Annotated in this window: 348 protein-coding genes, 6 tRNA genes and 1 other RNA gene (2 of these 355 only partly in view); 164 read left to right on the top strand and 191 right to left on the bottom strand. The window is 64.6% G+C overall.

Annotation, left to right across the window (positions count from 1 at the left end):
- On the bottom strand, positions 1-1,186 hold the 5' end (the start) of the coding sequence (locus tag AB1K63_RS05820) for a hypothetical protein (RefSeq protein ID WP_366959019.1). The gene continues 1,625 nt to the left of window position 1, outside the view; 1,186 of the gene's 2,811 nt are visible here — the first part of the coding sequence; its start codon is at positions 1,184-1,186; its stop codon lies off the left edge, out of view.
- 173 nt (positions 1,187-1,359) lie between these two features.
- On the opposite strand from AB1K63_RS05820, the gene infA reads away from it, so the two are divergent.
- The 9 genes from infA (at position 1,360) to purQ (ending at position 8,384) form a co-directional block, all read left to right on the top strand.
- Positions 1,360-1,617, top strand: a complete 258-nt coding sequence (gene infA, locus AB1K63_RS05825) for a translation initiation factor IF-1 (protein WP_006833527.1) — start codon at positions 1,360-1,362, stop codon at positions 1,615-1,617.
- A 13-nt stretch (positions 1,618-1,630) separates the two neighbouring features.
- Positions 1,631-2,206 (top strand): Maf family nucleotide pyrophosphatase, encoded by a 576-nt coding sequence (locus AB1K63_RS05830; protein WP_366959020.1) that lies wholly within the window; start codon positions 1,631-1,633, stop codon positions 2,204-2,206.
- Positions 2,199-3,173, top strand: coding sequence for a ribonuclease (locus AB1K63_RS05835; protein ID WP_366959021.1), 975 nt, complete (start codon positions 2,199-2,201; stop codon positions 3,171-3,173). Before AB1K63_RS05830 ends, AB1K63_RS05835 begins: the two co-directional genes overlap by 8 nt.
- Positions 3,170-3,355, top strand: a complete 186-nt coding sequence (gene yacG / locus AB1K63_RS05840) for a DNA gyrase inhibitor YacG (RefSeq protein ID WP_366959022.1) — start codon at positions 3,170-3,172, stop codon at positions 3,353-3,355. Before AB1K63_RS05835 ends, yacG begins: the two co-directional genes overlap by 4 nt.
- Positions 3,356-3,445: 90 nt before the next feature.
- Positions 3,446-3,520, top strand: a tRNA-Phe gene (locus tag AB1K63_RS05845).
- Positions 3,521-3,590: 70 nt separating this feature from the next.
- Positions 3,591-4,394, top strand: a complete 804-nt coding sequence (gene purC / locus AB1K63_RS05850) for a phosphoribosylaminoimidazolesuccinocarboxamide synthase (RefSeq protein ID WP_366959023.1) — start codon at positions 3,591-3,593, stop codon at positions 4,392-4,394.
- 55 nt (positions 4,395-4,449) lie between these two features.
- A complete protein-coding gene (locus AB1K63_RS05855) occupies positions 4,450-7,359 on the top strand; it encodes an insulinase family protein (RefSeq protein WP_366959024.1) in 2,910 nt (969 codons plus the stop codon).
- A 114-nt stretch (positions 7,360-7,473) separates the two neighbouring features.
- On the top strand, positions 7,474-7,710 hold the full coding sequence (gene purS / locus AB1K63_RS05860) for a phosphoribosylformylglycinamidine synthase subunit PurS (protein WP_366959025.1): 237 nt from the start codon (positions 7,474-7,476) through the stop codon (positions 7,708-7,710).
- Positions 7,711-7,712: 2 nt separating this feature from the next.
- Positions 7,713-8,384: a phosphoribosylformylglycinamidine synthase subunit PurQ gene (gene purQ, locus AB1K63_RS05865; protein WP_366960652.1), complete on the top strand. Its 672-nt coding sequence runs from the start codon at positions 7,713-7,715 to the stop codon at positions 8,382-8,384.
- Positions 8,385-8,390: 6 nt separating this feature from the next.
- Here the strand turns inward: purQ and AB1K63_RS05870 are convergent, their stop codons facing one another.
- The 3 genes from AB1K63_RS05870 to AB1K63_RS05880 all read right to left on the bottom strand — a co-directional run bounded on the left by AB1K63_RS05870 (position 8,391) and on the right by AB1K63_RS05880 (position 13,645).
- The gene (locus AB1K63_RS05870) at positions 8,391-10,754 is read right to left on the bottom strand and encodes an EAL domain-containing protein (RefSeq protein ID WP_366959026.1); all 2,364 of its coding nucleotides are present in this window, start codon (positions 10,752-10,754) and stop codon (positions 8,391-8,393) included.
- A gap of 84 nt (positions 10,755-10,838) precedes the next feature.
- Positions 10,839-12,662, bottom strand: coding sequence for a glutamine--fructose-6-phosphate transaminase (isomerizing) (gene glmS / locus AB1K63_RS05875; RefSeq protein ID WP_366959027.1), 1,824 nt, complete (start codon positions 12,660-12,662; stop codon positions 10,839-10,841).
- 77 nt (positions 12,663-12,739) lie between these two features.
- Positions 12,740-13,645: a DMT family transporter gene (locus AB1K63_RS05880; protein WP_366959028.1), complete on the bottom strand. Its 906-nt coding sequence runs from the start codon at positions 13,643-13,645 to the stop codon at positions 12,740-12,742.
- Positions 13,646-13,836: 191 nt separating this feature from the next.
- Here AB1K63_RS05880 and AB1K63_RS05885 point away from each other — a divergent pair, with 191 nt between their 5' ends.
- The 3 genes from AB1K63_RS05885 to AB1K63_RS05895 all read left to right on the top strand — a co-directional run bounded on the left by AB1K63_RS05885 (position 13,837) and on the right by AB1K63_RS05895 (position 17,566).
- Positions 13,837-14,841 (top strand): glycosyltransferase, encoded by a 1,005-nt coding sequence (locus tag AB1K63_RS05885; RefSeq protein WP_366959029.1) that lies wholly within the window; start codon positions 13,837-13,839, stop codon positions 14,839-14,841.
- Entirely contained in the window at positions 14,838-16,493 is a 1,656-nt protein-coding gene (locus AB1K63_RS05890; protein ID WP_366959030.1) for a hypothetical protein, read from the top strand. The genes AB1K63_RS05885 and AB1K63_RS05890 overlap by 4 nt, the downstream gene beginning before the upstream one ends.
- Positions 16,494-16,750: 257 nt before the next feature.
- Positions 16,751-17,566: a glycosyltransferase gene (locus AB1K63_RS05895; protein WP_366959031.1), complete on the top strand. Its 816-nt coding sequence runs from the start codon at positions 16,751-16,753 to the stop codon at positions 17,564-17,566.
- On the opposite strand, the gene AB1K63_RS05900 is transcribed toward AB1K63_RS05895, so the two are convergent.
- Positions 17,563-18,351: a glycosyltransferase family 2 protein gene (locus AB1K63_RS05900; RefSeq protein WP_366959032.1), complete on the bottom strand. Its 789-nt coding sequence runs from the start codon at positions 18,349-18,351 to the stop codon at positions 17,563-17,565. The genes AB1K63_RS05895 and AB1K63_RS05900 overlap by 4 nt on opposite strands.
- Positions 18,352-18,362: 11 nt before the next feature.
- Positions 18,363-19,355 carry a glycosyltransferase family A protein gene (locus tag AB1K63_RS05905; protein ID WP_366959033.1) on the bottom strand — a complete coding sequence of 331 codons (993 nt, stop codon included), beginning with the start codon at positions 19,353-19,355 and terminating at the stop codon, positions 18,363-18,365.
- 126 nt (positions 19,356-19,481) lie between these two features.
- Here AB1K63_RS05905 and AB1K63_RS05910 point away from each other — a divergent pair, with 126 nt between their 5' ends.
- Positions 19,482-20,240: a methyltransferase domain-containing protein gene (locus AB1K63_RS05910; protein WP_366959034.1), complete on the top strand. Its 759-nt coding sequence runs from the start codon at positions 19,482-19,484 to the stop codon at positions 20,238-20,240.
- Here the strand turns inward: AB1K63_RS05910 and AB1K63_RS05915 are convergent.
- Positions 20,215-21,525, bottom strand: coding sequence for a hypothetical protein (locus tag AB1K63_RS05915; protein ID WP_366959036.1), 1,311 nt, complete (start codon positions 21,523-21,525; stop codon positions 20,215-20,217). The two genes, AB1K63_RS05910 and AB1K63_RS05915, sit on opposite strands and share 26 nt — an antisense overlap.
- Before the next feature lie 135 nt (positions 21,526-21,660).
- On the opposite strand from AB1K63_RS05915, the gene AB1K63_RS05920 reads away from it, so the two are divergent.
- Positions 21,661-23,187 carry a CpaF family protein gene (locus AB1K63_RS05920; RefSeq protein WP_366959037.1) on the top strand — a complete coding sequence of 509 codons (1,527 nt, stop codon included), beginning with the start codon at positions 21,661-21,663 and terminating at the stop codon, positions 23,185-23,187.
- 4 nt (positions 23,188-23,191) lie between these two features.
- Here the strand turns inward: AB1K63_RS05920 and AB1K63_RS05925 are convergent, their stop codons facing one another.
- Complete coding sequence (locus AB1K63_RS05925) at positions 23,192-23,422, bottom strand: hypothetical protein (RefSeq protein WP_366959038.1); 231 nt, start codon at positions 23,420-23,422, stop codon at positions 23,192-23,194.
- Between the two features lie 122 nt (positions 23,423-23,544).
- Here AB1K63_RS05925 and AB1K63_RS05930 point away from each other — a divergent pair, with 122 nt between their 5' ends.
- Entirely contained in the window at positions 23,545-23,676 is a 132-nt protein-coding gene (locus AB1K63_RS05930; RefSeq protein WP_366959039.1) for an entericidin A/B family lipoprotein, read from the top strand.
- 54 nt (positions 23,677-23,730) lie between these two features.
- Here the strand turns inward: AB1K63_RS05930 and AB1K63_RS05935 are convergent, their stop codons facing one another.
- From AB1K63_RS05935 to AB1K63_RS05965, 7 genes are all read right to left on the bottom strand, one after another.
- A complete protein-coding gene (locus AB1K63_RS05935) occupies positions 23,731-24,324 on the bottom strand; it encodes a DUF938 domain-containing protein (RefSeq protein WP_366959040.1) in 594 nt (197 codons plus the stop codon).
- Positions 24,321-25,013, bottom strand: a complete 693-nt coding sequence (locus tag AB1K63_RS05940) for an NAD(P)H-binding protein (RefSeq protein WP_366959041.1) — start codon at positions 25,011-25,013, stop codon at positions 24,321-24,323. The genes AB1K63_RS05935 and AB1K63_RS05940 overlap by 4 nt, the downstream gene beginning before the upstream one ends.
- Entirely contained in the window at positions 25,006-26,166 is a 1,161-nt protein-coding gene (locus tag AB1K63_RS05945) for a deoxyguanosinetriphosphate triphosphohydrolase (protein ID WP_366959042.1), read from the bottom strand. Before AB1K63_RS05945 ends, AB1K63_RS05940 begins: the two co-directional genes overlap by 8 nt.
- An 87-nt stretch (positions 26,167-26,253) precedes the next feature.
- A complete protein-coding gene (locus AB1K63_RS05950) occupies positions 26,254-26,952 on the bottom strand; it encodes an amino acid racemase (RefSeq protein WP_366959043.1) in 699 nt (232 codons plus the stop codon).
- Positions 26,953-27,030: 78 nt separating this feature from the next.
- Positions 27,031-28,017 carry an alpha/beta hydrolase gene (locus tag AB1K63_RS05955; RefSeq protein ID WP_366959044.1) on the bottom strand — a complete coding sequence of 329 codons (987 nt, stop codon included), beginning with the start codon at positions 28,015-28,017 and terminating at the stop codon, positions 27,031-27,033.
- Positions 28,018-28,221: 204 nt separating this feature from the next.
- Positions 28,222-29,229, bottom strand: a complete 1,008-nt coding sequence (locus AB1K63_RS05960; protein WP_366959045.1) for an SO2930 family diheme c-type cytochrome — start codon at positions 29,227-29,229, stop codon at positions 28,222-28,224.
- A complete protein-coding gene (locus tag AB1K63_RS05965) occupies positions 29,226-30,446 on the bottom strand; it encodes a parallel beta-helix domain-containing protein (protein WP_366959046.1) in 1,221 nt (406 codons plus the stop codon). The genes AB1K63_RS05960 and AB1K63_RS05965 overlap by 4 nt, the downstream gene beginning before the upstream one ends.
- Positions 30,447-30,549: 103 nt before the next feature.
- Here AB1K63_RS05965 and AB1K63_RS05970 point away from each other — a divergent pair, with 103 nt between their 5' ends.
- Positions 30,550-30,969: a DUF2147 domain-containing protein gene (locus tag AB1K63_RS05970; protein WP_366959047.1), complete on the top strand. Its 420-nt coding sequence runs from the start codon at positions 30,550-30,552 to the stop codon at positions 30,967-30,969.
- A 6-nt stretch (positions 30,970-30,975) separates the two neighbouring features.
- Here AB1K63_RS05970 and AB1K63_RS05975 read toward each other — a convergent pair whose 3' ends face one another.
- The 8 genes from AB1K63_RS05975 to AB1K63_RS06010 all read right to left on the bottom strand — a co-directional run bounded on the left by AB1K63_RS05975 (position 30,976) and on the right by AB1K63_RS06010 (position 35,930).
- Complete coding sequence (locus AB1K63_RS05975) at positions 30,976-31,293, bottom strand: hypothetical protein (protein WP_366959048.1); 318 nt, start codon at positions 31,291-31,293, stop codon at positions 30,976-30,978.
- Positions 31,293-32,738, bottom strand: coding sequence for an NAD(P)(+) transhydrogenase (Re/Si-specific) subunit beta (locus AB1K63_RS05980; protein ID WP_366959049.1), 1,446 nt, complete (start codon positions 32,736-32,738; stop codon positions 31,293-31,295). Before AB1K63_RS05980 ends, AB1K63_RS05975 begins: the two co-directional genes overlap by 1 nt.
- On the bottom strand, positions 32,735-33,019 hold the full coding sequence (locus AB1K63_RS05985) for an NAD(P) transhydrogenase subunit alpha (protein ID WP_366959050.1): 285 nt from the start codon (positions 33,017-33,019) through the stop codon (positions 32,735-32,737). Before AB1K63_RS05985 ends, AB1K63_RS05980 begins: the two co-directional genes overlap by 4 nt.
- 127 nt (positions 33,020-33,146) lie before the next feature.
- A complete protein-coding gene (locus AB1K63_RS05990) occupies positions 33,147-33,782 on the bottom strand; it encodes a fasciclin domain-containing protein (RefSeq protein ID WP_366959051.1) in 636 nt (211 codons plus the stop codon).
- Positions 33,783-33,881: 99 nt separating this feature from the next.
- Complete coding sequence (locus tag AB1K63_RS05995) at positions 33,882-34,241, bottom strand: PH domain-containing protein (RefSeq protein ID WP_366959052.1); 360 nt, start codon at positions 34,239-34,241, stop codon at positions 33,882-33,884.
- Between the two features lie 19 nt (positions 34,242-34,260).
- Positions 34,261-34,680, bottom strand: a complete 420-nt coding sequence (locus AB1K63_RS06000; RefSeq protein WP_366959053.1) for a hypothetical protein — start codon at positions 34,678-34,680, stop codon at positions 34,261-34,263.
- Positions 34,677-35,798: an NAD(P) transhydrogenase subunit alpha gene (locus AB1K63_RS06005; RefSeq protein WP_366959054.1), complete on the bottom strand. Its 1,122-nt coding sequence runs from the start codon at positions 35,796-35,798 to the stop codon at positions 34,677-34,679. The genes AB1K63_RS06000 and AB1K63_RS06005 overlap by 4 nt, the downstream gene beginning before the upstream one ends.
- A 9-nt stretch (positions 35,799-35,807) precedes the next feature.
- Positions 35,808-35,930, bottom strand: a complete 123-nt coding sequence (locus AB1K63_RS06010) for an aa3-type cytochrome c oxidase subunit IV (RefSeq protein ID WP_366959055.1) — start codon at positions 35,928-35,930, stop codon at positions 35,808-35,810.
- 162 nt (positions 35,931-36,092) lie between these two features.
- On the opposite strand from AB1K63_RS06010, the gene AB1K63_RS06015 reads away from it, so the two are divergent.
- Together AB1K63_RS06015 and AB1K63_RS06020 are read left to right on the top strand one after the other, a co-directional pair.
- The gene (locus AB1K63_RS06015; RefSeq protein ID WP_366959056.1) at positions 36,093-37,514 is read left to right on the top strand and encodes a sigma-54 dependent transcriptional regulator; all 1,422 of its coding nucleotides are present in this window, start codon (positions 36,093-36,095) and stop codon (positions 37,512-37,514) included.
- Between the two features lie 19 nt (positions 37,515-37,533).
- Positions 37,534-38,295, top strand: coding sequence for an SDR family oxidoreductase (locus tag AB1K63_RS06020; protein ID WP_366959057.1), 762 nt, complete (start codon positions 37,534-37,536; stop codon positions 38,293-38,295).
- A gap of 19 nt (positions 38,296-38,314) precedes the next feature.
- Here AB1K63_RS06020 and folP read toward each other — a convergent pair whose 3' ends face one another.
- On the bottom strand, positions 38,315-39,442 hold the full coding sequence (folP, locus tag AB1K63_RS06025) for a dihydropteroate synthase (protein WP_366959058.1): 1,128 nt from the start codon (positions 39,440-39,442) through the stop codon (positions 38,315-38,317).
- 323 nt (positions 39,443-39,765) lie between these two features.
- Here folP and AB1K63_RS06030 point away from each other — a divergent pair, with 323 nt between their 5' ends.
- Positions 39,766-39,900, top strand: a complete 135-nt coding sequence (locus AB1K63_RS06030; RefSeq protein WP_366959059.1) for a hypothetical protein — start codon at positions 39,766-39,768, stop codon at positions 39,898-39,900.
- Positions 39,901-40,003: 103 nt separating this feature from the next.
- On the top strand, positions 40,004-40,675 hold the full coding sequence (locus tag AB1K63_RS06035) for a flavodoxin reductase (RefSeq protein WP_366959061.1): 672 nt from the start codon (positions 40,004-40,006) through the stop codon (positions 40,673-40,675).
- Positions 40,676-40,699: 24 nt separating this feature from the next.
- Here the strand turns inward: AB1K63_RS06035 and AB1K63_RS06040 are convergent, their stop codons facing one another.
- The 5 genes from AB1K63_RS06040 to AB1K63_RS06060 form a co-directional block, all read right to left on the bottom strand.
- Positions 40,700-41,836 carry a site-specific DNA-methyltransferase gene (locus AB1K63_RS06040; RefSeq protein WP_366959062.1) on the bottom strand — a complete coding sequence of 379 codons (1,137 nt, stop codon included), beginning with the start codon at positions 41,834-41,836 and terminating at the stop codon, positions 40,700-40,702.
- 206 nt (positions 41,837-42,042) lie between these two features.
- Positions 42,043-42,978 (bottom strand): oxidoreductase, encoded by a 936-nt coding sequence (locus AB1K63_RS06045; RefSeq protein WP_366959063.1) that lies wholly within the window; start codon positions 42,976-42,978, stop codon positions 42,043-42,045.
- 62 nt (positions 42,979-43,040) lie between these two features.
- Positions 43,041-43,979, bottom strand: coding sequence for a calcium/sodium antiporter (locus AB1K63_RS06050; protein ID WP_366959065.1), 939 nt, complete (start codon positions 43,977-43,979; stop codon positions 43,041-43,043).
- Complete coding sequence (gene nhaA, locus AB1K63_RS06055; protein WP_366959066.1) at positions 43,976-45,169, bottom strand: Na+/H+ antiporter NhaA; 1,194 nt, start codon at positions 45,167-45,169, stop codon at positions 43,976-43,978. Before nhaA (AB1K63_RS06055) ends, AB1K63_RS06050 begins: the two co-directional genes overlap by 4 nt.
- A 57-nt stretch (positions 45,170-45,226) precedes the next feature.
- Entirely contained in the window at positions 45,227-45,850 is a 624-nt protein-coding gene (locus AB1K63_RS06060; protein WP_366959068.1) for a ribonuclease HII, read from the bottom strand.
- Between AB1K63_RS06060 and AB1K63_RS06065 the strand changes: the two genes are divergently transcribed.
- The 6 genes from AB1K63_RS06065 (at position 45,849) to AB1K63_RS06090 (ending at position 50,739) form a co-directional block, all read left to right on the top strand.
- Positions 45,849-47,090 carry a PQQ-dependent sugar dehydrogenase gene (locus AB1K63_RS06065; RefSeq protein ID WP_366959069.1) on the top strand — a complete coding sequence of 414 codons (1,242 nt, stop codon included), beginning with the start codon at positions 45,849-45,851 and terminating at the stop codon, positions 47,088-47,090. The two genes, AB1K63_RS06060 and AB1K63_RS06065, sit on opposite strands and share 2 nt — an antisense overlap.
- A gap of 53 nt (positions 47,091-47,143) precedes the next feature.
- Positions 47,144-47,707, top strand: coding sequence for an N-acetyltransferase (locus tag AB1K63_RS06070; protein WP_366959070.1), 564 nt, complete (start codon positions 47,144-47,146; stop codon positions 47,705-47,707).
- Positions 47,708-47,731: 24 nt separating this feature from the next.
- On the top strand, positions 47,732-48,292 hold the full coding sequence (locus AB1K63_RS06075) for a DUF1285 domain-containing protein (protein ID WP_366959071.1): 561 nt from the start codon (positions 47,732-47,734) through the stop codon (positions 48,290-48,292).
- Positions 48,289-48,882: a CoA pyrophosphatase gene (locus tag AB1K63_RS06080; RefSeq protein WP_366959072.1), complete on the top strand. Its 594-nt coding sequence runs from the start codon at positions 48,289-48,291 to the stop codon at positions 48,880-48,882. The genes AB1K63_RS06075 and AB1K63_RS06080 overlap by 4 nt, the downstream gene beginning before the upstream one ends.
- Positions 48,883-48,978: 96 nt before the next feature.
- On the top strand, positions 48,979-50,163 hold the full coding sequence (locus AB1K63_RS06085) for a CCA tRNA nucleotidyltransferase (RefSeq protein WP_366959073.1): 1,185 nt from the start codon (positions 48,979-48,981) through the stop codon (positions 50,161-50,163).
- Positions 50,164-50,235: 72 nt separating this feature from the next.
- Complete coding sequence (locus tag AB1K63_RS06090; RefSeq protein WP_366959074.1) at positions 50,236-50,739, top strand: hypothetical protein; 504 nt, start codon at positions 50,236-50,238, stop codon at positions 50,737-50,739.
- 20 nt (positions 50,740-50,759) lie between these two features.
- Here AB1K63_RS06090 and parC read toward each other — a convergent pair whose 3' ends face one another.
- Positions 50,760-53,069: a DNA topoisomerase IV subunit A gene (gene parC, locus AB1K63_RS06095; RefSeq protein ID WP_366959075.1), complete on the bottom strand. Its 2,310-nt coding sequence runs from the start codon at positions 53,067-53,069 to the stop codon at positions 50,760-50,762.
- A 98-nt stretch (positions 53,070-53,167) separates the two neighbouring features.
- On the opposite strand from parC, the gene AB1K63_RS06100 reads away from it, so the two are divergent.
- From AB1K63_RS06100 to AB1K63_RS06110, 3 genes are all read left to right on the top strand, one after another.
- Positions 53,168-53,713, top strand: coding sequence for a type 1 glutamine amidotransferase domain-containing protein (locus AB1K63_RS06100; RefSeq protein WP_366959076.1), 546 nt, complete (start codon positions 53,168-53,170; stop codon positions 53,711-53,713).
- Between the two features lie 138 nt (positions 53,714-53,851).
- Positions 53,852-54,760: a DUF4349 domain-containing protein gene (locus tag AB1K63_RS06105; protein WP_366959077.1), complete on the top strand. Its 909-nt coding sequence runs from the start codon at positions 53,852-53,854 to the stop codon at positions 54,758-54,760.
- 154 nt (positions 54,761-54,914) lie between these two features.
- Positions 54,915-57,164 (top strand): hypothetical protein, encoded by a 2,250-nt coding sequence (locus tag AB1K63_RS06110; protein ID WP_366959078.1) that lies wholly within the window; start codon positions 54,915-54,917, stop codon positions 57,162-57,164.
- 8 nt (positions 57,165-57,172) lie between these two features.
- On the opposite strand, the gene AB1K63_RS06115 is transcribed toward AB1K63_RS06110, so the two are convergent.
- The 3 genes from AB1K63_RS06115 to AB1K63_RS06125 are packed head-to-tail and all read right to left on the bottom strand — an operon-like array spanning position 57,173 to position 59,624.
- The gene (locus AB1K63_RS06115) at positions 57,173-57,502 is read right to left on the bottom strand and encodes a 2Fe-2S iron-sulfur cluster-binding protein (RefSeq protein ID WP_366959079.1); all 330 of its coding nucleotides are present in this window, start codon (positions 57,500-57,502) and stop codon (positions 57,173-57,175) included.
- Positions 57,502-58,578, bottom strand: a complete 1,077-nt coding sequence (locus tag AB1K63_RS06120; RefSeq protein WP_366959080.1) for a cysteine desulfurase family protein — start codon at positions 58,576-58,578, stop codon at positions 57,502-57,504. Before AB1K63_RS06120 ends, AB1K63_RS06115 begins: the two co-directional genes overlap by 1 nt.
- A complete protein-coding gene (locus AB1K63_RS06125) occupies positions 58,575-59,624 on the bottom strand; it encodes an aminotransferase class V-fold PLP-dependent enzyme (protein ID WP_366960653.1) in 1,050 nt (349 codons plus the stop codon). The genes AB1K63_RS06120 and AB1K63_RS06125 overlap by 4 nt, the downstream gene beginning before the upstream one ends.
- Before the next feature lie 113 nt (positions 59,625-59,737).
- On the opposite strand from AB1K63_RS06125, the gene AB1K63_RS06130 reads away from it, so the two are divergent.
- Together AB1K63_RS06130 and AB1K63_RS06135 are read left to right on the top strand one after the other, a co-directional pair.
- Positions 59,738-60,394, top strand: coding sequence for an alpha/beta hydrolase (locus AB1K63_RS06130; RefSeq protein ID WP_366959081.1), 657 nt, complete (start codon positions 59,738-59,740; stop codon positions 60,392-60,394).
- Between the two features lie 133 nt (positions 60,395-60,527).
- On the top strand, positions 60,528-61,244 hold the full coding sequence (locus AB1K63_RS06135; protein WP_366959082.1) for a TonB family protein: 717 nt from the start codon (positions 60,528-60,530) through the stop codon (positions 61,242-61,244).
- Positions 61,245-61,254: 10 nt separating this feature from the next.
- Here AB1K63_RS06135 and AB1K63_RS06140 read toward each other — a convergent pair whose 3' ends face one another.
- Positions 61,255-61,470, bottom strand: coding sequence for a hypothetical protein (locus AB1K63_RS06140; protein WP_366959083.1), 216 nt, complete (start codon positions 61,468-61,470; stop codon positions 61,255-61,257).
- A gap of 97 nt (positions 61,471-61,567) precedes the next feature.
- Here AB1K63_RS06140 and AB1K63_RS06145 point away from each other — a divergent pair, with 97 nt between their 5' ends.
- The 3 genes from AB1K63_RS06145 (at position 61,568) to AB1K63_RS06155 (ending at position 64,457) form a co-directional block, all read left to right on the top strand.
- Positions 61,568-61,969 carry a DUF3597 domain-containing protein gene (locus AB1K63_RS06145; protein WP_366959084.1) on the top strand — a complete coding sequence of 134 codons (402 nt, stop codon included), beginning with the start codon at positions 61,568-61,570 and terminating at the stop codon, positions 61,967-61,969.
- Positions 61,970-62,004: 35 nt separating this feature from the next.
- On the top strand, positions 62,005-63,867 hold the full coding sequence (locus tag AB1K63_RS06150; RefSeq protein WP_366959085.1) for a DUF885 domain-containing protein: 1,863 nt from the start codon (positions 62,005-62,007) through the stop codon (positions 63,865-63,867).
- Between the two features lie 68 nt (positions 63,868-63,935).
- Positions 63,936-64,457, top strand: a complete 522-nt coding sequence (locus AB1K63_RS06155) for a YetF domain-containing protein (protein ID WP_366959086.1) — start codon at positions 63,936-63,938, stop codon at positions 64,455-64,457.
- Positions 64,458-64,476: 19 nt separating this feature from the next.
- Here AB1K63_RS06155 and AB1K63_RS06160 read toward each other — a convergent pair whose 3' ends face one another.
- Positions 64,477-64,797 (bottom strand): hypothetical protein, encoded by a 321-nt coding sequence (locus AB1K63_RS06160; protein WP_366959087.1) that lies wholly within the window; start codon positions 64,795-64,797, stop codon positions 64,477-64,479.
- 121 nt (positions 64,798-64,918) lie between these two features.
- Positions 64,919-66,535, bottom strand: coding sequence for a phosphoenolpyruvate carboxykinase (locus tag AB1K63_RS06165; protein ID WP_366960654.1), 1,617 nt, complete (start codon positions 66,533-66,535; stop codon positions 64,919-64,921).
- A gap of 156 nt (positions 66,536-66,691) precedes the next feature.
- Between AB1K63_RS06165 and AB1K63_RS06170 the strand changes: the two genes are divergently transcribed.
- From AB1K63_RS06170 to AB1K63_RS06200, 7 genes are all read left to right on the top strand, one after another.
- The gene (locus AB1K63_RS06170) at positions 66,692-67,459 is read left to right on the top strand and encodes a response regulator transcription factor (RefSeq protein WP_366959088.1); all 768 of its coding nucleotides are present in this window, start codon (positions 66,692-66,694) and stop codon (positions 67,457-67,459) included.
- Positions 67,452-69,020: an ATP-binding protein gene (locus tag AB1K63_RS06175; protein WP_366959089.1), complete on the top strand. Its 1,569-nt coding sequence runs from the start codon at positions 67,452-67,454 to the stop codon at positions 69,018-69,020. Before AB1K63_RS06170 ends, AB1K63_RS06175 begins: the two co-directional genes overlap by 8 nt.
- Before the next feature lie 73 nt (positions 69,021-69,093).
- Positions 69,094-70,029, top strand: coding sequence for an RNase adapter RapZ (gene rapZ / locus AB1K63_RS06180; protein WP_366959090.1), 936 nt, complete (start codon positions 69,094-69,096; stop codon positions 70,027-70,029).
- Between the two features lie 18 nt (positions 70,030-70,047).
- Entirely contained in the window at positions 70,048-70,461 is a 414-nt protein-coding gene (locus tag AB1K63_RS06185) for a PTS sugar transporter subunit IIA (RefSeq protein ID WP_366959091.1), read from the top strand.
- On the top strand, positions 70,458-70,736 hold the full coding sequence (locus AB1K63_RS06190; RefSeq protein ID WP_366959092.1) for an HPr family phosphocarrier protein: 279 nt from the start codon (positions 70,458-70,460) through the stop codon (positions 70,734-70,736). Before AB1K63_RS06185 ends, AB1K63_RS06190 begins: the two co-directional genes overlap by 4 nt.
- A complete protein-coding gene (locus AB1K63_RS06195) occupies positions 70,733-71,569 on the top strand; it encodes an RNA methyltransferase (RefSeq protein WP_366959093.1) in 837 nt (278 codons plus the stop codon). Before AB1K63_RS06190 ends, AB1K63_RS06195 begins: the two co-directional genes overlap by 4 nt.
- Positions 71,570-71,658: 89 nt before the next feature.
- On the top strand, positions 71,659-72,171 hold the full coding sequence (locus AB1K63_RS06200) for a hypothetical protein (protein ID WP_366959094.1): 513 nt from the start codon (positions 71,659-71,661) through the stop codon (positions 72,169-72,171).
- On the opposite strand, the gene AB1K63_RS06205 is transcribed toward AB1K63_RS06200, so the two are convergent.
- Positions 72,156-72,740, bottom strand: a complete 585-nt coding sequence (locus AB1K63_RS06205; protein WP_366959095.1) for a ferric reductase-like transmembrane domain-containing protein — start codon at positions 72,738-72,740, stop codon at positions 72,156-72,158. The two genes, AB1K63_RS06200 and AB1K63_RS06205, sit on opposite strands and share 16 nt — an antisense overlap.
- Positions 72,741-73,130: 390 nt before the next feature.
- The gene (gene rmuC, locus AB1K63_RS06210; RefSeq protein WP_366959096.1) at positions 73,131-74,582 is read right to left on the bottom strand and encodes a DNA recombination protein RmuC; all 1,452 of its coding nucleotides are present in this window, start codon (positions 74,580-74,582) and stop codon (positions 73,131-73,133) included.
- Positions 74,583-75,057: 475 nt separating this feature from the next.
- Here rmuC and AB1K63_RS06215 point away from each other — a divergent pair, with 475 nt between their 5' ends.
- Positions 75,058-75,468 carry a four-helix bundle copper-binding protein gene (locus tag AB1K63_RS06215; protein ID WP_366959098.1) on the top strand — a complete coding sequence of 137 codons (411 nt, stop codon included), beginning with the start codon at positions 75,058-75,060 and terminating at the stop codon, positions 75,466-75,468.
- Between the two features lie 63 nt (positions 75,469-75,531).
- Here AB1K63_RS06215 and AB1K63_RS06220 read toward each other — a convergent pair whose 3' ends face one another.
- Positions 75,532-76,098, bottom strand: coding sequence for a peptide deformylase (locus tag AB1K63_RS06220; RefSeq protein ID WP_366959099.1), 567 nt, complete (start codon positions 76,096-76,098; stop codon positions 75,532-75,534).
- A 60-nt stretch (positions 76,099-76,158) separates the two neighbouring features.
- Positions 76,159-76,755: a recombination mediator RecR gene (gene recR / locus AB1K63_RS06225; protein ID WP_366959100.1), complete on the bottom strand. Its 597-nt coding sequence runs from the start codon at positions 76,753-76,755 to the stop codon at positions 76,159-76,161.
- Between the two features lie 52 nt (positions 76,756-76,807).
- Here recR and fmt point away from each other — a divergent pair, with 52 nt between their 5' ends.
- From fmt to AB1K63_RS06245, 4 genes are read left to right on the top strand one after another with little or no spacing between them, the layout of a single operon-like run.
- A complete protein-coding gene (fmt, locus tag AB1K63_RS06230) occupies positions 76,808-77,713 on the top strand; it encodes a methionyl-tRNA formyltransferase (RefSeq protein WP_366960655.1) in 906 nt (301 codons plus the stop codon).
- A 24-nt stretch (positions 77,714-77,737) separates the two neighbouring features.
- Positions 77,738-78,178 (top strand): hypothetical protein, encoded by a 441-nt coding sequence (locus AB1K63_RS06235; RefSeq protein WP_366959101.1) that lies wholly within the window; start codon positions 77,738-77,740, stop codon positions 78,176-78,178.
- Positions 78,179-78,216: 38 nt separating this feature from the next.
- Positions 78,217-78,993, top strand: a complete 777-nt coding sequence (truA, locus tag AB1K63_RS06240; RefSeq protein ID WP_366959102.1) for a tRNA pseudouridine(38-40) synthase TruA — start codon at positions 78,217-78,219, stop codon at positions 78,991-78,993.
- A complete protein-coding gene (locus AB1K63_RS06245; protein ID WP_366959103.1) occupies positions 78,990-80,102 on the top strand; it encodes a zinc-binding dehydrogenase in 1,113 nt (370 codons plus the stop codon). The genes truA and AB1K63_RS06245 overlap by 4 nt, the downstream gene beginning before the upstream one ends.
- A 9-nt stretch (positions 80,103-80,111) precedes the next feature.
- On the opposite strand, the gene AB1K63_RS06250 is transcribed toward AB1K63_RS06245, so the two are convergent.
- The gene (locus AB1K63_RS06250; protein WP_366959104.1) at positions 80,112-81,092 is read right to left on the bottom strand and encodes an asparaginase; all 981 of its coding nucleotides are present in this window, start codon (positions 81,090-81,092) and stop codon (positions 80,112-80,114) included.
- Positions 81,093-81,176: 84 nt separating this feature from the next.
- Between AB1K63_RS06250 and AB1K63_RS06255 the strand changes: the two genes are divergently transcribed.
- Positions 81,177-81,252, top strand: a tRNA-Val gene (locus AB1K63_RS06255).
- A gap of 21 nt (positions 81,253-81,273) precedes the next feature.
- On the opposite strand, the gene AB1K63_RS06260 is transcribed toward AB1K63_RS06255, so the two are convergent.
- On the bottom strand, positions 81,274-81,828 hold the full coding sequence (locus AB1K63_RS06260) for a TlpA disulfide reductase family protein (protein WP_366959105.1): 555 nt from the start codon (positions 81,826-81,828) through the stop codon (positions 81,274-81,276).
- Positions 81,829-81,865: 37 nt separating this feature from the next.
- Here AB1K63_RS06260 and argH point away from each other — a divergent pair, with 37 nt between their 5' ends.
- From argH to AB1K63_RS06280, 4 genes are read left to right on the top strand one after another with little or no spacing between them, the layout of a single operon-like run.
- Positions 81,866-83,242, top strand: a complete 1,377-nt coding sequence (argH, locus tag AB1K63_RS06265; RefSeq protein ID WP_366960656.1) for an argininosuccinate lyase — start codon at positions 81,866-81,868, stop codon at positions 83,240-83,242.
- Positions 83,242-83,481, top strand: a complete 240-nt coding sequence (locus AB1K63_RS06270) for a hypothetical protein (RefSeq protein WP_366959106.1) — start codon at positions 83,242-83,244, stop codon at positions 83,479-83,481. The genes argH and AB1K63_RS06270 overlap by 1 nt, the downstream gene beginning before the upstream one ends.
- Before the next feature lie 3 nt (positions 83,482-83,484).
- Positions 83,485-84,747, top strand: a complete 1,263-nt coding sequence (gene lysA, locus AB1K63_RS06275) for a diaminopimelate decarboxylase (RefSeq protein WP_366959107.1) — start codon at positions 83,485-83,487, stop codon at positions 84,745-84,747.
- Positions 84,735-85,553, top strand: a complete 819-nt coding sequence (locus AB1K63_RS06280; protein ID WP_366959108.1) for a bifunctional precorrin-2 dehydrogenase/sirohydrochlorin ferrochelatase — start codon at positions 84,735-84,737, stop codon at positions 85,551-85,553. The genes lysA and AB1K63_RS06280 overlap by 13 nt, the downstream gene beginning before the upstream one ends.
- Here AB1K63_RS06280 and AB1K63_RS06285 read toward each other — a convergent pair.
- From AB1K63_RS06285 to AB1K63_RS06295, 3 genes are all read right to left on the bottom strand, one after another.
- Positions 85,514-86,500, bottom strand: a complete 987-nt coding sequence (locus tag AB1K63_RS06285) for a MarR family transcriptional regulator (RefSeq protein WP_366959109.1) — start codon at positions 86,498-86,500, stop codon at positions 85,514-85,516. The two genes, AB1K63_RS06280 and AB1K63_RS06285, sit on opposite strands and share 40 nt — an antisense overlap.
- Before the next feature lie 68 nt (positions 86,501-86,568).
- The gene (locus AB1K63_RS06290) at positions 86,569-87,099 is read right to left on the bottom strand and encodes a L,D-transpeptidase family protein (protein WP_366959110.1); all 531 of its coding nucleotides are present in this window, start codon (positions 87,097-87,099) and stop codon (positions 86,569-86,571) included.
- Positions 87,099-88,388 carry an adenylosuccinate synthase gene (locus AB1K63_RS06295; protein ID WP_366959112.1) on the bottom strand — a complete coding sequence of 430 codons (1,290 nt, stop codon included), beginning with the start codon at positions 88,386-88,388 and terminating at the stop codon, positions 87,099-87,101. The genes AB1K63_RS06290 and AB1K63_RS06295 overlap by 1 nt, the downstream gene beginning before the upstream one ends.
- 218 nt (positions 88,389-88,606) lie before the next feature.
- On the opposite strand from AB1K63_RS06295, the gene AB1K63_RS06300 reads away from it, so the two are divergent.
- On the top strand, positions 88,607-89,425 hold the full coding sequence (locus AB1K63_RS06300; RefSeq protein WP_366959114.1) for an aldo/keto reductase: 819 nt from the start codon (positions 88,607-88,609) through the stop codon (positions 89,423-89,425).
- 33 nt (positions 89,426-89,458) lie between these two features.
- On the opposite strand, the gene AB1K63_RS06305 is transcribed toward AB1K63_RS06300, so the two are convergent.
- From AB1K63_RS06305 to AB1K63_RS06315, 3 genes are all read right to left on the bottom strand, one after another.
- A complete protein-coding gene (locus AB1K63_RS06305; RefSeq protein WP_366959115.1) occupies positions 89,459-90,562 on the bottom strand; it encodes an ATP phosphoribosyltransferase regulatory subunit in 1,104 nt (367 codons plus the stop codon).
- A gap of 85 nt (positions 90,563-90,647) precedes the next feature.
- A complete protein-coding gene (serA, locus tag AB1K63_RS06310) occupies positions 90,648-92,234 on the bottom strand; it encodes a phosphoglycerate dehydrogenase (protein ID WP_366959116.1) in 1,587 nt (528 codons plus the stop codon).
- A gap of 97 nt (positions 92,235-92,331) precedes the next feature.
- A complete protein-coding gene (locus AB1K63_RS06315) occupies positions 92,332-93,501 on the bottom strand; it encodes a phosphoserine transaminase (protein ID WP_366959118.1) in 1,170 nt (389 codons plus the stop codon).
- Between the two features lie 170 nt (positions 93,502-93,671).
- On the opposite strand from AB1K63_RS06315, the gene AB1K63_RS06320 reads away from it, so the two are divergent.
- Positions 93,672-94,826, top strand: coding sequence for a glycosyltransferase family 1 protein (locus tag AB1K63_RS06320; protein WP_366959119.1), 1,155 nt, complete (start codon positions 93,672-93,674; stop codon positions 94,824-94,826).
- A gap of 1 nt (position 94,827) precedes the next feature.
- Here the strand turns inward: AB1K63_RS06320 and AB1K63_RS06325 are convergent, their stop codons facing one another.
- A complete protein-coding gene (locus AB1K63_RS06325; RefSeq protein ID WP_366959120.1) occupies positions 94,828-95,280 on the bottom strand; it encodes a hypothetical protein in 453 nt (150 codons plus the stop codon).
- 227 nt (positions 95,281-95,507) lie between these two features.
- On the opposite strand from AB1K63_RS06325, the gene AB1K63_RS06330 reads away from it, so the two are divergent.
- From AB1K63_RS06330 to AB1K63_RS06345, 4 genes are all read left to right on the top strand, one after another.
- Positions 95,508-96,053, top strand: coding sequence for a hypothetical protein (locus AB1K63_RS06330; RefSeq protein WP_366959123.1), 546 nt, complete (start codon positions 95,508-95,510; stop codon positions 96,051-96,053).
- An 84-nt stretch (positions 96,054-96,137) separates the two neighbouring features.
- A complete protein-coding gene (locus AB1K63_RS06335) occupies positions 96,138-97,454 on the top strand; it encodes a replication-associated recombination protein A (protein WP_366959124.1) in 1,317 nt (438 codons plus the stop codon).
- A gap of 2 nt (positions 97,455-97,456) precedes the next feature.
- Complete coding sequence (locus AB1K63_RS06340; RefSeq protein WP_366960657.1) at positions 97,457-98,341, top strand: hypothetical protein; 885 nt, start codon at positions 97,457-97,459, stop codon at positions 98,339-98,341.
- A 27-nt stretch (positions 98,342-98,368) separates the two neighbouring features.
- Positions 98,369-98,441 (top strand) — tRNA-Thr (locus tag AB1K63_RS06345).
- 133 nt (positions 98,442-98,574) lie between these two features.
- On the opposite strand, the gene queF is transcribed toward AB1K63_RS06345, so the two are convergent.
- The gene (gene queF / locus AB1K63_RS06350) at positions 98,575-99,033 is read right to left on the bottom strand and encodes a preQ(1) synthase (protein WP_366959126.1); all 459 of its coding nucleotides are present in this window, start codon (positions 99,031-99,033) and stop codon (positions 98,575-98,577) included.
- Between the two features lie 103 nt (positions 99,034-99,136).
- Here queF and AB1K63_RS06355 point away from each other — a divergent pair, with 103 nt between their 5' ends.
- The 9 genes from AB1K63_RS06355 (at position 99,137) to AB1K63_RS06395 (ending at position 107,609) form a co-directional block, all read left to right on the top strand.
- Positions 99,137-100,288 carry a hypothetical protein gene (locus tag AB1K63_RS06355; protein ID WP_366959127.1) on the top strand — a complete coding sequence of 384 codons (1,152 nt, stop codon included), beginning with the start codon at positions 99,137-99,139 and terminating at the stop codon, positions 100,286-100,288.
- 38 nt (positions 100,289-100,326) lie between these two features.
- Positions 100,327-101,175, top strand: a complete 849-nt coding sequence (locus AB1K63_RS06360) for a sulfurtransferase (RefSeq protein WP_366959129.1) — start codon at positions 100,327-100,329, stop codon at positions 101,173-101,175.
- The gene (gene metC, locus AB1K63_RS06365; protein WP_366959130.1) at positions 101,127-102,383 is read left to right on the top strand and encodes a cystathionine beta-lyase; all 1,257 of its coding nucleotides are present in this window, start codon (positions 101,127-101,129) and stop codon (positions 102,381-102,383) included. Before AB1K63_RS06360 ends, metC begins: the two co-directional genes overlap by 49 nt.
- A complete protein-coding gene (locus AB1K63_RS06370; protein WP_366959131.1) occupies positions 102,380-103,630 on the top strand; it encodes a mechanosensitive ion channel domain-containing protein in 1,251 nt (416 codons plus the stop codon). The genes metC and AB1K63_RS06370 overlap by 4 nt, the downstream gene beginning before the upstream one ends.
- A gap of 93 nt (positions 103,631-103,723) precedes the next feature.
- Positions 103,724-104,494: a uroporphyrinogen-III C-methyltransferase gene (cobA, locus tag AB1K63_RS06375; RefSeq protein ID WP_366959132.1), complete on the top strand. Its 771-nt coding sequence runs from the start codon at positions 103,724-103,726 to the stop codon at positions 104,492-104,494.
- Positions 104,491-104,787, top strand: coding sequence for a DUF2849 domain-containing protein (locus AB1K63_RS06380; protein WP_366959133.1), 297 nt, complete (start codon positions 104,491-104,493; stop codon positions 104,785-104,787). The genes cobA and AB1K63_RS06380 overlap by 4 nt, the downstream gene beginning before the upstream one ends.
- Positions 104,787-106,418 carry a nitrite/sulfite reductase gene (locus AB1K63_RS06385; RefSeq protein WP_366959134.1) on the top strand — a complete coding sequence of 544 codons (1,632 nt, stop codon included), beginning with the start codon at positions 104,787-104,789 and terminating at the stop codon, positions 106,416-106,418. The genes AB1K63_RS06380 and AB1K63_RS06385 overlap by 1 nt, the downstream gene beginning before the upstream one ends.
- Complete coding sequence (locus AB1K63_RS06390; RefSeq protein ID WP_366959136.1) at positions 106,411-106,845, top strand: DUF934 domain-containing protein; 435 nt, start codon at positions 106,411-106,413, stop codon at positions 106,843-106,845. Before AB1K63_RS06385 ends, AB1K63_RS06390 begins: the two co-directional genes overlap by 8 nt.
- Positions 106,842-107,609 (top strand): phosphoadenylyl-sulfate reductase, encoded by a 768-nt coding sequence (locus tag AB1K63_RS06395; protein ID WP_366959137.1) that lies wholly within the window; start codon positions 106,842-106,844, stop codon positions 107,607-107,609. Before AB1K63_RS06390 ends, AB1K63_RS06395 begins: the two co-directional genes overlap by 4 nt.
- 12 nt (positions 107,610-107,621) lie before the next feature.
- Here AB1K63_RS06395 and AB1K63_RS06400 read toward each other — a convergent pair whose 3' ends face one another.
- The 28 genes from AB1K63_RS06400 to AB1K63_RS06535 form a co-directional block, all read right to left on the bottom strand.
- Positions 107,622-108,533, bottom strand: a complete 912-nt coding sequence (locus tag AB1K63_RS06400) for an NAD(P)-dependent oxidoreductase (protein ID WP_366959138.1) — start codon at positions 108,531-108,533, stop codon at positions 107,622-107,624.
- Positions 108,530-109,663, bottom strand: a complete 1,134-nt coding sequence (gene proB / locus AB1K63_RS06405; RefSeq protein WP_366959139.1) for a glutamate 5-kinase — start codon at positions 109,661-109,663, stop codon at positions 108,530-108,532. The genes AB1K63_RS06400 and proB overlap by 4 nt, the downstream gene beginning before the upstream one ends.
- 2 nt (positions 109,664-109,665) lie before the next feature.
- Positions 109,666-110,721, bottom strand: a complete 1,056-nt coding sequence (gene obgE / locus AB1K63_RS06410; protein WP_366959141.1) for a GTPase ObgE — start codon at positions 110,719-110,721, stop codon at positions 109,666-109,668.
- A gap of 113 nt (positions 110,722-110,834) precedes the next feature.
- Positions 110,835-110,910, bottom strand: a tRNA-Ala gene (locus tag AB1K63_RS06415).
- Between the two features lie 130 nt (positions 110,911-111,040).
- Positions 111,041-112,099 (bottom strand): hypothetical protein, encoded by a 1,059-nt coding sequence (locus AB1K63_RS06420; protein WP_366959142.1) that lies wholly within the window; start codon positions 112,097-112,099, stop codon positions 111,041-111,043.
- 153 nt (positions 112,100-112,252) lie between these two features.
- The gene (locus AB1K63_RS06425; RefSeq protein WP_366959143.1) at positions 112,253-112,999 is read right to left on the bottom strand and encodes a Bax inhibitor-1/YccA family protein; all 747 of its coding nucleotides are present in this window, start codon (positions 112,997-112,999) and stop codon (positions 112,253-112,255) included.
- Positions 113,000-113,183: 184 nt separating this feature from the next.
- The gene (locus tag AB1K63_RS06430; protein ID WP_366959144.1) at positions 113,184-113,687 is read right to left on the bottom strand and encodes a YbjN domain-containing protein; all 504 of its coding nucleotides are present in this window, start codon (positions 113,685-113,687) and stop codon (positions 113,184-113,186) included.
- Between the two features lie 129 nt (positions 113,688-113,816).
- The gene (locus AB1K63_RS06435; protein WP_366959145.1) at positions 113,817-115,406 is read right to left on the bottom strand and encodes an SPOR domain-containing protein; all 1,590 of its coding nucleotides are present in this window, start codon (positions 115,404-115,406) and stop codon (positions 113,817-113,819) included.
- A gap of 74 nt (positions 115,407-115,480) precedes the next feature.
- Positions 115,481-117,097, bottom strand: a complete 1,617-nt coding sequence (ftsZ, locus tag AB1K63_RS06440) for a cell division protein FtsZ (RefSeq protein WP_366959146.1) — start codon at positions 117,095-117,097, stop codon at positions 115,481-115,483.
- A 123-nt stretch (positions 117,098-117,220) separates the two neighbouring features.
- A complete protein-coding gene (ftsA, locus tag AB1K63_RS06445; RefSeq protein ID WP_366959148.1) occupies positions 117,221-118,501 on the bottom strand; it encodes a cell division protein FtsA in 1,281 nt (426 codons plus the stop codon).
- Positions 118,501-119,400: a cell division protein FtsQ/DivIB gene (locus AB1K63_RS06450; protein WP_366959150.1), complete on the bottom strand. Its 900-nt coding sequence runs from the start codon at positions 119,398-119,400 to the stop codon at positions 118,501-118,503. Before AB1K63_RS06450 ends, ftsA begins: the two co-directional genes overlap by 1 nt.
- Positions 119,393-120,361 carry a D-alanine--D-alanine ligase gene (locus AB1K63_RS06455; RefSeq protein ID WP_366959151.1) on the bottom strand — a complete coding sequence of 323 codons (969 nt, stop codon included), beginning with the start codon at positions 120,359-120,361 and terminating at the stop codon, positions 119,393-119,395. Before AB1K63_RS06455 ends, AB1K63_RS06450 begins: the two co-directional genes overlap by 8 nt.
- Positions 120,358-121,335 carry a UDP-N-acetylmuramate dehydrogenase gene (murB, locus tag AB1K63_RS06460; RefSeq protein WP_366959152.1) on the bottom strand — a complete coding sequence of 326 codons (978 nt, stop codon included), beginning with the start codon at positions 121,333-121,335 and terminating at the stop codon, positions 120,358-120,360. The genes AB1K63_RS06455 and murB overlap by 4 nt, the downstream gene beginning before the upstream one ends.
- A complete protein-coding gene (gene murC / locus AB1K63_RS06465; protein ID WP_366959153.1) occupies positions 121,332-122,741 on the bottom strand; it encodes a UDP-N-acetylmuramate--L-alanine ligase in 1,410 nt (469 codons plus the stop codon). Before murC ends, murB begins: the two co-directional genes overlap by 4 nt.
- The gene (murG, locus tag AB1K63_RS06470; RefSeq protein WP_366959154.1) at positions 122,738-123,934 is read right to left on the bottom strand and encodes an undecaprenyldiphospho-muramoylpentapeptide beta-N-acetylglucosaminyltransferase; all 1,197 of its coding nucleotides are present in this window, start codon (positions 123,932-123,934) and stop codon (positions 122,738-122,740) included. The genes murC and murG overlap by 4 nt, the downstream gene beginning before the upstream one ends.
- Positions 123,931-125,175, bottom strand: coding sequence for a putative peptidoglycan glycosyltransferase FtsW (locus tag AB1K63_RS06475; protein WP_366959156.1), 1,245 nt, complete (start codon positions 125,173-125,175; stop codon positions 123,931-123,933). Before AB1K63_RS06475 ends, murG begins: the two co-directional genes overlap by 4 nt.
- Entirely contained in the window at positions 125,172-126,527 is a 1,356-nt protein-coding gene (gene murD / locus AB1K63_RS06480) for a UDP-N-acetylmuramoyl-L-alanine--D-glutamate ligase (protein WP_366959157.1), read from the bottom strand. Before murD ends, AB1K63_RS06475 begins: the two co-directional genes overlap by 4 nt.
- Positions 126,524-127,594: a phospho-N-acetylmuramoyl-pentapeptide-transferase gene (gene mraY / locus AB1K63_RS06485; RefSeq protein ID WP_366959158.1), complete on the bottom strand. Its 1,071-nt coding sequence runs from the start codon at positions 127,592-127,594 to the stop codon at positions 126,524-126,526. Before mraY ends, murD begins: the two co-directional genes overlap by 4 nt.
- 18 nt (positions 127,595-127,612) lie before the next feature.
- Positions 127,613-129,067 carry a UDP-N-acetylmuramoyl-tripeptide--D-alanyl-D-alanine ligase gene (gene murF / locus AB1K63_RS06490; protein WP_366959159.1) on the bottom strand — a complete coding sequence of 485 codons (1,455 nt, stop codon included), beginning with the start codon at positions 129,065-129,067 and terminating at the stop codon, positions 127,613-127,615.
- On the bottom strand, positions 129,064-130,533 hold the full coding sequence (locus tag AB1K63_RS06495; RefSeq protein ID WP_366959160.1) for a UDP-N-acetylmuramoyl-L-alanyl-D-glutamate--2,6-diaminopimelate ligase: 1,470 nt from the start codon (positions 130,531-130,533) through the stop codon (positions 129,064-129,066). Before AB1K63_RS06495 ends, murF begins: the two co-directional genes overlap by 4 nt.
- Positions 130,533-132,287, bottom strand: a complete 1,755-nt coding sequence (locus AB1K63_RS06500) for a penicillin-binding protein 2 (RefSeq protein ID WP_366959161.1) — start codon at positions 132,285-132,287, stop codon at positions 130,533-130,535. Before AB1K63_RS06500 ends, AB1K63_RS06495 begins: the two co-directional genes overlap by 1 nt.
- Entirely contained in the window at positions 132,284-132,787 is a 504-nt protein-coding gene (locus tag AB1K63_RS06505; RefSeq protein ID WP_366959162.1) for a hypothetical protein, read from the bottom strand. Before AB1K63_RS06505 ends, AB1K63_RS06500 begins: the two co-directional genes overlap by 4 nt.
- Entirely contained in the window at positions 132,784-133,725 is a 942-nt protein-coding gene (rsmH, locus tag AB1K63_RS06510; protein WP_366959164.1) for a 16S rRNA (cytosine(1402)-N(4))-methyltransferase RsmH, read from the bottom strand. Before rsmH ends, AB1K63_RS06505 begins: the two co-directional genes overlap by 4 nt.
- The gene (locus AB1K63_RS06515; protein WP_366959165.1) at positions 133,722-134,126 is read right to left on the bottom strand and encodes a division/cell wall cluster transcriptional repressor MraZ; all 405 of its coding nucleotides are present in this window, start codon (positions 134,124-134,126) and stop codon (positions 133,722-133,724) included. The genes rsmH and AB1K63_RS06515 overlap by 4 nt, the downstream gene beginning before the upstream one ends.
- A 420-nt stretch (positions 134,127-134,546) precedes the next feature.
- Complete coding sequence (locus AB1K63_RS06520; protein WP_366959167.1) at positions 134,547-135,311, bottom strand: ABC transporter; 765 nt, start codon at positions 135,309-135,311, stop codon at positions 134,547-134,549.
- A gap of 7 nt (positions 135,312-135,318) precedes the next feature.
- Entirely contained in the window at positions 135,319-135,699 is a 381-nt protein-coding gene (locus AB1K63_RS06525; protein ID WP_366959168.1) for a hypothetical protein, read from the bottom strand.
- Positions 135,700-135,739: 40 nt separating this feature from the next.
- On the bottom strand, positions 135,740-136,759 hold the full coding sequence (locus AB1K63_RS06530; protein ID WP_366959170.1) for a cysteine synthase A: 1,020 nt from the start codon (positions 136,757-136,759) through the stop codon (positions 135,740-135,742).
- Positions 136,760-136,801: 42 nt separating this feature from the next.
- The gene (locus AB1K63_RS06535) at positions 136,802-137,119 is read right to left on the bottom strand and encodes a 2Fe-2S iron-sulfur cluster-binding protein (protein WP_366959171.1); all 318 of its coding nucleotides are present in this window, start codon (positions 137,117-137,119) and stop codon (positions 136,802-136,804) included.
- A gap of 82 nt (positions 137,120-137,201) precedes the next feature.
- On the opposite strand from AB1K63_RS06535, the gene AB1K63_RS06540 reads away from it, so the two are divergent.
- From AB1K63_RS06540 to AB1K63_RS06550, 3 genes are all read left to right on the top strand, one after another.
- Complete coding sequence (locus tag AB1K63_RS06540; protein ID WP_366959173.1) at positions 137,202-137,819, top strand: DNA-3-methyladenine glycosylase 2 family protein; 618 nt, start codon at positions 137,202-137,204, stop codon at positions 137,817-137,819.
- Between the two features lie 154 nt (positions 137,820-137,973).
- Positions 137,974-139,935, top strand: coding sequence for a S9 family peptidase (locus AB1K63_RS06545; RefSeq protein ID WP_366959174.1), 1,962 nt, complete (start codon positions 137,974-137,976; stop codon positions 139,933-139,935).
- Between the two features lie 11 nt (positions 139,936-139,946).
- Complete coding sequence (locus AB1K63_RS06550) at positions 139,947-140,741, top strand: SDR family oxidoreductase (protein WP_366959175.1); 795 nt, start codon at positions 139,947-139,949, stop codon at positions 140,739-140,741.
- Positions 140,742-140,751: 10 nt separating this feature from the next.
- On the opposite strand, the gene AB1K63_RS06555 is transcribed toward AB1K63_RS06550, so the two are convergent.
- A complete protein-coding gene (locus AB1K63_RS06555; RefSeq protein ID WP_366959176.1) occupies positions 140,752-141,042 on the bottom strand; it encodes a 4a-hydroxytetrahydrobiopterin dehydratase in 291 nt (96 codons plus the stop codon).
- Positions 141,043-141,104: 62 nt separating this feature from the next.
- On the opposite strand from AB1K63_RS06555, the gene ccmA reads away from it, so the two are divergent.
- Positions 141,105-141,689 (top strand): heme ABC exporter ATP-binding protein CcmA, encoded by a 585-nt coding sequence (gene ccmA, locus AB1K63_RS06560; RefSeq protein WP_366959177.1) that lies wholly within the window; start codon positions 141,105-141,107, stop codon positions 141,687-141,689.
- The gene (locus AB1K63_RS06565; RefSeq protein ID WP_366959178.1) at positions 141,689-142,327 is read left to right on the top strand and encodes a heme exporter protein CcmB; all 639 of its coding nucleotides are present in this window, start codon (positions 141,689-141,691) and stop codon (positions 142,325-142,327) included. Before ccmA ends, AB1K63_RS06565 begins: the two co-directional genes overlap by 1 nt.
- On the opposite strand, the gene map is transcribed toward AB1K63_RS06565, so the two are convergent.
- Positions 142,324-143,154, bottom strand: coding sequence for a type I methionyl aminopeptidase (map, locus tag AB1K63_RS06570; protein ID WP_366959180.1), 831 nt, complete (start codon positions 143,152-143,154; stop codon positions 142,324-142,326). The two genes, AB1K63_RS06565 and map, sit on opposite strands and share 4 nt — an antisense overlap.
- A 133-nt stretch (positions 143,155-143,287) precedes the next feature.
- Between map and AB1K63_RS06575 the strand changes: the two genes are divergently transcribed.
- The 5 genes from AB1K63_RS06575 (at position 143,288) to glnA (ending at position 148,011) form a co-directional block, all read left to right on the top strand.
- Positions 143,288-144,688, top strand: coding sequence for a leucyl aminopeptidase family protein (locus AB1K63_RS06575; protein WP_366959181.1), 1,401 nt, complete (start codon positions 143,288-143,290; stop codon positions 144,686-144,688).
- Between the two features lie 81 nt (positions 144,689-144,769).
- Positions 144,770-145,120, top strand: a complete 351-nt coding sequence (locus AB1K63_RS06580) for a hypothetical protein (RefSeq protein ID WP_366959183.1) — start codon at positions 144,770-144,772, stop codon at positions 145,118-145,120.
- Complete coding sequence (gene argC, locus AB1K63_RS06585; protein WP_366959184.1) at positions 145,117-146,049, top strand: N-acetyl-gamma-glutamyl-phosphate reductase; 933 nt, start codon at positions 145,117-145,119, stop codon at positions 146,047-146,049. Before AB1K63_RS06580 ends, argC begins: the two co-directional genes overlap by 4 nt.
- Positions 146,050-146,220: 171 nt before the next feature.
- Positions 146,221-146,559: a P-II family nitrogen regulator gene (locus AB1K63_RS06590; protein WP_366959186.1), complete on the top strand. Its 339-nt coding sequence runs from the start codon at positions 146,221-146,223 to the stop codon at positions 146,557-146,559.
- A 42-nt stretch (positions 146,560-146,601) separates the two neighbouring features.
- A complete protein-coding gene (gene glnA / locus AB1K63_RS06595) occupies positions 146,602-148,011 on the top strand; it encodes a type I glutamate--ammonia ligase (RefSeq protein WP_366959187.1) in 1,410 nt (469 codons plus the stop codon).
- A 74-nt stretch (positions 148,012-148,085) separates the two neighbouring features.
- On the opposite strand, the gene AB1K63_RS06600 is transcribed toward glnA, so the two are convergent.
- From AB1K63_RS06600 to AB1K63_RS06625, 6 genes are all read right to left on the bottom strand, one after another.
- Positions 148,086-148,736, bottom strand: a complete 651-nt coding sequence (locus AB1K63_RS06600) for a hypothetical protein (protein WP_366959189.1) — start codon at positions 148,734-148,736, stop codon at positions 148,086-148,088.
- Positions 148,733-148,939: a helix-turn-helix transcriptional regulator gene (locus AB1K63_RS06605; protein WP_366959191.1), complete on the bottom strand. Its 207-nt coding sequence runs from the start codon at positions 148,937-148,939 to the stop codon at positions 148,733-148,735. Before AB1K63_RS06605 ends, AB1K63_RS06600 begins: the two co-directional genes overlap by 4 nt.
- Before the next feature lie 95 nt (positions 148,940-149,034).
- Entirely contained in the window at positions 149,035-153,264 is a 4,230-nt protein-coding gene (locus tag AB1K63_RS06610) for a translocation/assembly module TamB domain-containing protein (protein ID WP_366959192.1), read from the bottom strand.
- Positions 153,264-155,384, bottom strand: a complete 2,121-nt coding sequence (locus tag AB1K63_RS06615; protein ID WP_366959193.1) for a BamA/TamA family outer membrane protein — start codon at positions 155,382-155,384, stop codon at positions 153,264-153,266. Before AB1K63_RS06615 ends, AB1K63_RS06610 begins: the two co-directional genes overlap by 1 nt.
- Before the next feature lie 40 nt (positions 155,385-155,424).
- Complete coding sequence (locus AB1K63_RS06620; protein ID WP_366959194.1) at positions 155,425-156,243, bottom strand: arginyltransferase; 819 nt, start codon at positions 156,241-156,243, stop codon at positions 155,425-155,427.
- Between the two features lie 152 nt (positions 156,244-156,395).
- A complete protein-coding gene (locus AB1K63_RS06625) occupies positions 156,396-157,625 on the bottom strand; it encodes a threonine ammonia-lyase (RefSeq protein WP_366959196.1) in 1,230 nt (409 codons plus the stop codon).
- Between the two features lie 191 nt (positions 157,626-157,816).
- Here AB1K63_RS06625 and AB1K63_RS06630 point away from each other — a divergent pair, with 191 nt between their 5' ends.
- Positions 157,817-159,493 carry an amidohydrolase family protein gene (locus AB1K63_RS06630; protein WP_366959197.1) on the top strand — a complete coding sequence of 559 codons (1,677 nt, stop codon included), beginning with the start codon at positions 157,817-157,819 and terminating at the stop codon, positions 159,491-159,493.
- Between the two features lie 223 nt (positions 159,494-159,716).
- Positions 159,717-159,944, top strand: coding sequence for a hypothetical protein (locus AB1K63_RS06635; RefSeq protein WP_366959198.1), 228 nt, complete (start codon positions 159,717-159,719; stop codon positions 159,942-159,944).
- Positions 159,945-160,206: 262 nt separating this feature from the next.
- Here the strand turns inward: AB1K63_RS06635 and tatC are convergent, their stop codons facing one another.
- From tatC to AB1K63_RS06680, 9 genes are all read right to left on the bottom strand, one after another.
- Entirely contained in the window at positions 160,207-160,995 is a 789-nt protein-coding gene (gene tatC / locus AB1K63_RS06640; RefSeq protein WP_366959199.1) for a twin-arginine translocase subunit TatC, read from the bottom strand.
- Between the two features lie 5 nt (positions 160,996-161,000).
- Positions 161,001-161,375, bottom strand: coding sequence for a Sec-independent protein translocase protein TatB (gene tatB, locus AB1K63_RS06645; protein ID WP_366959200.1), 375 nt, complete (start codon positions 161,373-161,375; stop codon positions 161,001-161,003).
- A gap of 28 nt (positions 161,376-161,403) precedes the next feature.
- On the bottom strand, positions 161,404-161,649 hold the full coding sequence (locus tag AB1K63_RS06650) for a twin-arginine translocase TatA/TatE family subunit (protein WP_366959201.1): 246 nt from the start codon (positions 161,647-161,649) through the stop codon (positions 161,404-161,406).
- A 75-nt stretch (positions 161,650-161,724) separates the two neighbouring features.
- The gene (scpB, locus tag AB1K63_RS06655; RefSeq protein WP_366959203.1) at positions 161,725-162,333 is read right to left on the bottom strand and encodes an SMC-Scp complex subunit ScpB; all 609 of its coding nucleotides are present in this window, start codon (positions 162,331-162,333) and stop codon (positions 161,725-161,727) included.
- Positions 162,330-163,079: a ScpA family protein gene (locus tag AB1K63_RS06660; RefSeq protein WP_366960658.1), complete on the bottom strand. Its 750-nt coding sequence runs from the start codon at positions 163,077-163,079 to the stop codon at positions 162,330-162,332. The genes scpB and AB1K63_RS06660 overlap by 4 nt, the downstream gene beginning before the upstream one ends.
- A gap of 53 nt (positions 163,080-163,132) precedes the next feature.
- Positions 163,133-164,152, bottom strand: a complete 1,020-nt coding sequence (gene nagZ / locus AB1K63_RS06665) for a beta-N-acetylhexosaminidase (RefSeq protein ID WP_366959205.1) — start codon at positions 164,150-164,152, stop codon at positions 163,133-163,135.
- A gap of 72 nt (positions 164,153-164,224) precedes the next feature.
- Positions 164,225-164,971 (bottom strand): SPOR domain-containing protein, encoded by a 747-nt coding sequence (locus AB1K63_RS06670; RefSeq protein ID WP_366959206.1) that lies wholly within the window; start codon positions 164,969-164,971, stop codon positions 164,225-164,227.
- 1 nt (position 164,972) lies between these two features.
- On the bottom strand, positions 164,973-166,718 hold the full coding sequence (gene argS, locus AB1K63_RS06675; RefSeq protein WP_366959207.1) for an arginine--tRNA ligase: 1,746 nt from the start codon (positions 166,716-166,718) through the stop codon (positions 164,973-164,975).
- Positions 166,719-166,764: 46 nt separating this feature from the next.
- Entirely contained in the window at positions 166,765-167,415 is a 651-nt protein-coding gene (locus tag AB1K63_RS06680) for a hypothetical protein (RefSeq protein WP_366959208.1), read from the bottom strand.
- 73 nt (positions 167,416-167,488) lie between these two features.
- On the opposite strand from AB1K63_RS06680, the gene ispH reads away from it, so the two are divergent.
- Genes ispH through rnhA form a run of 3 tightly spaced genes read left to right on the top strand, consistent with a single transcriptional unit; the run spans position 167,489 to position 169,870 of the window.
- Positions 167,489-168,466, top strand: coding sequence for a 4-hydroxy-3-methylbut-2-enyl diphosphate reductase (gene ispH / locus AB1K63_RS06685; protein ID WP_366959209.1), 978 nt, complete (start codon positions 167,489-167,491; stop codon positions 168,464-168,466).
- Between the two features lie 10 nt (positions 168,467-168,476).
- Positions 168,477-169,436 carry a homoserine kinase gene (locus tag AB1K63_RS06690; protein WP_366959210.1) on the top strand — a complete coding sequence of 320 codons (960 nt, stop codon included), beginning with the start codon at positions 168,477-168,479 and terminating at the stop codon, positions 169,434-169,436.
- Positions 169,433-169,870 (top strand): ribonuclease HI, encoded by a 438-nt coding sequence (gene rnhA, locus AB1K63_RS06695; protein WP_366959211.1) that lies wholly within the window; start codon positions 169,433-169,435, stop codon positions 169,868-169,870. The genes AB1K63_RS06690 and rnhA overlap by 4 nt, the downstream gene beginning before the upstream one ends.
- Positions 169,871-169,875: 5 nt before the next feature.
- Here rnhA and AB1K63_RS06700 read toward each other — a convergent pair whose 3' ends face one another.
- Genes AB1K63_RS06700 through AB1K63_RS06710 form a run of 3 tightly spaced genes read right to left on the bottom strand, consistent with a single transcriptional unit; the run spans position 169,876 to position 172,174 of the window.
- Complete coding sequence (locus tag AB1K63_RS06700; RefSeq protein WP_366959213.1) at positions 169,876-170,058, bottom strand: DUF1508 domain-containing protein; 183 nt, start codon at positions 170,056-170,058, stop codon at positions 169,876-169,878.
- Between the two features lie 53 nt (positions 170,059-170,111).
- A complete protein-coding gene (locus AB1K63_RS06705; RefSeq protein WP_366959214.1) occupies positions 170,112-171,200 on the bottom strand; it encodes an FAD-dependent oxidoreductase in 1,089 nt (362 codons plus the stop codon).
- A complete protein-coding gene (locus AB1K63_RS06710) occupies positions 171,197-172,174 on the bottom strand; it encodes an alpha/beta hydrolase (protein ID WP_366960660.1) in 978 nt (325 codons plus the stop codon). The genes AB1K63_RS06705 and AB1K63_RS06710 overlap by 4 nt, the downstream gene beginning before the upstream one ends.
- Positions 172,175-172,254: 80 nt before the next feature.
- Between AB1K63_RS06710 and AB1K63_RS06715 the strand changes: the two genes are divergently transcribed.
- From AB1K63_RS06715 to AB1K63_RS06745, 7 genes are all read left to right on the top strand, one after another.
- Positions 172,255-172,746: a prepilin peptidase gene (locus tag AB1K63_RS06715; RefSeq protein ID WP_366959216.1), complete on the top strand. Its 492-nt coding sequence runs from the start codon at positions 172,255-172,257 to the stop codon at positions 172,744-172,746.
- Positions 172,747-172,835: 89 nt separating this feature from the next.
- Positions 172,836-173,873, top strand: coding sequence for a Flp pilus assembly protein CpaB (gene cpaB / locus AB1K63_RS06720; protein WP_366959218.1), 1,038 nt, complete (start codon positions 172,836-172,838; stop codon positions 173,871-173,873).
- A gap of 61 nt (positions 173,874-173,934) precedes the next feature.
- The gene (locus AB1K63_RS06725) at positions 173,935-175,500 is read left to right on the top strand and encodes a type II and III secretion system protein family protein (RefSeq protein ID WP_366959219.1); all 1,566 of its coding nucleotides are present in this window, start codon (positions 173,935-173,937) and stop codon (positions 175,498-175,500) included.
- Between the two features lie 14 nt (positions 175,501-175,514).
- Positions 175,515-176,159: a CpaD family pilus assembly protein gene (locus AB1K63_RS06730; protein ID WP_366959220.1), complete on the top strand. Its 645-nt coding sequence runs from the start codon at positions 175,515-175,517 to the stop codon at positions 176,157-176,159.
- A gap of 5 nt (positions 176,160-176,164) precedes the next feature.
- Positions 176,165-177,451 (top strand): pilus assembly protein CpaE, encoded by a 1,287-nt coding sequence (locus AB1K63_RS06735; RefSeq protein WP_366959222.1) that lies wholly within the window; start codon positions 176,165-176,167, stop codon positions 177,449-177,451.
- A gap of 71 nt (positions 177,452-177,522) precedes the next feature.
- Positions 177,523-178,494, top strand: a complete 972-nt coding sequence (locus tag AB1K63_RS06740) for a type II secretion system F family protein (RefSeq protein ID WP_366959224.1) — start codon at positions 177,523-177,525, stop codon at positions 178,492-178,494.
- A gap of 15 nt (positions 178,495-178,509) precedes the next feature.
- Positions 178,510-179,523: a type II secretion system F family protein gene (locus AB1K63_RS06745; RefSeq protein ID WP_366959225.1), complete on the top strand. Its 1,014-nt coding sequence runs from the start codon at positions 178,510-178,512 to the stop codon at positions 179,521-179,523.
- 41 nt (positions 179,524-179,564) lie between these two features.
- On the opposite strand, the gene AB1K63_RS06750 is transcribed toward AB1K63_RS06745, so the two are convergent.
- The 4 genes from AB1K63_RS06750 to AB1K63_RS06765 form a co-directional block, all read right to left on the bottom strand.
- On the bottom strand, positions 179,565-180,017 hold the full coding sequence (locus tag AB1K63_RS06750) for a MarR family winged helix-turn-helix transcriptional regulator (RefSeq protein ID WP_366959226.1): 453 nt from the start codon (positions 180,015-180,017) through the stop codon (positions 179,565-179,567).
- Positions 180,018-180,056: 39 nt separating this feature from the next.
- Positions 180,057-180,932 carry a crotonase/enoyl-CoA hydratase family protein gene (locus AB1K63_RS06755; protein WP_366959227.1) on the bottom strand — a complete coding sequence of 292 codons (876 nt, stop codon included), beginning with the start codon at positions 180,930-180,932 and terminating at the stop codon, positions 180,057-180,059.
- Between the two features lie 183 nt (positions 180,933-181,115).
- Positions 181,116-181,901 (bottom strand): SDR family NAD(P)-dependent oxidoreductase, encoded by a 786-nt coding sequence (locus AB1K63_RS06760; RefSeq protein ID WP_366959228.1) that lies wholly within the window; start codon positions 181,899-181,901, stop codon positions 181,116-181,118.
- A gap of 58 nt (positions 181,902-181,959) precedes the next feature.
- Entirely contained in the window at positions 181,960-183,132 is a 1,173-nt protein-coding gene (locus AB1K63_RS06765) for an acetyl-CoA C-acetyltransferase (protein ID WP_366959229.1), read from the bottom strand.
- Positions 183,133-183,467: 335 nt separating this feature from the next.
- On the opposite strand from AB1K63_RS06765, the gene AB1K63_RS06770 reads away from it, so the two are divergent.
- On the top strand, positions 183,468-186,521 hold the full coding sequence (locus AB1K63_RS06770) for a TonB-dependent receptor (protein WP_366959231.1): 3,054 nt from the start codon (positions 183,468-183,470) through the stop codon (positions 186,519-186,521).
- A gap of 91 nt (positions 186,522-186,612) precedes the next feature.
- Here AB1K63_RS06770 and AB1K63_RS06775 read toward each other — a convergent pair whose 3' ends face one another.
- Positions 186,613-187,149: a hypothetical protein gene (locus AB1K63_RS06775; protein WP_366959232.1), complete on the bottom strand. Its 537-nt coding sequence runs from the start codon at positions 187,147-187,149 to the stop codon at positions 186,613-186,615.
- Positions 187,150-187,546: 397 nt separating this feature from the next.
- Here AB1K63_RS06775 and AB1K63_RS06780 point away from each other — a divergent pair, with 397 nt between their 5' ends.
- Complete coding sequence (locus AB1K63_RS06780) at positions 187,547-190,750, top strand: TonB-dependent receptor (RefSeq protein ID WP_366959233.1); 3,204 nt, start codon at positions 187,547-187,549, stop codon at positions 190,748-190,750.
- Between the two features lie 72 nt (positions 190,751-190,822).
- On the opposite strand, the gene clpB is transcribed toward AB1K63_RS06780, so the two are convergent.
- Positions 190,823-193,399: an ATP-dependent chaperone ClpB gene (clpB, locus tag AB1K63_RS06785; protein WP_366959234.1), complete on the bottom strand. Its 2,577-nt coding sequence runs from the start codon at positions 193,397-193,399 to the stop codon at positions 190,823-190,825.
- Positions 193,400-193,584: 185 nt separating this feature from the next.
- On the opposite strand from clpB, the gene AB1K63_RS06790 reads away from it, so the two are divergent.
- The 7 genes from AB1K63_RS06790 (at position 193,585) to AB1K63_RS06820 (ending at position 204,229) form a co-directional block, all read left to right on the top strand.
- A complete protein-coding gene (locus tag AB1K63_RS06790; RefSeq protein WP_366959235.1) occupies positions 193,585-195,816 on the top strand; it encodes an acylase in 2,232 nt (743 codons plus the stop codon).
- A 43-nt stretch (positions 195,817-195,859) separates the two neighbouring features.
- Positions 195,860-198,823, top strand: coding sequence for a pitrilysin family protein (locus AB1K63_RS06795; RefSeq protein WP_366959236.1), 2,964 nt, complete (start codon positions 195,860-195,862; stop codon positions 198,821-198,823).
- A 38-nt stretch (positions 198,824-198,861) separates the two neighbouring features.
- Positions 198,862-199,167 carry a hypothetical protein gene (locus AB1K63_RS06800; protein ID WP_010238991.1) on the top strand — a complete coding sequence of 102 codons (306 nt, stop codon included), beginning with the start codon at positions 198,862-198,864 and terminating at the stop codon, positions 199,165-199,167.
- Between the two features lie 151 nt (positions 199,168-199,318).
- Complete coding sequence (locus tag AB1K63_RS06805; protein ID WP_366959238.1) at positions 199,319-200,698, top strand: NAD-dependent succinate-semialdehyde dehydrogenase; 1,380 nt, start codon at positions 199,319-199,321, stop codon at positions 200,696-200,698.
- 100 nt (positions 200,699-200,798) lie between these two features.
- Entirely contained in the window at positions 200,799-202,136 is a 1,338-nt protein-coding gene (locus AB1K63_RS06810; RefSeq protein ID WP_366960661.1) for an AarF/ABC1/UbiB kinase family protein, read from the top strand.
- Positions 202,137-202,239: 103 nt separating this feature from the next.
- Positions 202,240-203,571 carry a potassium transporter TrkG gene (locus tag AB1K63_RS06815; RefSeq protein ID WP_366959239.1) on the top strand — a complete coding sequence of 444 codons (1,332 nt, stop codon included), beginning with the start codon at positions 202,240-202,242 and terminating at the stop codon, positions 203,569-203,571.
- Complete coding sequence (locus tag AB1K63_RS06820; protein ID WP_366959240.1) at positions 203,561-204,229, top strand: TrkA family potassium uptake protein; 669 nt, start codon at positions 203,561-203,563, stop codon at positions 204,227-204,229. Before AB1K63_RS06815 ends, AB1K63_RS06820 begins: the two co-directional genes overlap by 11 nt.
- A gap of 21 nt (positions 204,230-204,250) precedes the next feature.
- Here the strand turns inward: AB1K63_RS06820 and gatB are convergent, their stop codons facing one another.
- From gatB to rpsU, 7 genes are all read right to left on the bottom strand, one after another.
- Positions 204,251-205,747, bottom strand: a complete 1,497-nt coding sequence (gatB, locus tag AB1K63_RS06825; protein WP_366959242.1) for an Asp-tRNA(Asn)/Glu-tRNA(Gln) amidotransferase subunit GatB — start codon at positions 205,745-205,747, stop codon at positions 204,251-204,253.
- Positions 205,740-205,979 carry a hypothetical protein gene (locus AB1K63_RS06830; protein ID WP_366959243.1) on the bottom strand — a complete coding sequence of 80 codons (240 nt, stop codon included), beginning with the start codon at positions 205,977-205,979 and terminating at the stop codon, positions 205,740-205,742. Before AB1K63_RS06830 ends, gatB begins: the two co-directional genes overlap by 8 nt.
- Complete coding sequence (gene gatA / locus AB1K63_RS06835; RefSeq protein ID WP_366959245.1) at positions 205,976-207,457, bottom strand: Asp-tRNA(Asn)/Glu-tRNA(Gln) amidotransferase subunit GatA; 1,482 nt, start codon at positions 207,455-207,457, stop codon at positions 205,976-205,978. Before gatA ends, AB1K63_RS06830 begins: the two co-directional genes overlap by 4 nt.
- On the bottom strand, positions 207,457-207,759 hold the full coding sequence (gatC, locus tag AB1K63_RS06840) for an Asp-tRNA(Asn)/Glu-tRNA(Gln) amidotransferase subunit GatC (protein ID WP_366959246.1): 303 nt from the start codon (positions 207,757-207,759) through the stop codon (positions 207,457-207,459). Before gatC ends, gatA begins: the two co-directional genes overlap by 1 nt.
- A 54-nt stretch (positions 207,760-207,813) precedes the next feature.
- Positions 207,814-209,601, bottom strand: coding sequence for a DUF4153 domain-containing protein (locus AB1K63_RS06845; protein WP_366959247.1), 1,788 nt, complete (start codon positions 209,599-209,601; stop codon positions 207,814-207,816).
- Positions 209,602-209,694: 93 nt separating this feature from the next.
- A complete protein-coding gene (locus AB1K63_RS06850; protein ID WP_366959249.1) occupies positions 209,695-210,309 on the bottom strand; it encodes an FKBP-type peptidyl-prolyl cis-trans isomerase in 615 nt (204 codons plus the stop codon).
- A 120-nt stretch (positions 210,310-210,429) separates the two neighbouring features.
- The gene (gene rpsU, locus AB1K63_RS06855) at positions 210,430-210,630 is read right to left on the bottom strand and encodes a 30S ribosomal protein S21 (RefSeq protein WP_366959250.1); all 201 of its coding nucleotides are present in this window, start codon (positions 210,628-210,630) and stop codon (positions 210,430-210,432) included.
- A 188-nt stretch (positions 210,631-210,818) separates the two neighbouring features.
- Here rpsU and crcB point away from each other — a divergent pair, with 188 nt between their 5' ends.
- From crcB to AB1K63_RS06885, 6 genes are read left to right on the top strand one after another with little or no spacing between them, the layout of a single operon-like run.
- Positions 210,819-211,211, top strand: a complete 393-nt coding sequence (crcB, locus tag AB1K63_RS06860; RefSeq protein ID WP_366959251.1) for a fluoride efflux transporter CrcB — start codon at positions 210,819-210,821, stop codon at positions 211,209-211,211.
- Positions 211,208-212,377 (top strand): RluA family pseudouridine synthase, encoded by a 1,170-nt coding sequence (locus tag AB1K63_RS06865; protein ID WP_366959253.1) that lies wholly within the window; start codon positions 211,208-211,210, stop codon positions 212,375-212,377. Before crcB ends, AB1K63_RS06865 begins: the two co-directional genes overlap by 4 nt.
- The gene (locus AB1K63_RS06870; protein WP_366959254.1) at positions 212,377-212,979 is read left to right on the top strand and encodes an FMN-binding negative transcriptional regulator; all 603 of its coding nucleotides are present in this window, start codon (positions 212,377-212,379) and stop codon (positions 212,977-212,979) included. Before AB1K63_RS06865 ends, AB1K63_RS06870 begins: the two co-directional genes overlap by 1 nt.
- Positions 212,976-213,635 carry an HAD-IA family hydrolase gene (locus tag AB1K63_RS06875; protein WP_366959255.1) on the top strand — a complete coding sequence of 220 codons (660 nt, stop codon included), beginning with the start codon at positions 212,976-212,978 and terminating at the stop codon, positions 213,633-213,635. The genes AB1K63_RS06870 and AB1K63_RS06875 overlap by 4 nt, the downstream gene beginning before the upstream one ends.
- Positions 213,622-213,837: a hypothetical protein gene (locus AB1K63_RS06880; protein WP_366959256.1), complete on the top strand. Its 216-nt coding sequence runs from the start codon at positions 213,622-213,624 to the stop codon at positions 213,835-213,837. Before AB1K63_RS06875 ends, AB1K63_RS06880 begins: the two co-directional genes overlap by 14 nt.
- Entirely contained in the window at positions 213,834-214,529 is a 696-nt protein-coding gene (locus AB1K63_RS06885; RefSeq protein ID WP_366959258.1) for an ATP12 family protein, read from the top strand. Before AB1K63_RS06880 ends, AB1K63_RS06885 begins: the two co-directional genes overlap by 4 nt.
- Before the next feature lie 16 nt (positions 214,530-214,545).
- Here the strand turns inward: AB1K63_RS06885 and AB1K63_RS06890 are convergent, their stop codons facing one another.
- The 4 genes from AB1K63_RS06890 to AB1K63_RS06905 are packed head-to-tail and all read right to left on the bottom strand — an operon-like array spanning position 214,546 to position 218,173.
- Positions 214,546-215,151, bottom strand: coding sequence for an ABC-type transport auxiliary lipoprotein family protein (locus tag AB1K63_RS06890; RefSeq protein ID WP_366959259.1), 606 nt, complete (start codon positions 215,149-215,151; stop codon positions 214,546-214,548).
- An 11-nt stretch (positions 215,152-215,162) separates the two neighbouring features.
- On the bottom strand, positions 215,163-216,140 hold the full coding sequence (locus AB1K63_RS06895) for an MlaD family protein (RefSeq protein ID WP_366959261.1): 978 nt from the start codon (positions 216,138-216,140) through the stop codon (positions 215,163-215,165).
- 9 nt (positions 216,141-216,149) lie between these two features.
- Positions 216,150-217,061, bottom strand: coding sequence for an ABC transporter ATP-binding protein (locus AB1K63_RS06900; RefSeq protein WP_366959262.1), 912 nt, complete (start codon positions 217,059-217,061; stop codon positions 216,150-216,152).
- The gene (locus AB1K63_RS06905) at positions 217,058-218,173 is read right to left on the bottom strand and encodes an ABC transporter permease (RefSeq protein ID WP_366959265.1); all 1,116 of its coding nucleotides are present in this window, start codon (positions 218,171-218,173) and stop codon (positions 217,058-217,060) included. The genes AB1K63_RS06900 and AB1K63_RS06905 overlap by 4 nt, the downstream gene beginning before the upstream one ends.
- 113 nt (positions 218,174-218,286) lie before the next feature.
- Between AB1K63_RS06905 and AB1K63_RS06910 the strand changes: the two genes are divergently transcribed.
- The 3 genes from AB1K63_RS06910 to AB1K63_RS06920 all read left to right on the top strand — a co-directional run bounded on the left by AB1K63_RS06910 (position 218,287) and on the right by AB1K63_RS06920 (position 223,164).
- Positions 218,287-221,031, top strand: coding sequence for a valine--tRNA ligase (locus AB1K63_RS06910; RefSeq protein WP_366959267.1), 2,745 nt, complete (start codon positions 218,287-218,289; stop codon positions 221,029-221,031).
- A 107-nt stretch (positions 221,032-221,138) separates the two neighbouring features.
- Positions 221,139-222,236 (top strand): NAD(P)-dependent alcohol dehydrogenase, encoded by a 1,098-nt coding sequence (locus AB1K63_RS06915; RefSeq protein ID WP_366959270.1) that lies wholly within the window; start codon positions 221,139-221,141, stop codon positions 222,234-222,236.
- 178 nt (positions 222,237-222,414) lie between these two features.
- Positions 222,415-223,164 (top strand): 7-carboxy-7-deazaguanine synthase QueE, encoded by a 750-nt coding sequence (locus tag AB1K63_RS06920; protein ID WP_366959272.1) that lies wholly within the window; start codon positions 222,415-222,417, stop codon positions 223,162-223,164.
- Positions 223,165-223,174: 10 nt separating this feature from the next.
- Here the strand turns inward: AB1K63_RS06920 and AB1K63_RS06925 are convergent, their stop codons facing one another.
- The 5 genes from AB1K63_RS06925 to AB1K63_RS06945 form a co-directional block, all read right to left on the bottom strand.
- The gene (locus tag AB1K63_RS06925; protein ID WP_366959273.1) at positions 223,175-224,866 is read right to left on the bottom strand and encodes a DUF87 domain-containing protein; all 1,692 of its coding nucleotides are present in this window, start codon (positions 224,864-224,866) and stop codon (positions 223,175-223,177) included.
- An 86-nt stretch (positions 224,867-224,952) separates the two neighbouring features.
- Positions 224,953-225,708: a TIGR02186 family protein gene (locus AB1K63_RS06930; RefSeq protein ID WP_366959276.1), complete on the bottom strand. Its 756-nt coding sequence runs from the start codon at positions 225,706-225,708 to the stop codon at positions 224,953-224,955.
- Positions 225,705-226,619 carry a sulfite exporter TauE/SafE family protein gene (locus AB1K63_RS06935; protein ID WP_366959277.1) on the bottom strand — a complete coding sequence of 305 codons (915 nt, stop codon included), beginning with the start codon at positions 226,617-226,619 and terminating at the stop codon, positions 225,705-225,707. The genes AB1K63_RS06930 and AB1K63_RS06935 overlap by 4 nt, the downstream gene beginning before the upstream one ends.
- Positions 226,620-226,669: 50 nt before the next feature.
- Positions 226,670-227,794, bottom strand: coding sequence for a hypothetical protein (locus tag AB1K63_RS06940; protein WP_366959278.1), 1,125 nt, complete (start codon positions 227,792-227,794; stop codon positions 226,670-226,672).
- The gene (locus tag AB1K63_RS06945; protein ID WP_366959280.1) at positions 227,791-229,176 is read right to left on the bottom strand and encodes a glycosyl transferase family protein; all 1,386 of its coding nucleotides are present in this window, start codon (positions 229,174-229,176) and stop codon (positions 227,791-227,793) included. Before AB1K63_RS06945 ends, AB1K63_RS06940 begins: the two co-directional genes overlap by 4 nt.
- A gap of 95 nt (positions 229,177-229,271) precedes the next feature.
- Here AB1K63_RS06945 and nhaA (AB1K63_RS06950) point away from each other — a divergent pair, with 95 nt between their 5' ends.
- Positions 229,272-230,486, top strand: coding sequence for a Na+/H+ antiporter NhaA (nhaA, locus tag AB1K63_RS06950; RefSeq protein ID WP_366959282.1), 1,215 nt, complete (start codon positions 229,272-229,274; stop codon positions 230,484-230,486).
- A gap of 27 nt (positions 230,487-230,513) precedes the next feature.
- Here nhaA (AB1K63_RS06950) and AB1K63_RS06955 read toward each other — a convergent pair whose 3' ends face one another.
- Positions 230,514-231,266, bottom strand: a complete 753-nt coding sequence (locus AB1K63_RS06955) for a TorF family putative porin (protein ID WP_366959284.1) — start codon at positions 231,264-231,266, stop codon at positions 230,514-230,516.
- A gap of 253 nt (positions 231,267-231,519) precedes the next feature.
- Here AB1K63_RS06955 and AB1K63_RS06960 point away from each other — a divergent pair, with 253 nt between their 5' ends.
- Together AB1K63_RS06960 and AB1K63_RS06965 are read left to right on the top strand one after the other, a co-directional pair.
- Positions 231,520-232,344 carry a metallophosphoesterase family protein gene (locus tag AB1K63_RS06960; protein ID WP_366959285.1) on the top strand — a complete coding sequence of 275 codons (825 nt, stop codon included), beginning with the start codon at positions 231,520-231,522 and terminating at the stop codon, positions 232,342-232,344.
- Positions 232,341-233,651, top strand: coding sequence for a UDP-glucose/GDP-mannose dehydrogenase family protein (locus AB1K63_RS06965; RefSeq protein WP_366959286.1), 1,311 nt, complete (start codon positions 232,341-232,343; stop codon positions 233,649-233,651). The genes AB1K63_RS06960 and AB1K63_RS06965 overlap by 4 nt, the downstream gene beginning before the upstream one ends.
- 6 nt (positions 233,652-233,657) lie before the next feature.
- Here the strand turns inward: AB1K63_RS06965 and rnpB are convergent.
- From rnpB to AB1K63_RS06985, 4 genes are all read right to left on the bottom strand, one after another.
- An RNA gene (rnpB, locus tag AB1K63_RS06970) (RNase P RNA component class A) lies at positions 233,658-234,049 on the bottom strand.
- A gap of 6 nt (positions 234,050-234,055) precedes the next feature.
- The gene (locus tag AB1K63_RS06975) at positions 234,056-234,802 is read right to left on the bottom strand and encodes an N-acetylmuramoyl-L-alanine amidase (RefSeq protein ID WP_366959288.1); all 747 of its coding nucleotides are present in this window, start codon (positions 234,800-234,802) and stop codon (positions 234,056-234,058) included.
- A complete protein-coding gene (locus AB1K63_RS06980) occupies positions 234,799-235,458 on the bottom strand; it encodes a histidine phosphotransferase family protein (protein WP_366959289.1) in 660 nt (219 codons plus the stop codon). Before AB1K63_RS06980 ends, AB1K63_RS06975 begins: the two co-directional genes overlap by 4 nt.
- 62 nt (positions 235,459-235,520) lie before the next feature.
- Positions 235,521-235,928 (bottom strand): M67 family metallopeptidase, encoded by a 408-nt coding sequence (locus tag AB1K63_RS06985; RefSeq protein ID WP_366959290.1) that lies wholly within the window; start codon positions 235,926-235,928, stop codon positions 235,521-235,523.
- Positions 235,929-235,933: 5 nt separating this feature from the next.
- Here AB1K63_RS06985 and AB1K63_RS06990 point away from each other — a divergent pair, with 5 nt between their 5' ends.
- The 9 genes from AB1K63_RS06990 to AB1K63_RS07030 all read left to right on the top strand — a co-directional run bounded on the left by AB1K63_RS06990 (position 235,934) and on the right by AB1K63_RS07030 (position 242,849).
- Complete coding sequence (locus tag AB1K63_RS06990) at positions 235,934-236,878, top strand: RluA family pseudouridine synthase (protein ID WP_366959291.1); 945 nt, start codon at positions 235,934-235,936, stop codon at positions 236,876-236,878.
- Positions 236,879-237,001: 123 nt separating this feature from the next.
- Positions 237,002-237,907, top strand: a complete 906-nt coding sequence (gene rpoH, locus AB1K63_RS06995; protein ID WP_366959292.1) for an RNA polymerase sigma factor RpoH — start codon at positions 237,002-237,004, stop codon at positions 237,905-237,907.
- Between the two features lie 80 nt (positions 237,908-237,987).
- Entirely contained in the window at positions 237,988-238,590 is a 603-nt protein-coding gene (locus AB1K63_RS07000) for a hypothetical protein (RefSeq protein WP_366959294.1), read from the top strand.
- An 82-nt stretch (positions 238,591-238,672) separates the two neighbouring features.
- Positions 238,673-239,344: a monofunctional biosynthetic peptidoglycan transglycosylase gene (mtgA, locus tag AB1K63_RS07005; protein WP_366959295.1), complete on the top strand. Its 672-nt coding sequence runs from the start codon at positions 238,673-238,675 to the stop codon at positions 239,342-239,344.
- A gap of 5 nt (positions 239,345-239,349) precedes the next feature.
- Positions 239,350-240,270, top strand: coding sequence for a cation diffusion facilitator family transporter (locus tag AB1K63_RS07010; protein WP_366960662.1), 921 nt, complete (start codon positions 239,350-239,352; stop codon positions 240,268-240,270).
- The gene (locus AB1K63_RS07015) at positions 240,249-240,917 is read left to right on the top strand and encodes an SEL1-like repeat protein (RefSeq protein ID WP_366959296.1); all 669 of its coding nucleotides are present in this window, start codon (positions 240,249-240,251) and stop codon (positions 240,915-240,917) included. The genes AB1K63_RS07010 and AB1K63_RS07015 overlap by 22 nt, the downstream gene beginning before the upstream one ends.
- Positions 240,914-241,480 carry a sigma-70 family RNA polymerase sigma factor gene (locus AB1K63_RS07020; protein ID WP_366959297.1) on the top strand — a complete coding sequence of 189 codons (567 nt, stop codon included), beginning with the start codon at positions 240,914-240,916 and terminating at the stop codon, positions 241,478-241,480. Before AB1K63_RS07015 ends, AB1K63_RS07020 begins: the two co-directional genes overlap by 4 nt.
- Complete coding sequence (locus AB1K63_RS07025) at positions 241,477-242,202, top strand: anti-sigma factor (RefSeq protein ID WP_366959299.1); 726 nt, start codon at positions 241,477-241,479, stop codon at positions 242,200-242,202. The genes AB1K63_RS07020 and AB1K63_RS07025 overlap by 4 nt, the downstream gene beginning before the upstream one ends.
- Before the next feature lie 83 nt (positions 242,203-242,285).
- Positions 242,286-242,849 (top strand): fasciclin domain-containing protein, encoded by a 564-nt coding sequence (locus tag AB1K63_RS07030; protein ID WP_366959300.1) that lies wholly within the window; start codon positions 242,286-242,288, stop codon positions 242,847-242,849.
- Between the two features lie 94 nt (positions 242,850-242,943).
- Here the strand turns inward: AB1K63_RS07030 and AB1K63_RS07035 are convergent, their stop codons facing one another.
- The 3 genes from AB1K63_RS07035 to AB1K63_RS07045 form a co-directional block, all read right to left on the bottom strand.
- A complete protein-coding gene (locus AB1K63_RS07035) occupies positions 242,944-243,498 on the bottom strand; it encodes a DUF2939 domain-containing protein (protein ID WP_366959302.1) in 555 nt (184 codons plus the stop codon).
- Between the two features lie 41 nt (positions 243,499-243,539).
- Positions 243,540-244,796, bottom strand: a complete 1,257-nt coding sequence (gene clpX / locus AB1K63_RS07040; protein ID WP_366959303.1) for an ATP-dependent Clp protease ATP-binding subunit ClpX — start codon at positions 244,794-244,796, stop codon at positions 243,540-243,542.
- Between the two features lie 177 nt (positions 244,797-244,973).
- On the bottom strand, positions 244,974-245,678 hold the full coding sequence (locus AB1K63_RS07045; RefSeq protein ID WP_366959305.1) for an ATP-dependent Clp protease proteolytic subunit: 705 nt from the start codon (positions 245,676-245,678) through the stop codon (positions 244,974-244,976).
- A 109-nt stretch (positions 245,679-245,787) separates the two neighbouring features.
- Here AB1K63_RS07045 and AB1K63_RS07050 point away from each other — a divergent pair, with 109 nt between their 5' ends.
- Positions 245,788-247,353: an amidase gene (locus tag AB1K63_RS07050; RefSeq protein ID WP_366959307.1), complete on the top strand. Its 1,566-nt coding sequence runs from the start codon at positions 245,788-245,790 to the stop codon at positions 247,351-247,353.
- A gap of 32 nt (positions 247,354-247,385) precedes the next feature.
- On the top strand, positions 247,386-248,738 hold the full coding sequence (locus AB1K63_RS07055; protein ID WP_366959308.1) for a cation:proton antiporter: 1,353 nt from the start codon (positions 247,386-247,388) through the stop codon (positions 248,736-248,738).
- 37 nt (positions 248,739-248,775) lie between these two features.
- On the opposite strand, the gene tig is transcribed toward AB1K63_RS07055, so the two are convergent.
- Both tig and AB1K63_RS07065 read right to left on the bottom strand, forming a co-directional pair.
- Entirely contained in the window at positions 248,776-250,413 is a 1,638-nt protein-coding gene (gene tig, locus AB1K63_RS07060) for a trigger factor (RefSeq protein ID WP_366959309.1), read from the bottom strand.
- 64 nt (positions 250,414-250,477) lie between these two features.
- Positions 250,478-250,562 (bottom strand) — tRNA-Leu (locus AB1K63_RS07065).
- A 151-nt stretch (positions 250,563-250,713) separates the two neighbouring features.
- Here AB1K63_RS07065 and AB1K63_RS07070 point away from each other — a divergent pair.
- Genes AB1K63_RS07070 through AB1K63_RS07080 form a run of 3 tightly spaced genes read left to right on the top strand, consistent with a single transcriptional unit; the run spans position 250,714 to position 251,510 of the window.
- Positions 250,714-250,947, top strand: a complete 234-nt coding sequence (locus tag AB1K63_RS07070; RefSeq protein WP_366959310.1) for a hypothetical protein — start codon at positions 250,714-250,716, stop codon at positions 250,945-250,947.
- Positions 250,948-250,971: 24 nt separating this feature from the next.
- Positions 250,972-251,151 carry a hypothetical protein gene (locus AB1K63_RS07075; RefSeq protein ID WP_366959311.1) on the top strand — a complete coding sequence of 60 codons (180 nt, stop codon included), beginning with the start codon at positions 250,972-250,974 and terminating at the stop codon, positions 251,149-251,151.
- A gap of 50 nt (positions 251,152-251,201) precedes the next feature.
- Positions 251,202-251,510 (top strand): DUF3297 family protein, encoded by a 309-nt coding sequence (locus AB1K63_RS07080; protein ID WP_366959312.1) that lies wholly within the window; start codon positions 251,202-251,204, stop codon positions 251,508-251,510.
- A 9-nt stretch (positions 251,511-251,519) separates the two neighbouring features.
- On the opposite strand, the gene AB1K63_RS07085 is transcribed toward AB1K63_RS07080, so the two are convergent.
- Entirely contained in the window at positions 251,520-252,320 is an 801-nt protein-coding gene (locus tag AB1K63_RS07085; protein ID WP_366959313.1) for a CHAP domain-containing protein, read from the bottom strand.
- 122 nt (positions 252,321-252,442) lie between these two features.
- Here AB1K63_RS07085 and der point away from each other — a divergent pair, with 122 nt between their 5' ends.
- Positions 252,443-253,873 carry a ribosome biogenesis GTPase Der gene (gene der / locus AB1K63_RS07090; protein ID WP_366959315.1) on the top strand — a complete coding sequence of 477 codons (1,431 nt, stop codon included), beginning with the start codon at positions 252,443-252,445 and terminating at the stop codon, positions 253,871-253,873.
- Positions 253,870-254,376: a DUF2721 domain-containing protein gene (locus AB1K63_RS07095; protein ID WP_366959316.1), complete on the top strand. Its 507-nt coding sequence runs from the start codon at positions 253,870-253,872 to the stop codon at positions 254,374-254,376. Before der ends, AB1K63_RS07095 begins: the two co-directional genes overlap by 4 nt.
- Here AB1K63_RS07095 and bfr read toward each other — a convergent pair.
- From bfr to AB1K63_RS07120, 5 genes are all read right to left on the bottom strand, one after another.
- Positions 254,370-254,891, bottom strand: coding sequence for a bacterioferritin (gene bfr / locus AB1K63_RS07100; protein WP_366959317.1), 522 nt, complete (start codon positions 254,889-254,891; stop codon positions 254,370-254,372). The genes AB1K63_RS07095 and bfr overlap by 7 nt on opposite strands.
- 122 nt (positions 254,892-255,013) lie before the next feature.
- The gene (locus AB1K63_RS07105) at positions 255,014-255,205 is read right to left on the bottom strand and encodes a (2Fe-2S)-binding protein (protein WP_366959318.1); all 192 of its coding nucleotides are present in this window, start codon (positions 255,203-255,205) and stop codon (positions 255,014-255,016) included.
- A 135-nt stretch (positions 255,206-255,340) separates the two neighbouring features.
- A complete protein-coding gene (locus AB1K63_RS07110) occupies positions 255,341-256,762 on the bottom strand; it encodes an SPOR domain-containing protein (RefSeq protein WP_366959319.1) in 1,422 nt (473 codons plus the stop codon).
- Between the two features lie 11 nt (positions 256,763-256,773).
- Positions 256,774-257,274: a hypothetical protein gene (locus AB1K63_RS07115; RefSeq protein ID WP_366959321.1), complete on the bottom strand. Its 501-nt coding sequence runs from the start codon at positions 257,272-257,274 to the stop codon at positions 256,774-256,776.
- 18 nt (positions 257,275-257,292) lie between these two features.
- Positions 257,293-258,009: a ParA family protein gene (locus AB1K63_RS07120; protein WP_366959322.1), complete on the bottom strand. Its 717-nt coding sequence runs from the start codon at positions 258,007-258,009 to the stop codon at positions 257,293-257,295.
- A gap of 223 nt (positions 258,010-258,232) precedes the next feature.
- On the opposite strand from AB1K63_RS07120, the gene AB1K63_RS07125 reads away from it, so the two are divergent.
- On the top strand, positions 258,233-259,396 hold the full coding sequence (locus AB1K63_RS07125) for an SPOR domain-containing protein (protein WP_366959323.1): 1,164 nt from the start codon (positions 258,233-258,235) through the stop codon (positions 259,394-259,396).
- A 95-nt stretch (positions 259,397-259,491) separates the two neighbouring features.
- A complete protein-coding gene (locus AB1K63_RS07130) occupies positions 259,492-260,796 on the top strand; it encodes a DUF418 domain-containing protein (RefSeq protein WP_366959324.1) in 1,305 nt (434 codons plus the stop codon).
- On the opposite strand, the gene AB1K63_RS07135 is transcribed toward AB1K63_RS07130, so the two are convergent.
- Positions 260,786-262,039, bottom strand: a complete 1,254-nt coding sequence (locus AB1K63_RS07135; protein ID WP_366959326.1) for a dihydroorotase — start codon at positions 262,037-262,039, stop codon at positions 260,786-260,788. The two genes, AB1K63_RS07130 and AB1K63_RS07135, sit on opposite strands and share 11 nt — an antisense overlap.
- Positions 262,015-263,046 carry an aspartate carbamoyltransferase catalytic subunit gene (locus tag AB1K63_RS07140; RefSeq protein WP_366959328.1) on the bottom strand — a complete coding sequence of 344 codons (1,032 nt, stop codon included), beginning with the start codon at positions 263,044-263,046 and terminating at the stop codon, positions 262,015-262,017. The genes AB1K63_RS07135 and AB1K63_RS07140 overlap by 25 nt, the downstream gene beginning before the upstream one ends.
- A 130-nt stretch (positions 263,047-263,176) precedes the next feature.
- On the opposite strand from AB1K63_RS07140, the gene sppA reads away from it, so the two are divergent.
- The gene (sppA, locus tag AB1K63_RS07145; protein WP_366959329.1) at positions 263,177-265,054 is read left to right on the top strand and encodes a signal peptide peptidase SppA; all 1,878 of its coding nucleotides are present in this window, start codon (positions 263,177-263,179) and stop codon (positions 265,052-265,054) included.
- Between the two features lie 84 nt (positions 265,055-265,138).
- Positions 265,139-265,213: transfer RNA gene (locus AB1K63_RS07150), tRNA-Val, on the top strand.
- A 229-nt stretch (positions 265,214-265,442) separates the two neighbouring features.
- Here the strand turns inward: AB1K63_RS07150 and AB1K63_RS07155 are convergent.
- Positions 265,443-267,155, bottom strand: coding sequence for a hypothetical protein (locus tag AB1K63_RS07155; protein WP_366959331.1), 1,713 nt, complete (start codon positions 267,153-267,155; stop codon positions 265,443-265,445).
- Positions 267,155-269,866, bottom strand: coding sequence for an AAA family ATPase (locus AB1K63_RS07160; protein ID WP_366959332.1), 2,712 nt, complete (start codon positions 269,864-269,866; stop codon positions 267,155-267,157). The genes AB1K63_RS07155 and AB1K63_RS07160 overlap by 1 nt, the downstream gene beginning before the upstream one ends.
- A gap of 165 nt (positions 269,867-270,031) precedes the next feature.
- Here AB1K63_RS07160 and AB1K63_RS07165 point away from each other — a divergent pair, with 165 nt between their 5' ends.
- The 5 genes from AB1K63_RS07165 (at position 270,032) to AB1K63_RS07185 (ending at position 283,104) form a co-directional block, all read left to right on the top strand.
- On the top strand, positions 270,032-270,607 hold the full coding sequence (locus tag AB1K63_RS07165; RefSeq protein ID WP_366959333.1) for a hypothetical protein: 576 nt from the start codon (positions 270,032-270,034) through the stop codon (positions 270,605-270,607).
- 152 nt (positions 270,608-270,759) lie between these two features.
- Positions 270,760-270,921 carry a helix-turn-helix domain-containing protein gene (locus AB1K63_RS07170; RefSeq protein ID WP_366959334.1) on the top strand — a complete coding sequence of 54 codons (162 nt, stop codon included), beginning with the start codon at positions 270,760-270,762 and terminating at the stop codon, positions 270,919-270,921.
- Complete coding sequence (locus AB1K63_RS07175) at positions 270,918-272,246, top strand: helicase RepA family protein (RefSeq protein WP_366959335.1); 1,329 nt, start codon at positions 270,918-270,920, stop codon at positions 272,244-272,246. The genes AB1K63_RS07170 and AB1K63_RS07175 overlap by 4 nt, the downstream gene beginning before the upstream one ends.
- Positions 272,247-273,236: 990 nt before the next feature.
- Positions 273,237-280,412 carry a hypothetical protein gene (locus AB1K63_RS07180; protein ID WP_366959337.1) on the top strand — a complete coding sequence of 2,392 codons (7,176 nt, stop codon included), beginning with the start codon at positions 273,237-273,239 and terminating at the stop codon, positions 280,410-280,412.
- Positions 280,405-283,104: a DEAD/DEAH box helicase gene (locus AB1K63_RS07185; protein WP_366959338.1), complete on the top strand. Its 2,700-nt coding sequence runs from the start codon at positions 280,405-280,407 to the stop codon at positions 283,102-283,104. Before AB1K63_RS07180 ends, AB1K63_RS07185 begins: the two co-directional genes overlap by 8 nt.
- 211 nt (positions 283,105-283,315) lie before the next feature.
- Here AB1K63_RS07185 and AB1K63_RS07190 read toward each other — a convergent pair whose 3' ends face one another.
- The 6 genes from AB1K63_RS07190 to AB1K63_RS07215 all read right to left on the bottom strand — a co-directional run bounded on the left by AB1K63_RS07190 (position 283,316) and on the right by AB1K63_RS07215 (position 287,417).
- Positions 283,316-283,891, bottom strand: a complete 576-nt coding sequence (locus AB1K63_RS07190) for a hypothetical protein (RefSeq protein WP_366959340.1) — start codon at positions 283,889-283,891, stop codon at positions 283,316-283,318.
- 222 nt (positions 283,892-284,113) lie between these two features.
- Positions 284,114-284,632, bottom strand: a complete 519-nt coding sequence (locus AB1K63_RS07195) for a hypothetical protein (RefSeq protein WP_366959341.1) — start codon at positions 284,630-284,632, stop codon at positions 284,114-284,116.
- Positions 284,633-284,793: 161 nt separating this feature from the next.
- A complete protein-coding gene (locus AB1K63_RS07200; RefSeq protein ID WP_366959342.1) occupies positions 284,794-285,459 on the bottom strand; it encodes a hypothetical protein in 666 nt (221 codons plus the stop codon).
- A 104-nt stretch (positions 285,460-285,563) separates the two neighbouring features.
- On the bottom strand, positions 285,564-286,448 hold the full coding sequence (locus tag AB1K63_RS07205) for a hypothetical protein (protein WP_366959345.1): 885 nt from the start codon (positions 286,446-286,448) through the stop codon (positions 285,564-285,566).
- 81 nt (positions 286,449-286,529) lie between these two features.
- Positions 286,530-286,730, bottom strand: a complete 201-nt coding sequence (locus tag AB1K63_RS07210) for a hypothetical protein (protein ID WP_366959346.1) — start codon at positions 286,728-286,730, stop codon at positions 286,530-286,532.
- Positions 286,731-286,826: 96 nt separating this feature from the next.
- On the bottom strand, positions 286,827-287,417 hold the full coding sequence (locus AB1K63_RS07215; RefSeq protein ID WP_366959347.1) for an exonuclease domain-containing protein: 591 nt from the start codon (positions 287,415-287,417) through the stop codon (positions 286,827-286,829).
- 601 nt (positions 287,418-288,018) lie between these two features.
- Here AB1K63_RS07215 and AB1K63_RS07220 point away from each other — a divergent pair.
- The 3 genes from AB1K63_RS07220 to AB1K63_RS07230 are packed head-to-tail and all read left to right on the top strand — an operon-like array spanning position 288,019 to position 291,000.
- Complete coding sequence (locus AB1K63_RS07220; RefSeq protein ID WP_366959348.1) at positions 288,019-289,782, top strand: hypothetical protein; 1,764 nt, start codon at positions 288,019-288,021, stop codon at positions 289,780-289,782.
- On the top strand, positions 289,775-290,506 hold the full coding sequence (locus tag AB1K63_RS07225; protein ID WP_366959350.1) for a hypothetical protein: 732 nt from the start codon (positions 289,775-289,777) through the stop codon (positions 290,504-290,506). The genes AB1K63_RS07220 and AB1K63_RS07225 overlap by 8 nt, the downstream gene beginning before the upstream one ends.
- On the top strand, positions 290,503-291,000 hold the full coding sequence (locus tag AB1K63_RS07230) for a hypothetical protein (protein WP_366959351.1): 498 nt from the start codon (positions 290,503-290,505) through the stop codon (positions 290,998-291,000). Before AB1K63_RS07225 ends, AB1K63_RS07230 begins: the two co-directional genes overlap by 4 nt.
- 186 nt (positions 291,001-291,186) lie before the next feature.
- Here the strand turns inward: AB1K63_RS07230 and AB1K63_RS07235 are convergent, their stop codons facing one another.
- The 11 genes from AB1K63_RS07235 to AB1K63_RS07285 all read right to left on the bottom strand — a co-directional run bounded on the left by AB1K63_RS07235 (position 291,187) and on the right by AB1K63_RS07285 (position 317,077).
- Entirely contained in the window at positions 291,187-291,984 is a 798-nt protein-coding gene (locus tag AB1K63_RS07235) for an HNH endonuclease (protein WP_366959352.1), read from the bottom strand.
- A complete protein-coding gene (locus tag AB1K63_RS07240) occupies positions 291,981-292,895 on the bottom strand; it encodes an Abi family protein (RefSeq protein ID WP_366959353.1) in 915 nt (304 codons plus the stop codon). The genes AB1K63_RS07235 and AB1K63_RS07240 overlap by 4 nt, the downstream gene beginning before the upstream one ends.
- Positions 292,896-293,034: 139 nt before the next feature.
- Entirely contained in the window at positions 293,035-296,934 is a 3,900-nt protein-coding gene (locus AB1K63_RS07245; RefSeq protein WP_366959355.1) for a DNA methyltransferase, read from the bottom strand.
- Positions 296,934-299,735, bottom strand: coding sequence for a DEAD/DEAH box helicase (locus AB1K63_RS07250; RefSeq protein WP_366959356.1), 2,802 nt, complete (start codon positions 299,733-299,735; stop codon positions 296,934-296,936). The genes AB1K63_RS07245 and AB1K63_RS07250 overlap by 1 nt, the downstream gene beginning before the upstream one ends.
- Positions 299,732-304,840 carry a DEAD/DEAH box helicase gene (locus AB1K63_RS07255; RefSeq protein ID WP_366959357.1) on the bottom strand — a complete coding sequence of 1,703 codons (5,109 nt, stop codon included), beginning with the start codon at positions 304,838-304,840 and terminating at the stop codon, positions 299,732-299,734. The genes AB1K63_RS07250 and AB1K63_RS07255 overlap by 4 nt, the downstream gene beginning before the upstream one ends.
- A gap of 71 nt (positions 304,841-304,911) precedes the next feature.
- Entirely contained in the window at positions 304,912-305,883 is a 972-nt protein-coding gene (locus AB1K63_RS07260; RefSeq protein ID WP_366959359.1) for a WYL domain-containing protein, read from the bottom strand.
- A 16-nt stretch (positions 305,884-305,899) separates the two neighbouring features.
- Complete coding sequence (locus tag AB1K63_RS07265; protein ID WP_366959360.1) at positions 305,900-307,255, bottom strand: restriction endonuclease; 1,356 nt, start codon at positions 307,253-307,255, stop codon at positions 305,900-305,902.
- A complete protein-coding gene (locus AB1K63_RS07270) occupies positions 307,252-307,995 on the bottom strand; it encodes a hypothetical protein (RefSeq protein ID WP_366959361.1) in 744 nt (247 codons plus the stop codon). The genes AB1K63_RS07265 and AB1K63_RS07270 overlap by 4 nt, the downstream gene beginning before the upstream one ends.
- Positions 307,992-311,675 carry an AAA family ATPase gene (locus AB1K63_RS07275; RefSeq protein WP_366959363.1) on the bottom strand — a complete coding sequence of 1,228 codons (3,684 nt, stop codon included), beginning with the start codon at positions 311,673-311,675 and terminating at the stop codon, positions 307,992-307,994. Before AB1K63_RS07275 ends, AB1K63_RS07270 begins: the two co-directional genes overlap by 4 nt.
- Positions 311,672-315,094: a TM0106 family RecB-like putative nuclease gene (locus tag AB1K63_RS07280; RefSeq protein WP_366959364.1), complete on the bottom strand. Its 3,423-nt coding sequence runs from the start codon at positions 315,092-315,094 to the stop codon at positions 311,672-311,674. The genes AB1K63_RS07275 and AB1K63_RS07280 overlap by 4 nt, the downstream gene beginning before the upstream one ends.
- A 75-nt stretch (positions 315,095-315,169) precedes the next feature.
- Positions 315,170-317,077 (bottom strand): AAA family ATPase, encoded by a 1,908-nt coding sequence (locus tag AB1K63_RS07285; RefSeq protein ID WP_366959365.1) that lies wholly within the window; start codon positions 317,075-317,077, stop codon positions 315,170-315,172.
- A gap of 253 nt (positions 317,078-317,330) precedes the next feature.
- On the opposite strand from AB1K63_RS07285, the gene AB1K63_RS07290 reads away from it, so the two are divergent.
- On the top strand, positions 317,331-318,014 hold the full coding sequence (locus AB1K63_RS07290; RefSeq protein WP_366959367.1) for a hypothetical protein: 684 nt from the start codon (positions 317,331-317,333) through the stop codon (positions 318,012-318,014).
- A gap of 127 nt (positions 318,015-318,141) precedes the next feature.
- Here the strand turns inward: AB1K63_RS07290 and AB1K63_RS07295 are convergent, their stop codons facing one another.
- The 6 genes from AB1K63_RS07295 to AB1K63_RS07320 all read right to left on the bottom strand — a co-directional run bounded on the left by AB1K63_RS07295 (position 318,142) and on the right by AB1K63_RS07320 (position 325,389).
- Positions 318,142-319,236, bottom strand: a complete 1,095-nt coding sequence (locus AB1K63_RS07295) for a hypothetical protein (protein ID WP_366959368.1) — start codon at positions 319,234-319,236, stop codon at positions 318,142-318,144.
- 76 nt (positions 319,237-319,312) lie between these two features.
- Positions 319,313-320,791, bottom strand: coding sequence for a DUF2779 domain-containing protein (locus tag AB1K63_RS07300; RefSeq protein WP_366959370.1), 1,479 nt, complete (start codon positions 320,789-320,791; stop codon positions 319,313-319,315).
- A gap of 62 nt (positions 320,792-320,853) precedes the next feature.
- Entirely contained in the window at positions 320,854-321,711 is an 858-nt protein-coding gene (locus tag AB1K63_RS07305; protein WP_366959371.1) for a DUF3883 domain-containing protein, read from the bottom strand.
- 5 nt (positions 321,712-321,716) lie between these two features.
- Positions 321,717-322,415, bottom strand: a complete 699-nt coding sequence (locus AB1K63_RS07310) for a hypothetical protein (protein WP_366959372.1) — start codon at positions 322,413-322,415, stop codon at positions 321,717-321,719.
- Between the two features lie 151 nt (positions 322,416-322,566).
- On the bottom strand, positions 322,567-323,931 hold the full coding sequence (locus AB1K63_RS07315) for a hypothetical protein (RefSeq protein WP_366959373.1): 1,365 nt from the start codon (positions 323,929-323,931) through the stop codon (positions 322,567-322,569).
- Between the two features lie 147 nt (positions 323,932-324,078).
- Positions 324,079-325,389: a tyrosine-type recombinase/integrase gene (locus tag AB1K63_RS07320; protein WP_366959374.1), complete on the bottom strand. Its 1,311-nt coding sequence runs from the start codon at positions 325,387-325,389 to the stop codon at positions 324,079-324,081.
- Positions 325,390-325,639: 250 nt separating this feature from the next.
- Here AB1K63_RS07320 and AB1K63_RS07325 point away from each other — a divergent pair, with 250 nt between their 5' ends.
- Complete coding sequence (locus AB1K63_RS07325) at positions 325,640-326,719, top strand: PAS domain-containing protein (RefSeq protein WP_366959376.1); 1,080 nt, start codon at positions 325,640-325,642, stop codon at positions 326,717-326,719.
- On the opposite strand, the gene AB1K63_RS07330 is transcribed toward AB1K63_RS07325, so the two are convergent.
- Together AB1K63_RS07330 and AB1K63_RS07335 are read right to left on the bottom strand one after the other, a co-directional pair.
- Positions 326,716-327,126, bottom strand: coding sequence for a response regulator (locus AB1K63_RS07330; RefSeq protein WP_366959377.1), 411 nt, complete (start codon positions 327,124-327,126; stop codon positions 326,716-326,718). The two genes, AB1K63_RS07325 and AB1K63_RS07330, sit on opposite strands and share 4 nt — an antisense overlap.
- Positions 327,127-327,211: 85 nt before the next feature.
- On the bottom strand, positions 327,212-327,847 hold the full coding sequence (locus tag AB1K63_RS07335) for a TetR/AcrR family transcriptional regulator (RefSeq protein ID WP_366959379.1): 636 nt from the start codon (positions 327,845-327,847) through the stop codon (positions 327,212-327,214).
- 110 nt (positions 327,848-327,957) lie between these two features.
- Here AB1K63_RS07335 and AB1K63_RS07340 point away from each other — a divergent pair, with 110 nt between their 5' ends.
- Positions 327,958-330,300 (top strand): TonB-dependent receptor, encoded by a 2,343-nt coding sequence (locus tag AB1K63_RS07340; RefSeq protein WP_366959381.1) that lies wholly within the window; start codon positions 327,958-327,960, stop codon positions 330,298-330,300.
- Here the strand turns inward: AB1K63_RS07340 and AB1K63_RS07345 are convergent.
- Positions 330,297-330,515, bottom strand: a complete 219-nt coding sequence (locus AB1K63_RS07345; RefSeq protein ID WP_366959382.1) for a hypothetical protein — start codon at positions 330,513-330,515, stop codon at positions 330,297-330,299. The genes AB1K63_RS07340 and AB1K63_RS07345 overlap by 4 nt on opposite strands.
- Before the next feature lie 53 nt (positions 330,516-330,568).
- Entirely contained in the window at positions 330,569-330,814 is a 246-nt protein-coding gene (locus AB1K63_RS07350) for a hypothetical protein (RefSeq protein WP_366959384.1), read from the bottom strand.
- Between the two features lie 35 nt (positions 330,815-330,849).
- Between AB1K63_RS07350 and serS the strand changes: the two genes are divergently transcribed.
- From serS to AB1K63_RS07365, 3 genes are read left to right on the top strand one after another with little or no spacing between them, the layout of a single operon-like run.
- A complete protein-coding gene (gene serS / locus AB1K63_RS07355) occupies positions 330,850-332,130 on the top strand; it encodes a serine--tRNA ligase (RefSeq protein WP_366959385.1) in 1,281 nt (426 codons plus the stop codon).
- Positions 332,130-332,909 (top strand): 5'/3'-nucleotidase SurE, encoded by a 780-nt coding sequence (surE, locus tag AB1K63_RS07360; protein ID WP_366959386.1) that lies wholly within the window; start codon positions 332,130-332,132, stop codon positions 332,907-332,909. Before serS ends, surE begins: the two co-directional genes overlap by 1 nt.
- 48 nt (positions 332,910-332,957) lie before the next feature.
- Entirely contained in the window at positions 332,958-334,058 is a 1,101-nt protein-coding gene (locus AB1K63_RS07365) for a potassium channel family protein (protein WP_366959387.1), read from the top strand.
- 27 nt (positions 334,059-334,085) lie between these two features.
- Here AB1K63_RS07365 and AB1K63_RS07370 read toward each other — a convergent pair whose 3' ends face one another.
- Positions 334,086-334,487 (bottom strand): DUF1761 domain-containing protein, encoded by a 402-nt coding sequence (locus AB1K63_RS07370; protein ID WP_366959388.1) that lies wholly within the window; start codon positions 334,485-334,487, stop codon positions 334,086-334,088.
- Positions 334,488-334,561: 74 nt separating this feature from the next.
- On the opposite strand from AB1K63_RS07370, the gene rimO reads away from it, so the two are divergent.
- The 3 genes from rimO to AB1K63_RS07385 all read left to right on the top strand — a co-directional run bounded on the left by rimO (position 334,562) and on the right by AB1K63_RS07385 (position 337,702).
- Positions 334,562-335,941, top strand: a complete 1,380-nt coding sequence (gene rimO / locus AB1K63_RS07375; protein WP_366959390.1) for a 30S ribosomal protein S12 methylthiotransferase RimO — start codon at positions 334,562-334,564, stop codon at positions 335,939-335,941.
- Positions 335,942-336,050: 109 nt separating this feature from the next.
- Positions 336,051-336,848: a transglutaminase family protein gene (locus AB1K63_RS07380; RefSeq protein ID WP_366959392.1), complete on the top strand. Its 798-nt coding sequence runs from the start codon at positions 336,051-336,053 to the stop codon at positions 336,846-336,848.
- 104 nt (positions 336,849-336,952) lie between these two features.
- Positions 336,953-337,702 (top strand): L,D-transpeptidase family protein, encoded by a 750-nt coding sequence (locus AB1K63_RS07385; protein WP_366959393.1) that lies wholly within the window; start codon positions 336,953-336,955, stop codon positions 337,700-337,702.
- On the opposite strand, the gene tilS is transcribed toward AB1K63_RS07385, so the two are convergent.
- The 5 genes from tilS to AB1K63_RS07410 all read right to left on the bottom strand — a co-directional run bounded on the left by tilS (position 337,703) and on the right by AB1K63_RS07410 (position 343,232).
- Positions 337,703-338,629: a tRNA lysidine(34) synthetase TilS gene (tilS, locus tag AB1K63_RS07390; protein ID WP_366960663.1), complete on the bottom strand. Its 927-nt coding sequence runs from the start codon at positions 338,627-338,629 to the stop codon at positions 337,703-337,705. It lies immediately after the preceding gene.
- A 52-nt stretch (positions 338,630-338,681) separates the two neighbouring features.
- The gene (locus tag AB1K63_RS07395; protein WP_366959394.1) at positions 338,682-339,605 is read right to left on the bottom strand and encodes a tetratricopeptide repeat protein; all 924 of its coding nucleotides are present in this window, start codon (positions 339,603-339,605) and stop codon (positions 338,682-338,684) included.
- A 130-nt stretch (positions 339,606-339,735) separates the two neighbouring features.
- Positions 339,736-340,632, bottom strand: a complete 897-nt coding sequence (locus AB1K63_RS07400) for a RodZ domain-containing protein (RefSeq protein WP_366959395.1) — start codon at positions 340,630-340,632, stop codon at positions 339,736-339,738.
- 131 nt (positions 340,633-340,763) lie between these two features.
- Positions 340,764-343,031 (bottom strand): phosphoenolpyruvate--protein phosphotransferase, encoded by a 2,268-nt coding sequence (gene ptsP / locus AB1K63_RS07405; RefSeq protein ID WP_366959397.1) that lies wholly within the window; start codon positions 343,029-343,031, stop codon positions 340,764-340,766.
- A gap of 45 nt (positions 343,032-343,076) precedes the next feature.
- Positions 343,077-343,232, bottom strand: coding sequence for a DUF465 domain-containing protein (locus AB1K63_RS07410; protein ID WP_366959398.1), 156 nt, complete (start codon positions 343,230-343,232; stop codon positions 343,077-343,079).
- Between the two features lie 174 nt (positions 343,233-343,406).
- On the opposite strand from AB1K63_RS07410, the gene AB1K63_RS07415 reads away from it, so the two are divergent.
- A complete protein-coding gene (locus AB1K63_RS07415; RefSeq protein WP_366959399.1) occupies positions 343,407-343,604 on the top strand; it encodes a DUF465 domain-containing protein in 198 nt (65 codons plus the stop codon).
- A 93-nt stretch (positions 343,605-343,697) separates the two neighbouring features.
- Positions 343,698-344,162: a DUF1465 family protein gene (locus tag AB1K63_RS07420; protein WP_366959400.1), complete on the top strand. Its 465-nt coding sequence runs from the start codon at positions 343,698-343,700 to the stop codon at positions 344,160-344,162.
- Here AB1K63_RS07420 and glpK read toward each other — a convergent pair.
- Positions 344,159-345,631: a glycerol kinase GlpK gene (glpK, locus tag AB1K63_RS07425; protein WP_366959402.1), complete on the bottom strand. Its 1,473-nt coding sequence runs from the start codon at positions 345,629-345,631 to the stop codon at positions 344,159-344,161. The two genes, AB1K63_RS07420 and glpK, sit on opposite strands and share 4 nt — an antisense overlap.
- A 100-nt stretch (positions 345,632-345,731) precedes the next feature.
- On the opposite strand from glpK, the gene AB1K63_RS07430 reads away from it, so the two are divergent.
- From AB1K63_RS07430 to nadA, 3 genes are all read left to right on the top strand, one after another.
- A complete protein-coding gene (locus AB1K63_RS07430; protein WP_366960664.1) occupies positions 345,732-346,604 on the top strand; it encodes an MBL fold metallo-hydrolase in 873 nt (290 codons plus the stop codon).
- Positions 346,605-346,741: 137 nt separating this feature from the next.
- Positions 346,742-348,451 carry a BCCT family transporter gene (locus AB1K63_RS07435; RefSeq protein WP_366959404.1) on the top strand — a complete coding sequence of 570 codons (1,710 nt, stop codon included), beginning with the start codon at positions 346,742-346,744 and terminating at the stop codon, positions 348,449-348,451.
- 113 nt (positions 348,452-348,564) lie between these two features.
- Positions 348,565-349,551 carry a quinolinate synthase NadA gene (gene nadA / locus AB1K63_RS07440; RefSeq protein ID WP_366959406.1) on the top strand — a complete coding sequence of 329 codons (987 nt, stop codon included), beginning with the start codon at positions 348,565-348,567 and terminating at the stop codon, positions 349,549-349,551.
- On the opposite strand, the gene AB1K63_RS07445 is transcribed toward nadA, so the two are convergent.
- The 3 genes from AB1K63_RS07445 to AB1K63_RS07455 form a co-directional block, all read right to left on the bottom strand.
- On the bottom strand, positions 349,548-351,311 hold the full coding sequence (locus AB1K63_RS07445; protein WP_366959408.1) for a hypothetical protein: 1,764 nt from the start codon (positions 351,309-351,311) through the stop codon (positions 349,548-349,550). The genes nadA and AB1K63_RS07445 overlap by 4 nt on opposite strands.
- Positions 351,312-351,374: 63 nt before the next feature.
- Positions 351,375-352,193: a Brp/Blh family beta-carotene 15,15'-dioxygenase gene (locus AB1K63_RS07450; protein WP_366959409.1), complete on the bottom strand. Its 819-nt coding sequence runs from the start codon at positions 352,191-352,193 to the stop codon at positions 351,375-351,377.
- A 1-nt stretch (position 352,194) separates the two neighbouring features.
- Positions 352,195-353,061 (bottom strand): bacteriorhodopsin, encoded by an 867-nt coding sequence (locus tag AB1K63_RS07455; protein ID WP_366959410.1) that lies wholly within the window; start codon positions 353,059-353,061, stop codon positions 352,195-352,197.
- A 137-nt stretch (positions 353,062-353,198) separates the two neighbouring features.
- Between AB1K63_RS07455 and AB1K63_RS07460 the strand changes: the two genes are divergently transcribed.
- On the top strand, positions 353,199-354,539 hold the full coding sequence (locus AB1K63_RS07460; RefSeq protein WP_366959411.1) for a DUF2254 family protein: 1,341 nt from the start codon (positions 353,199-353,201) through the stop codon (positions 354,537-354,539).
- A complete protein-coding gene (locus AB1K63_RS07465; protein ID WP_366959412.1) occupies positions 354,511-355,824 on the top strand; it encodes a DUF2254 domain-containing protein in 1,314 nt (437 codons plus the stop codon). The genes AB1K63_RS07460 and AB1K63_RS07465 overlap by 29 nt, the downstream gene beginning before the upstream one ends.
- Here AB1K63_RS07465 and AB1K63_RS07470 read toward each other — a convergent pair.
- The gene (locus AB1K63_RS07470) at positions 355,821-356,705 is read right to left on the bottom strand and encodes a DMT family transporter (RefSeq protein ID WP_366959413.1); all 885 of its coding nucleotides are present in this window, start codon (positions 356,703-356,705) and stop codon (positions 355,821-355,823) included. The genes AB1K63_RS07465 and AB1K63_RS07470 overlap by 4 nt on opposite strands.
- A gap of 61 nt (positions 356,706-356,766) precedes the next feature.
- On the opposite strand from AB1K63_RS07470, the gene AB1K63_RS07475 reads away from it, so the two are divergent.
- The gene (locus tag AB1K63_RS07475; protein ID WP_366959414.1) at positions 356,767-357,858 is read left to right on the top strand and encodes an alkene reductase; all 1,092 of its coding nucleotides are present in this window, start codon (positions 356,767-356,769) and stop codon (positions 357,856-357,858) included.
- A 12-nt stretch (positions 357,859-357,870) separates the two neighbouring features.
- Here the strand turns inward: AB1K63_RS07475 and AB1K63_RS07480 are convergent, their stop codons facing one another.
- Both AB1K63_RS07480 and lipB read right to left on the bottom strand, forming a co-directional pair.
- Complete coding sequence (locus AB1K63_RS07480; protein WP_366959415.1) at positions 357,871-358,209, bottom strand: hypothetical protein; 339 nt, start codon at positions 358,207-358,209, stop codon at positions 357,871-357,873.
- Positions 358,206-358,883, bottom strand: a complete 678-nt coding sequence (gene lipB / locus AB1K63_RS07485; protein WP_366959416.1) for a lipoyl(octanoyl) transferase LipB — start codon at positions 358,881-358,883, stop codon at positions 358,206-358,208. Before lipB ends, AB1K63_RS07480 begins: the two co-directional genes overlap by 4 nt.
- 65 nt (positions 358,884-358,948) lie before the next feature.
- Between lipB and AB1K63_RS07490 the strand changes: the two genes are divergently transcribed.
- A complete protein-coding gene (locus AB1K63_RS07490) occupies positions 358,949-359,776 on the top strand; it encodes a glycerophosphoryl diester phosphodiesterase membrane domain-containing protein (protein WP_366959417.1) in 828 nt (275 codons plus the stop codon).
- A 21-nt stretch (positions 359,777-359,797) separates the two neighbouring features.
- Here AB1K63_RS07490 and AB1K63_RS07495 read toward each other — a convergent pair whose 3' ends face one another.
- Entirely contained in the window at positions 359,798-360,412 is a 615-nt protein-coding gene (locus tag AB1K63_RS07495) for a methyltransferase (RefSeq protein ID WP_366960665.1), read from the bottom strand.
- Between the two features lie 125 nt (positions 360,413-360,537).
- Here AB1K63_RS07495 and AB1K63_RS07500 point away from each other — a divergent pair, with 125 nt between their 5' ends.
- Complete coding sequence (locus tag AB1K63_RS07500) at positions 360,538-361,923, top strand: MFS transporter (RefSeq protein WP_366959418.1); 1,386 nt, start codon at positions 360,538-360,540, stop codon at positions 361,921-361,923.
- Here AB1K63_RS07500 and arsC read toward each other — a convergent pair.
- From arsC to AB1K63_RS07515, 3 genes are read right to left on the bottom strand one after another with little or no spacing between them, the layout of a single operon-like run.
- Positions 361,920-362,264, bottom strand: a complete 345-nt coding sequence (arsC, locus tag AB1K63_RS07505; protein WP_366959420.1) for an arsenate reductase (glutaredoxin) — start codon at positions 362,262-362,264, stop codon at positions 361,920-361,922. The two genes, AB1K63_RS07500 and arsC, sit on opposite strands and share 4 nt — an antisense overlap.
- 43 nt (positions 362,265-362,307) lie before the next feature.
- The gene (locus AB1K63_RS07510; protein WP_366959422.1) at positions 362,308-362,853 is read right to left on the bottom strand and encodes a (2Fe-2S)-binding protein; all 546 of its coding nucleotides are present in this window, start codon (positions 362,851-362,853) and stop codon (positions 362,308-362,310) included.
- Positions 362,854-362,880: 27 nt separating this feature from the next.
- Positions 362,881-363,645: a class II aldolase/adducin family protein gene (locus tag AB1K63_RS07515; RefSeq protein ID WP_366959423.1), complete on the bottom strand. Its 765-nt coding sequence runs from the start codon at positions 363,643-363,645 to the stop codon at positions 362,881-362,883.
- Positions 363,646-363,761: 116 nt separating this feature from the next.
- Here AB1K63_RS07515 and AB1K63_RS07520 point away from each other — a divergent pair, with 116 nt between their 5' ends.
- From AB1K63_RS07520 to AB1K63_RS07555, 8 genes are all read left to right on the top strand, one after another.
- Positions 363,762-365,096: an MATE family efflux transporter gene (locus AB1K63_RS07520; RefSeq protein ID WP_366959424.1), complete on the top strand. Its 1,335-nt coding sequence runs from the start codon at positions 363,762-363,764 to the stop codon at positions 365,094-365,096.
- 51 nt (positions 365,097-365,147) lie between these two features.
- Positions 365,148-367,508, top strand: a complete 2,361-nt coding sequence (locus AB1K63_RS07525; protein ID WP_366959426.1) for a chemotaxis protein CheA — start codon at positions 365,148-365,150, stop codon at positions 367,506-367,508.
- On the top strand, positions 367,505-367,933 hold the full coding sequence (locus tag AB1K63_RS07530; RefSeq protein WP_366959428.1) for a chemotaxis protein CheW: 429 nt from the start codon (positions 367,505-367,507) through the stop codon (positions 367,931-367,933). Before AB1K63_RS07525 ends, AB1K63_RS07530 begins: the two co-directional genes overlap by 4 nt.
- 54 nt (positions 367,934-367,987) lie before the next feature.
- Positions 367,988-368,353, top strand: coding sequence for a response regulator (locus AB1K63_RS07535; protein WP_366959429.1), 366 nt, complete (start codon positions 367,988-367,990; stop codon positions 368,351-368,353).
- A gap of 10 nt (positions 368,354-368,363) precedes the next feature.
- On the top strand, positions 368,364-369,455 hold the full coding sequence (gene cheB / locus AB1K63_RS07540; protein ID WP_366959430.1) for a chemotaxis-specific protein-glutamate methyltransferase CheB: 1,092 nt from the start codon (positions 368,364-368,366) through the stop codon (positions 369,453-369,455).
- Positions 369,452-370,303 carry a protein-glutamate O-methyltransferase CheR gene (locus AB1K63_RS07545; RefSeq protein ID WP_366959431.1) on the top strand — a complete coding sequence of 284 codons (852 nt, stop codon included), beginning with the start codon at positions 369,452-369,454 and terminating at the stop codon, positions 370,301-370,303. Before cheB ends, AB1K63_RS07545 begins: the two co-directional genes overlap by 4 nt.
- Positions 370,304-370,388: 85 nt before the next feature.
- Entirely contained in the window at positions 370,389-371,915 is a 1,527-nt protein-coding gene (locus tag AB1K63_RS07550) for a bifunctional diguanylate cyclase/phosphodiesterase (protein WP_366959433.1), read from the top strand.
- Positions 371,916-371,917: 2 nt separating this feature from the next.
- Positions 371,918-373,702 (top strand): methyl-accepting chemotaxis protein, encoded by a 1,785-nt coding sequence (locus AB1K63_RS07555; protein ID WP_366959436.1) that lies wholly within the window; start codon positions 371,918-371,920, stop codon positions 373,700-373,702.
- Positions 373,703-373,718: 16 nt separating this feature from the next.
- Here AB1K63_RS07555 and AB1K63_RS07560 read toward each other — a convergent pair whose 3' ends face one another.
- The 7 genes from AB1K63_RS07560 to AB1K63_RS07590 form a co-directional block, all read right to left on the bottom strand.
- Positions 373,719-374,918: an ABC transporter permease gene (locus AB1K63_RS07560; RefSeq protein WP_366960666.1), complete on the bottom strand. Its 1,200-nt coding sequence runs from the start codon at positions 374,916-374,918 to the stop codon at positions 373,719-373,721.
- 8 nt (positions 374,919-374,926) lie between these two features.
- On the bottom strand, positions 374,927-375,652 hold the full coding sequence (locus AB1K63_RS07565; protein WP_366959437.1) for an ABC transporter ATP-binding protein: 726 nt from the start codon (positions 375,650-375,652) through the stop codon (positions 374,927-374,929).
- On the bottom strand, positions 375,649-376,968 hold the full coding sequence (locus AB1K63_RS07570; protein WP_366959438.1) for an efflux RND transporter periplasmic adaptor subunit: 1,320 nt from the start codon (positions 376,966-376,968) through the stop codon (positions 375,649-375,651). The genes AB1K63_RS07565 and AB1K63_RS07570 overlap by 4 nt, the downstream gene beginning before the upstream one ends.
- Positions 376,965-378,383 (bottom strand): efflux transporter outer membrane subunit, encoded by a 1,419-nt coding sequence (locus AB1K63_RS07575; protein ID WP_366959439.1) that lies wholly within the window; start codon positions 378,381-378,383, stop codon positions 376,965-376,967. The genes AB1K63_RS07570 and AB1K63_RS07575 overlap by 4 nt, the downstream gene beginning before the upstream one ends.
- 217 nt (positions 378,384-378,600) lie before the next feature.
- Positions 378,601-380,049, bottom strand: coding sequence for an efflux transporter outer membrane subunit (locus AB1K63_RS07580; RefSeq protein ID WP_366959440.1), 1,449 nt, complete (start codon positions 380,047-380,049; stop codon positions 378,601-378,603).
- Positions 380,046-383,300 carry an efflux RND transporter permease subunit gene (locus AB1K63_RS07585; protein WP_366959441.1) on the bottom strand — a complete coding sequence of 1,085 codons (3,255 nt, stop codon included), beginning with the start codon at positions 383,298-383,300 and terminating at the stop codon, positions 380,046-380,048. Before AB1K63_RS07585 ends, AB1K63_RS07580 begins: the two co-directional genes overlap by 4 nt.
- A 3-nt stretch (positions 383,301-383,303) precedes the next feature.
- Positions 383,304-383,562: the 3' end of an efflux RND transporter periplasmic adaptor subunit gene (locus tag AB1K63_RS07590; protein WP_366959442.1), read on the bottom strand. 908 nt of this gene lie beyond the right edge of the window; only the last 259 of its 1,167 coding nucleotides appear in the window; its start codon lies beyond the right edge, outside the window; the stop codon is at positions 383,304-383,306.

The following is a 383,562-nucleotide window of genomic DNA, read 5'->3' on the forward strand; positions in this document are numbered from 1 at the left end:
GAACCGCCACGTTGACACCGCCATCGAACTGGCGCCGGACGAGCGAGGTGCTGGTCGAGGACCGCGTGTCCTCGCCCTTGATCTTCTGCCAATTGAGCCCGAGGTCGAAGGTTGTCGAGACATCGCCGGCCGGCAGGAAGATCGGCGTCCCGCCGAGCGTATATTTGTTGTCCAGAGTGTAGGTTTCGCTTCGCGACGTGTCGAAGCCGGCCGCGCTCTCGCGGTCGATTTCCGTAATCGAGCCGACGCGGTTCATGTCCAGCGTGGCGGTGAAGTTGAAGTCGCCGACCGGCTGGTTGTACGATCCGCCCAGCGCCTGCGTATCGGTTTCGCGGCGCCGCTCCAGCGGATCGAGCGTGCCCGTTCGCAGTCCGGAAAGACTGGTGCTCTGTTCGTATTCGCCAGCCGCGGTCAGGCTTATGTTCGACGCATTCTCGACGAACCCCCGCGCGTAATTGACCGTCCCTTCCAGTTGCATGCTGTCCGCGATGAGACTGCGGAAAGGCTCCTCACCCGGCGCGCCGATCGTTACGAGGCCACGCTCCGCTTCGGTGAGGAGGCTCGTATCGGATGCCTCGAGGTTGACGTTGATGCGCGCACCGCCGTCACCGATGTCGAGGTAGTTCACTTCCTGCTCGTTGCGCGAAAAACCGCCGCGATCAGGTTGTTCGTATTCGACCTCCGCGGTGATCTGCGAGAAATCATCCTTGAGGATGATGTTCACCACGCGGCGCGTCGGCGGGAAGCCGAAACGCTGGGCAACTTCTTCCGGGAACACCTCGAGACGCGCGATCGCCTCGGGGGGATAGCGGAAGAATTCGCGGAAGCTCGAAACCCGGATGCCGTTGATCAGGAATACCGGGCGCCCGCCGCCGCCGCGCCCGCTGGTCGTGCCGGTCGCAGGTTCGATGGCCGCCAGCAGATCCTCGATCGAGCCCGCGCCGAAAGCGGCGATATCGTCTTCGTTCAGTTCCAGAACCGGTGCTTGTTCGACATTCAGCTGCCCGCGAACGCGGCTGGCCGTCACGACGATTTCGTATTCGCCCGGATCGACGTCCTCTTCCACTTCCGGATCGGCCTGCTCGCTCGGCGGAGGGTCTGCCTGCGCCATATCCTGGGCGTGCGCGAGGGATGGCGAAAGGAGGGCGAGCATCGAAGCGCCGGCCAGAAAGGGCATAGTTTTCATAGGTCGGCGCATCTCTTTGGGTTGGGCCTGCAAAGCAAGCAACGGATCGTATCAAGATGTCGCAAGCATCGACGAACGGCTTCAACACCATGCAAGCACGGCGCTTCCCTTTTGTTCCGCCCGCCGCTATGGGCGCGTCCAGTTTTTGCAACGACAACGGAATACGACGACGCATGGCCAAAGAAGAACTCCTCGAAATGCGCGGGCGTGTGGTCGAGCTACTGCCGAACGCGATGTTCCGGGTGGAGCTCGAAAACGGCCATGAAGTGCTCGGTCACACTGCCGGCAAGATGCGCAAGAACCGCATCCGCGTCCTCGTCGGCGACGAGGTTCTGTGCGAACTCACGCCCTACGACCTGACCAAGGCGCGGATCACCTATCGCTTCATGCCCGGTCGCGGCGGCCCCGGTCAGGGTCCGGGCCCGCAATAATCCGGCGGCGGAATTGTCCGCACCTTCCCTGATCCTCGCATCGGCCAGCCCCCGGCGCACAGAGCTGCTTGCCCGTCTCGGTCTCGAACCCGACGCGATCGAGCCTGCCGATATCGACGAGACGCCACTGAAAGGCGAACTGCCCCGCGATTACGCAATCCGGATGGCCCGCGAAAAGGCGGCCGCCATCGCGTCTGCCGCTTCGCACGTCCTCGCAGGCGATACGGTCGTTGCGGCCGGGCGCAGGATCCTGCCCAAGGCCGAGGATGCGCAGACCGCGCTCCGGTGTCTCGAGCTGCTGTCGGGGCGGCGACATCGGGTTCTGTCGGCGATCGCCCTTCGTTCGCCCGATGGACGCTTGCGCGAACGGCTGAGCGAGACCGTGGTCGCATTCAAGCGCTTTTCCCGCGAGGAAATCGACGCCTACCTCGCGACCGGCGAGTGGGAAGGCAAGGCAGGGGGCTACGCCATACAGGGCCGCGCGGAGGGGCTGATCGCCTGGATCCGGGGAAGTCATTCCGGGGTCGTCGGATTGCCGCTGTTCGAGACCCGGGCGCTTTTGAAGGCAGCAGGGTTTCCCATTGGTTGAGTGGTTCGTCGAAGAGGGGATCGGCGAGGATCGCGCCATCCGCCTGTCCGGTGACCGTATCGTCGCGGCGCATTGCGAGCCGCACGGACGGCTGCGTGTCGGCGCGCGTCTTGCGACCACGCTTTTTCAACGCATCCGGGGCAGCGCACGGGGCCTTGCGCGAACGCAGGGCGGGTCCGTAATCCAGGTCGACAGGCTGCCCCGTTCCGTGACGGAGGGCGCGCAGATGACGGTCGAGATCGTCCGGCAGCCGATTTTCGAAGCCGGCAGGACGAAGCCTGCCGCAGGACGCTTTACCGAGTGCGAGCCCGCCGGGGCGTCAAGTCTGGCGGAAATGCTGGGGTCGGACGTCGAAAGCGCGGTTCGGGTAGTCCATCGCTTTCCCGCGGGCGACTGGGACGAATTGATGGCGGAGGCCTTCGGCGTGACGTTGCCGTTTGCCGGTGGGGAGCTTCACCTGACGCCGGCTGCGGCCATGACGCTGGTCGACATCGACGGAGGACTGCCGCCTCGCGAGCTGGCGATGGCTGCGATCGAGCCGGTCGCGGATGCCCTTCGCCGCTTCGATATCGGCGGGTCGATCGGCATCGATTTCCCGACCCTCGACACGAAAACGGGACGCAGGGATGTCAATGATGCGCTTGATCGGGCGCTCGCCGACTGGCCGCACGAACGCACGGCGATGAACGGGTTCGGCTTCGTCCAGATCGTCGCCCGTCTCGAACGTCCCTCGCTCCTGCACCGCGCCCGGTACCGCACGCGCGAGACGGCCCTGCGCTGGCTGATGCGAAAGGCGGAGCAGGTCGAAGCGCCGGGCCCGCTCCTGCTCGTATCGCCCTTCGAAACCGCCGACGCCACGATCGAGGGATGGACCGGAGAGCTGGCGCGGCGGACCGGCCGGCGGGTGCGCTGGCAGCGCGACCCTTCCCTCGCCCCGGAAGGCTCCTATGTTCAGGCCATCCCATGACGACGCGAAACAAGCCCTGCCCCATCTGCAAGAAACCGCGCACCGAGGAGTTCGCGCCCTTCTGCTCGGCCCGGTGCCGCGACCGGGACCTGGCGAGCTGGTTCAACGACAGCTACGCCGTTCCGGGCCGTCCTGCCCTGCCCGACGAGCTGTCCGGCGACAGCTCTTCGCAGGAGGACTGAAACAGACCCCTTGCCAAGCGGCGCGCGCTTCGCCATAGGCGCGCTTCACTCGCTCGCCGGCTCGCATTCGCGATCCGTCGCCGCAGCGATGCCCGGGTAGCTCAGTGGTAGAGCAGACGACTGAAAATCGTCGTGTCGGTGGTTCGACTCCGCCCCTGGGCACCACTGCATTGCTGGCCCCGCCTTTCGGCGCTAAGGCCGCTGCTTTGAGCATCCGGTCGAAAGAGCCCCTCCCATGTCCCGTCGTCGCCAGATTTACGAAGGCAAGGCCAAGATCCTTTACGAAGGACCCGAGCCGGGCACCATCATCCAGTACTTCAAGGACGATGCGACTGCCTTCAACGCGGAAAAGCGCGGCACGATCAACGGCAAGGGCGTGATCAACAACCGCATTAGCGAGTTCGTGTTCACCCGCCTGTCCCATATCGGGGTGCCCACCCACTTCATCCGCCGCCTCAACATGCGCGAACAGCTGGTCCGCCAGGTCGAGATCATCCCGATCGAAGTCGTGGTCCGCAACGTCGCCGCCGGATCGATCTGCAAGAGGCTGGGCCTGGAAGAAGGCGAGCCGCTACCGCACACGCTGATCGAATATTACTACAAGGATGACGGGCTCGGCGATCCGATGGTCGCGGAAGAGCATATCGCCTGCTTCAACTGGGCCGGGCCGGAGGAGATGCAGGACATTTCCAGCATGGCGATCCGCATCAACGATTTCCTCGTTGGCATGTTCGCGGCGATCGACATCCGGTTGGTGGACTTCAAGCTCGAGTTCGGGCGCATCTTCGACGGCGATTTCAGCCGCGTCATTTTGGCCGACGAGATCAGCCCGGACGGCTGCCGCCTGTGGGACATGAAAACGGGCGAAAAGCTGGACAAGGACCGCTTCCGCCGCGATCTGGGCGGAGAGGAAGAAGCCTACCAGGAAGTCGCCCGCCGCCTCGGCCTGCTCGAGGGCGAGAACAACGGCCCCGGCGAAGTCTTCGACCTCAACGCCCACCGCGGCAAACTGCGCGGACAACCCAAGCCCAAGAAGTAAAACAACCGGCTAGGGTTGTTGCGAGTTCAGGATGGGGTTGCCATAGGCAACATCCATGAAATCCGTTCTTTACGCTCCACTCGTCCTTTCCATTGCTCTTGCCTCGCCGCTTGCCTCGCAGGAAGTCCAGACACCGGTCGAGGCGACCGACGCGGTGGCCGCTTCGGCCCAGAACTGGAATCCGGCCGACTGGGACCTCGAGGACAGCGAGTTCACGCCGGAGGCCGGCTGGGTCTTCGGCAAGCTCGACAACGGGATGCGCTACATCATCCGGCGCAACAACCGGCCCGAGGGCACGGCGCTGGTCCGGATGGAATTCACGGCCGCGGCGCTGGACGAGGAAGACGACGAGCGCGGCTACGCCCACTATGTCGAGCACATGGCCTTCAACGGGTCCACCAACGTGCCCGAAGGCGAGATGATCAAGCTGCTGGAGCGCAAGGGCCTCGCCTTCGGTGCCGATACCAATGCGTCCACAGGCTTCGAATACACCCAGTACAAGCTCGACCTGCCGCGCGCGGACGAGGACTTGCTCGACACGTCGCTCATGCTGATGCGCGAGACGGCGAGCGAGCTCTTGTTCGACGAAGAGGCCGTCCAGCGGGAAAAGGGCGTCATCCTGTCGGAGCGCCGCGTGCGCAACACCTATGCGCTGCAGAACCTGGTCGACAGCCTCGAGTTTTCCTACCCGGACGCACGGATTGCCGAGCGACTGCCGATCGGGACGGTCGAGACGATCGAGGCCGCCAACGCGGAAAAGCTGCGCGCCTACTGGAAACGCGAATACGTCCCTGCCTCCACCGTTCTGGTCGTGGTCGGCGATTTCGATCCCGCCATGGTCGAAGCCAAGATCAGGGAGCGGTTCGGCGACTGGGAAGCGACCGCGTCCCCCGATCAGCCCAGCGCAGGCCCGGTCGATCCGGGCTATAGCGGTGCGACGGACATCTACCTCGACCCGGCCCTGACCGAGACGGTCACGCTGTCGCGCAACTTCCCCTACGAGGACCGGGCCGATACGCTTGCCGAGCGCCGGAAAAACCTCCTTCGCGGGATCGGCACAGACATCGTCAGCCGGCGGCTCAACCGGCTGGTCCGGAGCGAGGATCCGCCCTTCCAGGGCATGAACTTCTCCAATTCCGAATTCTTCGAAGCGGGCCGGACCCTCACGCTGGCCGTCGCCACCGAAGAAGGCGGCTGGCGCCGCGGACTGGAAACCGCGATGGACGAATATCGCCGCGCGCTGCTGTTCGGCGTGAGCGAGGCGGAAATCGCGGAGCAGGTCGCCAACCGGCGCACAGCGCTCGAAGCGACGCTGGCCAATGCCGGCACGCGCAGCAATGCCAATTTCCTGGGCGATGCCTTCGCCATTGCGCGGGGCGACTACGTGCCCGATTCGCCGGCGAACGACCTCGCCCGTTTCGAGGCCGCCGTGGCGGACATCACGACCGAGGCCGTGCTCGCCGCCATGCGCGAGGACTACAAGGAGTTCGAAGATCCGCTGATCCGCTTCACCGGCAAGACCGTGCCCGAAGGCGGTGCCGAGGCACTGCGTGCGGCAGTGAACAGCGCGATGGCCCGCGCGGTCCAGCCACCCGAAATGACCGAGATGGGCGAATTCGCCTACACCGATTTCGGCCCGGCGGGCGAGGTTGTTTCGGACATGCGCACCGAGGAACTCGACATCCGGACCCTGCGGTTCGCGAACGGGGTGCGGCTCAACCTGAAGCCGACCGACCTGTCCGACGACCGCGTTTCCGTGCGGATCAATGTCGACGGCGGATCGCTGCTCAACACGAGAGACAATCCGCTTGCGGTCGAATTGTCCGGCCTGCTGGTGTCCGGGGGCCTTGGCGAACACAGCCGCGACGATCTCGACACCATCCTTGCCGGCCGGTCGGTCGGCGGATCCTTCGGTGCGGGATCGGAGACCTTCATCAGTTCGCAGACCACGACGACGCGCGATCTCGAACTGCAATTGCAGCTGATGGCGGCCTATGTCAGCGATCCGGGCTATCGTCCGGAAGGCCTGGGGCCGTGGCGCAACGGGCTGGACGATTTCTTCGCCCGCATCGGCCGTACGCCCGGATCGGCCTTTGCCGAGGGTATCGGGCCGATCCTGTCCGACAACGACCCGCGCTTCACTCGCCAGCCGATCGAGGCTTACAAGGCGCTCGACTTCGCCGGGCTTGACGCGAACATTTCCGACCGGCTCGAAACCGGCGCGATCGAGATCGCGATCGTCGGTGATTTCGAGGAAGATGACGCGATCCGCTACGTGGCGCAGACCTTCGGGGCGCTGCCGCAGCGCGAAGAGGATTTCCGCGCCTACGAAGACCGGCGCCAGCGCGCCTTCACCGACGACCGCCGGCGCTACACGCTGACCCACGAGGGCGAGCCCGACCAAGCGATCATCCAGCTGGTCTGGCCGACCACCGACGATGACGACTGGCAGCGCACGTCCGAGCTGGAAATGCTGTCCGGCGTCGCCCGCCTGCTGCTGCTGGACAAGTTGCGCGAAGAGCTGGGCCAGACCTATTCGCCGTCCGCTTCGGCCAGCCAGTCCAACGTCTATGACGATTACGGGACCTTCAGCATGGGGGCGGCCGTCGATGTCGGCGATCTCGACGCCACTTACGAGGCGATGGTCGAAGTGGTCGAGGCGCTGCGTTCAGGGAGCGTGGACGAGGACCTGCTGCAGCGCGCGCGCCAGCCGATCCTGGAAAGCCTCGACAACCGCCTGAAGAACAATGGCGGCTGGATGGTCCTGGTCGACCGGGCCCAGTCGCGCAGCGAGGACATCGAACGGTATCTGACCGCCAAGGACCGCTACAGCGCAATCACGCCGGAGCAGGTGCGGGCGCTGGCGGTCGAATACCTGACCCCGGCGCAGGCGGTGGAAATCCGCGTCGTCCCGTCCGAGGAAGCGATGGCAAAGGCTCAGGCGGGTGCGGACGTCGGGGGATAGGCCGCGCGCCAGCGGCCCACAGGCAAACATCCGCACGGGTTGGCGCGTATCGGCGCGCTCGCTATAGGAGCGCGCCAGATTGCCTTCGCCCAGCCCATCCTGCGGGAGCCACCGATGAAAGTTCATGTCCACGTCTCCCTCAAGCCCGGCGTGCTCGATCCCCAGGGTCGGGCGATCCACCACGCGCTGGAAGGTCTGGGCTTCGAAGGCGTGGAGGATGTGCGCGCGGGCCGGCTGATCGCGCTCGACGTGGCCGACGACACCTCAGACGAGACGCTGGACGAGATGTGCCGCAAGCTGCTCGCCAACATGGTGATCGAGAACTACCGCATCGAGAAGGTCGCACCGTGACTCTGCGCGCGGCCGTCGTCACCTTTCCGGGATCGAACTGCGACCGGGACATGGTCGTGGCGATCGAGCGGCTGGGCGGGACGAGAGTGGAGAACGTCTGGCATGGCGAGACCGCCCTGCCCGACCGGCTCGACCTGATCGCCCTGCCCGGCGGATTTTCCTACGGCGACTACCTGCGTTCCGGCGCGATGGCCGCCCGCAGCCCGATCATGGCGGCCGTGATGCGCGAAGCGGAGCGCGGCGTGCCGGTGCTGGGGGTCTGCAACGGCTTCCAAGTGCTGACCGAATGCGGCCTGTTGCCGGGCGCGCTGATGCGCAACGCGGGCCAGCGTTTCCTCTGTCACACCGTGCCCCTGCGCGTAGAAAGCCGGACCGGGCCTTTCCTGTCCGGCTTCGAAACGGACGAAACGATCCATATTCCGGTCGCGCATCACGACGGTAACTACTTCGCCGACGATGCGACGCTGGACCGGCTGGAAGGCGAAGGGCGCGTGGCCTTACGCTACCTGGAAAACCGCAACGGGTCGCAGCGCGACATTGCGGGCATCGTCAGCGAGAATGGCAATGTGCTGGGCATGATGCCGCATCCCGAGCGTGCCGTCGACGCGGCGCATGGCGGCACCGATGGCAGCCGCATTTTCCGGAACGTGATCGAAAGCTTGGCGAACGCCTGACGCGCGTCAGGCGCTGATCCTTTCGCGCGGGCGGCGCGGCTGGCGGAATATGTCCTGCACATCGTCGGCGGCCATCGGCCTGCCGAAATAATAGCCCTGGATCTTGGTGCAGCCCATGGTGCGGACCATTTCCGCCTCCTCCGCATCCTCGACCCCTTCGGCTGTCGTGCTCATACCGAGGCTGTCCGCCATCGCGACCACGGCCCGGATGATGGCAATGCTTTCCGCGCTTTTCTGCGCCGCGCCCTGAACGAAGGTCCGGTCCACCTTGATGGTCGAGAAACTGAGCTTGCGCAGGTATCCGAGCGAGGAATAGCCGGTCCCGAAATCGTCCAGCGCGACCGTGCAGCCCAGATCCATGACCTGCTGCAAGGCAGTGCTCGCGATGTCGGCATCGCGCAGAAAGATGCTCTCGGTCACTTCGATTTCCAGGCGATGTGCCTGCAGTCCGCTGGCGGAGAGCGCGCGCACGACGGTGGTCGTGAAGTCGGGTTCGATCAGCTGCTCGGCGGAGACGTTGACGGCGACCCGCACGTGCGGCGGCCACTTGACTGCTTCGCGGCAGGCTTCCTCCAGCACCCAAGTGCCGATGGGCACGATGAGGCGGGTATCCTCGGCCAGCGGGATGAACTTGCCGGGGCTGACGAAGCCGTGGTCGCGGCTGTTCCAGCGCACCAGCGCCTCGAAGCTGACAAGCTGTTCGTTGTTCGCGTCGACCACCGGCTGGTAATTGAGGACCAGTTCCTCCTTCGCGATCGCATGGCGCAGCGACGCCTCGAGCTGCCTGCGTTCCTCGGCATGCTTGTGCAGGGTCGGCTCGTATTGGAAATGCGCGCCGCCGCCATCGTCCTTGGCGCGATAGAGCGCGAGGTCGGCATTGCGCATCAGTTCTTCCACGGTCTTGCCGTCACGCGGTCCGATGGCGGACCCGACGCTGGCGCCGACATAGAGCGTGTGATTGTCGATGTCGTAGGGCTGCGACAGGCGCGAGATCATGCTGCGCGCCAGCTTGTCGACGACCTGCCGGTCCGACGCGTCGCGGATGACGATCGCGAACTCGTCTCCGCCCAGACGCCCGCAGATGGCATTCTCGTCCATCAGATCCTTCAGCCGCTCCGATACCTCCGCCAGCATCTGGTCGCCCACCATGTGACCGAGCGAATCGTTGACCGCCTTGAAACGGTCGAGGTCGAGCATCAGGAAAGCGCAGCGCGTGCGCCATTTCTCGGAGAATTTCAGCGCATCGCGCAGCGCCTCGTTCAGCATGAGCCTGTTGGGCAGGCCGGTCAGCGTGTCGTACCGCGCGAGGTAGGCGATCTTCTCGTTCGACTTGCGCTGCTCCGTCACGTCCGACCCGACCCCGCGGAAACCCGCATAGGCGCCGTAATCGTCGTGGATCGGCGTGCCGGACAGTTCCCACCAGCGTTCCTCCCCATTGATGACGACGAGGACGATCAGGTTGGAGAAGTTCTCGCGCGACTTGATCCGCTCGGCCAGGTCGCGAAGCGTCGGGGAGAATTCACCCGATTCCCAGCTCTCGCCCGCGATCTGCTGCAGGAAGGGCTGCCCCTCGACCTGTTCCGGCAAGCGCCCGAGCGCATAGGCGAAACGCGGCGAGACGGAACGGATGCGGCGCGACACGTCGATCTGCCACAGCCAGTCCGCCTGGTTTTCCTCGAATTCGCGCAGGAGCATGGAGACGACTTCCTCCTGCTCGGCCACGCCGACGCGCGCGAGGTGCGCGACCATGAAGGTACGACCGTGCTTCAGCGCCCCTACGGTCACGATGCTCGCGAATGTCAGGAAGAGAAGCGCGATGTCGAAACGCTGGAGATAAACGGCGCAACCCGTCCCCACGAGGCCGGTCAGGCTCGCAAACACGATCGTCGAAAGCGGGGCGAAGGGCTGGAAAAGCGCCGCTGCCACCATGAGGCAGGCCACGATACCCCACACGAGCGCAAGGTCGCTCGCCGAACCCATGATGCTGATGGCGATGATCGGCATGCACCAGACGAACGACGTGACAATCATGGTGCTCAGTTGCCGCCGGACGTCCGATCTTTCGACCGACCGGAACTCGATTTCGCCCAGCTTCTTCGTGTTGCGAAGGCCGAACGCGATCGCGGCGACCAGCAGGACGGACCATACGCCAATCAGCAGCGGACCGGTGATCTTGAAACACGCCCAGGCGGTGAGAACCGCGCCGAGCGCCTGGAGCAGGATGCGAAGCAGACCCGACTTGGCGAACTGCTGGTACTGCATCGTCCGCAGCGACGATTCGTCCCCGGACTTGGGCGCCGAGAATCCCAGCACCATAGCCCGTGGAAGCCGCTCGACTTCGCTCGCCTGTTTTGGGTTGGTCCCGCTCACGGGATTTCCGATAAGCGCGATTGGTTAGGAGTGAGTAAAGCCTGTCGGAAATTTCATAACAATTTCAGGATGGTTTATAATCGCTTACTCGACTGTCACCGACTTGGCGAGATTGCGTGGCTGGTCCACGTCGGTGCCCTTCGCGACCGCCACGTGATAGGCCAGCAATTGCACCGGAACGGCATAGACGAGCGGCGCGATCAGCGGGTGTACCTTGGGCATGCAGATCGTCGCCATGCAGTCCCGGCCCGCACTGCGCAGGCCTTCCTCGTCCGAGATCAGCACGACCTTTCCGCCCCGCGCGCGCACTTCTTCCATGTTGGACACGGTCTTCTCGAACAGCGGACCGGACGGCGCGAGGACCACCACCGGCACGTCCTCATCTATCAGCGCAATCGGACCGTGCTTCATCTCTCCGCTGGCGTAGCCTTCGGCATGGATATAGCTGATTTCCTTCAGTTTCAGCGCGCCTTCCAAGGCGAGCGGGAAATCCGGGCCGCGGCCCAGGTAAAGGACGTCGCGCGCCGGTGCGATGAGGTGCGCCATGGCGGCGATGTCCTCGTCATGGTCCAGCGCCGCGTTGAGGCAGGCCGGCGCCTCCAGCAGGTGGCGAACCACCTCCTGTTCTTCCGATCGGGACATCTTGCCCTTCACCACGGCGAAATGCGCGGCGAGCGCAGCCAGGACCGCCAGCTGGCACGTGAAGGCCTTGGTCGATGCGACACCGATTTCAGGTCCGGCATGGGTCGGAAGCAACAGGTCCGCCTCACGCGCCATCGTGCTGGTGGGCACGTTGACCACCACGGCGATCGTCTGACCTTCCGCCTTGCAGTGGCGCAGCGCGGCGAGCGTATCGGCCGTCTCCCCACTTTGAGAGATGAATAGCGCCAGCCCGCCTTCCTCCAGCACGGGATCGCGATACCGGAACTCGCTCGCGACATCGAGGTCCACCGGGACCCGCGCGAACTGTTCGAACCAATATTTCGCGACCATCGCGGCATAGTACGACGTGCCGCATGCGACCATCGTCACCCGGCGAATGGCGGAAAGGTCGAAATCGAGCTGCGGCAGGGCGACGGTCTCGTCCGCCTGCCGGACGTAACTCGCCAGCGTCTGTGCGACGACCGTCGGCTGCTCGAAAATCTCTTTCTGCATGAAGTGGCGGTAATTGCCCTTCTCGACCGCGGCGGCCGAAGCGCCGGACGTGGTCACCTCGCGCTCTGCCGGATTTCCGTCCGCATCGTAGATCGTGGCGGACGTGCGCTCGATAGCGACCCAGTCGCCTTCCTCCAGATAGCAGATGTCCTGCGTCAGCGGCGCCAGCGCGAGAGCATCGGAACCGAGATACATCTCCCCCTCCCCGTAACCGACGACAAGCGGGGAACCGAGGCGCGCCCCGATGAGTAGCCCGGGATGGTCGCGAAACGCGATGGCCAGCGCGAAGGCGCCCCGCAGGCGCGGCAGGACGGCACGCACGGCATCGTGCGGCGATGCACCGTTCTCGATCTCGCGCGACACGAGATGGACCACGACCTCGCTGTCGGTCTCGCTTTCGAGCCGGCGGCCTTCGCCTTCCAGTTCCTCGCGCAATTCGCGGAAATTCTCGATGATCCCGTTATGGACCAACGCAACCCGGTCGGTGGCGTGCGGGTGGGCGTTGTTCGCGGTCGGGGCACCGTGGGTGGCCCAGCGGGTGTGGGCTATCCCGATCTCGCCAGGCGCACCGGACCGTTCCAGTTCCGCGACGAGGTTCGAAAGCTTGCCCTGCGCGCGCCGCCGGATCAGTTGCCCGTCATCTATCGTGCACACGCCAGCGCTGTCGTATCCCCGGTATTCCATGCGCTTCAGGCCGTCGACCAGACGGTCCGCGACCTGCGTTTTTCCGACGATACCAATAATTCCGCACATTCGATCAGTCCCGCTTCTGGGTTGGAAGGGCGGCCCATGGGCGCCCGGTAATGAGAATTTCGTGTAGCGATGCCGGATCAGGTTGCAACGCGCACCTTCGGCACCCGGCGTCCCGACCGCCAGAGATAGAGGCCGGCGCCGATAATAATCGCCGCGCCGCCCAGCGTGCCGAGATCCGGCACGTCCCCGAACCACCACCATCCCAGCGCACTGGCGATGAGCAATTGCACATACGTCATCGGCGCCACGCTCGATGCGCCGGCGCGTTCGGTGCCCCGGTAGATGAGCCAGTGCGCGCTGCTGGCCGTCACGGCGACGATCGCGCAACGCGCGGCGACGTCCCAGTCCAGCGGCCCGATCTCCAGCAGCGGGATGCCGCTCGCCCAGCCGGCCAGAGCCGCCAGCGCCAGGATCGGCGCCGCAACCAGGGCCACGAAGACCTGCATCGAAAGCGCGCTGCCCTCCCCGGCGACGGCCCTGTTGGTGATGACCATGCCGCTGAAGAAGGCCGCGGAGCACAGCGGCAGGCAGGCCGCCCAGCCGATCTCTGCCACATTGGGGCGAAGGACGATCACCACCCCGGCGAACGCCATGGCCGAGGCGATCCAGGTTGCCCTGCGCACCTTCTCGCCCAGCACCGGCCCGGCCAGCAGCGCCGTCAGGATCGGTGAAATGAACACAAGCGCGGTCGCGGCGGCCAGCGGAATCAGGAAGATGCTGGAGAAGAAGAACAGCGTCGCCATCGCCAGGCATGTGCCGCGCACGACCTGCAGCAGCGGCCGCCGGGGCCGGAACGCGCCGCTGCCCTCGTGGCGCCACAGCAGGACGCTCAACCCCGCTGCGCCGATCGCGAAACGCAGCGCTGCCACCGCCAGCGGCGACCATTGCCCCGCCATCGTCTTGATGACGGCATCGCCCGTCGCCAGCAGCGCAAAACCTGCCAGCGCGAACAGCAAACCTTTTGATAAATCGTCGTTCTGCATAGTGTCCGAAACGCGGTTATCGCCCCCTAGTGATGCGCCGCGCGCTTGGCCAGTCCCGCATGTCCGCCGCATCGGCCGAATGCTGCAGCAAATCTTACGCGGCGTGGTTTACGCTTCCTTAAAGCCTGCTGCGGCACAGCATCGCCAGACGCGGTCGCGAGGCGCCGTGTGCGGGGGCAAAGAACGCGAGCATGACCAAACTCATCGTCCAGATACCGTGCTTCAACGAAGCGGAGGATCTGCCCGAGACGCTGGCGCGGATACCGCGGCGCATCGACGGAATCGACACGGTGGAAATCCTCGTGATCGACGACGGGAGTTCGGATGGCACCGCCGACGTGGCCCGCCTCTGGGGCGTCCACCACATCGTCCGGCACCGCCGGAACCGCGGCCTCGCCCATGCCTTCAGGTCCGGCGTCAAGGCGGCGCTGGCACAAGATGCCGACATCATCGTCAACACCGACGCGGACGGCCAGTACGAAGGCGCCGACATCGCGCGGCTGGTCGCTCCGATCGTGGCCGGAGAGGCCGACATCGTCATCGGCGACCGCGGGGTCGCGGACAATGCCCATTTCGGCCCGGTGAAGCGCAAGCTGCAGCGACTGGGCAGCCATGTCGTGCGGCGCCTGTCGCGCACCGACATCACCGATGCCGTCAGCGGCTTTCGCGCCATGACCCGCAGCGCCGCGCAGCAAATCAACATCACGACCGATTTCAGCTACACCACCGACATGCTGATCCAGGCCGGCCGCAAGCGTCTGGCCATTGCCAGCGTGCCGGTGCGCACCAACAGGACCCTGCGCCCCTCGCGCCTGTTCACGTCGATCCCGCGCTTCATCGTCAACACCGGCATCACCATCGCCCGCGCCTACACAACCCACAACCCGATGCGGGTGTTCGTGGGAGGGGGAATGGTTCTGGCGCTCCTCGGAGCATTGCCGATCCTGCGCTTCCTGGCCTACTGGGCCGCTGGCGACGGGGACGGCCATGTCCAGTCGCTCGTTATTGGCGGCGCATTGCTGGTGCTGGGAACGCTCGTGGCGATCCTTGGTGTCCTGGCCGACCTTGTGGCCGCCAACCGACGGCTCATCGAGGCCGCGCTTAGCGAGCTGCGCGAACTGAACGACATCGTCGCGGCGCAGGAACGGGATCAGCCCCGCGACGAGCGCGCCGAGGCGCGGAGGCGACGGGCATGATCGCGAACGCCCTCTCCCCCGGGAGGGCCCTGCCGCAGGTCTGGAACGGCGAGCGGGCTCTTGCAGCGTCGCTGGTCGGGATCCTTCTTCTCCAGGCGTCCCTCGTGGCGACGCGCGCGATCAACTGGGACGAGTACTTCTATTACTCGGAGGTGTGGGCGTTTGCGCAGGAAGGCACGCTAAACCGGGCGATCCAGACCTTGCACGTGCGACTGTTCGGCTGGGTCACCTTCCTGCCTGGCGACACCGTCGACCACATACGGATCGCACGCATTTTCATGTTCGGTTGCGAGCTTGTCACGCTCGGATCGATCTTCGCGATTGCACGTCGGTTCGGATCGCGGGAGGCGGCCATCATCTGTGCTCTCGCCTACGTGTCTTTCGGTTACGTAATCCAGCACGGCTTCGCTTTTCGTACCGATCCGATCGCCACGGCGGCCCTAGCCCTGAGCCTGGCGATTTTTGCCTGCAAGGATTTGCGTGCGCGCAACCTGTTGCTCATCGCTCTGCCTGCAGCTTTCGCATTCGCCATCACCATCAAGAGCGTCCTCTGGGCGCCGGCTTTCGCGGCAATGGCATTCCGGTACTGGCAGGACGCCGACTACTCGTCGGAAAAGGCGCTCCGCATTCTGGGACTCGGACTGCTCACAGGGGCGGCTGCGTTGGTCTTGATCGTCCTGCACGGGCTGGATGTACCGGCAGTGCAGGCTTCGGATACGGGTGCCTCGGTCGGCAACGCGGCGGACAAGATGTTTTCCCTCTCCGTCAATCCTTACTGGAAATTCTTCGGAAAAGGCTTGCTGATCGGTCTCCCGACCTTTGTCATGGTTGCAGCCTCCCTGATCCTCATCGCGCGGGGATCGGTAAGCAAACCCTGGCTATTCGCATTGCTGTTGTCGCCGCTGGCATGCCTCGTCTTTTATCAGAACACCCTCCCCTACTTTTATGTTTTCATGATGGCGCCGGTGTGTGCGGGCCTGGTTCCCGCGGCGGAGTGGCTCTCGAAAAACAGGAAAGGCGTTCTGGTGGCAGTGGCGATGTTCGCAAATGCTGCGGCAGTCGTCGCCGTCGACGACAGGTCGACTCTCGCGCGGCAGAAGGAGGTGCACGCGGCTGAGCGGGCGATGTTCGAGCGTCCCGTGAAGTATTTCGATTTTCCGGACATGTTCGCGCGGCAAGACAAGGCGAACGGGTTCATGACGGCTTGGGGTCTCGACGGCTATCTCAGGTCCGGTGAGCCTTTTTTCACGAGACAGCTTCAGGAGCAGCAGGTTCCGCTCGTGGTCGAAAATGGCACGATGTGGACGTCGTTATTGCGCGAACGCGGACCTGCCCGGGAGTTCCATCCAGTCGACGCTGAGGTGCTCCGCGACACGTTCATCCATGCCTGGGGGCCCTTCTGGCTCGCCGGCTGGCAATCGGACACCCCTGCTACGATAAGATGGAAAATCCGCGTTCCCGGGGAATACGAGGTCCTCGAAGGCAAGATCGAACTCGATGGAAAGCCCTACGACACCGGCGACCGCCTCTATCTCGACCGGGGTCCCGTGACCGTTCGTTCGACAACCGTTCCGGCCAAGCTGATCTGGGCAGAAGGGGTCTCCGTTCCCGAAACGGCCGAACCGGAACTGTCGCTGTGGACCCTCTTCTGACGGACGATGATCCTGTGGCTCTGATTGTCTTCGTCACCCGGAAATGGGCCCCCGCGATGGGAGGCATGGAAACGTGGTCCCACCGGGTCGCCGACGGGCTCGCCAGGACCGGCCCGCTCGAGACAATCGCGCTGCGAGGCAGAGAGAGTGGCTTGCCCCCGCGGGCAACGGCTCTGGCACTTTTCCCATTCGTAATTCTTCGCCGGTTCCTTGAACTCGAGAAGAAGCCCTCCGGCGTCCTTATAGGAGATGTCGCGATGTGGCCGGTCGCGCTACTGGCGATGGCAATCTGGCGCCATGCGACGGTAGCCATCGCCGCCCATGGAACCGATATCGCCTACCACCGGCGCGGCGGTCTCAAGGGTCGTGCCTATGGCGTGTACCTCGCGCTCGGCGCGCGTCTTTGCCGCCGGTGCATCCTCATCGCCAATTCCCGCGCCACGGCCTCGGTCGTCGCGGACGCCGGCTGGACGCGAAGCGAAGTGCTCCTTCTCGGGACCGACCTGCACGCCGCGTCGATCGAGCGGCGCCACAACGGAAAATTGCTTTTTGCAGGCCGGCTCATCCCGAGAAAAGGCTGCGGCTGGTTCACTCGCGAAGTGTTGCCGAAACTGCCCGGCTCTATCTCCCTTCAGGTGGCTGGGACCGATTGGGGCGGCGAGTTGAGTCGCCTTCCCGAACCAGACCGCGTCGAATTTCTCGGCAATCTCAGTCCCCAGGATCTCGCCAAGGCCTATTCCCGCGCCCTTGCCGTCATCGTCCCGAATCTCGACGACGTGAACGGGGAATACGAAGGCTTTGGCCTCGTGGCGGCGGAAGCGGCGGCGTGCGGGGCAGTGGTCCTCGCATCCGACCACGGCGGACTGCGCGATGCCGTGCTTGACGGCGTTACCGGCCAGCTTCTGCCTCCGGGCGACGCTGACGCATGGGTGAATGCGATAGAGAAGGTCATGTCCTTGACTGCATCCGAGCGGGAAGAGCGCCAAGAGCGCGCACGGCAAGCCGCAATTCGGCGGTTCAGCTGGGACGCTTACGCGCTGGCAGTTTCCGACCTCCTGACAAACACTCGCTAGCTCCAGGTTCTGGCGCGAAGGACGGAGTTGTCCTGGCTCCTTGCAGCCAGCCTTCGCGCAAGGAATGTGTAGAAGAACCAGTCCATCAGGTTCTCCGGCAATATCTTGTAGAGTAGCCGCTCGAAAGGCGTCCAGCTTCGCTTGTCCGGTCCATCCCTCCGGTCGGACGCAAAGATTACATGATCGCGATCGTATACCAGCTTGCCGAAGCGACCGATCCTGTTCACGATCTCATGGTCGAACAGAACGAACCGCCAGATAGTCTCGTCGAACCCGCCAGAGCGTTCGTAGGCGGAACGGCGATAGATGTGGCCCGCCCCCCCGGCGTGGCACTTGTCCGGGAAAAACCTGATCTGCAGCCATCTGTCCGGTGGCATTCTCCGGTTTGTCCTCGATCCAAGATTCACCGCCAGAACGGCTGCAGCCCGTTCTTCCTCTCTCGCCAGATCGATCGCACGGCCGACATAGCTGGGCGGGTAGTAAGTGTCGGCATCGACCGTGCCGATGAGCTCCGCCGTCGTCGCTCCAATCCCGGTCTGCAGCGCGTAGAGCTGCCCAGGCCGCTCTTCCGTGAGCCAGGTCGTCGAAATTCCCGGGTAATCGGACAGCACCCGCTTCGCGATTTCCGTCGTTCCGTCAGTCGATGCGTTGTCGACGAGCACGAGTGAAAATTCCTGCCGGCGCTGAGCGATCAGGGACCGCAGCGTCGCCTCGATGAAGTTCTCCTCATTGTAGTACGGGAGGACCAGATCGATCTTCGCAGGGCCGGACGCTGAATGGGACATCGTCATTCCTTTCAGATCAGGCGTCGGAGACCGATCGAGACGAGTTCTTTGCTGGACGAGAAAAACCGCCCCCGCATGAGCTCGCCCGCCATCTTCAATCGGTCCGTATATCCCAAAGTTGCGCGCGACATCCCCTTCAGGAGGATGCCGGCAGTCAAGGACGGGATGCGCGAGATTTCCGTGGGCGCATCACGCTGCTGCGAGATCCAGCCTGCTTCGAAGTCGAATACCAGGTCCATCACCTTTCCGGCGGAGTACCGCCGATCCAACTCGCCGACGGTTACGAAGCGCGCCACGGCCTGCGCACCCTCGTCGCTCAAGGCCCCATTTTCGGCGAGGGAGCGTTGGGCAATCGCAATGGCGTTCTGCTCCTGTGCCGTGCGTCTGACGCGCGAGACACTGGTGTCGTGCTGGCGTAGCGCGACCAAGGTATCTCCCAGCCTTGCGCCCTTGCCGATCCGCAGCAGCCGTTGCCAGAAATCGAAATCCTGCGCGGTCACGAATTGCTCATCGTAGCGAAGATCGTGGTCCAAAAGCGCCGATCTTCGGATCATGGCGGACGAGTGGACGATCGGCGGCGTAAAATTCGCGAGATACGCCGTCTCGGCGCTGGTCAGTGCGCCCCGCCCGCGTCGGACGGATCGGCCCGATGCGTCTACGACCTTTTCCCTGCTGCCGACGAAAACATGGTCCGGGTTCGCGTCGAGAAACTCGGTCTGCCGCGCAAGCCTTTCCGGCATCGCCAGATCGTCGGCATCCAGGCGCGCAATGTATTTGCTTCTCGCCAATCCCAAGCCCCGATTGAGCGAAGCGGTGAGTCCGATATTTCGTTCATTCGGATAGACTCTGGTCCCGGGGTGATTTGCTGCATGGGCCGCGAGCATGTCCGCCGTCGCGTCGGTCGAGCCGTCATCGATGACCAGCAATTCGAAGTCCCGCATCGTCTGGCTTGCCACACTTTCGAGCGCGGCCGGCAGGAACCGGGCGCCGTTGTGGACGGCCATCAGGATGGTGACGAGAGGCGAGGACACTTTTGATTTCGGCTCGTTCGAGAAAAGAAACCTTCCGGGCGCATCTGCTAGCAATCGCGAAACCAGTCGGATAGCATAAGGCCGGACCTAACACTCGTAATGCTCCGTTTTGATCTTCTGCAAGGACTTGGGACCATCGATACCTCCGCCCAGCTGTATTCCCGTGGTTTTCATGATGATCGTCATGCACGCACTCATCGCGCGGCGCTCGAGATACTCGGCTTTCTCCACCGGCTGGTCGAGTTCGAAAGCCTTTGCGATTTCGGCTGCGGGGTTGGAAGCTGGCTGGCGGCCGCAGAGGAAATCGGAATTTCGGACGTCCGTGGGTACGAAGGCACATGGGCCCGGGAAGCCGACATGGTTGTTGCGCCCGAAATCATCGATCTCAGGGATTTACGCCAGCCGATCGGCACCGATCGACGCTTCGATCTCGCCATGACCCTGGAGGTGGCTGAACACCTGCCTGAGGATCGCGCTGCGACCTTCGTGGCAGATCTCTGCGCACATAGCGACCTCGTCCTGTTTTCGGCGGCGATCCCGATGCAGGGCGGCGTAGGCCACATCAACGAGCGCTGGCCGAGCTACTGGGCCGAATTCTTTTCCGGCAACGGGTACGATCCGTTCGATATCGTCCGGCCGCATTTCTGGAACGAGCGGCACATTCCCTTCTGGTATCGCCAGAATACCCTTGTCTACGCGAAGCGAGGGTCTGAGAAGGTCGACCTGCTGGCGAAAGCGGATCCGGCCAGCCGGTCCCTGCTGGATCTCGTCCATCCGGAGCAATACGAATTTGCAGAGGCTGCACAGCCCAAGCGAGCGATAGCCCGAAAGGTCAGACAGGCCCTTGGACGGGGCTGAACTGGCTCTCGCGTTTGCGCAATTCGCGTAAGGTTGCGATCCAGCCATAGCCAAGCCAGACAACTTCGAACGCGATATGACCGAGGGCGAGCCCGACCAGTCCGAGCGGTCCCAACGCCAAAGCGGCCACGACAGCAAAAGCGACTGTCCCGGCAATGACGGCACCGAGGAAACGGCCCGAAAGGTCGATCGCAAGCATGACGGGCATCAGGGGCACCCCGCTTAAAAATAGTGTCCGCGCCCCGAACAGGAGGATCGCGACGAACGCCGCCAGCACGAACTCCGTCCCGAAGACCATTCGCATGATGCTCTCTGAGAACAGCGCGAAGCCAGCCGTTGCGATTATTCCTGCGACCATACCGACGACCGAAACGCCCATCGCCATACGTCTCAGGGACCTGAAGTCGCGCTGGGAAGCGAACCGCGAAAGAGGCGCGCTCACCACTTGGCGCAACGGCCAGCCGAGCTGGCCCAGTGCTCCGGACAATGCCTTGGCCGCGCGAAGGAGGCTTGCCGCAGCCGGTCCCAGCAGTCCGCCGGCGATGAGAACGTCACCGTCCTGGGTCAGCATCCGCACGCCAAGCGAAGCGTTCGTCTGCCACAACTGCGACCAGAAATTCGGACTCATGGCGACAGCGCCCCGGGCATCGGATCGCGCGATGTCGTAACTGGAGTGCGTCAACACCGACCAGGTCATACCGAGGAAGCAGAGGTTGGCGACGATCTCACCTGCAATCCAGACCCCAAGGAGATCGACGACATCTCCTCCGAGCAACCAGACAGAGACTGTCCCGCAAAACACCAGCAAGGCGTGGAAGGTGGACCGGCCACCAATCATCCAGAAGCGCCCCATGCATCGCAGGGCAGCCTCGGCGGCACCGAACAGCCGCGTCGGGATCACCAGACTGTAGACGATCGCGGCCACCAGCCATTCGTCGGCGAGGCCGAAGTACGAACCGACCAGGAAGAGCCCGACAATGGAAACCCCCATCGCCAGGACGGCGGTGGCGAGATCGATGATCAGCCCCGCCTTGATCAGTCCTGCGAACCATTCGTCGCGTCCGCTCTCTTCGGCTTCGCTCAGGAACCGGGTCAGCACGTTGACCGACTGGAAATTCAGCAAGCCGTCGACCACCCGGACCCATGTCTGGACAAGGATGAGCATGCCCAGTGCTTCTATCTCGAGCGCCCTCGCCGCGATGGCCAGCGTGCCTATTTGCAACAGCGATGCCGCGGCATTGGAGCCGATCAGTTTCGCCCAGCCTTTTGCTACATCGAGGTACAACGCGATCTCCTTGGCACGTCCATGCTTCGCCGGGGTTAGCTATCAAAGAGCCTTTGCAATTTGTTCACCAAGTTTTGCCATAGCCTCGCCGGACTTCAGATTTTGAAAGCTGTCGGGTCGGCAAGGGGTGAATAGATGAGTGCATTCGGACGCAAGACCGGACCTGGCGGGATGAAACCGGGTTCCCGGCCCGCCTTCGGTGTCGCGCGCCCCATGCGCGGGGGGGACGGAAAACCTTCGGGCGCTCCGCAGGGGGGCGAACAGTTCCCGCCGCTGCCCGGACAGGGTGCCGAACCCGAAGACGTCGGGTCGCCCTCCGCTCCGAAGAAGGAAGACGCGATGACGCGTCTGGCGGACCGCGCCAACGCGATCCATGCCAACCAGTCGGAAGTCGGCGGCTTCGAAGCCAGCGTTCACAAGATCAAGGAACAGGTGCTACCGCGCCTGCTCGAACGCGTCGATCCGGAAGCGGCCGCGACGCTGACCAAGGACGAGCTGTCGGAAGAATTCCGGCCGATCATCCTGGAAGTGCTCGCAGAGCTCAAGGTCACCCTCAACCGGCGCGAGCAGTTCGCGCTGGAAAAGGTCCTGATTGACGAGCTCCTTGGCTTCGGCCCGCTCGAAGAGCTGCTGAACGATCCCGACGTGTCCGACATCATGGTCAACGGACCTGAACAGACCTACATCGAAAAGAAGGGCAAGCTGCAGTTGGCCCCGATCCAGTTCCGCGACGAAAGCCACCTGTTCCAGATCGCCCAGCGGATCGTGAACCAGGTCGGCCGCCGCGTCGACCAGACCACCCCGCTCGCCGACGCCCGTCTCAAGGACGGCAGCCGCGTCAACGTCATCGTTCCGCCCCTCTCTCTGCGCGGCACCGCGATCTCCATTCGTAAGTTCTCCGAAAAGCCGATCACGCTCGATAACCTCAAGGACTGGGGTTCGATGAGCGAGAAGATGTGTACGGCCCTGAAGATCGCGGGCGCCTGCCGGATGAACATCGTCATTTCGGGCGGTACGGGTTCGGGCAAGACGACGATGCTGAACTCGCTGTCGAAGATGATCGACCCGGGCGAGCGCGTTTTGACGATCGAGGACGCGGCCGAACTTCGCCTGCAGCAGCCGCACTGGCTGCCGCTGGAAACGCGTCCCCCCAACCTCGAGGGCCAGGGCGCCATCACCATCGGCGACCTCGTCAAGAACGCCCTGCGTATGCGCCCGGACCGCATCATTCTGGGCGAAATTCGCGGCGCGGAGTGTTTCGACCTCCTCGCCGCGATGAATACGGGCCACGATGGTTCGATGTGTACGCTTCACGCCAACTCCCCTCGAGAGTGCCTCGGTCGTATGGAGAACATGATCCTGATGGGCGACATCAAGATCCCGAAGGAAGCCATCAGCCGTCAGATCGCGGAGTCCGTCGATCTCATCGTGCAGGTGAAGCGCCTTCGCGACGGTACGCGCCGGACCACCAATGTCACCGAGGTCATCGGAATGGAAGGCGACGTGATCGTCACGCAGGAACTCTTCAAGTTCGAGTACCTGGACGAGAGCGAGGACGGAAAGATCCTCGGCGAGTTCCGTTCGAGTGGCCTGCGTCCGTACACGCTCGAAAAGGCACGCCAGTTCGGCTTCGACCAGGCGTACCTCGAAGCCTGCCTCTGAGGCGCTAGCCGCGCAGCATCGCCGGCACGGCCATGGCCAGCAGACCGCCGCCGACCACTGCGCAAGCGAGGAAGATCGGTGTCCAGTTTATCATGCCGACGCGGTCGAACCGCGTGCGCTTGCGCTGAAAGCGCTCTGCGAGGAGCGCCAGCGCGGCGAGGAGCAGGAACCCTCCGCCCCACAGCGCCATGATGGTCGCTTCGCTCGCGAAAGTGACGAAGTCGGGCAGTTTCATGGCGCCCTATCTGGCGTTCGTTCGGCCGAGCGCAAGGCGTTGCGACGATGGTCCGGAACCGCCCGTGAAACGGAACGTTCGGCTCGCAGGTGGGAATTCCAATCACTCGAAAGGAACAAGTCATGATCCGCAAGATCGCTCTGAGCGTAGCCATCGGTGCACTGGGACTGTCGGCTACGGCCTGCAACACGGTCAAGGGCCTCGGCCAGGATGTCGAGTCCGTGGGCGAAGCCGGTGAAGACGCTATCGATTGATCGCCATCGCCCGAATGTGAAAGCGCCCGCCCTGAAAAGGCGGGCGTTTTCGTATCAGGACCTGCGATAGACGAGAATCAGGTTGTTGGCCGGCATCGGGTAGCGCGCATTGCGGATGAACCCGTGTTCGTTCGCGACGGTATCGACATCGTCTGTGTTCCTCAGCCCCCAGTCCGGATTCCGCTGGCGAAGGCTGTCGTCAAACTGCAGATTGCTGTCTGCCGTTTCGACCCCTGCTTCCAGGAACGGACCATAGAGGATTAGCTTACCTCCGGTCTGCAGCACGACTGCCGCCCCTGCAAACAGGCTCGTCGTGGCACTCCACGGACTGATGTGGAGCATGTTCACGCACAGGATCGCGTCGGCGCGGTCGATGGGCCATCGCTCCTCCGATGCATCGAGAGCGAGTGGCTCTGCGATGTTTCCCAGCCCGCTGTCCTCGGACCAGGCGGCAATCGATTCAAGTGCTTCCGTGTCGAGATCGGTCGGTTGCCAGACGAGGTGCGGGAACCGGCGCGCCAGGAACACCGCGTGTTCGCCGGAGCCGCTGGCGATTTCCAGCACCGTGCCCCGTTCCGGCAATTCCGTTTCCAGAACCCGTGCGATTGGTTCGCTGTTGCGTGCCGTGGCCGGGGCGTACCTCTTCATGCCGCCAGCTCGCCCAGTTCTCCGGCAGCACGGCGGATCGCATCGTTGTCGTGCACGAAGCGGCCCGACGCCTTGCGCTTGGCAAGCGAGAGGCACGCTCTAGCCACAGTCGCGGCGGGGATCGACCTCGCCTTGGCGGCTCCGCCTTGCAGGAACAGGTCCACGACTGGACTGGCCAGCCGGCCGAGGCCTTCCAGCACACGCAGGTCGTTATCCCGCTTCCCGCGCAGCAGGCCCGGCCGCAGGATGTCGAGACGCTTGAACTGCAGGTGGGACAGGTCCCTGTCCGTCTCTCCCTTGACCCTCAGGTAGAAGGTCTTGGCGTTGTAGTCCGCGCCCACGGACGAGACAGCAACGAAGCGTGTCGCCCCCGTTTCACGGGCCGCCCTCGCCACTTCCATGACGAGGTCGTGGTCGACCGCGCGGAATGCTTCCTCGTCGCGCTCCGCCTTTTTCCAGGTGGTGCCGAGCGTGCTCACCACCACGTCCGGGCGCATCGTCCGAAGGATGTCGGTCCAGGCATCGCTCCCCGCCACGATGAGCTCCATGTGCGCCCCGGCGGGAAGGCCGAACTCGCGCCGTGCGACGGCGGTGAGCCGGAGGTCGGCGCGGCCGACGGCCTCCCGGATGATCTGGCTGCCCACCAACCCGGTCGAGCCGAACAGGGCAATCCTGACCGGCTCAGACATTGCTGAGGCCCTCGGGCTTGCGCCCGTAGATGGCGCGGTACTGGTCCATGGCGAACCGGTCGGTCATGCCGGCGATGAAGTCCGCGATATGCCGCGTGCGGGCAGGTTCCGTTTCCGGCAGGGTCGCGCGCCACCCCTGCGTGAGCAGCGCCGTGTCCTGATCGTAGGCGGCATAGAGCCTCGCCACCACGTCGCGGGCGCGCTCCGCCGCGGCGAGCTGGTCTGTATGATGGTACAGATTGTCGTACATGAAGCGCTTCAATCGCCGCTCCTGTGACGCCATCGTGGGCGAAAAGCCAGAGATCTGGCGCCCCGCCCCCCGGATATCCTCGACCGTTTTCAGCCCTTCCAGGTTCGCCCGCGTGTGCTCCAGCACATCGTTCACCATCAGCCCGATCTGGCCGCGCACCAGCTCGCGCAGCTTGCGATCGTGCGGCGCCTGCGGGAAGCGGCGTTCGACGTCGCGCCACTGGTCAGCGACGAAGTCCAGCGCCAGGATCTGGTCGAGCGTGATGAAGCCGGCGCGTAGGCCGTCGTCGATATCGTGGTTGTCGTAGGCGATGTCGTCGGCGACGGCGGCGACCTGCGCTTCCAGGCTGGGCCAGCGCGCCAGGTCAAGCGGGACTGCGGCGTCCAGTTCCTCCAGCGCCCAGTTCGACGCGGCGGTCGGTCCGTTGTGCTTCGCCATGCCTTCCAGCACTTCCCACGACAAGTTCAGGCCGGGATAGGCGCAATAGGGGCTTTCGAGCCGCATCAGCACGCGCAGCGACTGCGCGTTGTGGTCGAAGCCGCCATGGCGCGCGGTCGCCTGGCTGAGCGCCTTTTCCCCCGCATGGCCGAAAGGCGGGTGGCCGATATCGTGCGCCAGGCACAGGGCTTCGGTCAGGTCCTCGTCCAGCCGCAGTGCGCGGGCAAGTACGCGGCCGATCTGCGCGACTTCCAGGCTGTGAGTCAGGCGGGTGCGGTAATGGTCGCCATCGGGCGCGATGAAGACCTGCGTCTTGGACCGCAGGCGGCGAAAGGCGATCGAGTGGATGATCCGGTCGCGGTCGCGCTGGAAGGCGGAGCGCGGGCCGCGGGGGCCGTCCCGTTCCTCGGGAAATTCGCGGCCGCGGCTGTGCGCAGGATCGGAGGCGTAGGGGGCACGGTCCATTGTGGCTGGCGATCTATGCGATGTGCGATTCGGCGACAATGCCGGGTGTGCCGGCCGTGCCGGAAAGGCGGGCGACCGGGCGCGTTTTTACGACCGCTCGCCGAAAATCCAGTCGACCGCCGCTTCGCAGTGGATGCGCGCGGAGTCGTAAATCGGCAGCACGTTGGCGTCGATGTCCACCACCAGTTCCAGCTCCGTGCAGGCGAGGACGATCGCCTTGGCGCCTTCCTGCTCCTTGCGCGTGATGACCGTCTTCAGCAGCCGTTCCGCGTCGCGGGTCGCCTTGCCTAGCATCAGCTGTTCGTAGATCAGCGCGTCGACGCCATCGACCGTTTCCATGTCGGGCGGCAGCAGCTCGATGCCGTGGGCGACGAGCCGCTCGCGATAGAAGCTCTCCGTCATGACGTTGCGCGTGCCGATCATGGCGGCGCTGGTCACTTCGTCCTGCGCCATGCGCTGGCCCACGCAGTCCGCGATGTGGAGGATCGGGATCGAGACCGCTTCGGCCACCCGGTCGTAGACGCGGTGCATCGAGTTCGCGCAGATCGCCAGGCCTTCCGCGCCCGCCCGCTCCAGCCGCCGGGCGGAATCGATCAGCACGCCCGCCGCACGGTCCCAGTCTGCGCCATCGCGCAGGCCGTAGAGCGTGCGGAAGTCGAGGCTCTCGATCAGCAGCGGCGCGCTCGCCATCGGTTCGGCGCGGCGTTGCACCTTGCGATTGATGGTCTCGTAATAGGTACGGGTGGAAACCCAGCTCATCCCCCCGATCAACCCAAGCTTGCGCAATTCGTCATCCTTTCATCATCGCATGGCACCGGCGGATGGAATGCGGGCCGTGCTTCATTGCCGGTCAACAGACAGGGTTTACGTGGCCCCGTCGATAGCTTCCGCGCCGTTTTCCCGAAGCGTGTCGAGCCAGAGTTGCAAATCCGCCACGCTGCGTTCGGCGGCCTCCTCCATCGGCAGGTGGCCGATGCCCGGATAGACGACCGGCGGCGCGCTGCGCGGCAGGCGCTCGGCGAACCAGTCCGCCGCCTCCACCGGGATCAGCGCATCCTCATCGCCCCAGATGATCAGCGCCGGCACGTCGATCGAGCCGAGCTCCGCATCGGTATAGGGCGTGCGATCGCGGGTGGAGAAGCGGTCCACCGTCGCCTGCCGGTTGCCGGGATAGCGCAGCAGTTCCCAGTACCGGTCGACGGCTTCGGGCGTTACGATCGCCGCGTTGGACACGCTCTGGCGCAGGCTGCTTTCGACCAGCGAGCGCGGCGTGACCTGCGTCATAAGCCAGCTCGCCCCCGGTGTCTGCGCGATGGCGAAGCCGATATTGCCCTGCGTCTCCCGCAGTTCAGGCGCGCCCGCCGCGTCGAGCAGCACGATACCGTCAAGCCGGTCGCCATGGTCGAGCGCGTAGGCGAGCGTCACCCAGCCGCCCATCGAATTTCCGCCGAGGACGAAGCGGCCCAGCCCCAGCGCGTCCGCCACCGCGTCGACATCCGCGGCAAAGGCGGCGCGGTCGTATCTCCGGTCGGGCGCGGGACCGGTCAGGCCGTGCCCACGCTGGTCGAAGCGCACGACGCGGTAGTTGTTGCGCAGGGCTTCCGCCCATGGCTCCCAAGTGTGGAGATCCGAATTGGAGCCGTGCAGCAGCACGATGGCGGGCGCATTGCGCGGCCCCTCGTCCCTCACATGCACTTCGCGCCCGTCGGGCAGTGTCACGAACTGCGAAGGCGGGCCGCCATACTTCGCCCGCATCGCGGCGGGATCGGTGTCCGGCGTGCGCAGGACGAGGAACGCGACTACCAGTACGATGGCCAGCACTGCCGCGACTCGCAGGGCCCATTTCAGCACCCCTCCCCTCCTTCCGTCGCGGCCGAACGGGGAGACATGGACCGCATGGACCACTGTCCTGGCAAAGAAAAATCGGCCCCACATGACCGCCCGCCAAGGGCAGTCGGAAGAGGCGTGAAAGACGGCATCGTGTCCATGGCCGCGACATTATCACCGAAGGGCCTTTGTAGGACAGATCGAACCGCACCGGCAGGATGCGTCAGCTCAGGAAGCGGGCATTCCCTCTATCCAGCGACGCACCGCTGCTACGCCGTCCGGATCGACCGTCGACTTGCCCAGTTCCGGCATGGCCACACCCGGTTCCACGCTGTCCATCCGGTGGACCATGATGGACCGGTCCGGTTCGCCCGGCAGGATGGAGAATTCGTGCCCGCCCGATCCGCGCCCGGCCGCGACCGGGCGCTTCAGGATGCCGAGCGCGATCGCGCCGTCCTGCTCCCAGCGCAGGTCCAGACCGGAATTGGACGCGGTCGCCGCGGGACGATGGCAATGGGCGCAATTCACGTCGAGATAGGCACGCGCCACCTGCTCCGCGTCCGCATCGGCGCGGTCTTCCCAGACCGGCAGAGTGTCGGCCCCCTCGGGCATGCGGTCGAGCGCGCCCGCCTCGACCATCTGCGCCAGCCAGCCATGCGCCATGTTGCGCGCCTTCGGCCCGATCGGGACGACCGCGCCGTTGAGGCCATGACATTCCTTGCACTGGTTCTTGTTCGGCACGCGGTAGCTGATCGTGTCCCCGCCCGGCCGCTCGACCTCCAGCCGAGCACCAGCCAGCGCCAGCGTGGCGTCGGTCTGTTCCTCGTTCCACTTGTAGGGGAGCGCCAGCCAGCCATCCGCACGGTGCAGCAGCAGCCGCGTCTCTATCAGGCGCCGGTCTGCCCCTTCCCCGAACGCGAAAGTCTTGATGATCGCGCTGCCGACCGGGAATTGAAGCAGCCCTTCCCCGTCCGCCGCCAGGCTCTTCCCGTCGGGCAGGAAGACGAAGCGCAGCTTTTCCGCACCGTCCGAATAGAGCGGCATGTTGAGCCGGTAGGGCGTGACTTCGAAATTGGGCTGTTGCCCGGCGAGGTCGGTGAAGAAATTATATTCGGACAGCGCGCGCCGCGTTCCTTCCATGACCGCATCGTCGTTCACCGGCGCTGGCGAGCGCGCCAGTCCGGTGGCCGCGATGAAGCTGGCGACCGCGAGGCAGAAGACACCGCGTCCTATCACCGCAGGCGCGCTTCCAGTTCGACCGGTGCACCGATGCCGGCCATGTCGAAATCCGCGGCGGGGGATGCCGCTTGCAGGGGTGCCGGCCTCGCCGCGGCGAAATCCTGTCCCGGCTCGGTCAGGCCGAGAGTCCAGCCCGCCTGTCCGTCCGCCACGCGCAGGCCCGGATCGTCCGTCATCTCGGAAATGCCGTCCCACATGATCGGGGGCAGGCTGCCGCCGAAGGCCGCCAGCAACATGTCCTTTCCGTCGAACTGCGGATCGTCCCCGCCGCGCCCGAAGGCATTGGTCCCGATGACCACGTTGCGGGCATAGGGGTTGTAGGTCTCGTCATCGAACGGCTGCGTGTAGGCGATCACCATCACATGGGCGGTCGGATTGTTCTCGAACACGTTGTCTTCGACCAGCACGTTCTCGTTCGCCATCACCAGCACGCCGGTGCCGCGGCGCACGCTGGCGACAATATTGCCCGCCGGGGCGAAATTGGCGGTGTCGTTCGCGACCACGAGATTGCGGCGGACGATCACGTTGCCCCCGCCCATCACCGGCAAGTTGGGCAGGTCGAACACCAGGATGCCGCCGGTGTTGCGGGTGGCGATGTTGTTCTCGACCAGCGCGTTGCGGCTGTTCTCGATCTCGATCCCGGCGACGTTCGCTTCCACGATGGAATTGCGCACCGTGATCCGGTCGCTCTGCCCGACATAAATCCCGGCATCGGATGCGCCGGACACCTTGGACCCGTCCACCAGCACGCCGGTGCTTTCGACCGGGTAGATGCCGTAGGCGCCGTTGTTCTCGTCCGGCCCGTTGGTCCAGGTCACGCGGATGCGGTGGTAGATGATGTTGTCCGCGCCCTTGGACTTGACCCCGTCCCCCTTGGGGTTTTCCAGCGCGAAATCCCGCAGCAGGACGTTGTCGCTCGTCACCAGCAGGCCTTCGCCCGCGCCCTGCTGTCCGGTGAAGTCCAGCACGGTTTCGTCCATGCCGGCCCCGCGCACGATCACGTCGTCCACGTCGAGGCTGAGCCCATCGGTCAGGGCGAAGGTCCCGGCGCCCAGTTCCACGACGTCGCCCGGCTCGGCCAGGATCAGGGCCTCCTGTAGCCGTTCCTGCGCGCCGTCCCCCGGTTCGACCGCGATGGTCCGGGCGGCGAGCGGGGCCGAGATTGCGGTTGCGGCCATCAGGGCCGCGGCGAGCGCGCGTGATGTCGGTTTCATGCTATGGTCATCCTCTCGCGCACAGTATGCGCCACTAATCGCCCGAAACCAAGGGCTTGCCCAGTGCGTTGACCGGACGACGCCGCAATTCGAGGAATTTTCCATGCGACACACTGCCGCGATCACCGCCCTGGCAGGCGCAACGCTGGCCTTCGCGGGCCCCGCCCACGCCGCGCCTGAATCCATTGCCGGAAACTGGAAGACCGACGACGGCAACGCGATCGTCAACTTCTACAAGTGCGGATCGGGCATGTGCGGCAAGATCACCCGCTTCCTGGTCGCCGAACCGGAAGGGGGCGAGCGCGACCGCAAGAACCCGGACAAGTCCAAGCGCGACCGACCTGTGAAGGGCCTGACCATCTTCTGGTCGCTAACGCCCGACGGGGACGAATGGGACGGCAAGGGATACAGCCCCAAGGAGGGCCGTTATTTCAACGCGGAACTCCAGAAGGTCGGCAACCGGCTGAAGATCAAGGGCTGCGTCGCGGTGTTCTGCCGAACCGCCTATTTCACGAAAGCGTAAGGCAGGTCACTCCGCCAGCCCGATCTGGCACAGGGCGGCGGACGTGCTGGTCACCGTCAGCACCTCGGCATCGCCCACCCGGGCAACGCGGTCGAGATAGTCTTCCAGGCTATCCTCTTCCGCGTCGTCGGCGGGCTTCTTCAACTCTTCCAGCTTGCGCAACTGGTCGATCGTGAGGCGGTCGACCATCCGGCCCGCCATGCACCCGGCAGTCCGGTCACCGACGCCCGCATCGACCAGCGCGGAGCGGACACGGGATTCGGCGATTTGGGTGATGCAGCCGGACAGGACCAGCGCGCCGGCGAGCAGCAGGGCACCGCGCATCAGTCGAGCGCCTTCACGATTTCCTCGACCATCTTCTTCGCATCCGAAAGCAGCATCATCGTCTGGTCCATGTAGAAAACGTCGTTGTCGACGCCGGCATAGCCGACCCCGCCCATCGACCGCTTGATGAAGAACACCTGTTTCGCCTTGTCCACGTCGAACACGGGCATGCCGTAGATGGGGCTGGACTTGTCGGTCTTGGCCGCCGGATTGACCACGTCGTTCGCGCCGATGATGAAGGCGACGTCCGCCTGCGCGAACTCGGAATTGATGTCCTCCAGCTCGAACACGTTCTCGTAAGGCACCTGCGCTTCGGCCAGCAGCACGTTCATGTGCCCCGGCATGCGTCCGGCGACGGGGTGGATGGCGTATTTCACTTCCACGCCCTTCTCCTCGAGCAGATCGGCCATCTCGCGCAGCGCGTGCTGCGCCTGTGCCACGGCCATGCCGTAACCGGGAATGATGATGACCTTTTCCGCCTGCTCCAGCATGAAGGCCGCATCGGCGGCGCTGCCCTGCTTGTAGGGGCGCTGCTCGCGCGCCTCGCCCCCGCCTGCCGCGGCATCCGCGCCGAAGCCGCCCGCGATCACGGAAATGAAGCTGCGGTTCATCGCCCGGCACATGATGTAGCTGAGGATCGCGCCGGACGAGCCGACCAGCGCGCCGGTGATGATCATGGCGCTGTTGCCCAGCGTGAAGCCCATCGCCGCCGCCGCCCAGCCCGAATAACTGTTCAGCATCGACACCACGACCGGCATGTCCGCCCCGCCGATCGGGATGATCAGCAGAAAACCGATGGCGAAGGCCAGCACGGTCAGCGCGATGACGAAGGGCAGGTTCGCATCGCCCACGGTCAGTGCGAACAGGGCGGTCAGCACCAGTATCGCCGCCAGAGTGCCCAAATTGATAAAATGACGCGCGGGCAGCAGGATCGGCGATCCGCTCATCCGGCCGGACAGCTTGGCGAACGCGATGACGGATCCGGAAAAGGTGATCGCGCCAATGGCGATGCCGAGACCCATCTCGATCTTGCTGACCGGATCGATGCCGCCGTCGGGCAGCAGCAGGCCGAACGCGCCCGGATTGAGATAGGCGGCCCAGCCCACCAGAACGGCAGCGAGGCCGACGAGGCTGTGGAACGCCGCCACCAGTTCCGGCATCGCGGTCATGGCGATGCGGCGGGCGATCAGGAACCCGATGAGCCCCCCGATGGCGATCGCGATCGCGATCTCGACGATGTTCGCGACGTCATGGGTGACCAGGGTGGTCACGACCGCGATCAGCATACCCGCCATGCCGAAGCGGTTGCCCTGACGGCTGGTCGAGGGATGCGACAGTCCGCGCAGCGCGAGGATGAAGCACACGCCGGAAATCAGGTAGGCGAGCGCGACCCAATGGTTCACGCCGCCGGCATCGGCGCCAGCCGCCAGCATGGAGAGCATCATTTGCCCTCCTTCTTCTTGTACATCGCGAGCATCCGCTCGGTCACCGCGAAGCCGCCGAAGATGTTGATGCTGGCGAGCACCACGCCCGCCAGCCCGAGCCACTTGGCGACCGCGCTACCCGCTTCCGCGCTGGCGATCAGCGCGCCGACGATGATGACCGAGGAAATCGCGTTCGTCACCGCCATCAGGGGCGTGTGAAGCGCGGGCGTGACCGACCAGACCACGTAATAGCCGACGAAACACGCCAGCACGAAAATCGACAGGATGGTTATGAAATCCAACGCCCCTCTCCTTCGGGAAAGGGTTGTGCAACAGCCACGCCGCCATGTCGAGGCTCCGCGTGACATACGAAAAACCCGGAGCTTTCGCCCCGGGCTTCCCGTTTCGTCATTGCTGCTTTGGCGGCGATTACATCGCCGGCATCAGCACGCCGTCGATCACGTGCACGACGCCGTTCGACTGGCGCACATTGGCCTGCGTCACCGTACCCATGGAGCCGTTCTGGCCCATGACGACGATGTTGTTGCCCTGCTTGCGGAAGGTCAGGTTGCCGCCACTCACCGTCGGAAGCGTGGCGGTGCCGCCACCGTTCTCGATCAGCGAGTTGAGCGCGGCCGCATCGACGTTGCCCGATACCACGTGATAGGTCAGCACGCCCTGCAGCATCTGCTGGTTTTCCGGCTGCTGGAGCGACTGGACGGTCGCGGCCGGCACCTTCTGGAACGCGGCATTGGTCGGCGCGAAGACCGTGAACGGACCCGGTCCCTGCAGCGCCTGCGCCAGGTCGGCCGCCTGCACGAGACTGACGAGCGTGGTCAGGTTCGACGCTTCGCTGGCGTTCTGGACGATGTTGCGCGACGGCAGCATCTGCGCCCCGCCGACGACCGGGATGGAGGCTGTGGTGGACGTGGAAGCGGTCGTCTGCGTGGAAGTTTCCGTGGCCATGTCGTCGTCCATGGAATCGGCCATGCCGTCATCCATGGTGGTGCACGCCGCAGTGGCGAGTGCGAGGGCGGAAATGGCTGCGATGGAACGGAGGTTCATGTGGCAAGTCCCTTTGTTGCGTGGCGTTAACAGGCCATCAATGGGATTGCGCGGTGCTTGTTCCTGATTTTAATCAATAGCCCGCGGCGGTCCGGCTGCTCAGCCGCGCAGCTTTTCCGCCATCAGAGACTGCAGCCGGCTGACGTCGGACTTGCGCCCGATCTTGAACTGGATCGGCTGGTGACCGGACAGGTAGATCTTGATCTCGGCATCCAGGTCGAACGTCCCGGCGCTCTCGATCGCGAAGGCGGTCACCGATTTGTAGGGGACGGAGAAATACTGCCGCTTGCTGCCGGTCAGCCCCTGCACATCCATGTGCAGCACGCGCCAGTCGGTGAAGACGATCCAGTCGCGCATCGTCTTGTAGGCGACCCACACGCGTTCCCCTTCGGTCAGCGCGTGCGCATGATCGTGCGCGAATTCCTCCGGCGAGGCTTCGGTCGCGTTGAGCAGTCCCATATCCCTGTCCCCTGTCCCCTCAGGCCGCGCCGGTCAGGCGCGCCAGCCTATCCAGCCGGGCCTGCGCATCGGCAAGGTCGGCGTCCAGCCGTTCGAGTGTTTCCGGCGTGTCCGTCTCGCCGCATTCCACCGGGACACCCGCCCAGTAATGATCGTGATCGGCCTCGACCGAAGCGAAATCCACCGCACGGGGGGAGTCGGCGACCGAGGCCTTTATTTGCGCATAACGCGCGCGCTGCGCTTCGTAACGCGCAAGCTGGTCCGGGTCTTCGGTATAGCCGCACACGGGGTTCAGGATGCCGTACACCTCCCGGACCTCGGCCCGGATAGCCGCGCCTTCGCGCGCCTTTGCCGGACCATAGGCGTCAGCTGTGTCCGCCGGGCCGGAGTTGCAGGCGGCCAGCACGGCGATCGGCATGACCGCGAGGATTGCCCTCACCCGAGCAGTCTTTCGTTCACCACCTTGCCGTCGCGGGTGAGGCGCACCGCACTGCCGATCTCGTCGTCCAGCACGGGTCCGCCCTGCTCCTCGTCCCAGAAGGCCGACAGGAAATTGTAGAAGTTGCGCGACAGCAGCGCGCTCGCATCCGCTGCGAGATGGCTGGGCGTGTTGGAATAGCCCATGATCGAAACGCCGTGCCGCTCCACGATCTCGTCCGTCCTCGAACCTTCCACGTTGCCGCCCTGCGCCACGGCGAGGTCGAAGATCACGCTGCCCGGCTTCATCGTGGCGATCTGCGCATCGCTGATCAGGCGCGGCGCGGCCCGGCCTGGGATAAGCGCGGTGGTGATAACGATGTCCTGCTTGGAGATATGCGCGGACACGAGCTCGGCCTGCGCCGCCTTGTACTCGTCGCTCATTTCCGTGGCGTAGCCGCCGGCACCCTCGCCCTCGATCCCGGCGACCTTCTCCACAAAGATCGCCTTGGCGCCCAGGCTTTCGATCTGCTCCTTCGTCGCGGCGCGCACGTCCGTCGCGGAAACCTGCGCACCCAGCCGGCGACCGGTGGCGATCGCCTGGAGCCCGGCGACACCGACCCCCATCACGAACAGCTTCGCCGCGCTGACCGTGCCCGCGGCGGTCATCATCATCGGGAAGGCGCGGCCGTAGGTATCGGCCGCCGCGAGCACGGCCTTGTATCCCGAAAGGTTGGACTGGCTGGACAACACGTCCATGCTCTGCGCCCGGGTGATGCGCGGCATGAATTCCATCGACAGCGCTTCCAGCCCGGCGGCCGCGTAGGCATCAACCGTCTCGCGCTTCTGGAACGGGTCGAACAGGGCCGCGACCTTCGCGCCCGGCCGCACATTGCCCAGCAGGCCGGTATCGGGCGCCTGCACGCCCAGCACGATGTCCGCGCCTTCGGTCGCCTGCGCGACCGGCGCGACATCCGCCCCGGCTTCGCGATAGGCTTCGTCGGCAATGGCGGCATGGCGGCCTGCGCCCTCTTCCACCGCGACGGTGGCGCCCAGCGCGATGAACTTCTTCACCGTCTCGGGCGTGGCGGCGACCCGCCGTTCCCCGGCGGCGCGTTCGGCAAGGACCGCGATGCGCAACCGACCGACCTAGTCGGCGATCAGGATGACGACGACCAGCGCAATGATCGCGATCAGCGGCACCGTCCATTTGAGGGTGCCCATGAAGCTGTCATACGTCTTCCGAGCCTTTTCGATATCGTTGGTGGCCATTGCAGGTCGTCCCCAGGAAAGCTGAACTCTATTGCCGCGACCTATCGCGCGGACGCGACGGCATCAAGCCATTCCGCGCGTTCCCACAGGCTTAATCGGACCTTTACCGCTTCGCCCTAATGCTTCGGTTCTGTGCCGCAACGGGACGGTTTTGTGGGGACTATGGCAAGCGAAGACACGCGCCTTCTGATGTTGATCGACGACGAGCCGGCGCAGAGCCGGCTGATCACCGCGCTCGCCGCGCGCGAGGGGTGGCGTACGCTGGTGGTCGCCGATCCGGAAACCGCGATCGCCACGCTGGGCACGCGGCAGGGCATGCAATTGTCCGCCATCATCCTCGACCAGTGGGTGCCGGGCGAAGATGCCTGCAGCCTGATCCACGAACTGAAGACACGCCGGCCGGCCATGCCGATCCTGATGCTGACGGCGAGCACCAGCCCGCTGCTGGCAGTCGAAGCCATGCGCGCGGGCGCCACCGACTACCTGATCAAGCCGATCGCGCCCGACCGCCTGATGAGCGCGCTGCGCAGCGCGACCAAGCGCGAGGCGCCCAAGGACGAGTTGCAGCCGCTGACGGAGAAGATGCCGGCGGTCCTCGATTTCGACGCCATGATCGGCACCGAACCAAAGTTCCGAGCGGCGTTGGCCAAGGCGGCGAAGGCCGCGCGCGGCCATGGTCATGCCCTGATCCAGGGCGAAAGCGGCACCGGCAAGGAGATGCTGCTGCGCGCGATGGTTGCCGCCAGTCCGCGTTCCAAGGCGCCGTTCCGGCTGATCAACGTGTCCGGCGTTCCGGCCAACTCCATCGAATCGCTGCTGTTCGGCCACGAACAGGGTGCCTTTGCCGGCGCGTTCGACCGCCAGGTCGGCGCGATCCAGCATTGCGACGGCGGCACGCTGGTGCTCGACGAGATCGACCGCCTGCCGCTCTCGCTCCAGACCAAGCTGGCCGAAACGCTGGAAAGCCGCATCGTACGCCCGCTGGGCGCGACGCACGGCTTCAAGATCGACATCCGGGTCATGGCGGCGAGCGACCTTCCGCTGGACGCGCTGGTCGAACAGGACGGGTTCGACCGCGATCTGCTGGCCGCCATATTCGCCACCCGGATCGAGCTGCCGCCGCTGCGCGAGCGGCCCGGCGACATTACTGCGCTGACCCGCCATTTCCTTTCCCGCATCGGGGAGCAGCCGGGCCTGCGACACCTGTCGATCACCGACAGCGCGTTGGCGCTGCTGGCCGCGTTCGACTGGCCGGGCAATGTCCGCCAGTTGCAAGCCGTGCTGTTCCGCGCCGCGGTGTTCTGCGACGGCGAATCGCTGACGGCGGACCACTTCCCGCAGCTGTCCGAACTGCTGGGCGAGATCGACAGCGATTACGCCAATCCGCTGCAGGAAGGCGTCGGCGTCATGCTTTACACGCCCGACGGCAATCTCCGCCCGCTGGAAGACATCGAGGCGGACGTCATCCGCCTCGCCATCGGCCACTACCGCGGCCGCATGACCGAAGTGGCGCGCCGGCTCGGCATCGGGCGGTCCACGCTCTACCGCAAGCTGGGCGACTTGGGCATCGACAACGCCGCCTGAGCGTCTAAGCGTTTCGGCCATGACCGAAGGCTACGATTTCGCAAACCGCACCGCGCTCGTCACGGGCGCCGCATCCGGCATCGGCGCGGCCTGCGCCCGCTGGCTGGACCGGCACGGCATCGGCCGGCTGGTCCTCGTCGACAGGGACCGCGAGGGTCTCGACGCGCTCGATCTGGGCTGCACCGTCGAAGCGCACGGCGCGGACGTGGCGGACCCCGATTTCTGGAGCACGCTCGAAGGCAGCATCGGCCGGCTCGACCATGCGGTGGTCAATGCGGGCATCGGCGAAGGCGGCCCCATGGCGGAGCAGAGCTTCACCGACTGGCGCCGCGTGATGGCGGTCAATCTCGACGGCGCGTTCCTGACCCTGGGCACCGCGTTGCGGCGCATGCAGGCCGGCGATGGCGGCAGCATCGTGCTGACCGCATCGGTCACCGGGATGAAGCCCGTTCCCGGCATCGGCGCCTATGGCGTGTCCAAGGCAGCGGTGGCGCACATGGCGCGGATCGCCGCGGCGGAGAATACCGGCAAGGGCATCCGGGTGAACGCGATCGCGCCGGGCGGCGTCGATACCAACATCTGGAACAGCTCGCCCCAGTTCCTCGCGGGCGTCGAGGCGCACGGGCGCGACGCGACATTGCAGGCGATGGCCGCGACCACGCCGCGCGGCCGCTTCGCGACGCCGGACGAACTGGCCCGCGAGATCGGCTTCCTGCTGAGCGATGCCGCCGCGAACGTGACCGGCACCGTGCTGGTCAGCGACGGCGGCTTCACGCTCTAGTCCGGGCGCCCCGCCTCTCTCACATCGGCGGCAGGTCCGCGAAGTCGGTCAGCGCCGCATCGCGCAGACCCCGCCAGACATTGCGCGCCTGGACCGTCTCCGCGACGTCGTGCACCCGCAGCAGCTGCACGCCCGCATTCATGCCCGCAATCGCCAGCGCGATGCTTCCGCCGAGCCGCCGGTCCGCCGCCGCCTCGTTCGACAGTGCGCCGATCATCCGCTTGCGGCTGGCCCCCAGCAGCAGCGGATGGCCGAGCGCGTGATAGAGCGGCAGCGCGTTCAGCACGGCGAGATTGTCCGCCACCGATTTTCCGAAGCCGATACCGGGATCGAGCACGATGTGCTCCGGCGCGATGCCCCCCTCCACCGCCGCATCGCGCAAGGCGCGCAGGCCGTCGAAGACGTCGAACGCGACGCTCTCGTAACCGCCCTCGGAATGCAGGTCCTGCCCGTCGCCCGGCGCATGCATCAGCACGACGGGCACGCCTGATCGCGCGACCAGTTCACGGCTGCGCGGATCGTGGCGCAGGCCCGACACGTCGTTCACCAGGTGCGCACCCTTCGCGAGAGCCGCTTCCATCACTGCCGGGCGGCGCGTGTCGATGCTGAGCGCGGCCCCCATCGCGGCGCAGTATTCGACTGCCGGGACCACGCGTTCGAGCTCGTCCCCTTCCCATGTCGCCGCCGCGCCGGGGCGCGTGCTTTCGCCGCCAATGTCGATGATGGCCGCGCCGGCTTCCACCATCGCCGCCGCATGGGCTCGCCCGGCGTCCTGGTCGTCGAGGAACTCGCCCCCGTCGCTGAAGCTGTCCGGCGTCACGTTGAGGATGCCCATGACCTGCGGCTGGTCGAGCCGCACGGTCCGTTCTCCCAGCTGCAGCGGCGCGTGGGCCTGGCGCAGGTTCGACCACTGGCGCTCCGCCTCGCTCGCGGCATCGTCCCCGAAGGCATCGGCCAGCTCGCCAAAGGCCGCCACCGCATCGGGCGGCGCGAACATCCGCCGATGTACCACCGCCCCGCCCTCGCGTACCACCAGCACGAACTCGCGCGCATAGACCATCCCGCCCGCCAGCCGCACCGCATCGCCCTCGGCAACCTGCGGACCGGCGACGGTGCTAACCGGCCGGACATAGACCCGCGGAGTCATCGTGCGACCCCGGCAGACATGGACCGCTCGACCGGTCCGGAAAGAAACCCCGATCCGGCCCAATCAGTCTGCAATTTCAATCGCTTGCGGATCGGACCTGCAAGCAATGTGTGGCCTTTGCCCGAGGCGAAGGAGACGCCCTGCACCGCAGCAGGATCGAAGGGAAACGAAGCTTTCATGCAGCCGGCATAGCGATCCGCGCGCCTGTAGGACAGCACAAGCCCTGCAGAGATTTCGGACCGCAATGTGGACGGCCGACCAGAACGCGCTAACCCGATGGAAACGACCGGTCAGCTAATGGCGCTCCGACGGGGAGAATGCGCATGCCGATGTGGCTGTTCGATTTCATCGACGAGATTTTCATGCCCAACCCTGAGAAGGACGATGGAGCACGGCGGCTCAAGCGGCTGGTGCTCATCGTCGTCCTGGCGATCGTGGTGGTCTGGCTGTTCGACTGATCATCCGGAAGCGCCGTAGCGCGCATCTGCCGTCGGGGCACGAAGTGAGGGGAACCCGCGCGGTATCGCGTCCATTGGTCGCGAAAGACCAGGAGCCCCCGCAATGCCGCACACATTGAAGCTGCAGTCGATCCGACCGATCACGCACAACGTCAACGAACTCACCTTTCCCCGCCCGGACGGCTACGACTGCACGCCGGGACAGGCCACGGAGCTGGCGATCGACCGTGACGGCTGGCGGGACGAGAAGCGGCCCTTCACTTTCACCTCCCTACCCGATGCCGACCACCTGCAGTTCACCATCAAGTCCTATCCCGACCATGACGGTGTGACCGAGCAGATCGGGCAGTTCGAGGGCGGCGAGACGGTGCTGATCGAGGATCCGTGGGGCGCCATTGAGGACAAGGGCCCCGGCACCTTCATCGCCGGGGGAGCAGGCCTGACGCCGTTCCTGTCGATCCTGCGCGCGAGACAGGCACGGGACGGCACGCTGGACGGATATCGCCTGATCTTCGCGAATTCGCACGAGAAGGACATCATCCTACGCGAGGAACTGGAAGGGATGCCCGGGCTGAAACTGGACCTGGTCCTGAGCAAGGAGAAGGTCGATGGCCTGCACCACGGCCAGGTCGACGCCGATTTCCTGGACGAAGCCGGTCTCGACTTCGGCGACACATTCTACCTGTGCGGCCCCCCGCCCATGGAAGAGGACGTCAGCACCCTGCTGAAACTGCGCGGCGTCACCGACGACCGGCTGGTCCGCGAAGAAGACTGACGGCGCAGAACGCGCGCCCGCGTATCAGTCCTCCAGCGCCAGCAGGTGAAGCTGCCGCGCAGCGTCGATTGGCTTTACCTCGCCGCCGTTCTCGTAGTGCCAGAAGGTCCAGCCATTGCAGCTGGGTGCGCCTTGCAGGTCCTTGCCGAGGCCGTGGATGCTGCCGGCCTGCTTGCCGTACGAGAGCGATCCGTCGGCACGAACGGTGGCGGTCCAGCGGCGCTTCTTGTCGAACAGCTGCGTGCCCGCAGGCACGAGTCCGTTTTCGACGAGCGCACCGAACGCGACGCGCGGGGCATCCTTCTTGCTCTGCATGGTGACCAGCGCGCTTTCGTCCAGCGGCAGTTCCTTCGAGATCCGTGCGATCGCGGCGTCGCGATAGACGCCTTCGCGTTCGCAGCCGATCCACTGGCGGCCCAGCCGCGTGGCGACCGCGCCGGTGGTCCCGGTGCCGAAGAACGGGTCCAGCACCACGTCGCCGCGCTCCGTCGTCGCCAGCAGCACGCGGTAGAGCAGCGCTTCGGGCTTCTGCGTCGGGTGGACCTTGTGTCCGCCTTCCTTCAGCCGTTCACCCCCGCCGCAGATCGGCAGGACCCAGTCGCTGCGCATCTGGAGTTCGTCGTTGAGCGTCTTCATCGCGCGATAATTGAAATGGTAGCGCGCCTTCTCCCCCTGGCTGCACCACAGCAGCGTCTCGTGCGCATTGGTGAAGCGGGTGCCCTTGAAATTGGGCATCGGATTGGACTTGCGCCAGACGATGTCGTTGAGAATCCAGAAGCCCAGATCCTGCAGGATCGCGCCGACGCGGTAGATGTTGTGGTAGCTGCCGATGACCCACAAGCCGCCGTCGGGCTTCAGAACGCGCTTGCACTCCGCCAGCCAAGCCTTTGTAAAATTGTCGTAAGTGCGGAAGCTGTCGAACCGGTCCCAGTCGTCCGTCACCGCGTCCACCTGGCTGCCGTCGGGCCGGTTGAGGTCACCGCCCAGCTGCAGGTTGTAGGGCGGATCGGCGAAGACCAGGTCCACGCTCGCATCGGGCAGCGTGCGCATGGCGGCCACGCAATCGCCCGGCAATATCCGGCCCAGCGGCAGATCCACGGCCTTCGGCGCGGCGGCAACCGCCCGCATCTCGCGCGTCCTTACGGTCTCGACGACCCCCATCTTGGTAATCCCCCTTCGTACTTATCCACAGGGTGAGTCCAAGCGGACTCCGCGTCAAGCACGAAGTCATCGCAGCGTATGGTTAACGCCGCGATAACCAGAGGGAACGAAAGGAGTCCGGCACAAGATGTTGAGTCCGCCTCACTCTGCAGGACTCGACATCTGGGGGTGTTGCGCCGGGGACTCAGCCGAGCGGTCGTGTGGGATCAGGCTGGTGCGAGCTCCGGGTCGATGCCGGTCAGTTCGATCGACTTGTCCCAAAGGCGTTTCGCAAGCTCCGGATCGCGCGCGGTCTTGGTGGCGTAAGCCCTGCCCGAGCGTTTGCCGCTCATTTCGCGGAAACCGTAGGGGCCGTAATATTCGCCGCCTTCGGCCTCCGGATCGGTCGCTGCCTGCAATGCGGGCAGCGCACCATGCGCAGCGGAATTGAGCACCAGGCCGACGAACGAGCCGAACACACCGCCCAGCGGGCCCATGTGCCGCGTCAGGTCCGTCTGCGCGATGCCGGGATGGCACGCCATGGACCGCACGCTCGATCCGGCGGCAACCAGCCTTCGGTCGAGTTCCTTGGCGAAGAGCAGGTTGGCAAGCTTGCTCTGGCCGTAGAACTCGCCCTTGGCATAGCCTTGCTCGGCGTCGAGATTGTCGAAGTCGATATCCGCGCCCTTGTGCGCGATGGAGGACTGGGTGACCACGCGCCCGCCCCCGTCCTGCGACAGCTTGTCCAGCAGCAGGCTGGTAAAGGCGAAATGGCCCAAATGATTGACGGCAAACTGCATCTCGCACCCGGCGGTCGCATGGCCGAGCGGCGGGAACATGATGCCGGCATTGTTGACCAGAATGTCGATCCGGTCTTCCTTTGCCGCCTTTTCCGCTGCGTCGCGCACCGAGGCGATGTTGGCGAGGTCGAGCGGGAGGAATCCGGTATCGGCGCGTTCCGGGCCCGATCCGATGTCGGCCTGCGCCGCGGCCGCCTTGTCCGCATCGCGGCAGGCGAGCAGCACGCGGGCGCCCTTGCGGGCCAGTGCGCGGGCGATTTCCAGCCCTATGCCGGTATTGGCACCGGTGACGATGGCGGTCTTGCCGCCGAGTTCGGGAATGTCGGAATAGGAAAAGGGCACGGCGGGGGATACTCCTGGCATGGGGATATGCCAGACCAATGGCCGGCCCGCCCGCGCGTTCCGCGAGCGCCGCCGCGCGCGTCTTAGTTGTAGAGGACCACCATCGCGGTATTGGCGACGAACCCGGCCAGCAGCAAAGCGCCCATGACCCGTCCGATCCGCTTTCCATAGGCACACAACAGATAGACGAGAACGGCCGCCGCAACCATGACGGGCCATTCGATATCCAGCAGCTCGCTCGGAATTGCCGTCGGCGCGATGGTCATGGTCGCGCCGCCGATCAGCAGCAGGTTGAAAATGTTGGAGCCCACGACATTGCCTATCGCCAGGCCCGACTGGCCGCGCAGGGCCGCCGCGACGCTGGCCGCGAGTTCGGGAAGCGACGTTCCCACCGCCACGATGGTGAGACCGATCACGGTTTCGGCGATCCCGGCATTTTCCGCCAGTTGCACCGCGCCTGTCACCAGCCACTGCCCGCCAAAGACGAGCGCTGCGACACCGGCTGCAAAGACCGGAACGGCAACGACGAGGCGCGTCGGCGCACCCACGTCCTCTTCCGCGTCCTCCACCAGGGTCTTCGCCGGGTGGCGGATGCGCCAGATGACGTAGATCACGATCAGGGCCAGCAGTACCGCGCCGATCCAGCCCGCGGCCCAGCCCGACCACGCGATACCCCAGACCAGCGCGCCGGCCAGAACGCCGACCACCGCATCGCGCTTGCCCGCGCCCGTCAGCGCGATCGGCGCGACCATTGCCGCGGCGCCGAGGATCAGGAGCGAGTTCGCGATATTGGACCCGGCAATGTTGCCCCAGGCGATTTCCGGCGAGCCGGTCAGCGCGGCCTGCACGCTGGCGACCATTTCCGGCATGGACGTTGCCGATCCGACGATCACGACGCCCGTGACCAGCGTCGAGATGCCGAGCCGCTGCGCGATGCCGACACTGCCGCGCACCAGCAGTTCGCCGCCGATAGCGAGGCCGGCGAGCCCCGCCAGGATCAGGATCGCGATGGAGAGCGTCACGCTTTGCGTCCGCGCAGCAGCAGCAGGACGCCGAGAATGGCCGCGACGATCGAACCGGACAGCACGCCCAGCTTCACCGCGTTGATCTGCGCCGGATCGGCAAAAGCAAGGTTGCCGATGAACAGGCTCATGGTGAAGCCGATACCGGCGATCAGCGACAGCCCCCAGACCTGCGACCAGCCGATGCCACGCGGCAATTTCGCGATCCCGCTCTTCACGGCGAGCCAGGCGAAGCCGACGATGCCGATCTGCTTGCCCAGCAGCAGGCCGAGCGCGATGCCCAGCGGCAGCGGTGCGAGGACCGCGGCCGGCTCCATGCCTTCGAAGGAAACGCCCGCATTGGCGAGCGCGAAGATGGGCACCACCAGGAACGCGACCCAGGGGTGCAGGTCATGCTCCATGCCCTCCAGCGTCGGATTGCCGCGCCGGTCCTCCAGCGGGATGCACATGGCGAGCGCCACGCCCGCGAGCGTCGCGTGGACGCCCGACTTGAGGACGAAGAACCAGAGCGCGACGCCCAGGATCATGTAGGGAATGGCGGACCCGAACCGCATCCACCCGCAAAAGGCGAGAACGGCGAGGACGATGGCGGCGTAGCCCAGCATCACCGTCTCGACACCGGGCGTGTAGAACAGCGCGATGATGGCGATCGCCCCGATATCGTCGATGACCGCGACTGCCAGCAGCAGCGCCTTCAGTGCGACCGGCACCCGGCTGCCGAGCAGGGCGAGCACGCCGAGCGCAAAGGCGATGTCGGTCGCGGCCGGGATCGCCCAGCCCTGCAGGTTTTCCGGCGATCCCAGGTTGACGCCGACGAAGATCAGCGCCGGCGCGATCATCCCGCCGATGGCGGCGAAGATGGGGAGCGAGGATTGCTGCCAGCTCGACAGCTGGCCGATCAGCACCTCGCGCTTCACTTCCAGCCCGACGAGCAGGAAAAACAGCGCCATCAGCCCGTCATTGATCCACAGCAATGCGGACTTGCTGACCCCTTCGCCGTTCACGGTCACCGATACCGGCGTGTCGAGGAAAGCGAGATAGGCAGGCGCGAGCGGGCTGTTGGCCCAAATCACCGCCACCGCCGCCGAAATCATCAGCAGGATGCCGCCGGCGCTTTCCTGTTGCAGGAAATCCTTCATCGACCGGGCAGCTCTGGCAAGGACGGCGGGCGGTTTGGGTGCGGGCGTCATGGACGCAGTCCTTAGCCGCCTGAGCCGTTCAGGCAAGCAAAGTCGGAACCGCCGGAGTCAGAGCAGTTCCAGCTGCGCGACCGGCGCGAAACTGCGCCTATGGAGCGGGCTGGGCCCGTGCGAGCGCAACGCTGCCATGTGCTCCGCCGTGCCGTATCCCTTGTTGCGTTCCCAGCCGTACTGCGGATGGTCGCGCGCCGCCTCGCACATCAGCCGGTCGCGCCATTCCTTCGCTACGATGGACGCGGCCGAGATGCACGGCTCCAGCGCATCCCCGCCCACGATGGCGCGGGCGGGCCAGTTCCATTCGGCGCAGCGGCCGTGCGGCGTCATGTTGCCGTCCACCAGCACTTGGTTCGGCGGCGCGGAGGCACGGGTGCAGAGCGATGCCACCGCGCGGGTCATCGCCAGCATGGTCGCGCCAAAGATGTTGATGCGGTCGATCTCTTCCGGCCCGACGACGCCGACGCCCCAGACGCAGTTCGCCCGGATTTCGAGGTCGAGCTTCGCCCTTCGCGCGGCGGTCAGCTTCTTGGAATCGTCCAGTCCCTCGGGGCACGGATCGCACAGCACTACTGCGGCGGCGACCACCGGCCCCGCCAGCGGACCCCGTCCGGCCTCGTCGACGCCCGCGATGCCCGGCGTGGCACCAAATAAACTTTTGTGCGTATTGGAGAGCATGAGCAGACCGTCGAACAGAACCTTCGCCCTCCTCCTTTCGCCTCTCGTGCTCGGTGCCGCAAGTTGCGACACCTCCGCGACCGGGGACAGCGCCGCCGCGCCGACCTCGACACCCGGCCCCGCCACGGGCGGCGGAGGCGGCGAAGGCCCGCCCAATGCCGGCAATTCGCCGGTCACCGGCAACCCGCCCTTCGACCGGCGCACGGTCGGCAGCTTCGACGAGCCCTGGGCCCTGGCCTTTGCGCCGGGCACATCGAACCTGTTCGTGACCGAACGTCCCGGCACCATGAAATTCGTCGACACGCGCAGCGGCCAGGTCGGCACGGTCACGGGCCTTCCTGAGGTCGATTACGGCGGCCAGGGCGGCCTCGGCGATGTCGCCTTTCTCCAGTCCGAATCGAAAGCGGAGCTTGGCGGCCGGACGATCTACCTGAGCTGGGCCGAGGCTGGTTCGGGCGATACGCGCGGGGCCGTGGTCGGTCGCGGCACGCTCGAATGCGGATCGGCGACGTCGTGCAATGTGGAAGGCCTGCAGGTCATCTGGCGCCAGGATCCCAAGGTCACCGGGCGCGGCCACTATTCGCACAAGATCGCGTTCTCGCCGGACGAGCAGTACATGTATGTCGCCAGCGGCGATCGGCAGAAGCAGGACCCGGCGCAGGACACCTCCAATACGCTCGGTTCCATCGTTCGGCTCAACCTCGACGGCTCGCCCGCTTCGGGCAACCCGCTGGCGGGGCAATCCGGCGCTTCGGACGAGATCTGGTCCTACGGCCACCGCAACACGCTCGGCCTACAGTTCGACACGCAGGGCCGGCTCTGGAACCTGGAGCATGGCCCGGCGGGCGGCGACGAACTCAACCTCGTCGAGCGCGGGGTGAATTACGGCTGGCCAGTCGTCTCCTATGGCGACAACTACAATGGCTCGCCGATTCCGCGCCACCCGACACGGCCCGAGTTCCGCGAGCCCGCGATCTACTGGACCCCGGTGATCGCGCCCGGCGATTTCATCTTCTACTCGGGCAACGCTTTCGATGCCTGGCGCGGCGATGCCGTCATCGCCAACCTCAAGGTAGAGAACATCGTCATCGTGGACGTCAGCGGGAATACAGCCCGCCAGACGGCGCGCTATTCTTTCGACCGCCGGCTTCGCGATATCGCGCAGGCCCCGGACGGGACGATCTGGATCGCCGCCGATGGCGACAACGCACCGCTCTACCACCTGACACCCAAGAACTGAGCGGACGCAATTTCGTTCGACAGGCACGGCGCGCGTAATTAGGGGCGCGCGCCATGTCTGCGCCCGCCATGTCCGCGTCCCATGCCAAGATAGTCCCGCTGGATGCGATCGATCCGGCGCTGATCGAGCAATTGCTCGATCGCGCCTTCGGCGAGGACAGGCACGCGCGCACTGCCTATCGCATCCGCATCGGCACCGACTGGCTGCCCGGCCTGAGCTTCGCGGCGCTGGACGAGGAGGACTACCTCGCCGGGACCATCCAGTTGTGGCCGGTCGCGCTGACCGATCCGCAGCAACGCGCGCACCCCCTGCTGATGGTGGGTCCCGTAGCGGTCGTGCCGGAACGGCAGGGCGACGGTTTCGGCAAGGCGCTGATGCTGGCGGCGCTCGGCGCGATCGACACGCAGGCGGCCCTGCCGCAAGTGCTGATCGGGGACGAGGACTATTACGGCCGCTTCTTCGGCTTCACCGCCGCCCCCACCGGCGGCTGGCGCTGCCCGGGTGCGTGGGACCCGGCGCGCCTGCTGGTCCGGTGCGAAAACCCGGCCGTCCTCCCGCGCGAGGGAATGCTCGGCCCGTGGCCCGGCCCTTCGGCGCGCGAACCCTTGGCGGATTGAGCGCCAGCCACCATCTTCGCCACCATGCCGTACGAACCGCCGCCGGGAATCGCGAACCTCACCCTGTCACAGATCGCCGAGCAGGTCGCGGCCCGCAAGCTGCCGCCGGTGGAAGGCTGGGCCCCGCAGAAGACCGGCGACAGCCGGATGCGGATCGCGGCGGACGGCACCTGGTTCCATGACGGCACGCCGGTGACTCGCCCGGCCATGGTGCGCGCGTTCTCCGGCCTGCTCTCGCGCGACGACCAGGGCCGTCACTGGCTGTTCTCCCCGTTCGAGAAGCTGTCGATCGAGGTCGAGGATGCCGCTTTCATCGCCACGGACGTGAGCGAGAACGAGGGCGCGCTCGCCTTCCGCCTCAACACGGACGATATCGTTGTCGCCGGGCCGGATCATCGTCTGGAGGCCCGCGGGGACGCGGAAACGCCCGCGCTCTATCTCCATGTCCGGCGCGGCTGCGAGGCACGCCTCAACCGCAGCACCTACGAACAGCTCGCCCGGATCGCGCTCGACCGGAGCGCCGGGGACGGCGACGAGTGGACCGTCACCAGCCAGGGCGAACGGTTCTCCCTCCTTCCTGCATGAGCGCCCTGTTCGACCGGTTGACCTGCCTGTTCGAGGAAGGGCACGGACAGGACCTGTCGGACCTCCTGACCGACATCCGCTTTGCCGATGCGGCACGGTCCACCGACGCCGCCGTGCTGATCGCGGTGACGGACCGGCCAGAGCCCGGCGTCATCCTGACCCAGCGCCCGACAACGATGCGCGACCATCCCGGCCAGGTCGCCTTTCCCGGCGGCAAGATGGAGGACGGAGAAGACGCCGTGACCGCCGCCCTGCGCGAAGCCGAGGAGGAACTGGCGATGCGGCCGGAGGACGTGCGGATCATCGGCACCACCGACCGGTACCAGACCGGTACCGGGTTCGAGATCACCCCGGTCCTGGGCGTCATCCCGCCCGATCTGCCGCTGCACGCCGATCCGCGCGAGGTCGAAAGCTGGTTCGAGGCGCCGCTGTCGCTGGTGATGGACCGCCGCAACTGGACCGAGAACGAGGTGTTCTGGAAGGGCGCGATGCGCCATTACCTCGAGATGGACCACCAGGGCTATCGCATCTGGGGCGTCACCGCGGCGATCATTTCCAACCTTTCGCGCCGGCTTGCCTGGGTCGATTGAGCGCTCCCGAACTTGTCTCGCGCCCCGTTTTGGACTTAGGCGCGTTTCCATCATGACCTGCCGCCCCGGCCCCCTCCCCTTTTCGCCGATGTCCGCATGAGCGATACCGCCCCCATCCTTCCCGCCGCGCCCTGGACGAAGCGCGAGGATCTGGCGCAGCTTGCCTCGGTGCTGGGCATGGACAATGTCCGCTGGGTCGGCGGCGCCGTGCGCGACACGCTGCTCGGCCTGCCGGTGAAGGACATCGACGCGGCGACGCCGCTGCGGCCCGACACGGTCATGGCCGAGCTGAAGACGGCAGGCATCCGCGTCATTCCGACCGGCATCGATCACGGCACGGTCACCGCAATCCTGCCGGGCGGTCCGGTCGAGATCACCACGCTGCGCCACGACGTATCGACCGACGGGCGCCGGGCCACCGTCGCCTTTGCCGACGACTGGCGCGAGGATGCGGCGCGCCGGGACTTCACCATCAATGCGCTCTACGCCCATCCCGAAACGCTCCGGATCTCGGACTATTTCGGCGGCCTGGCGGATCTCGATGCGCGCCGGGTCCGGTTCATCGGCGATGCGCGGCAGCGCATCCGCGAAGACCATTTGCGGATCCTGCGATACTATCGCTTCCAGGCGCGCTTTGGATCGGATCTCGATGCGCAGGCGGAAGATGCCTGCGCCGAACTGGCCGGTACGCTGAAAGGCCTGAGCCGCGAACGCGTGGCGATGGAATTGCTCGCGCTGCTCGCACTGCCCGATCCTGCACCCACCGTGCTGCGCATGCGCCAGCGCGGCGTCCTCCCCGTCATCCTGCCGGAGACAGGGCCGCACGAGCTTGCGGGGCTCGACATCCTGCTCGCGGCGGAGAGGGATGCCGGAGTCGAACCGCACGCCATCCGCCGGCTGGCCGCGCTGGTGCCGGCGCTGCCCAGCATCGCGGAAACGGTGGCGGCACGGTTGCGGCTTTCCAAGGCGCAGCGGGCCCGGCTGATCTGCGATGCGGAGCGCGGACGGACGGACGCGGAAGCCCCCCGCGCGCTGGCCTACGACGTGGGGATGGATTGCGCCGTCGACCGCCTGCTCCTGCTGGGAGAAAGCGTCGCGGAGTTCGACGGCTGGGACGTGCCGCGCCTGCCGCTGAAGGGCGGCGAGATCGTCGCCCGCGGCGTGTCGGCCGGGCCGGAAGTCGCGCGCACCCTTCGCGCGGTGGAAGCGGCCTGGGTCGCGGAAGGTTTTCCGGATCGTGCACGCGTGCTCGAATTGCTGGACCGCCAGATCGGCGGATGATCCGCCGTTCAGCGCGCGGACACGCATCCTGCCGCATCGCGCGCATCAGACCAATTTCCTTGCGGAGTGACCATGAAACCGATCGTCAGCACAATCGCGGCGCTTGCCGTCCTGTCCCTTCCCGCCTCCGCCGTCGCTCAGGACCAGGCCTGCCTTAGCTCCGCGGAAAACCGCGCGGTCATGGCTAACCTGATGCCCGCGCTGGTCGAACAGGCGGCCAAGCGATGCGCCCCCGTGCTCGACGGCAATGCCTATCTGACCCGCAATTCCGCGGCCATCGCGGCGCGCCAGAAACCCTATGCCGACAAGTCCTGGCCCGCCGCCAAGCCCGCTTTCCAGCGCCTAGTGAAAATGAAACTGCCGGACAACGAAACCGTGCTCGAATTTGGGCGCCAGACGATTGCATCCACCGTCGCGCGCGAACTGACGGCCGACCAGTGCGGCGTCCTGAGCCGCCTGATGCAGGAACTCGCCCCGCTGCCGCCGGAAAACTTCGCCCATGTCGTGGCGCTGTTCGTCGAGGCGGGATCGGCCCAGGTGCCGAACGCGCCGATCAGGGTCTGCGAAAAGCCCTGACTGCTTAGTAAGGCAGCTGCCTAGAACCGGTTGTCGCGGGGGAAGCCCTGCGGCGGCAGGCGGCCGGCCGCGCCGCGCGCGACCTTCCACTGCCAGATGTCGGTTTCCGTCCGGGTCCGGTCGCCCTTGCCGCCCATCTGCCAGCTGAGGCCGTCTTCCAGCTTGAAGGTCGTGGCGTCGGACAGGCCGCCGTCGCGATAGCGTTGCAGCATGACGCCCTGCCCGCGCGCGAGCGTGGGCACTTCTTCCAGGTTGAAGACGATCAGCTTGCGGTTGTCGCCCACCGCCGCGACGTGATCGTCCGCTTCCGCGATCGGGTGGACCACGTTCAGGCGCGCATCCCCCTTCAGGTTGACCACCTGCCGGCCCTTCTTGGTTTCCGCGAGCAGTTCGCCCGTCTCCGCCACGAAACCCTTGCCCGTGGTCGCCGCCAGCAGCAACTTGCCGCCCGGGCGATGGACCAGCGCCGCCACGATCTGCGCGCCGTTGTCGATGTCCAGCGTGTTGCGCACCGGCTCCCCGAAGCCGCGCGCGCCCGGCAGCTTGTCGCAGCCCAGCGTGAAGAAGCGCCCGCTATCGGTCGCGAGCAGCAGCTTGTCGGTCGTCTGGGCATGGACCGCGAAGGCAGCTTCGTCGCCTTCCTTGTACTTGAAGTCCCCGCGCCCGTCCTCCGACGCGTCGAGATCGACATGGCCCTTCGCGCCGCGGATCCAGCCCTTCTTCGACAGGATGACCGTGATCGGTTCCTTCTCGATCATGGCGTCCATGCTGAATTCGACGGCGGGCGCGGCTTCCGCGATCGTTGTGCGCCTGCGGCCCAGTTCCGTTTCGGGGCCGTATTCGGCGCGCAGCTTTTCGAGGTCGCGGCGCATCCGCGTGCGCTGGCGGGCCGGGCTCGCCAGCAGTTTCTCCAGCCCGTCGCGCTCCTTGAGAAGCTCCTCCTTCTCGTTGCGCAGTTCCATCTCTTCCAGCTTGCGCAGGGAGCGAAGACGCATGTTGAGGATCGCTTCGGCCTGCCGGTCGGTCAGGCTGAATTCCTCCATCATCACCGGCTTGGGTTCGTCTTCGGTGCGGATGATCTCAATCACGCGGTCGAGATTGAGGTAGGCGACGATGTAGCCTTCGACCAGTTCGAGGCGCGAGGCGATCTGGTCCAGCCGGTGCTGGCTGCGGCGCTGCAGGATCTCGATCTGGCTGGCGATCCAGTTGCCGAGCAGTTCCTTCAGCCCCATCACCATCGGCGTCCGGTTCGCGTCGAGGACGTTGAGGTTGAGCCCGAAGCGGGTTTCGAGGTCCGTCAGGCGGTAAAGGCTTTCCTTCAGCAGCTCCGGATCGACATTGCGGCTCTTGGGGGCGAGCACGATGCGGATCTGCTCGTCGCTTTCGTCGCGCACGTCTTCCAGGATCGGGATCTTGCGGTCGCCGATCGCCTGCGCGATCTGTTCGATCAGCTTGCCCTTCTGCACCTGGTAGGGAATCTCGCTGATGACGAGCTGGTATCCCCCGCCCTTGATCCGCTCGATCCCGGCCTCCCGGTCCACGACATTGTCGCTCTCCGCCGCGTGGAAGCGCGCGCGCACGCGCAGGCTGCCGCGCCCGGTCTCGTAGGCGTGCGAAATGGCCTCCGCGCTGTCGACCACCAGGCCGCCGGTCGCGAAGTCGGGCCCGCGGAACAGTTCCATCAGGCGGGCGTGCTCGACATGCGGATTGTCGAGCACCTCGAGCGAGGCGTCGATCACCTCGGCAACGTTGTGGCTGGGAATGTTGGTCGCCATGCCGACCGCGATGCCGCTGGCGCCGTTCGCCAGCAGGTTGGGGAACAGTCCCGGGAAGATCTCCGGTTCCTCGTCCTCGCCATTGTAGGTCGGGATGAAATCGACCGTCCCTTCGGACAGGCCCTCCATCAGGCGCAGCGCAGTCCTGGTCAGGCGCGCTTCGGTGTAGCGATAGGCCGCGGCGTTATCGCCGTCGATATTGCCGAAATTGCCCTGCCCTTCCACCAGCGGGTACCGCAGCGCGAAATCCTGCGCGAGGCGCACCATCGCATCGTAAACGCTGGCGTCGCCATGCGGGTGGTACTTGCCGATCACGTCGCCCACGACACGGGCGCTCTTCTTGAACGGATCGGTCGGGTTGAGCTTCAGCTGGCGCATGGCCCACAGCAACCGGCGATGGACCGGCTTCAGCCCGTCGCGCAGGTCCGGCAGGGACCGCGCCGTGATCGTGGAGAGCGCATAGACGAGGTACCGCTCTGACAGCGCCGCATCGAACGGGGCGTCGACAATTGCGTCGAAGGGGTCGGAATCGGGCGTATCGATCACATCAGCCATCGGCCCGCCCTATCATCGCCTCTTTCCGGCGGACAGCACGGAACACAGCGATTTCCCCACGCGTTGCAGGGACAACACGAAAATCCAAGGAGCATCCCATGACGAAACGCGTAATGATCCTCGCCACCGACGGCTTCGAACAATCCGAACTGTTCGATCCCAAGGCCAATCTGGAAGACGCCGGGTTCGAGACCGAGATCGTCAGCCTCGAAAGCGGCGAGATCAAGGGCTGGGACGAAGACGACTGGGGCAAGAGCATCGCGGTCGACAAGACGGTCGACGAGATAGCGAACTGCGAAGGCTACGACGCCCTACTGCTTCCCGGCGGCCAGATCAATCCCGACCTCTTGCGGGTCAACGAGCGCGCGGTGGCGATCGTGCGCGAATTCGATGCCGCCGGAAAGCCCATCGCAGCGATCTGCCACGCGCCGTGGCTGCTGATCGAAGCGGGCGTCATCGATGGCAAGACCGCGACCTGCTACACCTCGATCCGCACGGACCTGGAGAATGCAGGCGCGAAGGTCGTCGACCAGGAAGTGGCCGAAGACGGCAACATCATCACCAGCCGCAATCCGGACGACATCCCGGCCTTTTCTGAGGCTTTGATCGCCCAGTTGAAGTCGGACGTGCGCGAAGCCGCCTAAATACTGCACCGATGCAAATCGAGAAGCCCCGCCGCACCGCCGGCGGGGCTTTTTTATTTGCCGCTTGACCGCAGCCGGAAACGTGGCAAGATTGTGGCATAAATAAGGCACCTCAGGTGCCGCTTCGGGAGATGGCTTATGCGTGCGTCCCTGTTGGCCCTGGCGGTAACGGCCGCTGCCCTCTCCGCCTGTTCCGGGCCGAGCGAAAGCACGGAGGCTGTCACCACGGCGGACATGGCCGAGCCGCCGCCTGCGAGCTTCGTCAATGCGGCCGATGGCGGAGACGGCGAAGCCGCCGAAATCCCGGTCAGCACCCCGCAGATCGCCTACACCTACCAGTACGGTTTTCGCGTCGCGAATGGTGCGATCGCGGGCCTGCAATCCCGCCATGTCGAACTGTGCGAAGCCAAGGGCCCGACTGTCTGCCGGATCATTTCCATGGAGCAGTCCGAGGACGAAGGCGATTACGGCTTCGGCACGCTGCAACTCGAAGTCGCTGCCCCGCAGGCTCGCAGTTTCGGAACCGAACTGGCGACTGTCGCCGAGCAGCAGGACGGCGAGCAGATCTCCGCCTCGATCGCAGGCGAGGACCTGTCCAAGCAGATCGTCGATACCGAGGCGCGCCTGCGTGCCCGAACCCTGCTGCGCGATCGGCTGATGGAAGTGCTGCGCAACCGGCAAGGCACGGTGGCGGAGCTGGTCGAGGCGGAACGCGGCGTGGCGCAGGTCAACGAGGAGATCGACCAGGCGACCAGCTGGCTGGCGGAAATGCGCGGCCGGGTCGCCTTCAGCGATGTCACCGTGCGTTACAGCTCGGGCTCGCCCAGCTCGGGCGGCTTCCTCGAACCGATCCGTTCGGTGTTCGGCGCGCTGGGCTCCATCCTCGGCACGGTCATCGCCGTCCTCATCGCGCTCATCGTCGTTGCCGTGCCGGTGGGGCTGGTGGTCTGGGCGATCGTCTGGGGCGTGCGCCGGATCCGTATCGCCGCGAGCCGCAAGCCCGGCCCCGACAATCCCAAGGAGGGCGAGACTGCCCCGCAACCCTGAAGGTCCGTCAGCTCTACTTGCGGTCCCATAAAAAAGGCGGACCACTACTCCGCTGTTAATCACTATTTATCGCGTGGTTAATAGAGGTGGGCGCCTAGAGATGGGGTTGCACCGTTTCCTTTGCGCCTTTCTGGCCATTTTCTGTGCCGCGACAATGGTTTCGCCGGCGCTGGCGCAGCAGCGCGCAATCATTAACCCCTCGTTCGAATCCAACGATCCGAACGGGCCCGGAGCGCCCAGCTTCATCATCACGCCCAACGGGACCGTTGCCGGCTGGAACTCCACCACGGGCGAGATCGAGTTGTGGGATACGAACTTCAACGGCGTGCCGGCCTATCAGGGCAACGTCTTTGCGGAGATGAATGCTTCGGCCCCCGGCGCGCTCTACCAGACGATCTGCATGGTCAATGGCGAGCAGATCGGGTGGCAGTTTGCCCACCGCGCGCGCACCGGCGGGGCCGCGACCCAGACGGCGTCCTTCCAGATCGCCAGCCAGACAGGGACGCTGATCCAGAACCTCGCCACCCAGTCCTCGACCATCAACAATGTCTGGAACCTCAATACCGGCCAGACGACCTATAACGGCCCTTCGGGCATGCAGCGGGTGCAGTTCACCACGACCAATCCCGGGTCCTTCGGCAACTTCCTCGACGATATCCGGATCAACCTGAATCCGTTCGTGGAATTCAGCTCCAACGCGACGACCGGTGTCGAATCCATTCCGACCGCGAACCTCCCGACGCTGATCGTCAGCGGTTCGATCTTCACCAGCCGGACGGTCACGGTGACGATCACCGGCGGAACGGCCACGCGCGGCACGGATTATACGACGCCCGGCGGCGGCGCGACTTTCACCGTGACCATCCCGCCCGGCATCTACCAGCGTACGGCCGTGCCGCTGGGCATCACGATCATCAACGACAATGCGATCGAGAGCAGCGAGACGATCACGATGAGCCTCGTCGCCGGTAGCGGCTACACCATCTCGGGCACCAGCACGTGCGGGGGCACGCCGATTGCATCTTCCACCTACACCATCACCGATGACGACGCCCGACTGACCCTCACGAAATCGTGGGTCAACGGCCGCAACGGGGACTCGGTCGACCTGGCCATAACCGGCGGGTTCGGCGCCAGCCCGGGATCCTCGACCGTCGGGGGCAGCGCCACCAACGCGTCCTCCAACGCGACGGTCGGGCAGACGATCACCTTCACCGAAACATTCACGTCCGGCAACGGCGCCAATTACGACACCAGTTTCGCCTGCATCAACAACAGCAACGGAAGCGCGATAACCACCGGAGGCAGCGGCCGAAGTCGCACCCTGACGGTTCCGCTCCTCTCCAACGTCACCTGTACCTACACGAACACCCGAAGATCGGCGCAGCTGACCTTGCGCAAGACCTGGTCGCGCGCCCGCATACTGGATGCGGCGCAGCTCCAGAGCACGGGCTTGGCAAACAACGCCATCATCGACGCGGTGGCCAATACCGCGAACGAGACGGATACTGCCACGCCGGTCACCGTCTATGCCGGCGACGTGGCGACGTTCAGCGAGACGTTCACCAACGGCAATGCGGCGAATTACAGCGCGACCTTTGCCTGTACCGGCAATGCGACGGCGGTGACGGGGACAACGCTGACGGTGAATGCGGCGGACACCGCGATCACCTGCACCTTCACCAACACCCGGCTGGCCGTCCAGCTCCAGCTGCGCAAGGTCTGGGTCAACGCGATAACCGGCAACACGGTCACCCTGCCCGCGACTACCGGATTCACCGCCAATACCGCCGCGTTCCAGGCAGTCGCAAACACGGCGAACGAGACCGATACGGGCACCGCCGTGACGGTTTATGCCGGCGATACGGGGACGATCAGGGCGGAAGTCTTCACGGTGGGCACCGCGTCCGCCTACCAGGCCGTGCTGAACTGCACGGGCGGCACGTTGAGCGGGACCGACGCGCGGGCGAACAACACGCTCGCCATCAATGCCGCCGATGCCGGGACCACCATCGTGTGCAGCTACACCAACGCGCGCGTCACGCCGCTGACGGTGGTCAAGACGAGCAGCGTGGTGTCGGATGGGATCAACACGACGAACCCGATGGCTATCCCCGGCGCGATCGTGCGTTACTGCATCCTCATCACCAATCCGGGCAGCACCACTGCCGCCAACGTCATCGCCACGGACAGCCTGCCTGCGCGAACCACCTTTAATACGGGCTCCATGCGATCAGGCACGTCCTGCGCCGGCGCTGTCACGGTGGAGGACGAGAATGCCATCGGTCCGGACGAAAGCGACCCGTTCGGCATGGCCCTTTCCGGCACCGTCGTGACCGGGGCCGCACCGAACCTTGCCGCCGGGGCCAGCTTCGCGATGGTGTTTACCGTTACCGTCAACTGACCCGAAAATCAGCGACGCATGTCGTGGCTTTGCGCAGGGATGGCGACTTCGAGGCCATCCAGCCCCGGCTCCAGTTCGATCTGACAGGAAAGCCGGCTGGTCGGCGCGACCCCTGCCGCGAGGTCCAGCATGTCCTCCTCGTCCTCGCTCGCCTCGGGCAGGCGCGCGAACCACTCCTTTGCGATAATCACATGACAGGTGGAACAGGCCATCTGGCCTTCGCACGTTCCCTCCAGCGGCATTCCGGCCGCCTGCGCGGTTTCGAGGAGGGAGGCGCCGTCTGCGCCTTCCACCTCGACCGCGTCGCCCTCGGCCGTGATGAAACGGACGCGCACCATCAGATACCTTGCGCCTCTGCCGCGGCGTTGATTGTGCCGGCGGCCTTCTCGATATCCTCGACCGCCGTGTAGCGGCCGAAGCCGAGCCGGATCGAGCTCTTCGCCTGCTTCTTCGAAAGGCCGATCGCCTCGAGCACGTGGCTGGTGCGGCCCGATCCGCTGGCACAGGCGGATCCGGCGCTGAACATGATGTCCCGGCAGTCGCTCATCAGGCGATTGACGTCGAGTCCGTCGCGCCGGATGTTCAGATTGCCGTGCCAGCGCGCATCGGCGCTGCCGTTCAGTTCCCAGTCGGCGAACAGCTCGCGCGACCGGTTCCACAGTTCCTCGATATGGTCCGCATCCTGCGCCATCCGCTCGCGCGCTTCCTGCGCCGCCGCGCCGAACCCTGCGCACAGCGCCGGGCTGAGCGTGCCGGACCGTAGGCCGTCCTCCTGCCCGCCGCCGGTCTGGACCTCGTCCAGTTCGACGCCCTGTCGGATCCACAGCGCGCCGATACCCTTGGGGCCGTGCAGCTTGTGCGCGCTGACCGCGATCATGTCCGCCCCGGTGACCTCGATCCTGCCGTAGGCCTGCACCGCGTCACACAGGTAGAGCGCGTTGTTCTCCTTCGCCTTGCGATGCCATTCCACCGTGGGCTGGATCACGCCGATCTCGTTGTTGACCTGCATCAGGCAGACCAGCCTGGTATCGGCGGGCAGGTCCTGCTTCGTGTTGCACTGTCCGTCCTTCGCCACGTTCAGGACATGCGTCTTCCCGAGTGCGCGCGCCGTGTCGAGGACCGCCGCGTGCTCGATGGCGGATACGGAGACCGAACCGCCCGAGCCGCTGCCGCGCATGGCGAGGTTGATCGCCTCGGTCGCGCCGGAGGTGAAGATCACGCGCCCCCCGGCCGGGAACAGCTGCGCCACCTGGTCGCGCGCCAGTTCGACCGCGGCCGCGGCCTGCCTGCCCATCCGGTGGGGGCTATGCGGATTGCCGAAGCCGGTGCCGTCCGGCCCGTCCAGCCAGCGCAGCATGGCGTCGCGCGCTTCGGGCGCGAGCGGAGTGGTGGCCTGGTAGTCGAGATAGATCATGCGGACTTCGCCATATCTATCCAGACCTCGCAGAAGCGTTCCACTTCTTCCCTCGTCGTATTCCAGCCGAGGCTGACGCGGATCGTGTTGGCTGCGATTTCGGGTTCCACATTCATGGCCTGCAGGACCGCGCTGGTCTTCATCGTGCCACTGGAGCAGGCCGAGCCTTGCGAGACCGATATTCCGGCCATGTCGAACCGCATCACCTGCGCGCTGGCCGAGATGCCGGGCATGGCGATTGCTTGGATATAGTGCACAGGATCGCACAGCCTGTCGGAAAGCCAGGTCCCGCCCCGGCTGCGGCATTCGGGCGCAAGGGCTTGCAGCGCGTTCATCGCCTCATCATTGAAATAGCCGTCGCCGGCCGCTTCCAGCGCGGCGACCATGCCCAGCACGGCCGGCAGGTTCTCGGTCCCGCGACGATACCCGCGCTCGTGCCCGCCGGACGGTTCCAGCATCGCGAAGTCGCGGACCAGCAGCGCCCCCACCCCGATCGGGCCGCCGAATTTGTGCGCGGACACGATGCCCATATCCGTCGCCGCGAGGTTTCGCTTGCCCGCCGATTGCGCAAAATCGGTGAGGAGCACGCCCCCTGCCCGTCCGACCTCCCCGGCAATCGTCTCGACAATTTGGCGGTTACCGGTCTCGGAATTGACGTCCTGCACCGCCACCAGCGCGCCGGGCCCGTCGATCGCCTGGCGCAGGGCATCCAGATCGACCTGTCCGTCGGACAGGACCGGTATGCGCGTCGCGCCCGGCACCGCCTGCAGGATGCAGTCGTGTTCGACCGCGCTCACCAGCTTTGTGCCGGCTTTCGCCCGCGAAAGGGCGAGCGCGGCGGCTTCGCTAGCTCCACTGGTGAAGATCAGTTCGCCCGACCACCCGATCGAGCGCTTCATGCGCATCCTGGCGTCCTCCAGCGCGGCGCGGGCCTGCCGTCCTTCGGCATGCGGACTGCTGGGGTTCGCCCAGAGGCGGAAGCCCTCCTCCATCGCCGCCTTCGCTTCGGGACGAAGCGGCGTGGTGGCGGCATGGTCGAGATAGATGCGGGAGGCGATCGGGCGTGCTCGAAATGATTGCGATTTGAAGACGAAACCCTATATAGCCCGCCACTTCGCGCGCGCCACCCGCGCGCTGTCTCATCCCGCAGGACCCATCCATGCCCACCGTCATTTTCCCCGGCCCCGAAGGTCGTCTCGAAGGTCGTTTCTCCCCCGCGCCGCGCCCCCGCGCGCCCGTCGCAATGATCCTGCACCCGCATCCGCAGGGCGGCGGAACGATGAACGAGCAGATCACGCAAAAGCTCTACAAGACCTTCGTCGATCGCGGCTTCGCGACGCTGCGCTTCAATTTCCGAGGCGTGGGCCGCAGCCAGGGGAGCTTCGACAACGGCATCGGCGAATTGTCGGACGCGGCCAGCGCGCTGGACTGGATCCAGTCGATCCACGAAGAAGCGCAGGTGACCTGGGTCGCCGGCGTGAGCTTCGGCGCACTGATCGGGATGCAGTTGCTGATGCGCCGCCCCGAAATCCGCGGCTGGATCAGCATCGGCGCCCCGGCCAGCATGTACGATTTCAGCTTCCTCGCCCCCTGCCCCGCCAGCGGCATCTTCATCCACGGCGCGCAGGACACGGTGGTGCCGCCGCCCGCCGTAACCAAGCTCGTGGAAAAGCTGCGCACGCAAAAGCACATCACCGTGCATCACGAGGAAATCCCGCGCGCCAACCACTTCTTCGAGAACGAGCAGGACGAGTTGATGGCTTCGGTCAACAACTACCTCGACTTCCGCCTCGATCCCAACTGCCCCATCACCTGACGTAACGGTCAGTCGTCGATGATTGACGCCGCGCAACAAGCTTGCGTGGCGAGAAATCAGGCGTTTGCAATATTGCCGTGATGTTGTATCATTTCCGAAGCTCGCCGCCAGTGCGGGCAGAAGGAGAGGCATCATGGCATACGTCGACAACACATCCGGATCCGAAAGAACCACCGCCATCGCGGGCGTCGCGCTCGTTCATGTCGGTATCGGTGCGGCATTGCTCGCAGGTCTCGCGACGTCCGTAATCGTCCCGCCGACCGCCCCCGCCCCGAAGGCGACGGATGTGTTCATCACCATCCCGCCCGCACCGCCCGAGCCGACGCAGACGGCAAGCGAGCGCGAGGTTCAGTCGCCCGACACGACGCCGCCCGTGCCCCACATTCCGCCTTCGACGAACGATCCGCTGACGGACACCCGGCAAACGACCGGTCCGGCACTTCCGAACGACGACTGGCTTTTCGAGGACCCCGGGACCGGAACCGCCACCGGCACGCCCGGCCCGACCGGTACGCCGTCGAGCCGTCCAAGCCCGACGCCTTCGCCGTCCTTCGACCCCGTCTCGGCCAGGCCGAGCAACGACGCGTCGCGCTGGATCCGCGATTCCGATTTCCGGACTGCGTGGATCAACCGCGGATACGAGGGCACCGTCGGTTTCCGCGTTTCGATCGATACGCGAGGCAGGGTTACCGACTGTGCCGTCACACGGGGCAGCGGATACGCGCCGCTCGACAGCGCGACTTGCAAGCTGGTCGCCGAACGCGCCCGCTTCACGCCTGCCCGCGACACGAAGGGTGCGACGGTATCCGGAACCTATACCGGCGCGGTGCGCTGGCAGGTTCCCAACTGACGGCGTTGCATCAACCCTCCTGCTTGGCCGTCTCCGCTTCCAGCTGTTCTAGCGGAGACGTGCCGACAGGGGTCGGGATGGTCCAGAGCGCGATGTTGCCAAGCCCGACGATCGCCAGGATCACCATCAGCACGGCCTGCTTCCGCTTCCCCCGCCGCCAGACGAAGATTGCGGCGACGAGCAAGGTGACGACGGCCAGCATCACGATCGAGAGAACGAGGTCCATCGCGCCTGACTAGCGCGGCGATGAAATTTCGCAACGCATTGCGGACCCCTCTCGCCATCCGGGCATTTCGGTAGGGCACGATCGATGGAGGATCATCATGGGAATTTTCAGCAGTATCAAGAACGCGATCTTCGGCAGCGACGAAGACGAGAAGGCTCCGGCCAAACCGGTTCCGACGCCGGCCCCGGCATCCGCGACGGCACCGGCGGCAACACCGCAGGCCGCGGCCGTGCGTACCAGCGAAGTAAGCACGGTGGATGTCGAGAACCGGCTTGATTCCATGCCCGGGGCCGACCGCCTCAACTGGCGGACGTCGATCGTCGACCTGATGAAGCTGATCAACGTCGATTCCGACTACGAAAGCCGCAAGGCGCTGGCACAGGAGCTGGGCCGCCCGGAATACGAAGGCAATGCGCAGGACAACCTCTGGCTGCATCGCAAGACGATGCAGGAACTCGCGCGTAACGGGGGCAAGGTCCCGGCGGAATTCCTCGACTGATTGACTTGCGCGAACGAGCGGGCCACGCTCGCCCGATGAGCAGACAACAGTTTGAAATCTCGCGCCGTCAGGCCCTTACGGGGCTTGGCGGCGTTTCCGTCATGGCGCTGGCATCGGGCTGCGTGCCGACCGGCGGCATCCGCGAAGGCGCGATCGGGGAGGCCAACCGGATCGGGGCGAACCGCCTCTTGGAACAGGTGGCCTACAACCTGCTGGAGCACGAGCCGGAGCGGGCCACTTCGCTCGGCGTCGATACCGGGCAGTACGCATATATGCGCTCGCAGCTCGAGGACCAGTCGCAGGCGGGGCAGGATGCCTTCGCCGCGACCATGCGGCAGGACCTGCAGCGCCTGCGGGCCTTCCCGCGCGAAGGGCTGGATGCCGAAACGGTCACCAGTTTCGAAGTGACCGAAAGCGCCTACGAGCTCGCGCTCGACGGCATGGCACTGCCTTATGGCGACGTTCCCGTGGGCAGCTGGCGGACCGCGCCTTACGTCGTTATCCAGAACGTGGGCAGCTATCTCGACTTGCCGCGCTTCATGGATTCTACGCATCCGCTCGAGGACGGCGACGATGCCGACGCCTGGCTGGCGCGCCTGGATGCGATACCCGACGTCCTTGCCGGAGAACTGGACAGGATGAAGGCCGCGCGCGGCATGGGCGTGGTCCCGCCCGACTTCCTGATCGCGAAGGCCGTGCCGCAGCTACGCAGCACGTTGCAGGATGCGATGAACGGCGAACTTTTCGTCGCACAGGCGCGCGAGCGGCTGGCGGACAAGCCGTTCGGCACCACGACCCTGACCCGGGCGGAAGCCATCGTCACGGGTCCCGTCGCGCGGGCTCTCGAGGCGCAGCTGGCCGAGCTTTACGAGGAGCAGAAGACCGCGAAGAGCGATCCCGGCATGTGGGCGCAACCACAGGGCGAGGAGTGGTACGACTGGGCCCTTCGGTCGAGCACGACGACGACGCTGAGCCCCGACGAAGTCCATCGGCAGGGACTGGAGGAATTGCGCGTCCTGCACGCGCAGATGGATCCGATCCTGCGCGAGATCGGCTATACCGACGGGACCGTGGGTGCGCGCATGCAGGCGCTGAGCCAGGACGAACGGTACAAGTTCGCCGAGGGCGATCCGGGCCGGACCGAGATCATGGCCTTCATCCGCGAGCGGATCGACTGGATCACGGCGCAAATGCCGCGGGCGTTCAACACGCTCGTCGATCCGAACCTGGAAGTGCGCCGTCTGCCCCCGGCGGAGGAACCGGGCGCGCCGGGCGCCTATGGCGGCGCGGGCAGCAAGGACGGCACCATTCCCGGCCGCATGTGGATCAATTTGCGCACCACGGACCTGCACCGCAAGTACGATCTCGCGGACCTGACCTATCACGAGACGATCCCGGGCCATGTCTGGGAGGGCGAATACTCGAACCGCCTGCCGCTCATCCGCAGCATCCTCGCCTTCAATCCCTTCAGCGAAGGCTGGGCCCTTTATGCCGAGCAGATCGCGGACGAACTGGGCGCATACGACGAGTTCAAGGTCGGTCGCCTCGGCTATCTCCAGAGCCTCGCCTTCCGCGCATGCCGCATGGTCGTCGATACCGGGCTCCATTCGAAGCGCTGGAGCCGGGCCAAGGCGGTGGACTTCTTCGTGACCGAGAACGGTTCGAAGCGCGAGGAAGTCGAGAGCGAAGTTGATCGCTACTGCAGCTGGCCGGGACAGGCGACCGGATACAAGCTGGGTCACAGCGAGATCGTGAACCAGCGTGGCCGCGCGCAGCAGGCGCTTGGCGAAGCCTACGATTTCAAGGGTTTCAACGACGCGGTGATCCTTGGCGGCAACGTCCCGATGAACGTGCTGACGAAGAACGTGGACCGCTATATCGCGAGCGGACGGACCTAACCTTCCGCAAGGACGGAACGGAGACCCTCCGGCGCGCGTCGCACCGGTGACGCAAGAAGGGGGAAATTATGTTCGTCGACAACGCCACGCTCGATGCGCTCATTAGGGGTGCGGTGCTGGGCGCCATCGCCCTCGTTTTCGTGGTCGTCCTCGTCCGGATCACCGGATTGCGCTCGCTGTCCAAGATGACGAATTTCGATTTCGTCATGACCGTCGCGCTCGGCTCGCTGGTGGCAGGCGGTGCACAGGCGACCGAGTGGACCACCTACCTCCAGATCGGGGCGGGCATGGTCGGCCTGTTCCTTACGCAGGTTCTGGCCGCACTCCTCCGCAGGTCCTCCGAGACCGCCGAATCGGCCATGCAGAACCAGCCGGTGCTGCTGATGCGCAACGGGGAGTTCTGCGAGACCGCGCTCGAATCCACGCGCGTCGCGAAGTCGGACGTCATTGCGAAGCTGCGCGAGGCGAACGTCCTCGACTACGCGCAAGTGCGCGCGGTCGTCCTGGAGACGACCGGCGATGTCAGCGTGCTGCATGGCGAGGATCTGGACGAGCAGATCATCGCCAATGTCGCGAACATGGAACGGTAGCGGAGCTTCCGCCGCGTTCCTACTTCTTGCCGAACAATCCGCCGGCCATGCCGAGGATGTCGTTCACCGGATTGCCGTCGCCATCCTTGTCCAGCATCGTCGAAAAGCGCGTCAGGCTTCCTTCGCCGCCGATCGCGTCCCTGATCTGGTCCAGGATCCCGGCATCGAGCCCGGTCTTCTGCGCCGCCAGTTCAACCGTGTCGCCGTCCTTCTGGTGGGATTCGCCAAGTGCCGCGACCGCCTTCGCCGCCATTTCCGGATCGATCCCGAACTTCTCGGCCATGTTGACGATTTCCGGATTGCCGGAAACCTGACCCAGTATGCTGTCAAAGAGACCCATGCTCGCACTCCATGATTTCGTTCGCGCCCCGCGGACGTCATGCCGCAGGTTCGCCACAGAGGAAAGGCCCCGCATCTGGTCGATGCGAGGCCCCCTCTCCCTACCCGCGTACGGGTAGAACTCAGGCGGCTTGCGGTGCCGCGTCGCGAACGCCCTGGTCGACATGGCTTTCGAACTCGGCGAAATTGTCGACGAACAGCTGGACCAGCTTCTGCGCGGTCGCGTCGTACTCTTCCTTGTCCGCCCAGGTGCTGCGCGGATCGAGGATCGACTGGTCGATCCCGGCCTCTTCCAGCGCAGGAACGGAAACCGGAACCTCGAACCCGAAATTCGGGTCCTTGCGGAATTCGACGTCTTCCATCTTGCTGTCGAGCGCCGCGTTGAGCAGCACCCGCGTCGCCTTGATCGGCATGCGATGGCCCGTGCCGTACTTGCCGCCCGTCCAGCCGGTGTTGAGCAGCCAGCACTGCACCCCGCCCTTCGCAATCCGCTCCTTGAGGAGATTGCCGTAGACGCTGGGGTGACGCGGCATGAACGGCGCGCCGAAGCAGGTGCTGAAAGTCGCTTCGGGTTCGGTCACGCCGATCTCGGTCCCCGCGACCTTGGCCGTGTAGCCCGAAAGGAAGTGGTACATCGCCTGGTCCGGCGTCAAGCGTGCGATCGGGGGCAGCACGCCGAAGGCATCGGCGGTGAGCATCACGACGTTGCTCGGCACCGGGCCGAGGTTCTTCTCGCTCGTGTTCGGGATGTACTCGATCGGGTAGGCGCCGCGCGTGTTCTCCGCGAGCGAGTTGTCGTCGAAATCGAGTTCGCGCGTGCTGGCGTCCATCACGACATTCTCCAGGACCGTGCCGAACATCCTGGTGGTCGCGTAGATTTCCGGCTCGGCTTCCTCGCTGAGGCGGATCATCTTGGCGTAACAGCCGCCTTCGAAGTTGAAGACCGCGGTGTCCGACCAGCCATGCTCGTCATCCCCGATGAGCGTACGGCTGGCATCGGCGCTGAGCGTCGTCTTGCCGGTCCCGGAAAGGCCGAAGAACACCGCCGTCTTGCCGTCGGGTCCGATATTGGCGCTGCAATGCATCGGCATGACGCCGTCTTTCGGCAACAGGTAGTTGAGGATGCCGAAGACGCTCTTCTTCATCTCGCCGGCATACCGCGTCCCACCGATTAGGATCAGCTTTTCGGACAGGTTCACCGCGATCACGGTTTCGCTGCGGCAGCCGTGACGTTCCGGATCGGCCCGGAAGCTCGGCAGGTCGATGATCGTGTATTCCGGTGCGAAGTCCGCAAGTTCCTCGCGCGTCGGGCGGACGAGCAGCGTGCGGATGAAGAGATTGTGCCAGGCCAGTTCGTTGATCACCCGGACATTGACCCGGTGTTCCGGCTGCGATCCGCCGAACAGGTCCGCGACGTACAGCGCATCCTTGCCGCCCAGCGCGTCCATGAAGTCCGCCTTGAGGTTCGCGAAATGCTCCGGCGACATCGGCACGTTCACCTTGCCCCACCAGACGCTGTCCTCGGTTTCCGCATCGCGGACGATGAACTTGTCCTTCGCGCTGCGACCGGTCTTCGCACCCGTTTCGACCACCAGCGCGCCGTGCTTGCTGAGGCGCCCTTCACCGTCCGCCACGGCGCGTTCCACGAGCTCGGCAGTGCCGAGATTGGGGCGGATTTCGGCAGTGGTGCCGAAGCCCTGGTCCGACAGCGAAACATGAAGCGGCGTGGTCACACTGATCTCCAGCAACGGTAAAGAGGATGGCACCTGCGCGAGTCGCGTGCATAGGTATGCAGGAGCCGACGGGGTCCGCATAATGGGGCGTCGCGGGGCCGTCAAACCCACGCTTTGTTACGGCGCGTTGTTTTACCGCAATTTCCGTTCTAACTGCCGTGGATGGACGAACCGCAGGGCACCCCGGCCGACGCCGCCTCCGAGAACCGGAACGCGCAAGTCATCGCGCTGGTCGACGACGACCGCAACATCCTGACCACGGTTTCCATCGCGCTGCAGGCGGAAGGCTATACCACCCGCCTCTATTCGGATGGCGAGGCGGCGCTGAAGGCGCTGCTAGAGAACCCGCCCGACCTGGCCGTATTCGACATCAAGATGCCCAAGATGGACGGGCTCGAACTGCTGCGCCGGCTGCGCGAGCATTCCGCCCTGCCGGTCATCTTCCTGACCAGCAAGGACCAGGAGCAGGACGAGGAAGTCGGCCTCGAACTCGGTGCTGACGACTACATCGCCAAGCCGTTCAGCCTGCGCCTCCTGCTGGCGCGGATCCGCGCGATCCTGCGCCGGGCGGACCCCCAGCCGGAAAGCCCGGAGGGCGAGCGCGCGCAGAGCGAACCGGAATCGGGCGGCAGGTTCGCGCGCGGCCGGCTTTCGATGGACCCGGCGCGCCACCACGTCACCTGGGACGGCAGGCCCGTGTCCCTGACCGTTACCGAGTTCCTGATCCTGGAAGCCCTCGCGGTGCGGCCCGGCGTCATCAAGTCGCGCAACCTTCTAATGGATGCCGCCTATCCCGACGACGTGTTCGTCGACGACCGGACCGTCGACAGCCACATAAAGCGGATGCGCCGCAAGTTCCGCTCCGTCGATCCGGAATTCGGCGCGATCGAGACGCTGTACGGTGCGGGGTACAGCTTCACCGATGGCTGAACGGTCCATCGGCCAGCGGCTGGAGCGGCTGAGCTGGTCCGGCCGGATTTCGCTCACCTCCCGCATCCTCGCGGTCAACCTCCTCCCGCTGGCGCTGCTGGGGGGCGGCATCTTCTATCTCGACGGTTATCGCAAGCAGCTGCTCAACGAGCGGTACAAGCTGGCGCGGATCGAGGCGCAGATCACGGCCGAAGCGCTCGCCGGGGCCACGCGCGAAAGGCAGGATGCCCTGCTGGTCCAGATCGGCAAGGAACAGGGCATGCGCCTGCGCATGTTCGAGCCCGACGGCAACCTGCTGGCGGACAGCTTCGTCCTCGACGAGCCGACCTTCACGCTGGCCGACCGCGAGCCTGACCAGTGGGAAGAAAACTTCGCGCTCTGGCTGGACAACGCAGTGAACACGGTCGTCTCCTCAAGGCCCATCCCCGACTATGTCGAACCGGAAGGCACCACGGCCGATGCCTGGCCCGAACTGGTGCGCGCCCGCGAACAGGGCCTCAGCCAGATCGAGTTGCGCGATCTCCCCGACGGCACGCCGGTCATCACCGCGGCGGCCCCTGTGGGCATACAGGGCGCGACACTGCTGACCACGCGTAACGCAGTCGACATCACGGAGTCCGTGCGCGCGGCCCGTTCCACGCTCGGCGTGTCGGTGCTGCTGGCCCTTTTCGCGTCAATCCTCCTTTCGCTCTACCTCGCCCGTACCATCGTCTCGCCCCTACGCGCGCTATCGCGGGCGGCCGTGCGCGTGCGGCAGGGGCGCGACCGCGATGTCGAGGTGCCGCGCCTGCCGGAGCGCAAGGACGAGATCGGCCTCCTGGCGCGCGCCGTTTCCGACATGACAGACGCGCTGCGCCACCGGATCGACGGCGTGGAGCATTTCGCGGCCGACGTAGCGCACGAAATCAAGAACCCGCTCGCCTCCTTGCGCAGCGCCGTCGAGTCGCTTGGCTCGGTCGAGGATCCGGAGCTGCGCCGGCAATTGCTCGACATTGCCAATCACGATGTCCGGCGCATCGACCGGCTGGTCACGGAAATCTCCGACGCAAGCCGCATCGATGCGGAGATTTCCCGCACCGAATTCGAAATGGTCCAGCTGGACACGCTGACCGAAGCGATCATCGAGAGGCGCGAGAACCGCGAGGAGAACGAGGGCCGCACCGTCGCCCTCTACACTTCGATGGAAAGTGCCGTGGTGCGCGGCGTGCCGATGCGGCTGGAGCGGATCGTCGAAAACCTGCTCGACAACGCCGTTTCCTTCTCCCCGCCCAAGGGCCAGATCGACGTGACGATCGCGATCCTCGACGAAGTGGTCACCCTTTCGGTCAGCGACGAGGGGCCCGGCATCGGCGTGGAAGCGCGCGACAAGATCTTCGACCGGTTCCACTCCGATCGTCCGGAGGCGGAGGACTTCGGCAATCACAGCGGCCTCGGCCTGGCGATCGCGCGGACCATCGCGGAAGCGCACGACGGGTCGCTGGAAGCGATCGATAGGCCTGACGGCAAGCCGGGCGCCTGCCTCCTGCTGACCCTGCCGAACCCGCGCAAGGGCCGCGATTGACGGGCCCACGCCATCCGCCCGCAAGGGTTAAGGGCCTTTATTCATCCCGTCTCGTGGCGCACATCCGGTCGCGATGATGCCCGATTCGCCATCCGATGACGATCCTCGCCAGCGTGTCCTGCTGGTCACGGGCCTTTCGGGCGCCGGCAAGACCACCGCCCTGCGCGTGCTGGAGGACATGGGCTGGGAAGCGATCGACAACTTCCCCATCCGGCTTCTGGGGCGCCTCGTCGGCAAAGGGACCGAAAGTACCACGCGCGATCCGCTGGCGATCGGCTTCGATTCCCGGACCCGCGGCTTCGTGCCTTCCGCCGTCATAGACTCGGTCAAGCAGCTCGCCCGGCGCGAGGACCTGCTGGTCACCACCCTGTTCCTCGACTGCGGCAGCGGCGAGCTTGAGCGCCGCTACAACGAGACCCGCCGGCGCCATCCGATGGCACAGGGGCGTCCGGTGCGCGTCGGCATCCAGGCGGAGCGTGAACTGCTGGAGCCGCTGCGGCGCTGGGCCGACGCGGTGATCGACACGACCGACTTTTCCTCCAACCAGCTGCAGCAGGCCGTGCGCGAGCAGTTCTCCGGCACCGCGCCGCAGGAAATGTCCGTCATCGTGTCCAGCTTCGGTTTCGCACGCGGCACACCGCCTCTTGCCGACCTCGTCTTCGACATGCGCTTCCTCGACAATCCGCACTGGGTGGAGGAACTGCGCGAGAAGACCGGGCTCGATCCGGAAGTGGGCGAACACATCGTGCAGGACGAGGCCTTCGACACCGTCTTCGGCCAGATCCGCGACCTCTTGCTGACACTGCTCCCGCGATACCGGGCGCAGGGGAAAAGCTACGTCAACATCGCCTTCGGCTGTACCGGCGGGCGGCATCGCTCCGTCTTCACGGCGGAACGCATGGCGCAGGTCTTGCGCGAATCCGGCTTTTCGCCCACGGTCCTGCACCGCAATCTGGCTTCGCGCGCTGCGGACGAGATCGAACGACCTCAGCTTGGGCAAACTACCTAGGACGTACTCCTTTTTCCCATGATCGGATTGATCCTCGTCACTCACGGCCGGTTGGCCGAAGAATTCGTTCACGCCATGGAGCACGTGGTGGGCGGTCAGGATGCAATTGCCACGGTGTGCATCGGCCCGCAGGACGACATGGAAGAGCGCCGCGGCGAAATCGCGTCCGCGATCGAGGCGGTCGACAGTGGCAGCGGCACGATCGTGCTGACCGACCTGTTCGGAGGCACGCCCAGCAATCTGGCGATTTCCCTGATGGAGCCCGGCCGGGTGGAAGTCATCGCCGGGATCAACCTGCCGATGCTGATCAGGCTGGCCGGCGCGCGCAAGGAAAACGACGTGCTGACGACGGTCCGCGCTGCGCGCGATGCGGGTCGCAACTACATCACCATCGCGTCTGAACTGCTCGGCGCGGATGCGGGGCGCGGATGACGGCGGTCACGTGCACCGTCACGATCGTGAACCAGCGGGGCCTGCACGCCCGGGCCAGCGCGAAGTTCGTCGGTGAAGTCGCCGCCCTGCCCGAAGGGACCAGGGTCACCGTGTCGAAGGACGGAAGCGCCGCGCCCGGCGATTCCATCCTCGACCTGATGATGCTGGGCGCGGCCAAGGGTAACGAGGTGCAGATCGCGGTCGAAGGACCGGACGCGGACGCGGTTCTCGCCCGGCTGTGCGCGCTGGTCGAAGACGGGTTCGGCGAAGAGTGACCGACGGCCCGCGCGATTCCGACCGTCACCGCATCACCGGATTTTCCAACCCCACGGTCAAGTTCCTCCGATCCCTGCGGGACAAGAAGCATCGCAGACGCGCGGGCAAGTTCCTGGCCGAGGGGCTGCGGCTGCTGACCGACGCGCTGGAGACGGGCCGCGTGCCGGAAATGCTGGTGATGGCGACCGAGCGCGCGCCCCACCCTCTGCTCCGGACGCTGGAGCAGGAAGTGATTCGCGCCGGCGGGCTGGTGGTCGAGACGTCGGACGAGATCCTGTCCAAGATTACCGGCAAGTCCAACCCGCAGGCGGTGGCGGGGGTCTTCGCGGAATTCGATACCTCGCTCGCCGCAATCGACAGGCATTCCGCCGACATCTGGCTGGTGGCGCAGGCGCTGCGCGATCCGGGCAATCTGGGCACGATGCTGCGCACCGGCGATGCGGTGGGCGCCGGCGGCCTGATCCTGCTCGACGACTGCACCGATCCTTTCGCGGTCGAGGCCGTGCGCGCGAGCATGGGCGCGATCTTCACCCAGCGGATCGCCCGCGCCCGGTGGGACGAGTTCCTCCCCTGGCTGCGCGGCGACGGCGAAGGCGGCGGGCAACTGGTGGCCGCCAGCCTGCGCGATGCGGTCCCCTATCGCGGCGCACCCTACCGCGCGCCCTGCTTCGTCATGGTCGGCAACGAGTCCCAGGGCCTGCCGGAGGAATACGAGGCGGCCTGCGACCTGAGAGTGACGATGCCGATGCGCGGGCGCGCCGATTCGCTCAATGCGGCGATGGCGGCGGCGGTGCTGGCATACGAGGTGCTCGACACTCTGGAGCGCGCCTGACGCTGCGCACAGGAGAGGCGGCGAGAAAAGGGTTTGTCTCGCGCGCTGCCGTGTTATTGCGACCCCGTTGCAACAAAAGGATACCCCCAATGCGCACATATTTCCTCGCCGCGGCCCTTTGCGGAACCGCCCTCACCCTTTCCGCCTGTGGCGATACCACCGATGAATCGTCCGCCGACGCCACGATGACCGACGCCGAGACCCCGGCCGCCGACGCCATGACGGGCGAAGCATCCACCATTCTCGACGCGAACAGCGCGACCGCGGAACAGCTGGCCGGTGCCGAAGGCGTTCCGGCCGCACTCGCCGAAGCGATCGTCGCGGGCCGCCCCTACGCCAGTGCCACCGCGTTCAACGCGATGCTCCTGGAAACCGTGTCCGAAGCCGAGGCCGAGGAAATCCGGACCAGCGTCTTCGTGCCGATCAACCTCAATTCGGCGAGCGAGGAAGACATCGCGCTCATCCCGGGTATGACCGACCGCATGATCGGCGAATTCCTCGAATACCGTCCCTACGAGGACATGGCCGAATTCGACCGCGAGATCGGCAAGTATGTCGACGAGGCCGAAGTCGCCCGCCTGCGCAGCTACGTCACTCTCTGACGGGCCTGCAAGGCCACCCGTACCAGTTCGACCACGGTCAGGATCGCGATGTGGATCCAGGCCGTGGTCGGATCGAAGGCCGACAGCACCCAGTGCACGAAGGTCAGGATCGCCGCGGGATAGACCAGGCGATGCAGTTTCTTCCAGGTCCGCTTCAGCCGCCGCACGGCGACATCGTTGGACGTGACGGCGAGCGGCAGGAACAACGCGAAGGCGAGCCAGCCGGTGAGCAGGTAGGTCTCGCCCAGTTCGGCCAGCACGGTCGCCACCGCGCCCTTGTGCCATAGGTACACCGCCAGGTGACCGGCCGCATAGGCGAAGCTGCCCACCCCCAGATCGCGCCGCCGGCGCATCAGCCAGGCAGTCCATTTGGCCCTGCGGAAGACCAGCCGGACGGGCGTGACCGCCAGTGTCGCCATGAGCAGCCAGGCCGCCCACTTGCCGCTGTCCTTGATCGCGTGGCCATAGCCGTAGGCGTCGGGCGTGAAGGCCCAGAGCCCGAGGATGGCGATCGCGGGGATGGCAAGGACCAGCCACAGCAGCGGACGTGAATTCAACGCGGATTTCATGCCGTCCTCCATGCGACCGAACCGACCGCTTGTCGCCCCCTGTTACCGCCGGCGGAGAGGCGGCGGTTGACACCGACCGGGGCCTTTTTCGAAACACCATCCCGCACCGTTTCCAGTCCCTCGAAGTCGGACCCTTCCGTGGGGCGGAGATATGGCGATGCCGGATTTTCGTTCACTGCCAGTGGGTTGCCTCGATTTTCTCAGACCATATCGACGAATGCCCGTCATCGGGTAGCGCCGCATTGAACCCCTTCCCCACCTCGGCGGTGTCACCTTCCAGGGAATGGTACCTTACGCCCGATCGCCGCAGCCGGGTTGGACCCAATATCGTCCACCCGGCCCGCGATACCCGCGTGGCTAGCAATTTCGCGGCATGTAGGACAGCGCGACTTATTCCGCCGCCTCGCTGTCTTCCGCTTCGCTGAAATTGGACAGGCGGCGCGGCTGGTGGCCGATGGGGAGCGCTTCGGGCAGGTCCTTGGCGGACGTGTCGATGCTCAGCTTCTCGAAACGCTCGCCCGTGCGCCTCAGATTGGTGTCGAAACTCCCGACCAGCGCATCGAAGCTGGTGTTGGCCTTTCCAAGGTCCCGGCGCAGATTGCTCATGTGGCGAGCCACGACGCCCAATCGGTCGTAAAGCTCCTTGCCCAGTTTCGCGATCTCTTCCGCGTCGGCCTGTACGCCGGCCTGCCGCCATACCGTCGCCACGGTCATCGCGATCGACATGAAGTTGAGCGGGCTGGACAGCACGACGTTGTGGCGCAGCGCGAAGTCCAGCAGGCCCTCGTCCTGCATCAGCGCCGCGTAGAGCACGTGTTCGCCCGGCACGAACATGACCACGAAATCGGCCGATCCGTCGACATTGTCCTGGTACCGCTTCGCGGCCAGCGCTTGGACATGGGTGCGCAGCTCGCGCGCGTGCTTGCGCAGCAATTCGTGCCGCTGTTCCTCGCTGTCCGCCTCGTTCGCTTCCTTGTAGGTGTTGAAGACGTTCTTCACGTCGACGATCAGCTTGCGCCCGCCCGGTATGTTGATGATCGCGTCGGGGCGCAGGTCCTGCCCGTCGGCCCCCTTGATCCCGACCTCGCGCTTGAAATCGGTCCGGTCGCGCAGGCCGCAGCTTTCGAGCAGGTTCTCGAACTGCAGTTCGCCCCAGTCGCCGCGCGCCTTGGTCGCGCCCTTCAGGGTCGTGGTGATGCGATTGGCGCCTTCCACGACCCGTTCCTGCCCGGCGCGGACCTCGCCGATCACGCCCTGCAGCTGGTGGTACGCTTCCGCCCGGTTCTTCTCGATCTCGTCGATCCGCCGGCGATAACGCTCCAGCGTCTCGCCCACAGGGCCGACCTTCTTCTCCAGTTCGGCGAGACTTTCCTTGTTGAGCGTCGCCAGGTGCGACTGCGCGCCTTCGAGGAACTTGGACTGCGCACCGGCCAGCATCTTCTCGCCGATCTCGTTGAACTTCGCCTGCAGCTTCTCCTCGGCTTCGACCAGCCGGGAAAGCTCGCGCTCGAAATGCTTCTCGCGCTCCAGATAGCGGTCCTCCGCCGCTTTCTCGCGCGCCGCGGCTTCGCTGCGGAAGGATGCGAGGTCGGCCCTGAGACCCTCGCGCTCGGTCCGCACCGCGTCGAGCTGCTCCGCCAGCGCGTCGGCACGCGCGGCACGGTCGCTCATGGTCGCGAGTTCGGGCGTCATGCGCGACAGCTTCTCCGCCAGATCCCGCGCCTCGGCATCGCGCTCCTTGTGCCGGGTCTTCCAGTCCGCGACCGGGCGCGAGCCGGCGAACCAGCCGAGCCCTCCCCCGACCAGCAGGGCGATGAGAATATAGATTAGGTTGAGGTCCATTTATCGTTTCCCCATTCAGCCGAGCCACCGCTGGGAGCTGAGACAATCATTTGTCTTTCCCGCTTTGGGGCTGGCGAATTAAGCCGCCAGCCCCGCAGCGGGTCAGTTACAGCAATGAAAGGACAAAAAGTCTTTCACTGCCTCGGCTTCGGAAGAAAATCCCACAGCCGAACTATACAAGAATGCCTTTCCGTTGCCGGAAATTCGATGCCAATGGCATGCCGCATTCACCCACTGCAAAACGTAAGGCGGAACCATAGTGGCTCTCCTTTTTTTGCGAGTTGTGGGTGCTTCGGCGGGGGTCGTTCGGAAACGTAGCAGAGGCAGGGTCAACGACCCCACATATCTATCGCTTTTGTCCGAAACGGTTTGACCGCGTCAGCCTCTCATTGATGGATGAAACAAAAATAGAACGCAAGAGTACCGATGGAACAAATCCCCCGCCCCGTTCGCTCGGTCAGCGAAGGAGAAAATCATGTCGATCAAGGAAATGATCCAGGACCACCCCGCGGTCGGGGACGATTACAACGACGAGCTGGGCGAGGCGGTCAAGCACGCCATGTACGGCGCGGCGATCATCAACAGCTGCGCCGATGCGTGCCTCGCGGAAGAGGACGCGAAGGACCGCGCCGAATGCGTGCGCCGGTGCCTCGATGCGAGCGATGCCTGTACCGCGTTCTATCGCATGGGCAGCCGCCGGACCGGCGGCAATGTCGCGGCGATCAAGGCGATCGGCGCCGCCGCGATCATCGCCTGCGAACAGTGCCACGAGCTATGTTCGAAGCATGACGATCCGCACTGCAAGCGCTGCGCCACGATGTGCGAGGAAGTCATCCGCGACGTGAAGAAAGCGGTCCAGCTGATGTCGGAAAACCGCCACGGCTGAACGCCGCGCGGACATTCCGGTCCAGATGCAAAAAGCCCCGCACAATGGCGGGGCTTTTTCGTGTCAGGCGGCCTTGCGCAGCTTGTCGAGCTTCTTGAGCGCCATGTTGCGCTTCAGCCGGCTGAGGTGGTCGATGAACAGGATGCCTTCGAGGTGGTCCATCTCGTGCTGGATGCAGGTGGCCATCAGGCCGTCGAGGTTTTCCTCGTGCACCGTGCCGTTCAGGTCCTGATACCGCACGCGGCAGGTGGCGGGCCGGTCCACGTCGGCGAAGATGTCGGGCACCGAGAGGCAGCCTTCCTGGTAGGTCGCCAGGTCCTCCGCCGGGTCCAGGATTTCCGGATTGATGAAGATCCGCGGTTCCTTCTTCGTGGCCGGATGGGTGTGCTTGTGCCCGTTGTGCTCGCATTCCACCGGCGGCGCGTCGGGATCTTCGGGCTGGAGGTCGATCACCAGCACGCGCTTGGGCACGCCGACCTGGATTGCGGCGAGGCCGATGCCGGGGGCGTCGTACATGGTTTCGAACATGTCCTCGACGAGCGTCTTCAGCTCGTCGTCGAACTCGGTCACGGGTTCGGACACGGTCTTGAGCCGGGGGTCCGGCACTTCTAGGATTTCGCGGATTGCCATGGTGCGCAATTTAGGCCGGGCGGGCGCGGATTACAACTTCCCTGCTGCGCCGTCGCGCGGTCAGCCGAGCGGCCGGCGGGCGCGCAGGGCCTGCGCCAGCGTGCCCTCGTCCAGATAGTCCAGTTCCCCGCCCACCGGCAGGCCGTGCGCCAACTGCGTGATCCGCACCGGGTGGCCTTCCAGCCGTTCGGCGATGTAATGGGCGGTGGTCTGCCCTTCCAGCGTGGCATTCATCGCCAGCACCACCTCGTCCACTCCGCCGCCCGATACGCGTTCCAGCAGTTCGCCGATTGTCAGGTCTTCCGGCCGCACCCCGTCGAGCGCGGAAAGCTTGCCGCCGAGGACGTGATAGGTGCCGGAAAACAGCTTTGCCCGGTCGAGCGCCCAGAGATCCGCCACGTCCTCCACGACGCAGATGGACTTCGCATCGCGGCGGGGATCGGCGCAGATGCCGCACGGATTGCGCGTGTCGACATTGAAGCAGATGTCGCATTCGACCAGCGTGTCGCGCACGGCGCCCAGCGCATCGAGCAATTGCGGCAACGCCTGTTCGCGCCGCTTGACCAGCCACAGGACTGCGCGGCGCGCGCTGCGCGGTCCCAGCCCCGGCAAACGGGCCAGCGCGGCCGAAAGCTGCTCGATCTCTTGCGATGCCATGAGCCGGAAGATAGGGCCGGCGCGCACGTCACGAAAGGCTTGGCCGGTCCTTATGCGCATCGTCTTCATGGGAACCCCGGAATTCGCGGTACCGACGCTGCGCGCGCTCGACCACGCGAACCACGCGATCATGGCCGTCTATACCCAGCCGCCCCGGCCGGCGGGGCGCGGCAAGAAGCTGCAGCCTTCGGCCGTCCAGCTCGAGGCGGAGACGCTGAGGATGGAGGTGCGCACCCCGAAATCGCTGAAGTCTGAGGAAGAACAGCAGCGTTTCGCCGCGCTGGAGGCGGATGTCGCGGTGGTCGCGGCCTACGGCCTGATCCTGCCGCAGGCGATCCTGGACGCGCCCCGCCATGGCTGCCTCAACGTCCATGCCTCCATCCTGCCCCGCTGGCGCGGCGCCGCGCCGATCCACCGCGCGGTGATGGCGGGCGATCCGACGACCGGTGTCACGATCATGCAGATGGAAGCGGGCCTCGACACCGGCCCCATGCTGGCGACCGTCCGCACGCAGATCGGCGACAAGACGACCGGCGAACTGACCGCGGAACTGGCGGAAAAGGGCGCGCAGCTGATGGTCGGCACGCTGCGCGACCTGAAGATCCACGTTCCCGTGGCACAGGACGATGCCGACGCGACCTACGCGCCCAAGATCGACAAGGGGGAAGCGCGGATCGACTGGAGCAAGCCGGCGGACGAGGTGGTGCGGCACATCCACGGCCTCGCCCCCTTCCCCGGCGCCTGGTGCGAAATCGAGGGCGAGCGGGTCAAGATCCTGACGGCGGAACGCGCGGACGGAGCCGGAACGCCCGGTGAAGTGATCGACGCGGACCTGGCGATCGCCTGCGGCGACGGGGCCGTCCGGCCGCTGACCGTCCAGCGCGCGGGCAAGCCGAAGACGGACCGGGCCGCATTCCTGCGCGGCCGGCCCGTGGCCGAGGGGACGCGGCTCGACTGATTTGCAACTGGAAGGGGGAAGTCCATGAAAAAGCACAATATCGCTGTGGCCGTGGCCACGATCGCACTCACGGCCTGTTCGGCCGCGGGGGCACCCGACACCGGCGGCGCCGACGTGCCCGACGGGCTGATCAGCTGCGTGATGGACGATTACGACGGCACGGGCGCTTCGGTCACCCAGCCCTTCCTGCTGATGGACGGCGCGGTGAAGCGATATGCCCAGACGCAGAACGTCGCTTTCGACCTGTGCGAGCCGGGACAGGAGAATTGCAGCCTCGGCATCGTGGACGGCAACATCGAAATGGACTGGACCGCGCCCTCGGGACACCGGTCGCAATATTCGGTCGATCTCGACGCGCTCACGATCGAGGCGCGCGAGGCGAAGCCGGGCGAGGAGCTGCGCGACATCGCGTTCGAAGGCCGGTGCGAGCGGCTGCCGCTTCCCGAAGGGCTGCAGACCCCCTGACGGCTTGCGCGGCGGCCATGCTGGTGTAGCAGGCCGGCATGACCCGGTTCGCGCTGACCCTGGAATTTGACGGTACGCCCTTCTTCGGCCTGCAGCGGCAGAAGGACGGGCCGAGCGTCCAGCAGTCGGTCGAGAACGCGGCCCATGCCGTCACGGGAGAGCGCGTCACGCTGCACAGCGCCGGGCGCACCGATGCCGGCGTGCATGCGCTCGCCATGCGCAGCCATCTCGACATCGCGAAGGACATGACGCCGTTCCGCCTGATGGAGGCGCTGAACGCGCACCTGCGGCCCGATCCGGTGGCGGTGACCGATTGCCGCATCGTGCCGGACGACTGGCACGCCCGCTTTTCCTGCACCGGCCGCGCCTATCTCTACCGGATCGCCAATCGCCGCGCGCCACTGACGCTGGAGCGGGACCGCGCCTGGCTGGTGCCGCAGCCGCTCGACCACGAGGCGATGCATCGCGCGGCGCAGGCGCTGGTCGGGCAACACGATTTCACCACCTTCCGCTCCGCCCATTGCCAGAGCGACAGCCCGGTCAAGTCGCTCGACCGCATATCAGTACGGCGGGCCAAGAGCGAATATGGGGGCGAACACGTGATAGTGGAAACCGGCGCGCGCAGCTTCCTGCACCACCAGGTCCGTTCCATGGTCGGGTGCCTCGCACTCGTCGGCATGGGCCGCTGGAACGAAGCGCGCATCGGCGAGGTTCTGGAAGCGAGGGATCGCCAGCAACTGGGGCTCAATGCCCCGCCGCACGGCCTGTATTTCGTACACGCACACTACCCCGAGGAGGAGGAAACCCCATCATGAGCACCACCGGAAAGCAGATCTTCACCACGCTCGCAGCGGACGGCACGCTGACCGTCGAAGTCGCGGAAACGACCTTCCCCGAACCGACCGGCAACCAGGTGCTGGTGAAGATGGAAGCGGCGCCGATCAATCCGTCCGACCTTGCCCTGCTGTTCGGTCCGGCCGACCTGGAGAACGCGCAGTACAGAGATGGCAAGATCGTCGCGACGATGCCGGAACCCTTCAACAGCGGCGCGCGCGGCCGCCATGGCCAGCGTCTGCCGGTCGGCAACGAAGGTGCCGGCGAAGTGGTCGCCGCCGGCGACAGCGACATGGCCCGCGCCCTCATCGGCAAGCGGGTGGCCTGCGTCCCGGGCAATGCCTTCAGCCAGTACGCCATTGCCGATGCCGGCATGTGCCTGCCGCTGGGCGACATTTCCAGCCGGGACGGCGCGAGTGCCTTCGTCAACCCGATGACTGCGCTGGGCTTCGTCGAGACCGCGCGCATGGAAGACCAGTCCGCGATCCTGCACACGGCCGCGGCCTCGAACCTGGGTCAGATGCTGGTCAAGATCTGCCAGGAGGACGGCGTTCCGCTGGTCAACATCGTGCGCCGGCAGGAACAGGCGGACATGCTGAAGGGCATGGGCGCGGAGCATGTCGTCAATTCCTCCGACGACGATTACCGCGAGCAGCTGCGCGCCGCGATCGACGCGACCGACGCCTATTTCGGCTTCGATCCGATCGGCGGCGGCAAGGCGGTGGACGAGGCGTTCAAGGCGATGGAGCAGGTCGCCGCGGGCAAGATGAAGGAATACAGCCGCTACGGCTCCAACCAGCAGAAGAAGATGTACATCTACGGACGGCTGGACCTCGGACCGACGATCCTGACCCCGTCATACGGCTTCGGCTGGACGCTTTCGGGCTGGCTGCTGACCCCGTTCCTGCAGCAGGCGGGCGGCGAGACCATGATGCGCATGCGCCAGCGCGTGCTGGACAACCTCACCACCACCTTCGCCAGTTCCTACAAGCAGGAAGTCACGCTGGAAGGCATGCTGGAAAAGGACGCGGCGCTCGAATACCGGGCGATGAAGACCGGCGAGAAATACCTGGTCGTCCCGCACGGATAGGGTCGGCGTTCAGCGCCGGTCGAATTCGGCCTGGACCTGCGCCGGATCGCGGATTCCGTCCGCGATCAGCAGCTTGACCAGCATCACGGCCTTTTGCGGATTGAGCGCGCGGGCGGCGACGAAGCGATTGGCTTCGTCCTCGCCCTCGCGGTCCACCAGCCCCTCGTCGGCGCGGCTCGCGCGGACGACCACGGTGCCGCCCTTCGCTCGCTCCGCCAGCAGGGTCCGGACCGCGTCGGGCATGTTCCCTTCCCCCACGCCCGCCACGACGATTCCCGCCGGGTCGGCCGAAAGCTGCCGCGCGACCGCATCGGCGCCGATGCCGGCGTGGATGTAGACCAGCGCGACATCGGGCAATGCGTCGTGCCAGCGGCGGCGGGCGTCCTCGCCTGTGCGCCAGGGCGCGCCGAACCAGTCCAGGCTGTGCGGAGTGACCATGCCCACGGCGTCGCGCGGGAAACCGCGAAAGGCCTCGATCCCGCGGGTCGCCGCCTTGCGCACGTCGCGCGCGGCGAAGATCCGGTCTCCCATGCCGACCAGCACCCCGCGCCCGGCCGCCTCGGGATGCCCGGCGACGCGGACCGCGTTGGTGAAGTTGCGCAGGCCGTCCGACCCGACGGCATCGGCCGCGCGCATCGCGCCAACGAGCACGACGGGCTTGGTGCTCGGCAGCGTCTCGTCCAGCAGCAGCGCGGTTTCCTCCACCGTGTCGGTTCCGTGGGTGATCACGATGCCGTCGCATGCTGGGTCCGCCATCCCGGAGACCGTTTCGCGGTGCAACCGGTTCCAGACGTCCTGCCCCATGTTTTCCGAACCGATCGCCGCGATCTGGCGACCGGTCAGCTGCACGTCGAGCGCCATCTCGCCCATCTGTTCGAGGAACGCCTCGATCGCGATCTGGCCGGGCCGGTAATCGCGCGCGGTGGGCGATCCGCCGGTTCCGGCAATGGTGCCTCCGGTGGCGAGGACGAGGATGCGGCTCTGGGTCATGCGCAAGGCCCTAGCCGCCATGCGCAAGGTGGCAATTGATTTTGGCCCGGATCACGCTATGTGCCCACCCTTCCGACATGGTCGGGGCGATTAGCTCAGTTGGTAGAGCATCTCGTTTACACCGAGAGGGTCGGCAGTTCGAGCCTGTCATCGCCCACCATTTCCGGCCTTTTCCAAGCCGTCACTGGTCCGCGATTGCCGCCGCGATCGCCTCGCGCGCTTCCGCGCTCGACCAGTCGTAGTCGCCGGTCACGCGCCAGATTTCCGTCCCGTCCGGGCCGTAGAGCACGGTCGTGGGCAGGACGATATTGCCATAGGCCAGTGCCAGGCTGTTCGTCGGATCGACCCAGCGGGTCAGGTTGGCGAAGCCGAATTCCGCGAAATAGGCGTCCACTTTCGGGATGTCCGCTTCCACGTCCTGGCTGACGGTCAGGACGCGCAGATCGCCCTCCATGTCCCCGGCCAGCTCGTCCAGCAGCGGCATTTCCTTGCGGCACGGCGCGCACCATGTGGCCCACAGGTTCACCAGCAGCGGCCGGCCCTGCAGCGCGGCGGTGTTCACCGTGTCGCCATCGGGATCGACCAGCTCCGCGGCCGGCAGCAGGTCGCCCGCGCGGCTCGCGTCGATCTCTCCGGTTATGGGTGTGCTCGCCCGCTCGTCTTGCGCAGTGTCGGGCGGGCCATTATCGCACCCGGCCAGCGGGACAGTCAGGACGGCGAGTGTGAGCGAGACCAAGGGCAGCGAACGGGACGGCAAGGCAGGCTCCAACAGGATGTGGGGCGGCAGGTTCGCACAGGGACCTAGCGCGGTCATGCGCGAAATCAACGCCTCCATTCCGTTCGACAAGCTGCTCTGGCGGCAGGACATCCGCGCCTCGCAGGTCCATGCCCGGATGCTGGCCGACCGGGGCATCATCTCGGCCGCCGACGCCGAGGCGATCCACGACGGGCTGGACACGATCGCGGACGAGTACGAGCGCGACGGCGTGCCCGAGGACTGGGACCTCGAGGATATCCACATGACGGTGGAAAGCCGCCTGACCGAGCTGATCGGACCGGCTGCCGGACGGCTGCACACCGCACGCAGCCGCAATGACCAGGTCGCGACCGATTTCCGCATGTGGGTGCGCGAGGCGAGCGACGCGGCCATCGCCGGGCTCGACGCCCTGCGCGCCGCGCTGGTGCGCCGGGCGGGCGAACATGCGGACAGCGTGATGCCCGGCTTCACGCACCTGCAGACCGCGCAGCCGGTGACGCTGGGTCACCACCTGCTCGCCTATTTCGAGATGACCGGTCGCGACCAGTCGCGCTTCGTCGACGCGCTCGACCGGGCGGACGAATGCCCGCTTGGCAGCGCCGCGCTCGCCGGGACGGGTTTTCCGATCGACCGGCACCAGACCGCGCGCGAACTCGATTTCTTCGAACCGACCCGCAACAGCCTCGACGCGGTATCCGACCGCGACTTCGCACTCGATTACCTGATGGCGGCCAGCCAGTGCGCGCTGCACCTGTCCCGCCTGGCGGAGGAAATGATCATCTGGGCCAGCCAGCCCTTCGGCTTCGTGCGGATGCCGGACACGCTGAGCACCGGGTCCAGCATCATGCCGCAGAAGAAGAACCCGGACGCCGCCGAACTGGTGCGCGGCCATGCGGGCCGCATCGTCGGGTGCACGACCGCGCTGATGGTGACGATGAAGGGCCTGCCGCTCGCCTATTCCAAGGACATGCAGGACGACAAACCTCCGGTCTTCGAAGCGGCGGCGCTGCTCGAGCTGTGTCTGGCCGCGATGACCGGCATGGTGGCCGAGTGCACGTTCGACACCGACCGGATGCGCGAGGCGGCGGAGCGCGGCTATGCCACCGCGACCGACCTTGCCGACTGGCTGGTGCGCGAAGCCGACATCCCATTCCGCGAGGCGCACCATATCACCGGTGCCGCCGTGAAGCTGGCGGAACAGCGTCAGGTGGCGCTCGACCGGTTGCCGCTGGAAGACCTGCAGGCGATCGACGGGCGGATCGACGAACGCGTCTTCGCCGCCCTGTCGGTCGATGCGTCGGTCGCGTCGCGAGCCTCCTATGGCGGGACCGCGCCGGAACAGGTAAGGCAGCGCGTCGCCGAGGCGCGCGAGGCGCTGGGACTGGAGGACTGATGCGAACTGCCCTGCTTCTGACCGCCGCGCTGGCGCTGGCCGCCTGCGGCAGCAAGACCCAGCTGGAACCCGCCGCGGGCGAAAGCCTACCCGTGGCACCGCGCGGGGCCGACGCCCCGCCCGAAGCCGACGAACTCCTCGAACTCGATCCCCAGGCCGCGCCGGAGCGAAGCACCGAATTGCGCGAACGGTCCGAGGATCGCGAGGACGATCCTTTCGACCTCCCGCCGCCAGAGTAAGCCTTGGACCATTTCGCACTGAAGGACGGCGTCCTGCACGCCGAAAACGTCGCCCTGCCCCGCATCGCGCAGGAGGTGGGCACGCCGGTCTACGTCTATTCGCGCGGCGCACTGGTCGCACAGGCGCGCGCGTTTCGTGACGCCCTGTCCGAACTCGACGATCCGCTGATCGCGTTCGCGGTCAAGGCCAACCCGAACCTTGCCGTACTGAACGTGCTGCAGCGCGAGGGATACGGGGCGGACGTGGTGTCCGGCGGCGAGATGCGCCGCGCGCTGACCGCCGGGATCGCGCCCGACAAGATCGTGTTTTCCGGGGTCGGCAAGACCCGGGCGGAACTGGAACTGGGGCTGGACGAGCGGATCGGGCAGTTCAACATCGAGTCGCGCGAGGAAGGCCACGAGCTCGCGGCGCTCGCGGCGGCGCGCGGGATCCGGGTCGATGCCTGCCTGCGCGTCAATCCGGATGTCGATGCGAAGACCCACGAGAAGATCTCGACCGGGAAGGCGGAGAACAAGTTCGGCGTGCCGCTGTTGCGCGCACGCGAAGTGTTCGCCGAACTGGCCGCGCTCGACGGAATGAACCTGCGCGGCGTGGCGATCCACATCGGCAGCCAGCTGAGCGACCTGGAGCCGCTGGAAACCGCCTTCGCCAAGATCGACACGCTTGTCGCGGACCTGCGCGCATCGGGCTTTGCGATCACCCATGTCGACCTGGGTGGCGGCCTCGGCGTGTCCTACCGCAAGGACGAGGTAGTCCCGACGCCGGCCGAATACGGCCGCATGGTCGCACGAATGACGAAGGGCTGGGACGTGCGCCTGACCTTCGAGCCCGGCCGCCTGATCGCCGGCAATGCGGGTGTCCTCCTGACCCGCGTCGTGCGCGTGAAGCGAGGCGGCAACGGACCGCCTTTCGTCATCGTCGACGCGGCGATGAACGACCTCGCGCGCCCGGCCCTCTACGGCGCCTGGCACGATTTCGACGCCGTCGAACCGAGCGGGGAGCGGATGACGGCGAACATCGTCGGCCCGATTTGCGAGACGGGCGACACCTTCGCCACCGACCGCGATTGCGACGCGCTGGAAAGCGGTGACCTGGCCGTGTTCCGGACCGCCGGCGCCTACGGGGCGAGCATGGCGAGCAGCTACAATTCGCGCGGCTTCGTGGCCGAGGTGCTGGTCGACGGGGACAGGTACGCGGTCGTGGCGGACCGGATCGATGCCGCCGCGATCATGGACGCGGAGCGCGTGCCGGAATGGCTGGCATAGGCAGCCTGCCCCTGTTCCACCGGATTGCGGGCACCCGCGTGGTGCTGGTGGCCGAAGGGGACATGGGCGATGCGAAGCGGCGCCTGATCGAACGGGCGGGCGGCATCCCCTGCGGCGAAGCCGAAGCGCATTACGCGAAGCTGGCCTTCGTCGCGCTGGACGATGCGAAGGACGCCGAAAAGGCGGCGCTGCGGCTGAAGCGGATGGGCCTGCTGGTCAACGTCGCCGACCGTCCGGAACTGTGCGACTTCACCACGCCCAGCATCCTCGACCGCGAGCCGGTGCTGGTGGCGGTCAGCACGTCCGGCGCTTCGGCGGGCCTCGCCAAGCAGCTGCGGCTGCGCCTGGAAACATTGCTGCCGCAATCGCTCGGCCGGCTGGCGACGCGGCTGAACGAGGAGCGCGAGCGCCTCCGTGCCCGCTGGCCCGACGGGCAGGAGCGTCGCGGTGCGCTCGACGCGGCGCTTACCTCCGGCGGACCGCTCGATCCGATGCAGGACGGGGCGGACGAGCGGTTCGATGACTGGCTTTCGGACACGGACCATGCCTCCGCGCCCGAGGTCCGGACGATAGAACTCGCCAGCGCCGACCCGGACGATCTGACCATCCGGCAGGCGCGGTGGCTGGGCACGGCGGACACGATCGTGCACGACCCGGACGTGCCCGCCGCCATCCTCGCGCGCGCGCGGGCCGATGCGGCGCGCATCCCGGCATCGGATCCGCGCGACCCGATGCCGGGCCTGACGGTTATCCTGCGGGGCCCGGATCAGGCGGCGAAGACGGCCGCCTCCTTGTCCGCGAAGTAGCGCGCCATCGCCTCCGCGGCATCGTCGCTCAAGGCGATGAAGGTGCGACGTTTGTCCATCTCGTCCGCTTCGCGCACCAGTATGCCGTCCTCCACCATCTGCGTGATCCAGCGCAGCGCGGTGGTCGGCGGCACGTGGGCGGCGATGCACAGGGACGTAACGGACACCCTGGTGTGTTCGGCCCGGGCGGCCGTCAGGTCGAGCAGCATGTCCCACGCAGGATCTGCGAACAGCGCATCGTCGAACAGCGCCGCGCGCGAGCGTCGCTTGGCAATGACCTTGCGCACCAGCGCCGCGTCCGGCAGCGGCGGGCGCGGCTGGCGGATGTAGGCGCGATCTTCCCCGGCAGGCTTGAAAGCCGGGTCGGGCGAGCGGAACCGGAACGCCCCGCCATCGGCCGCAAGCCCCTGCGCATTCGCCAGTTCGAGCTGGCGGGCGAGCTGCCCCACCTGCTCCGTCAGGCGCAGCAGGCTGATCCGGTCCTCCTCCCCGAACTCGCGCAGGCGCGCGTCGGGTACGCGGGACAGGGCCCGGCCAAGCGCGACGACCCGGTCCCCCCGGCCAGGATCGACCAGCACGGGCGCCGCGCTGAGCGACAGGCAGCCGAAGACCGCGTCGAGCGCGTCCAGCGTAGTCGAAACCAGCAGCCGCGCATCGCACCGGCCCGCGCGCATGTCCGCCCGTTCCAGCGCGGCCAGGCTGCGCGCATCGTCCGCTGGGCAATCGACCAGCACGATATCGCCCAGCGCGCGTGCTTCCCCTTCCAGCAGCAGGTCCAGCCCGCCGACCTGCCCGACGCGCAATCCCGCCGCCAGCGCATCGTCGCGCATCTGGTCGCGCAAGGCCGGCCGGTCGGCGAAGACCGAAACGAACAGCGGCAGGCCGGCGGCATCGTTGGCGGCGTCCGCAACCGTTTCGTTCACGGAATAATCGTACTGGGCCTGCATGGATCGACTCCTGTTCTGGTATGAACAGGAGTAGAACAAAACGGGATCAGGTCAAGTTCCCGAATTCGTCAGGGGCGAATTTCTATCGGCGTCCCGTCGGGCACGGCGGACCACATTTCCTCGATCTCGGCATTGGTCACCGCGATGCAGCCGTCGGTCCAGTCGCCCGAAATGCGGTCCAGCGGCGATCCGTTGGGCTGGCCGTGGATGAAGATGTCGCCACCCGGGCTGCGGCCGACCGATTGCGCGAAGGCCCGGTCGCGCGCATCGGGATAGGAGATGCGCAGCGACAGGTGGTAGGCGCTGTTCGGGTTGCGCGTATCGATGGTGTAGCGGCCTTCGGGCGTGCGCTCGTCCCCTTCGAATTGCTTGTGGCCCTGCGGCGCATCGCCGAAGGCGATATCGCGATAGGTGCGCAGCGCCCGGCCTTCACGGAACAGGGTCAGCGTCCGGTCCGACTTGTCGACCAGCAGGAAGTCCGCCGTCTGCGTGAGCGGCGCGTCGGCCGCCTGCGGGGCCACCGCCTCGCGCGGGACGGGGCTGCATCCCGCGGCCAGCGCGAGCGGCAGAAGCCAGGAAAGGCGCCCGCCCCGCCGCATCAGTCCTCGAACGGGTCGCGCATCAGGATCGTGTCGTCGCGTTCCGGGCTGGTGCTGACCAGTGCCACCGGCGTCTCGATCAGTTCCTGCACGCGCTGGATATACTTGATGGCATTGGCCGGAAGGTCGGCGAAGCTGCGCGCGCCGGCGGTGCTTTCCTGCCAGCCGTCCATCTCCTCGTAGATCGGCTGGACCGCCGCCTGGCTCTGCGCGTGGCTTGGCAGGTAGTCGTAGACGTTGTTGTTGAGCCGGTACCCGGTGCAGATCTTCACCTTGTCGAGCCCGTCGAGCACGTCGATCTTGGTCAGCGCGATGCCGGTCACGCCGCTGATCGCGCAGGTCTGGCGCACGATCACCGCGTCGAACCAGCCCACGCGCCGCTGCCGCCCGGTCACCGTGCCGAATTCATGGCCCCGCTCGCCCAGCCGCTGGCCGATCTCGTCATCGAGCTCGGTCGGGAACGGGCCGCTGCCCACGCGGGTGGTGTAGGCCTTGACGATGCCGAGCACGTAACCGGTCGAATTGGGGCCGAGGCCGCTGCCCGCGGCGGCGGTGCCGCTGACCGTGTTGGAGCTTGTGACGAAGGGATAGGTGCCGTGGTCGATGTCCAGCAGCACGCCCTGCGCGCCTTCGAACAGAATCTTGGCCCCCGCCTTGCGCACCTTCTTCAGGCGCTTCCAGACCGGCTGCGCGAAGCGCAGCACGAAGGGCGCGATCTCGGCCAGCTGGGCCTTCAGTTCCTCGCGGTCCACCGGCTCCTGGTCGAACCCGGCGCGAAGCGCATCGTGGTGCGCGCACAGGCGGTCGAGTTGCGCGTCGATCTGGTCCAGGTGTTCCAGGTCGCACACGCGCAGCGCGCGGCGGCCCACCTTGTCCTCGTAAGCCGGGCCGATGCCGCGCCCGGTCGTGCCGATCTTGCCCTTGCCCGCCGCATTCTCGCGCAGGCCGTCGAGGTCGCGGTGGAGCGGCAGGATCAGCGCGCAATTGTCGGCCAGTGCCAGGTTGTCGTCATTGATGGCGACGCCCTGCCCTTCCAGCTTCTCGACCTCGTCCCGCAGCGCCCAGGGGTCCAGCACCACGCCGTTGCCGATGATGCTGAGCGTGCCCGACACGATCCCGCTCGGCAGCAGGCTGAGCTTGTAGGTGGTCCCGTCGATGACGAGAGTGTGGCCGGCATTGTGGCCGCCCTGGAACCGCACGACGGCATCGGCGCGGTCGGCCAGCCAGTCGACGATCTTGCCCTTGCCTTCATCGCCCCACTGGGCGCCGATCACGGTCACGTTGGCCAAACTCGATCATCCTTCGTTACCCGCGCCTGGGGGAGACATGGACCGCATGGACCACTGTCCTGGAGCGAAAAACCGCGGGGGTCGTCATCACCGGCTCCGGCGCGGCGCTATGGCATGGGCGGGCCGTGTAGGAAACGCCTTTTCGGGCCAATATTCCGGCACGCGGCAGGGGACATAAATGCGCGCATGTGCGTTGGTCGGCAAAAGAAGGAGTTTGCATGACCGACCAACCCACCCTCACCCTCAACGACGACCGCCAGATCCCGCAGCTGGGATTCGGCACGTGGAACATCGACCCGTCCGAGGCGGCGCAGGCCGTCTCCACCGCGCTGGAAGCGGGATACTGGCTGGTCGATACCGCCGCGATCTACAAGAACGAGGAAGGCGTCGGCAAAGGCATCGGCGACTGGTCCGACATCTTCCTGCAGACCAAGATCTGGAACGAGAGCCAGGGATACGACCGCACGCTGAAGGCGGCGGACAAGTGCCTCGACCGGCTGGGCCGCGAACACGTGGACATGCTGCTGATCCACTGGCCGCAACCCGAGCGCGGCCTGTTCGTGGACACCTGGAAGGCGCTGATCGAACTGCGCGACCAGGGCAAGGCGAAGTCCATCGGCGTGTCCAACTTCCGCGAAGAAGACCTGAAGCGCATCGTGGACGAGACGGGCGTGGTCCCCGCGCTCAACCAGATCGAGCTGCACCCCAGCTTCCAGCAGCGCGACATGCGCAAGGTGCACGAGGAAATGGGCATCGTGACGCAGAGCTGGTCCCCGCTGGGACAGGGCGACACGATGAACGCCGATGCGATCAAGTCGCTGGCCGAGGAAACCGGCCAGTCGGCAGCCGCCATCGTCATCCGCTGGCACATCCAGCACGGCCTGTCGGTCCTGCCGCGTTCGACCAACCCGGATCACATCCGCGACAATTTCACCGCGCTCGATTTCGAACTGACGGATGAGCAGATGGCGAAGATTGACGAACTGGATTCGGCCGACGGCCGGATCGGCCCGGAACCGGGCAAGTTCAACGACTGATCCCGAAAACCGGTTCTGGCAGGCGGCGGTGTCTCAGATGAGGACCGCCGCTTCGCCGTCCAGCCGGTAGGAACAGCCCAGCGTCGCCGCATCGTCGCGGTCCGAGGTGGCGCCGACGGTGCGCCATCCTTCGGAGCGCAGCCTTGCGGCGGCTTTCGTATCGTGGCCCGGCGGGCAGAAGACGAGCTTGCGTGTTTCCGCCTCCGGCAGCACCGGCAGCAGCCGGTTGGCGTAGAGCGAGAAGCCGGTCGCCAGTTCGAAGGACCCGCGGATTCGGTAGGTGCCGCCGCGGCCCAGCGCCTCGCGCGCGCCCTTGGCGTAAAGCGTGAAGCCGAACCAGCTCTGGTATTCGAAACCGTGCCGCTCGCTCGGGTCCAGCGTGATGCGCGCCCGGTTGCCGATACGGCTCGCCACGGTGCGCAGGCCCGCGATACGGCTGGAGAGCGCCCCGCCCGCGTCGATCGCCGCGAGCTGCTCGATCGCTTCATCGAACGGGCCGGCGGCATAGAGCAGCGGCAGGTAGGCCTCGCCGCCCGCATCGCGCAGGCCGCCGGCGTCCTTGGTGTCCAGTTCGCGCCGCACCGCCGCACGCTGGTCATCGGCGAGCGGGAAGACGTTTTCGGACAGCACGTCCACCAGGTCGGGCAGGGTGAGGTCGATGGAAATGTCGCTGGCACCGGCGCGCTCCAGCGCCTCGATCGCGACCAGCGCGATCTCGCAGGCGGCGTCCACGCTGTCGCTGCCGATCAGTTCGGCGCCGATCTGGAGGCGCTGGCGCACCGGGTCCAGCTGGTCGCCCGCGATCCGCATGACCTCGCCCGCGTAGCACAGGCGCAAGGGGCGCGGCGCGTCGCGCAGGCTGGTCGCGGCGATGCGGCCAACCTGCACGGTCATGTCCCCGCGCAGCGCGAGCGTGCGCAGGCTGGCGGGATCGGTGAAGCGGAACAGGTCCTGCGCGCTGACTCCTTCCATGCGTTCGGTCATGGACCGTTCAAATTCCACCAGCGGCGGACGGACGCGGTCGTAACCGTGCATGTCCATCACGTGCAGCGCCTCGCGCATGGCGAGGGTGAGGATGCGGGCCTCTTCGGGCAGGCGGTCGGACAGGCCCTCGGGCAGGAGATCGTCTTGGGTCATTGCGCGCCCGCCCTAGCCGCGCCGCCATCCGCGCGAAAGCGGGAATGACGGCGGGCCGGGAAATGGGGCGCGAAAGGAGGCCGGATCAGAACTCCAGCGGGATGACGGTCTTCACGCCTTCAAGCGCTTCGGCCCGGGCCACGATCTCGGGCGAGATCGGCTGGTCGACACTCAGCAGAACGACCGCTTCCCCGCCCGCCTCGCGCCGGCCGAGGTTGAAGTTGCCGATGTTGATGCCCGCCTCGCCCAACAGCGAACCGATGCGGCCGATGAAGCCGGGTGCGTCCTCGTTCACGACGTAGAGCATGTGCCCGTCGAGATTGGCCTCCACCCGCACGCCGAAGATTTCCACCAGCCGCGGCGCGTCGCTGCCGAACAGCGTGCCGGACACCGACCGGTCGCCTTCGCTGGTGCCCACGCCCACGCGCACCAGCGTGCTATAGGCGCCTTCGCGCTCGTTGCGGATCTCGCGCACTTCCAGCCCGCGTTCCTTGGCGAGATAGGGCGCGTTGACCATGTTCACCGTGTCCGAATAGCGGCGCATGAAGCCCGCCAGCACGGCGCCGGTGATGGGCTTGCCGTTCAGCTGCGCGGCGGCGCCTTCGCGCTCCACGCTGATCTGCGTCAGGTTGCCGTGCGCCAATTGCCCGACCAGCGAGCCCAGCTTTTCAGCCAGCGCCATGTAGGGCCGCAGCTTGGGCGCTTCCTCGGCGCTGAGGCTGGGCATGTTGAGCGCGTTGGTGACGCCGCCGCTGACGAGGTAGTCGCTCATCTGCTCGGCCACCTGCAGCGCGACATTGACCTGCGCTTCGGTGGTGGACGCGCCGAGATGCGGGGTGGAGACGAAACCCGGCGTGCCGAACAGCGGGCTTTCCTTGGCCGGTTCGGTCTCGAACACGTCGAGCGCCGCGCCCGCAACGTGCCCGCTGTCCAGCATGTCCTTGAGCGCGGCTTCGTCGATCAGGCCGCCGCGCGCGCAATTGACGATGCGCACGCCCTTCTTCGTCTTCGCCAGGTTCTCGCGACCCAGGATATTCCGCGTCTGGTCCGTCAGCGGGGTGTGGAGCGTGATGAAATCTGCGCGCGCGAGCAGTCCGTCGAGATCGACCTTCTCGATCCCCAGTTCCACCGCGCGGTCTTCCGTCAGGAAGGGATCGTAGGCGATGACCTTCATCCGCAGCCCCTGCGCGCGGCTGGCGACGATGGAGCCGATATTGCCCGCGCCGATCAGGCCCAGCGTCTTGCCGGTCACTTCCACGCCCATGAAGTCGCTCTTGGGCCATTCGCCCGCCTGCGTGCGGCGGTCGGCGGCGGGGATCTGGCGAGCGAGCGCCATGATCATCGCTATGGCGTGTTCCGCCGTGGTGATCGAATTGCCGAACGGCGTGTTCATCACGACCACGCCCTTCCCGCTGGCATAGGGGATGTCGACATTGTCGACCCCGATGCCCGCGCGGCCGACGACCTTGAGGTTGGTCGCGGCATCGAGGATGTCGGCGGTCACCTTGGTGGCAGAGCGGATGGCGAGGCCGTCATATTCGCCGATCACGGCTTTGAGTTCGTCCGGCGTCATGCCGGGCTTCACGTCCACCTCGCAGCCGCGCTCCTCGAAGATGGCGGCGGCCTGCGGGTCGAGCTTGTCGGAAATCAGGACTTTGGGTTTCTGGGACACGGTCGGTCTCCTCGTCGTCCCGGTCGGGCCGGGATATGTCTGCACATCGGGGAAAGGGGCGCGCGGCCACGCGGACCGCGCGCGATAACTGGAAGGGTCAGGCGCCGGCCTTGACCTGGTGGTAGGCCCACTCGATCCAGGGCAGCAGGCGCTTCACGTCCTCCTGCTCGACCGTGCCGCCGCACCACACGCGCAAGGACGGCGGCGCGTCGCGATAGCCGTTGAAATCGTACCCGACGCCGCGTTCCTCCAGCATCTTGACGATTGTCTTAGGCACGCCCGCCTTGTCCTCGTCGGACAGGCCATCGTACCACTCGCCCTGGAAGACGAAGCACACGCCGGTGTTGGTCCGCTTGGCAGGGTCGGAGACCATGTTGCGCAGCCACGGCGTCGCCTCGATCCAGTCGGTCAGGACCTTCGCATTGGCGTCGGCCCGTTCGAACAGCGCGGTGCGCCCGCCGATCGACTTCGCCCATTCCAGCGCGGCGATGTAATCCTCGGTCGCCAGCAGGCTCGGCGTGTTGATCGTCGCGCCTTCGAAGATGCCGGTGTTGATCTTGCCGCCCTTCTTCATGCGGAACAGCTTGGGCAGCGGCCATTCGGGATCGTAGCTCTCGATCCGCTCCACCGCCTTCGGGCTCAGGATCAGCATCCCGTGCTGCGCTTCGGAGCCCATCACCTTCTGCCAGGAATAGGTCGTGGCATCGAGCTTGGGCCAGTCCATCTCCTGCGCGAAGATGGCGCTGGTGGCATCGTTGATGGTGATGCCCTCGCGCCCTTCGGCCAGCCAGTCCGTGTCCGGGATACGCGCGCCCGACGTCGTGCCGTTCCAGGTGAAGACGACGTCGTTTTCCTGCGGGATCTGCGCAAGGTCGGGGATCTCCCCGTAATCGGCGTCCAGCACCTGCAGGCGGGGCAGCTTCAGCTGCTTCACCGCGTCCTGGATCCACACGTTGCCGAAGCTTTCCCACGCAGCGACCGTGGCCGGGCGCGCGGGATCGAGCATGCTCCACATCGCCGCCTCGATCGCGCCGGTATCGGACGCGGGCATGATGCCGACGAGGTAGTCGTCCGGGATGCCGAGCAGTTCCTTCGACAGGTCGATGGCGTATTTCAGCCGCGCCTTGCCCACCGCGGAACGGTGCGAACGGCCGAGCGATTCGGTGTGCAGCTTGTCGAGGGACCAGCCCGGGAACTTGACCGTGGGACCGGAAGAAAATTGCGGACGATCCGGCTTCAGCGCCGGTTCGCTAACGTGTTCAGTCATGTATTCTCTCCTTGCAGAGAGCTCGCGCGGCGTTGGGACCGCGTGGCCCACATGCGGCCCTAGAGACGGCGCACGGCATGTCAAACGATCATTGCCGCGCGGTGGGGGATGGCAGGCGGGATAGCGCTTCGACCTCGCCAAAGCGCGCCGCAGCGCCTAGATGCCGGAGCATGGACGTGACCGACCTGCGCATCGCGCTCTTCAGCGGCAACTACAACTACACCCGCGACGGGGCCAACCAGGCGCTCAACCGGCTGGTGGGCACGCTGCTGGATCGCGGCGCAGCGGTGCGCGTCTATTCGCCCAAGGTGGCCGAGCCCGATTTCGAACCGACCGGCGACCTCGTGAACGTGCCCAACATCCGCATGCCGGTGAAGGGGCGCGGGGAATACCGCCTGCCGACCGGCATCAACGACGAGGTGCGCGCCGACTTGGAAGCGTTCGCGCCCAACACGCTGCACCTGTCCTCGCCCGATTTCGCCGCGCAGGCGGCGCTCAAATGGGCGCGCAAGCGGGACATCCCCGTGCTGGCGAGCGTGCACACCCGGTTCGAGACCTATCCGCGCTACTACGGGCTGGGTTTCCTGGAAGGCTTCGTCGAGGCGATGCTGCGCCGCTTCTATCGCAAGTGCGATGCGCTGGTCGCGCCGTCCGAAAGCCAGGTGCAGACCTTGATCGAGCAGCGGATGCATTCGGACATCTCGATCTGGTCGCGCGGGGTGGACCGCGCCGTGTTCGCCTCGGACAAGCGGGATCTCGACTGGCGCCGCCAGCACGGACTCGCCGACGACGACGTGGCGATCGTCTTCCTCGGCCGGCTGGTCATGGAAAAGGGGCTGGAGCCGTTTGCCGACACGATCATCGAACTGCGCAAGCTGCAGGCCCCGCACAAGGTGCTGGTGATCGGAGACGGGCCGGCGCGCGGCTGGTTCGAAAAGGCCTTGCCGGGCGGCATCTTCGTCGGCTTCCAGACCGGACCGGATCTCGGCCGGGCGCTGGCGAGCGGCGACATCTTCTTCAACCCGTCCGTGACCGAAACCTTCGGCAATGTGACGCTGGAAGCCATGGCCTGCGGCCTGCCGGTCGTGGCCGCCGGCGCGACGGGCAGCACCAGCCTGGTCCGGCCGGGACAGACCGGGACGATCGTTCCCGAAGGCACGCCGAAAGCGTTTGCCGCCGCCCTCGCCCCCTATTGCAACGACGACGCGCTGCGCCGCGCGCATGGACGGGCGGGCGAGGAACGCAGCAAGGAATTCAGCTGGGACGCGATCAACGACGCGGTGGCGCAGACCTACCTGCGCCTCCACGCCGAACGCGGCCGCTAGGTCAGCGCAGCACCCCGCGCCTCGCCATCGCGCGCGAATACAGGATCAGGAAAATCTCGATCGCGAAGATCGCGACCGTCATCACCAGTTGCAGCCCCGCCATAGACGTCCCGGGCATCGGGTCGCTGAACTGCATCGAGAACGACGCGACCGTGCCGAGGAAACTCAGGATGAAAACGTAATAGGCGAAGCCCGACCGCAGCAGCAGCAGGATCGAACCCAGCACCGCCCCCCAGATGCCGATCGCCCAGGCGAATTCGAACCACAGCGGACGGCTTTCGAAATAGGCGATCATGGTCTGCGTGCTGACACCGGTCATTTCCGCGGCCGCCGCCAGGTAATCGGCATTCGCCAGCTGCGTCTGGATATAGTCGTTGGCTCCGCCCGCGTGCCACAGCAGCGATACGATCCCCACGACCCACAGATGCCAGGGCGTTCCCCTACGTTCGTTCATATAACCCTCCCCTCCCGAAAGGTGATGCGACCGCGTGCAGGATACTCCCCTTCGCCGCGACCGCCAAACGCGTTAACGCTCGCGGGTCGGACGCGCGGAAAATTGACCTCGCTCACGAAGCCGCTCATGCTGAAGCTGTCGAAAGGGTCGCGCTTTTCGGGGACGGTCGGGGCCGGAACCACCGAACGGATTGGGGGACACCGATGGCGTTTTTCAGGATTTGCGCGATGGCTGCTTGTGTTCTGGCAGTGGGGCTGGCGGTCGCCCCGGCACCGGCCAGGGCGCAGACGAAGGACCAATGCGACGCGGCCTACCTGGCGATCTTCGATGCGCTGGACCATCGCGGTCCGAACAAGCCCTATGTCTCCGAAGAGGCGCAGGAATGGGCGCTCGATTACCAGGGCCGGCACCGGCGGGGCGAATTGTGCGATACCCTGCCCCCCGGCTATCCACCTGCCGAGGATGCGGCCGAAGACCCTCTCGCGGCCATGCAGGAGGGTACCGCCGCCCTCAGATCGCTGGTCGCCGAAACGGCCTTCAAGTCCGGCATGGTCAATATCAGGGAAGGCTACCGCGAAGCGGGCATCGCCAGTTTCAAGAAAGCCTGCGACCTCGATCACGCCGACGGATGCTATGCCTACGCGACCTATCTTGGGTTGCAGATGAGCGACTTCGAGGCCCCCGAAGTGGTCGCCACCACCCAGAAGGCGTGCAGGTTGGGAAGTGAAGAGGCCTGCGAGTCCGAGCGCGAGCGCACCGGAGCCGCTCGATAGGGTCTTGCGTTAGGGCTGCCGGTTCGGTGGCCGCCCGCATCGATGCGATGGCCAAACGCATCGGCGCTCCCTACATCGCCCGCCATGGCCGACCTCTTTGGCGACGATCTACCCCCGGCTGATGCCCCCGAGACCCGGCGCGAGGATGCGCCGCTGGCCGACCGCCTGCGTCCACGCGTGCTGGGCGAAGTGGTGGGGCAGGACCACCTGACCGGGCCGGAAGGCGCGATCGGGCGCATGGTCGCTGCGGGCAAGCTGTCCAGCATGATCCTGTGGGGCCCGCCCGGCACCGGCAAGACCACCATCGCGCGCCTGCTGGCCGACGCGGTGGGGATGCGGTTCGAGGCGGTCAGCGCCGTATTCAGCGGCGTCGCCGACCTCAAAAAGGCGTTCGCCGCGGCGGACAAGGCGGCCGCCGCGGGCCAGCGCACGCTGCTGTTCGTGGACGAGATCCACCGCTTCAACCGCGCGCAGCAGGACGGCTTCCTGCCCTTCGTGGAACGCGGCACGGTGACGCTGGTCGGCGCGACGACGGAGAACCCCAGCTTCGCCCTCAACGCCGCGCTTCTAAGCCGGGCGCAGGTGCTGATCCTCGAACGGCTGGGCCACCAGGCGCTCGGCCAGCTGCTCGACCGGGCGGAAGAGCTGGAAGGTGCCCTGCCCCTGACCGAACCGGCGCGCGATGCGCTGGTGGCGAGCGCGGACGGGGATGGCCGGTTCCTGCTCAACCAGGCGGAAGTCCTGTACAACGCTCGCATTGGAGAACCGCTCGACCCGGCGGCGCTGGGCAGTTTCCTGCAGCGCCGGGTGGCCGTGTACGACAAGGATCGCGACGGCCATTACAACCTGATCAGCGCGCTTCACAAATCGGTGCGCGGGTCCGACCCGCAGGCGGCGCTCTATTACCTCGCCCGGATGCTGACCGCGGGCGAGGAACCGCGCTACGTCGCCCGGCGGCTGGTGCGCATGGCGGTGGAGGATATCGGCCTCGCCGATCCCAATGCGCTGGTGCAGTGCATGGCGGCGCGCGACACCTACGAATTCCTCGGCAGTCCGGAAGGCGAACTGGCGCTGGTGCAGGCGTGCCTCTACCTCGCCACGGCGCCCAAATCGAACGCGGTCTACAAGGCGCAGAAGGCGGCCTTCCGCAGCGCGAAGGAAACCGGCAGCCTGATGCCGCCCGCCAATATCCTCAACGCGCCGACGAAGCTGATGAAGGATATCGGCTACGGCAAGGGCTACAGCTACGACCACGACGCGGACGAGGGCTTTTCCGGCGACGATTACTGGCCGGAGGAGATGGACGGGCAGACCTATTACGAGCCGGTCGAACGCGGCTTCGAACGCAAGATCCGCGAGCGGATGGCGTATTGGGACAAGCTGCGAAGCGAACGCGCGTGACGGTGCGCGGAGGCCGCTTCCGCCACTTCCTCGCCATCGACTGGTCGGGCGCGAAAGGCCAGCGCCAGAAGGGTATCGCGCTGGCACTCGCGGATGCCGCCGGCGGCCCGCCGGTGCTGGTCGAGCGCGGTCGCGCGTGGTCGCGGGCCGAAGTGCTGGATATCCTGCTGGACCTGCCGGACGATACGCTGGTCGGCATGGATCTGGGCATCGGATTGCCTTTCGCCGATTGCGGCGCCTACTTTCCCGGTTGGGCGAAAAGCCCGCCCGATGCGCGCGCATTGTGGGCGCTGGTGGACGCGGTCTGTGCCGGCGATCCCGACCTGACCGCCTCGAGTTTCGTCGAACATCCGTCGCTAAGCCCTTATTTCCGCAGGCAGGGCAACGGCGAAGGCGCGCATTTCCGCTGCGACGGGGCGGAGCACGGTCGCGGGCGTTTCCGCATCACCGAGCAGGCGCAGGCTGCCATGGGCTGCAAGCCCTACAGCAATTTCAACCTCGTCGGCGCGGCGCAGGTCGGCAAGTCCAGCCTGACCGGAATGCGCGTGCTCAACCGGCTGGCGGGCCGGGTCCCGGTATGGCCGGTCGATCCGCTGCCGGAGACGGGATCGGTCATCGTGGAGATCTACACCACCATTGCCGCGATGGAGGCGGAACGGTCGAGCGGGCGCAGCAAGATCAGGACGTTCGAGGACCTGGACATCGCGCTGGCCGCGCTCGGCTCTCCGCCGGTCGGTGGATCGGGCGCGGTGACGGACCACGCCTCCGACGCGCTGCTGACCGCCGCCTGGCTGCGCAAGGTGGCGCACGATCCGGCCCGCTGGGGCCCGCCCGGCCTGACCCCGCCCGTCGCCCGCACGGAGGGCTGGACTTTCGGCGCGATTTGAGGCTAGCGGGCGCGTCTCCTTCGGGACGCCGGCTTAGCTCAGTTGGTAGAGCAGTTGATTTGTAATCATCAGGTCAGGGGTTCGACTCCTCTAGCCGGCACCGAAACTGTGGGATGTTTGTTTTCCGCAGGCCCTCCGGCCTGCGATATCCTCGCGCCTTCGGCGCTGCGGGCGGGCGGTCGCCCTTGCGGTCGCTGGCGCGACCATTTTCTTCCTGGCCTACAGCGTATCGCCTAACCCCGCCCGCGATAGCCGGGGACGCCCTGGTCGGGGACCCACAGGCCTTCGGGCGGCGGGCCGCTCTGCCAGAATACGTCGATCGGGATGCCGCCGCGCGGGTACCAGTAGCCGCCGATGCGCAGCCATTGCGGCTGCATCTCGTCCACCAGCCGCTGGCCGATGCCGACCGTCACGTCCTCGTGGAAGCCGTTGTGGTTGCGAAAGCTGCCGAGGAACAGCTTGAGGCTCTTCGATTCCACGATCGTTTGCGCAGGCGCGTAATCGATCACGAGATGGGCGAAATCGGGCTGGCCGGTGACCGGGCAGAGCGAGGTGAATTCCGGCGCGGCGAAGCGCACTAGGTAGGTCGTTCCGCTGCGCGGGTTGGGCACGTAGTCGAGCTGCGCCTCGTCCGGCGATTGCGGAAGCGGCGTCTGCTTGCCGAGTTGCGTCGTGTTGAGTGTGTCGTTCATGCCGCGCTTGTGCCGCATCTCGCATGGATGGCACAAGTCGTCAGTGGCCGGCGCGCCTTTCAGTGACTATTCAGGCGCGCAATCCCTTTCCCGTCGCGGTCCCATGTTCGCCAGATACCTCCTCCTCACCGTTTCCGCGCTGGCCGTCGTGCCGGCCGCCCACGCGCAGCAACAGCAATCGCCGGGCGGCTTCCAGCTGCCGCCCGATCCGACGCCCACGCCGACCTCGCGCGTGCAGGGGCCGGTCAATCCCGACACCGGGCAGGCCCCGCGCACGACCGAGACCGCCGCGCCGACACCCACGCCCAGCGCATCCGCGCCGGTGCGCCAGGCGCCCACGCCCGCCGCCACGCCGCGCGCCACGCAGACGGGTGGAACGCAGGCAGGAACGACGCGGACCCAGCCGACCACTGGCGCTGCGCGATCGCCCGCCCCCAATCCGGCGCAGACGGTGCCGCCCGCGATCCAGCCGACGATCGATCCGCTGGAATCCGCGCAGCCTGGGGACACGCCGGTAGCGACGCCCACGCCGACCGCGATGCCGAGCGCCGCGCTTCCCGACACGCCGGTCCCGTCCGAAGTGCCCGAACCGGCTGAGGCTGAGGAAAGCTGGTCCGGCTGGTTCGCGCTGCTGGCGCTCGCGGTCCTCGCCATCGGCGGGATCGCCTGGCTGCTGCGCCGCCGCAATGCGGGCCGCCCCGCGCCGACCATCGAGCGGCCGACACTGCGTCCCGAACCCGCGTCCGATACGTCCGCCGCCCCGCCTATTTCCGCGCCGGTTTCACCCATCCGGATCGAGGCGGAGGCGCTTTCGCTCAGCCGCAGCTTCGTCAACACGACGCTTTCCTACGCCATTACCATCCACAATCGCGGGCCGCGCGCGATCGAGGGCGTGCGGGTCAGCGCCGACATGACCACGGCGCATTCGAAAGTGCCGGTGGACCAGCAGCTGGCCGATCCCGCGACCACCCTGCCCGTGCTGACCGATATCGAGATGCTCCAGCCCGGCGCGGCGAAGCAGGCGCGCGGCGAGTTCCGTCTGCCGGTCAACGCCCTGCGCACCATCACGCAGGGCAATGCGCACCTCTATGTCCCGCTGCTGCGCCTCCGGGTCGAGGCTCCGGGGATGGAGCCGGTGGTCCGCACCTTCGTGGTCGGCATCCGCCAGCGCGGGCGGCAAAGCAAGCTGCTGCCCTTCCGGCTGGACGAGATGGCGCAGACCTACCGCGAAATCGGGTTGCGCCCGCTGACCTGACCTCGACGCGCGCGCGACCAGCGCCTAACGACGTCTGCATGGACATGCTCGTATCCACCGACTGGCTGGCCGGAGAACTGGGCGCGGACGATCTGGTCGTCCTCGACGCTTCGGCCCACTTGCCCGATTCCGGCATCGATGCCGCCCGCGAATATGCCGCTGCGCACATTCCCGGGGCCCGCTTCCTAGACCTGCCCGGCTTCTTCGATCCGGAATCGCCGGTTCCCAAGGCCGTGCCCACCCGCCGCCAGTTCGAGGAGCGGCTGCGTTCGCTCGGCATCGCGGAGACCACGCGGGTCGTCCTCTACGATGCGAGCAAGCTGCGCAGTTCGGCCCGCGCCTGGCTGATCTTCGACCGCTTCGGTTTCGGCCGGGTCGCGATCCTCGACGGCGGGTTCGAGAAATGGCGGGCCGAGGACCGCCCCGTCGAAAGCGGCGAGCCGGAAACGAAGGCGGCCGAATACCGCTCCGAAATCGACGTGCCCGAGGGCATCCGCAGCAAGGCGGAGATGCTGGAAAACTGCGAGACACGGGCGGAGCAGGTGGTGGATGCGCGCGATGCGGACCGCTTCACCGCCGCGAGCGACGACGCGGTCCACGGCCTCGCCGGCGGTCACATCCCGGGCGCGCGCAACCTGTTCTTCCGCGACCTGCTGAACGCGGACGGCACCTTCAGGGAGCCAGACGCGCTGCGCCGCGCGTTCGAGGATGCCGGGATCGATCCGGCCGGCCCGCTGGTCGCCACCTGCGGGAGCGGCGTGACCGCATCGGTGGTCCTGTTCGCGCACCGCCTGCTCGGGCACGATCACGGCGCGCTCTACGACGGCAGCTGGGCCGAATGGGGCGCCGATCCGGAAACCCCCAAGGAAGGCGGGCCCGCGCTTTGACCGACAAGACCGACAGGGAAAAGCGCACCGCCACGCGGCTGGTGGAAGCCGGGCGGCGCAAGGAATGGACCGGGCCGGTGGTCAATCCGCCGGTCTGGCGCGCGAGCACGCACCTCTATCCCGACACCAAGGCGCTGCGCAGCGGCCCCGCGCGCAACGAGGACGGACGCTTCTTCTACGGCCGCCGCGGCGGGCCCACGCAATGGGCGCTGGCCGACGCGCTGACGGAACTGGAGGCGGGCGCCGCCGGCACGGTGCTCTACCCCAGCGGTGTCGCGGCGATCGCGGGCGCGCTGCTGGCGGTGCTCGATCCGGGCGACGTGCTGCTGGTCACCGACAATGCCTACGATCCGACGCGGTCCATGGCGACCGGTCTGCTCAAGCGGCTGGGCGTGGAGACGCGCTTCTTCGACCCGCTCGACATCGACGGGTTCGCAGGCAGGTTCTGCGACCGGACGAAGGCGGTCATGCTGGAAAATCCCGGCAGCCTGACGATGGATGTCTGCGATGCGCCCGCGCTGGCGGAGATCGCCCGCCGCCACGGCGCGACCAGCATCATCGACAACACCTGGGCGACGGCACTGGGCTTCCCCGCGCTGGAAAACGGGATCGACATTTCGGTCATGAGCCTGACCAAGCATGTCGGCGGCCATTCCGACCTGCTGATGGGCAGCGCGAGCGCGGGCGAGCGCTGGTACCGCGAATTGCGCCGCACGGCGCAGGAGCTGGGCCAGGTAGTCTCCCCCGACGATGCGGCGCTGGCGCTGCGGTCCCTGCGCACCATGGGCCTGCGCCTGAAGGCATCGACGGCCGGTGCCGTGGCCGTTGCCGACTGGCTGCAATCCCGCCCCGAAGTGGCGCAGGTGCTCTGCCCACCCCTGCCCGGCGCGCCCGGCCATGACCTGTGGCAAAGCCAGTTCAAGGGCGGCTGCGGTCTGTTCAGCTTCGTCCTCGCCACGCAGGATGCCTCCGCCCGTGCGGCACTGATCGACGCGCTGGACCTCTTCGGCATCGGCTTCAGCTGGGGCGGGTTCGAAAGCCTCGCGATTCCCTTCGACGCGGGCACCATGCGCACGGATTCGCCCTGGCCGCCCGAAAGCTGGCCCGGTGGCGCGACGCTCGGCATTCGTCTATCGATCGGGCTCGAAGACCCCGAAGACCTGATCGCCGATCTCGAACGGGGCTTCGCGGCGATGGAGCGCGCATGAGCTTGCCAAGCAATCCCGCCCAGGCCGTGATCGACGCGGCGGAGGCCGATACCGCGCCGGCGGACGAACCGACCGCGGTCCCGCTGCGCGATCCGGAAACGGGCGATCCGCTGCTGGACCCCGATACGGGCGAGCAGCTGCGCGGCATCCCGGACGAACAGCCGACGCAGTTCCTGGACCCGGACACGGGCGAGGTGCTGCTGGACGCCGACACCGGCGAGCCCCTGAGTGCCATTCCCGAAGTCGCCGCCTCCCCCACGCCGACGCCCACAGAGACCGCGACGGAGGCACTGACCGCGTCCGACGATATCCGGGAATCCTTCAGCGAACGGAGCGAGGCGGCCGGGAACCTGATCGAACGGCTGGACGGGCTGGCGATCGACCTCGGCACGTTCCACGTATCCCTGTGGGACGTCATCATCGTGTTCCTGGTCATCGGGGGCGTCGCCACCGGTGCGTATCTGGCGAGCAAGCTGCTCCACTCGGTGCTCAAGCGGGTGACCAAGCTCGACATGACGCGCCGGCTGCTGGCGGAAAAGATCATCAGCCTGGGTGTCTGGGCGCTCGCCTTCCTCATCGGCATCAATTTGCTGGGCATCGACCTGACGGCGCTGGCGGTCTTCTCCGGTGCCTTCGGCCTCGCCATCGGTTTCGGCCTGCAGAAGACCTTCGGCAACCTCATCGCCGGGATCATCCTGCTGATGGACAAGTCGATCAAGCCGGGCGACGTGATCGTGACTGCCGATGCGGCGGGCAATTCCGTCTTCGGCCAGATCCGCAAGATCGGCGTGCGCGCGGTGTCCATCATCACCCGGGACCAGAAGGAATATCTGATCCCGAACGAGAACCTGATGATCAATCAGGTCGAGAACTGGTCCTATTCCAGCAAGAACGTGCGGATCCAGGTGCCCGTCGGCGTCAGCTACAATGCCGACATGAAACAGGCCGAGGAACTTATGCTGGAAGCGGCCAAGGGCTGTTCGCGCGTCCTGAAGACGCCGCCGCCGGTGGTGTGGATGGCCGGATACGGGGAAAGCTCGGTCGATTTCGTGATCCATTGCTGGATCGACGATCCCGAAAGCGGCGTCGGCAACGTGCAGTCCGAAGTGCTGAAGAACCTCTGGCACCTGTTCGTGGAACACGACGTCGAAATCCCCTTCCCGCAGCGCGACATCAACCTGCGCAGCAACGAGGCGTTCGAGCAGCTGACGGCCGCCATCGCGCAGCGGATCAACAAGGACGGCTGACAGGCGCGGCGTACAGCCGTCCGATAGCTCAGCTTCGCGCGTCCCTATCCATTCTCGTTGGCGTGGGCGGGCCTCGCGCCGCATCTTGCCGCCATGGCACAGGAAATCACCAGGACGGGGACCATCCACCTCGTCGGCGCAGGTCCGGGCGATCCCGACCTGCTGACGCTGCGCGCCGCGCGGCTGATCAAGATGGCGCGGATCATCGTCCATGACGGGCTGGTCGATCCGGCCATCCTCGCCATGGCACGGCCCGATGCGCGGCTGGTCTCGGTCGCCAAGAAGCGCGCGCACCATACCCTGCCGCAGGAAGACATCTGCGCCCTGCTGGTGCGCGAAGCGCGCGCCGGACACGATGTCGTCCGGTTGAAGGGCGGCGATCCGCTGGTCTTCGGGCGCGGCGGGGAAGAGGCCGAAGCGGCCCATGCCGCCGGCGTGCCGGTCCAAATCGTGCCCGGCATCAGCGCCGCCAACGGCGCGGCGGCCGCGGCGCAGATCGCCCTCACCCATCGCGATGCGTCCAGCATCGTCAGCTTCGTGGCCGGCCAGTGCAAGGGCCTGTCGGACCAGGACTGGGCGGGGCTTGCCGGGAAGGGCCGCACGCTGGTCATCTACATGGGTGTGAAGACCGCGCCGCAGATCGCCGACAAGCTGATGGAGGACGGCCTTGCGCCGGACATGCCCGTCGCCGTGATCGAGAACGCCGCGCGCCCGCAGATGCGGGTCCTGCGCGGACTGCTGGCGGGCCTTCCCGACCTCGTCACGCGCGAGGACGTGCAGAGCCCCGCGCTGATCGTGATCGGCGAGGTTACCGCGCGCGGCGACGTGCAGGTGGCGCGGACAGCGCACGAGGCGGTGACATGAAAATCCTGACCGGAAACGACCTCAAGACTGGCGCGGTGGTCTGGTGGACCGGCAGCGAATGGTCGCTGCATGTGGAGGACGCCGCCGATGTCGGCGACCGGGCGGACGAGATCGCGCGGCGCGAGGAAGCCGCGCGGCGCGTCAACGTCCCCTACGCGATCGACGCCGAGCTGCACGAGGGCCACCCGCGCCCCGCGCATATCAAGGACCGCGTCCGCGCGCTGGGCCCCACCGTGCGCCCCGACCTGACTCTCAAACCGGCCGATCCCGAAATCGGCAACTGGGTGATCTGATGTACAAGTACGACCAGTACGACCAGGCGATGGTCGATGCCCGCGTGGAGGAATTCCGCGACCAGGCGAACCGCCGCCTCGAAGGAAAGCTGACCGAGGACCAGTTCAAGCCGCTGCGGCTGATGAACGGGCTCTATCTCCAGCTGCATGCCTACATGCTGCGCGTGGCGATACCCTACGGGACGCTCGACAGCCGGCAAATGCACGCGCTGGCGGACATCGCGGACAAGTACGATCGCGGATACGGGCACTTCACCACGCGCCAGAACATCCAGTACAACTGGATCAGGCTGGAAGACGCGGCCGACATCCTGGCGGACCTCGCCAAGGTGGAAATGCACGCGATCCAGACCAGCGGTAACTGCATCCGCAACATCAGTTCGGACCATTTCGCAGGCGCCGCGGCGGACGAGATCGTCGACCCGCGCCCCTATGCCGAACTGCTGCGTCAGTGGTCGAGCTTCCACCCGGAATTCAGCTACCTGCCGCGCAAGTTCAAGATCGCGGTGATCGCCAGCGACACCGACCGTGCCGCGATGCGTCTGCACGATATCGGCATCAACATCGTGCGCAATGATGCCGGGGAATTGGGCGCGGCCTTCTATGTCGGCGGCGGCATGGGCCGCACCCCGATGATCGCCCCGCTGATCCGCGACTTCGTGCCGCTGGACCAGTTGGTCACCTACGCCGAGGCGTGCCTTCGCGTCTACAACCGCCACGGACGGCGCGACAACAAGTACAAGGCGCGCATCAAGATCCTCGTCCACGAAATGGGCGCCGAGGAATACGCCCGGCAGGTGGAGGAGGAATTCGCCCACCTGCTGGAACAGGGCGTGGAACCGCCGCTTGCGGAACTGGAGCGGATCGGGGGCTTCTTCGTGGCGCCGGATTTCGAGGACGGGCCGAAGACAATCGACCGGTCCGATCCGGGCTTCGCGCTCTGGGTCGATCGCAACACGGTGCGCCACCGGAACGATGCTTACGTCAGCGCGGTCGTCAGCCTGAAGCCCGTCGGCGGAATCCCGGGCGATGCTACCGCCGATCAGATGCGCGTCATGGCGGATCTGGCCAAGGAATACAGCTTCGACGAATGCCGCGTGATGCACACGCAGAACATCGTCCTGCCCCATGTGCGCATCGCGGACCTCCACGCGCTGTGGACCCAGCTGGACGAAGCGGGCCTGGCCGAACCGAATCTCGACCAGGTGGACGACATCATCGCCTGCCCGGGGCTCGATTATTGCAGCCTCGCCAATGCGCGCTCCATCCCGATCGCGCAGAGAATCTCGGAGCGGTTCGTCGCCAACGGGATGCGCGATACGCTGGGCGAGCTGAAGCTGAAGATCTCCGGTTGCATCAACGCCTGCGGCCATCATCACGCGGGCCATATCGGCATCCTCGGCGTCGACCGGAAAGGCGTCGAGAATTACCAGCTGTTGCTGGGCGGGAGCGAGGCGGAGGATGTGAGCCTCGCCAAGATCACCGGCCCCGGCTTCGACGAGGCGGGTATCGTGGATGCGGTCGAAACGGTGTCGAACGTGTACCTTCGCGAAAAGCGCGACATCGAGCGGTTCATCGACACCTACAGGCGCATCGGAATGGCCCCTTTCAAGGAGGCGCTCTATGGCTGATATCCTGCGCTACCGCGACAACGAACCCGTCGGCCACCCCGCCGTGACCGTCGACGCCTTCCTCGACCAGAGCGACGCCGAAGCCGTCCGCATCGAACCGGGCGACGACGCGCGCGACCTCCTGCCGCACCTCGATCGTATCGCACTGGTGGAGATCAACTTCCCCTCCTTCGGCGACGGCCGCGGCTATTCCGCCGCCCGCATCCTGCGCGAAGCCGGCTTCACAGGAGAAATCCGCGCGGTGGGCGACGTGCTGGTGGACCAGATCGCCTACATGCGCCGCTGCGGGTTCGACGGGTTCGATCCCGACAGTCCGCTGGACCCGGCCGACGTCGAAGCGGCGCTGTCGCGCTGGCCGGACGTCTATCAGCCCGCCGCGGACGACCGCACCCCCATCTGGGCGAAGCGCCACGGGGCGGCGGCATGAACCAGCTACGCGCGATTGACCGACTCGAAACCGCGCCGCGCCACACGGAACAGGACGCGATCCGCCTGAATCGCCAGTTCCGCGGTTCCGACACGGACGAGATGCTGCGCGCCGTGATCGAGGACGGCATTGCAGGCGACGCCGCGATCGTCTCCAGCTTCGGAGCCGAGAGCATCGTGCTGCTGCATCTCGTCACGCGGGTCGCGCCCGATATTCCCGTGCTGTTCCTCGAGACGGGCAAGCATTTCCCTGAGACGCTCGCCTATCGCGACGAGGTCGCCGAAAGGCTCGGCCTCAATCTCGTGAACCTCCATCCCGATTTCGACGAACTGGCGGCAAAAGACGAAACCGGCCTGCGCTGGTCCTACGACCCAGACGGATGCTGCGAGATCCGCAAGGTCAAACCGCTGACCCGCGCGCTGATCGATTACGAATCCACCTTTACCGGGCGCAAGGCGTACCAGAATTCGGGCCGCGCCACCCTGCCCCGGTTCGAGATCGACACGTCGGACGCCATGGGGCGGCTCAAGATCAATCCGCTGATCGACTGGGACGCCAGCCATATCGAGGGTTACCTGATCCAGCACGACCTGCCGCGCCACCCGCTGGTGGCACTGGGATATCCCTCCATCGGCTGTTCGCCCTGCACCACCAAGGTCGCGCCGGGCGAGGATCCGCGTTCGGGCCGCTGGAAAGGCTGGGACAAGACCGAGTGCGGCATCCACCAGCCGGGCACCGACGAGGCCGACCAGCCCTATTTCTGAGCGCTGCGCGGCCTAGAGCCAGCGCACCTGCCGGTACCATTCGGCCGTATCGCGCAGGCCCTTGCGCGGTGGCACCTGCGGCCGCCAGATCGCTTCGGGCACGGCGCGCCGCGGGCTCACGACCCAGTCTGGATGGACGAGATAGCTCGCCCGGTCGGTCGTCAACCGCGCCCGCGCCCCGCGTATCCGCTCGTCCAGATGGGCCGCCAGTCTCAGCGCCCAATCCGGCAAATGCAGCACGGCGGCCTTGCTGCCGACCGCCCAGCTGATCGTGCGGGCCAGGTCGCCATGCGTCCAGCCACCGGCGCGGCCGTCGTCCGGCTCGAAGATCGCATGCGTCGTCTCCTCGCGGGAGGGAACGAGATCGAGCAACAGTCGGGCGAGATCCTCGACATGGATCAGCGAACTGCGCCCCCGCTTCGAAGGCACCGGGATGACACGCTTCTGCGCCGCCTTGAACATCTCGAGATAGTCGCGGTCACGCGGGCCGTAGACGCCCGGCGGGCGCACGATGGTCCAGTCCATGCCGCTGGCCGCCACGATCCGTTCCGCCCGTGCCTTGGACCCGCCATAGGCTGAGAGGAGCGGTTCGCGCGCGGCGAGCGAGCTGACGAAAATGAACCGCCTGACCCCTGCGCCCTTCGCCGCTTCGACCAGGTTGAGCGTCCCGGTCACATTGGCGATTTCCATGTGTTCCGGTTTACGCGCGGTGGTCAGGCCGGCGATGTGGATTACCGTTTCCGCACCGGCCACGAAATCGTCGAGAACGAATTTCTCCGCCAGCCCGCCCTGGACCCAGTCGAAATCGAGCCGGCTTTCCGGCGGATTGCGCGCCAATACCCGAGCGGTTTCCCCGCGTTCTTCCAGCAGGTCGAGCACGGCCTGCCCCACGAACCCCGTTCCCCCGGTGATCGCGACTGTCATGCCCGCACCAGATGATCGCGGTGAATGACTGCGGCGCGCGGCGTGTAGCCGAGCCGCGCGGCCTGGTCCTCGTCTTTCAGGCCGCGGATGGCGCGACATTCCTCGCTCGAATACTCGACCAGCCCCTGGCCCAGGCGCTCGCCCCCGGGCCCTTCGATGGCCACGAGGTCGCCTCGCTCGAAGTCTCCTTCCACCTGCGTTACGCCAGCGGCGAGCAGGCTGGCACGATCGGCCAGCGCCGCGGCACAGCCGGCATCGACGCGCAGCTTACCGGCGACGGACAACCGCCCGCCCAGCCATGCCTTGCGGGCATTGTCGCGGCGACGCGGAAGGAACAGCGTCCCCGTACCGGCCTCCCGCGCTGCGCCGATCGGCGCATCGGGCCGGCCGTCCACGATGGCAAGGGCGATGCCCGCCCGCCCGGCGATCCGTGCGGCTTCCACTTTTGCGATCATGCCGCCCGTCCCCACGCCCGAAGCGGACGTGCCCGACGCCATGGCGAGGATGTCAGGCGTGACGCCTTCGACCACCGGCACGCGGCGCGCGCCGGGTTCCCCCGGATGCCGGTCGTACAGGCCATCAACATCGGACAGCAGCACCACCGCCTGCGCCTGTGCAGCCTGCGCAACGCGCGCGGCGAGGCGATCGTTGTCGCCGAAACGGATTTCCTCTGTCGCAACACTGTCATTCTCGTTGACGACGGGGACCGCGCCTTGTTCCAGCAAACGGCCCAGAGTGGCCGAAGCATTGAGATAGCGGCGGCGATCCTCGAGGTCGCCCAGCGTCACCAGCATCTGCGCGGCGACCAGTCCGTGCGCATCCAGCGAGCGGGACCAGAGCCGGGCCAGTTCGACCTGCCCGACAGATGCCGCAGCCTGCGCGTCGGCGAGGCTGCCACGGCCGCCCGCGGGCAATCCCAGTCGCTTCGCCCCAAGCGCGATCGCACCCGAACTGACGACGATGACGTCCCGCCCCGCCTGGCGGAAGGTGGCGATTTCACCGGCGAGTGCCGCCAGCCACTGGTCCCGCGCCGTGCCGTCGCGCACCAGAAGCGCGGACCCGACTTTCACGACCAGACGCCCCGCCTGCGCAGGTTCGAGAAGCGCGGACAGGGTGTGCGGGGCCGACATTGTCAAAGCGGTGACCAGTCGCCTTCGTCTTCGTTGGTTTCCACTTCTGCGGCATTCGTTTCGGTGGAGGTGTGGTCCGGCAGATGCGTCAGGACGGCATCGAGAAGCTCATCGATCCCCTCCCCCGTCGCCCCGGAGATCACGAAGACGCGGTCCGCGCCGGCATCGCGCAGTTCGGCAGCGAAGCCTTCCGCCAGTTCCGCATCGGCAAGGTCCAGCTTGTTCAAGGCGATCAGCTGCGGCTTGTCCGCAAGGCCTGCCTCGTGCGCCGCCAGCTCTTCGTTCACCGTCCGCATGGCCTGCGCCGGATCGTCTCCGCTGATGTCGACCAGGTGAATGAGCACGCGGCACCGCTCGATATGGCCCAGGAACCGGTCGCCGATACCCTTGCCCTCCGATGCGCCTTCGATGAGGCCCGGAATGTCCGCCAGCACGAATTCGCGACCCTTGTGGCGCACGACGCCCAGCTTGGGCACGAGCGTGGTGAAGGCGTAATGGCCGACCTTGGCCTTCGCATTGCTCACCTGGTTGATGAAGGTGCTCTTGCCGGCATTGGGCAGGCCGAGCAGGCCGACATCGGCCAGCAGCTTCAGCCGCAGCCAGACCCACATCTCCTCGCCCGGCATTCCGGGCTGGTGCTGGCGCGGTGCGCGGTTGGTGCTGGTCTTGTAGCTGGCATTGCCGCGCCCGCCGATGCCCCCTTCGAGAAACACGATGCGCTGTCCGACCTCGGTGAAGTCGGCAAGGACATCTTCCTTGTCCTCGGACAGGATCTGCGTGCCCACCGGCACTTCGATGACCAGGTCATCCGCACCCTTGCCGGTGCGGTCCTTGCCCATGCCATGCCCGCCGCGGGCCGCCTTGAAATGCTGGGCGTAACGAAAGTCGATCAGCGTGTTCAGGCCCTGCACGGCTTCGAACACGATGTCCCCGCCCCGGCCGCCATCGCCGCCGTCGGGTCCGCCATATTCGATGTATTTCTCACGCCGGAAGCTGACCGCGCCCGGTCCGCCTGCGCCGGATTTCACGAATATCTTGGCTTGGTCGAGAAAATGCATGGGCGCTCAGGTAAAGAATTTCACGGGCCCGGGGGAGTCCTGTTTTCCCGCGCGGCGCCGCGACGCGGGGAAATGCCGTTCCGGCGAACCGATCGTGCTGCTGGACGGTTACCTGGTGGAGCCGAGCGGGATCGAACCGCTGACCTCGTCATTGCGAACGACGCGCTCTCCCAACTGAGCTACGGCCCCGTCCAGGTCTGGATCGCATCGGCAGGTGTCCCCGCACGAAGCGAGGGCGCGCCTTAGCGAACGCACAGGTGGCTGCAAAGCACAAATTTGCGCAGCCGGCGCAAAGGCGCCGAAAGCGGGGCGACGCGGATCAGTTCGCCTCGCCGCCCGTGCCGTCCTGCGCTTCCTCGCTGCCGGTAAAGACCGGTTCCGCGTCGGGCACCTGGCTGGTCACCGCCGGTCCGAAACCCGGGACCGGAACGGTCTCGTCAGGCTGCACGGCCGGATCGGCGGACTGGTCGCCGGTGCCGTCCTGGAAGACGATCGCGGACTGCCTGTCATCGACGGCAGGCTGGACACCGTAGGTCGCCGGAGCAGCGACGCTGACCTGGCTGGCCGTTCCGACGGTGTTGCCGCCGATGGAAACAGGGGCGTATCCGCCCGTCTGCAGGCTCGCCGTGTCGATCTGCGCGGCCGAGCCGGCAAGTTGCGGCTGGAGCGAGTAGCTGCGCAGCGGCGGAGCATATTTCGCGTCCCATGCCGCGACTTCGCGCAGCCAGCGTTCGTAATCGGTATAGAAATTGTCGAACACCTGCTCGAACTGCGGCAGGCTGCGTGCGGCAAAGGCTTCCATCGCCGTGCGGCCTTCGACTGCGTTGCTATCCGCATCCATCGCCACTTCCAGCGCGGTCCGGCAGAATTCGTGCTTCACCGTGGGCAGCGCGAAATAGTTGTAAACCCGCGTCAGGTAGGAATCCATCGCCGGCACGTAGTCGTTCGCATACTGCTCGCGGAATTCGCCTTTCACCAGATTGTAGGTGCCGGAATAGGTCTGGCGATTGCGTTCGAGCAGCGAATTGTAGCTGTCGATCAGTGTCGCATATTGCGGCTCCACGCAGCTCAGCACGGCGACGTTGAGCGCCGAGCGCACGTTCCAGATCGTCTGGGGGGTCGACAGGCCGTAATTGACCGTGCGGCGCAGGCCGTCGGGTCCGCGCTGCGGCACGAACATGTTGCCGACTGCACCGCCGGGCGAAACGGGTCGCGCCGGGACGTATTCGACGACCGGCGGCGGCGGTGGTGGCGGGGGTGGCGGAGGAGGCGGCGGCGGAGGCGTCGTGGCGCATGCGGCGAGCGCGGCCGCACCGACCGCGACGGTCGTGATCCTCAACGCCAGGGGTTTTCTCGTTTCGGTTTTTCCGGCGGCCATTCCAAGCGGTTCCTCTCGCATATCGGAAACATAGGCGACCAGCATTGCGCTGGCCTGAAGCGGCACCTTAACCGCTGGATTCGGCAAAGAAAATGCCCGGAATGCTTTTGGCATTCCGGGCATCGTCGTTTTTCGGTCTGTCCGCTGTCTCGTTTATTCCCGGTTACCCAGGAACTGCAGCAGGAACATGAACATGTTGATGAAGTCGAGATACAGGCTGAGCGCGCCCAGGATGATCGACTTCTGCGCCCAGTCGGTGCCGCGGAACACGAAGTATTCCCGCTTCAGGCGCTGTGTATCGTAGGCCGTGAGACCGGCGAAGATCAGGACGCCGAGCGCGGCGATCGCGAGTTCGAGACCGGCCGAACCGATCAGGAAGGCGTTGAGCAGGCTGGCGATGATCAGGCCGACGACACCCATGATCAGGAAGCTGCCCATGCCGGACAGGTCCTTTTTCGTGGTATAGCCGTACAGGCTCAGGCCCGCGAAGGCACCGGCGGTGGCGAAGAACGTCACCGCGATCGAGCCGGGTGCGTAGATCAGGAAGATGGTGGACAGCGCGAGGCCCATGACCGCCGCGTAGGACCAGAACATCACCTGCAGCGCGCCGGCGCTGAACTTGCGTGCGCCAAAGCTCATCAGCAGCACGAAGGCCAGCGGCGAAAGCGCGATCACGAACCAGATGCCGCTGTTGACCAGCGCGCCCGTGATGCCGCTCGCCACTGATGCCAGCGCAACCACGCCGGTCAGCAGTACGCCGAGCCCCATGTAATTGTAGATCGAGAGCATGTGCTTGCGCAGGCCCTCGTCATGCACCATGCCATCGGCGATATCGCCGCGCGTCCCGGGCATGGGATTGAACCCGGTGCGCTGCTGGCTCCTCTCGTTCCAGTCTGCCATCTGAGATCAAAGCTCCGTTTATGATCGGACCGGAAATCGGCCGCGATGTTCCAGGTAATATCGCCGTTTCACCGGCGGTTTTCAAGGGAAACCGGCGAGTAAATAAGTCTCGCCCGGTTAACGCCCGGTCAAGCCGATCAGCCCCATCCTGTCCGCTTGGCGCCGTTTTTCCGGCGGCTCCCGGTCAGGCTTCGCCGACGGCGTCCACCATGGCATTGTCGAGCGCGTCGTACGGATCCTTGTCCCCCCAGAGCACGAACTGGAAGGCGGGGTAGAACCGGTCGCATTCCTCGACCGCGTTCTCGATCAGCGCCTGCGCCTGCGACAGGCTGAGCAATCCCTCGTCGCCCAGCAATGCACCGTGGCGATAGACCAGCATGCCGCCCTGCGACCAGATATCGAAATGGCCCAGCCACATCTGTTCGTTGACCAGTGCCAGCAGTTCGACCGCCTTCTGCCGGCGCGATTTCGGCACGCGCACGTCCGGCAGGCAGAGCAGTTGCAGGACGTTGTCCTCGCCTCGCCAGATCACGCGCATCTGGTATTTCGCCCAGCTGCCCTGGATTTCGCCCGACAGTTCCCCGTCGACCTGCTCGAATGCCCACCCCCGCGCCTCGAACAGCGCGGCGAGCATTTCCACCGGTTCGGCTTCGTCGGAAACGGCAAAGCGGCCCGTCGACGTGTTCATGAATTGGTCCCGTTCGTCATCGGGACCCAGATGGCGCGGCAGGGGCGAGCGACGCAATCGCCGGCCCGCTCGCGCTTGGGGAGAACCGATATCCCCTGTGCAAATCGTGTGCAAAAGCAGCCGCTTCGCTCAGCGGATCGGGTCGACCGTCTCGCCTTCGGGACTGGTGTAGATGAACCCCTCGATCCCCGCCTCGGCCAGCGCATTGAGCGCCGTGCGCGCCGCCCGTGCGTCGGCATAGGGCCCCGCCAGGAGGCGATGGGATTCACCCCAGACGGCGGTATGGCCGGATACCTTGCCCAGCACTTCGGGTGCCTGGCGGCCGAACCGGCGCCAGTCGAAGGCGAGCCGGTCGCGCTCCCTGCCCGTGGCCACCTGGACCCAGATGCGCGAGGGATCGGTCACCGGCTCCGGCTCGGCAGGCGCCTTCTCGCGCGGGGGTTCGATGCGGGTGATGTCCACCCGGCCAGGACGCGCCTGTGTGGACGTTGCCGGCACGACTGCGAGGTCGGCAAAGGCGTCCGCGACCGATGCATTGTCGGGCACTTGCGGTTCGGCGGCCGCAACCGTGCTGGTGACGCCCGGTCCCGTCGAGCCAGCGACCCGCGCGAGATCGAAGCCCGGACCGATGGCCTCGGGCGCGCGGGCGGTATCGGCGCGCTCCACCGCTTGCGAGGTCGCCGCCTCCAGACCCGCTTCGGGGATCGCGACCGCGACTTCGGCGGCCGGGATTTCGGCCACGGCCGGCGGAGACACCGTTTCCGCTTGCGCTGCGACCGCCGGTAACGAGCTCTCGCCGGTCGCTACCGCAACGGGCTCGACGGCGGCGAGCTCGGCCTCGCCGAAAGCGGGGCCCGAAGGCGTCAGGCGCCGGTCGGCGTTCCGAGCGATCGCACTGTCGGGCCGGTATTGCGCGATCTGCGGCGCGTCGGTTCCGATCTGCGCCGTGCGCGGAAAGATGCCCAGATTGGCAGCCGCGGCCTGCTGTGCCTTGGTGAGGCGCGGCATGTATTGCAGGTAGGGCGCGATCCGCGCGGCCAGTTGCCGCGGCATGGCCGCCTCCGCGATGGCGACCGATTCCACCGCATCGCCCATGATCGCCATCGAAAACGCCCGTGCCCGCGTGGCGGCGGGATCCCCGCGCGAAGCGAGCGGCGCAAGTGTCGAGCGGGCCGCGTCACGGTCGCCGGAAATGGCGAGGCTGACGGCCAGCCGGCTGCGGATCAGCGGATCGTCTTGCGCCTGCAGCGACCGGCGATATTCCTGCTGCGCGGCCAGATTGTCGCCGACGAGGTCGTAGGCAAGGCCCTGGTCGCCGGTGAACGCGTCGACCAGCAGGGAGGCACCTTCGGTCCGGAAAAGCTCGATTGCCCGCAGCGGTTGGTTGAGACGGGCGAAGGCGGAGGCAAGGCCGCGCGCCGCCCGCACGTCACCCGGCACGATATTGCGGGCGCGGGTGAAGTAGCCGACCGCTTCGGCCGCATTGTCCAGCGCCAGCGCGGCGGTGCCGGCATCGATCAGTGCGTTGACGTTCTGCGGATCGCGCGAAAGCCGGATGGTCGCGCTGCGAAGCTGCGTTTCCATCTCCGCCTGGCGGGCGATCGCATCGATCGCAGGTCCGGCAGGATCGGCCTGCGCCCACGCAACCGCCGGGCCGGCAAGCGCGACAACGCCCGCAAGCCCGATTGCTGCAATTCGCAAGGTCATGACGTGTCCCATCTCGCTCCTGGCCGGGCGGCTCTTGCGCCCGGTGCCAGCATTCACATCGCGACGAAACCTGCCCTGAACGCGCCCTACTGGTTGTTCTGGCGCCCGAGGAAGCGCGGGATGTTCAGCGCACCGTCGTCGCCATCCTCGTCGTCCTCGTCCTCCTGCGCGGTGTTGGATCCGCGCGAGAGGTTCGCCATGCGTTCGAACAGCGTCGTGCCCGACCCGACGGAAGGCGCACCGCCGGCCTTGCCGGCACCGCCTTGCGAATTGCCGCCGCCTGTCTGTGCGCGAACCGGCTCGTTCGCTTCGGCGAGGCGATCGGCATCGAGCAGCAGCTCGTCCTTCTCGCCCGAACCGTCACCGGCAGTGCTGCCGCCACGATCCGCGGCGTAACCGTCTTCCTGTCCGACCGAGGAATGACCGCGATCGTCCGTGGCAGCGCCGACTACCGGACCTTCCTCGAACTCGTCATCCTCTTCGGGACGACGCAGGCCGGCGAGCGGATCGACGATCTCGTCGACATCGTCCTGCTCGTCCTCGTCATGGTCTTCGTAGGCCTTGGGAATGGCACCCATGCCCGACAGGCCGCCGACGCCCCGGGGCGCTTCGGTCGCTTCTTCCTCGATCTCGTGATCGTCCTCGTCCGTGAGTTCGAGAACGGGCCGCTTGGCCGCCGCTGCCGGAGCGGGCGCGGCTTCGCGCACAGGCTGCGGCGCCGGTGCGCGCGAGGATTCCCGCGCATCGATACCGGTCGCGACGACGGACACGCGGATTTTGCCTTCGAGGTCGGGATTGAATGCCGAACCCCAGATGATGTTGGCATCCTCGTCCACCAGGTCGCGGATATGGTTCGCCGCCTCGTCCACTTCGAGCAGCTTCATGTCCTCGCCGCCGATGATCGAGATGATGACGCCCTTCGCGCCCTGCATCGACACGCCGTCGAGCAGCGGGTTCGCGATCGCCTTTTCGGCGGCCGCCAGCGCGCGGCTTTCGCCTTCGGCTTCGCCCGTGCCCATCATCGCCTTGCCCATTTCCTCCATCACCGACTTCACGTCGGCGAAGTCGAGGTTGATGAGGCCCGGCATGACCATGAGGTCGGTGATCGAGCGGACGCCCTGCTGAAGCACTTCGTCGGCCAGCTGGAACGCTTCCTTGAAGGTCGTTTCCGCCTTGGCGACCAGGAACAGGTTCTGGTTCGGAATGACGATCAGCGTATCGACGTGCTTCTGCAGTTCCTCGATGCCCGCTTCGGCGGCGCGCATGCGGCGCGTGCCTTCGAACAGGAACGGCTTGGTCACCACGCCCACGGTCAGGACGCCCTTGCGCCGCGCGGCTTCGGCCACGACCGGCGCTGCGCCGGTGCCGGTGCCGCCGCCCATACCCGCGGCGATGAAGCACATGTTCACCCCGTCCAGCAGTTCCTCGATCGCATCGACCGTTTCTTCGGCCGCGGCTTTGCCCACTTCGGGACGCGCGCCTGCGCCGAGGCCACCGGTGATGTCGGGGCCGAGCTGGATGCGCGTGTCGCAGGCCGCCGTGTTGAGCGCCTGCGCATCGGTGTTCGCCACGACGAACTCGACACCCTCGATCTCGGCCGCGACCATGTTGGCCACTGCATTGCCGCCGGCGCCACCGATACCGATGACGGTAATGCGCGGACGCAGTTCGTCCGAAGCGGGAGGGCCGATATTGATGCTCATGTGCTAGTCCCTTCTGGGCGAATGCAGCTTGCCGTTAAGAAAAATCGATTTGCCATAGAAACGAACCGCTAGTTATCCGCCGGCATCGTTTATCCACAATACTTAGCGGCACGCTTCACGACCTTAAAAGTTGGCCTTCATGGCCCTGAACAGGCGCTGGACCACGGACCACAGGCCGGGCCGTATCACGTCCTGGTATGCCGGGTCGACCCGGCGAATGTCGATCGGGTCTTCCGCCGCGTAAAGGCAGATCCCGGTCAGCGTCGCGAAACCGGGATGCGCATGCGCTTCGGGCAATCCGCGGAGCGACGGCGGCTTGGCAATGCGGACCGGGCGGCCGAGCGCGCTCTGCGCGAAATCCGCGATCCCGGCCAGTTCCGATCCCCCGCCGGTCAGCACGACCTGGCCGGAGACGAGGCCGGTGAAGCCCAGTTCCTTCAGCGCGCGCCCGGTTTCGTCCGTCAGGTGGGCGAGCTGTTCGGTCACGACCGACACCAGCTGCGCGCGCGAGATGCGGTTCTGTTCGTCCGCGCCGCGCGCTTGCCCGTCGGCCGCGCTTTCGTCCGGACCCAGCAGCGGGATCATTTCCCGATGATCGCTCGGCGCGGCGATCGCGGACCCGGACACGCATTTCAGGCGCTCCGCCTGGAAACGCCGGATGCCGAAGGACGATGCGATGGCGTCGGTGATATCGCTGGAGCCGAACGGAATGCTCTTGAGCCCGAGCAACATTCCGGCGGCGTAGACGCTCACATTGGTGACATCGCCGCCGATCTCGACCAGCGCAGTGCCCAGTTCGCGTTCTTCGGGCGTCAGGCTCGAATGGCCCGCCGCGATCGGGGTCGCGACCACGCTTTCCACTTCAAGGTGCGCGTTCTGGACCGCTTCGATCAGGTTGCGGACGGGTGCGCTTTCGGCCAGCATCACGTGGATGTCGACGCCCAAGTGCTCGGCATGGAGGCCGGACGGGTTGGCGACGCCATGCGCCCCATCGAGCGTGTAATGCGCGGGCTGCGCGTGCAGGACCATCCGCCCGTCGGGCTGGATCGTCTCGCGCGCGACCAGCAGCAGCTGCTCGATATCCTCGTCCTCGATCCGGCGGCCGCCGATCTCGATCTCGACCTTGGCGATGCGGCTTTCCAGGCCCGCGCCGGTGCAGCCGACCCAGACGCTGGAGACGTTCGTGCCCGCCATGCGCTCGGCCCGCTCCACCGCGTCACGGATGGCATGGGTGGCGGCGGCCATGTCGGTCACGTAACCGCGCTTGATCCCCTGGCTGGCCCGGTGACCGGAGCCCAGGACAACCAGTTCGTCCGTTTCCGTCAGGCCCATGATCATCGCCGAAATGCGGAAGGAGCCGACATTCACGGCCCCGAACACGCGCGCTATGCGAGGCGTCGCCATCAGCTACCCTCCCCTTCACCGATGCGGTCGCCGTCCCGCGTGAGCATGTAGACCCGGCCCGGCGCGCGCATGTCGAAGCGCGCGACCCTGCCGCCCAGAAGGCGCTGGCGCCCGTCGAGCTTGGCGAAGGAGACGAGCGCGCTGGCCGCCTCGTCCGAGCCTTCGGGCATGGCCAGCACCTGGTCGGTCTTGAAGGTCAGGTTCCAGCGGCGGTTGCCGATCCATTCGGCTTCGACCACCTGCGGTTTGAGCGCGGGCGCCGCATCGAGCAGTTCGCCCAGCGCCACGACCTGCTTGCGCGCACCCATGCCGGACACGATCAGCATGCCCTTGGCGTTCTCGGCGGAAATCGGTTCCAGCTCCTCGCCGGTCTCGTCGATCAGGACCAGCCGGTCGGGCTTGCGCAGCACGGCGTGCGGCTCGCGTTCGACGATGTCGACCAGGATCGTGTCGGGCAACTGGCGCGAGACGCGCGCGTCCTTCACCCAGCTCAGTTCGACCACCTCGCTGCGGATCGCTTCCAGGTCGACCAGCGGCATCGGGGTCTCGCGGGCGGACAGGACCCGTTCGTAGACGCGCAACTCGTTGATCCGGTCGACGCCGGTAACCTGCACGCGCTGGACCTCGAAACCGGAATCGGACGCCCAGACCGCCATCTGCGCCTGCGCCATCGCAGGCACGCCGGCGAGCGATGCGACCAGCCATGCAAGGCCGCCCGCCACGGCCAGAATCACGACCAGGAACGCCTTTTGCAGCTGTTCCTCGGTGAAGGGCAGGATCGCGACCAGCTGGTCGGTCAGCCCCATCGTCTTCGCCTTCGCGCGCCGCGCGGTCGTCGCGCGCTTGCGCTGCGCGGTCGAACGGCGTGCGCTGGTCGGCTTGCGCTTGACCCTAGCCATCGGCCCCCTCCTTCGCATGCACCCGCAATGCTTCCGCCACGATCGCCTCCACCAGCGTCGGATAATCCATGCCGACATGCGCGGCCTGTTCCGGAACCAGGCTGAGCGGCGTCATGCCGGGCTGGGTGTTGGTTTCCAGCACGAACAGGCCGTCGACGCCCTGCTCGTCGTCCCAGCGGAAATCGGTGCGGCTCGTGCCCTTGCATCCCAGCGCCGTGTGACAGCGGACCGCCAGTTGCAGACACGCCTGCTCGATTTCTTCCGGCAGTTGCGCGGGACAGATGTGGTCGGTCATCCCGTCGGTATACTTGGCGTCGAAATCGTAGAAGCCGCTCTTGGGCTTCAGCTCGGTAACCGCCAGCGCGCGCGGGCCATCCGGACCGTCGATCACGGCGGAGGTCAGCTCGCGCCCGCGGATGAAGGGTTCGGCCAGCAACTGGCGGAATTCCTGCCACGGCCCGGCCGCATCGCGGCGGATCGGATTGCCGTAATTGCTCTCGTCGGTCACGATCGCCACGCCGACGGAGGAGCCTTCGTTGACGGGCTTCAGCACATAGGGGCGCGGCAGCGGATCGCCGTCATAGAGGCTCTCGCTCGCCACGATCCGCCCGCCGGGCATCGGCACGCCCTTGGGCACCAGCAACAGCTTGGTCAGTTCCTTGTCGATCGCGATTACCGAGGTGGCCAGGCCCGAATGGGTATAGGGCACGCCCATTAGGTCGAGCATGCCCTGCACCGTGCCGTCTTCGCCCGGAACGCCGTGCAGCGCGTTGAAGACCACATCCGGCGCGGCTTCCGCGATGCGCGCGGCGACGTCGCGGTCCATGTCGATCCGGGTCACGCGATGGCCGCGGCTTTCCAGCGCCTTCGCAACGCCCTCGCCTGACATGAGGCTGACGGGTCGTTCGTTCGCCCAGCCGCCCATCAGGACCGCAACGTGCCATGTCCGCGCGTCCGTCATGGCCTGCCCACCCGCTTGATTTCCCATTCCAGGGTGATGCCCGAATTCGCGTAGACGCGCGCTTTCACTTCCTCGCCCAGCCCTTCGATGTCGGCGCTGGTCGCATCGCCCGTGTTGATCAGGAAATTGGTGTGCTTCTCGCTCACCTGCGCGCCGCCCAGGGTCAGCCCGCGGCATCCGGCCGCGTCGACCAGTTGCCATGCCTTTTCGCCCGGTGGGTTCTTGAAGGTCGAGCCGCCGGTCTTGGTGCGGACGGGCTGCGATTCCTCGCGCGCCTTGGCGATGCGCTCCATTTCCGCGCCGATCGCCTGCGGATCGCCCGGTTCGCCGCGAAAGCGCGCCGTCACCACGATCGCGCCTTCGGGAAGCGCCGAATGGCGGTAGCTGTAATCCAGATCCTCCGCCGGCAGGGTGAAATAGCGGCCATTGGGCATGACCACGTCGCAATCGACCAGCACGTCCGCGACCTCGCGGCCGTAGGCGCCGCCGTTCATGCGCACCAAGCCGCCGACGGTCCCGGGAATGCCGCGCAGGAATTCGAGCCCCGCGATGCCGGCATCGCGCGCGGTCGATGCGACCAGTACGCCATGCGCGCCCGCGCCGCAGGACACGATGCAGTCGTCCCCGGCGTCCACCCCGGCGAATGCCTTGCCCAGCTTCACCACCACGCCCGGCACGCCGCCGTCGCGGATGATGAGGTTCGATCCGAGGCCCAGCGCCATGATCGGCAGTTCGCCGCCCAGCCGCTCCACGAAGGTGCGCAAATCGTCGAGGTCGGCGGGTTCGAACAGCCAGTCCGCCGCGCCGCCGCTCTTGAACCAGACGAGCTTGGCGAGCGGCGCATCGGGCGTCACCTTGCCGCGAATGCCGTGCGTCGGGACCGGGGCGCCCACGGCGCCTTCCACCTCGACTTCGGCATCGGGCGCGCCGCCTTCGTCCAGCATCGGCCAGTCGTCGGGCTGCATCATGCTCATGCGCCGCGCTCCTGCGCGATAAGCGCGGGCAGTTCCGCCGCCCAGCGGGTGATGTCGCCCGCGCCAAGGCATACGACGATGTCCCCGGGCTCGATGGTCCCGGCCAGTTCGCGCGCCAGCTCCTCGCGGTCCGCGACCGTGGCCGCCCGGCGATGGCCGCGCTCCTTCAGTCCGGCGACAAGCGCTTCGGCCGTCGCGCCCTCGATCGGGTCCTCGCCCGCCTCGTAAACGGGGGTGACATAGGTGATGTCGGAATCGTTGAAGGCCGTCTGGAAGTCTTCCATCAAATCGTTGAGGCGCGTGTAGCGATGCGGCTGCATGACGGCGATGACGCGATTGGTCGCCGCCTCGCGCGCCGCGCCCAGCACCGCGCGGATTTCGACCGGGTGATGGGCGTAATCGTCGATGATCGTGGCACCCGCCGCCTCGCCGGTCTTCGTGAAGCGGCGCTTCACCCCGTCGAACTGGCGGAAGCCGGTGCGGATCGTATCCTCGTCGATGCCCATTTCCAGCGCCACGGCAACGGCCGCCAGCGCGTTCTGGACGTTGTGGCGGCCCGGCATGGGCAGTTCGATATCGGCAATCCGGCGCTGTTCCCCGTCGCGTTCGTGCAGCACGGCGTCGAACATGCTCATCCCGCCTTCGTAGCGCACGTTTTCCCCGCGCAGGTCGGCCTGGGCGGAAAAGCCGTAGGTCAGGATGCGCCGGTCGCGCACCTTGGCGATCACGCTTTGCACTTCGGGGTGGTCGACGCACAGGATGGCGACGCCGTAGAACGGCACGTTCTCGATGAAATCGACGAAGGCCTGCCGCACCGCGTCGAAGCTACCGTAATGGTCGAGATGTTCGGGATCGATATTGGTGACGATGGCGATCTGGCCGTCCAGCCGCAGGAAGCTGCCGTCGCTCTCGTCCGCCTCGACCACCATCCACTCGCTGTCGCCCAGCCGCGCGTTGGAACCGAACTGGTTGATGATCCCGCCATTGATGACCGTCGGATCGACATTGCCGGCGTGAAGCAGCGTGGCGACCATGCTGGTGGTGGTCGTCTTGCCGTGCGTGCCCGCGACGGCGACGGTACGCTTCAACCGCATCAGTTCCGCCAGCATTTCCGCACGGCGAACCACGGGAATGCGGTTTTCCAATGCGCAGACGACTTCGGGATTGGTCCGCTTCACCGCGGTGGACGTCACGATGACCGCGGCGCCTTCCACGTTCTCGCGCTCCTGCCCGATCTTCACCGAGATGCCGAGCGAGCGGAGGCGTTCCACCGTCGGGCTTTCGCGCAGGTCGCTGCCCTGCACGGTGTAGCCCAGATTGTGCATCACTTCCGCGATGCCGGACATGCCGATCCCGCCGATGCCGACGAAATGGATCGTGCCGATATCGGTGCCGACGCCGGTCACTGCGCGCTCTCCTTCGCGGCGCCCTGCCCCACGGCCGCGCCCTGCGTCGCGCCGCGCGCATTGTTCGCGCCCACGCGGATAACGTCCATCATGGCATCGCCGCCGAAGCTCTCGACCAGGTCGGCAAGGTCCTGCGCCGCTTTCGGCCGGCCGCAGTTCCACGCCGCGTGGGCCGCGGTCGCCAGCGTCTGTGGCTTCTGCGCCATCGCCTGGATCTGCTTGGCCAGTTCCTTGGCCGTGAACTGTTCCTGCCGGATCATCCGCGCCCCGCCCGCCTTCGCCACTTCCTTGGTGTTGAAGGACTGGTGATCGTCGGTCGCGATCGGCAGCGGGATCAGGATCGCCGGGCGACCCACGGCGGTCAGTTCTGCGATGGTGGATGCGCCGGCGCGGCCGATGAACAGGTGCGCATCGGCCAAGCGCGATGCCATGTCCTCGAAATAGGTGCCCAGTTCGGCCGGGATGTCGTGGTCGGCGTAGCGCTTGCGCACCGCGTCGATATCCTCGGGCCGGCACTGCTGGGTGATCTGCAACCGCGCTCGCAGCGCCGGCTGGAGCATGGCGAGCCCGTCCGGCACCACTTCAGACAGGACGCGTGCGCCTTGGCTGCCGCCCGTCACCAGCACGCGCAGCAGTCCGTCCTCGGTAAAGGCGGGGAACGGTTCCTCGCGCAATTGCAGGACTTCGGACCGCACCGGATTGCCGACCAGCGCGACCTTGTCCCGGTGCTTGTCCGCCAGCCGCTCGATCTCGGGATAGGCGGTGGCGATCGCCTGCACCCTGCCGGCCAGCAGGCGGTTGACCCGGCCCAGCACGGCGTTCTGTTCGTGCACGACGCTGGGTATCTTCGCAGAGGTGGACGCCAGCAGAGCGGGCAGCGCGGGGTACCCGCCGAAGCCTATGACGGCGCTGGGCTGGAAGCTTTCGAACAGACGCAGCGCCATGCTGCGCCCCTTGAGCACCGCGCGAAGCCCCTTGATCCACTGGATCGGGTTCTTGCCGAAGCGACCGGCGGGCAAGACGTGCGCAGGAAGGAAATCGGGCTTGCCCGGGATGGCCGCGCCGCGCTCGTCCGTGATCAGCGCCACGTGATGGCCGCGCCGTTCCAGCTCGGTCGCCAGTGCGAAGGCGGGAATGATATGGCCGCCGGTGCCGCCAGCGGCGAGCACGTAATGGCGGTTCGGGCCGGTCATCGGGGACTTCCTTCCTTCTCGGCCTTCGTCCCCAGGAGAACCTTCAGCCCGGGCGTCTCGCGCGTCAGGAACGGGTTGCGCCGGGTGATGGCAAGGAGAAGGCCCACGGTCACGCAGGTCGCGACCGTAGAGGACCCGCCATAGGATACCAAGGGCAGCGTCATGCCTTTCGACGGGAAAAGCTGCAGGTTGACGAGCATGTTGATGAAGGCCTGCCCGCCCAGCTGCGCGGTAAGGCCTGCGCCGGCCAGCAGCGCGAAAAGGTTCTCCTCGTCCGCCAGCCGTACCAGCACGCGGACCACGATGGCGAGGAACAGGGCGACGATCACGGCGCAAGCGAGCAGGCCGAATTCCTCGCCCACGACCGAGAAGATGTAATCGGTATGCGCTTCGGGCAGCCGCATCTTGCGGATACCGAGGCCGTAGCCGGTGCCGGTCCAGCCGCCCGACAGCAGCGTGCGCTGCGCCAGGTCCACCTGGTCGTAGGCAGTGCCGCCGGCAAAGAAGCTGTCGATCCGGTTGCGGGCGTTGTCGTAGAAGAAATAGGTCAGCGTCACGCCCGACAGGCCGCCGACGATGATCCCGGCGATCTTCTTCATCGCGACGCCCGACAGCAGGATCAGCGTGAACCAGACGCCGCCGAACAGCATGGTGTCCCCGAAATTGGGCTGCAGCATCAGCAGCGCTCCGACGAGCGCCATCACCGCGCCGGTCGCCCACGCCACCGGCAGGTCGGGATCGCGGATGCGCCAGGACAGGATCCACGCGAGCAGGATCGCGAAACCCGGCTTCAGGAATTCGGACGGCTGCAGGGTCAGGCCGAACTTCAGCCAGCGCCGCGCGCCGTTCACCTCGTGACCGATGCCCGGAATGATGACCGGGATCATCAGGACCACCATCGCGAAGGCCAGCAGGATTCCGATCCTGCGCGCATCCTCGCGCTGCAGGAAGGACAGGCCCAGCATCGCCATGACGCCGATCGCGGTCCATCGGAGGTGCGCCCAGTAGAAATAGAGCGGATCGAGCGCTTCATCCGCAGTCGAAAGGCGCGCCGCGGTGGCAGGCGAACCGGCGGAAACCGCGACCGTGCCGATCAGCATCAGGACCAGCACGAGGCCCAGCAGCACCCGGTCCACTTCCCGCCACCACACGCGCAGCTCGTTCCAGAAGGACCGGTGGCGCGGCCTGCCGCCCACCCGGTTGTCGGTCCGCCGCGGGATGTACGGCTGCGTCGCGCTCATCGTGGAGCCCCTCCGACAGGGCCGAAATCGGCCGGATCGCAGTCGGTCACTTCGGCCACGATCTTGCGGAAATGCTCGCCCCGCTTCTCGAAATCGCGGAACTGGTCGAAGCTGGCGCAGGCCGGCGACAGCAACACCACCTCGCCTGTCTTCGCCTTCGCCGACGAGCGCTGCACAGCCTCGCACAGCAGCTCGCACGGCTCCACCGGCACCCGACCGGTCAGGAGAGCGGCAAAGGCGGGGCCGGCCTCGCCGATCGTGTAGGCGCAGGCAACATTGCCCAGCTGCGCCTCGCACTCGCCCAGCCCTTCCTCCTTCGCCAGGCCACCCAGGATCCAGTGAATGCGCGGATCGGGATCCGCCGGATAGGCAGCCAGCGCGGGCGCGGCAGAGGCGGTGTTGGTCGCCTTGCTGTCGTTGACGAAGGTCACGCCGTCCTTCTCGCACACCACTTCCATGCGGTGCGGCAGGCCGCCGAAGGACCGCAGCGCGGGCTCCCACGCGGCCCGGTCGACGCCGATCGCTTCGACCAGTGCGATAGCCGCCGCGGCGTTTTCCAGATTGTGCGGCCCGGCAAGCGCGGGCCAGTCGGGCTGCAACTGAGCGTAGGATTGCGGCGTCAGGCGCACGGCGCGCTCTGCGCCGCGACGCGCCTCTTCCGCCAGTCGCACCGCTTCCGTCGGCGCGTCCCCGGCGCCGAACGCGGCGAACTGGCCGACATTCTGCATCGCGAACAGGCGGGCCTTGGAAAAGCAGTACGCCTCGAAGCCGTCATACCGGTCGAGATGGTCGGGCGTGATGTTGAGCAGCGCCGCCGCGTCGCAGGCGAGCGAGCGGGTGAGATCGATCTGGTAGCTCGACAGTTCGAGGACATAAACCCCGCCTTCAGGCAGCGGATCCTCGCCCAGGATCGGTACGCCGATATTGCCGCCCATCCGCACGGGCACGCCCGCCTCATCGAGGATGTGGGTCACGAGCGCGGTCGTGGTGGACTTGCCGTTCGTCCCGGTGATGCCGACCACCCGATGGGCCGGCAGCGACTGGCGCGCCTGCGCGAACAGTTCGATATCGCCGATCACCGGTACGCCGAAACGCTCCGCATGGGCGGTGATAGGGTGGGTGTTGAGCGGCACGCCCGGGGAAACGACGAGGCCGTCGAAGGCCGTGAGATCCGTTTCGAGCGGATCGGCGAGCGTGCAGCGTCCTTCGAAAGGCGCACGGGCCACATCCTGCCGGTCCCACGCGGTAACGTGCGCCCCGCTCGCCAGCAGCGCTTCGGCCGCAGCCGCGCCGGAACGCGCCAGCCCGAGGACGGCGTAGCGCTTGCCGGCGAAGACGGGCGAGACGATCATCGCAGCTTGAGCGTCGCCAGACCGGCGAGCGCGAGCACGATCGCGACGATCCAGAAACGGATGACCACGGTGCTTTCCGCCCAGCCCTTCTGCTCGAAATGATGGTGGATCGGCGCCATGCGGAAGACCCGTTTGCCGGTACGCTTGAACCAGAAGACCTGGATGATGACCGAAAGCGCCTCCATCACGAACAGCCCGCCCACGATGCCGAGGACGATCTCGTGGTGGCTGGCGACGGCGATCGCGCCCAGCGCCCCGCCGAGTGCGAGGCTTCCGGTATCGCCCATGAAGACGGCGGCAGGCGGCGCGTTGAACCACAGGAAGGCGAGACACCCGCCCATGATCGCGCCGCAGAATATCGCCAGTTCGCCGGCCCCTTCCACGTGGGGGATGCCGAGATACTCGGAGAAGTCGGCGCGGCCCACGAGATAGGCGATGAGCGCGAACGTGCCCGCCGCGATCACGACCGGCATCGTCGCAAGGCCGTCCAGCCCGTCGGTCAGGTTCACCGCATTGCCCGCACCCACGATCACGAAAGCCGCGAACACGTAATAGAACGGGCCCAGCGGGATCGACACGTCGGACAGGAAGGGGACGTAGAGGTTCGTGTTGATCTGGCTGACGATGATGTAGGACGCGATGCCCGCGACGGTGAATTCGAGCAGCAGCCGGACCCGGCCAGACACGCCCTTGTGGCTGCTCTTCGAGACCTTGTCGTAATCGTCCATGAAGCCGATCAGGCCGAAGCCCGCGGTCACCGCGAGGCAGGCCCAGACGAACGGACTGCTGAGATCCATCCAGATCAGCAGCGATGCGACGAGCGAGATCAGGATCATCAGCCCGCCCATGGTCGGCGTACCCCGCTTGGCGAGATGGGTCTGCGGCCCGTCCTCGCGGATCGGCTGCCCCTTGCCCTGGCGCACGCGCAGCATGTTGATGAAGCGGGGGCCGATCACGAGGCCGATCAGCAACGCCGTGATCAGCGTCGCGCCGGTCCGGAATGTCTGGTACCGCACGAGATTGAAAATCCCCGCGAAATCCAGCCATTCGGCAAGCAGATAGAGCATGCTGCGGTCCCGACCCGTTCAGTTCGCGCCCGTCAAGCGGGCCACCAGCGCTCCGAGGCCGACCGAGTTGGAGCCCTTGACCAGCACCGCGTCCCCGGCGGTCAGCCCGTATTCCTCCAGCGCCTCGATCGCATCGGCCGCACTTGCGCAATGCGCGAAGGTCCCGCCATTGCCAAGGACCGCCGCCGCCTCTTTCCCCAAATGGCGATAGAGCGGGCGCATTTCCTCGCCCACCAGCACCACGTGATCGATGTTCGCGGCCCCGATCGGCTCGGCCAGCTGTTCGTGGAACCGGGCGGAGAAATCGCCCAGCTCCTTCATCGCGCCCAGCACGGCGATCCGCCGCCCCGCCGGGGTCTGGCCCAGCTGGCGCAGGGTCGCGCGCATGGAAGCGGGATTGGCGTTGTAGCTTTCGTCGATCAGCGTCGCCTTGCCGCCCGGCACTTCGATCCGGTGGCGCGCGCCGCGGCCCTTCAGACCGCCCATCTCGGCCAGCGCGAGGCCCGCCGCGGCAAGGTCCCCGCCCGCGGCATGGACCGCCGCCATCACGCACAGCGAATTGTCGATCCAGTGTTCGCCCGGCTCCGACACGGAATAGCAGAGCCGCGTCCCGTTCAGTTCGGCCGTGACCAGCGCCCCGCCATGCCCCTGCGGGATGGCATCGAGCAGCCGCATGTCCGCATCCGGACCGCGCCCGAAGGCACAGATCTTCGCGCCGGCGGCGAGGGCATGATCGCGCAGGCGCGCGAAATGCGGGCTGTCGGCCGGAATGACGGCAATGCCCCCTTCGCCCAGACCGCCGAAGATTTCCGCCTTCGCATCGGCGATCGCCTCTTCGGAGCCGAGGTTCTCGATATGCGCGGGCGCGATGGTGGTGACCACCGCCACGTGCGGCTGCACATGGCCCGTCAGCACGTCGATCTCGCCGGCGTGGTTCATTCCCATCTCGAACACGCCGTAACGGCTGCGCGCGGGCATCCGGGCAAGGCTGAGCGGAACGCCGACATGGTTGTTGTAGCTGCGGACCGAACGGTGCGCCGCCCCGCGCGACGACCGGTCGAGCGCGGCGAAGATCGCTTCCTTGACGCCCGTCTTGCCGACAGAGCCCGTCACGCCGATGCGAACCGCATCCGCCCGCCGGCGCGATGCCGCGGCCAGCGCGTGCAACGCGGCCGTGGTGTCCGCCACGCGCACATGCGGATAGGGCACTTCGCGGTCGACCAGCGCGGCGGCCGCGCCATTGGCAAACGCCGCTTCTAGGAACCGGTGGCCGTCCATCGCTTCCCCGCGCAGCGCCACGAAAAGGTCCCCTTCGCGCACGTCGCGCGAGTCCATTTCCACGCCCGAGACCTGGAAGGACCCGCTGGCGACGCCGCCGGTCGCCTCCGCGATGGCTGCGGCATCCCACAGCGCCAGCGGCAGCAGGTCGCGATCGTCCTCGGGCCAGGTCTGCAGCAATGCGTGCGCCATCATGCCGCTCCTTCGGCCGCGGCGCATTCGCGCGCAACCTGAACATCGTCGAATGGCAAGACCCGCATATTCTCTCCGCTACCGATGATCTGTCCCTGTTCGTGCCCCTTGCCCGCGATCAGCACGATGTCCTCCGCCCGTGCTTCGGCAATCGCCGCGGCGATGGCATCGCGACGGCCGCCGAACTCGCGGGCGTCCGGCGCACCGCGCAGGACTTCGGCGCGAATGGCGGCGGCATCTTCCCCGCGCGGATTGTCGTCGGTCACGATGACGACGTCCGAATGGCGCGCGGCCGCCTCGCCCATCGGGGCGCGCTTGCCCGCATCGCGGTCGCCGCCCGCACCGAACACGGTGATGAGGCGGCCAGCGGCATGGGGCTTCAGCGCCAGGATCGCCGCTTCCAGCGCGTCAGGCGTGTGGGCGTAGTCGATATAGACCGGCGCGCCGACCGGGGCGATGACGGCCCGTTCCAGCCGTCCACGCACGGGCTGCAACCGCCCAAGGTTCTCGAACGTGCGTCCCGCGTCGCCGCCGGTCGCAATGACCAGCGCCGCCGCGGTCAGGGCGTTCGCAACCTGGTACGCCCCGATCAGCGGCAGGCGCAGCGTGCGCTCAGCGCCGTCATAGGCGATCCGTAAATCCTGCCCCAGCTGGGTCGGGGTGCGGCCCAGCAGGCGGATAGTCCCGCCCTTCTCGCCCACCGTCAAAACGTCCAGCCCGCGCGCCTTCGCGTGTTCGATCGCGCGGTCCGACCAGACATCCGTATCGGTCCAGATCACCGCCTTCGCGCCGTCGGTCACGACCTCGTCGAACAGGCGCATCTTGGCGGAGAAATAATCCTCCATGTCCGCGTGGTAGTCGAGGTGGTCGCGGCTGAAATTGGTGAATGCCGCCGCGGCGACGGCCAGCCCTTCGTTGCGGTACTGGCTAAGGCCGTGGCTGGACGCCTCGTAGGCGACATGGGTCACGCCTTCGCGTGCCAGACCACTCATGTTGGACAGGAAAGTCACGATGTCGGGCGTGGTGAGGCCGGTGGACACGCTCTCGTCCGGCGTGGTGACGCCCAGCGTTCCGATGCTGGCGGCGCGTTCGCCCGCCATCCGCCACAGCTGGCGGGTCATTTCCACCGTCGATGTCTTGCCGTTGGTGCCGGTCACCGCCACGATCGTGCCCGGTACCGGCCGGAAATACTGCGCCGCCAGCGCCGCGAAGGTGCGGCGCGGCTCGTCGCTCGCGATATGGACCGCGCCTTCGACCGTGGCCCCGGGCCGCGCGACGATCGCCGCCGCCCCGCCCTTCACGGCCGCGTCGATGAAATCCTCGCCGTCGAAGCGCGCTCCGCGAAAGGCGCCGAAGACAGTGCCCGGCGCGACCTTGCGGTGGTCGATCGCGAAGCCTGTGACCTGCGCGCCGCCGGCATCCTGCGCCAGCGAAAGGCCGGCCTTGCGGGCAAGTTCTTCCAGCCGCATCAGTCCACGTCCCCGACCAGCGGCTTCAGGTCGCTGATATCGACATCGTGGCCGGTGTCGGGCTGGACGCCCAGCAGCGGACCGATGCGCGGCACCAGCTGGCCCACGATGGGCGCGGCGTTCCAGGCGGCGGTCCGCTGGAACGAGCTGGCAGTGGTCCCGCGCGGTTCGTCCAGCATGGCGACGACCACGTAGCGCGGCTTGTCCATCGGGAAAGCGGCGGCAAAGGTCGAGATCAACGAGGATTCGCGATAGCCGCGCACGCCCGGCTTTTCGGCGCTGCCGGTCTTGCCGCCCACGCGATAACCGGGCGCATCGGCTTTCTTGCCGGTGCCGTAGATCGTGATCATGCGCAGCAGCTGGCGCATGCGCGAGCTGGTCGATTCCTTGAACACGCGCCGGCCCTTCGGCGCCTTGCCCGGATCGAGCCGGTTGAGCGTCGCCGGGCGCCACAGGCCGCCATTCACCATGGCGGCATAGGCACTGGCCAGATGGAGCGGGGTCACCGCAACGCCGTGGCCGTAGCTGACGGTCATGTTCTTGATCCGCGACCACTTACCGCCTTCCCAGATCGGCTTTCCGCGACCGGGCAGTTCGATATAGGGCCGCTCGCTCATGCCGAGATCGACCAGCGTGCGCTGCAGCCGCGCCTGCCCCATCTCGTCGGCAATGCGGGCGGTCACCGTGTTGGAGGAATGGATCAGCGTCTGCGGCACGTTGAGCGAATTGCCGAGGAAGTGGCTGTCGCGCAGCGTGCGGCCCTGCACCTGCACGGGCGCGGCGTTCCAGGGCCGGCCCAGATCGCGCACGACGCCCGCGTCGATCGCGGCGGCCACGGTCAGCGGCTTGAAGGTGGAACCCAGCTCGTAAACCTGGTTGGTGACGCGATTGAAGGCCTTGGGAACGCCGCCTTCGGCGGCTTCCTCGTCGGGCAGCATGAGATCGTGCGCGACGACCTTGTTGGGATCGTATTCGGGGAGCGAGGCGAGCGCCATCACTTCGCCGGTGTCCACGTCCAGCACGATGCCGGCCGCGCCCTTGGCGTCCACCGCCAGCATGCCGCGGCGCAGTTCGTCCTCCAGCGCACCCTGGACGCGCATGTCGATCGACAGGGCGACCGGATGATCGCGCAGGTCGGGATCGGTCAGGCGTTCTTCCAGCACCCGCTCCATGCCGGCCCGGCCGATCCCGTCGCGATCGACGTAGCCCAGGACATGCGCGCCGAGCGAACCTTGGGGATAATGCCGCTCCGTCTCCTGCGGCAGGTTCAGCGCGGGCTCGCCCAGATCGTGAATCCGCTCGGCATCTTCGGGCAGGACCCGGCGGCGCAAATATCCCGCCCGTCCGGACGCCAGCTTCGCGGCGGTGACCTCGATATCCATTTCCGGGAAGATCGCATTCAGGCGGACGGCGACTTCGCGCGGGGACCGGACCAGCGGGGCTTCCCCTTCGCCCAGCGCCGTCGGATCGAACCACAGCGCGTAGGCGGGGAAAGCGCGGGCCAGCGGATAGCCGTTGCGATCGGTCAGTTCCCCGCGCGGCGGCAGCAGCGCCTCTTCCAGGGTTGTGGCCGCGATCGCGCGCTCGGAAAAGCCGAAGGACCCGATCTTAATCAGCGCCACCATCGCGACCAGCGCAAAACCGGACGCGACCAGCAGGATGCGCTGGCGCGCGACCAGCAACAGGCTGCGCCGCTCGGTCACGCGGTCGGCGCGGCCGGCGGAAATCGTGGTGCTGACGGACACGGCGTTCACTGGCTCAGCTCCGCGCTGGGAATGGCAAGGGGCCGGTTGGCCGAAAGCCGCTCCGCCAAGGTGGTGGACCGGGGCATGGCGCCCAACGGGGACCGCTCGGAGCCACGCTCGCTTTCGTCGCCGGACGCATTTTCGGCGCCGGAGGGCGCGGCCTGCTCGGTATTCTGAGCGACGCGGATCGGTTCGGGCGCGCCGGGACCGCGCGGCTCGCCCAGATTGGCCAGTTCGCGCTCGTGTTCGAGGTAATTGCCCGCGGCCGGTGCCTCGTAACCGAATTCGAGCCGGTTCCAGTCGGCCAATTGCTGCTGGCTGGCGCGAGCCTCGAACTCGGTTTCGAGAACCAGCTTCTTGCGCTCCAGACGGATGATCTCGCGTTCCGCCAGTCGTACTTCGCTCTTCACGGAATTGACGTGGAAGGTCAGCGCCAGAAACACGACCAGGCAGATGCTGAGGACGACGGCCCAGCCTAGCTGGCGAAGGCGGGAGCCGGCGGGCGTCATGCGGCCTCCCGCGCCGGTGCGGCGGTCCGGACGGCGTGACGCAGGGTGGCGGAGCGGGCGCGCGGATTGCGTGCGATCTCCGCCGCCGAAGGACGGATCGCCTTGGAAACGTCACGGTAGATGGCGGGCGCCGTCTCGACCTGCGGTAGATGGCGCGAGCCGCCGCCCGTCTGCCCGGAGGCATCGCGCAGATACTGCTTCACGATCCGGTCTTCCAGGCTGTGGAAGCTGACCACCGCCAGCCGTCCGCCTTCGCGCAGCAGCGTCTCCGCCGCGGCGAGGCCGCTGCGCAGTTCGTCGAGTTCGGCGTTCACGTGGATCCGCACGGCCTGGAAGGTCCGCGTCGCCGGGTCCTTGGGCGCGCCCGGACGATAGCCGAGCGCCTTGCGCACGACCCGGGCGAGTTCACCGGTCGTTTCCAGCGGGCGCGCCGCCACGATGGCGCGCGCGACCCGGCGCGACTGGCGCTCCTCGCCGAAGTGATAGAGCACGTCGGCGATCTCGGTCTCGTCCGCCTCGTTCAGGAAGTCGGCCGCGCTCCGGCCGGACTGGCTCATGCGCATGTCCAACGGACCGTCGGCGGAAAAGGCGAAGCCGCGCTCCGCCTGGTCGAGCTGCATGGAGGACACGCCGATATCCATCGTGACCCCGTCGACCGCATCCACGCCGGCCGCCGCGAGGGCGGAAACCATCTGCGAGAACTCGACCGGGTGCAGCACCAGCCGCGGCGGGTCCTCGCGCGTTTCGGGCCAGCGGGAGCCGGCGGCAATGGCATCGGGGTCTCGATCGAAGGCGTGCACGGTCGCGCCCGCTGCCAGCAGGGCGCGCGAATAGCCACCCGCGCCGAACGTTGCATCGACAACTACGTGTCCGGGACGCGGATCGAGCGCTTCAATCACACCTTCGAGGCACACCGGGACATGGGGGGCGTCCGTCATTTGCGCTTCGCCTCGTAGTCCTCGACCAGCGTCTGGCAGGCGATCTTGGCCGCCTCCATTTCCGGTCCCATCTTGTAGAGTTCCTCGGGCGCCCAGATCGTGAAAGTACGCCCGGAGCCGCGGAAATACAGGCCCTCGGTGACGTTCGCGTAGCGCTGGAGCCAGGTCGAGAGGACGAAACGACCGCTATCGTCGAAGGGGATCTTCTCGAAGCCGAACAGCTTGTCGGACCGCTCCTCGTAATCGAAATCGCGCCCATTCTGCAGGGCGAGATCGTACTCACGATCCAGCCGCTCGCGCCGCTCCTTCTCGTGATCGAGGCCGAAGCCGGTCAGGCAGGGCCACTTGGGATGCTCGCCGATGCAGACCTTCTTGGTCCCCTCGCCGGCTTCCTTGACCACGTTCCTGAAGGACGGAGGCAGGACAAAGCGGCCCTTATCGCCTGCCGGCGAATAGGCTTGACCGCTGTAATTGATCCAAACCTCCGACATCCCTGTCGCGCACCCCTCGACCGAACCTCCTTCGAGACAAGGCTTCGCCGTCCACGCCTGCGCACGCTCGCGGGTGGCCCACCCCGCCCCTGCGGGATGCGTCGAAAGATTCCTTGTCCGATGGAATGCGGTATTATCCCGCGACGGGACGGGATGGAAGGGCAAAACGCGGGATTTTTTGGGAAATCTCGCAACTGATTGTTTTGGTTAATAAAATAGCAACGCCGCTTGTGGAGTACGCTTGCACCTCCTGAAGCGACCCTGTCCGTTCCCGTGTTCTCCCGTTCGAAATGAGGCCGCGCGCCCAACCCTGCACGCAAAATCCCCGGATCAGCGATTCCCGCGCCGCAAAAGCGCAAGCAGGCTGTCGAAAGCAGCGGTCCGCTGCTGCAGTTGGTCTTCCGAGCCGTCATGCTCCAGCATGGCCGCATCGGCGAGGATGACGGCCCGCCCCTGCCCGATGGTACATTCGGCGAGAAGTCCCGTGCCCGTGATCCGGCAATCCGCAGCGGGCGCCGCGCCTTCGGGCTCTAGAAATCCAGCCTCCCTGACGGGTACCGCAATCCGGTCCGCCTCGATCGTCCGGTAGCCTTCCGGCTGCGCTCCGTCGTAACCGAGGGCCAGGCCCCATCGCGCCAGGATCGTGTCCATCAGCGCGATATCCAGCGGTCGCCGACGGTCCCCGAGGCCGAATTCGCTGTGTTCGGTGAGTAGCGGATCGGCGAAGATCAGCACTTCGCCCCCGTCCCGCACCCACCTGTCGAGTGCAACGAAATCTTCCGGCGGCAGGGCAGGCGACTGGGCCAGAAGGAGCAGGTCGAGCCCGGCAAAAGCAGACGACGGATTGCCTGCAGCATCCGCGGCCAGCGTGTCGAGCGGCACCAGGCGGAAATCATCCTCGAGATGATCGCGCAGCCAGTGCGACGCCTCCCGCGGTGCCAGCATCTCTTCCATCGATCGCGCTTCCGACCAGTAGATCGGCAACGACGTCATGAGGCCCATCGAGGGCGCGCTCTCGACGGGATCGGTCGCCGCCGGCTCCGCAGCGCAGGCCGCGAGGCCCGCTGAGACGAGCCCCAGCAGCAAGGCTTTCATGGAAATGCTATTCGCCCTGATCGAGATCGCGCGGCGGGCCGGCCTCTTCCGCGCCCGGGGCAATCGGGCCGCCTTGCCTCTGCGACGCCTTGGGTGTCGGTTCGGCGGGGAGGTCCGGCACCACGCCGGCCTGCGCCAGCGGATCGTTCTTGGCGGGAACCGTCGCCGATGGCTGGACCGTCGCGGCGGCTTCGGGGACGGCGGTTTCCTCCGTCTCGTCGGCCTGCTGCCGGATCACGTCCACCAGTCCTACGAGAAGAACCATTGCCAGGATTCCGGAGAGCCCGATCTGCAGGCGCTGCACGGCTTCGCGTCGCGATCCGCCCAGCGGCGGTGCATCGGCGTTCTCATCCGGGGCAAGCGCCCGCATGATGGGGTTATCGGCCATATGTCCCGGGATTATGCGGACCTTTCGGGCCGGTCAATGCCTAGGCCTCCCGGCCCTTCAGCCAGTCGAACACCGGCAGGTTCTTCTCCTGCAGCCATTGCGGGTTGTAAAGCGTTGAAAGATAGCGAAAACCCGTATCACACAAGATCGTCGCCACGCGCGCATCCTGCCGTCCGCTTTCGACGAGATGCCGGCCCAGAGCCACCGCCCCGGCGACATTGATGCCGCTCGAAAGGCCGAGGCACAGTCCCTCTTCCCGCAGGAGCCGGGCCACCCACGCGAGGCCTTCCTCGTCCGAAATGCGGAATTGCGTGTCAATCGGCGCACCTTCCAGATTGGCCGTGATGCGGCCCTGCCCGATGCCTTCCGCGACCGAACTGCCTTCCGACCTCAACTCGCCATGGGCGAAGTAATTGTACAACGCCGCGCCGTGCGGATCGGTCAGCGCAATCTGGACCGTCTCGTCCCGCGCCTTCAGGCCCATGCCGACGCCCGCAATCGTGCCGCCGGTGCCCGCCGCACAGGTAAAACCGTCGATGCGTCCGTCCATCTGTTCCCAAAGCTCGACCGCGGTGCCGGTGATATGGGCCTTGCGATTGGCCGTATTGTCGAACTGATTGGCCCAGATCGCGCCTTGTGTCTCCTGCGCCAGACGCCTGCTGGTGTGGACGAAATGGTTGCAGTCCGCGAACTTGGTCGGAGGCACTGTGACAAGCTCCGCGCCCAGCGCGCGCAGCGTGTCCATCTTCTCGACCGACTGGTTGTCCGGCATGACGATGATCGTGCGATAGCCCAGCGCGTTCGCGACCAGCGCTATGCCGATGCCGGTATTGCCGGCGGTTCCCTCAACCACCGTCCCGCCCGGCTGCAGTTCCCCGCTTGCTTCCGCGTCGCGGATGATGCCCAGCGCCGCGCGATCCTTGACCGAAGCGCCCGGGTTGGCGAACTCGCACTTGCCGAAGATGTCGCATCCGGCCGCTTCGCTGGGACCGGCCAAGCGCACCAGCGGCGTGTTCCCGATCAGGTCGAGCGTATTCGCGGTCGTCGTCGTGATGTTCATCGATCCGGAGGTAGGCACTCGCCCCCCTGCCCGCAACGAAGATCAATCTTCAGGGGCGATAGTCACTTTCAACCCGTCGAGATCGCTCTCGAACGGAATCTGGCAGGAAAGACGCGACGTTTCCTGGCGGTGGTCGCTGGATTCCAGCAGATCGTCCTCGTCCTCGCTCATGGCGGGCAGGCGGTCGGCAAAGACAGGGTCCACATGGACATGGCAGGTCGCGCAGGAACAGCACCCGCCGCACAATGCCAGCAATTCGTCGAAGCCGTTGTCGCGGATCGCCTCCATCACGGTCAGGCCGTCCTCGACCTCGATCGTGCTTTCCTCTCCGGCACGGTTGACGACGACGAGCTTGGGCATGATGGCAACCTTTGGCGACATGAAAGAATGTGCGCGCAGCTAGGTGCTGAACGTGCGCTTTGCAAGGCGAGAGGATGCGAAGATGGGCCTGAGCGCCGAGCAGATCAGGACAGGCATCGACCGGGTCGCGGAGCGCGAACCCGCCATTGCCGAGGCGCGCAACAAGGCCGGCTATCCCGAAGCCCGCATTCGCCCGACCGGCTATCGCACCCTGCTGCGCACGATCGTGGGCCAGCAGGTCAGCGTGGCGGCGGCGGCCAGCGTCTGGAACCGCCTGGAAGCGGAACTGGGCGAGGACATGGCACCGGGAGAGCTGCTGGCGCGGGATCACGACACGCTGCGCGCCTGTGGCCTTTCCCGGCAGAAACAAGGCTATGCGAGATCCTTGTGCGAACTGGTCGAACGCGGGGAGCTCGATCTCGATAACCTGCCGGAGAGCGACGAAGAAGCCATCGCCGAACTCGTCCGGATCAAGGGCATCGGGCGCTGGTCGGCCGAAATCTACCTGCTCTTTGCGGAAGGCAGGCCCGACATCTGGCCCGCGGGCGACCTGGCAGTCCAGGCGGGTATCGGCCGCATTCTCGGCCTCGACGAGCGTCCGAGCGAAAAGGAGACTCGCGCTCTCGCCGAGGGCTGGAGCCCGTACCGCGGGGCTATCGCCATCCTGACCTGGCACTGCTACAACAACCCTGCACTTTGACGCGCCACGAGGCGCGCATCCGGCACTTGGGGACAAAGGGAGAAAAACGATGGATCGCTTCGTGAAAAAGGCAGTTCTGTGCGGGACTGCGGTGCTTGCCATGACCTGTGCAATTCCCGCCCTTGCCGACAATCACCAGACAACCGGAGTATCGATGACCGACGCAACCCAGGCCGCCCCCCTTATCCCGCGCGATGCCCTGTTCGGAAATCCGACGCGCGCCGCGGGGCGGATCAGTCCGGACGGGAACTGGCTCAGCTGGCTGGCGCCGCGCGACGGGGTGCTGAACGTCTGGCTCGCCCCGGCCGACGATCCGGACGCCGCCAGGCCGATGACCAGCGCGACCGATCGCCCGATCCAGTCCTATTTCTGGGCTCCGGACAGCAAGAGCCTGCTCTACATCCAGGACAAGGGCGGCGACGAGAACTTCCTGCTGTACGGCGTCGACATCGCCAGCGGTGCGGAGACCGACCTGACGCCCTTCGAGAATACGCGGGTCCAGATGGTCGGTACGTCCGAGACGGTTCGCGACAAGGTTCTCGTCGGCCTGAACAACCGCGACCCGCGGTTCCATGACGTGCATCTGCTCGACCTCAACACGGGCGAGCTCTCGCTCGTCCAGCAGAATGACGGCTTCGCCGGCTTCATGGCGGACGACAACCTGGACCTGCGCATGGCGATCCGGCCCAACACCGCCGGCGGAATGGATTACTTCCCGATCGTCGACGGCCAGATCGCACAGGAGCCGAGCGACAGTACGGGCCTCGCCGATTCCCTGACCACCAGTCCGGCCGGCTTCACCACCGACGGGAAGACGATGTACTGGATCGACAGCCGCGATCGCAACACGGCCGCGCTGTACGCCGAAGACGTCGCGACCGGGCAGCGCACACTGATCGCCGAGAACGAGAAGGCGGACATTGGCGGCGCGATGACCGATCCGAAGACCGGCGAGATCGAGGCCTATTCCTTCACCTACCTCACCACCGAGTGGACGGCTCTCGATCCGGATGTGAAGGCATCGCTCGATTTCCTCGACAGTCGGCTCGATGGCGAATTCGGCGTGTCGTCGCGAACCGAACAGGATGACAAGTGGATCGTGTGGAACGACCCGCTGGTCACGCCGACCAAGACGTATCTCTACGACCGGACTGCGGGCACGCTTACCGAGTTCTACACGTCCCGTCCCGAATTGGAGGGCGCGCCGCTCCAGCCGATGCAGACGCTGGAGATCACGAGCCGCGACGGCCTGATCCTGCCCAGCTACCTGACGCTTCCCCCCGGGACCGATACCGATGCGGACGGCATCCCCGAACAGGCCGTCCCCATGGTGCTCATGGTCCATGGCGGCCCGTGGGCTCGCGACGGATACGGCTTCAATTCCAGCCACCAGTGGCTCGCCAATCGCGGTTACGCGGTTATGAGCGTCAATTTTCGTGGTTCGACTGGCTTCGGAAAGGACTTCATTTCCGCCGGCGACCTCGAATGGGGCAAGAAGATGCATGACGACCTCATCGATGCGGTCGACTGGGCAATCGAGAAAGGCATCGCGCCTGCCGACAAGGTCGCGATCATGGGTGGGTCCTACGGCGGATATGCGACGCTGGCCGGACTGACATTCACGCCGGACAAGTTCGCCTGCGGGGTGGACATCGTCGGTCCCTCGAACCTCGAAACCTTGCTGCAATCGATCCCGCCCTACTGGGAGCCGCTGATCGCGCAGTTCCACGAGCGGATGGGCAACCCGAATACCGAAGAAGGCCTCGCCATGCTGAAGGAGCGCAGCCCGCTCTACAAGGCGGGCGAGATCACGAAGCCGCTCCTCATCGGACAGGGCGCCAACGATCCGCGCGTGAACCAGGCGGAGAGCGACCAGATCGTTGCCGCGATGAAGGAGTCCGATATTCCGGTCACTTATGTCCTCTTCCCGGACGAAGGGCACGGTTTCGCAAACCCTGCCAACAACATCGCCTTCAATGCGGTGGCGGAGAACTTCCTGGCGACCTGTCTGGGCGGCAGGGCCGAGCCGATCGGCGACACCGTGAAAAGCTCTACCGCCCAGATCGTGGAAGGAGCGGAGTACGTGAAGGGCCTCGAGGACTCGGTCGGCGGCTGAGGGGCATAACAATGCGCAAGGCTATCTTCATCACCGGCGGCGCGTCCGGCATCGGCCGCGCCATTGCTCGCAAGTTCGCAAACGAAGGCTGGTTCGTCGGACTGGGGGACGTCGACGCGTCCGGCATGGCCGAAACGGAGAGGCTTCTCGGGTCCTCGGACTGCTTTTCCCTCCGTTTCGACGTGCGGGATCGCGCCGAGTGGGACGGCGCGCTCGATGCCTTTTCAAAGGCGGCCGGCGACCGGATCGACGTGGTCGCGAACAATGCCGGTGTGCCGCTTGGCGGGTCGCTCGACGAAAATTCCGTCGCGGAAATCGAACGGTGCCTCGACATAAATCTCAAGGGCGCCTTGTTCGGGGCGCAGGCCTCGCTGCCCCATCTCAGGAAAAGCGCGCCCGGCAGTTGCCTGCTCACCACGAGCAGCGCCGCCGGGATTTACGGAACCGCAGGCGCTTCGGTCTACTCCGCGACCAAGTTCGGCGTGCGCGCGATGACCGAAGCTCTCGACGGTGAATGGGCGGAATTCGGGATCAAGGTACGCTCCCTGATGCCTTCTTTCATCGATACGCCCTTGCTCGAGCACGCGCCCAATGCCGGGTCCAACGAAGCGATCCGTACGCGCGTGACGGATGCAGGCCTCGAAATCACGCCGGTTGAGGAGGTTGCCGAAGCCGCCTGGCGTGCCGTCCACGGGAACGAGCTTCACACGAAGGTCGGCAAGACGGCCAGGCGTCTCGCCTTTGCGAGCCGCTGGATGCCGGGACGGGTGCGCAAGATGGTTCGGGCGAACACCCACTCCCTTTGACGCCTCCGGTTCAAAGCAGCGCGTCGATCGACTTCGCCAGCTTGACGTCGCGCTGCGAGAGGCCCCCTGCATCATGCGTCGTCAGCGTGATCTCGACCGTATTGTAGACATTGAACCATTCCGGATGGTGGTCGTGTTTCTCCGCCAGCATCGCCACACGGCTCATGAATCCCCAAGCCTCGCTGAAATCCGCGAACTCGAACTTGCGCTGGATCGCCTTTTCGTCATCGCGCATCGACCACCTCTTGAGCGCGGTCAGGGCCACTTCGCGGTCCTCCTGGGTCAGTTCCATCACGGCCATCGGATCATCCTTCGCACGGCTTGTCTTGTTGCTGGCTGCGCTTTCCCCTAACCGGCGGCGCCATGCAAGGGGCCAGTCTGACCGCGACCGATCTAGCGTGCCGACGCGGCGACCGGCTCCTGTTCCGCGGCCTGACCCTGAGCATCGGCGCAGGCCAGACGCTGCATGTTCGCGGGCCCAATGGTTGCGGCAAGACCAGCCTGCTGCGTATCCTCGGCGGGCTCGATGCGGCATTTGCAGGTGATATCGCAAGGATGGGCGCGGTCGGCCTCGTCGGTGACCGGGACGCACTCGACCCCGATCGCACGCTGGAACAGTCTCTCGCCTTCTGGGCCGCAATCGACGGTCATGCGGGCCCATCGGATGTCCACGAGATGCTCGGACTGACGCACATCATGGACGTGCCGGTCGGTTATCTCTCAGCCGGCCAGCGCAAACGGGCATCCTTCGCGCGGTTGCTGAACCAGCGTGCCGACATATGGTTGCTGGACGAGCCGCTGAACGCACTCGATCGGGCAGCGCAAGTGACCGTTCTGGACCTGATGGCGCGGCATTGCGAGGGTGGCGGGCTGTGCCTCATCGCCTCGCACCAGCCGCTCGACCTGCCGCAGCTCGCGACACTCGATCTGCCGGATTACGCGCCGTGATGGGGCGGATGCTGTATCGCGACATTCGCGATCTCCTGCGCGTCGGTGCCCTTCTGCCGACGCTGTTCTTCCTTGCGGTCGCCATGGTTTTCCCCTTCGCGGTGGGGCCGGACCCGGTCGTCCTCGCGCGCACTGGGGGCGGGGTAATCTGGGTTGCCGCCCTTCTTGCTTCCATCCTGCCGCTTGACCGGCTGATCCGGCCGGACCTCGAGAAGGGTGTGTTCGACCAGTTCGCCCTTCGCGGCATCGCGCCGGAGACTGCGGTGGCGGTCCGGCTCGCGGCGCACTGGCTCACCTTCGCGCCGTTCCTGATCGTCGCCAGCCTGCCCGCCGCTGCTCTGCTCAATCTCGACGGACGAAGCCTGGCGTTCGTGCTGCTCGGTCTGCTGGCGGGAACGCCCGGTCTGGCGGCGACCGGGATCATGATCGCCGCGGTCACGTCCGGGATACGGGGAAGTCCCGCGCTGGGCGGCCTGCTCCTCGTCCCGCTCGCGCTACCGGTGCTGATATTCGGAGCTGGCGCGCTGGCACGGTTCGACCATGCCGCGCTGGCGATTTGCGGCGCGATCAGCCTGGCGCTGTGCTGCATCGCTCCCTTCGCAGGGGGCGCGGCGCTGCGAGCCGCGCGGGGGAGCTAGACCGCGTAAGGGGGCTGGTGCAGCCCCTTCCCGCTCAGCGTGAAGATCTCGTTGCCGTCTTCGGTGATGCCGATCGAGTGTTCGAACTGGGCCGAGAGCGACTTGTCGCGGGTAACGGCGGTCCATCCGTCCTTCAGCATCTTCGTCCATGGACGGCCCCCATTGATCATCGGTTCGATGGTGAAGAACATGCCGGGGCGCAGCTCGGGGCCGGTGCCGGCGCGGGCGGCGTGCACCACTTCGGGGGCGTCGTGGAACAGGCGGCCGAGCCCGTGGCCGCAGAACTCGCGGACCACGCCGTATCGGTGCTTGTGCGCGTGCTCCGCGATGACCGCGCCGATATCGCCGAGGCGCGCGCCGGGCTTCGCGGCCTCGATGCCGAGCATGAGGCATTCGTAGGTCACGTCGACCAGCCGCCGGGCCTTCAGCGGCACGTCGCCGACGAAATACATCCGGCTGGTGTCGCCGTGCCATCCGTCGAGCAGCGGGGTCACGTCGATATTGACGATATCGCCGTCCTTGAGCGCCTTTTCCGAGGGAATTCCGTGACATACGACGTGATTGACCGAGATGCAGCAGCTGTGCGTGTAGCCCCTGTAGCCAAGCGTCGCCGGCACCGATCCCCCGGCGAGCATCAGTTCGCGCACCCGGTCGTCGATCGCCGCGGTGGTCACGCCGGGCTCGATCATGGGAGCGATGTCGTCGAGAATGCTGGCCGCCAGCCGTCCGGCCCGCCGCATGCCTTCGAAACCGTCCTCCCCATGTAGCTTGATGGTTCCGTCGCGGTAGACGGTCTCGCGGCTGTCGATCATCTGATATTCGGTCATGCGCCCCACCTAGTCGCTGCCGCGCCCTTTTGCCAGTCGCCTCGGCCGGGTCGCCATGCCCGAGAGCACCCGACACCGGCCAATTCGGGCCCCGGCGCTAGGTTTTTGGCGACATCGTTCTATGTTGGTCCCCATGAACGACAGCCCAGACCTCATCCAGCCCGATCGCGGACAGGACGCGACCGCCATCCATCTCGTCAATACGGCCACATTCGACGACTGGTCGCAGAAACTGACCGCGGGCCAGCGGGCCGCGCTAGCCGCGCAGAAGTTCGAAGGCGCGGGATACCAGGTCGCCATCGTGCCCGACGGCGACGGATGGTTCGCGGTCGGCGGTGTCGCCGATCCCGACAGCCTTTCCAGCTGGTGCCTGGCCAAGCTCGCGGAAGAATTGCCCGAGGGCACCTATCGCGTCTCCGGGCGCGAGCCGGGCCCCGCCCTGCACGGCTGGCAGACCGGCCAGTACCGGTTCGACCGGTACCGCAAGAACCCGGATGCGCCGGGTCCGCGGGTGCTGCTGACGAAGGACGTGAAAGATATCGAAGGCGCGCAGGCGGAAGCGCGCGCGGCCTGCCTCGTGGCCGACCTCGTCAACACGCCGGCCGAGGACATGGGCCCGGCCGCGCTGGAGGAGCAGGCGGAACGGATCGCCAAGACGCACGGCGCGGCACTGCACGTTACCAAGGGCGACGCGCTGGAACAGGATTATCCTATGGTGCACGCTGTCGGACGGGCGGCGGCACGCCACCATGCGCCGCGCATGATCCGGATCGAATGGGGGCGGGAAAGCGATCCCCGGCTGGCTATCGTCGGCAAGGGCGTATGCTTCGATTCCGGCGGCCTCGACGTCAAATCCTCCAAGGGCATGCTGCTGATGAAGAAGGACATGGGTGGCGCGGCCCATGCTCTGGCGCTGGCCGATCTCGTCATGGGCGCCGGCCTGCCGGTGCGGCTGCACGTGCTGGTCCCGGCGGTCGAGAATGCCATTTCCTCCAACTCCTTCCGCCCCGGGGACGTGCTGAAGAGCCGCAAGGGGCTGACGGTGGAGATCGGCAATACCGATGCCGAAGGCCGCCTGATCCTGGGCGATGCACTGGCGCGGGCGAGCGAGGACGACCCGGAACTGATAATCGATTTCGCGACGCTCACGGGTGCGGCACGCGTGGCCCTGGGACCGGACCTTCCCGCCCTGATGACGCGGCGGGACGAAACCGCCGCCGCCCTGATCGCGGCCGGCAAGGCGCATGACGACGAACCCTGGCGACTTCCCCTGCCCGAAGCCTATGCCGAGTGGCTCCATTCCGAAATCGCCGACACCAACAATGCGCACACGAACGCCTTTGCCGGCGCGAGCGTGGCCGGGCTGTTCCTCGACAGGTTCGTCGGCAACCGGAAGGACGGGACGCCCATCGACTGGGCGCATTTCGACACCTTCGCCTGGCGCCCGTCGCACAAACCCGGCCGGGCCGCCGGTGGCGCGGCGCTGGGCCTGCGCGCCGCATTCCACATGCTGCGCGAACGGTTCGCGGCATAGCCGAACTTGCGAGCGCCGCGCATCGGGGATAAGCGCCGCCGATTGCTTGCCTGGCAAGTGCAACGGGAACAGACGGACACAGTGAACGACGCTCAGCCTTATACCGTGCCCGAAGGGCCGCTGAAGCTGGGCGGCCCGATTTCGACACCGGAAAAGGGCACCCTGCCCATTCGCGGCGACCTGGCGCATATCGCGCTGGCCGACCGCTTCCTGGTCGCGCACTACGTCGTCCCGCAAATGGTATCGATCGGCGACAACGGTGCGAGCCTTCACCTGTCCGCCCGCGACGATTCCGACACGATCGCCGAACTCGCGCCGGGCGCGACGTTCGAAGCGCTCGACTTCGCCGGCTCCTGGTGTTGGGGCTGTTGCGGTGCCGAAGGCCCGACCGGCTACATTCGCAAGGACCGGCTGGCACCCCGCGAGCCATGACGTCGCGCGTCTTCATAGACGGCGCGGCAGGGACGACGGGGCTGGAAATCCGCGACCGCCTGACGGGCCGGCCGGAATTCGAGCTGGTCGTGCTGGGCGATGACGAGCGCAAGGACCCCTCCGCCAGGCGCGCCGCCCTGAACGAGGCGGACTTCGCCATCCTGTGCCTGCCCGACAAAGCCGCGCGCGAAGCCGTGGCCCTGATCGAGAACGACCGGGTGCGCGTGATCGACGCGTCGAGCGCGCATCGCGTGACCGAAGGCTGGACCTACGGCTTCCCCGAAATCGTCGGGCGGGATGCCATCGCCAAGGCCCGGTTCGTATCCAATCCCGGCTGCTACCCCACCGGTTTCATCGGCCTCGTCGCCCCGCTGGTCAGGGCCGGCCTGCTGCCGCGCGACTGGCCCTTCACGGTGCACGCGGTCTCCGGCTATTCGGGAGGCGGAAAGGCGCTGATCGACCGGTTCGGGGCGGAAGGCGACATCGCCTGGCGCGCATACGGTTTCGACCTTGCGCACAAGCACCTGCCCGAAATGCAGGAGCATGCAGGGCTCGCCCACCCGGTGATTTTCTCGCCTTCGGTAATTCCCGCCTTTCGCGGGATGGCCGTGGAAGTGCCGTTGCACCTGGGCGCCATGAACGGCGGCCCCGACGCACTCCGGCTGGAGGACGCGCTGGCCGAATTCTACGCCGGATCGAAGATCGTCACGGTGTCGCGGGACCATGACCGGTCGGAACTGCTGATCCGCGAAGGCGCCGAGCCGACCGATGCCATGCAGTTGCACGTTTTCGGCAACGAAGCCGGATACCATGCGCGCCTCGTCGCCACGCTCGACAATCTCGGCAAGGGTGCCAGCGGCGCCGCCGTCCAGTCGCTGAACCTGATGGCCGGCCTCGACGAGACCGAAGGCCTGCGGCTTCCTGCCTGAAAACAGGGCACGACCTGCCCGAAATTTGGGCAATGAATCGGCCCCGCTGCCATGGATGCGCCCTGTTTCGTATGATACGAAGCATGCGGCAACTGGCACGGTTCTTGATCTACAGGGATGCCGAGGGGATCGGGGCGTGTGCCTTCAGCGCATACGACGCATGAGGACGACGTGAAAAAAATCGAAGCAATCATCAAACCCTTCAAGCTCGACGAGGTGAAGGAGGCGCTGCACGAAATCGGCGTGTCCGGCATCACCGCGACCGAGGCCAAGGGCTTCGGCCGGCAGAAGGGTCACACCGAGCTGTATCGCGGGGCCGAATACGTCGTCGACTTCCTGCCCAAGGTGAAGCTCGAGATCGTCGTTTCGGACGACATCGCGGAGCGCACCGTGGAAGCCATCGCGAACGCCGCCCAGACCGGCCGCATCGGCGACGGCAAGATTTTCGTCAGCCCGATCGAGAGCGCGCTGCGCATCCGGACGGGCGAGCGCGACGACGACGCAATCTGATCACCCGAACGACAATTCGTACCGCACGAGAAAGGACACACCATGGCATCGGCGAAAGACGTACTGAAGCAGATCAAGGACGAGGAGATCGAATGGGTCGATCTGCGTTTCACCGATCCCAAGGGCAAATGGCAGCACCTCACCATGGTGGCGAGCGTCATGGGGGAGGACGAGCTGGAAGACGGACTGATGTTCGACGGATCGTCCATCGCCGGCTGGAAGGTGATCAACGAGTCCGACATGATCCTGAAGCCGGACCTGGAGCGGACCTATGTCGATCCGTTCAGCGCCACCCCCATGCTGATCCTCTTCTGCGACGTGGTGGAACCCAGCACCGGCGAACTCTACGCCCGTGACCCGCGGTCCACCGCGAAGCGCGCCGAAGCCTTCCTGAAGCAGAGCGGCGTGGGCGACACCATCTATGTCGGTCCGGAAGCCGAGTTCTTCATGTTCGACGACGTGCGGTTCGAGGACGGCTATGCCGGATCGGGCTACATGATCGACGATGTCGAGCTGCCGACCAATTCGGGCAAGGAATACGAGGCGGGCAACATGGCCCACCGTCCGCGCGCCAAGGGCGGGTATTTCCCAGTCGCGCCGGTCGATACCGCCGGCGACATACGCGGCGAAATGGTCAGCACCATGATCGAGATGGGCCTGCCCTGCGACAAGCATCACCACGAGGTCGCCGCCGCGCAGCACGAACTCGGCCTGACCTTCTCGACGCTGGTCGAGACGGCCGACAACATGCAGATCTACAAATATGTCGTACACCAGGTCGCGCATGCCTACGGCAAGACGGCGACCTTCATGCCCAAGCCGATCAAGGACGACAACGGCAGCGGGATGCACACCCACATGTCGATCTGGAACGACGGCAAGCCGACCTTCGCCGGCAACGGCTATGCCGGGCTCAGCGACACCTGCATCCATTACATCGGCGGCGTCATCAAGCACGCCAAGGCGCTGAACGCCTTCACCAACCCGACGACCAACAGCTACAAGCGGTTGGTCCCGGGCTTCGAGGCACCCGTGCTGCTCGCCTATTCGGCGCGCAACCGGTCGGCATCCTGCCGCATTCCCTATGGGGCGGGCGACAAGGCGAAGCGCGTGGAATTCCGCTTCCCCGACGCCATGGCGAACCCGTATCTCGCCTATTCGGCGCTGCTGATGGCGGGCCTCGACGGTATCATGAACAAGATCGATCCGGGCGAGGCGATGGACAAGAACCTCTACGACCTGCCGCCGGCGGAACTGGAAAACGTGCCCACGGTCTGCGGTTCGCTGCGTGAGGCGCTGATCGCGCTGGAGGACGATCACGAATTCCTGCTGAAGGGCGACGTGTTCTCCAAGGACCAGATCGATGCCTATGCCGAACTGCTCTGGGAACAGGTCATCCGCATGGAGACGACTCCCTGCGCGGTCGAATTCGACATGTATTACAGCGCCTGATCGAAGGCCTTTCGGAAACAGGAAAAGGCGCCCGGAGCGATCCGGGCGCCTTTTTTATGGGTCGTGGCACGTGCCTAACGCGGGACCATCATCCCGCGCTGTCCCGCGGCCGCAAAGGCGGCGAGGAGCGCGACGACGAAGAAGGTCGTGATGAGATCGATCGGCTGGAACATCGGCACGACCGCCAGATGGGCGAGGACCGCCCAGCCGCCCGCGACCAGGAACATCAGGTAATAGGCATAGACCGTCGCCTGGCTGTTCACGGCCGCGAACAGCTCGTCCGAGCGGCGGTGCGACTGCCAGGCGAAATAGATGCCGGCGAGCATCAGGACGCATACCGCGATGCCGACCAGCGGCATGGCGAGCGGCCCGACGGGCGCCGCCAGCGACAGCAGGAACAGCCCGATCCCCCATGCGAGCATGGCGAAGCTGGATTGGACGAGCATGGCCTGCTGCTCGCGCAGTTCGTCCGCGTCTTCGGCCTGCAGGTATTTTTCCCCGAGCGCCGGCGACATCGCGCCGACCAGCACCCCGACGGCCAGCAGCACGTAGAGTGCGCCGATGACCCCTGCGAACATGCGGGACGGGCCGGCCGCGCCCACCCAGTCGGTATCGAACAGCTGCGTGGTGGCGAACGCGACGAGCCCGCCGCAGATCGCGCCCGCAATCATCGGGACGACGAGCTTGCGCGTCCACGGTATCGGCTTGCCTTGCTCCTGGTTCATTCTTCGGGCTCCCAGTGATCGATGAACAGATCCGGCACGCTCACGGCGAACAGCTTCGCCATGCGCAATGCCAGCGGCAGGGAGGGATCGTACTTGTCGGTCTCGACCGCATTGATGGTCTGCCGCGATACGCCGAGCCTGCGGGCGAGTTCACCCTGGCTCCAGCCCTTGTCCTCGCGAAAAATCTTCAAGCGGTTTTCCAACCGAATCACTCCTATGCCTGACAAGACCTCTTTACTGTAAAGAAGTCTTGTCAGTCAAGAGCTCTTGTCAGGAACGGTCGCCCGTCGTTCGTCCGTCAGTAGTCCCGGCGGTATTCGCCGACGATGCTCTCGCGCCCGATAGAAGACACCGAAGCGAGCAGCGACAGCCAGCTCGTCACGCGGAACTCCGCCTCGGTCGCGCTGTATCCGCGACCGTCCGTAATGATCTCCACGTAGAAGCGCCGCCCGATATTCTTGCCGAGCGCGATGCTGGTGCCCCGCCCGATCACCGGATCCGCGCTGACGATGCGGAGCCGGTCGAGCCCGACCGCCGTGCGCAGCTGGTTGATCGGGTCCATGCCGCCCCCGCCCTGCAGGCTGGCGACGGCCGCGCCCAGTTGCAGGGCGTCGGTGGCGGACAAATTGGTGATCGACCCACCGAACAGAAGGCGTGCGAGAATCTCTTCCTGCGGGTAGCTCGGGACCGAATTGAACGCGATTTCGGGCTGCTGCGCGGTTCCGCCGATATCGACACTGAACTGCGTCCCGTCCTTCTCCGTCTCCGCCAGGATGTCGAGTCGCGGATCGATCGGGCCGCTTTCGTCGAACCGGATGACGCCCCGGGTCAGTTCGAACCGCGTGCCGGCGAAGGTATAGTCCCCGCGCACGACCTCGGCCTGGCCGCCAAGGCGCATCTCGTCAGTAGTGCCGCGCACGCGCACCGTGGCCGACCATTCGCTGTCGAGGCCCATCCCGTCCACGTCGATCCGGCTCGGCGCGTATGCGTCGATCAGGTAGCGCCATGGCGCACTGGCCGCCGCTCCGCCGCGATAATTGGCCGGGGTGTTGATCTCCGTCGTCTTGATCTGCGGCAGTTCGGCAGCTTCGGCCGCAACGCCGAGCTTCCAGCTCGCGCGGTCCACGGTAAGGCGGCCCGCCAGCGTCCCGCCGACCCCGTTCGACACGACCCGCAGGGGTCCGGTTACGGTCGCATCCAGACCGGCCGCGTTCAGCAGCCGCGCGTTGCGCGCCGCGATCTTGATATCGAGTGACGGCCCGCGCGAGCCCAGATTGGACAGGTCCACGGTCCCGCTGCCGGTCACGCGGCCGCCATTGCTGGTCGCCCCGGAGAAGCGCGTGATGCTGAGCCGCGCGCCGGAGAACCGGCCCCGCAGCGTGCCATCTGTGATGTCCGTGCCGGACAGGCCGCTCTGCAGCCTGAGGCTGTCGCTCGAGACCGATCCGTTGATCCTCGGATTGTTGAGCGTGCCGGTGACATCCGCCGCGATGGACACGGGGCCCGTCACGTCGAAGGCTTCGATCGCTGCAAGCCGCCACAGCGCGCTGGCATTTCCGCCATACCGCAGCTGCGCGAACAGGTCGCCCTGCTGCAGTCGCGTGGGCAGATCGCCTGCCGCCGGAAGCCCCGTGATGCGGCCCTGGAGCCGCCCGCGCCGCTGGCCGTTCTCGCTGATGACCGCGCGCATATCCAACCTGCTTGCCGTGAGGTTCCCGACCAGCGCTACGTCGATCGGCTGCGAAGTCAGCACGAGGCCGGAACGGGACAAGCGATTGACCTTGACCCGCGCGGAGCCCGTGGGCGGTCCGTTGCCGCTCGACTGGTAATCCACGATACCGGACACAGTGCCGCCGAGGCCGAGGTCCGGCACGGCGAGGTCCGCCAGCGACAGCGGCATGCGCGAAATGCCGAGTTCGAGATCGGTCGCATCGCCGAAGGTGCCGGACGCAACGATCGCCCCGCCCGCGAAATTGATTTGCGTGGGCGCCAGCGCATAGCCGCCTTCGACCGGCGTCAGGACGGCCCGGCGCGGCATGGAGATATCGCGCCCGGCATAGCTGCCGCGCGCGACCAGTGCGATGCGTTCGGGCGCGAACTGGCCCTGCAGCTGGAGCGCGTACCGGCTGCCCTGTCGGCCGGCGAGATTGGCGTCAAAATTGCCCCGCCCGTCGGTCACTTCCGCTCGCGCGCTCATCTGCGCGATCGAGAAATTGCCGTATTCGAAACCGCTGGCGCGTGCGGTCCCGTTGATCGTGCTCGTTTCGCCGCGGAAGAAGCCGCGCGCGTCGATATCGGCGCTACCGATCCGGATCGGCGTCGCGCCGGGGAAGGTCGCGTTGCTGGCGGTGAGGTCGACCACGAAGCCCTGCCCGCCGTCGCGTGTCGCCAGTCCGACGGACCCGTTGAGCCCGCCGCCCCGCAGGGCGAGGCCGCCATCGACGCCGCTGTCGCCAAGGACGAGGTCGCCCATGATGGTCGTGCGCCAGACATTGAAGCGCTCGATCGCAATGCGCGTCGGTCCGTTTTCGGGTGCGACCAGTTCCAGGTTGCCGTCGAACGCGCCGAGGAGCGATTGCCCCTCGGTCTCGATCAGGAAGCCTTCGCGGCTCGGCGCGATGGCGACGCGCACATCCCGCAGGTCCGCGGCCGGATAGGGATTGGCCAGGACCAGCACGGCGCGCGGACCGTCGTCCGCCAGAGCGGCTTCGACCGTAAAGGGACCGTATTCGGTATGGCGGCCGCGCCCGGCAATCGTGGTCCGGCTGCCGACGATCCGGCCGTTCAGGGCAAGCTGCAGCTTCGCCGCATTGACCCGGACATTATCGAAGACGATCGGTTCCGCCCCGCCGAGCGACAGCGCACCACTGGTGCGGATATCCGGTCCGGCGACATTGGCGAGCGTCGCGTTGGTGACGCGCGGCACGCGCGCGGCGAAATTCGCGCGCAGCGACCAAGGCACGTTCGTCCCGATGCGGAAACGGATCTTCGCATTACCGTTCACCACGCCGACATTCTGCAGGTCGAAACCCTGCAGGTTGATCGGGCCGGCTATCGCGTAGGCCCCCGCGGCGATGTCGCCGCGCAGTGCGAGCTGTGCGGACGCATCGGGGAACCGGATACGCAGGTCGTCGGACAGGACTTCCTGCCCGGTATAGACGATGGTGCCGGTCGCCGTGCCGTTGACCAGCCGCGGATCGGCATAGGCATTGCCGGTATCGATGCGGCCTACGCTCGCATCCAGCGGCAGGGTCCAGCGCGCACCGTCATACGTGACCGTGCCGCTCTGCACCACGTCGGTGGTCACGATCTCTCCCGCTACGAAGCGATCGAGTTCCAGCGTGTGGGCGACGGAGAGGTCGCGGAAGCTGCCGTCGATGACGGCTTCGGCGCGCGCGCCTTCCAGGCGCAGATCCGGCCCGAGCAGGCCTGCATCGAGCAATTGCGCATCGATCGTGAAATTGTCGGCGCTGTTGTCTGCAAGATCGAGAACGCCCGAGCCCACTGCGCGCAGGGCATCGGTGCCGATGGCCAAGCCGCCATCGAGAATGCTGTCCTCCAGCGTTCCGACCGCGCCGATGGAAACCTGTTCTCCCAGCGCGTCCGCCGCCAGACCTTCGACGAAATCGTCCGGGGCGACCTGCCCCGAAATGCGGTAGAGACCTTCGCGGTGGGTCAGGCGACCGGCCGCGAGCCGCTCCTCGCCGCGACGGGCCAGGAAATACCCGTTCCAGGCCGACCAGCTGCCATCGCCGCGGATCGTGGCGCGATAATCGTCGTCGAGCCCCGCAAGGCCCGTCAGCACGCCGTCGGCCGGTGCGAAATAATCGAGCGCGAGGTCGAACGTGTCATCGTCGGGCACGGATTCGAAGTCGAACACGTACCGGTCGCTCTGGCCGAATTCGCCGCTGCTCTGGAGCATCGCCCGGCCGTCGCGAATGTCGGCCTTTGCGATCAGGTCGGCGCGGTGCGCTTCGTCATCGATGACGCCTGCGGCAATCGTGAAATTGTCGAGTTCGAACCGGTCCACGCGAATGTCGAAGTCCGGCAGGATCGGCGCGTCGGGATCGCCCGGAAGGAGCTGGGGCGTGCGCGACAGAACGCCGTCATAGGCGACCAGCTTGCGCACGTCCAGACCGCTGGTCAGCCAGCTGAGCGGGCGCCAGTCGAGTTCCGCGCGCGGAATGGTCAGGAACCGTCCCTCCGGATCGGACAGGATCACGTCGTAGAGTTCGGCCTGGCCGTAGATGCTGCCTTCGATCCGGCCGATTTCCACACGCAGGCCGGAGGCGGGCGCGACCTTGGCAATCTCGTCCGCGATGAAACGCTTCCCGATCGGGGAATTCAGCACCACCAGGGCAATCGCCACGATGGCGACGAGGCCCAGGAGCAGGAAAACCAGCCAGCGCAGCGCCCGGACCGGCAAAGGCCGCTTGCGGCGCGCGGAAGCGGGCGCGGTATCTTCCGCTACCGTGTCCATCGGCTCGTTCGAATTCTCGCCCGCGGTGTCGATTGTCGTGTCCGCCATCAGAAAGCCTGCCCCAGCGAGACGTAAACACCGACAGGCGCGTCATCCGGTCCCGGATTGAGCGGGACGCCGACATCGAGGCGCAGTGGCCCGAAGCCGGTTGCGTAACGCACGCCCACCCCGGCCCCGATGCGGACTGTCTCGAGATCCGGGAAGATCGCGTCGCTGACCGATCCGGCATCGACGAAGGGCACGACCGAAACCGCGCCGTCCAGGAACCCGGTGCGGATGCGCGCTTCCGCCGCGACTTCCACGACCGACCGGCCCCCGCTCGGCTCGCCCAGCGTGTCGACCGGGCCGATCCGCTGGAACCCGTAACCGCGCACCGATCCGCCACCGCCGGCATAGAAGCGCCGCGACGGGGCGATGTTTTCCAGATCGGTGCCCGGAATGGTGCCGAAGCGGACCCGGCCCGCCGCAATCACGCCGTCGCTGACGGACTGGTAGTAGCTCGCGTCGATCTGCGTCTTTACGTAGAAGCTCTGTTCGCCGTTGTTGATCGACAGTTCGGGCGAAACGCGCCCGCCCAGCCGGAAGCCCTCGGTCGGGTCGAGCAGGTTGTCGCTCGCATCGATGAGGGCGCTCGCCGGCAGCGCGGCGATGAAATAGGTTTCGCGCGGCGGCTCGACACCGGCCACGGCAGGCGGGCTTTCGCGCGTAGCGATACCCTGGATGCCGAGGCTCCAGCTCAGGGGCTTCTGGAACAGGAGCGTGGAGGTTTTCTCGTACTGCGCGGTGACGCCCGCCGTACTCGCATCGAAAGCGTTGCTGTCCAGCGTGCTGGCAAAGGCGTCCAACGTCAGGACACGGTCGCGCCCGCCGAAATTGTTCTTCCGGAACGTGACGCCCGCCAGCTGTTCCTTGGTCCCGAGGATGCCGCGGACGCGCAGTGCACCTTCGGGCGGGAAGAGGTTGCGATGCTCCCAGCTTCCCTGGATGCGGATGCCTTCCTCGCTGCCGTAGCCCAGCGCAAAGGCCAGCGTGCGCAGCGGCGCTTCGGTCAGCTCCACGTCCATCTCGACGACGCCGGGCTCCCCGTTCTGCGGCGGGGTCACTTCGCGCGGCGTGATGACCACGGACGATACGAGGCCAGTGGCCGTGATCGCCCGGCGTAGGTCAAGCTGCAGGCTGCGCTGGTAGGTTTCGCCCGGCTCGAAGCGGGCAATGGAAGCAAGGTGGCTTCCAGACAGGAAGTCCTCGTTCCGGCTGGTGACGCCGCCGAAGACGTACTTGCCCTTCGGATCGACCAGCATCGTCAGGTCGCCGGTCAGGTCGGCATGGTCGATCAGCAGTTCGGGCGCGGTGATCTCCGCGAATGCGTAACCCGTCTCGCCCAGCGCGAGGTCGAGGTCGGCCTGTTCCTCGACGATCTCGTAGCTGTTGAGGAAGTCGCCCGATTCAATCTCGAAGACGGAACGCAGGAAATCGGCGTCGGGCGCCGTGGCGAGCCGGCCAAGGTCGATCGTTCCGTAGCTGTAGCGTTCGCCCGGCAGGATATCGAACCGCACGCCCGCATCGGGATCCGCCTCGCCCTCGCCCGGCGCGATGCCGCCCACGATGCGGCGGACCGTGCCGTCGTAGTACCCGTACACGCGCAGCAGTTCGCGCAGCAATTCCTCGTCCGCGCGCGCGCGCGCGGCCAGCAGGGCGAGACTGTCGCTGTCGCCCAGTTCCTCGACGGTCGAGAGGGAAATGTAATCTTCCAGGAACTCGTCGCGGTTCGGGAAGAGCGCCGTATCGGTCGGGAAGGCGACGGCAATCTGCTCGTCCACCTGCTCGACATCGCCGATCTCCGGTTCGATCTCGACCGGCAAGTCGTTCTCGGCGAACTGGATGTCGGGGTCCGGATCGAGCGGTTGCAGCTCGGGAATGTCCAGATCGTCCGGCCAGTCGACCGTCAGTTCCGGAAGGTCCGCGAGAGGAGCGGTCGCTTCGATCGCGTCCAGCTCCGCCTGGCCGTCAACCGGTTCCAGCGGCTCGATCGCCTCGAACTCGTCGGGTACCTCGGTTTCCTCGGCCCAGGCCTCGGGGTTCTCGACCGCCGAATCGGGGATGAGGTCTTCGAGGCTGGGCGGCGGCGACTGGTCCTGTGCCCATGCAGGCTGGTGGACCAGCGCCATCGCCAGCGCTGCACCGGTCAGGCAGGTGCGCGCAAGGCGCCTATTTGCGGAAGGACGCGGGATCGCCTGCGACGACTTTCGAGCGGGTCCCGTCGGCCGATCCACGAAGCAGCCGCCGGTGTTCCTCGTCGGACACCCGCTCCCATCCGCTGCGGGAAAGCCGCTCCATCGGGCGGAACTTGACCTTGTACTGCATCCGGTCGGAGCCTTCGACCCAGTAGCCGAGATAGACGTAGGGCAGACCATCGGCGGCCGCCCGCCGGATGTGATCCAAGATGATATAGTTACCAAGACCCGACCTACTCTCATGATCCGGGTCGAAGAAGCTGTAGATCATCGACAACCCGTCAACCTGTCTATCGGTCAGGCAGGCGCCCACGAGGCGGCCCTGCTGCAACCCATCGGCAGGCTCCCTGTATTCAATCACATAGCTGGATACAGGCGTGTGTTCCACCATATCCGCATAATCCATTTCGTCCATGGTGCTCATGCCGCCTTCCGGGTGGCGGGCGGACAGGTACCTGCACAGCAGGTCGAACTGTTCCTCCGTAGCCCAGGGGCGGCATTCCGTCGCGACGAGATCGGAATTGGCGCGCAAGGAGCGCCGCTGCGATTTACTGGGGCTGAATTCGTCCGCGACCACGCGGACCGAAACGCAGGCATGGCATCCGGCGCAGCTGGGCCGGTAGGCGACTGTCTGGCTCCGCCGGAAGCCGATCCGCCCCAGCGCCTCGTTCAGTTGCTCCGCGTCCGGCCCCTTGAGCTCGGTGAACACCTTTCGCTCCGTCCGGCCCGGAAGATACGGGCACGGCGAGGGCGTGGTGACGAAAAAGCGCGGGAAACGAACTGGGGCCGACACGGGGTTTGGCTGGTCCTCTCTTGCGGGCAAGACTCGCATACGAAACGAATTGCGTCGCACTATGCCTTCGCGAGGCGGCCGGTTAAAGCCCCTTAACCATAGGCTTTGCTTTCAGATGGTTACTTTGCACAGCTGAAGCGTCCGCCCGTCCGTCAGGCGAGTTCCACCGTGCTCACCGAATAGCCTGCATTGCGCAGCGCCGCGACCAGCGCGTCCAGCTGCTGGCGGTCGCGCGCCTCGCATTCGATGTCGGTGATCAGCCCCTTGGCCGGGAGCGTGGTGAAGATGCGCTGGTGGTAGATCTCGATGATGTTGACCGAATGCGCCTCGAATTCCTTCATCACGCGGTACAGCGCGCCGGGCTGGTCCTTCAGCTTGATGCGGAGCCGCGCCAGTCGGCCCGACCGGGCAAGGTCGCGCAACAGGACGTTCGCCAGCAGGCGGGTATCGATATTGCCGCCGCACAGCACGAGCCCGATAGTCTTGCCCGCGAAGCGTTCCGGATTGGCGAGCACGGCCGCAAGGCCCGCGGCTCCTGCCCCCTCGACCACGGTCTTCTCGATCTGGAGCAGCAGGGAAACCGCCTTTTCCAGCGCATCCTCGCCCACCAGCAGGATGTCGTCCACGCGCTCCCTGATGATGGCGGAGGTGAACTTGCCCGGCTCCTTGACCGCGATGCCTTCGGCCAGCGTATCCCCGCCGCAGGGCAGGTTCGTGCCTTCGATGCGCGATTTCATGGACGGAAACAGCTCCGCCTCCACGCCGATCACGTCCATCTCCGGGCGCAAGGCGCGCGCCACGGTCGACATGCCCGAGATGAGCCCGCCCCCGCCGATCGGGGTCACGAAGCAATCGATCCCGGGCGCCTCCTCGAGCATTTCGAGCGCGACCGTGCCGGCGCCGGCCGCAACGTCGGGATCGTCGAAGGGATGGACGAAGGTGAGGCCGCGCTCCTTTTCCAGCTTGCAGGCATGGGCGTAGGCCTCGTCGAAGGTTTCCCCCTCCAGCACGACCTTGCCGCCCACGCTTTCGGTCTGCATCACCTTCACGACCGGGGTCGTTCGGGGCATCACGATCGTGACCGGAACACCCAGCCGCGTGCCGTGATAGCTGAGCCCTTGCGAATGGTTGCCCGCCGATGCCGCGATAACGCCGCGAGCGCGCTTCTCTTCCGACATCTGCAGCAGCGCGTTGAGAGCGCCCCGCTCCTTGTAGGCGGCAGTGAACTGCAGGTTCTCGAACTTGAGCCAGATTTCCGCGCCGGCAATCTCGCTCAGCGTGCGGCTGAGCATGGTCGGCGTCTTCTGCACTGCCCCCGCAATGCGATCGGCAGCCGCGCGCACGTGATCGAGAGTGAGCTGTTCCAGCGGATTGTCTGTCATGCGACGCGCGTAAGCGAATTATGTCTCAGTGCAAGGCCCGCAAGGCGCGCGCATCCGAAGCGGTCCGAAAAGGGATAGCGTCGGGGTCCGGCAAACCGATTGAAAAGCCGGAGTTGTGTGCGCCGGTCCGGCACCATAAGAATGTCAGCCGACCATACCGACCGGTATTTCCCTTCTTCGAGGCAGACGCAATGAAACGCACACTGGCCATCCTTTCCGCGGTTGCGGCCACCGCCCTGTCCGTTCCGGCGCTCGCCGACACGCTCGTGCGCAACATTCAGGGCATCACGATCGACGAGGACGGCGAAGTGCAACGCTTCGTAGCCCTGCTGATCGACGGTGACGGCCGCGTGAGGGAAACGATCGCCAGCACGCGCGACGTACCAAAGGACGCGGAAGTCGTCATCGACGGCAAGGGCCGCACGCTCCTTCCGGGCATGATCGACAGCCATGTCCATGTAATGGGGATCGGCCTCGGGGCGCTGACGCTCGACCTGTCCCAGACCAATTCGCTTGCCGAAGCGCAGCAGGCGATCGCCGCCTACGCCGCGCAATATCCGGACCGGGCATGGATCATCGGCCGTGGCTGGAACCAGGAACGGTGGGGTCTGGGACGTTTCCCGACGGCGGAGGAACTGGACGCGGCAGTCGCCGACAGACCGGTCTATCTCGAGCGCGTGGACGGCCACGCCAGCTGGGCGAACACGGAGGCGATGCGCCGCGCCGGGATCACGGCGGAAACGCAGTCGCCCTCCGGCGGACGGATAGAGACACTGCCCGGCACGCGCGCGCCGTCGGGCATCTTCGTGGATGCCGCAGCCGCGCTGGTGCAGGAATACGTCCCCGCCCCCCTCGCCTCGGATCGCGACGTGGCGCTCGCACGGGCGCAGGAAATCCTGCTGGCGCAGGGCGTGACCGCAGTCGCGGACATGGGATCGACGATCGAGGACTGGCAGAGCTTCCGCAGGGCGGGCGATGCCGGCTGGCTGCGGATGCGGATCATGTCCTACGCCGCCGGGACCGACAACATGGCCCTGATCGGGGGTCCCGGCCCTTCGCAGTGGCTCTATGGGGACCGCCTGCGTCTTAACGGAGTGAAGCTCTATCTCGACGGCGCGCTGGGGTCGCGCGGAGCATGGCTCAAGCAGCCCTACGCGGACGATCCCGGAAATCGCGGCCTTCCGCTGGAAACCCCGACGGATCTGCGGAACCTCATGAGCCGCGCGGCCTTCGACAATTTCCAGCTCGCCATCCACGCTATCGGCGATGCCGCCAATGCGGAGGTCCTGACCGCGATCGAGGAAATGGCACCCACCTACGAAGGGGACAGGCGCTGGCGCATCGAACATGCGCAGATCGTCGATGTCGCGGACATTCGGCGATTCGGGGAGCATGGGATCATCGCCTCGATGCAGCCGGTGCATCAGACCTCCGACCGCGAAATGGCGGAAGCACGGCTCGATCCGCCGCGTCTCGAAGGCGCCTATGCCTGGCAGTCGATCCGCGATGCGGGGACCAGGCTCGCCTTCGGATCGGACGCGCCTGTCGAATCGGCCGATCCCTTCGCGGGTTTTGCTGCCGCCATTTCCCGGACCGACAGCAATGGCCAGCCCTTCGGCGGATGGTACCCGGACGAACGTGTCGCCCGCTCGACCGCCCTGGCGGCCTTTACCTCCAACGGCGCCTATGCCGGATTCGCGGAAGGGCGCTTCGGGCGCCTGTTGCCGGGTGAGTGGGCCGACTTCATCATCGTCGACCGAGATCCGATGCTTGCAGGCGTCTCGGAGCTTCGGGACACCCGCGTCCTGCAGACCTGGGTTGCCGGCATCCGCGTTTTCCGCGCGGAAAACGGCCAGACGGGCCGCTGAACGTGGCTTTTGTGCCACGCCTTTTGCCGATGATTTTCCTTGGGAACATTCACGGATTTGAAACGCTTGACCCGTAGCGCCATCTTTGAAAAGACGGTCGTGAAAGCGTAGACGCGCAAAGCGATGACGTTCTTCAGCACTTTGTACGTTGGTGGTTGCAAAGAGTTTCGTGCCCCCCTAGGGGGAATTTGAGTTGAACTACGATCTCCAAGGAGACCGATAAATGAAAGTTACTTCTGTTCTCGCCGCTACGGCTGCCGTGTCGCTCGCCGCGACTCCGGTCGTTGCCCAGAGCGTCCAGGCCGATCGTGCCTCCGCTCCGGTTTCCGACGAAAGCGAGCTCGGTGGCGGTTCCGGCATCATCATCGGCCTCGTTGCTGCTGCGGCGGTGATCGCCGGCATCATCATCGCTGCCGACAACGAAGATGACGATGCGCCCGCCAGCCCGTAAGCTGCGAGCAAATTGATAGAGAAAGCGGGGCCTTCTGGCCCCGTTTTTTTTGCGCCTGTTCCGGCGCGGTACAGATGTGGCGATTGCAAAGATCGCGCCTCGTCTCCTCCAGGCCAAGCTCGGTTCGAGCTTCTCTGAAGGGGGCGCATACTCCTGAGTGCGATGAGCCGACCTTCGATCCGAAAGAACGCGAGGTAGAGGATGATCGCCAACGCCGCGAACGCGAGCGCTCCGACATGCGAATTCGCGAATCACTTCCTGGCTAGGTGGCGGCAGGTTCCTCGCCCTCTTCCCGGACCTTACGCTTCTCGCTGAAGAACATGATGAGCAGCGAGCCTTCGAAGAGCAGCAGCAGCGGCACGGCCAGCAATAGCTGGGATCCCGGATCGGGCGGGGTCAGGATTGCCGCCGCGGCGAACACGCCGACGACCACGTAGCGGCGGGCCCCGGACAATTGCTTACGGGACACAATTCCTGCGCGGTTCAGCAGTAGCAACAGGATCGGCAGCAGGAAGCTGATCCCGAATGCCAGGATGAACTGCATGACGAGGTCGAGATAATCCCCAGCTGCGGGAAGTGCTTCCATCTGCACCCCGCCCGCTTCACCCTGGAAGCCGAGGAACCAGACGAAGGCTAGCGGCATCACCACGTAATAGGCCAGCGCCGCGCCGGCCGTGAACAGGATCGGGGTCGCGAGGAGGAAGGGCAGGAACGCCTTCTTCTCCCTGGCATAGAGGCCGGGCGCGACGAATGCCCAAAGCTGGTTGGCGATGATCGGGAAGCTGATGCAGAACGCTGCGAACAGGGCCACCTTCAGTTCGACGAAGAAGGCCTCGTACAGCTTGGTGTAGATCAGCCTGCCCTCGCCCGGCGGAAACGCTGCGTGCAGCGGTCGCACGAGGAAACCGTAGATGTCGTTGGCGAAATAGAGGCACACGCCGAAGGCGAGTATCAGCGCGATGACGCAGCGGACCAGCCGCCCGCGCAGTTCCACCAGGTGATCGAGCAGCGGAGCCTGCGTTTCGTCGATATCGCGAAGTCCCAGCGCCATTGCCCTCAATCCGCCTTGGGCTTGTCGAGCGGGAGCGCCGGCTGATCGGCCGCATTGTCGTCCGCGTCGGACTGGCTCGTCTCGGCCTTATCGGCCTTGGGCGCCGCGCGCGATTCGGCTGTCGGAAGCGCGCCCATCTCGCCTTCCGGCGTTTCGGCCATAATTTTGGCGTTCTTCTCTTTCCACTTGCGCTCCATTTCCTCCATCTCGGCCTCGCGCACCATGGCGTCGAAACCGGCCCGGAAATGGGCGGACGTGCGGCGGATCTTGCCGACCCAGCGGCCTGCCGTGCGCAGCGCGCCGGGCATGTCCTTGGGTCCGATCACGATAATCGCGACCACGATTATGAGCAGGAGCTCGGTAGCGCCGACGTCGAACATGGGCTGTCAGAGCCCCTTTTCGAAAAGATCAGGACTGACGATCGGCGGGGTTCGTCTCGTTCACCGTTTCGCCCGCGGGCTTGGCCGCATGGGACGGACCCTCGATCCGGGCAGCAGGCTGGCTATCCGGCTCGTCGTCTTCGGCGAGCCCCTTCTTGAAGCTTTTCACGCCCTTGCCGAGATCGCCGAGCATGCCGGAGATCTTGCCCCCGCCGAACAGGACGAGGACCAGAAGGGCCACGATAAGGATTTGCCAGACGCCGATACCACCCATGGGGAACTCTCAATTCTCGTGTTAAGCGACCGATATAGAGTGTTGCGCGGGCCAGTGCCACCCGCCTTTGCGATTCTAGTCCTCGCTGTCCGCTTCCGTACCGACACTATCGCTGTCTGCGGCCATCATGGCGTCGAACGCATTGTCCACCGGGTCCAGCAACCCGGTCGCCCGCAATTCCTCGATCCCAGGAAGATCCTTGCGACTCGAGAGGCCGAAATGCTGCAGGAACTCGGGCGTGATGGCATAGATCACGGGGCGGCCGGGCACTTCGCGCCGTCCGGCGATCCGGACCCAGCCCGCTTCCATCAGCACGTCCAGCGTACCCTTCGCTGTCTGCACCCCGCGGATCGATTCGATCTCCGCGCGGCTTACCGGCTCGTGATAGGCGATGATCGCCAGCACTTCCGTCGCCGCGCGGCTGAGGCTGCGCACCTGTTCGCGTTCCCGGCGCAGCAGGTGGGCCAGATCGGGCGCGGTCTGGAAATGCCATTTGCCGCCCCGCTCCACCAGGTGGATACCGCGGTCTTCATAATGCGAAACGAGGTCCTGCAGGATGGCGCGGATCGCCGATGCCGGGCTGTCGCCCAGATGGCTGGCGATGACGTCCGCGCTCAGCGGCTCCTCGGATGCGAACAGGGTGGCTTCGACCGCGCGCGCAAGGTCGTCTCGTTCCTCGCTCATGCGGTCACCCGTCGAAGGCGCATCGGGCCGAATGTCTCGTCCTGCGCGATTTCGGCCCGGCCCCGCCGCGCCAGTTCCAGCGCGGCCACGAAGCTCGATGCGAGGGCCGACTTGCGCAAGCGCGGCTCCGCATGGGGCGGCAGGAACTGTTCGAGCCTGATCCAGTCGAGCGTCACGCCGAGCATCGCGGACACCCGGTCGAGCGCGCTTTCCAGCGTCATCACGGGCCGCTCGCGCACAAGGTGCACGGCAGGCGCTGTGCGCGCCTTGACCTGGCCATACCCCTGCATCAGCGCATAGAGGTCGCAGGTCCACTTCGTCGTCCGGTCGGTCCGCAGCCCTTCGGGACTTCCGCGCAGGAACACGTCGCGCCCTATCCGGTCCCGCGCCATCAGCCGTGCCGCGGATTCCCGCATCGCACCGAGCCTCTGCAGCCGCAGTTGCAGCCGCAGCGCCAGTTCCTCGGGACTGGGATCCTCCTGCTCCTCGCGGGGAAGGAGCAATGCGGATTTCAGGTAGGCGAGCCAGGCCGCCATCACGAGGTAGTCCGCGGCCAGCTCCAGCTTCAGCGCTTCGGCCTCCTCGATATAGACCAGGTACTGGTCGACCAGTTCGAGGATGGAAATCTGGCGCAGATCGACCTTCTGGCGCCGCGCGAGGTCAAGGAGGAGGTCGAGCGGCCCCGCCCAGCCTTCCAGTTCGAGGTAGAGCTTGGCGTCCGTGCGCGCGCCCTCGTCCCGCTCGATCCAGGCGTCGTCCTCGCCGCCCGTCGAACCGGCGAAGAAGAGCCCGTCCTGCGTCACGCGGCCCGTTCCACCAGCGCGAGCAGGCTGTCGCGCTTCGCGAGCAAATCCTGCCGATCGCCGCCGGGATCGCCGGCGCCTGCGCCTTCCATGGCGCGGTCCCAGCGACGGCGCGTGGCGTCGGACATGGTCGGGTTGCGTTCGACGATCCCGGTCATGTCCTCCATCTTGCCCCAGCAATTGAGCGCGATGTCGCATCCGGCCGCCAGTGCCCGCTCGGACCGTTCCGGAATCGTCCCCTCGAGAGCCTGCATGTCGATATCGTCGGTCAGCAGCAGACCGTCGAAACCGATGCGCTTGCGGATGATCTCCTCGATGATCCAGGGCGACTGGGTGGCGGGGTTTTCGGCGTCCCACGCAGTGAAGCGGATGTGGGCGCTCATTCCTATCGGCGCGTCGGAAAGGGCACGGAACGGGGCGATGTCGGTCTCGAGTTCCTCGTCCGACGCATCGACCACCGGCATTTCCTTGTGGCTATCCGCGGTCGCGCGGCCATGGCCCGGCATGTGCTTGAGGCAACCCACGACGCCGGCGCCGGCCATCCCGTCCAGAACCGCGCGTCCCAGCGCGGCGACCTGCACCGGATCGTCTCCCAGCGACCGGTCGCCGATGACGTCGTCGGTTTCCGGGCGGCGCACGTCCAGCGGCGCGTGGAAATCGACCGTGATGCCGTGCGCCGCCAGTTCCAGGCCCATCGCGCGGGCATTCACCCGCGCTGCCTCGATCGCGCTGATAGGTGCCAGCTGGTACAGGCGGGCAAAGGCCTCGCCCGCGGGGTAACGATCCCATTCGGGCGGCTTCATCCGGACGACCCGCCCGCCTTCCTGGTCGATGGAAATGAAGGTCCTGTCCCGGCCATGGATCGCGCGCAGATCGTCGGTCAGGCGGCGCAGCTGCTCGCTGCCCTGGCAATTGCGCGCGAACAGGATATAGCCTGCGGGATCCGCATCGCGGAAGAAGGCGCGCTCGTCGTCGGACAGTTCCGGTCCGAGAATGCCGAATATGGCGGGTGTCATGGAACCGAAAATCGCAGCAGGGCGATGGTCAGGCAAGTCACCTGCGATCGCCCATGTGGACAATCGCGCGCGTCAGCCCTTCACCTGGCATTCGATCCCTTCGGACTTCAGCGCCGTACACAGGCGGTTCGCATCCGAATTGTCGCCCGCGACCGCCTGCAACCGGAACACGGTAGCACCGTCGACCGTCGCTTCCTCGACGCGATAGCGCCTGCCGCTCAACGTGTCGGATCGCCGGACGAGGGCTTCCCACGCCTCCACCGCTCGTTCCCGCCGGGAATAGGCGCCCAGCTGCACGCCGATGCCGCCCGAACCGGATGCCTCGCCCTCGGCGGCTTCGGGCCGCTGGCTCCCTTCGGCATCGATGGAGGGACGCGCGGAATTGCCTTCGGCCAGCCGGCCTTCGGTCGTCTTGCCTTCGCCGACGCCCGGAGCGACCTGTCCGCTGCCTTCGAATTCCTTGCCGCCCGCATCCTCGGGACGCGACTTCACCGGACCCTCGGGCGCCTCGATCGTGCTGCCGTCGGCCACCAGGTCAGGATCGGGTCCGCGGTTGGACAGCCACCAGACGGCGCCCAGGATCGCGGCCAGCGCGATGAGGCCGATCAGGACGAAGGCGATGACGCGCGCCGTGTCCGGACCGCTTTCCTCGTCATATTCGGAGGATTCGAGCCAGGGGAGGCTTTCGTCTTCGGTGTCGAATTCGAGTTCGGTCTCGCCGTCGGCATCGCCGTTCGCGTCGTCCCCGTCCCGAAGCGTTTCGTAGGACGTGAGGTATTCCTCGTCCCGATCGTCGCGCTCGTCCATTGCCCCTGTCACCCTACATCTCCTCGACGGCCTCGACCCCGAGTATGGCGAGACCATTGCGGATTACTTGCCCGATCTGCGCAGCCAGGAAAAGTCTGGCTTCGGTCAGCTCTTTGTCCTGTGCCACGATGACGCGTTTTTGCTCGTCCTCGTTGCCCAGGTGCCAGTAGGCGTGGAAGGCCGCCGCGAGATCGTAGAGGTAGAACGCGATGCGATGCGGTTCGCGGGCCCTGGCCGCGGACTCCACCACGCGCGGGAACTGCGCGGCCTGCGAAACCAGCGCGAGTTCGTCCCTGCCGAGCCGGTCGAGATGGTCGCCCGACGGCGCCATCGCTTCCGCGCCGGCCTTGCGCATGGTCGAACGGATGCGCGCGTGCGCGTATTGCACGTAGAAGACGGGGTTGTCCTTCGACGCCTCGACCACCTTGGCGAAGTCGAAATCCATCTGCGCTTCGGGCTTGCGGGTGAGCATCGTGAAGCGGACCACGTCCTTGCCCACTTCCTCCACCACTTCGGCCATGGTCACGAAATTGCCGGACCGCTTCGACATCTTGACCGGCTCGCCATCGCGAAGGAGCTGCACCATCTGGACCAGTTTCACGTCGAACGGAATGTCCCGCCCCGCCCCGCTCGTCAGCGCGGAGACGGCGGCGCGGATGCGCTTGACCGTCCCGGCATGGTCGGCACCCCAGATGTCGATCAGCGCATCCGCCTCTTCCGCCTTCTGGAAATGATAGGCGAGGTCCGCACCGAAATAGGTCCACTTGCCGTCGGACTTTTTTATCGGGCGATCCTGGTCGTCCCCGAACTTCGTAGACCGGAACAGCGGCAGTTCGACCGGCTCCCAGTCCTCCGGGGTCTTGCCCTTCGGCGCCTCCAGCATCCCGTCATAAACGAGGTCGTGGGCGCGCAGCCATTGCTCCGCCTTTTCCGGCTTCCCCGCCGTTTGGAGTGCCGCTTCGGATGCGAAGACATCGTGCGAGATGCCCAGCAGCGCGAGATCGTCCCGGATCAGATCCATCATGCGTTCGACCGCGAACGCCCGGAATATCTCCAGCCACTCGCTCTCGTCCGCGTCCCTGAACCGGTCGCCGAATTCCGACGCCGCGGCCTCGCCCACGGGTTTCAGGTATTCGCCGGGATAAAGTCCTTCGGGAATGGCGCCGATATCCTCGCCCAGCGCCTCACGATACCGCAGATGGGTCGAGCGGGCGAGCACGTCGACCTGGCCGCCCGCGTCGTTGACGTAATATTCGCGGATCACCTCGTGCCCGGCGAACTCCAGCAGGCTCGACAGCGCATCGCCGACGACCGCACCGCGGCAATGGCCCATGTGCATCGGGCCAGTCGGGTTGGCCGACACGTACTCGACATTGACGCGCGTCCCGCCGCCCATGGCGGAACGGCCGTACGTCTCGCCAAGGGACGCGATGGTCGCGAGTTCCGCCCGCCAGGCGTCGTCCACGAGCCGCAGGTTGATGAAGCCGGGACCGGCGATTTCCGCGCCTGCGATATCGACGTCGCGCGAGAGATGCTCGACGACCTTTTCGGCCAGTGCGCGCGGATTGGTCCGGGCTTGCTTCGCCAGGACCATCGCGGCGTTGGTCGCGAGATCGCCATGCGATGCCTCGCGTGGCGGCTCGACCGTCACGCCCGAACGCGATGCGTCGGGCGGCAGGGCGCCCTCGGCTTCGAGGGCATCGAGAACGGCATCGATCTTGGCCGCGAAACGCGCGTGAATCGTCTGTGTGTCTGACATGGCGGAGCGCCTAGACCAACGCTCCCGATTGTGGAAGCGCGTCGCCCTAGCGGGTGACGTTGTAGGCGAGCTGGTCCTCGCTCAGCTGGAACCCGATCAGCATCTCGAACGTCGCCTGCCGCACCGCTGCCCGAACATCGGGATCGGCGAGCGGATCGAGCGCTGCATCCGCATCCCCGGGACGCCGCCGACGGGTGATCCGCTCGCGGATTTCCTCCGGCAGGGTCGCGGCCGAACGGTCGACCCAGCTCGATGCCCGGCCCTGTCCGACGGCCCGGTCCTGCCCGTCGGCGAAGGTCACCGTGACCTGACCGACGCGCTTGGACTGCACCGCGGTCCCGCCCTGCAGGACTGTCACGAAATACGGGATCTGGACCGTGCGCGCACCGGCGGTGGTGTTGCGGCGCGCCAGCACGTCGAAGGTCGCCTCGGTATAGACCCGCTCGCCCGTCTCGCTGCAGGAATTGCGCAGGTTCGTCATGGTCGCCGTCACGTCGAGACTGGCGAGCGACGTGTCGCCGGGCCGGGAGAAGGTCGTGACGTCGCCCGTATACTGGGGAATGCCGACGGCGGGGCAGGAGGTGCGCACCGCGGCGACACCCACGCCCTGATCGACGACGAGCTCGCCTTCGCGCGAGCAGCCGGCAAGCGCCAGCACGGCGACGGAAACAGGCAAAATCGTGCGCATCGATGGCATAGAAACGGTATCCTTCGTCAGTCTTGTGGCGCAGCCCTAGCGAGACGCGCGCGCAAGCGCTAGATGGTGGGGCATGAACGCCCCCTTTCGCCAAGACGCCGCCAGCAATGACGGCAAGCCGCTGCTGACCCTCCTGATCGCCGCCCCGCGCGGCTTCTGCGCCGGCGTGGACCGCGCTATCGAGATCGTGGAAAAGGCGCTCGATCGGTACGGTGCGCCGGTCTATGTCCGGCACGAGATCGTCCACAACAAGTACGTGGTCGACGAATTGCGCGAAAAAGGCGCCATCTTCGTCGAGGAGCTGGACGAGGTGCCCGACGATGCGCCGGTCGTCTTCAGCGCGCATGGCGTGCCCAAGTCGGTCCCGGCGGAAGCCGAACGGCGCAAGCTGCTCTATGTCGATGCCACCTGCCCGCTGGTCAGCAAGGTTCACAGGCAGGCCGAACGGCAGCTGGAAAAGGGCCGCCACATCATCTTCATCGGCCATTCGGGCCATCCCGAAGTGATCGGCACGATGGGCCAGGTGCCAGACGGGACGATGACGCTGGTGGAACGGGTCGAGGACGTCGCCACGCTGGAATTCGATGACGATGCGGAGCTGTCCTACCTGACGCAGACGACCCTTTCCGTCGACGACACGGCCGAGATCGTCGCGGCGCTCGAGGAAAAATACCCGACCATCGCCGGACCCAAGGCGGAGGACATCTGCTACGCGACGTCGAACCGGCAGGCGGCGGTCAAGCAGGTGGCGCCCGGCAGTGATCTCGTGCTCGTGATCGGCGCGGAGAACTCTTCCAATTCGGTCCGCCTGGTCGAGGTCGCACGGCGCTGCGGCACCGACGCACGGCTTATCCAGCGCGCGAGCCAGATCGATCCCGCCTGGATCGAGGGCGTCGGCACGATCGGCCTGACCGCGGGGGCATCCGCGCCGGAAAAGCTGGTGCGCGAAGTCGTCGACAAGCTGGCGGAATGGCGCACAATCGAGGAACATACGATCCTCACCACCGAAGAAAAGATGGTCTTCAAGCTGCCCCGGCAACTGATGGACTGACGGCCCGCACGTGGCTGTCTACACCCACCTGTCGTCCGAAGACCTCGCGGAGCTCGTTTCCGCCTACAATGTCGGCGAACTGGTATCGGCCAAGGGCATCGCAGAAGGGGTCTCGAATTCCAACTGGATCGTCGAGACCAGCGAAGGCCGCTTCATCCTCACGATGTACGAGCGGCGGATCGACATCGGGAACCTGCCCTATTTCCTGGGCCTGCTCGACCACCTGTCGGCGAAGGGCTGCCCGGTACCGCGCACTATTCATGACAAATCGGGTGCCCTCTCGCGAGAGATCGACGGCAAGGCCGTCGCCCTCATCGAATTCCTTCCCGGCGTATCGCCCGATACCCCCTCGCCAGAACAGGCGCGCGCCGTTGGAACCCAACTGGCACGGCTGCACGAGGCAAGCCGCGACTTCGGTGGGCGACGGGCAAACCAGCTCGACATCGCGGCGACCGCCCGGACGCTGGTCCAGTGCGGAGAGGCTGGGCTCGCCCGGATAGACCCGTCCCTTCCCCGCATCATCGAGATCGCACGCGAGGTCGAAAGCGACTGGCCCGACGGGCTTCCGCGATCGACTTGCCACACCGACCTGTTCCCGGACAACGTCCTGATGCGCGGCGATCGCGTCACCGGGCTGATCGACTTCTATTTCGCTTGCGAAGAGGCGATGGCCTACGACTTGGCGGTGACCCACGCCGCCTGGAGTTTCGACCGCACGGGCACGCAATTTGACCCCCGGATCGGCGCCGCCATCGTCGAGGGGTACGAATCGGTCCGCCCTCTCGAAGCCGAGGAACGCCAACACCTGCCGCTCCTGGCGCAGGGGGCGGCGTTGCGGTTCGTGGCATCGCGGGCCGAGGACTGGCTGGAAACCGCGGACGACGCGCTGGTCCGGCGCAAGGATCCGATGGATTTCGCGCGGCGTCTTGAATTCTATCGCCGAAACGGCGCAGAAGCGTTCGCACGATGAAACGCGTGGAAATCTTCACCGACGGTGCCTGCAAGGGCAATCCGGGTCCGGGCGGCTGGGGCGCGCTCCTGCGGCTCGGCAAGCACGAGAAGGAACTGTCCGGCGGCGATCCGGACACGACCAACAATCGCATGGAACTGACCGCCGCGATCATGGGGCTGAATGCCCTTACCGAACCGTGCCAGGTCGATCTCCATTCGGACAGTAAGTACGTCCTCGACGGGATCACCAAGTGGGTCGAGGGCTGGAAGAAGCGCGGCTGGATCAATGCGAGCAAGAAGCCGGTCCGCAATGCCGACCTGTGGCATGAACTGATCGAAGCGGCCGAACGCCACCAGGTATCCTGGCACTGGGTCAAGGGTCACTCGGGCCACCCCGAGAACGAGCGCGTCGACCGGTTGGCAAGCGACGAGGCCGAACGCGCCGCTCTCTGACCGGGCTATTCGGCGGACTTGTCCACCACATCCGCATTCGGCCCGTTCTTGAGGACCGATTCGATCGCGTTCTTCGCGCCGGCCCTGGAACTGTAACCCTCCGTCCAGAAGATCGCTTCGCTGTTGTGCATGAAGTACGAGACGAACTCGCCCTTCTTGTTCTTCCGGATTTCGAAACGGTGCGCCATGGCCTGCTCCTGAGAAAGCGCGACCCGGTTAATCGTTTTACGCCCCTCGCGGATCAGCGCAAGCGATCGGGCGCGTTTGTCCGGCGGTCTATCCCGGCGGCGAGCGGCGACGGCGCGCGATCGAGCAGGTGGTCCGCCATCACGCTGGCGGCTGCCGGAGCGGTTTGTATGCCGTACCCGCCCTGGCCCGCGAACCATGCGAATGCCGCATTGTCCGGATCGCGCCCATATACGGGCAGGCGATCGGGCGCGAAGCTGCGAAGGCCGGCCCATTTGTGTTCCACGGCGCGGACCTTCCAGTCGACCACGCTTTCCAACCGGTCGATCGCGGTGGCGACGTCGATTTCCTCGGGCACGACATCGTGCGGCGTATCGGGCGTCTCGTCGTGCGGGCTGAGCCAGAGCTTGCCGCTCTCCGGCTTGAAGTAGAACCGCCCGGAAATATCGAGGCAGAGGGGAAGGTCGTCCGGCGGGCCGGGATCGGTGCGGAGTTGCGCGACCGTTCGGCGCAGCGGTCGGATACCGAGCGGCGCGACACCGGCAAGCTTGGCCAGATCGTCGGCCCATGCGCCGGCTGCGTTTACCAGCACCGCCGCCTCGTATGTCCCACCATCCGCCGTCGTCAGTTTCCATGATGCGCCGGGCGTGGCTTCTGTCAGTTCGGCACGGCAGACCAGTCGGGCCCCGCCGGAACGCATCTGAGACAGGTAATGCGCGTGGAGCCCTCCCACGTCGATGTCGGAACAGCCGGGCTGGTAGATGCCCCGGTCCCAGTCCGCGCGCAGGCCAGGGACGAGCCGGTCTAGCGCTTCGCGGCCGATCATCTCGAACTCGGCTCCCAGACCTTCGAACTGCCGCACGAAATCGTCGATTAGCGCCTGGTCTTCCGCGCGGGCGAGATAGACGGCGCCCCGGTGTTTCAGGAACCCGTTCGTGCGCAGCCAGGGACCGGATGCGCGGGTGAGCGGCAGTATGCCCGGCCCACCGTAACATTGCTCCCAGAACGCCGCGGAGCGACCCGTGGCGTGATATCCGGGTCGCTCCTCCATTTCGAGGACCAGCACGCTCGCCTCCGGCGCCAGTTCGGCCGCGAGGCTTGCCCCGGCCATGCCGGCACCGACAATCGCGAAATCGTAGATCATTCCGGCGGTGCGGTGCGATCCAGGAAGGCATCGATTGCCTCGATAGCACTGTCTCGGACGGGATCGGCTTCGCGCAGGATCTCGTGATGGGCTTCGTCACCGAACTCCAGCAGCTCGGCATCTGGTATGCGATGCGCCGCGACCCGTATGGCCGCCATGTCGACGAGCTTGTCGTTGCTCGTGCCAAACAGGAATACGGGCGTCCGGATGCCTTCCAGAACGCCGGGGCGGAAGAGGCTGCGCATGGATGCGAAGGCCCGTTCCACCCAGCCCCAGCTTCCCGGCCCCATGACGAGTTCCGGCCGCTCCGTGCGCCACCAGATCTCGTCTTCGTAGCGGTCGCGATCGTGGGTCAGGAGGTTCGCCCTGGCGGCCGGCATCTCGCCCGGCTTCTCGCTCCATTTCCAGGCCGGCCGGCGCGGATCGCCGATCCGCGTCATGAGGCGCGCCGCGCCGTGCAGGGCGAATGCCGGAATGGCGGACCCGTAAAAGGCGAGCATCGGCGCCGACAGCACCAGCGCATCGGGATCGACCCTGCCTTCGGCGAGCGCGCGCAGAACAAGATGACCGCCCATGGAATGCCCCATCAGCACGTACGGGCCGGGATTTCCGGCCTTCCACTCGTTCCAGAACGCGGCGAGGTCGTCGATCCAGTTTGCGAAGTCCTGCACGTGCCCGGTGGTCGGATCGGTTCCGAGCCGGCCGGAAGCACCCTGCCCCCGCCAGTCCGCGGCCGTGACCCGCCAGCCCTGCCGGTGCCAGTGGTCCAGCGCTTCGAGATACTTTTCGTAATGGTCGCCGCGTCCCGGCAGGAAGAGGACCGACCCGCGCGGGTTTTCCGCCGCACCGGGCCAGTCGATCCGACGGATCGCCTGCCCGTCCGGCAGCGTCCATCGCGCCTCGGTCGCTGCGTTCGGAATGGCGCGCCGGTCGAAGGCTTTCGGTTCGCGATCGGCTTGCGATGCTTGGCTAATACCGGCCTCCTGCGCGTGGTTACTATTTGGTAAGCCCTGTTCGCTAGCACGGCACCCAAGGGACTTTTCTGGGGGCTTCAATGCTGGGCGAATACATCCACTACGGATTGCTGATTGCGTTGGCAATTGCGCTGCTGGTCGCGGCGTTTACCGACATTCGCTCGCGCAAGATCGCCAACTGGCTGACCGGCGGCATCGCGCTCGCCGCACCGCTTTTCTGGATCACCAGCGGGCTGTCGCTCTGGCCGGACGTCGCAATGCAATTCGGCGTCGCGCTTGCCGCCTTCGCGGTACTGGCCGGGCTGTTCGCCATGGGCTGGATGGGCGGCGGCGACGTCAAGCTGCTGACCGCGCTGGCGCTGTGGGTCTCGCCGACCCTGTTCGTGCAGCTGCTGATCGTCATGGCGCTCCTGGGCGGCATCCTCACCATCGTCTTCGGATCCTGGCACATCGCCAGGCGGCAGAAGGACAAGATCGCCATTCCCTACGGGGTCGCGATCTCCGCCGCCGGGCTCTGGATCCTCAACGCGCATTACCTGCCCGACGCGGCCCAGGCCATCGGAGCGGGGTGAACCCGATTTTAACCATTCGCGCCGTAACAGGTGCAATCGCAAATGACCCCGGGGTTTTGGTGGGGTCGAAAAAGGGGGCTTGAAAAGCCATGGACCGGAAGAAGCTGATTCTGCTGATCGGCGCATTGATCATTGCCGTCGGTACCGCGCTGGCAGCGCGCAGCCTGTTCGCTGGAGCAGCAGCTCCCGAAGTCGAGGCGGCTCCGCCCGAACCGCAGGGACCGCGCGTCCTCGTGGCTCAGCGTGGCCTGCCGGTGGGCACCATCATCACAGCCGATGCGATCGGCTTCCAGATGTGGCCCGAGGAACTGGTGCAGGACGCCTACTTCCTCGACGGCGAGTCCGACATCTCCAAGCTCCTGGGCACGGTCGTTCGCAATCCGATCACGGCTGGCGAACCGGTGACGCAGGGCTCGCTCGTCGCGCCGGGCGACCGTGGCTTCCTCGCCGCGGCTCTCGGGCCGGGCATGCGGGCGATCACCGTTCCCGTGTCCGCCAAGACCGGCGTTGCCGGCTTCGTCTTCCCGGGTGACCGCGTCGACCTGATGCTGACCCAGTCGGTCCGCGAACGGAACGAGGAACTCAAGGCCACCGAGACGATCCTGCGCAATGTCCGCGTGCTGGCGACAGACCAGTCGACCACGCAGGAAATCGTCGATGGCAAGACCATCGTCCGCGCCTTCCGCACCGTGACCCTCGAAGTCACGCCGAAGATCGCGGAGAAGGTGTCCGTCGCCCAGACGATCGGCACGCTCAGCCTCTCGCTGCGCTCCATCGCCGACAATCAGGGCGAACTCGAAAAGGCCATCGCATCGGGCGACATCGAAGTGCCCGACAACGCGACGCCCGAAGAGGAAGAAGCCATCATCCGCGCGGCCATGTCGCGTCCGATCGACAAGGGCACGTCCTTCGTGACCGGCGGCGATGTCTCGCGTTTCCAGCGCAGCGGCCTCCCGCCCAAGCAGGCGGAACAGCCCAGCGCGCCGCAATATCCGAGCTACCAGCGTACCGTCACCCAGCCCGCGCAGAGCACGGCCGCCAATGCGGCGCCCGCCAAGCCTGCCGGTCCCGTGGTCCGTGTGACGCGTGGCAAGCAGACCACCGAAGTTCCGGTCGAGGGGCGCTGAGATGAGCATTCGTACCAATTTCACAGCGCCTGACGCCGCACGAAACACGAGGGGCACAACGATGAAACGTCGCCTGACTGCCAGCCTGCTTACGGCCGGCCTCGCACTGGCCCCGCTCTCCGGGGTCGCCACCGGCACCGCGAGTGCCCAGACCGTCCTCAGCCCGTCGCAGGAAATCGTCCTGTCGATCGGCCGCGGCGAGCTGGTCAACGTTCCGGGCAACATGGCGGACGTCTTCATTGCCAACGACGCGATCGCGGATGTCCAGGTCAAGTCGCAGCGCCAGCTCTACCTGTTCGGCAAGGCCGGCGGCGAGACCACGGTGTATGCCAGCAACGCCGCCGGCGACATCGTCTGGTCCGCCAATGTCCGCGTCGGATCGAATATCGGCAGCGTCGACCAGATGCTCGCCCTGGCGATGCCCGAAGCGAAGATCTCGGTCGCCACGATGGGCACGAACACCGTGCTCCTCACCGGAACGGTCGCCGCACCCGAAGATGCCGCCGAGGCCGAGCGCCTCGTCCAAGCCTTCGTCGGTGACGATGCCAACGTGATCAGCCGCCTCAAGATGGCGACGCCGCTGCAGGTCAACCTGCAGGTGCGCTTCGCAGAGGTCAGCCGCTCGCTGGTGCGCACAATCGGCGCGAACCTGCTCAGCGCCGACACGACCGGCGGCTTCCAGTTCGGCGTCACCACCGGTCGCGGCTTCGCGCCGCAATATTCGCCCGGCGGCGCAGTCGGCACCGGCGTGACCGAAGGATCGGATGGCACGACCGTCATCACCGGTACCGGATCGGGCTCCACCTTTGCCGGTCTCGGCCGCTTCCTTGGTCTCGACCTGGCGGGCGCGCTCGACCTGGCGGAGCAGGACGGTCTCGTGACCACCCTGTCGCAGCCCAACCTGACCGCGCTTTCGGGCGAGACCGCCAACTTCCTGGCGGGCGGCGAATTTCCGATCCCGATCAGCCAGGGTCTCGGCACCACGGCGGTCGAATATCGCAAGTTCGGCGTCAGCCTCGCCTACACGCCCACGGTCCTCGCCAATGGCCGCATTTCGCTGCGGGTCCGCCCGGAAGTTTCCGAGCTGTCCTCGCAGGGTGCCGTCTCGATCGAGGGCTTCCAGATCCCCGCCCTGACGGTCCGCCGCGCGGAAACGACGATCGAGCTCGGCTCCGGCCAGAGCTTCATGATCGCCGGCCTGATGAGCAACAGCGCGCAGAACACGATCGACAAGACGCCGGGCGCCGGCGACCTGCCGATCATCGGCAACCTGTTCCGCTCGACCAGCTTCCGCAAGGGCGAAACGGAACTGGTGATCGTGGTCACGCCGTACCTGGTGAAGCCGGTCAACGCGAACGACATCGCGCTGCCTACGGACGCCTATCGCAGCCCCAACGAACTGGCCCGCACTTTCGGGTTCCAGGACAATGCGGGCGTAACCGGCGGAAGCCGCCCGGTCCCGACTGTGCGTGATGCCGGCGACAACCAGCCGGATATCTCGCGCATCGAGAGCGACGACGTGCTGCCGGGCAATCGCCAGCCGCAACGCGCCAACAACGACAACGCCGCCGCCCCGAACGGGCGCCGGGCCGAGGCCGACGCGCGCCCCGGCTTCAGCATCAAGTGAGGAAGGTGACCACAATGTCCTTTGCACCGAAACGCGCACTGTCCGGAGCGGTCGCCGTCTCTCTCGGCTTGGCCCTCGCCTCGTGCGGCGGCATGCCCGACAACGCGTCGCTCTACAGCGTCCACCAGCCGGTGGTCGAACGGACGAACTTCACGCTCGACGTGCAGTCCGGACCGGGCGGCCTGACCGTTCCCGAACAGCAACGGCTCGACGCCTGGTTCGAGGCGATGGGCCTCGGCTACGGAGACCGCGTCTCGATCGATGATCCGGCAAACAGCGGCGCGACCCGCGATGCCGTCATGCGCCTCGCGGAACGCCGCGGCGTGATGGTGGCACAGGGCGCACCCGCCACGGTCGGCTATGTCGAGCCGGGACAGACGCGGATCGTTATTACGCGGTCCAGCGCCTACGTGCCCGGCTGCCCCGACTGGTCGGCCAAGTCGGACATGAACTACAACAACGCGACCTCGTCCAACTACGGATGCGCGACCAACACCAATCTCGCGGCCATGGTCGCGAACCCGCAGGACCTGATCGAAGGGCAGAGCGGAACCGGCACCACGGTCGTCAGCACTTCGAACAAGGCCATCGATACCTATCGCGAAACCGCGCCCACCGGCGCCGGCGGCCTGCAGGCCGAGAGCGCAACGGGAGACTGAGGACCATGAACGCACCCTGGAAACCCTCGGGATCGGGCAATCGCGATCCCTTCGCCGCCTTCATCTGCGACGAGGCCGCGCTTGACGTGCTGCGTCCGGTGGTCATCGAGATGGGCTGGGCGCCGGAGAAGTGCAACAAGGGCGGCCTTCGCAACGCCGTCCAGTCGCTCTCCGTCTCGGCCAGCCCGAACATCCTGATGGTCGACCTGTCGGAAAGCGGCGATCCGCTGAACGACATCAACGCGCTCGCCGAGGTGTGCGAGCCGGGCACGGTCGTGATCGCCATCGGGCAGGTCAACGACGTGCGCCTCTATCGCGACCTGATCGCGAGCGGCATCCACGACTACCTGCTGAAGCCGCTTTCCGGCGGACAGTTGCGCGATGCGCTGACGAATGCCCAGGCGGTGTTCGCCGCGCCGCGGTCTAACGATCCGGAAGCGATCAAGCGCCACGTCACCACGGCAGTGGTGGGCACGCGCGGCGGCGTCGGTGCATCCATGCTGGCAACGTCGCTGGCGTGGCTGTTCAGCGACGATCACAAGCTGCCGACCGCCCTCCTCGACCTCGACGTCCATTTCGGGACCGGTGCGCTCGCGCTCGACCTCGAACCGGGTCGCGGCCTGACGGATGCGATCGACAATCCGAGCCGCATCGACGGCCTGTTCATCGAACGCGCCATGATCCGGGCGAACGACAATTTGTCGATCCTGTCCGCAGAAGCGCCGATCAATTCGCCGCTGATGACGGACGGTGCCGCCTTCGTGCAGTTGGAGGAGGAATTCCGCCAGGCGTTCGAAATGACGGTCATCGACTTGCCGCGCAACATGCTGATCAACTTCCCGCACCTCCTGACCGAAGTGAACGTGGTCATCGTGGCGGTGGAAATGACGCTGGCATCGGCCCGCGACACGATCCGCATCCTGTCCTGGCTGAAGACCAACGCGCCGCATGCGGTTCCGATCGTCGTGGCCAACAAGGTCCAGGGCAATGTCGCGGAAATCAGCAAGGCCGATTTCGAAGCCTCGATCGAGCGCAAGATCGACTTCAGCGTGCCTTACGACATGAAGGCGGCCGCCAATGCCGCGAAGCTCGGCCAGACCTTCGTCGACGCCAACGGCGCCAGCAAGGCGACCGGCGTGATCAAGCAGCTGGCCAAGCGGATCTTCGGTGCTTCCGAAGAGGAAGCGAGCGAGGAAACGCCGGATAAGAAATCGCTCCTCGGCGGCTTCGACCTGAAATCGCTGCTCGCCAAGAAGGGCGAAGGCGCCCGGGCGACCGCACCGGTGGAATGACGCACGGGCACGGCCGCGAGGCCGTGCCGCGTCCGGACTGAATTCGAGTTGGGAAAGATCGGGACAGACACATGAACATTCTGCAGCTCTTGCTGATAGCAGGCGGGATCATGGCCCTGATCGTGGTCGGCTACCTGCTGGTGGCCGGTCCTTCCGCGGCCAAGGAAAGCCAGCGCCGCCTGCAGGCCGTGCGGTTCCGCCATTCGGAAAGCACGGACACCAAGGTCGAATCCCAGCTCAAGAAGGCGATCGCCGCGCGCAAGCCCAAGGCTTACAAGGTCGCAGGGTCGGGTTCGCGGGTGCAGGCCCTCGAAGGGCGGCTGGAACGGACCGGCAAGGGCTGGTCCGTCACCCAGTACCTCTATACCACGCTCGGCCTCGTCATCGGGATCGCGCTCCTGATCTACCTGCGCACGGGGGCTGCCCTCCTCGCGCTCGGCGTCGGCGTGATCGTCGGCGCGGGCCTGCCGCACATGGTCGTGGGCTATTTCATGAAGCGGCGGACCGCGCAGTTCAACGCCAAGTTCCCGGATGCCATCGAGCTGCTGGTGCGCGGCCTGCGCTCCGGCCTGCCGGTGACCGAAACGCTCGGCGTCGTGGCGCAGGAAGTGCCCGGGCCGGTCGGCTTCGAGTTCAAGGGCATCGTGGAGCGCATCAAGATCGGCAAGACCATGGAGGAATCCCTCCAGGACGCCGCCGATAAGATCGGCATCCCGGAATTCAACTTCTTCTGCATCACGCTGGCCATCCAGCGCGAAACCGGGGGCAACCTGGCTGAAACGCTGTCCAACCTTGCCGACGTGCTGCGCAAGCGCAGCCAGATGAAGCTCAAGATCAAGGCGATGAGCTCGGAATCCAAGGCATCGGCCTACATCGTGGGTGCCCTGCCCTTCATCGTGTTCATCATGATCTACATGATCAATCCGACCTATATCGACGATTTCTGGCAGGACGAGCGCCTCATCGTGACCGGCATGGGCGGGATGGTCTGGATGAGCCTGGGCGCCTTCATCATGGCCAAGATGGTCAGCTTCGAGATCTGACGGGGAACCAGAGACATGCTCAATCAGACTTCTGGCCCCACTCTTCTGGGATACGACGTCGTCCTCGTCGGGACGATCCTTGCCGGCGTTGCCGCGCTGGCGGTGGTCATGGCGATCTACGCCGCCATCACGATCAAGGACCCCATGGCCAAGCGCGTCAAGGCGCTGGCGGAGCGGCGCGACGAACTGAAAGCCGGCATCGTCAAGTCGACCGCCAAGAAACGGCAGAGCCTGGTCCGCAAGACCGAAGGCACGGAGAAGATCAAGGACCGCCTGCAGGGCATGAAGGTCCTCCAGCAGAGCCAGCTGGAAGTCATCCAGCAGAAGCTCGCATGGGCCGGTTACCGCAACAAGGAACTGGCGGTCTACATCATCGGCCTGCGCATGATCCTGCCGGTCGTTCTGGGTATCGTGGCCTTCCTGCTGTTCTACGTCATGGGCGTCATGGAACTCAGCCCGTTCATGCGCGTGCTGGCGCTGGGAGCGTTCGTCTTCGCCGGTTACAAGGGACCCGAAATCTTCCTATCTAACAAGGCGGGCAAACGGACCAATGCGATCCGCAAGGGCCTTCCCGACGCGCTCGACCTGCTGGTCATCTGCGCGGAGGCCGGCCTTACCGTCGACGCGGCCTTCAACCGCGTTGCGAAGGAACTGGGGCGGGCCTATCCCGAGCTGGGCGAGGAATTCACCCTCACCGCGATCGAGCTGTCCTTCCTGTCGGAGCGCCGCAAGGCCTTCAACAACCTCGCCTATCGCGTGAACCTGGAATCGGTGAAGGGCGTGGTCACGACCATGGTCCAGACCGAACGCTACGGTACGCCGCTCGCCTCCGCGCTGCGCGTGCTGTCGGCCGAATTCCGCAACGAGCGCATGATGCGGGCCGAGGAAAAGGCCGCTCGTCTGCCCGCGATCATGACCATTCCGCTGATCATGTTCATCCTGCCGGTGCTGTTCATCGTCATTCTCGGCCCCGCGGCCTGTTCGATCAACGACGCGTTCTCGACCGGTCCCGCCGCGCAGCCCAGCTGACGCTACAGACGGGTTCGCTTACGGCCCCGAAGTCCTGCTCCTCAGGCTTCGGGGCCGACCTGCGTCGCGCGCTGGCGGATGTGGTCCAGCAGGTGTCGCAAGGTCTTCTCCTCGCCCGGCGCCATTTCCGCCAGCAGCGCTTCCTCGATTCCGCGCGCCATCGGCACGATCCGCGCGTGCATGTCCTGACCCGCCTCGCTCAGCTCCAGATGGTGCGAACGTCCGTCCCGCTCGTGCGGAAGGCGACGCGCCAGGCCCCGCTCTTCCAGCACCTTGCAGGCGCGGTTGACCGCCACCTTGTCCATCAGCGTGCGCTGCGCGATCTCGCGCTGGGTCAGGGGCCCCGCATCGCCGAGCATCGCCATGGATCGCCATTCGGTGACCTTCAGGCCGAACTCGCGGAAATAGAGCTCCGCGATCCGGTTGCTGACCGCGTTGGACGCGATCGACAGCTGGTAGGGCAGGAAGTTGGCGAGGTCGAAATCGGTAGACATGCGACGATTCAGTAGGGGACCGGGTGCGCTTGGCAAGTTTCAGCGATAGTCCGGTTCCTCCCACCAGGGGTAGAAGTCCGGCATGTCGGCGCTGACCGTGTCGGGATAATCGGGCGGCCGCTTCTCCAGGAAGCTGCGCACGCCTTCCTTCGAATCCGCGCTTTTCCCGAGCCGGTAGATCGACCGGCTGTCGATCCGGTGCGCCATCATCGGATGCTCCGTGGGCGAGAGCCGCCACAGCATCGCGCGGGTCATAGCGACCGACACGGCCGACGTGTTGTCCGCAATCTCGCGCGCCAGCGCGACCGCTGCGTCCATCAGTTCGTCCTGCGGATGGACCGACCGCACGAGGCCCGCATCGAGCGCTTCTTTCGCACCGAATATGCGCCCCGTCATGCACCATTCCAGCGCGGTCTGCATGCCCACCAGCCGCGGCAGGAACCAGCTGGAGCACGCCTCCGGCGTTATCCCGCGCCGCGCGAACACGAAGCCGAAGCGCGCATTCTCGCTCGCCAGCCGCATGTCGAACGGCAGCTGCATGGTCGCGCCCACGCCCACCGCGACCCCGTTGCACGCCCCGATGAGCGGCTTCTTCGAGTTGAACAGCCGCAACACCAGACGGCCGCCCCCGTCGCGCACGATCTCGTCCGAGAGGTCGTCCACCTCCTTGTGCCGGGCGAACACGTTGCCGTCCTCCCCCTCCGGCGTCAGGTCGGCCCCGGCGCAGAAGGCCCGGTCCCCGTGGCCCGTCACGATCACCGCGCGTACCGTGTCGTCCGCATCGGTGATGTCGAGCGCATCGATGAATTCCTGCATCATCACCCGGGTGAAGGCGTTCATCTTTTCCGGCCGGTGCAGGGTCACGGTGGCGATATTGTCCGCGATGTCGACCCTGATCTGGGTGAAGTCGGTCATGCTGGCATTTCCTTGCGGATTTCGGTCCCGATCCGGAGCCATGGACCGCCTGGACCACTGTCCAGGGGCAAAAAAGTCGCCCCGCCCGCGAGCTCTGCAGAAGGGCTCGGGACGGGGCGATCCGGTGTTCTCATCGGGGGCATGCTAGCCACCCGGTCGCGTGTAGGACAGAGCCGTTTTCGCTCAGCGCGGCGCCATCCTGATCGCGCCGTCGAGGCGCACGTCCTCGCCGTTGAAATAGCCGCATTCGATCATCGTCATGGCGAGGCGGGCATATTCCTCCGGGTTGCCGAGCCGCTTGGGGAACGGGACGCTGGCGGCCAGCGCATCCTTCACCTGCGGGGGCGCAGCATTCATCAGCGGCGTGTTGAAGATGCCGGGCAGGATGGTGTTCACGCGGATGCCCTCGTTCATCAGGTCGCGCGCGATCGGCAGCGTCATGCCGATGACCCCGCCCTTGGACGCCGAATAGGCCGCCTGGCCGATCTGGCCGTCCTCGCCCGCCACGCTGGCGGTGTTGACGATCGCGCCGCGATCCCCGTCGTCCGACAACGGGTCCAGCGTCATCATGCCCGCCGCCGACTTGGCGATGCAGCGGAACGTGCCGACGAGGTTGACCTGGATCACGAAATCGAAGGCCGACAGCGGGAAATGGCTGATCTCGCCCGACTGCTTGTCGCGCTTGGCGGTCTTGATCGCGTTGCCGATGCCGGCGCAGTTGACCAGGATGCGCTCTTGCCCGTGAGCTTCGCGCGCCCTGGCGAAACCGGCATCCACATCCTCGTCGCTGGTGACATTCACCTTGCAGAAGATGCCGCCGATATCCTTCGCGACCGCCTCGCCCTTCTCCGCGTTCATGTCGAAAATGGCGACTTTCGCGCCGTTTGCCGCGATGGCGCGCGCGGTCGCTTCGCCGAGGCCCGATGCGCCGCCGGTGACGACGGCGGGAGTGTTGCTGCTGACTTCCATGGAAATTGTCCTCTCGTTTTCGTGAGTGTCACTACCCGGCCGATGCCGGGCGTCGGTCCTAAAGCGCCTCGACGATGGTGACGTTGGCGACCCCGCCGCCTTCGCACATCGTCTGCAGGCCGTATTTCTTGCCGCGGGCGCGCAGCGCGTTGACCAGCGTCGCCATCAGCTTGGTACCGCTGGCCCCCAGCGGGTGGCCCAGCGCGATCGCCCCGCCATTGACGTTCAGGCGATCCGGATCGGCGCCGGTGTGCTTCAGCCACGCGAGCGGCACCGGCGCGAAGGCCTCGTTCACCTCGTAAAGGTCGATGTCCGCGATGGTAAGCCCGGCCCGCTCCAGCGCGCGGTCGGTGGCGAACAGCGGCTCTTCCAGCATGATGACCGGATCACCCGCAGTCACGGTCAGGTTGTGGATCCGCGCCATGGGCGTCAGGCCCTGCGCCTTCAGCGTATCCTCGTTCACGATCAGCACCGCGCTGGCCCCGTCGCAGATCTGGCTGGCGGTGGCGGCCGTGATCCGGCCGTCCTCCGACAGTTTCTTGACCGAGGCGATACTTTCGAGGCTCGCATCGAAGCGTATGCCCTCGTCCACCGTGTGCATCGCCTCGCCTTCCGGCGTCTCGATGCGAATGGGCACGATCTCGTTCTCGAACGCGCCGGCCTCGGTGGCGCGCGCGGCCTTCCGGTGGCTTTCCAGCGCGAACCGGTCGAGCGCGTCCTTGTCGAAGCCGTGCTTCTGCGCGATCATCTCGGCGCCCATGAACTGGCTCCACTGGATGCCGGGATATTTCTCTTCGAGACCCGGCGACTTGTAGTTGCCCATCCCCTCTTTCATGTGGAGCATCGCGGTCGAACCCATCGGCACGCGGGTCATGCTTTCGACACCGCTGGCGATCACCGCGTCCTGCGTCCCGCTCATCACCGCCTGCGCGGCGAACTGGATGGCCTGCTGGCTGGAGCCGCACTGCCGGTCGATAGTCACGGCAGGGGTCTTCTCGCCCAGCGTCTTCGTGGCGAGCACGGCGTTGCGCCCCACCTGCATCGCCTGTTCACCGCCCTGGCTGACGCAGCCCATGATCACGTCGTCGATCGTCGCCGGATCGACGCCGCTGCGCTCCACCAGCGCATCCAGCGTGCGCGCCGCCAGGTCCACCGGATGCACCCCCGCAAGCCGCCCCCCGCGCTTGCCCCCGGCAGTCCGTACGGCATCGACGATATAGGCTGTGGTCACGCGATCTCTCCCGATGGTTTCACTTTGCAACCCGGTTAGCACGCGAAGGAAGCGGGTCAAGAATGGGTGGGGGACAAGATCCGTCGATTTAAAATCTGGAATTCCGCGTTCCGTCGCATGGAACCGATCACATCTCGCCCGCTGCTGAAACACTGTTGCAACAAAAGCACTACGTTGCGCGAAATGTGACAAAACCGACGCTTTCAATTGCGGACGGGACCTATCCTGAAGCATTCGGCATCCAGCAAATGGAGAAACGGGCCGGGGGTCCGCCGATTTGCGTGCCAACCGAATTTGCGTCGGCGTCCGTCGGCGCTTCGAAAGGGACTATGAACATGAGAAATATTAAGCTCCTGAAGGCCGGCACCGCCCCGATTGCCGTCAGCCTCGCGCTTTTCGCAGCGCCTGTGCTGGCTCAATCGGTGGACGACGACCAGCCTGAGGAAACCGTGCAGCCGGGTGAGCCGGCCACCGGAACGATCATCGTTACCGGTACGCGCATCGCCTCGCCGACCGTCGAGTCGCCCGCGCCGCTGCAGATTGTCGACGATCAGGCGATTGACGACGCCGGTGTAACGAACATCCAGGAACTGCTCCTGGAAAATCCGGTTTTCGGTACGCCGGCCCTGAGCCGTACGAACTCCGCCTTCCTGACATCCGGCACCGGTGTCGCGACCGTTGACCTTCGCGACCTTGGCTCCGACCGCACTCTCGTTCTGATTGACGGTCGCCGTGTCGTTGCCAGCCTCGCCGGTTCCTCGACCGTCGACCTGAACGTAATCCCCACGCAGTTCGTCGAGCGCATCGACATTCTGACCGGTGGTGCTTCCGCGCTTTACGGCTCGGACGCTATCGCGGGCGTTGTGAACTTCGTTTACAAGACTGACTTCGAGGGCATCGAAGCGAACGCGCAGTATGGCATCACCGAGCAGGGCGACGAAGCGCGCTACCAGGCGAACGTCACCGCGGGTGCGAATACCTCCGACGGTCGCGGCAACATCATGCTGCACCTTGGTTATTCCAACGAGGAAGGCTTGCTCTCGCGTCAGCGTGCGAACACGCGCGTCGACGATGGTGACCGTGCAGCTTTCGTGACCGGCGATCTCGCAGATTTCGGCATCAGCGACGCACCGTTCTTCTCGAGCTTCCCGCCGCAGGGCCGCTTCATCGTCGGCGACCGGGATCCGGCCACCGCAGGCAACCAGCCCTACACCTTCACCTATTCCCCGTCGGGCAACCTTCAGGGATGCTACGCAGGTAACACGACGACCTGCACCATTCCCGCCGGCGCTGGCGGTGGCACGGGCGTGGGCCCGAACGGTTTCAACCGTCAGAACTTCCGTACGCTGGCGGTTCCTGTCGAGCGCTACCTGTTCGCTGCACGCGGCAACTACGAAGTTTCGGACGATGTCGAAGCCTACTTCGAAGGTACGTTCAATCGCACTACTTCGTCGCGTATCATCGAGCCGTTCCCGCTCGAATCCGGCGGCGCCAACGGCGTGTTCCCGTCGGGCGGCGGCTTCAATGTCGAGAACTACCTGCCCGGTACGAACACCGTGGTCGCCAACCCGCTGATCCCGGCGGAAATCCTGGCGCTTGCGACCGACACGAATGGTGATGGGCTTCGCGACATTGGCTTCGCTCGTCGTCTGTCCGAATTCGGTCCGCGTAGCGGCAGCACTGCTCGCGATTTCTATCGCTTCGTAGTTGGTCTCAAGGGAGACTTCCTTGATAACCGCTTCCAGTGGGACGTGAATTACAACTACGGCGAAGTGTCCGAAAACCAGGTCTCCAGCGGCCAGGTGAACGTCGTCAATTTCCGGAATGCCCTCGCGGTGCGTTCCGAAGTTGGTGATGAAAACGGTAACGGCATCGCCGGCGAAGCGATCTGTATCGACGCAGAAGCGCGCGCCAACGGCTGTGTTCCCGCGAACATCTTCGGCTTTAATAGCCTGTCGCAGGATGCAGTTAACTACATTCAGGCACAGGGCACGTTCCAGACCGGCATTCGCCAGAATGTCGTTCAGGGTATCGTTTCCGGCTCGCTGTTCGATCTTCCGGCCGGACCGGTCGGTATTGCCATCGGCGGCGAATACCGGAAGGAAAGCTCCTTCGAAGACAACGACGCTCTTACTAACCAAGGTCTGAACGCCGGTAACGTCCTGCCCGACACGAGCGGTAGTTTCGACGTCAAGGAAGCGTTCGCCGAAATCAAGATCCCGATCCTGGCCGATACGCCGGGCTTCGAGCTTCTTGAAATCGGTGGCGCGATCCGTCTCGCCGACTACTCGACCGTCGGCAGCGTCACGAGCTACAACGGAACCGTCACCTGGCAGCCGTTCTTGCCGCTTCGTCTGCGTGGAACCTACTCGAAGTCGGTCCGCGCTCCGAACGTCGGTGAACTGTTCTCCGGCCTTTCGCAGACCTTCCCCTCGGGGCTGGTTGACCCCTGCGTGGGCATCGGTGCAACCGGCGGTGGAGCAGTTGGCGACAACTGCCGTGCCGATCCGGGCGTAGCCGCCAACATTGCTGCCAATGGTGTGTTCACCCTTAACCAGGCAGACCTCCAGGGCATCAGCGGTTTCAATGGCGGTAACCCGAACCTCGAGGAAGAAGAGGCCGAGTCCTACACCGCCGGCGCGGTGTTCGATGCCCGGTCGCTGGGCCTCGGCAACCTGACGCTGACCGCGGACTACTACAACATCCGCATCGACAACGTCATTGCCGCGTTCCCGCGTCAGTTCAGTCTCGATCAGTGCTATGGTCAGGGCAACCAGACCTTCTGCGACCTCATCACTCGTCGTGGCGACGCGACGGCGGTGAACAGCGCCGGTTCGATCGATCTGATCAACGCTCTGGCAGTCAACGCAGCGATCCTCGAGACCGAAGGTCTCGACGTCGTGCTCGCCTACAACACGCCGCTGGGCCTCACCACCAATGACCGTATCACCGGTCGCGTGGCCTACACCCACGTGTTCAAGAACGATTACACGCCTCTGGAAGGCGAAGATATCGATCCTGCAGCGGGTGAAATCGGTACTGCCAAGGACCGCTTCACTGCCAATATCGGTTACGGCACGGACGATTTCCGTCTGAGCTTCACCGGTACGTACATCGGTGAATCCTTCGAAGATCAGGGCTTCTGCGCTGCCTTCGGTGCAGAGCCGGAATGCGTTGGCGTCGACGCCGAATTCTACCTCGATACGCAGCTGAGCTTCTATGCTTCTGAAGAGCTTGAGGTGTATTTCGGTGCTGACAACGTTCTGGACAACGACGCTCCGAACCTCCTGAGCGGCACGACGTTCAACGTGACCGGATCCGACACGGCCGCCGACGTGTACGACATCTTCGGACGTCGCTACTACGCCGGCGTTCGCATGCGCTTCTGATTGCGTGTACCAACAAAGAAGGGGCGGCCCAACGGCCGCCCCTTTTTTATGTCCTGCGGGAAAATGCTCGGACGTCAAGAATCTTGCCTGATTATCTGAGGCGCTTCACTCGCGCTGCCCGACCGGAACCGACCGTCGCGAAGTAACTACCGAGCGCGCCGCGCTTTATTATAACGGTCGCTCCTTCGCGCATGCCTCCGAGATAGGTGTTATCGGTCTGTTCCCAAACCGCCCCATCCGGCAATGTGAAGACGAAGCCTCGGCGAGCTTCGCGAAAAGATGCGATCGTCGACGTGATCTCTTTCAGTTCCTGAGTCTCTTCGGATTTCTCATCGGCTTCGTCGAAAAGCTTGATCCGAGGAACCGCCAAACCGAACAGTCCTTGTTGAGCTTCGCGAACGTCCTTCCTCGTCACGACGACGAGCTCCTTCGCCTGCTGCGCAGATTGAAGCGCCGAGACTGCGGCGTCGTAGCAAACCAGACGCTGCTCATCGTCTGTGATTGTGCGACAATCGACAATCGACGTCAGGGCATCTGACGATTTGGCTTCTGCCGTTTCCTGTGCATTTGCCAGGCCGGAAGAGGCGGCAACCAAAATGGCGCCCAGTCCAAATAATCCACGCTTCAATGCATCTCTCCAATATAGCTGACAGGCATGGCATACCGTAACGTGACCGACGGGCAAAGAAGTACGTCTGGCAAGACGATCACCCGGACGCGCTTTCGAAGGTTCGAGTGATCTCTACATCCTTCAAACAGCTGACGCTCACCGGTCGGACGCCGAACTTACCCCGAGGTTTGACCACCCGGAAGAAACGCCTCGCACTGTGTCTGATGCCTCGGTGTTGCCCTTGAGACACAGCAGCGCACCAATTCGTTTCCGATGTGACGATCGCATTGCGATTTGTACCGGCATTGCGGAACACTGTAGCAAATCACTCCAGCTGGCTCGCAAACGGCTGATTCGTGTGATTTTGCAATCTGTTGTGCCAGCATGGCTGGCTTTCCTGGGGGACTGACAACTCATGAGATACACTTTTCCAACCAAGCAGCGTCTGTTTGCCGGCGCGGGCGTTCTTGCCCTCTCGCTCGGTGCTTTTGCTGCTCCGGCCCACGCGCAGGTCGAGGATGAAGATACTCTTCCCGACTGTGTGGATGCGAACAATGACGGTGAGTGCGACACGGCCGAAACTCCCGGCGATGCGCCCCTGATCATCGTTTCCGGTACGCGTATCGCGCGTCCGAATCTCGACTCGCCTGTTCCGGTCACCTCGGTCGAGGCAGGCGAACTGCTCGACGACGGCGCGATTTCGCTCGGCGATGCCCTGAACGACCTGCCTTCGCTTCGTTCGACATTCAACACGTCGAACTCCCAGCGCTTCATCGGTACGACCGGTCTCAACTTCCTCGACCTTCGTGGTCTCGGCACCACCCGCACGCTGACGCTGGTGAACGGCCGTCGTCACATCACGTCGAGTGCCGGCGATTTCCAGGTCGACATCAACACGATCCCGTTCGAGCTGCTCGAGCGCGTTGATGTCGTTACGGGCGGTTCTTCTGCCGTTTACGGGTCCGACGCTATTGCCGGTGTGGTCAACTTCATCCTCAAGCGCGACTACGAAGGTTTCGAGCTTAACGGCCAGGGTGGTATTTCCGAACGTGGCGACAACGGCCGGTATTCGGTCAGCGCCGCATTCGGCAAGAACTTCGCCGATGGCCGTGGCAACATCGCCGTCGTCGGCGAATACAGCAAAATCGAGAGCGTTCTGAATTCCCAGCGTCCCGACATTTCGGGTTTCGGCATCGGGTTCACGAGCTTCGTCACCGTCGATTCCGACACCGAACTGAGCAATTCCGACGGCAATCCCGACCAGATACTGATCGGGGGTCAGCGTCTCGACTTCCTTTCCGAGGGCGGTACGGTCGGTACCTTCTGCCAGGGCGACCCGCTCATCCAGCCGATCGCCTGTACTGCAGACGGCGCGGCCGCCCGCATTCGCTTCGACCAGAACGGGCGTCTCTTCCGTGAGGAAAACGACGTGCTTTCCAACGGCAATGCCGTGGGCGGTACCGGTTCCGTCCTCTCCGACGGAACACTCATCCCGGACATCGAGCGCTACAACCTCAACGTTCTGGCACGCTTCGATATCAGCGACGCTTTCCGTCCCTACGCCGAAGCCAAGTATGCCCGGATCGAAGCGCTCGGTCAGGGTACTCCGACCTTCTTCAACAGCTTCTGTAACGGTCTGACCGGTGCATCGGGCTTGAATCCGGCGTGCTTTACCAACCTGAATTCGTCGCCGATCTTTATCCGGTTCGACAACGCATTCCTTAATCCGGCAGACGTTCCGACGCTCATCGACATTCAGGACAACCTGCTGGCGGCCTTCGGAATTGGACCGGGCAATTCGCAGGGCTTCACCCTTAACCGCAACAATACTGACTTCGGGACTCGTAACGATCAGATCACGCGCGAAACCTACCGCTTCGTGGCGGGTGTCGAAGGTGATATCGCAGCGAACACGCGCTACGATGTTTCTTTCAACTATGGCCGGTTCACGAGCAATCTTCGTGCGCAGAACCAGATCATCTATCAAAACGTCCGCAACGCGGTCGATGCTGTAGCGGGCCCCAACGGCCCCGTCTGCCGCATCAATGTAGATGCGAATCCGAACAACGATGACGCAGCATGTGTGCCGCTCAACATCTTCGGCTTCGGGGCGCCGAGCCAAGAGGCGCTTGACTATGTGCTGGTGGACTCGACGCTCGACGACAAGGCGGAGCAGTACAACGCGCTCGCGTATATCAGCAGCGACAGTTCGTCCTTCTTCGAACTGCCCGGTGGTCCGGTTTCGGTGGTCATCGGCACGGAATGGCGTCGTGAGACGGCATTCTCCGAGCCCGATGCGCTTTCGGCGAGTGGTGCGACCTTCTTCAACGCCTTTGACGTGTTCGATCCGCCGGCGCTGGAAGTCTTCGAATTCTTCGGCGAACTCGAGGTGCCGATTCTCGCCAATGTTCCTGGCTTCGAAGAACTGACCCTGTCGGGTGCAGCTCGCTATTCGGACTACAATTCGGGTGCGGGTGAAACCGGCGGCGTCTGGGCCTATAACGGCAACCTGATCTGGTCGCCGATCCAGGACCTGCGCCTTCGTGCGAACTACTCGCGCGCAGTTCGTTCGCCGACGTTGAGCGATCTCTTCTCGCCGTCGACGGAGAACTTCCTGTTCCTCACCGATCCGTGTGAAGAGGTGAACATCAACAACGGTACCTCGACGCGTGAGCAGAACTGTCGTGCGGATGGGGTTCCGGCAGGTTACGATGATCCCGTGACCGGCAACCGTTCGGTGAATCAGGGCGGCAACCCGTTCCTCGAAGCCGAAGTTTCGGACAGCTGGACCATCGGCGCGATTTTCGAACCGCGCTTCCTGCCCGGGTTCACGGCATCGGTGGATTACTACAACATCGAAGTCGAAAGCGTCATCGCGAACATCAGCGCGAACCAGATCCTTGCGAACTGTTACGATGCGCCGTCACTGGACAACAATTTCTGTCCGCTGATCGCCGATCGTGAAGCTGATGGCTCGCTGCCTCTGACCGGAGCGCTCAACATCGCGCCGATCAACTATGCGAACCTGACCGCGGAAGGTATCGATTTCGACCTTCGTTACGTGAAGACTTTCGACAATGACGATCGCCTGAGCTTCCGTGTCATCGCCACGCACGTGCTCGACCGGACCAACTTCCTCGATGTCGATAACCCCGACCTGCCGAACCGCGTGAAGGGTGAACTGGGTGACCCCGAATGGGCATTCAATTTCAACGCTTCTTACACCCGCGGACCGGTCACCCTGTCTTACGGCATGCGCTGGATTGACAAGCAGTTCATCGGCGCAGCGGAAAACTACGTTCCGTACGTGACCGAATGTGTCGACGATGGAACCGGGGCGGGCGTCATTCCGCAGACGGACACGTCTTGCACGATCGGTGAGCTGGTGACGGCGCCTCCGGCGAACCCCGATCTCACGGCGGAAGTGAACTATCCCATTCGTGCGTATCACGACATTCGCCTGGACTTCCGTGTGAATGACCGGTTCAACTTCTATACCGGTGTTGACAACCTGACCGACAAGCTTCCGCCATTCGCGCTCACCGGCGCGGGTGCTGGCTCGGGTATCTTCAGCAACACCGGGCGCTTCTTCTTTGCCGGCTTCAATGCCGAATTCTAAGACGAGCTAAGACCTGAATGAAAAGGGCCCCGGGAAACCGGGGCCCTTTTTTGTTCGGCTTGCTGAGCGAAGTTACTCGACCTGCATCTTGAGTTCCCCGTCGCCCTCGTCGATCCGGACCGTGCTGCCGTCCGGGACGGAACCCTGGAGCAGCATTTCGGCGAGCGGGTCCTGGAGGTAGCGCTGGACCGCGCGCTTGAGCGGACGGGCGCCGTAGACGGGGTCGTAACCTACCCGGCCCAGCCAGCGCAGCGCGGCGTCCGACAGGTCGAGCGTGATCTTGCGGTCCTTCAGCAGCTTCTGCACCCGGCCGACCTGGATCTCCACGATCGGCGCCATGTGTTCCATCGCGAGGCGGTGGAACAGGATGATCTCGTCCAGCCGGTTCAGGAATTCCGGGCGGAAGTGGCTGCGAACCACGTCCATCACCTGGGGCTCGACATCCTCGACCGACTGATCGTCCGTCATCTGGCTGAGATACTGGCTGCCCAGGTTGCTGGTTAGGATGATCAGCGTGTTGCTGAAATCCACCACCCTGCCCTGCCCATCGGTCAGGCGCCCGTCGTCGAGCACCTGCAGCAGGACGTTGAACACGTCGGCGTGGGCCTTCTCGACCTCGTCGAACAGCACGACCTGGTAGGGCCGGCGCCGTACCGCCTCGGTCAGGACACCGCCTTCCTCGTATCCCACGTAGCCGGGAGGCGCGCCGATCAGCCGGGCGACCGCGTGCTTCTCCATGAATTCGCTCATATCGATGCGCACGAGGGCCTGGTCGTCATCGAACAGGAAGCCGGCCAGGGCCTTGGTCAGTTCGGTCTTGCCGACCCCGGTCGGGCCGAGGAACAGGAAGCTGCCGAGCGGCCGATTGGGATCCTGCAGACCGGCCCGCGCGCGGCGGACCGCTTTGGAGACCGACTGCACGGCCTGCTGCTGCCCGATCACCCGCTTGCCGAGGATATCCTCCATCTGGAGCAGCTTTTCCCGCTCGCCTTCCATCATCTTGTCGATCGGGATGCCCGTCCAGCGGCTGACCACCGAGGCGATGTCCTCCTCGGTCACCTCCTCGCGCAGCAAGGCGTTCTGCGACGCGCCGCGCGCATCCTCCAGCTTCTTCTCGAGATCCGGGATCCGGCCGTATGAAAGCTCGCCCGCCTTGGCGAGATCGCCCTCGCGCTGCGCCTGTTCCAGTTCGATACGCGCCGCATCCAGCTCTTCCTTGAGCCGCCCTTCCGCCTGGATCTTGTCGCGTTCGTTCTGCCAGCGGGTCGTCAGTTCGGACGATTGCTGCTCCAGTTCGGAAAGCTCCTTGCGCAGGACTTCCAGCCTGTCCGCCGAAGCCTGGTCGCTCTCCTTCGACAGCGCCTGCTCCTCGATCTTGAGCTGGATGATCCGCCGGTCGAGGTTCTCGATCTCTTCCGGCTTGGATTCCACTTCCATCCGGATGCGGCTCGCCGCCTCGTCCATCAGGTCGATCGCCTTGTCGGGCAGGAAGCGGTTCTGAATGTAGCGATTGGACAGCTGCGCCGCCGCGACGAGCGCGTTGTCGGTGATGTTCACACCGTGGTGCAGTTCGTATTTCTCCTTGAGGCCGCGCAGGATGCTGATCGTATCCTCGACGCTCGGCTCCTCGATATAGACGGGCTGGAAGCGCCGCTGCAGCGCCGGGTCCTTCTCGACGTACTTCTGGTACTCGTCGAGCGTCGTCGCGCCGATGCAGTGCAGCTCGCCGCGGCTGAGGGCGGGCTTCAGCAGATTGGACGCATCCATGCTGCCTTCCGAAGCGCCGGCACCAATCAGGGTGTGCATCTCGTCGATGAAGAGGATGATCTGCCCGTCGGCACCCTTCACCTCGTCCAGCACCGACTTCAGCCGCTCCTCGAACTCGCCGCGATATTTCGCGCCGGCGATGAGCGCGCCCATGTCGAGCGACATCAGTGTGCGGCCCTTGAGGCTGTCGGGCACGTCGCCATTGGCGATCCGCAGGGCAAGCCCTTCGGCGATGGCCGTCTTGCCGGTGCCGGGTTCGCCGATCAGGGCCGGATTGTTCTTCGTGCGGCGGGCGAGGATCTGGATCGTGCGCCGGATTTCCTCATCCCGGCCGATGACCGGGTCGAGCTTGCCGGCCCGCGCAGCTTCGGTCAGGTCGCGCGCAAACTTTTTCATCGCGTCATAGGCGCTTTCCGCATTCGCGCTGTCGGCGGTGCGGCCGTTGCGCAGTTGCTCGATCGCGGCGTTCAGTCCCTGCGGCGTCACCGAGGCCGCTTTCAGGGCTTCGCCCGCTTCGGTAGAGGAAAGCGCGAGCGCCAGCAGGAGACGCTCGACAGTGACGTAGCTGTCGCCGGCCTTCTCCGCGACCTGTTCCGCCTGGTCCAGCACCCGGACCGCGTCATTATCGAGCCCCGGCGTCGCCTGTGCGCCACCACCGGTCACCGCGGGGATCTTCGCCAGGCCTGCGTCGACCCTGTCGACCGCCAGGCCGGCTTCGCCGCCGCTGCGCTGGATCAGGCCGGCCGCCATGCCCTCGTTGTCCTCCAGCAACGCCTTCAGGAGGTGCAGCGGCGTGATGCGCTGGTGGTTCATGCGGATCGCGACGGTCTGCGCGCTTTGCAGGAAGCCCTTGGCGCGGTCGGTGAACTTTTCGAGATTCATGAAAGGTCCCTCAGTTTGGAAAGCCTGACTGTATTGCCGTGCTAACATGGTGTTGCACTTGCGCCACACAAGTGCACCGGTCGATCAACATGCAACCGCCGTCCGGGTTTCTGGCGATGGCTGCATACCGCCCTTCACCATTGCCGAACAACGCGCTAGGTGCGCCAGCAAGAGAGGATTGCAATATGAAATGGATCGGACGCGCAGGCCTCGCCCTGCTCGCGGTGCTGCTGGTGGCATTCGTGGCGCTGGCGACATGGGAGCCGTTCTTCGCCGAACGTGGAACGGGGCCCGCGAGCGACGGAACCTACAGCGCGGAGATCATCCGCAGCGATTTCGGCGTGCCGCATATCTACGGCGAGACCGATGCGGACGTCGCCTACGGGACCGCGATCGCCCATTCCGAGGACGATTTCTTCACCCTGCAGGACGTAATCGCCATGAGCCGGGGCCGCTACGGCGCGATCGCCGGGGAAGACGGCGCGCAGGTCGATTACGTCTACCACCTGCTGGACGCGCGCGGCACGGCGGAGCGGGAATATCCGAAGATTCCGGCGGATACGCGCGCGCTGTTCGAGGCCTACGCCGCGGGTCTCAACCAGTATGCCGCCGAACATCCGGGCGAGGTCAAGCTTGCGAACCTCTTCCCCGTGAACGGGACCGATGTGGCTGCCGGCTTCGCCTTGCGCCAGCCGTTCTTCTTCGGCCTCAACAACGTCATCGGCCCGCTCGTCGCGGGTGAGCCGCTCAATCCCGAGCATGGCCCTGCCATCCCGCGCGAAGACCTCGTCGCGCCTTCCGATGCCGAACCCATCATGCAGGACGGGGATGCCGGGACCAAGACGGCATCTGCTCGCCCGCTCCCGCTCCACATGGGCGAGGACGGCGCCTATGCCGGTTCCAACGCCTGGGCCATCGCGCCGAGCAAGTCGGCCGAAGACGGCAACGGGCCGACCATCCTGGTGTCGAACAGCCACCAGCCCTGGCGCGGCGGCGTCGCCTGGTACGAACTCGTCGTCGAAAGCGGCGAAGGCTGGCACTATGCGGGAGCGAATTTCCCGGGGAGCCCGTTCCCGTTCCTGGGCCACAACGAGGATCTGGGCTGGACCAACACGGTCAACACGCCCGACATGGTCGATGTCTATCGCCTCGAAATGAACGAGGCCGGGACCCAGTACCGGCTCGACGGCGAATGGCGCGACCTTGAGAGCGAGACCGTTACCCTGCCGGTCAAGATGGGCCCGGTCGTCCTGCCGATCCGCCGGACCGTCCACCGCAGCGTTCATGGTCCCGTGATCGAGAACGACGAAGGCTTCTTCGCCATCCGCTATGGCGGCATGGGCAGGCTGGGCCAGCTCGACGCCTATTACCGGCTCAACAAGGCGCAGGACCTCGAGGAATTCCGCACCATACTGGCGCGCATGGACATCCCGAGCACCAATTTCCTTTATGCCGACAAGGCCGGCAACATCGCCTATTTCTACAACGCCGCCCTTCCCGACCGACCCAAGGGCTTCGACTGGCGCGGCATCCTGCCCGGCAATACCAGCGCCGCCATCTGGGATGGTCCGGTGGGATTCGATGAACTGCCGCAATATGTGAACCCCGCCAGCGGCTGGCTCTTCAACGCCAACAACAGTCCGTTTTCCGCCGCCGGCGAAGGCGACGACCTGTCGCCCGACCAGTTCGCGCCCGAGCTGGGCGTGGAGCTGAAATCCACCAACAGGGCGCGGCGGGCCGCGAAGCTGATGGAGGAAACCGAGATCATCGACCGCGCCAACCTGGAGCGAATCAAGTACGATACGGCCTACGAGCGCGAAGGCTATGTCGCGCGCCTGTTCGACGAGATCGCCGCACTGGACGTGTCGGACGATGCCGACCTGCAGCAGGCCAAGGCGCTGCTGCTGGACTGGGACTACACCGCGGACAGCGTGGGTCGCGGCGATGCGCTGGCATTGCTGATGATCCGCGAATTCATGGGATCGTCCTACCAGAACACGCCATGGCCCGACGTGCGCGAGGAAATGGAGAAAGCGGTCGACCACCTGAAGACCCATTTCGGCCGCCTCGATCCGCCGATGAGCGACCTGCTGCGCCTGCGGCAGGGCGATGTCGACCTTCCGCTCGATGGCGGGTCTGACACGTTGCGGGCCAGCACCTTGTGGAATGTCGACGACGACGGCCGTCTCTCGGTCCGCCACGGGGACAGCTTCCTGATGTTCGTGGAATGGCTCGACGGCAGCCGCGTGGTCTCGCAATCGATCCAGCCTTACGGCGCCGCCACGACCCGGCCGGACGATCCGAACTATGCCAGCCAGGCCGCCCTGTTCGTACGCCACGAATTGAAACCGGTGTATTTCTGGCGCACCGATATACTCGAAAACGCCGTTCGTCGAAAAACCGTGAGCAACCGATGACCGGGCCGATAGGCCCGACCGATCTGTTAGGGGACTGAGAATCATGCTTCGTATCTATACTTCCACCAGCATCGCCGCCCTCGCCCTGGCGCTGGGCGCCTGCACCACGACCGGGGCCGACGGCCTCGATGCCGATATCCTCTCGCAGGAGACCGAAGGCACCGTCCTCGCCGCCGACTCGACGGGCGATGCGGACGTGGCGCAGTTCGAAGCGGCGCCGCTCGAAGACCTCGTCGCGCAGGTCGACATTCCCTACGACCGGTTCGAACTGGACAACGGGCTGACCGTGCTGGTCCACGAAGATCGCAAGGCGCCCGTCGTCGCGATCAGCGTGTGGTACGACGTCGGCTCCAAGCACGAGCCCGACGGCAAGACCGGCTTTGCCCACCTGTTCGAACACCTGATGTTCAACGGCAGCGAGAACGCGCCGGGCGACTTCTTCGAACCCCTGCAGCAGGTCGGCGCGACCGACTTCAACGGCACCACCTGGTTCGACCGCACCAACTACTTCCAGACCGTCCCCACCGGCGCGCTCGACCGTGCCCTGATGCTGGAAAGCGACCGCATGGGTTACCTGCTGGGCGCCGTGACGCAGGAGAAGCTGGATAACCAGATCGGCGTCGTCCAGAACGAGAAGCGGCAGGGCGACAACCAGCCTTACGGCCTCGTGGAATACGAGCAGCTCGAAAACCTCTACCCCTCGGGGCACCCCTACCACCACTCGACCATCGGTTCGATGGAAGACCTTTCCAACGCCACGCTGGAAGACGTGAAGCAGTGGTTCCGCGACAACTACGCGCCCAACAACGCCATCCTCGTGCTGGCGGGCGACATCGACACCGCGACCGCACGCCAGAAGGTCAACAAATGGTTCGGCGCGATCCCCAGCGGTCCGGCCAGCCGCGAGGTCGAAGCGCCGGTCCCGACCCTGTCGGCCGAAAAGACCAAGGTCATCTACGACCAGATCGCGTCCCCGCGCGTCTACCGCATGTGGGCGGTACCGGGCCTCGACAATCCGGACTCGCTGCCGATTTCGATCGGCACGACGATCCTCGGAGGCCTCGCCAGTTCGCGGCTCGATGAAAGCCTGGTTCGCGGGCAGGAAGTCGCGACGTCCGTCAGCGCCAATGCCGGCATCTTCGCGCAGGCCGGCCAGGTCAGCATCTACGCGGACGTGAAGCCCGGTGTCGACACCGCGACGGCCGAAGCCGCACTCGACGCGCAGATCGCGAACTTCCTCGCCAATGGCCCGACGCAGGACGAACTGAACCGTGCCGTGACCAGCTATGCCGCCGGCGCCATCCGCGGTCTCGAGCAGAATGGCGGCTTTTCCGGCAAGGCGCCGACGCTGGCCGAAGGCCTGCTGTACGAAGGCGATCCGGCCGCATTCCGCGCCAATCTCGAACGCGCCGCGGCCATGACCCCGCAGGAAGTCCAGGCCGTGATGCAGCGCTGGCTCTCCCGTCCGGTCTTCAAGCTCGACGTCCTGCCGGGCGAACGGCAGGAAGGCGGAGAGAACCGCGGCGGTTTCATCTTCGGCGGCGACAATGACGGCCTGCCCGGCCCCGCCTTCTACAACCCGCCCTTCGCCCTGCAGGCGAGCGGCGGCGCGACGGCGCCCGAAGCGGACCGTTCGCAGCTTCCGGAAGTGGGCGAACTGAAGCCGCTCGACTTCCCCGACATCCAGCGTGCCACGCTGTCCAACGGGATGGAACTGTACTTCGCCCGCCGCGAAGGCGTGCCCACGGTCAGCGTCCAGATGGTCTTCGATGCCGGCTTCGCGGCCGATCCGAACGACCAGCTCGGGCTCCACTCGCTCATGCTGAGCGCGATGAACGAAGGCACGACGAGCCTCGATGCGTCCGAACTGGCCATCGCTCGCGAGCGCCTGGGTGCGCAGATCTGGGGCGGTGCCGATGCCGACACCACCTATTTCAACCTGAGCGCGCTGGTGCCGAACCTCGATGCCTCGCTCGAGCTGATGTCCGACTTCGTGCGCAACCCGGCCTTCGAGCCGCAGGCGCTCGAGCGCGTGCGCGCGCAGCAGCTGACGGCGATCACGAACGAGCTGAACAATCCGGGCGCGATCGGCCAGCGCACGATCGCCCCGATCCTGTTCGGCGACCATCCCTATGGCCGTCCGCCGAGCGGACGTGGCAATGCCGACGTCGTGTCCAGCCTGCAGGTTTCGGACCTTCGCCAGTTCCACTCCACCTGGTTGCGTCCGGACACGGCGAAGATCTTCATGGTCGGCGACACGACGCTGGCCGAAGCGCGCCGCCAGCTGGAAGCCAATTTCGGTGACTGGCAAGCACCGGCGTCGCCCCCGCCCACGAAGAACTACGATGCGCAAATCCCCGAACAGACCAACCGCATCGTGCTGGTCGACCGGCCCCAGTCGCCGCAGTCGATCATCCTCGCCGGCCGGGTCCTGGACTTCCGGGGCACGGACGACCTGATCACGCTGGGTGCCGCGAACGAGGTCTTTGGCGGCAGCTTCCTCAGCCGTATCAACATGAACCTGCGCGAGACCAAGGGCTGGTCCTACGGGGTGCGCAGCCTTGTTCAGCAACCGCTCGACCGGACGAGCTTCCTCATCTACGCGCCCGTCCAGGCGGACCGTACCGGGGACTCGATCGTCGAACTGCGCAAGGATCTGGCGTCCTACACGGACGGCCAGGGCGTCACCGAGGAAGAGCTGGTCCGGCTGATCAACGGCAATGTTCGCCAGCTGCCGGGCAGCTTCGAAACGAGCCGCGACGTTCTCGGCGGAATCTCCAACATCGTCCAGTACGGCCGACCGGACGACTATTACGAGACGCTGGCGGACAAGTACTCCGCCCTCACCGCCGATGAGATCGACGCTGCCGCGCTTGCATCCTTCACCGGGGACGATCTCGTCTTCGTGGTCGTCGGCGACGCAGACGAGGTGCGTCCGCAGCTTGACGCGCTCGGCCTGCCCGTGGAAGTGCGGCAATCCGGAACTTCGACCGCGTCGCAGGAGTAGGTTCCACAAGACAACGCATACCAAGCAAGGAGACGAGAATGTCCGTAGCAGGCACCTATGATACCGTCGTGAAGAGCCCGATGGGCGACCAGAAGGGGACCTTCACCGTGGTTCCGGGCGACGATGGCAACACCTTCACCGGCAGCATGGCCGGCGGCATGGGTTCCATGGATGTCAAGGACGGCACGATCGACGGCGACACGCTGAAGTGGAAGATGGACATGACCGTCCCGATGCCGATGGAACTGAACTGCGAAGCCACCGTCAACGGCGACCAGATGACCGGCAAGGTCAATGCGGGTGCCTTCGGCGACATGCCGCTGACGGGCGAAAAGCAGGGCTGACCCTCTTTTTTCTGTACTACTAAAACGAAGGCCGCCGGAGCGATCCGGCGGCCTTTTTTGATGCGCGCGGCCGTGCCGAAATCAGTTTCGGAACGGGACCGTCCTGCCTGACGTTCGGATAACAAACCCCGAAACCGGAAGGCATCCCCCCATGAACCAGGTAACCACCATCAATCCCGCCACGGGCGAAGACCTGTCGACCTACGACCGCATCTCGGCGGACGAAGCGAAGCACAAGGTCGAGGCGTGCCACGCAGCTTTCCAGGAATGGAAGATGCGCAGTCTCGAAGACCGGGCGGAGGTCCTGCGCGGAGTGGGCAAGGCCCTGCGCGACCACAAGGACGAACTCGCCCAGCTGATGACCGACGAGGTCGGCAAACTTATCAAGGATAGCCGCGACGAGGTCGAACTGTGCGCGGCCATCTGCGACTATACGGCAGAGAATGGTCCCAAGGAACTCGCGGACGAGAAGCGCGAACCCGGCAACGCCGGTCGCGGTATCGTCCATTACTCGCCCATCGGCGTGATCTACGGCATCCAGCCGTGGAACTTCCCCGCCTATCAGGTCATTCGCTACGCTATCGCCAACCTCATGACCGGCAATGGCGTGCTGCTGAAGCATGCCGCCAACTGCACCGGCAGCGGGCTCAAGATCGCGGAGATTTTCGAAAAGGGCGGACTGCCGGAGAACCTCTTCACCGTCCTCGTCATCGACCATGACGTGTCGGACGCGATCATCGCGCACAACAAGGTGCGTGGTGTGACCCTCACCGGGTCCGATGGTGCGGGCAAGCACATTGCGGAAGAAGCCGGCAAGGCGCTCAAGCCCACGGTGCTCGAGCTCGGATCGAACGATGCCTATCTCGTGCTGGAGGACGCCGACCTCGATGTCGCCGTGAAAGTCTGCGCCAATGCGCGGCTCTACAACAATGGCCAGACCTGCATCAACGGCAAGCGGTTCATCGTGACGGAAGCCGTCTACGACGAATTCGTCGAAAAATTCGTCGCCCGGTTCGAAGCGGTCAAGACCGGCGATCCCAATTCAGACGATACCGACATGGGCCCGATGGCCCGCACCGACCTGCGGGACGATGTCCAGAAGCAGGTCGACCAGTCGGTCGAAAAGGGCGCGACCATCGCCTGCGGCGGCGAGATCCCGGACGGCCCGGGCGCGTTCTATCCCGCCACCGTCCTGACCGATGTGGCCAAGGGCCAGCCGGCCTATGACGACGAGATCTTCGGCCCCGTGGCTTCCGTCATCCGCGCGAAGGACGACGAGGATGCCATGCGCATCGCAAACGACAGCCGCTACGGGCTCGGCGGCGGCATCCTGTCGCGCAATACCGAAAAGGCGATCGAACTGGCGGCGCAGCATTTCGATACCGGCATGATCTTCATCAACACCTTCGGTGTCGCCGACCCTTCCATGCCCTTCGGCGGAGTCAAGAATTCGGGCTACGGCCGCGAACATGGCGGCTTCGGCATAAAGGAGTTCGCCAACGCCAAGGCGATTTTCGTCGGCGCCGACTGACGAAGACGCGATATCCGGAAAGGGCCGTCGGAGAAATCCGGCGGCCCTTCCTGCGTTTCGTTGCTGACGCGCTGACCATTTCGGAGGTAATGCCATGCCGATGGACGACGAGGACGATACGCCTGTCGACAATGCCCGCTACCGCGCGGTGCCCAGCGGCCGCGCGTCGCGGCTCGGCGCCTTCGGCAAACTTGCCGGCGGGGTTGCCGGAAGCCTGATCGGGGAAGGCGCGCGCCGTCTCGCACGTGGCGAACGCCCCCAGATGCGCGACCTGCTCCTGACCCCGGCGAATGCCCGTCGCCTGACCGACCAGCTTTCCCACCTGCGTGGCGCCGCCATGAAGCTGGGCCAGATGATCAGCATGGATGCAGGCGAGTTTCTTCCGCCGGAGCTCGCGGAGATACTGTCCGCCCTTCGGTCACAGGCCCATCGGATGCCACCGGCGCAGCTGCGCGATGTCCTCGATGCCGAATGGGGCAAGGGCTGGCGCACGCGCTTCCGGCGGTTCAACGCCACGCCCATCGCCGCCGCCTCCATCGGGCAGGTCCATCACGCGATCCTGCCCGACGGCCGCGAATTGGCGATCAAGGTCCAGTATCCCGGCGTTCGCGAGAGCATCGACAGCGATGTCGACAATGTCGCGACCTTGCTGCGCGTGTCGGGCCTGCTGCCGCGCGAACTGGCGATCGGGCCGCTGCTGGAGGAAGCGAAGCGGCAATTGCACGAAGAGGCGGACTATCTGCGCGAAGCGGAGCAGATGCGCCGCTATGCCACGATGCTGGATGGCGACGACCGCTATCTCGTCCCCCTGCCCCATGACGACCTCTCGACGGTCAGGGTCCTCACCATGGATTTCGTCGCCGGCGAACCGATCGAGGCGCTGGAGACCGAGCCGCAGGACATCCGCGATCGCGCCATGGCTGAACTGATCGACCTGGTGCTGCGCGAACTGTTCGAGTTCGGCGTCATGCAGACCGATCCCAACTTTGCCAATTACCGGTACCGGCGTGAAACCGGACAGCTCATCCTACTCGATTTCGGGGCCGCCCGCGACGTCGAACCCTCGGTCGCGGACGGGTACCGGCGCCTGCTCTCGGCGGGGCTGGCCGAAGACCGGGATGCGGTGCGCGCGGCAGCGGTGGAGGCCGGTTTCGTCGGCCCCGCCGTCGTCGAGAACCATCGCGACCTGCTCGACCGGATGATCGACATCGTCCTTCGCGAGATGAACCGCGAAGGCCCGTTCGATTTCGGGGACCGCGCCTTCGTCGGCGTCCTTCGTGAACAGGGCATGGAAATGGCGAGCGACCGGGCGACCTGGCACATCCCGCCTGTCGAAACGCTGTTCGTACAGCGCAAGATCAGCGGGACGGCGCTTCTTGCAGCACGGGTGAAAGCGCGCGTGGACATCCGCGAAATGGCCCGCTCCTATCTCGGCTGACGGGCGAAAGGTAGGCCCGTATCATTATCGTCTTGCTCCGACTCGGATTGAGGCATAAGCGCGCCGCCCGCCCATCGCAGAGGCGTCCGTGAGGTCCTTTCGCTTGCCGAAGCCGCTCCAGAACCCGATCCGCTTCATCCCGGCCCTGTTCCTGGCCGCGATCGGGATCGGCACGATCCTGCTGATGCTACCCGTCGCCCGGGTCGGGAGCGATAGCGCACCTTTCATCACCGCCCTGTTCACGGCGACCTCGGCCGTGGCGGTCACCGGCCTCATCGTGGTCGATACCCCCACCTACTGGACCGGCTTCGGACAGGGCGTCATCCTGCTGCTGTTCCAGATCGGCGGGTTCGGAATCATGACCGCCGCCACGCTGCTCGGCCTGCTCGCCGGGCGCAGCTTCGGCTTGCGCGACCGGATGGCCACCCAGGTGGAACGCAGCCGGCTGGACATCGGCAGCGCACGCTCCGTCCTGAAGCTGGTACTGGGCATCACCGTGACGGTGGAACTGATCGTCGCGGCGATCCTGACCCTGCGCTTCCACTTCCACCACGGTTTCGGCTGGGGAGAGGCGCTGTGGCACGGCGTGTTTCATTCGGTCAGCGCGTTCAACAATGCCGGCTTCTCGACCTTTTCGGACAGCGTCATGGGCTTCCAGTCAGATTGGCTGATCCTGGTCCCCATCATGCTGTCGGTCATCATTACCGCCCTTGGCTTCCCGGTGATGCAGGAACTGCGCGCCCGTCCGTTCGCGGTGCGCAAATGGACGCTTCATTCGAAGATCACCGTCCTCGGCACGGTGCTGCTGCTATCGGCGGGCTTCATCGGCGTGCTGGTGGCCGAATGGTCCAACCCCGACACGCTCGGCCCGATGTCGTTCGCGGACAAGGCGCTCAACGCCGCCTTCCATTCCGCCATGCCGCGCACCGCCGGTTTCAACAGCCTCGACGTCGGCAGCTTCCGTGACGAGACGTTGATGGGCAATTACCTGCTCATGTTCATCGGCGGCGGCAGCGCGGGGACCGCCGGCGGGATCAAGATAACGACCTTCTTCGTGCTGCTGGCAATCGTCTTCTGCGAAGTCCGCGGGCAGCGCGACGCTGCCCTGTTCGGTCGCCGCGTGGGCCATGGCATTGAACGGCAGGCCTTGTCGGTCATCATCCTAGCGCTGATGCTCATCACCCTCGGCACCGCCTTCATCCTGGCCATCACTCCGCTGCCGATGGACGCGGTGCTGTTCGAAACGATCTCCGCCTTTTCCACCGTCGGCCTGTCCACCGGCATCACGGCGGACCTGCCGGTGGCAGGCCAGCTCGTCATCATCGCGCTGATGTTCATCGGGCGGGTCGGAACCATTACCGTCGCAACGGCGCTGGCGCTGGGCGATGCACGCAAACCCTATCGTTATCCGGAGGAGAACCCCATTGTCGGCTAAACGCAGGAAACCGATCCTCGTCATCGGTCTGGGCCGTTTCGGCGAAGCCGTGGCCCGCTCGCTCGGCCGAATGGGCCACGAAGTCCTCGGCATCGACGTGAGCCCCGAAAACGTGCGCCAGATGGCCGATGTGGTGACCCAGTGCGTGGAAGCGGATGCCACCGACATAGAAACGCTGCGCAAACTTGGCGTCGAGGATTTCGAGGCTGCAGTCGTCGGGATCGGCACCGATCTCGAGGCGAGCGTCCTGTCGGTCCTCGCCCTCTCCGACCTCGGCGTACAGCAGATCTGGGCCAAGGCCATCAACGCCAATCACGGCCGCATCCTGGAGCGGACCGGCGCGACCAACATCGTCTATCCCGAAGCGAGGATGGGTGAGCGCGTGGCCCATATCCTGAGCGGACAGATGATCGATTACATCGAGTTCGACGACGACTTCGCCATCGCCAAGATGGCCACGCCGAGCGACGTTTCCGGCAAATCGCTCGGCCAGAGCCGTATCCGGACCGATCACGGCGTTACGGTGGTCGGCGTCAAGCGGCCGGGCCAGGACTTCATCTATGCAGAAGCGCACACGCAGGTCGAACTGGGCGACCTGCTGATCGTGTCCGGGACCCGCCAGCGGGTCGAACGGTTCGTGGCCCGCGCCGGGAAATAGGCCGGCGGACGGAGCCGGGCGTCAGCCCAGCTTGTCCTTCAGCAGCTGGTTCACCACCGCCGGGTTGGCCTTGCCCTGCATCGCCTTCATCGTCTGGCCGACGAAGAAGCCGAACAGCTTGTCCTTCCCGCCGCGATACTGCTCCACCTTGTCCTGGTTGTTGGCAAGGATGTCGTCGATCGCGCTTTCGATCGCACCGGTATCGCTGACCTGCTTCAAGCCCTCGGTCTCGGCGATCTCGGCCGGCTCGCGTCCGGTCTTGAGGACGATCTCGTAGATTTCCTTTGCCTGTCCGCCGGAAATCTCGCCCTTATCCTGCATCGCCAGGATCGCTGCCTGCGCATCGGCCTTGGCGAAGGCGGGGTCCGCTTCCTCGCCCAGCGACTTCATAACGCCCGGTGCCACCGAAAGCGCCCAGTTGGCGACCTGCGTGGCGACGTCGGCCGCCGGCTTGCCGATCGCCTTCGCGCTCGCTTCCAGCAGCGTTTCGAAACGGGCGAAGGTCTCCACCTCCGCCGTCAGTTCGCGTGCGTTGTAGGGCGTCAGGCCCAGTTCCTGCTCGTACCGGCGGCGCTTGGCATCCGGCAGCTCGGGCAGGCTCTCGCGGCATTCGGCGAGGAAGTCCTCATCCAGTTCCAGCGGCAGCAGGTCCGGATCGGGGAAATAGCGATAATCGTGCGCGTCTTCCTTGCTGCGCATGGTGCGCGTGGTGCCGGTGTTGGGATCGAACAGGCGGGTTTCCTGGTCCACCGTGCCGCCATTCTCGATCACGTCGACCTGGCGATTCGCCTCGTATTCGATGACCTGCATCACGAACCGCACCGAATTGACGTTCTTCGTTTCGGTGCGCGTTCCGAATTCCGCGCCGGGCTTGCGCACGGACACGTTCACGTCCGCGCGCATCGAACCTTCTTCCATGTTGCCGTCGCAACTGCCGACATAGCGCAGGATGCTGCGCAGCTTGCGGACATAGGCGCCGGCCTCGGCGGGGCTGCGCATGTCGGGCCGGGAAACGATTTCCATCAGCGCCACGCCGCTGCGGTTGAGGTCGACATAGCTCATGGTCGGGTGCTGGTCGTGCATCAGCTTGCCCGCGTCCTGCTCCACATGGATACGTTCGATCCCGATGACCTTGTCCTCGGGAATGCCGGCCTTTTCGTCCGCCTCGATCAGCAGCTGCCCCTCGCCCACGAGCGGGTGGTAGAGCTGGCTGATCTGGTAGCCCTGCGGCAAGTCGGCGTAGAAGTAGTTCTTCCGGTCGAACCGGCTCCAGGCGTTGATCTGCGCCTCGATCGCCATGCCGGTGCGCACTGCCTGGCGGATGCATTCGCGGTTGGGCACGGGCAGCATGCCGGGCATCGCCGCGTCGACCAGGCTGACCTGCGCGTTCGGCTCCGCCCCGAACTCGGTGGAGGCGCCGGAAAACAGCTTCGCGTTGGAAGTCACCTGTGCATGGACCTCGAGGCCGATCACGACCTCCCACTCGCCTGTCGCGCCCTGGATGCGGTAATTAGTCATCGTCTATTACCTTGCCATTCTGATTGAAACGAGCCTCGCCCATGCCGTGCGATTTCGCGAAGCGGTCTAATAAGGAGAGGAGTAAAACCAAGCCAAAGACCACGCCGGCGATCCTGAGAAGGCTTCCGAATTCCGCCGCGCCCCACTGCCAAGGCGGGTTCTCGAGCCAAATTATTCCCATAAAGACCACAAAGACCAGCGACATACCCGAACGGTAGAGCCTGTCCCTCACCACCACTTCTCCGGCTTTGCGGCAAATTGCGCCCGCTGTTCTATCGCAAGGCCCGCATTCAACACGCCCTGCTCGTCGAAAGGCTTGCCCACGATCTGCAGGCCGAGCGGGAGCCCGTCCTTGTTGACCGTCGCCGGGACGCTCATCGCCGGCAGGCCTGCGAGCGATGCCGGCACCGCGAACACGTCGTTCAGGTACATGGTCAGCGGATCGTCGTTCAACGATCCCAGCGGGAAGCTGGCGGTCGGCGTGGTCGGCGCAAGGATCGCGTCGCACTGCGCCCAGGCCTTTTCGAAGTCGCGGGCGACCAGCGCGCGGACTTTCTGCGCCTGGTTGTAATAGGCGTCGTAGAAGCCGGCGCTGAGCACATAGGTGCCGATCAGGATGCGGCGCTTGACCTCGTCCCCGAAACCGGCGGCGCGCGTGGCGGCGTACATGTCCTGCAGCCCCGCCCCGTCCGGCAGGTCGCGCAGGCCGTACCGCACGCCGTCATAGCGCGCGAGGTTGCTGGACGCTTCGGCGGGCGCGATGATGTAATAGGCCGGCAGCGCGTATTTCGTGTGCGGCAGCGAGATATCGACGATCTCGGCGCCCGCATCGCGCAGCCATTCCTTGCCCTGTTCCCAGCTGGCGAGGATTTCCTCGTCCGTACCGTCCATCCGGTATTCCTTCGGGATACCGATCTTCTTACCTTTCAGGTCCGCCGAAAGGCCGGCTTCCCATTCGGGCACGGGCATGTCGAGACTGGTCGAATCCTTCGGGTCGAAGCCCGCCATCGCTTCCAGCATGATCGCGCAGTCGGTGACGTCGCGCGCCATCGGCCCGGCCTGGTCGAGGCTGCTGGCAAAGGCGACGATGCCCCAACGGCTGCAACGGCCATAGGTCGGCTTGATCCCGGTAATGCCGGCAAATGCGGCGGGCTGCCGGATCGATCCGCCGGTGTCCGTGCCGGTCGCGGCAGGCGCGATGCGCGCGGCGACTGCGGCGGAGGATCCGCCGGACGATCCGCCCGGGCTCATCGCCGAATTGCTGCCCTGCTTGCGCCAGGGGGAAGATACATTGCCGAAATAGCTCGTCTCGTTGGACGACCCCATGGCGAACTGGTCGAGGTTCAGCTTGCCCAGCATGCCGGCACCTGCGTCCCAAAGCTTCTGAGAAACGGTGCTCTCGTATTCCGGGACGAAGCCTTCGAGGATGCGGCTCGCAGCCGTGCTCTGCACACCCTTCGTGCAGAACAGGTCCTTCATGCCGATCGGCACGCCCGCCATCTTGCCGAGCGTCCTTCCGCCGGAGCGCGAGTCATCGACCGCTTCGGCGGCCTCGATCGCCTTGTCCGGCGTGGCGATGATGAAGGCGTTAAGCGCGCCCGCGTCAGCGACCGCCGCGTTGTAGCTTTCCGCCACTTCGCGTGCCGTGAATTCGCCGGAGACGACCCCGTCGCGGATCGCCTTCACACCCATGTTGGTGAAGTCCGTCATTATTCGATCACCTTGGGGACGCCGAAGAAACCGTGTTCGGCGGCCGGAGCGTTGGCGAGCACGTCCTCTCGCCGGCCACCGCCGGTCAGCGGGTCGGCGTCGATCTCGTCCGCGCGCAGGCGCAGTTGCTGCGGAATGACTGCCGTCATCGGCTGGACGTCGCTCGTATCGACCTCGCCCAGCTGCTCGACCCAGTCGAGGATGTTGTTCAGTTCCGGCGCCATGCGCTCGAGCTCCGCATCGGACATGCGGATGCGGGCAAGACTGGCGATTTTCGCCACTTCGTCGCGAGTGATAGACATAGTGATCGCGTTAGCCGTGCCGCATCGCACCATCAAGCAGCCCGTGCGAGGTATCTAATCGAAAATCGGGCCAACCTGTTTATCACCGATAAAGATGCTCCGCTCTTGCGCAGGAGCGATCCGCACGTCGCCGCGCTCGATTGCCTCTCGCTCCAAGCGAAGCGATTCACGTTCTTCCTCAGCGGACATCTCAGGCTCGGTTGGAATTGACTGGATGGCGACCCACGAACCGTCGATCAAGACGAAGGGTTCAGCATCAATACTGCAATCATACTTTGGTTCGATAGCATCATCGCGGGACACCCGCGGCGGGACGCACCGATCTCCGAGAACAGCGGCGGTTCTCCCGTCAGGCTGCAGATAGATGCGACAAACCAGATCGCCGCGACAGACCGGCTCGGACTTGATCGCTTCGGCGAGTGCATCCGGCATCTGGGCACCAGATGGGTAGACAATGATCTGGTCCGTCATGTCGCTCACCCAAAACTCGTCGCTCCAGCGGTCCGGACGAGATTCCTGGGCCAAAGCCTCTCCAGCCTCGACACGTATCGCTTCGTCTTTCGACGCGACCAGAGCCGCGAGGCCATCTCGCCCCGCATCGCCGAAGTCCCAGCGCAGAGCGGCGAAGTCGAACTCTTCCGGAGAAACTTCGCCCGATTGCAACCGCGCCAGCTGGTCGCGGGTCGAGATCGCGCCGAAATCGAGCAGCGGCATGGCGAGCACGAATGCGATAGCGCAAGTCACCACGGCGAGATGCAGGTTGGCGCGCCGGATATGCGCGCCCCAGCCCGTCAGGCGCCCCCGGACGAGCGCGGCCCAGTACGCCACGCCATAGGCAAATGCGATGGCGATCGCGACCAGCGCCCAGATCCGCTCGGGCGCGAGACCGTACTGGTCGATGCGGATCCCCATGCTGATCGCGGCGAAGATTGTCAGCGGGAGGATCATGACGGCAAGTGCCAGAGCGGCGGCTTGCATGACCACGTTGCCGCTGCGCGATGCATCGTCGTCCCGCACCACGGAATTGGCGAGGACGAAGCATCCGACGGCGCAGGCCAGCAGGACCGGCGTCGCGCTGTCGGTCGCTTCCCACAGGGCGTTGCCGCCCGAAAGCAACAGGATCGCCACGAAGATGACGACTGCCAGCGCGAACGGCACTGTGAGCAGGGAGAATACCAGCATGACGACACGCTGCAGCGTCCCGATCACGCCGATCTGGTTACGCAGGACCCCCAGCGCCCCGCCGAATGTCGCCCCGCAAAAAAGCCCGACGAACCATCCTTCGCGAATCATCTCGTCGATGAGATCGATCCCGACGAGGCTGAACAGCCCGTGCAGCAGCCACAGCAATATCCAGCTCAGGATGACGAACAGGAACGCGCCCCCGGCGCAGACCGCGTCGGTCCAGACATGGAAATGCGTGTCGCAATAGGGTGTGTGCCAGCGCAGGCGGTGGAAATCGGACTGGTAGAGCGGAATGGCGAGGAGCGCGAAGAAGACGCCGGCGGCAAAGGCATATTCCTCGCCCGCATAGCTGGCCCCGGCCGCGACGGCCCAGCCCGAGATCCCGCCCATGACCGCCCCCACGCCGGCGGCGAAGGCGAGGTCCGCGATACGGATGGGTGGCCCCAGGACGAAGCCAAGGGTGCCCGAAGCGAAGAATATGAAAGCGGCGAAGGCGGATCGGACGGGGCCGGGATCGAAGCCGTCGAGCAGCTCCCAGACGACCAGTCCAGCCACGCCGCCCAGAGCGGCCAGGATGGCGGGACGCAGCGGCCAGTCCTCGGCCTCGGAACTCGCGATCGGCGTTTCCCCTGCCGCGTCCCCGGATCGGTCGATCATCTTCGTGCCCCCTCGCGCAGTCCGGACCGAAGAATACCGGTCCGGACCGCAAAGGCACGTGAAATCGGTGGCCGCCGCCCTGACGGCCCGGTCTTACTGCGGGGGAGCGGGCTGCGGAGGCGGCGCCTGCGGCGTGCCGGGCGCGCCGCCCTCTGCCCCTTCGGCCGGCTGGCCCTGCATCATCTGCTGCTGCATCATGCCCTGCAGCACCTGAAGCCGGCGATCGAAATCGGCGCGGCTCATGATCTCGACCACTTCGACCTCGAAGGTCAGGTCGGATCCCGGCGGAATGGGGGAGCCGGGCTGCGGCGTATCGCCATAGGCCTGGTCGGACGGGATTTCGAAGCGGTAGGTCCCGCCCTTCTGCACCTGCGTCAAACCTTCGTAGAATCCGGGGATCGAAGCGCCTTCCTCCACCGGGAAAGGCGTGCCTTCGGGGAAGAAACCTGCGATTTCGGGCGGCGTCGGCTGCGACTGGTCGAACACCGTGCCATCCTCCAGCTGCCCTTCGTATTTCGCGAACACCACGTCGCCTTCCTTGGCGACCGGACCGGTGCCCGCCTGCACCACGGTGATGCTGGTTCCCGGCGGCACGGTGGCCCAAGCCAGCCCCGCTCCCACGAGCACGGCGGCGATGATGCCGATCCACATCTTGGCAAGCGTGCCCTTGCCGATGGGCTTCAACGGTACGCGGGTAACTTCGGTCATGGCATGTCCTGGAAAAAGCGCCGGCAAAACAAAAGGGCGCGGATTTCGTGAATCCGCGCCCTGATGGCTTATCGACAGTGTCGGTTCAAGCGCGAATGCCCGTGCGGGCACAGCATATGGTCAGCCGTCGCGTTCGGCGCGCTTGCGATCCATCTTGCGCGCACGGCGAACGGCGGCGGCCTTTTCACGGGCGCGCTTCTCGCTCGGCTTTTCGTAATGGCGACGCAGCTTCATCTCGCGATAGACACCTTCGCGCTGCAGCTTCTTCTTGAGCGCGCGCAAGGCCTGTTCCACATTGTTATCGCGAACGACGATCTGCATAAATCCAAACACCTCGATACGAAGGCAGAGCCCGCAGATCGCGCGGGAGTGCGCTTCTCATTGAAACGAAAAAAGCGCCGAATCCAATCAGGATCGGCTCAGCTGGTGCCTTCTATACGCAAGAGCGGCCCTTCTTGCAAGTGTCCTGCGCCTTTCCCTCGGCCATGCGCATCGCTACAGCGCACCTCATGGCATCACCTTCACCCCTACTGGCAACGGGTCTGGTCGCGATCGGCGGCGGCATCGGCGCGGCGCTGCGCTTCCATCTCGGCCGTGCGATCGGCCCGCTGGCCGGCGGTTTTCCGGCCGCGACCCTGACCGCCAATGTCGGGGGAAGCCTGGCGATGGGGCTCCTCGCGGGATGGCTGGCCCGGCACGGCACGGGCGGCGAAAGCCTGCGCCTGCTATTGGGGGTCGGGCTGCTGGGCGGCTTCACCACCTTTTCCGCGTTCAGCCTCGAGATGATGCTGCTGATCGAGCGCGGCCAGGCCGGCATGGCCATCGGATACGCGGCCGCTTCGGTCGCGGCTGGCCTGCTCGGCCTCTATCTAGGCCTCCTGGTCATGCGGGCGACGGCATGAGCACGGACGCATCCCGGGAAGTGCGCCAGTTCACCGTGGCGCCGGACGATGACGGCGTGCGCCTCGACCGCTGGTTCAAGCGGCACCTGCCGCAGATCGGCTTCGCCACCATCGGCAAATGGGCCCGCACCGGCCAGATCCGCGTGGACGGCAAGCGGGCCAAGCCGGACGACCGGCTCCAGGCGGGCCAGGTCCTGCGCGTACCGCCCGGCGGCGAATCGCCGCATCGCAAGCCGCGCGCGCGCCGCGAATTGACCGCGGAGGAGCTGTCGCAGGCAGAGGACATGGTAATCAGGACCACCCCGTCCGCCATCGTGCTCAACAAGCCCCCGGGCCTCGCCACGCAGGGCGGCAGCAAGACGACCAAGCACGTGGACGGCCTGCTCGATGCCTACGCACCGGGAGAGGACGATCCGCGCCCGCGCCTCGTCCACCGGCTGGACAAGGACACCAGCGGGGTCCTGCTGGTTGCCCGCACGCCGGGCAGCGCCGCGTCCTATTCCAAGCGCTTTTCGGGCCGCAGCGCGAAGAAGATCTACTGGGCGCTCGTCGTGGGCGTGCCCGACGTGCGCGAGGGCACGATCGACGCGCCGCTCGCCAAACAGCCGGGCACGGGCGGCGAGAAGATGCACGTGGACGAGGAAAACGGCCAGGCCGCGAAGACGCGCTACCGGGTCGTCGATTCGGCGGGCAAGAAGGCCTGCTGGGTCGAACTGGAGCCGCTGACCGGCCGCACCCACCAGTTGCGCGTCCATCTCGCCGCGATCGGCCACCCGATCGTGGGCGATGGCAAGTATGGCGGGCAGGACGCGATGCTGACCGGCAGCGTGAGCCGCAAGATGCACCTGCACGCGCGCCGCCTGATCATCGACCAGCCCGAGGGCGGCAAGCTGGACGTGACGGCCGACCTGCCCGAACATTTCGCCGCCACGATGGAACAGCTCGGCTTCGATCCGGCACTGAGCGACGCGGAGCCCGAACGCGGCCCACCCGAGCGCAGCAAGGCGGAAAAGAAGCAGGCCGCGCGCCAGCACGCCAAGCAGTATCGCCGTGCCCAGCGCGGGCCGCGCCGCGCGCGCGGGGGTGCCGGACCGGGCGGCGGAAAGCCAGGCGGAAAGGGCGGCGCGAAGCCCGGCGCGAAGCCCGGCAGGGGCCGCAAGCGCTGATGCATCCCCATCCCGCCTTTCGCGACGGGGATCGCGCGCTACACGAAACGCTGATCGAACAGATCGGCTTCGGCATGGTGTTCGCGCAGACGCCGGACGGTCCGCGCGTCGCGCATACCCCGCTGGTGTCGACCGGCGACGGAGCGATCCAGTTCCACCTTTCGCGCGGCAACGCGATGACGCGCCACCTCGCAGGCACCACCGCGCTTCTGCTGGTCAACGGACCCGACGCCTACGTCTCGCCGCGCTGGTACGCCGATCCCAGCCAGGCGCCGACATGGAATTATGTCGCGCTGGAAATGGAAGGTCCGGTCCGCCGCATGGAACGCGAAGGCCTGGAAGCGTTCCTCGAAGCGCTCGCCGCCCGCAGCGAAGGGCGGATCACGGATGGCGGCGCGCCGTGGACGATGGACAAGATGGAGGACGATTACCGGCGCAAGCTGCTCGCCGGGATCGTCGGCTTCGAAATGGAAGTGCGCGCTTGGCGCGATACGGTGAAGCTGTCCCAGAACAAGCCGGAGGACGAGCGGGAACGCCTGATCGAAGGGCTTGATGCCCAAGGGTCCGCGGCCATTGCCGAACTGATGCGGACGCTGGCGTGACGCGCCTCGCCATATTCGATTGCGACGGAACCCTGGTCGACGGGCAAGCCGGCGTGTGCGACGCCATGGAAATCGCCTTTGCGCGGGCCGACCTCCCTCTGCCGGACCGCAATGCCGTGCGCCGGATCGTAGGGTTAAGCCTGCCGCAGGCCGTTCGCCAGCTTGCCCCCGACGCGCCGGGAGAACGGCAGGCCGCGGCCGTCGATGCCTACAAGGAGGCGTTCCGGGCCAGCAGGCTGGAAGGCCGCCTGCAGGAACCGCTGTATGACGGGATCGCCGCACTGCTGGCGGATCTTTCCGCAAACGGATGGCAGCTTGCCGTGGCGACCGGCAAGTCCGATCGCGGCCTGCAATCCTGCCTTGCCACGCACGATTTGCTGGACCTGTTCTGCAGCCTGCAGACAGCGGACCGGCACCCTTCCAAGCCCCATCCGGCCATGCTCGAAGCGACGCTTTTCGAAGCGGGCGCGCAGCCGGGCGACGCCTTGATGATCGGCGACACTACGTTCGACATCGCGATGGCCCGCGCCGCGGGCGTGGACGCGATCGGCGTCGCCTGGGGCTACCACACGCCGGCAGAACTGATCGAGGCCGGCGCCCGCGGTGTGGCGGCAGATGCTGCGGAACTGAAGGACATGCTGAATGACCAATCCTGACGATCTGGCCCGGACGCGCTTCTTCCTGATGTCGATGATGCGGCTGGGCGGCGCGGTGCTGGCCCTGATCGGTGCCGTACTGGTGTCCGGCCGCATCGTCGATGCGCCGATCCTGGGCTACGGCCTGATCGTCATCGGCATGGTCGAATTTTTCTTCCTTCCCAAGTTGATGGCAAAACGCTGGCGGAGCCCGCCGGAATGAAGCGGTTCTACAAGGATGCGACGGCGCGGCGCGAGGGCGACGGATGGCTTGTCATGCTGGACGAACGCCCGGTAAAGACCGCGCAGGGCAAGCTGCAAATCGTACCTTCCCTCGGCCTGGCCGAAGCGATGGCGGCCGAATGGCGCGCGCAAGGGGAAATGCTCGATCCCCGTTCCCTGCCGCTGCGCGATCTTGCGGACCTGGCGATCGACGTGGTCGCACCCGATCCGCAGCAGACCATCATCGAAACGCTTCCCTTCGCGGAGACCGACACGCTCTGCTATCGCGGCGATCCCGGCACGCCCCTGTTCGAGCGGCAGGAAGCGCTGTGGGAACCGCTGCTCGAAAACCTGGAGCGGCACACCGCGACGCGCTTCGAGCGGATATCGGGCGTCCTGCACCGGCCCCAGCCTGCAGAGACCATCGACGCCCTCTCGCGCGAACTGGCGCAGCTCGACCCGTTCCGGATGGCCGCGGTCAGGACCATGGCCTCGCTCGCCGCATCGCTGTGCATCGCTCTCGCGGCACTCGATCCGGACAGCGATCCGCAGGAACTGTGGAACGCCGCCAATCTGGAAGAGGACTGGCAGGCCGAACAATGGGGCATCGACGCCGAAGCCGCGGCGGTCCGGGAGGCGAAAGAAGCGCTCTTCCTGACGGCCGGCCGCTTCGCGCGACTGATCGGCGAATGAGCGTTGGGAAACGGAGTTAGCGGACCCAGTCGGTGACCTGGGCAGCGACGTCGTTCGCAGCCTGGTTCAGCGCTTCGCCCACGGGGCCGGGTTCGGGTCCGTCATCGCCGGAAATCACCGGGACCGTGCTTTCGAACCTGCGCGTCTGGACAGGTTCGGTCCCGCCGCCGCGCACGGCATCGAACCGCACCACGACGGATCCGGCCTGCGCATCGTAACCGAATTCGCGCAAGGTTCCGCGCAACTGGGTCGCGGCGAGGAATTCGGGATCGTCCCCGTCCACCACCACGGTATTGCCGCGGGCGCGCAGAGTTTCTGCCAGCAATTGCTGGAACAGGCGCGCGGGCCGTTCCACCCAGACCGCGTCCTTGAGATAGGCGATGGTCGTCTCGTCCACCTGCACCGGGACCCGGGTCACGGAGATCTTCTGCGGCACGCCCGGCTCGGCAACCGCGATCGCCGAGGACTCGGTCGCCTGGACGGCACTGCCCGCCTGCAACGTGGCGCGCGGGGTCAGGGTCAGCAGGCTGGGCGGCGCTTCGGCGCCGAAGCTGATGCAGCCGGCCAGGAGCACGGGCGCGAAGGCCAGCGGAACGAAACGGATCATGCGGGTCAGGGTCATTTCCGGGTGCCTCACTCGGGCTCGTAATCGGGCAGCGGCGGGCTGGACAGGAGCGAGGTCGCCCCTTCCTGCTCCAGCCGTTCGGTCACTTTGCGCAGCGCCGCGCTGGTCTTGCGCAGGTCCTGCATGGTCGCTTCGGCGGCAGGCAGCGTGCTTTGCGTCAGCTGCTGCGTGATCGCGCGGGTCGCGGGGCGCGTCTCGTCGAGCGCGGCGCTGAGCGACGCGGCCGCCTTATTGGCCGAGTTCAGCGTCCCGCGCAGTTCCTTTGCCAGCGCCGCGCCTTCCTGGTTGAGCAGGCTGTCGGTCGACCGGGTGACGTTCTGGAATTCGGACAACGCGCCGGACGCCTCGTTGAGCGTGCCCTGCAAGGCTACCAGCGTGCGCTGGAGTTCCGGCCCCTGGATGGCGACTTGGTCGGCCAACTGGTCGGTGATCTGGTTGGTGTTGGCGAGGATCGCGGTGATCTCGCTCTGGTTGCGGTCGTCGAGCAGCTGCGTCAGCCGCTCGGTCAGCGTCGCCAGCCGTTCGAGCAGCAGCGGAGCATTGGCGAGGATCGCGTTGAAGCCGCCATCGGCGGGCGGGATCTGCGGGATGCCGGGTTCGAGGCATGCCGTCGTCTCGCAGGTGATGGCGGGCGCTCCCTGGCGCGCGCCGTCGAGCAGGATGGTGGACACGCCGGTGAAGGACCCCTGCACGGTCGCAGTGGTTCCGATCAGGATCGGAACCTCGTCCTTCACCTTGATCCGCACGCGGATGAATTCGGGATCTTCCTGCGAAATGGCGATGTCGGACACGGTGCCCACCGGCACACCCGCGAAGGACACCTGCGAGCCTTCGGCAAGTCCGGCGACGGACTGCTGGAACAGGATGTCGTATTCCTTCTGGTCGCCCTGTCCCCAGCGCGTCAGGAACACGACGAAGAGCGCGAGGCCCGCCAGGAGGATCAGCGTGACGATCCCGACCCAGAGATGATTGGCGCGTGTTTCCATCGTCTTGCCCTATGAACCTGTGTCTGTCTGCTTGTCCAACGCTTTGACGGCGTGTCCGGCGATGGGCTTGTCCATGTGCTGGCGCAGCTCGTCCAGCGCCTGCGCGGTCAGTGCCGCACGGCCGCGCGGACCGTTGAAATATTCCTGGATCCAGGGATGGTCGGTCTCCAGCAACTCGCTGACCGTGCCGACCTTGATGACCTTCTTGTCCGCCAGCACCGCGACCCGGTCGCAGATTTCGTAGATCGTATCGAGGTCGTGGGTGATCAGGAACACGGTCAGGCCCAGCACCTCCTTCAGTTCCTTGGTCAGCCGGTCGAATTTCGACGCACCGATCGGGTCGAGGCCGGCGGTCGGCTCGTCCAGGAACAGGACTTCCGGATCGAGCGCCAGCGCCCGGGCGAGGCCGGCACGCTTGCGCATCCCGCCCGAAAGCTCGGACGGATACTTGTTGGTCGCTTCTTCCGGCAGGCCGGACAGTACGACCTTGTAGCGCGCGATCTCGCGCCGCAGTTCGGGTTCGATGTCGGGGTAGAACTGCTTGAGCGGCACTTCCACGTTCTCGCCCACCGTCAGGGTGGAGAACAGCGCCCCGCCCTGGAACAGGACGCCCCAGCGGCTGCGCACACCGATCGCCGCATCGGGCTCCGCATCGGTGATGGACTTGCCGAAGACCTTCACGTCGCCCTCGTCCGGGCGCTGGAGTCCGATGATGGAGCGCATCAGGACGGACTTGCCGGTGCCCGACCCGCCGACCACGCCGAGGATCTCGCCCCTTCGAACCTTCAGGTCGAGGTTCTCGTGGATCACCTGGTCGCCGAAACTGTTGCGCAGGCCCTCCACCACGACGGGATATTCGCCGCGGAAGCGCTCGTGCCGCTCGGGGAGGCGGTCCTCCTGCTGGTCGCTGTCCTGGCTCACATCCAGCCTATTTCTGCGAAGAACACCGCGAAGAACGCGTCGAGCACGATGACGGAGAAGATCGCTGTCACCACTGCCTGCGTCGTGCGCAGGCCGACCTGTTCGCTGTCGCCTTCGACCTGCATGCCCTGATAGCAGCCGCACAGCGCCACAATCAGGCCGAAGATCGGCGCCTTGATGAGACCGACCCACAAATCGTAGGTCGGCACGACTTCCTGGATCCGTTCGAGGAAGGTCATGAAGGCGATGCCGAGCGTCACGTCCGCGATCGCCGCGCCGCCGACAATGGCGAGGCACGCGGCGTAGAAGCCGAGCAGCGGCATCATCAGCACGGCTGCCAGGATGCGCGGCAGGACGAGCGCCTCGATCGGCGAAATCCCGATGGTGCGCATCGCGTCCACTTCCTCGGTCAGGCGCATGGTGCCGATCTGCGCGGCAAAGGCACTGCCCGAACGGCCCGCGACCATGATCGCAGTCATCAGCACGCCCAGTTCGCGCAAGGTGATCCGGCCGACAAGGTTCACGGTCAGCGTTTCCGCCCCGAACTGCGCCAGCTGAGATGCGCCCTGCTGCGCGATGACGACCCCGATGAGGAAGCTCATCAGCCCGACGATCGGCAAGGCCGACACGCCCACCAGTTCCATCTGGCGGACCAGCGCCTTGAAGCGGAAGGTCCACGGCCGGGTAAACAGCACCACGGCAAAGGCGGCGAGCACTTCGCCCAGGAACGCAACCGATCCGCCGAATCCCTTGCCGAAATTGACGACCTGTTCCCCGACCCGGCCCGGCACCCGGCGGAAGACGGGTTCGCGCGGCGCGGACAGTTCCGCCTCGCTGCCGACATCGGACAGGGCGGCCATCAGTCGTTCGGCGCGCTCGCTCCCGTTGATGACGCTGACATCGTTGCGGGAGGCGATAGAGCAGGCGATCCACGCGCCCGCCGTGTCGATCTCCGTCACGTCCGCGAGGTCGACTGCGGAAATTTCCGCGTCGATGCCCTGCAGTTCGGTGTCGATCGGACCGATGGTGGATACGAGGAAGGGGCCCTTCAGGGCCAGCTTCTCGCCGCCTTGGCCATCGTCCTCGAAGGAAAAGTGTGCCCCACCGGCCATGGGTTGCGCTATGAGACCATTTCGCTGTCCGGACAAGACGTTGCGTGCCTGCGATGAAACATGGCCGCATTGAGGCGTTGCCACAAAACCACGGCGCTGGCAGGGGAACGCGCATGAGCGAGACACTGCCCACCACCTTCGATCCGTCCCAAATCGAGGCGCGCTGGTACGCGCACTGGGAAGAGAACGGCCTGTTCCGTCCCGAGCGGCCCGACGCGCAACCCTTCACCATCGTGAACCCGCCGCCCAACGTGACCGGATCGCTCCATATCGGCCACGCGCTCGACAACACGCTGCAGGACATCGTGATCCGGTACGAGCGGCTGCGCGGCAAGGACGCGCTGTGGGTGGTCGGCACCGACCACGCCGGCATCGCCACGCAGATGGTGGTCGAGCGCCAGCTGGAAGAACGGCAGGACAAACGCACGAACTACTCGCGCGAGGATTTCGTGCAGAAGGTGTGGGAATGGAAGGCCGAAAGCGGCGGCCAGATCACCCGCCAGCTGCGCCGCCTGGGCTGTTCGATGGACTGGAGCCGTGAACAGTTCACCATGGACGAGCATTTCAGCAAGGCCGTGATCAAGACTTTCGTGGACCTGTACAATGACGGGCTGATCTATCGCGACAAGCGGCTGGTGAACTGGGACCCCAAGCTCAAGACCGCCATTTCCGACCTGGAAGTGGAGCAGCAGACCATTCCTGGCAGCTTCTGGCACTTCCGCTACCCGCTCGCCGACGGCGTCACGCTCGACAACGGGCAGGATTACATCGAAGTCGCCACTACCCGTCCCGAGACCATGCTGGCGGACATGGCGGTCGCCGTGCACCCGACCGACGATCGCTATGCCAGCGTCGTGGGCGGCCACGTGATCCTTCCCATCACCGGCCGCCGCATCGCAATCGTGGCGGACGAGCATGCCGACCCCGAACTGGGTTCGGGCGCCGTGAAGATCACGCCGGGCCACGACTTCAACGATTTCGAGGTCGGCAAGCGCGCGGGCATCGCCCCTGCGGACATGCTCAACATGCTCGATGCGGAGGCCAATGTCTGCCAGACGGCGGACGGGCTGGTGCCGGATGAATTCCTCGGCCTCCATCGCTTCGCGAAGGACGGCGTGGCGGGCGCGCGCGAACTCGTCGTGCAGCGGTTGAAGGAAAGCGGCCACCTCATCCCCCATGTCGCCAAGACGAAGAAGGGCGAGGAGGTCGAACACGACGCGGAACCGCGCCAGATCGCCACGCCTTTCGGCGACCGCGGCGGCGTGGTGATCGAACCCTGGCTGACCGATCAGTGGTATGTCGATGCCGCGAAGCTGGCCGAAAAGCCGATCGCGCAGGTCCGCTCTGGAGAGGTCGAGATCGTCCCGAAGAGCTGGGAAAAGACCTTCTTCAACTGGATGGAGAACATCCAGCCCTGGTGCGTCAGCCGCCAGCTGTGGTGGGGCCACCAGATCCCGGCCTGGTATGACGAGGACGGCAACGCCTATGTCGCGATGAGCGAAGAGGAAGCGGCCGAACAGGCGGGAGGCAAGGCACTGACCCGCGATCCCGACGTGCTCGACACCTGGTTCTCGTCCGCCCTGTGGCCTTTCGCGACGCTCGGCTGGCCGGAAAAGACCGACCTGCTGGCAAAGCATTATCCCAATGACCTGCTCGTTTCCGGCTTCGACATCCTGTTCTTCTGGGATGCGCGCATGCTGATGGCGGGCAATTACAACACCGGACAGGCACCCTGGCCGCGCCTCTACCTGCATGGCTTGGTGCGCGCGGCGGACGGGGCCAAGATGTCCAAGTCCAAAGGCAATGTCGTCGATCCGCTCGGCCTCATCGACCAGTACGGGGCGGACGCGCTGCGCTTCTTCATGGCGGCGATGGAAAGCCAGGGCCGCGACATCAAGATGGATGACCGCCGGGTCGAGGGGTATCGCAATTTCGCGACCAAGCTGTGGAACGCGACCCGCTTCTGCCAGTCGAACGGCATCGGCGCGAGCGCGCAGGTCGCAGCACCCGAAGCGCGGCTGGCCGCCAACCAGTGGATCATCGGCGAAGTGGCGCAGACCGTGCGCGCGCTCGACGCCGCGATGGCGGACCTGCGCTTCGATGCGGCAGCCAATACCATCTACCACTTCGTGTGGGACCGGTTCTGCGACTGGTACCTGGAACTGATCAAGCCGGTCTTCGCGGAAGGCGCGAGCAAGGCGGCGGCGACGGAAACGCGCGAAGTCGCCGGCTGGGCGCTGGACCAGATCCTGGTGATGCTGCACCCCTTCATGCCCTTCATCACCGAGGAACTGTGGAGCAAGCAGGGCGCGGTGAACGGGCGCGAACGGCCCGATCACCCCCTGATCACCGCGAAATGGCCCGACCCGCAAGCGAGCGTCAGCAAGGACGCGACCGACGCGATCGACTGGGTCATCGAACTGACCGGCAATGTCCGCAGCGCGAAGAACGAGCTGGGCATCCCGCCCGGCACGCGCCTCGCCGCCCATGTCGCGGATCCCTCGGACGTCGCCGCCCGGACGATCGAGCGCAGCGCCGCTGCCATCGAACGGCTGGCGCGCATCACGCCGATTTCCGTGGGCGAGGCGCCGGCGGGCCCTGCCATGCAGGTCACGGCGGGGGCCGACGTGTTCGTGATCCCGCTGGAAGGGGTCATCGACATCGACGCCGAAAAAGCGCGCCTGTCGAAAGCGCTGGAAGCCTCGCAAAAGGAAGCCCGATCGCTCGAAGGACGGCTGTCCAATGCAAGCTTCGTGGAACGCGCCAAGCCGGAGGCGGTGGAAAAGGCGCGCGCGGACCATGCCCATCACGCGGCGGAAGTGGAACGTCTGACGGCGGCGCTGGCGCGACTGGGATAAATTCAGCCGCGGCGTTTCGAAACCTGCGGCGGGTCCGCCCGTTGGTCGATCGAAGGAATTCTCCTCACGATCGATCGAAGGACGTACACCCATGCAAGTCATCGCCTATGGCACGGAAAAAGCCAGCGCCTCTCGGCCCCCTTAAATTCGAGCGGCGCGACGTGCGTGCGGGCGAGATCGGGATCGAGATCAGCCATTGCGGCGTTTGCCATTCCGACCTCCACCAGGCGCGCGACGACTGGGACAACACCGTCTGGCCCTGCATCCCGGGCCACGAGATCGTGGGCACCGTCACCGAAGTCGGCGAAGGCGTGACCCGCTTCAAGGTCGGCGACCGGGCGGGCGTTGGCTGCATGGTCAACTCCTGCCAGCAATGCGACCAGTGCAAGATGGGCGAAGAGCAGTATTGCAGCGGCCCGAAGAGCTGCACCCTTACCTATAACGGCCCCAACAAGCCCGACGGGTCCAACACCTACGGCGGATATTCCACCGCCATCGCGGTCCGCGAGGAATTCGCCCTGACGATCCCGGAGGCGATCGACAGCGAACATGCCGCCCCGATCCTGTGCGCCGGCATCACGACGTACCAGCCGATGAAGTATTTCGGCCTGAAGGAAGGCATGACGCTGGGCGTCGCCGGGATCGGCGGGCTCGGCCACATGGCGGTCCAGATCGGCAAGGCGCTGGGCGCGCGCGTCGTCGCGCTGACCACCAGCTCCGAGAAGAAGGACGCGATCGCAAAACTGGGCGCGGATGCGGTCATCGACATCCATGACGAAGATGCGATGGAAGAAAACGCGATGACGCTGGACCTGATGGTCAACACCATCCCCTACAAGCACGACCTCAATCCCTACCTCGCCCTGATGAAGCCGAAGAGCCAGGTCGCGGTGGTCGGCAATTTCCTCGGCTTCGACGATCTCGACACGGCCACCATGGTGTTCCAGCACGTGGGCGTGACCGGCTCCCTGATCGGCGGGATCGCGGATACGCAGGAAGTGCTGGACCTGTGCGGCAAGCACGGCATTCGCCCGGAAATCGAGATGATCCGGATGGACGAGATCAACACCGCCTTCGAACGGATGCAGGAGGAAGACGTGCGCTTCCGCCACGTGATCGACATGGCGAGCCTGCGCGACGATCGCGATGCGGCGGACAAGGCGGTGAAGGTCGCCGATCCCGAGCGCGGCGAAGTGGTCGGCTGACGACAGGCCGGGGCGCGGCGGCAACGAAAGGCTGTCCTACAGCCTGCGGATCGTGCGATAGGGCCGCCATGATCCGCATTCCGCCCCGCCCCCTGCCCGCTGCGTTCCGGGTCAGGAAAGCCTCCCTCTTTTCTACCCTTGGACAGCGGTCCATGCGGTCCATGTCTGTGTCTTCGCGGTGACACTCGTCCTCGCAACCCACGCGCCGGCGGACCCCGATTCGGTCGAGCCGGAGATCTTCGCCTCCATCCAGGGGGAAGGCCCCAGCATCGGCCGGCCGGTGGTGTTCGTGCGCCTCTCGCGCTGCAACCTCTCCTGCGTGTGGTGCGATACGGCCTATACCTGGCACTTCGAAGGCGACGAGCGCCCGCACAGCGCGGGCCTCACCTTCGATCGCAAGCGCAACCAGGTGAAGCTGTCGCCCGAAGACGTGGCCCAGCGCGTCCGCGACCTAGGCCATCCGCATATTGTGCTGACCGGCGGGGAGCCGATGCTGCAGGCGAATGCGCTGGCGGACATGCTCGACCTGCTGCCCGACCATACGGTGGAAGTGGAAACCAATGGCAGCGTCACGCCCTCGCCCCGGCTGGACGTGCGGATCGACCAGTTCAATGTCAGCCCCAAGCTCGCGCATAGCGGGAACCCTGCGGACCTCGCTCTGGTGCCCGAACGTCTGGATGCCTTCGCCACCGACGGGCGCGCCTTCTTCAAGTTCGTGATCGCCGAACCGGCGGATCTCGACGAGGTGCTGGCTTTGCGCGACCGCTACCGCTTCCGGCCCGGCCACGTGTTCCTGATGCCCGAAGGCACCGACAGCGCGACCCTGCGCCGCCGGATGGAATGGCTCGCGCCGCTATGCCTGGAACACGGCTTCCGCCTGTCAGACCGGATGCACATCCACCTCTACGGCGATACGCGCGGGACCTGACGGCGGTCCGTCAGACTCCCTGCGCGCGCCAGCGCTGGACGGTGCGGTAGACCGCTTCCTCCTCGCCGCCGCTCTTGCTCCAGAGGTCGACGAAGCTGGGATCCTCGGAAGCCGGTCGCTTGACCTCCTCCAGGTTGTCGAAGGAAACGCGGATGGGAATGGCAACGCCCTCGCCGCAGATGATGCACTCGCGGTTGCGCAGCGCGGGAATGCTGTCGAGGAACCCGCGCGATCCTTCGGGCATGGCGGCCTTCACGAAAGCCTGGTCGCGATCGTTGTTGAGACGCATGGAGATGATCGTGCCGCACTGCGACAGCACGCCCTCTGCAAGGTCGGACGGGCGCTGGGTGATGAGGCCCAGGCTGATGCCGTACTTGCGGCCTTCCTTGGCGATCCGGCTGAGGATATTTCCTACGCTGGAGCCTTCCGCGTTCTTCTCGCTCGGCACGTACCGGTGCGCTTCCTCGCACACCAGCAGGATCGGCCGCGTCTTCTCGTCCCGCCCCCAGATCGCGAAGTCGAACACCAGCCGGCTAAGCACCGCCACCACCGTGCTGGTGATGTCGGACGGCACGCCGGACACATCGATGATGGAGATCGGCTTGCCCTCGCCCGGCATGCGGAAAATCTTGGAGATGAACTCCGCCATCGTGTCGCCCACCAGCATGCCCGAGAACATGAACTGGTAGCGCGGATCTCCTTTGATCTCGTCCAGCTTGTTCTTGATCCGCATGTAGGGCGCGGAACTGGTCGCCTTGTCCAGCTTGCCCATCTCGTCCTGGATCTTGTTGGACAGGTCGGAAAGCAGGTAGGGGACCGGGCTGTCGACGGTGATCTTGCCCATCGTCTCGGCCAGCCGGTTGCGGTTGCGCGCATGCAGCAGGCACTTGGCGAGGATGTCCGCATCGACCTGCCGTTCGTTGCCGGTGCTGGTCAGGAGCACTTCGCAATGCTCCTCGAAGTTCATCAGCCAGTACGGCATCTGCAGGTTCGACACGTCGAAGATCTTGCCGGTGGTCTTGAACGCCGCCGAATATTCTCCGTGCGGGTCGATCATGACCACGTGCCCTTCGGGCGCCGCCTCGCAGATCCGGTGAAGGATAAGCGCGGCACTGGTGGATTTGCCGGTACCGGTGGATCCCAGGAGCGCGAAATGCTTGCCGAGCATCGCGTCGATATAGATGCCCGCCCGGATATCCCGCGTGGGATAGACGGTGCCGACCTGGATGTTCGCGCGGCCGTCGCTGGCGTAGATCTGCTTGAGGTCGGGCGTCGTCGCCGGATAGACCAGCGCACCCGGCACGGGATAGCGCGTCACACCGCGGCGGAAGCCGTGGATGCGCCCGGTCAGTTTCTCTTCCTGACCCTCGCCCAGGAAGTCGATATTCGCGATGATCGAGCCTCCCGCGCGGCGGTCCTGCTTCTGGTTGCGCACATTGGCGAGAAGCCAGCTGTTGCCGACGCGGATCTTGATCTGGCTGCCCACCTGCCCGGCGAGAGCGATTGAAGGATCCTCGTCCTGGATGCATTCGTTGAGGCGTTCCAAGTCGATCGCGATCTGCGATCCGGAGCCGGCGATTTCCAGCACGACGCCGATCGGCAGCGTCGCGTTGTCCTGCTTCGCCGCGGGCCGCGGCGCGGCCTGCTGTCCGCCGAGCGGCTGCGGCTGGCGACGGAAATCCGCATTGGTCATGTCATTCATGTAGAAAGCCCCGAAACCCCTGAATTCACACGGGAGCGGGACTGCCCGAAATGGGTTAATTTCGGGTCAACCGGGAAACGCCGACCTCAGATCAGCGCGAACAAGCGACCAGCCAGCCATCCCATCAGGATCGAAAGCGAGACGGCAAGGAGTCCGTACAGCAGCGACTGGTCCTGCGAGAAAGTTTCCACGAACCGTTCGAAGCCGACCTTGCGTACTTCCACGTCGGCAACCGCACTGGCGATGACGCGTCCTCGCGAAACCGCAAACGTTTCCGCTGTATATTCGCCGGTCTGCACGTTGGACGGCAGGGCGATGCGTGCCTGGTAGAGGACCTGCTCGCTCAGCTCGACCCCGTTCGTGTCTTCCTTGTAAAGCCCCTGCCGGCGGCGGAGATCGACAAGCCCCGCACTGAAGCGCGACTGCACTTCCGGCTCGATCGCTCCGCTCGGCGACAGCTGGATGAAGTCCAGACCGAATTCGTAGATCGCCGCCGTCCGAGCGTCGACGATCTCCTCGATCGGACGGGAAGACGCCATGGCGAAATAGGAGGGCGCGGACCGGAACGCTGTGCTCTCCGCATTCATCCAGATGCCGCCGATCTGCTCCTTCTCCCGCACCCGGATGGGCTCCGCCGGGCCCTTGAGAATGACGACGATATCGTACTCGCGGCTGGCACGGGCACCGTCCGGATCGAGGATAGCGCCGAACAGGAGGAGTTCGGTCCCCGTGAAGCCCTGGCGCACCTGCACCTCGCTCTGCGAAACCTCGGGCACCAGGATCGGTTCGCGCTGTCCCGTCAGCGCGAAGAAGGCCAGGAGGCAGAGAACGAACCGCGTCACAGTCCGCTCACCGAAAAGATTTCGTCCGGCTGGTAACTGAGGCCGACCAGCATGCGGATCGCAACCGCCAGAACGATCGCCGCAAGAATGACCCGCAGGACTTCCGGCCGGGCCTTCTGCGCCAGCTGCGTCCCGATTTGCGCTCCGGACACCGATCCCAGAAGGAGAAGCGCCGCCAGCACGATGTCGACCGCCTGCGTCGTCAGCGCATGGACCATCGTCGCCACCATGGTCACGGCCATGATCTGGAACAGGGACGTACCGACAACCACGCCTGCGCTCATCCCGATGATGTAGAGCATGGCGGGCACCAGGATGAAGCCGCCGCCGACCCCCATCAGCATGGTTAGTATGCCCACGACGGTTCCTAGGATAAGGGGAGCGAGCGGGGAAATGTAGAGGCCCGAGCCGTAGAACCTCCACCGGAGCGGCAGCATCGCAACGAGGCGGTGGTGGCGTCTCTTCGCTGCCTTGCGTGTCACGCCATCCTGCGGAGGTCTCAGTGCGGTAATCGCTTCGCGCAGCATCAGCGACCCGATCGTCCCAAGCAGCACGACGTAGAGGATCGAGATGACCACATCGATCTGGCCGATGGACTCGAAGAACCGGAACAGAAGCGAGCCGATGATGGCCCCCACGACGCCGCCGGCAATCATCACGCCGCCCATCTTGAAATCGACACCCTTGCGGCGCGCGTGGGCGAAGACACCGGAAATGCTGGCGCCCGTCACCTGCGTGGAAGCGGAGGCCGCTGCCACGGTCGGGGGTATGCCGGAAAAGATGAGCAAGGGCGTGGTCAGGAACCCGCCGCCCACACCGAAGAGCCCGGACAAGAGACCGGTCAGGCCACCGAGCGCGATGATCCACAGGCCATTGACCGATAGGTTCGCGATCGGGAGGTAGACGTCCATTGTGCATCGCACCCTAGCGGAGCTGGCGCGGCGGCAAAAGGCGTCGAAACTCAGAATCCGGTAGAAAGGGTCAGCGCCGCTCCCGAACCCGGTTCCGCATTGCCTGCGACCTTGAAACGATAGTCCAGGGACAGCCGGACAGGCACATTTACGACGCGTCCTTCCAACGTGGCCGTTGGCCCGGCCGTGACGATATTGACGTCGCGCTGCGCTCCGCCCCAGGCCCCGCCGCCCAGCCTGAGACTTGCGCCTCCGACCTGCGCCAGTTCACGTTCCAGCCGAACCTGACCATCCACGAAGCCGGTTGCGAAATCGCCGGCCACGTACCCCGCCTGCACATACGCCTCTCCGCGCACATTGAGCGGCAAACGAAAGGGCGGGAGTTCGGTCACGGCGAGAACCGCAGGTCGCAGTTCCGCGCCGTTCCCATCCTCCCTGACGCGAAGCTCGACCTGCGTCCTTATCGGGATATCCGGGACCGGTCGTCCCGAGACGCCCAACGCAACTTCCGGATAGCGCGGTGTATTGAGAGCGCTGGTCGCTCTCAAATAGGCGTCGGTGGAGTGTCGGTCGGACAGATCGAAGCGACGGCGCAGGACCGCGCCTGCCTGACTGCGCCCGTAGCTCGGCAGCGTCGCGGCCTGCGACACATTGCCGCCATCACGCAGAAAGAGCCATGCACCGAGGCTCCATCGCTTCGCCGCGTAATCCGCGGGCTTGGCCGAGGCGCTTCGAACATACCTGTCCGGAGCGCTCTCCGCTGAACCGCCATCGATTGCCGAACCGCCCCCAATGCGAATTGCGGGTGCATTTGTGATGGCTTCTGTGTCCATTTTTTCGCTCGGGAGATAGCGGAGCTCGGCGTACACGCCATCCTCTCCGAAGGGACGCACCATATTGCGTCGCCAGTTCTCCAGCCGTGCGACTGACCGATGCGGCGTCTGCACGGAAGTATTCGGTTCGGCCGACTGCCACGCATCGAAGGCCGGAATGTCGCGATCGCCGCTGGAAACCTCTCCCCCTTTCTGCGGCGTCGATGCAAGGAATACATCGTCCTGCACCTGTAAGGGGAATGGCGATTGCCAGAACGCCGCTCTGACGGCTGCCCATGCGGCGATCAGCGCAAACAGCGCGACGACGGGCTGGCCCCTGCGTCCCGGAACGGCGCCGGTCACGTCGAACGTTCCTCGTAAAGGGCCGCGGCGGGATGGATCGGATGATCCGTCTTGTCCCATGCCGGAGGCTTCCCGGTCAGCGACCGAAGATAGGCCGTGAATGCCTTGCGCCCGGCCAGTATGGCGATGAAGTTGCTGACGGGTATCCGCGCGATCGATCTCACGCCTTCGCGCCATCCGAACAAGTTCGCCGTGAAGCCGAAGCGCCAGATCGCGCGCCAAAATAGCGCGGCCAGATTGAGCCAGAGGACCGTCTCCAATAGGGGACTGATCGGAGGGGGATCCACAAGATCGAACCATACCGCCAATACGCTCGTGGAACCTGTCACGACCAGTAGATAACCCAGGAACAATACGAGTGCCGCAAAGGGACCGCGCCGGTCCCTCAGCCGCATCCAGATTTCTGCAGGCTGCCAGCTCCAGCCGAGCCGGTCCCAGCCCTGGAACGCGATGCCATGTATCCAGCGGGTCTTTTGCCGGATCGACTGATCCAGGTCCGACGGGAAATAGGCGCGCGTCGCGATCAATCGGCCTGTTTCGTCACGCGCACGGACGAACCGCCCCCTCTCGCCCGTCCGGGCAAGCCCGAGGCCGAGCTCGTAATCCTCCGTGAGGCACTGGCTCGCGAAAGGCTCTCCATCGCGCGCCAGCCGATCGAGATGGTCCCTTGTTATCGCGCATCCCACGCCGGCAAGCGGGATCGCCGTACCCAGAAGTTCCCTGACAGGCATTGCCCGGCCATGGGCTTCCGCGAACTCCTCGCTGTAATGGCTCCCGACCCAGCGGGAGCCGGCTTGCGGCATGGCGATAACCGGCAATTGCGCGAGCGCCGCCCCCTCGAGAGAGGTCTCGAGCAGGACGAGGCCGGCCGGGTCGATCATGTCTTCGGCATCGTGCAGGATGACGAACCGGACCTTGGTTCCGGAGGCTTCTTCGTCCGAGACGAGCGACCGATAAAGGCAGTTAAGGCAGTCGGCCTTCGTCGTCGGTCCATCGGCATCATGGACGACGATCCTTACGCGCGGGTCCGCGCCCGCGGCTTTGGTCGCCTGCTCGAGGGTGGCCAGATCGTTCCGGTAAACGCCTACAAAGACCCGCAGTGCCGACTGCGGCCAGGCTTGCAGCATGTGCCCTAGCATGGCCGCAATGACTCGTTCCTCCTGCCAAGCGGGCACGAAAACCGCTACGGGGCCCTGCAAGGGACGCTCATTGTTCGACGATCGAAACTCGCGCGGTTTCAGCCGGCCGGTCAGTTTCAGCCAGATCCAGCAGAGGTCCATCGCGATCTCGTCGACCGCGCCGATCAGGAAGAAAATACCCGCGAAGAGGAAAAGCTCGTGCTGCACCAGCACGAACCATTCCCACAATGAGAACTCCGTCATTTCAGAAAATCGCGCCCCCGTGATCCCCAACCGCCTTCTACCATCAGATTGAGCAGTTGCAACGGGAAGGAAATTGCGAAAGAGGGGGCCGAACCATGGTTCGATCCCGCTCCCGCATTCGTCGCCTCGTCGCCCCGGTCCGCTCGCTTTTCGTAAGCGACGCTTCGGCGGGGGTACTTCTGATCCTCGTCGCGATTGCCGCGATGATCGCAGCCAATTCGCCGCTGTCCGACGAATATCGCGACCTTTTCTACGGGTACATGTTCCCGAAGGACGTGTTCAAGCTGAACACGCTGCACCTCTGGATCAATGACGGGCTGATGGCGATCTTCTTCTTCGTCGTCGGCTTGGAGATCAAGCGGGAGATCATCTGCGGCCAGCTCTCTTCCCCGGAACAGCGGCGCCTGCCGGTGCTGGCGGCGTCTGCCGGCATGATTGCACCGGCGCTGGTGTACCTGTTCTTCATCGGCGGCGACGCGGGTCTGACCCGCGGATGGGCGATACCGGCTGCAACAGACATTGCCTTCGCGATGGGTGTAATCGGGCTGCTCGGCAGCCGTGTTCCGGCATCTTTGCGCCTCTTCCTGCTGACGATCGCCATCGTGGACGACATGGGCGCCGTCATCATCATTGCGGCGTTCTACGGAGAATACTTCAACCCGTTCTGGTTCCTGATGTCGGTCCTGCTCCTGGCCGTGATGGTCGGGATGAACCGGTTCGGGGTGAACCGGATCTGGCCCTTCGTCCTGGTGGCCTTCGCATTGTGGTTTGCCGTCCTGTTTTCCGGCGTACACGCGACGATTGCAGGTGTACTTGCCGCGCTGACCATTCCGATGCGTTCATCGAACGGCTCCAGTCTGCTGGAGCGCATGGAGCATTCGCTGGCGCCCTGGAGCGCGTATCTCGTCGTTCCCATATTCGGCTTCGCGAATGCGGGGGTCGATCTGTCGGATATGGGGCTGAACGAGATATTCGCTCCGCTGCCCCTGGCGATCGCGACCGGACTGTTTGTCGGAAAGCAGCTCGGCATATTCGGGATCGTCGTGGGGGCCGTCAAACTCGGGATTGCAAAGGCTCCCGACAATGCGAGCTGGCCTGAGATATGGGGCGTGGCCGTCCTGTGCGGGATCGGCTTCACCATGTCCCTCTTTATCGGGGAACTGGCCTTTGTGGGTAACCGAACCCTGATCGACGAAGCCAAGATCGGAATCCTCATGGGGTCGATCATCTCGGCGTTCCTGGGCTATTTCATCCTGCGCCTGACGACGCGGCACCCGGAGGAATCGGACCCGCAGTCGGAACCCGCCTAACCGGCGGGTCCCGAACGACGGCAATATTCAGAAACTCATCGACAGGGTTGCGACCACCGTATCGTCGGTCAGGCCGTCGACCTCCGGTCCGTCCACGGCGACATAGGCCACGCTCGCTTCCAGCTTCCCGAAGAACGTGGCACTCGCCCCGATCGAATAATCGAAGCCCGTATCGTCCGTGGTCCCCGCAAGGATTGGCGGCGCGAGTACGCCATCTGTGTAACCGATATGCGCGTTCAGCGAGATCGGCGTATTGGGAACGCCTGTCGAAAAGTCGGTATAAACGTAGAGGTTGTCGCCACCGAGGGAATCCTGGTCCCAGGCATAGGCGATGCCAAGTTCGGCCTCCGCAGGGCCCAGCGAACCGCTGATCGATGCGTAGGGCTCCCAGTAATTCACGTTCGCGTCGATATTCTCGGTCGGATACAGGTAGTACAATATGCCGACGTCGAGCCCGACGCCGTCCGCCACATCGCCGCTCCATCCGGCATAAAGGTCGAGCTCCATCTCCCCGAAAGACGGACCGCCTTCGATCGAGGACGCCCAGGTCCCGACGTAAATACCGCTCTCATGCGCGACATCGATCCCGCCCTGGATTGCAGGATCGCCATTGGACAGCGACACGCCGCGAAAGCGGTAGTCGCTGGTCAGCGCTACGTTGCCGGAGATTTCGATTTCACTGGGCGGATCGGTCACGTCCTGCGCCGCGGCCGGTAGGGCCGCGAACGCCGGAAGGGCGAAAAGGGAAGCGGCCAGAAGACCGCGTGTGGACGTTAGCATAGCGTAATCACCTCGATTAGCAGTTGTGCTTTCGTCCCTCCTGCCGTCCATCGGTCGCAATTTTATAGGCGCGATCTCGTCTGGACTTGAAATCTTATTGCAAACAATTGTGCAATGCACAAGTAGCCGCCAATTCGAATTGCGGGACGTTGCGATAATGTCACGCAGGTCCTATCTGATTGCCGGTACATGCTCGGTCCCGGCACGCGGGTGACGAGCTTCCCGAACCCTTGCCAGTATAGTTTCACACCGCATGTTTGAACCTCTGCGCAGACTTTTTCGCGCTTCTCCGCCGCTCGACCGACCGCGTATCCCGGCCGGCGAACGCACCTTCGTGATCGGCGACATTCACGGCCGCCTGGACCTTTTCCAGGCGCTGGCGTCCGAAATCGAGCGGGAGGACGAGCGGCGCGGACCTGCCCGAACGACGGTCATTCTCCTTGGGGACCTGATCGACCGCGGACCGGACAGCGCGGGCGTGATTGCGAAGGCCAGGCATTGGCAAGCCCAGCGCGATGTCCGGATCCTGATGGGCAATCATGAGGAAATGTTCCTCGATTCGTTCGAACGCGAATCCGTTCTTCGTCATTTCCTGAAACATGGCGGCCGGGAAACGCTCATCAGCTACGGCATCGACCAGAAACTGCTGACCGAGAGTACGGTCGAGGAACTGCGCGAGATCATCGACACCGTGGTGCCGCAGGACGACCGGGATTTCGTGGCAGGGTTCGAGAGCACGATCGAACAGGGCGATTACCTGTTCGTCCATGCCGGTATCGATCCCTCGCTTCCCATGGAGGCCCAGTCGGCAAGGGACATGCGCTGGATCCGCGAACCTTTCCTGACCCATGAGAAGCCCCATTCGCATGTGGTCGTTCACGGACATACGATCGTCCCGGAAATCGTCGAGAAGACCAACCGGATCGGCATCGATACAGGGGCCTACCGTTTCGGACGGCTGACGGCCTTGGTGCTCGAAGGCGAAGATCGCGCCTATATTCAGGCGATCGAACCGGAAGGTGGCGGTACGATCACCTTCGACTACCTTGCGCATTCTGTGGGAGAAACTGCACGATGAAAATCGCCATGGTTGGATCCGGCTATGTCGGACTGGTTTCGGGCGCGTGCTTCGCCGATTTCGGGCACGAAGTGGTGTGCATCGACAAGGACTCCTCCAAGATCGAACGGCTCCACGATGGCGTCATGCCGATCTACGAGCCTGGCCTCGCGGAACTGGTCGCGGCGAACGTCGATGCCGGACGCCTTTCCTTCACGACCGATCTGGCGGAGGGCATCGAGGGGGCAAGCGCCATTTTCATCGCGGTGGGGACTCCCAGCCGCCGGGGCGACGGGCATGCCGACCTGTCGTTCGTGCATGCCGTGGCGGAAGAAGTCGCGGCAAACCTTTCAAACGATGCCGTGATCGTGACCAAGTCGACCGTTCCTGTCGGAACCGGAGACGAGGTGGAGCGGATCATCGCGGACAGCGGGACAGCGCATCGCTTCACCGTGGTATCCAACCCAGAATTCCTCCGCGAAGGCGCTGCGATCGGCGATTTCAAACGACCGGACCGGATCGTGATCGGAACCGAGGACGAGTTCGGCAAGGATATCATGCGCGAGGTCTATCGCCCGCTGTTCCTGAACGAGTCCCCGATCCTGTTTGTCAGCCGGCGCAGCGCCGAATTGATCAAGTATGCGGCCAACGCGTTCCTCGCGACGAAGATCACCTTCATCAACGAAATGGCGGATCTGTGCGAGAAGGTCGGCGCCAACGTGCAGGACGTCTCGCGCGGGATCGGGATGGACAACAGGATCGGGTCCAAGTTCCTGCATGCCGGCCCGGGATATGGCGGCTCGTGCTTCCCGAAGGACACGCTCGCCCTGCTTAAGACTGCCGAGGATTACGAGAGCCCCACCCGCATCGTCGAAGCGGTCGTCAAGGTGAACGACAGCCGCAAGCGTGCGATGGGCCGCAAGGTCCTCGAAGCGCTGGGCGGACATGATGCCGCGCGCGGAAAGAAGGTCGCCCTGCTGGGTCTGACCTTCAAGCCCAACACAGACGACATGCGCGACAGTCCGGCCATCGCCGTGGCACAGACCCTGATCGATGCCGGCGTATCCGTATCGGCCTACGATCCGGAAGGGATGGAACTCGCCGCACCGCTCATGCCCGAGGTCGAGATGTGCGAGAACACCTACGCTGCGATCGAAGGTGCGGACGCCATCGCGATCGTCACCGAATGGGACGTGTTCCGCGCGCTCGACCTGCCGCGCGTCAAGAAGCTGGCCAAGGCTCCGGTCCTGATCGACCTGCGCAACATCTACCAGCCGGACGATATCCGCGCCGCCGGGTTCCAGTACACAAGCATCGGCCGCAGCTGACAAGCGGTCGCCAGGGGGCCTGTAAGCCGGGTTCTGTCCCGGACGCGGTATCGTTTCCGACCTGCCGTCCGGTGGCAGCCATTCATCTGGGCGGTCCGTTGCCGGACCGCTCGAGCAGCCAACCCGGACTTCCCGGGGCGAAGCGCCCCTGCCCTTGCGAGCGCGAAGTCCCTATTTGGCCTTGCTCCGGGTGGGGTTTGCCGTGCGGGCGACGTTGCCGCCACCCCGGTGCGCTCTTGCCGCACCCTTTCACCCTTGCCTGAGAGGCCGAAGCCCCCATCGGCGGTCTGCTCTCTGTGGCACTGTCCCTGGCGTTTCCACCGGCGGGCGTTACCCGCCACCCTTTCTTCGTGGAGCCCGGACTTTCCTCGGTTTCCCGCGGCTGCCCGGCCCCCTGGCCCGCGCTATCTAGCGCGTCCCTGGTCGCGATCCAAGAGCAACTGGAAAAGGATCGCCCGGACCTGCCCGTCGATTTCGCCATCGATCTTTTCGGGCCGCCAGCGACGCTGGAAGGCCTCGACCACCTTGTGCCCGTCACTCACGTCGTAACCGAACCGCTCAAGCGCGAGATAGAAGCTGGCATCGTTGTCGAACGGGTCGCCATGTTCGAGCTTCTTCGGTCGCGGCAGGCACAGGCCGTATTCGGCGAGGCGATCCCAAGGGAAGAGCTCGCCTGGATCGATCTTGCGAGCCGGCGCGACGTCGGAGTGGCCGACGACATTCGCGCGGGGGATGTCATAATCCTTGACCATGCGGGCGACGAGCGGGACGAGAGCCTCGAACTGCGCGTCGGGAAAGCCCTGATAACCGTATTTATGGCCTGGATGGTCGAGCTCGATGCCGATGCTGGCCGAATTCACGTCCCTGTGACCGCGCCAGTAGGAAACGCCGGCATGCCACGCCCGCTTTTCCTCGGGGACGAGCTGGACCACTTCCCCGCCCTTCCCGATCACGTAGTGGGCCGAGACGCCGGCCTCCGGATCGCAAAGGCGCTCTATCGCGAAGCCCTTGTCTTCCATTTCGGTGTAGTGGATCACCACCATCGAAATCGGCAACTTGCGCTCGTTCCAGTTGGGAGAGCGCGTCTCCCGATCGACGAGCTCGTCGCGGCTGGCGGACAGGTCCTCGCCCGACTTGCCGAAATCGCTCATGCGACGGGACCTTCGGGTTGCGGCAGGACGGCTCCGAGGACCAGCGTTTCGTCGGTCCGGTGGTGCTGCAGGCCACCGCCCGCGCGTTCGGCGAGCAGGGCCAGCATATGCGCCGGCGCCGTTCGCCCGCTCAATTCCTCCTCGGGAAGGTCGCCTTCCAGCGCCGTCCCGATCTTCTCGTCGAAGGCGATCCGCGTTCCTGCGGCGCGCACGACGATCTCCGTCGCTCCGTCGCGCGTCTCCGCGCCGATATCGAGCGTTCCACCGCGAACCAGCGCATCGATCGCCATATGGGCGAAATTCAGCATGACCTTGACCGCATCCTTGGGCAGGCGGTCGTCGGCAAGCGCCCAGTTGACCCTGATCCGTTTCGCATCTCCGGCCAACGCTTCGATCGCCGCCTGGGCCTCTTCCACCGGGACCAGTGCCCCGAAACCGCCTGCTGCGCCGAAAGCGAGCCGGAAGAACTTCAGCTTGTCGGCACTTGCCTTCGCACTCTGTTCCAGCAGCTCGAAGCAGCGGGCCCGCATATCGGGGTCCTTCTCGTCCGCCAGCAGTTCGAGACCGTTGCTGAGCGCCCCGACCGGAGACAGCAGGTCATGGCACAGACGCGAGCAAAGCTGGCTGGCAAGGTCTAGAGCTTTGGCGTCGGTCATGAATTTCCCTGGTTCTCGGTATCGAAATATGCGGATCCGGTCTGGCGACCCGCCCCTGCTGCCTAGCGTTTCGAGACGACGTATGGAAGCGGGGTGAACCCATCCTCCCCATCGAGGAAAAGCCGGACATGTTCACCTGCGATGATCGCCCATATCGAGTTGTCGCCAGCGGACATTGCCTGGTCGGTCTGCGAAGGAACCGCACGGCCTTCGGGGTGGGAGTGATAGTATCCGGCAACCGGCAAGCCGCCGCCGCGCGCGTCCCGGTGCGCGTCGATAAGTGCCTGCGGATCGATCTCGAAATGGGAACGTGGGGTCGGATGCACGTTACGCGCCGGTTGGATCGCCTCGATCGCCGATCGGTCGCCGCGAAGGATGCCGCAACATTCGGCCGGATACGCACGTTCCGCCTCCTCGACCAGTCGGGTCAGAAGGTCACTTGTCAGGCGGACCGGCCTGTCTCTAGGCATCGAAGATGGACCGCGAACGCGTCATGGAAGGTACAATCGGCACTGCGGGGCGGCTCGACAAGGCCCTGGCCGACGCGACCGGCCTTTCGAGGGAGCGGATCAAGGGACTGATCGCGGGCGGCCGCGTTGTGATCGATGGAGAGATCGGCCGGTCCGCATCGGCGAAGACGGAACTCGGCTCGTCGTTTTCCGTCCACTTGCCGCCCACCGCCGATCCACAGGCCCGTCCACAGGACCTCGCGCTCGATATCGTCTACGAGGACGCGCACCTTCTGGTCGTGAACAAGGCCGCCGGCATGGTCGTGCATCCCGCGGCTGGCAATCCTGACGGCACTCTCGTCAACGCGCTGCTGCACCACTGCGCCGGACGCCTCTCAGGCATCAATGGCGTGGCCCGCCCGGGGATCGTCCATCGCATCGACAAGGATACTTCGGGCCTGCTGGTAGTCGCGAAGACCGACGCCGCGCACGAAGGGCTCGCCGCGCAGTTCGCAAGGCATTCGATTGAGCGGAAATATATCGCCGTCTGCGTCGGACATCCCGTTCCGTCCGCCGGCACGATCGAGGGACTGCTCGGGCGTTCCGACGCCAACAGAAAGAAAATGGCGGTGCTCCCCAAGGATTCCTCGCGTGGCAAGCATGCCGTCACGCACTACAACACCATCGACCGGCTTGACGGCGCTTCGGTGCTCGAATGCCGGCTGGAAACCGGGCGCACCCACCAGGTGCGCGTTCACTGTGCATCAATAGGTCATCCGCTATTGGGAGATCCTGTCTATGGACGCTCACCTGCGCGGCTTCGACCGCTCCTCGCACAGCTCGATTTCAGGCGTCAGGCCCTGCATGCGGCAAGCCTCGGCTTCGTCCATCCGGCAAGCGGCGAAACGGTCCGTTTCGAGGCCGAAGTGCCGTACGATATGGCGGAACTTATCGACCAAGCCGCTCGTTGAAATCGATGAAACGCACTGCACAAAAAGCAGGTCTGCGCCTATATGTAACCGTGTGGCCGATACCGCTGGATGCCCGTTCGGGGTCCGGCAACAGCGGTCGACGCAAGAAAGGTTAGGGACAACGTGAGCAACAGCAAAGCACTGGCCGTACCGGCCCTCGGCGGGGAGCAGAGCCTCAATCGCTATCTGTCCGAGATCAAGAAGTTTCCCGTACTGACGCAGGAGCAGGAATATATGCTCGCGAAGCGGTACGAAGAGCACGAGGATCCCGAAGCTGCGGCGCAGCTCGTTACCTCACACCTGCGCCTCGTGGCGAAACTTGCCATGGGCTATCGCGGTTACGGACTGCCCGTGAGCGACCTCATTTCCGAAGGCAATGTCGGCCTGATGCAGGGCGTGAAGAAATTCGAACCCGATCGCGGTTTCCGTCTCGCGACCTATGCGATGTGGTGGATTAAGGCGAGCATCCAGGAATACATCCTGCGCAGCTGGTCGCTCGTGAAGATGGGCACTACCGCCGCGCAGAAGAAGCTGTTCTTCAACCTTCGCCGGATGAAGAAGCAACTGGAGGCCTACGAGGACAGCGACCTCCATCCGGACGACGTGACCAAGATCGCCACCGATCTCGGCGTGCCGGAGCAGGAAGTCGTCAACATGAACCGGCGCATGATGATGGGCGGCGACGGATCGCTGAACGTCAGCATGCGAAACGGGGAAGAAGGCTCGGGCGAATGGCTCGACTGGCTGACCGACGATCGCCCCTTGCAGGACGAGACGGTTGCCGACGCGCAGGAGGCCGAAGTCCGGCACGAAATGCTGGCGGAAGCTATCGGCACGCTGAACGATCGTGAGAAGCACATTTTCACGGAACGGCGACTGACGGAGAACCCGCAGACGCTCGAAGAACTGAGCCAGGTCTACGATGTCAGCCGCGAGCGCATTCGTCAGATCGAAGTCCGCGCTTTCGAAAAGGTCCAGAAAGCGATGAAGACCATCGTTGGCGAACGCCTGACGCCGGTCGCAGCCTGATCATCCCCCAATCAATCGAGCCCCTTCCGCGCCATGCGGGAGGGGCTTTTCTTATGGAGGAAAGCATCTAGACTGCGTCCATGAAGACACGACTTCTCCTGACGCTTGCCCTGCCCGTTTTTTCGCTCGCTGGTCTATCGACGAGTGCATCGGCGCAGCAGGAAATCGACGCGCCCGATGGCCCATGGACACACCGCGTCGCAAAAGCGGTCTTCCCCCAATATGCGGGTGGCTTCGTTCGCACGCGCGTTACCGAGTTCAATGCCTCCGGAGACGATGTCGGCGTAGGCTACGGCCTGGAAAGAGGCGACGACGAACTCTTCATCACGGTCTATCTGTACCCGGCCGAACAAGGTCGCTCTTGCCGGACCGAGATGGACGATACGAAAGCGCCGATCGTGCGCTACGAAGGGGAGACGGAACTCTTCGACCGTCCCGCACCGCCCGTTCCCGCACAATCTTCGGGCGAGGCCTACCACGCGCGCTACACCATTCCCGCAAACGGAATGCGCCCGGGATCCCCGGCCTTCGTCTCCGATGCCTATCTGCACTGCCCCGCAGGTGGCGAATGGATGGTCAAGGTGCGCGCAAGCTGGACCGGTGAGGCCGAGACCTTCCCCGACCTTTCCCCATTGCTGAACGCGATCGGCTGGTCGCACATGGATACCGGCCCCGCTGCCTAGTATCGGCAAAAGGTCAAACGGGCTGCCTTATCTCGGTCGATCCCTGTTTGGCATACCGGCTCCCCAACGCTAGGGACGACCGATGGCCCTCCGCCTCGCAATCTTCATCGCGAAATTCATTCTCTGGTTCGTCGGAATCAGCCTCGCTCTGGTGCTGCTGTTCAAGTTCGTCCCGCCCCCGGCGACGGCGACCATGCTGCTCGACGAAAACGGCTACACGAAGGAATGGCGGCCACTGTCGGGCATCGATCGCAACATGGTCGGCGCGGTGATCGCGGCGGAGGACGGCAAGTTCTGCACGCATGACGGCTTCGATCGCGAGGCGATCGAACAGGCGATGCGGGAGAATGCCAAGGGCGGGCGCATACGCGGCGGCTCCACGATAAGCCAGCAAACCGCCAAGAATGTCTTCCTCTGGCAAGGCGGCGGGTTCTTCCGCAAGGGACTGGAGGCCTGGTTCACGTTCCTGATCGAGCTTCTCTGGGGCAAGGAGCGGATCATGGAAGTCTATCTGAACGTGGCGGAAACCGGCATCGGGACCTACGGGGTCGAAGCCGGTGCGCAACGCTATTTCCAACAATCCGCCGCAAGCCTCTCGCCGATCCAGGCAGCCCGTATCGCCGTCAATCTCCCGCTGCCCAAGAAACGCTCGGTTCTCAATCCGCAGGGATGGCTCAGGCGCCATGGCAACAGCGTCGCCGCGCAGGTTTCCATTGTCCGGCGTGACGGACTGGATTCCTGCATCTATGGGTGATCCCCATGGGCGCGGGGCATTCTCATTCACATTCCCACGCGCATGGCGACGGCCATGCGCATGGGCCGACCAACTACGGACCGCGGTTTGCGCTCGGCGTGGTGCTCAACAGTGCCTTCGTCGTCTTGGAAGCCACTTACGGTTTCCTTTCGGGATCCATGGCGCTCGTAGCGGACGCGGGTCACAATCTTTCGGACGTTCTGGCCCTGCTCCTGGCATGGGGCGCTTCCGTCGCGGCGCGCAAACCACGTTCGTCCCGTTACACCTACGGCTACAAGAGTTCGACGATCCTCGCCGCCATGGCGAATGCCTTGCTGCTGGCGGTAGCCATCGGCATCATCTCGTACGAGACGATGCATCGCTTCGTGAACCCTTCACCGGTCGAAGGCTGGACGATGATCATCGTGGCAGGGATCGGCATCGTCGTTAATCTCGGCACAGCATTGCTTTTCCTCGGCGGACAGCATGACCTGAACATCCGGGGGGCATTCCTCCACATGGCGGCGGACGCACTCGTTTCGGTGGGTGTGGTCATTGCCGGCCTGGCGATCCTCCTGACCGGGCTCCCCTGGATAGACCCGCTGGTCAGCCTGCTGATCGTGGCGGTCATTGCATGGGGGACCTGGGGCCTGGCGCGCGACAGCGTGATGCTCGGCCTCAATGCGGTCCCTGCCGGCATTTCGGAAAGCGAAGTGCGCCAGCACCTAGCCAGCCTCTCCGGCGTCCAGACGGTTCACGACCTTCACATCTGGCCGATGAGCACGACGGAGACCGCATTGACCGCACACCTCGTCATGCCTGGCGGCCATCCGGGCGACGCCTTCCTGGCCGGACTGGCCCGCGATCTCGAACAGCGGTACCGCATCGGCCACACGACCATTCAGGTGGAGCGGGACCGCGACGGATGCGAAACCGGCGGATGCTGAGGCCGGGGTTCAAGTCTTGCATCGCGACCACGCTCGCATGGTCGATCGCCGGCTGCGCTGCCCCGAGCAGCTACATGGGCATCCCCTTCACTTCCGCGAACGCATCCGAATTTGCGGCACCGGAGCCGCTACGGGCGAGGCGTGACGAAGACCTGCGCCTGCTCGTGCAGTACGTGAATACCGGCTGCCTCGTCGACAGGGACGACCCGGCGGCCATCGACTTGCGGACGCCCGAGACGATCGCGGCCTGCCGGGTAATCGAACACGATCTCGCACTGGCCGGGTTCCCGATCACCGAACTGCCGTCCATGTTCGACTATTCGGCCTACCCGCTCTCAAGGCTCGCGCAATCGGCCAGCACGGGCAACAAGAGCGCGCAACTGGAACTGGGCCTGCGGTTCGAAGCTGGCCGCGATGTTCCCGTCGATTACGAGAAGGCACGCGAACTTTATGCGTCCGCTGCCAGGACATCCTGCGGTCCGGTCTGGGTATACGTCCCGCCAGTGGGGAACGGGACCAGCGGCAGGACGATGCAGGTCGACACAGGTCCTTTGCAGCCCGGCCTGGCCGTGGCAAAGCGCCATCTCGAAGCGCTGGATCGCAAGCTGTGCGATGCAGGCGAAGCCAGGAGATGTGCAGGATCATGAGCGAGGCGCAAAGCGCGCGCGATGCCCTGAAGGCCGCCATGCTTCGTATCGCGAAGGGCGATACCGATGCGCTGGAGCAGGTCTACCGCGCGACGCATATGAAGCTTTTCGGCATCTGCCTTCGTATCTTGGGCGACCGAAAGGAGGCCGAAGACGCTTTGCAGGATGTGTATGTGACGCTCTGGCGCCGCGCCGACCGCTACGATGCGGAGCGCGCCAGCCCGATAACCTGGCTCGCCACGTTCGCCCGCAACCGGGCGATCGATCGTCTGCGCACGGGCAAGGTTCGTCGCGGTGCTGTCCCGCTCGAAGAGGCCGGGCGTATCGAGGACGATACCCCTTCGGCGGACCAGCGCATGATCGATGCCGAGCGTTCGGCGCGCATCCATTCGTGTATCGAGGAGCTCGAGAACAGGCAGCGCGATGCGATCAGAAGTGCCTATTTCGAAGGCCGCACCTATGCCGAACTGGCCACCAAGGTCGATGTGCCGCTCGGCACGATGAAAAGCTGGATCCGCCGGGGTCTCATGAAGCTGCGTACATGCATGGAGAGGGGCGAATGAACGACGACGAGCGCCCCGACCTGATCCTCGCTGCCGAATATGCCGTCGGCCTGCTGGAGGGAGAGGAACTTCTCTCCTTCCGCGCACGTATGGCAAGGGAGCCCGAGCTCGAAGCCGAAGTCGCGTTCTGGGAAACGCGCTTGGCACCGCTGCTGGACGAGGTGTCCGGCGGTCGACCCGACCGAACGGTATGGGACAGAATTGCGGCAGAGATCGGATCAGGGGGCTGCGGCGGAGAAGTCGTCCGAATGAGGCGCCAGATCACCTTCTGGCAGAGGGCGGCGGCCGCCGCCTCGGTTGCAGCCGTCGCGGCGATGGCGCTGGTGCTGTTCCAGCTTTCGCCTGCAACACCGCCGCAAACGCCGCGGGAAACGCCGGAATCCGAGGCGCCGCTGGTTGCGTCGATCCCGATCGGCGATACGCCCTTGCGACTGGGAGTGACGTTCCTTCCGGATCGCGAGGAGATGCTGGTTTCCGCCAGCGGCCTGACGGCGGACGGCGTCCACGATCACGAGTTGTGGCTCGTACCCGCAGCTGGCGATCCCCTGTCACTCGGCGTCGTCGCGCCGGGCGAGGAACGGCGTATGCCGATCGATCCCGCACTGGCGGAACTGATCGGGGACGGATCGCGGATGGTCCTGACCCGCGAGCCGATCGGCGGGAAGCCGCCCGCCGCGCAAGCCGGCCCGGTCGTGGCCGAGGGCTCCTTCTCCACCACCTGACATTTTTTGCATCCATCGAGCGGCGGGCTTCGTAGCTCCTCGTGCAAGACCGGACGGGCTTGCGCGAACAGAGGAGTATCCGAATGCCCTTCGTAAATCGCTTGAAGACCGCCACCCTTGCCGCCGCCGTCGCGATCGGAGCGACCGGCTTTGCCGGCAAGCCCGCGATGGCCGATCATCACGGATCGCATGGTCAGGCGGAGTCGAACATCGTCCAGACCGCCATGGGAACAGGCGTCCACGAAACGCTGGTGACTGCAGTGAAGGCGGCGGACCTCGTGGACACGCTTTCCGGACCGGGCCCCTTCACCGTCTTCGCGCCGACCGACACCGCGTTCGCGAAACTTCCGGACGGGACGGTCGCCTCCCTAGTGATGCCGGCGAACAAGGATCAGCTGACCGACATCCTGACCTATCATGTGATTGCCGGCAACGTATCCTCCGCCGATCTCGCGGCGCTCGTCCGTCGGCATGGCGGAAGCGCAAGTATCGAGACCCTCGCGGGCGAAGAACTTTCCGCACGGCTTTCCGGTGACACCATCGTGATCACCGACGGCGCCGGTCGATCGACTGCGGTCACGCAAGCCGATGTGCGCACGTCCAACGGCACCATCCATGTCACCGACGGGGTCTTTCTTCCCGGCTGAGTGACCAATTCCCCGGGCGTTGCCTGAAACCCACGCAAGGCAGCGCCTTCTTGGCCCGTCCGACCCCTCCTCCTTGGGTCGGGCGGGTCCTTTTTCACATGCGTTCAGAAGCCGGGCGCTCGAGTTCCGGGATCTCGATCTCGACGAGCTTCCAGGACAATCCCTCGCGTTCGAAGACGAGGCGTGGTGCGGTTTCCGCGTCGATGTCATCGGTTTCCGGGATCGCCCGAAAACGTGACAGGCCATCGCGTTCGATACGCCAGTCGATCGGTTCCTGCGCGGCATCACCTGCCGGCGCGGCTTCGATCAGCCCCGATCTTGCCTGCCCTTCGCGCACGACCGACCCGATGACTTCGGGTGTCACAATATTGTCGACCATGCCGTCGATCACGACCATGCCCAAGGCCGCGCCAAGCTTTTCGCCACCCGATCCGGTCTCGGAGGCAAGCTCGGCCTGCATCCTGGCGCGCAGGTCGGCCTTCATTTCCGTGCGAACGGAATCGAAATCTACGCGCGCCTCGATCGCCTCGCTGTCACCGGCCACGACCGCATCGCGCAGGCCGTTCATCGCCAACCACGGCGCCGCCACATACCAGCCGACGACGCCCAGAAGGACGAGCGCCATAACCCCGACGATCCATTTCTTCATTTAAAGGTGCCTCCCCTGTGCCAAGAAGGGAGGGCGGCGAACTAGGCCGCTTCTTCCTTCTCGGCGTGAACCTGGACCGGTTCCTTGCGTCCGTCCACGACGTCCTTGTCGACGACGATCTCCGCGACACCTTCCATGTCGGGCAGGTCGAACATGGTGTCGAGCAGGATACCTTCGACGATGGACCGAAGGCCGCGCGCGCCGGTCTTGCGCTGGATCGCTTTCTCGGCAATCGCGCGCAGCGCTTCGTCGGTGAAGGTCAGTTCCACGTCTTCCAGTTCGAAGAGCTTCGCATACTGCTTGGCGATCGCGTTTTTCGGTTCCTGGAGGATGGTCACGAGCGCATCGACGTCGAGGTCGTGCAGGGTCGCGATAACCGGCAGACGACCGACGAATTCGGGAATGAGACCGAATTTCAGGAGGTCTTCCGGTTCGCACTTCTGCAGGAGCTCACCCACGCGGCGCTTGTCCGGATCGGCGACATGCGCGCCGAACCCGATGGAACGCTTCTGCAGTCGGTCCGCAATGATCTTGTCAAGACCGGCGAAGGCACCGCCACAGATGAACAGGATGTTGGTCGTGTCGACCTGAAGAAATTCCTGCTGCGGGTGCTTGCGGCCACCCTGCGGCGGAACGGACGCGGTGGTCCCTTCCATCAGCTTGAGCAACGCCTGCTGCACACCCTCGCCCGAGACGTCGCGCGTGATCGAGGGATTTTCGGCCTTGCGCGTGATCTTGTCGATCTCGTCGATGTAGACGATGCCGTGCTGGGCCTTGTCGACGTTGTAGTCGCTCGCCTGCAGCAGCTTGAGGATGATGTTTTCGACATCCTCACCCACATAGCCGGCCTCGGTCAGGGTGGTGGCGTCGGCCATGGTGAAGGGCACGTCGAAAGTGCGCGCCAGCGTCTGGGCCAGCAGCGTCTTGCCGCAACCGGTCGGTCCGACGAGCAGAATGTTCGACTTCGCCAGTTCGACGTCGCCCGCCTTGCCGGCGTGCTTCAGGCGCTTGTAGTGGTTGTGCACCGCGACGCTCAGCACGCGCTTGGCGCGGTCCTGACCGATCACGTAGTCGTTGAGGGTGCCGAAAATCTCGCTAGGCGGCGGAACTTCGCCTTCCTTGCGACCGGTCAGGCCGGCCTTGGTTTCCTCGCGGATGATGTCGTTGCACAGCTCGACGCATTCATCGCAGATGAACACGGTCGGGCCGGCGATCAGTTTGCGCACTTCGTGCTGCGACTTGCCGCAAAAGCTGCAATACAGCGTCGACTTGCTATCGGTACCACTCAATTTGGTCATATCCCATTTCCCGAATCGCCTACCGGTCCCGGTCCGGTGGGATTCCTCCGACTCTAAAGCCGGAATGATTTAATTCAACAGCCGCCCCTAGCAGCGCCCACCTTGCCCTCGCCTGAAACGGCAGGGTTTCCAAAGCGTGAAGCGTGCAAGGGGCCGCCATTCGCGGCCTGCGGCCCCTTATTCGGGGGCGCCGCCGGAACCTTCGGTCTCGTCGATCTTGTCGCTGTCCGGGCGAGTTTCGAAGACCTTGTCAACAATCCCGAACTTCATCGCCTCGTCGGCTTCGAGGAAGGTATCGCGGTCCATCGCCTTCTCGATCTCGTCGAGGCTCTGGCCGGTATACTTCACGTAGAGTTCGTTCATGCGCTTCTTGATGCGCAGGATCTCGCGCGCCTGGATCTCGATGTCCGATGCCATGCCGCGGGCCCCGCCGCTCGGCTGGTGCACCATGATCCGTGCATTGGGCAGAGCGATGCGCATGCCCGGCTCGCCCGCGGCCAGCAGGAAGCTGCCCATGGACGCAGCCTGCCCCATGCACACGGTGGACACGCGCGGCTTGATGTACTGCATCGTGTCGTGGATCGCCATGCCGGCCGTCACCACGCCGCCGGGCGAGTTGATGTACATGCTGATGGGCTTGGACGGGTTCTCACTCTCGAGGAACAGCAGCTGCGCCGTGATGAGCGAAGCCATGCCGTCTTCCACCTGACCGGTTACGAAGACGATGCGTTCGCGCAGAAGGCGGCTGAAAATGTCGAAGCTGCGTTCGCCGCGGCTGGTCTGTTCCACCACCACGGGCACGAGTGCGCCGGTGACGGGATCGCGCGTGAACTGGCCTTGGGCACCGTATGTTTCGCCAAGCTGCGCGGACAGGTCGATCATGGAAATTCCTTTGGTCTGGGTCGGCACGCTATGTCGCGTGCGCCCGGTCGAAGTTCAAGGGCGTTTACCCTGCTTGACGACAGGTGCGATTTGGGACGACGGTGGAACCATGAAAAAATCCATTCGCGTTCTGACGCTTGCCATGATCCCTCTCTTGTTGGGACCTGCCCTCGCCTCACCGGCATTCGGGCAAGACGCCCCGACGGAGGGGGATTCCATCGTGCTCGTCGAGATGCCGATCGAGGCCGGTGTCGTCGCGGAAGATCAGCTTGCGCGGATCGCGCGAATGGACGATGCCGGTCCGATGCTCAACGCGGTCATCGCCACCAACCCGAACGCCGCCAGCGAAGCGAGCGCCGCGCTCGCCGCAGACCTGCCGCTTCGCGGCCGCACGATGCTGGTGAAGGACAACATCGAGACCCGCGAACTGCCGACCACGGCCGGCAGCCTTGCGCTCAGGGACAACCGCACCGGCCGGGACGCGCCGCTTATCGCGAACCTGCGCCGCAATGGCGGCGTGGTGCTGGGCAAGACGAACCTGTCCGAATGGGCCAATATCCGCAGCAACGAGTCCACCAGCGGCTGGAGCGCGGTCGGCGGACTCACGCGAAATCCGTTCGCGATCGACCGCAATTCCTGCGGGTCTTCTTCGGGTAGCGGGGCCGCGGTTGCGGCGGGCTTCGCATGGGCCGCGATCGGGACCGAGACCAATGGCTCGATCACCTGCCCTGCCAGCATCAACGGCATCGTCGGTTTCAAGCCGAGTGTTGGCCTCGTGTCCCGCACCCATGTCGTGCCGATCTCCAGCACGCAGGATACCGCCGGACCGATGGCGCGGAGCGTGGCCGATGCGGCGAAATTGCTGAGTGCCATCGCGGGGGAAGACACGGCCGATCCGGTCACCCGGACGGTGCCGAACCGGGTGGCCGACTATTCGCAAGGCCTGGCGGAATATTCGCTCGAAGGTGTCCGCATCGGCGTGATGCGGAACCAGATCGGGGACGACGACCGGGTTCGCGAAGTCTTCGAAGCGGCACTGGCCGACATGGAAGCGGCCGGGGCCGTGCTGGTCGATATCGAATTCGAGCCGGACAGCCAGATGTACGGGGACAGCTTCACCGTCCTGATGTTCGAACTGCGCGAGGAGATGGGCCGGTATCTTGCCTCCATCCCGCCCATCGGCGGAGACGAGACGGCCACGCCCCGGAACCTCGCCGACCTGATTGCCTTCAACGAAGCCAATGCCGGTACCGAACTGCGCTGGTTCGACCAGGATCTGTTCGAGCTTGCCGAGAGTACGACCGACCGCGAGGCCTACGAGGAAGCCCGGGCGAACGCCGTGCGCATCGCCGGCGAGGAAACTCTCGACGTGCTGCTGGCGGACAACCAGGTCCGCTTCCTGGTCGCGCCGACGCGCGGGCCTGCGTGGATGAGCGATCTCGTCCTCGGCGACCAGTTCAACGGCAGCATCGGGTTCGGCAGTCCGGCGGCGATTGCGGGCTATCCGCACCTGACCGTGCCCATGGGCGACGTGGAAGGCCTGCCGGTCGGCATCAGCTTCTTCGGCGCGAAATGGGCCGACCATGACGTGCTGAAGGCCGGCGCTGCCTACGAGCGCGCCCGCACGGCGGACTTGCCGGAACCGACATTCGAACGCTGGGCGCCAAGAGACTAGCCGCCCCTTCCTTTTGCTCTAAGAACGGAGCGATGGAATTCGACCCCCGCATCTTCATGTTCGTCCTGTTTGGGCTCGGCATGATGCTCGCCGTCGGTCTCGAGAAATGGCTTCTCAGATACTGGCTTTCGCTCCCGATCGCGTATGTGGGCGTCGGCTATCTCGTCTTTTCCCTTCCGCTGGGCATGCCGACGTTCAATCCGGCGACCGACGGGTTCGACGCGCTGACCTTGGAATACGTGACGGAGTTCATCGTCATCGTCTCGCTGATGGCGGCCGGTATCGCGATCGACCGCCCGGTCAGCTGGACGAACTGGCGGCAGATATGGCCCCTGCTCGCGATCGCGATGCCGCTGACGATCCTCGCGGTGGCGTTGCTAGGCTGGTGGGGCCTGGGGCTCGTTCCGGCCAGTGCGATCCTGCTCGGCGCGGTCCTTGCGCCCACGGATCCGGTGCTGGCCCGAAGCGTCCAGGTCGGGCCGCCCGGTGAAAGCCAGCGCCACGACGTGCGCTTCAGCCTGACGACGGAAGCCGGCCTGAACGACGGGCTGGCATTCCCCTTCACCCATCTCGCGATCGCGGTTCTGGGCATGACGGCCCTGTGGCCCGGCCTGATCGAGTGGGCTGCACTTGACCTCGTCTGGCGCATCGCCGCCGGCTGCGCGGTCGGATACGGCGTGGGACGGCTGGGGGCGTGGTACGTGTTCGAGCGGGAAGCGGACGCGCCGATCGAAGACGTCGAACAGGAGCGGCCGAGATATTCCACGAGCGAAGGCCTCATCGTGCTCGGCACGCTGCTGCTGGCTTACGGTGCAGCGGAACTGGTCAACGGATACGGCTTCCTCGCCGTGTTCGTCGGCGCCGTCACGGCGCGGCAGCGGGAGAACGCCAGCCGGTACCACAAGATCAGCCATCACTTCATCGACCAGATCGAGCAGATCGTCCTCGTCGCGGTCCTCTTCGGATTCGGGGCGATGCTGGCCGGCGGCGTGCTCGATGCGCTGACCTTGCCGGCGGCCGCCATCGCCGCCGCGCTGGTATTCGTCATCCGGCCCATCGGAGGCCTGCTGGCGGAAAGCCTCAGCGGGCTACCCTGGCAGGGGAAGCTCGCCGTCGCGTTCCTGGGCGTGCGCGGAATGGGCTCGATCTACTACCTCGCCTACGGACAGACCCATGGCGACTTCCCCCAACTCGCCTTGCTGTGGGCGACGGTCAGCTTCGCGATCCTGCTGTCGATCGTGGTCCACGGGATCGTGTCCGGCCCGTTCATCGCGCTGGTGGAAAGGCGCAACTGGCACATTCATGTCGGCATGGAACCGACCATGGACGCGCTCTCGCCCGAACCGCGGCGCGAGGTAGAGATAGAAAAATCGGGCAGGACCTAGAGGTCCCGCCCGATTTCGATAACCCGGTTTTGAAGACTTACTTGGCGGTCGTCTTCTTGGCGGCCGGCTTCTTCGCAGGCGCCTTCTTGGCAGCAGCCTTCTTGGCCGGTGCCTTCTTTTCGGAAGCGTCGTCGGCCTTGGCCGCCGGCGCCTTCTTGGCGGCCGGCTTCTTGGCCGGAGACTTCTTGGCGGGGGCTTTCTTGGCGGGCGCCTTTTCGCCCTCGTCGCCGGCAGCCTTGGCTTCGGTCTTCTTGGCTTCCGCCTTTTTCGCCGGAACCTTCTTAGCGGGCGCCTTCTTGGGAGCGGCCTTCTTGGCCGGAGCCTTGGCCTTTTCGGCCTCGGCGTCTTCTTCCGCCTCGATCGCGGCTTCCAGTTCCTCGCGAGTCACTTCGCGCTCTTCGATCTTGGCCTTTTCGAACAGGAAGTCGACGACCTTGTCTTCGTAAAGCGGCGCACGGAGCTGCGCGGCTGCCATCGGCTCGTCCTTGATGTACTGGATGAAGCGCTCACGGTCCTCGGCGCGGTATTGCTGCGCGGCCTGCTGCACGAGCATGGACATTTCCTGCTGCGTGATCTGGACGTTGTTGGCCTGCCCGATCTCGGACAGCAGCAGGCCGAGCCGCACGCGCCGTTCGGCGATGCTGCGGTAATCGTCCTTCTCTTCCTCGATTTCCTTCAGGGCCTTGTCCGGATCCTCTTCCTTGGCGGCTTCCTGCTGGAGCTGCTGCCAGATCTGGGAGAATTCGGCCTCGACCATCTTCTCGGGCACCTCGAAGTCGTGGCCGGCGGCCAGCTTGTCGAGCAGCTGGCGCTTCATCTGGGTGCGGGTAAGACCGTTGGTCTCCTGCTCCAGCTGGCCGCGCATCAGTTCCTTGAGCTTGTCGAGGCTGTCGAGGCCCAGCGCCTTGGCGAACTCGTCATCCACCTTGGTCTCGTCCTCGACCTTCACCTGCTTGACGGTGACGGCGAACTGCGCGTCCTTGCCCTTCAGGTGCTCGGCCGGGTAATCCTCGGGGAAGGTCACGGTGATGGTCTTCTCGTCGCCGGTCTTCACGCCGACCAGCTGTTCCTCGAAGCCGGGGATGAACTGGTTGGAACCGATCACGAGCGGCGCGTCCTCGGCCTTGCCGCCTTCGAATTCCTCGCCGTCGATGCTGCCGACGAAATCGATGATCAGCTGGTCGCCTTCGGCGGCCTTCTTCGTCTTGGCGGCGTTCTTGTAGCTCTTCTGACGCTGCGCCAGTTCGCCGATCGCTTCGTCCACGCGCTCGTCCGACACCGGGACCACGAGACGGTCGAGCGTCAGGTCGTCGGTCGAAGGCACCTCGATTTCGGGCAGGACTTCCATTTCAACCGTCAGGACGGCGTCCTTGCCTTCCTCATAGTCCTGGTTGAGGTCGATCGCCGGCTGCATCGCCGGACGCAGCGCCTTTTCGGACAGCAGGCCGTCCACGGACTGGCGGATCGTGTCGTTCACGACCTTGGCGTGCAGCTGCTCGCCGTGCATCTTCTTCACCAGGTTCGCCGGAACCTTGCCCGGCCGGAAGCCCGGCATGCGCACCTGCGGCGCGATCTTCTTGATCTCTGCATCGACCTTGCCCGCGATTTCATCGGCGGGGATGGTCACTTCGTAGGAGCGCTTGAGGCCGCTATTGGTGGTCTCTTTGATCTGCATGGCCGCTGGTCTTGCTCTTTCGTGTCAATCAGTCTGGTCGATGGAATGGGGGCATCGGGGAAACTGGTGCGGGCGAAGGGACTCGAACCCCCACATCTTGCGATACTGGTACCTAAAACCAGCGCGTCTACCAATTCCGCCACGCCCGCAACCCGAACGAAGCCGCGCGCGAGGCAGGCCCCGCGCGGACGAAGCGGTCCCCTTAAGCGGGCGAATTGCAAAGGGCAAGCGATGAACGGAACGCTTTGCCCGGAACACGGGCGCGCCGCCTCGCGTTTGCACAGGGAAAGGACAGTTACGATGCGTGACTACGACGAACCGGAAAAGCCCGCCGACACTCCGCCGGTGATCGACCCGGCCACGAAGCCGAAGACCTCGGAAGAGATGGAGGCCGATGGCGAAGCGGAAGAGGCGCTCCTCGAGAGGCAGACCGCCCCTTCCGAAATCGAAACCGAACTCGGGGTCGAACTTACCGAGCGCAACAGGCGCGACGGCCTCGGCGAAGCCGACCTGGACTCGCTTCCGCCCGACTGAAACCGACACAAGAGGATTACCCGCATGGCTACCCAGCCCGACCCGAACCCCGATACGATCAATCCCGGCTCTCCGAACGAGATGCCGCCCGACAGCGTACCGCCCGAAGCCCCGCCGTCGCAGCCGGACGAGATCGACCCGCCCGGCCCCGACATCGACAATCCGGGCCGCACGCCGATCGAGACGCCTCCTCCACCGGATTGAGGTGCGGGATTGGCTTGTGAAGAGCCGGCTCCCGGCATAAGGGCGCGCGCATGAGCGACGATCAGAACCAGCAGGCCGACCAGACGGCGGCCTCCGACACCCCACCGGACCGCCTTTCCGTGAACCCGCGCAGCGAACACTTCGACGCGGACAAGCTCCAGCGCGGCATCGGGATCCGGTTCAAGGATCGTACCCGGACCGACATCGAGGAATACTGCATTTCCGAAGGCTGGGTCCGGGTCCAGGCCGGCAAGACGGTCGATCGCAAGGGTCAGCCGCTGACCATCAAGCTGAACGGCCCGGTCGAGGCGTGGTACGAAGATCTGGGCGACGAACCGCCGGTCGCGAAAAAAGGCTGATTACGACATTCAGTCGTAACGCGAGAGGACATCCACCAGCGGATCTCTCGCCGCTGGTTTGCGATCCGCTTTCACCGCGACATTGCGCTCCTGCCTGACGGGCTGCGGCTGGACCTTCGCCCTCGGTGCCGGTTGGGCCAGCGTCGCGAAGGCGTCGGCAAATCCCGTGGACTTGCGCGACCGCGGCTGTTCCGGCGGGCGAGCCGCGCGCGCCTGCTCGGTCTCGGCCTGTGATGCCTTCGCAATTGCCTGCCCCGTGTTTCCGGTATCGCGGGCGATGCGCTCCAGCGCGCCGGGCTTGCTCTTCGAAGAGTAGATGAAGCCATGGACCGGCCAGGCCGTCTTTCCGAGGTCCTTGATCGGGGCATACCACACCCGGACCTGGCTCCAGTCGTTGTTCGGCGACACGTCGATCGCCTTCACATTGCGTTCGATCTGCCCCCGTCGCCCGTTGATCGGCGACCAATTGGCGTGGTCGAGCAGGACCGTGCGGCTATCGATGATCTCGCTGACGGCGGCGACATGGCCCAACCGCATGTTCCCGTGGGGCTGGAAGGCCATGACCGCTCCGACGCGGGGCGTGTTCCCGCGCTCGTAGCGCCCGGCCGCCTGCCCCCACCACGTATGCGCATCGCCGTAGATCGCGACGCCGGAGAGCTGCCGCGCATAGGGAACGCACTGGAGATAGGCCGGCAATTCCGCCGCGGGCTGGCTGCGCGATCTTTCGGTCCCTGCAAAATCCTCCGCTCCTGCTGCAGAGGGGAGCCAAAGAACCGCCAGGCACGGCGCCAGATAGATCGCTCTTTTCATGGTGCCTTCTTGAATTTGGTAACCTTGATACCGCGCTGCGAAACATGGTTAACGGCCCGTTAGGCTTCGCAATTTCGCGACTTGCGCTTGGGCAAGGCATTCGCCACCTGCTCACCACAGTCATGACACGCAAATCTCAACATCCCGCCGGGTCCCTGCCCGAGGTGGTGATCATAGGTCGCCCCAATGTCGGCAAGTCGACGCTGTTCAACCGGCTCGTGGGCAAGAAGCTCGCGCTGGTCGACGACCAGCCGGGCGTCACCCGCGACCGCCGCATGGGACAGGCGGAGCTTGCGGGGATGCACTTCACCGCCGTCGATACCGCCGGCTGGGAAGACCAGGACGAACACAGCCTGCCCGGCAGGATGCGCAAGCAGACCGAGGCCAGCCTGGCCGGTGCCGATGCGGCGATGTTCGTGATCGACGCGCGCGCCGGGATTACGCCGCTCGACGAGGAAATCGCGCGCCACCTGCGCAGTTCGACCGTTCCCATCGTACTGATCGCCAACAAGGCGGAAGGCAGGACAGGAGAGGCTGGCGTCCTCGAAAGCTACGCCCTCGGACTGGGTGAACCCGTCCCCGTGTCGGCGGAGCACGGGGAAGGCATCGCCGACATGTTCGGCGCGCTCTGGCCGCTGATCGGGGACAAGGTGGAAGCTGCCGAAGCCGCCAGGGAAGCAGCCGATCTTGAAGCGGTGGACGCGGAGGACCGCCCGCTCGGACCGCTGCAACTGGCGATCGTGGGGCGGCCCAATGCCGGCAAGTCCACTCTCATCAACCAGCTGCTGGGCGAAGACCGGCTGCTGACCGGTCCCGAAGCGGGGATCACACGCGATTCGATTTCGATCGACTGGAACTGGACCGATCCGCAGAGCGGCGAGACGCGGCAGATCAGCCTGATCGACACGGCCGGCATGCGCAAGCGCGCCAAGGTGGTCGACAAGCTCGAAAAGCTTTCGGTCGCGGACGGCCTGCGCGCGGTGGACTATGCCGAAGTCGTGGTGCTGCTGCTCGATGCGACGCAGGGGCTGGAGCACCAGGACCTGAAGATCGCGGACCGGGTGCTGCAGGAAGGACGCGCGCTGATCATCGCGATCAACAAGTGGGACGTGGCACAGGATGCCAGCCGCCTGTTCAACGGCATCAAGGATGCGCTGACCGAAGGGCTCGCGCAGGCGCGCGGCGTGCCGCTGTTCGCCGTCAGCGCCAAGACCGGCAAGGGTCTCGACGCGATGCTCAAGTCCGCCTTCGAGACCCGTGACAGCTGGAGCCGGCGCGTCCCGACCGCCGCCCTGAACCGGTGGTTCGACGATGCGCTGACCGCCAATCCGCCGCCGGCGCCCAAGGGTCGCCGGATCAAGCTGCGCTACATCACGCAGGTCGGCACGCGCCCGCCCCGCTTCGTGATCTTCGGCACGCGGCTCGACGCGCTGCCGACGAGTTACGAGCGGTATCTCGTCAACGGGATCCGCAAGAATCTTGGTTTCGATGCCGTGCCCATCCGGCTGACCCTGAAATCGCCGAAGAACCCGTTCGACAGCGACAAGTCATGATCGAATACCTGTCTCTGACGGGCGAGCTGATCGAGCGCACCTCCAGCACCGTCCGGGTGCAAGAGATCGTCCAGCTGAGCCTGGCACCGGTCTTCCTGCTCGCCGCGATCGGCGCGGTGGTGAACGTGATGAATTTGCGGCTTACATGGCTGATCGAACGGATCGACCGCATCGAACAGCGGGTCGAAAAGGGCACGGACGGGCGCCAGGGCGAGGAATTGCCCGCGCTCCGCCAGCGGCAGCATTACGCGGAGCTGGCGGTGAACCTCAGCACTTCCTCGGCGCTGACGATCTGCATCGTCATCGCCTCACTATTCGTCAGCGCCTTCATCCGGCCGCAGATCGGCACCTTCGTGGCAATCGCGTGGATCGCCACGATGGCGCAGCTGTTCGTGGCGCTGGTGCTGTTCCTGCTGGAGACCCGGCTGGCGACGAGCACGGCACGCGAGCGGCGCAAGCGCAGCCGCCGGATCGTGAAGCGCCAGGGCGAGAGCGATCAGTAGCCGCCGGGCCCCTTGGGCGCACCGGCCTTCGTCTCGTCCTCGCCCGCAGGGGCGCTTTGCAACTGGGTGTAATTTTCGATTCCCATCCGCGCGATCATGTCGAACTGCGTTTCCAGGAAATCGACGTGCTCTTCCTCGTTCGCGAGGATGTTCTCGAACAGCTGGCCGGACACGAAATCCTTGATCTCCTGGCAGTAGTCGGCAGCCTCGCGCAGCAGCGGGATCGCCTCCTCCTCGAGCTTGAGGTCGGCCTTCAGGATTTCCTCGACGCTCTCGCCGACCTTCAGCTTGTGAATCGCCTGGAAATTGGGAAGCGCGTTCAGGAAGAGGATGCGCTCGGCAAGCCAGTCGGCATGCTCCATTTCCTCGATCGATTCCTTGCGCTCATAGGCCGCCAGCTTGGTGACGCCCCAGTCGGCAAGCACGCGGTAGTGGAGCCAGTACTGGTTGATCGCGGTCAGCTCGTTCGTGAGCGCCTTGTTGAGATAGTCGATGACCTTGGGGTCGCCCTTCATGCGTCGTCTCCTGAACTGGCAGTCATGCCGTCACATGACCGGGAAGCCGCATGGTTGGCAAGCCGGAATGCAGTGAAAATCGCAGAAATCCGCCTGTTGCAAGCGGTTTGCGTTAGCTGGGATCAGGCAGCGCGGGTGCGCGGGATCGATGCCTCGCGCTCCTCGTGGATCAGCTCGTCCGCTTCCTCGAGGCAGGTTCCGCAATTGGGTTTCTTGCCGAGCGCCGCATAGACCGCTTCCGCATCGCCCGGAATGACGCGCGCGGCACGGCGCAGTTCGCATTCCCGGATGGCATTGCAGATGCAGGTGTACAAGCGAGCGACTCCTTCAGTGCCACCCACCTATATTGCGAGTTATTATCAGTAGCAAGCGCATTCGTGCGCGCGGGTAAAAAAAGACCCCCGGCACCGCCGGGGGTCAGTCACTCGCTAGGAAGATTGTAAGTCGGCTCAGCGGCGCGCCATGCGCACGCCGCGGTCGAGCGCCCCGGGCAGCGGCTTGCCGTCCGCCCATGCGATGCAGCCATGGCCGCCGGTCTTGACGCTGGAGCACATGCCGTTCGCCGCGGTACGTTCGAAACCGCCGGCGGACACGCGCCAGTACATCTTGCCGCGCACGCGGGCCTGGGTGATGACCATCTGGTATTCGGACAGCTGCGGATAGCGCTTCTTGTAGATGTCCCACGCACGCTTCGCGCTCGCTTCGCTGGAGAAGGAGCCGAGCTGGACGAGGTAGTCGCCCTGGTTCTGAGTTGCAGCCTGCTGCACGGCCGGCGCGGACCCGCGGTCGCGCGACACGGCAGACGCCGCCACCGGCGCGGCGGTGGTGCGCGCGACGGCAGCCACGGTCGAACGCGGCATCGGCGGATCGATGAAGCCCGGCTCCTGCGACGGCCTGGCGACCGGTGTCGCCACGCGCGCCGGTTCGCGAGTAGCGCCGAACGCGTCGTCGAAATTGCGCGCCTCGGGGGCCGCTGCCTGCTGCGGCACGACTGGCACCGGAACGGCGGCGGGCGCGTAACGCGGCGTGCTGGCGACGGCGAGTGCCGGGAGTTCGGGCGCACGCCCGTCTGCCGCAAGGGCCATGGCCGGCATTTCGGCCGGGGCCGCCTGGTAGGTCGGGGCCGCTTCGGCGACCATCGCGTCCATCGAGGGATGGTTGGCGAGCGCCAGTTCCACCGGCTGGCCGTTGTCTGACGTCACGGGCACGCCCAGCAGTCCGGCGACGCGCTGCTGCGTCGCGCCGGGCGCGGCGTTCTGCGCCCATTCGGCGATGCGATCGTTGATCTTGTCCGCCGGCACGTCTTCGGCCGCCATCACCCGCGCCGAACGCCAGTCGCCGGCGAGCGCGTAGGAATAGGCGAGGTTCTGGCGAACCTTGGCGGTGTTCTGTCCCCCGGCGAGCGCGTTGCGCAGGACATGCACGCCCTGCTGCGGCTGGCCGGCGAGCGACAGCGCGAGGCCGTAATCGGCGGCGTCGAATTCGTCGCGCCGGCTCTCCAGCATGCGCAGGGCCGTCGCATGGTTGCCCGCCGCGATCTCGGCGAGCGAATAACTGAGCGCCGTGCGCGCGCTGGTATCGCCCAGCGCCATCGCGTCCTTGAAGCTCGTCGCGGCGGACTTGAACCGCCCGGCTTCCATGTAGGTGGCACCAAGGACGGTGCGCAGCTGCGCGTCGCGCGGCGCGGCGCGGACCGCCGCCTCGGCATGGCCGACGGCCTTGGAGGTCTTGCCCTTCTCCAGCGCGACCTGCGCCTGCTGGGCCGAAACTTTCGCTTCGGGCGCGGCGGCGCAGCCGTTGAGCGCGGTCGCCATGAGGGCGGCCGTGACGGCGAGCGTCATCTTCTGCTTGCGATTGAATGCGGTCGACATGATGGATCCCCTCAGTCTTTGCGATGCTGCTTGGCCTGCGCGGCGAGATGTTCGAGTTCGGACATGTCCGCGAGAAGCCGATCGAGCGCTTCAGTGACAATGGCCTGCGCGCTGCTCTTGAGAATGGTGGAGGCGAGACGCAGCTTGAGATGGCGTTCCGCGTCGAGGCGCAGGGTGAAAGCGGCACGCTTGCCTTGCGGTACGGTCTTCGTGCCCTTCGGCGTCGCGGCGCGTGTGGCGAGCCTGGTGGCGAGCGACTTCTGCTGGAGAACCACGTCGGGTTCGGGCGCGTCGTTCGCCGGAGCGTTCATGCCCGGCATCAGCGCGGCCACCGCACCTGCCGCGCTGCCGTCCTCGCCCATGTCGTTCCAGCCCAGATCCTCCAGACGATCGGGATCGGACAGGTCCGTCACCGACGGTATGAAGCCCAGTTGCGGGCGCATGGCCGGCTTCGCGCCGCCCTTGCGGGCGAGAAGCGAAGGGTTGAGGGAGGCAAAGGTCGGTTCGGTCATCGCCAGGGCGCCTGTCACTTACTGCGCGACCCGGCGGCCGAAGCCGCCGCCCGGACGATGAGCCGGAGCGACCTGAGAGATGGAGTTCGGCGCGGCGAAGACCGTGCGGCGGAAATTCTTCTCCAGCCGGTCCGCCACGTAGTTCCACAAGGCCGTGACCTCGGCCGCGCTGCGGCTGTCGGGGTCGACTTCCATGACCGTGCGGCCGTCGATCATCGAGGCCGCGAAGTCCGTGCGGTGATGCAGGGTGATCGGCGCGACGGTGCCGTGCTGGCTGAGCGCGATCGCCGCTTCCGACGTGATCTTGGCCTTGGGGGTGGCAGCGTTGACCACGAAGATCAGCGGCTTGCCGGCCCGTTCGCACAGGTCGACGGTCGCCCCGACGGCGCGCAGATCGTGCGGGCTCGGCCGGGTCGGCACCACGATGAGCTCGGCCACGCCGATGACCGACTGGATCGCCATGGTTATCGCCGGAGGCGTGTCGATCACGGCCAGCTTGAAGCCCTGCTGGCGCAAGACCTGAAGGTCGTTGGCGAGACGTGCCACGGTGGTTTGCGCGAAAGCGGGATATTCCGCCTCGCGCTCGTTCCACCAGTCGGCGAGCGACCCCTGCGGGTCGATGTCGATCAGCACCACCGGACCGGCACCGGCGCGTTGCGCCTGAACCGCGAGGTGCCCTGAAAGGGTGGTCTTGCCCGATCCCCCTTTTTGCGAAGCCAATGCCAGAACGCGCAAGGCGTATTCCCCCTGTTAACCTTAAACCGGACCGCTGTTCGGCGGCTCGATCAGGGACTTCGCAGGATACCCCTAATTTCGGGTTAACGTGATTGCACTCGATACGCGCGGTTCGGGCGGCCCGACCGTGTCCCGGTGGCAGACAAGTCCATAGAAACTCTTTGCTAACGCCCTATTCACTATGCCAGTCTCCCGAAGGCGTCAGGGAAGGATCCGAGTTTAAATGAAAGCCAAGGCAGTTCTGTGGGGCATGGGCGCGCTGGCCGCGGCCGGTCTGGCTGCGCCCGCTCTGGCGGACGTGAAGGCCGGCGTGGAGGCGTGGGCGCGCGGGGACTACGACGCGGCTGTCGGCGAATGGCGCGATCTTGCCGCCGCCGGGGATCCCGACGCGCAATTCAACATGGCGCAGGCCTATCGCCTCGGCCGCGGGGTCGAACCCAACGCGCGGCAGGCGGAAGTGTATTACGCGCAGGCCGCGGCGCAGGGCCATGTGAAGGCGGCGGACAATTACGGGCTGCTGCTGTTCCAGGCCGGGCGCCGCGAAGAAGCCATGCCCTATATCCTCGCCGCATCCGAGCGCGGCGATCCGCGGGCGCAGTACCTGCTGGGCATCGCCCATTTCAACGGCGAGCAGGTAGACAAGGACTGGGTCCGCGCCTACGCCCTGCTCACGATCGCGAATTCCGCGGGCCTTCCGCAGGCGTCCGGCGCGCTGAAGCAGATGGACGATTTCATCCCGCTTTCGCAGCGCCAGCAGGCACAGGCCCTGATTCCCGAAATCAACCGGCAGGCGGACGCCAAGCGGGCGCAGGACATGGCGGCCATCGATCTGGAGGCCGGCGAGGTGATCAGCGTGGCCGGACCCGTCGAGCCGGCACCGGCGCGCGTCCCGGCTGAGGTCAGCCGCATCCCGCAGCCCGTCCAGAGCACCGCGGTCCCGCCGTCTGTCGCGGCTGCCAGAGCCGCGGTTGCCGAAGCCGCGCGGGTCACCGGCACGGAAAGCCCGGCCGAAGCGGGCGCCGATTTCGCCAGCGCAGGTCCGGCCACCCGGCCCGCCATCGTGGCGACCACGGGACCGGTCCAGCCTGCCCCGCGGCCCGTTCGGACCGAAAGCGCACCGCCGCCCCGACCTTCTTCTGCCGCACCTACGCCTGCACGCACCGGACCCTGGCGGGTCCAGCTTGGCGCGTTCTCCGTCCACGGCAATGCGGACCGGCTCTGGGACAGGATTGCTGGCAACCCGGCGCTGGCCGGAAAGGCCAAGCTGGTCGTGCCGTCGGGCCGGCTGGCAAAACTGCAGGCATCCGGCTTCGCGACCCGCGCGGACGCGCAAAAGGCGTGCGATGCGCTGAGGCGGAGCGGCCAGAACTGCCTCGTCACGCGGTGACTGTGCCGGTCCGGTAATCGCGGCGTAGCGGCCGAACGGCTGTTCCGTTTCCATCGCCACACGACTAGAAGCATCCCCTCAAGGTGGGGGATTACATGACGAACGGGCAGGCATCCGCCGAAGACATCGCGGCCGGGACGATCGAGGCGACGCCCGATACTGCGAGCGCGCCCGTGAAGCGCGAGGATCGCATTGCAAGTCTCGATTTCATTCGCGGGCTGGCGGTGATGGGTATCCTCGCCGCGAACATAGTCGCGTTCGGCCAGCCTTTCGGCGCTTACCTCTACCCCGGCGCGTTTTTGACCGAGCACGGCGCGACATCCGATGCGCTCTACATAGTCCAGTTCGTCCTGATCGACGGCAAGATGCGCGGCCTGTTTACATTGCTGTTCGGTGCCGGCCTCCTCCTGTTCATGGACCGGGCCTGGGCGCGCGGGCAGACGATCGGCCTGCAGGCTCGGCGGCTCGGCTTCCTGCTGCTGTTCGGCATGATCCACTATTTCTTCGTCTGGACCGGAGACATCCTGACCTATTACGCGCTGGTCGGCTTTATCGCGCTGGCCTTCCTGCGCATGGAACCGCGCAATTTGATCGTCCTGGGTTCGATCATCTACGCGGCGGGTGCCATCCTGCTCGGAGCCCTGTTCTTCTGGATCTACGCGGTGGCGGACACCCCGCTAGGCGATGCGGGCCCCCTGGCCGACATGAGGGCCGGCCTGGTCGAGGGGCAGAGGGAGATGGCTGCGAGCGACGCGGTCGCCACCGAACTGATCCGCAGCGGCGATTATCTCGGCTGGGTCGCGAACCAGTTCACCGCCCATACCTTCGACCAGTTCTCCAACGTCTTCATGATCCTGCCCGAAACCCTGCCGCTGATGATGTTCGGCATGGCCTTCTACAGGCTCGGCATGTTCGACGGCGGCATCGCCCGGTCCCGGCAGATGCTCTGGGGATGGATCGCCTTGATCGCGGGTGCTCTCCTTTCGTTTGCCGTGGCGATGTGGGCAGCCGGTAACGGGCTCACCTTCTGGGGCACGATGGCCGCCCATGTCGGCTTGTCGATCGTTCCGCGGCTGTTGATGGTCCTGGGCCTCGCGGCATTGCTGGGCCTCTACGCACCGAAGGCTTCGTCGTGGCTCGGATCGCGGATCAGCGCCGCCGGACGGGTTGCTTTCACCAACTATATCGGGACGTCCGTGCTCATGCTGTTCGTGTTCCATGGCTTCGGCCTGGGTCTCTTCGGCGAACTTGCGAGGCCGGAACTCTACCTCGTGGTCGTCGCGACGTGGATAGTGATGCTGCTATGGTCGAAGCCGTGGCTTGAACGGTTTCGCTATGGCCCGCTGGAGTGGCTCTGGCGCTGCCTGACCTACGGGCGGCTGTTCCCGATCAGTCGGTAAGTTCGACGCCGCCCTTGAACAGGCGCACCGCGCGGCCCTGCGTCGGCTGGCGGTCGAACGGGGTGTTGCCCGCCGTGGCCGCCATTTCGCGCGCGTCAACGATCCACGGCTTTTCCGGATCGATCAGCGCGATATCGGCCTCGAACCCTTCACGCAGCGCGCCTGCCTCCACGCCGAGGAGCTGCGCCGGACGCCCGGCAAGCAGGTCCAGAGCGCGGGCCTCGTCGATGACGCCGTCGCGCACCAGCGTCAGCGTCATCGCCAGCAGCGTTTCCGCCCCCGCCATGCCCGGTTCCGCGTCGGCGAAGGGGAGCCGCTTGTCCTCCGGGCCGCGCGGATCGTGTCCGCTCGCGATGACGTCGATCACGCCTTCGCCGATCGCAGCGACCACGGCCCGCCGGTCCTCTTCCGAACGCAGTGGCGGCGAAAGACGGGCAAAGGTCCGGAATTCGCCGGTCGCGAGGTCCGACAGCATGAAATGCGCCGGCGTTACCCCCGCCGTGACCGGCACGCCGCGCTTCTTTGCTGCCCGTACGAGGTCGAGCCCCGCCGCCGTCGTCACCTGCCGCAAGTGAATGCGTGCGCCGGTCATTTCGGCCAGCGCCACATCGCGGGCGATCGCCAGCGTCTCCGCCTCCGCCGGCGCGCTCGGGAGGCCGAGGCGCGTCGCCATCTCGCCCGCGGTCGCGGCGCCCTCGCCCGCAAGACCCGCATCTTCCGCATGCGTGACGACCACCAGATCCAGCATGGCGGCATAGCGCAGCAGGCGCATCATCACGCCGCTGTCCCCGATCCAGCGCCGGCCGGTCGCAACGCCGCGCGCGCCTGCGTCCTTCATCAGGGCGAGTTCCGCCAGCTGTTCCCCGCCCAGCTCGCGCGTGGCGGCGGCCAGCGGATGGACCCAGAGATCGGGTTTCCCGCTCTTGGCGATATAGCTGACCCGGCTCGGCAGATCGAGCGGTGGGGACTGGTCGGGCATCAGGGCAGCGCGCGTGATGCCGCCGAAATGGATGGCCGGCTTGTCGACCGCGAACACGCCATAATCAACCAGTCCCGGCGCGACCCACAGGCCGCGGGCATCGACCACGTCATCGCCTTCCGACGGCGCGAATTCGCCGATCCTCGCGATCCGTCCGTCGACCGCTCGCAGGCTGCCCGGACGTACGCCGTCGGGTGTGACCAGCTTTCCGCCGGTGATCGTCAGGGGTGCGCGCTGCTTCAGGCCCATTGTCCGTCCCCCCATCCGGTCACGCCGCGCGCCCGGCGCGTCAATATGTCGAGGCAGGCCATGCGGATCGCCACGCCCATCTCCACCTGGCGGGTGATGATCGACCGGTCGAGCTGGTCGGCGACGTCACTGTCGATTTCGACGCCGCGGTTCATCGGGCCCGGATGCATGACCAGCGCATCGGGCGCGCATCGCTCAAGCCGCTCGCGGGTCAGCCCGTAGAGGTGGTGGTATTCGCGGGCGGACGGGATGAACTGGCCGCTCATTCGTTCCGTTTGCAGGCGTAGCATCATCGCGACATCCGCCCCCCTAAGCGCCGCATCGAAATTGTGGAACGGCTTCGCTCCCATCGCCTCGATCGCGGCAGGCATCAGCGCGGGCGGCGCGCAGACCCGCACGTCCGCCCCCAGCGCCGTCAGGCACAGGATGTTCGACCGGGCGACGCGGCTGTGCAGGATGTCTCCGCAGATGGTCACAGTCAGTCCGGTGAAATCGTCCGCGCCCTCGCCCCGTTCCTCCAGCGCGTGGCGCAGGGCCAATGCGTCGAGCAGCGCCTGCGTCGGATGCTCGTGCTGCCCGTCGCCTGCGTTGAGGACCGGGCAATCGACCTTGCTCGCAATCAGGTCCACCGCCCCGCTCGATCCGTGGCGGATGACGATCGCGTCCGCGCGCATGGCGTTGAGGGTGATCGCGGTGTCGATCAGAGTCTCGCCCTTCTTCAGGCTGGAGGTCGCCGCCTGCATGTTGACGACGTCCGCGCCCAGGCGCTTGCCGGCAATCTCGAAGCTCAGCAGCGTGCGCGTGCTGTTCTCGAAAAAGGCGTTTATGATCGTGAGGCCGTCGAGAGCGTCGCTTTCCTTGGACGGCTGCCGGTTGAACTCGACCCATTGTTCCGCTTCGGCGAGGAGATAGAGGATCTCGTGCCGCTCAAGGTGACCGATGCCGGTCAGGTCGCGGTGTGGGAATGCCCGAATCCCCGCCGGGAAGCGGCGCTGCGGGCTGTCGGGCGCGGTGTCGTCCATCAAAGCCGAGCCGTTAGTCGAGCCGCATCACCCGCTCAAGCGCTTTCGCCTTTTCTTGCGTATCCGTGCTGCTAGGCTCATGCGCTCAACTTTCGCATCCGCACTCAATCGAACCGTAACAGGGGCAGTCATGCAATTCGTCAGCAAGGTCTGGAAGATCATCGTCGCGATCAAGGATCTCCTTGTCATCGCCTTCCTGCTTCTGTTCTTCTTCATGCTGTTCGCGGTCCTGACCGCCCGTCCCAGCCCGGCCCAGGTCTACGAAGGCGCGCTGCTGCTCGACCTCGACGGCGTGGTGGTCGAGGAAGCATCTGAAATCGATCCCTTCGCAGCGCTTGTCTCCGGCGAGCAGCCGATCCGTGAATACCAGGCCCGCGATCTCATCCACGCGATCGACGAGGCGGCCGGCGACGACCGGATCAAGGCGGTCGTGCTGGACCTGACCGAATTCCTCGGTGGCGGACACGTCCACCTGCAGGACATCGGCGCCGCGCTCGACCGGGTGCGCGCCGCGGACAAGCCGGTCTTCGCCTACGCGCTCGCCTATGCCGACGACCACATGGTGCTCGCTTCCCATGCGAGCGAGGTCTGGGTCGACTCGCAAGGCGGCGCGATCATTACGGGCCCCGGCGGCAACCGCCTCTATTACGGCGAACTGCTCGACAATCTGAACGTCAACGCCCGCGTCTACCGCGTCGGCACCTACAAGTCGGCGGTCGAACCCTATCTCGGCAACGAGATGTCGCCCGAAGCGCGCGAGAACTACTCGCAGCTTTACGGCTCGCTGTGGGAAGAATGGCAGGCCCATGTGAAGAAGGCCCGGCCCCAGGCGGACATTGCGCGGGTGACGTCCGACCCCGCCGCCTGGGTCGAAGCCGCGGAGGGCGATCTTGCCCAGGCCGCGCTTTCGGCCGGCCTCGTCGACAAGCTCGGCAACCGGATCGCCTTCGGCGAGCGGGTCAAGGAAGTCGTCGGCGAAGACACTTTGGACGACATGCCAGGCGCCTTCGCCCACACCGCGCTCGACCCGTGGCTGGCGGACAATCCGGTCGAAACCGATGGCGATGCCATTGGCGTGATCACCATTGCGGGCGAGATCGTGGACGGCGATGCCGGTCCCGGCTCCGCCGGCGGCGAACGCATTTCCCGCCTGCTGGACGAGGCACTCGACAGCGACCTGAAGGCGCTCGTCGTGCGGGTCGATTCGCCGGGCGGCTCGGTGCTCGCCTCGGAACGCATCCGCGAGGCTATCCTGCGTCACAAGGCGAAGGACATCCCGATCGCCGTCTCGATGAGCAATGTCGCGGCGAGCGGCGGTTACTGGGTTGCCACGCCCGCCGACCGCATCTTCGCCGAGCCGGAGACCATCACTGGCTCCATCGGCATCTTCGCAGTCCTGCCGACCTTCGAAGGGCTGGCGCAGGAATGGGGCGTCAGCAGCGACGGCGTGCAGACGACCCCGCTATCCGGCCAGCCGGACTTCATCGGCGGCTTCAATCCCGAGATCGAGACGATCCTGCAGAGCGGCGTGGAGCGCGGCTATGCCGAGTTCCTCCAGCTCGTGGCGCAGAGCCGCAACATGACGCCGGCCCGCGTGGACGAGATCGCGCAGGGGCGCGTCTGGGACGGCGGCACCGCCCGACAGATCGGTCTGGTGGACCAGTATGGCGGTATCGACGAAGCGCTCGCCTGGGCCGCGTCGGAAGCCGGGCTGGAAGAGGATGCCTGGCACGTCCAGTACCTCGCCGACCCGCCCAGCGAATACAACGCCTTCATGCGGGCGCTGTTCTCCGGCGACGATACGCAGGCGCATTCGGGCGGCGACGTCTTCGCCCTGATGGCCCGGCGGCAGACCGCGCTCTTCGGACAGGTGGAAGCCGATATTGAGGGACTGATGCAAGCGAAGGGCAAGCAGGCCTACTGCCTCGAATGCCCAACGCAGCCCCGCGCCACCGCGCGGCGCGATCTGTCCGGATCGTGGCTGGCGAAATTCCTCCTCGCCGAGTGAGGCGAAGGCTTGTCAATCTCACGGGCGCGTCGTAAAGGCGCGCCCCCAAGCCGGATCGGGAAAGGTTTCCCGAACCAGACCGGCGGGCGCGTAGCTCAGTGGTAGAGCACACCCTTCACACGGGTGGGGTCGCAAGTTCAATCCTTGCCGCGCCCACCATTTTTTCAAGCACTTAGAAGAGATGGCGCCGCTTTCCCTGTAAAAAACCTGTAAAACACCGGTGGGAGTTTGCGAACATCGGCGGTCAGTTCTGCGTGCCCTTGAGAGCTGCCGAACCTTTTTCGAGGGTGCTTCCCCACAACGGATCGCGCCAAGCATTTCAGCCTGAACAAATTGCCTCGCGCCACAGTGTCGTATCGGCGCCATCATCCGCCGACGTTGTTCATCCTTAATCGCTTCCGCATCGCACTTTGATGGCTTTCAATCCCCAGCGCTGCCTCCTGCGATCAAAACTTATGAGAGCAATCCCTTCGACGACATCACAGTCATTGACCCGCCCAGCGGCAATCACCGGCGGCGGTATGAAGATGCCGTCGGCCGTGAAACCCATTCCGTTATTCACTCTAACCTCTTCGTGAAAGGTTCGCCCCAGATAGCCGGGAATTCGCGCGTCTGACTGTTCGATTGAGAGCAGGCTTGTTCTGGGACCATCTGATCCTTTCACGGTATCCACCTGAACACAAACTACCTGGCCCTCTTTAGGAGGCTCCCTGAGCATGTTGAACGGAGCCACCCCATCCACGCCTTTGTCGACGATGTAGTGGAACAATTTTCGCTTGAAATTGACGTGATCGATGACGGCGAGCTGCTTAGGCAGTTGAGCCAAGAGATATTCATCAGCAGGACCGCTCAATTTATCGTAAAATGACGGCGTGACTGGCTGTGGAGATGTTTGCAAATACCATCCACGATGCGTTAGTTCTTCGGCCCTTTTCGGCACATTGTGACCGGCCTCTCTGCTGGCCTCAATGACCCGGTCTACTTCTGCTCGAGCCTCGCCCGGATAGAGTTCCGCCACCGCCTCTGCGAATTTTAATCGGATCTTGCTGGTGAAGATATCGTCCGACGAACAGGTGAGAGCCTTGGCAAAACAAGCGAGCTGCGTAGCCCGGTCTTCCACGAGGTCTCCCAGAAGATCCCAAGCCCAAAATTCGCGAGACTTCGCGCGAACGAATTCGACTGCAAGCGACCGCGCTTCATCGACGCGACCTAATCGACTGAGAAGCTTGACATGGTTCATCTTCAGCCATTGATTGTCAGGGAACCTCTCCGAGACCCGTTCAAGGTGAACGAGAGCGAATTCAACATCCGCTTCGGTGCCATGCGCTGCAGCGTCCTTGGCAACAAAATTCACTAAGCTCTCGCTTAAGGCAGGTAACGTCTTCCCGTCGTTTGTCCGGAAGCGTTCATCGTCTTCGCTGCGGAATGATTGGAGATCCCACATCCGGACCAGTGGAAGGATCTTTATGTGACCTGCTTTGGCGAGAGTAAGTGCCTGCTGTGCAATTCTGCTATGCAAAAGGTCCGGCCCCGAGAGGCCAAGCTTGAAGTAGTCAGAGATATGACGGCGGGCTTTCCCGATTGGTGCACCAGCCAACGAGGATCCTTGACCTGCTTTGATTACGCGTTGAGTTGCGTGACAAAGTTCCCAACCGAAAGACATCCGGTCAGCTTCGCGAAGTTTCCCGGCATCAGCAATTCGCTTAAAAATCGCGATCGCTCCGTCGTGGTCACCTTGCCTACCGATCTGCCGTGCGCGCTCGGCTTCCCGTCCTGTCTCATCCGCCAGTGACAGCCATCGTTCTCGCTGGGCGAAAAGAACCTCGTCGGATGCCTGCACCGGTAGGTCGGCTAGCTCGGATAAATACCGATTAAGGTCGTCACCATTGGAGCTATTTGCATGGCGCTTGACGAGCTCAATCACGCACCAAGCAAAGGCGCCCAGTATCCAACCATCCGAGGGAAACTCCGCCCTCGCTCTCTTGCCGAGCTCATAGGCTTCAGCAACTTGTCCTGACTTGCGCAGCCTGGTTATCTCGCGGAAAAGTTCTTTGGTGCGGTCGGTAGAGGAACCACCCGATGTGCTAGCGAAAAATGGCATTAGGCGATAATTTCGGTAGTCACGATTTCCACAACATCACGCATCAGCTTAAGGCCATCGGCCGACTCTTCAGGATTGATCGGGATGCAGCGCGTGAACCGATCCTTTCCATCGAAGTAGATGTCGATCGTAGCCTCGTGGTTATTGCGCCCCGTAATATAACGCAGGTTCCACTGGTGCTCTTTCATCGATTTGACCGAGATGTTCCTTCCGGCAAGTTGACCTCGGAACAGCGTATCAAAGTCTGCGATGAATGAACGGGTCGGGCTGGCCTCCTTCTGGTGTGTGTCGGCACCATCCGTTGCCAGCGTTAGCCCGACCAGAGGGCCAATTCGTTCCCTTAGATCATCAGCAAGGGGCCCGTCGGGATGAACGGTCATCGATCGCAGCTGGAATCTGCGGTTGTAACTAAGATTGATGCGGCATCCCGCTGTAGCACGGCTGCAGTAGAGGACTTCCTGATACTGATGATGAGCCACATCGTCGATCGAAATGCCGGAGCCTTCCAGAGCCGCTCTTGAGCGAGCAAGAACTTCATTGCGGAAGGTCGAAAGCGGTGTCGGGCCGTTCTGGTCTGTGCCCCCGTCAACAACCCCTGTTGCAAAGTCTTTTAGCGATGGCCCAGCAACTTTGATCTTCACTTCCGGGGGATTGACCATGAACAGTTTAGAACGGGCACGGGTCATGGCCGTATAAAGCCAGCGAAAGGTGTCCTCGTTTCGGGGATCGCTCCCACTAGGGCACAGAACCACGACTTCATCCCACTCCCCACCCTGCGCCTTGTGACAAGTGACCGCATAGCCGAATTTGGCTCTCATCGCATTGAAGTAAGGGTCCTGCCGAATGGTCTGCGTAAGGTGGCGCGGATCAGCCTTCTTGATATCGGGATGGCGCCGAAGGAAGTCGACATAGAGCGCGCGTTGCTCGTCAGGTGTCAGGCCAGAGTGGCGGTCGTGCAGTAGCGTGTCGATGACTTTAACCTGCTGGATGCCCTGTTCACCGTTTTCCAAGTTCATCGCTATCTCGATGTCCCGGAAGAGTAGGTCGATAGTAACTTGCTCCGTATTGTCGGTGCCCTCGACGCGGCGGGAGAGCTTTACGCTTCTGCGCTCAACCACTGGCTCCACACCGCAGACCTCGACAAATTCGCCATTCGCGAGAAATTTTTCGCCTACGAACGTGTTCGCTGTGACCATAAGCCGATCCCCCGATCGAACTTCGTTATGATCAGGGAACAGTTCTGCCCTGACGGCGCGATTGATATCCGCGGCCTCAGCATTCGACCGTGTTATGACCATCGGTTGGCGGCCTTGGCTTCGCAGAACCTGCAGATATGTTGGGATGATGTCACCATGCCCAAGTCGCACTACATCTTCGTCAAAGTCGAAACTCAACCCACGGAAAGCACCTTCGTCGACCCCCTTCCGTAGTGGTCGCACGTTTGTCAGGATGGAGCTCTCAGAACCTTGCCGAACGATTTCCGTCAGACGGTATTCGGCTGCGCGATAGCCATAGAGATGGTTGAGATACTCCTCATCAAGAGCGGGCGAGGTGTTCATGCCGACAGGGGTAAGCTGGACAGGATCGCCGATGAAGATCACCTTCCGATCCGTGCCCGGCGTCTGCATACCGACGTATTCGAGAAGGTCCTTTAGCAGATAGCCGCTGCCCGAACGGAAGAAATCGGACTCACTGAAAGCGTCGGAAACGAGCGAGGCCTCGTCAACGATGTAAACGGTGTTGGCGGAATCCCTGTTCGCGGCAATGCTGGCGAAAACCTTGAAGCTGGCAAGACCTGATCCATCTTCTCCGTCTTCGCCTAACCTCCGCAAATTACCGTAATCATAAATCAGGCTGTGAAGGGTGCGGGCCCGACGCCCCGTCTTCTCGCCGATAATTTTGGCGGCACGCCCTGTCGGCGCGCCTATCACATACTGCCGGCCCTGCGATGATAGGTATTCGACAAGACCTTTGGCCATGAATGTCTTGCCGGTGCCTGCATCGCCCTTGAGCAGCATGATGCGTTGGTTCGAGTCGTTGAGAAAAGATTCGAGCGCGTCGGCGCAGCCTAACTGGTCCTCGTTGAGCTCCTCATTGAACGCTTCTCGCATCGATATACGAGTGCGAAGATCACGAATGCTGGGATCGACTTTGGCGAGCGCTGCAGCGACTTCTCGACGGATGCGCCGGACGCGGTCTTCGGGAAAATTAACGACGTTGTCCTGCTGCTGCATCTCGGCGCTGTCGGGATGCGGCCTGCAGTCGCCGCTCTCTACATCCTCCATCCCAGAGTTTTGGCCATATGGGCGAATCAACCAGTCGATCTCAGGACGGATGAGCCGGACAAACCAGCATCCCAGTGTCCACGCATCATAGACTAGGTCCTCCGCTCGCTCGGACGTGACTTCCTTCCCGTGAGCTCCATCATTTCCGAACTTCCTGATGGTGTGGAACTTCGCCAGGAGACGCCGCTCCAAGAGATTGTCCCGCTCCAGCAAAAGCAACCGGTCAAATTGCGTATCCTCATCGGAAAGCGGCAACCCAAAATGCTTGAACAGCAATGCAACCAAGGTCTCTGTGAAGCTGCGCAATCGAACCGCTGAAATGTCCGGGTCGGTTGCGACAGCATTGCCCGCTTTCAAGGCGAGATCGTGTAGGTCTGGCCAACCCTGCCTAAGAAAATCGAACTCGGAAGAAATGATATCAGACATTTGGTCGGTCTAGAATAAGGTGCCGACATGTCCAACCACACTCTTCCTAAAGAGAATAAAAAGGCGATCTCGGGGGAGGGTCATAACTCGCACGTCGGGAAACGCTTGTCGTTCTCGCCCCTAACGAAAACGATTTGGTAACCATCTCCCTAGAGAAGGATGCAAATGAAAGCTCCTGATGCACACTCCCTCCTGCTCACATGCCAAGCCCCTCAAAAAGCTTTGACCGAGTTCGGCGATGCTGTCGCCCGGGGTCGCATTAGCGGCACCGCTTCGGTGCTCTACTTGGAGACTGGTCACGTGGGCGAATTTGCAAAGATCCAACGTTATTGGCTGCGCATCGAAGAGCAGGCTCAGCAGGCCGCTGTGTGGACTTGGGGTAGAGCTGAACTAGCAAGCCACGGCGAAAACCCCGCAATACGCTTGAGCGAAATCGAGTTCGACGAGGTCGCCGTCGCGAGCTTTGTCGCAGAACGAAAACCATCAAAGCCAAAACGCGGAAAAAAGCGAATACAAGATGATTGGACGCCATTCTGGCTAGCGGCAATTCAGCTAGCCAAAGCCGGACGATTGAATGCTGGATATTTCCCAACGAAGAAGGCTCTTCATGACCGTCTCCACGTGATGATGGGAGCGACGATGGATCTCCAATCGATCACACCGCTGTCTAGTGTAATCTACGAAGAAGTGTTGGAACCAACTGCTGTCGAGGTCGAGCAGGCGGTGGCCGAGACCGACTAAGCCTCGAAGCGCCAATTGCGCAGCATTTGCGCACCAATTGCGCACCAATTGCGCACCTTGCTCATCTTTTAGCATTCAGCACACCTCCCGAATCGGCGTCAATTCACTCTCCGACCGCGAATCATGCCGATTGCGGGAACGGAGAAGAAAAAATGGAATTGATTACCATCGCCGAGACAATGCGCCGCCTTTCTCTGGGCCGCACGAAAGTATACCAACTGCTCGCCGAAGGGCACTTGCAGTCGGTAAAAATTGGGAGATGCCGCCGCATCCTTGCCGAAAGCCTCGACGCGTTCGTGCGAGGTGAAGCATGAGGCCCCCGGTCGATCACGAGGTCTTTGGTTTTGACCTCAAGGCTGGGCAGAAGGTTATAGGCACAGAATGTCACGTCGACGAAAACAAGAACCTTCTCTTCCGCAAGCATTTCGTAAAACCTGGCGAAAACGGGAAGGCTGAAGTCCGTCTTTATGATCACCCGGACGGCAATGGTGGATGGAAGGCTGGACGCGGCCCGCGAGTCTATCGGTCACACGAACCGGCTCTGGCGGGTTCAACCCACCAGCGAGCCGGCTCCCTAAACGAAGACCAAGCCTCATTCCAACTCATTCATGTTGGCGACCTTGAGTATCGCCCGCCCGAATATCTGATTGAGGGCCTTCTGGAGACGGATACACTAGGGGTAACCTTCGGGGCGCCCGCATCAGCCAAGTCATTCATCGCAGTGGACATTGCGCTTTGCGTTGCCACCGGGACTCCATTTCATGGGCGCTCGGTAAAGCGCGGCCCAGTAATCTACATTGCTGGCGAGGGGCGAAGTGGTCTTGCACGCCGTTTTGGAGCGTGGAGCGCCTATCATGAAGTCCCACTTCAAAGCGCTGCTTGCTATATGTCGACGTGTGCTGCGAGTTTCCTTGATAGCAAAAGCGCTGAGACAGTGACGGCGGCAGTGCACAAGATCGCGGAAAAGAAGGGGGCACCCGCCTTGATCGTGATCGACACGCTGGCCCGAAACTTTGGTCCCGGTGACGAGAACAGCACTGCGGAAATGTCAAGGTTCGTGGCTGCTCTCGACAGACTTCGGGGAGAGTTTCCTGGTAGCACCATCCTCGTCATCCACCATAGCGGGCATTCCGACCACCAGCGTGCTCGAGGCGCGATGGCTCTGAAGGGAGCGCTAGACAGCGAGTATAGAGTAGAAAAAGCTGAAAACTTGGTGACACTGGTAAACACCAAGATGAAGGACGCACCACAACCTTCGCCGATTGCGTTGAAACTGGAGGACGTGGCAATCGGTAATGGAGCATCAAGCGCCGTGCTCGTAGAAACAGAAGCTCCTAGACGGACGGAGAAGGTGTCGTCGGCACACAAGCTGGCGCGAGACACCTACATTTCCGCTGCGATCGCGAGCTCTAACTGGCGTGACGATACCGGTGGAGGTCTGCACATCAACGAATGGCGTATTCGCTTTTACGCCGAACACACGGGTCATAACAACGATACTAAGCGTCAGGCTTTCAATCGCGTTCGAAAAGAGCTTCAACGCGAGGGATTGATTTCGGTCGACGACAACTTCTGCCTTTGGGATGACGCTGCAATCATCAAGGCGATCTATTCGGGACGAGAAGGCTCATGTGCATAGAGACCCGGCAGCAAGCAGCTACGAAGTCCCTCAGTCGACCCTGCAAGCGTGACACGCGTGACAGGTCTTATAGACCTGTCACGCGTGTCACGCCGTTTTTGAAGTTCTACGCTTCTCTACAACACTACGGAATATCTGTTAGTTCGGTTCAAGGGAGGAGCACCTTCGAAACCGCACAGGCGAATGCCATCTGGCCGGGATGCGCCCAATCACGGCCAATGCAACGCGACGGCAGCATTGCATCTACAGGTTCCGACTGCACGTTGTCTTCACAGGCATAGTCGCTCCCCTGGCCCAAGTGCGGATTCAAAAAAGGGCGGAGGTCTGCCGCCACGCCCGGATCAGGCCATGACGGATTGTCTGGCCTTGTGAATACATCGCCAGGCCTCGAAACAGGCGAACAGCCGTCCGCGCTCTGTCGAAGCCCGCTGAGAAAACAGGTAACAGATCCACGCAGCCTGCGCTTCCGCACCGATCCGCTGGATGCGAGCGAGCGGCAACGGGGTTCGAGAAGGGATGGGGCTGGGTCGAACCAAGATCGATCAGCGTATGCGAGACGGCACTTTAGAGAGGACAAAGATAGACCGGCGCACCCTGATCAGCATAGAGAGCATCGAACGGTTTGTAGGCCCCAGAGTAGCGCGACAAGGGCAACGAAAGACGAGAAGGTCTTCGGAAGGCATATGAGCAGACCGTCAGTCGGTCATGGGGCCTGATCCGCTAGCTCGTCGATATCTTTCTGCGAAAGGATGCACCCACTGCCGTCCTTCGCGCGACTGTGAACCTGTGCAAGCGTAAAGCGCTCAATTATCTGTGGGAAATGAAATTACGCCAATACCTGCTGCCATTATTACAAGTTAATTTCTTAGGTGATTGCCGTTGTGACAAAGCGGCCGCGCGCAAATAGATACGTCCGAATTTGTCATGCCTGTGTGCTGAAGATGCGCGATCTGCTTTCTCCCAGGCCGCCACGCCTCCACAGGAATCTGAATGACCGCCCTAAAACATTCCCCGGAAACCACGATCCAACAAATCCAGACCCTGCTGCAGGAGGGCTACGGCACCGGCTTCACGATTTTCAAGGAACTGGTCCAGAACGCCGACGATGGGGGGGCCAGACGTTTGCTGCTTGCCGGACATGATGGCTTTCCTGAGGCGGAGAACCTTCTGTTGAGGGTGCCGGGTTTATTTGTGGCCAACGATGGCAGCGTAACGCGCGCGGACTGGGAAGGCCTTCAAAAGGCGGCTGGCGGCAGCAAGGGCGGCCAAGAAGCAGCGGTGGGCCGTTATGGTTTGGGACAAAAGGCGCTTTACCACCTATGCGACGCTTATGCGGTGTTCGCGCGTCTCGATGGCGCGCCCGAGGCAACCTCGATGATCCTCAACCCCTATGAAGACATTCCGGTCGCGCACCATGCCCAAGCCTGGAAAGAACTGAGCCGACACGACGAGACGCTGCTGGCGACTTGGGCCGAAGCTGCAGGAATGAGCGAGGGACTAGTCCTGCGCATCCCGCTACGGACCGAAAGCCTGCGCCCGGGGGATGACAGGCAGATGCGACTGACTGGCGCACACTGGACGGCGCAAGAGGCGATTGAGGACATCCGAGATGGGCAGCAGCTCTTTGCCGCGCTGGCGTGCCTGCGCCGCCTTGAGACCATCGAAATTACCTGCCCGGGCGAGCCGCCTTGGCGCGCAGAGGTTAGGCCGGGCTTTGCCCGGCTGGCTGGTCCGGGCGCGGCGGCGCAGGCGCAAATGCAGGAGGGCATTGGCGGCTCACTTGTCATCAATGGCATGGCGGCAACTGTCCACGGCGCGCAACGTAATGCAACCGGCGGCAAGGCCGATGCGCTTCGCCACGATCCGGAGTGGCCCAAGGTCTGGACCCTTACCGGGCTTGATAGGGACAAGGCCACCCCACATGGCGCCGCTATCGTCTGCCGTCATCCGGCGGCCGAAGGGACGCAGGCGCGACTGCGGGTCTGGGACGCAGTCTATCTCCCGTTGGGCGATCCTGCGCGCGAAAGAGACACGGAAAAGGTGCCGGTTGTCGATGCGGCGCTGGAGGGCAAGGAGAACGTCGAACTGATCGTGCACGGCGATTTCTTCGTATCAAGCGACCGCAGGTCACTCCATCGAGGGGATGACATTAAGGCGCGCTGGAACGCCGAACTGCAGCGAGAAGCTGCACTTCCATGCGTCCTGAATGCAGTGGCTAGTGACATTGCCGCCTTGCCAGACAACCCTGCGTGCTACGACCTGATTAAGGCATTGCAGAATGCGAACGTCTGGTGGTCAGCCAATGCCGCCGCTATCTGCGGGGAGCGAGCGCTGGTCTGCGTGGCCGATGGCAAAGGCCGGCGCTGGGGGATTGAACCCGCCGCCAGTCTGCGCCCCGTTCCGGTCGGCGACGCGACCCGCCCGCGTAGGCTGGACGAAGCCTGGCCAGGTTTTGCCGAATGGCGCAAGCAGCACGGCATCGTGCTTGCCCTAGGCCGCACGCTTAGCGCTGCCGCTCCGGTTTGGAGCGACAGTGAGCTGGCCGCCATTATCGATGGCATGGGCCAGGCGGCATGGAGCAGCATGAAGGCGGCAAAAACGCTATCTGCCTTGCTCGAAGCGCAGCCAAACGGCTACGTGCTGCTGGGCGAACTTGCGCAAAAGAGCCTTAGTGAAAGCTTACGCGCTGCTTTAGTTGCCAAAAGTAAAATGGCACCGACGGTCCTGCTAAAAAAGCTCACCCGTCACCTGAGGCCGGCAGGCATCCTAGTCCTGCCCAAATCGGTCAGCGCCCCGGATCTGCTCGCTCATCTTGCGCAAAATGCACCCTTGCTGTGCCTGCGTGATGAATGGGTCGCCGAGGAAATCGCCGCGCACCGCGCGGACAGCGACCGAGACTTGCCCGAAGACGATGCTTTTGCCCTCCTGGAAGCGCTCGAACCGCTGGGCCAGCGTGAAGGCAAGGTCCGCAGCGAGGCAATGACTTTGCTGGGGCGGGTGCTGTCCAAAGGCCCCAATCTTGGACGCTTGGCACAGCATGCGCGCGTTAGCGCGCTCAAGGTGATCCCCGTGCGACGTGCAGGCGACGGCGGCGATGCTTTGCTAGCGCCTTCCGAAGCACGCGCGCTGGCCGGTGATGGCCTGCTGTTCCAGCACGGCCCGTTCAATCTACTGGACAGCCTTGCGCAGGCGGTCACTGAGCCGACGATCTGGAGCCTGCGGCAAAACGTTGCGCTGAAGGTGGCTTCCGGAATGGCGCTTGCTTCGTCAAACACTGCCGCTCACCTAGCCGCCGTCATTGGCAAGGCCCGCACGTTCGGCCCCGTGCTCGCCCGTGCAAACTTGGTCAAGCCGTTGGAAGACCACCTATCGCCGCAGCAGATGCGATGTCTGCTGACGGGCCAGCCCGATCTGCAGGACGAAGCCCAAGTGGCGCGCATTGCCGATCTGGACCTGTCGCTCAAGTCGCTAGCCGATCAGATCTCCGCCAATGCGCGCGGGCTGCACATCCTGGACCCGGTCATTGCCGAGAAGCTTGCGCCAACTGCTGCCAAGAAAGCCCGAGTCGAAGAACTCGGCATCGACTGGCTTGGCAACCGCTTGAAGCAAAGCGAAGTTGCTCTCAACGAAGCCCAAGCCATGGCCCTGGTAGCCTCGCAGTTGCCACCGGAGACATTGGCCCCGCTGGCGCTGCACCGGGTTCAGGGCGAAAGCGGGCTGCATCGCTGCAATAATCTCCTGCGCGGCAAGCTCGATGACGTGCCACAGGCCATGCGGCATCTGGTGCGCATCATCGATCCCTACCCGGCAAAGGCAGGCCAGCGCCAGAGCGCCCTTATAGCGGACTGGACCCCCGAGCGACAGATCACCATCGCGCTCGACAGCGAAAGACCTCATGAGCTTAGAGACGAGATTTTCTCGGGGCTTGAAAAACTCTCCTACCTGCACAACGATCTGGCCGAGCCTCTGCGCGAAGGTAAATGGCTCCGCGTGGACGGGCGCACCGTAGCGCCGGGCGACCTGCGCGATTTTCTGCCCTGCGCGCTCGATGCATGGCCTGCTTCCCGGCTGGGTATCGCTCCAGCCCTGGTTGAAGAGCTACCGCACGACCAACGCGAGCTTTTGCAACGCTCAAAACTAGTTCACACGCGCCTCGTCTCTTACAAGCTGCTCTTGCAGAACATGGCGCAGCACATGGGCGGTCTGGTCGTCGACCTGCGAGAACAGCGCGCCGATCTGTGCTCTCTGGCCAAGGCCGGGCGCAGGATCGACGATGATCTTTGGCCGCTGCTCTCGAGTGCCCTGCGCGCAATCGACGATGACGAGAGGTGGAGCGAGTTGCTCACCGGGATCACGTTTCCCGCGCCGGACGAAGATGCCACGATCGACCAGCTGAACGCGCTGGCGGAACTCGCCTCAGGCAGCCAAGAGGGGCGCCTGAGCGAAGCCGCCGTGAACCTGTGGCGAACGGGCTTTGCAGCCCATGCCGAAGCCTTACGCAAGGAGACGGAATTTCTCCCTGCCGACCTGCTCGCCGAAAGCGAAACGGGTGCCTTTGCCCGTGCCGACCAGCTGGCACTGGATGGCTCCGGCCTTGATCCAGCAGCCTGCCTCGCCGCCCACTGTGGGTTTGAACGGCCTGAAAACCATGTGCCACCCCGCACCCCCGCATCAATTGCAGGGGAACCGCTAGAGCGCCGCGTGGGCGAACTGTTTGCCCCCTTTCGCAAGTTTCACGAGTTGCACAGCGCCGTATTGATGGTCCTTGCCATGCTTGGCCGCGGCCCAGAGCTTCGCAGAGTTGCCGGGCAGTTCCAAGGCAACCCAAACTATGAGGACATTTGCGCGGACATCGCAGATTGTTCGAAGCGGCGACTTGGCGCCTACGAGAACATTCAAGCTCAGCAGTTTACCGTGGTTCCATTGCAAGAGGGGCAAGCCCTAGTCATGTCGGCCGCAGGTGTGGAGATGCTGGCACGGTCTGGGGCTGATGGAACGCTGCTCTACGACTGCACCAAGGTTGCGCCCAATCACTGGCAGCTGACGATGTCAGCGAGCGAGCCGCGCGACCTTGACCACGCAACAACCATGCTGCGCGAGGCCGTCAGCAAGCTGGCCGATCCCATGATCATGCGGATGCACGAACAGCGTGGCGCGCTTCTTCAGCTGCTCGACAGCTATCTCGCCTCTGATCAGGCCACGCTTGATAAACTGATCGAAGACATCAAGGATGGCCTCTACGAGCGCGTCAAGAAGCTGGACCGTAGTGACTACCTCAAGCAGGCGCTCAGCATCTATGATGCCGATCACAAGACCGGGCGCCGCGAAGGCAACGAGGCATCCGCACGCAACCGAGCCAAGGAGAACCTGTGGCAGGCGATCAAGCGTGAGGAGGCAGCAGGCGAACTGTTGCGGGCCATTCGCGAAAAGATACATCGCCGCGGCTACGCACCCGAACGCACCCTCTTCGAGTTGTTCCAGAACGCGGTGGATGCCGCGCACCAGAACGGCCAGCGAACCGATCTGCGGGTGGAAGCAGAGCGCGATGAGAATGGCACAATTGCCACTCTGCGCGTGATCCACTGGGGACGGCCGATCAATGTCGCAGGCGGCCCTAAGACGCCCCAACGCTTTGAGCGCGATCTCGATAACATGCTGGACATGGATTCCTCCGAGAAGGCAGGCGGGGATCGCGGCAAGCACGGGTTGGGCTTCAAGACTTGCCATATGCTTAGCGACGAAACCCGGGTCGCCAGCGGGCGCCTGCGCTTTGCCATCCGCGGCGGCATGATCCCACTGAACTGGGAGAAGGGCCGGGACTTGCAGTTGAAGCACAACCTACCGGATGCGCCGGCCACGATAATCGAGATGCCGATCGCGCCGGGCATGGCCGATGCGGCTGAGCGCGCATTCGATCAGTTTGCGAGGGTAGCCGAGTTTCTGCCCGTCGTCGCGCCCGACCTTGGCGAAGTGGTGCTGTTCGATAGCGTGGATAGGCCCAGCGGCAAGGCGCTGGTGCGATCTATCACGCCGACTATCGCGCTGGTCGAATACGGGCAAGACAAGCGCGTGCTGAGGCTTGACCTTGGCGCAGGCCATCAGCTCTATTTGCGGCTGCTCGATGGCATGCCTTCAAACTTCGCGAAGGACTGGAGCCGCCTGTGGAACTTGGCCCCGCTAGACGGAGAAGATCTACGCACCGAATGGCTGATCGACGGAAATTTCGAAATGGATCAGGGCCGCCGTAAATTGCACGGCGAGGCTGCAAGCGCGCTGAAAACCATACAGATGCGCGGCGCACCGCTGGGCGAGCGGCTGCTAGAACTTTTCGACAAGTGGGATACGATCGCGCCTGCTGCAGGCATTGCCGAGCAGGGCCGCGATGCCTTCTTTGCCGCGCTCATCGACCGAATGATGCACGACCTCAACGATCATCTCGCACAGTATCTGCATGGCGCAGATGGTAGTGAACTGCGGGGATTGGCAGCACTGATCGGGAGCCGGGCAGTGGTGCCACTCGCCTCGGGTAGCCTGGTGCGCGCGAATGAGGTCGATGGCGTCTACAGTCACACGCTCGCCGACCCCGAGGTGCGCAAGAAGGTCGAGGGCTGGCCCGGTGCTGGCGGTGCCAAACCCAATTATGTTGAGGAGAATTGGGCCAACCGTCTTCAAAAGCTAGGCTTTGATGAGCCCGAAACCATTGATCTTGGGACTATGGCAAGGCGGATTTGCCAGGCCCAGATCACTCCCGAAACTGCGGCCGTCATCGGCGAGGTGTTTAACGCGAGCGAGCGTGACGGATGGTATCCCGAGGAGCGAAAGCGTGTCGATCAAGCGCTCCGGGATGTGCACATCATGGCGGAGGACGGGCACTACGTGCAGGTTCAGAACCTCTGGTTTCCGCAGGATTCGCGCCAAAGCAAGGAAGGCGAAACCGAACGGCTGCGCGCTGGCTTCATGCCGCCGCAAGCGCGGCTTCACCCAAGCTATCAGGGACCCGGCATCGATTTTGCCCAGCTCGCGCGCTCAAGGGCGGGCTATCGTTCCCAGATCGAGCGCGAGCACCTCAAGGGTGCCTACCGCGATCACGCCCGCTGCAAGGCTGCGCTTGTATTCCTGTGCGAGAACCGAGAGCAGATCGAAGGGCTGAACTGGCTGCGCAACGAAGCCGACCTGCTCGCCCTGCCTGCGCACCACGAACTCACCCCCCAGCAATTCGGCACGCTAAAACTGTGGCTGGGCGCCGCCGCCGCCAACCCGCCTCAATCCGAGACTCATCGCCCTGCCGAGGATATCCTGTGGGACATCGCCGACTGGTGGGAAGCCGAGCGCACCGACCTCGTCGCGCAGCACGACCGGCAGATCTATGGCGAGCTGGAAGATATGTGCAGCGCCCAGCAGCTGCAGGCCGACGACGATGTCGCCTGGTTCACCATGCTCTCGCTCGCTTCGCTCCAGACGCTGGGCCGCATCAGACCCGAGCAATCGCGTGGCTTCATAGAGCGCGGCGTGCAGGAAGGGTGGTGGCACGATCTTGTCAGCGTGGATGACGAGGCCCTGCCCGCCTATGCTCAACGGCTGTGGGAATGGAGCGCGATCGGCGCGGACGAAGACTTCCTGCTGTGGCGCCGTTGCCTTGGCGACATGTGTCTGGTCGCCCGCAACCTGGATACCTACCGCACGATCCTCACCGCCCTGCCGCGGATGGTGGAGCAGGTCGACAATCCATTCAGCCTGCGCGAACTGCTGCGCCCCTCGCAAAGCCAGATCATCGGCCGAATGGGCATCGACGCCGCACCGCTGGCAAGATCGATCGGCATGGGTGCCAACTGGATTGTGCGCGAACTGGCCCGGCGCGGCTTTTACGAACCTGATGAGGCCGAACTGGTGCAACCTTTCGCCTGGAGCGCCCGTCAGCGCATCCGCAACTTTGCCGAGGAAATCGGGCTTGGCACCTTCTCCTCCGGGGTGGATGAAGGCAGGCGCATCCACGACGAGGTTTCGCAATTGCTGGAGGCCGAGCCTCCGTTCGGCATCGATGGGGATCTGCCGCTGGAAATCCTCAACACCCGAACCCGCAGCGTGGGATACCCCCTTGCCCGCCACCAGATCCTAAACGGAAGCTGGAACACAGAATCTTCACCGAGGCTTACCATCGATGCCTGAAACTAACACTTTCCTCGCCCCGCATACCCCGGTTTCGCATCCGCTCCACGGCAGCGGACAAGTCATCGTCGATAGCGGGGACGCCGTCGTCGTGCGGTTCGGAGGCGAGATCCACTCCGTGCTGCGCAGTGAACTGGCGCGCGCGCGTTCGCTGGATTTAGCGCTGGAGAGTGAGGCTTTCGACGACAGCGCCGATGGCCTGCTGCGCGCGAGCGCTCTGGCGATCCGTTCGGTAAATGACCAGTGGGGCGTATTCTCGCGCTCGCGGGTGCAATTGCTGCCGCATCAGCTGTGGGTCTGCCACAAGGTCAACCGGCAGTGGCCGTTCCGCTGGCTCGTGGCCGACGATGTTGGCCTCGGCAAGACGATCGAGGCCGGGCTGGTCCTAATGCCGCTAGTCGCCCGGGCGCAAGTGCGCCGCCTGCTGATCCTCGCGCCCGCCAAGTTGGTTCCGCAATGGCAGAAGCGGCTCTACGAGATGTTCGACCTCCGGCTGCAGATGTATGGCCGCGAGATCGCCAAGGCCTCGGCCGATTTCTGGGGCGTGACGCAGATGGTGGTCGCCTCAGTCCACACTCTCAGGCAGGAGGTATCCGAGGGACGCGCGGAGGCTAGCGCCTTTCTCGATGCCGAGCCGTGGGATGCGGTGGTGGTGGACGAAGCGCACCACCTGCACGCCGACGAGCGCACCGGCGAGACACTGTCGCTCGAACTACTCAAGGAGATGGAGCGCCGGGGCAAGATCAAGTCGCTGCTTCTTTTCACAGGCACACCCCATCGCGGCAAGGACCACGGCTTTTTCTCGCTCTTGAGCCTGCTCGACTCTGAGCGGTTCGGACCGGACAAGGATCCCGAGGAGCAACTCGCCGCGCTTCCCGCATTCATGATCCGTAACAACAAGGCCAAGGTCACCGACCTTAAGGGCGAGAAACTGTTCACTCCAGTGACGGTGGAAAGTCGCGAATATCAATTCTCGGATGCGGAGGCAGCGTTCTATGACACTTTGAGCGCCTTTATCATCGACGGGAGAGCCTATGCCGCGAACCTTTCCGGACAGGCGCAGACGGCTCGCATGCTTCTGCTCATTGCCTTGCAGAAACTGGCGGCAAGCTCGATCGCAGCCATCCGCAACGCGCTGATTAAACGTCGCGACAAGCTGGCATCTATCGCCGAGAATGCGCGCGCTACGATCGCTGCCACCGACCAGCCCGAAACGCTCGACGATGCCGCGGTGCTCGACGAAGAGGCATCGGCAAGGCTGCTTGCCGAACTGATGGACGGCGAGGTTGCGCGCCTCGAGGAACTCCTCGACCTCGCCGAGCCGATCGTTAGCGAGCAGAAGATCGAGCGGCTTGTGGAGCTAATCGTCATCGACCTGCCCGAAGACGAGCCGGTGCTGCTGTTCACCGAATACAAGGCTACGCAGGCACTGGTAGTCAATGCTCTGCACGCCCGTTTCGGGTATGGCTGCTGCGCCTTTATCAACGGCGAAGGCAAACTCGAAAACCTGCTGCGTGCCGATGGCAGCTACGGTCCGCGATCCTCCACCCGCGAGACCGCGGCAGACGATTTCAACGCTGGTAAGGTGCGCTTCCTAGTGTCAACCGAAGCCGCCGGCGAAGGGATCGATTTGCAGGAACGATGTGCCACGCTAGTCCACGTTGACATGCCCTGGAACCCGATGCGCCTTCATCAGCGGGTGGGCCGACTGTCGCGGTATGGCCAGACGAGACCGGTGCAGGTGTTCATCCTGCGCAACCCAGCCACTGTCGAGGCCCGCATCTGGGATTTGCTCAATGCGAAGCTTGAACGCATCCAGGCGGCGCTGGATGTAGCAATGGACGAGCGCGAGGATATCTCGCAATTGGTGGTGGGCCTCAGCGGCCCCTCGATCGAAGCCATTTTTGCCGAAGGCCAAGCCCGCTTCGGAGCCGATAGCAAACCTGCTCGCGAGGGAGTTAGCACATGGTTCGATCAGGCATCTGCCACCATCGGTGGGGAAGACCTCGTCAAGAGCGTGCGCAACATGCTTGGCAATGTCGCCCGTTTCGATTTCGCGCAGGTTGGCAATAATATACCCAAAGTCGACCTTCCCGATCTTGAGCGCTTTCTTAAGCTGGAACTAGAGCGCCAAGGCAAGCGAGCGATGAACCGCGAAGATGGCATGGAGGTGATCGCGCCCGAGGAATGGAGGAAGTCGGATTATGCCATTGCCAAACGTTACACTGGCTTGGTGTTCGACCGTAATGCCCCAATCGACCGCAAGCAGGCGCCAATCCGCCTGATCGGCATTGGACACAGCCTCCTCGACCGCGCGCTAAAGGAAAGCCTTGGCCGTGAAGCTTTTTTGGCCCGGTGCAGCCGTCTCGAAGTCCCGCTGCTGGTCGCTTCGATAACTGACGAAATCACTGGCCACGGCCAGACAGTCAGCCGGATCGTGGTCGGCGCCTGCCGTTTGCCTGATGGGACTGTTGAAATCTTGCGCGACTGGGAGCTGTTGCAGCGGCTAAATCTGGTCGGGGTGGCCGATGAGACACTTCCCTCAGCACAAATCGCCGACCAGCAGTTGACCGATCTGGCGCAGGATTTGATTATTCATATCGGCAAGACTGCAAGAGATCTGGCCGAGGGGATGACCCGCCCATCGGTGCGCGGTGAAGTGTTGCTGGTGCCGGAAGACTGTCCCGATTAAGGCACTTAGCCTGCGTTCCGCTCAGCCTGAACAATGAGCAATACTGGGTCGGAGGCCAACACTTTGATCGAGTTTTGTTTATACTCACATCGATCGATCATGTTGTAGATCGCTTATGAAATATCGAGTGCATTTGCCTCATCGATGAAGCGGAGTTTCGGCCCCGAGTGCGGATCAAAAAAAGGGACGGAGCGCTGCCGCCCCGCCTGGATCAGGCCATCACGGATCGTCTGGCCTTTTGAAGACATCGCCACGCTTCGAAACTGGCAAGCAGCCGGCCACGCTCGGTCGAAGCACGCCGCGAGAACAGATAACAGATCCACGCCGCCTGCGCCTCAGCTCCGAGCTGGCGGATACGTGCGAGCGGCGACGGATTTCGAGAAGGATGCCGGACGTTCGCCATGGCAGCTGCATTAGTCAGCAGGTGATAGGGGACAGATGCTCTGATATGGGTGCGATGGCCAGATTTTGGCACGTGCTCGACCAGCCGGCCGGCCTCAGGGTTGCGATCCAGTCCAACAATGGGTCGGAGTTCACAATTAGGGTTGAGTATGAGCGCCAACGTGTCGGGCGTAAACAAGGGCTGCAGCCGCTCGCGCAGGGCATCGGGGGGATACTTCGCACCGAAGCCATGGGCGTGAAGTTCGAACCGCGCTTCACCTCGACGAATCTGTTCGACAACGAGCGCGCCGAAACCGAACGGGGCTGGCGGCTGTCCGAGCGCGGGTGGAGGCAGAAGGGATAGCGCGATCATCCGGTCGGCAATGACCAGCGGGTGTTTAATCATTTTGGTGCTCCTCAATGCACGAGCGGGCGGTCGCCAATGGCGCCGCCCGCTCGGAAGAAATTGGTCGTTGTAAATGGTGTTTGAAAAGCCTCTCAGTCATCCGTCAGGCGGTGACGGCTGATCAGCGAGAGCAAGCTGCAGGAAGTGTTCGCTCAGGGCCTGCGCGCCTTGCTCGTTCGCGAGCGAACCCCACGGCTGCCAGCGCTCTACTCGTAGGGCCATCTAGGCGAACAGCCGGTCGCGTGCATGGGTGTCGGGCAATTCGATCGCCCACAGCGTCCTCGAGAGTGGCATGTTGCTCCCGATTCTGGCACCGAGCAGCTTAATTGCCGCCCTACCCTCCAGTGTATCGCGCACGAACCGGAAAGGCAGGTCTGTGGTGCGGGCTTCAATCTCCGCAAGCACGCGCTCGCGATATTCGCGCGTGGCACCCCCATCGAGGCCGCGAGTGAGGCCGAGTGAGCCAAGGCCGATCGGAAGACCCGCATAATCTGTCGAACGGGTCGAAGCGAGCATAAGCAGGACCGCCCGGCCTTCGGCCGTCAGGCCGTAGGCTCCACGCTCCGTGAGCAAACCGACGGCTTCGAGCCAGTTTTCGTAATGGGCGCGCAGCGTCCACGATCCCTCGCAAAGATCCAGAACCCGCTCCTCGATAGGCACGAGGTCCCGACTATGCGCGGCAAGGATCGTGAGCATGAATTCCAGCTGGGAATCGACCAGTTCCGAATAGCGACCTGGCATTCCGAGGCGTCCATTCCAGAGGCAATGACGCACGCTCTCCCATCGGTTGCCGTCTTCATCAATGAGGTCATTCCGACCCGGATCCACGTGAAGCCAGTAGCCCCGAGGGAGGCTGGCATTGCGGCGGTCCTGAAAAGCACGGTTGTCCATATTCGCCTCCATCACGCCTGGTCTTCGTCAATGGCGCGAGAGCCGATCTGCAACGGTTTGCTGCTTCCCTCGGCAGGTCGATACGCGAAGGCTTTCAGTGCGCGCGCCAGACTGCGGACTTCCGCGAAGACGTAATGCATGTCCCGGTAGGTCTCACCCTCCTCGCGGTAGCGGTCGGGCTTGATACCAGTCGGCACGAGGTCGCCCGGATGAGATGTCCGAAACCCGAACCACCACTTGTCGTCATGGTGATCTGCTCCTGGCGCGTGGCTAGGTGCTCCGGTCGGTCGGATATGGCACACGCGGACTGCCTCGGGTCCGTAATTTCGGCAAGGTTCGGCGTAATCGACGCCGCCATGGGAAGCGTTGCGCACGGCTCGAGGAAGAGCATCATGATTGTAGGCATGAAGCGGATGATCAAGATCGACGGAGACATAGCCGGATAGCGTCCCGTTTTCCTGTCGCAGGATGATGCAGTCCAGTCCGGTCTCGGGGTCTTTCCAGGCGATCTTCCCGGGCTCTTCAGACCAGGGTCCACGCTCCGTTGGTTGCCGCTCGGGCAGGCGATAGAATTGTTCGGGCCGGATTTCCGTATTGGCGATAGCGAAGGTTTGCGGCAGGGCAGGAGCGGTCGATTTCGTCGGCGCAAGCGCCTTGGAGGTCTTCTTCTTGGGCATTGGTATTCTCCATTGAAAAAGGGCCGCCACACGATCGTGGACGGCCCTGGAAGGTTGACGGGGTATCGAAGGTGTCCGCGGGAGGCGGACGGGAAGCGCGATGTCTACATGACCCTCTCTCCTTCCCGGTTAGATGAGCCATCGACGTGGTAGACCACGCCTTTCAATCGATGGCGCGCATGCCGCGCCCGCACCCAGGGGTTGAGCGTGCGGGTCACGAACTCGCTGTTCGGCTGCGCTGCTTGTGCCGCTTCGACGATCGCGAGGTCGGTCGCCATCTGGTCGCAGGTGATCTGGCCGAGAGCGACCCAGTGACGAACCGCAAGGAGCGCGGTCGCCAATGTATCGGCGAGGCACTGTTCTCGAACGGTTGTCCACTCGCCTCTCTCGACAAGTTTGCCGATCGAACTGGCGGCTATCGGCTTGGCTGGAATTGAAAGTGCCGCAGCATACTCACCGAGGTGCGGGTTCTCCGCCAAGCCTGCCACGGCCCGACACAGATCAACGCGCTCGCCTGCGTGCGGCGAGAGGTTGCGCAACTGATCGGGAAGGAGGAGGCAATGCTCTGTTGCACAACGACGCAGGACGGGCAGATCGCGGAACTCCCCTCCCCATGTGACGAATGCGGCACAAGGATCGGTGCTGAGCGTATCGAACAGGCTGTCGACGATGTCGACCTCGGCTGAGTCTTCCATCGTCCGGACGAACGGCCCCTCAATTCGCGGGCTAGTCTCGCCGGCGACGAAGGTGAGACTAATCCAACTCGCCGCAGCGATACGGTCGAATGGCCACCGGATCATCGCTGCATCTTTGCCCTCTTGGGTCTTGTATCCATGGTGTCGCGAACGGTCCCACAGGAACTCGAAATCGGCGACGATGAGAGAGCGAGTTGACCTGCCCTCCTCGCTGCCATTCCGGGCTGCGAAACTGCGAGCCTGCCGCTCGAGGTCCTGCACGAACCTGTCCATGCGGTCTGATTGATTGGTCATGGCAATATTCCTTGTCTGAAAAAGCAAAGGCCCGCCGGTGGGCGGGCCTTGCTCATGGGGTGTTGGTTGTAGTGAAAGAGATCAGCGGTGCCGGTCTTGGGCGGTTACGGTCCTGAGCGTCGGCGCCGGCAGGCCCTCGGTGTAGAACCAGGCTTCCTCGTGCGGGACGAGACTTTCTTCCAGTTCCTTCTCCCAGACGCGGTGCATCGCATTCCAGCGATACTGCCGGGCCTTGAGGACATCCTTCTTGCCGATCGGCGCGCGGGTCGCCTGCACAAGCACGGTGGTGCGATCAGCACCTTCGAGGAGACGCTCGAGATGACTGCGTTCCGGGTCCTTGCCCCAGCCCCGCCGGCGCTGCTGGAGAAGCCAGAACAGCTACCACACATCGTCGCCAGCACGATGCGCGTTGCTGTGCCATCCTTCTTGCGCCAGCAGCCACTGCTGGGCGCGTCCGTCCATCCCGGCGCGCAGCCAGTCGACGTCCTTCATCGAACACGCCCATGCGGCCCCTTTGATCTGCGGATAGCGGCGCTCCAGCCAGCTGACTTCGAAGGCGGCGTGATGCGCCACCAACAGGTCCGCGCGGTCCAGCATCGCCAGCACCTCTTCGTCGGGGATCTTCCGACCAACGAGGTGATGGTTCGCAAGACCCGTAATCCAGGTGATGCGGGGGTCGATCTCAGCCTGCGGATCTTCCTGCCAGACCCTGGGCGCGATGTGGTTGAGAACCTCGCCATTCTCGCCGACCCAGACGAGCATGATCGCAAGTTCCATGATGCGATCATTGGCGGGATCGAGGCCAGTCGTCTCGAGGTCAATCAGCGCCACACAGCGTGCGTAGGGTGGCGCGCCTTTCGGCACATTCGAATAGGGCCGAGGAACAGCCCGTAGCAAGCGGTAATTCGGGTCCGTTTCGAGGTGCCGAGCGACGTCCTCGTTTTCAGGATTCAGGTGTTCGATATTCATGAAATTTGCCTTTCGGTTCGTATCCGAACCGACGAGGCGAATGCCGAGTGTTTCACACCCTTTTCCACTCACCTCGCCGGTTCAACCGGCAGGTCCTTCTGAAGTTATCGAAATTAAATTCGGCCCGCAGCTATCAGCGGTAGGGTCCGCTAAACCCCAAGGTGTCGCCACACCGCCCCAGGCCATGGCAGGCCGCACCACGCGAGGAGGCTTCTAAAAGCCGACGTGCGAGCCTTTGGCGAGCTATACTCGTCGGACCTCCAGTCCGAACGAGCGCAGCAAAATGGTTCGCTCCGTAGGTGCGGCCCATTTTGAGGTATCGCGCATAAAAAAGCAGGTTCGATAGATTTCGGCAAAAGTCTTCGGAATGGCTTGAGGTGACCGTTCCGAACGGTCCGAACGAAATCGTTCGTTTTGTATTCCGCATGCATCTGACAATTGCGTTCGGATCGGAACAGACCCTCCCTCCCAAACGATTTTCCAGGTCTTGTGCGAACTCGAGCAGTGTCGACAAAAGGATAATCAGTCCTTTTCCTTGGCTGCTTCAAAAAATTTGCGACCCTGTTTGGGCTCGCGAAAGTCCCATCCTAAAATTGCGAGGATGGAACAGTCACCTCTTGAAACACTGCTTGGCGAAGCTCTCGAACAATGCGCTCGGGACTTTCCCGAAGCGAAGCGAAAACTCAATGCGTTCAACGCCGCGCTCGAGCACATAGATGAGCGCGATGAGCATGGAAATCTCACCCGCAGGGCACATGATAGCAGACATTATCTGCGCAGCGAATTGCTCGATATGCGGCCTTATAAACGGGCCAAGCGAGAGGTCGAAAAACAGCTGCGAAAGGCCCGGGCAAAGGCCGAAAGCGCCATATCGAAAGCGCTGGTCGCCCATGTTGTTTATCATCAGTGGAAGCTCGAATACGACCTCCTAAGCGACAAGGACGATGGCACGAAACTCGTGCCCAGAAGCCGAGAAGAGCACACGCGCGACAGCATCGCCAGGATCGCCGAGCCCTTCGTGATGGACCTGATCGCGCGAGGGGTAACACCGTCCGCGATCGCGCGGCGCAGGGCCAGCGAGGCCGATGCTATCGCCTCGCTGGTTCAGTGGGGGCACGACGATCCTGACTACCAAGATCCCGACAATCCCTGGCTAGCCGCGTTCGATGCGGGGCTATGCGAAGCCTATCGCACCGGCCTGTCGGAAGACGGCGCGCGTCTGCTTGATCTTGCCATGGGTCTACGCGATGAGAAGGCTGGCAGGCTCATTGCAACCGCGCGCAAATTCCTCCCGGAAGAACTGTCGGTAAGCACCGGTGTAACGCTCGGAGCAGCTCGCCTCTTGGAGGCGGCACACACGCTTCCGGACGGGCTTGCGCAGGCTTATGCCGATGCCTTCGATCTCGTGCGCGAAAGCGATCTCGAGAGGATCAGCAAGCTCCTGGGTGTCGAAACGGACGAGGATCGGCGCAAGCTGCAAGTGCTGGTGAACTTCATCAGGCAGCAAGAGCACAAGACCTATCCCGATCTACCGACATGGCTCGAGATCGATGTTATGCGTCGTGTGATCGACACCGCCCATGCCGATACGCGCCCGGCCCACGAATGGGTCGGCGACGTTACCGACAAGTTGTCGCGCCTCGCGGAAATCTTTGGGGACCGACTTAACAGCGAGGATGCCTTCTACGCGCTACTGCATGCCGCGATGCGTAGCAGCCAAACGCATGCCCGCTTCGAAGAACAAGCCGATGCGCGCGCTTCAAAAGACGCAGAATTGGTGCGTCTTCGCAGCATCAGGGATGCGGTAATCGAAGGGCACCCGTTCAAACTGGACCGGTTCGGATATCCCGTGCGCGACGGTGAGGACGGTTACGAAAACTCAAGTTCTGAGATCTTCACCGTCACGACGGTGCAGCCTGTAATTCGGCATGATTGGGATAGCGATGTGGACGCGCATGGTCAGAAGCATTCCAGCGATATCGGTCAAAACGATGAAGTCAGCGATCTTGCGCGGACTGTATCGACCGAAGGTCTTTACGATCGCGAGCCAGAGCCGGATACCGAGAGCGAGGGTGTCTCGCCCGATCGGATCAGCCTGACGTCCGACGATCATGGTCAAAGCCCAGCCACGCCTACCCATATCAGCGGCCGAGACGCTGCCGCCCCCTCTGAACCAAACGCCCCTGAACAAACTTCGACTCAACTTGGAGGGCCGGAAGAACACCGGGCCATTGCCCCCGAAGGAGGCGATCGCGAGGCGCCACCTGACGACAAACCGACTTTCGCAAGGCCGGATATCGACCGCCTTTCGGACAGGCTGCCCTTCTACGATTTCGATAACGAAGAGGACGACTGGAATGACTAATGAACTCGTTACCGTGGATGCCGCTACCCTCGCGCTGCGCCAGGATCTGGAGCGGCAATGGGACGATGAAACGGCGTTCCTTACCCTCGATCCATCGGGAAAAACACACATCGCGCCCACCATTTTCCTGGCCAAGCGAGGCGGCGGCACAGGGGCGAGCACCTTTTGCCTCGTCCTCGAATATCTCCTCGCTGTAGAAGCGCTGATCATTGAGGTCGGTGGCAATTCGTGCGCCGCCTTTAGGGATCGTGGACCCGACCGGCATCGATATTTTTCCTCGCGCGAACAAGGCCGCGTCGGGAAGGCGTTGGACGCCAGGTTAGACAATGCCGGCCGGATCGCCATCCTTGAGTTCGAACCTTCTCTGTTCAAGGACACGGTCAAGATTGCGGCGAGTATGAAAGCGATTGTTGCCGGCGCGACGGTCGTCCTGTTCTACCTCGCGGGCCGCCATGAAACCGCGTCGTCCTACCGCCATAAGGCGCTCGAAAAGGGACTGCACCAGGTCTTTATGTGCCACCAGCCAACCAGGGCGCCAGACCAGCGCACGGCCGGGTCTATCTATCTGCCTTGGCTCGATCCTGACATCCTCGACCCCATGCATGCCGAGGCGCTCTCGCTGCAAGACTCACTTCGCAAATGTTCGGGCCTCTGGACCAAGGGCGAGGCGCGTTTGAACCTTGCCGCGTTCGCCAACACCATCTCCGAAAGTCGCGCGCCATGACCTATCTCGAATCTCTCTGGACCCGCATGTTCGGGCAGGCGATCACGCCGCTAGAGGAGTCTGTCATGAAGTCGGTCTCGCAACGCGTGGATCGCGATGCGCAAGTTATGACGCTGGCGGCGATCCTTGTTCGGATGCTCTACCTCGTGCTTCTCGAAAACAAGGCGAGCCCGTTTCAAATTCTGGCTAACTTCGGGAAGGCGATGGAGGAGAACCGGCAGAAGACTGTGCTAATTACGGAAACCTACGAGCGGCTCCAGCGAGATGTCTCCGGCCTGAGCGGGACCATCCATCGGGCCGAGAAAGCGTTAGCGGAAGCGCGGGAGCTGGCCGAAGCCAAGGTCGGGTATCATCCCATGTTTGGTTTTGTCCCGGCGGAAACCCGTGCCGAAGTTCATAGCCCGAAAGCCCGACATTTAGCGCTGCTATTCGGGGCTTGCTTCTCGGGTATGTTTCTGGGTTGCGCGACCTGCTTCATGATCTTTGTGCGGTGATCTGACGCATGCCGATAAAATAGTCCGAAACCTGCCAGCAAGTGTGCGAAGGTCGTCTTCACGACGTTGGTCGAGAGCCGGACATCCAAGCCACGGGAAGACTTCAGATGCGAGGTGTTAGCGCGCTTGGATCACCGCTTTTAGGCATCGGTTCAAAGAGCAAAAAATGAACTGTCCGGACTGATCTCAGCGGAAACCGAAGTGCTCTCGATGCCAAGTTAATTGTCGTCGATGGGCGTCGTTGAGCGAGATCAGTTGAGCACCCTCGGGAACCAATAACTGCAGTGCGGCATCACTGAGTGCTGGCTTGACAAGAGCCCTCCCCTCATCGTCGAAACTCACTAAACCGCTATCGAATGCTGCATCCCAATGCACGGCCAGTAAGAGGCCATTGAAAACATCGAGACGCTCCTCATCGCTTCGACATTTGGCCCATGGCACGATGTGGCTGGCCCGCAGCAATGGTTCATCGGTAATGCCAGTTACCGGACAGCGGCCATCCCAAAAATCAAGTAGAGCGCGGCGAAAATAGCCCTGACCGACGCGTTCCTTCACGATCCTCTCGACCTCGGTGTCTCCGAGGCCCGCGACTTCTGACTCATATTGCGCGAGTGGAAACGTGGGCAAACTGCGCGCGAGATGGAAGGCACGGGAGAGGGCTTTACGTAGCGCTGCTTGGTCGGCGAAAGCGAAAGCAATCTTGAATTGCGCGGGTGGGGGAGTGACAAGCGCATCGCCGAGTTCTTCGGCGAGCTTCACCGCGACGCCAGCGTGTTCTACCGCCAAGAACCATGGCGATCCGTCTTCATTGATACCGCTGGCAAGCGCCACCTCTCCCGGCACGCCCTCGTCGGATTTAAACCAAAGCCATCCGTCGGCAATCCCATTGGCCTTGCGATAGCCGTGGTTGAACGCCGCCTGCTCAAGCTCCACCCGAAAAACGGGGTGCGCGGTGGTGTGGCGTTGGGAGAGCAGATCGTTCACTGCCATAATGGCCTTTCTCGCCAATCTTCCGGGCATCCCATAGCAGCAAGATCGCCAGTCGGATGTGACTCGAGGTGCTCTGTTATGTCGCGGGCCCAGTGTGATTCCGGCGCTATGATCCGCATTATCTGATTGATCATCGTAACTGTGTTGTAGAGCTTCGCAGGGGGCCGCTCGCCCGCAGCATGGTCGAGTGAAAGCTGCAAATTGCGGGGCTTGCTCGGCAATTTCGGGCAGATGAGGAAGCCGCGGTTCCACAGTCGGCCATGATGAGCGCAAATGTTTCGGACATCAACCAGATGGCGGATGAATGGCACCAGCACGGTCTCGGTCAAGCCTAGAGGAGTCGCGATCCTGTTCCGCAGAGACCTGTCCGCCAAGCTCGAATACCAACGCGAAAGCTGTCCGAACGACATCATTTCTGCGACCATCCACACGGGCGGCAGTGCCGGCTCGCGATAGGTTTTGCGGTAGTGATCGATGTAAGTTTCATTCGATAGCCCGACATCCTTGGCGAGCTTAGCAAGGTTTTCGTGGAAAGCCTTGCGCTGAGAATAGAGACCTGCATCGAGATAGCTGTGACCATGATCCAAGGTCGCGAGCTGGTAGGCCCAACTACCACGGAGCGCGACCTCGACGTGTTCGGTTCCCCGCATGACCAAGCGGCGCAGCACCCGATCAAAATCGTAAAGGGCCGTCACTGTGTCAAAGTCGGTGGCGAGCTGAAAGCGTGGCCCGGCTTCGTCCTTTGGCCGCTCGAAGTAAAGCCAGTAGGCGCTCAGTCGATAGTAACTGACGTGGCTCAGCCAATAGCGTGCCCGATCCTCATCCGCGATGGCCATGCCGTTGTCGCGCAGGTGGGCGATCTGCTGATCGAAGCTGAGAGAGGGCTTGCCGAATACGCGGGTCATGCCCGTTCAGGCTTAGTATCAAGGGCCTGAAAACAAAAGACCCGCCCAGTGTGCATATCCTTGCGGACAGAGGCCGGGCGGGTTCGATTGCTGTCGAGATAGGCCATGAAGTCCTACTAATCAACAAAGATCGCGAAGTTCACCGATACCCCTCCACTCTCGGCCGCATGCCCTGTGCCATCAGTTGATCGTAGGCGGCGAGGACGAGGCGGCGGGTGCGGTATTCGCCGTGCCGTGCGATTTCATTCTTCTGGAGGACGCGGAAGGTCTCGCTGGGGTAGTCTTCGCCTATCACGTCCTTGGGATCGAGGACGTAGCGCAGTTCGTCGCGGGTGAGGCCGTAGGCGAGGGCATACCAGGCGTCGAGCTCGGCGCGCAGCTGCGCGCGGCGGTCTTCGTCCCAGGCGAAGGGGAGGCCTTCGTAGCCAAGGTCGCGGGCGAAGGGGGCCATGGAGTGGCTGGTGTAGGTGAGCTCCAGCACGCGCGGGGCGATGAAGGCGAGCGCGGCTTCGTCGTAGGCGCTGGGGGGGAGGATTGGGAGTTGTTTGAGGTAGCCATACGTAAGGTGTAGGCCAGCGACTTTCATCCTGGCGATGAAATCCAACGGCAGAGAATTAAGGTTGGCCAGCAATGCCGACGCGAGGTTTGCGCTCGTGCCTGGGAACATGAGTGGAAGTGTATGGCCAACGCCAGCCATCGGCAGCGCAGTGGCTATTACAGTTCGCTCATTAGTTGCGGACGTCACATCCTTCCAGCCAAGTAGCCAATCATAGCGCCACTTACCGCGAAGCCGCGCCTCAACTTTTGCCCTCTCGATATGGTAATATGATTCATTCTCAAAAGAGGGATCTTGGTGGTCCGCGAGGGTGGCATCCGGAAGAACCCGATAGCCCCTTCCTTCGGAGCGCTCAAAATATCCAGATGCGCGATGGTCGAAAGCCGACACCATCTTGCCTTCGAAGAGAGGAAGAAACCGGGTTGCTCCAACATCACCCACCTTGCTCGATCGAACGAAGTCCTTCGAAGAAGACCCCATCATAAACATGAGTTGGAACTCGACCGACCAAGGGTTCGACGGGCAATTTCCCTCCGTAACGAACGGCGGGATCAATAGGTGAACTTTTCTGGATATCTCGGCATCAGCCTTTGAACGAAAGGTTGGCGCTGTCCCAGTATTCGGATTGATTTTTTCGATCGTCAATTTGTCGAGGGCAAAGAATCGTTCGGCGTCCGCAAGCTGATCTACATTCGTTATGAAGCTGGCAAATTCGGCACTGTCGTGATCAGAACCAAGAATGATCATCCCAAATTTGAATCGGCTGTCGACGTCCGGAAATATCCCTTCTCGGTTCTCGAAATCGATGAATCTATTTATTCTTTTTTCGTCCATCAAACGGTTGAAAAGGACGGCGTTGAAACTGTCGGTTGTGATCCCTGATGGCACGATTAGACCATTGAAGTCTTTTGGGTTCAGGGAAATTGACAATTCTAGAAAGAGTGGAGCTGTATTGAGACGCCCAAATTTCGATGTAGGATAGCGACCGGAACCACGAATGAAATTCTGAAGATTCCATGTGGGGCGCGCGTAATCGAGATAAGCCTGATACATTTCAGGTTGCTCGATCTCCATGCTCTGAAAGATCTTATCTTTCTCACTCTTGTTCAGATTATCCGCCTCGACCCCCACCTCAGAAAGAAAGGCCGCTGGATCGATCTCGACTTGCTCCCACGGCGGATTGCCGAGCACCACATCGAAGCCGCCTCTCCCGACCATGATGTCGGGAAAGGCCAGCGGCCAGTGCAAGGCGCTCGCCGCGCCCGCCGCCTCGACCGCTGCGCCTTCGAGTGGCCCGTAAACCTGCCCGCCGCCAAGCTTCTTCCAGACATCCTCGCTGGTCGGCACCAGCCCACGCTGGTAGTTGAGCGGCACCTCGGTCTTGGGCAGCAGGAAGGCGGCCATGTAGAGATCGCAGGCGACCCGCGTGGCATAGCGCGCCGGATCGTTGCGCCATGCCTCGAACGCCTCGCGCTTCTTCTCGACCTGACCGACGGTGTCCTCAGGCATCCGCTTGATGGTCGAAAGGTTCGCCGCCAGCTTGCGCGGGGGCATGACGCCGGTGCCGCGTTCGAAATCGAAGGTGCCCTGCCCCTTCTTCTCGGTCTTGTTCTTGGCCTTGTAGTATTTGGCCGCGTCCTTGCTGTCGCCGGTGAGCGGCTTGTAGGCCTCGTCCGGGATGCCCTCTTCGAGCACGGCGAGGTCGAACACGCCGAGCAGCGCGTCGCCACAGCGGATATTGGCATCGAGGAAGCCCAAGGGCTGGCCGGGCGAGACGGACTCGATCCACAGCGCGACCTTGGCAAGTTCGACCGCCATCGGGTTGCGATCGACCCCGTGGATGCAGCGGGAGACGACATCGCGCAGGGCGGCTTGGGTCTCCTCCTTGCCGGCGTCCTCATTCCGCAGGCGCGCAACCCGGTCGGCCATGCGGCGGGCGGCGCCGAGCAGGAAGTGGCCCGATCCGCAGGCCGGATCGATCACCTTGAGATCAAGGATGGCGGCGACCTTTTCCTCGGGCGTGGTCCCGTTCGCCTCGGCGCGTTCGAGGACGGGATCGAGCGCGGAATCGAGCAGACATTCGACGAGGCTGTCGGGGGTGTAGTAGGAGCCGCTGGTTTTGCGATCATTGCCCTTCGCACCGGTGCCGAGCTGGAACTCGCCCGCGGGCGTCAGGCTGGGCCGGATTTCGAGGAGGCCTTCGTAGACGGAGCCGAGTTCCTCGGTCTTGAGATCGCGCCAGTTGATGCGGTGGGTGACCCCGTCCTTGCGGATGAAGCCGAGGCAGAACAGCGCGGCGAGGAAGGCGCGGTTAGGGAGCTTGGCGGCGTTGACGTCGCGGGTGGAGGATTGGGAGAAGAGGCCTCCCAAGGCTGGCAGGCCGAGCATCTCCTGCCCATGCTCGAGCGATGCGAGCGTGACCTTCATCGCTTCCCACGCATCATGGTGCTTGTCACGCGCCACCCGGCGGCGGCTGCGTTCGCGCCAGAAGGTGAAGCTGTAGCCGGCGGCATAGAGCTGGCGGGCTTCGCGCGGGGTCCGGCGGGGGTGGAGAAGGTCCCGGTCCTCGGCGACGGCGAGGAAGATGAGGCGGTAAACGGTGCGCAGCAGTTCCTCGAACAGCGCCTGCATGGGGAGCGCGCCGGTGGCGATCTTCTCCCGTAAGTCGGGATTGGCGTCGACCAACCCCTGCCCGAGTTCTTCGAGCGCTGTGGCGACATTGGCGTAAAGGTCCTTGCGGGCCTCTACCCCCTGCTTAAGGCCCGCCTCGCGCCATTGCTCGAGCGCGCAGTCCGAAGGGGCGGAATCGATTGCGCCAAAGCGGGTGGCATGGGTGAGCAACCAGAAAGCAGTAAAGTCCGCGAACATCTCGTCACGGAACATCGCCCCGAGATCGGCCTCTATCCACGCGGGGCGGGTAAGGCTGGCATTGTCACGCATGATCCGCACGCGGTCGACCGCGAATACCAGACCCCACAGGGCGTGCTCGGTGCCGTTGAGCCAGTCTTGCAAAAGAGCGGTAGGGGAGCGGCGCGCGCGTCCGCCCTCCCCATCGCCGAATTCGGGCTGGGACTTGGCGAAAGCGTCGCCTTCGTCGACCGGAGCCGCGACAACCACCGGCACCCGTCCATCTTTGGCTTCAATAGCCAGCCGATAGCGGCGCGTGCCTTCGCGGTGCTCGACAGGGCCGGCAAGGTCCGTGAACCCCAAGCACTCTGTCATCAGGTCACGCGCAAACTGGGCTGTGCGCGAGATGGTCTTTGCGTCGGCCTTGTCGTAGTCGCTCCAAAGCGCTTGGCCGATACGGAAATAGCGCGCGATCTCGTCGCCAAGGCTGGTGCCTTTTGGGCAGGCATAGGACTCGGCGATCTTGGCGGTGCGATCTGAAGCGATGACCTTCTGCACCTGCTCAGGAGCGATCAGCCCACCCTCGATGGTGAGCGCGACAAGGCCCAGTTCGGTAGAGGAAGAACGGCGCGCCATCAGTTGGCCTCCGGCACGAGGACATAAAGGCCGATGACATCCGCAGGCAAAACCGCATCGACGGTGGTCGTGACACCCTCACCCCTAGTCGCCGCCTTGACGCGTTCGTGATCGTGCGAGAGGGTAGCGGCGCGCTCAGCCGCGTATGAAGCAATCGCGGGCTGATATTCTTCCAACCGGTCAAGAGCATTCGCAACCTGGCGCCTGTTGGCGGGCGGCTCAATGCTGCGGGTCGCCTCATGTTCCAGCAGGACAAGAGCCTCACTCCCGGTTGCGAAAGGCTCAACCGCATTTGGCCCAAAGGCCAACCCGGTGGCCTCTTCGGCGAGCAGGGTTCTTCGTCCACTCGTGACGAGTTTGAAGCGCAAGCGCAGAACGAGAAGCGTCGTGAGTTTATCGACGCTGCGGGTCATCCATACGCCGGCCCGTCCGAGCGCCGCCTTGCCTTCAACTCCTCCCGGGTCGAGTGCTCCCTCGGCCATCGTCTCCGCGAGCGTCGCCACCAGAGGATGGGTCCGGCCAACCTGGCCGACATCGGGCGGCAGCTTGTCACCAAACCCTATTGTGCGTGCCCCGGTCAGATTGCGCGCCACGAGCTTCTCACGAAGTTGCTGCGGCAATTCATCGTAGCGCACTCGCCAATGCGAACCTTGCTCACCAAGTGGTGTATCGATGCGAGCAAGCGCACGCCGGGTGAAGCGCTCCACCTCCTCAGGACCGCCCAGAAGATCGCGCAATTTTTGCCACTCGGGCAGCACTTCCTCAGGCTTCAATGCCGTCTGGGCATAGCGCGTCTGGCTCTTCGTGGCGGTTTCCTCAGCATTGCGCCACTGGGTCTCAAGCTTTGCGTCAGCATCACCAAAATCGAAAATTCCTTGAGCACGTGGCTTATTCGATTGCAGCAGCATGGCCTGCATCAGCGCATTCGATACGCTAGACGAATCCTCTGGAACCGGAACGACGACGCCAGTCTCCTTCTCGATCCGCTTCATCTTCTCGGTAATCACCTTGATTACCGCGCCATCGATAATCGAATTCCGGCCGAACATCATCACCGACCACACCTTCTCGGCTTGCTGGCCGAAGCGATCGACGCGACCGTCTCGCTGCTGGTGGCGCGTCGGATTCCAATTGAGGTCGTAGTGGATGACGGCATTGAAGAGCGATTGAAGATTGATCCCTTCAGACAGGCAATCCGTTGCAACGAGGATGCGGTTCGGGTGGTCGATCATCGCCTCGACCCGGTCGCGGCGCTCCTCGGGCGTCAGCCTTCCGGTAACGACCTCAACTGTGTGCGACTTGAACTTTGCCCGGAGCGCCTCGCCGACTGCTTCAGCGGTAGCAATGAAACGACAGAAGATGACGGGACGCGCCTTCTTCTCCTCGGTGAGATCCTTGATTTGAACTATCAGCTCTCGAAGCTTTGGATCCTCTGCGAAGCGAGAGACTAGGTTCTCTGCTTGGCTGATCAGCTTTTTTAGCTCGACAGTTTCTTCGCTGTCCCCGGCGGTCGCGGGTTCGACGTCCGTATCTGCAAATTGATCGTCGTCATCGTCGAATATGGCCGGCGCAAGAAGTGCCTCCTCCGCCGTCCCTCCAAGACGGTTACGCAAGGCACTAAGAGCGGCAGCAGGGGATGATCCGACACACCTCATCAGGGCAAGCGTGCCCCAAAATGCGAGACGCCGGGCTTGCACTCCATCGGCTCGCGTTGCCACGCCGAGGCAATACTCGAGCACGTCTTCTTGAAATGTCTGGAAATCACCGAGGAGGTTGTAATGCGCGTCGGCTTTCATGGGCACAGCAAAGGCTCCACCCTCACCCCAATGTCCGGCTATGTCGGGCCGACGGCGCTGCACGAAGTGCTGAGCAAGCCGCCGACGATATCGCTCGAGTGCGTTGCCATCGAGCGTGTCTGGCGAGCTCGCTAAATCTACATGCAACAGGCTCAAGAGCCTCGCGTAAGCGTCCTGATTGCCGCTATGCGGGGTAGCTGTGAGCAACAACATGTGGCGCCCTGCGTCTTCCGCTAAGCGTTGCAAGAGCGCAAACCGCTGCTGCGTGCCCTTTTCGCTGCCACCGACACAGCTGTGCGCTTCATCGACGATCACCATGCGAGGACAGGCCTGAGCGAAAGTCTCGCGGCGGCTGTCGGCTTTGATGTAGTCGAGACTAACCACCGTGAAAGGGTGAACGCCGAAAATCGTATCTCCTAGCGCAATGCCCTGCTCGAGTGCTCGCGCTCGAGCGGAAGTCACCGCAACGGCATCGATGTCAAACTTTTCGGCAAGTTCACCAACCCACTGGTCGACAAGGTGCGGCGGACATAAGACGGTGAAGCTGTCGACCTCGCCGCGATCGAGCATCTCGCGCAAGATCATGCCCGCTTCGATCGTTTTACCGATGCCGACATCGTCAGCAATCAACATACGCTTCACCTCGAGACGCATTGCCATAAGCAAGGGCACGAGTTGATAAGCGCGTGGTTCAACCCCTAAATGTGCCGCACTTCGAAAGGGCCCCGCCCCCCTGCGCAACGATAGCCGAAGAGCATCGGTGAGAAGCTGCGCTGCATTTTGCGTGTCCAACTGATCGGCGCTCGGCGAAACAAAGCTCGCTTCGCGCATGGGTATGCGTTCGAGCATCGGTGCGATTAGGATCGCATCATCCTCCGAGCCAGACAGTGGGCGAATGCGCACCTGACTCTCGGAAGGTTTGCCAAGGACAATCCATTCTCTTCCTCGAGCGTGCACGAGATCGCCAATCTGAAGCTGCGAAGGCGTGATCGATGCGACAGTCATGCCGGAACTCCAAGGGCTGCACCGAGCGTTTCAGGAGGCGATGTATCGGGCTTTGTGGGGATAAGAATAAGCTCTCGTCCAAGCTCAACGCAGCGTTCCTTGAGCCCGTCGCTGGGCGGGGTTGTAACGGCCATGACCATCATACTCGGCCAAACCAACGGATAGGTAATTCCATTGATCGTTTCTGTTGTAGGAGCAGGCCATCCCCACTCTTCAAATGCAGCAAACCAGGCCTGCATTTCGCCCCCCGTGTGCGCAACGGTGGCGGCTCGATCCTCTTGGCAATTTGCCATCGCGAGAAGCAGGCGAGTTACGTGTTCATCGCGGCGGTCAATCAGCTCGTGATCAGGTTGATTGTAATAGGACAGGACGCAACGATAGCACCCAGCGACGCAGGCATCCTCTTTCGGCTCAATACCATCTTCACTGATCTTGTAGTGCATCATATCGAGAGCAACCTCGGCAAGCCGTCGCCAACGCTCCGGGCCATCCATGAGACGCTTGAGGACTCCGGCTCCGCCCTCGGTAGCCTCATAGAGCAGAATTGCCTTTCGATTGTCTCGTGTTGGCAAAGGCTCGCCAAGCAACTCGCCAGCCTCAAGAACATGCTCGGCTTCAATGGCGCGCACGATTGCGTGCTGGAGTGTCGCCATTTGAGTTTGATCCAGATCGATAAATTGATCGCACTTCAGAAGGAGCGCATTCTTCGTGTCTTCGACAACCGGGACGATCGATTGTCGCCGCGCCCCTTTCGGATCTGCGCCTTCATCTTCCCCTTGCGCTTCGTTTTTCAGCCAGCGACCCGAGACTGTATCTATGTCAAAGCCTATACTTTGCTGATCGGCACGCCGCCGCAATCCGAGGTTGGCCCGCGATAGCTTTGTCTGCGGACCATAGCGCAGCGCCGCAAGGGGACTCTCGTTACTCTTGAGAATTAGGCTCTCTTGCCGGACAGGATCCCACTCAAAAACTGTCCGTAAGTCGAACCCACGTCGCTGTCGGTCCTCATCGTTGGCAGTGATCCGTGCGCCCGGCACAGCATCGACATTTTCGATGCGATAGAGCTTCGAGAGGCGACCATCTTCGGTCAATGCGCTATTGCAAACGATGCAGCGTTCAGCAGTTTCACTGCTGTGAGCAGCGCCGCATTCGTGACAGCAACGAACCGCAGTCGTAACCAAGTGGTTTTCACTATCGCGCGTGCCGGCAGGGAGTTTAGCCCGGTTGCAGCGATAGGCCTTACCCTCATGGTAGACGAGACTGTTCGGTCCAAACTCGGCAATAGCCAGGAAGCGCGGTCGTTGCAGCACCGCCGAACCTCGGTCACTGTCGATGAAGGCGTAAAGAGGCAGACGTGGGAAGTTGTAGCCCGGCAGAAAGCCCTCAGTCGCAAGATAGCGGTAAGTATAAAAATCTGAATTGGCTGAGGAAACACCCTTCTCGAGCAATTCGAGTTGTTTGTCTGCAGCATTGTATCGCATTCGGGCATCCTTGCGTTCCTGCGTAGAGATTCCCGGGCGATCAGAGATCGCTGCAGCTGCTCTGCGCTCTTCGTTTGCAGAGCGGTAAAGAGTTCGCCATCGTTCGAACGCATGATCAAATGACGCCTCCGCTTCTTCCCAGCGGGACGCTACGAATTCACTAGCATTTCCCAGAGTGGGATGGCTCTTGTTGACGGCAGAGGCGACAATTCTGACGGCACGCTCCAGGGCGTCGTCGTCGCCGCTAGCAATTTTGAATGCTGCTCCAAGCCTCTCGCTGACAGGAAGGCTGGCATCATCCATATCCAGGTTCTCTGGTATGGACTTGCCTAAGCCGTCTTGCGCTGCAGCCAGCCATTCGGCGTGGACGTGCGAGGCGAGCAGGTCTTCGTTAGCAAGGTCGATTGCCGGCGGTCGAACGATCCCAGCCACGAGGTCCCGGGTTCGCTCAAAATAATACTGGTCGTGCGGGCTTTGCGCTGCGCAATACGTGACCACCAGCGCTGCCTGCCCGCTGCGCCCAGCGCGGCCAGCACGCTGAGCATAATTCGCGGGGGTTGGCGGGGCGTTGCGAAGGTAGACCACGTTTAGCTGCGAGATATCGACTCCCAACTCCATAGTCGGCGAGCAATAGAGAAGGGGGAGAAAATCGCGCTTCTCTGCCGCAACTTTGGCCTCGCCGGCCATCTCGTCCATTCTCTCCTTATCGCTCGGACCGAAACGGAAGCGGCATTCGCGCAGCTCCCGGACCAGTGCATCAACCTGTGCGGTATGTTCACGCGCTTCGAAACCAAGTGGCATGTCACCGGGCGACGCGAGCCGCGTAGCGATATCAGAATAGAGCTCGGCAAAAAACCGGTTGTCCTGACTGGGCTTCGCGTCTCCGTCATCTGCAACGAGGCGCAGCGCGCCAGGCGCCAACTTCCAGCCAAGCATTGGCCCCGCTGCGAACTCGCGCACCATTTGGTGCCGCCCTGCCGCGAGCAGCATCGCCTCGATCAGCGGCTCACGGTCAGCCAGCGGCAAACCTCCCACTTCGGATGAGATATCTCGAGCAAGACCGCCACGCCCCGAAACACGGAGGATGCGATCATATTTGCTGCCCTGCGTTCCCACCACGAGAGCGGTCTGGGAATTGAGGTCGTTATGCTCTTCCTCCAGCGAAATCGCCCATGGGTCTTTGAGGAACTGCCTTGATTTCGCAGCGATCGCCTCGAGCTCGGTGTGGTCGAGAGCGTCCGCGGCGATCGCAAGCCCTTTCCGCATGTGGTCGAAAAGAAGCGCAAAAACCTTCTGGCGAGTTTCGGAAGGAACGTCAGCCAGGATTGAGAAACCGTTCGCCTCGCTGTCACTCTTGCGCTCGCGATAATCGCCCGAGCAGGTAGCCTGATCGGCCGCGAGCATCGCGATGCCGGGATAATCGACCCTGATCAGCGCAAGCTGGTCGAGATTGGGGTTGGTGTATCGCCAGCCTCGACGTAGGTCGTTCCAGAGCCGGTGCGCGAGCACACGGTTAATAGCCTTCTTGGACTCGTCGAGAGCCGCAAAGCCGACCGGATCCGGGTCGACCATCCATTGCTTACGGCGCTCGCGGAACTCCGGATCAAATCCCAACGCCTTACGCAGGGCATTACCGAAGTCCTCGTGGGAAAGACCATCGCTCCCCGCTGATCGCACGGCTTGCAACATTGCTCCGCGCAACAGCGTGACGAAAATGAAGTCGTTGAAATGCCCAGACTGGAGTGCCGCATCCTGTCGATTATCCGTAAAGCCCAGCAGCTTGCGCCGAAACTTGTTGTCCGGCTCTCCCGCGCGATCCATCCAGTCGAGCGCGGCCGAAGTGATGAGCGTCGTCGCAGAGCTTCGTCCTTCGGCTGAAAGACCGGCCAATTTGTTGATGTCGCGCGCTTGCGGTGCGGGCTCGTGTTGGCACTGTGGGCAGAAGCGATATGGGCCAGGAAAGAACCAGCACAACAGGCCATCGGGGTCATTCTTTCCCTCCGGGCTAAGATGCATCCTACGGCCCTCGTGCTTACCACGATGGCTACTCCTGAGTCGCTGCTGGCCCGTAGGACCTGTTTCTATCCAAGAAGCTGGATAATCCTCGATCGATCCCGTGAACGCCAGATCGGCGCGCGCATCAGGCACAAGAAAGCCGTGTTCAATGTCTGTGCCGGAACCATCGGCTCGTGGGCTCAGATCAATCGGGCGCGCGATCACCGTGCCGAAGTCGTCAATCGAAACGCTGTGGACCTCCTGCCCACACTCGCGGCAGAAAAACAGCGGATAGAGCCGCGCTTTTTCCTCTTGCCGGTCATAAATCTCGCCAGCCAGCGATACGCGCCTAGCACCTGCAGGTGCTAGCGTCGCTTGAGCTGTTCCGGCGCCAGACAAAAAGCGATGCAGCTTGAAGGCCATAAACGCCTGATCGCGGTCGTTACGGCAGGCACTCATGGCGATCAATCGGTCGGCCAGAGCCCTCCTGCATTGGTCCTGCTCAAGGTTCGTTACGGACGAAAGATCGGCAGCTGCCTCGGTCAAAGTGCACGGGGTGCGCCGTTTGAGCACCTCTCCACCTTCCAGCCCGACATTCATTTCGATCCAACACGCCAAAGGATCGTCAGCAAACCCGTCGAAGTCGGGTTCTGGCGGGGGATCGAGCACTGCCGAACGCAGGGATGCATCTGATGGCATCCCTTCCGTTCTGCGCACCAAGCTCTCTGTGACCACATCGTCCGCAGCCACAGGGCTGCCGAAGAGGATGGATCCGACTTCGGCCACGGCCTTACGCCCAGCGTCCTCCTCGCCCGATGCCATTGTCGCCGACGTTCCGATGCAAAGCATCTTGCTCGCACCCATACGCTCGCGCACGCGGCGAACCAGCATCGCGACATCCGCGCCCTGACGGCCTCGATAGGTATGCAATTCATCGAGGACCAGAAATTCAAGGCCCTCCATATTGGCGACAACTTTTTGATCAACCTCGTCTTGTCGGGTCATGAGCAGCTCAAGCATCATGAAATTGGTCAAAATGATGTCGGGAGGATTGGCGGCGACCTTTTCGCGTTCGCTCTCCTTTTCCTGCCCCGTGTATCGAGCGAAGGTTGGCTTGAGGTTGGCGTCGAGGCCACAATCCTCGATGAATTTTTCCAGTTCTTCACGCTGGGAATTCGCAAGCGCGTTCATCGGATAGATCACAATTGCGCGTGTCCGGCGCGGCTCACCAGAACGGCGCGCTGCGAGGATACGATTGATAATGGGAACGAAAAAGCAAAGCGATTTGCCCGAACCAGTGCCGGTCGTGACGATATAGTTTCGTGCCTGGAGCGCCTTCATCAGCGATTGGTCTTGATGAAGATGAAGGCTGATGGGCGTTCGTGGAGAACCGAGGGAAAACACCTTTGCAAGATCGCGGTCTACGACGCCATCGCTGACCAGCTGGTCGACCGGCCGTCCCCGCTTGAACTCCGGGTTGAGGCCGATCAGCGCTTCCGGCCAGAATTTTCCACTTTCGTAAATCGCATCCACTTGCTGACGCAGGTCATCAGCCCGGATCGAAGTAAAAGATCGGGCGAACTTCTCGTAACGCGCGATTAGATCAGCATCGAGTTCAAATACGTTCATGACCACTCCTTGGTCCTTAGCGTAATCATTTAACGCATCTTCGAACAGATTTATGGCGCGAAATTCGATGGTTAACTGTCGACAATTCGAGCCCCCGCCTGCAAGCGCTCGCGCATCACTTCCTGCAATTCCTGAGGCCCCTCGATGCGAACCTCGCCGCCCCAAGTGAACAAATGCTCGGCGATCTCACGCAATCCTCCCGAGTGGAAGCGGACGACCAATTCCTCGCCTTCCTTTTCGATGCTCTGGCGGGGGTGAAATCGCCAGAGACGGGCGCGCTCTGCGCTTTCCGGGGCGACCCTGAGAACGATATCGTGACCTTCCTCGCGCCAGATGCCGAAGCTGCGGCCCATCCATTCGTCGAGGTCCCAGTTTTCTTCTGGAGCGCCGGGCTCCTCGCTCGCGCGGACTTCGGTCATTCGGTCGAGGCGGTAAGGGACAGGGTCGAGATCGCGGTCCGGCAGCTTGCCGATAAGGTAGGTCACCGAACCGTGGATGAGGCCGAAGGGAACGACCCGGCGCCATTTCGGCCCGTTCGCGCCTTCCGCCCGGTAGTCGAATTCGACGCAGCACCCCGCCATGATGGCGCCTTGGATGCAGGCGACCGTCTCGGGGGCGTTTTCGATCATCGGGCCGGCCGGGACATGATGGCGCTGCAGGCGGACCAGCGGATCGAGATCAGGTGCCATGCGGCTCTTCACCTCTCGCCTGAGCCCCGCTTGCACCTTGGCAACCAAGCTTTCGAGCAGCGGCGCCTGAGCAGAGCCCGCCCGCCGTTGCGTGGCAGCCAGCGATTGCAACGCGGCAATCTCGGCGACGTTTGGCTGCGTGAAAGCAGAGTGCAACGAGCCCGGTATGCGAAAGCGCTTGCGGCGATCCTCGACTATCTCCTCGAGGTCGAAATGGACGAGGATGAGATCGCGCAGCCGCTCTGCGGTGCGGCGGTCCGCGCCGATTTCTTGGGCCATCTCATCGAGCGTCAGGCCCTCAGTGCTTTCGCTGAGTGCCTTGACGAGAGATAGCAGCCGGTCGAGCTTCGCCATGCGAGCCATCTTTCGCCTAGTCCACTACCGTGAGCAAAGGAGGCACAACCACGCCCAATGCGTTACCCGACGGCCGATGGGAGAGCATTTCGGAACAGAGCTTAGAAAGCGAAGCAATAAGGTTCGCCTCCTTCAATGCCACGTCCACGGACGCGATCCGCAGACATTCGCTGCCACCTGCAATACCGAATTGCGCACGCCCGCCGGCCTCCTCGCCAGAGCGGCTTGGATAGAGTAACATCAGCTCCTTCGTGCGGTAGAGCCGCGCATAGGCCATCAGTTGGTAGACGTCCGATTGGCTAACCCCGTGCTTTCGGTCGAGTGAGTCGGAGCCGAGCTTCTTCCACTTGGTGTCGACGATCGCGCAGGTCTCGCCGCCGCGGCGCAGGATAATGTCGGGCTTGGTGCTAAACACGTTCCCAGTTTCAAGATGCTCGCCGGTGAAGGCGCCGAGGCAGGCGCGATGCCCGCCCTGTTCCACCACTTCGATCCCGCTCCCGACAAGCGCGCGGCGCAGCAGCACCGCAACGTATTTCTCGAACAGATCGTTCATCGGGAAGAGTAGCGTGAGGCCCTCAGGTGCCTTCGTATCATGATGAGTCGCCTGCCAGTCGCGCTGGAGCAGCAGCCTCGCCAGACGGAACAGCGCCGCCCAGCGTCGGTTCGTGCGATCGATGCGGACCTGTTTCCACGGCAGGCGATTGACCGGCACGAGGGGAATGTCGGCAAGCGTGCAGCGCAGCTCGTCCAGCTTGCGTCGAGTAGCGTGCGAACGTGCATGCCCGGCGAGGAACACGACCGCCGCAGCCATCACGCGCATCAGTGGCGTGTCCGGCTCTAACTCGTCGAAGCGACAGGCAAGCCGGTCAGGCCGCACAGCGTTGCGGGTGAACTGGCGCGTTACGTCGAGCCGCCCGCGCAACGCGGGTAGATCGTCCTCGCGCGCGACATAGGCGCGCGGTAGGCCTCGCCGCACCTCGGTCAAAAGGCGCGATGCGAAGGCATCGATAAGGATTTCGAGCAGGCTCGTCTTCTGTCGCGCGATGGCCGCCTCGCTCCCGATGCCGAGATCGAGACCGATCGCAACATCGAGCATCCGCACGAGGCGATGCCGGACCGTGTTCTGATCCTCCGCCGCGTCTTCAGGATCGACCTTGGGCAGGATTTCAAGACTGGAGCCCTTCGCCGAAACGATTCCAACCATTTGGCGCGCGATCAGCCGATCGCGGCCCAACACCATGATGTTGGTCGCATCCTCACGGGCCAGCGGATGCGCGCAGGAGGCGGCATGAAGCGCATCGGCTTTCTCGCGGGTAAGACCGTTCTCGCCGAAGCGCGCGTGCCCCCATTCGTGCAGCGTCAGGTGAGTCATGGAGCGAATGCCACCTGCACCGCGCGTGCGTGGTCGGCGGCCGCGCCGCTGAAGGCCGAAAGCCATCCGCGCCACGAGCAGGCCGCGAAGCGCACCCAGTCACCCGCCACCTTGGCGTGCAGGTCCTCGATCTCGCGGCGATGCTGAAGGAAAGCACTGTCGGATATCTCCATCCCGCCGTCCGGTTCGGCGTAAAGATACAGCAGGGCAGGCTCGAGCCCCTCGCGGCTTGCTTGCGTCGCAATGCCGAGTGCGTGCTTGACGAGCTGCGCCGCGTCGAGGTGGCGATATCTTCGGGGCTCGGAGCGAAGCAGGTCGCGCATGGCCTGCCAGCGGGTCATCCCGTCGCCCCAGACATCTCGGTCATAGGCCTCGGACAACTCTGCGGGTTTCGCGCCGCGAAAAGGCTCGTAGCGCTTGGACTCAACGCCGATCAGGTGCGTCTCGGTCCAGACGGCGGCATCAAGCCAGGGGTGTCGTCCGCCGCTCCACGGAAATCGCATCTCGCATTCGATACCAACTTTCACAGGGCGGCCGGACAAGTCGGCGAGCGGAGGGAAGGCAGGCAATTCACCGGGCCGCTCGAGGAACCATCCGAATCCGTTCGCCGCTAACGCCGCGCTGCTCTGCAGATTGGCGAATTTACCACTGGCGATCTCGTTACCTGCCGCGCGCTCGAATATGGCGCGAACGCGGTCTTCGGGAACACCTGACAAAAACAGAGGGGTGTCCTCGCTCAAGCGACAACCTCCGCTGAGATCGCGCCGGACGGCTTTCGCTTTAACAAGCGAGAGTAGGCGCCTTCTTCGAAGCTATCGAGAACACGCCAGCTCTTCAGCGGCTCGCCGCCCTCGCCCATTGGATCCTCAATGGTCTTGCATTCGAGGAAATTGCCGCCCTTGTCCTTCTCGCCAAGAACCGCAGCGAGGCGGTTCCAGTCTTCGAAGAAATATTCTTGGAGAAGCGGGATGACCTTGTCGCGCATGACCGCGTCAACTTGCGACTTCGTTTTGCAGCCAATGAAGAAAGCATGGCCAATCCGGTGGTCGCGATCGACGAGGTATTCAATCCGTCGATTCATTGTCTCCAGCACGTCCGCCAGTGGCAGCCTAGTCGCTTCCTCGGCATCGAGGAAGGCCTCGACGGAAGTGTCGGGAGCCATCTCCTCGAAGCGGAACCGGCGGCGCAGCGCGGTGTCGAGCAGCGCAATCGAGCGGTCGGCGGTGTTCATCGTTCCGATGATATGCAGATTAGCCGGCACGCCGAATTCGCGCTTCGAATACGGCAACCGGACCTTGAGCGCGTTCGGCATGCCAAGCCGCTTGTCCGGTTCGATCAGCGTAATGAGCTCGCCGAAAACCTTGGAGATGTTGGCGCGGTTGATCTCGTCGATGATAAGGACGTGCGGTAGGAGTTCACCCTCTTCACTTGTCGTCCACTCGATCTCTTCGGAGCCGCTGTTAAGGAGCCTTTCCAGAACCTTGAGGTTCAATCTGCCACGAGGCAATTCATAGATCGTATCGAGACTGAACCTGGTGTCGGGGCTGAGCTCGGCGACGGGCACTCCTTCGGGATCCGACCAGAGCCAGCTGACCTTCCGCCGGTGCGTGTATCGCCCGTCGGGGCGCGGCGCATACTCATATTCACCTTCTACAATCCCGATCGCCCTGAAAACATTCAACCCCTTCGAAGCCACAATGATGTCGCCAACACCGAGTTGGTTGCGGAACCGGTCCGGTGACTTCACCATCCCCATCTGCGGAGTGATACGTTCATCAGGGAACAGGCGCTCTAGCTCGGACAGAATGCCATCCTTGCTGGCAAACCGTGAATCGCTCCAGTCGACGTCTTTGAAGCCGAAGAGCGCGTAGCCCTGCTCGAGAGAATCCTCGAACACCCAATTGCTGTGCGGATCGTTCGACTGTCCCAGCGACATCTTGAATATTTTCCGGCCCTCCACCAAGATCCTTCCATCGCCTCTCCTCACGCGCTTTTGCGCTCGGTCGGCGATACGCGCGAAGAGGCCGCTCTGTGCCTTTAGACTGAACCCCCCTCCCTCATTCGATCCGTCAGTATCGGGCCGAAGGCCTTCAATGAATTCCTCGTAGCTGAAGCTCTGGTGGAAGGTGACCAACTCGACCTGCCGAGACTCGACCAGTTCGCGGTAACGTCTCATCAGCGCGGCGCGGCCCTCTGCATCGTCGGGATAGTCGGCCCCGCCATCGCATAGCTGCACCGCCTCTCGCGCGGTGCGGTAGGTCTTGCCCGTGCCGGGCGGGCCGTAGAGGATGAGATTGGTCGGCTGCACGGTCGTGTCCTCGTCTTGTGTCGGGGCGCCGAACAGTCGGTCGCGCCAGAAGGGGGCGTTCAGGAACCAGTCGTAATCTTGTTCCTCATAATTAAGCAGGAACCGGCGCAGGCGGTCAGCAGATTCCTTCTCGCCAGGATCTCTCAACCGCCAGACGGCATGGTTGCTGGTGTAGAAATACCAAGTGCGAGGCTCTTCCCACTCCTGCCACTCCACCCCGACCCGAAGGCCGTCGTCGCTCACATCGGTGATGGTGCCCTCAGCGCGGAAACGGTTCGCGGTAACAATGCCTCCCCCGGCATCGAAAGACAGGTCGGTAGCTCGGGGCATGAAATCCTTGAGGAAGATGCGGTCGCCGACATGCATCTCGCGCACACGCCGGTTATTGGCGCTGCCGGTGTCAGTAAGAAGGCTCCATTCGCCACGGGCGATGAATCGCGGTAATCCGTCTTCCTCGCCCCATAATGAGGTGACGAGCCATACAGGCACGGGATCAAGTTCATTCCCGACCATGGTATTTTCCAATGCGCTCTGGCAGGTTTCCGACAAGAATGCCTGCACATCCCAGAGGTCGCGCGGGTTCCATCCCCAATCTCTTATTTCCTCCAGCACAGCCTTTCCGAGTGCGTTGGCTCTGTGAAATTCATCCTCGGTCGGAATTCGGTTGCCGAAAAGCGCCTTACCACAGAGTAAACGGTAAGCCCGCTGGAGGGGCATGTAGTAAACCGGCAAGACTTCATTCGGAGCCGCACCCGCCGAAAGCACAGAGGAGATGGTTCGCAGATCCGCAAAAGGGTTCGTGCCGTCGTTCTGAAACACTGGTTCGAAGACCGATCTCGCGAATTCAGCCTCCCTCGCTCCTATGTCCCGAGACTTGAGCATCGCTCCAGCGGCACGCTCTAAATGACCGGGAAATTGTTGGACGCGTTTCGCAAGGTTTAAGTGCATATCGCCGCGCAGTAAGGCGCGTCCATCGTTGGCTGAGAAGAGCGTTGCGGTCATCTCGCGCCCGAGCTCATCGATACCCTGGGAGTCGCGAGTCTCATTGGCTTCACTCATGCGCTTGATGAATTCACGCTTGGCGTTATCGCCCGTCTTCCGCAGAAACTCTTTGTGATTAGAAAAACCGCCGTCTTCAGCAAAATTGTCAAACCGCTCAAGGAAGCGCAATTTTAGACGCTCTAGCGTTTGAGAGTTCAAGAACAGTGGTTTGCTGAAATATCGATCTAAGAGCGTCTTGAGCACTTCGGCATTGGGAAGCTCGATCTTGCTGACCTCCCGACGGTCAGGAACGTCGTGCCGAAGACGTTTTGGCAGGTTCGAGCTGCGAGACTTCTGCGCAGGATATTCGGTTACGGTAACCTGCTGCGCAGACCAATGACCATATGAGCCTTCAAGCCAAATTTGAGTTCGCGCTGCTTCGAGATCCAGCGCAAGCTGCCGACCATCTTCGAGCGCGAACGACGCAATCTTGTTCGTTTGTCCGATCGGCTCGCCCAGGCTTTCGCGTAGGGTGCGAAGGGCCCAATAATCTTCCTTGGCCAAGTCGAACACGAACCGGGTCGCTGTGCTCATGTCGGCACCGAAGCTTTGCGGCGGCGGCACATCTGCCATTTCGTGGAACTTGCGCCCCCGCATGGCCTGACAAATATTCGGCCAAGCATCATGCAGACCGAGAGCGTCATTCACATCTTTTACGACCAGCTCGGCGCTCTGTCCGTCCCGCTCACGGGCGGGCTCGATATGGTTCTCGAGAACGAACCGCCGAATTCGATCAGCATCGTTCGCGCTTGCATGGCCTTCGAGGAATTGGCCATATTGCATCAACCAGCTGCGCCAATTCGAGAGTCTGTTTCTCGGTTTTTCGGACTCAGGCATGAGGACGCGGAACCGCTCACCGCCACTGTCGAAATCCGTCCTTAGTCTCGAAATTGCTTCACGAATATCTGCGAAGCGGCCCGCCTCCCAAGCTGCTTCGAGGTCTGGGTAGTGAAAGCCTAGATCGGCCAATTTTTTCTCGATGGTTCTCACCGCATGGACGCGTGTATTGCGTCCGCTTTCTGTATTCGCCCCGTTCGTTTCGAGCCAATCCCTGAATTCGCTTTCTCTCACTTGCCTCCCTCCTCAATCACCCACGCCAGAGTGTTCACGAGCCGCAGGTGATCAACGCTTTTTGCGTCCAATTCCAGTAACTTCGGATTGGTCATCACAAGCGCAAGTGTGCGCGCTCGGCTGATTGCCACGTTGATGCGGTTCTTCGAATAAAAGAACTCGACGTGCCGAGGCAGATCGTCCGGCGTAGAGGTCGCGAGCGATACTATCACCACCTCGGCCTCTTGCCCCTGGAACTTGTCAACAGTGCCCACGCGCGCTTTCGCGGGCAATGCAGCCGTGAGCGCGTTAACCTGCATGTTGTAAGGTGCCACGATCAGGATGTTCTTCCACCCGATTTTGCCCGTCTTGCCCTCACGATTGATAAATTGCGTGCCGATCAGACCCTCGGCCAGTTCCTCCACCCTTGCCACTTCAGCATCGCTTCGCTGTCCGCAGCCTGTGTGATCCATCGCCACGAAGCGGATCCCACTCTCGGCGAGCACCGGATCATGGCCGGGCTGCAAATGGAGCCGCTGGCGCGCGCAATCGGGATGAGCTTTGAGCCGGCCATCATAGACAGCGTCCGAGATGAAACCACAGATCGAGGGATGCATGCGCCAGCTGGTATCGAGCAGGATACCCCGGTCCGGTGCGACAGTGGCCTCGCCCTGCAACAGGTAATCAAGCGCCGAAAGACCACTTTCGCCCGGATGCGCGCCTTGGATGGGCTGTGACAATTGCATCTGGTCGCCCACAAGCACGATATTGCGTGCAGCCGATCCCATCGCCAACAAATGACCTAGCGACACCTGTCCAGCCTCATCGATAAACAGGTAGTCGAGCGTCTGGTCGAAATCGCTATCGGCAAACAGCCAAGCGGTGCCGCCAATCAGATCAGGCATGTATTCGTGCACGTCAGCGGCAGTCTCCACGTCGGTGATGATACGGCCATTGAGCCGTTGCTCGTCATTTCCACGCGTGCATTTCTTCACGCCGACGAAGTTGAGGTCAGTCTCATCCGCGACATCCTCCACTTTGGCTAGCAAGTTGTTGATCGCCTTGTGGCTGTTGCTGGAAACGCCGACTTTCTTGCCCGCGGCGAGCAACGAACAGATGACATGTGCACTTGTGAAGGTCTTGCCCGTGCCCGGTGGCCCTTGAACGAACAGGGTCGTGCCGTCCATCGCCAGACAGCGCATTGTGGCGGCTTCGATCAGGCTTTCGCCTTCTCGCACCAGTGGCCCACCATTCCAGCCGAGCAGTCGCGGCGCCCTGCGTTCGATGAGATCGAGCAGCGCGCTGTAGGGGCGCTCGTCTGCCTCCTCTACCGGGGTAGGAACGCCGTTGAGCCACTCTTCTTCCGCCATACCTGCCCAGGCCAGCGCCACCCGGCGAACGGCGGAAACCAGAATCTGGTTCGGCACGGTCGGCTCGGGGATCAGTGAGCCGTCCAGTGGCCAGATCCCCTTGGCGGCATTGCCTCGCTTGATTTCAACTGTCCCCGCTTCACAATCGAGCGCTACGATGGTGCCAACTTTAGAGAGGCTCGGCGCGTGCAGGACGATCGATCCTTCCCGAAGTTTCGTCTCCTGCGGCGCAAATCGATAGCTGGCGATGGTGCTGCGCTTATCTGGTCGTTGCCAAATCCCCTCCTCATCGGGATCTGGCACTATGCCTCCGATGCACTCATGATCTTCAGCGAGCTCGTCCGGCTCACGCTCGCATCTGTCAAACATAGCCCAAAAGGCCGGCTTATCGGCTCGGCGATGGAACTGCGTAAGGTGGCCGACGAGCGCCCTGCCCTCTTCGCTTTCCGGCAATGTCCCGGCCTTTATTGCAGTCAGCAGCCTCTGGGAGCGCACCTCGGCTTCAGCGCGTGCATCTGCTTTTTCATCGGGAACCGCCGTTGCAGGACCAACTGACCGCCACGGCAAATCCTCCATACGCAATTCTACCAGCCAGTCGCGCAGTGCCTCGGTATTTTCGCAATCCACCTTGTTGTATTCAAGGATGCCGTCGAGGATCGCCTGTTCGTTGGTTTTTTGCCAACTCTTGTATTCAACAACAGACTGGTCAGCCTTGGTAACATCTCCCTGCCGCGCGTCGGCAAAGAATATCTCCATTGTTTTGAGCGAAAGGTTGTCTTCGCTGGTTCTGATGGCCTGCCTTAAGACACCGTAGAGATCGACGAACCGCCGTTGGCGCAGCAAATTGTCCAGCAGTTCTTCACGGCTCGCATGAAGCGTTGAGAGGCGGCGGAGCGCCGTAATCTCGTAAGGGGCATAGTGGTAAACATGCGCACCGGGATTGGCCTCGAGATGCGCGGCCATCCAATCCATCGTGGTTTCGAAAGCAATCCGTTCATCGGCGTGGTTGTGCCCCCACCGAAAACGGAACTGCGGACCGGATCCATCGCGGTAGTGCACGCCCCAAAGGTAATCCAGTCCGCCCTCTTCCAACGGATCACCCTCAAGGTCGAAAAACAGGTCAGCGGGGTCAGGTTGAGGAAGGTTGGCGAAGCCTCTGCCATCTTCAATCGGCAATGGTTCCGCCACTGGCTCCCCGCCCTGCCAGCGGGTCTGCTGAATTCGGGCCTGCGCACGCAATTTGTCGAGAGTGGCGGGCGCGAGGCGGGGGATGCGCTGATCTTCCGGAAGAAAGGCGAGTTGCGCGACCGTGAATACGCCAGCCGCTCGAAGTTTTTCGATCTGTGGCTTGCCTATCCCGCACACGCGCGAAAGATGATCTTGTGCTTCCCAAACCTCAGCACAATGATCGCGCCACGGACACAAGCCGCAGGCTGAACATGGCTCCGGCTCGCTCTCCTCCGCCCCACTCTCCACGACAGCGAGGAAGCGGGCGATAGCGGCGCCGAGCACCTTATCAAAATCGACGAGGCGGAAGCTCTCGCGTCGCCCGTCGCCCAGTTGGACATGCACACGGCGCGGCGCCTTGCCCTGGATATCAGCTATCATCCGTGCATAGATGCCGAGTTGCACAACGTGACTTGCCTTGGCCGAGCGCGCCAGCTTGGTATCCACCGGTTCGTAAGACCAGTGGCCGAGGTCGGACGGCTCCTCTACCCGGATCAGGAAATCGGCAAAGCCGCTCCATGGAGGCTGCAGAAAGGCAGCTTGGAATATTGCCTTCGCGCCTTGTTCCATGGCCTCCCTTGTCCGCAATGCGCGACTTTCCAGCGAGCCTTTCTCGGGTATCTCGACTAAGCCCCCTTCATCCGCAAGCTGCTCACGATAGGCATCCTCGTGCTCAAGCCCCGCCTGTTGCACAAGCTTGCCCATGGCGTCGTCTTCGGCCTGTTGCGGGGCAGCGTCAGGCTCTCGTAACCGCGCCAGGTCGAGTGCGGTGGCATGGGCACAGCCTAGATAGCGGACAAGGTCCGACGGTGAATAGAGGATGGCGTTATCGAACTGACGCATTCGCGATTACTCCTTGCGAACGCGGTAGCAGTCTGCTGCGACAGAAACGGTCGGTTGTGAAAAAGAATGCTGGCATTAGAATCCCATAGAAGATTTTTCAAACCCACGGCCTTCTCGTTCTTCGATCAGCCATTGCGCGAGAACCTTGGGATCCTTTTCTGCCAGTAATTTTGCCCGCTTGCTGACCAGCAAATAATCCCCGGGCGTGGTGCCAGCAACCGGCAACCTTTCAGGTGCATGAAAGCCAAACCATCGCTTGAACTGCGCGCGTGCTCGATGCTCATCGAGCAGTTTGAATTTCGCACAAACAGTAAATCTGCGCTGCGTCGCCGGATCGAATTCGTCCGCTAGGTTGGTCGTCGCCACGAATGGCGCTTTCAATACATCCATCTGGCGCATCATCTCGTTGACCATGCTGCGTTCCCACCCTCGCTGGGCGTTTCGGCGGTCAGTGAGGAAATCATCCGCTTCGTCGATCAGCAACAGCCCCTTGCAGCGTGATACCTCTTGGAAGGCCGCGGCGATGTTAGCTTCGGTTTCACCTACATACATGCCGAGTAGGTCTGAGCCGCGCCGTTCGACGAGTTCGATCTGGAGCCGTTCGGCCAGATGGCGGGCGTAGGCACTCTTGCCAGTTCCGCTGGGCCCCGAGAGCAGTAGACTCCAGTCACGATCATCGGACGCTTCGAGCCGGTCGGCTAGCGCGTCAAGATCACGGTCCGCCACTGCGAGAGCGGGATCATAGGTCGGTGGCAACGCAACGGGGCTCGGGGTTCGCCCCGTGATCGCGGTCACCAGGCCTTCTCCGATTGCTAGAGCCTGTTCGATAGTGCCCCCTGCCTCCTTCGCGCCTTTCACCGCCGACGCAAGAACGGCGGGAGCAGCAGGCAGAGAGGCGAGACGATGCCTGTCATTTTCGGACAGCTTCAACTTTGCTTTCTTCGCGTGCAGATCAACAATCCGTTGCCGCACCGCGAGCGCCGGTTTCGGGAATTCGATTGCAAGCGACATGCGCCGGATCAGCGATTCCTCGAAGCGCCACAGATCGTTCACGATCCAGATTGTCGGGCGATCCCCGCCCTCGATCAGGCGATTCAGGAACAGTTTCGACCGGCCACCACGGTCTTCGAGAGCCCCCAGTTGCAGCACGTCGTCAGCCTCGTCCATCACCACGACACGGCCTGGTTCGCCGCTAGTCAGCGCCCGCAACAAGGTCAGGTGCGCCAGCCTCTCGCGGCGGTTCGGTTCCCGGCCGCTCTCATCCTCCATACCTGCAAAGACGGCTCGCATTCCCGAACGAGAAGCGAGCAGCCTAGCAAATTCTGTCTTTCCGGTTCCCGGCGGCCCGTAAAGCAGGATCGCACATCCCTTCCCCGCAGCAACGAGTGTCTCGGCAATTTCTCGCTGCGACCCAATGTGGTTGAAGTCACACCAGGCAAGCGTCGATGGCTTGGCAACCGGCATCAACTGCCTTGCCAATCGGGAAGGCGGCGATCCCGATTTTGCGATCCGTTGCAGGAAATTGTTGGCCGAAACCTCTCCGTCGCGGTCATTGTCGACAAGGCCGGTGCTCCACAGCCGCGCTCCAACCGCCAAACGGTCTTCCACCTTGAAAAGGGGGAGATCATTCAGAAACGCGATCTTGCGTGAAGACGGGTTGTGGCCCCCACCAGGCAGCGCCCGGATCAGCTTGTCCCATTCATCATGCGTGGAACACCGCGCAAGCGTCAAGATAATTGCCCGCTCAATGTCGTCGAGCTTCAGCATCTTCGCCAGCCAGTCGATCCGGCGATCAAACGACGTGCGCTTTATCGTTCCACCGCTAGAATTGCCCCTAACCAGCCGACGCAGCAAAGGGGGATACTGCTGACTGGTGAGCAGCTCCCAGTCCTCCTCGTTATCGAAAGCCTTGTTCGCAGGCTCGGCGTTCGTCCATGCTTCCAGCAGCTCCGAACCGCACTTGCGAAGCTGCTGATCGGACATCCGGCTGACCACGTCACACCATGTCTGCGCGAAGAGCCTAGCTTCTTCGTTGGAAGAAATGGACGTTTCGGATCGGCGGTGGCTATGGCGGTGGCGACGCCTCAAGCGGTGGAGTTCTGATTCTGTCATGCGCTTCTGATATGTGCGAGGTGCGACAGAATTGGTCGTGGCAAGCGATCCAACTTAGTGAATGCGGTTGTCCAACGAGAATGTTGCGTTTCAAATCGCGATAGAATGGGGAAAGGATGCCAGCATGAAGAATCTTCAAAGGATCATTTATGCAATGCCGGACCGAATTCTCGATCGGTCGGGTTCCATTTTCTACTCGGCACCCGCTGCCTTTGAGGGTAAGCGCGAGATTTATATACTCGGACTCAATTCGGGGGGCGATCCTGCAGCGCAGCAAGAAAACACGATTCGCAAACATTACGAGGAATGGGCAGAGCGCACTGAGGCTTACTCTTCTTATGTGGATGAAATCTGGGAGGGATCAGTCGCTGGCGCGCATGGGATGCAACCGAGGATTCGGCACCTGGCCAAGCATCTTGGCATAGACCTGCGGCTAACCCCTTCGAGCAACGTCGTATTCGTGCGCAGCGCGACAGAGGCAAAGCTGGAAGCCGAAAAGAAGGAACTGCTAGATGCCTGCTGGCCGGTGCATCAGGCGGTCATCGACGAGCTCGGTATCCGTAGCATTATCTGCCTCGGGAAGACTGCCGGATGGTGGGTTCGCGAGCGCCTTGGCGCGCACAAAGAGCTCGACAGCTTTCAGGAAACGAACAAGCGTGGGTGGTGGAGCACCGCCCATCTCTCGCCCGAAGGCAAGGTGGTCTGCACGCTGACCCATCCCGGACGCGTCGACTGGAGCAATCCGGATGCTGACCCCGCGGCTATGGTCGAGCGGGTCTTGAGAAACGATTTGAGGCCTCAAACGTAGAACAACATCAGCAAATACAGTGATCGCTGGTCCACCGACTTGTTGCGGTCATCGAGACGACTAAACTGATCCGATTTCATTTAAAGCCACGATGAGCGTCATGATCGTAACGTTCTTTGGAATCAATCTACCGTCGAATTTCGGGAATTGCGAACTCGGTTAAAATAATAGGACTGCCTTTTTTCGAAGCTTCCTTTTGTGCCGACGACATCAGTTTCCGAAGGGTTTTGGTAGCAAATTCTTCAGAGGGAAATTCAACGAGTGGATCGCTCTCGAGGTAGGTAAAATCTCCTTGCCAATTCAGCGAGACATACAATCTAATGAAGGCATTCTCTGTCTCTTCTGGATCAATCTCAACCACATATCCAGCCTCAACGCGAGACCAGCCATCCCCTTTCATTTTCTTTAGCGATGCGAGAAAATAAATAAAAATGTTCGCGGACGAAATTGCTGACGACGGCAGTTCATCATCATCATTTGACGACCGCTGCAGCTGTCGAATCATCTTGTCTCGATCACAATAACGCGTAACCCAATACCTGGACGTTGGTTTCTGAGAGCAATTTTCTAAATTTGCCTCATGAAACCATGAGCCAAGTTCCAATGCATTCTCGACAAGCTCCGCCAGCAATCTGGGTGCTCGCAGCGTGGTATATGCGTTTTGCAGACGGCCCATACCGCGCGAATGAATGCCTGCGATCTGAACTGCCATCAATGTGAGAGCCCGTCCATCATCCTCTAAAGGGATCCTGCGATACGACGTCACCCCTATCTCCTCCAAATAGTCCGCAATCATCGCTGACAGCGGTTGATCGACCAAATCCCGAGTAGTTTTATGAAGATCGCGAAAACGCAGGTCGAAAGATCGCGGATGCTTTTCAGACTCCAACACCTGCAGTGTCTGTTCCGGTATGTAACGGCTGAAGTGGACGAAAAAGCGGTCAGATTCCGATTTTAGCCATGCAATGTAGTCCTGAGTTTGCATGACGTTCTTCTCGCTTCGATGATCGTCTTCCTTCACTTCGACAAGAATACGTTCCTGACCTCTGGTTAGGATGGCAAGATCGGCGCGCCTGCCTGAAACATAAGCACGCTCCACCTCAAACTGTGCTTTACCGGCGAGAATTTGCTCGCGAAGGTGGCTTGGTAAATTACCTAATCCGGAGCTTTGCAAAAACTCCAAGAAGATTTTCGGCTCTCGCCTTCCGAGTTCTGCGAGCATCAGGGAGATTAGTCGACCCGAAAACCTGTTATTCAAGTTTGATCTGATCGAAGAGAAAAATCCGTTTGCCATCAATTCATTCAACCAGTCGCTTGCTAATGACCACCATTGCCCACGTATCCCGTTCGCAATAGGCTTTCAGCGCATCGGCCAAAGCCTCCCGTCGTAATATGCTGCACCCAGGATCCGCCGCCTCATGCCACGCCATCTGCGCGTTCCCACCATCCTTAACCTCGAGCGTAGCATAATCCAGTTCGGGCGCGATGGTCGGCAGGACAGCCTTGATTGACCAGCTTCCACGCTGATCCCTGTGATACCAGTTGTTGCGTGTGACGGGCAGGAGATCGACGGTCGCTTCTGCCATGGCTAGCAGCGGCTCAGCCAAATCCGGCTCCCACCCGGCCAGATCACGCAGCACACGGCGTTCGAACGGCGCATAGTAGGCGATGAGGGTCGCATCGCCTGGCACCATCTGGACCAGCGCCTCGGCGCAGGCGCGACGGGGATCGCTGCCATCGCAGGTGAGGAATTCGTGATGCGTGATCGTCCCGTCTTCCTGTTCCAAGTGGAGCGAGAACTGGAACGGGATCTGCTGATAGGGCCGTGCCCCAATCCATCTCGGAACGGCAGGCGCAATGGTTTCGAAATCGAGCCAAGCCCGCGGCCAGCCCCATTTTGCCATTTCCCGGCGCGCGCCTTCCGCATCGTGGAAAGGAACGCCGTCGCGTGTCGCTGCCAAGATCTGCGCGTTGGTGCCACTGAGGTTATCCGGCGAGAGGTCGAGGAGGTTCTCGATGCCTTTCTTCTGCCATTTCTTGCCGCCTCCGCGCGGAAGGACGGTAACCGGCCATTCGGGGCCTGACGGCAGGTCGCGCCCGCAATAGGCCGCGAATTCGCATTCGAACGGCGAGGAGCAGTGATCGCCCATCTCCAGCTCCGGTTCCTCGCCCGCGAGCACAGCTCTTGCCTGCTGCACCAGCACGGCGCGGCCAGCTATCGTGTCCTCCAGCTCGTCCAGAAGATCGACATCGGCGAATAGTCCGGCATAATCGCCCGTCCGGGTCAGTTCGAATGTCTTGTCGACGTGCCGGATCGCCGCACTTTCCAGCTCCAGGCCAGCTTCGCGCAGGACCCACACTTGCGTCGCAAGATCGCCGCGATGGTAGTCTTTCACCCCTGTCGAGCTTTTCACCTCTGCTGCGCGCCACGCATCGCCCTCGCTTCGCTCAAGCACATCGACGCGCACCAGAACGCCCTCATGCTGAAAAGTGGCTTCGAAGATCGGGCCGGGATGCCCCTCGCCCAGCAGACGCGCCGTGGTAGCAAGCGCGGTCGTCAAATCAGGCTCTGCATCAACCATCACTCCTTGGGGATGCAGCGCACAGGCAATCTCTCCCACTTCGTTGCCCCCAACAAAGCGCATCTTCGCGCCATCGTCATATTGCGCGAATTCGGGTCGGTGGACCGACAACCAAAGTTTCTTCGGGCACTGCTCGAAAGAGGTTATGCGTGACTTGGAAAGGCCGGGGCGGCGATGTGGTTTCGTATGGTGCATCACACTCTACTACTTGATAGCTGCGACAGATATGGTCGCGCCTGGTCTGACTTGGCGATCCGTCATTTCAACGAGGCAAGAAAGCTTGTCGGCGAGAGGTCTGCATGAGCGCTCAAGGGAGGACGAAGCGCGAAGGCCCTAGGCTGGCGAGCGAAGTCCCAAAGCCGAATGAGATGCCAATGATCACGTCTTTCGTCGGCAACGGCGAGTTCGTTTGCACTGATGTGAAATGGTGTTCGCTCCCAGCCATTGGTTGTCTTCACTTCCAATAGACGCTCCGAGCCATCCGCCTCGAAGCTGGAGATGTCATAACCATAACCGTCTCCGTCCTCTGCCGATGTCCAACGCACCTTGCGAGCAAGGTCATCCCTCCCTGCGGACGCCAACCTTGCTCGTTCGTGCGCAAGCACTCGCTCTTCACCAGCTTTGCCCAAGGCGCGATTACGGGCGTCGCGTTCTGCCACGTCATATTTCAAGCCGATCTTGGCCATGAATTCGGCGTCCACCGGGGATGGCTCATTCCTCTGCGAGGGAATGGGACCGAATTCGAGCAATCTCTCGGTCGGCGGACCTATCCAATTTGCCGCCGCAGGGTCTCTTAGGCGCGACTGATGTGCTTGTGGGGCAAGCCAGTCCTCATTGCGATCTAGCCAGCGCAACACTCCATCTACCAAGGCATACTGGAAATTCGCCGCCGGCTTGTAGCCTGGAATCCATGGTTGACCGAGACCGAGCAGGACTGCGCTGGTATTCTGATGTTTGAACTCTATCGAACCTCGACTGCGCCCGGTCCTCTTCTGTAATCCTCGATTGTGCGAGGCCTTATTATAACGAATTCCTGCGATGTCGTCCGCCAGCATCGCGAAATAGTCCGCAACGGCAGCATCGATCTCCGGGGCAGTCCAGTCTTCGCCCGCCAAACCTCTTACTCTTCAACCACTGGATACATTGGCATCGCCCACTCGGCATCCGGATTGTCCATCATCAGGTCAATGAAGACAGGTAGCAAACAGCCGAGCAGTGATGCACCATCTCGCACCTGGTTGCGGTTTGCGCTGCTGTCCCAAGTGGCACCGCCATGCACGAGCTGGTTGCGCAGCACGTAAAGGCGATCGAACAGAATTGAGAGAACGATCGGCGTATTGCGCTGCGCCACCGCGCGGTTAGCCGCGGCACGAGCGCTTTCGAAACTCACCTCCCAACCGGCCCCGCCGAACTCGCCAGCCTGATGGCGCCAGAACGGGGCGAACACGAACTTGTTGTCTAGCAGTAGACGGATTTCCTGACTGAAACGCTCCCAGATGGCGTTGTATATCCGATTATCGCGATCCATCTCGACCAAGGTGGCAAAGAACTTGTCGAAGCGCTCACGCTCGCTTCCAGCCTTACCCTCACCGTCTAGCGCGCGGTCCAGATCACCTGCATAGGCTGCGTTAAAGCCGATCCATAAAAGGATGAAGCGAACGTCGAGATCGTTCTTTTCATTTTCGGCGCGCCTGAGCCAGCTCAGCGCCCGATGAACCCGCAGCGTGAGGGGTAGCGGAAAACCATCGCGTAGTTCGCGCTGCTTTTGCTTGAGCGTTTCGGGATCAAGCGGATTCTCGGATACAGGCATGGCACTCATCCTAGATTAGTAGCAAATTCAAAACACTTGGGCAGACCTTTCTCCAAGTGCTGCTTGGTCCTAACGCATAGAAGCGGCTCAGGCCTGATCCCAAATCGAAGAATTCGCTTCTTGAGCGCTCACCACATTTGACGAATTCATTGGCCACCCTTCAGCATAACTCTTCCGGGCACTCCCGAACCTTCCCCGACGCAAGTTCAATGAGAAATGGCTTTTTGCCTACATGGAGGCGCACGCCGTTATTGATCCTCTCAATTTGACCAATGAGGATGTCCCCTCCGAATGGGAGACCTGCCAGTTCTGAGATGGGTCGACCGGTCATTGCAACGCGCTTCGCTTCCGGCACTTCAATCCCATACAACTCGAGCCTGTCTCGCGACCAGTTCAGCGTTCCCTGTCGCGAAAGTTCGGCGCGGATGGTCCCATCAGCCCAATAAAGCGCTCCAAAGATTGGCGCGCCATTTGTCGCGAGCTCGAAGGTTACGTCGTAGGACCGCGCGAGGACAGCAAGTAATTGCTCTGGCTCAACTGCACCGGACGCCAGAACTGCTGCCGCTAGCTCCGTTATCCTGCCATCAGCGCCATGACTGCGAACCGCCTCAAGTTCCTCACGTCCCGAAATGATCTTCGAACAAGGTCCGAAGTAATGACCTTGCTTAATCAAATTTCGTCTCGATGCCGGGATGTAGTCAAGGACAAGCCCGCGGCGCATGGCATCGTCAACTCCGAGGTAATGAACGTAGAAATCAAAGTCCTCGTCGCTAAACTGTATGCTCATGTCGACGATTATCGCTTCAACCTCGGCGTCCACATCGGCTATAAAATGCTCGACGATTGCACGGACCTCGGCGCCCTGTCGCGCTATGTCTTTACGGCGCCTCCAGAACGCGCGCATATCTTTTACGATAGCTCGTGCGAACGCCTCAACTTGTTCGGGGAGAGCGGCACAAAACCTTGGTGCGCCAGTTCCACTCGCCCAACACTGAAGGACCACGCCGCCAGCCTCCGGGTGCGGGGCGAAATGTAGGAGGTGTCGTTCATCAAAGTCACATACTAGTGCTGGTTGGGGAAGGCCGAGGCGGCGACAAGCCAGGTTGCGCGTCAGCCTTGCTATATGACGATGCAGCAGTTTGAGGTTTGGCCCGTGCGCATCACTTCGTGTCGTCCAGATAGGAAACAAACCTGGTCGGCCAGCATCCAAGACCCAGCGCTCCCCACCGATTAGAATTTCTCCGAGGCCTTTGGATTCGAGGATGGTCCCAAACGGCAATACAGTTTGTGAGCCAGAATGGGTAAATGTGTAGCGGGCATCGAACGCGAGATCGCGGAGGACGTCATCCGAGATATCAGAAATATGTTCGTCCGACGCACGGCTGATACGCCGATCTACCTCAATTGCTACGGCAATAGCTGGAGCTAGTGGTGTCCCATTTCCCGCGTCCATTCCGTCGAGCAGCGTCTCGAGACGCTCGTGAGAAATTGCTATTTTAAACTGATTCTGATTCCCGCTGAACATACTGACATCTCCTGTAAGGACGCCATGTCGGAGAATTCCCTTCCATAAGGTTTATCAAGCACTTCTTTGCACGCACTGATTGTAGGAGCAGCCTCCCGAACTAGCGGCTTCGACAATCCCAAAACATGTTTGAAAGGCTTTGGCCTCCTAAACGGCGATGCTCGCTAACGCCATTTCGGCATCATCGCGCACGAGATGCCCATAGTGCTTTTCTATCATTGCCACACTCGTGCCGGACAGCTGTGCGACCGTAAGGATAGGTAAGCGCGCGCGCACGAGATCCGTGATGACGCTGTGACGGAGGGTATAGGCGGATACGGCACCTGGCAGTCCAACGGCGCCGACGGCCTTCTTGATTGGGTGTTTCCAAGCGTCCTTGTTCCAATGCGCTCCACCCGGTCGTGAAAAAATGTAGGCGCCCGGCAATTTACCCTTCACTTGGTTGGCAAAGAAATCGGCGATCACGGGTGGCAGCAAAATTTGGCGAGGATTGTCGTTTTTATCGTAGCCGACAATCAAGGAACGAGTGCGCACATCGAATTCGCCAGCCGCGAGCTTTGCGAGCGCGCCTGGGCGAAGTGGTAGCAGACAGAGACCCTTGACGAACGGCTTGGCTTCTTCGCTCGTCGCATCGATCAATCGCTTCCGTTCTGCTTTATCAAGATACAGTGGACGGCGTTTATCGGCACCTTTGTGGGGCTTTAAAGCTTCTTGCCATGCAGCCTCTGTGTTCGGTGGCCCTTCCATCAGCACCTGACCTAAGGCTGCGCGCAACGGCACCATATCTCGATTGACAGTTGACTTCTCGCGTTCCTTCCAGCGTTTCTCCCCCTTATTGCTCCTTGTGAGTAAGGCAGGTGTCTCCTCCAGCCGCTTACGCCATGCGCGCAAATGATGCCTCCGCAGCTTGTCGAGCTTCACCTTTGCGATCGGATCGGAATAGACGTGGCGTCGGAAGACACCCTCTGCAATTGCACCGGGTTTCTCTCGTAAATATGCCTCGCAAGCATCCGAAACCGTCACGAGACTGGCAGCGCGAACCCCTCCGCTCTCCACGGTATCAGCCCAGGTTTCGGCATCGGCCTTTGCTTGCTTGAACACGTCGTGTCCACTCAGCCTCCCGTAGTCTCCGAGACACTTGCGCGAATAGCGGTTGGTATCCGGATTATAGGCGCGAGCAAACCACGTTCCTCCGACCTTTTTCAAGGATGGACTGTATCCAAGGTAACAGCCTTGGCGAAGGCGCTGCCAATGCGGATCGCCCTTGTCCTTCGGCACCAACCTTTCCCGCTCCCCAATGCGGCTCAGATCCGTCATCTTCTTCCAGAACCACCCTTCCTCGAAAACCCTGTAAAAAACCTGTAAAACGGTGGTGAACAACCACGACCGTTGACGCTTGTTTTTACTGTATTTTTCTGTTCGGGTAAAGCCGCAATTGTCCGTAACCCCCTCCTTCACACGGGTGGGGTCGCAAGTTCAATCCTTGCCGCGCCCACCATGGCCCGACAGCGGGTTTATGGCCCGTCGGGAGCCCTCCCATCGCGGATCTCCTGTTCGTAAAATCGGATCGCCGTTCATCTGGCGTATTGCGCGCGGGGATAGGGCGCCCTTTCAAACGTTAAGTCCGTGCTTCGAAACCTTTTATCGACGCGTTCGTGCAAAGGTGCGATATGCATTCGACTGCGGTCAGTGAAAGAGACGCAAGGCCATGAATTCCCCGGCTATCAGCAAGTTCCGGCTCAAGAGCGTCGATACCGCCAATCGCGCGGAAGTCCTTCCGCTGGGCCGGCAGCACGCGCTCCAGTCGGCGGGCGAGGCCTTTCATGCGCTGGCGGACACCATGCCGCAGCTCGTCTGGTCGACGCTCCCGGACGGATCGCACGATTATTACAACGCCCGCTGGTACGAATTCACCGGCGCCCCGGTCGGCTCGACCGATGGCGAAGGCTGGGCCGGCATGTTCCACGAGGAGGACCAGCCCAACGCCTGGGAGGTCTGGAACCGCAGCCTGGAGACGGGCGAGCCCTACGAGGTCGAATATCGCCTGCGCCACCATAGCGGTCAGTACCGCTGGATGCTGGGCCGCGCGCTGCCAGTGGTCGATGACGATGGTGTCATCCAGCGCTGGATCGGCACCTGTACCGATATCGAGGAAACCAAGCGCGTCGCGCTGGAAAACGAGATCCTGAGCCAGGAACTCAGCCACCGGATCAAGAACATCTTCGCGATCATTTCCAGCCTCGTCAGCCTGACCGCGCGTGCCAGCGATGCGTTCGGCGACCGGGCGGGCGAACTGCTGGGCCGCATCCGCGCGCTTGGTCGGGCGCACGAGATCGTCCGGCCGCATACGGAAAAATCGCGGCCCGAGATTGGCGACGTGACGCTGTCCGCCCTGCTCGAGACGATCTTCGACGCCTACCCGGCCTGGTCGGAAGGTCGCATCGAAGTGACCGGCGGTGACCTGCTGATCGGCAGCAAGGCGGCGACGCCCGTTGCACTCATTTTCCACGAGCTTGCCACCAACGCGATGAAGTATGGCGCCCTCTCGTCTGCGGACGGTCGCGTGAGGCTCGAACTGACAGAGGGCGACGAGACGGTCGGCCTCCGCTGGGTCGAGACCGGCGGTCCGCCTGCGCCCACGGAAGAGCCGGCCTCCGGCTTCGGCTCACGCCTGATCGACCTTGCCATCAGGCAGCAGCTGGGCGGGTCCTACGAGCGACTCAGAACCGATGACGGGCTGGAAATCGACATGGACGTGCAGCGGCAGCGCCTCGTCGAAAACGCCTAGGCGGTACCGAAAAGCTTCAGCGCCTTGGGCGGATCGGGCAGGTCTTCGCCCCGCTTCATCGCGAGCACGAAATCCAGCACATCCTTCAGGATCGAAAGGTCGACCGGCTTTTCCACCGCGCCCAGCGTGCCGTCGATCCCTTCGCCTAGCTGGGCAGGATTGGCGGTGACGAAGACCACGTCGATATCGTAATCGGTCACCAGCCGGGCGCCGATCAGCGGACCGGTGGCGCCGTCCGCCAGGTTGATATCCACAAGGGCGACATCCACTTCGGCATTCGCCAGTGCGAGGGCCGCTTCCATCGTGTCGGCGACACCGATCGAACGATGGCCAAGATCGCGGACGACCTCCTCCATTTCGAGCGCGATGAGAAACTCGTCTTCGACGATGAGGATGTTGGTCGGCATGCTGCAGTTCGTATCGGAATCGGTGGTTACGCTACCCTAGACGGTTATGCCCCGTGGGGGTTCCGCAGGAATTGATCCGGATTGCTTAGTGGCGCGACGAATCGGGCGCCAGGCCGCGGGTCAGGAGGGCGTTGGCGGACCTCGCGACCTCGTCGGCCCCCAGCTTCCCGTCTTCCCAGACGGCGTAGCGCAGGCCCAGGAACACGTTCATGCCCATAATCGCCCAGGCATGGGCCTCGTCGACGTCCTCGCGGATTTCCCCGCGCTCGGCACCGCGCTGCAGGCGGGCGAGGATTCGCTGTGCGATCGTCTCGTAATGCTCGCGGTAGCTGGCCGGATCGACGAACTCGGCTTCGTCGATGATGCGATAGACTTCCTTGTGCTCGCCGGCGAATTTCAGGAACGCGGCCAGCGCTTCGCGCTCCACGTCCAGCGCCGGCATGGGTTCGGCCAGGGCCTCGCGCGCGGCGCGTTGGACCGCATCGCTCATGTCGCGCACCAGAGCGCGGAAGATCGCGTCCTTGCTGTCGAAATAAGTGTAGAACGTGCCCAGCGCCACGCCGGCGCGCATCGTGATGCCGCTGATCGAGGTTTCGTGAAACCCCTTCTCGCCGAATTCGGCACCGGCCGCATCCAGCAGCTTGCGCAGCGTCCGGCGCCCCCTTTCGGTGCGTGGCTGCTTGGCGCTGTCGGCCACCGCGGTCCCCGTGTTTCCCCTCATGCCTACGAAAACTAGGCCCAAGATCGCTGTGGCACAAGAGAGAACTTGAAAACCGGTTCAGGTTTCAATATCAGCGTCGCAGAAACAGAATATACACAAGGGAGAGTTTCATGCGTTTCGTCGTTCGCCGCGCCGTTGCGGGCCTGCTTTCAGGGACCGCCGCCCTTGCCATCGGCACTCCGGCCGTGGCGCAGGATACCGACGGGGCCCCGGTCCTGTCGCAGGACGAGGGGGAAAGCGACAATGTCATCGTCGTGACCGCCCGTCGGCGCGAGGAGGACATCATCGACGTTCCTCTCTCCATCACCGCCTTCTCGGGCGACCAGCTGGTCAAGACCGGCACGCAGGAACTGACCGAGATCGGCCAGAAGGTGCCCAACCTGACGCTGGAAGTCAGCCGCGGTACGAACACTACGCTGACCGCCTTCATTCGCGGCGTGGGCCAGCAGGACCCGGTCGCCGGGTTCGAGGCGGGCGTCGGCCTCTATGTTGACGACGTCTATCTCAACCGGCCGCAGGCGGCCGTCCTCGACATCTACGACGTGGAGCGGATCGAGGTGCTGCGCGGGCCGCAGGGCACGCTCTACGGCCGCAACACGATCGGCGGCGCGATCAAGTATGTGAGCCGCCGCCTGCCGGACGAGTTCGAAGTGAAGGTACGCGGCACCTACGGCTCCTACGACCAGGCCGATGCGGTGGTCAGCGTGGCCGCGCCGCTGGGCGATACGCTGCGGGTCGGTGCCAGCGCGGCGCGCCTGTCGCGCGGCGGCTTCGGCGAGAACCTCAATCTCGGCACGGAAAACTACAACAAGGACGTGTGGGCCGCGCGCGGCACGATCGAGTTCGACAGCGGTCCGCTGTTCGTCCGCCTGTCGGGCGATTACATCAAGGACGAGAGCGAGGCCCGCCAGGGTTCGCGCCTGATCCCGGGCCTGCTGACCGGCGCGCCGGTGCTGGACGACGTGTACGACACGCGCGCCGGCCTCGATATCGTCGACCAGGAAGTGGAAGCCTATGGCGGCTCGCTGACGGCGGAATTCGAGCTGTCGGACACGATCTCGCTGAAATCGATCACCGGCTACCGCGAGGACAGCTCCACCTCCCCGATCGATTTCGACAGCCTTCCCGCCGTCGACCTCGACGTGCCGGCGATCTACGAGAACGACCAGTTCAGCCAGGAGCTGCAGGTACTGGTCGAAGGCGACCGGCTGGCGGGCGTGCTGGGCGCCTATTACCTCAACGCCAACGCCTTCACCGCGTTCGACACCGGCCTGTTCCTGCTCGGCGACCTGCTGAGCCTGCCCGGCTTCACCGCTCAGACGCTGGGCGATGTCGATACGGAGACCTGGTCGGTCTTCGGCGACTTCACCTACGACCTGAGCGACCAGCTCAGCCTGTCGCTGGGCGGACGCTACACCTGGGACAAGCGCACCAGCCAGATCCTGCGCACCAGCTTCGTGGGCGGGTTCTCCGACCTGTTCGGCGGCACGGGCGTGCCCTTCGCGGTGACGTCGGACTTCAACGGGGAACGCTCGTTCGAGAAGTTCACTCCGCGCGGCTCGATCAGCTTCAAGCCGAACGAGAACCACAATTTCTACTTCACCTATTCGAAAGGCTTCAAGGGCGGCGGCTTCGATCCGCGCGGGCAGACGACCGGCGCCCCCGACATCGACGGGGACGGCGACGTCGATTACGAGGATCAGTTCGCGTTCCTGAGCTTCGATCCCGAAACGGTCGACAGCTACGAACTGGGCTGGAAAGCCTCGCTGCTCGACAACCGCCTGAATCTCAGCCTCGCAGGATTCTTGGGCGATTACAGCGACGTGCAGATCCCCGGCTCGATCGGGCTCGACACCAACAATGACGGGATCAACGACACCTTCGTCGGGGTCACGACCAACGCCGCGAGCGCGGACATCAACGGGGTCGAGTTCGAAGGCAATGCGCTGGTCGGGCGCGATTTCGCAGGGCTCGGCAGCCGCTTCAACGTCAACTGGGCGGTCGGTTACCTCGATGCGAAATACAACGAGTTCATCGACAATTTCGGCAACGACGTGGCGGACCAGCGGGTGTTCCAGAACACGCCCGAATGGACAGTCAGCACCACTGCCAATCTCGGCCTGCCGGTCGCGACGGGAATGCTGGATTTCATCGGCTCGATCTCGATGCGCTCGGATGCCAGCCAGTTCGAGGTTCCCAACCGCCTGCTGGACCAGGACGGCTTCGTCCTGCTCGACGCCAGCATCGTCTACTCATCGGACGACGATCGCTGGTCGATCGGGGTGCATGGCAAGAACCTGACCGACAAGCGGTACATCGTTGCCGGCTACAACTTCGTGGCGGGTGACGGGATCAACGCACCGTTCGTCCCCACGCTGGGGCGCGAGGGGACGTTGACGGCGTTCTACGGCGATCCCCGCCGGTTCTTCGTGACCGGCGAGGTGCGCTTCTAGTCGTTCGTGCGGACGGTGCCGGGAGGGGGGCCTTTTTCGCCGAGTTTCTTGGCGACATAGGCACCGGCACCGATCGCCAGCATTCCGGGCAGGCTCAGGCGGCGCAGGACCGCCGGTACGATGAAGCCTGCCGCGACCCCGGTCGGGCCGCTGATTCCGCGGGTATTTTGCGCCAGTTTGCCGCCCACCAGGGCGCCGATCATCTTGCCGAGCATGTGTATCTCCTTTTCATGACAGCAACCGCGCCCGCGCCACTCGGTTCCGCCGGCTAACTTCTGCTGGTCTTGCGGCGGCGCTGCGCGCGGTTGCGGGCCGCCTCGGTCGAGAAGCTGCGCGGCGGGCGGTCCGCCTCCCCCGTCGCGTGCACCACGACGTCGCCCGGCGCCACATCGTCCGCGGCGTAGCGGTCCCATGCGGCATGGATCACGTCCGGCGGCCCGAAGACGCGCACCGCGTTCCAGTACCGGTCGTCGCGAAAGCCGACGAAATGGACCAGGCGGGCTCGGATCGTCACTGGACTTGCATTCCCCACGCTTATAGCGCGCACCCATGCACGATATTCGCCTGATCCGCGACAACCCCGACGCGTTCGATGCCGGCCTCGCCCGCCGCGGGCTGGAGCCTGTTTCCGCCGCCATCCTGGAACTCGACCGCCAGCGGCGCGATGTCGCCACCCGCATGCAGGAAGCGCAGGGCCGCCGCAACGAGGCGAGCAAGGCCATCGGGCAGGCGATGGGTCAGGGCGATACCGCCAGGGCGGAGACGCTCAAGGCCGAAGTCGCGGAGCTGAAGCAGACCCTGCCCGCGCTGGAAGAGGAAGACCGCCGGCTGGGCGAGCAGCTCGAGGACACGCTGGCCCGCATTCCCAACCTGCCCGCCGACGACGTGCCCGAAGGCAGCGACGAGAGCGACAATGTCGAAGTCGCCAGCTGGGGCGAGAAGCGCGATTTCGCCTTCCAGCCGAAGGAACACGCCGATCTCGGCCCCGCGCTCGGCATGGAGTTCGAGACCGGCGCCAAGATTTCCGGCGCGCGCTTCACCTTCCTGCGTGGCCCCATGGCCCGCCTCCACCGCGCGCTCGGCCAGTTCATGCTGGACCACCAGGTGCAGCAGCACGGCTACACCGAGTGCAATCCGCCCGTGCTGGTCCGGGACGAGGCGATGTACGGCACCGACAAGCTGCCCAAGTTCGCCGAGGACAGCTTCCGCACCACCGATGACCGCTGGCTGATCCCGACCTCCGAAGTCAGCCTGACCAGTTCCGTCATGGGCGACATCATCGACGATGCCGCCCTGCCCCTGCGCCTGACCGCGCTGACCCAGTGCTTCCGGTCCGAAGCGGGTGCGGCGGGCAAGGACACGCGCGGCTTCATCCGCCAGCACCAGTTCGAGAAATGCGAGCTCGTCAGCATCGTGCGCCCCGAGGACAGCGAGGCGGAGCACGAGCGGATGACCGCCGCGGCGCAAAGCGTGCTGGAAGCGCTCGGCCTGCCTTACCGCACAATGCTGCTGTGCACGGGCGACATGGGCTTCGGCGCGCGCAAGACCTATGACCTGGAAGTCTGGCTGCCCGGACAGGGCGCCTATCGCGAGATCAGTTCCTGCTCCAACACGGGCGATTTCCAGGCCCGCCGGATGAACGCGCGCTATCGCCCCGAAGGCGAGAAGAAGACCGCCTTCGTCCACACGCTCAACGGCTCCGGCCTCGCGGTCGGGCGCACGCTGGTGGCGGTCATGGAAAACTACCAGCAGGAGGACGGCAGCATCGCCGTTCCCGACGCGCTTGCCCCGTATATGGGCGGCCTCACCATGCTGGAGCCTGCGGCCTGATGCGCATCCTGCTCACCAATGACGACGGCGTGAACGCGCCCGGCTTCGCCATCCTGGAAGAAATCGCCCGCACCCTGTCGGACGATATCTGGGTCTGCGCCCCGGCGGAGGAAATGTCGGGCGCCGGCCATTCGCTGACCCTCAACATGCCCGTGCGCCTGCGCAAGCTGGCGGAGCGGCGCTTCTGCGTCACCGGCACGCCGACCGACAGCGTGACGCTGGGCCTGCGCAAGGTGCTGGACGGCACCGCGCCCGACCTGATCCTGTCCGGCGTCAATCGCGGGGCGAACCTTGGCGACGACATCACCTATTCGGGCACCGTCTCCGCCGCGATGGAAGGCGCGCTGGCCGGCATCCGCTCGATCGCGCTCAGCCAGGTGCTGGCGCCGATCGAGGACCGGGACCCGGAGCATGACATGTTCGAGGCGGCACGCCAGTGGGGGCATCGCGTGCTGGCCCCGCTGCTGGACCAGCCGTTCACCGAACGCACGCTGATCAACGTGAACTTCCCGCCGCTGCCCGGCAGCCGGGTGAAGGGCATCCGCGTCGTGCGGCAGGGCTTCCACGACTATTCGCGCGGCAGCGTGGTCGAAGGCAAGGACCCGCGCGGGATCACCTATTACTGGTTCGGCCTCCACTCGATCGAGCATACGCTGGACCACGGCACCGACCTTGAAGCGATCGACGATGGCTACATCGCCGTCACCCCGCTCCAGCTCGAACTGACTCACGAGGCCTCGCTCGCCTCGCTCCGGCAGGCATTCGACGATCCTGCGTAAGTCTTTGCCACTTGCGCTTTGCGCCCTGCCACGGCAGCACGGGCCGCGATGAGCGACCAGATCGACCGGATCGAGAGCGGGGGCAATCGCAGGCGGGTTCGCGGACCCCGCTTCAAGCCGCTTCGTCGCGCGGTGAAGATACCCGTCTGGGGCGATCTGGGCATCCGGCTGGGCGTGGCGCTCGCCCTCATCATGCTCGTCGTGATGATCCACTGGTGGGATCGCGGCGGGCTGGTCGACAATGTGGACGGCGAAGTCAGCTTTTCGGACGTCGTCTATTTCACCATGATTTCCGTCACCACGACCGGCTTCGGCGATATCGCGCCGGTGACCGACCGGGCGCGCATGGTCGAAGCGATCATCGTGACGCCGATCCGGTTCGCGGTGTTCTTCATCTTCGTGGGCACGGCCTACAATTTCATAATCAAGCGTAGCTGGGAGAAGTGGCGCATGGCACGTATCCAGGATCAGCTTTCCAATCACATCGTGGTGCTCGGCTATGGCGTGTCGGGCTCGGAAAGCGTCAACGAACTGATCGAGCGCGGCACGGACCCGGAATGCATCGTGGTCATCGACCCCAGCGAGGACCGATTGATCGAGGCGGAAAAGCTCGGCTGCAACATCATGGCGGCCGACGCCACGCGGGACGAGACGCTGGAGGCGGTCCGCATCAGCGAAGCGCAGAACGTGCTGGTCTCCGCCGGGCGCGACGATACCTCCATCCTGATCGTGCTGACCGTGCGCCACCTGGCGCCCAACGTGCCGATCAGCGTGGTGGTGCGCGCTGCGGACAACGAATTCCTGGCCCGGCAGGCCGGCGCGAACACGGTCATCAACCCGGTCCAGTTCACCGGCCTGCTGCTGGCCGGGAGTGCGCGCGGCGCGCATATCGCGGATTACCTGGCGGACCTCGCCAGCGTCAGCGGCCGGGTGCAACTGGTTGAGCGCGAAGTCGGCCCGGACGAATGCGGCTGCTCGATCCAGAACCTCACGTCCGGTGGCCGGGGCCTCAGGATCTACCGCAACGGCAATGCGCTCGGCTTCTGGGAAGAGGAGTGCCAGAACCTGCAGCCGGGCGACATCATCGTGGAAATCGTGCCGACCGAAAACGGCACCACCAAGGGTGACGGCCACGGCGACAAGGCCTGACCGTCCGCCCGGGCGGATCGGCAATCCCTAGTCGAACAGGACATGCGCCGCGCCCATCGCGGCCATGGCGGTGACGAAGAAGCCCGCATCGATCGCGAACACCCGGCCCGGCACGTTGAGGTAGAGATACCGGATGCCCACCGCCGGGACCATGATAGTGAGCCCGTACCCGACCGCGATCATCATCTTCGCCCGGTCTGACGGGGCCGACATGGCGAACTGGTGCGTCAGCGTGAGCGAGACCAGCAGCGCGAAGGCGAAAGTGAGGCCGAAGACCAGCCACAGCGGCAACCGGCCGGTGAAGTCGCCCTTCTCCCGCCCGACGGCCCGCGTCCAGACGTCGCGGAACGCGATGCCGTACCAGGCCATCCCGACCAGGAAGAAGGCACAGGCGCCCAGCACCACTTCGTGAAGATCGATCGGTCCCAAATTCGTATTCCTTTTTGCGCGGATTGCGTTTGCCTAGCGCGAAGCGCGTTCCGGGTGTAGGGGCGCGCGCAATCATGACTGCAACACCCACCACTCTTCCCGATGCCAAGAAGGTCGGCATGGTCAGCCTCGGCTGTCCCAAGGCGCTGGTCGATTCCGAACGCATCCTGACCCGGCTGCGCGCGGACGGTTACGCGATGAGCCCGGATTATGCAGGGGCCGACGTCGTGCTCGTCAACACCTGCGGCTTCCTCGACAGCGCGAAGGAGGAAAGCCTTGCCGCCATCGGTGAAGCGATCGCGGAGAACGGGCGCGTGATCGTGACCGGCTGCATGGGCGACGAGGCGGACACGATCCGCGCCGCGCATCCCAGCGTGCTCGCCGTGACCGGCGCCCACCAGTACGAGCAGGTGGTGGAAGCGGTGCATACCCACGCCCCGCCCAGCCAGGGTCCGTTTGTCGACCTGATCCCGCAGCCGGACGTGAAGCTGACCCCGCGCCACTACAGCTATCTGAAGATTTCGGAGGGCTGCAATCACTCCTGCGCCTTCTGCATCATCCCGCAGCTTCGCGGAAAGCTGGCGAGCCGCCGGATCGACGCGGTGCTGCGCGAGGCGGAAAAGCTGGTCGCGGCGGGCACGAAGGAACTGCTGGTGATCAGCCAGGACACCAGCGCCTACGGCGTCGACACCCGGCACGAGGAACGCGACTGGAAGGGCAGCCCCGTGCGCGCCCACATGACAGATCTCGCGCGCGAACTGGGCGGCCTGCGCACGGCGGAAGGCACCCCGCCCTGGGTGCGGCTGCACTACGTCTATCCCTACCCCCATGTGGACCAGGTCATCCCGCTGATGGCCGAAGGGCTGCTGACGCCCTATCTCGACATCCCCTTCCAGCACGCCGCACCGGCGGTGCTGAAGCGGATGAAGCGACCCGCCAACGAGGCAAAGGTGCTGGAACGGCTGAAGGGCTGGCGCGAGATCTGCCCCGAGATCGCGGTCCGCTCCAGCTTCGTGGTCGGCTTCCCGGGCGAGACGGAAGAGGATTTTTCCTACCTGCTCGAATGGCTGGAAGAAGCCCGGCTCGACCGGGTCGGCGCGTTCCGCTTCGAACCCGTCGAAGGCGCTGCCGCCAACGCCCTGCCCGATCCGGTGCCCGAAGCGCTGAAGGAAGAGCGCTATGCCCGCCTGATGGAAGTGACCGAGCGGATCTCCGCCGAAAAGCTCGCCGCCAAGGTCGGCACCACCCTGCCCGTCATCATCGACGAGGTCGGCGAGCCGGACGAGGATGGCGACATCGGCGCAACCGGGCGCAGCCAGGCCGACGCGCCCGAAATCGACGGGCAGGTCTTCCTGAGGAACGTGCCGGCGTCGCTCCAGCAGGGCGATATCGTTGACGTGCAGGTGGAAGATGCCGACGCGCACGATCTCTTCGGGGTGCCCGCGAACGGCTGAGGCCGCGAACCCGTCCGTTCGCGCCACGATCGAGCGCTTCAGTTGCACTGCGATTACCACCTCAATTGTTGTCCGTGAAACCGCGGACCCGCTCGCACGTAGGAAAACCATGCCCCTCCAGATCGCCACAGACTTCGCCTTCAGGGCCGAAGAACCCACCGATGTCCTGCTCCAGTTCGAAGCGGCGATGATCCCGGAGCAGCGCCTGAGCGAATTCCGCACCGAGCTTTCCAGCTGGGACAGCTTCGCCCGCATCGACGCGCAGGACGATATCGGGGACCGCCTCTGGGTCCGCGCGGAAGGGCGTTTCGAAGCCTCCTATCGCGCCGTGGTGGAAGTGGATCGTCTGCTTACCAAGCTGGAAACGCTGGAGAAAATGGACCCGCTCAAGCTGCCCGGGGAAACGGTCCAGTACCTGTTCGACAGTCGCTATTGCCGCGGGGACAAGTTCCAGTCCTTCGTCGATGCGGAGTTCGGGGACGTCTCCGGCGGGCGCCAGATGCTCGCCATGCGGGACTGGATCGCGGACAACTTCACCTACGCGCCCGGCTCCAGCAGCGCGACCACGACCGCGCTCGACAGCTTCGTCGAACGCCGCGGCATCTGCCGGGACTACGCCCACGTCATGGTCACCCTCGCCCGCGCCGCCGGCGTCCCCGCCCGCTTCGTCAGCTGCTACGCGCCCGACGTGACCCCCCCGGATTTCCACGCGGTCGCGGAGGTTTTCCTGCAGGACAGCACGACGCCGGGCGGCGGCGCCTGGTACCTGCTCGACGCGACCGGAATGGCGGAGGCGGGCGAGATCGTGAAGATCGGCGTCGGCCGCGACGCCGCCGATGTCAGCTTCATGACCAGCTTCGGAATGACCGAATTCCTGGAGAAAACGGTCACCGTCACCCGGGTCTGAAGCAGGCAGTTTACCTCGGTCCGGAGAATGTCCCCCGCCGGGACGGACAATCGATTGGTCTGGAAAGACTCCCACCCTTGGGGCATTGTCCCTGCATGAACCCGATGATGAAATGGATCGGCGGCGCCTCGGCCGCGCTTCTTCTCGCCTTCGGTGGCGCCACGCTCGCATCCGACCTGTGGCAGCCGAAAGAGGCGGAGGCTTCCGCAGCGAGGATCGAGAACGCCGTGCCGGTCGACCCCGCGGCGCTGGGTTCCGTCCAGCCCGACGTGGTGGAAATCGAGGACGACGGTCTCTCCGCGACCCTGCTCGCATCCGAGGCCACGACGGCGGACGAAAATGGCGCTCAGTTGCAGCAGGCCTCTTTCCAGACCGTGGCCGCCGACGACGAGGAGTTCGTCGTCAAGCGCGTCCTCGATATCGACGGCCCGATCAAGTACGGCGAATGGTTCTGGGACACCGAAGGCGTGCCGCCGGGCAAGCTCGTCATCACGGTGGATCTCGACGCGCGCGTCATCTCGATCTTCCAGGGCGGTTACGAGATCGGCGCTGCGGCGGCGATGCTCGGAACCGACAAGCATCCGACGCCGACCGGAACCTTCAAGATCCTGACCAAGGAACGGCACAACGTGTCGGAGAAATACGGCAATGCGCCCATGCCCTGGACGCTGCGCCTGACGTGGGACGGCATTGCTATCCACGGCGGGAGCGAAGTCGAGAACGGCTATGCCAGCCATGGCTGCATCGCGATCCCGGACGATCTGGCGAGCCGCCTGTTCGCCATCGCGAAGAAGGGCGACACGGTCATCATCACGCGCGGAGAGACATTGCAGATGGGCGATACGCTTCTCTGATCAGCGCTCCCGTCGCGGCGTCTCGCGACTGAAAATCCACTCTTCCCCACCCGATGTCCGCTTTGCGCGTGCATCCAGTCCTGCGGCGTTGACGGCACGGCCCTCCGTCAGTCCAAGAACGATCGTCGCGGCAGCGCTGCCGGTCATGGATGTGCACCCAAGTTCGCTGGCCGACCGTTCGACGATCCCGATCCTGACCGCCGAGGAATGCGGCGCCCCGGAGCGCCCCGGGGCGTAACTAATGCGGTCAGGCTCAATCTCGACGGCTTCGGCCCACTCCCGGTCGATCACCCAGTCCAGCAATCCCTCGATTTCCGCGAAATGGCCTGCACTGCGGGCGATGGCGTCCACATCCAGCCAGTCCGCGTCGGCCAGACCCTTGCGAATACGGGCGCGGTCGAACCGGTCGTCCGTGTTCGACGGATCGCTGGCGGCCTCGAGACCGCTCTCCGCGACGATGCGCTCCAGCTCCCGCTTTCGCCAGCCAAGGAGCGGCCGGACGACAACCAGCCCGCCATCCGACCGGGTGGACACCGCGCGGATACCCGAAAGGCCGCGAATTCCGCTGCCCCGGTTGAGCCGCATCAGGAGCGTTTCGGCCTGATCGTCGGCATGGTGGGCGGTGGCGACCGAGGAAAGGCCCCGCTCCGCGGACCATTGCGCCAGAGCGGTGTAACGGGCCTCGCGTGCCCGATGCTGGGTATTCCCCGGTCCGAGGGATACGCGCCGAATGCGGTGCGGCACGCCGAGACTGCCGCAAATCTTTGCGACCATCGCGGCCTCGGCGGCGGCCTCTTGGCGCAGGCCATGATCGACGGTCAGCGCCTCGACCTTGTCCGGAAAGGCGGCATGGGCCAGCAGTAGAAGGGCGAGACTGTCGGGCCCACCCGAAACGGCGAGCCCGAACCTGTCGCCATGCGGGCACAGCGCGGTCCAGTCGGACCGGAACCGCTCGACTAGCGAGAGGTCCGGCGCGCTATCAATCGCAGTCGACCCGGCCGAGGCTGCGCTGGTAATCGGCGGACAGGCGGCCGGACGCGACCGCTGGATACGTCTCGCCGAACTCGGCCAGCGCGATGCAGGCCCGCCGCGTGTCGTTCTGCGCGATCATGGCTTCGGCAAGATACAGCAGGCTGTCGGGGGCGCGGGCATCGGTCTTGTTGGCCTGGTAGTTCTGCAGGAACCACGGTGCCGCACTCGCCGGCTGGCCATCGTCGAGATAGGCGCGCCCGAGGAGGTTTCGCCCGTAGGTCGTGCGCCAGTGGTTCGGATATTCCTCGACGAACATCGTCAGCTGCTGCTGCGCCTCGGGATAGAAGCCCGCATCCCACAGGCGGAAACCGTAGGAATATTCGTCGTCGCCGGCATCGTCGGTCGAAGGCTTGGCGATGGCCTGCACAGCCGCCAGACGTTCCGGCGAAGGCGCCGCACGCGCCGGCGTCGTGGACTGCGATGGTGCAGCGGTCCCGCCGCTCGATCCGGTCATGGCGCCAAGGTTGCTGTCCACCGTCGTCGTGCCCGGCACCGGCATTTCGACCCGCGCCTCTTCCAGCGTTTCGACACGCTCGGACAGGAGGCGCAGTTCGTTGGCGTTCTGCTCGCCCTGCGCGGTGAGCGAGGCGAGCTGGGATTCGAGCGCGTCGAGCCGCGCGAGGATATCGGTCACGGCCGTCGTCGACGGTGTCGTCGATGTGGACGGCGTACCCTGGGGCGTCGTGATTTCGGGTTCGAAGTAAACGCCGTCGGCGCCCGGGAAAACGCGCCGCTGCAGCGCCCGCACTTCGGATTCGAGCTTGCGGATGCGCGCTTCGGCGTTGTCCTGCGCCACGGCAGGCGGCGCCACGCACAGCACCGCCATTGCGGCAAGCCCGGCAGCGATGGGTCGGATTGGGCGGATGATCATCTGGCTTTCGGCTCCTGTCCTCTTGTCCCCGGGCATCGCGCATCATGCCCAAACCGCGGATGAACGCGCCGCTTAATCGCCCGCCATGCCGCGCATGTCGAGAATTCCGCCGCGCGAAACGGTGGAAACTCTAGCCCTCGGGCGTCTCCGCCGGTTCGGGCGTATCGCCGCGGGCGAGCAAAGCGTCAGCGCTGACCTTGACCTCGTTGATCGTCTGGAGCTCTTCCGACAGCTTCGGCACCACTTCCCCGCCGATACTGATCCCGAGCGCATCCGGCCGTCCCGTGTTGATCTGCGGATCCTGCGCATCGGCGGGAACGGTATAGCTCTCGCCTTCCGACATGATCTTCTCGAGCAGGATGTTGTCTTCCGTGCCGTCGTAGAAACGCACCCAGATCTCGTCCTCCAACGCGGTGAAGATGACCGGTCCGCCTGTGGGCGTCGGTGCAGGCGCATCGCCGGCGGTCGGCTCGTTCGCCGCCTGCGCTGACGTCGTCTCCTCGGTGACCGGACCGGGACCCGATCCCGGGAAGAACATGTCCCCGAAATAGGCGATCACGCCCACGACGAGCAGTATCGCCGCGAAGGCGCTAAAAATCGCCAGCCCCCGGGACGGCACCCGGTTCGGATCGCCCGGCTCGAAATTGCGCCTGTCGGACTGGCTCGGCGGCGCTCCGCTTTCGTCCAGTTCGGCGCGCACCATGGCCGCGATGTCCTGCTGATCGAGGCCCACGACCTTTGCGTAGTTTCGCGAAAATCCGATCGCGTAGGTCCTGGCCGGCAGTTCGTCGAATGCGCCGCGCTCGATCGTTTCGATGTGCCTAAGCGGAATGCGCGTCTGTTCCGCGACATCGTCCATGGATAGCCCGCGCGCCTCGCGCGCCGCACGCAACTGCGGTCCGGCGCCCGCCGGAATCTCGTAACCGGGATTGTCTTCACGCACGCTATCGGAATGCATCGTATCGTCCGGACCCATGTCGTCCGCATTTCTCCTGTGGAGTTCGTTTCTGCCGCTGTCTTCGGCCATTACCCATCCTTCGACCCGTAGTCGTGGACCGCTGTCGCACGCAGGCGGTCCGGACTGTCAAGTCCAGTGCTTTCCAAAATGCCGCGCCAAGCGTCGAAGCGCGCGAACTTCACGACGGGCGATGCCCCGTACTAGTCGATCGCGATGTCGCGCGAAAGCGCCCATTCGGTCAACTCCGCGCGCAGATCAGCAGGCGGCGAGAGGAGCCAGCGATCCATCGCCTTCTTGATCTCGTTCAGATCGACCTGCCTCACCAGACCCTTGACCGGCCCGATCGCGGCGGGCGTGATCGACAACCTGCGAATGCCGAGACCCAGCAGCGCAAGCGCCTCGAGCCGGCGCCCACCCATTTCGCCGCACACACCGAGGGCGATCCCGCTGCCGACCGTGTTCTGGACCACCCGCCGCAGGAAGCGCAGGATCGCCGGGCTGAGCCAGTCGTAGCGTTGCGCCAGCTTGGGGTTGGCGCGATCGGCGGCAAAGAGGAACTGGGTCAGGTCGTTCGTCCCGATCGAAAGGAACGAGACGTGCGGCACGAGCAGGTCCAGCGCATCGGCCAGCGCCGGCACTTCCAGCATCGCGCCATAACGGATCGCTTCGGGCGCCTTCTTCCGCTGCTGCTTGAGGAAGGCGGCCTGGTCCTCGAAAACCTTGCGGGCGGCGAGGAATTCCCACGGTTCGGAGACCATGGGGAACATGACGTTAAGCGTCCTGCCCCCTGCCGCTTCCAGCAGGGCGCGCGCCTGTGCCTTCAACAGTCCTTCGCGTTCGAGCGCCAGGCGTAGGGCGCGCCAGCCCATTGCGGGGTTCTCGTCGTGCTCTGCCTCCTCACTGTTGAGGTAGGGCACGGCCTTGTCGCCGCCGATATCGACCGTGCGGAAGATGACCGGTTTGCCCTTCGCCGCGTCGAGCACGTCGCGGTACAGGCGAAGCTGGCGCTCGCGCTGCGGCAGCGTGGCCGAGACAAGGAACTGGAACTCCGTGCGGAACAGGCCGATGCCATCCGCCCCGACGAGGTTCAGCGTGCTGATATCCTCGCGAAGGCCCGCATTCATCATGACCTCGATGCGCGTCCCGCAGCGGGTGAACGGCTCGACATCGCGCAGGTCCGCATAGCTCGCCTGCCGCGCGCGCTTCTCCGCGACACGTTCCTTGAACGCGGTCAGCACGGTCTGGGCGGGACGGATCGTGACGATACCCTTGTCGCCATCGACCAGCACGCGGTCTTCCTCGCGCACGATGCCGCGCAAGCCACGGATGCGGCCGACCACCGGGACTCCCATCGCCCGCGCGACGATGACCACGTGCGCAGTAAGCGATCCTTCCTCCAGGATCACGCCCTTCAGGCGCCGCTTGTCGTATTCGAGCAGTTCCGCGGGACCGAGGTTGCGGGCGATGAGGATGGTGTCTCGTCGCAGCCCCTGCGTCGCGGCAGTGCCGATCTGGCCCGAAACGATCCGCAGCAACCTGTTCGACAGGTCCTCCAGATCGTGCATCCGTTCCGCCAGCAGCGGATCGTCGATCTCGCGCATCCGCATCCGGGTGCGCTGCTGCACGCGCTCGATGGCGGCTTCCGCGGTCAGTCCGGCGTCGATGGCTTCGTTGATCCGGCGGCTCCACCCTTCGTCGTAGGCGAACATGCGATAGGTCTTCAGGACCTCCTCGTGCTCGCCGCCTGCGCCGAACTCCGCCTGGCTGGCCATCGTGTCGATCTGATCGCGCATCCGGTCGAATGCGCTGTAGACCCGCTGGCGTTCGACCTCGATGTCGTCGGCCATGACCTGGTCGATCGTGACGCGGGGCTGGTGGAAGACGGCGCACCCGTCGCCCAGCCCGTTGACCAGCGACAGACCGCTCAGCGTCGCAGGTCCGGTCTGGAGCGCGGTCGGCCCGGTGACCTCCTCGTCGATCAGTTCGGCATTGGCGATCATTTCCGACAGGACCATCGCGGTCGTCTGCAGCGCCTCGATCTCGACATCGGCATACCGGCGCGGATCGACATGCTGGACGCACAGGACGCCGACCGCGCGCTCGCGCGACACGATCGGGACGCCGGCGAAGCTGTGGAACTTCTCTTCACCCGTTTCTGGACGATAGAGGAAGTCGGGATGCGCCTTCGCCTCGGCGAGGTTCAGCGTTTCGACATTGTGGGCGATGGTGCCCGTCAGGCCTTCGCCGATGGCTAGCCGCGTGACGTGGACCGCTTCCTGGTTGAGACCGCGCGTAGCGAACAGCTCGAGCATGCCGTCGCGCAGGAGGTAGATCGAGCAGACCTCGCTATCGAGGCTTTCACCGATGATCTCGACCACGCGGTCGAGCTTGCCCTGCGCATGCATGCGCGAGGCCATCACCTCGTGCAGGCTGGTCAGGATTTCCCGGGCGGCGGCGGCAGCAGACATGTCTGCACCGCCTAGACCAACCCGGGATGAACGCAAAGCAGTCCGTTACTGCGAGGCGATTTCTTCCTTTATCCGGAGCTTCTGGCGCTTGAGCGTGGAAATCGTCGTCTCGTCGGGTGCCGGGCGGTTCAGCTCGTCCGCGATCGCGGCTTCGAGGCTGGCATGCTTGGACTGCAGGGCGCTGACGTGGGACGAAATCATGAGCTTCTCCTTCTCGTCAATCCTCCCCCATGGAGGACCGGCAAGCGACTCGTCCTCGCGGACGAACCGCGCAGGAGGGATGTAAGCATAGGCGGGACGGCTTGCGAACCCTCCGGAATGGCCTAAGCGACCGAAGCAGGCAGACTCGCGACGAACGGCGATGGACACGAGGCGATGGACGAGACCGAATTGCGCAAGCGACTTGCGCTGCTGAAGACCGAGCACCGGGACCTCGATTCCGCGATCGAGGCATTGCGCATGGCCGAGTCCCACGACCAGCTGCAGATCGCCCGGTTGAAGAAGCGCAAGCTCCTCCTGCGCGACCGGATCGCCCTGATCGAGGACGAACTGCTGCCCGACATCATCGCCTGATTTTGCGTATTGAATCGGGACAGCGAAAATTCCCGGGGACTTTCGGGTCTCCGCGCATTTCCGAAACGGCAATGCCTGGTCTACCCAGACGCAATGGGGCAACCGACCGACCTTACGCAGCCGATCATCGAAGGGCTGTATACAGAAGCGCTCTTGCTCGCTGACGAGGTCCGGGAAACCTTCGCCCTGTCCGATCCGCCGGCGGCCGGTTCGCAGGCCGAAAGCATGAAGCTGGCCTTTTCCGTCGAAGGCCTGCGCACCACGACCCGGATCATGCACGTCCTCGCATGGCTGCTGAACCGACGGGCCTATTTCAACGGCGAGTTGACCGAATTCCAGTTGCGCCGGCACGGGCAGTTGCCGCCCGATCGCGAACCGGAGCGCGAGAACCTCGAACTTCTCGGACCGGACATCGAAACCCTGATCGAACGCACGCGGCGCATCCACCATCGCCTCTCGCGCCTCGACACCGCCTGGCGCGCGGAATTCGAAATGGAACCCAGTGCGCTCGATCGCCTGCGGGCGCGGCTGGAAGTCAATTTCGCCGGACGGGCCTAGCTCGCGGCAAGCGCCTTTTTCCAGCCATCCAGCCGAAGGGTCCGTTCACGCTCGTCCATATCGGGCTCGAAGCGCTCTTCTTCCCCTCCCATTTCCGCCGCCGCGTCTTCGAGCGAGGGATGCAATCCCGCGCCCACCGATGCAAGCATCGCCGCGCCGAGCGCGGTGGTTTCCACCATGTCGGGGCGCTCGACCGGGAGGTCTAGGAGGTTGGCGATGTCCTGCGCCATCCAGTCGTTGGCGCTCATGCCCCCGTCGACGCGCAGCATGGTCCATCGCGCGCCATCGGCGGCGAATGCCTCGGCCAGGTCGTAAGTCTGGTGCGCCATCGCTTCCAGCGCCGCGCGGGCGATCTGGGCCCGACCGGTCGCGAAGCTGAGGCCGGCAATCACGCCGCGCGCATCGGGCTGCCAGTGCGGAGCGCCCAGACCGCTCAGGCCGGGCACGATGACAACTCCGCCGCTGTCCGGGACCGATCGCGCGAGCGCCTCGCTCTCCGCCGCAGTTCCGAGCAGGCCGAGCGAGTCCCGCAGCCACTGGATCAGGCTGCCCGCCACGAACACGGACCCTTCGAGCGCGTAGGTGCGCCGTCCGCCTTCCTGGTACAGCACCGTCGCCAGCAAGCGGTGGTCCGAGGACGGGATGGTCTCGCCCTGGTTCGACAGCACGAAGGCGCCAGTGCCGTATGTCGCCTTGGTATCGCCGGGCGACAGGCACCCTTGCCCGATGGTCGCGGACTGCTGGTCGCCTACCAGTCCGCAAATCGGGATCGCCGCGCCGAGAAGTTCGGGCAGCGTCGTGCCGAAGGCCCCCGACGTGTCGACCACTTCGGCGAGCGCCCCGCGCGGAACCTCGAACGTGTCGCACAGGCCTTCATCGAACTGTGCCCCGGCGAGGGGTAGCAGCAACGTGCGCGACGCGTTGCTGGCATCGCTGACGAACGTGCCGCCGGTCAGCTTGAAGACGAGCCAGCTCTCGATCGTCCCCAGGGCGAGCGTCCCGCGTTTTGCAGCGGCGGCTACCGGTTCCTCCCGTTCGATGAGCCAGCGCATCTTCGTCCCCGCGAAATAGGGGTCGAGCAGCAGGCCGGTCTCCTTCTGGATCGCTGCCTCGAGCCCAGCTTCCTTCATCGCCGCGCACCTCCCGGCCGTCCGGCGGTCCTGCCACACGATGGCGCGGGCCAGCGGCTCGCCCGTATCACGATCCCAGGCGACCACGGTTTCGCGCTGGTTGGTGATGCCGATGCCGGCGATCGAGCGCGGTCCCCCGGCCTGCTCCACCACCTCGCGCGCGCAGGCCAGCGTCCGGTGCCATATCTCGGTCGCGTCCTGCTCCACCCATCCGGGCCTGGGATAATGCTGCGTTATCTCCTGCTGCGCCTTGCCGGCGATCCTGCCGTCCGCCGTGAAGAGCATTGCGCGCGTCGAAGTGGTGCCTTCGTCGAGCACCAGGATCAGGTCGTCTGACATGCCGACTTCCTGCCCCGATGCCCGCTGCAAGTCCATGGCGCGGCGCGAGCCGGCAGGTGCGGCCCTCGACTTTGCCGGCCTGCGCCCTCACATGGGCGCGATGGTGAAAATGCCTCCAAAACCCTGGCCGACCGGAAACGTCGAACAGCCCGAGCCGCTCGTGCGGAGGATACTGGCGCCGAACCCGTCGCCCTACACCTATACCGGAACACAGACCTACCTGGTCGGCAATGCGGGCGAGATTGCCGTGATCGACCCTGGTCCGGACGATGACGACCATGTCGACGCGATCGTGCAGGCGATCGGAGACGACGCGCTCGTGGCGATCATGTGCACCCACACCCACCGCGACCATTCGCCCGCCGCGCGCCCTCTGGCACGGCGCACGGGCGCACCGATCGTGGGCTGCGCGCCGCTGGTCATCCGCACCGACCTGCCCCGGTCGGACGAATCCTTCGATGCGGACTACGCGCCGGACCGGGTGCTGGAGGATGGCGAGGCGATGACCGGAACCGGATGGACCCTGCGCGCCATCCACACGCCCGGCCACACCTCCAACCACCTTTGCTTCGCACTGGAGGAGACGGGCGCCCTGTTCTCCGGCGATCACGTCATGGGCTGGTCCACCAGCGTCGTCGTGCCGCCCGATGGCGACATGGGCGACTACATGGCCAGCCTCGAGAAGCTCTACGCCCGCGATGACCGGGTCTATTACTCCGCCCACGGGGCACCGATCGAGCGGCCCCGGCAACTGGTCCGAGGGATGATCGGACACCGCCGCCAGCGCGAAAACCAGATCCTGCGCCTGCTGGGCGAGGCGCCGCGTGCCGTCGGCGAATTCATTCCAGAAATGTACAAGGGGCTCGATCCCCGCCTCACGGGCGCCGCCGAAATGAGCGTTACCGCGCATTTGCTGGACCTTGAGGGGCGCGGGCGCGTTGTGGACGATAGCGGGATCTGGCGGATCGCCTGATACCCTTGCCCCGGGGTGCCCTTCTTGGCATCCTTGGGCACCACAAGAACGGGGCTGCCTGTTGCGCTCCCCTAACCTGGCGGTTGCCCCTCCATCGGCAGCATCGATGCCGGCCTTACCTTCTGAGGGGACACGACTTGACGGATATCGCAGCGAAGCCCGAACCCGGCGAGGGAATTTCGCCGCCCTGCACGGATCTTCCGGTCGCGACAGCGGAAAGCGGCTTCTATCGCGGTTTCAATGTCCACGTGACGATCCCGGGCAAGATCATCGTCAGCGCCCTCATCGCCTGGGTCGTGTTTTTCCCCACACAAGCCTCCGACACGCTGACGCTCGCCAACACCGCCATCATCGGAGCGTTCGCCGGCTGGTACGTCTATCTCGTCGCGTTCCTGATGCTCGTGACGCTCCTGCTCGCCGTCATTCCCCAATCGGGATCGCTCAGGCTGGGCGCACCAGGGGAGGAGCCGGAATTCGGCCTGTTTTCGTGGTTCGCCATGCTTTTCGGCGCCGGCATCGGGATCGGAATGCTGACCTATTCGACCGGTGAGCCGCTTGCCCATTTCCAGAACAACCCGGACATCATCCGCGGCTTGGTCGATCCCGTATCGGCAGAGGCGGTGCGTCCCGCCTTCATCTGGACCTTCATCCACTGGGGCTTTGCACCATGGGCGATCTACGCGCTGGTGGGCCTCGGCGTCGGTTACGTGTCCTATCGTCGCGGCCTGCCACTCACGATCCGGAGTGCCTTGTCGCCGCTGTTCGGTGCGCGGCTGTCGGGGCTCGTCGGCCACCTGATTGATATCGTGGCGGTCGTCGCGACCATCCTGGGCGTGGCGGTCACGCTGGGCTTCGGTGTCGAACAATTCGTGGTCGGCCTCAATCGACTCGGGTTCGGCGACTGGTTGCTCAATGCCGAGGGAACGGCATCGACCACGGCGATCATTATCGCCGTGGTGCTGCTGGTGGGCGCGTCCACCTTCTCGGCGCTGTCGGGTGTCGGGCGCGGCATCAAGTGGCTGTCCAACCTCAACATGGGCCTGTCCTTCCTGCTGCTGTCCGTCTTCGCGATTTTTGGCGCAGGGTTTCTCGGACTGGAACTGCTCGGCGTGGGTCTGTTCGATTACCTGCGGACCCTTCCGCAAACCGCGCTCACGCTCTGGCGGCCCGACGGCACCGAGGGGGGCGATGCGCTGGCCCAGTGGCAGCTCGACTGGTCGGTCTTCTACTGGGCGTGGTGGATCGCCTTCGCCCCGTTCGTCGGCATGTTCATCGCGCGCGTCTCGCGCGGCCGGACCATCAGGGAATTCGTCCTCGGAGTCGTGCTCGTGCCTTCGCTGATGGGATTCATCTGGATGGCCTTCGTCGGCGGGACGGCCATCCAGCTGGAACTCGGCGGCCAGGCCGCGGGCTCCATCCTGTCGGCCAATATTTCCGACCAGCTTTTCGCGACCCTGTCCGTCCTGATGGACGGCCCGTTCGCCTATCTCCTGTCCGGTCTCGTAGTGCTGCTGCTCATGACGCACCTGATCACTTCGTCCGACAGCGCGATCCTGATCGTCAACACGATCAACGGCGCAGGCGAGGACGACAGCGACCGCCGCAGGCACATCCTGTTCTGGGGCGTCGCGCTGGGGCTGGTGGTGGCGAGCATGCTGATCCTGGGCGGGATCGAGGCGCTTCAGATCACCATGATCATCGGCGCGCTGCCGTTCTCCTTCGTGGTGGCCCTGATCGCCATATCGGTGCTGAAGGCGGCCGTGTGGGACATCCGGCGCAAACGTCAGGGCGTGCCGACCCATTGCGAGACGATCCTCGAAACCCAGCGCCTGAACGAACGCGGATAGCAGTCAGGCCGCCGCGCCGTGGTGGGGTTTCGAGTGCGCGGGCGCTTCGGAACGCCCTCGCAATCCGGAACATTGCCCCTATACACGAAGCAAGCGAATTTCCGGGGATCACGATGACAGCCGAAACTAGCCTTCCGCAAGGCGAAGACCTACTCGCCGAGATCAATCGCCTGCGCAAGGAGCGCAACGCGGTGATCCTGGCGCATTACTACCAGAGACCCCAGATCCAGGATCTCGCGGACTTCGTCGGCGACAGCCTGCAGCTTAGCCAGATGGCGGCCGAAACGGACGCGGACGTCATAGCCTTTTGCGGGGTCAAGTTCATGGCCGATACCGCCAAGATCCTGAGCCCGGAAAAGATCGTGGTACTGCCGGACATGGATGCCGGCTGCTCGCTGGAAGATTCCTGTCCCCCGGAAAAGTTCAAGGCGTTCCGGGAAGCGCATCCGGACCACATCGCGTTGACCTACATCAACTGTTCGACCGAGGTGAAGGCTCTGTCGGACGTGATCGTCACCAGCAGCAGTGCCGAAACGATCCTGCAGCAGATCCCGGAGGACCAGAAGATCATCTTCGGGCCTGATCGCCACCTGGGCGGATACCTTTCGCGCAAGTTCGGGCGGGAAATGCTGCTGTGGCCGGGCGTCTGCATCGTCCACGAGGCCTTCAGCGAGACCGAACTGCTCAAGCTGAAGCAGCAGCATCCCGACGCGCCCATCGCCGCGCATCCCGAATGCCCACCGACCATTCTCGACCATGCGGACTATGTCGGCAGCACGAGCGGCATCCTGCAATATTCGAAGACATTCGAAGGCGACACGATCATCATCGCCACCGAACCGCACATCATCCACCAGATGGAAAAGGCGGTGCCGGAAAAGACCTTCATCGGCGCGCCCGGTGCGGACGGCAATTGCGCCTGCAACATCTGCCCCTACATGGCGCTCAACACGCTGCCCAAGCTCTACACCGCCCTGCGCGACCTGGAGCCGCGGATCGAGATCGAGGAAGGGTTGCGGCTGAAGGCAAAGCAGAGCCTCGACAGGATGCTGGAGATGGCCAGCGGCACGATCGGCAAGGGCGATCTCGGCAAGATCTAGGAGTCGAGCCGCACGCCCGGGGGGATGGCGGCGATCGACTGGCGGGCGAACCTGCCGCGCAGCTTGATGCTCTTGCCCCCGAACCGGCCGCCCTCGATCCGGTGGCGGGCGTTGCGTGCGACGTTTCCGATGATCTCGACCGCGACTGGCGCACCGACCGATCCCCAGTCGTCGCCTTGGCTCACATAAGTCCCGGCATACTTGCCGAACGATCCCGTCCGCACGCCCGCCAGCCGTCCGCCCATCCGGCAGTCGCGCGTGACGACCGAGCCGCCTCCGTAGCCGTCGATCGCCATGGGGAAGCGCGGGTCGAAGCTGCATCCGGTCAGGTGCAGCCGGATATCGTCCTGCTTCCCCGCCTCGGTCGGCAGCATCTTGAACGCGGGGTTCTTCGCGCCGGCTGACGGCGCCGATGAGAGGATGTGACGGCAGTTCTCCTCCCGCCAGTCGTTGATCGGTACCCAGTCTGCCCGGATGGCAATCCGACAGACTTCGCCGCTTTCTTCCGTCGCATGGCGGAACAGGGTATTACGATGAAGCGCTTCCCGGACGGCAAAAGCGTTCTTCAGCCCGATCGCAAAGTCGCAATCGCGCGTCTCGATACTGCCGCCGACATGGACGTAGTAGTCGCGCAGGGTCAGGTTCGTGGCGAGGACCTTGAAGTCCCGGTGGTCGCGCATGTCGGAAGGCGCGCCCAGTTCCAGCGCATCGACGGTACCGCCTTCGATTTCGAGCAGCACCTTCTGAGAACCTATGCTGCTGAATTCGGTCTCGATCGAGTTGTAACGCCCGCCCGCGCGGCGCGGCGCGGCCTGGGGGTCGACGATGCGCGTGTGACTGCAGCCCGAGCCCACCCCGATGAAGGCGCGAACCGCATTGTCCGCAGGCCCGCATCGCGGGCGGATGATGTCGCAGCGCGCGATGGGTGCGCGCGGCCCGTCGCTCTCCGACGTCGAATTGCCGATAATGAGACCGTCGGCGATTCGGTCCTCGATCCACGCATCCTCGATGATCACGCGTTCGATGCGGTTGCCGTCATGCGCGGCAACGCGGATGAGTGAGCGCTGCTCGTAATCCGAGCGGCCCACGGGGCGCGGCTGGGACCGGGCATTGCCGTCCAGCCGGGGTCCGCGCAGATGGACGAGCGGCACGCGCCGGTTGCGCCCTCCCCGCGCGGATTGCAGGGGGACGGAGAACAGGTGCCAGAAGCGCCCCTTGTCGCGCGGCAAATTGTCCGCGAATTTCAGCGTCGCCCCGTTGAAATCGATCCGGACCGACTGGCCATTGCGCGGCAGGGCCATCCAGCCGTTCCCGGCCGCTTTCGACGGATCGCAGACATAGGTCGCGCCCGATTTCAGGCGCAGCCAGCTGTCCTTGGCGATGGCCGCATCCAGCGCCCGCTGCAACGCCGGGATTTCATTGGAAGACCGGCCCAGCGCCCCGAGCGCGGCGGCGTCGATGAAGCCGTTTTCCGCCTGGCCTTCGTACCAGGCGCCGTTCGCATCCTGCAGGGCGAAGGCGTGCGCAGGGCGAGCGGCCACGCGGCGGTAAAGTGCACCCCCGCCGTCGCCGTCGGCCCGGAAGCCGGTGGTCCGGAAGCTCTCCATCACGGCGGGAATGCTTCGCGACGCGATCAGCATCGCAGGGGCCAGCGCACCTGCCAGCGGGGCGCCGCGCGTCACGGACGGAAGCAGGAAGGCGCCGCCAGCGGCAGCGAGACTGCCGACGAAGGTGCGGCGATTGAGAGTCTGTCCGTTCATGCTTCAAGCTTATAGGATGAACGACCTGAACCTAGGCCGACAGTCGGGTGGCGCGGGCTTCCTCTAGTGATCCAGCCGCTCCGTCAGCATGTGAGGGGTCGCCAATCCGAAGGCGATGGCGGCCGCCAGCGGGACGGACAGGAAGCCTGCGAGGCAGGCGGCCGCCAGCAGGATGGCGCCGGCGCTCGCGAGCATGACCGGCAGGGCGACGGCCTTGCGGAAGGCGGCCATCCCGTAGGTTTCGATCTGCCGCCGCTGTACCGGCAGGGCGTGGCACAGGAGGAAGACCAGCGCCACGCCCAGCACCGGCGGGAACAGGGCGACGCTTGCGATAGCCAGCGCAATCGGCGCGAGATTGTCGCGTGCCCGGACGATCGCGAACAGTCCGAGGCCGACGCCCGCGACGCCTGCCGCGGCGACGGCGCGCATGAAAATCGCCGGTGTCCCGATCCCCAGAACGAGGTCGAACAGGGCTGCCGTCTCGGCGGGGCGGAACACCGCGCTGCCGCCCACGGCGAGCAGGGCAATCGCCAGGCGGGCGACCGGTTCGCTTCCCGCCCCGTCCCGCGCGAAATGCCAGGCGGAGAGGATCAGGAACATGGCGAGCGCCGCCAAGGGCGCGACGAGGAAGAGGAAGGTCACCGCGGCCCCGACGATCAGGTAGGCGGCGGCGTGGATCAGGGTGAACTGGCGAATGCGTCCGCCGCCCTCGTCCCCAGCCCCGTGTGCGAGCCCCGCGACGAACAGCGCGAGGCCCAATGCCGTGGGCGCAGCCCCTCCGACCAGCAGCGCCACGACCGCGGCCAGCAGGACGCATCCGACAAGAAGGGCCCCGGTCGGCGACCGGGACCCTTCGAGTGTCGGACCGTAGCGCGAGGCCAAATCAGTCCCCGCGGACCGAAGCGACCTTTGCCCCGAGAGGCGAGGTTTCCAGTGCCTCGGCAGCCGGCGCGTAGCCTTCCAGCGCACTACGGCGCAGGACGTAACGCGAAAGGATCACGCCGTAGATCAGCTTCGACGAAATATCGGCGATCGAGTAGAGAAGCTGGCGCGTGACCACGACATCCCCGGTGAAGCCCAGCTGCGGCAGGGCGTAGGCGATCGGGTACAGGCCCCAGGTCGCCAGGAAGTACCACCAGATGTTCTTGGGCCAGGCCACCAGCTGCGGCGGGCTGTTCGCGATGCCAGCCGTGATCGTGCCGCGCACTTCCACGATGAGCCAGACGAAGAACACCGTCGAGATGACGCCCCACACGTTCAGCTGCGTCCAGTTGCCGATTTCGCCGAACTGGCCGTAGAGGCCCGTCCAGATCATCAGCAGGGCCGGTATCGCCATGCGGATCGCGCGGCGATGGAGGTCCGGGCGCGACAGCGCGAAGGCGATCGGAAGCTGCGTCAGCAGGAGCGGGACGGTGATCGTCCAGTTCCCGTAACGGAACGCGTTGGTGAAGGTCTCGCCTTCAGCCAGCGGGCGATACATCCCGTCGAGGAAAGCGTAGCTGTCCTGCCAGAGGGTCGCTTCCCGCAGGAGGCTGAGGCCGGCGGAGGCCATCACCACCGCCGAAAGGATCGCCACGATCCGGTACCGCGGGGCAAGGCTGAAGCTCATCGTCAGGAAGTACAGGATGAACGCGAAATGCGCCCCGTAACTGACCATGAGGATGAGAGAACCGGTCGTATACTGGCCCGGCGTGAGTGAAACTATGTTTTCGATATTGCCGAGGTGCTCGGCGACGTTCCCTGCAATCATGAACTGGTCTTTCGCAAACCGCCCTCACTACGACATGAGAGCTTCTTCCGGAGACACCGGGTTGCAACTTAATGTCGGGTTCATCGTTGGGTTCCGCGACGAACCTGTCATTTTTAAAACCAAACAAAGGTTTGCTAATGCCGATTGCATCACCGCTGAAGGGGCTGGCGGGCTGGATTACCTATAAATTGTGGGTGAACTACTGGTCGCTACCGGTACTCGCCGCCGCGGTCGCGGTGCCCTTCGCCCTGCTGGTGCTCGCGCTCGACAGGTGGGCGCTGACGGCGTGGATCCTGGCGAACGATCTCAGTCCCGTCAGCACGGCGGACACCGCCAAGGACTTTGCCGGCGTCGCCAGCGGGGTCGATGCCGCGTTCATCTCGCTCTATTTCTCGATCACGCTGATCGTGCTCAGCCTCGCGGCCGGCAATCTGGGCGTTCGCCTGATCGACCGGTGGCTCACCAAGCGGCTCGTGCGCGTGTCCCTCGCCGGCCTTGCCTTCAGCCTGATCGTCAGCCTCGTCGCGATGCTGACCATCGACGCGGAAGCGCCGCTATCCGACGTGCCGCTGGGACTGCTGGCGATCGTCATGGCGTTGCAGGTCGTCAATGTCGCGATGCTCAGCGTGTCGCTGCACGATCTCGGCCGCACCATGTTCATCGACAGTTCGATCGAAGCGCTGTTCACCGCCGCCGCGCAGAGGGAGATCGACCTGCAGCCGGGCGAGCCCATCGAAGGCGAATGGAGCCATGTCCTGCGCGCGGAGCGCGACGGCTATGTCGAGGGCGTCGACGTGGACAAGATCGCGCGCCGGATCGGCGAAACCGATTGCCGCATCTGCATCCTCGCCGCGCCGGGCCAGCACATCATGCGCGGGCAACCCCTGATCAAGGCCGAGGCGCGGATCGAGAGCATGGAAGGCCTCCATCGCCTGATCCCGCTCGGCCGCTATCGGTCGGACAGCCAAGGGGTCGTGTTCCGCGTGCGCCTGCTGGTCGAAATCGCCGCGAGGGCGCTCTCCCCGGCCGTGAACGACTTCTACACCGCGCTCGCCTGCGCCGACCGGCTGACCGCGATCATGGCGCAGCAGGCGGGTACCTGGATCGATCCGGGAAAGGCCGTCATGTCCGCGCGATATCCCGGCATCGAATTGCCCGGGCGCGACTTTGCCGGCCTGTTCGAGGATCCGATGAACGCCTTCCGGCAGGCCGCCGCCCAGTATCCGTCTGTCTCCATCCGCATGATCGACAATTACGAAAGGCTGGCGGAACGCCTGATCGAGGAAGGCACGTCCCCGGGACTGCTGGAATACCTGCACATTCTGGCAAGCGACTTGTGCCATCACGCACAATCGGTATCCGGGTTCGAGGGCGACAGGCACGACATCGGAGCGGCCCTCGCCGCATTCGAGCGTACTCTCCGACAACACGAACCGGAACTGGCCCTCGATGGCGAAGCTCAGCAAGATCTGGAATGACATAAACGCCAGCTACTGGTTCTACCCGGCCCTGTTCTCGTTCGGCGCGATCGCGCTGTCCGTCGTCACCATCTGGCTCGACCGCAACGGCTATGCCGAAGCCCTCGGCAATGTGGACTGGCTTTATCCGGCGCGTCCGGAAGGGGCGTCCAACATGCTGACCGTCATCGCCGGGTCGATGATCGGGGTCGCATCCACCGTCTTCTCGATCACCATCGCGGCGGTCGCCTATGCCAGCGGCAATTATGGCCCGCGGCTGCTGACCAATTTCATGGAGAACAAGGGCAACCAGCTCAGCCTCGCGACCTTCATAGGAACCTTCGTCTACGCGATCATGGTGCTGCGCGTGGTCCGGGTGGAAGGCGAGACCTCGCTGCAGGACACCGTCTCCACCGCGCTGCCCGGCTTCGTGCCGCAACTCTCTCTGCTGGTCGCATTCGTGCTGATGGTCGTATCGGTGATGGTGCTGGTCTACTTCCTCAACCATGTCCCCGCTTCCATCCGGATCAACTCGGTTCTCGAAGGGATCGGCTCGCGGCTGCTGCGCGACATAAAGTCCGATTTCGACCGCCCGCTCGAAGAGCATGTCGAAATGGAAAACCCCAGCGGACGGGAAGTGAACGCCGCCGGGACGGGGTATGTGCAGGTCGTCGATTTCGAACGGCTCCAGCGCATCGCGAGGGCCGCCGGCGGGCATTTGCAGCTGGGCGTGCGCACCGGCGATTTCGTCCATCCCAAAGTCGCGCTGGCCCTGTGGGAAGACGATGACGGGCTGGACGACCTGCGCGACGAGGAGATCCGGGAGTGCTTCGCGCTGGGATCGATGCGCACGCCCAGCCAGGACCTGCATTTTCTGATCGACGAGCTGGTCGAAATCGGCCTGCGCGCCCTCAGCCCGGGCATCAACGATCCGTTCACGGCCATTTCGACCCTTCACTGGCTGGGCGCAGCGACGGCCGAACTGGGCCGTCGGGACCTGCGCCGCCGGTTCGGCGACGAGGACGAGGAACAACGCCTCAACCTGCTGGCCGACGATTTCGAGCATTACGTGGAACGCGGGTTCGGATCGATCCGGTCGGGCGTGGCGACCAGCCCGAACGCGGCGGTGGTGATGTTCGACACGCTCCTCGATGCCTCGACCTCGATCAAGGATCCGCATCGCAACGAGCTGCTGCGCAAGGAAGGACAGAGCCTCGTCCGGCAGGCACGCGAGGACCTGTCGGGGCCCAGCCTCGAATGGGTCGAGGACCGCTATACCCGGTTCGAAAAGCTCATGGCCGGCTAGGGCGCACGCCCGCGCGCGACGACCAGCGCGCCGCCCAGCAGCACCATGCCCAGGATATCGACGAGGCCCAGCACCTCGCCGAAGACGTACCAGCCGTAAAGCGCCGCGATGGCGGGTTGCGTCAGCAGGGCGAGGCCGATCACCAGCGGCGGGAAGTGCCGCAGGCTGTAGACCAACAAGCCCTGCCCGATCAGCTGGCTCAGCACGAACAGCGCGATCAGCGGCATCCATGCCCCGATCGTATCGCCCGGCCAGACCGGCTCCCCGCGAAGGAAGGCGATCGCCAGCAGGATCGGCGCGGCGAACAGGCAGACCAGCGTCAGCAGGCTCCAGCTGCCGACGGTGGCGCGGGCGTCCTGAAGGGTGAGCAGGTAGACCGCGTAGCAAAAGCCCGCGAACAGGCAGAACAGGTCGCCGACCAGCGTGCCGGTGCTGATCTCCAGGCTTCGGCCCATCAGGATCGCGGCGCCGGACAGCGCCATGACGATCGCGGCGCTTTCTATCCCGCGCGGGAAGACGCGCCCGACCATGAAGCCCCAGAACAGCAGGACCACACTGCCGCCATTGCCGAACAGGGTCGCGTTGCCGAGCCGGGTCCGCTCGATCCCGATATGCCACGCGGCGAGGTCCAGGCCGAACGCGACCGCGCCCAGCGCGACCCAGCCCAGCGTGCGGCGCGGCATTCGGAGCGACTGGCCCGACCACCAGGCGATGCCGGCGAGGAAGGGCAGTGCGAGTGCCAGCCGCCAGAAACCGGCCGCGACCGGCCCGCTCTCCGCGAGACGGACGGACCAGGGCCCGAGCGCGAGCGCAACATTTCCTGCCAGCAGGGCAAGGATAAGCAGGCCACGCCGCGCCGGCCGGGCAGTTGTATTGTCCATCCATCGCCCATAGCTCGCGACCAACATTTGCATAGATAAACAGATGAAGGACACCTGCCCGATGACCGATATCCTTTTCGAACCGCTGACGATGGGCGCGATTGAGGCGAAGAACCGCATCATGATGGCGCCGCTCACCCGCGGCCGCGCCAGCATGCCGGGATTCGTGCCAAACGAGATGAACGTCACCTACTACCGTCAGCGCGCCTCTGCCGGCATGATCCTGACCGAAGCGACCGGGATCAGCCGCGAAGGACTGGGCTGGCCGGCCGCACCCGGCATCTGGAGCGAGGAGCAGGTCGAAGGCTGGAAGCCGGTCGTCGAGGCCGTCCACCAGGAAGGCGGCACCATCGTGTTGCAGATGTGGCACATGGGACGCCTGGTGCACCCGGTGTTCCTCGGCGGCGAAAAATGCGTCTCCGCCTCGGCCACCAGGGCACCCGGACAGGCGCACACTCCCGAAGGTCGCAAGGATTACGAGGAAGCGCGCGCGCTGAGTGTCGCGGACATCGCGCGGGTCGTGGACGATTATCGCAAGGCCGCCGAGAATGCGAAGCGGGCCGGCTTCGACGGGGTGCAGCTGCATGCCGCGAATGGCTATCTGGTCGACCAGTTCCTGCGCGACAGCACGAACCTGCGCGAAGACGAATATGGCGGCAGCCCGGAAAACCGCACACGCTTCCTGCGCGAAGTCCTCGAAGGGCTGATCGGCGTATGGGGCGCGGACAGGGTCGGCGTGCGCCTCTCGCCCAATGGCGAAACGCAAGGCTGCGACGACAGCGACCCGGCCGCCACATTCGGCGCCGCCGCAAAGGTTGTCGAGGAACTGGGCCTCGCCTTCCTCGAACTGCGCGAACCCGGCCCGGACGGCACCTTCGGCAGCACCGACGTCCCGAAGCAGAGCCCGCTGATCCGGCAGATCTATTCCGGGCCGCTGATCCTCAACAGCGACTACGATGCCGCGCAGGCCCGTGCCGACATCGAGGCGGGCCGCTGCGACGCGGTGACCTTCGGACGGCCCTTTATCTCCAACCCCGACCTGCCCGCCCGCATCCGCGCGGACGCCGAATGGGCGGACAACGTCAACGTCCCCCAGAGCTGGTACCTGCCCGGTCCCGCCGGATATATCGACTACCCGACCATGGCCGGCTGACCTTTTGCGGCGCTATTCTTCCGCCGGGCCTTCGGGCTCGGCGGGAGTTTCGGCTTGCTGCTCGTTCGAAGCGTCATCGGACGCTTCATCCGCACTTTCCTGCACACCCTCCTGCCCGGCCGCATCGCCGGAAGTATCTCCCTCCCCGCCGTCCGCCGCGGCTGCCTTTTCCAGCGGCGGCTGCGAGCGCAGCTGGTCGAGCGGGATCATGGAATCGTCGATGGTCCCGCCCAGAACCTCGCCTTCCGCGCCCTTCCCGCTCTCGGCCCCGCTCTCTGCAGGCCCCGAAGTCTCGCTGTTGCAGCCGGCGATCGCCAGAAACATGGCCAGCAGCGTGATGTGACGGATCATGGGGAATCTTCTCCGGATCGGCCGGACAATCCGGCCAGGAACGCAGGCATTCGCGCAAGCAATGCCTCGTCCCACTCCTCGGGGGAAATCGCAAGTCCGAGCTGGGCGAGACTGGTGACGCCGTACTCCGCAATGCCGCAGGGAACGATGCCCTCGAAATGCGAGAGATCGGGGTCGATGTTCACGGAGAACCCATGCAGCGTCACCCAGCGCCTGACGCGCACCCCGATCGCACCGATCTTCGCCTCGGCCCCGTCCGGACCCTGCGTCCAGATACCGACCCGATCTTCGATCGAGCGGCCTTCCACTCCGAAGCCAGCAAGCGTCGCGATCACCCAGTCTTCCAGCCCGTGGACGAACCGGCGGACGTCACGCCCCCGTTCCGCGAGGTCCAGCTGCAGGTAGCCGATCCGCTGCCCCGGCCCATGATAGGTGTATCTGCCGCCCCGGCCAGCCTCGACCACTTCGAACCGCGGATCCAGCATCTCCGCCGGATCGGCGCTTGTCCCGGCCGTGTAAACGGGAGGATGCTCCAGCGCCCAGAACAGTTCTTCCCGTTCCCCTGCACGGATCGCCGCGGCCCGCGCTTCCATCTCGGCCAGCGCCAGCCGATAGGGCACGGGCGCCCCGGAACGACGGATCTCGAGGTTGTCAGGCAGGTGGCGGGGGTTCATGGCGCTTGCTTGCAAGGTGGCCGCATTGTTATCAAGAGCCCAATGCCGAGAGGGGAATTGCAAAAATGAAACTGGATATGGGTCGCGCCTGGGACCAGACAACTGCGATGATCGGCAAGAGCCTGCCGCTGGTCGCCATCGTTGCCGCGCTTTTCTTCTTCCTGCCCAATTTCGCGTTCGGCGTACTGGCCCCGCAGGGCGTCCCCGGCATGGAAAATCCGGACATCGCCCAAGACCCCGAAGCGCTGATGGAAGTACTGGGCGCCTATATGGGCCAGGTCTGGTGGGCCCTGCTGCTGTTGATCCTGTTCCAGTATGTCGGCCAGCTGGGGCTGATGGCCCTGTTCGACGGGAGCCGCCGCCCGACCCTGGGCGAAGCTCTCTCGACCGGCCTCAGGATGATGATCCCGTTCCTGATCGCGGGCCTGATCATGAACGTGGGACTGGTGCTCCTGTTTACGGTCGCGGTCGGGATCGGCGGGGTGACGGGCGTCGTCGCGCTTGCCGTCCTGCTGGGTGCGATCGCGCTGGCAGCGATGATCTACATCTCGATCAAGTTCGTGCTGACCGGTCCAGTAATGGCGATTGAGGGAACCGCCAATCCCATCGCCGCTCTCAAGCGGTCTTGGCGCCTGACCAAGGGCAACAGCGCGCGCATCCTGCTGTTCCTGTTCCTGCTTGGCCTGGTCTACATGATCGCGTCTATCGTGCTCAGCATGTTCGCGCTCCTGTTCGGCCTTATGGGCGAACAGATTGCCATCGTCGCGGCCAGCTTCGTCAGCGCGCTGACCACGGCGGTCTTCCTCGCCGTGTTCTCGGTGGTGCTGGTGGCGGTCTACCGGCAAGTCGGCGGAGCGAGCGAGACCGGCGAACTGGAAGATACCTTCGAATAAATCGGAAGGGGGCGGACGGCCCTAGCGGCCGTCCTTCCAGCCCCAGAAGAGCTTGCAGGGCAGCACGTTCCAAAGCTCGAACCCACTGTCGATCCGGGCGAAGTGCTTCGCCATGAAGTCGCGCGCCGCGGTGGAGAACTGGTACACCAGAAATCCGCCACCTTCGCGAAGGACGCGATGCGTTGCGGCCGCGATATTCGCGCCGACGCCATCCGGCAGGGTGGAGAACGGCAGGCCCGACAGCACGTAGTCGGCATGCTTGTGACCATGATCGGCCACGATGGCCTCCACGTCTTCGGCGGATCCGAGAACTGCGGTGAAGCGGCTGTCGCGGATCGTGCGGTTCAGATAGTCCACATAGAGCGGATTGGTATCGATCACGAGCAGGGCCGCGTCGCTGCGCATCCGCTCCAGCACGGGATGGCAGAACGTCCCCACCCCGGGGCCGTACTCGACGAACAGGTCGCACGAATCCCAGTCGACCGGCTCCAGCATTTTGCGGATCGTGAAGCGCGAGGACGGAATGATCGATCCCACCATTCGCGGGTGTTCGATGAAGCCCTTCAGGAATACGCCCCACTGATCGAGGTAATCGGCTGTCTTGCGCCGAAAACCGCGTGAGCCGGAAAGCACCATGTTGCTGGAATTGGTCACGAAAATCCTGCCAGATTGCGGCCGTCACGGAATGGTAACGCGCACGCGCCTTGCAGATAGCATCGACCATTGCAAGCGGTCCCTCCGCCCTCTAGCGGCCTGAAACCATGTCAGACGCCATCCGCGAAGCCCCCGGGGCACCCGAAACAGGCGGGACGATCTCGCGCGAAAGAATGGCGCTGCTCTTCGTGGTCATGCTGACGACGGCTGCCGGCAATACCGCCATGCAGAGCGTCATGCCGTCGATCGGCACCGCGCTGGATGTCGAGGACTGGTGGATCAGCCTAGCTTACAGCTGGTCGGCGCTGCTCTGGGTGACGACCGCGCCATACTGGGCCAGCCGCAGCGATCGCCGCGGCCGCAAGAACATGATGGCGCTCGGCATGATCGGATTCATTTCCAGCTTCGGCCTGTGCGGAGCGATCCTCTGGCTGGGCCTGAACGGCGTGCTGGGCGCAGTGGCGACACTGCTGCTCTTCGCCACTGCGAGAATGCTTTACGGGGCATTCGGTTCGGCCGCGCCGCCCGCCGTGCAGGCCTATGTCGCCAGCCGCACGCCCCGGGCCCAGCGGACGCAGGCGCTGTCGCTGATCGCGTCCAGCTTCGGGCTCGGCACCGTCATCGGTCCTGCCCTCGCCCCCTTGCTGATTTTCCCCGGCGCGGGCCTGACCGGCCCCTTCATCATCTTCGCCGCAGTCGCGACGCTGGCACTTGTTGCCTTGCGCCTGCGCCTTCCCAACGACGATCCCAGCTACGCGGCCCGCGGCAGGGTCGTCGCGGCACCGTTCAGTGCCAGCTCCAACCCGTCATACCGCGAAGACGGAGAGCAGGACGAACAGGCCGCAAAGCCGGACCCCACAGAAATGGCCAGGATGCTGGACGATCCGCCCAAGCTGGGATGGTTCGACACGCGCTTGCGGCCCTGGTTGCTGACGGGGCTAATCGGCGGTCACGCGCAGGCGATGATCCTGGGGATCGCAGGCTTCCTCGTGCTGGACCGTCTCGGCCTGCGTGCCGATCCCGACGCGGGGGCCGGCCCCATCGGACTGGTCCTGATGGCCGGCGCCATCGCGACCCTGCTGGCCCAGTGGGGCCTCATTCCCATGTTCAAGCTCGGCCCCAGATCCTCCACGCTGTGGGGCATGTCCTTCGCCCTGGCGGGAACCGTGGTGATCGCGATTGCGCAGGATCTGCATCCGATAGCGCTGGGCTTCGCCATCGCGTCGCTGGGCTTCGGATTGTACCGACCGGGGTTCACGGCCGGCATGTCGCTGGCGGTGCGCCGCAGCGAGCAGGGCCAGGTTTCCGGGAAGGTCGCGTCGGTGAACGGGGCCGCGTACATTGTCGCGCCGGCGCTCGGCGTCTATATCTACGGCCAGTCCAGCACGCTGGCCTTTACCCTGATAGGGCTCCTGTGCGTCGCGGTTTTCGCGCTCGGCTGGCGAACGCTGCAGACCGATGCGGAACTGACCGGCGAAGGTCCGGTGGACTAGAGTATCTCGAAAACGAGGTCCTGGGGCCGGCAGAGCCGGACGCCCTTTTCCGTCTCGACCAGCGGGCGATTGATGAGGATCGGATCGGCTTCCATCGCGGCGAGCACGTCCTCGTCGCTCGCGTCCGGCAGTCCGCGCTCCTCCGCATCGGTTCCACGAAGCCGCAACCCCTCCTGCGGAGACATGCCCGCATCTGCAAACAATTGCGAAAGCTTGGCACGCGACGGCGGTTCCTTGAGGTATTCGACGACCGTCAGGTCAATACCCTGCCGCTCCTTCAGTATCTCCAGCGTCTTTCGCGAGGTCCCGCATTTGGGATTGTGCCAGATCGTCGCTTTCACGGTGTTCCTTCTCTGAATTTTTCGGACTTTGGATCGTCGCGCGTCAGTCGTCGGCCGTTTCGGACAGGGCCGGCACCACGCGGGCCGCGTCCTCCGCGCTGATGCCCGGGGCAGGCGCCGCGCTGATCGTCTCCTGTCGCCGTTCGACGCGACCCGCCCTTTCGATCGCCCGTACGAGCCTCGGATAGACCCCGCACCGGCACAGGTTCGGCACGGACGACTTGATCTCTTCCTCGCTCGGATCGGCATTGCGTGCGAGCAGGGCGGCGGCGGCCATGACCATTCCCGGCGTGCAGAATCCGCACTGGATCGCCTGCTCCGCAACCAGCGCCTGCTGCACGGGATGGGACCGGTCGCGGGACAGCCCTTCGATCGTGGTGACGAAGCGTCCCTCGGCTTCCGCGAGCGTGATCAGGCAACTGCGCAGCGCCACGCCATCGACGATGACCGTGCAGGCATGGCAATCGCCGACCCCGCAACCGTACTTTGTCCCGGTAAGGTTGGCGGCATCGCGCAGCGCCCAGAGCAGCGGCGTCTCCGGATCGAGGTCGAACCGGAGCGGCTGATCGTTGACGGTAAGGCTGGTCACGGTGTCAGCCCGCCGATACCGTGCGCATCAGTCGCGCCAGCTGCTGTCGATGCGATCGATCTTGCGCTTCCACGCTTCAAAATCGAACAGGCCGGCGCCGCCCTGCCCCTGCATGACCGACAGGTCGCGCTGGTGAACGTCCACCACCTCCTGTTCGACGATATTCGCCTCACCCTGGCTGAGTGTGGCGACCTGGATCTCGCACGCCCGCTGGAGTGCCCACATCTTGAGGAACATGCCGTGGATGGTGGCGTCCATCACCACGGGGCCGTGATTGCGCAGCATCAGGATCGAATGGCGGCCCAGATTGTCGACCAGCCGGGCGCCCTCTTCGGCACGGACCGTGACGCCTTCGAAGTCGTGATACCCGATCTGGTTCTGGAAGTTGCAGGCGTAGAAATTGATCGGGAGCAGCCCGTCCTTGTGACTGCAGACCGCCATGGTCGCGGTCGTGTGAACATGGCAGATCGCGTTCGCACGGGACCCGAGATGCTTGTGGAAATGGGCGTGCTGCGTGAAGCCGGCCTTGTTCACAGGGTAAGGCGATCCGCCGATATTGTTGCCCTCGACATCGATCTTGACGAGATTGGACGCGGTCACTTCCTCGTACAGCAGGCCGAACGGATTGATGAGGAAGGCCCCTTCCTCTCCCGGAACGGCGACGCTGATGTGATTGTAGATCGATTCCGACCAGCCGAGATGGTCAAAGATGCGATAGCAGGCGGCCAAGTCCTGGCGGGCCTTCCATTCCTGCTCGCTGTAGTCTTCCTTGGGTTTCAGCTGCGTGGCCATGCAATCTCTCCTGTCTCGCGTTGCCGGCGTTATCGCATGACAGCCGCGCGCAGGACAAGGTTTTCTGCCTCCGTTTCCCTTCCCCCCGGGACACTTCGCCGCTACGCGCGGCAGCGATGAGCGAGAAGGCCAAGCTGACCCGCGGGAGCATCGCCGGCCATCTCGTCGGTCAGACCCTGCCCATGATCATCGGCGTCGCCGCGATCATGAGCATCGGACTCGTCGATGCCTATTTCATCGGGCAGCTCGGGTCGGACGAACTCGCCGCGATTTCCTTCATCTTCCCGATCAGCGTGGCCCTGACGAGCCTCGGCGTGGGCGTGATGGTCGGGATCAATTCCGTCGTCGCGCGCGCGCTCGGCGCGGGAGACGACGACATGGCCGCACGCCGCGCCAATTTCGGTATCGCGTTCGCCGCTATTTGCGGGGTGACGTTCGGCCTTCTCCTGTGGCTCTGCCTCGACCCCCTGTTCAGGCTGATGAACGCGCAGGAGAACCTGCTGCCGCTCATCCGGCAATATATGCAGCCTTACGCGCTGGGCTTTCCGCTGCTTCTCGGGATCATGGGCTTCAACGGCGTGCTGCGCGGACAGGGCGAGGCGCGAAAGACGAGCTATGTTTCCATCAGCTACGCTGCGGCAAATTGGATACTCGATCCCATCTTCATTACCGGCGCTTTCGGCTTCGAAGGCTTCGGCATCGCGGGCGCAGCCTATGCGACGATCATCGGATGGCTGGTCGGCCTCGGGCTGGCCATCGTCCTTATGCGCGGGACGCCGCTACCCTTCGATCCTTCCCTGCTCAGGCGCTGCAGGCTGAAGGAGCCGCTGGGCGCGATCATGCGGGTCGCGGTGCCCGCCGCGTTTTCCAATTCCATCAATCCCATCGGTCTTTCGGTGCTGACCGCGCTCGTCGCTATCGAAGGCCAGGCTGCCGTGGCGGGCTTCGGGGCCGCCGGTCGGCTGCAGAGTTTCGGGGTCGTCCCGCTTCTCGGCCTGTCCGGATCGATCGGGGCCATCGTCGGCCAGAACTGGGGAGCGGGACAATATCACCGCGCACGCGAGGCCGCGAAGGGCGCCGGAATGTTCTGTCTGGTATACGGGTTGCTGCTTGCGGTACTTCTTGTGTGGACGGGCGACTGGTTCGCGCAGTTTTTCACCGACGACCCGGCGGTCGAGGCGCAGTTCGCCCGTTATTTCCAGATCGCTGCCTGGGGATATGCCGGGTTCGGCCTGCTGATCGTGGGCAACGGCATTCTCAACGCGGTCGATCGCGCCAACCTTGCTCTTTTGCAGAGCCTCGCGCGGGTGTTCCTCGTCATGATGCCCTTCGCCTGGCTGCTTCACGGGGCATGGGGATCGGATGCGGTCTACGCTGCGGAGCTTGCCGCGAACATTGCCGGTGGCGCAGTCGCGGTCGGGCTGGTGTGGTACATTCTCACCCGGCGCTGACGTTTCGTTAACCATCCCCCTCCATAGCCGGAGCGTAATCGAGGGGGTCGCATGGACGAATTGCTGAGCGAGTTCGTCGCCGAAACTAGGGAAATGATGGAGGCTGTCGCGGGCGAACTCGTCGCCTGGGAAGCCGATCCGTCCGACCGCGCGCGCCTCGATGCCATTTTCCGCTTCGTCCACACGGTGAAAGGCAATTGCGGCTTCTTCGATTTTCCGCGTCTAGAAGGTTTGAGCCACGCTGCCGAGACTGCCCTCTCGGAAGTCCGTGCGGGCCGGCGCGACGCGGGGTCCTCGCTCGTGTCGGCGGTTCTCGCCGTGGTCGATGCGATCAAGGCAATGATGGATGCGATCGAAGCAGGGACGCCCCCGCCGTCGCTCGACGATGCCGCGCTCATCGCAGCGCTCGATCCGACGCCGGAAGAAACGATCGCCACCGGAAGTGCCCACCCCGCCAGCGACGACCGCAAAAGCGCGGTCCAGGGCGCGGCATCGGTGCAACGCACGATCCGACTGCCGATTGATCTCCTCGACCGCATCATGGCGGGCGTGTCGGATCTCGTCCTTGCCCGCAACGATCTGTCGCGCAAGGTTCTCGAACACGATGACACCGGCGCGCTGCACGGTTCTTTCGATCGGCTCAGCGCGCAACTGGACGACGTGCGCGACGCGGTGACGCGCATGCGGATGCAGCGGGTCGATCATCTGTATTCCGCGTTTCCGCGGCTCGTGCGCGACCTCGCGGCAGAGCTGGGAAAGCAGGTCATGATCGACCTCGACGGGGGCGATGTCGAACTCGATCGCGAGATGATCGAAATGGTGCGCGATCCTTTCGTGCATCTTCTTCGCAACGCGATCGATCATGGCATAGAGCCTCCGTCGGAGAGGCGTGCCGCCGGCAAGCGCGAGATCGGTCTGCTGACCGTGCGCGCGCGGCAGTCGGGCAACCGAATCACGATCGACGTGACCGACGACGGCCGCGGCCTCGATCGCGATCGGATTGCATCGAAAGCGCTTTCAAGCGGCCTCGTGACCAGCGCGGAATTGTCGCGAATGGACGATGCGGCGATTCTCGATCTTGTCTTCGAACCCGGTTTTTCCACTGCTGCCGAAATCAGCACCGTATCCGGCCGCGGCGTCGGCATGGACGTCGTCCGCTCCAACCTCTCCGCCATAGGCGGCAGCGTGCAGATTTCGTCGGACCGGGGCGAAGGCACCACCGTGTCCGTACAGGTACCCCTGACGCTGAGTATCCTCTCGGCCCTGATCGTCCGGGACGGATCGCAGCGATTTGCGATTCCCCTGTCCCACGTCGAACAGATCGTTCCGCCCAAGGTTGCCAGAGATAACCTCGCAGAGGCCGGAGACCGGCAGGTCTTCCTGCACGAGGGGAAGCGAATTCCCGCGATGGATCTTGCCGAGATCCTCGGAACCGATCGCGGCAGCGATACCGGAGCTGCCAGAAAGGTCATTCTCGTCCGGAGTTCGGGCGGGACCGATTTCGCCCTGCTGGTGGACCAGGTCCTGGATCAGGAAGACCTGGTGGTGAAGCCGCTGCCGCCGGTCATCATGCAGATCGGGCACTACGCCGGCACCACCTTGCTCGACGACGGCAGCATCGTGCTCATGCTCGACACGGCCCGGATCGCTGCCCGGTATGGCCTGGGCGCGGTAACGAAGGAACGCTCGGCATCTCCGGCAAAGAACGCGGTTCACAATCACGTTCCGGGACGGGAGGTCATGGTTTTCGCCGCTCTCGATACCACGGTGATGGCCATTCCGATGGCGCTGGTCTCGCGGATCGAGGTGGTCGAAGCTGCGGCCGTCGACCTCAAACCGAATTCTGCAAATGTCGTGATCGGCAGCCGCCTTCTGCCGGTGTTCGGCATCGTGGACGGGGACGAAATTTCGCCGCGGATGATCTTCATCCTCGCAAGCGACGGTCATGCGGAGATCGCCATCGCCGTCGGCAAGCTCGGCGACACAAGGACAATCGGCTTCGATGTGCGGCCGCTGCCCGACGAGTCCTTCTTCGAAGGACTGGCCCTCATCGATGACCGCCCGGTCACAATCCTCGATGGTCATGCCCTCTTGTCCGAACTGGCTGTCGATCGGTCCAGGGGATCGCACATGGTTTGCAGGTTGCCCGAAGGCCATGAATGGGCACAGACCGTGCTCGCACCCCTGCTGCGTTCGGCAGGTTACCGTCTGGTATCCGACCGGGACGCCGAAGCGGATGTGTGTTTCGTCATGACGGATATGTCGGACGAGGATCTCGAAACGGATCGCCGGACGCCGGTTATCCGGCTGAGCGAAGAGGGCCACGCCGGAACTGATGGCGCAATACCAAGGTATGACCGCGGTGCGATCCTGGCCGCCTTGGCCGAAGTCGCGGGCAGGAAATTGGCATGAGTTCGCTCTATCTTCTCGTCCGGATCGATCGGAAGCTGGCGGCTTTCGACAGCGGCATCGTCGACTCCGTAATCGAGATCGACGAGATCTTTCCCGTTCCTGGCGCACCGGATCATGTGACCGGTATAACCGCGGTCCGAAGCCAGTCCCTCACGGTGATCGATGCGTGCCGGGTCCTTGGTGTCGACCGCAACGCCCGGGGCGAGCGCGCGGTCGTCTTCCGATCTTCAGGTCATTCCTATGCCCTGCACGTCGATTTCGTAGAGGATGTGGTCGAGGTGTCGGGCTCGCCCGAACACATCGCGGGCGGATACGGGGCGGCGTGGCGCGATGCGTCCGCCGGCCTACTGGAGACGCCGGAGGGCCCCGCCGTCCTGCTCGACCCGATCCGGATGATAGATCCCGCAGAAAGCCGTGCAGCTTAAGGGCATGGTGACGTTCACCCGATACGCCCTCCTCCGAACAGAGGAAACAACACGATGAAAACGTGCCTGATTGTCGATGATTCCCGCGTTATCAGGAAGGTCTCACGACACATTCTGGAGTCGCTCGGTTTCGAGGTCTCCGAGGCCGAGAACGGTGCCGACGGCCTCGAACGATGCGAGGAGGCTATGCCCGATGTCGTCCTGCTCGACTGGAACATGCCGGTCCTGAGCGGCATCGAATTCCTGCACCAGCTTCGCCGGTCGCCCGGAGGAGAACGCCCCAAGGTGGTGTTCTGCACGACGGAGAACGATGTCGCCCACATCCGCGAGGCGATCGGGGCCGGCGCGGACGAATACGTGATGAAACCGTTCGATCACGAAACGCTGCAGATCAAGTTGCAACTGGTCGGGATGGCCTGAGGCGCTTGCCGTGATCCACGAGACTGCCCGGCTTCACTCCCCCTCGGCAAGCGCCAGTGCGATGACCGGCGTCCTGATCGTGGATGATTCGCTGCTCGTGCGCACGGTTTTCAAGCGGATCATCGGAGCACAACCGGACCTTCAGGTGGTCGCCGCTGTCCGTTCTGCTGAAGACGCGCTTTCACTCCTCAAGGGAACGCAACCGCCTGTCATCCTTCTCGACCTGGAGATGCCGGGCATGGGCGGTGCGCAGGCCCTGCCGGAAATACTCAGGGTCTCCCCCGCTTCTCAGATACTCGTGGTTTCCTCCCTGACGCAGGACGGCGGCGAGCATGCCGTGCGCGCGCTTTCCATGGGTGCGGCCGATACGATGGCGAAGCCGCGGTCCGGTGAATTCGACCAGCGATACACCGACGATCTGCTGGCCCGGATCCGCGCGCTCGATCCTTCACGGCAACGCGCGTCCCTTCCGCACAATCCCGCAGCCGATCGTCCGGCATCACCGGCGCGTTTGCGCGATCCGGACATCATCGCGATAGGTGCCTCGACAGGTGGCATCCATGCGATCAGCAAGTTCCTGCAGGCGCTGCCGCCCGACATGGATCGCCCGATCGCGATCACGCAGCACCTGCCCCATGAATTCATGCCGATCTTCGTCAGGCAGCTGGAAACCTGCAGCGGACGCCCGACGAGCCTGGCCCGGCCGGCCATGGAAGTCCGGCGCGGCACGATCTACGTCGCCCCCGGCGATAGCCATCTTCTGTTTTCCCGTTCCGATACCGGACTTTCGCTGGACCTGAGCAAGGCCCCTGCCCCGAGCGGCTGTTGTCCGTCGGTCGATCCCATGCTTGAGAGCGCAGCACACGCATGCGACGGAAACGCGATCGGTGTGATACTTTCCGGGATGGGGCGCGATGGTGCCATCGGTGCCGCGTCGCTCGTAAGAGCCGGCGGGATGATCCTTGCGCAGGACCCCGATAGCTCCGCCGTCTGGGGCATGCCCGGGGCCGTTTCCCGTGCGGGCTTGGCTGACGCCACCCTTCCGCCCGAAGCGCTGGCGCGGCACATCTGTCGGCATCGCCTGCGCGAGGCGGCGGCATGAGCGAGATAGCGCATCGGATCATTGTCGATCTTCTCGAGGCGAGGACGGGACAGCAGATAACCGAGGACCGGCGCTGGCGGGTCGCGACGGCCCTTTCGGGCGTCTTCCGTCGGCACGGGATCAGCTGTCCCGACGAACTGGTCTGCCTTCTGGCCGAATCCGCATCGGACGATCTGGCGACCGAAGTCGTGGAAGCGCTTCTCAACAACGAGACCTATTTCTTTCGCGACCGGCCCATGTTCGACAGGATCGCCGCGCAGGTACTTCCCGATCTTGCTAGCCGGCGCGCGGGGACGAAACGGCTCAATATCCTGTCTGCGGGCTGTTCGACCGGCCAGGAAGCGTATTCCCTGGCGATGCTCTTCCTTTCCCGGCCGCATGAGTGGCGGGGCTGGACCATCGATATCACGGGAACGGATATCTCGCAGTCGGCGATCGAATACGCGCGCCGCGGCACATATACCCAGTTCGAAGTGCAACGCGGACTGAGCGCCGCCGAAACGATCGGGTTTTTCGAAGAAACCGGCAAAGGGTGGACAGCCGTTCCGGACCTCCGCAGTTCGGTCAGGTTCACCAAGGCCAACCTTCTCGATCCCGTGCTCCGCCCTCATCGCTACGACCTCGTCCTGTGCCGCAATGTCCTGCTCTATTTCGACGCCGCGCGGCGACAGGTAGCCCTCGACAGGATCGCGGAGCGCGTGGCGCGTGACGGCTGGGTGATGCTGGGCGCAGGGGAGAAGCCTGCGGGATCGGACGCTGCTCTCGTTGGCATCCCGGGGTCGGGCGGGCTGTTCCGTCCAGGAGACGACAGCGAGCCTGTCCGCCAGGCCCGGGCCGCATCCCGCTAAATCGCTATTTAACCATATCTTAGGTGGCCCTGTCCTAGCGCGTGGGAGGAGGCCGCAGGTCTCGTCACAGGGGATCGCGCTCGCAATGCTTGGCTGGATTCAGAGTCGCGAACTGACGCCGCGCATGCTGGTGTTCGTTCCCCTGGTCGTATTGTCGCTTCTTTTCATTCTTCTCCTTTCGCTTGTCTTCATGGCCGAGAGCATGACGATGCGCGGCAAGGTTTCCGCATTGGTCGGTGGGCTGGCGCTCTACGGTGCCACGGCCGCATTGCTGTGCCGCATGGGACTGGAGCGGATCGGCGCTCTGGAGACGCTCGGCCTGACGGACAGCCTGAGCGACCTTCCCAACCGCCGCGCCCTGCATGCGGACGTACGCCAGGATCTGGAAGCCGACCGCGACATTGCCGTCGCCCTGATCGATCTGGACGGTTTCAAGCTCGTCAACGATCTATACGGCCATCATGTCGGCGACACGCTGATACGCTCGACGTCGGAAATGCTGCTCGAGATCTGCGCGAAGGATGCGCGCTGCTACCGCCTCGGCGGCGACGAATTCGCCCTGATGATGAGCGGGCCGCTCTCCGCCACGATGCTCGAAGGTATCTGCCGCAAGTTCCTCGACCGGCTTGCGCTGCCGATCGCGATCGATGATCGCCGTATCGCGATCGGCGCCAGTATCGGGCTTGCGCGCGGAACCGTGAGCGATCCGCTGACCTCGTCCGAACTCCTGCGGCGGGCCGATGTCGCCATGTATGCCTCCAAGAAGGACGGCAAGATGCGCATCACCATCTACAAGCCGGGCTTCGATCGCAGCCTCGAGGCGATCAGGGAACTCGACCACGACCTGCGCGAGGCCTTGGCGAACGAGGAGTTCAAGGTCGCGTACCAGCCGCTCGTCGACGCGAAGACCGGGGCCATCGTGGCGGTGGAATCGCTCCTGCGCTGGGAGCGGCCCGACGGTAGGGTCATCGGACCCAATGTATTCATTCCTGTCGCGGAGGAATCCGGCCTCATCAACGCGATCGGCGTCTTCGTCCTGCGTCGCGCATGTCGCGAGGCGCTCGGGTGGGACGACATCAAGCTTTCGGTCAACATCTCCGCAGCGCAATTGCGCAATCCGGAATTCCCGATCCTGCTCGGACAGATCCTGGAAGAAACCGGCTTCCCGCCGGAACGACTGGAACTGGAAATTACCGAGACGAGCCTGGTCCTCGATCCCGTCGTGGCCGAGCGGGCACTCGATGTCATCCGCGGCTTCGGGGTGAGCGTGGCGCTGGACGATTTCGGGACCGGATACGCATCCATAGGCTTCCTGCGCCAGTTCCGGTTCGAGAAGCTGAAGCTGGATCGCTCCCTCGTCATGGATTCGACCGCCGATGAAAGCAGCCGTGCGATGATGCTGTCGAGCATCTCGATGGCACAGGCGCTCAAGATGGGGGTCACGGCAGAAGGCGTGGAAACCGAAGCGCAGGCCGACATGGTGCGAACCGCGGGATGCGACCAGATCCAGGGGTGGCTCTACTTCAAGGCGATGGCACCCGACCAGGTCGGAGAACTGCTCTGCAACGCTTTCGACACCGGCACGATAAAACACAGCATGGCAAGAGGCTGACCATGAACCCGCACGAAGAAGCGCGCAAAGAGACAGTCGACGAAGTGGATCGGCTGATAGCCCAGGAACGGGAAAACCGCCGCCTTCACCCGCTTCTCGTTCGTTACCGGGACTTGCCGCTCGCACGGAAGCTGCAGGTCATCTTCGCCAGCTTCCTGGCGCTCATCGCCATTCTCGTCCTCGTGATGGGCATCAGCATGAGCTCCATCTACGGCCAATACGATCGCTATGCGCAGATCAATTCCGCCACACTCAGTTCGGCGGACCTGCGCGGGACGATCGGGGAAATGCGCCTTGCCGCCGCGCAATATCTGATCGAGGCCGACGAGGATTCGGTCGAACGCGTTCGCAGTAATGCCGACACCGCACGACAGAGCCTCGAAAAAATATCCGCAACAGCCCGCCTGGACGATCCAACTTTCGGGGCCGCTCTCGCTGCAATGACCGGCAACCTCGCGGATTACGAACAGACTTTCGACGAGCTGAGAGCCACACCGTCGGGCAACGGAGGTGCGAGCCAGAGAGGGGAACTCGCCGCCACGGGCGACACGCTTTACGACCAGTCCCGCGATCTCGAGGAACGCCTCGGTGCCGAAGCCGCCCGAGCGGAAGAGGTCGGCATGAGCGCCTTCTTCAACACGGTGTTCGCCTCATCCGCGCTCTTCCTCGTCGCGATGCTCCTGCTGCTTTTCGGCATGCGGCATGTCCTGTCCGATGTCGCTCGCAAGGTTGGCGAGATCTCCGTCGGCATGCAGCGTATCGCGAAGGGCGACAACGAGTTCGATATTACCGGGGCGGACCGCCGTGACGAAATCGGCGAGATGGTACGGTCGATCGAAATCTTCAAACGGGGCAACACCTACATCAAGCAGGCTGCCGAAGAGCGCGCGCAGCGGGCGAAGGCCGAGCTCGCAGAAAGGGAACAGGCACGGTTGCGCGAAGCCGCCATGCTCAAGGAACTGGCCGATCGTTTCGAACGGGCGGTAGGCGAGATAGCCGGCAACGTGGCCGCGTCATCGCGAGAGCTAAGAGCGACTGCCACGGAAATGGCGGCAACCGCGGAGCAATCCAACTCCAAGGCGACCGAAGTCGCCTTCTCCATGGGGGAGGCCTCGTCCGGTGTGACCGCAGCTGCGGCGGCGAGCGACGAGTTCGCCATGTCGATCGGGGAAATCAGCCGCCAAGCGGCGAGCTCCGCCGAGCTGGCGCGAAAGGCGGCCGATACCGCCAGCAGCGCCGACAGCACCGTGATCGCGCTACAGCAGAGTGCTCTGCGGATCGGAGACGTGGTCGAGCTCATCCACTCGATCGCCAAACGTACCAACCTGCTCGCATTGAACGCTTCGATCGAGGCGGCGCGTGGCGGCGAGGCTGGCCGAGGGTTTGCGGTCGTGGCGGCCGAAGTGAAGGAGCTTGCCGCCCAGACCAGCCGGGCGACGGAGGACATCGCGGATCAGATCAAGGGGATGCAGGCGTCCACGGGGGACAGCGTTGCGGCGCTCAAGTCCATCGGCGATCATGTCCAGCAGCTGGAGACGACGGCCATTTCCATTGCCTCGGCGGTGGACCAGCAATCGGTCGCCGGGCAGGACCTTGCCCGCAGCATCGACCTGGCGGCACGAAGCAGCGAAGGCGTGGCGTCGAGCATCGTGGAGGTGCGGGAAACCGCGCTTTCGACGGGGGCCGCGGCCTCGCAGGTCCTGTCCTCTGCGACGTTGCTGGAGCAGCAGGCCGCCGACATGCGCAAGCAGGTCAACGCCTTCCTGGCCAAGGTCCGCGCCGGCTGAACCGGCGAACGAAATCCTATTCGTGCCGCAGCGCGTCGATGGGATCGAGCTTGGACGCGCGCCGGGCCGGATAATATCCGAAGATGATGCCCATGGCGGCCGCGAAGATGAAGCTCAGGATGTTGATCGCCGGATCGAACACGTAGGGCACTTCCAGCAGCGAAGTCAGCCATAGCGACAGCAGGAAGGAAAGGCCGAGGCCCACCAGGCCGCCGAACGCGCACAGCACCACCGCTTCTGTCAGGAATTGCAACCGCACTTCCCGTGCCAGCGCCCCGATCGCGAGGCGGATGCCGATTTCCCGCGTTCGCTCCGTCACGGACACCAGCATGATGTTCATGATGCCAATCCCGCCGACCAGCAGGCTGATCCCCGCGATCACGGCGACCATGGAAGTCAGCGCGCCCATCACGGAGCCCAGCGCATCGTTCACCTGCTGGGTGTCGATGATGTTGAAATCGTTGTCCTGCCCTTCCTGCAGCAGGCGCCGCTCGCGCAGCAGGTCGACCAGCGAATCCTGGATGGTCGAGGCGGCATAGGCCGTGTCGTACTTGATCACGAAATAATCGAGGCTGTCGCTGCCGCGGAAGCGCCGCTGGACTGTCTTGAGCGGCATCATGACCATATTGTCCTGGTCGGCGCCGTTGCCGCCGCCCTGCCCGCGTTCCTCCAGAAGGCCGACGACGGTGCAGGACACATCGTCCAGCCGCATCCGTTCGCCCACGGGGCTGGTGCCGGGCAGGAAAATCGCCTCGCGCACCTTGGGGCCGAGCAGGCAGACGTTCTGGCCCGAAGTTTCCTCCTCGCTGGTGAAGCGACGGCCTTCGGTGATCTCGATTCCCTGCGCTTCTAGGAACTTCGCGTCTGCGCCGTTGACGGTCGTGTCCCAGTCCTGCCCGTTGTGGACCGCCGTTGCGGGCGCGTTGACGTTGCCGGCGGCCACGTCGACTCCGGCGATCTGCCGTTCCACGGCGTCGACGTCGTCCTGGTCGAAGGGCCGCACCGCACCCCGGTCGGTCCGCAGCGGGAAGACGATGAAATTGCTCGCACCGAGCGAGGATATCTCGTCCTGCACCGACGCCGTCACGCCGTTGCCCAGCGTCACCATGGTAACGACGGCCGCGACGCCGATGATGATGCCCAGCGTCGTCAGGATGGAACGCATGATGTGCCGCCGGATCTCGCGCAAGGCGAGCAGCAGGGTCGCGCCGAACATGCCGAACATCAGGCGGGTACCTCCTGCCGGGCGGCCGCGCTGCGCAGGCCGCGCTCCGTGCGTTCGACGAGGCCATCGCGGAAATGCACGATGGTCTTGGCAAAGGCCGCCATCTCTTCCTCGTGCGTCACCATCAGGACGGTGATCCCTTCCCCGTTCAGCCGCACGAGCAGTTCCATGATCTCGACCGACCGCTCGGTATCGAGGTTGCCGGTCGGCTCGTCCGCCAGCAGCACGTCGGGATCGGTCGCCAGCGCGCGGGCGATCGCCACGCGCTGCTGCTGGCCGCCGGACAGTTCCGCCGGGGTATGCGACGCCCACGGGCCGAGGCCGACCTGCTCCAGCGCATGCATGGCCGCATCCCGGCGGACCGATTTCTTTTCGCCGCGATAGAGCAGCGGCAGTTCCACGTTTTCGAGCGCGGTCGTGCGCGCCAGCAGGTTGAAGCCCTGGAACACGAAACCGAGATAACGCCGCCGCAGCAGGCTGCGCTGGTCGCGGCCCAGCTTCTGCACTTCCACGCCGCGGAAGCGGAAGACGCCGCCGGTCGGCGTATCGAGACAGCCGAGGATGTTCATCGTGGTCGACTTGCCCGACCCAGACGGTCCCATGATCGCGACGAATTCGCCACGGTCGATGGTGAGATCGACGCCTTTCAGCGCCTGGAACGCCGCACTGCCGGTTCCGAAGGTCTTGGTAATCCCTTCGAGCTGGATGAGCGGCTCCTCGCTCATGCGCCGGGCGCCCTCTTGCCGGTAACGACTTCCATGCCTGCCCTGAGGTCGCTGGACCGCACCACCGTGCGGCGTCCGTCGCTTTCGCCGGTCACCACCTCGATCGTGCGCAGCGTGCCGTCTTCTTCTAGGACATGGACCTGCTGCCGGCTGCCGACGCCGATGGTCGCCTGCTGCTCCTGCTGGTCCAGACCCACATCGACCTGCAGCATCCCGCCGCCCTGCTCTTCCTGCGCATCGGGGCGGAACCGCAGCGCTGCATTGGGCACCAGCAGGACGTTGCCGGTGGACTCGGTCGTGATGGTGGCAGTCGCCGTCATGCCCGGTCGCAGCAGTCCTTCCGGGTTCTGCACGATCAGGCGGGCTTCGTAGTTCACGACCGATGCGCCCGCCGCTCCGGATGCAAGGCCGCTGGTGGCGCTCTGCACCGTGTTGGTGGAGGCCAGATCGACGCGTTCCACCCGCGCCGGGAAGCGCCGGCCGGGATAGGCGTCGACGGTGAAGTAGGCGGTCTGGCCTTCCTCGACCTGGCCGACATCGGCCTCGTCGATCGCGACCTGCAGTTCCATCGCCGCCAGGTCTTCCGCGATCACGAACAGGGTCGGCGTGTTGAAGCTGGCAGCGACCGTCTGGCCCGGTTCGACCTGGCGCGCCAGGACCACGCCGGTCACGGGTGCGCGGATGACCGCCCGTCCGCGCTGGGTCACGTTGGACTGCAGCGTGGCTTCGGCCGCCTCGATATTGGCCTGCGCCGCGGCGACGGCCGCACGGTCGCGGGCGACGGCCGCTTCGGCCTGCTCGAGCTCGGTCTGCGACGGCACCTTGCCGCCCGACAGTTCGGCCACTTCGCGAAGGCGCGCGAGCTGGGCGCGGTCGACATCCAGCGTCGCGCGGGCCTGCGTCAGCGCGGCGCGCTGGGCGTTCATGCCGGCGCGCGCCTGCGCGATCTGCTGGTCGATGATTTCCGTATTGATCTGGGCGATAACCTGGCCCCGCGTCACCCGGTCGTTCACGTCCACCAGCACGCGGTCGATGCGGCCGGACACTTCCGAGCCGACTTCGACCTGGTTGGTCGGACGCAGATTGCCGGTCGCCGTCACCGACAGGTCGAGCGATTCCTGTGTCACTTCCTCGGTGATGTAAGCAGGCGGTCCCTGCTCCCCGGAACAGAAGGCGAGGCTCAGCACGAGAACGAGCAGTACGACGACCGCAAGGATCGTGTACCAGCGGCGCCACCACGGGCGCTTCTTCTCGCCGAGAAATTCTTCGACGCTCTGGCTGGTATCGCCCGTCGCCTGGTTCCCGGTATCGCTCATTGCTCGGTCAACTCCCTATCGATCCCTGCCCCCTCGGGCTCGTCCCATCCGCCGCCCAGCGCGCGTGCGAGCGCAATGAAGGACGTCGCCCGCGCGGCCTCTGCCCCCGTCTCGGACTGGCGCGCGCTGAGAAGCTGGCTTTCCGCCGTCAGCAGCGTCTGGAAATCGATCAGCCCGGCCTGGTACTGGCTGCGCGCCAGGAGCGCCGCATTGCTGGCCGCATCGCGCGCTTCGCGGAACGCGACCAGCCGTTCGCGGCTGGTCCGCAAGTCCACGGAAGACGTCTCCACGTCCTGCAGCGCGGTCAGGATGGAAAGCCGCCATGCCGCCAGCGATCCGTCGGCGAGCGCTTCGGCGCCAGCGATCTGCGCGCGCGTCTGCCCGCCGTCGAAAATAAGCTGGCTGATGCCGGCAAACAGGTTGCCGGTAATGATGTCGAACACGTCCTCGATGCCCAGCGCGGTGCTGCCGACCGTGCCCGACAGGCGGACGAGCGGGAGGAGCTGCGCGCGAGCGATCCCGACCCGGTCCAAATCGGCGGCCAGTTGCGATTCCGCGGCGCGCACGTCGGGACGGCCGCGCAGGATTTCCGCCGGGACGTCGTAACCGACATCCGCGGGCGGGACCGGAATGGGACCGGGATCGCTGGTCAGCGTCACGTAGACGGGGCCCGGCGCCTCTCCGATCAGGACCGAGATCGCGTTGGCCGTGGCGACCAGATCGCTTTCGAGCTGCGGGATGATCGCAGCGGTCTGCGCACGCTGGGTCCGGGCCTGTTCAACGTCCAAGCTGGACACGAGCCCCGCCTGCCGGCGCCAGCGCGCGATCTGCAGGTTCTCGTCCTGAATGGCGAGCGTTTCGCGCGCGATCCGCAACTGCTCGACCAGCGATCGGGCGGTCACCGTCTGACTGGCGACCTGGGCGAGAATAACGCGCTCTATATCGGCGAGCGAATACCCGGCCGTCCGCAAATCCTGCTGCGCCGCGTCCACCCGCGCGTCGATCCGGCCGAACAGGTCGGCTTCCCACGACACATCCGCGCCGAGGATGAACTGGATGTCGTCGTCGGTAAAATCGCCGAAGTCGCGCCGCAGGCCGCCATCCGCCGTAACGGTCGGCAGGCGTCCGGCGCGGCTTTCGCGAAGACCCGCCGCGGCGCGGCGAAGCGTGGCGACGGACTGGGCGAGATCGAGATTCTGGGCCCGGGCCTGCTCCACGAAGCCGGTCAGGACAGGATCGTCCAGCAGGGTCCAGTATTTGTCGAGATCGGTCGCGGCCGCGGACGGCGTGCCGAAGGCCCATTGTTCGGGGAGAGGCTGCGCCTGTTCGATGGGCGGAGGATCCAGACGCGGGGTCGTGCATCCCGAAAGGGCAAGCAGGCCCGCCGCGAAAGCGGCTCCTCGTACGATCCCCATTTGAAATTGCTCCCCTTGTGCGACCCGCATTCGTTCCGTGTCCGGAACCCGTCCCCTTGCGATGCAATCTAACCGGGCGTGGCGGCAATCGCAATCGCCCCGTCCGACTGCAATCGACAGGATTGATCGGTTCGTCGAACCGATGAACGGCATGACGGATGACAGCCGGGGCCCGCGGGACGCTTCGCCCCGGACGCCCGGCATGGGGGCAAATGGCTTAGGGTCGGGGTTCCTGCGGCGCGCCGCCGCCCAGTGCCACGAACAGCGTGGCACGGTTCTGCAGCCACGCCCGTTCGGTCGCCAGCAATTGCTGCTGGGCGCTGAACAGGTTGCGTTCCGCATCGAGCACTTCGAGATAGTCCGCCACGCCTTCGCGATACCGGAGGCGGGCGATGCGCGCGATGTCTTCCTGCGCCTCGAGCGCGTCCCGCAGCGTGACCAGCTGTTCGGCGAGATAGCGGCGACCGGCCAGCGCGTCTGAGACTTCGCGGAAGGCGGTCTGGACCGTGCGGTCGTAGATCGCGACCTGCTCGACTTCCAGCGCCTGCGCCAGGTCGAGATCCGCCTCGCGGGCGCCCCAGTCGAAGATCGGCAGCGAGATGCTGGGCCCGAAGGTCCAGCCCAGCCCGTCGGTCGAGAACAGCCCGTCGAGGCTGTTGGAGGAAAGGCCGGCCGTGCCGGTCAGCGAAATCGTCGGGAAGAAGGCGGCCCGCGCGGCGCCGATATTGGCACGCGCGGCGCGCAGCTGTTCCTCGGCCGCGATGATGTCCGGCCTGACGAGGAGGAGATCGGACGGAAGGCCCGCCGCCAGCCGTCGCTCGTCGTCCTGTCCGGCCAGGTCGAACCCTTCGGGCAGCGTGTCGGGAATGGTGCCTCCCACCAGCACGGCCAGCTGGTTGCGCAGGCGTGCCAGCGCCAGCCGCTCGACCGCCAGCTGCTGCTCGGCCTGGGTCAGCAGGGTTTCCGCCTGGCGATAGGGCAGCGCGGAAGTCACTCCGTTGTCGAGCCGGAGCCGCGCGATGCGCAGTCCTTCGCGCCGGCTGTCGGCCGTCGCCTGCGCCAGCGCGATCTGTTCCTCCGTCTCGACGATCTCGAAATAGGTCGTCGCCGTGTCCGCGATCAGGGAAAGGTAGAACGCGCGCTGGGCCGCCACCGTGGACAGGTACTGCGCGCGCGCCGCTTCGCTGAGGCTGGAAATGCGGCCCCAGAAATCGAGTTCGAAGGCGCTCACCCCGACGCCGACATCGAACCGGTTGAAGGTGACCGCCGCGGGGGCGCCCTCGACATCGCCGGTATCGAGCGCCGGATTCGCCGAGAGCGGCTGGCGCGAACGGATCGCGCTCGCATCGGCCACCACGGTCGGCAGGCGGCGGCTGTCCTGGATGCGGTATTGCGCGCGCGCCTGTTCGACCCGGGCAGTGGCCGCCAGCAGGTCCCGGTTGTTCGCCAGCGCGCTGGTGATCAGGCCCTGCAGCCGCGGATCGGCGAACCAGTCGCGATAGGACAGCTGCGAGGCGACGACGGTCCCGTCGGGCGCGCATTCGCTGTCGTAAACGGGCGCTGTCGCCAGTTCCGGGCGCGTGTGCTCGGGCGCCATGCTGGCACAGCCGGCCAGCAGGCTCGTCGCGGCGGCCAGCGCCAGCAGGGGTTTCATCGGTCGCATCATCGCGCGGGTCCTTCTTCGGCCTCGCCCGTGAGGGGGCCAGTATGATCGGAGTCGCCTTCGTGCCCGCCGGTCGCGACCGGCTGCTTGCGGCTGACATTCCGCCGGACGAGCAGGTAGAGCATGGGAATGAGGAAGATGCCGAGCACCGTGGCCGCGATCATCCCGCCCATGACCCCGCTGCCGACCGCGATGCGGCTGGCGGCACCCGCCCCGCTTGCCAGCACCAGCGGGACCATGCCCATGGTGAAGGCAAGCGAAGTCATGATGATCGGGCGCAGGCGCAGGCGCGCGGCAGCCTTGACCGCATCGATCCGGCGCAAGCCCCGCTCTTCCTCCTCGATCGCGAACTCCACAATCAGGATCGCGTTCTTCGCCGCCAGGCCGATGATCGTGATCAGCCCGACATTGAAATAGACGTCGGCCGACAGCCCTCTCAGGAGCGAGAACACCGTCGCGCCCAGCACGCCCATCGGCACGATGAGCAACACGGCGAGCGGCACCGCCCAGCTTTCATAAAGCGCGGCGAGAACCAGGAACACGACCACCACGGAAAGGCCCAGCAGCAGGCCGATCTGCCCGCCGGCCTGCTTTTCCTCGTAGGAAATACCGGTCCATTCGTACCCGATACCCTGCGGCAACTGTTCGGCCAGCTGCTCCATCGCCTCCAGCGCGGCGCCCGACGATTCACCCGGGGCGGCCATGCCGGACAGGGTCATCGCCGGGTATCCGTTGTAGCGAGCAAGGCTCGCCGGCGCGGCCGACCATTCGGCGGAGGCAAAGGCGCTGAACGGCACCAGTTCGCCATCGGCATTGGGTATCCGGAGCGACAGGACGTCCTCCGGCGTCATGCGATAGGGTGCGTCGGCCTGGACCAGCACCTGCAGCACTCGCCCTTCCCGGTTGAAATCGTTGGCATAGGCCGAGCCGAAGGTGATGGAGAGCGCCGCATTCACGTCGGTCAGCGACAGGCCGAGCGCGCGCGCCTGGACCCGGTCGATCTCGACCGCGACTTCGGGACTGGGCCCCTGGTCCTCGGGCCTCAAATTGGCGATGGTCGGGTTCTGCGACGCCATGCCCAGAAGCTGGTCGCGCGCCTGCATGAGAGCGTCGCGCCCCAGCCCGGCCCGGTCCTGCAGCTTGAGCGTGAAACCGCTCGCCTGTCCCAGCGACTGGATCGCCGGCGGCTGGATGACGAACGCGGTCGCGCTGTCCATCTGCCCGAACGTGCCCATCGCCTGGCCCAGGATCGCCCCGGCCGAACTGCCTTCATCCGTCCGTTCGCCCCACGGCTTGAACGACGCGAACATGATCGCGTTGTTCTGGCCCTGGCCGAAGAAGCTGAAGCCGCGCACGACGACGAGATTTTCGACCTCCTCTCGGGCGAGCCAGAAATCCGTGATCGGCTCCAGCGCCTCATCGGTCCGCTCCTGCGTCGCACCGGGCGGCGCCTGCACCGCCGTGATCAGGAAACCCTGGTCCTCGGTCGGCAGGAAGGCGGACGGCAGGCGGATGAAAAGCAGGATCGTCACCAGGCCGAGCGCCAGGAAGACCGCGAAGGCGCGCCAAGGCCGCGACAGGATTCGGTCGTTCGCCCGCCCGTATTTTTCCTGCATCCGCGCGAACCAGCGATTGAAGCCGGCGAAGAAGCGGGAAACGGCGTTGCGGCCGCGGGCGAGTTTCCCCCGCCAGCCCGGCTGCTGCGCCGCTTCCTCGTCGACCGGCTCCTGTCCGCCTTCGCCGTGTCCCTTGGCGATCGGCTTCAGGAATGTCGCGCACAGTGCCGGTGTCAGGGACAGGGCCAGGAACGCGGAGAAGAAGATGGCGATCGCCAGCGTTACCGAGAACTGTCGATAGATGCCTCCGGTCGAACCGGGGAAGAATGCCATCGGCACGAACACCGCGATCAGGACGAGCGTGATGCCGATGATCGCGCCGGTGATCTGGCCCATCGCCTTGCGGGTCGCCTGTACCGGAGGGAGTCCTTCTTCGCGCATGATCCGTTCGACGTTCTCGATGACGACGATGGCGTCGTCCACGAGGATCCCGATCGCCAGCACCATCCCGAACAGGGAAAGCACGTTGATGGAAAAGCCGAACAGCCACAGGCCGAGGCACGCACCGGCCAGCGCGATCGGCACTACCAGTGTCGGGATCAGCGTCGCGCGCCAGTTCTGCAGGAAGATGAACATGACCAGGAATACGAGGACCATCGCTTCCACCAGGGTCTTGACCACTTCCTCGACGGACGCCTCGACGAAGGGCGTCGTATCGTAGGGAATGGTCCAGCTGATGTCGCCCGGAAGGCCGGGCGCGAGTTCCGCCAGTCGTTCCTTCACGCCTTCGGCCGCGGCCAGCGCATTGGCCCCGGTCGCGAGTTGGATGGCCATGCCGGCCATCGGTTCGCCGTTGAGTTCCGTCGATGTCGCGTAGCTCTGCGCGCCGATCTCCACGCGCGCGACTTCGGCCAGCCTGACGACCGCGGCGCCGCTATTGGCGCGAAGGATGATGTTCTCGAATTCCTCGACGGTGCTGAAGCGGCCGTCGGTGGAGATCGTTGCGGTAATCTGCTGCCCGTCCTCCGTCGGCAGCGCGCCGATGGAACCGCCTGCGGTCTGCGCATTCTGTTCGCGAATGGCGGCAAGGACGGCGCTGGGCGACAGGTTGTAGGACGCCAGCGCTTCGGGATCGAGCCAGATGCGCATCGCGTATTGCGACCCGAACAGGGTCACGTCGCCCACCCCGTTCACCCGGCGTAGTTCGTCCACGACCTGGTTCGCGGCGATGTTGCCGAGGTCGGTGGTCGTCAGGTCGCCGCTCTCGGAGGTGAGCGCGACGATCATCAGGAAGCCCGCATTCGCCTGGCGGACGGTGATTCCCTGTCGGCGGACTTCCTCGGGCAGCCGCGCCTCCACCGTGCTGAGACGGTTCTGGACCTCGGTCTGCGCGATATCGATATCGGTGCCGGCCTCGAAAGTCAGCGTGATCGTCGCCGCCCCGTTGGAACCGCTGGACGACGCCATGTAGAGGAAGCCCTCGACCCCGTTCAGCTGCTGCTCGATAACCTGCGTGACGTTCTGTTCCAGCGTCTCCGCATCGGCGCCCGGGTAGACGACATTGATGGCGAGCGAAGGCGGAGCCACTTCCGGGTACTGCTCGATCGGCAGCGCCCGCAGCGCGATGAAGCCCGCCAGCAGGATGCCGAGCGAAACGACCCAGGCGAAGATCGGCCTGTCGATGAAAAACCGTGCCATGCCTTATTGCGCTCCGCGCGGGCTTTGGGCCTTGGCCTTCGCGGCGGGCTGGCGTCCCGTGGGCGTATTGGCGATCGTCACCGGGACCCCGGGGCGAAGTTTCTGGAGGTTGCTGACGATCACGGTGTCCCCGACCCTGAGGCCGTTCTCCACGATCCAGTTGCCTTCGACCATGGCGCCGAGCTGGACCGTGCGGGTCGCCGCCTTGCCTTCGCCATCGACGACGAACACGGTGCCGCCCTGTTCGGTCAGGCTGACCGCA

The sequence above is a fragment of the Qipengyuania sp. JC766 genome (assembly GCF_040717445.1).
Taxonomy (GTDB): domain Bacteria; phylum Pseudomonadota; class Alphaproteobacteria; order Sphingomonadales; family Sphingomonadaceae; genus JC766.

Coding starts and splice junctions, on each gene's coding strand:
- infA (WP_006833527.1), top strand. CDS start 1,360: ATGGCCAAAGAAGAACTCCTCGAAATGCGCGGGCGTGTGGTCGAGCTA.
- yacG (WP_366959022.1), top strand. CDS start 3,170: ATGACGACGCGAAACAAGCCCTGCCCCATCTGCAAGAAACCGCGCACC.
- purC (WP_366959023.1), top strand. CDS start 3,591: ATGTCCCGTCGTCGCCAGATTTACGAAGGCAAGGCCAAGATCCTTTAC.
- AB1K63_RS05855 (WP_366959024.1), top strand. CDS start 4,450: ATGAAATCCGTTCTTTACGCTCCACTCGTCCTTTCCATTGCTCTTGCC.
- purS (WP_366959025.1), top strand. CDS start 7,474: ATGAAAGTTCATGTCCACGTCTCCCTCAAGCCCGGCGTGCTCGATCCC.
- glmS (WP_366959027.1), bottom strand. CDS start 12,662: ATGTGCGGAATTATTGGTATCGTCGGAAAAACGCAGGTCGCGGACCGT.
- AB1K63_RS05880 (WP_366959028.1), bottom strand. CDS start 13,645: ATGCAGAACGACGATTTATCAAAAGGTTTGCTGTTCGCGCTGGCAGGT.
- AB1K63_RS05885 (WP_366959029.1), top strand. CDS start 13,837: ATGACCAAACTCATCGTCCAGATACCGTGCTTCAACGAAGCGGAGGAT.
- AB1K63_RS05890 (WP_366959030.1), top strand. CDS start 14,838: ATGATCGCGAACGCCCTCTCCCCCGGGAGGGCCCTGCCGCAGGTCTGG.
- AB1K63_RS05895 (WP_366959031.1), top strand. CDS start 16,751: ATGTGGCCGGTCGCGCTACTGGCGATGGCAATCTGGCGCCATGCGACG.
- AB1K63_RS05900 (WP_366959032.1), bottom strand. CDS start 18,351: ATGTCCCATTCAGCGTCCGGCCCTGCGAAGATCGATCTGGTCCTCCCG.
- AB1K63_RS05905 (WP_366959033.1), bottom strand. CDS start 19,355: ATGGCCGTCCACAACGGCGCCCGGTTCCTGCCGGCCGCGCTCGAAAGT.
- AB1K63_RS05910 (WP_366959034.1), top strand. CDS start 19,482: ATGCTCCGTTTTGATCTTCTGCAAGGACTTGGGACCATCGATACCTCC.
- AB1K63_RS05920 (WP_366959037.1), top strand. CDS start 21,661: ATGAGTGCATTCGGACGCAAGACCGGACCTGGCGGGATGAAACCGGGT.
- AB1K63_RS05925 (WP_366959038.1), bottom strand. CDS start 23,422: ATGAAACTGCCCGACTTCGTCACTTTCGCGAGCGAAGCGACCATCATG.
- AB1K63_RS05930 (WP_366959039.1), top strand. CDS start 23,545: ATGATCCGCAAGATCGCTCTGAGCGTAGCCATCGGTGCACTGGGACTG.
- AB1K63_RS05935 (WP_366959040.1), bottom strand. CDS start 24,324: ATGAAGAGGTACGCCCCGGCCACGGCACGCAACAGCGAACCAATCGCA.
- AB1K63_RS05940 (WP_366959041.1), bottom strand. CDS start 25,013: ATGTCTGAGCCGGTCAGGATTGCCCTGTTCGGCTCGACCGGGTTGGTG.
- AB1K63_RS05945 (WP_366959042.1), bottom strand. CDS start 26,166: ATGGACCGTGCCCCCTACGCCTCCGATCCTGCGCACAGCCGCGGCCGC.
- AB1K63_RS05965 (WP_366959046.1), bottom strand. CDS start 30,446: ATGAAACCGACATCACGCGCGCTCGCCGCGGCCCTGATGGCCGCAACC.
- AB1K63_RS05970 (WP_366959047.1), top strand. CDS start 30,550: ATGCGACACACTGCCGCGATCACCGCCCTGGCAGGCGCAACGCTGGCC.
- AB1K63_RS05975 (WP_366959048.1), bottom strand. CDS start 31,293: ATGCGCGGTGCCCTGCTGCTCGCCGGCGCGCTGGTCCTGTCCGGCTGC.
- AB1K63_RS05980 (WP_366959049.1), bottom strand. CDS start 32,738: ATGATGCTCTCCATGCTGGCGGCTGGCGCCGATGCCGGCGGCGTGAAC.
- AB1K63_RS05990 (WP_366959051.1), bottom strand. CDS start 33,782: ATGAACCTCCGTTCCATCGCAGCCATTTCCGCCCTCGCACTCGCCACT.
- AB1K63_RS05995 (WP_366959052.1), bottom strand. CDS start 34,241: ATGGGACTGCTCAACGCGACCGAAGCCTCGCCGGAGGAATTCGCGCAC.
- AB1K63_RS06010 (WP_366959055.1), bottom strand. CDS start 35,930: ATGGCCACCAACGATATCGAAAAGGCTCGGAAGACGTATGACAGCTTC.
- AB1K63_RS06015 (WP_366959056.1), top strand. CDS start 36,093: ATGGCAAGCGAAGACACGCGCCTTCTGATGTTGATCGACGACGAGCCG.
- AB1K63_RS06020 (WP_366959057.1), top strand. CDS start 37,534: ATGACCGAAGGCTACGATTTCGCAAACCGCACCGCGCTCGTCACGGGC.
- folP (WP_366959058.1), bottom strand. CDS start 39,442: ATGACTCCGCGGGTCTATGTCCGGCCGGTTAGCACCGTCGCCGGTCCG.
- AB1K63_RS06030 (WP_366959059.1), top strand. CDS start 39,766: ATGCCGATGTGGCTGTTCGATTTCATCGACGAGATTTTCATGCCCAAC.
- AB1K63_RS06035 (WP_366959061.1), top strand. CDS start 40,004: ATGCCGCACACATTGAAGCTGCAGTCGATCCGACCGATCACGCACAAC.
- AB1K63_RS06040 (WP_366959062.1), bottom strand. CDS start 41,836: ATGGGGGTCGTCGAGACCGTAAGGACGCGCGAGATGCGGGCGGTTGCC.
- AB1K63_RS06045 (WP_366959063.1), bottom strand. CDS start 42,978: ATGCCAGGAGTATCCCCCGCCGTGCCCTTTTCCTATTCCGACATTCCC.
- nhaA (WP_366959066.1), bottom strand. CDS start 45,169: ATGACGCCCGCACCCAAACCGCCCGCCGTCCTTGCCAGAGCTGCCCGG.
- AB1K63_RS06065 (WP_366959069.1), top strand. CDS start 45,849: ATGAGCAGACCGTCGAACAGAACCTTCGCCCTCCTCCTTTCGCCTCTC.
- AB1K63_RS06060 (WP_366959068.1), bottom strand. CDS start 45,850: ATGCTCTCCAATACGCACAAAAGTTTATTTGGTGCCACGCCGGGCATC.
- AB1K63_RS06070 (WP_366959070.1), top strand. CDS start 47,144: ATGTCTGCGCCCGCCATGTCCGCGTCCCATGCCAAGATAGTCCCGCTG.
- AB1K63_RS06075 (WP_366959071.1), top strand. CDS start 47,732: ATGCCGTACGAACCGCCGCCGGGAATCGCGAACCTCACCCTGTCACAG.
- AB1K63_RS06080 (WP_366959072.1), top strand. CDS start 48,289: ATGAGCGCCCTGTTCGACCGGTTGACCTGCCTGTTCGAGGAAGGGCAC.
- AB1K63_RS06085 (WP_366959073.1), top strand. CDS start 48,979: ATGAGCGATACCGCCCCCATCCTTCCCGCCGCGCCCTGGACGAAGCGC.
- AB1K63_RS06090 (WP_366959074.1), top strand. CDS start 50,236: ATGAAACCGATCGTCAGCACAATCGCGGCGCTTGCCGTCCTGTCCCTT.
- parC (WP_366959075.1), bottom strand. CDS start 53,069: ATGGCTGATGTGATCGATACGCCCGATTCCGACCCCTTCGACGCAATT.
- AB1K63_RS06100 (WP_366959076.1), top strand. CDS start 53,168: ATGACGAAACGCGTAATGATCCTCGCCACCGACGGCTTCGAACAATCC.
- AB1K63_RS06105 (WP_366959077.1), top strand. CDS start 53,852: ATGCGTGCGTCCCTGTTGGCCCTGGCGGTAACGGCCGCTGCCCTCTCC.
- AB1K63_RS06110 (WP_366959078.1), top strand. CDS start 54,915: ATGGTTTCGCCGGCGCTGGCGCAGCAGCGCGCAATCATTAACCCCTCG.
- AB1K63_RS06115 (WP_366959079.1), bottom strand. CDS start 57,502: ATGGTGCGCGTCCGTTTCATCACGGCCGAGGGCGACGCGGTCGAGGTG.
- AB1K63_RS06120 (WP_366959080.1), bottom strand. CDS start 58,578: ATGATCTATCTCGACTACCAGGCCACCACTCCGCTCGCGCCCGAAGCG.
- AB1K63_RS06130 (WP_366959081.1), top strand. CDS start 59,738: ATGCCCACCGTCATTTTCCCCGGCCCCGAAGGTCGTCTCGAAGGTCGT.
- AB1K63_RS06135 (WP_366959082.1), top strand. CDS start 60,528: ATGGCATACGTCGACAACACATCCGGATCCGAAAGAACCACCGCCATC.
- AB1K63_RS06140 (WP_366959083.1), bottom strand. CDS start 61,470: ATGGACCTCGTTCTCTCGATCGTGATGCTGGCCGTCGTCACCTTGCTC.
- AB1K63_RS06145 (WP_366959084.1), top strand. CDS start 61,568: ATGGGAATTTTCAGCAGTATCAAGAACGCGATCTTCGGCAGCGACGAA.
- AB1K63_RS06150 (WP_366959085.1), top strand. CDS start 62,005: ATGAGCAGACAACAGTTTGAAATCTCGCGCCGTCAGGCCCTTACGGGG.
- AB1K63_RS06155 (WP_366959086.1), top strand. CDS start 63,936: ATGTTCGTCGACAACGCCACGCTCGATGCGCTCATTAGGGGTGCGGTG.
- AB1K63_RS06160 (WP_366959087.1), bottom strand. CDS start 64,797: ATGGGTCTCTTTGACAGCATACTGGGTCAGGTTTCCGGCAATCCGGAA.
- AB1K63_RS06170 (WP_366959088.1), top strand. CDS start 66,692: ATGGACGAACCGCAGGGCACCCCGGCCGACGCCGCCTCCGAGAACCGG.
- AB1K63_RS06175 (WP_366959089.1), top strand. CDS start 67,452: ATGGCTGAACGGTCCATCGGCCAGCGGCTGGAGCGGCTGAGCTGGTCC.
- rapZ (WP_366959090.1), top strand. CDS start 69,094: ATGATGCCCGATTCGCCATCCGATGACGATCCTCGCCAGCGTGTCCTG.
- AB1K63_RS06185 (WP_366959091.1), top strand. CDS start 70,048: ATGATCGGATTGATCCTCGTCACTCACGGCCGGTTGGCCGAAGAATTC.
- AB1K63_RS06190 (WP_366959092.1), top strand. CDS start 70,458: ATGACGGCGGTCACGTGCACCGTCACGATCGTGAACCAGCGGGGCCTG.
- AB1K63_RS06200 (WP_366959094.1), top strand. CDS start 71,659: ATGCGCACATATTTCCTCGCCGCGGCCCTTTGCGGAACCGCCCTCACC.
- AB1K63_RS06205 (WP_366959095.1), bottom strand. CDS start 72,740: ATGAAATCCGCGTTGAATTCACGTCCGCTGCTGTGGCTGGTCCTTGCC.
- rmuC (WP_366959096.1), bottom strand. CDS start 74,582: ATGGACCTCAACCTAATCTATATTCTCATCGCCCTGCTGGTCGGGGGA.
- AB1K63_RS06215 (WP_366959098.1), top strand. CDS start 75,058: ATGTCGATCAAGGAAATGATCCAGGACCACCCCGCGGTCGGGGACGAT.
- AB1K63_RS06220 (WP_366959099.1), bottom strand. CDS start 76,098: ATGGCAATCCGCGAAATCCTAGAAGTGCCGGACCCCCGGCTCAAGACC.
- recR (WP_366959100.1), bottom strand. CDS start 76,755: ATGGCATCGCAAGAGATCGAGCAGCTTTCGGCCGCGCTGGCCCGTTTG.
- fmt (WP_366960655.1), top strand. CDS start 76,808: ATGCGCATCGTCTTCATGGGAACCCCGGAATTCGCGGTACCGACGCTG.
- AB1K63_RS06235 (WP_366959101.1), top strand. CDS start 77,738: ATGAAAAAGCACAATATCGCTGTGGCCGTGGCCACGATCGCACTCACG.
- truA (WP_366959102.1), top strand. CDS start 78,217: ATGACCCGGTTCGCGCTGACCCTGGAATTTGACGGTACGCCCTTCTTC.
- AB1K63_RS06245 (WP_366959103.1), top strand. CDS start 78,990: ATGAGCACCACCGGAAAGCAGATCTTCACCACGCTCGCAGCGGACGGC.
- AB1K63_RS06250 (WP_366959104.1), bottom strand. CDS start 81,092: ATGACCCAGAGCCGCATCCTCGTCCTCGCCACCGGAGGCACCATTGCC.
- argH (WP_366960656.1), top strand. CDS start 81,866: ATGTGGGGCGGCAGGTTCGCACAGGGACCTAGCGCGGTCATGCGCGAA.
- AB1K63_RS06270 (WP_366959106.1), top strand. CDS start 83,242: ATGCGAACTGCCCTGCTTCTGACCGCCGCGCTGGCGCTGGCCGCCTGC.
- AB1K63_RS06280 (WP_366959108.1), top strand. CDS start 84,735: ATGGCTGGCATAGGCAGCCTGCCCCTGTTCCACCGGATTGCGGGCACC.
- AB1K63_RS06285 (WP_366959109.1), bottom strand. CDS start 86,500: ATGCAGGCCCAGTACGATTATTCCGTGAACGAAACGGTTGCGGACGCC.
- AB1K63_RS06290 (WP_366959110.1), bottom strand. CDS start 87,099: ATGCGGCGGGGCGGGCGCCTTTCCTGGCTTCTGCCGCTCGCGCTGGCC.
- AB1K63_RS06300 (WP_366959114.1), top strand. CDS start 88,607: ATGACCGACCAACCCACCCTCACCCTCAACGACGACCGCCAGATCCCG.
- AB1K63_RS06305 (WP_366959115.1), bottom strand. CDS start 90,562: ATGACCCAAGACGATCTCCTGCCCGAGGGCCTGTCCGACCGCCTGCCC.
- AB1K63_RS06315 (WP_366959118.1), bottom strand. CDS start 93,501: ATGACTGAACACGTTAGCGAACCGGCGCTGAAGCCGGATCGTCCGCAA.
- AB1K63_RS06320 (WP_366959119.1), top strand. CDS start 93,672: ATGGACGTGACCGACCTGCGCATCGCGCTCTTCAGCGGCAACTACAAC.
- AB1K63_RS06325 (WP_366959120.1), bottom strand. CDS start 95,280: ATGAACGAACGTAGGGGAACGCCCTGGCATCTGTGGGTCGTGGGGATC.
- AB1K63_RS06330 (WP_366959123.1), top strand. CDS start 95,508: ATGGCTGCTTGTGTTCTGGCAGTGGGGCTGGCGGTCGCCCCGGCACCG.
- AB1K63_RS06335 (WP_366959124.1), top strand. CDS start 96,138: ATGGCCGACCTCTTTGGCGACGATCTACCCCCGGCTGATGCCCCCGAG.
- queF (WP_366959126.1), bottom strand. CDS start 99,033: ATGAACGACACACTCAACACGACGCAACTCGGCAAGCAGACGCCGCTT.
- AB1K63_RS06355 (WP_366959127.1), top strand. CDS start 99,137: ATGTTCGCCAGATACCTCCTCCTCACCGTTTCCGCGCTGGCCGTCGTG.
- AB1K63_RS06360 (WP_366959129.1), top strand. CDS start 100,327: ATGGACATGCTCGTATCCACCGACTGGCTGGCCGGAGAACTGGGCGCG.
- metC (WP_366959130.1), top strand. CDS start 101,127: ATGGGGCGCCGATCCGGAAACCCCCAAGGAAGGCGGGCCCGCGCTTTG.
- AB1K63_RS06370 (WP_366959131.1), top strand. CDS start 102,380: ATGAGCTTGCCAAGCAATCCCGCCCAGGCCGTGATCGACGCGGCGGAG.
- cobA (WP_366959132.1), top strand. CDS start 103,724: ATGGCACAGGAAATCACCAGGACGGGGACCATCCACCTCGTCGGCGCA.
- AB1K63_RS06380 (WP_366959133.1), top strand. CDS start 104,491: ATGAAAATCCTGACCGGAAACGACCTCAAGACTGGCGCGGTGGTCTGG.
- AB1K63_RS06385 (WP_366959134.1), top strand. CDS start 104,787: ATGTACAAGTACGACCAGTACGACCAGGCGATGGTCGATGCCCGCGTG.
- AB1K63_RS06390 (WP_366959136.1), top strand. CDS start 106,411: ATGGCTGATATCCTGCGCTACCGCGACAACGAACCCGTCGGCCACCCC.
- AB1K63_RS06395 (WP_366959137.1), top strand. CDS start 106,842: ATGAACCAGCTACGCGCGATTGACCGACTCGAAACCGCGCCGCGCCAC.
- AB1K63_RS06400 (WP_366959138.1), bottom strand. CDS start 108,533: ATGACAGTCGCGATCACCGGGGGAACGGGGTTCGTGGGGCAGGCCGTG.
- proB (WP_366959139.1), bottom strand. CDS start 109,663: ATGTCGGCCCCGCACACCCTGTCCGCGCTTCTCGAACCTGCGCAGGCG.
- obgE (WP_366959141.1), bottom strand. CDS start 110,721: ATGCATTTTCTCGACCAAGCCAAGATATTCGTGAAATCCGGCGCAGGC.
- AB1K63_RS06420 (WP_366959142.1), bottom strand. CDS start 112,099: ATGGCCGCCGGAAAAACCGAAACGAGAAAACCCCTGGCGTTGAGGATC.
- AB1K63_RS06425 (WP_366959143.1), bottom strand. CDS start 112,999: ATGGCAGACTGGAACGAGAGGAGCCAGCAGCGCACCGGGTTCAATCCC.
- AB1K63_RS06430 (WP_366959144.1), bottom strand. CDS start 113,687: ATGAACACGTCGACGGGCCGCTTTGCCGTTTCCGACGAAGCCGAACCG.
- AB1K63_RS06435 (WP_366959145.1), bottom strand. CDS start 115,406: ATGGGACACGTCATGACCTTGCGAATTGCAGCAATCGGGCTTGCGGGC.
- ftsZ (WP_366959146.1), bottom strand. CDS start 117,097: ATGAGCATCAATATCGGCCCTCCCGCTTCGGACGAACTGCGTCCGCGC.
- ftsA (WP_366959148.1), bottom strand. CDS start 118,501: ATGGCGACGCCTCGCATAGCGCGCGTGTTCGGGGCCGTGAATGTCGGC.
- AB1K63_RS06450 (WP_366959150.1), bottom strand. CDS start 119,400: ATGGCTAGGGTCAAGCGCAAGCCGACCAGCGCACGCCGTTCGACCGCG.
- AB1K63_RS06455 (WP_366959151.1), bottom strand. CDS start 120,361: ATGACGGACGCGCGGACATGGCACGTTGCGGTCCTGATGGGCGGCTGG.
- murB (WP_366959152.1), bottom strand. CDS start 121,335: ATGAGCATGATGCAGCCCGACGACTGGCCGATGCTGGACGAAGGCGGC.
- murG (WP_366959154.1), bottom strand. CDS start 123,934: ATGACCGGCCCGAACCGCCATTACGTGCTCGCCGCTGGCGGCACCGGC.
- AB1K63_RS06475 (WP_366959156.1), bottom strand. CDS start 125,175: ATGAGCGCGACGCAGCCGTACATCCCGCGGCGGACCGACAACCGGGTG.
- murD (WP_366959157.1), bottom strand. CDS start 126,527: ATGATCGTCTCGCCCGTCTTCGCCGGCAAGCGCTACGCCGTCCTCGGG.
- mraY (WP_366959158.1), bottom strand. CDS start 127,594: ATGCTCTATCTGCTTGCCGAATGGCTGGATTTCGCGGGGATTTTCAAT.
- murF (WP_366959159.1), bottom strand. CDS start 129,067: ATGATGGCGCACGCATTGCTGCAGACCTGGCCCGAGGACGATCGCGAC.
- AB1K63_RS06495 (WP_366959160.1), bottom strand. CDS start 130,533: ATGCGGCTGGAAGAACTTGCCCGCAAGGCCGGCCTTTCGCTGGCGCAG.
- AB1K63_RS06505 (WP_366959162.1), bottom strand. CDS start 132,787: ATGACGCCCGCCGGCTCCCGCCTTCGCCAGCTAGGCTGGGCCGTCGTC.
- rsmH (WP_366959164.1), bottom strand. CDS start 133,725: ATGACGGACGCCCCCCATGTCCCGGTGTGCCTCGAAGGTGTGATTGAA.
- AB1K63_RS06520 (WP_366959167.1), bottom strand. CDS start 135,311: ATGAAAGCCTTGCTGCTGGGGCTCGTCTCAGCGGGCCTCGCGGCCTGC.
- AB1K63_RS06525 (WP_366959168.1), bottom strand. CDS start 135,699: ATGGCCGATAACCCCATCATGCGGGCGCTTGCCCCGGATGAGAACGCC.
- AB1K63_RS06530 (WP_366959170.1), bottom strand. CDS start 136,759: ATGAACATCACGACGACGACCGCGAATACGCTCGACCTGATCGGGAAC.
- AB1K63_RS06535 (WP_366959171.1), bottom strand. CDS start 137,119: ATGCCCAAGCTCGTCGTCGTCAACCGTGCCGGAGAGGAAAGCACGATC.
- AB1K63_RS06540 (WP_366959173.1), top strand. CDS start 137,202: ATGGGCCTGAGCGCCGAGCAGATCAGGACAGGCATCGACCGGGTCGCG.
- AB1K63_RS06545 (WP_366959174.1), top strand. CDS start 137,974: ATGACCGACGCAACCCAGGCCGCCCCCCTTATCCCGCGCGATGCCCTG.
- AB1K63_RS06550 (WP_366959175.1), top strand. CDS start 139,947: ATGCGCAAGGCTATCTTCATCACCGGCGGCGCGTCCGGCATCGGCCGC.
- AB1K63_RS06555 (WP_366959176.1), bottom strand. CDS start 141,042: ATGGCCGTGATGGAACTGACCCAGGAGGACCGCGAAGTGGCCCTGACC.
- ccmA (WP_366959177.1), top strand. CDS start 141,105: ATGCAAGGGGCCAGTCTGACCGCGACCGATCTAGCGTGCCGACGCGGC.
- AB1K63_RS06565 (WP_366959178.1), top strand. CDS start 141,689: ATGGGGCGGATGCTGTATCGCGACATTCGCGATCTCCTGCGCGTCGGT.
- map (WP_366959180.1), bottom strand. CDS start 143,154: ATGACCGAATATCAGATGATCGACAGCCGCGAGACCGTCTACCGCGAC.
- AB1K63_RS06575 (WP_366959181.1), top strand. CDS start 143,288: ATGAACGACAGCCCAGACCTCATCCAGCCCGATCGCGGACAGGACGCG.
- argC (WP_366959184.1), top strand. CDS start 145,117: ATGACGTCGCGCGTCTTCATAGACGGCGCGGCAGGGACGACGGGGCTG.
- glnA (WP_366959187.1), top strand. CDS start 146,602: ATGGCATCGGCGAAAGACGTACTGAAGCAGATCAAGGACGAGGAGATC.
- AB1K63_RS06600 (WP_366959189.1), bottom strand. CDS start 148,736: ATGAACCAGGAGCAAGGCAAGCCGATACCGTGGACGCGCAAGCTCGTC.
- AB1K63_RS06610 (WP_366959192.1), bottom strand. CDS start 153,264: ATGGCGGACACGACAATCGACACCGCGGGCGAGAATTCGAACGAGCCG.
- AB1K63_RS06615 (WP_366959193.1), bottom strand. CDS start 155,384: ATGGCGCTGGTCCACCAGCCTGCATGGGCACAGGACCAGTCGCCGCCG.
- AB1K63_RS06625 (WP_366959196.1), bottom strand. CDS start 157,625: ATGACAGACAATCCGCTGGAACAGCTCACTCTCGATCACGTGCGCGCG.
- AB1K63_RS06630 (WP_366959197.1), top strand. CDS start 157,817: ATGAAACGCACACTGGCCATCCTTTCCGCGGTTGCGGCCACCGCCCTG.
- AB1K63_RS06635 (WP_366959198.1), top strand. CDS start 159,717: ATGAAAGTTACTTCTGTTCTCGCCGCTACGGCTGCCGTGTCGCTCGCC.
- tatC (WP_366959199.1), bottom strand. CDS start 160,995: ATGGCGCTGGGACTTCGCGATATCGACGAAACGCAGGCTCCGCTGCTC.
- tatB (WP_366959200.1), bottom strand. CDS start 161,375: ATGTTCGACGTCGGCGCTACCGAGCTCCTGCTCATAATCGTGGTCGCG.
- AB1K63_RS06650 (WP_366959201.1), bottom strand. CDS start 161,649: ATGGGTGGTATCGGCGTCTGGCAAATCCTTATCGTGGCCCTTCTGGTC.
- scpB (WP_366959203.1), bottom strand. CDS start 162,333: ATGAGCGAGGAACGAGACGACCTTGCGCGCGCGGTCGAAGCCACCCTG.
- nagZ (WP_366959205.1), bottom strand. CDS start 164,152: ATGACACCCGCCATATTCGGCATTCTCGGACCGGAACTGTCCGACGAC.
- argS (WP_366959207.1), bottom strand. CDS start 166,718: ATGTCAGACACACAGACGATTCACGCGCGTTTCGCGGCCAAGATCGAT.
- AB1K63_RS06680 (WP_366959208.1), bottom strand. CDS start 167,415: ATGCCATCGATGCGCACGATTTTGCCTGTTTCCGTCGCCGTGCTGGCG.
- ispH (WP_366959209.1), top strand. CDS start 167,489: ATGAACGCCCCCTTTCGCCAAGACGCCGCCAGCAATGACGGCAAGCCG.
- rnhA (WP_366959211.1), top strand. CDS start 169,433: ATGAAACGCGTGGAAATCTTCACCGACGGTGCCTGCAAGGGCAATCCG.
- AB1K63_RS06700 (WP_366959213.1), bottom strand. CDS start 170,058: ATGGCGCACCGTTTCGAAATCCGGAAGAACAAGAAGGGCGAGTTCGTC.
- AB1K63_RS06705 (WP_366959214.1), bottom strand. CDS start 171,200: ATGATCTACGATTTCGCGATTGTCGGTGCCGGCATGGCCGGGGCAAGC.
- AB1K63_RS06715 (WP_366959216.1), top strand. CDS start 172,255: ATGCTGGGCGAATACATCCACTACGGATTGCTGATTGCGTTGGCAATT.
- cpaB (WP_366959218.1), top strand. CDS start 172,836: ATGGACCGGAAGAAGCTGATTCTGCTGATCGGCGCATTGATCATTGCC.
- AB1K63_RS06725 (WP_366959219.1), top strand. CDS start 173,935: ATGAAACGTCGCCTGACTGCCAGCCTGCTTACGGCCGGCCTCGCACTG.
- AB1K63_RS06730 (WP_366959220.1), top strand. CDS start 175,515: ATGTCCTTTGCACCGAAACGCGCACTGTCCGGAGCGGTCGCCGTCTCT.
- AB1K63_RS06735 (WP_366959222.1), top strand. CDS start 176,165: ATGAACGCACCCTGGAAACCCTCGGGATCGGGCAATCGCGATCCCTTC.
- AB1K63_RS06740 (WP_366959224.1), top strand. CDS start 177,523: ATGAACATTCTGCAGCTCTTGCTGATAGCAGGCGGGATCATGGCCCTG.
- AB1K63_RS06745 (WP_366959225.1), top strand. CDS start 178,510: ATGCTCAATCAGACTTCTGGCCCCACTCTTCTGGGATACGACGTCGTC.
- AB1K63_RS06750 (WP_366959226.1), bottom strand. CDS start 180,017: ATGTCTACCGATTTCGACCTCGCCAACTTCCTGCCCTACCAGCTGTCG.
- AB1K63_RS06755 (WP_366959227.1), bottom strand. CDS start 180,932: ATGACCGACTTCACCCAGATCAGGGTCGACATCGCGGACAATATCGCC.
- AB1K63_RS06760 (WP_366959228.1), bottom strand. CDS start 181,901: ATGGAAGTCAGCAGCAACACTCCCGCCGTCGTCACCGGCGGCGCATCG.
- AB1K63_RS06770 (WP_366959231.1), top strand. CDS start 183,468: ATGAGAAATATTAAGCTCCTGAAGGCCGGCACCGCCCCGATTGCCGTC.
- AB1K63_RS06780 (WP_366959233.1), top strand. CDS start 187,547: ATGAGATACACTTTTCCAACCAAGCAGCGTCTGTTTGCCGGCGCGGGC.
- clpB (WP_366959234.1), bottom strand. CDS start 193,399: ATGAATCTCGAAAAGTTCACCGACCGCGCCAAGGGCTTCCTGCAAAGC.
- AB1K63_RS06790 (WP_366959235.1), top strand. CDS start 193,585: ATGAAATGGATCGGACGCGCAGGCCTCGCCCTGCTCGCGGTGCTGCTG.
- AB1K63_RS06795 (WP_366959236.1), top strand. CDS start 195,860: ATGCTTCGTATCTATACTTCCACCAGCATCGCCGCCCTCGCCCTGGCG.
- AB1K63_RS06800 (WP_010238991.1), top strand. CDS start 198,862: ATGTCCGTAGCAGGCACCTATGATACCGTCGTGAAGAGCCCGATGGGC.
- AB1K63_RS06805 (WP_366959238.1), top strand. CDS start 199,319: ATGAACCAGGTAACCACCATCAATCCCGCCACGGGCGAAGACCTGTCG.
- AB1K63_RS06810 (WP_366960661.1), top strand. CDS start 200,799: ATGGACGACGAGGACGATACGCCTGTCGACAATGCCCGCTACCGCGCG.
- gatB (WP_366959242.1), bottom strand. CDS start 205,747: ATGACTAATTACCGCATCCAGGGCGCGACAGGCGAGTGGGAGGTCGTG.
- gatA (WP_366959245.1), bottom strand. CDS start 207,457: ATGACGGACTTCACCAACATGGGTGTGAAGGCGATCCGCGACGGGGTC.
- gatC (WP_366959246.1), bottom strand. CDS start 207,759: ATGTCTATCACTCGCGACGAAGTGGCGAAAATCGCCAGTCTTGCCCGC.
- AB1K63_RS06845 (WP_366959247.1), bottom strand. CDS start 209,601: ATGATCGACCGATCCGGGGACGCGGCAGGGGAAACGCCGATCGCGAGT.
- AB1K63_RS06850 (WP_366959249.1), bottom strand. CDS start 210,309: ATGACCGAAGTTACCCGCGTACCGTTGAAGCCCATCGGCAAGGGCACG.
- rpsU (WP_366959250.1), bottom strand. CDS start 210,630: ATGCAGATCGTCGTTCGCGATAACAATGTGGAACAGGCCTTGCGCGCG.
- crcB (WP_366959251.1), top strand. CDS start 210,819: ATGGCATCACCTTCACCCCTACTGGCAACGGGTCTGGTCGCGATCGGC.
- AB1K63_RS06865 (WP_366959253.1), top strand. CDS start 211,208: ATGAGCACGGACGCATCCCGGGAAGTGCGCCAGTTCACCGTGGCGCCG.
- AB1K63_RS06870 (WP_366959254.1), top strand. CDS start 212,377: ATGCATCCCCATCCCGCCTTTCGCGACGGGGATCGCGCGCTACACGAA.
- AB1K63_RS06880 (WP_366959256.1), top strand. CDS start 213,622: ATGACCAATCCTGACGATCTGGCCCGGACGCGCTTCTTCCTGATGTCG.
- AB1K63_RS06885 (WP_366959258.1), top strand. CDS start 213,834: ATGAAGCGGTTCTACAAGGATGCGACGGCGCGGCGCGAGGGCGACGGA.
- AB1K63_RS06890 (WP_366959259.1), bottom strand. CDS start 215,151: ATGACCCTGACCCGCATGATCCGTTTCGTTCCGCTGGCCTTCGCGCCC.
- AB1K63_RS06895 (WP_366959261.1), bottom strand. CDS start 216,140: ATGGAAACACGCGCCAATCATCTCTGGGTCGGGATCGTCACGCTGATC.
- AB1K63_RS06905 (WP_366959265.1), bottom strand. CDS start 218,173: ATGGCCGGTGGGGCACACTTTTCCTTCGAGGACGATGGCCAAGGCGGC.
- AB1K63_RS06910 (WP_366959267.1), top strand. CDS start 218,287: ATGAGCGAGACACTGCCCACCACCTTCGATCCGTCCCAAATCGAGGCG.
- AB1K63_RS06915 (WP_366959270.1), top strand. CDS start 221,139: ATGGCACGGAAAAAGCCAGCGCCTCTCGGCCCCCTTAAATTCGAGCGG.
- AB1K63_RS06925 (WP_366959273.1), bottom strand. CDS start 224,866: ATGAATGACATGACCAATGCGGATTTCCGTCGCCAGCCGCAGCCGCTC.
- AB1K63_RS06935 (WP_366959277.1), bottom strand. CDS start 226,619: ATGGACGTCTACCTCCCGATCGCGAACCTATCGGTCAATGGCCTGTGG.
- AB1K63_RS06945 (WP_366959280.1), bottom strand. CDS start 229,176: ATGACGGAGTTCTCATTGTGGGAATGGTTCGTGCTGGTGCAGCACGAG.
- nhaA (WP_366959282.1), top strand. CDS start 229,272: ATGGTTCGATCCCGCTCCCGCATTCGTCGCCTCGTCGCCCCGGTCCGC.
- AB1K63_RS06955 (WP_366959284.1), bottom strand. CDS start 231,266: ATGCTAACGTCCACACGCGGTCTTCTGGCCGCTTCCCTTTTCGCCCTT.
- AB1K63_RS06960 (WP_366959285.1), top strand. CDS start 231,520: ATGTTTGAACCTCTGCGCAGACTTTTTCGCGCTTCTCCGCCGCTCGAC.
- AB1K63_RS06965 (WP_366959286.1), top strand. CDS start 232,341: ATGAAAATCGCCATGGTTGGATCCGGCTATGTCGGACTGGTTTCGGGC.
- AB1K63_RS06975 (WP_366959288.1), bottom strand. CDS start 234,802: ATGAGCGATTTCGGCAAGTCGGGCGAGGACCTGTCCGCCAGCCGCGAC.
- AB1K63_RS06980 (WP_366959289.1), bottom strand. CDS start 235,458: ATGACCGACGCCAAAGCTCTAGACCTTGCCAGCCAGCTTTGCTCGCGT.
- AB1K63_RS06985 (WP_366959290.1), bottom strand. CDS start 235,928: ATGCCTAGAGACAGGCCGGTCCGCCTGACAAGTGACCTTCTGACCCGA.
- AB1K63_RS06990 (WP_366959291.1), top strand. CDS start 235,934: ATGGACCGCGAACGCGTCATGGAAGGTACAATCGGCACTGCGGGGCGG.
- AB1K63_RS07000 (WP_366959294.1), top strand. CDS start 237,988: ATGAAGACACGACTTCTCCTGACGCTTGCCCTGCCCGTTTTTTCGCTC.
- mtgA (WP_366959295.1), top strand. CDS start 238,673: ATGGCCCTCCGCCTCGCAATCTTCATCGCGAAATTCATTCTCTGGTTC.
- AB1K63_RS07010 (WP_366960662.1), top strand. CDS start 239,350: ATGGGCGCGGGGCATTCTCATTCACATTCCCACGCGCATGGCGACGGC.
- AB1K63_RS07015 (WP_366959296.1), top strand. CDS start 240,249: ATGCGAAACCGGCGGATGCTGAGGCCGGGGTTCAAGTCTTGCATCGCG.
- AB1K63_RS07020 (WP_366959297.1), top strand. CDS start 240,914: ATGAGCGAGGCGCAAAGCGCGCGCGATGCCCTGAAGGCCGCCATGCTT.
- AB1K63_RS07025 (WP_366959299.1), top strand. CDS start 241,477: ATGAACGACGACGAGCGCCCCGACCTGATCCTCGCTGCCGAATATGCC.
- AB1K63_RS07030 (WP_366959300.1), top strand. CDS start 242,286: ATGCCCTTCGTAAATCGCTTGAAGACCGCCACCCTTGCCGCCGCCGTC.
- AB1K63_RS07035 (WP_366959302.1), bottom strand. CDS start 243,498: ATGAAGAAATGGATCGTCGGGGTTATGGCGCTCGTCCTTCTGGGCGTC.
- clpX (WP_366959303.1), bottom strand. CDS start 244,796: ATGACCAAATTGAGTGGTACCGATAGCAAGTCGACGCTGTATTGCAGC.
- AB1K63_RS07045 (WP_366959305.1), bottom strand. CDS start 245,678: ATGATCGACCTGTCCGCGCAGCTTGGCGAAACATACGGTGCCCAAGGC.
- AB1K63_RS07050 (WP_366959307.1), top strand. CDS start 245,788: ATGAAAAAATCCATTCGCGTTCTGACGCTTGCCATGATCCCTCTCTTG.
- AB1K63_RS07055 (WP_366959308.1), top strand. CDS start 247,386: ATGGAATTCGACCCCCGCATCTTCATGTTCGTCCTGTTTGGGCTCGGC.
- tig (WP_366959309.1), bottom strand. CDS start 250,413: ATGCAGATCAAAGAGACCACCAATAGCGGCCTCAAGCGCTCCTACGAA.
- AB1K63_RS07070 (WP_366959310.1), top strand. CDS start 250,714: ATGCGTGACTACGACGAACCGGAAAAGCCCGCCGACACTCCGCCGGTG.
- AB1K63_RS07075 (WP_366959311.1), top strand. CDS start 250,972: ATGGCTACCCAGCCCGACCCGAACCCCGATACGATCAATCCCGGCTCT.
- AB1K63_RS07080 (WP_366959312.1), top strand. CDS start 251,202: ATGAGCGACGATCAGAACCAGCAGGCCGACCAGACGGCGGCCTCCGAC.
- AB1K63_RS07085 (WP_366959313.1), bottom strand. CDS start 252,320: ATGAAAAGAGCGATCTATCTGGCGCCGTGCCTGGCGGTTCTTTGGCTC.
- der (WP_366959315.1), top strand. CDS start 252,443: ATGACACGCAAATCTCAACATCCCGCCGGGTCCCTGCCCGAGGTGGTG.
- AB1K63_RS07095 (WP_366959316.1), top strand. CDS start 253,870: ATGATCGAATACCTGTCTCTGACGGGCGAGCTGATCGAGCGCACCTCC.
- bfr (WP_366959317.1), bottom strand. CDS start 254,891: ATGAAGGGCGACCCCAAGGTCATCGACTATCTCAACAAGGCGCTCACG.
- AB1K63_RS07110 (WP_366959319.1), bottom strand. CDS start 256,762: ATGTCGACCGCATTCAATCGCAAGCAGAAGATGACGCTCGCCGTCACG.
- AB1K63_RS07115 (WP_366959321.1), bottom strand. CDS start 257,274: ATGACCGAACCGACCTTTGCCTCCCTCAACCCTTCGCTTCTCGCCCGC.
- AB1K63_RS07125 (WP_366959323.1), top strand. CDS start 258,233: ATGAAAGCCAAGGCAGTTCTGTGGGGCATGGGCGCGCTGGCCGCGGCC.
- AB1K63_RS07130 (WP_366959324.1), top strand. CDS start 259,492: ATGACGAACGGGCAGGCATCCGCCGAAGACATCGCGGCCGGGACGATC.
- AB1K63_RS07135 (WP_366959326.1), bottom strand. CDS start 262,039: ATGGGGGGACGGACAATGGGCCTGAAGCAGCGCGCACCCCTGACGATC.
- AB1K63_RS07140 (WP_366959328.1), bottom strand. CDS start 263,046: ATGGACGACACCGCGCCCGACAGCCCGCAGCGCCGCTTCCCGGCGGGG.
- sppA (WP_366959329.1), top strand. CDS start 263,177: ATGCAATTCGTCAGCAAGGTCTGGAAGATCATCGTCGCGATCAAGGAT.
- AB1K63_RS07155 (WP_366959331.1), bottom strand. CDS start 267,155: ATGCCATTTTTCGCTAGCACATCGGGTGGTTCCTCTACCGACCGCACC.
- AB1K63_RS07160 (WP_366959332.1), bottom strand. CDS start 269,866: ATGTCTGATATCATTTCTTCCGAGTTCGATTTTCTTAGGCAGGGTTGG.
- AB1K63_RS07165 (WP_366959333.1), top strand. CDS start 270,032: ATGAAAGCTCCTGATGCACACTCCCTCCTGCTCACATGCCAAGCCCCT.
- AB1K63_RS07170 (WP_366959334.1), top strand. CDS start 270,760: ATGGAATTGATTACCATCGCCGAGACAATGCGCCGCCTTTCTCTGGGC.
- AB1K63_RS07175 (WP_366959335.1), top strand. CDS start 270,918: ATGAGGCCCCCGGTCGATCACGAGGTCTTTGGTTTTGACCTCAAGGCT.
- AB1K63_RS07180 (WP_366959337.1), top strand. CDS start 273,237: ATGACCGCCCTAAAACATTCCCCGGAAACCACGATCCAACAAATCCAG.
- AB1K63_RS07185 (WP_366959338.1), top strand. CDS start 280,405: ATGCCTGAAACTAACACTTTCCTCGCCCCGCATACCCCGGTTTCGCAT.
- AB1K63_RS07190 (WP_366959340.1), bottom strand. CDS start 283,891: ATGATTAAACACCCGCTGGTCATTGCCGACCGGATGATCGCGCTATCC.
- AB1K63_RS07195 (WP_366959341.1), bottom strand. CDS start 284,632: ATGCCAGGTCGCTATTCGGAACTGGTCGATTCCCAGCTGGAATTCATG.
- AB1K63_RS07200 (WP_366959342.1), bottom strand. CDS start 285,459: ATGCCCAAGAAGAAGACCTCCAAGGCGCTTGCGCCGACGAAATCGACC.
- AB1K63_RS07205 (WP_366959345.1), bottom strand. CDS start 286,448: ATGACCAATCAATCAGACCGCATGGACAGGTTCGTGCAGGACCTCGAG.
- AB1K63_RS07215 (WP_366959347.1), bottom strand. CDS start 287,417: ATGAATATCGAACACCTGAATCCTGAAAACGAGGACGTCGCTCGGCAC.
- AB1K63_RS07220 (WP_366959348.1), top strand. CDS start 288,019: ATGGAACAGTCACCTCTTGAAACACTGCTTGGCGAAGCTCTCGAACAA.
- AB1K63_RS07225 (WP_366959350.1), top strand. CDS start 289,775: ATGACTAATGAACTCGTTACCGTGGATGCCGCTACCCTCGCGCTGCGC.
- AB1K63_RS07230 (WP_366959351.1), top strand. CDS start 290,503: ATGACCTATCTCGAATCTCTCTGGACCCGCATGTTCGGGCAGGCGATC.
- AB1K63_RS07240 (WP_366959353.1), bottom strand. CDS start 292,895: ATGACCCGCGTATTCGGCAAGCCCTCTCTCAGCTTCGATCAGCAGATC.
- AB1K63_RS07245 (WP_366959355.1), bottom strand. CDS start 296,934: ATGGCGCGCCGTTCTTCCTCTACCGAACTGGGCCTTGTCGCGCTCACC.
- AB1K63_RS07250 (WP_366959356.1), bottom strand. CDS start 299,735: ATGACTGTCGCATCGATCACGCCTTCGCAGCTTCAGATTGGCGATCTC.
- AB1K63_RS07255 (WP_366959357.1), bottom strand. CDS start 304,840: ATGAACGTATTTGAACTCGATGCTGATCTAATCGCGCGTTACGAGAAG.
- AB1K63_RS07260 (WP_366959359.1), bottom strand. CDS start 305,883: ATGGCGAAGCTCGACCGGCTGCTATCTCTCGTCAAGGCACTCAGCGAA.
- AB1K63_RS07265 (WP_366959360.1), bottom strand. CDS start 307,255: ATGACTCACCTGACGCTGCACGAATGGGGGCACGCGCGCTTCGGCGAG.
- AB1K63_RS07280 (WP_366959364.1), bottom strand. CDS start 315,094: ATGCGTCAGTTCGATAACGCCATCCTCTATTCACCGTCGGACCTTGTC.
- AB1K63_RS07285 (WP_366959365.1), bottom strand. CDS start 317,077: ATGTCCGATCAGCAGCTTCGCAAGTGCGGTTCGGAGCTGCTGGAAGCA.
- AB1K63_RS07290 (WP_366959367.1), top strand. CDS start 317,331: ATGAAGAATCTTCAAAGGATCATTTATGCAATGCCGGACCGAATTCTC.
- AB1K63_RS07295 (WP_366959368.1), bottom strand. CDS start 319,236: ATGCTCGCAGAACTCGGAAGGCGAGAGCCGAAAATCTTCTTGGAGTTT.
- AB1K63_RS07300 (WP_366959370.1), bottom strand. CDS start 320,791: ATGCACCATACGAAACCACATCGCCGCCCCGGCCTTTCCAAGTCACGC.
- AB1K63_RS07310 (WP_366959372.1), bottom strand. CDS start 322,415: ATGAGTGCCATGCCTGTATCCGAGAATCCGCTTGATCCCGAAACGCTC.
- AB1K63_RS07315 (WP_366959373.1), bottom strand. CDS start 323,931: ATGTTCAGCGGGAATCAGAATCAGTTTAAAATAGCAATTTCTCACGAG.
- AB1K63_RS07325 (WP_366959376.1), top strand. CDS start 325,640: ATGAATTCCCCGGCTATCAGCAAGTTCCGGCTCAAGAGCGTCGATACC.
- AB1K63_RS07330 (WP_366959377.1), bottom strand. CDS start 327,126: ATGCCGACCAACATCCTCATCGTCGAAGACGAGTTTCTCATCGCGCTC.
- AB1K63_RS07335 (WP_366959379.1), bottom strand. CDS start 327,847: ATGAGGGGAAACACGGGGACCGCGGTGGCCGACAGCGCCAAGCAGCCA.
- AB1K63_RS07340 (WP_366959381.1), top strand. CDS start 327,958: ATGCGTTTCGTCGTTCGCCGCGCCGTTGCGGGCCTGCTTTCAGGGACC.
- AB1K63_RS07345 (WP_366959382.1), bottom strand. CDS start 330,515: ATGCTCGGCAAGATGATCGGCGCCCTGGTGGGCGGCAAACTGGCGCAA.
- serS (WP_366959385.1), top strand. CDS start 330,850: ATGCACGATATTCGCCTGATCCGCGACAACCCCGACGCGTTCGATGCC.
- surE (WP_366959386.1), top strand. CDS start 332,130: ATGCGCATCCTGCTCACCAATGACGACGGCGTGAACGCGCCCGGCTTC.
- AB1K63_RS07365 (WP_366959387.1), top strand. CDS start 332,958: ATGAGCGACCAGATCGACCGGATCGAGAGCGGGGGCAATCGCAGGCGG.
- rimO (WP_366959390.1), top strand. CDS start 334,562: ATGACTGCAACACCCACCACTCTTCCCGATGCCAAGAAGGTCGGCATG.
- AB1K63_RS07380 (WP_366959392.1), top strand. CDS start 336,051: ATGCCCCTCCAGATCGCCACAGACTTCGCCTTCAGGGCCGAAGAACCC.
- AB1K63_RS07385 (WP_366959393.1), top strand. CDS start 336,953: ATGATGAAATGGATCGGCGGCGCCTCGGCCGCGCTTCTTCTCGCCTTC.
- AB1K63_RS07395 (WP_366959394.1), bottom strand. CDS start 339,605: ATGATCATCCGCCCAATCCGACCCATCGCTGCCGGGCTTGCCGCAATG.
- AB1K63_RS07400 (WP_366959395.1), bottom strand. CDS start 340,632: ATGGCCGAAGACAGCGGCAGAAACGAACTCCACAGGAGAAATGCGGAC.
- ptsP (WP_366959397.1), bottom strand. CDS start 343,031: ATGTCTGCTGCCGCCGCCGCCCGGGAAATCCTGACCAGCCTGCACGAG.
- AB1K63_RS07410 (WP_366959398.1), bottom strand. CDS start 343,232: ATGATTTCGTCCCACGTCAGCGCCCTGCAGTCCAAGCATGCCAGCCTC.
- AB1K63_RS07415 (WP_366959399.1), top strand. CDS start 343,407: ATGGACGAGACCGAATTGCGCAAGCGACTTGCGCTGCTGAAGACCGAG.
- AB1K63_RS07420 (WP_366959400.1), top strand. CDS start 343,698: ATGGGGCAACCGACCGACCTTACGCAGCCGATCATCGAAGGGCTGTAT.
- glpK (WP_366959402.1), bottom strand. CDS start 345,631: ATGTCAGACGACCTGATCCTGGTGCTCGACGAAGGCACCACTTCGACG.
- AB1K63_RS07430 (WP_366960664.1), top strand. CDS start 345,732: ATGGTGAAAATGCCTCCAAAACCCTGGCCGACCGGAAACGTCGAACAG.
- nadA (WP_366959406.1), top strand. CDS start 348,565: ATGACAGCCGAAACTAGCCTTCCGCAAGGCGAAGACCTACTCGCCGAG.
- AB1K63_RS07445 (WP_366959408.1), bottom strand. CDS start 351,311: ATGAACGGACAGACTCTCAATCGCCGCACCTTCGTCGGCAGTCTCGCT.
- AB1K63_RS07455 (WP_366959410.1), bottom strand. CDS start 353,061: ATGATTGCAGGGAACGTCGCCGAGCACCTCGGCAATATCGAAAACATA.
- AB1K63_RS07460 (WP_366959411.1), top strand. CDS start 353,199: ATGCCGATTGCATCACCGCTGAAGGGGCTGGCGGGCTGGATTACCTAT.
- AB1K63_RS07465 (WP_366959412.1), top strand. CDS start 354,511: ATGGCGAAGCTCAGCAAGATCTGGAATGACATAAACGCCAGCTACTGG.
- AB1K63_RS07470 (WP_366959413.1), bottom strand. CDS start 356,705: ATGGACAATACAACTGCCCGGCCGGCGCGGCGTGGCCTGCTTATCCTT.
- AB1K63_RS07475 (WP_366959414.1), top strand. CDS start 356,767: ATGACCGATATCCTTTTCGAACCGCTGACGATGGGCGCGATTGAGGCG.
- AB1K63_RS07480 (WP_366959415.1), bottom strand. CDS start 358,209: ATGATCCGTCACATCACGCTGCTGGCCATGTTTCTGGCGATCGCCGGC.
- lipB (WP_366959416.1), bottom strand. CDS start 358,883: ATGAACCCCCGCCACCTGCCTGACAACCTCGAGATCCGTCGTTCCGGG.
- AB1K63_RS07490 (WP_366959417.1), top strand. CDS start 358,949: ATGAAACTGGATATGGGTCGCGCCTGGGACCAGACAACTGCGATGATC.
- AB1K63_RS07495 (WP_366960665.1), bottom strand. CDS start 360,412: ATGGTGCTTTCCGGCTCACGCGGTTTTCGGCGCAAGACAGCCGATTAC.
- AB1K63_RS07500 (WP_366959418.1), top strand. CDS start 360,538: ATGTCAGACGCCATCCGCGAAGCCCCCGGGGCACCCGAAACAGGCGGG.
- AB1K63_RS07515 (WP_366959423.1), bottom strand. CDS start 363,645: ATGGCCACGCAGCTGAAACCCAAGGAAGACTACAGCGAGCAGGAATGG.
- AB1K63_RS07520 (WP_366959424.1), top strand. CDS start 363,762: ATGAGCGAGAAGGCCAAGCTGACCCGCGGGAGCATCGCCGGCCATCTC.
- AB1K63_RS07525 (WP_366959426.1), top strand. CDS start 365,148: ATGGACGAATTGCTGAGCGAGTTCGTCGCCGAAACTAGGGAAATGATG.
- AB1K63_RS07530 (WP_366959428.1), top strand. CDS start 367,505: ATGAGTTCGCTCTATCTTCTCGTCCGGATCGATCGGAAGCTGGCGGCT.
- AB1K63_RS07535 (WP_366959429.1), top strand. CDS start 367,988: ATGAAAACGTGCCTGATTGTCGATGATTCCCGCGTTATCAGGAAGGTC.
- AB1K63_RS07545 (WP_366959431.1), top strand. CDS start 369,452: ATGAGCGAGATAGCGCATCGGATCATTGTCGATCTTCTCGAGGCGAGG.
- AB1K63_RS07550 (WP_366959433.1), top strand. CDS start 370,389: ATGCTTGGCTGGATTCAGAGTCGCGAACTGACGCCGCGCATGCTGGTG.
- AB1K63_RS07555 (WP_366959436.1), top strand. CDS start 371,918: ATGAACCCGCACGAAGAAGCGCGCAAAGAGACAGTCGACGAAGTGGAT.
- AB1K63_RS07560 (WP_366960666.1), bottom strand. CDS start 374,918: ATGTTCGGCGCGACCCTGCTGCTCGCCTTGCGCGAGATCCGGCGGCAC.
- AB1K63_RS07565 (WP_366959437.1), bottom strand. CDS start 375,652: ATGAGCGAGGAGCCGCTCATCCAGCTCGAAGGGATTACCAAGACCTTC.
- AB1K63_RS07570 (WP_366959438.1), bottom strand. CDS start 376,968: ATGAGCGATACCGGGAACCAGGCGACGGGCGATACCAGCCAGAGCGTC.
- AB1K63_RS07575 (WP_366959439.1), bottom strand. CDS start 378,383: ATGGGGATCGTACGAGGAGCCGCTTTCGCGGCGGGCCTGCTTGCCCTT.
- AB1K63_RS07580 (WP_366959440.1), bottom strand. CDS start 380,049: ATGATGCGACCGATGAAACCCCTGCTGGCGCTGGCCGCCGCGACGAGC.
- AB1K63_RS07585 (WP_366959441.1), bottom strand. CDS start 383,300: ATGGCACGGTTTTTCATCGACAGGCCGATCTTCGCCTGGGTCGTTTCG.